Genomic DNA, 378,668 nt, shown 5'->3' with positions numbered 1-378,668 from the left:
GCGGTTCATCCGTGAATCACGTTGTTTCACTATGGAACAGGGGCCGCGGTTCAACCGCCTGTTGTTTCACTTTGGCACAACGCGGTTCATCCGTGAATCACGTTGTTTCACTATGGAACAGGGGCCGCCGTTCAACCGCCTGTTGTTTCACTTTGGCACAACGCGGTTCATCTGTGAATCATGGTGTGCCGAAGTGAAACAAACGGACCTCCGCTACAGAGCACATTGTCAAGGTCGCGAATGGCGATTTGCTGAAGGCGCTTTAAATTTTGTGAAAAGCCGCTTAAAGGCGCGCAAATATTTCGCTCACATGAACTGGGGGCAAGGGCTGATGGTATCCGGCTCTTTGTCGGAATTTAAACAATTTCTTCCCGAACACCGGTTGAATACGTGAAAATCTTGATTATGAATATCGTTCTGGGGTATACTTTTCTCGCCAATATAACGAGTAGGGGAGTAATAGGATGGAAAAAGTACTTATTTTCGGTCATAAAAATCCAGACACGGATTCTATTTGTTCCGCCATTGCCTATGCCGATTTAAAAACCAAATTGGGATGGAATGTCGAGGCTGTCCGTTTGGGAAGCGTCAACGGTGAAACACAATTTGCATTGGACCGCTTCCAGGCGGCAGCTCCGCGTCTTGTCGAGACGATGGCAGGCGAAGCGAAAACCGTCATTTTGGTGGATCACAACGAGCGCCAACAAAGCGCGGCGGACATCGATCAAGTTCGCGTGGCAGAGGTAATCGATCATCATCGTATCGCCAATTTCGAAACGAGCGGCCCCCTGTACTACCGGGCTGAACCGGTCGGATGCACGGCGACGATTCTCAAGAAGCTATATAAGGAAAACGGCATCGCCATATCAAAAGAAATTGCCGGACTAATGCTTTCCGCGATCATCTCCGATTCTTTGCTTTTTAAGTCGCCGACATGCACGGAAGAAGATGTGGCCGCTGCCCGTGAACTGGCGGAAATCGCCGGAGTCGACGCCGAGAGCTACGGTTTGGAGATGTTGAAAGCCGGGGCCGATTTAAGCGATAAGACGATCGAGCAACTCATCTCTCTCGACTCGAAAGAGTTCACGATGGGCAGCGCCAAGGTTGAAATCGCCCAAGTGAACGCCGTTGACGTTAATGATGTTCTTGCGCGTCAGCCGCAATTGGAGGATGCGCTTTCGAACATCATTTCAGAAAAGGGATTGGATCTGTTCCTCTTTGTGATGACGGATATTTTAAACAACGATTCCGTGGCATTGGCGCTTGGACGCGCTGCCAACGCCGTCGAGCAAGCTTACAACGTTAAACTGGCCGATAACAAGGCGGTTCTCAAAGGCGTCGTGTCTCGCAAATCGCAAATTGTGCCGGTGTTGACCGATACGTTTAATAAGATGTAGGAAGTCTAGAACCTCCAAAACCGCAGCGAATTAGGCGGGGTTGGAGGTTTTTTATGGCTTACAGCGTCTGAAAATGGCTTTTGCGACTCTGTAACCGAAATTTCTTCGCTTACAGCGACTATTAATCGAGCCTCTTTGTTTGAGCTTACTCGTACGCATAGGGTCAATTTGACCTTATTCTATTTCAGGCTGCAAAAAGAACCGTCAGAAGTGTACTGACACACTTCTGACGGTTCTTCATTGTTTACAGCGTAATTTCCTTCACATTGGTCAGATCGGAAAGCTTCGCGATTTCCTCCAGGACGCGCTTTGGCACAGGCTTATCGACGGTCAGCACCATGATCGCGGATCCGCCGACCACCTTACGGCCGACTTGCATCGTGGCGATATTCACTTCGTTCGTGCCAAGCAGCGTTCCGACACGGCCGATAATTCCCGGCTTGTCGGTATGCGATATAAGCAGCAGATTGCCTTCCGGAGCGATGTCGACGGGGTACGGGTCGATTTGCACGATACGCGGTCCGTAACCGTTGAGAAGCGTACCCGCAGCGGAGCGTTCGCCTCCGCTGCCTTTCAACGTGACCGTAATCAAGTTGGTAAATCCTTTCGCCGCCGTCGATTTCTGCATTATAACTTCTATACCGCGCGTTTTGGCCAAGTGAAACGAATTGACGACATTGACCTGCTCATGTCCGAGGTGGCGGGCTAACACACCCATTACGATATGACGCGTTAACGGCATCGTATCCACATCGGACAATTCGCCGGAATAGGAGACGCGAATTTCATTTACCGGACCTTCGGCAAGCTGCGCCAGAAGCGATCCGAGCTTGATGCCGAGGCCGAAATACGGCTGCAGCTTGGAGAGCACGGCATCCGGAATCGGCGGCATATTGACCGCGTTCTTGAACGGATGATTGCGAAGTATATTCAGAACTTGCTCCGATACGTCGATCGCGACGTTTTCTTGAGCTTCAACGGTCGATGCTCCCAAATGCGGCGTTACGATGATCTTCGGATGATTCAAGAACGGATGATCCGCACTTGGCGGTTCTTCTTCGAATACGTCGAACGCCGCCCCTGCGACGATGCCTTCTTCGATCGCCTCATACAATGCCATCTCGTCAATGATCCCTCCCCGGGCACAGTTAACGATCCGCATCCCGCGCTTCATGATTTCAAACTGCGGGCGGGAAATCATATGCCGGGTCTCGTTGGTAAGAGGAGTATGGACCGTGATGAAATCGGCGTTCCGTACAATATCCTCGACGGAGCCGAGCTTGACGCCCATCTTCTCGGCACGGTCTTCCGTCAGGAACGGATCGTACCCTATAATCTCCATACCGAACGCTTTCGCCCGTTTCGCAACTTCCGAGCCGATGCGTCCCATGCCTAAGACGCCGAGAACTTTGTTCCGAAGTTCAACGCCAAGGAACGATTTCCGGTCCCAAACGCCTTCTACTGTTTTCCGGTACGCCTGCGGAATGTGTCTGGCAAGCGCCATCATCATGGCGAACGTGTGCTCGCACGTTGTGATCGTATTCCCATCCGGCGCGTTGATAACGATAATGCCGCGCTGCGTGGCCGCTTCCAGTTCGATATTGTCCACACCGACTCCGGCGCGTCCTACGACCTTCAGTTTTTTGCCGGCTTCCATCACCCTGGCGGTCACTTTCGTCTGGCTGCGTACCAATAGAGCATCGTATTCACCAATAACGGCGACGAGTTCGTCTTCCGTCAAGCCTGTCTTTTTGTCTACGGTGACGTCGTTTGCGTCCGTCAATTGCTGCAACCCGAAATCGCTGATCGGATCGGACACCAACACTTTGTACATGTTTGCTCTCTCCCTCTTATGTCATTTTTTAATAAAAAAAACTCCCGAACCTCATACGACACCCGTATGAAGGGACGAGAGTTATTTCGCGGTACCACCCAACTTCGCCGCAAATTCGCATTTGCAGCCTCACCGGTCGACAAATCGACCCGGGAATATAACGGTTCCCTTGCCGGCTTGGCCTATCGTTGAAAATACAACGGTTCGGCGCGGCAGCTCCGGAGTGCTGCGGCTAGTTCGCGTCCGCCGATTTGCACCAGCCATCGGCTCTCTGTAAAGGACTGTCGGTTTGCCGTTCTCCATCATTGCTTGTATTAGATGTACAATCATTACTATTGCAACATAATGTAACACGGCGGTTTATCCGTGTCAATACGGAAGGCGCCGCCTTGTAAAAATAAAGGTTACGGTTGTTGCCGGCCGAGAAACCTAACCTATTTTGAAACGTAAACATCTAAAGAAATTACCACTGCGGCTGCAGTCAACGCAATGCCGGTTGAGTGTTGGATCCAGGAAAGAGTATTCTGTAGAAGACGATGCGTGGAGGGAGCGAAAATCGGTGAGACAACATAAACAAATATCGCCGCTGGAATTTAACAGGTTGTACGAATCGGGAGCGTTAAAAAACGGCCTCATCATTGATGTGCGAGAGCCGTTCGAATGGGAATATTATCATTTGGAGGAAAGTAAGTTGATCCCTATGCAGACCATTCCTCAAGTGCTGGATCAATTGCCCGAAGATAAGACTTTATATATCATATGCGCGCATGGTGTCCGAAGCGAAACGGCGTGCCGGTTTTTGACCGAACAAGGCTTCGAAGACGTCGTCAATGTGGCCGGAGGCATGGCGGCCGTAGCGGCGGAACGCGGCTTTGCTTACGATTGATAAAATAATTATTCAAAGAAAAACGGCAATTGGGGCAGCGTTTCGTCTTTATACAGTTTTTCTTTCAAGAGCAAATAATCGCCTGCACGAACTCCTCCGGCGGACAAGAGCGTCTGCGACGCTTGTCCGATCGTCGCCAGCTTCAGCTTGCCGGCGCTTCCGGTAGCGTCCATCTCGTCGATTCTGGAAGAGATGTCCTGCGGGTAAAAGCCGTAAAGCGTCCCTTCCGCAAGCAGTATGCGGCATATGTAAACATTCTTTGTATTAAGGTTCCATTGCCGCCATTGGTCAAGTGTCACTTGATCCCGATCCAACCACTCCAAACCGGTGACGTTAGGATCGCTGGCTTTGTTCCATTCCAGGATGGCTTCATAATATTCACGTTGAGCGCGAAGGGCGAAGCCATACGCTTCCAAAACGTATGCGTCTTGCCGAATTTGCTCGGCGATCAAAGACCCGTTGCCGGATCGCCTTTGGAGGCGGGTTGCCGCTTCGGAAAACAATTTCAAGCTCTTTAAATAATTGCGGTGGGCATCTATTAGCAAAGGTGAAACCTCAGGAATTGTGGAAGGTTCGATCTCATCGTACTTTTCTTTCGCCAACCGTACGATCTGTTTGAGGAGCGCGGACGCATCCGTTGTCCCGTTCCTTGATTCCATCGTGTCCAGGTGTTCGAACCATGTTTGCTCAAAATTCCGGAAAGGAAGAAGTACCGTATGGTAGAATGAAACAAGCTGTTGCTGATGGTAGGCGACATTCCCTTGATTTTGTTCCTCCTGCAGCCGTTCCATAAACGTCCGGTATTTCGCGTCGGTCTGTTCCTTGCCTGTCTGCAAGCCGTAGAAGAAAGCTCCGACCCCAACGATTAAGGTGAAGATGAAACTGAATGACAGCAAGATGTCTTGGCGGGTTAATTTCTTTTCCATGGGGGCTCCTCGATGTAGGTGTTCGTACCTATATCAGTATAGGTGAAAACTAATAAAAAGGGAATTGTTATGAAAAAATTTGATTTTAATAGATTGAAAAACATACGATTGCAAAAAGTGGATATTGCGAAGGTGAGCGATAAAACGCTTTTAATGAACTTGTACTTTACGCAATTGCTTACATTGTTGATAGCATTGGGCATCATGTGGGCGCAAGCCAGAAATCCGCTTGCACTGCTTTCCCTCCCGTCCGGCGCGATGCCGTGGATTTGGGGAGCCGGTTTCGCCGGAGCCGTCTTGGCCGTTGACGCATTGATATCCCGATGGATTCCGGAAGATGTAACCGATGACGGGGGAATTAACGACAAGCTGTTCGGAAACCGTTCTATCTTGCAAATCGTCCTCATTTCGTTCATTGTGGCCGTTTGCGAAGAGATGTTGTTCCGTGGCGCGGTTCAACATATGATCGGCCCGTATTGGACGAGCATCTTGTTTGCCTCGATGCATTTCAGATATTTAAGACACTGGTTGATGACCGGGCTTGTGTTTTCCATTTCTTACGGCCTCGGTTGGATCGCGATTCAATCGGGCACACTATGGACACCGATCGCCGCGCATTTTATCATTGATATGGTAATGGGGTTAATCATTCGCTTTCGGAGGAGAGCCGAGTCGTGACGTATCCTAAAGAAAACTTGGAAGGGTTCGAGGGACAAAAAGAAGAACCTCTCCCGCCGAGGAGAAAGGTTCATCCGTCCAACAAAATGCAAGTGATTCGATTTTTTTACAACTCGCTCATTTTCTTATTTCTCATTCTTATGGCGGGACTTATCATTTGGGGAAATCAGTTTTTGGAATAGTCCGGATCGATGAGCGCGGGATCCACGAAGCCGTACCCTTTCTCGCTCAGACGCGTCAACAAATCGTCAAGCCCTTCGGCCGTCCATGGCAGCTCGTGCATTAAAATATTGCTGCCGGGGTGCAGCTGTTCCATCACGCTTTCGACCACTTTTTCGGGTTTGTCATATCCTTTGACCCAATCCTGCGAGCCGTTTGACCAAGTCATGTAAAGCATTCCTTCTTCGGCGGCTTTCTTCTTGACGTGGTCGTTGCCGGCGCCGAAGGGAGGACGGAAAAATGTTGGTTTTTCGCCCGTTAATTCCTCAACGATGCGTTGGACGTCTTCGATCTGACGGTCCGCTTCTTCCGGCTTCAGCTTCTTTAAATTAACGTGATCCCAAGCATGATTGCCGATTGTCTGGCCGCGCTCATGTATGAGTTTCAACAGCTCGGGATGCTGCTTCACCCTGTAGCCGTTGACGAAAAATATCGCCTTGGCCGCGTGCTTGTCGAGCGTGTCCAAGATGGCAGTAAGCAGCTCGGCTTCCTTCGGGCCGTCGTCAAACGTCAATAATACGACTTTGCGTTCGGCGTCTTCCTTGGGAACGATCATGTAATTCCTGTTCATAAAGTACGTGCGCTCCGCCGTCTGTTCGGCCGGTTGCGCCTGCTCCGTATCGGGCTGTTGCTCCGGCTCCTCCCCGACGGACAGCTCTTCGGTTGTTGCGTGCTCCTCAAGGTCCGTTATTTGGGTGACGGGGGGAGTTGGCGCTGCCGGCGAACTCGGCTCGCCGCACGCCGTAAGAAGCATACATACGCTTATTAATAAAAGGCCGCTTTTGTTCATCTTCGATGGTCTCCTGTTGGTTGCGGAATATGTCGTGCTGAACCATTGTATCACGGCGCTTTAGGCTTTTTGAATCCCCAATTACCTAAATTTCATCCGCATGTTTTTGGCCGCTCGTGCGAACAATACACTTGAACTTATTATTGAATGGAGGGAATTCCGTGCGAATGAGGGGTTTTATCGTCGGCGGCTTGCTTGGTGCTGCGGTAGCGATGTTTTTCAATCGCGGAAATCGTTCGATTAATATGGCAACATTAACCTCTGCCGGGCAAGCGTTGGACCGAATCATCGAGACTGCCCGCAGCCGGATGATGGCTCCGGATAAACGGTCGTATTACGGCGGAACGGGCGGCACGAACGCTACCGGCACTACGGGGACTGCGGGCATGACAGGCACGACGAATCCAATGGGGACGGCGAATACAACCGGGGCAACCGGCACTATGAATGCAACGGGAACAACGAATGCAACGGGAACAACGAATACGACCGGTACAATGAATGCAACGGGAACAACCGGTTTGAACGACGTTGAAAAAATGGTTAAGCAAGACCCGCAATTGACGAAACAAGTGAACGAAATCTTGACGGAAAACGATAATTCGTTGACCATTCGATAATAAAGTTCGGCGGAAGGGCCGCTCTCCTTAATTGGAGGCGGCTCTTTCAACAAAAATCGGTTCAATACATACAAGCATGTGCAAAAAAGTTCTATAGTACCGGTGTGTCAGCGAATTCGCGGCATAAATCGAGACCGGTCATGGCGAGGAGCTTCCATACGTTTACTTTAAATAAGTACCTCTTATATAGTGCAAACGAAGAAAAATAATGTTAACATGGTAGAGAGCCGAGACAAGCGACAAAACATGTTGCTTATTTGGCGCGTCACCATTCCGGGGTTCTATCATAAGTTGTTGTAAACCGGATTTTTATCGGAAAAGGAGGATCCTGCGATGAAAATCGAGCGGTTAAGCCAAGACAAAATTAGGATTTTCCTGACGTTCGACGATTTGATGGAGCGAGGCATCCAGAAGAACGACATTTGGTTGAGCGAAATTCCGAAAGTGCACGAATTGTTTAACGATCTAATGGACCATGCATATTCGGAACTCGGTTTCGACGCGAGCGGTCCGCTGGCCGTCGAGGTATTCTCGATGCCGGCGCAAGGAATGGTCGTGATCGTTACCAAGGGCAAACCGAACGGTTCCGAAAGCGCGGCCGAAGAAGACGAAGACATTTACGAGATGGAAGTCACTTTGGAAGAAAGCGACCTCATCTCTTATACATTCCACGATTTCGAACACCTGATATCCGCCGCCAAACGGATCGGTCCTCAATATACGGACGCGGGATCCCTTTACTCCTACAAGGACAAGTGGATACTGCAGCTGGATTATGAAGATTCGGAAGAACGTCAATTTGACAATCTTATTTCGATATTATCCGAATTCGGAGAAGCGAATTCTTTAACCGAAGCGGTGCTCGAGGAATATGGGAAGCCCGTCATTCGCGATAACGCAATCGGGACGATTCGCACACGCTTCGCTTAATGAGCATTGAAGGGCGGCCAGCCGCTGCGAAAGCATCTTACAACCCAACGGGTTTGGCAAGATGCTTTTTCTCGGTCTGGGAATTTTCTACCCTCCTAACGAACACCATAATACATATTGTAAAAGACAATTGACGAGGTGGTTGCCGTGTCCGCAACAGAAAACTTGAATGTGCTTAAGTCTACGCAAACCGTAATCGCAGAGGCGCTGCAAAAACTCGGATATTCCGAAGAAATGTACGAGCTGTTGAAAGAGCCGCTTCGCGTTCTGACGGTGCGCATACCTGTTCGGATGGACGACGGTAAGATCAAAGTGTTCACGGGGTACCGGGCGCAGCACAACGACGCTGTCGGACCGACAAAAGGCGGAGTGAGATTTCACCCCGAAGTGTCCGAAGACGAAGTGAAGGCGCTTTCGATATGGATGAGTTTGAAGTGCGGAATCGTGGATCTTCCCTATGGCGGCGGCAAAGGCGGAATCATCTGCGATCCCAGAGAAATGTCGTTTCGCGAGCTGGAGCGATTAAGCCGGGGTTATGTCCGCGCGGTGTCGCAAATTGTAGGACCGACGAAAGACATACCCGCCCCCGACGTCATGACGAACTCGCAAATTATGGCGTGGATGTTTGATGAATACAGCCAAATCCGCGAGTTCGACGCCCCAGGTTTCATCACCGGCAAGCCGTTGGTGTTGGGAGGCTCGCACGGACGCGAGACCGCAACCGCCAAAGGCGTCACCATAATGATCAATCAAGCGTTGAAGAAGAAAGGCATTGATGTAAAGGAAGCGAGAGTCATCGTACAAGGCTTCGGAAATGCGGGCAGCTTTTTGGCCAAATTCATGCACGAAGCCGGGGCGAAAGTAGTCGGCATTTCCGACGTGTACGGCGCGCTGTACGATCCCGAAGGCCTTGACATCGAATATTTGCTCGACAAGCGGGACTCCTTCGGCACGGTTACGAAGCTGTTTGAGAAGACGGCTATTCCAAACCAAGAATTGCTCGTTAAAGAATGCGATATTTTGGTTCCGGCCGCGATTGAAAACCAAATTACGTTGAACAACGCCCACGACATTAAAGCTTCGATCATAGTGGAAGCCGCGAACGGACCTACGACGCTCGAGGCGACAAAGATCGTAACGGAGAGAGGCATATTGCTCGTCCCGGATGTTCTGGCCAGCGCAGGCGGCGTCATCGTGTCGTATTTCGAGTGGGTCCAAAACAATCAAGGATATTACTGGACGGAACACGAAGTCCATGGCAAACTGGAAGAAATGATGATTAAAGGTTTCGAAAGCGTGTATAACCTGCATGCGTCGCGCGGAGTGGATATGCGCTTGGCCGCGTACATGGTGGGCGTCCGCAAGATGGCGGAAGCGGCCCGCTACCGCGGATGGGTGTAATAACTTATTTGTATTCCAATGATGAAGGGTGGAGAGCGGGATGGCCTTATTTTCAATCGTGGCGGCCGCTGCCGCACCGGGTTTGGCTCTGCTCTCCTATATTTACTTGAAGGATAAATACGAGTCTGAGCCGCTGCACCTGGTCGCAAAATTGTTCTTATTCGGACTTATTTCGGTGTTTCCGGCAATGCTGCTTCAAAGAGGGTTGTCGCTCTGGTTCGGCGAGGCGCCCATCTTGTTTTCCTTCGTTACCAGCGCCGTTGTCGAAGAGGGAGCGAAGTGGCTCATTGTGTTGGCCGCCGTATTCCGGCATTCGGAATTTGACGAACCGTACGACGGCATCGTTTACGCCACCGCCGCCTCATTGGGCTTTGCGACGATGGAAAATTTAATGTACGCGCTGGCGGAGCCGTATTCATTAAGCGCGCTTTTCATCCGGGCGCTGCTTCCCGTGTCGGGACACGCGCTTTTCGGCATCGTTATGGGGTATTATTTCGGCCGTGCGAAATTCCACCCTTTTTCGCGGGGGCGTTCTCTCGCATATTCCATTGTTTTTCCCGTGTTTTGGCACGGCTTGTTCGACTTTGTCGTCATTTCCGCGAAATCGTATTGGGTTTGGCTCATCGTTCCGCTTATGTCCGTGCTTTGGATTCGGGCATTGTCGAAAATGCGGCGCGCAAACCACCACTCCCCGCTTCGAATTATAAGGCGCGATGAAGAGTTTAAAATCGACGCACGCTGACAATACTGAGTTGGCAAAGTTTATTTTTGATGAAGCGGCAGGTGTATAATCATCATGGTGAACCGCGTCAAAGTATCCATTCGGTGCAAACGGTGCGGCGAGCGATTCGTCTTGCGGGGAAAGCGTGACAAGGGCAGAATCGATACGGGGTTTAAGCGGTGTTTGTGCGATAACGAATACGATTTTGAAGTCCATGAAGAAAATGTATAACGGAACTCCCTTCAACGAAAACTAGCGGTAAAGTTTCCGCGGAAGGGAGTTTATTCTATGTATCAACGTTTGAGCGCTGTATTGTTCCCGATCGTTACTTTGTTGCTCTTGGGCACCGTATTTTGGGGGTACCAAGAACACCAGGAAAAAAACAACATTTTGGTAAAAGCGGAAAACCAGTACCAAAGGGCGTTTCATGATTTGTCGTTTCACATGGATCAGCTTCACGAAGAATTGGGCAACACGTTGGCCGTAAGCTCCACTTCGAATTTCCACCGGAAAGGCTTAATCAATATGTGGCGGCTCACCTCCCAAGCGCAATCCGAAGTGAATCAGCTCCCGCTGTCGCTGATGCCGTTCCATGAGACGGAGCAATTGCTTGCGAATGTCGCGAGCTTCTCATACCGGACGGCCATGAGGGATTTGAAGAAACAACCGTTGTCGGATAAAGAGTTGAAATTGTTGAACGCCTTGTACAAACATTCCAAAGAGATAAAAAGCGATTTGCGCAAAGTTCAAGAAACGGTGTTGAACAAGTCGTTGCGTTGGATGGATGTCGAAACGGCGCTCGCATCCGGCGATGAAAACTTCGACAACGATATTATCGACGGATTTAAATTAATGAATAAACGCGTCGGAGAATACGGGGATATCGAATGGGGACCGACGGTTATGACGATGAACCGGAGGTTTTCCGCGAAATCGTTGACAGGTCCGATGGTTACGGCTGAGGATGTAAAGCGGAAAGCGGCGGAATTTTTGAACTTGAACGATACGGGAAATATGAAAGTAACCGAAAACGGCGCAAACACCGACTTTCCCACATACAGCGTCACTATCGCGAAGAATGGGAACGAAGGCGCAGTGCAATTGGATTATACGAAGAAGGGAGGCAAGCTCGTATATTACTTGGGCGAACGCCCGGTACAAAAAAAGAAACTATCCATCGATCAGGCATCGGGTATGGCGGAACGTTTTCTAAATGAACACGGTTATCCGGACATGCGGGCGATCGGGTATGACGAATACGAGAATGTTGCCAGCATCACGTTTGCAAAGGTGCGCGACGGAGTAACGATTTATACGGAAAAGCTGGCGGTTAACGTTGCATTGGATAACGGCGAAGTGACCGGCTTGTCGGCAGGAGACATGCTGCAAGCGGACGGCAACCGGAAAATCGGAAAGCCGGCGATGAAGGAAGGCCAAGCGCGGGCCATGTTGAACGGCAGCTTTAAAGTAACGGGCCAATCGCTGGCCATTATCCGCAACGACATGGACGAGGAAGTGCTCTGCTATGAATATCTCGGTACAATTAACGGAGGGGAATACCGTATTTACTTGAATGCAGAGACGGGCATCGAGGAAAAAATCGAACATCTCCGCGATGCCGATGCGGAAGTGAACAGGGCCGACGATCAGCCGGGAAAGTAACAAAGAATAAAATGCGCAGGCGGATAATTCCGCTTGCGCATTTTTTTGTCTTCCGCTCTGTTCGTCCCATTGTTATAATTAGGTTAATGATAATAGGACTTATGAATCAATTCTTTGAACGTTACGGAGGGGCGAAGGAACGTGAAGGTGAGCGATATATTGTATTTACAGGTTGCGTCCCTTGATGAAGAGGAATCGAAGAAGGAATATAAATCCCGAATAGCCGATATGGATAACGAACGGATAAGCATAGAAATACCTATTCAAGAAAAAACCGGAAAATACAAACGGCTTGAAACCGGAGATCAGCTGTCGGTGCACTTTGTTACGGAAGGCGGCGTAAAAAATTTTTTTGAAAGCGAAGTGCTCGGTTTTACGGAAGATGTCATCAAGTTGGCTATCATCCGAAAACCGGACCCGAATTCGATAACGCGCGTCCAGCGCCGAACGTTTCTTCGGGTTTCCGCCCGGTTGGAGCTCGCCGTCAAAATCGGAGAAAACTTGCAGTTTCTTGCGTACACGGAAGATGTCGGAGGAGGCGGAGTTTCGTTCCTTTGCGACGGCCACATCCCGTTGAAGGTAAACGATACGCTGCAATGTTGGCTGCTGATCCATTTCAGGAACAACGCGATCGAACATGCCCATTTCAAAGGTGAAATCGTCCGAGTGAAAGAACAAGAGGGTGGAAAGCAGTTGATTATGATAAGATTTGTCGATATCGCCGCCGCGGAACAACAAAAAATCATTCGCTACGCGTTCGAAAGACAGCTGGATTTTCGGAAAAAGTAAGCTAAGGTAAGGATGTTGTTTACCGGTATCATCATGTTGGGAACAATATTGCATGTGGGATACACGAAGCACTTGCGATTTTAGAACTCAGGATGTACCAGTTGACATTCAGCCGGCGGTGATGAAAGTGACTACGGAATCAAACAAGCAATCGGAAGAGGAAAAGTACTGCGTCCGTTACATTTCGTTCGCGAAACCGGTAGAACGTTTATTGGTCAGGCTTATCGTATTGTTCACCGTACTATTGTTGTTGGCGCAAAGTATATTGACGCACGAGGGAATTCGATACAGAATATCAAAGGTTGACAGGGCGGAAGGCGTGCCGGCGGCGGAATCCGCATCGAATCCGTGAATCTCGGCATGCGCGGCGCTTTGCACGACGTTCCCCGCTTGTGTTATACTGATTGAAGTTATTGCAGGCTCTGCCTGCTTTTTTGTTGATGAAAGGAAGTACCGCGTTGAATCACCTGAAAGCATCGAAGATCAATGTAGCCATCGACGGTCCCGCCGGTGCGGGGAAAAGCACCGTAGCGAGAATGGTGGCGGAGCGGCTGGGGTATGTATACGTCGACACGGGCGCCATGTACCGGGCCGTAACGCTAAAGGCGCTGCGCGAAGGGGTGCCGGACGATGAGCGGGAGCGGTTGACGGCGCTTGCGGAGAAGACGGACATTCGTCTCGTCGTCCATCCGGACGGTCAACGCGTAATGATGGATGGGGAAGACGTAACCGAGCAGATCCGTTCCGCCGAAGTGACGAGCCGGGTTTCGGCCGTGGCCGCGGTTCCGGCATTGCGTTCCGTGCTTGTCGCGCTGCAAAGAGCGATGGCTGAGGATAAGGGCGTCGTTATGGACGGCAGGGATATCGGCACGAATGTGCTTCCCCAAGCGGAGGTCAAAGTGTTTTTAACGGCCAGTGTGCGCGTTCGGGCAGAACGGCGTTGGAAGGAAATCAAGGGCAAGCAGCCGGGAGTCACATTGGAATCGTTAATGGATGCAATCGAGAAGCGGGACCGTTCCGATTCGGAGCGGGAAACGTCGCCGTTGCGGCGGGCCGACGATGCTGTGGAAATCGACACTTCGAATTTACATATTGATGAAGTGGTGGACCGCATACTGGCTTTATGCAGAACTTCTTTAGGGGGGCGTGCCCGCTAATGTTGTATACGATCGCCCAAATGATTCTGCGTGTGTTTTTCGGCATCATATACCGTTTTCAACCGATCGGAGTGGACCGTCTGCCTGCCGAAGGACCGGTTATTGTTTGCTGTAATCACCAGAACAATCTGGATCCGCCGATCGTCGGATGCCCGCTGCCGAGAATGATGCATTTCATGGCAAAGGCGGAGCTTTTCCGCGTACCGGTGCTCTCATCTATTATTCGTCAAGTAGGGGCGTTTCCCGTAAACCGGGGCGGAATGAGCAAAGAGTCGATCCGCACCGCGCTTCAACTGTTGAAAGAGGGCAGAGTCATCTGCATTTTTCCTGAGGGAACCCGGCAAACCGCGCTGGGCGCGGGGAAGAAAGGCGCGGCGAGCTTGGCGGTTCGAAGCGGCGCTTGGGTCGTACCCGCAGCTATTATAGGAAGCTATCGTTTGTTTCAACCGTTGAAGGTGGTATACGGGGAACCGTATAAAATAGCAACCGCCGAAGATTTGCCGGCATCCGCGCAGCTTGAGGTTGCAACGGAACGCATCATGGCCTCGATCCGCGAATTGATCGAGCGTCATTCTTAATCCCGATTTCCTAATACCGCTCCATACAATTGATTTCTAGCGTATGGAAATGGTATTTTGGATTTATACTACACTCATCAAACTGTTTTGTTGGAAACTGAGGAGGTTATTGTAATGTCGGAAGAAACGAAAGTGGAAGGCAACGGAGAGGAAGCGGTGAACGAAACCGCCAACAACGCTTCGACCGAAAACGCGGAAACGGTTGATATGGCCGGCGTGTCGACCGTGAAGAAGGGCGACCTCGTAACAGGGACCGTCGTGAAAGTGGAAAACAATCAAGCATTCGTTGATATCGGTTATAAATACGACGGGATCATTCCTTTGCGCGAAATCTCTTCCGTACCCCTTGAAAATATAGCTGATGCGGTCCAATTGGGTCAGGAAGTTACTTGCAAGGTGCTTAGCATCAATGATGAGAAAGAAGTGCTCACTCTTTCAAAGCGTCTTGTGGAAAGCGAGAAAGCTTGGGACAAAATGCAGGAATACTTCGATAAAGGCGAAGCTCTCGAAGCCAAGGTGGTTGACGTCGTCAAGGGCGGCCTGGTCGTTGACGTCGGCGTTCGCGGATTCATTCCGGCTTCCATGGTGGAGCGCCATTTCGTCGAGAACTTTGACGATTACAAAGGACGCGTGCTGAAATTGAAAGTGCGGGAAATCGATAAGGCGAACAATAAATTGATTCTTTCGCACAAAGACGTTCTTGAAGAACAATATCAAGCCGCGAAACAACAAGTTCTCGGCAGCCTGCAAGTAAATCAAGTGATCGAAGGCACGGTTCAACGGTTGACTCCGTTCGGCGCATTCGTTGACGTAGGCGGCGTCGACGGCCTCGTTCACGTGTCTGAAATATCCTGGCAGCATGTGGAGAAGCCTTCGGATGTCGTCAAAGAAGGCGACAAGGTTAAAGTCAAAGTACTGAAGGTCGATCCGGAGAACGAGCGTATCTCCTTGAGCATGAAAGCCGCGCAGCCCGGTCCTTGGGAGCAAGCCTCGGATCAATTTCATACCGGCGATATCGTCAAAGGAACGGTTAAGCGTCTTGTCGACTTCGGCGCGTTTGTCGAGGTGGCGCCGGGCGTGGAAGGTCTCGTTCATGTATCCCAAATCGCTCATCGCCGCATCGGTACGCCTCACGAGGTGTTGAAGGAAGGACAAGAGGTCGATGTGAAGGTGCTTGACGTGAACATCGGCGAGAAGCGTATCTCGCTCAGCATTAAAGAAACGGAAGAGGCACCGGAGCAGCCTGCGCGTCAAGAGCGCCAGCCGCGGACGCCGAAGCAGCAAGTGGAGCTGCCGGACAACCAAAGCTTGAGTTTGACCCTAGGTGAGCGTTTCGGAGACAAATTAAGCAAGTTTAAATAATCCATGCTTCGAATTATAAAGTCGGGGGTATAATACGGAGAGTTTGGAGTATTATACCCCCGACGCTCGGAGGAGGTCCGCCAATGTCGCGTTCATCGCGCAAGATGGATCACGTCCGCTACGCATTGTCCATCGGCCAAAGCGGGCGAAACGGATTGGACGACATCAGATTCGTTCATAATCCTCTTCCCGAAACGTCCTTGGAACAAATATCGCTTAATACTTCTATCGGCGATCTCGTTATGAGTTCGCCGATTCTTATTAATGCGATGACTGGAGGCGCCGGGGAGACCGAACAGATCAATTACGGACTGGCGGCCGCGGCCAAAGAGACCGGCGTCGCCATGGCAGTGGGCTCCCAGATGGCCGCCTTGAAAAATCCCGAAGCGGCGGCGAGTTTTGCCGTCGCGCGCAAGGCGAATCCGCACGGGGTTCTGTTTGCTAATTTAGGCAGCGAGGCTACGGCCGATGAAGCGAAACGGGCCGTTGATATGATTGAAGCGAACGCAATCCAAATTCATCTGAACGCCGTGCAAGAGCTGATCATGCCGGAGGGCGACAAATCGTTCACGGGAATGCTGAAGCGGATTGAATCGATTGCAGCAGGTGCCGGCGTGCCTGTCATTGTAAAGGAGGTCGGATTCGGCATGACCTCGGATGCGGCATGGCGCTTACTTTCCGCCGGTGCCGCCGCCGTCGATTGCGGCGGCTTCGGTGGAACGAATTTCGCCGCAATCGAGAACGCCCGCCGGGATGTTCCTTTATCATGTTTCGACGATTGGGGCAACACGACGGCGGTATCTCTGCTTGAGGTGCTGGTGGTGTCCCCTCCCGAGCGAACGATTGCATCCGGCGGTATCCGCACAGGCTTGGAAGCTGCTAAAGCGTTGGCTGCCGGTGCCGGCGCAGTGGGGATGGCCGGCTTCTTCTTGCGAGTACTGCGCGAGAACGGCGTGCAAGCTTTGATTCAAACGATAAACGATCTGCTGAACGAAATACGCCTTATCATGGCGGCTGCAGGGGCATCCCGGTTGTCCGAATTAAGGCGGGCGCCGCTTGTGATAAGCGGAGAAACGGCCCATTGGTGCTTCGCGCGCGGAATCGACATCCAAAAATATGCAAGGCGAAACGGAATTCATCCATTCGAGTAAAAGAAAGGCTCCCGACCGATAATACAATTAGAGTTATGTATTGATCGAATGATCGGAGGAGAGCCATGAACCCCGGTTATTTATCCTATATTGCAATTACGCTCACGGCGATACTGGTTTGGAGCGGTTGGAAGAGCGTCGTTACCGGCGGTTTTTCCGGCCGCGGGGCGTACCTGTTCTTATTGGGGTGGATTGCAGGTTCTTTACTCGGCTGGGAATCGTTTCGAGGTGCGGGAACGTTCGTCTATGCGCCGCTTTTGTCGTTGACCGCGTTCGTTTTGTCATCTTCAATGCAATGGAACGAACGGTTTTCCATCTTTTCGTTCGCGTTGCTGTTGGCCGCCGTGAACTCGTTGATCGAGCTCATCAACCATGTCGACCCGTTCGTTCTGGCAATACATCCCGCACTTCATCCGGTTTTCGTGACGGCCGCCCTTGCCGTCACTTACAGCCGAAACGGCAAAGTTCAATTGGCGCTCGTATCGCTTGCCCTCTTGATCAAAGACGCTTATATAGCGCTGTTGTATAGAGAATTCACACCTCCCGTATTCGGAGGCAGGGCGTTTCAGGACGAATGGTGGATGGCCGCGGCTTTGACGAGATCCTTTGCTTTATGCTGGGCTTTTTTCAGCGCTTATGTATTTTTTACGGTTCGAAAATGGATTTGGCAGTTGAAATTGAGAAGACGCTCATAGATATTGAAGCGGTCATTTCGGCCGAATCGCCAAGATGTTATTTATTTTGATATAATGATTTCGGTTAAGATGAACGATGACCGCATTAACCGTTAGCATATCTTGCTGCAAGGAGGCAACCGAAGGTTGTCCGCGAACCTAATTATTGTAAGCAAGGAGTGAACGTATGGCAAGACCGATCGTCGCCATCGTGGGCCGGCCTAACGTCGGCAAATCAACGCTATTCAATCGCATAATCGGTGAACGATTGGCGATTGTCGAAGACAAGCCCGGAGTTACGCGCGACCGCATTTACGGCACCGGCGAATGGAACGGGAAAGCTTTCAGCATTATCGACACCGGCGGAATCGAAGTGTTCGGCGAAGACGAACTGTTAAAGCAAGTGCGAGTACAAGCCGAGCTCGCGATGGAAGAAGCGGACGTCATATTGTTCGTCGCCGACGGAAAGGCCGGGATGACTCCGGCGGACGAAATTATTGCAACGCAGTTGTTCCGCTCGAACAAGCCCGTGGTTCTTGCCGTGAACAAGATGGATAACCCGGCTCGAATGGATGAAATATATGAATTTTACGCGCTCGGTTTCGGAAATCCGGTTTCCGTATCCGGTACCCACGGGATCGGAATCGGAGATTTGCTTGATGAGCTAGTCGAGCGTCTTCCGGATAAACAAGAAGATGATTATGGGGAGGACGTAATCCGAATCGCCCTGATCGGCCGGCCGAACGTAGGGAAATCATCGCTTGTCAATGCGATTCTCGGGGAAGAGCGCGTTATTGTAAGTGATATCGCTGGGACTACAAGGGACGCGATCGACACCCCGTTCGAACGGGACGGTCAAAAATATGTGCTCATCGATACGGCGGGCATCCGCAAACGGGGGAAAGTATACGAAGCTACGGAGAAATACAGCGTAATGCGGGCTATGCAAGCCATTGAGCGGGCGGACGTGGCGTTGATCGTGATCAACGGCGAGGAAGGAATTATCGAACAAGACAAGCATATCGCGGGATATGCTCATGAAGCGGGCAGAGCCGCCATCTTCGTCGTGAACAAGTGGGACATCGTGGACAAAGACGATAAGACGATGCAGCGTTTTACGGATACCATTCGGGATCATTTTCTATTCATGTCGTACGCTCCCGTGTTGTTCGTCTCGGCTCAAACGAAACAAAGGCTGCATAAGCTGCTTCCGCTTATCAACCAAGTGGCGGAACAGCATTCGATGCGGGTGCCGACTAACGTCTTGAACGATATCGTCGCGGATGCCGTCGCGGTCAATCCGCCGCCGACCGACCGCGGAAGGCGGCTGCGCGTAAATTATGTCACGCAAGTGGCGGTAAAGCCGCCGACACTTGTGATCTTCGTCAATGATCCGGAACTGATGCACTTCTCGTACGAGCGGTATTTGGAAAACCGCATTCGGACGGCGTTCCCGTTCGAGGGCACACCGTTAAAGCTGTTGACGCGCAGGAAGAACGACGGGGAAACGTAAGCTCCCCTCTATTTAATCAACGAAATAATACGATGATGCATGCATGGGAGAGTGTAACATGGAGTGGGCTCTGGCGGTCGTCTTGAGTTATTTGATCGGATCGGTCAGTTTCAGTTTTTTGTTCGGCAAAATTGGGAAGGGCATCGATATACGGAAGCACGGGAGCGGCAACGCGGGCGCGACAAACACTTTGAGAGTGCTGGGTCTCGGCCCCGCGCTGCTGGTGCTCGCTCTCGACATCGGCAAAGGCGTGCTTGCCGTCTGGATCGGCAAGTGGATCGATCCGGGCAATCTTTGGCTGGCCATCACCGCCGGATTTGCTGTCATCGTCGGTCATAATTGGCCGGTATTTTTCGCGTTTCGAGGAGGCAAAGGCATTGCGACGACGATCGGCGTCGTAGCCACTCTTTGCTTCGTACCCGGAGTGATCGCCGGCTCTATCGGCATTCTGTCCATCGTGTTCACGCGTTATGTTTCGCTCGGCTCTCTATTGTTTACTGGTCTGCTGCCGATCGCTTTGTGGCTTATGCAATGGGAAACGGAGTTAATTATTGCGAGTCTTGCAATAGCTGTCCTTGCATTCTATAGGCATCGGGGAAATATAGTGAAGCTGGTGAAAGGAAAAGAGAACAAGATAGCTTTCCGGCGTTCGGAAGGGTAAAGGAGCCAATCTAAAGATTGGCGCGTAGTTTACAATCACGAGCAAGGAGCCAATCGAAAGATTGGCGCGTAGTGTACAATCACGTGCAAGGAGCCAATCGAAAGATTGGCGCGTAGTGTACAATCACGAGCAAGGAGGGAAGCGGACTTGACAGTTACTAAAGCATCCGTATTTGTGGCCGGAAGCTGGGGCACCGCTCTCGCGGCCGTGTTGGCGGATAACGGGATCGATGTGCTGATCTGGTCGCGTAATGAAACGCAAGTGCGGGAAATCAACGAGAATCGCACGAATGAACGATCTCTTCCCGGAGAGCGGCTTCCTGCGAACATTACGGCAACTTCGGACTTGGAGCGGGCGGTTTCTCATGGAGAAGCGCTCGTCTTTGTTGCGCCGTCTTCGGCAATGCGTCAAGTCGTTCGCTCCGTTAAGGATTTCGTAAAGCCCGGCCAACTGATCGTTCATGCGACGAAAGGTTTCGAGACGGAGACGCTGAAACGGATGTCCGCCGTGATCGCCGACGAATTGACGCAGATTGACCCGCAGCGTATCGTTGTACTGTCGGGCCCAAGCCATGCGGAAGAAGTCATTCGCCGCATGCCGACGACGGTCGTCGTCGCCTCGGAACATAAAGAAAGCGCCGAAGCAGCGCAAGATTTATTTATCAATACTTACTTACGAGTGTATACGAACCCTGACGTTCTTGGCGTCGAAATCGGCGGGGCATTGAAGAACATTATCGCGTTAGGCGCGGGCATGTCCGACGGTCTCGGCTTCGGCGACAACGCGAAAGCGGCTTTGCTGACGCGGGGGCTTGCCGAAATCGCCCGCCTTGGAACAGCCATGGGCGCAAACCCGCTGACATTCGCCGGACTGGCCGGAGTCGGCGATCTGATCGTGACCGGAACGAGCAAGCTAAGCCGGAATTGGCGCGCGGGATCTAAGCTGGCGGGAGGCATGCCGCTCGAAGAGGTGCTGCAGTCGATAGGCATGGTCGTCGAAGGTGTGAAGACGACGAAAGCGGCATGTTTGTTGGCGAAGGCTCACGGAATCGAAATGCCGATCGCCTCTTCATTGTACGCCGTGCTGTTTGAGGGTAAACATCCGCGAGACGCCGTCGAGGATTTAATGGGCCGCGGACGCACGCATGAAATCGAAGAGATTGCACGGATCGCCGCGCCCAAGTGGAATGTGTGACCGGACCGCCTACACAATCCGCCCGTCCTTCTCATAGGATAGGGTAGAAAAATGTGGAGGAGGTAGCACATGGCAAACATCGGGAAAGACGTCCTGAATACGGTGAAAAAGAAAACCGGAAAAAGCATCAGCGAAAGGGATATACAAAAATTGGCCAGCGGAGTGAAGCGGTCAACCGTACAAAGCGAAGCCGAGCTGAGGAAGCTGATTAAGCAAGTTTCGAGCATGGCGGGCGTGCCGGTCTCGGAGTCAACGGTAAACGACATAATCGGCGCGGTGAAGAAATCCGGGATGAACCCCAACAATATGCAGCAAATGATGAAAATGATGATGAAAAAATAATAGATATCCCGCTCAAATTGGTCGACGCGGATGTTCCCCTGAATAACGGACGGGTGCCATCCGCGTTTGTGCCTGCAAGACGAGTGTATGATATAATCTATATACAAATTTGCCTTTTGTTTGCAGGGGTTAGGAGTACATACGGCATGAGTTCATTGGACAAAATGTGGGCTTCTTTCGTCGCGATCGGCCTCATGGCCGTCGCTTCGCTGCTTATTTCGTTCGCCCGTGCGAAAACACGGGGCGTTCTGCGTTTCGTGTTGTCGTTCATAGCTTTCTTATTATTTATTCCCATACTTATTTATGCGCTGGTCTCCATGAGCTAGTGAACGCGGAGGAGCTTGCAGAGATGCTGGAGTTGAAAGGCCGTACGGTACGCAAGGCGGTGGACGCGGCAATCGGGCAATCATTGCTCGACATCGCGATTGCGAACAATATTGACATGGGGTTTTCCTGCACGCGCGGCACGTGCGCCCGCTGCAGATGCTTTATTGAACAGGGAGCGGATTTGCTGTCGGAGCCGACGGATGCGGAGTTCGACAGGCTCGGGGAAGACGAAATTTCCGAAGGTTACCGTCTCGGCTGCCAAGCGAGAATCATTGCCCAGGGTGCCGTCCGCGCGGTAAACAAAACATATTTCTAACGGTAAGGAGACGATGCTTAACGTGAACGTTCCTCAACCGCTGAAACAAGCATTAACGTCTCTTGCCGAACGTCTTTCCGGCTGCGCGGAGCCGTGGCTGGTCGGAGGCAGCAGCGGGCTTCTTTTGCAAGGGGTGGCGCTTTCCGCCGTGCCCCGCGATCTTGACGTTTACACGGACGAGCCGGCTTTGTCCGTTCATTCATTGCTTGCTCCGCTGGCGCTGGACAATCCGGAATACAGCCGGACCGACAAATACAGCTCGACATTATCGCATTATTTGCTATGCGGTGTTACGCTTGAGTTGGTGGCCGGTTTTCAAGTCGATGTGGCGGAAGCGTCTTACCGCGTTCGAATTCGTGAACAGATGGAGGCGCACGCTCCGGAAATTACAATGGAAGGCCGTACGTTGCGGCTCATGCCGCTTGCACACGAGCTGCTGTTTAATTTGCTCCGCGATCGGTCCGACCGCTACGTGTCGATCGCCGACCGCATGCGTACCGCCTTGCCGGATCACCTCCCGGCGGTGAAAGCGCTCCTTCGCGGAAACCGTTTCGGCCGTGTTTGGCGGGAGCGGATCGCGGCATTGCTCGGCGTATCGCTTACAGAACTAAACGGAGGGGCGGAATGAAATGGCTGATGTGACGTTTCGTCCCCATAACCGCACCATTAAGGTGCGTCCGGGTACGACTGTATTAAGCGCGGCAAGAAAAGCCGGAGTTTTCATCCGCTCCCGCTGCGGCGGAACGGCCGCTTGTTTGATGTGCAAAGTTACGGCCGAACCGAACTCGCGGATCATGACGATGCAGCCGAAGGAAAGGCTGAAGCTCGGCCCGTTGGCGGAAGAAGGAGTGCGTCTTGCCTGTCAAGCCGTATTGCAAGGAGATTCGGTCATCCATGTTCCGGAAGATCCCCTCAAAGCTGCTATAAGGCGCCGGTTGGAGCAACAGGAGGAGGATACGTTATGGTGACGTTATTGCGCCGGTTCGGACGGCAAATATTGTTGCTTTTCATGATTCCAATGCTGTTAAGCGGTTGCATGTATCAAACGGAGCTTGAACGGCAGACCGCCAATCCGGCCGTCGTTCGCGAGGAAATCGGCCGAGTTCAAGGCGCTGTTGATGAATACGTGAAGAACCGGAAGCTGCCGCCCATTAAAAACAGCGATGAAAGTACCCCTATTTATGAAAAATATATAATCGACCTTCGGAAGCTCGTGGAGTCGAAGTATTTGAGCGGCATTCCTAAGAACGCGTTCGAGAGCGGCGGAAATTATTATTATGTCTTGGTGGATGTCGAAACGGAGCCCAAAGTAAAGCTGATGGATCTCGTTGCGTTTCAAACCGCGGCCGATCTTGAACGGACGGTAGCGGAATATGCCCGGGCAAATGGCGGTAAGCTGCCCTTGGGGGCTAGGCTCTCGGACGGCTTTCACGCCGTCGATTTTAAAGCGCTCGATATGGATGCGATTCAAGTCCGGAGCATGTACTCGAACAATTACTTGCCGTTCGTGCTGCAGGAGTCGGGGCGCATAGCGATCGATTACGGAATGGAAGTGATGGGCGCCCTCCAGAAGCAGGGAATCGACTCTCCCGATCCGAAGATGGATTTGCGCGAGGTGCTTGTTTCCGGCTCCCACTTCGTACCGGTGCGTTCGTTTCCTTATGTGTGGAGAGACGGACAGCCGGTGGTGACCGGCGATCCGGTAAAACAATAACGGTATGGGTAAAGCCGAAGGCTGATAAAGCCGCCGGCTTTTTTTATGTAAAGGACGGCTGATTCAATTTTCAACGGGACACTCTGCATATTCCTTGCATCTCCATCATACATCTTAATTTGAGTGCGTTTAAATCTTCTTGGAGGCAATAAAAGCGAGATTAGCGGTAAAAAGAAGTCATATCGGCTGTCACGGTACATATATTGTTACTAGTCCAAATGAATGTACGAGTTCCGTCGTCTCACAGGCCCAGCCAAGAGCGGCGTACGGCGACATCCTCATGACGAAAACTACTTTGTATGGGAGGAGATCTCATTGGAAAAAGTCGATATCTTCAAGGACATCGCGGAGCGCACGGGCGGCGACATATATCTAGGGGTCGTGGGCGCGGTCCGTACAGGCAAATCGACCTTCATTAAGCGGTTTATGGAAGCGGTCGTCCTGCCGAACATCCCCAACGAATCCGAGCGTGCCCGAGCGATCGACGAGCTGCCGCAAAGCGCGGCAGGCAAAACCATTATGACGACGGAGCCGAAGTTCGTTCCGAATCAAGCCGTTCGTGTCCGGGTAGCGGAAGGTTTGGAAGTGAACGTTCGCATGGTCGACTGCGTCGGGTATGCCGTAGAAGGCGCGAAAGGTTATGAAGACGAGAACGGACCGCGCATGATTTCCACTCCGTGGTTCGAAGATCCGATTCCGTTCCAGGAAGCGGCCGAAATCGGCACGCGCAAAGTGATCCAAGAGCATTCCACGCTCGGCGTCGTCGTCACGACTGACGGGAGCATCTCCGATATTGCGCGCAACTCGTACGTGGATGCGGAGGAACGCGTTGTTAACGAACTGAAGGAAGTCGGCAAGCCGTTCATCATGATCATCAACTCGACTAAGCCGCGCAGTCCGGAAACGTTGGCTTTGCGAAGCGAGCTTGCGGAAAAATACGATATCCCGGTAATGTCGCTTAGCGTCGCTACGATGACGGAAGACGAAATTTACGCCTGCTTGCGCGAAGTGCTCTATGAGTTCCCGGTGCACGAAGTGAACGTAAACTTGCCGAGCTGGGTCATGGTGCTCGACGAGCGTCATTGGCTGCGTTCCAGCTTTGAGAAGTCGGTTCGGGAAACGGTACAGGACATTCGCCGCCTGCGCGACGTCGACCGTGTCGTCGGCCAGTTCAGCGAGTACGACTTTATCGACAGGGCCGGGTTGTCCGGTATGAATATGGGTCAAGGGGTCGCCGAGATCGACTTGTATGCGCCGGATGAGTTATATGACAAGATTCTCATGGAAATCGTCGGCACCGAAATTCGGGGGAAAGATCACCTGCTCCAAATGATGGTCGAATTTACGCACGCCAAGCGCGAGTATGACCGCTTCTCGGACGCGCTGGAGATGGTGAAATCGACCGGCTACGGTATCGCTGCTCCCTCCCTCGAGGAGATGGCGCTCGACGAGCCGGAGCTCATTCGTCAAGGGTCCCGTTTCGGTGTGCGTTTGAAAGCGACGGCGCCGTCGATTCATATGATTCGCGTAGACGTGGAGAGCGAATTCGCACCGATTATCGGCACGGAGAAGCAAAGTGAAGAATTGGTTCGCTATCTGATGCAAGATTTCGAAGAAAATCCTGTGAAGATTTGGGAATCCGATATTTTCGGCCGCTCACTCCATTCCATCGTTCGCGAAGGCATACAAGGGAAGATTGCCATGATGCCGGACAATGCCCGCTACAAGCTTCAGGAGACGCTGGCGCGCATTATCAACGAAGGCTCCGGCGGTCTCATCGCAATTATTTTGTAACAAGGCAATCATCATAAAAAAATGCAGCCCCTTCTAATGTTCGAAGAGGGCTGCATTTTGGTTTGCGGCAAGTTTCAGGATAAACACGCTTAAATCGCGACCTTCGGCTACAAACACTTGCAAAGCCCATCAAAGATGTATTACTATAGGTTTGTCGTATTTATCCGAGGGAAATTTCGGAAAACGTGAACGTTTTCAAAAGAATGAATGTATATTCTCGCAAGAAAACGTAAACACAAGGAGTAATACGATTTTTTCTTCATCAGGGAGGTGAGAGGAATGAACAAATCCGAGCTTATTGCGAAAGTCGCCGAATCGACTGAGCTGTCCAAGAAGGACGTAACGTCCGTTGTGGAAGCAGTGTTCGACACGATTGCGGACGCATTGCAGAACGGCGATAAAGTGCAATTGGTTGGCTTCGGCAACTTTGAAGTTCGCGAGCGCACCGCACGCAAAGGACGGAACCCGCAAACCGGGGAGGAAATCGACATCCCTGCAAGCAAAGTTCCTGCATTCAAACCGGGCAAAGCGCTTAAAGAAGGAATTAAGTAAGCCTTTATACATAGGGTTGAGGAGAGGCCGTGGACGAGGAGATTACCCGTTCGCGGCCCCTTTCGTAATGAAGTGAATCTTTACAATCTCCTTGAACGGTTCTATAATGGTCTTTGTCACACATTTTGATCATCGGGGTATGGCGCAGCCCGGTAGCGCGCACCCTTGGGGTGGGTGAGGTCGCAGGTTCGAATCCTGTTACTCCGATATCTTGACAGAGACATCGTCAATGCCGATGTCTCTTTCTTTGTACGCAGGGAGGTAAACCAATGGACGCTAGCGGGAACGGAAACGATTATTTTGTTATAAAGGCGAAAGAAAACGGCGTGCACGTCATCGGTCTGACGCGTGGCGCCGACACCAAATTCCATCATACGGAAAAGTTGGACAAAGGAGAAGTGATGATCGCCCAATTCACCGACCACACATCCGCAGTGAAAATCAGAGGGAAAGCGGTCATCATGACGAAATTCGGCACGATCGATACGGAATCCTAAAGTCCGTCTCCGGAGCAGGCATAGCCTGCTTTTTTATTTTGTACAATGTATGTATACAGCCTTCAGCGGAGGTGGCTCTTATGCCGGCGCCGATTGTAAGAATTTGCGTCGCTTTGCTTTTATCGACGGGAATCGCCTTAACCATTTCATGGGTTGCGGATTTGGACCCGAACGTAACGAAGCCGGGCGGCGAGCCCATGGTTGTGTTTCGCAACGCGGAAACGCGGACGATCACGGAAGAGACGATTGTGGACGAATTGATCGCTTTGCGTCTTCACGCGGATATTCGCAGGGTAAACATCGGCAACAGATGGCTTGAGGTCGATTTGGAAATCGACCCGGGCGGCCGCGAGGCGAAGGCCGTAACTTCCGACATCGCGGCTCTTGCAAAGCTTGGACTCGCCGAAGCGGACAATATTGCCCGCGTGTTCGTCAGAGTGCTTGAGAAGGATGGGGAAGAGGAAGACGCGTCCAACAAGACGCTCCTGTTGGCGCTTACCGCAGGCAAATCGGATTTTACGGAAGAGGAGCTTGCCGATCTTCGGGAAGGGGAACGCAATGCGGAGGAGTGGTTCGGCAGCAAGCTTAAGCTTAGAACGACTGAGCGCTGGAGGAGCTTGAACGGTACACAATAGAACGCCCGACCGTGCGCGCTTGCGGCCGATATGATATAATAGCGAAAATTGACGGAAAAAATGAGCTGTTTGAACTATCGGAGGTCTGTGCGTTTACATGAACGGAATTGCGGATGCGGCGTTGAAAATTATGAATCACGATATGATCCGGGAACATATGTCTTTGCCTGAATATCCCGAAATGCGAACTCGGTTGCTGCGCGCGTTTCTCAACGGCGGAGGCCGTACGGACGCCGACCGCTCCCTTAACGAAGCAGTCTCGTTGGCGGTTTCTCTTGCCCAGCTGGGGCTCGATACGCATGAGCTCGTCGAGCGGTCCGACAAGAGCCGCAGGCAGCAAATGACGGTGTTGGCGGGCGATTATTTCAGCAGCCGCTTTTATCAACTGCTGTCGCAGGCGAATAACGTGCAATCGATCAGCATGCTGTCGAATTCGATTTGCGAAGTGAACCGTATGAAGATGGGCCTGTACGCGAAAGCGAAGAAGCTGCTGCTAAGCGCGGAGGAGTATGTGCGCGCCACCGTGGACGTTAATACGCACCTGTTTCTGAGTTTTACGTCTTGGATGGAGGGAATGTGCCGGAAATATTGGCCGAACCTGCTTCGGACGGTCGCGGAATGCGAATTGTTCATCGGCGACTTGTCGCGCACCCGGCCCGATAACGTGATAAACAGCTGGTCGTATTGGTATGTGCTGCAGCACGGATCACAAGATGAGATCAATATGCTGCTTTCAGGCTCCTTCGGAGCAAGGGAGCTTCAGGAGATGCTCAGCAGGCACGACGTATTGGCGCAGCTTTCCGGCATGCTGGAGGAGAAAGTGAACGAGCTGAAGCTGATGCTGCAAGATTTGGATTCGGAACGGTTAATGACCGAATTGACGGGTATCGCCGAGCCGCTTCTGCAATTCCGGACGCGCGGCCCGGCGGCTAAAGTGCTTGAAGAGATATGAGGTGTGCGCGGTGAAAGCTTCGAATAAAGAACAACATGTCCATGCCGTGTTTGAAACGATCGCTCCGAAATACGATTTCATGAACGACCTGCTTAGTTTTCGGCGCCATAAAGCATGGCGCGCGTTTACAATGCGCAAGATGAGCGTCCGCGAAGGCCAATCCGCCATCGATCTGTGCTGCGGCACTTGCGATTGGACGATATCGCTTGCGTCGGCGAGCCGAACCGGCAGCATCGTCGGATTGGATTTCAGCAGGAACATGCTGGAATACGGCCGGCAAAAGATTGAGAAGCTCGGTCTTCAACGGCAAATTTCACTCGTTCACGGCAATGCGATGCAATTGCCGTTTGACGATAACCAATTCGATTATGCTACAATAGGCTTTGGTCTTCGGAACGTTCCCGACATTGACCGGGTGCTTTCCGAGATGACCCGGGTTGTGAAGCCGGGCGGCAAAGTCGTTTGTCTTGAATTGTCTAAGCCGTCAAGCGAACCGTTTCGTTCTCTTTATTATTTTTATTTCGAACAAATATTGCCTTTGCTTGGAAGATGGTTTGCGAAACGGCATGACCAGTATAAATGGCTGCCGGAATCCCTCGTCGCCTTCCCCAACCTAGAGCAACTGGCGGAACGGTTTTCGGCCGCAGGCTTGAAGGAAGTGCAAGCTTATCCGCTCACCCTGGGAATCGCGGCGCTTCATATCGGAACGAAGGGGTCGGATCATGCTGCGGAAAAGTAAGATTTTTCTTGAAATGATCAAGTTTGAACATACGCTGTTTGCGCTGCCTTTCGCCTTTATGGGAGCGGTGCTCGGAGCCGTCGTAACGACGGACATGCTTCCGACCTGGCAGCAAATATTGTGGGTGACGCTCGCAATGATCGGTGCGCGAAGCGCCGCCATGGGTTTGAACCGGGTGGTCGACGCGGCCATTGACGGCAAAAATCCGCGGACCGCAATGCGAGCGATCCCGGCCGGCTTCTTGTCCAAAAAAGAAGTGCTTGTCTTTATCGTAGCTTCTTTCGTACTGCTTTTCTACGCGGCGTCACAGTTGAACCCGCTTTGTGTGAGGTTGCTGCCGATCGCCGTGTTTTTGCTTACGTTTTATTCTTACACAAAGAGATTTACCTGGCTTTGCCATGTCGTGCTCGGATTGACGATCGGACTCGCACCGCTCGGCGGTTGGATTGCGGTTACGGGCGCTTTCGACATTGCGGCTCTTGCGCTCTACGCGGCGGTGGCGTTCTGGATCGCCGGTTTCGATATTTTGTACGCCTGTCAGGACGTCGAATTCGACCGCAGCCAGGGCTTGCATTCGATTCCGTCCAAATTCGGCGTCCGCGGCGCCTTGGCGATCGCCAAAGCGTTCCATATCGTCACCGCGGCCGCCTTTATCGCGTTATGGGGATTGGCGGATTTGCAATGGTGGTACGCGGCGGGCCTTGCTGTGGCGTATGTGATCTTGTTTTACGAGCATATGCTTGTGAAGCCGAACGATTTGTCGAAGCTAAATACGGCGTTCTTCACGATGAACGGCATTCTCAGCATTGTCGTATTTACGTTCACTCTCGTTGACGTGTTGGTGGTCCGATGAGCGGGGAGAAGACGAACAGAGGCTGGGTCGTCGGAATTACCGGAGCGAGCGGAGCCGTCTACGGTGTACGTCTGTGCCAAGCGTTGATGGGGTTGGGGTACCATATTCATCTCGTCGTCACCGATGCGGGTTGGCGGGTCCTTAAAGAGGAGCTCGGCTGGAACAGCGCGCGCCGGGAAGCGACGCTCCGCGAGCAGCTTGGAGGTTACTCCGGGTCATACGCATATTATCCGATATCGGACATCGGCGCCGCTGTGGCGAGCGGGTCGTTCCGCACCGAAGGCATGGCGATCGTTCCATGTTCGATGGGTACGTTGGCGGCGATCGCCCACGGCCTTTCCGACAATTTGCTGGAACGGGCGGCTGACGTCGTTCTGAAAGAGGGGCGCAGGCTTGTCATCGTGCCGCGCGAGACGCCGCTTCATGCCGTTCACTTGCAAAATATGCTCGCGCTTGCCCAGATGGGTGTGCGAATCGTTCCAGCAACGCCGGGTTTTTACCACCGTCCGCAAACGGTGGACGAGCTGGTCGGCTTCCTTGTGGGCAAAGTGCTGGACAGCATGGGCGTCGAGCACGATCTTTACCAACGTTGGGGGGAGGAGCGAAAAGATGGAGCCGAGGGCAACCGCGAACGCCTGGAAACCTGAAGCGGCCCGCATACGGCTGGGCAAGATCGTGTATACGAACGTCTGGCCGGTGTTTTACCGTTTTCCGCCGGAAACGCTGCGCGGGCGGGTACGCATGGTGACGGGAACGCCTGCGGAGCTCAATCGCTCGCTCGGGGAAGGAGCAATCGATGCCGCGGCGATTTCTTCGTTCGCGTATGCCAAGCATGCGGACCGGCTGCTGCTGCTGCCCGACTTGTCGGTCAGCTCGCGGAGCGCCGTCGGTTCCCTTCTTTTGTTTACTAAGCTTCCGCTTTCCGAACGGCTTCCGGAGCGGATCGCGCTTACGAACGCGTCCGCCACAACGGTGAATTTATTGAAGATTTTGATGGAGAAACGGTACCGCCACACTCCGGAATACGCCGATATGCCGCCGGATTTGCACACGATGATGGAGCATTGCGATGCGGCGATGCTCATCGGAGACGACGCGATTCGCGCCCGGTTGTCGGACCATCCGTATTTCGTATCGGATTTGGGGCTTCTTTGGAAAGAATGGACGGGCATCGGCATGACGTTCGCGGTTTGGGCGGTCCGCGACGAATGGGCCGCATTGAACCCCGGCGCCGTGTCGCTGCTTCACGAAGCGCTGCTCTCATCGAAAAAAGAAGGCTTACGGTTCCCTGCCGATCTGCTCGATCAAGCGGTCCGGGAAATCGGAGGGACCGAGACGTTCTGGCGCAATTATTTTACAAATTTGGTTTACGACTTCGGTGAGGAACAGGAGAAGGGGTTGGCTCTCTATTTTTCCTACGCGCACGAGATGGGCCTCCTTCCGCAAGTCCCGCCACTTCGCGTGTGGCGGCATCATAAGTTGATTCGGGTGAACGAATGAAGCTGCTCGATATTTATAGCAAATTCAGCGACGATATTCATTATATCGAAAACAAATTGCAGGAAAGCGTCCGTTCGGAAGATGCGCAATTGAACGATGCGGCGCTCCACCTCTTGAAGGCAGGGGGCAAGCGTTTGCGGCCCGTGTTTGTGCTGCTTGCAGGCCGCTTCGGAAAGTACGACGTGGAGCTGCTCTCCCATGTGGCCGTATCGCTGGAGCTCATCCACATGGCTACGCTCGTTCATGACGACGTCATTGACGATGCCGCCATGCGCCGCGGTCAGCTAACCGTCAAGGAGAAATGGGACGAACGGATCGCGATGTATACGGGCGATTACATTTTGGCGAAAGCTTTGACGGTCGTTACGAAGCTCGATCGTCCGGACATCCACCGCATATTGTCGCACGCGGTCGTACAGATGGTGATCGGCGAGATGGAGCAGTTGCGCCTGTTTTATAACGTGGAACAATCGGTTCGCGATTACCTGCTGCGCATCCGCAGAAAAACGGCGCTGCTAATCGCGGTATCCTGCCAGTTGGGGGCGCTCGCCGCAGACGCCCCCAAGATCGTCACCCAACGGCTCTATTCGTTCGGCTATAACGTCGGAATGGCGTTTCAAATCCAAGACGATCTGCTTGATCTTACAGGGACGGCGGAGCAGCTGGGCAAACCGCCCGGAAGCGACATCCGGCAAGGAAACGTCACGCTTCCCGTGCTGTACGCGATCCAGGACGAGCGGATTAGCGATACGGTCAGAAGGGCGCTGGAAAGCTTGCGGGGGGCATCCGCCGACGATTCGTTGGTGGATGAAGCGTTGACGCTCATTCGCGGAAGCGCCGGCATCCGGGAAGCCGAACGGCTTGCCGCAAAATATATCGATAAAGCGCTTGCCGCGCTCGAAGACGTTCCGGATATTCCGGAGAAAGAAGATCTGGCGGTCTTGGCTCGTTTCATTACGAATCGTACATATTAAAGCCGTTGCAAGCGGGCATTTTGAAAGAGTATGATTAAATGCGGAACGGAAACAATGGTGACATATTTATCGAATTGGAGGAATTGTGGATGCAAAAGACGTTTCTTATGGTCAAGCCCGACGGAGTCCAGAGAGGATTGGTCGGTGAAATCGTCTCGAGATTCGAGCGCAAAGGCTTCAAACTGATCGGCGCAAAGGTGATGCAGGCGACTAGAGAGCAAGCGGAATACCATTACGAAGAGCATAAGGAGAAGCCCTTCTTCGGCGAGCTCGTCGATTTCATAACGTCCGGTCCTGTGTTTGCGATGGTGTGGGAAGGCGACGACGTCATTCAACTTTCCCGCACATTGATGGGGAAGACGAACGTGCTTGACGCGCAGCCGGGAACGATTCGCGGCGATTTTGCCGCGCACACTCCGCGCAATCTGATTCACGGTTCGGATTCTCCGGAAAGCGCGGAAAGAGAAATCAACAATTTCTTCCGTCCGGAAGAATTGCTTACATACGATCGCGCTATTGACCGCTGGTTATAAAGCGTTCGGCACACACTCACAAATCGGCAGGATTTTCTCCAACATGTGTAGAATACAAAGTGCACATGACAAGCGCGAGGGTGTGAGCAAAGGTTGCAAGAGATCATACATGAATACGATGCGGATTTTTACGCGTTTGTCAAAGACGTGAAGAAGACGACCGGAATCGACTTATCGCTATATAAGGAAGCCCAGATGAAGCGGCGTTTAACATCGTTGCGGCAGCGCAAAGGTTACGATACGTTCGCAGCTTTCTTTCGCGCAATGACGACGAATAATGCGCTGATGGCCGAATTTTTGGACCGGATGACGATCAACGTGTCGGAGTTTTGGCGCAACTCGAACCGTTGGGAAGTGCTGGAGAACCGGTTGTTGCCGGAATTGCTGTCCGGCGCCCGGAAGCTTACTTGTTGGAGCGCGGCCTGCTCCACAGGGGAGGAGCCGTATTCCTTGGCGATGATTCTGGCAAAGCTCGAGGTGTTGAGGCAAGCTAGAATCGAAGCTACGGATATCGATCACAACGCGCTCGCAAGAGCGAAGATCGGAGTATACCCGGACCGGAGCTTGCGCGATGTGCCGGCGCATTACCGGAGAGCGTATTTTCAACCGCAAGGAGATTTATTTGCGGTAGCGGATGAAATAAAGAGTTCGGTTGTGTTCTCGAAAGGGAACCTGCTGGCGGATTCTTTCGGCTCGGGGTACGACCTGATCATTTGCCGCAATGTCATGATTTATTTTACGGAAGAAGCCAAGCAAGTGCTGTATCATAAATTTGCGAAAGCGCTCAGGCCGGGTGGAATATTGTTCGTCGGATCGACAGAGCAAATATTTAATCCGGGGTCGTACGGATTAGAGACGGCGGATACGTTCTTTTACCGGAAACAATAAACCGGCAATTCCATGTATAACGGTTTCCAACAATTCCTATACTAAGAAAAAAGGCTGCTCAAAACATCGCCGGCCTTTGGACTCGCTCAGGAGGAATTGACGCATGGACAAACGCAAGGTAATAACCGCATACCGGCGCGGCTTTCTGACGATTCAGGAGTGCGCGCAAATTTTGGGCATCGATTCGCCACAAATAATGAAGCTGGTCAACGATCCTCAGATGAGCGAGAAAACGCTCTCGCTGCAGAAGTCGACGGCCACTTCGATGTAAAGCGTTTTGAAGCCGTAGTGAATCCCCGGGACGGAACGTTCCGGGGTTTTTGCTTTGCGGTAATGTCAGAAAGTATAAGTTTTGAGCATAAACACCTTTCTGACATTGCAAGAAAAACTTCCGCTAAATGAGGTCTTGCTTCTTTGCATTTGCTGCGATGAAGTTTTTCTTAATTGTGCTGCGCGTTGATTTCGGCTATCATCTTAATGGTAATCCGGTTATTCTTGTCAAAAGGGGAGTCGTCCTCTATAATGGTTCAAAACACGTTCGCGCATAAAAGCGTTAAAGGCATAAAAGGGAGGAACCGAATGTGAGGTTTTTGACGGCGGGGGAGACGCACGGACCGCAATTGACGGCCATAGTGGAAGGAATGCCGAGCAATGTGCCCGTCACGGCGGAGAACATCAACGAGCAATTGGCGAGAAGGCAGAAGGGGTACGGCCGGGGCCGGCGCATGCAAATCGAGAAAGACGAAGTCCAGATCGTGGGCGGCGTGCGGCACGGAAAGACAACCGGCGCTCCTGTTGCTCTCGTCGTGCATAATAAAGATTGGAAAAACTGGACGGCTATCATGGGGATTGAGCCGGTGGAAGACGATTCGGAAGCTAAGCGCCGGGTCAACCGCCCGCGCCCTGGCCACGCCGATTTGAACGGCGGTTTGAAGTATAACCAGCGCGACCTGCGCAACATACTCGAGCGTTCCAGCGCTCGCGAGACGACGGTGCGCGTCGCGGTCGGCGGCTTGGCGCGCGAACTGCTTTCGCAGTTCGGCATCCGCATAGCCGGTCACGTATTGCGCATAGGCGAGGTGGAAGCGCCGCCGGTTACGATGCCGCTCGAAGAGCTCCGGGCGGTGACGGAGGAGTCGCCGGTGCGCGTGGTCGATAAGGCGACGGAAGAACGGATGATCAAGCTCATCGACGAGGCGAAAGCGGACGGAGATACGCTTGGGGGCATCGTGGAGACGATCGTCGAAGGCGTGCCGCCCGGGTTGGGCTCCCATGTCCAGTGGGACAGAAAGCTCGACGGTCGTATCGCGCAAGGGGTCATGTCGATCCAAGCGTTCAAGGGCGTGGAAGTCGGCATCGGGTTCGAAGCGGCGCGTCTGCGCGGTTCGAAAGTGCACGACGAAATCAGGTACGACGCGGAGACGGGCTTCTCTCGCGCTTCCAATCGGGCGGGCGGCTTCGAAGGCGGCATGACGACGGGCGAGCCGATCGTCGTCCGCGGCGTCATGAAGCCGATCGCCACGCTGTATAAGCCGCTGCAGAGCATCGACATCGATACGAAAGAAGCGTTCACCGCCCAAGTCGAGCGGTCGGACACGTGCGCCGTTCCCGCGGCCAGCGTCATTATGGAGAACGTCGTTGCGTGGGAGGTGGCGCGCGCGTTCCTGGAGAAGTTCGGCGGGGACTCCTTGGAAGAGGTGCGCCGCAACTACGAAAATTACTTGGAACAAGTCAGGAATTATTAATATGAGCGCAACGGTTCGGGAAGTACAGGTCGATTTGGGAGAACGGTCGTACCCGATCTATATCGGAACGGGCTTACTGCACCAGTTTGGCGCTTACGCAGAACGTCACGGTTTGCCGAAGCGGTCGCCTCTGCTGATCGTAACGGACGAAGCGGTCGGTCCCCTCTATTTGCAAACGGTTGTCGAGTCGTTGAGGCTAGCCGGCTATGAAGTTGGCAGCCATATGGTGCCTTACGGCGAAGAAACGAAGCGGCTCGAAGAGCTGGGCAATATCGTCACAAGCGCGCTCGAGACCGGCTTGGACCGGGATTCGGCGATCGTCGCCCTCGGCGGCGGCGTCGTCGGCGATTTGGCCGGATTCGCAGCGGCAACGTATATGCGGGGAGTCCGGTTCGTTCAGGCGCCGACCACGATTCTCGCTCACGACTCCAGCGTCGGCGGCAAGGTGGCGGTGAACCATCCGCTCGCGAAAAATATTATCGGCGCGTTCCATCAGCCGGACTTCGTACTTTACGACACCGATACGCTCGTCACGCTGCCCGTACGGGAAGTGCGCTGCGGTCTTGCGGAGGTCGTGAAGCACGGCCTCATTCGCGACGAAGCATTCGTCGACTGGTGCGAAGAGAACGCGGAAGCGCTCTTAAACCTTGACCGGGAGGCGCTCGCATACGCGCTGCATGCCGGCTGTCGCGTGAAAGCGGACGTCGTGTCGCAGGACGAGCGCGAAGGCGGATTGCGCGCGATTCTCAACCTTGGCCATACGATCGGACACGCGCTTGAAGCGGTGGCCGGGTACGGACTGCTGACGCACGGCGAGGCGATCTCGATCGGCATGTGCGGGTCGGCCCGGCTTGCCGTCAAGCTCGGCGCAGCGCCTGAAAGCGTCGTAGAGCGAACCCGGCGACTGCTTGCCGGGTTCGGACTGCCGACCGCTATCGAACATCCGTGGGATACGGACGCCATCATGGCGGCGATGATGCACGACAAGAAATTCCGCGGCGGAGAAATGGTGTTCGTATTGCCTACGAAAATCGGCGACGTGGAAATCCGCAAAGGAATTCCCGCTTCGGTTGTAAGGGAAGTAGTCGAATCGTTGAAAGAAGGGGAGAGCGTGAATGTACGTTAGGGGTATACGCGGCGCAACGACGGTGGAACGCAACGAAGAGCCGCACATATTGGCGGCTACCGCCGAGCTGCTGGAAGCGATCGTAGTTGAGAACGGCGTGACGCCGGAAGAGATCGGAAGCGTCTTCGTAACGGTGACGCCCGATTTGGACGCGGCGTTTCCGGCTGCCGCCATCCGAAATATGGCGGGCTGGGAGCTCGTTCCGCTCATGTGCTCGGTGGAAATTCCGGTGAAAGGCGCGCTGCCGATGTGCATCCGCCTTATGGTTCTCGCCAACACGATGAAGGCGCAGAACGAAATCGTTCACGTGTACCTCAATGAGGCGAAGAAGCTGCGGCCCGATTTGGTAAAAGGTTGACGCATCCGAAACCGTTAGTGTATAGTGGGAATTAGCCGAGTAGAGCCGAGTGTTTTGAGTTGAGTGGAAACTAGAAGAGACGAGTGTAATTGCAATCATTTTAAGTGAGTGCTTCGAATTGTGAACGTCTTTTGAGAATCGGTCCGGAGCTGGCAGCAGCGATCGGAGAGGCTCATCGGAGTGAACAATTTGAAACAGGAACTTGTTAACGTCTTTTTTCCACATGAATAACCGACGGCCTCTACGCTTGCGTAGAGGCCTTTCTTGTCCTCGGCGCAGCAAGCCAAATGACGGAGGGAACGGACATGATCTATCCTGGACTGGAAGCTTTCCGAATGTACGCCCGCGAATACAACTTGATCCCTGTATGGAGAACGGTGCTCGCCGATACGGAAACGCCGATTCGAGTGTTTCAACAGTTTAGCGGCGAACCGCATTCGTTCTTGCTGGAAAGCGTGGAAGGCGGGGCCAAATGGGCGAGATATTCGTTTATCGGCACCGACCCGTTCCTGGTCGTCCGCGGGAAGGCGGGCTCCATAGAAGTGGAGCGCAAAGGCGAGGTGGAGACGGTGTCCGAAGAGCCGATCCGCTACATGCGCGAATTGCTCGCCTCCTACCGCAGCCCGCAGCTCGACGGATACCCCCGCTTCATGGGCGGGGCGGTCGGCTTTTTCGGTTACGATTTGCTCCGCTATTATGAGAAGAAGCTTCCCGCGCACCGGGTGGACGACTTGCGGATGGACGACGTGCAGTTTATGTTTTGCGACCAGATCATCGTCTTCGACCATCTGAAGCAGCAAATGATGATCGTCGCCAACGCCCATATTCCAGAAGGCGCCGGCGAAGACCGGGTTAAGCTTGCATACGCCGAAGCGGCCGAACGGATCGAGGCGATGCTGAGAAGACTGAACGCGGGGACGCCGGGCTATTTGTTAGGCCAAGCGAGGACCGCTTCCGCTCCGGCGCCGGTCGATCCGGCTGAAATCCGCTCGAACGTGACGAAAGCGGAGTTTTTGGGTAACGTCGAGCGTGCGAAAGAATATATCCGGGCGGGGGACATTTTTCAAGTGGTGCTGTCCCAACGGTTCGAGATGGACACCGACGTGTCCCCGCTTCAAGTGTACCGGGTGCTCCGGACGATGAATCCTTCCCCGTATATGTACTATTTGAAGATGGGCGAAGACACGATCGTAGGCACTTCTCCGGAGCTGCTGGTGCGCGTGGAGGGAGGCAAGGTGCAGACGCGGCCGATCGCCGGCACCCGTCCCCGCGGAGCGACTCCGGAAGAAGACGTGCGGCTCGAGAAGGAACTGCTGGCGGACGGGAAGGAGCTGGCGGAGCATCTTATGCTGGTCGATCTCGGGCGCAACGACATCGGGCGCGTATCCGTGCCTGGAACGGTGTCGGTAGATACTTATATGGACATTGAACGGTATTCGCATGTGATGCATATCGTGTCGAACGTATCCGGCACGCTGCGCGAAGACCGCGATTTTTACGACGCGTTTCTCTCCTGCATGCCGGCGGGCACCGTGTCCGGAGCTCCGAAGCTGAGGGCGATGGAGATCATCGCCGAATTGGAGCGGGAAGCTCGCGGGGTGTATGCCGGAGCGATCGGATACCTCGGTTTTTCCGGCAACTTGGACACATGCATCACGATCCGCACCATTATTTTTAAAGGCGGGAAAGCATACGTGCAGGCGGGTGCCGGAATCGTGTGGGACTCCGTGCCGGAGCGGGAATACGACGAGACGGTCAACAAAGCGAAGGCGATGCTCAGCGCGATCCGGACCGCGGAAGCGATGTTCGGCGCGGAACGCAGACAGCCGGCGACTGTCAATCAGGATTATTACGGGTAATCGCTGCAAAATATATCCGGGGAATAAAGGGGACGGATCAAAATGGAGAACAAATCGGTGCTGCAAGAAGCCATTTCGGCGGTGGTCAACGGTCAATCGCTTTCCTGCGAGAAAGCGCAGGCCGTGATGGAAGCGATCATGGAGGGGGAAGCTACTCCCGCGCAAATCGGCGCGCTGCTTGCAACCATGCGGATGAAGGGCGAAACTGTGGATGAGGTGGTCGGATTCGCTTCGGGCATGAGGGCGAAAGTAAATTTCGTACCGACCGTTACGGACGGGCTGCTTGATACATGCGGAACCGGCGGCGACGGCCTGCATACGTTTAATATTTCGACGGCGTCGGCCATAGTTGCCGCCGCGGGCGGAGTGCGGGTGGCGAAGCACGGCAACCGCGCCATGTCGAGCAAAAGCGGCAGCGCCGACGTATTGGAAGCGCTCGGCGTCAACATCGGGCTTGGAAGCGAAGAGGCGGCGAAATGCTTGAACGCGGTAGGTATTTGTTTTATGTTCGCGCAAGTGTACCATCCGTCGATGAAGCATGCCGCGGGGCCGAGACGAGAGCTCGGGCTGCGGACCGTGTTTAATTTGCTGGGACCGTTGACGAATCCGGCGGGCGCCGACCGGCAGCTGTTGGGCGTCTTCGACCGGAATAAAACCGGATTGATGGCGAACGTGCTGCGAGAGCTGGGTACGAAGCGGGCGCTTGTAGTCGGCTCTCACGACGGGCTCGATGAAATCAGTTTATCGGCGCCGACGCGCGTTACGGAACTGAAAGACGGCGAAGTGCGCACTTACGACATTACGCCGGACGATCTCGGACTGCGTTCTTGCTCTCTTGACGAAATCAAGGGCGGCGACGCCGGGGAAAACGCGGAAACGATCCGGCACGTCTTCTCCGGCTCCCGCGGGGCTTACCGTGACATTGTGCTCGCGAACGCCGGGGCGTGCTTCTACGTGTCCGGCGTGAGCGGGACGCTGCAGGAAGGCGTGAAGCGGGCGGCCGATGCGATCGATTCCGGAGGCGCATTGCAAAAATTGAACGATCTGGTGAAGCTGACGAGGGAGTTGAACCATGTATCTTGATCGAATCGTCGAAGTAAAGAAACAGGAGTTAAGCCGATTGAAAGAAACGACGGGCTTCTCCGACTTGGAGCGGGTCATTGCCGGCATGCCCCCTGCGAAAGCGTTCCGTCACGCATTGACGGAGCGCAAGCGCCGGCCGATGGGGCTTATTGCCGAAGTGAAGAAGGCGTCGCCTTCGAAGGGCTTGATACGGGCGGACTTCGATCCCGTCGCGATTGCCAAGGCGTACGAGGCCGCGGGTGCGGATTGCTTGTCGGTGTTGACGGATTCTCCACATTTCCAAGGGGCGAACGAATATTTGTCGGCCGTTCGTGAAGCGGTGCGCTTGCCGCTTCTGCGCAAGGATTTTACAATCGACCCAATGCACATCTATGAAGCGCGGTCGATCGGCGCGGACGCGGTGCTGTTGATCGCGGCGATATTAACGCGCGCGCAGTTGAAGGAATTTTTGCGGCATGCGGCGGATTTGGGGATGGATGCGATTGTGGAAGTGCATGATCGGGAGGAGCTTGAGACCGTCCTTGAACTGGACGCGCCGATCATCGGCATCAATAACCGGAATTTGCGCACTTTCGTGACCGACTTGCATGTCACGGAGGAGTTGGTCCGCCACATTCCGAACGATAGAACGGTAGTGAGCGAGAGCGGCATCTCCAAACCGGAGGAGATCGGCTATTTGCAGTCGGTCGGCTCCCATGCCGTATTGGTCGGCGAGCATTTCATGCGCCAATCCGACATCGAGACCGCCGTTCACGCATTAATGGGGGCGCCCGTTCGATGAGCGGCGCGCCGCTTGTAAAAATATGCGGGCTTCGCGATGCGCAAACGGCGTTCGCGATTTCCGACTTCGGATTGCCGGTCGATTACGCGGGCTTCATATTCGCGCCAAGCAAACGCAGAGTCGAGCCGCATGAAGCGCGTTCCGTCATGGAAGCGTTCCGCGCGCAGGCGCCAGAGTTTGTCGGTGTGTTCGTCAATCCTCTGCGGGACGAGCTCGACCGGGTGCTTGCCGCCGCCGCGCTTGACGTCATACAACTGCATGGTGACGAAACGCCCGCCTTTTGCCGGGAAGTAAAGGAGCGTTACTCTCGAGTCAAGGTATGGAAAGCGTTAGGCGTACGCGCAGACGAAGCGCATGACGATGAGGCCGTATCGGCACGGCTGGACCCTTACGCGGACGCTGTCGATGCCGTGCTCCTGGATGCATGGGATCCTCATGTCGGCGGTGGCACCGGCAACGCGTTCAGGTGGGAGGTAATCCCCGCTTACCGGGCATGGGCGGACCGAAAGGGCATTGTACTATTTATCGCAGGAGGGCTTAACGCCGACAATGTGGGAGATTTGCTGGGCCGCTTCCCCGTGGGCGCCGTGGACGTCTCCAGCGGAGTGGAAACGGACGGGCGGAAAGATATTGAGAAAATTCGCAAGTTTACGGAAAGGGTGAAGGGCAAATGAGCATATCTCTTGTGCCGGACAAACAGGGGCGGTTTGGAAAGTTCGGCGGCCGCTACGTTCCGGAAACGTTAATGAACGCGCTGATCGAGTTGGAGGAAGCGTACCGTCATTATTCGAAGGACGCCGATTTTGTCCGGGAGGTCAACGGCTTGCTGCGTCATTACTCGGGACGGCCGACGCCGCTGTACTACGCGGAGCGGTTGTCGGAGCATCTGGGCGGAGCGCGCATTTATTTAAAGCGTGAAGATTTGAACCATACCGGCGCCCACAAAATCAACAATACGATCGGGCAAGGCGTATTGGCGAAACGGATGGGGAAGAAGAAGGTCATCGCGGAAACCGGAGCGGGGCAGCACGGCGTTGCTACGGCCACTGTCGCCGCGCTGCTCGGCTTGGAATGCAAAGTGTTCATGGGAGAGGAAGATACGCGGCGCCAACAGCTCAATGTGTTCCGGATGAATCTGCTCGGAGCCGAAGTGATCCCGGTGACATCCGGCACGCGGACGTTGAAGGATGCGGGGAACGAGGCGCTCCGGTACTGGGTGAGCCATGTGGACGACACGTTCTATATACTTGGTTCGGTTGTAGGGCCTCATCCGTATCCGATGATCGTTCGCGATTTCCAACGCATCATAGGGGACGAGACGAAACGCCAGATGATTGAAACCGCCGGGAGACTTCCGGACGCGGTCGTCGCTTGCGTGGGCGGCGGCAGCAATGCGATCGGTATATTTTACCCGTTCGTCGACGATGAGAGCGTCAGGCTGATCGGCGTCGAGGCCGCCGGCGAAGGCGTGCACACGGACCGCCACGCGGCGACGATGACGCACGGCAAGCCTGGCGTGTTTCAAGGGTCGATGAGTTATTTGCTGCAGGACGAATACGGACAGGTACAGCCGGCTCACTCGATTTCGGCGGGCTTGGACTATCCCGGCATCGGACCGGAGCACTCTTATTTGAAAGACGCCGGCCGCGCCGAATATGTGCCGGTAACGGACCAAGAGGCTCTCGAAGCACTGCAGCTGCTGTCGCGCAAGGAAGGCATCATTCCGGCTTTGGAAAGCGCGCACGCGATCGCCCATGTGCTGAAGCTGGCTCCGGCGATGGGCAAAGATGAAATTGTCGCGGTCAATTTGTCCGGCCGCGGCGACAAGGACGTGGAGTCGATCATGCGGTATTTGAAGGAGGGGACCGGCCATGAACGCCATTGATGCTGTATTCGCCCGATTGAAGGAAAGCGGCGGGACGGCGCTCATGCCGTTCCTCACGATCGGCGATCCCGATCTGGATACGTCGCTTGCGTTGATTCGCGAGATGGAGACGGCGGGCGCCGACATGATCGAGCTCGGAGTCCCTTACTCCGATCCACTGGCGGACGGTCCGGTCATCCAACGGGCTTCGGAACGGGCGTTGTCCGGGAGGCTGACGACGATCGTCGACGTTATCGGCCTTGCCCGCAAGGCGCGCGAGAGCGGCGCGCGTATTCCTTTTATCTTGTTTACTTATTACAATCCGGTGCTGCAGCTCGGTTACGACCGATTCTTCGATTTGATCAGGGCTAACGATATTTCCGGGCTCATCATCCCCGATTTGCCGATTGAAGAGGACGCCGAAGTACGCGTTCTTGCGGAACAGCGCGGCGTTCATCTCATTCCGCTCGTGGCTCCGACTTCCCGGCAGCGGGTGGAGGCGATCGCAAGCAAAGCGCGCGGCTTCGTCTATTGCGTATCGTCTCTCGGCGTGACCGGCGTGCGCTCGGAATTCGCCGCGAACGTCGACGGCTTCCTGGATACGGTCCGCAGCGCGGCGTCCGTCCCGATCGCCATCGGCTTCGGCATCTCTAGCCGCGAGCAAGTGGCGCGGTTCGAGGGTAAATGCGACGGCGTTATTGTCGGCAGCGCGATTGTGCGTCAAATCGAGGAGCAGTTGGATTTGCTGCGAGACCCTGCTTCACGGGATGAAGGCGTCCGCCGCGTGGGGAATTTCGTTCGCGAGTTGAAGGGTGAGGCCGCGAAGGCTTTGTAGATGACAAACTGGATGCTCCACGAGATGGGCTGAATAATGGGCAATAATGGCCGATTGGCGGCGGTAACACCCTTCACGAGTTCAACGCGTTGTTGCAAAAAAGTATGGCAACGAAACGGCCGATAGGCTACAATACAAGATATGTTTCATGTTTTGTAACGCAAGGGGAGTGGTGGTACCGATGAAGCCAAAGGCTCACATTATGCATTTGCCAGTATATCAACCGGGAAAACCGATCGACGAAGTAAAGAAGGAATTCGGTTTGACCGAAGTCGTCAAGCTGGCTTCCAACGAGAATCCGTTCGGCAGTTCGCCGAAAGCGAAACAAGCAATCGTCAATCATTTGGAGAATACGCACATATATCCGGACGGAGCGAGCGTGGAATTGACCGCTGCCGTTGCGCGGCATTACGGAGTCGGGACGAACCAGATCGTGTTCGGCGCGGGCTCCGACGAGGTCATTCTCATGATCGCAAGAGCTTACTTGAGCGCCGGCGACGAGACGATCACGGCGGACCGGACGTTCCCGCAATACAAACATAATGCGGAAATTGAAGGCGCGACGGTCATTGAGGTGCCTCTTAAGGACGGAACCCACGATCTCGACGCGATGCTCGCGAAAGTGACGGACCGTACGAAAATTATATGGGTTTGCAATCCGAACAACCCGACAAGCACGATCGTCACCGCAGCGGAAGTCGGGCGGTTTCTTGATAAAGCGCCGAACCATGTGCTCGTCGTTCTGGACGAAGCTTATGCCGAGTACATCGTCTCCGAAGAATATCCAGACAGCATAGCGCTGCTCGAAAAATATCCGAACGTAGTCACGCTTCGGACGTTCTCCAAAGCGTACGGTCTGGCGGCGCTCCGCATAGGTTACGGCATAGGCCGTCCCGACGTGATCCGGACGATCAACCAAGTGCGCGAACCGTTCAATACGACGGGCTTCGCTCAAGCGGCCGCGCTTGCGGCGTTGGAAGATCAAGCGTTTATCGAGCGCTGTAGGGACGAGAACGCGAGAGGGATTGCATACCTGTCCGGGCAGTTCGGAAAACTCGGACTGAAACACTTTCCGGCGTACGGAAACTTCATGCTGGTCGACGTGCAGCGAGACGCCAAAACCGTATACGAACAGCTTCTCAGCAAAGGGGTTATCGTCCGGGGCGGGCATACGGCTTCGATCGGTTTCCCTTCGATGATTCGCGTAACCGTCGGTTCCGAGGAGCAAAACCTCAAGTTTATCTCGGCGTTGGAAGCCGTGCTCAATGAGACGGTTGTGGTGGCGGAATGACGAAAATCGCGATCTTCGGCGTGGGACTCATCGGCGGGTCCCTCGCTCTTTGTTTTAAGGGGAAGCCCGGCATTCGCGTTGTCGGGCACTCGCCGAATCCGGCTTCCGTTGAAAAATACGTGAAACGCGGCGTCGTCGACGAAGGGACGACGTCTCTCGAAGAGGCGGCGAAAGATGCCGACTTACTTTTTTTGTGCGTGCCGGTCGGCATGCTGCAGAATTACTTGGAACAATTATCGAAGCTGCCTTTAAAACCGGGCGCGGTCATTACCGATGTCGGCAGCACGAAAGGCGACGTGGTGGAAGCGGCAAGCCGTTTGACTTTCGGAGGAGCCTCGTTTATCGGCGGGCATCCGATGGCCGGCAAGGAGCGTTCCGGCGTCGAAGCGGCGACGTCATACTTATACGAGAACGCGTATTACGTGCTTACGCCTACCGCCGATACGCCGGAAGAGGCGTACGAGAGGCTTGTACGGCTGCTGTCATATACGAACGCGAACATTTTGCGGCTCGATGCAAGGGAGCACGACGAAATTGTAGGCGCCGTCTCGCATTTGCCGCATATCGTCGCCGCCGCGCTCGTCAACCTCGTCTCGCGCCTAAACAAGCGTAACGAGGCATACGAGCGGTTGGCCGCCGGCGGGTTTCGCGACATTACGCGCATCGCTTCCAGCGAGCCTTCGATCTGGCGCGACATTTGCATGAGCAATCGCACCGTGCTGCTCCAACTGCTGCGCGAGTGGATCGGCGAGACGGAGCGGTTCATCGCGCTGCTGGAGCAAGCCGACGAAGAAGGCGTCGCCTCGCAATTCGTCGAAGCCGCTGCGTTTCGAAGCGCGCTGCCCGAGAGGCGCAAGGGCATTATGACGACGCATCATGAATTTTATGTCGAAGTGGCGGACGAGCCCGGAACGATCGGCAAGCTGACGACATTGCTCGGGGAGCGTTCCATTAACCTACGTAACATCGGCATATTGGAAAGAGGTCCGGGCTATCCCGGCGCGCTCAAGATGTCGTTTGGGAAAGCCGGCGATATGGAAGAAGCGGAGCAATTGCTGCGCGGTCTGGGGTACCGCATTCATTTTTAAGCCGCACGGATTGTTAAAGCTGCGGGCTCCATGGAATATGGCAGCAGCGATTAGTCTTAATGCGCGAAATATTGCTGAGTTAAGACCAATCGTTGCAAAAAATAAAGAAAGCGTTTTAAAAATTGTGTTGACAATATGGAAGCGTATACAATATACTAAAAGTACAGTATGGTTTCTCTCCACTCCTATCCGATATATGGCACACTGTGCAACCGCCGAATGGCGGTCTTTTTTTTTGCCCGCATGAAACCAATCTTCCCCTCGGAACGTCTTATTAATGGGCAGGTTCGCCATGCCCTCCTGAAACACTCTTCCCCCACTAAAATTTAAACAAATATTCACTTTTTGTTCTTTCCTATTTTTGGAATGATATAGTAAAATAGGATGGATGAAATCAGGAATCAATTGGCATTTGTCGAAAGAGGAAGGATTTTATCGAAAGAGGACGAATAACTGTTTACATATGTGCAATAGGCGTTTTGTACTATTTTGAACTTAATAAAAGTTGCGCAATCATTCACCGCAACTTTTCCGGTTCCCTAAGGTATTAATGTATAACCGAACGGGAACGAGCACGGATGAGCAAGGAGGCTTTTCCATGACCGATTCCCAGCTGATTCGGGAAATTAAAGACGGAAACGTTCAGCTTTATCAGGAACTGGTCGCGCGTTACGAGCGGAAAATCCTGCTTTTTATATTCCATATGTTGAAGAACTCACGCATGGAGCATATGGCGGAAGATATGTGCCAAGAGACGTTCTATAAGGCGTATCGAAGTCTTCATTCGTTCAGGGAAGTGGAAGCGTCCTTCTCGACATGGCTGTACACGATCGCCCGGAACACAGTGCTTAGCGAGCTGAGGAAAGGCCGCAACGGCAACGTCTATTTGGATGACACCACGCATATTCCGTTGACTCCCCCGGAGACGCAGCCGGAGCATACGGTGCTGCGGAGCGAGAAAGTAAACATGGTCCGGGAAGCGATCAACAGCTTGCCGGAGAAGCAGAGATCCGCATTGATCCTTCGGGAGTACGACGGATTGGATTATCAGGAGATCGCCAACATTTTGGGCCAAACGGTCTCTTCGGTGAAGTCGTTGTTATTCCGGGCCAGAGCGAGCGTAAAGACCCAGTTGGAGTCGTACGTTTTGGAGCCGATCCTAGAGGAATATGAAGGGATGAAGCAACGATGAAATGCAACGAAATCCGCGAGCTATTCGGTGATTATTGGGATTTGCCCGAAAGCGATTGGAATCGTGTGCGCGTAGACGAGCATGTGAAACGATGCCCTGAATGCGCCGACGAGTTCGAGATGTGGCGGGAAAGCGCGGAGCTTATTCAATCTACCGCCGCTTTCGCAATGGGGCCGCACATCGTGTCCCAAGGCAATATGTCCGTGAAAGTAATGGATCGAATATATGCCGATGAAAGCTGGCGGATGCCGGTTGCTTCGAAGATGTATTCCATACCGAATCACTTGCGGGTGCGTTTTACGGCAATCATTGCATGCTGTATGGCGTTGTTCGTATGCGGCTTTCTTTATAATTTGGCGGCTCCCGGCAGTGCGGGCTCCGACATGACGACAGCCGGCGTCATCACGGTGGGGGCGCTCGGAGGAGAAGAAGGAAGTGAATTCGCGATTGAAGGGCTTGGCGGAATCGAGGTCGCTTCGATCGGCGAACCGGTCGTGCTTGCCATGCCGGCCGTCGATTCTTATCCCGATTTTATGCTCGTGCTTTCATTTCTCGGTTTCATCTTTGCTCTGCTTACTATGAACTGGTTCGCCCGTATCCGCTCATGACGTTCCTGCTTGGATTGATACGTCACGGGGTGACCGAGTGGAATGCGGCCGGCCGCACGCAAGGGCAGCGCGACATTCCGCTTAGCGGCGAAGGAAGAAAGCAGGCGAACGCGCTTGGAACGCGAATTCCGCCGGACGGTTGGGATGTGCTGTACAGCAGCGATCTTTCAAGAGCCGCAGAGACGGCGCGCATTATCGGCGAGCATGCTGATCTTGAACCGGTGCTGCTTGATGTACGCTTGCGGGAGCGTTCGTTCGGCCCGTTGGAGGGGCTTACGCGGCGGGAACGCGAGGAGCGGTGGGGCGAACGGCCCTTCGATACGCCCGGCGTCGAACCGGCGGCCGACGTCACGAAGCGCGGACTGGAATTTGTGCGCGAGGTGCAGCAGAAGCATTCTGGTGGCCGGGTGTTGGCTGTGACGCACGGCGCTTTTATAAGACACCTCCTGCCTGCATTGTTACGGGAAGGGGCAGAACCGGAAGGCGACCTGAATAACGCTTCGCTGACGATACTCCACTACGACGGCCGGAAATGGCGCTGTTTGCTTTTTAACGGGAATGTTCCGGTATCATAACTGTTAATGAACTTCGAAGGGCCCGATCAGGGCTCTTTTTTCATTTATAATTACACGCTTGAAGCCTCGCATTACGCCGCATTTTCCCAAAAGAAAGAAAAAGATTCATAACCTAACGAATATTTTCCGCGAATTTCCCCATAATGGGTAACAACAGCAAGCAAAAAGAGGCGGGAGGAAACGGCAAATGAATCTCGCAGACATGTTAAGCTATGCGGACATTCACCAGTTACACCGGATCGCGGATCATTACGCATGCAATTGCAGCACGAACTCGAAAAACGAGCTGATCCAATCGATTTTGAACCGCATCAACCGTAAGGAAGTTTTTGAGACGTATGTCGAAAGTTTGACGCTGGAGGATATCCGGTTTCTCAATTCGCTGCTTTACGATCAAAGAGAGTCGTTCTCGCTGGAAGAATTGTTGGCCCGGGCGCAATTAAGCCGTTTCGATGCGGCTAATCGGGGTCCCGGCGGCGAGTCGAACGAGGCGGCACACGGAATCCGCACGAACGACAACCCGGCAACCGTAATGTTGTCTGCCGGTACAAGCCGGACAACGGAAAGACCGGATGCGAATTCCAGCGGTTCTTCCAAGACGGGAAAAAAGCGGAAGCCGAACCCGAAAGCGTCGAAATCTTTAAAAGAGTCAAAGGAGGCCCCGAAAGAATGGAGTCCTCGTGACATGATCGCGCGCTTAAAATATCAAGGCTGGCTTTTTAACGGATATTCGCACCAGACGAAATATTTATACCAGGTTCCGAACGATTTGAAGCGCCGTTTCGGCGAATCTCTCGCCCGTTCGTTCGAACGCCGGCTGCAGGTGATGGAAGAACCGCCGGTCTACCGCGACGAACAGAGGCTGCTATCGGACGATATCTATCAGTTTTTGAAATACGTGTACCATACGCCGGTCGACCTTACTTCCGACGGCACGATGTACAAACGGTCGCAGCAGGCGATTATGGACATGTTTGCGGTGAAAGAGGAGTTGGTAGGCAAAGGAGGCTGGAGATTCGGCTACGGGCGAAAAATCAACGAATATCCCAACCGGTTTTCTCTAATTTACGACTATTGTTACTATAACGGATTGATTGCCGAAGGACCTGCGCGGCTGTCGTTAACCGAGACCGGTTCCCAGCGGGTCGCTTCGGGCAAAAGAGAGGATCCCGCAGTCGTGTACAAGTTTTGGCTGCGGCTGTACAAAAACCCGATCCACAACGTACAGTCGCTGGTTAATTGGATCGACCGGCTGGCACAGCGATGGGTGACCGTCGCCACATTGAACGGCGTGTTGGTGGGGCTCGTCAAGCCGTTTTACTACGATTCGCCTCAATCGATTCTTGAACATCGCATTCTCACGATGATGATGCATTTGGGTTTGTTGCGATTGGGCGAGCATCCGGAATCGGGGCCCGTTGTCGAGATGACGAAGCTCGGCAGCAGCATCATCCGGGGAGTATACATACCCGACGAGGATAAGGTCGATCTGCCAGATCAACGCGGAAGCGGATAGGCAAACGTATATTCGCGAGGGAAGAGGGCGTTAGCACTAAAACGAGAATATTCCTTGCGAATAAATTGTATTAGAACGGAAAGTCATGTATTCGGCAAATTGGAGGGTTACGTATGGAAAAGCAAGTTCCGGCAAATGAAACGCTGCGAAATCTGATGGCGGAACTCATCCTTGACGAGGCCATACGGGAATACAGGCAGAAAGAGCTGTACCGGGAAATCGACATCGCGCTGGAGCAAGGAGACGAAGCCGCATTCTTGGCTTTGACGAACGAACTTCGTATGCTGCTTAGCATTGCGTAGTGACAAACAGCAAGCCTATGCCGACGCGTAGGCTTTTTTGTTTGGGAATTTGGTGCTTGCCCGCACGGTATGGTAACATGTAGATCATTACGGATGGTTGAAAAATGTGGCCGGGGAGAGGTACATAGGATGAAGTTCAGCGACATCGAACGGGACCGTTGGGAGGAGTTGAAGCCGTATTTCGATACTGCGATCCTTCCTGTAAGCGGGATGACCGGGAGAGAACAGCCGTGGGAGGCTACTGAAGCGCTCGAGCGGCTACGGGATGCGTTGGACCCGATCGAACAAATGTTTAAGGGCAGAGTCGTCATTTATCCGGCGGTTCACTATTCGGAAAGCGAAGAGCATCTGAAGCGCCTGGTCGAAGAGACGTGCAGGCGGTTGAAAGCGTGCGGCTTCCGGCACTGTGTGGTCGTCACGGGGAGCGGCCGGTTGTCGTCGTTCGGCTGCGAGGAAGCGTCTTTGGTGATCGCCCCACCGGGAGCTGAGGAAGAGGCGGATTCCGGCAGCGGGTATCGAACGAGGGTGCGTCAAGCGGTGGAGGCGCTTTGGGCGTCAGGCGGAACCGGTTGACAACGTGTCTGACACGAGTTGTGACAAATTCATTACACTTTTACGGCAACTCCCGCCGTTGCCCGGTTTCCCGAGGTGCAGTTTCTTGACGGGTCCTAGGGCGTAAGATATTATATTTATGACTTTGCACGTACTAGCAGGAGATGGGTTTGATTGTCGTTTTGGCAAAGGGGGTAGACAAAAGTGAGCGAACAACAACACGGAAATCATGAGGACGAGCATAAAGGCTCGAAGCGGCGCGAGATGTCACGCCGTCAGTTCCTTTCTTATACGCTCGGCGGCGCCGGCGCTTTCATGGCGGCAGGCGCAACCATACCGATGATTCGGTTCGCGGTCGATCCGCTGCTGCAGCCGAAGAACGAAGGGGCGTTCGTGAAAGTAATCGAGGAAGAGAAGGTTACGGAAGAACCGACGGAAGTGAAATTCACCATTCATCAGGTAGACGGGTGGTATGAAAGCGACCCGAAATTGACCGCGTGGATTGCGAAAGACGAGGACGGCACGATTTACGCATTGTCCCCGGTGTGCAAGCATCTGGGCTGCACGGTGAACTGGAACACGAATCCGGAGTTCCCTGAAGAATTTTTTTGCCCGTGCCACGGCGCGCATTACACGAGAGACGGCCAAACGTTGGCGGTCGCGCCGGCGCCGCTTGACGAATTCGAAGTGAAGCGCGAGAACGGCTTCGTATATCTCGGTCCGGTCCGTCCGAATACAAGGGTGTAAGAAGGGGGCGTTTAAAGTCATATGATAAAATCGGTATACAACTGGATTGACGAACGTCTCGATATCACACCGATTTGGCGGGACGTTGCGGATCATGAAGTACCGGAGCACGTAAACCCGGCGCATCACTTTTCGGCGTTCGTGTACTGCTTCGGCGGTTTGACTTTCTTTATTACGGTAATTCAAATTTTGTCCGGCATGTTCTTGACGATGTATTACGTTCCGGACATCGTGAACGCGTACGCATCCGTCGATTACCTCCAGCACAAGGTCGCTTTCGGCGTCATCGTGCGCGGCATGCACCACTGGGGAGCAAGCTTGGTCATCGTCATGATGTTCCTTCACACGCTTCGCGTGTTTTTCACAGGATCTTACAAGCATCCACGCGAGATGAACTGGGTCGTCGGCGTGCTCATTTTCGGCGTCATGCTCGGCCTCGGCTTCACCGGTTATTTGCTCCCGTGGGATAACAAAGCGTACTACGCAACGAAGGTCGGCATTCAAATCGCCGCTTCCGCGCCGTTCCTCGGCGATTATGTGAAGACGTTCCTGCAAGGCGGCGACATCGTCGGCGCCCAAACGATCACGCGGTTTTTCGCGTTGCACGTATTCTTTCTTCCGAGTGTCCTGCTGGCGCTGCTCGGCGCGCACTTCTTCCTGATTCGGAAGCAGGGCATCTCCGGACCGTTGTGATGAGGGGGGAACGAAGTGGCCGGATCGCATAAATCGAACGAGAAAGTTGTTTACGTCGGTGACTCCCGCGTCAGAAAACCGGATCAAGTCCATATTCCAAGAGATTACTCGGCATATCCGGGGAAGTCGGAGGCATTCATCCCGAACTTTCTTCTGAAGGAATGGATGGTCGGAGCCGTTGTGCTAGTAGGGATTTTGGTTCTTGTCATGTCGGAACCGGCGCCGCTCGGATATCCGGCAGACCCGACGAACGCGGGCTTTATCCCGATGCCGGACTGGTACTTCCTGTTCTTGTACCAGCTGTTGAAATATCCGTACATGAGCGATCAGTTCGTCGTTCTCGGAACGGTGGGCATACCGGGAATCGCGTTCCTCGGTCTAATGTTGGTTCCGTTCCTGGACAGAAGCCCGGAGCGCCGTTTCTACCAGAGACCGGCAACGTCGGCGCTCATGCTCTTGTCGCTCGTGGCCATGATTTACTTGACGAAGGTGTCTTGGGATCATTACCAGCATGAGCTGGAAGTGAACGGCATCACGCCGGAACATATCGAGCGCGAAGAGAAGATGAAAGAAGCGAAGGAGAAAGGCGAAAGCGGCGAGCCTCAAAAACCGGTCGCAACGGAGATCGTGGCGGAAGACGATCCCGCTTTCGAATTATACCAGAAGGCTACTTGCGTATCCTGTCACGCGACCGACCTCAAAGGCAATATGACGGCAGGCTTCCCGCCGCTGCTCGGCGTCGGCGACAAGTACACGAAAGAAGAGATTATGGCAATTATTAAGGAAGGCGTCGGCGGTATGCCCGCTCAATACGATACCAACATCGCTCAAGGGCTGACGGAAGAAGATTTGGACGCTCTAGCGGGTTGGTTGGCGAAGCAGAAAGCCGAACCGGAAGCCGAAGCTGAACCGGAAGCCGAAGCTGAACCAGAAGCCGAAGCTGAACCGGCGGCACATTAACGACCGGACGACCTGACCGACAAGCGCGGTCAGGTTTTTTTTGTAACTTGATTGAAGGGCAATAGGGCCAAACATGAGACTGTCGATTCATTGTAGATACGAACCTTCAGCCAAAATTTTCGTGCATCTGCGTCGTCCTAACCGGAGAAACTCCGGTTACAGCGCTCATTTTCGGGCATCTGCGCTGTCCTAACCGGAGAAACTCCGGTTACAGCGCTCAGTTTCGGGCCTCTGCGCTGTCCTAACCGGAGAAACTCCGGTTACAGCGCTCAGTTTCGGGCCTCTGCGCTGTCCTAACCGGAGAAACTCCGGTTACAGCGCTCATTTTCGGGCATCTGAGTCCTCTTAACCGGAGAAACTCCGGTTATTGTGGTCATTTTCGGGCATCTGAGTCGTCCTAACGGGAGAAACTCCGGTTATAGAGGTCATTTTCGTGCATCTGCGTCGTCCTAACCGGAGACACTCCGGTTACAGCGCTCAGTTTCGGGCATCTGAGTCCTCTTAAGCGGAGAAACTCCGGTTATAGAGGTCAGTGTCGTGCATCTGCGTCGTCCTAACCGGAGACACTCCGGTTACAGCGCTCAGTTTCGGGCATCTGAGTCCTCTTAAGCGGAGAAACTCCGGTTATAGAGGTCATTTTCGTGCATCTGCGTCGTCTTAACCGGAGAAACTCCGGTTACAGCGCTCACAATCAATCGACAGTCTCAAAATTGACCTTATTAACAAATATAGAGTCAATATTTGACCCTATCCGTAAAACGTTCAGCAGAAAGTTGAAAAAGAGAATTGGGAGTGCGTTGCGAATGTTGTCTTTCTTTTGGAGCCGGGCGTTTTTACTGCAACCGTGGGTGCTGTGGACGCTGTTTTGGGTGAACGCGTTGGGTACCGCGTACGGATACGAATGGTATCGCAAGCAGCTCGTGGACACATGGTATACGATCGGCGAATGGCTCGTCCCGTTCGTTCCCGACAGTCCTACGGCGAGTTTGTTTTTCACGATAACGTTATGGTTTCTCATACGCGACTTGCGGCATCGGCGCGCCGCAGCTCCCGCCTTAACAACGGACGCTCCGGCGCCAATTAGCTGGCGGGGTGTCGTGGAAGGCTTGGCCGTCATCACGCAAGTAAAGTACGGGATTTGGGCGGTGGCGATCATCTTTTGGGGCGCGTCTCAAGGAAACGAGATTGAGTGGCGGCAGTGGATGCTGGTCGTATCGCACACATGCATGGCGCTTGAAGCGCTGCTGTATATGAGATTTTACCGATTTACCGCGCTTTCCGTTGCGGTTGGCGCCCTGTGGACCTTGCTGAACGACACGATCGATTATACGTTCGGAGTGTACCCGTGGCTTCCGAAACAGTTGTGGGACGATGTGCCGCAAGTTCAAACGGTAACCGTCGCTTTAAGCGCGCTTGGAATTGTGTGCGCATACGCAGGCGTGGCGGTCGCGAGAAAAAATCGCGTCTAAAGTGGGACATCCCTCCATATCATGGTGATAAGGAGGGATGTCCCATGAATACGGAAACGTTGCGGTCATCGTTCCTCCGGGGTATGCGCCTGATCGTGCTCGCTGCTCTTGTGCTAACGTCAGCAGCCGCCTGTTCGGCTCCCGCGGAAGAACGTTCGACCGAATCGAAACCTGTCGTTACCGATGAGCAATACGCGGCTTTGGATACGATGAACAAGCATGCGGAGCAAGCGTACCAAAGCATGAAAGACGGCGATTATGAAAATGCGAAGGGGAAAATCGTACAATTATCCGTGTCGGCGACGAGGCTGTCATTCGAGGGTATTACTTCAATAGAAGGAATGGGCGCTTTGACGGAATCGATTTCGGCCGCGCTGCATTCATTCAACTCTATACAACCGAATGAGCACGAACAGTTATTAGAGGTTATACGCGTCCGGTTGGCCGTCGACGCTTTGTCGCATCCGAAGCAGCCGATGTGGCTCGATTTCCGCAAGCCGTTGTCGGAAGACTTGACCGAATTGGAAAATGCCGCGAAGAAGCGGGATCAACATACGGCAAATTCCGCATTAAAGAAATGGCGCTCGCATGTGAAGCTCATTCGTCCAGCCGTATTGATTTCAAGAGACGCCTCCGAAGCCGTGAAGCTTGATTCGATGACGGCGTTCTTTGACCGAACCGTCGGCAAGAAGGAGTGGGGGCAGCTTGCGAGCAGCATGCCCAATTTGACGCAGGGGCTTCAAGATTTATTCCGGCAAAACGATGACGATCAGGAAACAATATTGCCCTTAGCGCCTACTGAAGAGCCTCCGCACCCGTTTCTTTGGTCGCTGGCGATCGGTTCCGTCATTGTTATCGTGTTGACGTATGTAGCATGGCGGCGTTACCACTCGGAATCCGCCTATGTCCGGGTCAAGAGCGAACGGGACTTCGACCGGAAACTATAATATCAATGGGCGGGCTCGGCATCGGATTTAAAGCCTTCGCCGAGCACATCCTGCACTTCGCTCACGATTATAAACGCTTTCGGATCGACCCGCCGGACGAGACGCTCGAGACGGCGGGTTTCGTGTCTATACACGACGCAATACAGCATTTCCTTCGGCTGCCCGGTAAAGCCGCCTCTGGCGGATATTAGCGTCACACCACGGTCCATCTCTTTCATGATGGCATCGGCGATCGTCTGCGGGTGTTCCGTTATGACGGTAAACGCCCGCGCGGCATATTCCCCTTGTTGAATCAAATCGATGATCTTCGCTGCGACGAACACGGCTACGAGCGTATACAATGCACGTTCCATGGAGATGTACCAGACCGACAGGCCGATGACGAGCGCGTCAAAAATCAAGAAAAACTTTCCTATGCTCCATCCCCTCGTTTTATTTGCGATTCTGGCGAGAATGTCCACCCCGCCCGTCGTGCCTCCGAACCGGAACACGATACCCAACCCGGTTCCAAGCGTCAATCCCGCATATAATGTAGCTAAGAAATAATCGTCTTCCGTTACGAACGGACGAATCCAGCCCATATTAATCAACAGCTCTATGATGTAAAGGAAGAACGAGAGGGAGAGTGTGCCGAATACGGTCAGAAACATTCCGCGCTTCCCGAGCACTCTCCATCCGATAATGAAGAGCGGTATATTCAGTGCGAGAGTAGAGACAGACAGCGGAATGCCCAAAATGTAATTTAATAAGATCGAAATCCCGGTTACTCCGCCCTCCATCAGTTCGTTTGGCAAAATAAAATAATGAAGGCCGAACGAGTAAATCGCCGTTCCGACCATAATCGGAAGCAGTTGGTTTCCTAAACGTAAAATCCAGCGGTTCATATGCGACTCCTCTTTTTTCGTTGCGATGAAGTCATTGTAACATGAGGCGGCATCCTCTAACAAAACGGCAGCCGTCTTCAGAAGTGCCCGCTATTCTTGTACTCCTTGTCCGTTTGCGCTAACATAAGGTTATCCGAGGACAGGCGAAAGAAGGGAACGAGGCGTGCCGGACAAATCGATGAAACAAATGCAGCAGGAAGTACACGAATATATATCGCAATTCAAAGAAGGGTATTTCTCTCCGCTCTCCATGCTTGCCCGGATGACGGAAGAGGTCGGAGAGCTGGCAAGGGAAGTTAACCATTCGTTCGGGGAAAAACCGAAGAAGAAGGACGAGCCCGAAAACTCTATCGAGTATGAGCTTGGAGATATCTTGTTTATATTAATTTGCTTTGCGAATTCGCTTCAAATCGATTTACAGCAGGCGCACGACGCCGTTATGCACAAATTTAATACGAGAGACAAAGATAGATGGACTAAATTGAACACAGATTAGTGACTGTGCGAATATGCTGTACCATCATCCTTAACTGGTAAGGGAGGATGGATGATGGGCGGAGAAACGGAATTGCAGAAAGCATACGAGTCCATTCTCGGGCAGCATTTCGAAGCGGCTGTCGAATGGTTCTTGAGAGCCATCGAGCAAGATCCGGACAACCCGGATTACCACTATAAGCTCTCAATAACTTACGCCCGCAGCAATAAACTGGCCGAAGCGCTGCGCCATGCGCGGACGGCAAAGAGGCTGGCGCCGGCGCAGCCGGAATACGACGCTCACTTGAAGACGCTGGAGGCGAAAGATTTAGCAGTGCAAGCGGAGCGTCTGATCGACCAAAACAAACGCGGCTGTCTGCTCGCGGTAGCGTATTTGCGCCAGGCGTTGGAGTTGGATCCGTTGGAAGAAAGCTACTATGTTCTGCTGGCGGCTGCTTTTGCGGGAGCGGAAGAATACCGGGAAGCGGTACACACGCTGCAAGAATTGCTGCGATTGGATCCCGAGCATGGAACGGCGCAACAATTGCTTGAACAATATAAGGCAAAACTCGCCACATATTTGGAGGATAAACGATGAACGAGCGAACGATTCGAGTCGCCGTCTCCGGCGCAGGCGGCCGGATGGGGCGGGAAGTGGTGAAGATGGTGCTCGGCGACCCCGGACTGGTTTTGGCGGCCGCCGTTTCGCCGTCTTCGAAAGGGCGTGACGCCGGAGAGGTTGCGGGATTGCCGGCATGCGGCGTCACCGTTTCGGACGAGTTGGACGATGCGTTGGTGCGCGCATCGGCCGATGTGCTGGTCGATTTCACAACTCCTCAATTGGCGGCCGAACATACCCGAATCGCGATAAAAAACAAAGTTCGTCCGGTTATGGGCACGACGGGGTTTACCCCCGCAGATATTCGCTCGTTGGACGAGCAGTGCAAGGAAGCGGGTATCGGCGGATTGATCGCTCCGAATTTCTCGATCGGGGCCATTCTAATGATGAAGTTTTCGCAGGAAGCCGCAAAATATTTTCCGCACGTCGAAATTATCGAATATCACGGCGACCAGAAGCTGGATGCGCCGTCAGGCACATCTATCAAAACCGCCGAGCTCATTTCGCAGACACGGCAGGAGCTAAAGCAGGGCAACCCGAACGAACACGAGACGCTGGAAGGCGCCAGGGGAGCGTACTACGACGGCTTCCGCATTCACAGCGTGCGCCTGCCGGGCGTCTTCGCGCAGCAGGAGGTCGTGTTCGGCGCATTCGGCCAAACGCTGAAAATACGCCACGATTCGTACGATCGGGCAGGCTATATGCCGGGAGTGAAGACGGCCATACATAAAGTGATGGACATCAAAGGGTTAATATACGGTTTCGAACATTTGATGGATTAACTTGGAGGCGACCGTTCATGAACATCGCGTTAATCGCACACGACCGCAAGAAAGACGACATGGTCGATTTTGCCGTAGCTTACGAGCATGTGCTGCAAAAACATCAATTGTATGCGACGGGCACAACGGGAAAGCGAATCATGGAAAGCACCAAACTGAAAGTGCACCGGTTCCTTTCGGGTCCGCTCGGCGGAGATCAGCAAATCGGGGCGATGGTGGCCCAGAACGAAATGGACCTAATTCTTTTCTTTCGGGACCCGCTCATGGCGCAGCCGCACGAACCGGATATCATCGCGCTGCTCCGTTTAAGCGACGTTCATAATATTCCGCTCGCGACGAATTTCGGGACGGCGGAAATATTGGTCAAGGCGCTCGAGCGCGGAGATTTCGCTTGGCGCGCCGTCGTGCATCCGATGACGCCGGAGGACCGGGCATGAGTCCGCATCCGCTCGCGCTGGATATTTTGGCCTTCGGAGCGCATCCGGACGATGTGGAAATCGGGATGGCCGGAACGATCGCGAAGCACACCGATGCCGGTTACCGCATCGGCATTTGCGATTTGACCCAAGCGGAAATGTCGTCAAACGGAGATGTGCCGACAAGGATGCAAGAAGCAAGCGCCGCAGCGGAGGCGCTCGGACTTGCTTACCGTTCATGCCTGCAGCTCCCGGACCGGGGACTGCGGGTAACGGAAAGCCATCTGGAGCGGATTGTCCGCGAAATCCGGAACTGCCGCCCGAGACTTGTGTTCGTTCCTTACTGGCAGGACCGCCACCCGGATCATGTCGCTTGCAGCGAGCTGATGCAAGAGGCGCTGTTCAACGCCAAGCTGCGCAAATATGCTTCCGATACGCCCGCGTGGACGGTGGAACGCATTTATTTTTATTTTATTAACGATATCTTTGCAGCCGATGCGGCAGTCGACGTAACCGGTGTATATGACCGGAAGAGACAGTCGCTGCGTGCGTACCGGAGCCAGTTCGAGCGAGAAGGCGCGGATGTGGTGAGCACGCCGCTCAATCAAGGCTACTTGGAGCGGGTGGAGCAGCGGGACGCGCTGCTCGGCGGGAAAATAGGAGTGCGGTTTGCGGAAGGTTTCGTGTCCAAAGTGCCGGTTACCGTAAGTCTTTTTTAAACAGCAGATGTATAAGTATGGATACGGGAGGTGTTGGGATGAAACAGAGGTTGAACATCGGCATTACCTGTTACCCGTCGCTGGGCGGATCCGGGGTTGTGGCAACGGAGTTGGGGAAACTGCTCGCGGAGCTGGGCCACAGCGTGCACTTTATTACGCACAGCATGCCGTTTAGATTAGGCGGTTATCATAAAAACATCTATTATCACGAAGTGGAAACAACGGATTATCACGCGTTCAAATATCCGCCTTACGACTTGTCGCTGGCGGCGAAGATGGCGCAAGTCGCCAAGATGCAAAACCTCGACATATTGCACGTACATTACGCGATTCCGCACGCCGTATGCGCGTACATCGCGAAGGGCATGGTCGGAGGGAGCTTGAAAGTGGTGACGACGCTTCACGGCACGGACATCACCATATTGGCGCAGGATGAAAGCATGAGCGATTTGATTCGTCTGGGCATTAACAACAGCGACGCGGTTACGGCGGTATCGCTCGATCTCATTCGCGAGACGCGCGAGCGCTTGAATATTACGCGCGATATCGATTTGACCTACAATTTCGTCGATAAGAGAGTATATTATCCGCGCGACTGCTCGAAATACCGGTGCGATTTCGCCCCGCGAGGCGAGAAAATATTGATGCACGTGTCCAATTTCCGTCCGGTGAAACGTGTGGGAGATGTGGTGGACGTATTCCGCCGAGTCAATGAGAAAATCCCTTCACGGCTTGTATTTATCGGAGAAGGTCCGGAGATGGCCCGCACCATGACCAGGGTGAAGGAGATGGGACTAAGCGAACGCGTGCTCTTCTTGGGCAAGCAGGACGAAGTGGCCGAACTGCTGTCGGTAGCGGATATTATGCTGCTGCCGTCGGAGAAGGAGAGCTTCGGACTTGTCGCGCTGGAAGCGATGGCGTGCGGCGTGCCCACGATCGGCTCGATGACGGGCGGCATTCCCGAAGTCGTGACTCACGGCGAAACCGGTTATTTGACCGAGGTCGGAGACACGAAAGCGATGGCCGATTTCGCGCTGCAGCTTCTCGGCGACAACGAGTTGTATGAGCGCATGTCCAAGGCATGCATCCATCGTGCAAGAAACGACTTTTGCAACGATTTGATCATGAAGCAATATGAAGATATATATTTCCGGGTACTGAATGAATGCAAGGAGCGGGTGTTGTCGGTCGAATGAGCAATCCTTTTGCGCGTCTATTTCAAACCGAATTGGGCAAAGCCGGACTTGAAGTGCTGCGGCGGTTGAACCGGGCCGGGTACGCGGCTTATTTTGTCGGCGGCTGTGTCCGGGATTCTGTGCTCGGACGCGCTTTGAAGGATGTGGACATCGCAAGCTCCGCAACCCCGGGGCAAGTGCTGGAGCTGTACCCGGACGCCATACCGACGGGGCTGCAGCACGGTACGGTCACCGTTCGTTCCGGCGGGTTCACATTCGAAGTGACCACGTTCCGGGCGGAATCGGAGTACACGGACGGGAGGCGGCCGGACACCGTCTCATTCATCGACTCTATAGAAGGCGATTTGGAGCGGCGGGACTTTACAATGAACGCCATGGCGTTGAGCGTGGACGGCACACTAATCGATCCGTACGGCGGCAGCGAAGACCTGGAGCGGAAAGTGCTGCGCTGCGTAGGAGACCCCGCCCTGCGGTTCGGAGAAGACGCGCTTCGCATGCTGCGCTGCGTGCGGTTCGCCGCAGAATATAAGCTTACGGTGGACGAACGGACATGGAGAGAAGCGCTCGCCGGCGCTCCCGGGCTTTCCCGTATCGCCATGGAGCGGGTTCGAATGGAGCTCGAACGAATGATGTCGGGCGCCGACCCGTATCGGGCCGTACGGCTGCTTGCGGAAAGCGAATTACTCCGGTGGACGAAGACGCGGCTTCGCTTTCCGCGGCAGCTTGGCGTCGTCGATTCGGACGCCGATCCGTTGACGGAGCTGCCGCGCTTGCCCGATACGATCCAGCGTTGGGCACTCTGGCTCCACCGCATGGGATTGAGCGCTTCCGAAGCGAGCGGGGCGGTGTCGTCACTTCGCGGTTCGCGCGCTTTCGCGGAAGACGCGCAGAAGCTTATCGGATTGCATGACACGTTATCGACCGTACCCGCGCAGCACGCCGAGTCCGCTTGGAAAACAGCGGTAGTCGGCTTCGCGAAAGAAACGGCTGTTCGTTGGCTTCCCATAGCATCCGCGCTTCAAGCCTACGACGGTTACCGGTGGACAAGCCCTTATGCCGAGCACGGATGCCGGTGGCTTGAAGAGATGGGCGTCACGGCCTTAAGCGAGCTTGCCGTCGACGGCCGTACGCTGATGGAAGCTTTGAACAAGAAGGGCGGTCCATGGCTAAGCCATCTATTAAAGAGACTGTTGTTCGAAGCGTCTTTAAACAGAGTTCCTAACGAAAGCGGCGCATTGATTGCGCGCGCCCGCGAAATGGCGGAAGAAGGAGATTCGCAGCAGTGAACGATACGATATTAGACATATTTGCGGATTCGAAGGGCGAATTCGTATCGGGCGAGCGGTTGTCCCAAATACTCGGCATCAGCCGAACGGCGGTATGGAAACGTATTCGCCGTCTTCAAGCGGAAGGTTACCGGTTCGAGTCGTCTCCCCGGGTCGGTTACCGGCTGCTGCAGGAGCCGGAAAGGCTTCAGCTTTCTGCGCTGCTTTCCATGCTCCGCACACGCGTATTCGGCCGTACCGTACATATTTCGGACTCGGTTGATTCGACGCAGAACGTCGCTCATGAAGCGCTGTTGGCGGGCGCGCCGGAGGGCGCGGTGTACTTGGCCGAGCAGCAGACGTCGGGACGAGGACGAATGGGCCGCAGCTGGCATTCTCCCGCGGGGAAGGGCATATGGATGAGTTTTATTATCAAGCCCGGGCTCCCCTTTAAACGCGCGCCTCATATGACGCTGCTCATTTCCGTGGCGCTGTGCCGCGCCATTCGGCGCACAGCGGAGCTCGACGCCCGCATCAAGTGGCCTAATGACATAATGATCGGCGGACGGAAGACTAGCGGCATTCTTGTGGAGTCCATTGCGGAAGCGGACACGGTTACGGCGATGATTGCAGGAGTTGGAGTGAGCGTGAATTTGGAGAAGGAACAATTCCCGGAGGAGCTTCGTTCCAAGGCGACATCGTTAAAAATCGAGCGCGGCGGGCGCGCCGTCTCCAGGGAACGGCTGATCGCAGAGTTTTTCGATCAATTCGAAACATTGTATGAGTTGTATCTGGCGGAAGGTTTCGCGCCGATTCGTAATTTGTGGGAAGCGCTGACCTGCACCCTGGGGGCTGCCGTATCCGTGCAAACCGCACATGGCCCGGTCACAGGGCGGGCGGAAGGCATTACGGAGGATGGAGCGCTGCTTGTGAAGAGCGAGGACGGGCAGTCGTATACGTTATACTCCGGAGACTTGCAGCCCGTGTAATCGCGATCCCCGGTTCTTGCCGAATACCCGGTGTACATTCCGGAAATACATGGTATACTACAACTAAAGTTTGCTCGCGGACGGTATCTTTCAAAGAAGAACCGTACCGCGCCGGCAATCGAAACGCAATCGCGCAATTGTTTCATATTCTGCTCTGAGCCGAAACGGACCGAGACAGAAAGACCAGTACACCGCTTTTTACGTACGATATCTTTTTGTGCGGGACCCTTTTGGTTTCAGGCCAAAAAGGTTTTTTTTTGCTGCAAAAACCTTGTTGGCTTATGAAAACGAAGGAGGAAAACCCGATGACGGAACAACAAAGGAAGCCGATAACGACGGCCAAATTGCGGGCGATGAAGAAGAAGGGCGAACCGATCTCTATGGTTACGGCGTACGATTTCCCTTCCGCGAGACTCGCCGAAGCCGCAGGGGTCGATATGATCCTGGTAGGCGATTCTTTAGGGAATGTGGTGCAAGGCCGGGAGACGACGCTTTCCGTCACGCTTGACCACATGGTGTACCATACGGAGCTGGTGAGCCGTGCCGTCACCATTCCGTTCGTCGTTGCCGATATGCCGTTTCTCACGTACCACGGCAGTGTGGACGAAACGCTGAGGAACGTGCTGCGCTTGATGCAGGACGGCGGGGCGAAGGCCGTAAAGCTGGAGGGCGGCACGGAAGTATTGCCCGCGGTGCGCGCGGCGGCCCGCGCCGGCGTTCCCGTAATGGCGCACCTTGGGCTGACGCCCCAATCGGTGCACGCGATCGGCGGATATAAGGTGCAAGGAAAACAAAACGAGGAAGCGAACAAACTGATCGAGGACGCGCTGGCGTTGGAAGATGCGGGAGCGTTTGCGCTCGTGCTCGAGCTTGTAACCGATGAACTGTCGGCGCTCGTGACGGAGCGGCTGTCGATCCCGACGATCGGTATCGGCTCGGGGAGCCGCTGCGACGGGCAGGTGCTTGTATTTCACGACCTGCTTCAATACTCCGATGAGCCTGCCGAGAAGAAATTCGTTCAAACGTACGCGAACGTCGGGGAACATATCAAGAACGCAATCAACGCCTATGTAGCCGATGTAAAATCCCGCAGCTTCCCGTCGGAGCGGCACGCGTTTCACATGGACGAGGAAGCGGCGAAACAATTATACGGCAGCGTTAAATCGAAATAAGGCGGCGGGGTGGATTCGCTTGTGAAAGTGCTGCGAACGATCGGAGATTATAAACTTCATTTGCAACAAGTAAAAAGCGGCAGCCGAACCGTCGGCTTTGTTCCTACCATGGGATATTTGCACGAGGGACACATGTCGCTTGTCGCAAGAGCGAAAGCGGAAACGGATCACGTCGTCATGAGCATCTTCGTAAATCCGCTGCAATTCGGGCCCGGCGAAGATTTCGAACGGTATCCGAGGGACGAGGAGCGGGATTTGGCGTTAGCCTCCCAAGCGGGGGCGGATGCGGTATTCCTCCCGTCCGCGGCGGAAATGTATCCGTCGGCCGTAAAGACGACAGTGTCGGTTTCCGGCCTTACCGAACGGTTATGCGGCGCGTCGCGGCCGGGACATTTCTCCGGCGTCGCCACCGTCGTTTCCAAGCTGTTTCATATCGTTCAGCCGGACCGCGCTTATTTCGGTATGAAGGATGCGCAGCAGGTTGCGGTCATCCAACAGATGGTGAACGATTTGAACTTTCCGCTTGCTGTCGTTCCTTGTCCTACGCTGCGGGAATCCGACGGCCTCGCGATGAGCTCGCGCAACGTTTATTTATCTCGGGAGGAGAGAAAACAAGCGCCGGTTTTATACCGGGCGCTCCAATCGATCGACGGTTGGATGAATGAAGAACCGCATATGACGGGGGCAATGTTGGAGGAACGGTTGAGGCGGATGATCGAATCAGCGCCGGACGCGGATATCGATTACGTTCAAGTGTTGACCTATCCCGGACTGGAGCCGGTCGAAGCGCCGCTCGGCGCCGCCGATACCTTCATTGCGGCAGTCGCTGTCAAATTCGGCAATACAAGGCTGATCGACAATCGGCTTTTTCAGAAACAATAACTGGGGGTGCATTATGTTACGAACGATGATGAAATCGAAACTGCACCGCGCAACGGTAACCGAAGCGAACCTCAATTATGTCGGAAGTATTACGATTGACGAGGATTTAATGGACGCGGTGGATATTTGGGCCAATGAGAAGGTTCAAGTCGTGAACAATACGAACGGAGCCAGGCTGGAAACGTACGTGATTCCGGGACCGCGCGGATCGGGCACGATCTGCTTGAACGGCGCCGCGGCCAGATTGGTACAGCCCGGCGACGTTGTCATCATCATTTCGTACGGTGTGATGAGCGAAGAGGAAGCGCGCGCGTTTAAGCCGAAGGTCGCCATATTGAACAAGGACAACCGCATCATACGCACGGCAGCGGAAGAAATTCACGGCACCGTCGTGTAAACCCTTACTGCACATTGGACATAAGGATTTGGCAGAATGAAAAGCTTCCCCGGCGCAAAGAATGAGGGTAACTCGCGTCGTCATTAAGCGTCAAAGGTGGGAGGCAACATGTTCAAACAGTTGTTCCAATCGATGAACGAAGCGCTAGATCTGATCATTCGTGCGTATCCGACCTCGCAAGGCAGCGAGAAAAGAGCGCTCGCCCAGCAATTAGAAATGTTGCGAAACATGAGCGACGGCATTATCGAGGAATGGTTGTTATTTGAAGAGAAGCTAGCCGCGGTCAAACACCGTCCTGCGGAAAATACGGATGCTCCGTACGGTTCGAACTTACCGCTGCCGAACGTTCAGCAGGTTTCAGCCGCATCTGATGACACCGATCATTATTTGAGAAATACCGATACGTTCCAACGCGGCGAGGGATATTTCAAGCTGTTGATGTTTCCCGAAGCGATTCGCGAATTTCAGAAAGCCATCGACCAACATCCCGAGTTTTTGCTGGCCCGCCTATATCTCGCTCTTGGATTTTTACAGACGGAACGCATTCCGGAAGCTTACAGCCATCTGCAAATACTCGTTTCCTTGGCGGAGGACGGACGTTTGAAAGCAGTCGCTTACAACGCGCTGGGATGTGTCCAGGCGCTTACCGGCAATGTGGAGAAGGCTTGCGAATTTTTTAAACAATCGCATCAAATCGATCCGGAATTGCAGGATCCGCTCTACAATTTAAAAGCATGTCTCGTCGATGGGGGAGTACTCCAGCTTGGAGTCGCGATCGGATAAAGACAGTAAAAACATATTTCCTTTCTCCGGCGCGGTTTGGTATCCTAGAGGAAAGCCCAGAATCGAAAGGGAATAAATACGGCAATGAAATTTGCGGTTTTGGATTTGGAAACGACTGGGGATCAGCCTGGAAGAGACGAGATTATCCAGGTTGGTCTCGTAATAATAAACGGCTTTAATATCGAACATACGTACGCCTCATTCGTCAAGCCGAGTGTGGCGATTCCTTCGTTCATCCGGACGCTGACAGGCATTACCGACGAGATGGTGCGGGATGCGCCCTCGATCGAGGACGTCGTCAACGATATCGTTCCCTTGATGGGCGATTGCGTGCTCGTCGCCCACAACGTTGGCTTCGACCTCGCTTTTTTGCAGCGCGCGTTAACGGATTCAGGGTACTCGTCCTTTTCGGGCAGAGTGTTGGATACGCTCGATTGGCTTCGCGTTCTTTTTCCGACGTTGACGAGCTATCAGCTTTCTTTCGTCGCATCCGTTATGGGCGTACGGCACGACCGGCCCCACCAAGCGGACAGCGATGCGGAAGCGACGGCCCGGCTTTGGGTTATGTGCTTGGAAAAATTAAACCGGCTGCCGATGATTACATTGGAACGGCTCTCATTTTTATTTTCCCATCCGGATTTTTCGTCGACGGATCTTGCATGGCTGCTTGGTGAACTGATCGAACAGCGCGTGAACGGCGGCGGGGAAGAAGACAGTGCGAGGGTGTATCGGCAGTTTGCCTTAGGTGCCGAAGATTGGCTTAACGCAGAAGAAGAGAAACCCGACCGAACCGGCGTTCCCGAATCGTTCGGCGATTATTACGGCGACATGAAAGAACGGATCCGCGCGGCGCTGCCGGATTACGAGGAACGCCCTTCCCAAGAACGCATGATGGAGGAAGTCGCGCAAGCGCTCTCGGATGAACGGCATCTAGTTATAGAAGCGGGAACGGGCACCGGCAAGTCGCTCGGTTATCTCGTACCTTCCGTACACTACGCGCTTTCGAGCGGAGAGAAGGTCATCGTCAGCACGCATACGATCAATTTGCAGGAGCAATTGCGGAGCAAGGAACTGCCGATGATGCACGAATTGTCGCCTGTGCCGTTCCGTTCAGCCGTCTTGAAGGGCCGCAGCCACTATCTCTGCTTGCGGAAATTCGAGCATAAAGTGAACGGGCAGGATTTCCCCAACGAACGCGATGACCGGATCACCGCGGCGCAGATGATCGTCTGGCTCGGCGAAACGGCGCACGGGGATGAAGAGGAGCTGAACTTGAGCGGCGGCAGAGGCCCGGAATTTTGGAACACGGTGGCAAGCGATGCGGATTCGTGTTTAAACCGCGCTTGTCCGTGGTTTAAGACTTGTTTTTATCACCGCGCCAGATATGAAGCGAGCGCTGCGGATGTCATCATCACGAATCATTCATTGTTATTTACGGACGCGAAAGCGGAACACCGCATACTTCCCGCATACGGACGCCTGGTGGTCGATGAGGCGCATCATTTCGAAGAAGTGGCGAGTCAGCACCTCGGTTTCGAATTGTCATACTTTTCGATAGTAAGCGGACTGCTGGCACTGCTCAAAGACAGCAGAACGGGGCAATTGCCGCTGCTGCAAAGCTTGTTGTCGCAAAGCGGCGAGCCTGAACTGCTCGGTTGGAGCGAAAGGCTGCAGCCGTTATTCCAGAACATCGTGCGGGTCAAGGAATCGTGGGATGAATTGTACGACGCGATGTACGACCGGTTTATCGGCCGGGCGCCGCAGAGCGCTGACGGCGGGCCCGTCACGATTCGTCTTAAATCCGGCAATTTGCCGGCGGACTGGAATACGTTCGCCGGAATCGAAGATAACATTTATTTGACGCTCACCGAAGTTTTAAAGACGCTGGACAAATGTTTGAGCGAATGTAAAGAGAAGGCGGACGACTTCGGCCTGGACAGTCTGCTCACCGATATCGGCGGCACCTTGAAGAACTTATACCGCAGCCGGGACGCGCTGCGTCTGTTTATGAAAGCGAACGACGAAAATACGGTGTATTGGATGGAAGCGAGCCAACATTTCAAGGCAAAGTCGCTCCGATTGTATGCCGCTCCCATCGATGTCAGCCGCTTGATCAGGGAGTATTTCTGGGAACGGAAAGACAGCATCGTCATGACGTCCGCAACGCTCACGGTCGAGAAATCGTTCCAGTATGTGAAGGATCAATTGGGACTCGATGCGGAGGACGAGAAGGAACAACGGCTGCACACCGTGCAGCTTCCTTCCCCGTTCAAATACCGCGATCAGGCGCTAGTCCTTATTCCGCGGGACTTCCCCGGTTTGAAAGGGGCGAATGCCGAGCCGCAATTTCTTGAACGGCTGGTCGAATCGCTTCGCGACGCCGCGGTCGTGACGAACGGCAAAATGCTGGTGCTTTTTACTTCCCACAAAATGTTGAAGCAAGTTCACGCTCCGCTGAAAGAAGCGCTGCAGCCGCACGCGATTCATGTGCTCGGACAAAGCGTGGACAGCGGTAACCGGAGCAAGCTGACGAGATTGTTTATGCAAAGCCCGGCAGCGGTTCTGCTCGGAACAAGCTCATTCTGGGAAGGAGTCGACATTCCGGGGCAAGCGCTGAGCTGTTTGGCCATCGTCCGTCTGCCGTTTCAGCCGCCGAACCATCCGATCGTGGAAGCCAAGAGCGAGTTTTTGAAAGCGAGAAATCAAAACCCGTTTTCCAAGCTGTCCGTGCCGCAAGCGGTCATCCGATTCAAACAAGGCTTCGGCCGTCTCGTACGCACCGCTCGCGACCGGGGTATCGTATTGATCTACGACACGCGGGTCATAGAAACTTCGTATGGCAAACATTTTCTATATTCGCTGCCGGGTCCGAAGATCGAGCATCTGCCTTGCGACGCAATGCCGAAGCGAATGAGGGAATGGTTGGAACCGCCCCATGCGGCCGGGAAGGAGAATGCGACATGAAACACCTGAAAATATCCGAGGCGGTCGTACGCCGGCTGCCGATGTATTTGCGCCACTTGAACGAGCTTTCGATGAGTGACGTGCAAACCGTGTCATCGCAAGATCTCGGCCGGCGCCTGGATTTAAACCCGGCGCAAATCCGGAAAGATCTCGCATATTTCGGCGAATTCGGAAAGAAGGGCATCGGGTACGACGTTTCGTACTTGGTGGAGAAAATCAGGCAAATATTGAAGCTCGACCAAGAAATCCGCGTCGCATTGGTCGGCGCGGGCAACTTGGGGCACGCTCTGTGCAATTATAACGCTTATCTGAAAGATAATATGCGCATCTCCGCCGTATTCGACGCCAATGAAGCCCGCGTCGGAGAACGCATTAATCAGCTGACGGTTCAGCCGATGTCCGAGCTCGTCAGCTCGGTTCAACAACTGAATGCGCGCATCGGCATTATTACCGTGCCGGCGGCGGAAGCGCAAAATGTGGCGAACCAGTTTGTGGAAGCGGGAGTGAAAGGCATATTGAATTTCGCTCCGGCCATTATCAAGGTGCCGCCGTACATCCGTGTTCATTATGCCGATTTCACGGTGGAGCTGCAAAGCTTGGCTTATTATTTGAATCAAGAACAAGATGCGGAGGAATAACATGAACGTCGGCAGCAAGCGGATCGTTATCCGAAACGGACGATTTTTAACTATGTCGGAAGAAGACGGCTCCGGCCGAACCGAGAGCTCGTTCATCGGAACGATGGTCATTTCCGGAGGCCGAATCGAGTACATAGGGACCGATGATGTGGAGGCGTTGGAAGAAGACGACGAAATTGACGGACGCGGCAAGCTGTACATGCCGGGACTCGTCAATACGCACGGCCACGCCGCGATGTCGTTGCTTCGCGGCCTAAAGGACGATGTGAATCTTCAAGTATGGCTGCAGCAGCATATGTGGCCGATGGAAGCAAAGTTTACGGGAGCAGACGTGCACGCCGGAACGATGCTCGCCATTATGGAGATGCTCAAGGGCGGAACCACGGCGTTTATGGATATGTACGACCATATGGATGAAGTTGCCCGCGCCGTCGAAGAAACCGGTCTAAGGGCATGTTTAAACCGCGGCGTCATCGGACTTTGTTCGGAAGACGCGCAGCGCACAAAGCTGGAGGAGGCGATCCGGTTCGCCCGCGACTGGCATAAATCGGCTGGTGGGCGAATCACAACGGCCATGGCGCCTCATGCGCCGTATACTTGTCCTCCGGATTACATCGTCAAGTTCGTCGATGCCGCTCATGAACTGGACCTGCCGATTCATACCCATATGTCCGAAACCGCCCGCGAAGTAGAGGACAACGTTCGCCAGTACGGCGTTCGTCCCGTCGAACATCTTCGGCGTCTCGGCGTATTTTCCCGGCCGGCCATCGTCGCGCACGGAGTTCATTTGACCGACGAGGAGATTGCCATGTTGGCCGCGCACGGCGTCGGCGTCTCGCACAATCCGGGAAGCAACTTGAAGCTGGCAAGCGGCATCGCCCGCGTACCCGAACTTCTTCGCGCCGGCGTCCGCGTCTCTCTCGGTACGGACAGCGCGGCGAGCAACAACAACTTGGACATGTTTGAAGAAATGCGTCTCGCAGCACTGCTGCATAAAGGAATAAGCGGCGATCCGACCGTCGTTCCGGCAAGCGAAGCTCTTCGAATGGCCACAATCGACGGAGCGCGATCACTGTGGCTTGATGACGTCGGCAGGCTGGCACCGGGTATGAAGGCGGATGTGATCGCTCTCGACGTGACGGCCGCCCACTTCCAGCCGGAAGCGGATTTCGCCTCGCACGTCGTATACTCCGCGTCTTGTTCGGACGTGACCGACGTTTGGGTGGACGGTCGCCAATTGGTTCGCGGCCGGTCCTGTTTAACGTTGGACGAAGAGCGCGTAGTGTATGAAGCGAACGCCGCCTTGAAGCGGCTGAAAGGGTAGGTGCTCCGGTGGTGGAACGGGTGATCGCCGGACAATCCAAGCGATCGTTCCGGTGGCATAGGGGGCTTGCCGTGTCGCTTCTGTTCGTAGTGCTGCTCATCATGCTTGGCCACCGGTTTTACCAAACGATCCAAAGACCGCTGTGGAGCTCCGTCGCCGAAGCGAAGGCCGCCGCCGTTGAAAAGCTGAACGTGCGGGACATTACGTCCGTGGAACGATTCGTCGGCGACCTGACTTACATGGTCGTCTTCGCCACAAGCGCCGCCGGGGACAAAGTGGTCATCTGGCTTTGGAACGATGGTCTCCATGTCGAGAAAGCGTCGGCCGGATTAACAAAGGAAGAGATAAAACAATTGGCGCTGACGGAACAGCCGGGCAAACGCATACTGCGCATCGTACCGGGAAAGCTGCGCGAAGATTACGTGTGGGAAGTGTTTTACACAATGCCGGAAGACGGCACGGAGCGCCATTATTACGATTATTACCGGTTCTCCGACGGCGAGAAGCTCGATACGTACCGTCTTGCCAAACCGGTGCGCCGTTAAAGAGTAACGATTGGGAGGAATGCACTCGATGAAATGGTCTTGGAAAACAAAAGCCTCGTTTTGGTTAACCGTCGTTCTCGGCATTCTTCTCGTCATTTCTTTGTTGTTCGGCAAAATCGGATAACGTCCGTTCATTGAATGTCCACAACCCTTCCACACATTGCATCCCCTTTAGGCTATCAATTGTGATATACTTTTGTATATATTACTTGATAGAAATAGAAAGGGGGACGTGCTTGTGAAACTGCGTCTCTTGCCTATTATCATAACGGTTGTCGTGTCCTCCGCCGTACTGTTCGGCGGTTGGTTTATGTATCAGACCGTAGCGATGGAGGATCCGTTGACGCATGCCGTCGATTCGATCGACGGTGTCGGCGACGCGCGCATTGAAGTCGTCCGCAGCGGTGCGATCGTTCGAGTCACGCTTGAGCAGGGTGCGGATTTGCGCGAAACATACCGGCGCATCAAAGAAGCGGGAAGCGCCGTGATCGGCGAACGGAAGCTGACCGTCGAAGTGGTCAACGAAGGGTCCGAATCGTTGGACCGAATATGGGCGCAAGTGATGTTCGACGTCGCGCAAGCGATGGAAACCAAGCAATATACGCTAATACCTGAGCGTCTCAATAAGCTTGTCAAAGAAAACAACAACTTGAAGACGACGACGGAGATGGATGACGACAACGTCTATATTACATTGTCGGACGGTTCTTCTACAAAGTATGTCATTTTGCCGCGTATCCCGTTGACGATGGGAGTGTGGCCGAATGAATAAGAAATACGGCAAAGAGATATTGATCGGGATCGTTCCGGTTCTGATCGCATTTCTCTTCTTTGTCGGCGTCAATCCCGTCCCGGTTCTGCTTGCGGGCATTATCGGCGTTTCGCTCCTGCTCATGGTCCGGATGCGGTCGGGCGGGGGCATCGGCGTCGGCGAAAGCCGAAAGACGAAAGCGAAGCTGCCGTCGTTCCTTACATTCGATGATATCGGCGGCCAAGACCGCGCGAAGAAGGAACTGATCGAAGCTTTGGACTTCCTGATGAAGCCGGATCTCATTAAGAAATTCGGCATCCGTCCGCTAAAGGGCATTTTACTCACTGGCCCTCCGGGAACGGGCAAGACCTTGATGGCCAAGGCGGCGGCGCACCATACGAACGCGGTGTTTGTCAGCGCTTCGGGGTCCGAATTCGTGGAAATGTACGTAGGCGTCGGCGCCTCCCGCGTGCGGGAGTTGTTTAAAGAGGCGCGTACGAAGGCTCAAAAAGAAAACAAAGAGAACGCCATTATTTTCATCGACGAGATCGATGTCGTCGGCGGAAAGCGCGACGGCGGGCAGCAACGGGAATACGACCAGACGCTGAACCAGCTCCTTACGGAAATGGACGGCATCCATACATCGGATACGCCGCGCATTCTTCTTATTGCCGCGACAAACCGCAAAGATATGCTCGACAGCGCGCTCTTGCGTCCCGGCCGGTTTGACCGCCACATCCAAGTCGATTTGCCCGATTTGAAAGGCCGCCAGCATATTCTGCAGCTTCATTCGCGCAACAAACCGTTTGCCGAGGATGTATTGCTGGACGACGTGGCAGCGCAGACATTCGGCTTCTCCGGCGCGCAGCTGGAGAGCGTCATGAACGAGGCGGCGATTTACGCTTTGCGCGAGGAGGGTCAGTTCATCGAACAGCGGCACCTGCTGTCGGCGATCGATAAAGTGATGATGGGCGAGAAGACCGACCGGGAGGCGGCTAACGAAGAACGCGAAAGAGTAGCGATCCACGAACTGGGGCATGCTATTGTTGCCGAAAAGGTTCGCCCGGGCTCCGTTTCGCAGGTGGCGCTTTCCCCTCGCGGCCAGGCGCTCGGTTACGTTCGGCATAACCCGCAAGGCGACAAGTATCTGTACACGAAGGAATACATCGAGGAACAGATTATGATTGCTCTGGGCGGTGCCGCCGCGGAGGAAATGTTTTACGGAGGCCGCAGCACCGGCTCGCGCAACGACTTCGAGCAAGCGATGGGACTCGTCCGGACGATGATCGAGTCCGGCCTTACCGAGCTTGGTATTGTCGATTCGCAGATGCTGACGAAAGAAGAGTATGGCAAAGCGAACGGAGAAATTCTAGAAGAGTTGATGACGCGAACACGCAACGAATTATCGACGCACCGCCGCGTATTCGAGCAATCGCTTGAAGTGCTCACGAAAGAAGAAGTGCTGTCCGGCAACCGTTTCCGCGAGTTGCTTCGCGACGCGCTGCTGCCGACCGCTTAATGCCATTTACGTTATATATGATGCTTTTGATAATACTCCGGTATTGCGGGGACTTTTCGTTCCCGCATCTGGAGTTTTACTTTACATAGACAGGATGGAGAAGCATGGCGGAGTTGAAAAAAATCGGCGTCATCGGTGCGGGCACGATGGGACAAGCCATCGCGGAGATGTTGGCGCACAAAGGTCTTGACGTCTACATCACGGAGAAATCGAGCAGGAAACTCCAACATGGGCTTCGCGGCATAGAGATGAGCTTGGACAAGCAGATTGAGAAGTGGGCGCTGACCGAATCGGAGAAGAAAGTGCTCCTGTCGCGAATACATACGATCACCGATCTGAAAGAAACGGCGCAGTGCGATCTCGTCATCGAGACGATCACGGAAGATTTGGAAGAGAAGAAACAATTATTCCGCGCCCTTGGCGAAATATGTCCGCAGGACGTCATTCTCGGAAGCAACACATCGACATTGTCGGTAACGGAGCTTGCGGGTGAGACGCGGTATCCGGAGCGGGTCATCGGGATGCATTTCATCCATCCTGTGACAAAGGTCGATATGGTGGAAATCATTCGCGGGCTCCAAACGTCCGATACGACCTTTCATGAGACGAAAAGCTTCGTGGAAGACGTCATAACGAAGAAGGGCATTCTCGTTTACGAGTCGCCTGGGTATGTCACCACACGGCTCATCTGCACGTTGATCAACGAGGCGTTTCACGTATTGTCCGAAGGGGTGGCGTCCGCGGAAGACATCGATACCGCGATGCGCGTCGGGTACGATTTCCATTACGGACCTCTGGAGATGGCCGACCGTTTCGGGCTCGATTCGGTATTGTTTGCGTTGGAGCGCATGTTCCGTGAATTCGGCGATCTAAAGTATCGTCCGGCGACGTTGCTGCGTAAGATGGTTCGAGCGAATCAGCTCGGTGTGAAAACCGGAGCCGGCTTCTTCCGCTATGACGAGGATGGTGATAGAATATGAGAGTGCTGGTAATAAACGCCGGCAGTTCATCGTTGAAATATCAACTGTACGACATGCGGGACGAATCGGTGTTGGCGGCAGGCAAAGTCGAGCGGATCGGTATGGATACGGCCATATTGACGCATGAACCGGCCGGCAAAGCGGAAGTGCGTGAAGTGCGCGAAATATTGGAGCATACGGCGGCGATTCGCCAAGTGCTCTCTGTGCTCGTACATAAGGAACACGGCGTATTGGGGTCCGTCTCGGAGATCGATGCGGTAGGACACAGGGTCGTGCATGGCGGCGAAGCGTTTAAGCAGTCGGTCGTCGTCACGCCGGAGGTCAAACAGGAAATCAAACGGCTGTTCGACTTGGCGCCGCTTCATAATCCCGCTCATATGCTCGGCATTCAAGCGGTGGAGGCGAATATGCCGAACGTGCCGCAGACCGTCGTCTTTGACACGGCGTTTCACCAGACGATGCCCCCGAATTCGTATTTGTATCCGATACCGCTCGCTTTGTACAGGCGGCACAAAATCCGAAAGTACGGGTTTCACGGAACGTCCCACATGTTTGTGAGCCGGCGCGCCGCGGAGTTTTTAGGCCGTCCGGTTGAACAGCTGAAAATTGTTACATGCCATATCGGCAACGGGGCGAGCGTTACCGCGGTGCGGGGGGGCGTATCCGTCGACACGTCCATGGGCATGACGCCGTTGGAGGGGCTTATGATGGGAACCCGAAGCGGCGACTTGGATCCGGCGGTCGTCCCGTATACAATGGGGAAAGAAGACCTGACGATCAATGAAGTGAGCTCCATGCTTAACAAACATAGCGGATTGCTTGCCGTCTCCGGGCTGTCAAGCGATATGCGGGAAATCGAGCAGGCGATGGAGGAAGGAAACCAGAACGCGAAGCTGGCTTTCGAGATGTACGAGTACCGGCTGCGGAAGTATATCGGAGCCTATGCGGCGGCGATGAACGGCATCGATTGCATCGTATGGACGGCAGGCGTCGGAGAAAATTCGTCGTTGCTGCGGGAGAGAACCTGTTCCAATCTCGAGTATCTCGGCGTGAAGATGGATCGGGAAGCGAATGCGGTCCGCTCCAAGCAAGAGCGCCGCATCTCCACATTCGAATCGAAGGTGGAGGTGCTGGTCATTCCGACGAACGAAGAGCTTGTCATCGCGAAAGAAACGTACCGGTTGATCGGCGGCAATGAAGCCGGCGCCGGCGCGAAAAATCCCGAGAAGCTGCCCCAGCACGCAACATAGCCAATGCAAGATGATTATATTGAATCTGAATAAAGAGGGATACGATGAGTCAAACGGTACAAACTACGATTCGCGAAGTTTCGTCTCATGTCGGCGCACAGGTACGCATCGGCTGCTGGCTGCACCGCAAGCGTTCCAGCGGGAAAATACAATTTTTGCAGCTGCGCGACGGCACAGGGTTCATTCAAGGTGTCGTTGTGAAAAGCGAGGTCGCCGAAGCGGCTTGGGAAGCGGCGGAAAAGCTGACGCAGGAATCGTCGCTATGGGTGACCGGTATCGTGCGGGAGGATCCGCGTTCGCCGAGCGGTTATGAGATGTCCGTTACGGGTGCGGAGATCATCCATCTGTCGGCGGATTATCCGATCACGCCGAAGGAGCACGGCGTCGATTTCTTGATGGACAACCGCCACTTGTGGCTTCGCACGCCGCGCCAGCGGGCGGTGATGGTCATACGTGCGCAAATCGTGCGCGCCATTCAGGAGTTTTTCGATACGCGCGGCTTTACGTTGGTGGATGCTCCGATTTTGACGCCGACATCCGCGGAAGGTACGACGAACTTATTCCATACGAAATATTTCGAAGAAGACGCATATTTGACTCAAAGCGGCCAGTTATATATGGAAGCCGCGGCGATGGCGCTCGGTAAAGTGTATTCGTTCGGACCGACGTTCCGCGCCGAGAAGTCGAAGACGCGGCGCCACCTGATCGAGTTTTGGATGATCGAGCCCGAGATGGCGTTCGTCGACCACGAACAAAACTTGAGAGTACAGGAGCAATTCGTCTCTCACGTCGTGCAAAGCGTCTTAACCAACTGCAAGAGCGAGCTGCAGACGCTCGAGCGCGATACGTCCAAGTTAGCCAACGTTACGGCCCCGTTCCCGCGCATTACATACGATGACGCGGTCAAATTTTTAAACGCTAACGGCTTTCCCGAATTCAATTGGGGTGAAGATTTCGGAGCCCCGCACGAGACGGCGATCGCAGAAAGCTACGACAAACCGGTATTTATTACGCATTACCCGACGGAGCTTAAAGCGTTCTATATGAAACCGGATCCGAACCGGCCGGAAGTGGTGCTCTGCGCCGATTTGATCGCACCGGAAGGGTACGGCGAAATTATCGGGGGTTCGCAGCGCATCGACGACCCGGAGCTCATGGAGCAGCGATTCAAAGAACACGAATTGTCGATGGAAGCGTATCAATGGTATTTGGATTTGCGCAAGTACGGCTCGGTGCCGCATTCCGGCTTCGGACTCGGCTTGGAGCGAACCGTCGCGTGGATTTGCGGTCTGGACCACGTACGCGAAACGATCCCGTTCCCTCGTCTGTTGTACCGCTTGTACCCGTAATGCTCGATGAGAGGGCTGACACTATGACAGATTCATACCGACAAGGTTTGCTTGAAGGTTTCCGGCTCGGCGCGGTCAGCGTGCCGGGCTTGTTTTTGCGATGCTACGCTCAGCTTGGATTATCCGAGATAGAAGCCATGCTTATACTGCACATAATGTATTCCGGAGGGCAAGAGAACAATCCGTTTCCGACGCCGGAGGAGCTCGCCGGCCGAATGTCGGCGGCGCCTAGTGCGATACTTTCCGCAATTGAACGGCTTGTGCGCGATGGACTGCTTATGATGGACGACACTGTGGAGCCCGTCACGGGCGTCGTCGGGGAACGGTACAATTTGTCGCCGTTGTTCGATCGGCTTGCCGCCGCTTGGGCGGAAACGGCTTCCGGTGACGGCGGCGCATCGGAACTGCCGGCCGAAAACTATCCTGCTCCGCGCCGTCCCGTTCCGCCCGCTCGCGAGACGGCCGCCAGCCGCCGCCGCGATCTGTTCACCGTGTTCGAAAGCGAATTTGCCCGGCCTCTGTCTCCGCTAGAATACGAGAGGATCTCGGCATGGCTCGATAATGATCAGTATTCCGATTCTCTCATCCTAGCCGCCGTGAAAGAAGCTGTTTTTGCCGGGAAGGTGAACTTCACCTACATCGACCGCATTTTAATGGAATGGCAAAAAAACCGCATCACTACCCCCGAGCAAGCAAAGGAGTATACCCAACGATTTCGCGGAGGGCGATGATTTGTTTGAACGAATCGATGTTTGAGTTAGTGACACTGGCGCTACGTATGAATCGGTACTGATACGCGGAATTCGATCGTCTTTCTTCTTGGAGTGGATACTATGATGTTGCCCCGGTACTGTTTAATTTTTTCGTTGACGATCGACAGCCCGATCCCTTGATGGTGGCCGCTTTTCGTAGTGTAATGAGGCTGAAACATTTTCTCCAACCGTTCTTTCGTCAGTTCACGCTGAAGAGAATTTACTACGGTGAATAAGATGCAGGTTCCTTCCAACCGCCCATGCACATGTACGTTTCGTTCCTCGGCGTCGAGCAATTCCACCTCGTCGAAGGCGTTATCGATCAAATTGCCAAGTATTTTTACGAGATCGACCGATTTCACGCCTTGTATGCCGTTCAACCGGCTCATCCCGTCAAAGTCGTATGTGAACGATATTTTTCTATGGAGCGCTTGGGTCAGCTTGGAACTGATCGTAGCGGCAATCGCGGGATGCCCGATCCCGACGATGTCGTTCATTTCAACCGTCTCTTGGACTAACTCGGATATATACTGGTGCAATTGTTCCTGACGGTTCCTGTCCATCATCGCTTTCATTGTGTTTAGATGGTTGCAGAAATCATGCCGTTGACCGCGTACGGCGACAAACAAAGATTGGATTTCTTCGTTATAATTGTCTTGAAGCTCTTGAGCGACGTCGTCTCGGGTTTTATTCACATATCGGTAAAAAAACCAAATAATAAGGAAACTTAGAAATAAAGCGATCAAGCTCATCAGCACGTATCTTTCCAACTGATTCTCCAATTTTTCCTGTATGAGGCTGTAATCCGTCGTAATCCCGATAACGTATGGTGAACCCAAAGTCGTATCATTGACGGCGTGGAAGCTGCGCATCACTTGCTTGCCGTTCAAGCTATCAAGCGCATGGATCGTTCTGTTTTCCGCAAATGTTTTTTGAATATGTTCGGCGTCGCCGCGAAGGGGCAGAGAGTAGGTGCCGAATAATATTTTACGATTAACGTACTGCGGAATCTCTACGCCTTGCCGCACGTTCACCAACTGATCATCAGGCACCGAGAATGTTAACGGGTTGAAGATCGAGATTTCCATAATTTGATCTTGCTTTAAAATCGTGTCTTGAAGAATCTTTTCGACACCGGTGTAATGTTCCAATTCCAAAATATATTTTGAAGTTACGTACGGGTTTATTAAATAATCGGTTGACCCGTCGTAATAATAACCGTATTTATTTTTCGATTCTTCCAAATTGGACGCCGAAGGCGCGATTTCCCCGGCCCAATAATTGGGCAAGCTTTGGCCGTAAGACGGGTTTGAGACATTTTGAGTTTCAAAAAGCTGCAAATATGCGTCGTAGTAGTGTTCCCAACCTTTCGTGCTGAGACCGAGTTCTTTCTTATCGGATGATCTGACGCTTACAACATCGTCTTGCAGCTGCGCAAATAACGTGATATCGCTGACTCCGAGCTGTTCGCTTAAGTATGCCAGCTGTTCGTTAGTCACTTCCTCATAGCGCGAAGGGAGTGCGTACTTAACGGCAATGGCCGCCGTTCTTAAATTGTTGGCCGTTAAAAGATCGACATAGTGGTATGCTTGCTGGGAACGAACGATGCCGGCTTCGATTTGGGAAGATATATTTTGCGTTTGCTCGAGCAGGTTGTTTGTTAACTCCCGCTTCGTTGAGATATAATTGACCGCATTATTAATGCAAAGGACAGAAACTAATAATATTATAAAAATGAATGTCAGACGTTTTCCGTCCATCGAGCATCCCCCAGTGGCATAGTAATCCGTATGCTACTAGATTACACCATATTTCTATGTTTTTCGACAAATATTGCAAAGGATGAAATAAATATGATCACGGTTAAGCAAGCGACGGTTCATGATTTGAACGAATTAGCGCCATTATTCGATCAATATCGGGTATTTTACGGGCAGCCGTCCGATGAGCAGGGTGCCCGGGAGTTTATGTGGGAACGATTCGCGCACTTGCAATCGGTGGTTTTCGCGGCGAGGGATGAACGGAGCGGTGAAACGGTCGGGTTTGCGCAGCTTTATCCTACATTCTCCTCCATTTCATTGAAGCGGGATTGGATTTTGAATGATTTGTTCGTTGCGGAGAAGGCTCGCGGTCAAGGCGCGGCTGCCGCATTATTGAAGGCTGCGGCCGCTTACGCGAAAGAAACCGGAGCCAAGGGGATCGGGCTAAGCACGGCGGCGGACAATACCAAAGCGCAGAGGTTGTACGAGGCGCACGGATTTGTAAAAGACGATGAGTTTCTCGCATACTATAAGAAAAACTTCTAACGAAGCACATTCAAGAAGCAGGTACTCAGCGCTGTCAGAAAGGGAGGAGAAAGATGAATCCGCGCGCATGTTTGCTGCTGCACGGCTTCACCGGAGGGCCGCATGAGCTCGAGCCGTTGGCTCGTCATTTGAGCTCGCTCGGTTGGATATGTTCCGTTCCGACGTTAGCAGGTCACGGAGGTCCTCTTCGTTCGCTTCGAGACATTCACCGGTCCGAATGGATCGCTACGGCCGCCGCCGCTGCGGATTCCTTGCAAGAACGGTTCGGGACGTTCGATCTCGTCGGTTTTTCAATGGGCGGACTGATTGCCGCCTATCTTTCGAATCGTTATCCGGTCCGCAAGCTCGTACTGTTGAACGCGGCGGTTACATATATCAGTCCCCGCCGTTTCGTACAGAACGCCGTGCGGCAAGTCCGCTCGGGCAGCGCGGAGCAGCTTCGCGTGAAACACGAGACACCGGTGAGATCCGTGTTTCAATTTATGCAGCTCGTACGTGAGCTTAAACCGGAGATTGACGGCATACGCGTTCCGACCCTGATCGTTCAAGGCGACCTTGACGAGATCGTACATCCGAGAAGCGCCCGTTACATAAACAACCGAATTCAAGGGGAAAAGGAGCTTGCCGTATTCCCGAATTCCCGGCACATGATTTGTCTCGGCCAAGAAGCGGAAGAGCTGTTTTTGAAAGTGGAACGGTTCTTATTAAAATAAACAGACGGAGGTTGAAGCTGCTTTGTCCAACGAGCAACGGCGGGTTAACGATGTGTTCGGCAACGCTAAAACTGCGGCTTTACTCGCCGGTTTATCGGCGTTATGTTTCCTGTTTATCGCATTTCGCCCGTTTCTTGTAGGCGAGACGCGATTTTTGTTTCTGCTTTGGAATTTGTTTTTGGCATGGCTTCCTTATGTAGTGTCGACATCGGCTGCATGGACGGACCGTTTCATATCGAACTCGGGGAACCGAGCGGTTATACTAACGGTTTTCGGCATTGCTTGGCTGCTTTTGTTTCCCAATGCGCCTTATTTAACCACGGATTTCATTCACCTTGTCGCGAACAAACCGCTATATATAAGTAATGGCGGAGTATCCTATTTGGTATGGTACGATCTGGTGCTTTATTTCCTCTTTTCGTGGTGCGGGCTGTTTCTCGGCTTCCTGTCCACGTACCAATTTCACCGAATGGCGGCTCGAAGCTTCGGGGAAGCGGCCGGCTGGGTGTTCATTGCCGTCGTCTCGGTGCTTGGCGGCTATGGCATCTATCTTGGAAGAGTCGTCAGGCTGAACAGCTGGGATGTAATCTACAGTCCGTTCCGGCTGCTGTACGGGGTATTGGAAAGCTTGCACATGCGAGGGTTTTTGTTTACGTGTTTGTTCGCGTTGTTTTTGTTTGTGATTTATGTATTTTTATACAGTTTACAGGGGAAAAAAGGGTAGTAGGGGATATTGAGACCACATAAACATGTACGGAAACAAATATGGAGGAGGACGACCATACGAAAGGATCTCGAATGTTCGTCGTCTTTGACCTGTTGTTTTATGCCTTATTACCATATTTCATATGGGCGGTCGGAAGGCATACGCTTTCCGATTACCATGCTCTCCTGCTGTCGACAAGTCCGGGTTTCGTATACACGCTCATCCGGTTTGCCGTCGAACGGCAATGGAACGTAACGGGGTTATTCCTGGTGGGCACATTGGTGACGAGCACGACAATCGACCTCGTCTCCGGGAGCGCGGAAGCGATGATTGTAAACAATATCCGGACACTGTTTGGGTTCGGATTGTTTTTTCTGCTGACAATGATCGCCGGCAGGCCGATGGCGGCATTTTTTTTCGCGGATACGGCCGACTACTGGATCAGACAAAACAATAAGCGGAGCTTCCGCGATTTCTGCACGCCTGAAGTGATGCCTTATTTCCAGGCGCTAACATTGTTGTTCGCGCTCCGCTATTGCTTTATAGCCGGCGCTAAGTGGGCCATGTTCGAGACTTACGGCGTCGACGGCTACGGTATACTGATCTGGTGGCGCGTGGCGCTCAGTTGGGGGTTCGGAGCGCTGATCTTGCTGGCGTCCTTCTTGGTTGCACGCAGAATACGCCATGTGGCGGATCTGTAATTCACTTCGTTAACAACAGGTATTTATACCTGTGCTCAAACAAAAATTCGAACGCTTCCAGATGGCGTTTCGCTTCAAATGCGTTCGCACCCCAGGCGTAAATTCCGTGATTTCTTAGAAGAATGCCCGGTATCCGGGGTTTGATGGCGCCTGCGACAAGCTCTGCGATTTTCGGAATTTCCGCATAATTGGGGAGAACCGGCACTTGAATGGAAGCGTTTTCCTCCCATATGTTAAACGCTTTGATCAGCTCGACGCTTTCGATCGGCACGTAGCCGAGTTCACCGTCATACTCGGAAACGATATTGTTATACACGGTATGTACGTGGAAAATCGCGCCGCACCCTGTAGCTTTATAAATTTCGCAATGGATAAGCGTTTCGGCGGACGGTTTGAGCTGCGTCGGCTCCGTCGGTTTGCCAAGCGCGTCTACAAGTAAAAAATCTTCCGGCGTGTTCTTCGATTTGTCTTTGCCGCTTGCGGTAACCGCGAAAGTGAAGGAGTCAGGTTCAAAAGATCCTACTCTGACCGATAAATTGCCGCTTGTTCCGGGGAACCAGCCTTTGAGCGCGAATTCCAGTTTGACCTCCCTGAGCTCGGCGAATGCGGCTTGTATTTGTTCGAGAGTAATTCCGGATGGGCGAGTCATGTAAGTTCCTCCTGCTCGTTGTGATGCGTATGAAGCCGTCTAAGGACGGCGATCACGTCGTGAAACGTTTCGTACTCATGGAATGTCACGCCTAGCTCCCGGCATCTTGCCGCCAGGTGGGATCTTGCGAAAATGATATCCGCCAATTTCGCGCCTTCGAAGTCGGTGATGCTGTCGCCGATCAATATCCGTTCGTAACGTTCCTTCGGAAACGATCGGATGACCCGTGTCTTACACATGCCGCAGTCGGTTGTGCAGTGCTCGTCGCATGGGTGAGGCCACAGTATTTTTATTTGAGGTCCGCCAAAGTCCGCCGAATTGCAATAAATATGATCCGGTTCGATGTCATACGGTTCGAGCAAAGGCAGCAGGAAGAAGTCGATGCCGCCGCTTGTCACATAGAACGGAATGCTTTCGATCCGGCAAAGCTCCAACAATTCGGCGAAACCAGGGCGTATGCCAGCCGTCTCCTTCACGTAGCGGGCGATCTCGTCCTTCATCGTCGCGGGAAGCAGCCCGAACATTTCACCGACGCCCTTTCGGATGCTTTTCCTGCCGTTTACGATGTCGTTGACGATCGATTCCCACCCGGGCGGGTTGAAATGGCGCATGATCGCCACAATGTTGTCGCTCAGCGTTATGGTGCCGTCGAAGTCGCAGAAGACGACCGGTTGTTTCGGTTTCGCGGCGGTGCGGTTCACTCTTTCACTCCCCAAAGCTCGATCGCGGCTTTTAACTCCGGCCGTTCGCTTGTTGCGTAATCAGCGAGTTTCGTATTAGCGGCGGCCGCTTCAATCGCTTGGCGGAATGCGCGTCCACCGGCGGCCGTTCCCATCGGATGCCCGTGTATGCCGCCGCCGGCGTTGACGACGGATTCCGCGCCGAAATCCCGCAGGATGAGCGGTACGAGGCCGGGATGAATGCCTGCCGACGGGACGGGGAAGCTTTTCTTCCGGTTCGGTTCCGCCGCCAAAAGCGCGTCCTTTATCCCGATCGTCTCTTCTTTAGGCATCGTTACCGACCCGTAAGGGGACGGGAACAGTACGAGATCAGCGCCAGCAAGCCGCATCAGTTTGCCGAGCAAGAGCGGGGCGGCGATGCCGTAATGAGGCGACGGGTATATAGCGCCGGCAACGGCAGGGTGCGCGGCGATCGGAACCCGGACGTCCGGGTCTGCAGCGAGCTCGCTAAGCGTGTCATAACCGTAAGCGAGCACGTTAAAGAGCAGCGCGTTTGCGCCGGCGCCGATCGCTTTCTTCGCTTGGGCCTTCAAATTGAATGTCGGGCCGGTCAGATTGACCGCGTAAAGCAGCTTTTGCCCGGTTTGGCTTTCGGCGTCCTTCGCCGCGGCCATGCAGGCTTCGACGCGGCGTTCGACCGGAGTGAGCGGGTTTTCGAACAATATCTCGTCATCCTTGATCAAGTCGACGCCGCCAAGCGCTTGTTGATAAAACTGTTCGCGCAGCTCCGGCAAATCGTATCCGATGACCGATTTGAAGATGCTCATGAGCAGAGGACGATCGTGTACGTTAAGTAAGCCTCTGACTCCCTCCACGCCGAATTTCGGTCCGGGGAATGAGGCAGCAAAGTCTTCGGAAAATTCAATATCGAGCAGCTTGATTTTTCCGTCCATCGACAGCTTGCCGAATATCGTGACGAGCAGGGCCGGGATGTCGCGGCTGAAATTGATGTCCGGATACGCGATGCGGATATCGGCGTATCGTTCGGCCGCTGGAGTTCCGGGCTGCGCTTGTGCATCCGGCTCGTGTACATCGATCGAAACCACCTTGCCGAGATGTTTTTCCATCGATTGTTTCTTCGCTTCCGGCAGTTCCGTCCAGCTTCCGACCGTGAGACCGACGGCAATGCTTGCCGCTTTCTTATGGAAATCCGCTTTATCGTCAAAACAGCGGTATGCAGCTATACAATACTTGTTGTTATTCATAAAGATTTACGGCACCGCCTCGTGCATGAATTCAAAACATAATTATACAGGAAAAGATGGCAAGGGTAAATTTCGGAGGCGCTGCGAGGGTAGTACGACATCGGGCATCAGGTCGGAGGGTGTCCGAGTAAGCGGGAGAGCGGGCAAAAGACAACGAAACGGATGAAGGATACAACTCATCGAAGTTGTTCCCGCACCCGTTTAAGTCGAATGATCAATTGGATTTGGTCATGGATTGCAACACTGAGGCGGCGATGTCGTCGCCCATTTCTTGCGCCCGTTCCGTCGCCCGCGCGATGGCGCTCATCATTCCCGAGCGGAACTCGAATTGCTCCAGTACGCCGATCGCCGCATGCGTCGTGCCGTTCGGGGACGTCACTTTCGCCCGCAATACGGCGGGATCTTCGTCCGTGGAAAGCACCATATGCGCGGCGCCCAACACGGTCTGCACCACCAATGAACGGGCGTCTTCCTCGGAGAGGCCGCCTTCGACGCCTGCCGCCATCATCGACTCCATCAGATAATACACGTACGCAGGGCCGGTACCGGAAAGGCCGGTGACCAAATTGATCATACTTTCCTCCAACGGCACGACGAGACCGACGGCTTCAAACATTTGCGTCGCAAGTTGCTTCCGTTCCTCGCTTACGGAAGGCGAACAGGCGAGGCCGGTCGCTCCGAGTCCGATCGACGACGACGTGTTCGGCATCGTGCGCACGATCGGCTGCGCCCGGCCGAGAAGACGTTCGATCGTCTCGATCGACAGCCCGGCGACAACCGACACGATCAGTTGATCCGCTCGGAGATGGTCCCGGAACTCGGCCACGGCGGCGCCGACGTCCTTCGGTTTCATAGCAAGCACGACAATGTCAGCTTCGCGGACAAGAGCGGATCGCTCCGACGGCTCGTTCGTCTGCGGAACCCGAATTCCGTATTTTTTACGCAGGTCATCAAGGCGTTCACGGTTATGGCGGTTGAGCACGACGACGGAAAGCGAGCGGACGAGGTTTGCGTCCACAAGTCCCCTCAGAAGCGCTTCCGACATGGAGCCGGCTCCGATGAACGCGATTTTCTGACTTTCCAATGTAAGTTCGTTCATGAATGTCGCTCCTCTATTCTCGTATTTGGCCGTTGCCCGTCACGATGTATTTCGCCGAGGTGAGAGCGGGCAGGCCCATTGGGCCCCGGGCGTGAAGCTTCTGGGTGGAAATGCCGATTTCCGCGCCGAAGCCGAACTCGAATCCGTCCGTGAACCGAGTCGATGCGTTGTGGTAAACGGCGGCGGCGTCCACTTCCTTCAGGAAGCGCCGGGCAAGCGCCGCGTTCTCGGTCACGATGCATTCCGAGTGCATCGTCCCGTACGCGGCAATGTGATCCAACGCCTCATCCAAGCCGGAGACGATCTTCACATTTAATATATAATCGTTATACTCCGTCGCGAAATCGTCTTCGGAAGCGGCGTTCATCCACGGTACCAGAGCGCGGGCGTCAACGCATCCGCGCAGCTCCACGCCGCGCTCCTTGAACGTTTGCGCGAATCGAGCCAAATGCCGTTCTGCGAAATCTCGGTGAACGATCAGCGTCTCCATCGCATTGCAAACCGACGGGCGCTGCACCTTCGCGTTCAGCGCAACGGACAATGCCATCGACGGCTGTGCGTCCTCAGCGATGTACGTATGGCAGACGCCCGCGCCGGTTTCGATCACAGGGACGGTCGCGTTCTGCACTACGTTTCGAATTAGAGAGGCGCCGCCTCGCGGAATCACGCAATCCAATATGCCGTTCAACGTCAGCATTTCGTCGACCGAAGCTCGGCTCGGGTCCGCCACCAGCTGCACTGCATCCTGCGGAATGCCGGAAACGGGAAGCGCCGAATGAATCGCATCGACAACGGCTCGATTAGTGGATAGCGCCGCCGATCCGCCTCGCAACAGCACCGCGTTTCCCGTCTTGAGGCACAATGCGGCGGCATCGACCGTGACGTTCGGGCGGGCTTCGTATATGATCCCGATCAGTCCGATCGGAACGCGAACTTGCGTGATGTGAAGACCGTTCGGGCGGTCAAATTCCACAATCGTCTCGCCGACGGGATCGGTCAGATCCGTCACTTCCAAGACGCCTTGCGCCATTGCTTCAATCCGTTTCCGCGTTAAAGCCAGACGGTCTAAAAGCGAGGCCGATAATCCGTTCTCGCGTCCGCGCTCCAAATCGGTTTCATTAGCTGAAATGAGTTTGTCCGAACGGGAGATCAGCTGCTCCGCAATGCGTTTGAGCGCCTCATTTTTCAACGCGGTCGGCAATCCTCCAAGAATTCTTGTCGTTTTCTTAGCCAGCAGTGCTTTCTCTCTTACATCGCTCACGATAGCTTCCTCCTTGCTTGTTTTATCCCTTGCGCGTCAACCTTCGGTTGACTCCTCAAAGATCGATCCATTCGTCGCGGTGAATGACTTCGATTCGCTGTACGTCAATCCGCCGCTGCACTTCTTCGGTAGACAACCCGGCGGCGGCCCGAAGCTGCCAAGATGCGTAGTTCACGACACCGCGGCCGATCAGTTTGCCCGCTCCGTTCGCAACTTCAATCACGTCACCCGGGTGAAATTCGCCTTCTACCGACGTGATGCCTGCAGGGAGCAGGCTCTTGCCGCCTTCCATCAGCGCGCGCCGCGCGCCTTCATCGATGCCGATTCGCCCTTGCGGAACGGAGTGAAAGCCGACCCATTGTTTTTTTACGGACAATGTGTGAAGAGAGGCGTCGAAATAGGTGCCCCAGCCGACGCCTGTCGCAGCTCTGACGACGTCGCCGGGCTCCGCCGCTCTGCCGATGAATACCTGCACACCGCCGCGAATCGCGATGCGTGCCGCTTCGAGCTTCGAACGCATCCCGCCGGTGCCTACGGTCGAACCGCTGCCGCCCGCCATCAGAAACAAATCGTCATCAATGACCGTCACGCGGTCGATGCGCCTCGCCTCCGCGTTCTTCCGCGGGTCGTCGGTGTACAGACCGTCCATATCGGTAAAGATGAGCAGCTGCCGAGCTTTCACGAGATTGCCGACAAGCGCGGAGAGCGTGTCGTTGTCGCCGAACTTCAGCTCGTCGACGGATACGGTGTCGTTCTCGTTAACGACCGGAATGACGCCGCGTTTCAACAATTCTTCAAGGGTGGAAGAGGCGTTGTGCACCCTCTTGCGGTTCGAGAAATCCGAGCGCGTAAGGAGCACTTGCGCGACGACGGCACCGTGAGCGCCGAACGCTTCGTTGTACGCCTGCATGAGAAGCGCTTGACCTACGGCGGCGGACGCTTGTTTCTCATGCGTCGCTTTCGGCCGTTTCGTAAATCCCAGCCGGGCAAAACCGGCCGCCACCGCTCCGGACGTTACCAGCAGCAGATCCGCTCCCGTTCTTGCCAATGCAATGAGTTCTGCGGCGAAAAATTCGATGCGGTCTTTGCGCAAGCTTCCGTCCGGCGAGGTGAGAGAACTGCTGCCGATCTTGACCACGATCCGGCGATGAAACCCGTTCATAACGGTAGAGCCTCCTTGCAAAGGATGATTCATAAAAGTATACAAAAAAACAGCCTGCGTCCTTAAGAAAAAGGACGAAAGCTGTTCACTTCCGCGGTACCACCTTCATTGACGGCATAAGCCGTCCGGCTCAAGCCCTCGTAACAGGAGGGTGCTGTTCGGCTCGTCGCCGACCGTTCGGGGGTGGGTTCAACGGCGAATGGCGGCGAATTCTTCCAGCGCAGCGAATCCGCTCTCTGCACGCCATGTCTTGCGTTTACTAGCCCCGTCATCACGTTTCCATTCCAAGTTTCTCAATACTATACCACCACACCGGACTTTTGTAAACATGCAACATCTTGGCCCCGGGCGTCGTCTGCTATGGTGAGGTGAGGATGTGTACAAAATGTCTTACGGAACGATCCTGCTTATGGCGGTCATATGCTTTGTTTTTGGGGGCGGCGACCGCACGCCATGGGCGTCGGTGGAAAAACACGAACACAATGTTGCGTCAACCGAGGCGATGGAAGCCCTCGTTTCCGAAGAGGAGATGTCGACATTGAGCGCGGCCGATAAAACAATCGATCCGATCAGATCGTTATCCGCGGCTTCATCCTTCGAAGAACCGCCGGTTTCCGAGCGGCAATGGTATGCGTACTTGCGCTATAAAGCGGCGGATATCGTTCCCGCATTCACCTACCGACTTCTTGTTTCAAATACAAAATGCGAGAAGGAGCGCTAAGTCCGAGCGATCGCATCACGTTTGTAAGCGGTATTTATTAAGAGCCTCGGGAACTTTCCGGATCGAATCCACCCGTATGAGCCGATCGGCAGGCTGCACATCGATTTGGACCAAATCGAACGCCCAGTTGGATAGCGGCGGAATATACACGGCCCCGATTCCGTTCTCCAGCGCTGGCACAATGTCGGTGCGAAGCGAATTGCCGACCATCCATGTGACGGAGGGGTTGAATGCCATCTTCTTAATAATGCCGGCCAAGGCGTCGCTGTTCTTATGCCGCGCCACAAAGATGCGATCGCCGAAGAACGGCGCCAGGTTTACTTTCTCCACTTTGCGCCGTTGAATGGTTTCGTCTCCTCCGGTGTACAACGATAGCATATGTCCTGCTTTGTGCAGCATCGTCAGCGTTTCGACGACGTCGGGGTACAGTTCGAACTCGCTGTCGTACACGGTGTACCCGAGCTCCAACACCCGGCGCCTTTCGTCAGGGTCGGCCGGCCTGCCGGAGAGCGCCCCGAAATAATCGTAAGTTTCGGCGAACGATTCCGGGAAGCGCTCCGCGGTAAAGCCGTGCACTTCGATTCCGGCAAGATCGATCTCGAGCTGTTTGCGTTTAATTTGTTCTTTCTTTAGGCGATGGCCGGAAAACCATTCTTCCATCAACTCGGCGAACTGATCGATGACCAGATCGAAATATTTGTTGCAGTGAATCAGCGTATCGTCCAGATCGAACAGCACATTCCACTTTCCCGTCAAAAGGTACCACTCCTGCCGATTGTCTATATATTTATGTTACTACGCGAACAATCCCAGCGTTCCGATCCTTTCGGCGGCTTCGCGAAGCCGCTCTTCGCCGCTAAGCAACCCGACGCGGACGTATCCTTCACCGTGCTCCCCGAAGCCGATGCCGGGCGCGACCATCACGTTCGCTCGCTCAAGCAGCGTTTCCGCAAATTCCGCGGACGTGAAGCCGCCCGGTACCGGCAGCCAGCAGAAGAAGGAACCTTCCGGCTTCTTCGCATTCCAGCCGATCGCCTTCAAGCCGTCGAACAACGCGTTGCGCCGCCGTTCATATACACCGTTCAATTCCCGAACGCAATCCTGCGGTCCGGATAGGGCGGCCGCGGCCGCCCGCTGGACAGCGCCGAACAAACTGACATAGTAATGATCCTGCATCAGATTGATCAGCCGAATCACTTCCGGGTTGCCAAGGGCGAAACCGACGCGCCAGCCGGCCATGTTATATGTCTTGGACAACGTGTATATTTCGATACCGACTTCGGCGGCGCCCGGCGTTTCCAAGAACGAGACCGGCCGGCGTCCGTCGAAGCCGATAGCGCCGTAAGCAAAATCGCTCACCGCCACGATACCGTGTTTTGCAGCGAAATCGACCGTCTCTTCATAGAACGATAAGGGCGCCGCGGCGGAAGTCGGGTTGTTCGGATAGTTGAAGAACATCATTCTCGCTTTGTTAACGTCCTCCGCTGCAAGAGCCTGGTAATCCGGAAGGAAGCCGTTCTCTGCCTTGAGCGGCATGAACGCCATTCGGGCGCCTGCGAGCGCCACCCCGGACCAATAGTCCGGGTACCCCGGATCCGGAACAAGGCAGACGTCGCCCGGGTTAAGCAAGATTTGGCTGATTTCCACCAAACCCGTCTTCCCGCCGAACAGCACCGCCACTTGGGTGTCGGGATCAAGCGACACGCCGTAATCGAGCCGGTATCGCTCGGCAATCGCTTCTTTCAGGAAGCCGAACCCGGAAAACGGAGGATATTTGTGAAACGCGGGGTTCTCCGCCGCTTCTTGCAGCGCTTTGACGATGTGCGTCGGCGTCGGCAAATCCGGGTTGCCTTGTCCTAAATTAATGACGTCATGCCCCGCGGCGATGCGCGCGTTCACTTTCTTCACAAGCCCGGCGAAAAATTGGCTCGGCAGCCGCATCATGCGGTCGGCGGGCCGGATCGCGAACGCCCCGCGCTTGGTCTCTATGTTTGTTGTATCGTTCATCGACTGCGTCACTCCAACTGTAACTTTTTTCTGAATAAAATCACTTTAATGTAGCATGGTGCGTTATGCAAGCCATGTTTGTCCCCTTTACATTTTTTTGTAAAACGTTTATAGTAATTCATAAGTGAACATTGTGCATTACCGGAGGAGCCTGCCACTTGGTAGGCTTCTTTTTGCATTTTTTTGGCACACGGAAGGGGGACGGCTCGTTTTTTTTTGATCGCAATATGGCAATAATTAATTGAGACCAAGTCACTGGGAGGAAACATGGAACAGCAAGCGTATTGGGCTATCGGAATTTTTCTTGTAATTTACGGACTTATTATTTCAGAGAAGATTCATCGTACCATTGTAGCGATGATCGGTGGCATACTGATGGTCGTCCTTGGCATCGTGGATCAGGAAACGGCAATCCATCATATCGACTTCAATACGCTGGGCCTTTTGGTCGGAATGATGATTATTGTAAATATTTCCGCGGAAACCGGTATATTCAAATATATCGCGATCGTCTCCGCCAAGAGAGCGAAAGGCGATCCGGTCCGCATCATGATTTCGCTCGCACTGATCACCGCCGTCGGGTCCGCTTTCTTGGACAATGTCACAACCGTACTTCTGATGGTACCCGTCACTCTGAGCATTACAAGGCAATTGGGCATCAACCCCTTGCCGTATTTGATCACGCAAATACTCTCCTCCAACATCGGCGGCACGGCCACGCTGATCGGAGACCCGCCGAATATCATGATCGGAAGCGCGGTCAAGGAATTGACATTCATGGCGTTTATCGTCAACCTGGCTCCGATTGCGGCAATTATTATGGCGGTCCATATTTTTATCTTCCGCGTTCTGTTTCGTAAACAGGTTCAGGCAGCGCAGGAACGGCAGCAGAGCATTATGGAGCTCGACGAGAAAGAAGTGCTGTCCGACCGCAAGCTGCTTATCAAAAGCATGTCGGCGCTAGGAATTACCATTATCGGGTTTTTCCTTCACCAAGCGCTGCATCTCGAATCTGCGACCGTCGCATTGGCCGGCGCATTCCTGCTGCTTCTTCTTACCGGCGAGCACGCGATGGAGGAAGCTTTTGCAAAAGTCGAGTGGATGACGATCTTCTTCTTCGTGGGATTGTTCGTGCTGGTATCCGGATTAATCGAAACGGGAGTTATCGCCCGATTGGCCGCTCAAGCGATTGAGACGACCGGCGGCGATCTGGTAGCGACTTCGATGTTGATTCTATGGATAAGCGCGATCGCTTCGGCGTTCCTTGACAATATCCCGTTCGTCGCTACGATGATCCCGATGATTCAAGAGATGGGAACGATGGGCGTCTCAGATTTGGAGCCGCTCTGGTGGAGCCTTGCGTTAGGCGCTTGTTTGGGAGGAAACGGCACATTGATCGGAGCGAGCGCCAACCTGATCGTGGCCGGCATGTCCGCGAGAGAAGGGTATCCGATAAAGTTCGTTACGTTCATGAAATACGGCTTTCCGCTAATGCTTCTCTCTGTTGCAATGGCGAGCGTATACGTGTACTTTAGGTATTTGATGTAACGCTTTACACTTAGGAGGTTATCCGTCATGAAACTGACTTACCAATGGGATCCGGGTGTTGTCGATATTGAAGAAACCGCAGGCGAGAGGGATATAGAGTTTCGTTTGCGTTTCACAGATGCGGAGCCTCACGCCGAACACATGAAAGAGCTTGAAAAGCACTTTGAAGAAAACCGCGTGCATACCGATGTTTTCATGTACGCGTATCCGAACCGCGAATACCGTTTGGTCGTGAGGAACGATTATTATGTCGAGTTTATACTCGAACTGATGAAGCATCGAATTCTAAGAAGCGTCAAATGGTCGGCGGACCCGGTAAAATAGCCGGAATTGGGCGGTTGAGCTCCGCTGTTTCCATTGACTGGAAATTATGGATTCCACTTGCCGAAAGCGAAAGCTTGACTGCCGGGAAATGACGGGTATGATGAAAGCATGAACGCTATCGCGGGAGGAATGTAAGCCAATATGCTCGTCAGCTTGATACAGATGGATATTGCCGTCGGAGAGCCGGAAACGAACCGCAAACGCGCGCTGCGGCTGATGGCTGAAGCGGTGAACGCCGGCACGAAGCCGGATGTCATTGTGCTCCCGGAGCTGTGGAATACCGGATATGCGCTGGAGAAAATCGGGGAGATCGCTGATCGAGACGGGGAGCCGACGAAACGCATATTCTCGGAATTCGCGCGAAACCATAAAGTGAATGTCGTTGCCGGATCGGTTGCGGTGTCGATGCCGGACGGCAAAGGCGTAGGGAATACGATGTATGTCTTCGACCGGGAAGGCAGGTTGACCGCCGATTATTCGAAACTGCATCTGTTTCGCTTGATGGATGAAGAAAAATATTTGGCGGCGGGCGGGCGTCTCGGATCGTTCGAACTCGAAGGCGTTCCGGCCGGCATGATGATTTGTTACGACATTCGTTTCCCGGAGCTCTCTCGGAAACTGGCGCTCGACGGCGCGAAAGTGTTGTTTGTGCCTGCGGAATGGCCGAAGCCGCGGCTTCACCACTGGCGTACGCTGCTAATGGCGCGGGCGATCGAGAATCAGATGTACGTTGTGGCCTGCAATCGGGTCGGGGAAAGCCGCGGCACGGAATTTTTCGGCCATTCGATGGTGATTTCGCCTTGGGGCGAGGTGCTGGCGGAAGGCGGCGAGCAGGAAACGATTTTGACCGCGGAGCTTGATATGGACGAAGTCGACCGCGTCAGGCGGACGATTCCGGTGTTTGATGACCGGCGCCCCGAGTTTTACGTGTAAGCTTCTTCGACCAGCAATTTCGTCATGAGCTGAAGATTGTCGAGCTTGCGGCGCAGGTAAAACACTTCCGATTTCAACCGATCGGATTCGCTTTCCGCTTCGCGGACGGCGGAGTGCAGCGGTCCGGTGTGCGGCCACAATTCCGCAAGCCGGACCGCTTCGTTCTTTCCGCTGACCGTGCCGCTTGAATACAGCTCGCATTCGAGCGCCGTGAGGCGTTCTTTCAATTCGGCTATGCGGGCCAGCGCCTCGTAATAGCGGCGTTCCGCTTTGCGCAGCAATTCGGGTGTGACCTGCAATTCTTCGAGCAACGTTTCTCGTATGATTTGTCTTGTCGCGAACGTCGTCACGGGAGTCCCTCCGCTTCTGCTCGTGTTCTGTCACTACGCGCCAATCTTACGATTGGCTTCTTCCTAACTGTAGGACAAGTGTCGCTGTTAGATTGTATGCGGAGGGATATTCGGTTATTACCGGCTTTGCGAAGTGACTTCCAGCAGCGTCTCAATGAACGCTTCCGCCGCCTTGGAAAAATATCTGCCTCGTCTTTGCGCGACAACGAGCGTCCGGGTGGGCACCGGTCCGGTCAGCGGCTTATAGACGGGAACGTAACGGCCCTTCTTCGCTTCGGCGATCATGTTCGGGATGAACGCCACGCCCATTCCGGCGGCTACAAGCGCTTGGACGGTTTCGATGTTGCCGCTCTCGAAGACGATGTTCGGCTCGAAGCCGGCTTGCGCGCAAATTTCGAAAGCGATTTGACGAAAGCCTTGGCCTTTCTTCAGCACGATGAACGATTCCCCTGCAAGCTCTCGTACCGGGATTGCCTTCTTCGCATCGGCAAAACGATGGCTTTGCGGTACCGCGAGACAAATTTGTTCCGTAATGAACGGGCGGTGTTCCAACGAAGGATCCGCAATCGGCAAAGAAAGAAGAGAGAAGTCGACGGCTCCTTCCGATGTTAACCGTTCGAGTTTGGCGCTCGTATCTTCCACGAGATGCACTTCGAGGCCGGGATGGCGATTCGCGAACTCCGGCAAAACGAGAGGAAGAATATGCGAGCCGGTAATAGGCAGCGTGCCGACGACGAGCTTCCCCTTATGCAGGTGGGAGATGTCGTTCATCTCGCTCTTCAGCTGTTCGACCAAATCAAGAATATGCTGCGCTTTCTGCACGAACGTTTCGCCGGCGTGAGTCGGTTCGACCGAGTTCGTTGTCCGGTGGAACAATACGACGCCGAGCTCGCGCTCGAGCTTGGCCAGCTGCTGGCTAAGCGACGGCTGTGCGATGTGCAGCTTGTCCGCGGCGCGGGAAAAGTTTTTTTCATTCGCGATCTGGACTGCGTATAGCAATTGGCGAAATTCCACGGCGGTATCTCCTTTTATAACATAAGAATTCATAAATTTTCAGACGCAAAAAAGGTAATTCTGATGTTGCAAGAAAAACTTCCTCTAAAGGACGTACCCGCTTCATTGAATTACTTCGATAGAAGTTTTTCTTTAGAGATCAGACAGAATAAACTTCGAAGCAATGGCATCCTGATCTCGCAAGAAAAACTTCCTCTACAGGACGTACCCGCTTCATTGAATTACTTCGATAGAAGTTTTTCTTTAGAGATCAGAAAGAATAAACTTCGAAGCAATGGCATCCTGATCTCGCAAGAAAAACTTCCTCTAAAGGACGTACCCGCTTCATTGAATTACTTCGATAGAAGTTTTTCTATAGAGATCAGAAAGAATAAACTTCGAAGCTATGGCATCCTGATCTCGCAAGAAAAACTTCCTCTACAGGACGTACCCGCTTCATTGAATTACTTCGATAGAAGTTTTTCTTATAAATTAAAACTATAAAACCTATAGTTATTATATCTTGGAACAATGAAGAAAGAAATGATAGTATAATTGGCAAAAGGATCAGTAAACGGGAGAGGTGACGCGAATGGCGAAGCGTACGATGTTCGAGAAAATTTGGGACAATCACGTCATTCATCAAGAAGAAGGTAAACCGAGCATTATTTATATCGATTTGCATCTGGTGCACGAGGTAACGAGCCCTCAAGCGTTCGAAGGGCTCCGGATGGCGGGGCGCAAAGTGCGCAGGCCGGATTTGACGTTCGCGACGATGGACCATAACGTGCCGACGAAAGACCGGTTCAACATTACCGATCCGATTTCGAAGCAGCAGGTCGATACGTTGACGAAGAACGCGCAAGAATTCGGAATTACGTTATACGATTTAAATTCCATCGATCAAGGCGTCGTGCACGTCATGGGACCGGAGCTCGGGCTTACGCATCCGGGGAAGACGATCGTGTGCGGCGACTCCCACACATCGACGCACGGCGCGTTCGGCGCGCTTGCTTTCGGAATCGGCACGTCCGAAGTCGAGCACGTGCTCGCCACGCAATGTCTTCAGCAATCCAAGCCGAAGACGATGGAAGTGCGCGTGAACGGCAAGCTGCCTGCAGGCGTTACGGCGAAAGACCTTATTCTCGGCATCATTGCGAAATACGGCACCGATTTCGCCACCGGATACGTTATCGAGTACACGGGCGAAGCGATCCGCAGCTTGTCGATGGAAGGCCGCATGACCGTGTGCAACATGTCGATCGAAGCGGGCGCGAGAGCGGGGATGATCGCGCCGGACGAGACGACGTTCGAATATTTGCGCGGCCGGCAGCATGTGCCGCAAGGCGAAGCGTTCGACAAAGCCGTGGAGCAGTGGAAGGCGCTGGCCGCCGATGAAGGCGCGGCGTACGACACTGTCGTGGAATTCGACGCGGCGACGCTCGTACCGCAAGTGACGTGGGGAACGAGCCCGGGCATGGGCACTGACGTGCTCTCGAAGGTGCCGAATCCTGCCGACTTGCCGACCGAGAACGAACGGAAAGCGGCGGAGAAGGCGATCGAGTACATGGGTCTGACGCCGGGAACGGCGATGACGGAAATTGCAATCGACTACGTATTCATCGGTTCCTGCACGAACGGCCGCATCGAAGACTTGCGCGCGGCGGCTGCCGTGGCGAAAGGTTATGAAGTGAACCCGAACGTAACCGCCATCGTGGTGCCGGGCTCCGGACGGGTGAAAATTCAAGCCGAGAAAGAAGGCTTGGACCAAATCTTCATCGAAGCGGGCTTTGAATGGCGCGACGCGGGCTGCAGCATGTGTCTCGCGATGAACCCGGACGTGCTTTCCCCGGGCCAGCGCTGCGCGTCCACATCGAACCGCAATTTCGAGGGACGCCAAGGCCGCGGCGGACGCACGCATCTCGTATCGCCGGAAATGGCGGCCGCGGCGGCGATCGCCGGCAAATTCGTCGACGTACGCAACTGGGAATTCAAATCCGAAGTTCACGTCGGGTAAAGAGGCAACCGAAAGGTTGTCCGCGATAACTAGTCAATGTAGCTAGGGGGAAACGGCATGCAGCCATTTAGGAAACAAACCGGAATCGTAGCGCCTGTCGATCGCGTCAACGTCGATACGGACGCGATTATTCCGAAGCAATTTTTGAAGCGGATCGAACGGACCGGATTCGGGCAATTTTTGTTCTTCGAGTGGAGATTCGACGAAGAAGGCAACGTGAATCCGAATTTCGAGATGAACAAGCCGCGTTACAAGGGCGCTTCCATATTGATCTCCCGCGCTAATTTCGGATGCGGGTCGTCGCGCGAGCACGCGCCTTGGGCAATCCAGGATTATGGATTCAACGTGGTGATCGCTCCGTCTTTTGCGGACATTTTCTACAACAATTGCTTTAAGAACGGAATTCTTCCGGTGAAGCTGTCGGAAGAGCAAGTCGAGGAATTGTTCCAGCGGACTGCGAAATACGAGGGCTATCAGTTGATCGTCGATTTGGAGAACAAGACGATCGGCGACTCGTACGGATTAAAGATCGATTTCGATCTTGACGAGCACCGGCGGCAATTCTTGCTGCAGGGACTCGACGATATCGGGCTCACCTTGCAGCACGACGATAAGATCGCCGCGTACGAGGCAAAACGGGCTTAGTGCCTGAAGAATACAGTTGGGCAGCAGTGAAAATGGTTGAGCAGAAGCGAGTCTGCTCAGCCATTTATTGTTTCTTATAAGAAAATAGCGGAAGTACAATCCTTTATCGCCGCCTTTTTGACGCATACAAAAATAATAAAGGAAGTACAGGCCGCTATTTCCACGATATTATTTGTCCAACCTCCTATTTCAACGCGATAGTGCACTCCAGTTCCTCTATTTTCGTAGAATTCCGGGAAATCCTGTATATAACGCCTTCCACTTCCTCTATTTTTCCAACCAACTTTTCCGATAAGAAAATCGACCGAATCTAGCAACTTTTGGCTATTTCTTGCGTTTAATTGATAGTAAGCTTGTCGAAACTTACAATATTATGTTATTTGCAGACGAATTTTGATAGACTTATTACGCATTGCTAGACTTGGGAGGAACTTATGGATTACGGTTGGAAAAGGGTGGCGGCGGCGGTCGGCTTTCTCCTCGTTGCCGGGGCGGTGGCCGTATCGATGCCTGGAGAAGCGCAGGCGGCTTCGAAGTCTGAACCTCTTCGCGTTTTTGTCGACGGAGCAAAGTCTCAACTGCAGGCGCGAAGCATCGACGGGAAAGCGTACATACCGGCTGACACGGCGTCTGCGTTAGGCGCCAAAGTGAGCGCGGGGGAAAATGGTTCATACATAATCGAATTTGGCAAGCAATCGGTCCGTGTCGCCGCAGAAGACACGGTTACTTTCGACGATCTTCTCCATTTCCCGGCCGCATCGATCGCCGAATCGTTGGGCGCCAGGTGGATTTCCGACAGATTGACCGGTTCATTGTTTTTGTTTCAGCGCCTTTCCTCATCATCCGTTCCGATAGAAATTCCTGCAGGTACGGTGGGGTCGTTGCCGGCGTCGCCGTCTTCGGGCGATCCCGTGAGGGTAGCTGACGCATTGCCGACGTTCACGGGGATATCTGTGGAAGATAAAGCGGTCACATTCACCACTACCGGGAATGTCCAACCGAAAATTTTTCAGTTGCGCAATCCGGACCGGATCGTGATCGACTTGCCGGGAACAACGCTGGAGCGTTCCGCCGACGGCAGAGCCGACGGATCGCTGCCGGTGAGCGCGGATCATGCGTATGTTTCCGGCATTCGCTATTCGCTGTTTGAAATCGAACCGTCAACGGTGCGAATCGTATTGGACGTAAAGCAAGCGGCCGCCTTCCGGCTGGAAATGTCCGCCGACGGTAGCGGGGCGTCGGTGCGGTTTGATGAGAAGCAATTCCGGATCATGATCGACGCCGGTCACGGCGGACACGATCCGGGCGCGATTTCGAAGACGGGCAAGTACGAAAAAGATTTCACGTTGGCGGTTGCGAAGAAGACGGCCGCGTTGATGGAGAAAGAGAAGCTTCTGCTGCCTGTGCTCGCGAGGGAGGGCGACGTATACTCGTCTCCGGCGGATCGGGCCGCGGCCGCGAACAATTCCGCGGTTGACTTGTACGTTTCCATCCATGCAAACACCGCTCCGTCCTCTTCCGTGCGGGGAACGGAAACCTACTATTGGAGAGACGACAGCGCGGCGCTGGCGGAAATTATCCATAGCAACGTTCTTAAAGCGGTAGGCTCGTCCGACCGTAAAGTAAAGAAAAACAACTTTCTCGTCGTTAAGGATACGACAATGCCCGCCGTGCTTCTGGAGCTGGCCTTCCTGACGAATCCCGACGACGAAGCGAAATTGTTCAACGAGCAAATTCAAGACAAAATCGCCGAGGCGATTGTCATTTCAATTAAGCAATATTACCGAATCCCTTAATTCGAACTGAGAGAGGAGAAGCATCAATGCACTCATATCAACGCAAAGCGTTCAACGTACTCACCGCAGCAGCTCTCGGAATCTCCCTTGTTGCCGGACCGGCCGCGCCTTCCGTCTTGGCGGAGACACCCGCGGCCGAGGCCGTTTCCTCCGGGGTTACCGTAACATTCCCCGACGTGCCGGCGGGACACTGGGCCCGGGGCCACGTGGCGAAGCTCGCATCCGGCGGAATCGTGAAAGGCTATAATGACGGTACGTTCGCTCCCAATAAAGATGTGACCCAACAAGAAGCGGTTGTCATGGCCGTTCGGATGATGGGCTTGGAGGACGAAGCGCTGGCCAATAACCGTGAGGTCGTTCTCGGATTTGACGTGGACCCGTTCTTCAGACCTTATGTCGTGAAAGCTTTGGAGACACGCATGCTGGACTTGGTCGAAGAAACGGAAGCGGCCGCTTCCGGCGACTCTGATTCAGGTTGGGGGAAGCGGCCGGCCTCCCGCGAATGGCTGGCGAAATTGGTCGTACGCGCCATCGGCAAGGGGACGGAGGCCGCTGCGGCGGGAGCTCCGGCTTTTGCCGATGCCGACAAAATATCGTCGAGCGCATCCGGGTATGTCCGTATTGCGGCGGACTTGGGCATTGTAACGGGATTTAAGGAAGACAATACGTTCCGGCCCGGAGTGGCGGTTACGCGCGCGCAAATCGCAACGTTCTTGTCGCGAGCCGACCAATATATGCCCGAGCAGTCCGGACGTACGGCGGCAGGTGTCATAACCGCCGTGAACGGCGGCATCCTCCAATTGCGCGCGGCCGATAGCCAAACGACCAGTTTTACGCTTCATGCGAACACTCTGGTATTTAAAACATCGGGCGAAGCGGCGGCGGCGGCGGATCTCAAGGCGAACCAACAAATAAAACTTGTCCATCAAAATAACGCCGCTTATTACATAGAAATCGTAAACGATGCGCCGAAGCTGGAATCGATCGAAGGAAAGGTCGCCGCACTGAGCGTATCCGAGATGAACATTACGCTCACGAGTGCATCCCGCTCGGAGCAGTACAAGCTCTCGCCGACTGTCGCGGCCGTCAACGAGCAAGGCAATGGCGTGAGCCTAAGCGAAATTACGAAGGGAAGCACGGTCCGTTTGCAGCGGTTGCCGGGAACGGAAGAAATATCGAATTTAACGCTGTTGAAGCTGGCAATTAATAAGATCGGCGAAGGCGTCGTACAGTCCATTGATGCGGCGAAACGGACAATTACCGTAGTGCCGAGCGGCGGAGCGGGGGAAACTTACACGGTGTCCACGGATGCGGCGCTTCAATTGAACGGACAACCGATAGCCGCGGGTCTCGCCGGGGTTAAGGACGGAGATACGGTAGCGTATGAAGTAATAGACAATGAGGCCGTTTCCGTAAATATCGTTAAACAGCGTTATGTGACGAAGACGGGCGAATTATCCGGCGTTACTGAAGGCAACGTGGTCGTACTAAAGAACGGTAACGACTTAATGGCGTATAATCTCATTAAAAACGTGAAAGTAGAAATAACCGGATTGGAAAATGCCGCACTTGCCGATTTACGTACGGGTGACAGCATTGAGCTGCATATTAACGGCAACAACAACACCGTCGAATCGATCACCGTATTGAACCGGAACATCTCCAAGTTAAATCAAGCGACAGTGATCAACTTTGACGCCACGCGGAAATTTATAACCGTGTTGAACGAGTCGTCGAAGCCGCAGCTGTTCGAAATAACGGACCGCACCAAGATCATGATCGACGGCGCTCCGATGGCGACACAGCTATATTCGCTGTATCTCGCGGAAAACCGGAAGGTCAACTTGACCGTTTCCGAAAATCAGCTGATCCGGCTGGACGTTGTCACTTATGTTGAGGGCAAAGTAACCGCTCTTAACACGGCGGCGAAAACCATCACCGTAACGACGGCCGATAACGAGAAAGTCATTCTCCCATACTCGTCTTTAACGGGCGTGATCATTGCGAAGAAGGCAAGCACTTCGATCGCCGATATATCCGTCGGCACGCAAGTCCGACTGACAATGGATGCAATGCAGTCCGCGGTATCGCAAATTCAGGTGAAGAAATCTTTCGTATATACGCTGACCTCGGTCGATACGATCAGCCGCAAACTCAACGTTAGGGATGGGCTGAACGGCAATTTGCAGATCACCTTGGATACGAACACCGCACTGCTGAACGCGGACGGCAACGCGATGGCTTTGTCGGAGCTTAAAGCGGACGAGCCTGTCGTTGCAACCTATACGGGCAGCACGCTTATGACGATCGCGGCTCCGCGGACGGTCCGAGGCAAAATCACGTCGTTGGATACGGTTGCCGGCAAATTGACCGTGACGGACTTCAATAACAATGCGAGAGAGTACCAATTGTCCGGTGCAAACGTTCAATCCGGCGGCACGGTGAACGGCAACCTTACGGCCATGAAGGTGAACGACCGGGTACAAGTCGTTGTGGACGGAACCGGAGCTCCGTATATTTGGGTGGCGAGCGCCATGCAAAGAACGTTCAGTTCATATGACGCGGCACGGAATGAAATTACATTCAAAGCCGCGACGCTTTCCGAACAAAAGACGTACAAAATCCATACCTTTGCGTACATTCACACGGCGGACGGCGGTGTCCTTACTCTTACACGGCTGAATGAAAACGACAAATTGACTGTTTACTTGGTAGACGGAAAAATATTTGAATTAGTGAAGTAACGAAAGGCATGCACCCGCAGGCAACGGCTCGTGAGCAACCGCGGCCGCGGGTGCATTTTCTCGGTGACGTTGAAGTGGCGCCTCCTTTTGGATAAACTGAAACTTATGGTTGATGGTTGGGGAGGGTAGCCGATGAACAAGCAGCAAGTGCGGGAAGTGCTCAATACGGTGGCGGAAATGTTTCCTGATGCACACTGCGAATTGAACCATTCGAATCCGTTCGAGCTGACGATCGCCGTCCTTCTCTCGGCGCAATGCACCGATGAGACGGTGAATAAAGTAACTGCGGATCTGTTTCGGAAGTATAAGACGCCGGAACAGTATTTGGCCGTGCCGCTCGAAGAGTTGGAGAGCGATATCAAGCGGATCGGCTTGTACCGGAACAAAGCGAAGCATATCCGGGAGCTGTGCCGCATGCTGCTGGAGCAATACGGGGGTGAAATACCGGAGAGCCACGAAGAGCTGGTGAAGCTGCCCGGCGTCGGGCGAAAGACGGCCAATGTCGTCGTGTCGAATGCGTTCGGGGAGCCGGCGATCGCCGTCGACACGCATGTGGAACGGGTAAGCAAACGGCTTGGAATCGCGAACTGGAACGACACCGTGCTGGAAGTCGAAAAGAAGCTAATGGCGAAAGTTCCGCGGGAGGAATGGACGCAGACGCATCACAGGCTTATTTTTCTCGGGAGATATCATTGCAAGGCGCAAAACCCGAAGTGCGACGGGTGTCCGTTGCTCGGCATGTGCCGCGAAGGCAAGAAACGTATGAAACCTGCCTCAAACAGGAAGAATAAGGAACGTACAAGAAAAATGGCGGGCGTGAACGGCTCGGTGGAATGAAGAGGTGGACAGCGGAGATGAAATGCATCTCGGTTTATACGAAAGATTTTGAACGGTTTTCGGATATTTATGATAAAGTGCTAAACACTAAGCTGTCTCAAGATGAGGAGACGGTGGTGGAAGGCGTTACGATCAGCGAGTCGGGCGACGTTCCCGAGCACTATGTGGACCGTATGCGTTCGAAATTGGACGTCGTCGTCATGAAAGAGAAGGAAAGAGACATTACGATTCTCCAGCATGGAGATTTGTTTGAAATATTGCTGCCGGATCGTGAACCGACGACGGTTGTTTGATTGAAGGAGATGCACTCCGCCAGGGAATCTTGGCGGAGTTTTTCTTTTGATCGGTGAGGGTTGCACATACGCGGCCGAATTGGCGGTGGCGGTGGGCGTCGAAGTGTGCGGACACTGTTCCTTTCGCTCAGAAGCCTTCACTTGGGATACGTCCTCCATCAAAACTAATAATAATCTGATCGCGCCGGAAAGTGGCCGATAACGACCGCCTTCTTTTTGAGTAACCGCACCGGGAGAATGGCTGCACGAAAACATGTTATAATGTCATGGGATAGAAGATAACATTAGTACGTTTTCTAACATATCACGGGGTTGAGGGGAAAAATGATCGAGAGAGAAAAGGTTCAACAAGAATTAGAAAGATTGCGGCAAAATCTTGAGGAGGCCGGGGATGCCGCTGCGGCGGAGAAGGCGGGGGCGCTAGCCGAAAAGTGCCGCGAGGGGACGTTTTACGCGGCGTTATGCGGACATTTTTCCGCGGGGAAATCAAGCTTGATCAACCGGTTGTGCGGGGCGGCGCTGCTGCCTTCGAGCCCGATTCCGACAAGCGCCAACGTAGTGGCGATCCGCAACGGGCCGTCCGAAGCCGTGATCGCGTACCGCGACGGAACAACCGCATGCGTCGGAATCGAAGAGGTGCCTCGTTACGCGAAGAACGGGCAAGAGGTAGAAAGCGTCGAGCTGTTCCATCCGATCCGGTTTTTGGGAGAGCGCGCGGCGCTGCTTGATACGCCGGGAGTCGATTCCACCGACGATGCGCATCAGATGGCGACGGAATCGGCGCTGCACTTGGCCGACATCGTCATGTATGTAATGGATTATAACCATGTATTGTCAGAGATGAATATGGAGTTTGCGAAGCGGCTTATCGATTTGGGAAAACCTCTTGTTCTTATTGTCAATCAAATCGATAAGCACCGGGAAGAAGAGGTGTCTTTCGAAGATTTTCGATCTGGGGTGGACGAAGCATTCGGTTCTTGGGGCGTGAGGCCGGTTGCAACGTTCTATACGACGTTGAAGGCGCCGGAGCATCCGCACAATGAGATCGTAGTATTGCGCAGCTGGCTTCGCGAGACGGTGCGGGGCGGAGAAGCGCTCGCCGTTCGCGGCGCGGCGGCGGCAGCTCTCAGGTTAACGGTAGAGCACGGCGAATTTTTGGCGGCGGCGAACGAGCCGCGCAAAGCTGAGCTGCGGGAGCTGATCGCTGCGGACGAAGCGGATTCTTATGCGGAGCGGTACGAGAGCATCCGCGGCGATTTGAGGCGCAGGGAGGACAATCGCGAAAGCGCAGCGGAGAAGGTGAAGGCGGAGGCCAGGCGCATTGCGGAGAACGCCAATCTTACGCCGGCAACGACGCGGGATCTCGCGCAATCGTTCCTTGAAAGCCGGCAGCCCGGCTTTAAGGTGGGGTTGTTTTTCTCCGGCGCGAAGACGGAGGAGGAGCGCAAACGCCGGCTTGACGCGTTCTACGCGGAATTCCGCGAGAACGTGACGGCGCGGCTCGTTTGGCACGTGCGCGACCTGCTCGGGAAGGTTGCCGAGGAGCTTGGCGTAGCGGGAACGGATGAAGCGCAAAGAGCGATAGAAGGCGTCGATGCGGAGCTGTCGCCGGAGTGGCTGGCCGCCATGGTTCGGCCCGGCGCCGTCGTATCGGGCGAGTATACGCTGAACTACGCCAAGGAGATCGCCGCGGAAGTGCGGCAGATGGTGCGCAAGTCGGCGGCGGGCGCCGCCGTAGCGTTGGTTGAGGCGGCGGCGGCGCGGTTCGCCGCCGAAGAGGAGCAGCTCCGCAAAGAGCTTGCGGAGCTGGAGGAGCGGCTCGCGCACCGTCGCGAGCTGGAAAGGCTGGAAGCGGCGGAGCTCGCTTCCGTACAAGCGTTGACGGCGGGTTTGACAGCCGCCGAGAAGTTTTCCCGGGAACCGGCAACGTTCCCGGACCCTACCCTCCTCCAGGCGGAGCCGGAGGAGGAAGCGCCGCGGCAGCCGTCTCTCCGGCTGCCTCACAACGGCGCGCCGGCGCTGCCGCCGATCGGCGGCGCCGCGCGCCAAACCGAAGCGCGCCCGCACGGCGGGACGCGCAGCTTCCGCACGCGGCTGGCGGCAGCCGCGGAAACGCTCGACGCGGCGTCGCGCGTCGTTGAACCGATCGCGCCGCTCGCCGGGGCGGCTCGGACGCTCCAAGAGAAATCGCGCCGCATGCGCGAGCAGCGCTTCACCGCCGCGCTGTTCGGCGCGTTCAGCGCGGGTAAATCGTCATTCGCCAACGCGCTGCTCGGCGAATCGGCGCTGCCCGTGTCGCCCAACCCGACGACGGCTTCGATCAATACGGTCGTGCCGCCGGAGGAACCGGACTGGCCGCACGGCACCGCCCGCGTATGGATGAAGCCGAAAGAGTCGATCATGCAGGACATCGAGCATTCGATTAAAACATTGGGATTGGAACCGCCGCCGCAAGGCAAAACGATCGAGTTTGTGCACCGGGCGATCGCCAAGCAGGCGAAGGAGGCCGGAGCAAGCGACAGCGCGATCGCAAGCATTCCGCCGGGAGCGAAGCCTCATTTGGCGTTTTTGCGTGCGGTGACGGAAGGATGGGCGGAGGCGGAAAGCTTGCTCGGCACAACCGTCAGAGCGGACGGCGAGCAGTTCCGCGCGTTCGTGGCGGAAGAACGGAAGTCCGCATTCGTAGACCGCATCGAGCTGTTTTACGAATCCCCGTTATCGAAACAAGGCGTCACGCTCGTGGATACGCCTGGGGCCGACTCGATCAACGCGCGGCATACCGGTATCGCGTTCAATTACATCAAAAATGCCGACGCCATCTTCTTCGTCACTTATTACAATCATGCATTTTCCCGGGCGGACAGGCAGTTCTTGGAGCAGCTCGGCAGGGTGAAGGACGCGTTCGAGCTCGACAAAATGTTTTTTATCGTCAATGCGGCAGATCTCGCCTCCTCCGCGGAGGAGCTTGAAGACGTGTTGAATCACGTAAGAGACAATTTGACGGCGTTCGGCATACGCAACCCGAGGTTGTTTCCGGTCTCTTCCTTGGCCGCCTTGCGCGCGAAATCGAAAGGAAGCTTGCAAGAATTAGACTCTTCCGGAATGGCCGCATTCGAAGAAGCGTTCCGGCATTTTGCGGGAGAAGAGCTGGCCGGGCTAGCCTTCCGCTCGGCGGAAGGCGAATTGCAGCGTGCGAACGGTTTACTCCGTTCTTTAATCGAGGCGGCGCAGACGGGAGAAGAACAAAGAAGCGCTTCCCTCGCCAATTTGGCGGAAGATGAGCGAGCGGCAAGAGGGACTATTGCAGGCGGGAGCGTCGACTCGGAACAGAAAGCGGCGGCGAAAGAGATTGCGGAGCAATTTTATTACATGAAGCAGCGCATCACGTACCGGTTCGGGGAATGGTTTGCCGCCTCGTTCAATCCTTCCTCCTTGCGGGAAGACAGAGGAGACGTGAAGCAATCGCTCGAATGGGCGTGGCGGGACTTGACGGATTACATCCGGAAGGAATTGACGAATGAGTCGCTCGCCGTATCGGTTCGGATGGAACGTTTTCTCAACCTCACGCTTGCCAAAACATACGAACGACGCTGCGCCGAAATCCGCAAGCTTATCCCGGGCTTCGTCCCGGATCCGTGGGAGCCGTTGGAGTTCGAAACACCCCCTGCGGATGACATGTGGGCAGGGGAAGAGCCGGACGTCAAACTGCTGAAAAGCCACTACAAGAACGCGAAACAGTTCTTCGAAGGCGACGGACGCAAGCAGTTGAGAGAGGCGCTCGAACAGCGATGGCAGCAAAATATCGCGCAAGCGCTGGATTCGCAGTCCAACCGTTTCGCGAAATGGTATGAGGAATCGCTCCGGCAAGCGGACCGCACGTTGGCGGAGAGAGCGGAGTACGTGTTGTCCGAGGCGGTGTCGGGCATCCGTTCGGCGCTTGATCAAACGTGGGATGTCGCGGACTTAGAGTCCCGGGGGAACCGTTTGCAAGAGATGCTTCAGACGTTCGAGAGAATGGAATAAAAAGATAACGATTTCGATGATTTCCATGAAATGTGCCCGCTCGCTTCGCGAAATGTGGCAAAAACGTGAAATCTCCCTATATTCGGGTCCGTTTCCATTTTGAATGTTCTTACTTGCGGTGCTACACTGCATTAAGGCTTTAAAATACCGCGTAATCGAAAGAAAAACGCGGAACGGACCGATCGGGGAGGGGACCCATACAACATGGAAGTGTTTCGACAGCTTCGAAGGTTTTATTGGCTTGGGCGGCTGAAGTATCTCATTTTTGCATCCGTATTATGTTTGGCGGTTTCGACGGCGTTGGGACTTGTGTATCCTTACATGCTGGAGTATCTCATCGACGAAATTGTGACCAAAGGACAATACGGGGAAGTACCGGCGGTCGCTTTTACGGTGCTTGGAGTCGTCATCGTGAAAGGAACGTTTCAGTTCCTGCACGGATTGAGCGGCGGACGGCTCGGTAACCGGGTCGCTTACAACCTTCGCAAAGCAAGCTACGAGAAGCTGCAGTATTTGTCGTTTCAATACTACGACAAAGCCAGAACCGGCGACCTTATGTCACGCCTGACCGCCGATTTGGACGCGATTCGTCAATTTATCGGCTTCGGATTCGCTCAGTTTCTCAATGTGTTCTTGATGGTCGGGTTCGGAGTTATCATGATGGCCGCGTATAATTGGAAGCTGATGCTCATTTCGCTGGTGACGATGCCTTTCCTCGTGTTTACGGCATTACGGTTCGAGTCGAAAATACATCCCGCATTCCGGCTGATCCGCCAATCGATGAGCGAACTGACGACTACGGTTCAGGAAAATATTACCGGAGTCCGCACCGTCAAGTCGTTCGCGCGCGAAGCGCATGAGGTGGAGAAGTTTTCGGAACGAAGCCGCGTCTTTCGCGATCATACGATCGATACCGCATCGATTTGGTCGAAATACTTCCCTCTTATGGAACTGTTTGCGAACTTGAGCGTCGTCGTCTTGCTGGCTGCAGGAGGCGCATTCGTTCTCCGGGGCGAGATGACCGTCGGCGAATTGGCGGCGTTTTTCTCCTTGATCTGGTACATTATCGGTCCGCTCTGGATGCTCGGGTTTCATATCAACAACTATACGCAATCGAAAGCTTCCGGGGAACGGGTGCTTGAAATATTGCATCATCACATTCATGTGAAAGATTCTGAGAACGCGACTGTCTTGAACCCCGAGGCGGTTGAAGGCCATGTCCGTTTCGAGAACGTAACGTTCTCCTATCCGGAGAAAGCGCCGGCGCTGCGCGATTTTTCGGCGGATGCTCCGCCGGGATCGGTCATCGGACTGCTGGGACCTACAGGCTCCGGGAAAACGACAGTGACTCAGCTGCTTCTACGCGCTTATAACGTGAAGGAAGGCCGTATCACCCTCGACGGCCGCGACATTCGCGACATTACGATCGAGAGCTTGCGCCAACAAATCGCGGTCGTATTCCAAGAAACATTCTTGTTCTCTTCGTCGATTCGCAACAACATCGCTTACGGCCAGCGCGACGTGTCCATGGAACGCATCATCGAGGCGGCCAAATTGGCCAAAGCGCACGATTTCATAATGGAGCTGCCGCAAGGGTACGACACGATCGTCGGGGAACGGGGCATGGGCCTTTCCGGCGGTCAGAAGCAGCGCATTGCGATCGCACGGGCCATTATCGAAAATCCGAAGGTGCTCATTCTGGACGATGCGACGAGCGCGGTCGACATGGAGACGGAACACGAAATTCAGCTCGGTCTTCGTCAAGTGATGAAAGGCCGTACGACCTTCGTAATCGCCCACCGAATTTCTTCGCTCAAGCACGCGGACGAAATCATCGTCCTGGATGAAGGGCGAGTCGTTCAACGGGGCACGCATCAGCAGCTGTTGAACCGGCCGGGACGATACTTGGACACATACAACATTCAGTATTCGGACCATCCGGATGTGGTGGCTAGAAGGCTGGAAGAGCGAAATACGGAAGAGCGAAGGCTGGAGGAACGGAGGTTGGCGCACGGATGAGCGACGAAGCGACGCGGCAAAACGCCGCAAAGACGGAAGAACGGCAATCGAAGAACGAGCGGTTTGTGTATCAAGACGACGATGTGATGGAGAAGCCGTTCGACTGGGGCCAATTTTACCGGCTGGCTGTTTATATCAAGCCCTATGCACGGCAATTGCTGCCCGTCGTCATCATTATGATGGTGCTCGGCACGATAACGAAGCTGCTCGTTCCGCTTCTGATCGGCAACGCCATCGATGCGGTCGAGAAGGGCAAATCACTAGGATTGCTATGGACGTTCTGCTCCGCCATTGCCGCATTATTTATCGTACAGTGGGCGGCGGGACTTTACCGGATCCGGTTTACCAACATTATCGGTCAGCGCGTCATTTACGATTTGAGACAGCATCTGTTTCAGCACATCCAACGGCTCAGCTTCCGCTTCTTCGACAAGCGGCCGGCCGGATCGGTGCTCGTGCGGATCACGAACGACGTCAACTCGCTCCAGGATTTGTTTACGAACGGCGTCATCAACATATTGATCGATTGCGTGCAGCTCGTCGGCATTATCATTATTTTGCTGTCGCTTAACATTAAACTCGGGCTTGCCATTATGATCACCGTTCCGATCATGTTCTTGGTATCCACGAAGCTGCGCCGCCGCATCCGGCGAGCATGGCAGGACGTGCGGATGAAGCAATCGCGCATCAATTCGCACTTGAACGAGAGCATCCAAGGCATTCGCGTCACGCAGGCGTTCACACAGGAGAAGGAGAACATGGCCTACTTCGACGGGATGAACACCTCGAACAAGAAAGCTTGGGACATCGGCTCCGGCTTGAACCAAACGTTCAACCCGCTCATTGAAGTGACCGGCGGACTCGGCACGTTCATACTGTTTTTCTACGGCGCGTTCTTGATCGAATCGAAAGAAATGACGATCGGCTTGTTGATTTCCTTCGTCATGTATGTCGGCAACTTCTGGGAGCCGATCAACCGGTTAGGAATGATGTATTCGCAGCTGCTGATCGCCATGGCGTCGTCCGAGCGCATCTTCGAATTTATCGACGAGCAGCCGACGGTCGCGGAGAAGAGGGAAGCCGAACCGCTTCCGACGATTCGCGGCGACGTCCGCTTCAACAATGTCGTGTTCGAATACGAGAAGGGACGTCCCGCGCTGCGCGGCGTAAGCCTCGATGTCAAGGCGGGACAATCGGTTGCGCTCGTCGGCCACACCGGCTCCGGCAAGAGTACGTTCATCAACCTGCTCTGCCGGTTCTACGACGTGACGGAAGGAAGCGTCTTAATAGACGGTACCGACATTCGTGACGTGAAGATTCAAAGCTTGCGCTCGCAAGTCGGCATCGTGCTGCAGGATACGTTCATCTTCTCCGGAACGATCCGGGATAATATCCGGTTCGGCAGGTTGGATGCGACGGACGCCGAAGTGGAAGAGGCCGCCAAAGCGGTCGGCGCGCACGATTTCATCGCGGCGCTGCCGAGCGGATACGATACGGAAGTGGAAGAGAGAGGCAACGTCCTATCGATGGGGCAGCGGCAGTTGATATCGTTCGCCCGCGCGCTGCTCGCCGATCCTCGTGTGCTCATTCTCGACGAGGCGACCGCCAGCATCGATACGGAAACCGAAGCCAAGATTCAGCAGGCGTTGAAGAAGCTGCTTGCGGGCCGCACGTCGTTTATTATCGCGCATCGTCTGTCGACCATTCGGGGAGCGGATCAGATCGTCGTGCTCGACCACGGCCAAATTATCGAACAGGGCGATCATGACGAGCTAATGCGGTTACAGGGAGAATATTACGGCTTGATCCAGGCGCAATATCGCTTTTTGGAAGAAGCGGTGTGAGGCGGGGGGAGCGAGCCGGGCCGGGTTAGGCGCATTTGTTGAAAATAAGGGAACTAGAGGCGCTAGCTGCGGATTTTCGAGAGCAATCAGCCGAAAATCAGCCCAATAAGCGCTTCTAGTTCCCTTTATTCGCGACGGGATGACCAGCGGCGATGTTTTTCGTTTGTTGCGGCAATAATATTCCGCTGCATCTACATCCGGTCCGTACCGAAAGCCGCGTCGAACGTCCGTTGGAACGCACTTCTTGATCGTTCCAGCAGCTCTGCGGCAGTTTGCCCGGCGGAGGCGGGAGTAAGAATTTCTTGAGCGACGACGCCGCGGTATCCGATGCTGTGCAGCCCTTGTAGAAAACCCTTTAAATCGATGACGCCCTCTCCCGGATAAATGCGGTCGTTGTCAAGCGCCTCCGAAACCGGGACGTCTTTCGCGTCGTTGATGTGCACGTGAACGATTTGATCGGCGGTCAACCGCCTTATATCTTCTATGCCCAGCTCATTCGTATACCAGTGATAAGAGTCGAACAGCAAGCCGACGTTGCGTTCGCCGATGGCGTCGATCCATTCCAAATGGCTGTCCACATCCCAGATGAACGGATTTTTCCATCTTGTACGAAGATGATGCGGACCGACGAACTCGATGCCAAGCCTTATGCCGAAAGAACCGAGTATTACGGCGCATTCACGCAACCTGCGGGTGGCGACGGCCATAAAGCGGGCAGCGTTCCAATCGGTGGACGGGAGAACGTATGTACAGCAAGCTTTGCAGCCGACTTCGGCGGCAAGCGCGGCATCTTGGGCCAACGTAACGAGGCCGGACCTGAATCTGTCTTCCGACTCGCGCCATTCCACGGGAAATCCGATCGATCCGATCGCGACGCCGCGCTCCTTGAGCGTATCCAGCACGTTAGAAAGTCCGTCCCGTGAAATCCATTCCCGCAATTCGTTCCCGCTTGCATCAACGGCATCGAAGCCGTACGCTGAAGCCAGCTCGACGAAGCGGTCAAGCGGTCCGGCGTCGCCGACACCCGCGCGCGTTAAACCTTTCAACATTAGTAACCCTCCTTCAATGCGGCTCTCCAGTGGTTTCCACGTCCATACTACTCCGTACCTTCAAGGACGTCAATGAAAAAGAAAGCGCAGCCGAAAACCGCCGCACAGAAGGATTTTCCAATGTGAAGAAGAAAAAATAAGGCGCGGGGAATTATGAACTATATACGAGGAGGTTTGCGTGTGTCCATATACGGAAATAGAATTCAACGTCTGCAGCAAAAGTTGGCGGAACGCGGAATCGACGCGTTCATCGTTACTCATAATGTGGACATTTTTTATTTGACGGGAACGATGCAAGCAGGTTTGTTGGTCGTTCCGGCGGCGGGCGAGCCGGCGTTCTACGTCCGGAGAAGCGTGACGCGCGCAGCCGAGGAGAGCGCCGTTCGCGTGGAACCGCTCGGCAGTCTCAGGTCGTTCGGGGCAACGGTAGCCGGAGCGTATCCGCAATTGGCGAACGGACCCGTCATCGCTTTAACGTACGACGTGCTGCCGGTGGAATGGTTCGAGCGGCTGAAAGCTTCATGGCCTGCGGCGGTCTGGACGAACGGCGCAACCGTCGTGCGCGAGCTGCGCATGGTCAAATCGCCGGAAGAGCTGCAGAGCATGCGGCTAGCGGCGCAAACCGCGGACAAAGCGCTGCGGGAAGCGTCGGGAAAGCTGCGAGAGGGAATGACGGAAATCGAATTGTTGGCCGAAATCGAGTACGTGCTGCGCAAGTCCGGGCATCTTGGTCTTATGCGTGTGCGCGCCATGAATATGGAGCTCGTTACCGGCATCGCGGCGAGCGGCGCGGCGGCCGCTAAGCCGTCCGCGTTCGACGGTCCTGCCGGAGGAGAAGGGCTGCATCCCGCTTTCCCCAAAGGCGCCGGCCGCAGCATTATTCAAGCGAACGAACCGATATTGCTTGATATCGGCTGTTCCATAGACGGCTATGTCACGGATCAAACGAGAACGGCCGTCATCGGCAGGCTTGACGACGATCTCCAAGAAGCATACGACCGGTCGGAATCGATTTTAAGAGCCGTGGAGCGGCAGCTTAAGCCCGGGGCTGTCTGTGAGGATATATATGAGCTTGCGCTTTCGGCGGCCCGCTCTTCACCCTTTGCAGAGCATTTCATGGGATATAAGAGCGACGCCGTGAAGTTTGTCGGACACGGAATAGGCTTGGAGATCGATGAGTGGCCGGTATTGGCGAAAGGCTTCGCGACACCTTTGGAAGCAGGCATGGTCGTCGCCGTCGAACCGAAATTCACGTTCCCCGGCCGCGGGGTGGTCGGAATCGAAAACACTTATGTCATAACGGATGACGGGTTCGAGAAGCTAACCTTGTCGGCTGAAGGCCTCATTCGAATATGATTCGATAAATAATGTGCGTTAGAAATGTGCGTAAGAAAACTTACGCGCATTATTTTTTTGAAAGGGATTTTGGCGAAATGTGTCGAACTAAAATACTACTACTAAAGGAGGACGATCAACATGAAAGGCAGACTGCACGCAATTGACCGGTGGTTTGTAACCGGCAAATTTCCTTTGAGCTCCATATGGCGGCGAATGAACACGTCCCGCAAAATTTTCACGCTTGTCGGCACAGCTTTATTATTTCTACTGCTGGTCGGCGGCGTCAATTACATATTCTTGATGATGATTAACGACAACTCGCGCTCCTTGCAGTCGGACGCTTTCAATCCCGTCCAAATCGCGCAAGCGGTTTCGCTGAATCAACGAACGAGCGAAACGAAAATGCTCGAACTGATTATGGCGGACACCAACTTTGAGCGGCAAACCGCCACCGAACAGCTTCAAGCGCTGCAGGGAGAAAGCGATGAACTCATAAAGCGGTTCGAACGGCGCCCGATTGATCCGGAGATCGCACCTGCGTGGGATGAGTTCAAGACGCTGGCGGCCAATTTCGATAATTACCGGGCGGAAGTGATTCAGTTGGTTTCCGAAGATCAAAAAAATCTCGGGTTTTTGGTTTATAAGCAGAACGTCATGCCGTATCGCGAAAACAAAGAAGCTGCGGCGAAGCAAATCGTGTCTTACTATACGGAGAAAGCGAATCAAATCCAAAACGACAACTTGCGAACGATCGGATCGGCGTTATGGATATCGCTCGCTTTCGTGATTGCGGCCGCGCTGTGCCTGTTTTGGGCGGGATGGGGGATCGCCAGAAACGTGTCGGCCCCTATCGTCCAGCTGCGCCAAAAGATGTCCGAAGCGGAATCCGGCAATCTTTCCGTCATATGGAAGCTGGACCGGGACGACGAGTTGGGCGCGCTGTCGGCATCGTTCAACTCGATGATCGGCGGGCTGCGCTCGCTGTTTGAGAACGTCCGCGACGGCGCGATGCAGCTGGCCGACGTGTCGGTACAGCTCCAAACGAATGCACAGCAAACGGCAAGGGCCGCCGAGCAAATTGCCGCAGGAAACGAACAATTGTCATCAGGTCTGGAGATTCAAGTGGAGAGCGTGACGGCCGCTACCGAATCGATCGAAGAGATCGCTTCCGAAATGGAGAACATATCAACGAACAGCGCGGAAGTTTCCGGTTTGAGCGAACGGGCCAAGCATGCTTCCCGAGAAGGATTGGATGCCGTATGCGCAGTCGTAGGACAAATGGATGAAATTCACCGTACGGTAACTGGAATGGAAGACGTCGTCGACGCATTGACCAGCCGCTCGAAAGAAATCGGTTTGATTCTTACATTGATCGCAGACGTGTCGACTCAAACGAACTTGTTGGCGCTTAACGCTTCCATCGAGGCGGCGAGAGCCGGGGAAGCCGGAAGGGGCTTTGCGGTCGTTGCCTCTGAAATACGTTCATTGGCCGAACAATCGTCGCAATCGTCTAAAAAAATCGGAGCCATTGTCCGTTCGATTCAAGCGGATGTCGGTAACGTTCTGTGCATGGTTGAGCAAGGAAGCGCCAAAGTGAAAGAGGGAATTGCGCGAACCGAACAAGTAAATCAAGTGTTCCAAACGATCGATGAGTCCGTTACGGACGTTTCCCAGAAAATCGCCGAGGTCGCTTCGTCGATCGAGCGGTTAAGCACCGGCAGCGAACATATTGTGAAGGCGATCCGTCAGGTGAACGCCGTGGCTCAAGAAGGGGCAAGCACGAGCGAAGAAGCTTCGGCCGCCAGCGCGGAGCAAATGCACGCGATGGAGAAAGTGCTGGGATACGCTTCTTCGCTGTCCGAATTGGCGGCCCGCCTGCAGTCGCAAATCGGCCGTTTCCGCCTGTAGAGCTTACTCGGCCGGCGGTGTAAACGTACGTTTCGCGAATTCCGCGTCCATCATGATGAACGCGTTCGAGTCTTTCTCAATCAGTTTTAGCTTGTGAACGATATTGTCGAACATCGCTTCCTCTTCGACTTGTTCGTCGATAAACCACTTCAGAAAGTGCATCGTCGCGTGTTCCCGCTCATTGAGCGCGATGTCGGACAAGGCGTAAATCCGCTTCGTCACTTCGCGCTCGTGGGCGTATCCTTTCTCAAATGCGTCCCGTATCGAAGCGAACCGCTTCTCCGGATCGTCCATCCCCGCGATGACGGCATGTTTGCCGAGGGAATGTATATATCTGTATATTTTCATCGCGTGAAACCGCTCTTCTTCCGCTTGCACTTCAAAAAAATTGGCGAATCCGTCAAACCCTTCCGCAGCGCAAAATGACCCCATGGACAAGTACGTTTGAGACGAATAAAATTCGAAGTTCATTTGACCGTTCAATGCCCGAAGCAAATTATCGCTTATCAAAGCGCAACATCCTTCCCCTGTTTGTTTTCATATCGCGGTTTGCTTTCAGTGTCACCCTTTTCTCGTCATTTGCTTCATTTCCCGCTTCGCGAATATTTTCCATATCCCCCCGGGCATTTTTTCGCTGCATTCAATGGATTGGCTGCCGCGTATCCGGGGAAACCTAAGGAAAACATTTGACCGAGGAGGTTTACTTGTGCGTTTGATAACGGTATTTATAGCGGTTTGTCTCCTTGTTACTTCCTGCAATGCCGCTGCGCCGCAACGACAAGGCACCGATAATAACAATCGCGAAAATCACGGCGGAAACGATGCATCCGCCAAAAACAACGATGTAAACGCTCAAGGCGTTCGACCTTTGGCGGAAACTCCGGCTCCGAATTTGGCCGGCGGACCGGAGCATCACGTCAGGAAAGTAAAACCCGCGTCAAACTGGCTCATGCAGCGAAAGTATCCGAACACGGTAGTGCTCCAAGGCCTCAGAACGAAAAAACAAATTGCGCTCACATTCGATGACGGTCCGGATCGCCGTTTTACTCCGGCGGTGCTCGACGTATTGAAGAAGCACGGGGTGAAGGGAACGTTCTTTCTCATGGGTTCGCGCGCGAAAGCGTTACCTGATGTTACAAGCCGGATTGCAAGGGAAGGACATGTCATTGGAAATCATACGTACTGGCATCCGAAGCTTTTTGAACAATCGATCGGGCGCGTCGACTGGGAGGTGTCGTCGACGCAGCAGGCCATTCAAGATATCGCCGGCTATGCTCCGCGGCTGTTTCGCGCTCCGTACGGCGGATTGGACGATGATATTGTGGGTTACATGCAGAGGCGCGATTTTACGGTCGTCGGCTGGAATGTGGACTCGCAAGATTGGAAACAAATACCCGCCGATCAAATCATAGCAAATTGCCTTCCGAACATAGGATCAGGTTCCATTGTCTTGATGCACACGGCGGGTAACTGGAACCAAATCCTGCACACGCATGAAGCCTTGGATCGGATGATTCCCAAACTGAAGCAGCAGGGTTACCGATTTGTAACGGTATCGGAAATGTTCGGGATACCGAAGAGCAAATAACGTGTATGCCGTGAAACGAAAAGAGGGCGATTCGAAATGCTGCGGATCGCGCCTCTTTTTTTTTGCCTGATTTGAAAACGTCCCGGAAATTGCTTACTCTTGAATAGAGGAATCAACCGAAAGGTTGTCCGCGGTTTCCAAGAATATGGAGCAAGGGGGATCGCCATGCGCGTCTTGTGGAGAGCGGTCGGGATCGTTTCCGCCGTTTGCACGGTAGTTTTATTGTTCGGTTTCGGTTACGCCGTCCGCACCGTTATGTATCCCCAGGGCGGCAATTTGGAGTCTGTCGCCGATGCGCCGAAGCCGCCCGATCGGCAATTGGAGCGTCTGAACATTGTCGCCATCGGAGATTCCCTGACGGCCGGAACCGGAGACGAGACGGGCAAGGGCTATGTGACGGGTATGAAGGAGCTGCTGGACGAACGGTTGGACGTGCCCGTATACGTGTTGGGCAACTTTGCGCAGAACGGATATACGACGTCCCAAGTGCTGGCTGAAATCGAAAGCCGTAAGGGGATTCGGGAATCGATCGGGCAGGCGGACGTCATTGTCATGACAGCGGGCGGAAACGACCTGTTCCGTCTCGGGGATGAGGTCGATCTGGAAGCGATCCGCGACAGGTTTCCGGACGCTCTAACGAATATTCGTGAAATTTTGGTAAAAATAAAAGAAATAAACAATAATGCAAAGGTGTACTACATTGGCCTCTACAATCCCTTCATAGAGCTGCCTCAATTCAAGGAAGCTTCGCTGACTGTTCAGGATTGGAACACGGAGGTGTTCCGCTTGGCCGAACGAATGGAAGGCGTTACGTTCGTTCCGACATTCGATTTGTTTGAAAACGGCGTATCCCGGTTTCTGTCATCCGACGATTACCATCCGAACGGGGAAGGTTACGCCCGAATCGCGCAACGGCTCGCGATGCTGCTGGAGTAACGAGACAACCGGAGGGTTGTCCGCGATAACGAATACATGCGAGCAAAGGGGGATCGATGTGAGAGCTGCGACAACAGCGAATAACCGGAATATCGTATTGTCCGTCCAAGATGTGAAAAAAACGATCGGCGGGAAACAGATCATTAAAGGCGTCTCTTTCGACGTATATGAAGGCGAAGTGTTCGGGTTTCTCGGGCCGAACGGTTCCGGAAAGACGACAACGATCCGCATGCTCGTAGACCTCATTCGGCCAACCGGGGGCAAAGTGATTATTTGCGGCCACGACATCCGCAAGCATCATGACGAAGCGCTTCGGCATGTCGGCTGCATTGTGGAAAATCCGGAGCTGTATCCGTATTTGACCGGGTGGGAAAATCTCGAACATTTTGCGGCGATGCTGCCCGGGACGGACGATGCGAGAATACGCGAAGCGGCGGACATTGTCGGCATGGGCAAGCGTATACACGATAAAGTGAAAACTTATTCCTTGGGCATGCGCCAACGGTTGGGCATTGCGCAAGCGCTGCTCGGAAGGCCGAGCCTGCTTATTTTGGACGAGCCCACGAACGGGTTGGATCCGCAGGGCATCAAGGAGCTGCGTCAATTTATTCGCGGCTTGGCGCAACAGGGGATGAGCGTATTCGTTTCCAGCCATTTGCTGAGTGAAATTCAGCTCATGTGCGACCGCGTCGCCATTATTTCGCAAGGACAGGTGCTGTCGGTCGGCAGCGTCGAAACGCTCCTTGACAAGCAGAAGCAGACGGTGCATTGGTTTGTGGAGCCGCCGGACAAAGGATTGAGTATATTGGAACGTGCGGAGGGGATCGACGCGGTCTTATCGTCCGACGGACGGACATTGATCGCGAAGATGGAAGAGCACCGCATTGCCGATTGCAACCGGCTGCTTGTGGAATCCGGCGTCCTTGTGAAAGGAATCGAGCTCAATCAGCCGGCGCTGGAGGATTTGTTTCTTGAGCTGACGGAGGGTGAACGCATTGAATAGCTTGCTGCCGTTAGTGCGCAACGAGACCGTGAAGATTTGGAAGAAGAAACGTTTTTTTGTCATCCTGCTTATTCTGGCGGCTCTTATTCCCATATTTACTTACGCGCAAGTCATGATGGCCGAAAACTTTCGCAAACAAACCGGAACGAACGATTGGCGGATTGAAGCGGAGACGCAAATTAACGATTATAAGTCGCGGATCTCTTCAACGCGTTTGCCTGAGGAGTGGAAAAAATGGTATCGTGTTGAGATTCAGAGACTGCAATATTATATCAATCACAATATCGACCCGGCTTCCGCAGACGGCGTCACATTTGCGAGAGAGTTTACGATCAATTCGGTCAGCTTGTTTCTGCCGCTCATGGTGATGGTCATTGCGGCGGACCTCGTCTCCTCCGAGCATTCCCAAGGGACGATCAAGCTGCTTCTGACCAGACCGGTGCGCCGTTGGAAAGTTCTTACAAGCAAATATGTCGCATTGACGTTATATGTCTCGTTGACCGTTATGTGTACTGCGGCGCTTGCATACGTCATTTCGGGCGCCGTTCTGGGATATTCGGGATGGAGAGCTCCCGTGCTGACCGGATTTGCGGTTGCCGGCTCCGCGGTGGATACGTCCAACGTGCACATGATTGAACAATGGCAATATTTGCTGATGGTGCTCGGGCTTGCCTGGTTCTCCTGCATGACGGTCGCCGTGCTGAGCATGATGATTTCGGTGCTTGTGCGCAGCACCGCTGCGGGGATGGGAACGATGCTCGCGCTGCTTATTGCCGGAACGATTTTGTCAAACATGGCGTCGGACTGGGAGAGCGCGAAGTATTTCTTCATGGTCAATCTGGATACTGTCGTTTATTTGGCGGGTCAATCGCCGCCGATTCCGGGGATGACGCTGCCGTTCTCCCTTGGAATTCTTTCTCTTACGGCTTTGGGTTCGCTTGTTGTTTCATATGCAGTGTTTACGAGAAGGGACGTTATGAACTAAAATAAGGCAGTATTGTTTTCGTAGGAAGTTAGGAGGATCGGCATGGCCGAACAAATCGATTTATTTGCGGACGCAGCCGCCGGCCCCAACGGCTCGGCAGGCTACGACGCGGACGACATTCAAGTGCTGGAAGGCTTAACCGCGGTACGGAAACGGCCCGGCATGTATATCGGAAGCACAAGCGCCTCCGGTCTGCACCACTTGCTCTGGGAAATCGTAGACAACGCAGTGGACGAGCATTTGGCGAAAGTTTGCAACCGCATTGCGGTAACGATTCATAAAGACAACTCGATCACTGTGGAGGACAACGGCCGCGGCATCCCGACGGGCATGCATAAGACGGGCGTTCCGACACCGCAAGTCGTATTTACGGTGCTTCATGCAGGCGGAAAATTCGGAGGCGGAGGCTACAAGAAGTCCGGCGGTCTGCACGGGGTCGGCGCATCGGTGACGAACGCCTTATCCGAATGGCTGGAAGTTGAAATTTACCGCGACGGAAAAATACATAAGCAGCGGTTCGAATATTGGGTGGATTCGGCAGGAAAGGAACATGTGGGCGAACCGGTAACCGGGCTCGAGGTGACCGGAAATACGAAACGGACAGGCACGAAGGTGACGTTCAAACCGGATGCCCGTGTGTTCCATGGCAACGTGGCCGTTAACTACGATACGCTGCAGGAGCGGCTTCAAGAGTTGGCGTTCTTGAACTCGGGTCTTCGCATCGAGCTGCGGGACGGTCGTTCGGGCGAAGAGGACGTCTTCGAATATGCCGGAGGCGCGATGCAATTCGTGGAATATTTGAACGAAAACAAGACCGTTCTGCACGAATGCATTCATTTCTACGGAGAGAAAGACGAGATCGAGGTGGAGGTGGCATTTCAGTATAACGACGGTTATACGGAAACGATCGCTTCGTTCGTCAACTCCATTCCGACGCGCGGGGGCGGCACACACGAAACCGGTTTTAAGACGGCATACACCCGTGTTATGAACGACTACGCCAGGAAAGCCGGCCTTCTGAAAGAGAAGGATAAAAACTTGGAAGGCGCCGATTTGCGCGAAGGCATGATGTGCGTCATTAACGTAAAGATGAGCGAAGTCGAATTCGTCGGTCAGACGAAAGACCAGCTCGGGAGCTCGTCGGCGCGCGGAGCGGTAGACGGCATTGTCGCAGACAAGATGTCCGTCTTCCTGGAGGAGAACCCGCAGGTCGCCCAGATGCTCGTCAAGAAAGCGGTCCAAGCGGCGAGGGCGCGGGAAGCGGCGCGAAAGGCGCGCGAAGAAGTTCGAAGCGGAAAGAAAGGCAGAGGCGAAGGTACGAACTTGGGCGGTAAATTGACGCCGGCGCAATCGAAAGATTTCATGCGCAACGAGCTGTTCATCGTCGAGGGCGACTCCGCCGGAGGCTCCGCAAAACAGGGACGCGATCCGCGCCACCAGGCGATCTTGCCTTTGCGTGGGAAACCGATGAATCCGGAGAAAGCGAAGCTTGCCGATATATTGAAGAACGAAGAATACCGGATGATTATTGCGGCGATCGGCGCGGGTGTCGGATCGGAATTCGAGACGGAAGAATCGAACTACGGTAAAATCATCATCATGACGGACGCCGACACGGACGGAGCGCACATTCAAGTGCTGCTGCTGACGTTCTTCTACCGTTATATGAAACCGTTGATCGATACGGGCATGATTTATATCGCACGGCCGCCGTTGTATAAAGTCGTCAAGAAAGGCGGAAGGTCGCAAATGATGCGTTACGTGTATACGGACGACGAGCTGGCCTCCGTAACGAAGGAGTTCGGCGGCAAAGGGTTGGAGCTGCAGCGTTATAAAGGACTCGGAGAGATGAATCCGGATCAGTTGTGGGAGACGACGATGGATCCGGAGTCGCGAGTGCTGTATAAAGTTCAGATCGAGGATGCGGCCAAGGCCGAACGCCGCGTCTCCACGCTGATGGGCGATAAGGTCGATCCGCGGAAACGTTGGATTATCGAGAATGTAGACTTTACGGAGTTTGAAGAATAGGGTGATGCTGTGAGTACGCTGGAAAACTTTTTGCCGGTTGTCCTGGAAGAAATCGTCGGCGACCGGTTCGGGCGCTATTCGAAATATATTATTCAAGACCGGGCGATACCCGACGTTCGGGACGGCTTGAAGCCCGTTCAGCGCAGAATACTTTACGCGATGTACGAAGCGGGTAACACGCCGGACAAGCCTTACCGCAAATCGGCGAAGACGGTGGGCGACGTCATGGGCAACTTCCATCCTCACGGCGACAGCTCCATCTATGAGGGCATGGTACGGATGGCGCAGCCATGGAAGATGGCTCATCCGCTCATCGACGGACACGGCAACTGGGGCTCGCAAGACGACGATCCCGCCGCAGCGATGCGCTATACCGAAGCGCGGTTGTCGCAAATCGCGATGGAGCTGCTTCGCGATATCGACAAGCGGACCGTGTTGTTCCGCGACAACTTCGATAATACGACGAAGGAGCCTTCGGTGCTGCCCTCGCGATTCCCGAACCTGCTCGTCAACGGGGTGAGCGGCATCTCGTCCGGCTTTGCGACGGAAATTCCGACCCACAACTTGCGGGAAGTGATAGACGCTTGCATCCGGATCATCGACGATCCGTTCGTCACGCTGGAGGAATTGATGGGCGTCGTACGAGGGCCGGATTTCCCGACCGGAGGCATTGTGATGGGAACCGACGGCATTCGCGAAGCGTACTCCACCGGCAAAGGCCGCGTATATGTCCGCGCCCGGACCGCCATCGAAGACATGCGCGGAGGCAGGCAGCAGATTGTCATTACGCAAATACCTTACGGGGTCGTCAAAGCGAAGCTCGTTACGGCGATGGAAACGGTGCGTCTGGAGAAGAAGGTCGAGGGCATCGCGGAAGTGCGGGACGAGAGCGGCCGCAACGGGCTGCGCATCGTGGTGGAACTGAAGAAGGATGCGGATGCGCAAGGCATTTTGACCTATTTGTTGAAGAAGACGGATCTGCAAATTGCGTACAATTTCAATATGGTGGCCATTGTCAATAAGACGCCGCGCCAGCTCGGGCTCAAAGATATGCTCGTCGCTTACGTGGAGCACCAGAAGGACGTCGTTACCCGCCGCTCCAGATACGAATTGGAGAAAGCGGAAGACCGCGCGCACGTGCTGGAAGGTTTGGCGAAGGCGCTTTCCATCCTCGATGAGGTAGTCGCGACGATCCGGCGATCCAAAAACCGGCAGGACGCCCAAAACAACTTGATGTCGGAATTCGGCTTTACGGAACGCCAAGCGGACTCCATATTGACGCTGCAGCTGTACAGATTGACGAACTTGGAGATTACGTCGATCGAGAAAGAATTGAAAGACGTGCAGAAATTGATAAGTTACCTAAAGGGAATCTTGGGCAGCGAGCGAAAGCTGTTTGCCGTCATTAAGGACGAGCTCTCCGAAATTCGCGGCCGGTTCGGCTTGGACCGCCGAAGCGAAATCCAAGACGAAGTGGAAGAGCTGAAAGTGGCCGTGGAAGTAATGGTGACGCCGGAGGACGTGCTCGTCACGTTGTCCGAGGACGGGTACATCAAACGAACAAGCAAACTGTCGTTTACCCGCTCGGGCGGCGAAATCGAATCGACCGGCTTGAAGGAAGGCGACTTCGTCCGGAATCTGCTTGAAGTGAACACGATAGACAGCCTTCTGCTGTTTACGGAGAAAGGACAGTATTTCCTGCTGCCGGTTCACGCGATTCCCGAGTATAAGTGGAAGGATACGGGGACGGCGCTGGTGAACGTCATTCCGATTCCGAAAGAGGATCGGGTGATCAGCGTCATACCGGTGAAGGACATTCAAGAGCCGGGCAAATCGCTTATATTTGTAACGAAACGCGGTCAGGTGAAGCGGACGGAGCTGAAAGAATACGCGACGAACCGGACGACTTCGATAGCGGCTTGCAAGCTCGGTAAGGGCGACGAAGTCGTCACCGTCTGGCTCGGCAGCGACGAGAGTGCATCGGACGTGCTGTTTGTGACGAAGCTCGGTCAAAGCATACGGTTCAGCGGCGGCGAGGTGAACCCGATGGGGCGGGTAGCCGCAGGTGTGCGCGGCATTTCATTGCGCGAGGGTGACGAAGTCGTTTCGGCCATGCCGGTGAGCGGAGATGAAGGGGAAGTTCTGGTCGTCAGCGATGCGGGATACGGCAAGCGCACGCTACTTGCAGATTATCAAGTGCAGGGCCGCGGCGGCAAAGGCGTCGCCACGTTCGAATTTAAAGAAGGCAAACGCGTGAAGCCCAACGGTACGGCGCTTGTATCGTCACATTACGTTCGGGAAGAAAACGTTTATACCGCGGTGACTTCGGCCGGCCGGATGCTCACATTCTCTTCGGAGAAGCCGCCGATCTCCGACCTTCGCTCGATCGGAGCCGTTCTCGTTGCGCTTGAGAAGGACGAGACCGTTCAAGCCGTAATTAATGTAGGCAATATCGTTTCATAAGCATTCGCGCGCACAGCGGCCATTCGGAATTATCCGATTGGCCGCTTTTTCATGATGAAGGCTGTCGTACGGTTTCACGCTTACACCCTGCGATTTACCAAAGAAAGTTTCGCCATTGTTCGGGTTTCCGTCATGATTCGTATGCCGCCGGTGAGGAATGCTGTCGGTTGAAGTCGCTTCGAAGCAAAAATGATCGATTAATGTCTTAAAATATTAAGAGTTTAAACCTTTCCGCGGCGGAACGAGAATGGTATACTTTGGCTGTAAAAAGCCGACAGGAGGGACAAGTTATGTACACGAACGAATTTGCGAAGCTGTGGTTCAAACTCAGCAAAGAGCTCCACATTCATATGGAGACGCAATTGCATCCTGCACTGACGGAAAGTCAATTGAACGTATTGGAATATGTATTGGCTCATGACCGGATGAAGCCGTCCGATCTGATCCATTACTTGGCGACGACGCCCGCCGCCGTTACTACGCTGCTTGACCGGATGGAGAAGAACGAGTTGATCGAGCGCGTCAGGGACGAACGCGACCGTCGCATCGTATGGATTCACGTTACTGAGAAAGGCAAGGATGAATGCAGGAGAGGCGTCGACATTCGCGAAACGTTCCTGACCGAATATTTAAGCCGCATATCCTCGCATAACCAACAGCTGCTCGTCTACTTGCTTGGAAAAATTACGAACGTGGAACATCAGCGGATCTCATAGCGCATTACTGCGAGGCCTCTGACTGCGCTTGGACGGTAAGCGATTCCAGATGAGCGTTCATCTCGGCGGCGCGCTGCTCGAGCAGCGGAATGAGCCGGTTCGGAATAAGCGGATCGTTGAGTTCGGCCGTGATTGTTTCAAGCGGAAGTACGCGATACATAGCTTTGCCTCCGCTTTTATACTTATGGACCCACGTCGGGATAGGCTCGACATCCGTAATTTCGGTTTCGGATTCACCGCTATCCGAATAAGTCTTCTTGATTCGGATTTTGAAAATAACGCCGAATTCCTTGTAATTGCCGAATTGATTGGAAATAAAGTTGCCCATTGAATAAATCGCTATACCCGAACGTTTCGAACCGTCATAGCCTGTCGTTCGGATTCGTTCATAGGGCTGAACGACATGCGGGTGGCTGCCGAGTACGAGGTCCGCGCCCGCTTTAATGCAATGCTCCGCCAGATCGAGCTGGGTCTCGTTCGGTTGGCGTTGATATTCGTTCCCGAAATGAAGCGCAACGGTTACGAAATCGGCTCCTTCACTACGGGCGACAGCGATCTGTTCCTTCATTCTCTCTTTATCGATAAGCGATACAAGAAACGGCTTGTCCTCCGGAATAGGAATGCCGTTCGTACCGTATGTGTAAGACAAAATGGCGTTCACGATGCCGCTCTTTTCCATGACGAGCGCTTTGCCCGCCGATTCCGCATCCGCGAACGTGCCGATCGGCTCCAATCCGTGCGCACGGACCGTTTGCAGAGTGGCCAGCACCCCCGCCGCGCCCTGGTCCAACGCATGATTGTTCGCTGTTGTAACGATGTTGAAGCCGGCGTTTTTCAGGGCGGCGGCCAGCTCGTCAGGCGCGTTGAACAAGGGATATCCTTTGTACCCGCGATTTGCCCCGGCGATCGGCGTTTCCAAATTGGCGATCGCCCAATCGCCTTCGGATATGATCGGAGCGACATGACGGAAATAACCGTCGAAATTGTATTTGCCTGTTTTAGCATCGTATGATCCCGGCAGCTGAGGCGTATGCATCATAATGTCTCCGACAGCGGTCAATACCGCTTCCGTTGGAGGAGGCACCGCCGGTTCGGCCGGAAAGCCGGAAGGCGCCGATCCCGGCTGCTGCGTGTACGTATCGCTGATCGGCGTTGCGCTTGGCGATTTGTCCTGATTTGTTTCCCCCGCCGAGCCCCGTTCACATCCCGATACGGCAGCGAGGATCATCAGTACGATTGCAAAAAGTCGACAATAATGCGGCATGCGGCGTTCCTCTCCCATGAGCGGCTGTCACGCTGATTTTAATTGATTACGTTTACTCCGATTCCCAACGGCACAGGATACCGGCCGGGAGCAGCATGTTCTTCATTGTAATGGGAAGTCCGATTTCTCCGCTCGTAATGCTGCCGCCGTACTTTTCGGATAAGGTCAGCCTTGCGATGTTGCTCAATACGGTGGGGGATAGTCCCGTCGTATATGAGTTTATCAACACAAAGAGCGGCTTTTTCGACAAAATGGTCGTGCAAAATTCCAGGAACGGATACAGGTTATTTTCCAGTTTCCACACCTCGCCGCCCGGTCCCCGGCCGTAAGAGGGAGGATCCATGATGATTCCGTCGTATGTGTTTCCGCGCCGTTGTTCGCGCTGCACGAATTTAAAGACGTCGTCGGTAATGAAACGGACGGGCCGATCCGACAGCTTCGAAAGCTCGATATTTTCTTTCGCCCACTGAACCATGCCTTTCGCAGCGTCGACGTGGCACACTTCGGCTCCCGCCGCGGCCGCCGCCACCGTCGCTCCGCCGGTATAAGCGAACAGGTTCAACACTTTGACCGGCCGCCCGGCGTTGCGGATTTTATCCATCATCCAAGACCAGTTGGCGGCTTGCTCCGGGAATAAGCCGGTATGCTTAAAGTTGGTCGGGCGTATGTAGAAACTCAAGTCCTTGTACCGGATCGTCCACCGCTCGGGAAGCTTCGTCTTGAATTCCCATTGCCCTCCCCCGGAAGAGCTGCGGTGGTACCGGGCGGAAACGGATTGCCACATCTCCGTCTCCTTGGTTAGCGGCCATATAATTTGCGGGTCGGGTCTGCGCAAGACGACGTGGCCCCAGCGTTCCAGCCGTTCGCCGCCGCCGGCATCCATCAATTCGTAATCGTTCCATTCATTGGCTACAAACATAGTGAGAAAAACTCCTTGTGTGCTTGAATTTACAGCGAAAATATATTACTTTTAGTGATCAGTATACATCAGTTTCCGAGTTTCAATCAAAATTACGGGGGACAAGGATGGACAATCTCGTCACGCGCATCAGAGTTCGACGCACTCGGTCAAACCTTATGCCAACGCTTTTGCTTGCACCTATATCGTTATTAATTGTCGCATGGATCGGTTTTATGTTAAAGACTGAGGCGCTGATGCGGTTCGACGCAACGGTCGGCGATAACGCCGGAAGCATTCGCAACGAAACGTTAAATGAAATCGCACGTTGGTTTGATTGGATTGGGTCTACAACCGGCTATGCAGTTATTACCGTTATTACCGTTATTGCGTTCCTTATCGGAAGAAGGGTTGCGGCCGCCGGATTGACTCTGCTTTCGGTCGCCGGGGCATACGCGTTGAATACGCTTGTAAAGATGTTCGTCGAGAGGCCGCGCCCGGATATAGAGCCGTTGTTCGCCGCAGACGGCTTCAGTTTCCCTAGCGGCAATGCGACGATAGCCGTTGCGCTCTTCGGATATGCGGCGGTTGTTATGACGGGCGTTATCGTTCGCAGCCGCTCATGGACAACCGTTGTTTCGTGCGCCGCCGCTGCGCTCATCTTATTGATCGGCGCGTTCCGCGTATATGCCGGCGTCCATTATGCTTCCGATATCATTGCCGGGTACTTACTGGGAGCCGCATGGCTATTCATTGTGTTGAGCTTGCATCGCTCTTAAACCTCGCGAAGGGGGAATGACGGTGAGTGTGTATATCCCGACAGATTATGACATATTTTTGTTTCACCAAGGAACTTTGTATGAAAGCTATCGCACGTTCGGCGCGCACTTGGACGAACAGGAGGGGCGAAATGGCGTCCGGTTCGCCGTGTGGGCCCCGCGTGCGGCAATGGTGAGCGTAGTCGGAGATTGGAACGGCTGGAATCCGGAGTCCGACCCGCTGACCCGTCTCGAGTTCGGCGTATGGGCGGGCTTCGTACCGGAGATCGGAGAAGGTGCGGTTTATAAATACGCCCTCCGGACACAGGACGGGGAAATAAAATACAAGGCCGATCCTTACGCATTTTATGCCGAGGTCAAACCGAAGTCGGCGTCGATCGTCTACGATTTGAACGGATACGATTGGGGAGACAAAGCATATCGGAAGCGCTTACAAAAACAGTCATCTTTCGAACGGCCGATGAATATCTATGAAGTGCATCTCGGCACGTGGAAGAGGAAAGAGGACGGGGCGTATTACACATACGAAGAGCTTGCGGTTGAGCTCGTCGATTATGCGGCGGAAATGGGATATACGCATATCGAGCTGCTTCCGCTTGCGGAGCATCCGTACGACCGTTCCTGGGGCTATCAGGCTACCGGCTATTATGCGGTGACCAGCCGATTCGGAACGCCGAAACAGTTCATGCAATTCGTTGACAGCTGCCACCGCAAAGGGATCGGAGTCATTATGGATTGGGTCCCCGGCCACTTCTGCAAGGACGATCACGGATTGCAGAGATTCGACGGCACTCCGACTTACGAGCCCGAAGACGAACGCATAGCGGAGAAGGAGGAGTGGGGCACGCTCAGCTTCGATTTCGGCCGGCCGGAAGTCCGAAGCTTCCTGATATCCAACGCTTTGTTTTGGATGGACGTGTTCCACATCGACGGTTTGCGGGTGGACGCCGTAGCCAGCATACTGTACTTAAATTTCGGCAAAACGTTAGACAGGCTCGTGTTCAACCGGTACGGAGGAGAAGAAAATCTCGACGCGATTGATTTTATAAAGAAATTGAACTCCGCCGTGTTTGAGCGTTTTCCCCAAGCGTTAATGATGGCCGAGGATTCCACTGCCTGGCCGCTTGTCACGGCTCCCGTACACCAAGGAGGATTGGGCTTTAATTACAAATGGAACATGGGCTGGATGAACGATATGCTCCGGTACATGCAGAACGAGCCCGTACATCGAAAGTGGCACCACAATCACATTACTTTTTCGTTTTTTTACGCCTTTTCGGAAAATTTCGTACTTCCTTTCTCCCATGACGAAGTCGTTCACGGCAAGAAATCATTGCTCGGCAAAATGCCCGGCGATTACTGGCAAAAATTTGCCAATTTACGCGTTCTATACGGCTATATGATGACTCACCCCGGAAAGAAACTTCTGTTTATGGGCGGGGAGCTCGGGCAGTTTTCCGAATGGAAAGATTTGGAGCAGATCGATTGGCATTTGACGGAGTATCCGATGCATGCGGCAATGCAGAATTATGTCCGTGATTTAAACGCATTGTACGCCAAGCAGCCTGCATTGTGGCAGCGCGACTGCACCGCCGAAGGCTTCGAATGGATATCTCCTCACGACCGCGAACAAAGCGTCATCTCTTTCATTAGGAATGGGGCCGATGCGAAGGATCGGATTTTCGTCATATGCAACTTTACTCCTACCCCTCGGTTCGATTATCGAATCGGCGTACCGGAACCCGGAACGTACCGTGTGCTCTTCAACAGCGACGAAGAGCGGTACGGCGGTTCCGGACTAGAAATTCGCTTCAGAATACAAGCCGATATCATGCCATGGCACGATCGCGCGTATAGTATAAGCGTCACCGTTCCGCCGCTCGGTGTCGTCATGCTCAAGCGAATATCATCCAGGAAGGGGCAAAGCTTATGAGGCGTAAAGAATGTGTCGCGATGTTGCTTGCAGGTGGGGAGGGCCGGAGACTCGGCGCATTGACGAAAAACTTGGCGAAGCCGGCCGTACATTTCGGAGGCAAATACCGGATCATCGATTTCACGTTGTCCAACTGCACGAATTCAGGTATCGATACAGTAGGCGTTCTTACTCAATATCAGCCACTTGTATTAAACTCCTATATCGGCATCGGAAGCTCTTGGGATCTGGACCGCAAGAACGGCGGTGTTACGGTCCTTCCCCCCTATATGGAACAAAAAGGCGGCAATTGGTACAGCGGTACCGCTAACGCCATCTACCGCAACATCGGATTCATCGAACAATACGATCCCGAATACGTCCTTGTCATATCAGGCGACCATATTTATAAAATGAACTACGACCTTATGCTGCAGTTTCACAAGCAGAAGAAAGCGGAGGCGACGATATCCGTCATTGAGGTGAACCGTGAGGAAGCGAGCCGTTTCGGCATCATGAGCGTGGATGAAGAGGACATGATCGTCGAGTTCGCCGAGAAGCCGAAGGAACCGAAAAGCAACCTCGCCTCAATGGGAATCTATATTTTTAACTGGAGCATTCTCAAATCATATTTGCTGAAAGACGAAGCCAATCCGGATTCCTCGAACGATTTCGGAAAGGATATAATACCGCTCATGCTCGAAGATGGAGCCCGCATATGCGCGTATTCGTTCGAAGGCTACTGGAAAGACGTCGGCACAGTGCAAAGCTTGTGGGAGTCGAATATGGATCTTCTGGAAGACGAGCCGAAGTTCAATCTGTTCGACCGCCATTGGCGCATCTATTCTTTAAGCCCGTATCAACCCCCTCAATATGTGTCTCCAACCGCCCGGGTGAATCGCTCTCTGGTGAACGAGGGATGCACCGTATATGGAGAAGCCGATCACTCCGTGTTATTTTACGGCGTACAAATCTGCGAGGATGCCATCGTCCGCGATTCGGTCATCATGCCGAACACGAAAATCGGCGAAGGCGCCCGGATTTATCGGGCCATTGTCGGAGAAGGCACCATCATTGAAGGAGGATGCGTCATCGGCGATGCGGATTCGGGGGAGATTACGCTGATCGGAAGCAATGAGATCATTCGGAAGGTCGTGACGGCATGAAGAGAATCATGGGTGTGGTGAATCTTATCAACGAACCGGATCAATTGGAAGAGTTGACGTTCAACCGCTGCGTCGCGTCGGTTCCCTTCGGAGGCCGTTACAGGCTGATCGATTTCACATTGTCCAATATGGTGAATTCCGGCATTGAGGATGTCGCCGTGTTTACGCACCATAAATACCGTTCCTTAATGGATCACCTCGGTTCGGGCAAAGAATGGGATTTGGACCGGAAGCGCGGCGGGTTGTTTTTGCTGCCGTCCGTGTTGGATGTGCCTACCGGGATATCCAAAGGCGATTTGTTTCAATTTTATTCCCATCGGGATTTCTTCCTCCGCGGGCGTCAAGAATATGTGCTCGTGACGCGCAGCCACATTGTGAGCAATATCGACATTCGTCCCGTATTGGAGTTTCATATAACGACGGGGGCGGACATTACTATCGTATATAAAGAGACGGAAGCATTGGACAATGCGATCCACCGAGAATTGCAGATTGAAGATAACGGCAGAATTTCGGCGATTTACAACCGGACCGGTCCAACCTTCAACAGCTGCGTATCGATGGAAATGTTCTTGATGCGCAAGTCGCTGTTGCTGGACATGGTTGAGACGTGTCTTGCTCAAGGCGACGACGATCTCGTTCGCGACGGCATTATGAAAAATGTTTCGCTGTTAAAAGTATACGGATACAAACATGAAGGTTATACAGGCATCATCAATACGATCCAGAGTTACTACCGCCACAGTATGGAGCTGTTAGATCCGGACGTGCTGCGCGAGTTGTTTTTCCAGACCGCTCCGGTCTACACGAAAGTCAAAGACGAACCTCCCTCCAAATATACGGAAGGCGCGATTGTGCGCAATTGCCTGATCGCCAACGGCTGTTCCATCGAAGGGAAGGTGGAAAACAGTATTTTGTCGAGGGGTGTAAAGGTGAAAAGAGGGGCCTGCGTCCGGAACGCCATCTTGCTTCAAAACTGCGAAATCGGAGAAAATGTCATGATTGAGAACGCCATCTTGGATAAAGATGTTTTCATAGACCGCGGAAGAGTGCTGAGCGGAGCGGGCACCGCGCCGTTCATCGCCGCAAAGAAGAAGGTGATTTAAGGCGTGAAGGTGCTGATGATCGCAACGGAAACGGTACCGTTCGTGAAAACCGGCGGATTGGCCGACGTGATCGGTTCTTTGCCGAAAGCGTTGGGCGGATGCGGCGTCGATACGCGCGTCATGCTGCCGAAATATGAAGACATCGGCGGGGAGTGGCGGGAGCGAATGGCTCCCGTCGCCTCGTTCGAGGTGCTGCTCGGCTGGCGCAAGCAATATTGCGGCGTGGAGATGCTCGTACATGACGGGATTACATACTACTTTATCGATAATGAGTTTTATTTCCGCCGTCGAGGGTTGTACGGATACGGGGACGATGCGGAGCGGTTTGCTTATTTGTGCCAAGCGGCGTTGGAGGCTTTACCCCGCTTGGATTGGGCTCCCGACGTACTTCATTGCCACGATTGGCATACGGCTCTCGTGCCGGTGTTTCTTCGCGCGCATTATGGTGAGAGCGGCTTCCATAACCGGCTGAAGACGGTGCTCACCATCCACAATTTAAAGTATCAAGGCGTGTACCCCAGTGGCGTCATGAGCGATTTGTTGAATTTGGGGTGGGAACATTTTTCCGCGAACGGGTTGGAGTATTACGGCAACGTGAACTACATGAAAGGCGGTCTGAATTATTGCGACATGATCACGACCGTCAGTCCGTCTTATGCTGAAGAGATTCAGACGCAGTATTACGGCGAAGGGCTCGACGGAACGCTTCGTTACCGGAACGACCGTCTCGTCGGAATCGTCAACGGATTGGATTACAATGCATACGATCCGATGAATGACGGGCATTTGTCGGTGAGGTACCGCAAATCGTTGAAGAAGAAACGCCAGAACAAGGTTGCGCTTCAACGGGAACTGGGCCTGCCGATCGACGAAGCCGTACCTGTCATTTCGGTTGTGACAAGGCTGGTTGAGCAGAAGGGCGTTGATTTGATCGCCCGCGTGCTCAATGAGCTGCTGTCGGAGGACGCTCAATTCGTCGTGCTTGGAGCGGGAGAACACCGCTATGAGAAAATGCTGCGGGACGCCTCCTACCACCGCCCGGACAAGCTGTCGGCGCAAATCATGTTTGACGAGGGGCTTGCGCGCCGCATCTATGCCGCATCGGATCTGTTCCTCATGCCGTCGAAGTTTGAGCCGTGCGGCATCGGACAGATGATTGCGATGAGATACGGCTGCGTACCGATCGTAAGAGAAACCGGGGGATTGCGGGATACGGTCGAGCCGTATAACGAATTATCAGGTGAAGGACACGGGTTTACGTTCTCGCATTACAATGCGCACGATATGCTGTATACGGTGCGGAGAGCGCTGGCGATGTACCGCGACGAGCTTCATTGGAACCGGATTGCGGATAATGTTTCGAAGCAGGATTTCAGCTGGAGCGTTTCGGCGAAACGGTATTCGCAAGTATATAAGAGTCTGGTAGAATAATCCATGTGAACCTCTCTACTTCGTGCGGGGAGGTTCATTGTTTTCGTCGGAAGAATCGTCTATTTTGGAGGGTTGCGGCACATGTCGGAGATACGGATTTTGCGGCAGGATGAAACTGAAGAAGCGATGCGGTTGAGCGAGTTCGCGTTTCAATTCGAGCTGTCGCCGGAGGAGCGCGCGGAGCGGGCGGCCACGGTAAAGCCGGAGCAGCAGTGGGGTTATTTCGAAGAGGGCCGTCTGGCGGCTAAGCTTGTGCTCCTTGATTTCGAAACTTGGATTCACGGGCGGCTGTTTGAGATGGGCGGACTCGCGGGGGTCGCGACTTGGCCGGAATACCGGCGCCAAGGGTTTGTCGCGCAGCTGCTGCGGCATACGCTTGCCACGATGCGGGAGCGGGGACAGACCGTTTCGTTTCTTTATCCGTTCGCTTTCGCCTTCTATCGGAAGTACGGATGGGAAACGTTTTGCGCGTATAAGAAGTACGAATTGACGAGGGAGCAAATTCCTTCTTTCGGGCCGACGGGCGGGCGGATTCGCCGTGTCGAACAAGATTGGGAGACGTTGAATCCGGTGTTCGATGCGTATGTATCCCGGTATAACGGGACGATCAAGCGTTCGGAAGATTGGTGGAAAGAGCGGGTGTTCCGCTCCAAAAAAGGGCAGGTCGCCGTGTACGAGAACGAGCGCGGAGAAGACCGCGGGTATATGTTATACCAAGTGAAAGAAAATACGTTTACCGCGCACGAAATGGTGTTCCTTGACGAGGACGCGCGGCGCGGTTTGTGGAATTTCGTCCGCAACCACGACTCCATGGTTACGAAGGTACTGCTGCAGGCGCCGGAGGACGACGAGCTGGCGTTCCTGCTCCCGGACCCGAGGGTGAAGCAGGAAATCGTGCCGTATTTTATGGCACGCATTGTGGATGCGGCTGCGTTCGTCAGCCGCTATCCGTTCGCGGCGGCGGGCGCCGCTGCGCCGCCGCTGCTGCTGCGCGTGCGGGACGAGCACGCGCCATGGAACGACGGCGCGTTTACGCTCGCCGTCGACGGAGAGGGCCGCGGCGTGTTGACGCCCGCGGGGGCTTCAGAAGCGCGGGACGGCGCGCTTTCGTGCTCCATCGGCGCTCTGACCGCCATGATGATGGGGTACCGGCGGCCAGGCTTCCTGCACGCCGCCGGCATGCTCGACGGTCCGCGGGACGGCGTCGAGGCGCTCGAGCGCTTGCTGCCGGTTCGCGCGACGTATTTGCCGGACTTTTTCTAAATATTTGTCTTCTGTGCAGGCCCGGGTGTATGAATGCCCGGGCTTCTTTGTATTCTGGGTGTCGGCCAACCTTTGCGACGAATGAAGTAACAGGCCGGCAATTGTTTCACACTGAAACAACGTGGTTCAAGTGTGAGTCAAGGTGTTTCAGAGTGAAACAAGGAGGTGGCGGACGCCGGCAGTTGTTTCACACTGAAACAACGTGGTGCAATTGTGAGTCAAGGTGTTTCAGAGTGAAACAAGGAGGTGGCGGACGCCGGCAGTTGTTTCACACTGAAACAACGTGGTTCAATTGTGAGTCAAGGTGTTTCAGAGTGAAACAAGGTGGGGAAGCCGATGGGTAAAAAATGCGCGTAAAACGGTACAGCCCCGGCAATTCGAAATCTTGGTACCGTTTTTCTCAAAAAATGGTTGCAAAACTTTCCTAACATGAGTATTATAAAAGTGACTTAAATAACATATATGTTAGTAAAATCGATTCCCAAAAAGGAGCGCAACCAATATGAAAACAAACTCGATACAAGGCAAAGTCGTTATGATTACAGGCGCATCGCGCGGACTCGGCAGAGCGCTTGCGCTGGCGTTCGCAAAGGCGGGGGCGAAATTGGCGATTTCGGCGCGGGGTGCGGAAGCGTTGGCGCATGTAAAGACGGAGGCGAAAGCGCAAGGAGCGGCAGAAGTTCTCGCGCTGACCGGCGACATGGCCAACGCGAGAGACGTCGAGCGGTTTGTCGCAACGGCGGAAGCGCATTACGGCAAAATCGACGTGCTGATCAACAACGCCTCGATTCTGGGACCGAGCCCGATGCCGCTGCTGCTCGACTATCCGGAGGAGGATTTTCAGGAAGTGCTCCGCGTCAATACCGTCGGCCCGTTTCTTGTCACGCGCCGGGTGCTTCCGGGCATGCTTCGCCGCAATAAAGGCGCCGTCGTCAACGTGACGTCCGAAGCGGGCAGTACGGGATATGCCGGGTGGGGAGCTTACGGCATTTCCAAGTTTGCGTTGGAGGGGCTGACGCAGACGTGGGCCGATGAGGTGAGCGAAACCGGGGTTACGGTCAACATGGTCGATCCCGGGGAGATGGATACGGACATGCATGCGCTTGCGGTTCCCGATTGCGATTACGAGCTGGCGAAGCCGGAGGATGTAACCGGTGTGTTCTTGTACTTGGCGTCGGACGAAGCGGAAGCTGTTAACGGCAGGCGATTCCAAGCTCAATCGTTCCGAGAGGAGGCGCATTCGCAATGATGCCTCAAACCGGATACCAAGCCTCAACCGGCGGGGCCGGCTTCGCATTTCATCTGCCTCCGGAATTGAACGCAACCGTCCCGCCGGAAAGGCGGGGCATCCGCCGCGACCGGGTCCGGCTCATGGTGCTCGGTCGTGATACCGGACGGACGATTCATACCAGGTTTCATCAACTTCCGCAGTTTCTCAATGCCGGCGATCTGCTCGTACTTAACTCAAGCCGTACCGTGCCGGCCGTTCTTAAAGCGGTCGTCCATCGACGAAGTAGCGATACAACGGTCGATTCCGCAACTGAAGTCCGTCTGGCGAGAAAGCTGGACGACCGAACATGGGATGCTGTGATTGCGGATGGAAGCGCAGTGCCGGGCGACCGGCTCCTCATCACGGATGCATTGACCGCGGCTATCGAACAATGCGATACGCATCCTTTCGTCAGACTGAAGTTTTCCCTAAGCGGCGCAGCGCTCTATAACGAGATTTACGCCGCAGGCGAGCCGATACGTTATGAATACATTACGACGCCATGGCCGCTTGATTATTATCAAACCGTGTTCGCTTCGGAGCCGGGATCGGTAGAAATGCCATCAGCCGGACGCGCAATTACTTGGGAATTGTTATTCAAGCTGAGGAACATGGGAGTTACCGTCTCATATGTTCAGCTCCACACGGGCCTTAGCTACCTGCTTGACGACGGTATCCCGCACTCTCCGAAAGATCACGCCGAGATGTACGTCATTCCCGAGGAAACGGCTCAAGCGATCCGCCGCACGAAGGAGCAGGGAGGCAAAGTGGTCGCCGTTGGCACAACTGTCGTACGAACTCTCGAAACCGCAGCGAACGAAGACGGAGCCGTCTCTCCCGGTGAAGGTTGGACGAATCTGTATATTACGAACAATCATAAACTTCGTACCGTTGACGGCCTCATCACAGGGTTTCACGAGCCGGAGGCGAGCCATCTGGAGATGTTGTCCGCTTTCGTTCCGGAGGACCGGTTGCGCAGCGCATACCATGAGGCCGTCCGGCAAGGGTATCTGTGGCATGAATTCGGCGATATGAATTTAATTTTGTAGTAACAGGGGGCAACGACGTATGCTGCGAGTTCACCATATGGCGCTGGAGACCCCGGATTTGGGGCAATCGATTTCTTTCTATACGGAGCTGTTCGGCTTCGAGCTTCAACGTTCGGTCCGATTGGGAGAAGAGAACATCGCGTTTCTAACTCAAGGCGGATTCACGCTTGAACTCATTGAAGCGAATAATTGCGAACCTCCGGGAACGTCGGTCCATTTTGCCGTTGAGGTGGATGATTTCGAAGCATGGCCGGAAAAACTCGCGGCCGCAGGCGTTCCCGTCGCGGAAGGTCCGTTAAGATTCGAAAACGGTTGGAAAACTATTTTCATTCAGGGACCTTCCGGAGAATTATTAGAGTTGCTAAATACCGGGGATAACGTGGTATTATAGGGAAAAGGCGGTGGATAAGCGATTATGGTCGACAACAACCCGACTACGAGAAAACAAATATTAACAATGCTTCGGAAAAAAGGTCGAATGAACGCGAACGACATCGCCAAAGAACTTGGCATTACCGATATTGCGGTGCGGCGGCATCTCAACACGATGGAGAGGGATCATCTCATCCGCGCCGAAACGGTGCGTCAAGCGATGGGAAGGCCTACTTTCGTATATTCGCTTACCGATCACGCGGAGGACTTGTTTCCGAAAAATTATGCCGATATTACTCTTGATTTCTTAAACGACGTTCGCGACTTGCAAGGTCCGGAAATGATCGAAGCGTTATTCGAACGCCGGGAGTCCCGCTTGGAGCGTAAATATAAGGAGCGGATGGGCGGGCAGCAGCAGTTAGAGAAGCTTGTGCAGGAGCTGGCACATATTCAAGACGAGCGCGGTTATATGGCGGACTGGGAGAAGGATGAAGAGGGAAATCAATATTTCATCACGGAACACAATTGCCCGATCCATTCGATCGCTCATGCGTATAATCAGGCTTGCAGCAGCGAACTGTCCCTGTTTCGCAAAGTGCTCGGCGCGGAAGTGGAACAGCTGGAGTGCAAAGCGAAAGGCGGCGAACGCTGCGTGTATGTTGTGAAGCCGAAGCGATAATAATAAGAAGGTCCGATTCCGTACATGGAATACGGACCTTTTCCTTACTGAATAAGAAATCCTCCGCCGTTGCCGTTCGAACGAACGCGGTCCACTTTCCCGGCTCCGGGGCAAACCGCCAATCCGACGTCGATCGCGTATTGATACAGATTAAAGTCCGTTACCCGGCCTCGGCTCCATGATACGGTCTGCCACTTATATTTGATTTCGGGAAATATTTTAACTACCGCATCGATCACATCGGCACTGCCGTAAACTCCGACGGGCCATACCGGGTTTCCTAGACTTTCGTTCCATGTGCGCCGGTCGAGGATGCCGCGGAAGTAAAAAAACACGTTCTCCAGCGTCTCGGTGCCGGCCGCATCGTAATCTACAGCGAAATAGATCGGAGTGTTCGTCGGCTGGCCGATTTCCTGAGCACGCTGCATCGCATGGGAATAATCGTTGGCGCCTTTCGGATAGTTGTAATCGGAAGAACGCGTCCCGCTATCCTGGTATACGGCCACGATGTACAGCCGCTTGGAAGAGATTAGACGCGCTTCTTCCGGTGTCAGCACATAATCGGAGATGTCTCCGTTTGCTTTACGCGGTTTGTAATAGCGGCCAATAAAGCTGATGCCGTGGCTCCGTAAACAGTTCAGCACCTCTTCGCTGGTAAACGGCAATGCTCTGTCTATTCCTTCCGCCATTGCGATTGACCTCCCTTAGGGCTTTTGCTCATTATATTCGAATATAAAGAGGCGGGTAAGGGCAAGTAATCCGGGTAATCGGACTGAAATTTGGACGACTAATAATTGGCCGCTTGCATTATTTATTTTTGTGTGTTATAGTTAAATAACTTGAATAAAATTATCTTAACTGAATAATCGATTCTCACTGGCGCGGTCATCGGAGCCGCAAGGATGAAAGAGAGGTAGGGCTTTCGTTGTTTTGATTTACTAAAGAGACGAAGCTTTTACCCGAATTAAATCTAATATATGAAGTCAATAATTCACATGTTTTTAAGGATTATGTTCTTCATTGGATGTAAGTACGTCCTTAAAAATATGTGAATTTTTTATTTACATAACGTAAATAGGGCTTGCATATTAATACATTCTTTTTTGGAGGGTTTCACTTCATGTCGACTGTAGGTACGGTTAAATGGTTTAATGCGGAGAAGGGTTTCGGTTTTATTCAGGTCGAAGGCGGGGACGATGTATTCGTTCATTTCAGCGCGATCCAAGGCGAAGGTTACAAATCGTTGGACGAAGGACAACGTGTTGAATTCAACATCGTTAAAGGCAACCGCGGTCCTCAAGCGGAGAACGTTGTAAAATTGTAATACAACCGCCAGCCAAGCAACCGTCAGTAATGACGGTTGCTTTTTTCTTTTGTCCTCAATGATTCGTAACGCTTTGCAAATTCTGGACGGTTAGTTTTCTTTGTCTTCCGCCAAGGCTTTAATGAATGGGATGTCCGGAATTGAGTAGGAAGGCGGCAGACGTTCAGCTATCGATTTCCATAATTCCGAGTCCAGGTTACGATCGACGTGAAAGGCAAACATAGTCGAAGGACATTGTTTCTGCAGTCCCGTCTGTTCCGTCAATCCGTAACGGACGGCAAGGTCGGTATCGGCGGTCATAGGACGCTCCGGCTTTGCCGACTCCAAGGCTTGTTTATAAACGGTCATCGTCCGTTCATACAGCGAACCGGTGGACCACATCTTCTCTCCCCATATTTTTGCCTTCTCCCCCAGCTCCCGGCGCAGCTGCGGATCGCTCATTAACATCAAAAGTTTAGTGGCCAATTGCGAAGCGTTCCTTCTTTGAAATACGATTCCTGTCTCTCCGTGTTGGACCATCTCGGTATTTGCGCCGCCGTCGGATACAATAACGGGAACGCCTGCGAACTGTGCCTCCATAATCGCAAACGAAAGGTTGCCGTTAATGGACGGCATAACCATCATATCGATTTTGTTTAATAAATGCGGGACGTCCCAACGATTTCCCAAGAAGACGATATGATCGGCGACGCCTTTCGTCCGGGCATATTGGTCCAGTTCGCCCCAAAACCACCCGTCCCCAATGAACCAGCAGACGAACCCGCTATGGATGCCTTTGAGAATGTGCAGCGCGTCGATCAACGTTTTGTGTCCTTTCTCGGGAACCAACCGGGCAACGCAAGCGATCACCAGCTTCTCCGGATCTTTATAAACAGGCGGATACGGTTCATATTGAAGCTGCTTGATGAACGGGGCCAGCTCCATGCCATACGGAACGACATGGAATGTTTCGCCCGATACGCCGCAGTGCCGCATCAACTCCAGCAGCTGCCGCTTCGAAGGCACTATGGAAGCGTCGGAGGATTCGACGGCACATTGCTGTTCGGCAATGGCATATTTCCATCGGTCACTCTTTCTGCCGGTAATTTCTCCGGACGTTTCTTGCGTCCTTGCAACGACGTCATGGCACGTATAAACCAGAGGAATATGGCTTGGTTTGACCCTCCGAAGCGCCCGCGCAGCGACGATATCGTGAGCGTGAATGATGTCGTATTTGTTCAAATCGAATAACGAAACCGCCAGCTCAAACGAATATCTTTCGATTTCCCGCCACCGGATCGACGGCTCAACATGCGGCAAATGCTCTGTATAATAATCATACACTTCTTCGTAAACGACATCTTTTATTATTTGTTTGTTGACTTCTTTTCCTCCTAGTCCCCAAACATACTCGTTTTTTCGCTCATAACCGATGATGTTGATCTTTTGCATGTTTGATTGGGAAGACAGCACATCAACCTGATGCCCGTGTTCTTCAAGCTCTTTCTTAAGGATGTTGATGCTGCTGTACGCTCCGCCTGCCGCATGGAGCAAAAACCAGTAGCTTGCAAGCAAAATTCTCATTCCAACCACCCGCTTCTTGCATGATTAAACTCATTTTATGACCGATGTGAGACATTGGTAACGTGGCTAAATGTCTCTATTTTTGCGTCGCCTTGTGTTATAACTTCTAAATATGCAGTCATCGAAATAGGCATTATGGAACTGGAACATATTCCTCACGAGGGGTAAAACAATGATGTAGGGGTTCATGAAGTCGCAAATCAGGGCGAGCACGGAGGTGCGGCAATGTGCGGAAACAAGAAAATCGCATTGGCTATTATTCATGGAGTCGGTTCACCAAAGGAAAATTATGCCGCAAAGGTTAAAAAGATTTTATTAAATAATTTTGCGAAGGAATTACACCGGCGTTTCGGTATGCCAATGGACGAAGCCAAAAATCAGTTGGCTATCGAGGCTGTATACTGGGGAAATGTTTTTGAGAATCTAAAAAAAGACCTCGCGAAAAAAGTGGAAAAAGGCGGTGTATATAAAGAGACGATTACCGGACATCTTCGGGAATTTATGATTCATAACATGGGAGACGCGATAGCTTATCAACCCGTAATATCGAGCGATCCGAACGCCAAGAGCAAATATAATGAGGTTCATGGGAAGCTGTATGAAACCATAAAGAAGCTCGCCGACATGCCTCAATTGGAACATGCCCCATTGTGCGTAGTCGCAGACAGTCTCGGTTCGGTTATCACGAGCAATTATTTTTGGGACTTACAGAATCCCGGAACCTTGGAAAAAATCAATCCCGATTTATTTCATGAACTGCAGCAAGATCAACGTTCACTGGTAAAAGGAGATACATTAACGCTATTTTATACTCTGGGAAGTCCTATCGCTCTATGGAATCTTCGTTATGACAATTTTGGAGCTCCTATAAAAGTCGATTCGTGGGTAAATTTTTACGACCCGTTCGATATTATCGCATATCCGTTAGAGCCGCTATATGGAGATAAGGGTATTAGGATTGAGGACATAAACATTAATGTGGGTAATTTGCTCAGTCAAGGTACTCCGCTTTCACATACCGGCTATTTAGACAATGATCGCGTGATTCGAACTATTGTAAACGGTTTGGTAATAATATGGGCGAAAGCCAATCATTTGGAAATACCGGTGAACTATAGGCCGGATAAAGAAGCGGAAGTTAAAGTAAGACGGTTTTTATTAAATTATGCGGCACCGGTACCGATTTATCTTATTTTAATTATCGCGTTGATAGTTAAAATCATTATGAATACATTAATTCATGTCACAGTCGTATGTATTGCTAAATTGGTAAAATGGGGAAAATCTCTTTTGCATCAAGTGGTACCATGATTGTGCCTCCCTGTAAATTTCCGCTGCTTCTGTTTATTTCCATTTTGTTTGCGATCGGACAGGTTTCTCTTCTTTTTTAGCTGGACAATCGCGTTTTCAGATAAATTATTGGTGTTGAGCTGTAACCGGTCGGCAAACTTAAGCAGCAGCCTCGCCGTGTTCATTGCATCGTCAATTCCTTTATGCGCTTTGCCAAGGTGTTCGATGCCCGCTAAATTCAATGCGTTTTTCAATCCGAGTTGGTTGCTCGTATTTGCCGTCAAAATTTTTCCGATCTGCTGCTGAATATCGTTGTAGTTCTTGAACCAGTCAAGATTCATTCTGTTACGGACACATTCATTTATTAAATGTACTCTGTCGTCTTTACCCCATGAACACAAGAAGTAGTCTTCTCCAAGCCATGTTGAAAACAGTTCGATACCGGTCTGAAACGGAACCGCCTTCTCGATGTCTTCTTTCTCCATATTGATGAATTTGCGCGTGCTTTTCGAAACATATCCGCTTTTGGGACAAATGTAAACTTGAAATTGATCCGTAATCGTTTTTGATTGTAAATCCACTTTGCACGCTCCGATTTCGACAATTTCACTTAACTGCCCTTTCTTGAACCGCTTCACCAATTCCAAATCAAAGACAACGGCGATCAACTAATGTCATCCCTTCATATGTACTGTATCCTTAATGTTCCCTCAAAAGCCGCAACTTCAAACGAAGATAGGGAACGAGATCGCGCAGCTCGTAAAAAAGGAATTTCCGTAACAGGCGCAGAAAATGTTTGATGTGGAAAATGCGGGAGAGAAGGTATATATGGGAAATTCAAAGATATGGGATGCAGATTGGGAAATTTCTGAGGAATTAGCCCAAAGATTAATAGGCAGTCAGTTTCCTCAATTGTCCTCAAAAAGAATCAAAAGACTTGGTTATGGTTGGGATAACACGGTTTTTCTTGTCGAAGAACAATATGTTTTTCGCTTTCCAAGAAGGAAAGTTGCCGTTGATTCACTACGAATGGAAGGTAAGATATTGCCGAAGCTAAAGAATTATATATCAATTCCTTATTCGATTCCTCTATTTTTCGGAGAAGGAAAGAGTGATTATCCTGCACCATTTCTGGGTTATCCCTATTTATCGGGAAAGTTTCCTATCGGATTAACTGACGAGCAGCATGCGTTGTCGGCAACAACGCTTGCGCAATTTATAAGAAAATTGCATGAATTTCCACTGCAGGTTGCTCAAGAGAACGGTTTACAGCATGATCACAGGAATCTCACGGATATTGCATTGCGTAAAGCAAGAATGCTTGAATTCTTGTCCGATCTTTCCATATATATTACGGAAGAAGAACATGATGCAATTACGTATTATTTGGAGCAGCTTAAAACCGAGCGAGTGACCGAAAGAAACGTATTTCTTCATGGCGATCTTCATTTCAAAAATATGTTGGTGGATGAGGATGGAAAGATTTCAGGGATTATCGACTGGGGAGATATGAGTATCGGTCACCCTGCTTGTGATTTGAATGTTGTATATAGCTTTTTACCTCCGCATGCACGTTCGGATTTTTTCAGAGAATACGGGGAGGCCGATGAAGAGACGAAGGTATTGGCTCGTTTGATTGCTGTCTTTATTCCGATGTTAATATTGATGCAAGCAATTGATGACAAAGATGAAAGAGTTGCTAATGAAGCAAGGGCGAACATAAAACGTGCACTCGCTGAATAAGAGTGCGACTTTACCCAGCCGATGTTTCCTTGTTCGGTCTTACTCAAACTCAATCCGTAATAGTATAACAACTGAAGCTCGCCATAGTTGGCGGGCTTCTTTCAATTTAGTCGGAAGAAGAATTGAATGATAGGAAAGAGGAAAACCGTTGTAGTAGAATGTAAAAAAGAGACTAATTAGACCATGTAAGGGGCTGCCGTAAACGATGTCTAAAGCTGACAACATGCTGGCTATTCTATGGCTCCTGAAATCGCGAAGAAGAATGACGGCTAAACAACTGGCGGAGGAATTGGAAATTCATATTCGGACCGTATACCGCTGTATCGATGCACTCTGCATTTCCGGCGTTCCCATCGTTTCGGAGACAGGACGCGATGGAGGCTACTATATTCCCGACCAATTCAAGCTGGAGCCCCTTTTTTTTGACGCCGACGAACAAAAAGCGCTCCTCCAAGCGGCAACATTCGCACGTGAAGCGGGTTATCCGTCCGGATCGGCGCTTAGTCGAGCCGTATCTAAAATAAAGAGGTTCGCCAACCCGGAGCAATTGGAGCGTCTGGAACGTCAAGAGAATAATCTCGAGGTTATACATCCGCCCTCTGCTCCCTCTCTTAACTCTGTGCTAAAAGAAATCGAAACATGCATAGATGTGCAATCAAGCCTCGACATAAACTTCAAAACAGGATATGACGGTTTCATAAGTAAGCGTACCGTTGATCCGTACGGACTCGTCCATTGGAAAAGTAAATGGTATGCTGTCGGTTATTGTCATTTGCGCGGGGAAATACGCAACTTCCGTGTGGACCGTATGAGTGATATTGCGTGCACCGATAAGAAGTTTGAACGCCCGCTGCATTTTTCCGCCCGACAGTTTTTATTGGGAAGCTTGCTATCGGAATCGGAATCCGAACAAAATAATCATTTGATTTCCGTGCTCATTCAAGGAATCCCGCAGGCATTAGACGATTTATGCGGACATTGGCTATTGGGCCACACACTCGTAGAACGAACGGCAGACCGCGCGCATTTCAAGCTTGATGAGCTGACTCTCTATACGCAGGTTCCATATTATTTATTGTCTTATGGCGGGAAAATACGAGTAGTAGAACCCGAGGAACTCAAGTTGTATATGGTGGACATCGCAGAATCTCTTCTACAGTATTATCAATCTTAGCCCGTAAACACTGGCCTGATCTGTCAGTGTTTGTGCTTTATAATGACAAAAAAATGTCAGGAGGAGAGAAGGTGCCGGGTTCCATTTTCAAACAAGAAGTGAAGAAAGCAACCGGAGATACATGGGAAGAATGGATCGAAAAACTGGGGCGGAATGCGGATCAGCTATGGTCTCACGAACAAATCAAAAATTATATATGCGATCAATATCAAGTGTCGGAGGAATGGAGCGAATGGATCGCTATAATGTACGAACAGCTGATGGGACGGGTACCTGTCGGAACATCCAAAGATGCTGGCGTGCAAATTGGAGTCAGAAGGACATTCGCCGTAGCAAAGGAGAAAGCTTGGGACTTTCTCACATCGCCAAAGGGATTGCCGTTATGGATCGGGGATGTGCCTTCTTTTACATTACAAATGGGACATGAATATGAATCAAAGGAAGGCGTGTCCGGCAAAATTGCGGTAGTCGTGCCTTATCATAAGCTGCGTATGACCTGGAAACGCCCGGAATGGGACAAGCCATCCCGTCTTCAAATCTATGTTTTGTCGACGAAATCGGGAAAAACAACGATTGCCATTCATCAGGAAATGCTGGAAGACGTCTATATGAGAGAAATAATGAAGCGTTACTGGGAAGAAATGTTGAATAAATTCATAAATCATGAGGAGCTTGTAAGATGAACAAATTTGGCCACATTGATATGCGGGTGAACTCGTGGGAGCAGGTAGGTGAGTTTTATGAAAAGCTGCTTCATGAACTCGGATTTACGAATACTTATCATTCGGCACAGTGGAAAGTGTTCGCGGCAATGCCGCAAAAACGTGACCGCCAAGGCGATTCCTTGGCGGTCGTTATTGTATGCTCATGCGGCAATGTTTGAGAAACGACTATTCACTGATTTCCTTACGCACACTCTCCCATAGCTTCAGAAAGTCCGTTATTACTCCTTGACTTCAACTTTCCCACACTTCCCCATAGCCTTAGAAAACCTGCATTTTCGCACTTCCTGAGTTTCGGCCGCGACCCTTGCCATTTTCTTAACGAAAGGGATACTGCACGCAAGAGCCCTTCTCATCACTGCCGTAGGAAACGTGGGTGTTCTCACCTATCTCGCGCCGCTACTGACGGACATCGGCGGTGAGGCGAGATCGTTAACCGTGTTCTACTCAGAGGTTCGATCACCCTTGGCTCAGTAACGGAAAAAGTCGATCCGAAAGGGTCGATTTTTTGTTTTTAACCGGTGATAGAAGTGTCGAGGACATATGTCCTTCCAAATTGCACGGAGATGTCATTAAAATGGTGAAAAATCCAGGTTGGGAAGAATGTATATGAGAGGGATATTATTTGCGGTGCTAGGCGGGGCTTTTATAACTCTTCAAGGAGTGGCCAATTCCCGGATCAGCGAATCGATCGGCGCTTGGCAGGCAGCGACTGTCACCCAGTTTACCGGTTTTTTAACGGCTTTGCTTATCTTGGTTTTCATAAGGGACAGAGGATGGCGTAAGTTTAAGCAAGTGAAACCGGTCTATTTGGCCGGCGGCTCTTTTGCGTCATTCATTATTTTCGGCAACATCGTGGCGTTTGAACGGATCGGCGTGACTTTAACGATATCCGCCATAGTTATCGCTCAGCTGATTGTAACCTTCTTCATTGACAGTAACGGATGGTTTGGCGTGGCAAAGAAGAAGATGCGGCTGCCGCAAATGATTGGCATCGGAATGATGATAGCCGGAATCGTCGTACTCAGGATATGATAGAGTTTATATCCGTCTTGAGACGAGCAGACCGTGGAGGTAAGGCACAGCAATGAAAATGATCCATGATCAAGAACTAATGAAATATTATTTGAACAGTCATCAGCTCTTAGATATATTTCCCGAAGCGGTCATTCCGCATTTCTCGCTGTGCAGATTTGATCCCGGGGAACTCATCTGTTCCCAAGGAGAAGCCGCTCAATATTTATATGTGCTGGTGAAAGGCAAAGTGAAAATTTATACAACCTCGACAGAAGGCAAGACGCTTGTTCTATCTTTTAGGACTCCGCTTGAGGTAATCGGAGATATTGAATACATTAGACGCATTAACTTCCTCAATACCGTTGAGGCGGTATCATCGGTCGACATGATCTTTGTACATCATCGTTGGTTGGATAAATACGGTACAAATCATTCGCCGATGCTCCGATTTTTGCTGGATATCATTACGAAAAAATTTTGCATGAAATCCGACTATTTGACGTTCAATTTGCTGTATCCTGTGGAGGTTCGATTGGCAAGTTATCTTTTGTCAATGTGCTTTGATGAAGCTAATACGTTAGTGAACGGGCAAATCAATGCCGAAAGTCTCAAAGATGCGGCGAACCTGCTCGGAATCAGCCAAAGACATCTGAACCGGGTTATTCGGCAGTTTTGTGCACAGGGACTCATTGAGCGAAACAAAAGCGGCATTATGATAAAGAGCAGGGAAGGAATCCATGCGTTGGCAAGTCAAAATATTTACGAATGAGAGTTGGATGATGGAATGGCACTGGGAATGCTTTTGGCGGTTATCGCAGGTTCGCTTGTCGGTTTGCAAAATATTTTCAACAGCAAAGTAAATGAACTCGCCGGTTCTTGGTCAACGACCGCGTTAGTGTTAGGGATGGGTTTTTTCGCTTCGTTGACGTGCGGACTAATCTTTCAAGGGATTGATCTATTGAGCTTTCAACAGATGCAAATCTGGTTCTGGTTCAGCGGGTTGATCGGGGTCGGAGTCGTAATCTGTGTCGTTCAGGGAATAAGATTGCTTGGACCTACGTATTCCATATCCATTGTTCTCTCATCGCAGCTCGGGTTTGCTTTATTATGGGACTCGCTTGGCTGGCTTGGTGTAGAGAAGGTTCCTTTTACCTTCTTCAAGTTAATAGGGGTGCTCATTATCATTGCAGGCATAGCATTATATAAATTAGGCGGAAAATCGGAGACGCATCAAACCGAATCGTAATTGCGCGCAGTTATGTGTTTAATTGGGTTCAGGAAGTAACCCGCCGGGAGCCAAGGAGCTGACTCTTCCCGACGGATCGGTAAATCTTGTTATTGATCTTTCTTACAATAAGATTCATATTCTTCATTATAATAAGCATGAAACGACATTGGAGCCTTCCATTATTTGCGGACCGCATACCGATTATTTCATTGCGGACTCCGAAAGAGAGAGAACGATGATTGGCGTTCATTTCATACCTGGCCGGGCAGGTGCGTTTCTGAAGATGCCGTCTGCCGAACTTTATAATTTACATATTTCGTTGTGCGATTGATGGGGGACATTGGCAACGGACTTGCGAGATGAGCTGCTTTATGCCGATTCCATAGAAGCAAGGTTTCAAATACTTGAGAAGTATATCTTAATGAAAAGCACATTTTCAATTTCATCGAATCGTGCGGTTCAATCTGCCCTTGTCTCGCTTCAGAAAGTTGATCAACGCGAATCGATAGCAACGATCGTTGACCGGGTGAACCTGAGTGCCAAACATTTTGTACACCCAGATGATGGAGATTGACAATAACGCACAGTAGGCTGAAAATATTGAATATTATCCCGATCATGTCGGGAACGAATCGGAAGCGGGGGCGCGGTGCCGGGATGCAAATCACGAAATCGCTTAGATTCAAGCTAAGCATGGGAATCGCTATAGTGATGCTGCCGCTTGCGGGTTTTACTTTCTATAATAACATGTATGCGCAGCAGATCGTGAAAGAGAAGGTTTCGGAAACGTACAGCAACACGCTGCGGATTTTTACGGAACAAGTGGACGACACGCTGCTTGAAATCAACGACTACCTCTACAAGATGGAAAATCAGGACGCGGATATCGGGGTCATTCAATCGTATCCTTATATGAGCGACGAATACGTGCTGACCAAGCTCAGAATCACCCAGAAGCTGATACGCGATATTGGCTTCTACAATATGATCGACACCATCTTCCTTTATTCCGATCGTGACATTATTCATGCGACAAATACGAATGAGCTCGTTATGCTTGCCATCGTGAACGACCATATCGATGAGCTCAAAGAATTGGAAAAGACGCAGGGAAAACACGAATGGCATCTGCTCTATGACAAGCGGATCGAAGGACACTATTTGATGGCGCGAATCCATGAAATCAATACCGGGCTGTACGGCGGGGTGTTCGTCCGGATGGTCGATATCGAGAGGCCGTTGGACATTTTGTGGAACCATGGCGACATTGGGGAGACGATCATATACTCGCATGAAGGAACCGAACTGACCGACCCGTTGACTCCTACGATGAATCGGCTTTCGCTTAAAGCTCTGACCGTTTCTTCCGAAGTAAGCACCGCCTCCGTCAAAGACACTGCAAGCGGCAATAAATACATGGTGATGAGCCAATCTTCCGGTGTAGCGAAAATCGCCTACAATATTATCATTCCGGAAACCACGATGCTGAAGAACATACCTTTTCTCCAGAAGGCTACGTATTACCTGCCTCTTGGCATTGTGCTCGTTCTAGCGAGCTTCCTCATGTTCATGAACAGCGTTATCTTTAAGCCGATGGGCGAGCTGATGCGCGGGATGAAAAAAATATCGATGGGTTACCTGGACGTGCGGCTGCCCGAGAACCGGACGACCGAGTTCAACTTCTTGGCGGGATCGTTTAACAACATGGCGCAGGAAGTGAAAAATCTGAAGATTGACGTTTACGAAGAACAATTGCGCGTGCAGAAAGCCGAATTCAAGCATTTGCAGGCGCAAATCTCACCCCATTTTTATATGAACAGCTTAAATATCATTTACAACTTTGCGGCGCTCGGCGAGCATGAAGCGGTGAAGAAGATGTCGCTGCATCTAGCCGACTACTTCCGATTTATTATGAATACGAACCGAAGCACAGTGACGATTGCGGAAGAACTGCGCCACATAAGCAATTATATGGAGATACAAAAATTGCGCTTTCCAGGCAAGCTGGAATTTGAGGACTTGATCGATCCCCGGTTCCGTTCGATGGAGCTGCCGTCGCTGACCATACAGCCGTTCGTCGAGAATGCGGTCATTCACGGCTTCAAGAATAGGAGGCAGCCGTTTACTATCCGGATCGAAGCACGGGAGAAACCGCAGAAGGACGGCATAGTCATTACTATCAAAGATACCGGCATCGGATTTCCCGAAGACGTATTGAGGTCTCTCGCGGAACAAGCGCCGTTCGGCAAATCGGAAAGCAGCCGGCTTGGCATCCGCAATGTGATCCATCGGCTGGAGCTGCATTTCAACTATCGGGTAAACGTACATTTTGCTAATAGCGAACACGGCGGCGCCGTCGTAGGCATCGAATTGCCATACGGGGTACTTGCGGCGACAGGGGGCGAAGAAGCTGTATAATTTACTGGTTGTCGACGATGAAGAAATTGCCGTTAGAGGCATTGTGCAAGGCATCGATTGGTCGGATCTGCCGCTTGGCAATATTATGACCGCTTACGATGTGGAAGAAGCGAAAGAGGTGTTTCAATCGAGCAAGGTGCATATTTTGTTGTCGGATATCGATATGCCCGACAATAACGGCATCGAGCTGCTCAGATGGGTCAAAGAGTTTTCTCCGGAGACGGAGACCGTCTTTCTGACAGGGCACGCCGATTTCGTCTACGCTCAGCAAGCTCTGCAGTTGGATAGTTTCGACTACTTGCTAAAGCCGATCGATCATCAGCATATCAAGGCGACGCTGCTGAAGGCGATCGATAAAATAAAAGCGGAGGAGCAGCAGCGGGAGTTCCACCAAACCTATGAGTACTACTATCAGCAGTGGAATAAACAGCTTCCGATCTTGACCGAACGGTTCTGGCAGGATGCAATGAATCTTCGCATACCGCTCGGAGCCGCCCAACTGGAGAGCGCATATTCGCTGTACAACATCCCGTTAACGGCGGATGATCGCGTTCAACTGATCTTAATCAGTGTCGAAGAGTGGAATGAAGCGTTAAACTCGCGGGACGAGGAGATTATGACATATGCGGTCAAGAACGCGGGGGAAGAAATCATCCTAAAGCAGTTGAAAGGACAAGTCATTCAAGAAGCAAGCGGTGTGTTATTCGCGATTGTGTATGCGCCTTCAGAAGAAGACAGGAGGATGATTGCCGACAATTGCAGGTTGTTCATCGACATGTGCAAAAGTTATTTGCGCTGCGAAATCTCGTGTTATGTCGGAGAGCCGGTCGATGTACGGGATATAAACAACGCCGTGCAGCGCTTAACTTCGCTTGAACGGAATTATTTATCCAGAGGCGGTTCGGTGATTTGGCAAAGCGAGTTTAAAGAGGAGTCCGCCTCATTCGCATACCAGCCTAGCTTTCAGGATTGGGGACAGCTGCTGGAATCCGGCAAAAGCCAAGAGCTGCTGCTGCGTATCGAAGCGAGCTTCGAGCGGATGGAGAAGGGCGGAGTAGACGCCTTTCTGTTGGACGGCTACTATCATGGGCTGGTCTACATGGTGTACGACGTGCTGCAGAAAAAATCGATATCAATGAAAGAGGTTTACGGCGATGCCGACTGGCGTGATTCCGGTTCGATCGTAAAGTCGATTCAGCGCATGCGCGAATGGGCCGTCCCGTTCGCCCGTAAGGCTGCCGATTATATCAACGAGCACAGCAAGTCTGTGTCCTCGTTTACGCAGAAAGCGATCCGCTTTATTGAAGAGCATATATCCGAAGACCTGAACCGCGAGGATATTGCACGACATGTATATCTCAACCCGGCCTATCTGTCTCGCTTGTTCAAGAAAGAAACCGGATTATCGATTACGGATTATATTCTGGAAGCGAGAATCGCCAAAGTGAAGCCGCTGTTGGAATCGACGGGTTTGAAAATCAGCGATATCGCAATGGCGGTCGGGTACGACAACTTCTCGCATTTTACCAAGATGTTCAAAAAGTCGACCGGATTGACTCCGTTCGAGTACCGGCGGAAATATCAGCGGATTGGGTGAAAAAGTCACCAAATCACCATTATGGTAACCGAATGAAAAGAGCGGGCCCTGTCCGCTCTTTTATAATGGGATCATAGACAAAAGCGGGGAGGAGAAAAACCGATGCAGCTATTCCGTACGCTTCGGAAATATTGGATATTCTACATTATGATGCTGCCGATGATCGCCTTTTTCATTATCAACAACTATTTGCCGATGTTCGGCGTCGTTGTGGCGTTCAAAAACTATAATCTCCAGGACGGCTTCTTGGGCAGTCCGTGGGTCGGGTTCAAAAACTTTGAATACTTGTTCAAAACGAGGGACGCCTGGATCATCACACGCAACACGATTGCGTACAATCTGGCTTTTATCGTCTTGAATTTGGTCGTTCCGATCGTCTTTGCGTTGATGTTGAATGAATTGCGGAACCGTTTTTTTTCCAAAGCGTATCAGACCGTCTTGTTCTTGCCTTACTTCCTGTCTCCGGTCGTGCTCAGTTACGTGGTATTCGCGTTTCTGGGGGACTTCGGCTTCGTCAACTCTACCCTGCTTCCGTTATTAGGCTTGGAACGTATTCAATTTTATTTCGAGACGAAGTGGTGGCCTTATATTATTCCGCTCGTAAATACGTGGAAGTGGCTGCCGTATTATACGATTATCTACATGGCCGCCATGCTGTCGATCGACGACGAGTACTACGAAGCGGCCCGAATCGACGGCGCGGGAAAATGGCGGCAAATCTGGAGCATTACGCTGCCGCTCATCGTGCCGCTCATGACGATCATGACGCTGCTGCAGGTCGGCCGGGTCATGTTCGCCGACTTCGGCCTGTTCTATCTGCTTCCTCGCGAATCGGGCATGCTGTTTGAAGTAACGAACGTGCTCGACACTTATGTATATCGTACGTTCCTTGCGTTCGGCGATATCGGATTATCGTCGGCAGCCAATTTCTATCAAGCGGTGATCGGCTTTTTGCTGGTCTTCCTGTCCAACTGGCTCGTCCGTCGGATCAATAAAGACAACGCGCTGTTTTAGTTCATTCGGAGGTGGCCTCTAGTCATGAAACAGGTATCCGGGACGTCACGGGCATCCCAAATCGCATTAAACGCTTTCTTCGCGTTATATTCCTTAAATTGCTTGCTGCCGATCGTCCTGATCGCGGCCGTCTCCTTCTCTTCGGAGACGGACATTATCCGCGACGGCTATAAATTTATCCCGCAAAATTTCAGCTTGGAAGCCTATAAATTTCTGTTCATCGATTGGATGGCGATCGTTAGGGCTTACGGAGTGCAGCTCTTCGTCATCGTCGTAGGGACGCTGCTCAGCGTGTTGATGATGGCTTGTTATGCGTACCCGATCTCTAGACCCGACTTCCCGCATAGAAGAGTATTTTCATTCTTCGCGATTTTCACCATGCTGTTCAACGGCGGCCTGATTCCGTGGTATATGGTGTATGTCAATATCCTGCACTTGAAGGATACGCTCTGGGCGCTCATCATGCCGTTTCTGGGGTCGGCGTTCTGGATTTTGGTCTTGCGGACATTTTTCCAGACATCTATCCCGGGCCCCGTTATCGAGTCGGCAAGAATCGATGGCGCAGGGGAATTAAAGACATTCTTGAGCATTGTGCTTCCGCTTTCGACTCCCGTGCTCGCTAGCGTTGCCTTATTCCAGACGCTGCTGTATTGGAACGACTTCTTCCTGCCGATGGTGTTTATAGTCGATCAGGAGAAGTATACCGTCCAATATTTGATGTATAAAGCGCTGCAGAACATCCAGTTTATTGCGCAGAACCCCACCATCGCCGCCGAGATTACCCGAAGCGGAGGTGTCATCACGCTGCCGAGCGAGACGGTTCGGATGGCCATGGGCGTCATGGGGATCGGCCCGATCGTGTTTGCGTATCCGTTCTTCCAACGGTATTTTGTCAAAGGCTTGACGCTCGGCGCGGTCAAAGGTTGATTGGCAAGCGTCTACGGATTTGGCTGGTTCCGGTATTTGAGCCGGATTAGCATATTATTGAAAACATTAGGGGAGGTTTTGCGAATCATGAAGCAAGCGAGAAAGGGCACATACCTCGTGTTTGCATTGCTGCTTACCGTATCGGTCGTGCTCGCCGGCTGCGGTGGCGGCAGCAGCAACGCGGGCAACGAAGCTCCTCCGGCCGGGGAACCGGAGAACAAGACGACCGAAGAAACAGGGGGAGCAGCCGGTCTGGAGCCGTATGAACTCGTCGTCGTATTTCCCAGCGCTCCGCAGGCTGACGAGAAACTGGTTGAGGAAGCGATCAACGCGCATCTGAAAGACAAAATCAACGCGACGGTCGATCTTCGTCCGATCGATTGGGGCGCGTGGAACGATCAGCGCAACCTGATGATCGGTTCCCAGGAGAAGGTAGATATTTACTTCACGGCTCAATGGACGAACCATGCGGTGAACGTGGCCAAAGGCGCATTCCTCGATCTCGGCGATCTGTTGAACAGCCACGGTCAAGGCATTCTGGAGACGCTTGACCCGGCCTTCTTGGAAGGGTCCAAAATCAACGGCAAAAACTACGGCATACCGACACACAAAGAGATGGCGGCGCAAGGCGGCTTATTGTACCGTACGGACATTGCTGAGCAGTTAGGACTTGATATGTCCGGCGTGAAATCGGTATCCGACCTCGAACCGATCTTCAAAAAAGTGTCGGAAGAAACCGACATGACGCCGATTTTCTTCAGGGAAGGCGAGAACTTCGTTACGCATTATATGTCTAATCTGGACTTCTTGGGGAACACCGACGTTGACGGCGTTATTTTGAAGGACGGTACGGAGACGGTCGTCAAATCCAAGCTTGAAGTCGATCGTTATAAAGAGCTGTTGAATATTACACGCGACTTCTTTCTGAAGAAGTATATCAATCAAGACGCCGCGACGACGCAATTGTCCGGTACGGACGCGCTGAAATCGGGTAAATATTTCGCGATTCCGGTTTCGCTCAAGCCGGGCAAAGACAAGGAAACGGAGCCGGCTGCGGGGCTGCAGGGCAAGCTCGGGCAAATCGCGCTTAACGAAGCGACGGTTTCCACCGGCGAGACGGCGGGCGCCATGCTGGCCATCTCGACTACGTCTAAAGATCCGGAACGGGCGATGATGTTGATCAATCTGCTGCATACCGACAAAGAGCTGGTGAACCTGCTTGTGTTCGGGATTGAAGGCACGCATTATACCCGCAACGGGGAAATCATCAGCGCATCGGATAAAACCGGCAATTACACGCCGAATATCTCGTGGGAGTTCGGCAACCAATTCTTGAACTACGTATGGGATACGGAAGCCCCGGACAAATGGGAGCAGTTCAAGAAATTTAACGAAGGCGCCAAGCTGTCCCCCGCACTCGGCTTTACGTTTGACGCCGAACCGATCAAGACGGAAGCGGCTGCCCTGCTGAATGTGAAGCGCAGCTTCGATGCCGCTCTTGAGACCGGCTCCGTGGATCCGGAAAAGACGATTCCGCAATATATGCAAGCGATGAAAGCAGCCGGTCTGGACAAAGCGATCCAAGTCAAGCAAGAGCAATTGAACGAATTTCTGAAGTCCAAGTAAGCCGGGAGTTTGCCGACGGGGCCGACGCAGTATATGCGTCGGCTCCGGGTCTTTTACAATCCAATGCATCGTTGTAAAATAAAATATTATGACGACAATCCATTTTACCTTATTGTCTCCGCCACAGGCTTTAAGCAGGGATATAGAATGCTTGCGCATTGCCGAGCATACGGGAAATCAGCCGCTTGAGGTGAAGGTATGTCCGAGCGGATATCCGGGTATCGTATTTCAGCTTGCAGCGGACCGAACCGCCGCCATCGAAAGCATTGCAATCCGCTCTGCCGCATCATCGGACGTTCCTGTCCTGTTTCTGCACGGACAAGGATCGGAACCGAGCGTTATGCGCTTTCGAGGTGCGCCGTATACTACCATCCAGGTTGTGTTTAAGCCGCATGCTTTGTACACTTTGTTTGGATGGGACGCATCAGAGTATTGCCAGGGCCTTTTGTCCGCAGCTCAATTTGCTGCCGTGAAGCTGGAGAATCAGCTTATGTCCGCTAGTTCAACCGATGAACGCGTTTCCTTGCTTGTTTCCTTTCTGGAGGAGAAAGGGAAGCAAGCCAATAAACGCGACGAGCTTATAGAACAATCCCTCGACTATATTAAAGAACATATCCCGTCTGTGTCCGTTAACGATCTGATCAAAGCTTTACATATTTCTGAGCGGCAGTTCCAGAAACGATTCACCCGCGTTGTAGGCATCCCGCCGCACTTGTTCATAAGGGTTAGACGAGTCAATGAAGCCTTGCGAATGATGCACTCGGGGCAGTATGAACGGTTATCCGATGTCGCTTATGCTCTCAATTATTACGATCAGTCTCATTTCATACGCGATATGAAATCTTTTTCCTGGGTTAGTCCGAAGCATATTGCGATGAAAGTCAGTGAATTTCATAACGATCTGGCAGGATCCTCTTACTTGTAGAAAGGACGGTTTTGTCCAATTATTTAGCCGCCGATCCGGGTACTATTACCTTAATCCAGCAGGGAATAACTACCTGTTATCAAGGGAGCGATGGCGAATGCGCAAAGTGAAAATGTTAAACCGAATCTCGATCGACGGTTATTTTGCCAGCCCGAATGAAGCGAATTTCGGGATGGACTGGTTTATCCACGACCCTGAAGTTGACAAAGCGGCGCATGAAATGTGCGGCAGCATGGACGCGTTGATTTTGGGACGCAAAACTTTCAGCGGCTTCGAACGTTCCTGGGTTCCGGTTCTTCAGGACCCTAATGCGTCCTCGCATCAGAAGGAGATTGCCGCGGAATTAACCGGCATGACCAAGATTGTTTTCTCCAGGACCGTCAAAGACACGACCTGGGCTAACACTCGATTCTATGACCAAAATTTGATAGAAGTCGTGAAACAAATCAAACAACACGCCGGTTCCGATATTCTTGTATTGGGCAGCGGATCCATAGTGCAGCAGCTTTCCAAGGAAGGCTTGATCGATGAATATATCTTTATTGTCACTCCGGTAGTTGCTGGCGAAGGGAAACCTTTGTTTCCGGACGTAAAACAGTGCGATCTGACATTGGTTGAGGCGCGAACGTTTGAATCCGGGAACCTCGTCGTCCATTACGCGCTTAGGAAGTAACGGCCGCGATGACGCCAACGTTCCTCGTCCTCCATGAATGAATCGGGTGCTTTAACGACCCGATTTTCTTCTTTGTTCCAGGTAAATCGAATATATTGACTCTGACAGAATGGATATTGTTGGGGGGGAACTTGGCAAAACATCACCTATTGGTGACATGAATTTTTCTTTGGTCATATTAGGGTAACCGGGATTACGTTATTAAAATGATTCCATAGCTTTCTGCGAACGACATGCCTTTGTCGAATGTGAAAAGATCATATTTTCTATGGATTGCTGTTGCAATAATTAATGAATCGGGAGCTTTTACCACCCGATTCTCATTTCTTTTTTGCTCCAGCCTGATTTCTCCGGCAATTGTAGCAATCTCATTATTAACATCAATAAAGCGGCTTTTGTCGATGCTCTTGACGGCTTGCATTTCAATATCATTTTTTGCGCCGCTAATCAATTCGCATTTCGTGATAACGGAAAAGTAAAACTCATAGGAGTCTTTCTGAAGTACTTGGATCGTTTCAACTGCTTTCTTGTTATCATTCAACAAACCAATAGCAATGTTTGTATCAAAATGACCCCCTTTTTCACCATCCTTCCCTCATTTCTTCAATTTCCTTCGACCATTCTTTTGCCCGTTCGTCGGAAATGGTCCCCCTTATACTCATTAAATCCGAAATCCCGGTTTCGTCGTACTCGTTCATGAGGTTATTTTTTAAATCAATAACGATCCGACTGTCTTCCTTCACATTATATTGCTGAAGCAATCGTTTGATTGCCTCCATTGTATGATTGTCAATTTTTTTGGCCATTTTGATCACTAACCTTTGTCTTTTTCGTGAATTGCATTATTTTTATTATCGCCTTGAAAAAGAAAGAAGTAAAGATTTCTTTCTTTCTAATGAAACTGCAGGGTCTTTATTAAGCCTTGAAAAAATATAACCAGATGGTTCGAAATTATTAAAATAAATGTACGGAAAGAAATACTTCGAATCACTAAATCAAGTATCTTGACCCTGACGTTACGTGAGCCTCTATGGTGTTAGAAAAGGAACCGACCGTGCATACAGATTCTCTTACCGAACCGTGTGTGGCTCAACTGGGAGAGCGCATCGCTGGCAGCGATGCGCTCAGGGATTCGATCCCCCTTGGCTCCATAACGTAAAATCCTCGATTCCGACAATACGGATCGAGGATTTTTTCACATGTGACGATCGGGCCGCACTGTGACACCGCCCAACAAGAGAGCGGGGTCACCTTCAATGGTCTGCCTGATGCACGCTGAGCGTACGCCGCGACTTATTGCTTGGTCATTTCCCTTGAAATGCTTTTTGCAATTCCGCAATGTTAAACTTTTTCATCTTCAAGAACGCCTGCGTGACACGATCGCGTTGTTCCGGCGTGCCCTTGATCATCATCTCGTCCAGTGCGACGGGGGAGATCTGCCACGAGAGGCCGTATTTGTCTTTAAGCCAGCCGCATTGCTCGGCCTCGGGTACCGCGGAAAGTTTTCCCCAGTAGTAGTCAATTTCCTCCTGCGTCTCACAGCAGACCATTAGGGAAATTGCCTCGTTGAAGTTGAACTGGTGTTCCAGCGCGCTGTCCATTGCCGCAAACCAGGTGTTCTCCAGCATAAAGTCGGTGAACATAACCGTTCCCTCTTTGTTCGGTTCTTGGCCGGGTCCATACCGGAAGAGGGCGCCAGGTTTGGCATTACGGAAGATCGAAAGATAGAACTCGCGTGCCTCTTCCGCTTTCCCGCAGTTATTGCCTACGAACATCAAAGAGGGCACAATCGCGGGCCGCGGCTCTCCATCCGGATTCGTCAGAATGAGCTGCCATGAAACACCGTACTTGTCCTGGATCCAGCCATACCGCTCACTGAACGGGTACTTGTCAAGCGGCATAAGTTCGGAGCCGCCTTCGGACAGCTTATTCCAAACCTCGTCTATCTTTTCTCTCGCGTTCTTTTCCCGGGACGGATCGAAATTAACGAAAAACGAGATGGAAGGATTGAAATTAAAGAGCGGCCCCGCAGAGATAGCCATAAACGGATGTCCCGCCACAGTGAACGAAACAACATCGCAATCACCTGAGGGTGTATTGTGCAACGTCGTCGTGCTCGAGATTTTGGAATCCGGGAATACGGAACAATAGAACTCCGCGGCTTCTTTCGCCTCCTTGTTGAACCACAAGTGGGGGGTGATGGGTTGGATTACCTGTTTTAAACTGCATTTGGCATCATTCATGATGGTTTCCTCCTTTTTATAATTAGGCGTCCACTTTTTTGATTCTAACACAAGGATTGATATTACGTTTCTTGCCGATTGCTGTCTTGATGGAATAGTCGGCCCATAACAAAAGAGGTTAGCCATTTGGCTAGCCTCTTTTCATAATAGAACCGCGCGGAAGGAATGAAACGGAAGCCGACTGTTCAATAAGATTTGTCGTTCTCCATTCCTTGCTTATTGATTGGTCACATCTCATTCGAGAGCAAAAAGTCGAGCACCGTGCCCAGGAAGTCGGCCGGACGCTCTATATTCGGCAAGTGGACTGTGGGCAATATGACCAGTTTTGAGCCAGGAACCGTCGCGGCGATCAATTCGCTATGACTTGGGAGAGTCACCGTATCGTACTGTCCGCCGATGACCAATGTCGGGCTGCTGATAAGCGCAGCTGTCCGACGCATATCGAAGTCGCGAATCGCGGCAAAGGCTCCGGCAAGCCCATGCGGATGAGTGGAAAGCACCATGTTGCGAAACGATGATACAAGAGCGCTCTCCGCCTCCCGCATTTGCGAAGGAAACCAATTTCCGATGAACATGTCGGCGAATCCCGAAAGGTTTTCTGCTTGCCGTACGGAGGCTATCAGGCTATCCCATTGCCCGGCTGGTCCCAAATATGAAGAGGTATTGGCAAGAATCAGCCGTTCGATCCTCTCGGGAGTATGGATGCCAAGCCATTGTCCGACTACGCCGCCTAACGAAAGTCCAAGGAAATGAACCCGGTTGATATTGTGCGCGTCGAGCAGTTCGATCACGTCCCGACCCATCCGGTCCATCGAATACGCTCCTCCCGGAGCGTCAGAAGCGCCATGCCCCCGATAGTCGTAACGGAGAACGCGGAAATGCTTTGACAGCTCCGCAATTTGTCCATCCCACATGTTCATCGTGGTGGCAATCGAGTTTGCGATAACCAATACGGGTGCGCTCTCCGGTCCATCGAATCGATAAGCAATAAGAACTCCATCTCCGAGCGTAAAAAATTTGACCTCGTCATTCGTCATAACTTCATTTAATGTCGTTGTCACTGATTCATTCTCCTTTACTGTTTGGTTTGTTAATGACATTTTAGTAAAGACAATGTACAATTTAAATAAGATTAATTAGGAATATTGAGTAATATAACTTAATTACTAATTTGTTTAAGGCCAAATACTTTATGAAAATGAGGTGTTGTGATCATGGACCAAATCGATTATAAAATCTTGTCGGCGCTTTACGATAACGCCCGGATTCCGGTTTCCGAGATGAGCCGGATGATTGCTATGTCGCAGCCGGCAGTAGCGGAAAGACTAAGGAAGCTTGAAGAGCAAGGAGTCATAAAAGCCTACAGGGCGGAGCTATCTCCTACTAAACTTGGCAAGCATACAACTGCATTCGTTTTGTTTAAAACTAATAATTGCAAGGATTTCATTGCTTTTAGCGAGGCGTGTCCTGAGGTTATCGATCTTTACAGGATTAGCGGAGAATATAATTATTTGATGAAGGTTTTAACTGAAACGACAGAATCGCTGGCCCAATTCCTTGATGCCTGCAACGCCTTCGGGTATTCAACGCCTTTAATTGTTCTCTCGACGGCATTCGAGGATAAAAGTCTTGTTGCAAGCAAGGTATCAGATGGAATTTCTCAGGACAAGGAACGCCGTCAGGCTTGAGTTTCCTTTGGGTTTCAATTCATTGATCGGTGTGCTAAACTAAAAAAATATGAGTAAAATGAGGTCTCTTAGAAGGAGGCTGCGACCGATGCCGCAAATATCTGACTTTCTATTTCCGAAGGAAAAAGTGGCATATATCACCTCATCTGCCACTATGCGAGAGGCTATGGAATTGTTGGAACACCATCATTACACGGCGGTTCCAGTTATCGACGATGAAGGTAAATATATAGGAACGCTTTCTGAAGGGGATCTGTTTTGGAAAATGAAGTACACCCCCGGGTTGAGCTTTGAAAATATGCACACCGTCAAGGTCCATGAAATTAAACGTCGAATCCATAACGAAAGCGTTTCGGAATTCTCCGATCTGGACGAAATGCTCCATCTCGCGGCCGATCAGAACTTTGTTCCCGTGGCAGACGACAGCGGTGTTTTTATCGGCATAATTCGCCGCAAAGATATCATTGAGTATTACACGAGGAATATCACAGATTGACCGGACTTTCAGCAATGGCAAAGGCTTCGCAGAACGATCAGCATCAATAAAATCCTGTTGACATGAACAAGAGGCTGTTCTTACGTTATTTCACCCTTTGGCACACTTATGCTGAAGAACCACTTGCTAAATTTACGGGACATAAAAAATGTGATAAACAACGTTATCCATGTCCAGTACCATGACCAATGAATGTAATTGACCAGATTTGTATTGATTTCGATAAGCAGTTCAACTACTGTAATTACAGTGCAGTACGAGCTGTAGTAAAACAGTTTGAAAAGCAAGCTTCTATTCTCCGGATAACGCGCATTAAAGAGCCCGCATATAATTGGGTAAGCCAAATACTCAAAAGTGAAGCTTGATCTGATCACCGATGCAAATTCACGTACCGGGTACTCGATCCATCCGAGTTCTACCACAACAAGACCGATTATCCATGTAAGCATCTGTTTGAACAATAAAGCCGTTTGAGCCAGCCGAAATTTTTTGCGTGGAATGAAGAAAAACAGGGAGAACGCCGTTATCCATACAGAAACCAATATCATCGATTCCATTTTCATCGTGCTGTTCTCCGATCTTGATAAAATGCTCCATGTTTGAAAAACCATTTACAATAAACGTTAGCTAACAAGAAGATCAAGAAGAAATCAATCCATGTCCAAAACCAAGAATACTTCGTGTATTTAATAAGATTCGTGTACGTACTAATAATTGTATCAATGACGGTAAGACAGGATATGCAGCCGGCCAAATAGAAGAGCCGCAGCAGTTTCCCTGATTTGGGTTCATAAATATAATAAAAGGCACCCATCAAAGGATACATCATATACTCCGTTGTGAATAAAACTTCGGTTGCTTTCGGAAACTCGCGGACAGGAAACGACAGCAGACCATATTTAACGTGAAGCATACTGTTCACCCATATAATCGATTGACATGCAAAAAAAGACATAATGGCCTCTCTTCGTTTATGTTTTGGAATAAACAAAATGATTGCAAGAATACTTATAACCCAAATTATGACAAGTACTAGACGCTCTAATGTCAAACTGCCGCTCATCTCCTTTCTTGAAAACAGTATTTATATTCCCCTATTCGAAAACAATACAAACACGAAATGGAAGCATGTAAATAAAACATAAAAGCACCACGTTAGGAAGGTGCTTTTATGTTCTTACGGCATATCCGTTATTTAATATCGGCATTATTCGCCGCAAAGATATCATCGAGTATTACACGAGCAATATCACAGATTGACGGACTATCAGCAATGAAAAAGGCTTCGCAGAACGATCTGCGAAGCCTTTTTCATAACAGCTTATGTTAATCAAACATGGGTTTTTCTTTTTGTTGTTGGGCATGCTAAGCTTCGATTAGCCAAGGAAAAGTCGCCCTATCAATAAAATCCCTGATAAATTGATTGAGAACCCACCCGAATAAACACAGTGCACCGTACCCCCAAAAAATAACGTAAAAATGCCCCACCATGAATTGATAAATTCGTACATGTTCTTTCTCCTTTTCATGTTTCCGCGCAGTACCTAGCCTCCGTAACTCACCTACAAAAAACAATTCTTGAGTAATCTCAAATGTAAAATCTTCCTTTATCTTCTGCGATTGTCCGAAAAATATCCCTGCCTGATGCCCTTCGCCCGGTGATGAAGATAAGGTCTGATCGGAATGGGTGACGACATACTCAAGAGTCCACTAAGGACTTGACTTTTATGTTTTGCAGTGGTTATTTCCTTTGTTTTTTAAAAAAAGAAAAAATGGGCGGGACGAACACCATAATTAGCAAGACAATCGTAATAACGTATTCCGGAAATGTCATGGTTGAGAAAGGCTCTGACATATTTCTTAAAGTCTTGGAAAATTTCAGTCCCGCCAGCCGATCAACGATGTAAACAAAACTGAAATTTAATAAATTAACCAAGAAAAAGATACCCAAAATTTTCATGCCAATCACATCTCCAAAGATTAAGATCCATTATACACACAATCATAGTTATTATTTACAAATAATGTGCCAAATATATCCCGAAAGTGACGTATAAAAACAAATTCAAATTTAAATGCTAATAAATGTCATGGAAAAAGGAGGGATCAGCATGTTCAATCGGTATCGATTTCTTAAGAGCGGGGCAACAGGAAACAAAAATGAAGAAATGACCGGCAATACGAATACGCGGCCCCTGTCATTAGATTTAAAAGAGAACCTTCAACAGATTAGGCAGGAACTTGGAAATAGTGCCGATCTCAAAATTCGAGAATTTGAAATTGCATTTCCCCAGTTTCAAGCAGCGGCAGTTTTTATCGACAGTTTAACCGACAAGAAGTTAGTCGATGATTTTGTCAACCGCTCCTTGATGTTCGATACCGCTCATGAAACATTCAAATACATGGCATCGGAAAAGAATGTCCTGGATTTTATTATAGATAATGCTCTGATGGGAGATGTTCAAGTCATCAAGGATTGGAATGGATTACTCCTATCCTTTTTGTCAGGCGAAACCGTCATCTTGTTTAATGGTTCAGCCGAAGCAATCAGCAGCGATACGAGGGGCGGAGGGGCAAGATCCATTACGGAACCGTCTTCCCAAGTTGTCATTCGCGGTCCTAAAGACGGTTTTACTGAGTCTATTGCGACTAATGTATCCCTTATCCGCCGTCGGATCAAGAGTCCTAATCTATGGTTGGAGCCAATGATCATCGGTAATGTCACACATACTACCGTAGCGATCATGTATATTAAAGGAATCGTAAACGATCAAATTGTGCAGGAGGTAAAGCAAAGGCTCAATGCCATCCAAATTGACGGCATATTGGAGTCCGGTTATATCGAAGAGTTGATTCAGGATCACCCGTTTAGCCCATTTCCTACAATGTACAATACCGAGCGGCCGGATGTTGCAGTCGGGAATTTATTGGAAGGCCGAATATGTATTTTGGTGGACGGAACACCATTTGTCCTTATTTTACCCTCGACGTTTTTTATGCACTTTCAGTCTGTTGAAGATTACTATCAACGTTTTGATATTGGAATAGCGATCCGCTTGTTAAGGTATGTAGCTCTTCTAATTTCATTATTAGGACCTTCCATCTATGTCGCGGCCATTACATTCCATCAGGAAATGATTCCGACTCCTCTTTTGATCAGTTTGGCGGCACAAACGGAAGCTGTTCCTTTCCCCGCTTTTGTCGAGGCGTTCCTAATGGAGACCAGCTTTGAGATTTTGCGCGAGGCCGGCGTTCGCATGCCGCGGGCCATCGGCCAAGCGGTATCGATCGTTGGAGCGCTGGTATTGGGACAGGCGGCGGTGCAAGCGGGACTCGTCTCTTCAGCGATGGTGATTGTGGTCTCTATTACGGGGATCGCCAGTTTTGTCACCCCGACTTTCAATATGGCGATTTCTGTGCGTTTACTCCGATTTGTGCTCATGTTATTTGCAGCGTCCTTTGGTTTTTACGGAGTTGCGGTCATCGCTATCATCATTACAGCCCATTTATGCAGTTTGCGTTCTTTTGGGGTACCTTTTATGACTCCGCTTGCCCCGTTTATTCCGGCAGATCAGAAGGACGCCGTACTCCGTTTGCCTATGTGGTCATTCCTTACTCGTCCCCGCTTGATCAGCCAAAATAACATGACTCGGATGAAGCCGGATTTGCAGCCTTCCATTCCAAAAGAGAACAAGACCAAGGGGAATAAGGATGAAAACTAAATGGTCCATTTTATTTGTATTGCTTCTATGTATTATGCCCCTGCTCGCAGGTTGCTGGAACAGAAGAGAACTGAAAGAACTGTCCATTGTTGCGGCAATGGGGGTAGATAAAATTCCAGAAACCAATAAATATAAGGTATCTTTTCAAATTATCAATCCAGGTAACGTAGCGGCAGTAGTAGCGGGAGGGGGACCGCAAAATGTTACACCGGTAACTGTCTATACGGGAACTGGAGATAACCTGTTTGGAGCCATCCGCAAAGCATCGCAAAAAGTACCGCGGCAGCTTTTCTTTGCGCATTTACAGCTGATTGTCATAGGGGAACCGTTAGCGAAACAAGGAGTTCGGGATATATTTGATTTTTTTGAACGGTCTCACGAAATCCGTCTTACTACGATGGTGCTCGTCGCCAGAGGAAGCGAAGCAGATTCGATTGTCAAGGTTCTTACGCCGCTCGAGAAAATTCCGGCAAATAATATTGCGGGACAAATGAAAATGACGTCAAAACTTTGGTCGGAGAACATAAAAGTCGAAATGGATCAGGTAATAAAGGCTTTACAAAGCGAAGGAACGCCGATCATCAGCGGGGTGAAAATCGTAGGAGAACCGGAAGTTGGAAATAAGAGTTCAAACTTGCGGCAAACGAATGTGCCGGCCCGGGCGGATATTACGGGAATCGCCCTTTTTAAGAACGGAAAGCTGAAACGGTGGTTGAATGGTGATGAGGGCCGCGGTGCCTTATGGATTCGAAATAAAATGAAGAGCACCGTTGTCGATCTGGATTGCAAAGATAAAAAAGACGCCATAGGCATTGAAGTGGTTCGTTCCCAAACGAAGGTTAACGCCAAAGTTCAAAACCGAAAACCGGTTTTCCATATCCATATACGGGAAGAAGGACATGTGAGCGAAGTAAGATGTCCAATGGACTTGAGTAAGGTAGAGGAAATCACGAAACTGGAAAAACAATGGGCTTTGGAGACAAAGAAGGAAGTCATGAAGGCTGTCAAGGCCGCGCAGCGTGAGGAAAGCGATATCTTTGGTTTTGGGGAAGCCGTCAATCGGGCAAACCCGAAAGCGTGGAAGAAAATGAAGAAAGAGTGGGACAAGATATTTGCCGAGAGCAAGGTTGACGTCAAGGTGGATGCATTCATCCGGCGTTCAGGCATGCGGATAAAACCTTATCTGTCTGAACAACAGTGATAAGCGGAAGAGAAAGGGCGGGCGGGATGTAATGAAAATCGTGAGAATTAACGCAAGACAACTGTTTGCCTTGATCGTTTTGTTTGAACTTGGAACCGCACTTGTCGTACCGATAGGATTTGTCTCGGAACAGAGTGTTTGGATATCGATATTATTGGCTCTAGTTGGAGGCGTCCTGTTATTTCTTATTTATGATTATCTTTATCGTCAGTTCCCCGGTCTGCCGCTAAGCGGTTACATCCGCAAAATATTCGGAAACTATATCGGTTGGCCGGTGAGTCTCTTTTATCTTGGCTTTTTCATACATAATGACGCAAGAGTTTTGCGGGAAACCGGCGAGCTGCTGGTAACTACTGCATTAGACGTGACGCCGCCATTTGTCATCAATGCGTTGTTGATGATGGCGGTTATTTATGTTCTGTATTTAGGAATAGAAGCATTGGCAAGAACGGCGGAAATATACCTGCTAGTCATTATTATTTTAGGCGTTTTAGGCAATCTTTTCGTTTTATTATCCGGTATCATTGATATTCATAATCTGTTTCCTTTGTTTGGTGAGGGATGGAAGCCTATTGTGGAATCAGCATTTCGCAACATACTCTTTTTTCCCTTCGGTGAGATGATTTGTTTTGCGGCCATTCTTCCCTATTTGAATAAAATCCAGTCGGGAAGAAGGACGGGGTCAATCGCCCTGATATTCAGCGGGCTCTTATTAAGCGTCACGCATGCTGTCGAGATCTCTGTTCTTGGGGTCAGTATTTACAGCCGGTCCACCTTTCCATTATTTTTAACGATCAGCAAAGTGAACATAGCGGATTTTCTGCAGCGTTTGGATGCCATTGTCATTCTCACATTAATTATTAATGCCTTTTTCAAATGCGCCATTAAGTGCTATGCCGCAGTGAGCATCGCATCGGATTTATTCCATGTGAAGAAGCCGCAAACGTTGGTGTTGCCAATAGGAGTAACCATTCTTTTCTCCTCAATGATGACAGCAGGCAACTGGAGCGAGTTTTCAATGAAAGGGCAAAAAGTGATCATGGGTGTACTCCTGCCTCTTGTTAGCCTTATCATTCCCGTCTTGCTTCTAACGGTCCATCTTATACGTAAACGTTTCGGTCTATACCGCTTCGATACGAATGATAATTAGAGCCTGATCTTATCCAAGCAACAGAATATCCACCATGAGTTGTAAGGCTTCGAAAGCGTTTTATGATTACCGTTTCTCTCAGATTGCTCCATTATGCGATAAAGCCCTCCAAACATACAGTTGAATAAAAAGTTCATAGCTTGTGACTTTTTTCGGCAATTTGGTTAATATTAACCCAACATCGAACAAGTTATGGAGGGATTCATAATGGTCGTTAATGAGGGGCGAAATCCGAACCGTTTGATAAATGAGAAATCACCATATTTGCTACAACACGCCTACAACCCGGTTGACTGGTATCCGTGGGGGGAACAAGCCTTCGCGAAAGCAAAGACCGAAGACAAACCAATCTTCCTCAGTATCGGCTACAGCACCTGCCATTGGTGCCACGTCATGGAGCGTGAATCGTTCGAAGATCAAGAAGTCGCCGAACTGCTCAACAGAGATTACATATCGATCAAAGTCGACCGCGAGGAACGGCCTGATGTGGACAATTTGTACATGACGGTTTGCCAAGCGATGACGGGGAAGGGCGGCTGGCCGCTCACGATCGTGATGACGCCGGAGAAGAAGCCGTTCTTTGCCGGCACCTATTTTCCGAAGAAACGCAAATTCGGGCGGCACGGTCTGATGGAGATCTTGACACAAATATCGGAAAAATGGCGCGATGCACGCGACGAAGTAGTGGAAACGAGCAATTCGGTTGTGGAGCAAACGAGCCAACGCGCCATCTCGCGGTTGAAGGGCGAGGTGTCGGAAGCGACGCTGGACGAGTCGTTCGTCATGTACAGCCAATTGTTCGACGGAGAGCATGGAGGATTCGGAGACGCGCCAAAATTTCCGACGCCGCACAACCTGATGTTATTGCTGCGTTATAACGCTTACACAGGGGAAGACCGGGCGCTCGCCATCGTGGAGAAGACACTGGATGCGATGCACCGGGGCGGCATATACGACCACATCGGCTTCGGTTTCTCGAGATATTCCACCGATCATCAATGGTTGGTGCCGCACTTCGAGAAGATGTTATACGACAACGCGCTGCTCGCCATGGCCTACATAGAGGCGTATCAAGTAACCGGAAAACGTAAGTACGCGGATGTCGCGGAGCGCATCTTCGAATATGTGCTGCGGGATATGACGGATGAGCAAGGAGGGTTTTATTCGGCGGAGGACGCGGATTCCGAAGGTGAAGAAGGCAAGTTCTACGTTTGGACGCCGGATGAGATCGCGAAGGTGCTCGGATCCGATGACGGAGAACTGTTCTGCGAGCTGTACGACATCACGGAGGCGGGCAATTTCGAGGGGCACAGTATCCCAAATCTGCTGCACGGTACGCTGGAGGACCGCGCCAAGCGCGGCAAATCCGACCCGAACGAATGGCTGGACCGGGTGGAAGCGATGCGCGCGAAGCTGTTCGCGAACCGGGAGCGCCGCGTTCATCCGGGCAAAGACGACAAAATATTGACGTCATGGAACGGGCTGATGATCGCGGCGTTAGCGAAGGCTTCGGCCGCGTTCGACCGGCAGGATTACGCCGATGCGGCGCGGAGGGCGGCCGCATTCGTGCTGCGCGAGCTGCGCACGCCGGAAGGGCGCTTACTCGCGCGGTACCGGGACGGAGAAGCGGCGTTCCCGGGCTATATCGACGATTATGCATTCCTCGTCTGGGGCTTGATCGAATTGTATGAAGCCACATTCGAGATCGAACACTTGCGCGAGGCGCTGACACTTACCCGCGAGTCGATTCGTCTGTTCTGGGACGAACAAGACGGCGGCTTCTTCTTCTACGGCGAAGACGCCGAGCAGCTGTTTACCCGTATGAAAGAGGTGTATGACGGGGCGATGCCTTCCGGCAATTCAGCGTCGGCGTACAACCTGCTTCGCCTTGCGCGGCTCACCGGGGATACGAAGCTCGCCGATTACGCGGAGCGCACTTTCCGCGCATTCGCCGGAGCGGTTCAACGTTATCCTACCGGACACGCGCTCATGCTGACCGCATTGTCGATCGCTTACGGGAAGCCGCAGGAGATCGTTATCGCGGGCGATCCCGGCGCCGAAGACACGAAGGAGCTCGTCCGCGAGGTTCGGCGGCGGTTTCTGCCGAATGCGGTTGCGGCGTTCCGCCCTTCCGCCCATGAGGAGACACAGGTCGCGCAGGTGCTGCCGCATATCGCCGACAAGACGATGCGCAACGGCCGGGCAACCGCATACGTATGTGAAAATTACGCCTGCCAATCTCCCGTTACGGATATAGCCTCGTTGAAACGAAGTCTGGACAGCGAAGAAATTGACAAATAAGTATTGACAACAACGCAGTCCGGAATGTATCCTTGGAAACGAATCGAATAGGGAACCACTAGGGGAGCCGAGTTAAGGCTGAGACAAGGATTTATCCTTGGACCCTCTGAACCTGATCTGGATCATACCAGCGTAGGAAAGTGGAGCAGACGCCGATTGACGCAAGATGCTATATGCATTTATGCGACTAAGCCGCTCCATTGGGAGCGGCTTTATTTGTTTCCAATGAGCGGCCGGCCTTCTGGCGGTTTCCACAAAAAATCACTAGGAGGTTTTCATAATGAGTTTCAGCAGTGATTTAAGACGGGAAGCGGACCCGGTCTTCCGCGCCATCTTCGAGCATCCGTTCGTGCAGGGAATCGCGAAGGGAGAGTTGAAGAAGGAGCAGTTGATTCATTACGTCAAGCAGGACTTCGAGTATTTGAACGTGTACATGCAAATTTACGGGCTCGGCATCTCCAAATGCAAGGACCGCGGCGACATCGCCATGTTTCACGACAAGATCGGATTTATCTTGAATAGCGAAATTCATCCGCACAACAATTTGTGCAGAGTGGCGGGCGTACGCTATGAGGATTTACAAGGGTACCGCCTCGCGCCGACGGCGCTCCATTACACGCGCCACATGCTGACGGTCGCGCATCAGGGAAGTCTAGGAGAAATTTATGCGGTGCTTCTCCCTTGCCCGTGGACGTACATAGAAGCGGCCCAACACATTATCGATACCGTTCGTCCGAAGGATGATCATCCTTTCTACGAGTGGATCATGTTCTACGGAAACCAAGAAATCAGGCCGAGAATGATGGACATCGTCGACAGGCTCGACGCTTGGGCGGAACAAGCCAACGAAGACGAGAAGGCGCGGATGAAGGAGCATTTCATGCTCAGCTGCCAATTGGAGTACATGTTCTTTGACATGGCTTACAAGCTGGAAGAGTGGCCCGTGCCGGTAAAACCGGTGTCCGTGTAACGGAATCGGGAGAGGGAGGACGAAACGGCATGGAGCATGGGAAAAAAGGTTTGAATTTGCGGGAAATCGTCGTTATGGCATCCATATCGGTCGTGTTTGGAGTATTGTATCTTCTCTGGATTTTTTTCGGTCAGATGGTTAAAGGAATATTCGGTCCGATCGGCTGGGGGTTGCTCACAGGGTTCTGGATTATGGCCCCCATCGTATGCGCCTATATTATCCGCAAGCCGGGGGTCGCTCTCGTTGCCGAAATGATTGCGGCCGGCACCGAGGTTTTGGTCGGTTCCGTAAGCGCGGGCGTGGTGCTCGTTCTCGGGTTGACGCAGGGTATCGGGGCTGAAATCGCGTTTGCCCTGTTCTTCTGGCGCGCGTACCGCCTGCCTGTGCTGATGCTCTCCGGCATGCTAGGGGTTTCGGCGAACTTTGTCACGATTTACTTCATGTACGGTTATAGCCAGTATTCGCCGGTAATTACAGGGCTGATGTTCGTTGCCATGCTGGTCAGCGGCGCCCTGCTTGCGGGTTGGGGCAGCAAGACGATCGCCGATGCGCTGTGCCGGACCGGAGTGTTGAACAACTTCGCGCTCGGACGGCTGTACCGGTCCGAAAGGATGCGGGAGCATGCCGCTTATCCGGACTGACGGTCTTTCTCTGCGGTATCCGTTTCAGCCGCGAAACGTGCTCAACGGTGTCGCGCTGTCCGTGGAACAAGGCGAGAGGGTGCTCGTTCTCGGGCCGAGCGGGGTTGGGAAGAGCACGTTAGCGCTGGCCTTGAACGGTGTCATTCCCCGATCCATGGAAGCGAAGATGGACGGTGCGATCGAGGTTTGCGGGTTGACGCCCGGAGAGACGGATCCGCGCACGATGTGCAAGCGGGTGGGGATATTGTTTCAAGATCCTGAAGCGCAATTTTGTATGTCCACGGTCAAAGAAGAAGTGTTGTTCGGATTGGAAAACATGAGGCTGTCCAGGACGGAGATGGAACGAAGGCTGGAGCTGAGCCTGAAGGCGGTCGGTCTGACCTCTTGGAAGGAAGCGGGACTTTCCGAGCTGTCGGGCGGAATGAAGCAAAAGCTCGCTATCGCCTGTCTCCTGGCAATGGATCCCGAGGTGATGATCCTCGATGAGCCTACGGCCAACCTTGATCCGGAGGCGAGCGAAGAAGTGTTTGCCCTGCTGGATCGGATTTCGCGGCAAACGGGCAAAACGATGATTTTCATAGAGCATAAGCTCGAGCCGTTGATGCCGATGTTGGACCGGGTGATCGTGTTTGGCGGAGACGGAGATGTCATTGCGGACGGAGCGCCGAGGACGGTATTCCGGAGACATCTCAAGCTGCTGATGAAAGAGGGCATCTGGTCGCCGATCGTGTGTGAGAGGGCATTTGAATTGGAACAAAGCGGGATGATATGGGATCCGTTTCCGGTTACGTTGGACGAATGGGAGACGGGGCTGCGGAAATCCGGATTTCGTTTAATAGAAAGGCAGTTCGGGAAGGAGCCGCGGACCGCCCCATGCGATACTGGGAAACCGCTGCTGGAGTTTATGGACGTTTCGTTCTCCTACGGCAGTAAGAGGAAGATACTCAACCGGGTCGGCTTCAAGGTGGAACAGGGCCAAGTCGCAGCTTTGCTCGGCGCCAACGGCGCGGGAAAAAGCACGATTTCCAAGCTTTGCGTCAAGCTGCTGGAGCCGGATTCGGGAACGGTGCGGTTCGACGGCGCCGACATGGCGCGGCTCGAAGAGAAAGTCGTATATTCGGAAATCGGCTATGTGTTTCAAAATCCGGAGCATCAGTTCGTATGCGATACGGTGGAGCAGGAGCTTTCCTACGGATTGCTCAAGCAAGGAGCGATGGGCGAGGCGCTGCGGGAGCGGGTGGAGCGGCAGCTTCAGCGGTTCGGCTTGTCGGAGCACAGGGACCGCAACCCGTTTACTTTGAGCCAAGGCCAGAAGCGGCGTCTGTCCGTCGCCTCCATGCTGATGCACGGGCAGCGCTTGTTGATATTGGATGAGCCGACGTTCGGGCAGGACCGCCGTTACACCGAAGAGATGGTGCAGCTGCTTATGAAACTGCGCCAAGAAGGGCGGACGATTGTCATGATCACGCACGACATGGAATTGGCGGCGCGCTGTGCGTCCCAAGTTCTGCTGCTGTGCGACGGCGGTATCGCTTTCGACGGTACGCCGGAGCGGTTTTTCGCGGACGGCGCGCTGCTGTCGCGAGCCGGCATGAAACCGCCATTGTCATGGACGTTGGAGCGATGGGAAAGAGCAAACCGGGAGGCGAGCTTGCTTGATCGATCTGTATCAGCGAAGTGACTTTTATTTGCAGCGGTTGAATCCTATGGTAAAACTGGGGTGCTTGGCGGTCGTCATTTTTTCCATGGTATTATGCACCGATCCGATCACGCCGTTGATCGTTGCGGCGGCGGCTCTCGCGGCGCTGCGCGTCTTGGGCGGTGTTCCGTGGCGGGCAATTTTCCCGTTGTTGACGCCGTTCTTGTTGTTTGCCGCGGCATTTCTGTGGATGAGCATCTTGTTCCCGGCCGAGAGGGGAGGCACATTGCTGCTCCGGATGGGACCTCTTCTTGTGACTTGGGAAAATGTATGGAACGGTTTATCGCTCGGCATGCGGTCGCTCGTTTTCGGCGTCTGGTCGCTGCTGTTTTCGTTGACGACAGTGCCGGTGAAGCTGATGCTCGGATTAGTGCAGCACTGCAAGCTTCCGCCCCGTTTCGGCTACGGCACGATGGCCGCGTACCGTATGATCCCTCTGTTCCGTCAAGAATTGGAGCATATTCGCGCCGCGCATCGCATTCGGGGGTTGGGTGAAGCGCGCGGGATTAAGGGAAAGTGGGAACAGTGGAAGAGGTACGCGATTCCCCTCCTCGCGCAGGCGATCCGCAAAGCGGAAAGGACGGCGATCGCGATGGAATCGAAAGGGTTCGACGACAGCCGGGACAGGACGTACTACGAGCGCATTCCTTGGACGATGAGGGACATTGCGTTCGGCGGCGGAACGATCCTGCTGCTGCTGGCGGTTTTTCTGCTTAGGCAGTTGTGGTTGTCATAGCGGGGAGATGGAGGCGGAAATGAACGACAAGTATGAACGTTATTCCAGACAGATGCTTTTCGCTCCGATCGGTGCGGCGGGGCAGGAGCGGCTCGCCCAAAGCCGGGTATTGATCGTCGGGATGGGAGCGCTCGGAACGGTGCTCGCCGGCCATCTGGTCCGCTCCGGCGTCGGATTGGTGCGGTTTGCGGACCGTGATTATGTGGAGCTGAGCAACCTGCAGCGGCAAATGCTCTACGATGAGGAAGACGCGCGCCAAGGTTACCCGAAGGCGGCGGCCGCGGAGAGGAAGCTGCGGGCGATCAATTCGGACGTCCGGCTGGAGCCGGTTGTCGCCGATGTGACGGCCGGCAACGTGGAGCGGTTATTGGACGGAATCGATCTGGTCGCCGATGGGACGGACAATTTCACAACCCGGTTTCTGCTCAACGACGCCTGCTTCAAGAAAGGCATCCCGTTCGTATACGGAGGGGCGGTAAGCTCGCGGGGAATGAGCGCGATATTTGTGCCCGGCCGTACTCCGTGCTTGCGCTGCCTGCTTGAGCATGAGGACGGGAGCGCCGGACAAACATGCGATACGATCGGCGTCATTTCGCCCGTTGTCGATATGGTTGCCTCTTATCAAGCCGTCGAGGCGATCAAATATTTGGTCGGCGCCTCCGATGCGCAAAGACGCAGCTTGGTTACGATGGATGTGTGGCGGACTTATTATTATGAAATGAAATTTCCCGCCCCGCGTCACGATTGTCCGACGTGCGGGCTCGGACAGTATCCGGCTTTGCAGGTTGACGGGAGAAACACGGCGACAACGCTTTGCGGGCGGGAAACGGTACAGATTCATGAAAGATCCTCATTGGATTTGGCCGAGTGGCGCGATCGTTTGGCACCGGCGGCCGCGGTGTCGCTGAATCCCTTCCTGCTTAGGGCGCAGCTGCCGGAGGGGGAGCGGTTGGTGCTTTTCAGCGACGGGCGCGTGTTGGTGCAGGGAACGGATGACGTAGTGCGTGCCAGAACCATATATGCAAGATATATCGGGCATTAAAGTACGGGGAAGGAGGATTAAGCAATGCGGGATTTTCGCTTATATGCGATAACGGGCGAGCAGTTCCATCCGGGCAGGGAAATGTTGACAGTGATGGAGGAGGCCATTGTCGGCGGGGCGGACATCATTCAGCTTCGCGACAAGAAGAGCGGCAAACGGGTCATTTTGGAGAAGGCGAAGGCATTGCGGGAGTTGACGCGCAAGCACGGAGTAACGTTTATCGTCAACGATCATATCGATATCGCGCTAGCGGCGGACGCCGACGGCATCCATCTCGGGCAGGACGATCTTCCGATTGCGGAAGCTAGAAAAATTGTCGGGCAGGGCAAAATCATCGGCATCTCCACGCACCGGATTGAAGAGGCGAGGGAAGCGGAGCGGGAAGGCGCCGACTATATCGGAGTCGGACCTGTTTTCCCCACGAAAAGCAAAGAGGACGCGGTTGCGCCGGTAACGACTTCGTACGTGCGGCAAGCTGCCGCGGAAATCCGCATTCCGTTCGTGGCGATCGGCGGCATTAAGCTGCACAACGTGGAGGAAGTGCTGCAGGCGGGAGCGACGCGTATATGCGCCATCAGCGAAATTGTCGGCAGCAAGGACGTGGCCGGAACGTGCCGCGCTTTCTTGTCGGCTATTGAGAAGGCGGGGTGGCGGTAAGTTGGAACTGATCGTTAACGGCGAACAAAGGGTGCTGGAAGCGGCAACGATTCATGATGTGATCAGGCATTTCGGCTTGGAGGGAAAGCCTGTGGCGGTTGAAGCGGACGGTGAGGTCGTGCCCAAAGGCGATTGGCCCGTTACGCCGGTCCATGCCGGAATGCGAATAGAGCTCGTTCATTTCGTGGGAGGAGGATGACTCGTGAGTCGTGAAGACGCGTTAGTAATCGGCGGGAGGAAGCTGTCATCGCGCTTTTTTCTAGGTACCGGCTTGTTTCCGAATCCGTTCGTGCAGAAGGAGGCGATTCGAGCATCGGGAGCCGAGGTGCTGACGTTTGCCATACGCAGGGTCAACTTGGATGCGGTGGAAGACGATTCGATTCTGCAGCATATCGAAGGCTCGTTCACCTTCCTGCCGAACACTTCCGGAGCGAAGACGGCGGAAGAAGCGGTACGTATCGCGCGCTTAGCCCGAGCATCGGGGGTGAGCGACTGGGTGAAGGTTGAGATCAGCGCCGATCCGCGCACGCTTCTGCCCGATCCGGTGGAAACATTGAAGGCGACGGAACAGCTTGTGAAAGAAGGCTTTACGGTGCTTCCCTACACTTCCGACGATCCCGTGTTGTGCAAGCGGCTTGAGGAAGCGGGGGCCGCGGCGGTGATGCCCGGAGGCGCTCCCATCGGAACAGGACTCGGAATATTAAACCCTTATAATATCGGACTTATTTCGGAACAAGCTCGCGTACCGGTCATTGTCGACGCCGGGTTGGGGTCGGCTCAAGACGTTGTGCTGGCGATGGAGCTCGGCGCGGACGGCATTCTGATGAATACGCCTGTGGCGAAAGCGAAAGATCCGGTGCGGATGGCCAGGGCGATGGCGCTTGCCATCGAAGCGGGTCTGCTTTCCAGGCAAGCCGGGCGAATTCCGAAGAAACCGTATGCGACAGCAAGCAGCGGGCATGAGACACTCATATCAGTTTCATCGGCGCCAGGGTTCGCAGGATGAGCAAACGTGTCGTTATATTGGGAGGCGGGGTCATCGGTTTGTCGTGCGCCTTCAGCTGCCGGTTGCGGGGGCACCGGGTAACGGTGCTGGAGAAGGGCCGCTGCGGCGGCCAAGCTAGCGGCGCGGCGGCGGGGATGCTTGCGCCTTTCTCCGAGAATACGGAGGGGGCCGACGATTTCTTTCGCCTGTGCTTGGCTTCTCTCCGACTCTTTCCGCAATGGGCGGAACAGATCGGACGGGTTTCCGGGCAAGATTTCGAATATTCGCAAACCGGCAGCCTGTACGCCGCCTTTCACGACGCGGACGTATTGGCGATGGAATCCCGTTTGGGCTGGCAGCGCAACTATGCGGGCGGAGCCCGCATCGTGGAGGGGGAGATGCTGCGGCTTGTGGAGCCGGCGATATCCGGCAAGGCTGTCGCGGCGCTCCATAACCCCGAAGAAAGTCACATATACGCTCCTCATTATGTCAAGTCTCTGGAGCAGGCTTGCCGGAACGCCGGAGTAGAGATCTATGAAAATTTGGAGCAAGCGGATATTGAGCAATGGCGGCAGGATGTTGCGGTGCGCAGCAAGAACGGCAGCACGTTCGCAGGGGAGCGGCTCGTTATTTGTTCCGGAGCTTGGGCTCAAGAGCTCGAACGTATTTTTGGACTGAACATCCCGGTATATCCCATTCGCGGGCAAATTTGCGCTTATTCGATTCCGGCCGGCACCGTGCGCCATATGGTATTCGGAAGCCAAGGGTACGTCGTGTCGAAGGCCAACGGAACGCTTGTGTGCGGCGCATCTGAAGATGTTTCCGGCTTCGACGACAGCGTTACGGATAACGGCATTTCCCGGCTTCGCCGTTGGAATAAGCAGCTGTTCCCTTTCTTGGAGGAGCGGCAGCCGTTTCACAAGTGGGCCGGGTTGAGACCCGCCACCCAAGACGGCTATCCGCTGCTGGGCGCGCTTCGCGGGTTCGGGCATGTTGTTTTCGCCGCAGGCCATTATCGCAACGGCATATTGCTGAGCCCGGTCACAGGGAGCATTGCGGCGGATTTGATCGACGGGCGGCTCCCGGCCGTTCCGCTCGACAGTTTTTCCCCCGAACGTTTTACCAACTAAAGAGGGTGAGGACGATGGCCATATATAAAGCGCTGACGATAGCCGGCTCGGATTCGGGCGGAGGCGCGGGGATTCAAGCCGATCTGAAAACATTTCAAGAATTCGGAGTGTTCGGGATGAGTGTCATCACCGTGGTGACCGCGCAAAACACGTTGGGTGTCCAAGGAGTGTACCCTCAATCGCTTGAAGCGGTGGAGACGCAGATCGATTCCGTGCTCTCGGATATCGGCGCCGACGCGGTAAAAACCGGCATGCTGTATTCAGCAGAGATCATTCGGTTGACAGCACGGAAGCTCCGTCAATATGACGTGAGCAATTTGGTGGTGGATCCGGTAATGTACGCCAAGGGAGGCACTCCGCTGCTGCTGCAGGAAGCGATGGATGCATTAATGCATGAGCTGCTTCCGTTGGCGACGGTGGTTACGCCGAATATGCCGGAGGCTTGCCGCCTGTGCGGCGTCCCGGCAATCGAAAGCTTGGATCAGATGAAAGAGGCGGCGCATAAGCTGCTTGACGAATTCGGTCCCGCTTATGTGCTCCTCAAAGGCGGCCATCTGCCGGGAGGGCAGTCCGTCGATCTGCTGGCGGGCAGAGACGGAGATATGGTAACTTTCAGCTCTGACCGGATATTTACGAAACATACGCATGGAACGGGCTGCACGCTTGCCGCCGCCGTCACGGCGGGACTCGCAGCAGGCAGCACGGTCGAAGAGGCTGTTAGCACGGCCAAGCAGTTTATTACGGCGGCGATTTCTTCCTCGTTGGACATCGGCGGCGGAATCGGACCAACCGATCATTCCGCTTACCGCAAGCAAAAAGAAACGAGGACAGTGATTCTGTAATGGACATGTTTCGTTCAAACTGTGCAAACCCGTCATCCGTCGATGACGGGTTTTGGCTTTATTAATTGCTCACTCAGGGAAAAAAAACTTTCCGATCGGCTCAAATATTAATCTCAACGGAACAGCGGGACTAGGCGGACGAACGTCGGCAAGGATCAGCGCGCCGATGAATGCTGAGGCGAGCATCAGCACGGAATAGACGGCCATTTCTTTTTTCTGCCCTTTATCGAGAAAGGCACGAATTTGCAAATAAGCTACAATTCCGATAAACAACAAAAACAACGTAACTCTTACGGTTATCATTCGTCTGCCGCCTCCGGCAGCATTCGTTTCCGTTTGCCGGCGGTTACGGCTAAAAGCAGAAGGAACGGAATTATAATTTGAAACGGAATGGAATACCACTGCCACACTTCGGTCGCAAAGTGGATCAATTCGGCGTTGTCCCGGTAAACAAACAATGAGAATTCAATCATCAGAATGCTCAAAGGAATAAGGTACGTGCGGAAACGGTTGGCCGACAGCACCGTTGCAAGCGACTTGGCGCAGACATACAAGCAAACGCTTATTTTGATGAATCCTCCCATCACCCAAGTGAGGACTGCGATGGGCTCCACGCGTTCGATGAAATCCGCGATCGATATGTACTGATAAGCCGTATAGCTGGGATAGATCAGCCTTGACGCCAGACCTCCCAATACCAATGTATTGCGGACATTGACAAGGAGGAGGAGCAATCCGGCAATAACGAGCGTCCAAAGCACCGTTTTCTTTGCCTGTTTCATTATGTTTATTTGCGGAATGATCATCGCGAACAAAATCGTTTCGCCGAACGGAAATCCAACGAGCTGCGTCATTCCTTCCAATATCGGCGCCCAGCCGCGGTCGATCACCGGGAGCAGATTCCCGGGTTGGAAATCTTTCCCCATAAGTATCGTGGAAACCGTTCCTTCGATCAAGACGAATCCAAGAAGCGTTATCGAACATCGGCTTACGACTTCCATACCGTGAAAAGTGACCCAAAGCACAATCCCCATCATAGCTGCGGCAATGACGACGGTCGGCGTCTTGGTCAAGGCGACGATCTGGATGAATTCGAAGAAGTTACGAAGCACGAGCACGCCCAGGTGGAAGCTGTACCATGCGTAGCATAGTCCGATAAAGCGTCCGGCCCACCTTCCGAGCAGTTCGCCCCCGATTTCTACCATCGATTTGCCGGGATATAACTGGCAAAGGTGCGTATACACCCACGCGATGCCGGAGGAGACAACGATCGCCAGGAGAATCGAAATCCAAGCGTCATGCCCGGCTACCGCGGCCAGCGGCACCGTCAACGAGCTGCCGAGCAAAAACATAAACATCACCGCCATAAGCCCGGTGCTTGAAAGCTGTTCGATTCCTTGCCGCATTTGACCGACCCCTTCGCTTATTTCCGGCTCGAATGAATATGCCGATTCAGCTTAGCCGTCACTTCATCACTTCCCGCTCCTTCAGTTGAAGCGGAGGACCTGACATGCCCGCTCGTTTGAGCGCAAAATCGGCATCGACGCTAATCCGCGCTTCCGCGAACTTTTTGTCCCAATCCTTCTTAAGACGCCGCCATGCCTTGTTGTCCTTTTTGTGAAGCTCCTCTCCGAACCCGAAAATATCGGCTTCGTATTTCTTCTGCACATCTTCGATCATCTTCCGTGTCTGTTCGCGAATCGTCCGCTCCAGCGCGTTTTCCGCCAATCGCAGATTTTCAGGGATTGAAAAATCCAGACGGCTGTTATTCTCTTCCACCGTTCCTTCTCCTCTCAAATGAATCGCGATTTTTACCCGGCCTCTCTCCACCGACGGTTCAATCATCCTTTGCGCTTTGTCTATATCGACACTGACCCGGCTTTTTTGCTCAGGCAAAACCGCGGTAATCGTACCTTGCTCCAGCTTGCCTTTCACCCACAACATATATTGGGAGTCACGATTATTCAAATAGCCCCTGAGCTTCAAATCTTTGAATATGGCCGTGCCGGACAGCTTGAACGTACGCTCAATGCGGCCCTTCCCTTTAGCGCCTGAATACGATACGAGTTCGATCGCCCCCATGACAGGTTCGACGCCTTCCGCGGAAGCGTCATTCAGCAGGTCGCGCATCGTCACCGCCGTGCCTCCGACCAGGATTTGCATCTCGCGCACCGCTTCGGAGGGCACGAACTCGAGCGGATAATCGGTATTAATCGCATCCTCGCCCTCTGCCCCTTTGACCACCACCACAAACGTACGGAGCCTTGTCGCCGGGTTGCGGCCCCAGTGATCCAGGATATCCTTGAGTCCGCGCCTCGCAAGCTTTTCTCCGATAAACAGCACCCGGCGGTGCGAGATGAACAGCCTGCGGGATAGTTTGGATTGCTCTTCCTGAACCATTTGCTGCACGTTTAACCCCGTTCCCGATTCCACGAAATAGGGCCTTGCCTCCTGCGCCGTATTCCCGATTTGCCGGGCAGGGATTACGATTTGAACTGCCCCCCTGAAACGGCCGTCCTTTTCCACATCCAACGAGGACGCCATCAGCAGAGCAATATCGTTGATTTCCCTGCGGTCCCAGCACCCCGCGCATAACGCCGAAATGATTAATAACAGGATGACGATTTTCCCTTTTCGGATCATCGCTGCCCACCGTCCTTCCTCTCCGCCGCCGAATTCGGACCCGGTTTCTGCCCGAAAGGAACGCGAACCTCGTCCTGATAGGCCGTCAATCGAGGCCGCAGCTTCATCGCCCAGTGCGGCGCGCGGATCACTAAGTCCTTCAACCCGTCGACGGACAGCGGAGACACCGGTGATAAGTACGGAATCCCGAACGAACGAAGCGAGTTCAGGTGAATCAATATACCGAGAAACCCGATCGCGATGCCGTACAGTCCGAGCGTCCCGGCAAGAAAGATGAGCGGAAAGCGCAGCAGCCGGATGGCGATCGCCAGATTAAACCGGGGAATCGTAAAATTCGCAATCCCCGTAATCGAGACGACGATGACCATGGGCGCTGAGACGATCCCCGCCTCCACCGCCGCCTGACCGATAACAAGCGCCCCTACAATGCTGACCGCCGAACCGACCTGCCTCGGCAAACGTACGCCGGCTTCGCGCAGCGCCTCGAACGTTATTTCCATCAACAGCACTTCAACGAGAGCCGGGAACGGACTCGCTTCGCGCGCGCTGGCAATGCTCAGCAGCAAGTTGGTCGGAATCATCTCCGGATGGAATGTTGAAATCGCCACATAAATCGAAGGCAAGTAGAGGGAAATCAACAAAAAAATGAACCGTATCCAGCGCAGAAACGTTGCGATCAAAAACCGTTCGTAGTAATCTTCCGGGCTTTGCAGCGCGGTCCAAAATGTCACCGGCACGATAAGCGCGCTGGGCGAGCCGTCTGCAAAGATTGCAATCTTGCCCTCGAGCAAGTTTGCTTCAACGACGTCCGGCCGCTCCGTATTCTGTACTTGCGGGAACGGAGAGTACGGCAAGTCTTCAATAAACTCTTCGATATAGCCTGAATCGACCACCGCGTCAATCTTGATTCTCGATATGCGCTCACGCACTTCCTCCACGACGGAATCGGTCGCAATCCCATCGATGTAAACTGCCGCCACCTTCGTCCGCGATAGTTCCCCTACCGTGAACGACTCGATCTTCAGACGAGAAGTGCGCAAACGTCTGCGGAGCATGATCGTATTGGTCTCGATCCGCTCGTTAAACCCTTCGCGCGGACCGCGGATCAGCGGTTCCGCCTGCGGCTCTTCGATTCCGCGTGACGGCGAATGATCCATGCCGACAATGAGAACGTTCCGCTCGCCGCCGAGAACTATCGCCACTTCGCCGCCAAGCACGCCTTTGACCAGTTCGTCAAGCTTTCCCGTCGTACGGATTCGCCCGACCGTCAGCTTGTTCTCCAATCGTACCGCCATGCTTGCGGACGGATTTTCTTGACCTCCGCCGCCGCTGTCCAGAACCGACTCCAATAACCCTTGATCGAGAAGTCTTTGGTCAATCCATCCGTTCACAAATACAAGCAGCGCTTTTCGGTCGCCGAACAAGTTAATTGTCCGCAACGTAATGTCCGAACAATTTTCAAACATCTTCTCCAACAATGTCCGGTTGGCATCCATATCTTCACTCAATACCGCCTCCGGCTCCGACTCACTCTGCAATGCCATTTTCAAATTATTGCCGCGGGACGATTTCATCCGTATCTTTCTGAAGACATTCATAACAGATGCATCACTGTCCTAGAAACTCTAGATTGAGTACACTGCCTTATGATTTGAAATAAATGTTAAATTAATGCATATATGGAACCCGCAGCTTTTTATTTGATTGGAAACATTTGAGTTATGGGACAATCGCTCGAGCGAATATGGTTTAAAGACGAAAACTGTAGTGCAATGGAATCAAGACTGGAGGCGAATTCAATGCATCCTGCCAAATCTTACGCCGCCATCGCCGATCCGCAAACCTATGAAACTTTTCGGGCGCTTGTCGATGCGATCGTTCCGAGAACGCCCGAGCTCGCCGTGTTCGGACAGGTGCAAACTGCAGGAGCGGTCGATCTGCATGTTCACGAGTATATGATTTGGGAAATGGATCACACGCTGGCATTAATGTTCGGAATCAGCCTTACCGTCTTCCCGCTGGCCGCTCCAACCGCCCAGATGCTCAATTCCGGCGCCGTTCAATTCGTCGCCAGAGGAGCGGCACAGGCTGCGCCTAATAATCAGGTTTGGGCAATCAGCCCGTTCGCCGCGTTGTCGCCCGCCGACCGCATTCGGGTGCTCGCCATGCTGGAGCAACTTCAAGTAGATCTCGGTTTGCTGCCTCCCCCGTACAAGGATGACGGCGGATTCGTCACGTTCATCATCGATTACTTGAACAGAGGAACGATGTTCGGCAACTATTCGGAGTGGCCGGGATACGGCACGACGCGGTTGAACACACCGACCATGCGAAGACTGGAATATTTTCCGATCGGTTGGAGGCAGACGGGGTATCCTGGCGTTTCTTCAGGCTATAGGGCATTTCGCGGCTATGTGTTGTTCATTGTCCGAGAGGGAGGGGAATACAAAATTGTATGATGCGGACGTCATTGTGATCGGATCCGGAGGCGGCGGCGCCGTTGCGGCTAAGGAACTCGGAGAAATGGGTCTTAAAGTGCTGGTGCTTGAGGCGGGTGCCTTTTACGGAAACAAAAAGTGGCCGAATCCGAACAGCGAGCGGGGCGGACAGTGGAGCTCCAGCTTTGACGATTTGGATGTGGGCATTTACAAAAAGATTTACAACCGCTATGAAAACAACATGAACGACGTTGTGTCAGGCGTATTTCGTTTCGGCCCTGCAGACCGCCGCCGCGCGCCTTGGCACCGGATTATGCGGCAGAAGGGCGATATTTGGCAGTTAAGCGGAGTCGGAGGGACGACGCAGCATTACTGGTCGCAGTCGCCGCGCGCTTTTCCGATGGCCGTGGACAATGTGTGGCCGATCAGCTACCGGGAGCTCATTCCATATTACGAGAAAGCCGAAGCGACTTTGCCCGTCAATTTCTCGCCGACGACTCCGAAAGAAGAGCTGTTTTATTACGGCGTGAAAAAAGCGGGTTGGGAACTCATACCGACGCTCGATGTGACGACGCCCGGTTATCGCCCGAATCCGAATGCGATTCTTCCTGTGAATCCCCATCTGATGGATCCCAACTATTCGATCGAACAGATAAACAATATGGAAGGCTGCAATCTGCAGGGACACTGCGTCAACGGGTGCACGGCCGGCCCTTCGGTGGACAAAATCGCCAAGCGAAGCACACTTGTAAGCTACGTCCCTCTCGCCCTTAAAACCGGAAACGTCGCGATTCGCCCCAATTCCTTCACGATCAAAATATTGACGGATCATGATCCGCAAGGAGGCCTTCGCGCTACCGGAGTGCGGTTCCGCGACACGTGGACGGGAGAAATCGGGGAGCTGACGGCCAGATCGGTGGTCTTGGCAGCAGGCTGCATCGAATCGCCGCGCCTATGGCTGAACTCGGAGCTTCCCTTTAACGCATGGGTCGGAAGAGGATTGACCAATCATTGTTTCGACTGGGTCGGGGGCGTCTTCGACGAGAAGGATCTCATGAGCATTATGGGCTTGCCGGCGGTTTACCCGTATGTGGGCCATACTTCCGGCGCGAGAGTCGATATCCCGGGAACCGGAATCTTTCAAGTGTCCTGCCTCAGCCCCGGCCTCATGTCGTTCTTGACTTACGGCTTCAGCGAAGCGGGATACGACGCATTAATTCCGCCGGAGCCCGGAGAACCGTGGAACATACGGGGAAGGGTCGTAGGGCCGGCCTTAAAAGAGCTGATGATGAACTATTCTCGGACGATGACATATTTGCTCCTTACGGACGACGAGACGCTGTACCGCAACAGGGTGGAAGTCGATCCGACGCTCAAGGACGAGAACGGTCCGATTCCGATCGTTCATTATGCACCGAGCCAAAAGACGCTCCAGAGGCGCGACCGGTTGGCCCGATACGCTGCGGAGAGTTTGCAGGCGGCCGGCGCCAAAAAAATCATCCGGTCGGATTTGCCGTTCGCCTTCCAGCTTCATCTGGAAAGCACGATGCGGATGGGGTTTGTAGTCGATTCGAACTGCGAGGCATACCAAGTGAAACGTCTGTTTATTGCCGACAACAGCGTGCACTTCAACGGCATCGGCGGACCGAATCCGACCCTTACAACGCAGGCGTTGGCAACGCGCACGTCGGAGAAACTCGCGGCCAAATATTTCAGTTAAGCTCCCCCGGTAACGGCAAATAAGGGGTCCTGGTGACGGAGAAGTATAAAACCGTCCCGCATAATGCGACAATAAGCAAAAAAGCGAGCGCCTTCAAAAAAGTACCGCTCATGCTATCCACACTTTCATTAGTTGTTGTATCGTATTTTGCCGCCGGGAACGGAAAATATGACCGGTTCAAACAAATCACGCCGTTAACGGAAGGTCAGCCCGCAGGGGCTGGCCTTCCGGCGTTGCTGAATAACTTGCGGCATTCACAGGGTAACCTATCCGAAACAGGCAAAACAGGCGATTATTACCTTATTTTCCATCATGGCATAAACGTAAAGGTGAAGTCCGACATGTCGAACAAACGAAGCGGCCGATATCCATTCGTTAAAATGCAGAACGGCAATGAAAATTTTAGCGAAGCGGGTGTGTCCGAAAATCTGGATACGAACGAGTCCGCATTAAGGATCATATTTGCAAACTGCTCAGATTTTACGGTGCGGAGATTTCTGGCCTTCGATTCCATCACCTGTATGGCCGTATTTCTTGAAGTGCTTGTCGACGATCAAGTGTGGGGCGAAGAACTGCTCGCTCCTCTTATGAAAGAAGAGCCGGTTCAGTTGGACCGGCATGCGAATCTTGTTGATTTGGTTACATATAAATTGCCTTCCATCATACAGCTGAGTAAGATAGAAAATTTGAATGAAGCGGTGCTGCGCATCTCCAAGGGACAAGTCGTTTTATTTATTGAATCTTCCAAACAGGCGATTGCGTTCCAAATCAAAGACAACCTGAAACGGCAACTGGAGGAGCCGAGCACGGAGGCGGTCATCCGCGGTCCGCGAATCGGTTTTATCGAGCAGCTCGAAGTCAATATGGCATTGCTTCGGCATCAAATCCAATCGCCTCGGCTCAAGATGGTGAAGATGGCGGTAGGGAACATATCGCGCACGGATGTGACGGTCGCCTACATAGAGAATATGGCGGCGCAAGACGTAATTGACGAGGTGAAAAGAAGGCTCTCTTCAATCGAGATCGACAGCGTGTTGGAGACCGGTTACATTGAAGAGACGATTAGTGACCATCCTCACTCCCCTTTCCCGCTTATTCAGACAACGCAGCGTCCCGATACGGTTGCGGCTGCACTTCTTGAAGGCAAAGTTGCGATCCTCGTGAACGGGTCGCCGATGGTGCTCGTTGCGCCTATTACGATTTGGTACGGATTTCAAAGCGTGGAGGATTACTATATTAGCTTTATTTTCGCTACGATGCTTCGATGGCTGCGGTATTTATTCACCTTTATCGCGCTGGCTTTGCCGTCCCTGTATGTTGCGGTGACCACGTTTCATCAGGAGATGATCCCCACCCCCTTGGCTTTGAGCTTGGCGGCGGCGAGGGAAGTCGTTCCGTTTCCGGCGATGCTGGAAACGTTGATCATGGAAGTCACCTTCGAAGCGCTGCGCGAGGCGGGAGTCCGGCTCCCCCGTCCGGTGGGGCAGACAATCAGCATCGTAGGAGCGCTCGTTATCGGACAAGCCGCGGTCCAGGCCGGCATTATATCGGCGCCTATTATCATTGTCGTTTCGTTGACGGGAATCGCATCCTTCCTCATTCCCAATCCGAGCATGAGCTTGGCCGTCAGCATATTGCGGTTTCCGATGGTCATAGCAGCCGGAATGTTCGGCTTGTACGGCGTCGGCGCAGCTATGCTGGCCATCTTGATTCATCTGACGAGCATGAGCTCCTTCGGCGTTCCTTATTTGTCGCCGATTGCGCCGTTCGACATAGCCGGAATACGGGACGTATTGATTAGAGCCCCTTGGAAAGCAATGAAAAAACGGCAGCAATACATGCGGCAAAAATTGGAGCTGGACAAAAAATGAGATCGAACAGGAAAGTTTTCGCTTGCACGTCGCTTATCTTATGCCTTGGACTGTTCACGGGCTGCTGGGACCGCATAGAGCTCGACGATCTGGCGTTGGTCATGGCAAGCGGTATCGATCTTGCGGAAGACGGGCAGATCGAGGCAACGCTGCAGATCGCTCTTCCGACCGGAATTCCAAGCGCATTGCAAACCGGCGCGAAAGGGGCGCGGCCTGTGTTGGTTGTTTCGGCCAAAGGTAAAGACGGGATGGATGCGCTCGGGCGGCTGCAGATGCAATTGTCGCGAAAAATATTTCTCGGTCACCGGGGCATCGTCGTGTTCGGAGAAAAGTATGCAAGACAAGGTCTCGATACTGTGTTGAGCGCCCTGCTCCGCTCACCGGACAGCCGCTACAACAGCTACGTATTGACAGCTTACGGGACGACGGCGAAAGAAATATTGAACACGCCGTACCAGCTGGAACAAATTCCGGCGATCGGCTTGAACAAAATCCAATTCGGAGAAGTGAGTTTGTCATTCAAGATCGACGAATTTTTGAATGCCGTCGGTTCATCCGGTTCGGCGCCGATTACCGGTGCGGTACGGATCATTAAGACCGGTTCGGGCCAACGGACGTTTACGATCGATAAGGCTGCCGTTTATCGGGAGAACAAGCTGGTCGGATTTTTGTCAGACAAGGAATTGAATGCGAAGCGGTGGTGGCATGGGGAAGCAGCCGGCATGAGGCTGACCGTGAAAGTGGAACCGAAAACCAAAGAATTCAACGGTACAGTCACCGCCGATATTTTGAGTGGAACAAAGATGGTTCGCACAACGATCAAGAACGGAAGGCCGGAAGCGTCGATAGCGTTAAAAGCCACGGTTACGGTGATGGGGAATAATACGAAGCTTGATATTAGCAAAGTAAAAAATATGAAGCGCGTCGAAAAAAAGTTGGAAGAGGATGTGCGGAAGCTGTTCGAAGACACCATCTCCCGCTCCCAAAAGTGGAAAGCGGATATTTTCAGCTTCGGCCGGGAAGTTCATATTGAGCACCCCCTTCAATGGAAGAAGCTCAAGGATCGCTGGCCGGACATCTACGCCGAGATGCCTGTCAAAGTGAAGGTTGACATTCAAATCGAACGGATGGGCAGAACGCAAGCGCCCGCCCATTTAAGACAAGAACGAATGCGATAAAGGGGGATGCGGATGAAACCGATCAAAGTGACCGGCACGCAAATGTTTTGGATGATCGCCGTCATGGATTTGGGCATGACGTTGATCATGACGCTTACCCCGACGCTGCAGGCCGCGAAACAAGACATGTGGATCTCCATCCTGGTCGCCGGAGGGATCGTATTGCTGATCACGCTGCTCGTGACGAAGCTGTCGGCTCTTTATCCTGGACAAGATTTGATTCAGTTCAGTCAAGAAATCATGGGAAAGTGGTTGGGCAAAGCGATCCTCGTCGTTTATTTTGTCCAGTGGTATACGATCATCCCGATTGTGCTTCGCCAATTCAGCGATCTCGTGCAAATCATGCTGCTTCAGCAGACGCCGAAGCTGGCGGTCATCATCATCATGGTGTTGTTAATCGTGTATGCGACTTATGCGGGGGGGATCGAAGGGATCGCCCGCTGCAGCGAGGTTCTTGGGCCGATCATCTTGTTGATGATTATTCTTGTTATCATTGCCAGTATTAAGGATGTGGATTTGAAAAACGTGCTGCCGATTTATGTAGACAGCGGGTTCGCGGGCATCGTCTACGGAGCGCTCGCGCCGGCTTCCTATCTTGGGCATTCCGTCGAATATCTCATGCTCGCGGCGTTCCTTCATCAGCCGATGAAGGGAGCGCCGTACGCTTATCGGGCTGTGATTGTCGCCACCCTGTTTGTTTTGGCGGCCGGAGTGATGACCGTTTTCACCGTAGGAGTCACTCTGACTCCCAAGATGTGGTACCCGTTTTTCGAGATGTCCAGGAAAATATCTTTATTCGGTTTCCTTGAAAATTTCGATGCGATTACGATCGTTGTATGGGTATCCAGCGTCTTCATAAAATTGGCCATTTATATGTTTATCACCTGTTACGGGACCGCGAAATTTTTGCACGTGAAAAATTGGAGGGTCATGCTTTGGTTCGTCGCTCCTGTTGTGACGGTGTTTGCGATGGTTCCGCGCAACGTCTCCGAGGCGATTTCCCACTATTTGCTCAATTATTGGGTTCCGATCGCTCTGAACGTGAATATGATCGCATTGCCGTTTCTGCTGCTCGTCGTTGCAAAGCTGAGGCGGAGGAAACGCCAAGCCGGTCAGTATACAAAGTGATCGTTGCCGTTGAATAGCAACACATTTATGGGGAAATATTACATTGTAGTTTCCTGCGATTGGAAAAATGCGAGGTGACGGAAGGGATATGATGAAATATTTCAGGCGGAACCGGTTGATTCTTCGATCGTTCCAAGAGATATCGTTCGAAGAGACAATGCAAAGAAAGATGAATAAGCACGTGCCGCTTTCCCGGTCTTTGCAAGAGTGCAGACAGATGTTGGAGCGCATCTTTGAGAACTGCAAAGATATCATATTCCTTCCGTGGCGTTACGGGCCGGATTTGCAGTATGAGGCGCTGACCGTTTACTGTGTGACGCTGGTTCACGACCAGGAAACGAATTATTTTAAATCCGCAATGCAGGACCTTGCTCCTCACGAGATCGGACAAGCACAATCGGATATCACTCCCGAGGTTGTGAGCGGCTTTTTCGAAAAGCATGGCGCTTCCTCCGAAACCGCGCATGTCATTGGAGATGTCAATAAAGCCGTCGTAGATATATTGTCCGGAAATGTCGTTATCTTCTTCGACCAGTGGGACAAAGCGCTGAGCTACAAAGCGAAAACGCTGCAAGAGAGACAAGTGACGGAAAACGTCATAGAGCCTGTCGTCAGAGGCCCGCACGACAGCACCGTTGAAAGTTTGAAAAAAAATATCGGGTTGATACGGACTCGGATAAAAACGCCCGATTTCAAACTGCAACTGTTGACCGGCGGGGGGGATTCGAAAAGCGAGATCGCGTACGGATATATCGAAGGCTCCGTTAATCCGGAAACGTTGACGGAATTCGAGAAACGAATTTCCCCGATAAAGCATCTGGACATACTGGAAACCTCTTATATCGAAGAATTGCTTGAAGAATCTGTGTATTCGCCGTTCTCGCAATTTCGGGTGACAGAGCGTCCGGACGCGGCGGCGGCCGCCCTCCTGGACGGCAAAATTATCGTGATGGTTTCCGGCAGTCCGAGCATACTTATTTGTCCCGGTCTTTTCTTCGAGTTCTTGCAATCTCCCGAAGACTATTACCATCGAACGGCTTTTTCCTCGGTGATTCGTCTTATAAGGTTGATTGCTTTTTTCATCACATTGCTGCTTCCGAGCATTTATATCGCCTACACCACCTTTAATCCGGAGCTCATTCCGACCGTGCTGCTGCTCGCGCTCCTCAACACGCGCGAAGGGATTCCGTTTCCGGCATTTGTAGAGGCGCTGATCATGACCTTCTTCTTCGAAATTATGACTGAAGCGGGGATACGTCTGCCGCGCCCCGTCGGCTCCGCCGTCAGCATCGTCGGAGCGCTCGTGATCGGCGAAGCGGCCATTAGCGCCGGCATCGCTTCCCCGGCAATGGTCGTTGTCGTAGCACTTACAGGCATCGCCCAATTTTCTCTCCCGCAATATAATTTTGTACTTGCTGTTCGTCTCATGCGCTATCCGTTGATGATTCTTTCCGCCACACTAGGCGGATTCGGGCTCCTGATCGGACTTCTGTTGATTTTGCTCCACATGATGTCTTTACGTTCGCTGGGACAGCCTTTTGTGGCGCCACTGGGACCGGCCCGCCCGCGGCAATTGCGCGATGTGTTCATGCGCGCGCCTTTGAAGTCCTTGCTTCGTTCGCCGAGAAACCGGCACAGGCATGATGTGTACGCACACAACAAGAAAGAAGGATGAATGGTGAGAACGTTCGGCGTCTGCGCATCAGCTTTTGCGATCCTTATACTCTTAACCGGATGCTGGAACAGAATGGAACTGGATAACTTTGCCTTCGTTCAGGCAACCGCGATCGATCTGGCGGACGACGACGAGAGCATCGCACTGACAATCCAGTATTACAAGCCGGTCTCCGGAACTTCGCAAGGCGGGGGGCCGCCTTCTCAAAGCTTCATCAATGTAAAAACAGAAGACGATACCGTGTTTGAAGCCGTTCGCGATATGACGATCCACTTCGGACGAAAGGCGCAATTCAGCCATATGCGCGTTCTCATTATCGGGGAACGGTTGGCCAGAAAAAGGCATGTCGGCGAGGTGCTCGATTTATTTTCACGGGATCACGAACCGCGGGCGACAGTGTTCATCATGATCGGCAAAGGCAAGGCAGCTCAATATTTGGAGAAGACCGAGCCGTTCATTGAATCGACCATAGGCCAGCAAATACGGGAGTCGGAACGAATGGCTTATCTGTTTTCGGGCAAATCGGTAAAAACGACCTTTTTGGATCTGATGCTGCAATTGAAAGGACAGACGGGCGTAGCCACAATACCGTATGTCTATTTCGATCCGAAAAATAAGCCGAAGACCTCTCCCGTTACCGCACTTGGAGTGATGAAAGAGGGGAAATTGGTTACTACGGTTTCGGCCAAAAAAATAGAAAGCCTCCTAATGGTATTGAACCAGTATAAATCAGGCGTAATCGAAGTCGTTTGTCCCGGGCAGAAAAACAAAAAAATAAAAAAGATGGATGCCGCCGAGGTTGCAGAAGTCAATACGCAAATGGCAGTGAAAATCAAGGGAGAATCCGTCGCCGTCCATGTCACGACCAAAATCGACGGATACGTCGGCGAACTTGCTTGCACTACGATTAAAACTCCCGAGGATATGGAAAAATTTAACGAAAGGGTAAAAAAGACCGTGGAGCGGGATTTAAAAAACACCGTCGCTTTCTTCCAGAAAAAGAAATTGGATGTGTTCGGAATCGGAAACAACGTTTACCGCCAAAATCCTGCTTTATGGAAACGTTTGAAGCGGGATTGGGATGAGCGGTTTGCAGAAATTCCGTTTACTTATAAGATTGAAGTGAATATCTTCAACACCGGAGCGAATCTCGGAGTGCCTGTCTCCAAATAATAAAGAGCTGCAATTCGAAGGAACGGGGTGAGGAGCATGCTCCAGAACATCTTGCTGTTGCTGATGGTATATACCGCTATCTTTCTCCATGACGGCCCGAAACTAAGAAATTCAGGAGGCAAGGAAAAGATCGCATACGGTTTGTTGATTGCATACTCACTATATATGTCCGTTATTTTCGCGCTGGAGCTGCCCTGGCCGAATGTGGACGATTTGATACATTTCGTCTTGGAACCGCCGGCGAAGCGCATTGTCGAGACGGTCAAGATGCCGGTCAAAGTACCGTCGTAACAAGTTATGTAACTACTGGAGGGAGGTGTGTTGGCGATGGCGAATAGAGCGGTAACGGTCAGTTCTTGGCAAATGGCTGCGTTATTTCTCACATTTGTGACCGGCTCGTCGATTGTCAACATACCTGCGCCTCTGACGGGGGCGGCGGAGAACGCCGCTTGGATATCGCTGTGGATTGCGAACGGACTCGGGATGCTTATGTTGTCCTGCGTACTGTATCTGCACCGGAAGTTTCCGGATATGACGCTGATCGAGTACAGCCGGCAAACGGTCGGAAGGGTATTTACGGTTGTCATTGCCGTCCCGTTCTTTCTGATGACCTTTGTCATGTTGGCCGATATTGTAGGAGACATAGGCAATTTTTTCAGAAGCACGATGATGCGGGAAACGCCCACTTATGTTTTTCACTTGCTGACGCTGTTCACTGCGGCACTCACGGTTCGTTCGGGCATCGAAGTGATGGCGAGAATGTTCACTTTTCTGCTTTTCATAATCTACATGTCCAGCACCGCAGTTATCCTATTGACTCTGCCTTCCTACCGTGCGGAGCATCTGCTGCCGCTGTTTCCGCACGGCTTCGAGCCGGTGCTGCACGGCGCATACATGGCCTGGGGATTTCCTTATGCGGAGATTGTCATCTTTTCCATGATTCTTCCGTTTGTCCGCAAGGACCGGGAGCCGTTGGGCAAATTTATGTTTGCGGCGCTTTTCATCAACGGGCTCGCGCTCACGCTGGCGATCGTATGCACGATTATGGCGCTCGGTCCGATGTCCGCGAATATCAAATATTCCTTGTTTACGCTTGCCCGGTTGATAGAAGTCGCGGAAATTATTGAACGGATCGAAGCGATCACCGGCATCGCATTGATTACCGGCTCGTACATGAAAGCGACCATTGTGTTGTTCGCGATCAATTTGGGCGTTTCCCGATTGCTCCGGCTGCAGGACGAGCGGATTTTGATTTTTCCGATAGCGTTTGTGGCGTTGATGCTCTCGTTAACCATGTTTAAGAACGAATTGGAAGTGATGGAGCATGTTGGCGTCGTCTGGCCTTTATTTATTACGGTGGCCGGCGTCGTTCCCTTCTTGGCGGTGACGATTGCGGCAGCGTTCAAATCCGATCGAAAGGGAAGCGAAACGAATGTATTGGAGTGAATCAAATTACCTGCGCAAGAATATAATCAGCGGTGCGGATCGCCAAAGCGACGGTAGTCAACGTCGGATTGGCCGCCCCGGTAAGCGACACGACGCTGTTATCGGCAACAAAGAGCCCCGGCACGCCATGGATTTGTCCGTACCGGTTGGTGGCGGAAGTCGCCGGATCGTCGCCCATGCGGCACGTTCCCGCCTCGTGATTGTCCATTCCTGGCGGCAAGAGGCAAGGGGGTTCATAAAATTCGAGCCCCATCGCAGCGGCTGAGGATCGGATGGAGTCGGTCAACTCGCGGATAACGGCTTCATCCCGGGAGGTGTATGAAAATCGCACCTTTAATTGAGGCACTCCGTACGGATCGATGTTGCCCGGGTCTAGGCTCACTTGGTTTTCATATCGCGGTTCGATCGTTGCCAAGCCGAAATACGCGAGCCGCAGTTCGTTCAGAAGCCTTCTTTCTTCGTAATGGTACCACCAGTATTCCAACGGATCCGTCCCCACCACGAAGAACATATAATTCCGCTCGGCCGAACTTGGAACCATGATCGCGGCGTTCCCCAATACTTCGGGGAACTGATTGCGGTCTATTTTCGCGCTTGCGATGACGGTCGGATGATTCGTCAAATATTTGCCGATCGCTTGTCCCGGAATGTTGGAGTTCAGTAAAATTCTCGGCGTTTCAAAGGTGCTCGCGGACAGGATGACCGTATTGGCTCTGACGGTGTAGGTTTTACCGTCGGGCGCCACCGCATTCACGCCCGCGGCTCTTCCTTTCTCAGTAACTACCTGCACCACACGCGTATTCACCGCCAAATCAAACGGTTGTATATGAAGAGCGTATGCCAAAAAAATGATGGAACTAAAAAAGACATTCGAATGAAGCTGCCCGTATTGGGTGACATCGAGATCGACCGCCATCGGCAAGTCTTGCGCGTCGGGAAACCCGCCGCCGAAGCGAAGCCGGTGGAGAAGCGTTTCCTGAAGCGCTGAACCGTTCGCGTATTCCCCGGTCACATTCATAATCTGTTCGGCGGCAAGATAATAGGGAACCAGCTCTTGATAAGTGATCGGCCACGATCGCATCTCTTCAGGACGGAAACGGGGAGACATCAAGTACCAATGGAGCGTTCTTCCTCCCAGCGCTCTAAATATTTTTTCCCCCGGAAACTCCGGCCATTGCATGTGTTCCACATAACGGGGATTCTCCAAATACCGGAGAAACCGTTGATAATCGAAGGTCGGCAAATTACGCGCATGAGTCGGCAATAAAAGGCCGCCGGCTTCGATCATGCCGATCCGCATGCCTTTCTTTGGCGATTGTTCGGTGATTAGCCGCCAAAGGGCAGCCCCGCCTCCCGCGCCGCTTCCTACAATAAGCACATCGTAGTCGGCCTGCGCCATCTGTTCGACCGGAGTCAAGGGAATCCACGGAACCTGCTGTTTAAGCATCTCGCTCGATCTCCTTTATATCAATTTAGAGGCGCTATTTCGATTGTTCGGCGACGGAGATATAATCGGCCGTCCGGATCGCAAGTGCGATCGTGGTCAGCGTCGGATTAGCCGGCGAAGTAAGATTCAACACGCTGTTATCGGCCACGAACAGACCGGGTACGCCGTGAATTTGCCCGTACCGGTTCGTCGCCGAAGTCGCCGGATCGTCCCCCATTCGGCACGTTCCGGATTCGTGGTTGTCCGTTCCGGGCGGGCGCAGTACGAACGGGATGTCCAGCTCCATTCCGGCTGCGGCGGTAAAGGCCAATGCTTGAGCGTGCATTTCGCGTAGAAGCGCCATATCTTTTTCGCTGAAGGAAAACTCGACGTTCAGCAATGGGACGCCGTAAGCGTCCCGCCTTACCGGGTCGAGATAGACATAGTTGGATGCGCGCGGTTCTACGACTCCGTAACAGTGAACTTCGGTACGCTCTTTGGCGCGAAGAGGCTTTTCTATAAAGTGGTAATAATAATCCGAGAAAATTTGAAGCTGATAATTTCGCTCGTCGATATCCGGAACATAGATGGCGGCAACTCCTAAAATTTCGGGAAAATCCGCCCGGTCAACGGTGCCGTACCCTTCGTATACCGGATGAAACTGCAAATATTTCCCTATCGCCTCTCCCGGGATGCCTGAATTGAGCAGTAGGCGCGGAGTTTCCCACGTGCTGCCGCAAACGACGACCGTTTTCGCGCTTATCTCATATGATCTTTTATCGGCGGTCACGACCTTGACGCCCGCGGCCCGGCCTTTTTCCGTCAATATTTGCACCGCGGGCGTATTGACGGCCAAATCGAAATGGCGGGTATTCAAGGCGTAAGCAAGAAAGTCAATAGAACTGAAGTAGACGTTCGAGTGCACTTGCCCGAATTGTGTCTGTTGAAGGTCGGTGGAGAGCGGCACGCTCGTCGCCTCCGGGTACCCGCCGGCAAGAAGCCGGTGAAGAAGTATTTCCTGCAGCGAAGAGCCTTGTGTGTATTGAGTGGTTACATTCATGATTTGTTCCGCAATCGTATAATAGGGGAGCAGCTCTTTATAAGTGATCGGCCAAGTTCTGAACGCCGGAGGCTCGAAACGCGGGGACCAACCGTACCAGATCAAAGTTCTTCCGCCTAAGCCGTATACAATCTTCGCGCCTTGAAAATCAGGCCACTCCTCCTTCTTGTGCACAGCAACCTGTCTCCAATATTCGAGCGCCTGCGGTTCGTTAAACGTCGGAATATGAAACGCATGCGTCGGCAGCAAAAGATCTCCGGCCTCGACCATTCCGATTCGCTTGCCGCTTTGCGCCCATTGCTGGCACAATCTCCAGAGAACGGCCGCGCCTCCCGCACCGCTGCCGACGATAAGCACGTCATAATCGGTTTGCGCCATAATCTCGACCGGAGTGAGCGGAATCCAGTGAAACAGCGGGGGGATTGCAGGCGGCGGGGGACATTGAACCGGGTCTTCGCCCAGCTTGCGCGCTTGCGGCAGCGGGCTGGGAAGCTTAACTTGAATATCCGCCGACAAACGGAAATCCGAGCCGGCAATATGCGGATTGAGCGAAAGGAGGTTACTTACTTCATAGTCATATCTGTTTGCAATGTTCCTAAGCGTGTCGCCATGTTCAGTAACATATACATACAATGGTAACACATCCCTTTGATCTGATTCTGGCCACATTTCAATATGAGTATATGACAGGTAATCGTGACCTATTATAAATAAAATCGAAACACCGATCATTGGCATCAAGGGGACGGGAGGTTTTTTTGTAATTCATTCCCAATTTGCCGAATAAGGATAAAATAGGCGGAGAACACTTGGTCTCTTCTATTCCGAAAGAAGGCAGGTGGAAGAGATGAATGAAATCGGAGTATTTTGGGATACGTTCAAGTTATCCATCTCGGTCAGTTTGCTTGGGGCGCTCATCGGACATTATTCCAAGAACGGTGTAGTCCAGCTCCCGATGTTTGTCATCCCCTACGAAAGATCGGACACGCTAAAAGGATTTCCCGTTTGGATCCGTTGGTTGTTAACAGCGATAGATTTTTTGAGGTTTATCGTCGGATTCAGGTCGAATGTGGAGCAGGCGAATAAAAGAACTTATTTTGAACTCGGTTTTTTTGGGGATATTCTTATTGGAATAGGTACCGGCGTATTAGCGAAAACCGCTGTCCAGCTTTCCGAAACTCAAAATGTGTATGCAGAGATAAGTGCGGCGTTTATCGCAGGGTTTGCCGGTTTATCCTATATTCGGGAACGTCAACGGAAGGACTTGGGACTGGACGGCGATTCCGGCAGTAATTCGATACTCGACCCAAGTGAAGTGGCGCAGCCGGCATCCGCGGAAAAATTCGCATCAACCGGCTGCAATGATTCTCAAAAAGAAGATAAGTGAATATAATGCATCATTGAAACCGTTCATGCTGGCCTGTAAGAGGAGGGACGCAGTTGGCACAAAAAATAAAGGTGACGGAGAAGGAGTACATGGAACTCCAAAAGCTCGCCCAAATTGTTAACGACCAATCGATGCCCGTCGCGCAGCGAAAAATTGCGAAGGCGCAGTACGAGGCAGTTCTCCGGTTGGCGAAAAACCGGCCGTTTGGCCCGCATACGTCCTCCGTCTCACTTCAACTGGTTTAAATCTATCCGATGAAGCCGGCCGAATACGCCGGTTTATTCCTTTTTACAAAAAAAGTCCCAAGTGTGAACTGAAATTATTATTATTTAGCTCTCAGCATGGCGGTCCACAAGTCGAGCGGTTCGTATCCGAGACGCCATGCGGCGATACCGGCGAGATCGTACTTCTTCGCAAGCTCGATTCTTTGGCCGATCGTTCCGATATCCTCCATCCAGAAGACGTACCGCTTGCCGTCTTTGTTGAAATCGACCCGATCGAGTCCGTGTTTCTCGTCTTTCGTCGTCGAAACTTCTGCGGATTCAAGCAGCTCCGGCACGTCTTTCATCCATATGGCGCGGTTCGAGACGAGCTTGCCCCCCGCATCCAATTCCCATACTCTGACGTAAAACGGGACGCCCAGCAGCAGCTTGGAACGAGGGATACCGTAAGAAAGATATTCTTGGACTCCTTCTTCGGTCCAAGTCAGTCCGGCGACAGGTCCGGGAGAGCTGCTGCCCCTGTAATATTGGTCATATGCCATAATAGCGATATAATCCACAAGTTCAGCCAATTTAGTATGATCGTACGCGGTTTTGTGGTTCCATAGAATGCTTCCTCTCGGCAGATCGATTGAGACAGTTAATCCCTTCTCGCGCGCCGCTTTGCTCAATGCAGCAACGAAGGCTGTGTAACGGTCGCGGTCCGATCCGGACATGCCTTCGAAATCGATGTTTACGCCATGCACTCCAAGCTCGCCAAGACGTTTCGTCAATGCGCCGATAAACCGTTGCTGCGCCGCAATGTCCGCCAGGAAGGCCGATGTAAGCTTTGCGTCAAACTGGTTATGCACTAACGGATGGATTTCGACCCCTTGCGATCGCAGCCATTCCGCTGTCAACGGATCGGACTCGTCCTTCAGCGTTCCCGAGGCATCCGCTAAAGAAAACCAAGTTGGCGAATCGATATCCAACCCTTGCGTTTGACTTACATGACCGACGATCGTATCGTGTTTGGCCGAACCGTTCCAAGCCAAGTACATTAATGTGCGCAAGTTGTCCCAAACGCGCAATCCGTCTAACGTAACGATCTCGCTGTTTTCCATCTTTGCGGCGAAGGACACGGCATTCTTGAATAAGTTGAAGCCGCTCAGTACGACTCCTTCTTGCATAACGCGGAAATACGGCGAGTTCGACCAAATCGTCCGTCCGTCCCACACAATGCTTGCGTTGTCGAGCTTGCTTGCGGCTTTGATCGCCGATTCAAGTCCGACGAAAGACGAAGCTTTGGCATCGTTGCGGTATACGATGTAACGATGCTCGTTCCGAAATACCGTTTCGTTGTTTTTATCCTTGTTCACGATATGGGAGTCGGCCCATTTCAACGATTCGTTCACCGCATCTTGAAGATAGGCGAACGCCCATGTTTCCATCGTTTTTTGGCCTTGATACACCTGATACCGTTTCGGGCCTTGCCGCAGTTCCTGTTTTTTCTCCTGAGAAATGTTATCCCACACCCAACGGTTGTTGGACTTGTCGATAATGTGCGCGTTTCCCCATCTTTTCCCTTCGGCTTTCGCTTTCTCAAGCGTTGGAAATTGCCAGCCCGGCAGCGTCTTGTCTCCTTGGTATAACGTGAAACCGGGATGCTCGGGGTAATTGTCCCAAACCCAGCCTCCCGAGGATAATTCACGGACGCTGGCGTTCGCCCATTTCTTCGCTTCGGCTGCCGCCGCTTTCAGTGTTTGGAATTCCCATTCCGGCTTGCTTGCGTCCTTTTGGTACACCTTATACTTCGGAAAGTTATCCCACACCAAGCTCCGCGTGCCGATTTGTTCTACATAAGCATGATTGAATGATTTCGCGTATTGAACCGCTTTCGATTGGTCGGAAAACTCCATCAGCGCTTTATCGTTCTGGTACACCCGGTATTTCGACGTTCGATCCGCCGCGGCTTCGGCGGTTCCCGGCGCAGCGGCTCCGATAAGCAGCGAGCACAGGATCGTGAGCTTCGCCGCATGTTTCCATTTCCGCAATTCTCGTATCCTCCCATTTATGTACTAGAGTCTATCGACTCTCTTAAACTAGTACGAGAGGAACATGGTATTTGTTGCGGTGTTTTGTCATAAAACTAATTAAATCAAGAAAAAGAGGCCGTCCCTCAGCAGCTGCTAACTACTTTGGGACAACCCCGCCAGTTTCTTCACTTCACAACGGCGATGATCTCATTCTCCAATCGAAAGGCGATGGAGTCGCGATACGCTTGTTTTCCATACTCCTTCCAGAGATACCGGCTGACCGCCTCCGCCAGGTTCGCTTCGATGAGAACTTGTTCTCTGCCTGCGGCGACGATTTCCGCCGAAAAACCGGTCTCGTCGTCGTAAATGAGCTCCACGCTGACATCTTGCGGGCGGATGCTCTTGCGTTCGGCGATATGAAGACAAATCGCGTTCACGAGTTCCGCTTCGGAAAGGATCATCAGCGATAACGTCTCCGATCGGCCCGGTTTCGATCCGAGAAGTATGCGATGACTTTACGGATCAGGACGAATAATACGTACAACGCGAACAGGTTGATCGCGAGTCCGAGAATGCTTCCCAAGAAGCCCATGTTTGCGAACAAACTGCCGAACAATAATCCGGCCAAGCCCCCGATGAACAATCCGCGCATCAGTCCTCCGCCTAACGAAGTTCGAGCGGGTCCGGCAGTGCCGGGCTTCGTCGCAGCTGCTCCATTATTCACCTGATCGGCACGCTGCGGCTGCTGCTTCGTTACGTCGTTCTTCGGAGCTTCCGGCGTATATGACCGCGACGGCGAACGGTAACGAGGTTTCGCATCGGCCGCGTCCATAAGCGGAGCCGCCGTCCCGAATAACAATCCGATTGCCAAGAATGCTGCTAATGTTTTCTTCCACATCTGAGTGGTACCTCCTTTCGGCTTATTACTATACGTATAATGTAGGCGCCGGTTTCCGATTGTACCCCAAGGTGGTACAATAAGCAAAACAGAGCAGAGAGGCAACCGAAGGTTGTCCGCGATAATGAATAAACTGGAGCAGGGAGGAATAGCGGTTGGCTTCTCGTTACCCCCAAGCGTACGTCGATTACCTAGTGCATTTTCACGGCGACCGCGATTATTTCGAATGTCACGAATTGCTTGAACAATATTGGAAGGAACATCCGAATTCCGTCTATCGGGTGACGTGGGTCGGACTCATACAGGCGGCTGTGGGCATGTACCACTATCGCCGAGGCAATATACCGGGCGCTGTTAAAAGTCTTACCAATTCGCTGCGCAACTGCGACAAGGGACATCTGCGCGACCTTGGAATCGAAGCCGGCCTGTGGCTTGAACGGCTGGAAGGCGTCCGTGCCAAGCTTCAAGCTTCTCCTTCCGCTTCTTATCAAGATATCGATATTCCGCTTGCCGATGCTCAGTTGGTCGAAAGATGCGAAAGACGCTGCGCGGAATTGGGATTCCGGTGGTGCGGTCCGAGCGAATTGGATCGCGATGAGCTCGTTCACAGACACACGCTGCGGGATCGCACCGACGTCATTGCCGAACGCCTGAAGGCATTGGAGCTGCGGAGCGGCGGTCGGTGAGGCCGACGTTCATGCCGTAGATTTGGTTGTCGCTTGTCAGTGCGAACGATCTGCGGTCTTCCCGGTAATCGATCCGCAGCTTTTCTTCAAAGAATACTTCATGTCTGCTGAGGTAATATATCGGTGTATCGGTGTTGCTCTGCGCACGGACCATTTCATCTCCTTGTATTTCGCCGTCCGCTATCCACAATGCCGCTACTCCAGACACCGCACAGCCGCATCCTTCCGAATCATATACGAGCACGATGCGCTCCGAATTGACAAGTTTTTTGCTCTGCAGCTGTTTTTCGGCAGATTGTGAAAGTTCTATGAGCATCAAACTATACACCTTTTTCGTTGATTAGAGTTTTCTCAGTATTGTATCATAAGATGAAGTGTTTGAAGAGGAGCGTGTTCATATAAATGTCGGCGGTCGAGGCGAAATTGAAAGCGTATTTGGATTTGGTCAAGAAAATGAAGAGCTACGAAGAAGCGCTGGGCGTTCTTTATTGGGATTTGCGGACAGGCGCTCCGAAGAAGGGCGCTGCCGCCCGGTCGGAAGCGATCGGCGTGTTGTCCGCCGAATTGTTTAAGCTCGGCACGTCGGATGAGATGGGCGCTTTGCTTAACGAATTGAACGAACCTTCCGTGTTCGGCGGACTTTCCAAAATTCATCGGCGGAGTTTGGAAGAAAGCAAGAAGGATTACGACCGATCCAAGAAAATTCCGCCGGAGTTGTATCAGGAATATGTCGTGTTGACGTCCCAAGCGGAATCGGTATGGGAGGAAGCGAAACCGAACAACGATTTTGCGGCTTTCCGTCCGTACTTGGAAAAAATTGTGGATTACACCAAACGTTTTGTCGAGCTTTGGGGCTACGAAACGAACAAGTACGACACGCTCTTGGACGCTTATGAACCCGGGATGACTGTGGCAAAGCTTGACGTCGTCTTCGGAGAGCTTCGCGCCAAGCTCGTTCCTCTGGTCGCCGCGGTTGCAGAGAAGGAACAGATCGAAACTTCGTTTATGTACCGTCCGGTATCGATCGATAAGCAAAAGAAGTACAGCGAGTATATCTTAAAGCAAATCGGTTACGACTTCGCGGCCGGACGCCTCGACACAACCTCGCATCCGTTTGCCGCAGGCCTCAATCCGGGCGACGTGCGTGTGACGACCCGTTACATAGAAGACGACTTGAAATATTCGCTGTTTTCTACGATTCATGAAGGCGGTCATGCGCTGTACGAGCAGAACATCTCGGAGGAGCTGTTGGGCACGAATTTGTGTACCGGCACCTCGATGGGCATTCACGAATCGCAATCCCGCCTATGGGAAAACATGATCGGCCGCAGCTATTCGTTCTGGGAGCATCAATACGGCTCCTTGCAGAACATGCTGCCTGAATTTGCGGACGTCGCGCTCGAACAATTTTATCTTGCGGTGAATGAAGTGAAGCCTTCGCTCATACGTACGGAGTCGGACGAATTAACTTATAACCTGCACATAATGATCCGTTACGAGTTGGAGAAGCAATTGATCAACGACCAACTGAAGGTTGCCGACTTGCCTGAGGTTTGGAACGAGAAATACAAAGAGTATCTCGGTATCGTGCCGCCGGACGACGCCCAAGGCGTCCTGCAGGACGTTCACTGGGCCGGAGGCGGGTTCGGCTATTTCCCGTCGTATTCACTTGGCAACATGTACGCCGCGCAAATGATGCATGCGATGAAGCGGGCCCTTCCGGAATTCGACGAATATGTCGCTAAAGGCGATTTCATACCGATTAAGGATTGGTTGACGGAGAAAATATACCGCCACGGCAAAGTGTTGAATCCTGCGGAAGTGATTTGCAACGTCGCCGGCGAGGATTTGGACCCGTCGTATTTGACCGCTTATTTGGAAGCGAAGTATACAGAGATCTATAAGCTGTAATATTACGCCCGCCGGCACAGTCCGGCGGGTTTTTCATTAAAGTGTGAAAGATAGGCAGCCGCACAAACTTCCCGGTTACCGGGACATGAGCACAACCGCAGTGCATATGTCCGTAATAGGATATAGAGAATTCTCGCGAAAGGGGGAACTCGAACATGACAGCAGTTGGTGGCGGCGTATTTACGTCTACCGGCGCAATATTGGTTCTCTTCATTCTGTTGGTAATCATTACGCGTACGGTACTTTTCGGAGTGTAACGCTATCGTCCCGGGGTGCTCATCCCCGGTGCTTTACATAAGAAAGCATATGGTTGAAGTTTATTTTCCAAATAGGGTACGATGAGTGGTGGAGGTCGGTCGTACTCTATGGGCATTCGAGTGATCAAAACCGCTCTTGCGGCGGTATTAGCCATTTACGCAGCCGGCGCGCTGCAGCTTGAGTTTGCGTTATCCGCGGGCTTGCTCGCGATTCTCGGCGTGGACGTGACCCGTAAGAAAAGCCTGCTCAACGCCTTTGTCCGCATCATGGCGTCGGTCGTAGGGTTGTTGTTCGCGATATTCATCTTTTATTTGTTCGGTTTTCATATTTGGGTCGTTGCGCTTTACATAATTATTGCTTATCCGGTGTTGGCGCGAGTCAATTTGAAAGACGGGATCGTGACGAGCTCCGTTATCATGCTGCACGTTTTTTCCGAAAAGTCGCTTGGCGCGGATACGATTGTGAATGAAATCGCGCTGCTTTTATTAGGACTCGGTTCGGCAACGGTGTTAAATCTAATCTATATGCCGAGCTGGGAAGGACATATCCGGAAGCAGAGAACCAGGACGGAAGAAGCGATGTCCCGAATCTTTATGGAGATCGCCAAACACCTTCGCGATCCTGCTTACGTATGGGACGGACAGCAGCTTATCGAAGCGGAGAAAGCGATCGAAGAGGGAAAGACGCTTGCGGAGCGCGCCTCCGACAACGCAATCTTCGTCGCGGATAACCGGTGGTTGAAGTATTTCTCCATGCGCGAACGCCAGATGGAGGCGATCCAGCGCATGTTGGTGCTGCTTGCGAGAGTATATGAGAAATTGCCATACGGGCAAATGACCGCCGAGTTATTCGAAGAGCTCAGCGGTGACGTGAAAAACGAATATTATACGGGAGCCGTGGAAGCGCACTTGATGGAGTTGGAGAGGGAATTTAAAAATATGCCGCTGCCGTCCACCAGAGAAGAATTCGAGACGAGATCGGCGATTCTTCAAATCTGCCTTGACTTGGGGCACTACATGTCCATTGCAAAACAAGAGAAAAAGAAACGAATCACAGAAAAGAAAGTATCACAATAGACGAATGTCCTGCATACAATTGAAATGAATGATTGTATGGAGGAGGTTGCAATATGATTGCAGAAGATAAAGATTTGCAATGCCGAGAGATTATGACGAAAGCTGTGTGCGGCAAAGGTCGTAAGTTCTCTCAAGTGACTCATACCGTAACTCCGCCAAACCTTCCCACGAGCATCTTGGGGGCATGGATCATCAACCACCAATATGAAGCGGTTCGGTCCGGCGACGGCGTAGAAGTTGTAGGCACGTATGATATTAACATCTGGTATTCGTACGACCGCAACTCCAAGACTGACGTAGCGAAAGAAACGGTTTCCTATGTGGAGCTCGTTCCTCTCTCCAACGTCGATCCGAAACACCGCGCTTCGACGGAAGAGGTTTACGCCGAAGCGACGCAAGAGCCCAACTGCGTGGAGGCGAACATCACTTCGTCCGGCTCCGGCGTTCACATCCGTGTAGAGCGCGAGTTCGAGGTGGAGATGATTGCGGAGACGAAAGTATGCGTCGTTGTATGCGCAGGCGGTTGTGATGATTTTGGCGATAAAACCGTTGACTTCGTCGGTGGAGACGACGATTACGACGATCTTGACGCCGATCTGATCGAAGACGATCTCGAAGACGACTTGTGATTAATGGGCACCGCTGCCCGCATTCATTGGGAACTCCCCGTACTTACTGCAAGAGATCCGGCACATCGGCATCGCGGCTGCTCAGCCTGATCTCGAATGGAAAACTTCCTTCCCGCCGGTCTTGATTTTCCGGATCACCGCGAAGGGGGTTCTTCCTATATGTTATGTCGGCCGGGTGAATGGGGAGAGGGCGGATGCCCTCTTTGTTTTTCAGTTTTTCTTAAGACGGAAATACGGTTTGTCCATCACTATAAGCGGTCCGTTGCGGGAGTGGAACGGCGATGAACGTATATATGCTGCATGCGGGCCAACCTGAAGCGGAACGTTTGATCGACCGGCTCAACGTGCGCTCCGGGCGAAGTCTTCCGGCTCGATTGTCCGGGCAAGAGACTTACTATGTGATCCGCTGGCCAGACGATCGCGGACGGATCGCGGAAAGCGGCGTGCAAGACGCACCGATGCCGCCCGGAACCCGCATGCTTCAATCGGCCTCCGCCGTCCGCCGCGCGCTCGACAAGAGGCTTAGGCAAGCCGATTGGATCCGCAACGGGGTGAATGTGTTCCATAGCGATTCTTCTTTGACGCCCGGCATCCATCGGCGGCTCGTCGTGCCTGTATTTCAATTGGAAGCGCTTGGGGTGTATTCGATCGGAGGGGCGGCAGGACCGATCGGCCGGATGCCGTTCAAGACAGCGCATTCAACATGGACGCCCGTTCCGTCTGCGCGTTCGGTTGCCGTCCGCCGCGCCGAACGCGAAGCCATAAAGGCCGTTTATGCGCTCGGTTTGGACTACGGAACCGTAACGATAGTTTCGGACCGCAACGGAGTGCCGGCGGTAGAGAGCCTCGACCCGTTGCCTCCGAAGGAAGACATATTTCTCGAGCGGTTTGCCGATGCGATTCGCCGGTTTCAAGAAGAGCACGATAAGGAAAAGCGCCGAACGGATCCGGTCATGCTCGGCATGGATCCGGAGTTTGTGCTGCGCCGTCCCGGTCCGGACGGAAAAATCGTATTGGCATCCAGATTTCTGGAGCGAAGAGGCGCTGCCGGCTGCGACAGCGTCCGCATCGGAGACCGGTTGCTTTATCCGCTTGCGGAGCTTCGGCCGGCGCCTGCGGCGGAGCCGAGGGAGCTGTTCCGCAACTTGTACGCCGCAATGTTGCTTGCCGCGGACAAGATCAACGACGACAGCCTCGAGTGGCTGGCCGGCGGGATGCCCGCCCAAGGTCTTGCTCTCGGCGGGCACATTCACGTGAGCGGCGCTTGGCTGCACACCGATTTGCTCCGCGTCATGGACAATTACTTGGCGCTGCCGCTCGTGTTGATCGAAGACGCCACAACGAAAAACCGGCGCCCGCGCTACGGCGCGCTAGGAGATTTCCGCCGCCAATTTCACGGCGGCTTTGAATACAGGACGCTGCCTTCGTGGATCGTGTCGCCGGTTCTCGCCATGGGCGTGCTCGCCCTTGCGCGAATCGTCTGCGATCACTACCGCGAGCTCGGGCAGCGTCCGCTTGAGCGATCGGACATGCAAGAGGCTTACTATAAAGGTAATAAAGAAAAGATAAAACCGGTCGTGGCCGAATTGTGGAACGACGTGGAACGAACGGAAGGGTATACGCGATACAGCCGCTACCTCAATAAACTGAAGCGGCTGCTGGAACGGGCGGAGCCGTGGAACGAACAACTGGACATGAGAATATCTTGGAAATTGCCGCCTTATCGCGATTAGTTTCAGCGGCAATGGATTTTCATGGTATAATGGAGGTCACTATTCGCACTAAAGGACGTTGACGTTCATGACCGCCAAATATACGCCGATGATGGAGCAGTACTTGTCCGTCAAAGCTCAAGCGCAGGATGCTTTTTTGTTTTTTCGGCTGGGAGATTTCTATGAAATGTTTTTCGAAGACGCCGTATTGGCCTCGCGCGAGCTGGAGATTACGCTAACCGGCCGCGATGCGGGGGCGGACGAGCGGGTGCCGATGTGCGGCATTCCTTATCATTCGGCCGAATCATACATAAATAGATTAATAGAGAAGGGGTACAAGGTCGCGATATGCGAGCAGGTTGAGACCCCCGCCGAAGCGAAAGGCGTCGTACGAAGGGAAATCGTGCGCGTCGTAACGCCCGGCACCGTGATGGAAGGCAAAGCGCTCCCGGAGAAAGCCAACAATTATATTGCGGCGGTTGCAGAGCGCCGCGGAAGTTTGGCTTTAGCCGTGTGCGATTTGACGACGGGCGAGCTGTATACCGCAGGTACCGGCGCTTCTTTCTCCGATTTGTTGGACGAGCTCAGCGTCTATTCCGTTAGCGAAGCTGTGGGGGCGGCTCGGCTGCTTGAACGGTTGAACGAATCGGCGCCGGACCGGGCCCGACCAGTCGCGTTAACGCCGCGCGAAGCGGCTGCGGAGGACGAAGCGCTGCTTCTGTCGCAATTCCCGTCGCAGCAAATCGCCGTGCTCGCTCCGGAACAAAGAGCTGCCGTCTCCTTGCTGCTTGCTTATTTGAAAGAAACGCAGAAACGATCGCTTGCGCATATCGGCGCCATACGAGTCTACGAAACGAATGCATATATGACGCTTGATCCGTTCACGCGCAAAAATTTGGAGCTGTCGGAGACGGTACGCGACAGGTCGCGGAAAGGGTCTTTGCTTTGGCTGCTCGACCGGACGGTAACCGCTTTGGGAGCCAGGCTGCTCCGAAGATGGTTAGACAAGCCGTTGATGAATGCCGATGCGATCCGCCGGCGTCTGGATGCCGTCGAGGCTCTGCACCGCAATGTGCTTCTGCGCGACGAAATCCGCGAATCGCTTAAGAGCGTGTACGATTTGGAACGGCTGGCGGGGCGCATCGCGTACGGAACCGCAAACGCGCGTGATTTAAACGCGTTGAAATCGTCGTTATCCGCTGTGCCGCAGCTTATGGAGTTGTGCGCGAACTCCGGTTCCGATGCGCTAGCGGATATTGTCCGGGATGCCGACGACTGTGCCGACGTGTACCGGATCATCGAAGACGGCATTCATCCGGAACCGTCCGTCTCCGTTCGCGAAGGAGGCATTATCCGCGACGGATACAACGAGCGTCTCGACCGGCTGCGCGAAGCGAGCGGCAACGGGAAGCGCTGGATTGCCGAGTTGGAGCAAGCGGAGCGCGAAGCGACGGGCATTAAGTCGTTAAAGATCGGTTATAACAAAGTGTTCGGTTATTACATCGAGGTGACCCGCTCAAATCTCGCGGCGGTTCCGGAAGGACGCTATGAACGGAAGCAGACGCTGGCCGCCGCCGAACGGTTCGTCACTCCCGAATTAAAAGAGAAAGAGGCGCTCATACTCGAAGCGGAAGAAAAGACGGTCGAACTCGAGTACGGTCTCTTTGTGGAAATCAGGGAGCGGATCGCGGCGGAAATTCCGCGGCTGCAGCGGCTGTCAGAACAAATTTCCGCATTGGACGCTCTACAATCGCTTGCGGTTATCGCCGCCGCCAACCGATATGTGCGGCCGGAGGTCCACGACGGATACGAGATGTTTGTCGAGGAAGGCCGGCATCCGGTTGTGGAGGCGGTTCTTGAGAGCAACACGTTCATCGCGAACGACACTTCCTTTTCCCTCGACGGCACCCGGGCGTTGCTCATCACAGGGCCGAATATGGCGGGTAAAAGCACATACATGCGTCAAGTGGCGCTCATATCGATCATGGCCCAAATCGGGAGCTTCGTGCCCGCGAAGAAAGCGGTGCTGCCGATCATCGACCGGGTGTTTACCCGAATCGGGGCGGCGGACGATCTGGCCGGAGGCCAAAGCACATTCATGGTGGAGATGCGGGACATCCAGACGATGATCGCCAAAGCGACCCCGCGCAGTCTCGTAGTGATCGATGAGTTGGGGCGCGGCACGTCGACGGGGGAAGGAATGGCCATCGCTCAGGCGGTAATCGAGCATCTGCACGAAAAGGCGCATTGCAAGACGTTGGTTTCCACTCATTATCACGAGCTGGCGCATCTCGAACAAACGCTTGAGCATCTAACCAACGCATGCATGGCCGTCAAGGAAAGCGGCGATCAAGTGACGTTCCTCCGAAAGCTGGTAAAAGGCGCCGCGGATTCCTCATACGGTATTTATTGCGCGCAGCTTGCGGGTTTGCCGGCAACGGTTATCGAACGGGCTTATGCGCTCTTATCCGAGTTCGAGGGCCGCTCGAAAGCGCGGGATACGGTCAAGAAAGCGTCCCGCGAAGCCGCCGCCGGAGTCGAACAGCTCGATTTGTTCCGCGAGTGGAAAGATCCCGAAGCGGAGAAACGGAACGCCATGGCCGTGACGATAATGGAGCTGTTGAATAACGCCGATTTGCTTAATATGACACCGCTGGATGCAATGAACATGTTGTTTGAATTGAAACGCAAAGCACAGGAGTAACGAAAGACAATATCGTATTGGAGACGAAGCGATATGGGAAACATTCGGGTGCTTGACGAACAACTCGCCAATCAAATCGCTGCCGGAGAAGTGGTGGAGCGCCCGTCTTCGGTAGTGAAAGAATTGGTGGAGAACGCTATAGACGCCGGAGGCGGGACCGTCGACGTAACCGTGGAAGACGGAGGCATGAAGCTGATCCGCGTTGTCGATAACGGATCCGGCATGGATGCGGACGATTTGAGGACGGCGTTTCAGCGCCACGCGACAAGCAAAATTCGCACGGGCAAAGATTTGTTCGCCATACGAAGTCTCGGGTTTCGGGGCGAAGCGCTGCCCAGTATCGCAGCGGTCTCCCGCGTTGAATGCGTATCTTCCGCCGGAGAAGGCGGGCTGGCGCATCGCATTGTCATCGAAGGCGGAGCGGAGCAAGCGTTCGAGGAAACGGCCGCGCCTAAAGGCACCGATTTTCGGGTGAAGGATTTGTTTTTCAATACGCCAGCCAGGTTGAAATATATGAAAACGGTGCAAACGGAACTCGGGCATATCACCGATTTTATGTACCGGCTCGCGTTGTCGCGGCCGGATGTCGCATTCCGGCTTCACCATAACGGCTCCCAATTGTTGGACACCGCCGGCGGAGGCGACTTGCTCAATTCCATTGCGTCCGTGTACGGCACCGCTACGGCCAAACGGATGGTGCCGGTGCGAATGGATACGCCGGATTACGGCATTGACGGTTACATCGCAACGCCCGACGTAACCCGATCGAACCGATCCGGCATTACGGTTGTCGTGAACGGGCGCATAGTCAGAAACTACGGGGTTGCGCAAGCGGTCATCGCGGCGTACCATACGCTGCTTCCGGTTCACCGTTTCCCGGTCGCCGTGCTGCGAATCAAGATGGAGCCCGAGCTGGTCGATGTGAACGTTCATCCCGCGAAGCTCGAGGTCCGGTTCAGCAAAGAGGCCGAACTGGCGCAGTCGATAACGGCCGCGGTTAGAGGAGCGCTCGGGAAAGAAACGCTCATACCGAGCGGAATGGCGGCGCAGCGCGAACGCAAGGCGGCGATGCCGCAAGCCGTTCAAGAGCAATTGCCGCTGTACGGATCATCCGCATCTTCCCGGCTTCCAACCGACTCGCGCAAGTGGAACAAGCCGGCGGGTACCGGGAGCGGCAGCGGCTATTCGGCTCCCGCGCCTTCCTATGGCGGACCGGAGCGGGAGCGTAAATTAACCGCTTCGGAGACGTCTCGTCTGCTTGAGTCTTTAGCCCCGCGAACGGTGCCGGAATCGTCGGCGCCGGCTGCCGCTGCCGCTTCGGATGATACCCCTCCGGCACCCCGGTTTCCGAAGCTGTTTCCGATCGGCCAGCTGCTCGGAACTTACATCGTCGCGCAGAACGAAGAAGGTTTGTTTCTGGTCGATCAACACGCCGCCCATGAGCGGATTAATTATGAATGGTTCTTTGACAAATTCGGCAAGGGAGCGGGCGCCAGCCAGCTGACGATGGTGTCCCAAGTATTGGAATTCACTTCTTCGGATGCGCAATCGATTCGCGCGCGGCTGCCTCTGCTCGAATCGGTCGGCGTTTATTTGGAGCCGTTCGGTGGGAATACATTTAAGGTGCGGGCACACCCGGATTGGTTTCCTCAAGGAGAAGAGACGGCGCTGATCGAAGAGATGGCTCAATGGGTGCTGTCGGAGAAAAGTCCCGATGTGGCGAAGATCCGAGAAGCTTCGGCCATCATGTGTTCATGCAAAGCGTCGATCAAAGCGAACCAACCGCAGACGACGGCTGCCATGGAAGCGCTGCTGGACCGGCTTTCGGTTTGCAGCAATCCGTTCACTTGTCCGCACGGAAGGCCGATCGTCGTCAAGTTTTCAACAAGGGATTTGGAGAAAATGTTCAAGCGAGTGATGTAGTTGGCTGCCATTGTCGTTACAACGCCGTACCGGCCGTCTGAACAATTGGAACGCCGGTCCCGGGAGGTTGCCCGGGATCTCGGCGCGCAGTGGGTAGAGAGACGCGGGATGTCATTGCCTAAGCTTCAGAGCCGTTACCTCCCCGAACATCTTGTAGTAGTCGGTTCGGACGGCATTCATTGGCATGCCGGAGGAGCGGGATTCCAGCCGTTCTTCTTTCATCCCGGATTGAGCGTCGTCCGCATCAAACGGTTGATGGACGGCCAAAGAGACGCCATGCTGGAAGCGTGCGGATTCGAGCCGGGGGATGAGGTGCTGGACTGCACCGCCGGCCTTGCGTCGGACTCCATCGTATTCTCGTATGCCGGCCAAGGCCATTCTGCGGTTACGGCGCTCGAGAGCCGCTTCCCGCTTTATTATGTCGTATCCCGCGGGCTGCAAACCTATGATGCGGACTTGCCGGCGCTTAATGATGCGATGAGGCGCATACGGTCCGTTCATGCGGATCATGCGGCATATATGTCCGCACTGCCCGACCGAAGCGTCGATATTGTCTATTTCGATCCGATGTTTCGCGAGCCGGTCCGCGCCTCATCCGGAATATCGCCGCTCCGCTTTCTCGCCGACGAGCGGACGGTGTCGCATACGTCTGTGCGGGAAGCGGTGCGCATCGCGCGCAAATGCGTCGTCTTAAAGGAGCTTCGCGAGTCCGGCGAATTCGAACGTCTCGGCTTTGAACCGGATACGCGCAATCAATCGAAGATCGCATACGGAGTGATACGAATTTGACTCAACGTCTCATAGCGATCGTCGGCCCGACGGCCGTCGGAAAAACCAAATACAGCTTATCCGTTGCGAGGACGTTTCCGTGTGAAATCATATCGGGCGATTCCGCACAGGTGTACCGGGGAATGGATATCGGCACGGCGAAAGCGGCTCCCGAAGAACGCGAGGCGGTTGCGCACCATATGATCGATATTGTCGATTCGGACGAACCGTACGCTGTGTCCGATTTCCAGGACCGGTGCAGAAAACTGATCCCGGAAATTAATGCGAGGGGCCGCTTTCCGATGCTTGTCGGCGGTACCGGACTTTACGTCGAGTCGGTTTTATACGACTATCGGTTCGCTGACGCGGCAGGGGATGAAGAGGCGAGGCGCAGATGGAACGCTTATGCGGATGAACACGGTACGCATGCTCTGCACGCCGTTCTTGCCTTGCGCGACCCGGCAGCGGCTTCACGGATTCACCCGAACGACCGTAAGAGACTTGTCCGCGCGCTTGAAATTATCGACGCGACCGGCGAACCGCTCGCCGAACAAGCCGCCAAGCGGGAGAAGACGTCACCCTACGATCTTTGTATGATCGGGCTCACGATGGACAGGGAAAAGCTGTATCAACGGATCGAGCAAAGGGTGGATGCGATGATCGGGGAAGGACTTGTTGAAGAAGTCCGTTCACTGCTCGGACAAGGTTACGGTCGGGACTTGGTCTCTATGCAAGCGATCGGTTACAAAGAGATTGCCGCATATGTGGAGGGCGAATGTTCGCTTGACGAGGCGGTGGCAATTCTGAAGCGGAACACAAGAAGATTCGCGAAGCGGCAGCTGTCTTGGTTTCGGACGATGCCTCAAATTCATTGGATCGATGTCACCGACGATGCAAAATTTGGTACACACAGTGCCGCTATTAATGATATAATATTCGCAACGTATCAGTTGCCGTAGTATTCTACTCGCCAGTAGGCATAGGGGGCTCATAATGAACAAGACCATTAATATTCAGGACACGTTTTTGAATACATTGCGCAAGGAGAACATTCCGGTCACCGTATACCTGACGAACGGGTTCCAAATTCGCGGCGTTATCAGGGCCTTTGACAATTTTACGATCGTGATCGACAGCGAAGGCCGTCAGCAGATGGTTTATAAGCATGCGATCTCGACGTTTCAACCGCAGCGCAACGTATCGCTCGCTTACGAAACGAACGCCGAGGGCTGATTTTTTGAAACTTTTTGGTTTGGAACAACGTCTTAATAGATGCACCGGAACAACCCGTTCGGGTTGTTCTTTTATTTCATAGAGAGATGGGTGCAAATTGGAGAGGGGTGGTCGAACGTGAAGATGCGTAAGTGGCTGTTCGGGTTCATGACGATTGTCACGTTGGGGCTGTTCTTGTTTATCGCAGGTTATGCAATCATTTATATCAACGGCCAGAATCTATTGATGGAAAATTTGGAAAAGTTGGACATGGCGGAAGCTACGATCGTGTACGACAAGAACGAGAAAGAAATGTCGAAATTGTTTATGGAGAACCGGGAATTGGCGACGCTCGACGAAATTCCGAAAAAGCTGCAGGAAGCGGTTATCGCTACGGAGGATCAACGGTTTGACGAGCATGCCGGCGTCGATCTGTGGGCGATCGGGCGCGCAATTTATAAAGATATTTTGCATCGTGATTTGGTCGAGGGCGGCAGCACGATCACGCAGCAGGTCGCCAAAAATATGTTTTTGACCGCGGATAAGACATTTTTCCGCAAAGCTACCGAGGTGTCGATCGCGCTCGCGCTCGACAACAATTTCAGCAAAGAAGAAATATTGGAGATGTATCTCAATCGCATCTACTTCGGAAGAGGCACTTACGGGGTGAAAGCGGCGGCGAAGTATTATTTCGGCAAGTCGGACTTGAGTAAATTGTCCCTTCTTGAGATGGCGGTGCTTGCAGGCATGCCTAAAGCGCCGGAAACGTATTCGCCCTCGAAAAATCCGGAGAAAGCGCTGGAACGCGCGGCCATCGTGCTGCAGCTAATGAAGGATCAAGGATATATCTCGGAAGAGGAACGGCGCGCGGCCATCAACGACACATTGAGCAAGCCTTCCGGCAAGACCGACAGTTCGGAGTCCGCCATATTGGATTATATTTTGGCGCAGGCGAAAGCGGTCAGCGGGCTGTCCGAGGACGAGCTTCGGATCGGCGGGTTTCATATTTACACGACGGTCGACAGCCAAGCGCAGCGCGCGGTCGACAAAGCGTTCGCGAATGCGGAGCTGTTCCCGGAAGACGGTCCGGAACAGAAAGTGCAGGGCGCAATGGTCATCGTCGATCCGAAAACGGGCGGAATTGCGGCAATGAACGGCGGCCGCGATTATGTGGCGAAAGGGACCAACCGGGCTCTCTCCGATCGGCAGCCGGGATCGTCGTTTAAGCCGATAGTCGCTTATGCACCGGCGATCGAAACGGGGAAATATCATCCGTACTCGATGTTGAAGGATGAGCCGATGCAATTCGGAAACTATAAGCCGAGAAATCTAAGCGGCAAATATGCGGGACAGGTTACGATGATGGAGGCGGCGAGGAGATCGATCAACGTGCCTACGGTTTGGCTGCTGAACGAAATCGGCGTCAAGACCGGCATCAATTTCGCCAAGAAGTTGGAGATAGATTTTGCGCCGGAGGACCGGAACCTCGCCATAGCGCTCGGGGGTATGACCCGAGGCGTGTCCCCGCTCGAAATGGCGCGCGCTTACGGGGCGTTCGCCAACGACGGGAAGCTTGCGGAAACCCACGTCATCACGAAAATTACCGACTCCGAGGGAGCGCCGATTTACACTTATAAAACGAGCAGTAAAGAAGTCATGAACAAGAGGACGGCATATTATACGACTCTGCTTCTCCAATCCGTCGTGCAAAAAGGCGGAACCGGCGTTAAGGCGAACATCGGACGCCCGCTGGCGGGGAAGACGGGAACTACGCAGCTCGGTATTCCCGGATTGAGCGATTCCAAAGGAAACCGAGACATCTGGTTCGTCGGATATACGCCGGATTACGCGGCCGCCGTCTGGATGGGATTCGACGACACGAACAAATCGCACTATTTGAAGACGGGAAGCGGCAAGGCCGCCGAAATGTTCGCGGCGGTAATGCGCGAAGCGCTGAACGGGCGGAAGGAAACGTCATTTAAGCGTCCTGAGGGAGTATCAGAACCGGTGAGAGCGCCGTCTGCAGTAACCGATCTGCAAGCGTTCCACGATGCGGAGCGGAGGGAAACGATTCTTTCCTGGCCGGCTTCCAAGACCGCGAATGTGGAGTATCGGCTGTACCGCAAGGAAACGTCTCAGCAGGCTTTTGAGTTGGTGCTTTCAACCCCCGCAACGGAAGTGGTCGACATCACATTGGAAGCCGGAAAGACGTATCAATACTATGTTACCGTGTATTCTCCGGAGTCGGATGCCGAGAGCGACCGTTCGAACATTGTGGAAGTCGTTGTTCCGGCGGAGGACGAAGGGACGGACGAAGGCTTCGATCTGCCGATCGTCGACGACCTGCTGCCCGGAGAAGAGCCGCCTGCGGATGAGGGCGGCGGCACCGGGGACGGCGACGGTCCCGACGGTGAATCGGGCGGCGGCGGCACCGGCGGTGATGACGGGACCGGTGATGGTGAGCAGCCGCCTGATGCGGGCGGCGGCACCGACGGTTCCGGAGGCAACAACGGCAATGGCAACGGAAACGGCGGCGACGGCGATAACGAAGGTAACGGCGGCAACGGTAACGGAAACGGCCAACCTGGTTCGGAAGGCGGTACCGATTCTGCGACTAACGGAAACAATTCCGGGGATGATATTATTGTCGTCCCAGACGGGTTATAATGTACATGGCGTTCGGGATCTTATCCCGGCGTCTTTTTTTTCGTGGTCATGTCGCTCTTACGGCAGTAAATCCCGTTGCGCAGACACAACAGTTGAAACTGCTTTCACCTTCGCATTACAATAAGTTGGACAAATATGGAGAAGGGGATACTGCATATGAAAATCCAACTGATTCGGACCTGCGTTTTGCTCATCGTCATTGTCGCGATTACGGCCGCTTGCGGGGAGAAAGAAGTCGAGCGCCGGACGGGCTTTAGCCAGCCTCCGGAAATGGCCGTCGACACCGCCAAGACGTATGTAGCGACTATCGAAACGAGCAAAGGCGACTTCACGGTCGAACTGTTTGCCAAAGAAGCGCCGATTACTGTAAACAACTTCATCTTTCTTGCGAAACAGCGGTATTTCGAAGGGATCGTGTTTCATCGCATCGTTCCGGATTACATCATTCAGACCGGCGATCCGACAGGTACGGGCAGGGGCGGTCCGGGCTATACGTTCGAAGACGAATTGGACAGTCCGTATCAATATGAACCGGGCATCGTCGCGATGGCCAACAGCGGCCCGGATACGAACGGCAGCCAATTTTTCATCTGCACGGGTGAAATGAGCGGCAACTTAAATCGGCTTCCGAACTATACGATCTTCGGCCGGGTGAAGGACGGCATGGATACGGTGCTCGCCATCGGCAGCACGCCGGTTAGCGGCGATACTCCTCTGGAAACCGTAACGATTGAGAAAGTTACCGTGAAAGAAAGCTAATCTCCGATAATGGACCGCGCGGGGCCTGTCACATTTCGAAAAATTTTCGAAATCGGCTAGACAATCGCCCACACCTATCACAGTTTCCTGGGCTCTTGCGTATACTGTATCACCTTACGAAATTGAGGTGAGCCCATGACGAACCGCGTTACCTTGAAAGAAGTGAACAAAACCGAGCGTTCCCGCCAAATTCAAGTCGTGCTGCGCAACCAGGAGCCGGCGCCGCAAGCGCCGCAACCGTCTACTGCGGTTCATCCGAAGACGTTATTGTTACAGAGTCCTTTCGGCGATATTTTTAAAGAACTCGATAACATGATCGGCTTGGACAATGTGAAAGATCTCGTATATGAAATTTATGCTTTGCTGCAAGTGTCCCAATATCGGAGGGATGCCGGGCTGCAAACGAAGCCGCATGTGTTTCACATGATATTCAAGGGTAATCCGGGCACAGGAAAGACGACTGTCGCCCGGCTCATCGCGAAACTGTTTCACAGGATGGGCGTGTTGAGCAAGGGACACTTCATCGAGGTGGAACGGGCTGATCTCGTGGGAGAGTATATCGGCCATACGGCTTTAAAGACGAGAGAATTGGTAAAAAGGGCGATGGGCGGCATTTTGTTTATCGATGAAGCGTACAGTCTGGCTCGAGGCGGGGAAAAGGATTTCGGCAAAGAAGCGATTGACGCGCTCGTCAAAGCGATGGAGGATCACCGGGAAGACTTCGTGCTCATCTTGGCCGGATATTCCGATGAGATGGAGCAATTTATGGAGTTGAACCCGGGTTTGCCGTCACGGTTTCCGATTCAAATCGATTTCGGGGATTATTCGGTGGACGAATTGCTCATGATCGGCGAAATGATGGCCAAAGAAAGGGATTACGTGCTGATGCCGAGTACGATGCAGCGGATCAAGCAAATGTTGTTGGAAGAGAAAAATGTGTTTTGGCGTTCGTTCAGCAATGCCCGCTTCATACGAAACTTGCTGGATAAAGCGATCCGCAACCAATCGGTCCGATTGCTGCATCAATATCCGACCGTACCGTCAAAGCAGGAGCTTATGTCGCTGCGGCCGGAAGACCTGAGGAAGTAATTGTACACAATAGCATGCGACAAAGTGAAGGGCTATCCGAATAGTCATCGGAGGTGACTGAGGGATAGCCCTTTCGTATTAGCAGATCAGCCGATCGCGATCCAAGATAGCGAGCCTTGCGGCTGCGGGCCGACTATCAATCTGGTTAGCGTAAAGATTGCGGAATGCTCCGTCTGCGACTTGATCGCGGCATAACATGCATTATGATTGGTTATCCCGACGATCGTATAATTCGGATGAGCGAAGCTATTCGGAAAGACGACCTCTACTTCCACTGTCGCATCGAGAGAGCCGAACAAGAACGGTACGGAACCGAACTGCATACCTGGTCCGGCAGAAACGTTCAGCGACTGTATGACGGATGAGGATAGTTTTTCCGGTCCGATGGATCCGTCTTGAATATGCTGAGCAGCGACTGAGCCGTCCGCTAATTTCCGATCCGTTACGCTGCCGTCTGCGATATGATCCGAAGCGACGGCGCCTGCTTGGAGGTGCTCTCCCGATATGCTGCCGGGTGTAAGCGCCGCTCCTTCCACACCCCGGTCTCCTATAACGAAACCTTCTGCGAGATGGTCGGGCCGTATGCTTCCTGGTTTAAGGTGATTTTCGCCGATCGCCAGATCTTCAATGTGGCGGGACTGAATCGCGCCGGGAGCGATGTGGTACCTATGAATCGCGCCGGACAAGATGTTGTTGGCTTCAACGGAATTTGCAGCCAGATGTTTGTTTGTTACAGCTTCGTTAGCCAGCTTTTGTCCCGTGACGCTTCCGTCCGCAATATGATCCGATATTACGGAGCCGGGGTGGATATGCTCTTCGGTTATGCTGCCGGCGGCCAGCTTCGTTCCATCGATGCTGCCATCCTTAATATCCAGAGTGCCTTTCGCGATATGGTGCGGCAAAATAACTCCGGGTTTGAGATGGATTTCCCGGATGGCATGCTCATCAATGTGCCGGGATTGGATTGCGGCTTCCGTAATATGGCGGCCTTCTATAGCGTTGGATACAATATGGTTCGGACCTACGGAGTTTGCTGTCAAATGCTTGTTCGTCACTGCACCTTCTGCCAGCTTTTGATCCGTTATGCTTCCGTCCGCAATATGGTCGATTGTGACGGCTGAAGGCGACAACAATTCCGAAGTGATGCTGCGGGCCGCGATTTTTTCCGTCGTGACCGATTCTTTCTGCAAGTGAACCGTTCCGACCGCTCCGTCTTTAAGGTGAACCGGCAATACGGAGCCCGGAGCGATCTTGTCTTTGTTCACGGAGCCCGATTGCAGGTGCTCCCTCGAGACGCTTCCGAGCGTAAGCTTTGATCCGTCTATGCTCCGTTCTTTTATATCCAAAGTTCCTTCGGCGATGTGGTGCGGCAAAATGATTCCCGGCTTCAGGTGAGCCGCTGCAATCGTTTCGTTATCGATGTGCCGGGATTTTATCGCGGTGTCTGCTATATGCCTCTCTTCAATTGCGCTTGATCCTATATTGCCGGATCCGACCGCTTCCGAAGCGAGATGTCTATTCGATACGGCGCCGTCGGCCAACTTCTGCCGCGTAATGCTATCGTCCGCAATATGGTCGAACGTGACGGAAGCTGGCGACAACAATTCGGAAGTGATGCTGCCGGGCGCAATCTTCTCGGTCGTCACCGATTCGTCCTGCAATTGCGTCGTTCCGACCGCACCTTCGCCAAGCTGGTGCGACTGGACGGAGCCCGGAGCGATCTTGTCTTTGGTTACGGCTCCCGGCTGGAGGTGTTCCTTGGATATGCTGCCCAGCTTCAGCTTCGTTCCGTCCAGACTCCGGTCTTCGATATCCAAAGTACCTTTCGCGATATGATGCGGCAAAATGATTCCGGGCTTCAGATGAACCGCGTCAACCGCTTCGCCCGCAATGTGCCGGGATTGGACTGCGGCGTCCGCAATATTGCCGAATGTGACGGAAGCGGAGGACAACAACTCGGAAGTGATGCTGCCTGCGGCAATTTTATCCGTCGTCACCGACTCGTTCTGCAGGTGAGCCGTTCCTACCGCTCCATCGCTTATATGCTGCCGCACAATGGAACCCGGAGCGATCTTCTCTTTGCTCACTGAGCCGTTTTGGATGAGTTCTTCGGATATGCTTCCTAACGCAAGCTTCGTTCCGTCCAAGCTGCGATCACGTATATTTAATGTCCCTTCCGCGATATGGTGAGGCAATATGATCCCCGGCTTAAGATGGATTTCGCTTATTGCATGGTCCTCAATGTGCCTGGATTGGATTGAGGCGTCCGCAATATGGCCTGAAGTCACGGAGCCCGATGCGATCTTTCTTCCGTTGACGGCGCCGTCCTCCAGCTTGTTCTCCCTTACGCAGCCGTCGGTAAGATGATCGGAGGTAATGGAATGGGATGCGATCTTCTCTTCGGAGACGGCGCCGTTCGCAAGGTGAATTCTTGTAACGGAAGCCTCCCTAATGCCGAGCGAGGTAATTGCGCCGGGTTGGATATGCTCTTCGCCTATGCTGCCTAAGGCGAGTTTCTCGCCTTGTATGCTCCGGTTTCTTATATCCAAAGTTCCTTCCGCGATGTGGTGCGGCAAAATGATTCCCGGCTTAAGATGGACTACGCCGATCGATTGATCTTCAATGTGCCGGGATTGGACGGCGCCTTCGGCGATGTGAGACGCTTCTATAGAGCCTGATAAAATGTTGTGCGATTGAACGGAATTATCGGCAAGATGTTTATTGGTTACCGCTCCATCCGCCAGATGAGTGGAATGCACCGCCTGCTGCCGGATGTGAACGCTTTGTACCGCATCGTATGCAAGATGCTTTCCAAGCACGCTTTCTGTGGTCAGGTGAACGGAATGAACGGAGTGTTCATCCAAGTGGCGGCTTTTGACAGACCCGGGTTTTATATGAGTTTCGTTGATTGTATCGGCAGCCAAATGAACATCTCGAACGGAGGAAGGTTCGATATGCCGGGAACCGATGGAACTATCGGCAATTTTGCCGGAGTTTACGGCTCCGTCCTCAATGGCTTTTGCGGTTACGCTGCCTTGCGCCAGATGCTCGGATGTCACATTATGCGCAGCAATGTGTTCCCTTGTAACGGCATGGTTTGCGATATGGGCGGAATGGACGGAGCCGTCGGCAATTTTGTCCGACGTTACGCTTTTGGTTTGAAGATGGGAGGACCCGATGGAGAACCTTTCAAGCTTTTCCCCCGATATCGATCCTTCAGCCATCTTTTCCAAACTAAATACTCCCGCATCCAAGTGAATCGACTTGATCGATCCCGGTACCAAGTGGTAGCCTCGAATTGTCTCCGCTTCGATATGCTCGCCCGTTATCGAATCGTATGCGATTTTACTTCCGTCAACCGAATGATCGGCCAATTTCGTTGTCGTTACCGAATGATCGGCAATTTGTTCGGTTGAAACCGAGGAAGGGGAGATATGCTCTCCTTTAACGGCCTGCTCCGCAATTTTTTTGGATACGACGTTTCGGTCGGCGATCTTGGACTCGGTAACGGATTGATTCGTCAAGTGCTCCGTCGAAATCGACTCCGCCGATATTTTCGACGCTATTACGGCTTTGTCGGCGATTTGAACGGTATCTACCGCCTTCTCGGAGATATGATGCTTCCGGATGGAGTCCGGAGCGATCTTGGACTCTGTTACGGCGCCATCCAACAGCATGGAGGAGGTTATAGTTTCGGTTTTGATATGGTTTGAGTCGATGGATTCATCCGCAATATGCTCGCCATGAACGGCTCCATGTGCGATAACCTCCGCTGTGACGATGGAGTTTGCCAGATGTCCCCGTGTGATGCTTCCGTCACGGATTTTATCCGATGTTATGCTCTTATCCGACAATTTGTCGGCCGTTATCGATTGGTTCACGATATTATCCGTGAAGACCGCATTGACGGCGAGTTTGGCGTTCGATATCGCACCGTTCGCAATGTGATCATGGACGATCGATTCTTTGACCACATGCTCGGAACGAACGCTTTCCGGAGCAATTTTTTCGCCGGTAACGGAGTTTTTTTGGAGCATATTTTCAGCTACGGAATCAGTGCGAATATGTTCGTGCGTTACCGCGCCGGGTTTCAAGTGTTCCGGCTTAATGCTCTTTTCTGCAATCTTGCTTTCCGTGACTGCGCCGCTGACGAGTTTCTCGGTTGTTACCGAATAATCGGCCAGTTTGATGGAATTCACCGATTGGTTTGCCAAGTGCCACGTTTGAATGGTGCCGCTCTTCAATTTTTCCGATGAAATCGTTTCGTCTTGCAGCAATTCTCCTGTGATGGATTGAGGATGCAGATGCTTTGTCATGATGGAGGAGTCGGCTATTTTGTCCGCATCAATGGTTTTATCCGCAAGCTTCTCGGACGTGATGGTTCCATCCGCCAAATGAGCTCCGCTGATTGACCGGGGTTTTAGCTTTTCGCCGGTAACTGAATAATCCGACAAATGGTTGTCGGTGATCGATTGCGGAGCCAGCTTGCTGGAAGTTACACTCTCGTCGGCCAGTTTGATTTCCGTGACAGCATAATCTTTCAACTCTTGCGAACCGATGCTGTAATATTTAATTTTTGTTTCATCGATGGTGCGGCTGGCGATTTTCTCGTTGGTCACCGCTTTGTCGGCAATGTCATCGGTATAAATAATCGGAGCCGGCTGCAGCTCTTTACGCCGTAAAACCTCGAAAGAAGTGTCGATGTCGGACTGCTTCTTCTCGTTAACCCGTTTGGCTGCATTTTGAATAGATTGAGTAAGGGCTTTATCATGGAACGCCGACTCGCGATTCCCATTCGGAACGGCATCGTCTTGTTCGGCAGGAGGCGAATCGTTATTTTGGGCGGGAACAGCCGGATCCGATTGCGCCCACTGCATTTCGTTAAATCGGGAGTTGACTCGGAAAGGTTTCCTCGTCTTTCTCTTCATGCCATTTGTACTCCTTCCTGAAATAGTCTAGTGTACAATATGCATTTACCCAGTGGACGGAAACCGAAAACAAGTTGGTGAAGGCACTTATTTTTGTTAAACATCATGATCCCGCAAAAAAATTACCTTTAAAGACGTACTCTCTTCGTTGAATGTACTTCGATAGAAATTTTTCTTTAGAGATCAGATGAATAAACTTCGTAGCAGCCTCATCATGATCTCGCAAGAAAAATTACCTTTAATCCGCGGTCGCTCATCCTCGAATGTACTTCGATAGAAATTTTTCTTATACTGGAAGGAAGTGCGCGAGGGGTGGACAAGCATCGCATGAACCGTATCGTTATTTGGGTGATGATTTGCAACGCGCTGGTGGCGGTCGCCGCTTTTTTGAAAGATGTGCTGCTGGCCCGCTACGTCGGAACGACATCCGAGGCCGACGCTTTTACCGTCGCATATTTTATAACGGATACAATCGCAAGCAGCTGGCTCGCGGCGTCGCTCGGCGCCGCCGGCGTCACCGTATATGCCAAAATGTCATCGGAGAACGCTGCGGTATCGCGGAACGAGATATGGAACAAATCCGCATTGCTTTTCTTCGCACTCGGACTCGCTTCCACTGTACTTCTTATGCTTGCGACGGCTGCTCTGCTTCCTCCGGGCCTTCTTCGGACGTTAACGAATATGATGGCCCCGACCATCGTTATTTTCTCGCTATTCGCCGCCTTGTCCGCTCGTTTGCAGGCGGCGAACCGCTTCGTCGTTCCGGCTGCGGCGCCGTTGATCATGCACGGTACGTTTCTTGCCGCCGCTGTGTTTGTAACGCTGTCCGGCATGCCGGAGTGGAGAGGGCTGCAATGGATCGCGTTCAGTGTAACGGCAGGAGCCTTCGGGACGCTGCTGTTCACGGCAATAGCGGGTCGAAAGCCGGAATCGGAACATAAAGAGGCGGGCGAACCGGCTGACGCGTCAGTGCGCAACCGTTGGTTGAAGGAAATATGGAAAATATTCGGCGCATACTCCGTGCTTGTGATCAGCGGACAAGCCGTGCTGTTTTGGGAGCGGGCGCTCGCGGCGTCGTTGGACGTCGGGGTCGTATCCAGCCTCAATTACGCGTATCGGATTTCTCAAGTTCCCGTCTGGATCTTCGCAACCGCCGCCGCGTCCGTCATGCTTCCGAAGCTGTCCAAATTATGGATGGACAATCGGCTGGACGAGGCGAGGAAATACACGATTCATATGCTTCAGTTGGTGTTCATCGTTTCATTGCCTGTCATGCTGAGTCTTTGGCTGCTGAGCGAGCCCGTCGTCGCGGTACTCTTTCAAAGAGGAGCTTTCCGGTGGCATTCCGTCTTGCTTACGTCGGATATGCTCAGAGGCTATGCTTTCAGCTTGCTTGGACATTCCGTATCGGCTATCTTTATCCGTTATTGGCTTGCATCCGGGAAAACCGTTCAACCCGCGTGTCTCGTTCTCATCAGTACGTTAGCGACAGTTGTGTTTCAGTTGGCGCTCGTCAACCGGATCGGAGCGTCCGGTATCGGGTACGGGGCGGCGGCCGGTGCGACTCTGCAGGGTGTATTGTTGGCGATCCCGCTGCTGAAGAATAAGAAGGTCCCTTTTCGGGCAGGGAATGTTCGTGCTGTCGTGCCCGCAGCGGTCTCGCTTTGTCTGGTGCTGATCGCAGCGCTGTATTTTTGGAAATCCTTTTCTTTGAAAGAGTCGGAAGGTCCGAGGATAGCATTTTTATTTATAACCTTTGCTTTCGGTTTCTCGGTGTACACGTTATTTGTCCGAAAAATCATTGTTAGAATCGCCGGAGAGGAGAACAGCACATGATGACAAATGTTGTAACGGAAGCGGAACAATGGGTGCGGGAGCAGTTGGAACGAGACAGCAGCGGTCACGATTGGTGGCATATCGACCGCGTGCGCAAGATGGCCGTCAAGCTGGCGCGCGAATCGGGCGGCGACGAGCTTGTTTGCGAGCTGGCGGCCCTGCTTCACGACATACCGGATGAGAAGCTGACGGGGGATGAAGCGGCCGGGCTGAAGCGTGTGCGGGACTGGCTGGAGCGTTATGATTTGGGGGAAAATGTAATTTCTCGCATCATGACCATCATTTGCACCATGTCGTTCAAAGGAGGCGGCCGGCCGCCGGTTGCGACGCTGGAGGGCGAAATCGTGCAGGACGCGGATCGGCTGGATGCGATTGGCGCGATCGGTATTGCTCGCACCTTCGCATATTCCGGCTGGAAGGGACAGCCGATGCACGACCCGAACTTGCCCCCAAGAGATACAATGAGTGTGGAAGAGTACCGGAAAGGAAAAAGTACGGCGATCAACCATTTTCACGAGAAGCTGTTGAAACTGTCCCCGCTCATGAACACGCCGGCGGCGCGGCGGATTGCGCAAGAGCGGCACCGGTTCATGTTGGATTTTCTGGAACGGTTCCAAGTGGAATGGGACGGGGCGGATGACTGAATAAATAAAAGGAGTGAGGCGGCACAAATGAAATCTGTCATGCATACTACAGGCGCGGATGTACGCGACCGGGCCGTGCTCGTTCATCTCATAACGGAGGGTGCGGCAGGCGGCTCCGCCGAACAATCGCTGCAGGAGCTGGTTCGATTGGCGGAAACCGCCGGCGTTGAAGTGATTGATACGATCGTTCAGCGAAAAAACGCGGCGGACACGAAATGGTTCATCGGCAAGGGAAAGGTCGAAGAATTGCGGGCGCTGCTTGAGGCGAACGGCGGGAATACGGCGATTTTCAATCAGGAGCTGTCCGGCGGGCAGGTGCGCAACTTGGAGGAGGCGCTGGATTCGAAAATCATCGACCGCACGCAGCTTATTCTCGATATATTCGCGCAGCGGGCGAAGACGCGCGAAGGGATTCTTCAGGTGGAGCTCGCCCAGCTGAGCTATTTGCTGCCTCGGCTGTCGGGACAAGGGAAAAATTTATCGCGTCTGGGCGGCGGCATCGGCACGAGAGGTCCGGGGGAAACGAAGCTGGAGATTGACCGCAGGCATATCCGCAACCGGATTGCCGAGCTGCGCCGCCAATTGGACGAAGTGATCAAGCATCGGATGCTGCACCGTGAACGGCGGAAGAAGACGGGGGTCACCCAAGTCGCGCTTGTCGGCTACACGAACGCAGGCAAGAGCACGCTGCTCAACCGGTTGACTAACGCGGACGTATACGCGGAAAACCAACTGTTCGCAACGCTCGATCCGACTTCCCGGAACTTGGAATTGCCTTCCGGCGGCAGCTTGGTGATAACGGATACGGTCGGTTTTATTCAAGATTTGCCTCACGACCTCGTTGCGGCGTTCCGCGCCACACTGGAGGAAGTGTTGGAAGCGGATCTTATACTCCATGTCGTGGATTCTTCTTCTCCCGTACGGGAACAGCAGATGCGCGTCGTCGACGACGTGCTTGCGGAGCTTGGCGCGCAAGGGAAAGAAACGATGACGCTGTACAACAAGATCGACTTGTGCTCAGCCGTTGAACGCGAGATGCTTCCCTTAGGGACGGATGTGCTTCATATATCCGCACAGTCGGAGCGCGATTTGGAGCGATTGAAGGCAATCCTGGAGCAACGGCTGTTCGGAGATGTGAAGACATTCCGGCTGCCGGCCGGCCGCGGCGACTTGATTGCGCTTGCCTACCGGATCGGAGAAGTGATCCGGTCGGAAACCGGAGACGAAGACGTGCTGCTTGAAGTGCGCGTTCGCGCAAAAGCTTACGAGCAAGCGGGAAGGACGCTTGCGACTTACGAAGCATAAACCAATAAACTTCTTGGGAGAGACATGCGCGTGATAAAGATGAATGACAGGCTGGCGGCGGCGGTGGAAGCCGTTGAAGCCCGAATAGCTCCACGGTTGGGCGATATCGACCGCTTGATAGACGCGAATCAATGGAAGGTGATTCAAGCGTTTCAACGTCACCGGGTCAGCGATTATCATTTTGCAGGATCGACGGGATACGGCTACAACGACCGCGGGCGGGAGACGCTGGACGCGGTATATGCGGAAGCGTTCGGCGCGGAGGCGGGTCTTGTGCGTCCGCATTTCGCCTCCGGCACGCATACGATCGCGGCGGCATTATTCGGCGTGCTCCGGCCCGGGGACGAATTGTTGTTCCTCACCGGTTCTCCGTACGACACGCTGCACAAAGTGATCGGGAAACCGGGAGACGGAACGGGCAGCTTGGCCGATTGGGGTATTGTATGCCGAACGGTGCCGCTGCTTGAGGATGGCGGCGTAGATTGGGAATCCGCCCGGGCGCAGTGGAATGAGAAAATAAAAGTGGTGGCCGTCCAGCGTTCCCGCGGCTATGGTTGGAGGCCGTCGTTCTCGGTGAACGATATCCGTTCCATGGCGGAGACGGTAAAAAGGTGGAACCCGGATACGATTGTATTCGTAGATAATTGTTATGGAGAGTTTACCGAAGAAATCGAGCCGACCGCAGCCGGTGCCGATTTGATGGCCGGATCGCTGATCAAAAATCCGGGAGGCGGGGTCGCTCCCACCGGCGGATATATCGTCGGACGGGAGCAATATGTGAGACTTGCAGCATACCGCTTGACGGCCCCCGGAATCGGAGCGGACGTCGGATCGATGTTGGGAGCGACGCGCTCGATGTTCCAAGGATTTTTCCTTGCTCCTCACATGGTGGGACAAGCGTTGAAGGGAACGGTATTCGCGGCCGCTCTTTTCGAATCGCTCGGATTGACGACACACCCGGCATGGAACGGCAAGCGGTCCGACATTATCCAAGCGATCCGGTTTCGCAGGCCTGAACAGCTTATCTCATTCGTTCAAAGCATCCAAAGAGCGTCCGCAGTCGACGCGCATGTCGTTCCGGAACCGTGGGATATGCCGGGATATGAAAACCCGGTCATTATGGCGGCGGGAACCTTTATTCAAGGGGGGAGCCTGGAATTATCGGCCGATGCGCCGATCCGGGAACCGTATACGGCGTACATGCAGGGCGGCTTGACGTATTCTCATGTAAAGCTCGGTGTCATTTCAGCCGTTCAACGAATGTTAGATGAACAATTACTGTGACGAAATCTAACATACTTTGACAAGTATAGGACAGATCCGTTACAATAGAATCAGCACTCATAAAGACTGGAAGGTTGATGTATAATGGGTGATGAGATTCGCAGAAATATGGCGTTGTTCCCGATCGGCATCGTAATGAAGCTGACGGATTTGACCGCCCGTCAAATCCGTTATTACGAGCAGCATGAATTGATCGTGCCGGCGCGCACTTCGGGCAACCAGCGGTTGTTTTCGTTCAATGACGTCGAGCGGCTGTTGGAAATTAAGTCGCTTATCGAGAAAGGCGTCAACATCGCGGGGATCAAACAGGTGTTGTCCCCAATGTCCAAAGAATCGGAAGAAGCAACGGTGTTAAATGAACAATCGGAAGTAAAACGGCGCGAAATGTCCGACAAACAGCTGCACAAGATGTTGAAACAGCAGTTGCTGGCCGGCAACCGTCGCGGTCAAGTTTCTCTCATTCAAGGCGAACTGTCGAGGTTTTTTAATTCGTAGCGAGTGCCGCGCAGCCGCTGTTCGTTTTCGTAACTACAAATATTGCAATGGGGAGAGATCGATTTGGGTTACACGAAGGAAGACATTCTCAAGATCGCAGATGAGCAGAATGTTCGCTTTATCCGCTTGCAATTTACGGACTTAATGGGTGTCATCAAGAACGTGGAAATCCCGGTCAGTCAATTGGAGAAAGCGCTTGACAACAAGATGATGTTCGACGGTTCGTCGATTGAAGGATATGTTCGCATCGAAGAATCGGATATGTATTTGTATCCGGATTTGGATACGTGGGTTGTGTTCCCTTGGGTGACGCAGGACCGGGTCGCAAGGTTGATTTGCGACGTGTATATGCCTGACGGCACTCCGTTCGCCGGAGATCCTCGCGGCATCTTGAAGCGCGTCTTGAAAGAAGCGGAAGAGCTCGGATTTTCAGCAATGAACGTGGGCCCGGAACCGGAATTTTTCTTATTTAAGACCGACGAGAAGGGCAATCCGACGTTGGAAACGAACGACCAAGGCGGATATTTCGATTTTGCGCCGACCGACCTCGGCGAAAACTGCCGCCGCGACATCGTTCTCACGCTTGAGCAGATGGGCTTTGAAATCGAGGCTTCCCATCACGAGGTCGCTCCGGGACAGCACGAAATCGACTTCAAATACGCGGATGCCGTTAGAGCGGCCGACCAAATCCAGACGTTCAAGCTCGTCGTGAAGACGGTTGCGCGCCAGCACGGACTTCATGCGACATTTATGCCTAAGCCTCTGTTCGGGATGAACGGCTCCGGGATGCATGCGCACCAGTCATTGTTCCAAGGGAACAAGAACGCGTTCTTCGATGAGAAAGACCGCTTGGGCTTGAGTTCTACTGCTTATCATTATATGGCCGGTGTACTGCGTCACGCGCGCTCGTTCGCGGCGATTACAAACCCGACCGTTAACTCTTATAAGCGCTTGGTGCCAGGTTACGAGGCGCCGGTTTATGTCGCATGGTCGGCAAGCAACCGCAGTCCGATGATCCGTATCCCGGCTTCACGCGGGTTAAGCACCCGTATTGAAGTCCGCAATCCGGATCCGTCGGCGAATCCGTATTTGGCTCTGGCGGTTATGTTGAAAGCGGGCTTGGACGGAATTCGAAATAAATATCCGCTGCCTGCACCGGTCGATCGGAATATATACATCATGAGCGAAGACGAGAGGGAGGAAGCGGGGATCCCGAGCTTGCCGTCTTCGTTGAAAGAAGCGATCCAGGAGCTGCTGATGGACGAAGTGATCTGCGATGCGCTCGGCGATCACGCATTGGCACATTTCGTCGAGTTGAAGGAAATCGAGTGGGACATGTATCGGACGCAAGTCCACCAGTGGGAGCGCGATCAATATTTGACTTTGTATTAACAGCATAAAGTGATAGGGGCTTGCCTTTGGGGCGGCTCCTTTTTTTTCGCGAAGTGCCCGAAGCAGATTGAAGAAACCAATACAGCGGCAAAAGTTGCCTCTATAGAACGAGTTCGGATATACATAGAAATCTAGCGGCAAAAATTACCGCTGCAAACGACGAATCGTGCGTAAAGAACGGTTTGGCAGTTGTACAGCGGCAAAAGTTGCCGCTAGAGAGTGGTGAAATTCCTTTGGCATTTGTAGAGGAAAAAATTACCGCTGCGAACGTGGATGCTTAAGTGCAAGCGGCGATCAACATAATAATAAAAAATATAAGTCTACAATTATTTCGGATAATTCAATATAGTTGCATTAGCAGCCGGCCGCTGAGTTAACGCAAAACGTAAAGGAGGATCTCCTTGGAACAATATTACTGGGACGGTAAGATTGATTATTTAAGCAATACACGAGGATTATACTATAATGACGATTACATTGAGTTTCTGGTGAGGACGGTATGGAAAATTGAACGTCCTGTGCGTATCATTGATTTTGGTTGCGGGTATGGTTTCTTAGGACTGAAGCTTTTACCCTTTCTGCCCCAAGGCTCTACGTATACAGGTATCGATGCCGGTGTGCAATTGATCGAGCGTGCAAGAAAAGTCTACAAGGACCTCCCATATGAGGCAGAGTTTATTGCAGCCGATATTTGGGATGCAAATATTGAACGAAAGTACGATATGGCGGTTTGTCATGCTTTCTTGTTACATATCTCTGATCCAATCGAAATGCTCAAAAAGATGTTGAATTGTGTGACGGACCGCGGAAAAATTGCCTGCTTCGAACCGCATTGGATTTCAGCGATGGCCAATCAACATTTACATGAAATACGGCAATCCCAAATCATCCAACTCGGACTGCTGCAAAAGTTGTTTGAGGACGACGCTCTACGTACGGGGAAAGACGGGAACATCGGGATGAAACTGCCGATTTATTTGACCAAGCTTGGGGTAAAAAACGTGGAGTGTAGGGTGAGCGACAAAGTGAACTTCCTGAACCCATACTCAAAAACAAATCTGTTTGAATCGTTGCGCGAGGACGGTGTTGGGGCGCATCCCGGCGAACGCGAGCCGTTCATTCGAAATTTGGTTGACCGAGGAGTATCGGAGGAGGAAGCAAGGCAACAATATGAGAATGAGTTGTTATTCTCGATTACATTCGATAATGATTCGTGGTTCACGTGCGCTTCGAATATGAAGATAACCTTTGGAACTGTAATGAGAGGATAAACTGAGCGGTGTAACGGAAAAAACTCACTACAATTTCAGACTACTTACTGTAAACAAAAGCCCCGCCTTGAGTAGTAACCTCATGGCGGGGGATTTGTTTCGGTTAATGAATTTCGCGAAATAGACCGATAACTTTGCCGAGAATCTTCACATGGTTGTAACGAAGCGGTTCCATTGCCGAATTCTCCGGCTGCAAGCGAATATGGTCCCGTTCCTTGTAGAACGTCTTGACTGTCGCTTCGTCATCCTCCGTCATCGCTACCACGATCTCGCCGTTGTTGGCCGTCTGCTGCTGTCGAACGATAACGTAGTCCCCGTCGTGGATTCCGATTTCTATCATGCTCTCGCCGACGACCGAAAGCATGAACACTTCGTCATCGCGTACGAGGTGGGCAGGGAGCGGAAAATATTCTTCAATATTCTCAATTGCCGTAATCGGCGTCCCTGCGGTAACTTTGCCGACGAGCGGCACCTTCGATACAGCCAGGCGCACCATATGTCTCTCGTCGTCATCTCCGAGCAATTCGATGGCCCGCGGTTTCGTCGGGTCTCTGCGGATAAAACCCTTCTTCTCCAACCGGTCAAGATGCCCATGTACGGTAGAGCTGGATGCCAGCCCTACCGCTTCGCCGATTTCCCGGACGGACGGCGGATAGCCCTTGTCCCGAACTTCGTTACGAATAAAATCTAAAATGGCTTGCTGACGATTCGATAATTTCGTCACGAGCGATCACTCCAAGGATTAGTAATATTTTAACAAAAGTATAACACAGAACCGGAGTTCGCACAAACATAAGTTCGAGTTGGTCTATTCGAAAATAATCATCAAACATTTGTTCTTATTTTGTATTGACACAAACATCTGTTCGTGATAATCTATTTCCAGAACAAACGTTTGGAGGTCGATAAATATGAAACGTACACAGGCATCTTCTCGATACATAACGAGGAAAGCATTCAATAGATTAGCAACTTTGTTGTTCGTGATTGTTCTTAGCATCTCGTCCGGAGCAATGCTTCATGCGAACGCAATGAACGGCAGCGATGCCGAGACGGACCGCTCGTCTGATACGAAAGCGGCCAAGCAAGAGTATAAGAAACTTTGCGTAGAACCTGGCGATACGCTATGGGAGATTGCGAAGAAATATGGAGATCCGGATAAGGACGTTCGTTTCTACATTCGTGATATTAAGGAATTGAACGAACTGGATTCTTCAGCAATTCAAGCCGGTCAAATTCTCCTTTTACCATAATCATCTGTTCGACAGTGCGGAATGAACCGCCAAGCCCTCATCCGGGTTTGGCGGTTTTTGCGCTTCTTGACTTTTTGTTCGCCCCTGTGTCAAAGTAAAATGGACATGAAGGGGGATTAGGTTATGGTTACGGAACGTATACGGCGAATTAACGAACTGGCCCGAAAACAGAAAAGCGTCGGCCTGACCCAGGAGGAGAAGGATGAGCAAGCCGTATTGCGAAGAGAGTATCTGGACAATCTCAAAGAATCCTTAAGGGTACAGTTGGAATCTATAGAATTTGTAGACGATGATAAGAAGAAGGAATGAGGCCGATGTCCCGCAAGTGGGAACGAATGGTGCAGAAGAATAAAGAGAAGATCAACAAGCAGCGGGAAAAACACGGACAAGCCCCCGTAGCAGGAGGGGACGGAGAAATGACCGTTCGAGGCAGAAGCTGGTTGCTGCCGCTTGCGCTCGCTCTCGCGGGACTGCTGTTTGCAGTGACATTGCCCCCGGCTGCCGGATCGGATTCTTTATACCAAATTACGATCATCTTGTATTTTGTATTGGCGTTGTTTCATTTCTTGGTGCGCAGACCGTATCTGAAGATCGGAAAGTCGCAATTGAGCTGGCGCACATATACAGGCGAGAAGACGCTGACGGCTTCCGAGATCGGGACCATTAGGATGACGACCGGCGATGTCGTAATTGAGGGGAAAGACGGGAAGACGAGAAGAACATTTTCCAGACGGATGCACTTATATCCGATGGACCGGTTGACGGATGCGGTGCGGCAGTTTGCCGCCAAACATCAAATAAACTTACAAGAAGACAGTGGAGCGAGGGTGAAGGCGGATTGACATTGCGTGCTGTTTTGTTCGATTTGGATGACACGCTGCTGTGGGACGAGCTCAGCGTAAAAGAAGCTTTAGAGGCGACCTGCCTGTTTGCTGCCGATAAGTATGCACTCGACCCGGCAGCGTTGGATGCATCCGTTCGTAAAGAAGCAAGGGCCTTATATGAAAGCTACGATACGTTCCCGTTCACAAAGATGATCGGAATTAATCCGTTCGAAGCGTTATGGGGGAACTTTACGGAAGGGGATGATCCTTACTTCCGAATGCTGCGGCAGTTGGCTCCCGAATACCGTAAAGCTGCGTGGACCAAGGGATTGCAAGCGCTTGGCGTGGATGATCCTCATTTCGGCGCGGAATTGGGGGAACGGTTCCCGGAGGAACGCAGGAAACGCGCATACGTTTACGCCGATACGTTTCAAGTATTGGATGCTTTAAAATCGAAATATAAACTGTTATTGCTGACGAACGGGTCCCCGGATTTACAGAAGGAGAAGCTCGACGGTATTCCGCAGCTTGTTCCGTATTTTGACCATATCGTCATCTCCGGACAGTTCGGGCGGGGAAAGCCGGATCCGTCGATATTCGAGCATGCCGTGTCGCTGCTCGGCATTGCTCCCGGAGAAGGGATTATGGTTGGGGACAAATTAACGACGGATATACTCGGATCAAGCAGGATCGGTATGCCGAACGTCTGGATTAATCATCACGGAGCGGACATAGGTGAACATGTGCCTCCGACTTATACAGTCACGAAGCTGGAACAGCTTCTCGGAATAATCGATCGGTTAAATTAAAAAACACGGCCTGTTCCACCGGATTGGAACGGGCCGTGTTTCTTGTATCCACTTTCCGCTATTACATCAAAAAATTGTCGAAACCGCCGCATATGCTAAAATAAGAGTACAATCAATGTCCCTTGCGTGATTTACGCTTTCTGGAATGCCGGGTCTTCGTACGAGTGGGCTACCCATCCCGCCGGTTCGATGAAGAGGCGGACTGCGACGATTTGCCGGTTTTCCATAAGCGTGAAGAAGTGCGGCTTATGCTCGGGAACGGAGATGACGTCGCCCTCTTCGAGTTCGACGTCGAAGTATCCTACGTCGTCGGACCCTTTAATGATGAAAATTCCGCGTCCCGCTGTGATGGCGCGAACTTCGTCTTCCGTGTGAGTATGGACTTGTTCGAATTTTTTCAGCAGATCTTCCAAGTTCGGGGTTGCATCGGACAACGCTACGATGTCCCATGTCTTGTACCCTCTGCGCTCCGCCAAATCCCGGATTTCGTGGTCGAAGGTCGCAAGAATTTCATTTTTCTCTTCGTCCGACAATACGAATTTGTTTCGGAGATTCTCCGGAAGCTTGTCCGGATTCCAATGTTCGTACAATACTTCTTGGCTCGATAAAAATTCCCTTACATTTTGTTCGCCGGTAATCCGTTCGTTCGTATTTCGAATGCGAATTTCAGCCATCGAAATCCCTCTTTTCTTATAATTGTTCTAATTTAGAATGATTCTAAATTCAATGATCGCTGTCCGTATTATAGAATATTTTACCCGCAATGTCATCCGTTTTTTCAATGTCCTTTTCCAATTCCGAGTATTTTGGTACACTATTGAGCAATACCATCATGGGACGGTGAGCACTGGCTTGAATAAGACCGCATTGGAACAGCAGCTTGAGAAGAAAATATTAATTATAGACGGCGCGATGGGCACGATGATTCAGCAGGCCGATTTGAGCGCGGACGATTTCGGCGGCGAAGCGCTTGAGGGATGCAACGAAATGCTTTGCTTGACGAAACCGGATCTCATTCGGACGATTCACGAGAAATACCTTGAATCGGGCGCCGATATTATAGAGACCAACACGTTCGGTTCTACAAGCGTTGTTCTGGCGGAGTACGATATTTCCGACAAAGCGCGCGAATTGAACTTGGCTGCGGCGCGGCTCGCCGTGGAAGCGGCGAAAAAATATTCGACGCCGGAATGGCCGAGGTTTGTGGCCGGGGCAATGGGACCGACGACAAAGACGTTGTCGGTAACAGGTGGAGTAACGTTTGACGGACTGGTGGAGTCTTATTATGAGCAAGCATTGGCACTCATTGAAGGCGGAGTCGATGCGCTGTTGCTGGAGACGTCGCAAGATACGCTAAACGTGAAAGCGGGGAGTATCGGCATCCGCCGCGCGTTCGAGACGGCCGGCGTGACGCTGCCTATAATGATTTCGGGCACGATCGAACCGATGGGGACAACGCTTGCCGGTCAAAACATCGAGTCGTTCATGGTTTCGCTCGAGCATCTTCACCCCGTATCGATCGGGCTGAACTGCGCTACCGGACCGGAATTTATGAAAGACCACATCCGCACGCTGTCGCAGTTGACGGGAGCCGCCGTATCGTGTTATCCGAACGCGGGACTGCCGGACGAAAACGGGCATTACCATGAATCGCCGGAATCGCTTGCACGCAAGCTTGCCGGATTCGCGGAGCAAGGCTGGCTGAATATCGCGGGAGGCTGCTGCGGTACGACGCCGGAGCATATTCGGGCGCTGTCGCAGGAGCTGGCGCAGTATAAGCCAAGGCAAAGAACCGGTACCCACCCGCCTGCGGTTTCCGGCATTGAGACGGTTTACGTGGAAGAGGATAACCGTCCGCTTATGGTCGGAGAACGAACGAACGTCATCGGATCGCGTAAATTCAAGCGGCTTATATTCGAAGGGAAGCTGGAAGAGGCGTCCGAGATTGCCAGAGCGCAAGTGAAGAACGGAGCGCATATCGTCGACGTGAACCTGCAGGATACGGAGCTCGACGAGAAGCGGGTGATGGAGGACTTTCTTCAGCTTGTTACGAAGAAAGTGAAAGTGCCGCTCATGATCGACTCGACCGATCACGAAGTGATCGAAATCGGATTGAAGCATTCGCAAGGGAAAGCCATCATCAACTCGATCAATTTGGAAGACGGGTTGGAGAGGTTTGATCATGTCGTTCCGCTTATTCATAAGTACGGCGCGGCCGTCGTAGTCGGATTGATCGACGAGAAGGGCATGGCGGTATGGGCGGAAGATAAACTGCGAGTCGCTCAACGGTCGCACGATATTCTCGTAAACCAATACAGCCTCGATCCCCGGGACATTATATTCGACCCGAACGTGTTCCCGGTCGGCTCAGGCGACCCGCAATATGTGGGATCCGCCAAGGCGACGATCGAAGGCATTCGCTTGATCAAGGAGCATTTTCCTCAGTGTTCCAGCATTCTAGGCATCAGCAACGTATCGTTCGGTCTTCCGGAAGCGGGCCGCGAAGTGCTGAACTCCGTATTCTTGTACCATAATACGAAAGCAGGCCTTGGATACGCGATCGTCAATACCGAGAAATTAGAGCGATACGCGTCGATTCCGGAGGAAGAACGGAAGCTTGCCGAGGATCTCATATTCAACACGAACGACGACACGCTCGCCGCTTTCGTCGCGCATTTCCGCGAAAAGAAGGTGGCGAAGAAAGAAAAAACGAGCAATCTCACTCTCGAAGAACGGCTTGCGTCCTACATTATCGAAGGCACGAAGGAAGGGCTTATTCCGGATTTGGATGAAGCTTTGAAGAAATACGCGCCTTTGGAGATCATCAACGGTCCGCTGATGGCCGGCATGGACGAGGTCGGGAGACTTTTTAACAATAACGAACTGATTGTGGCCGAGGTGCTGCAGAGCGCCGAAGCGATGAAAGCGGCCGTTTCGCATCTGGAGCCGTTCTTGGAGAAGTCCGAGTCTTCCGTTAAAGGCAGAATATTGCTTGCGACGGTAAAAGGCGACGTTCACGACATCGGCAAAAACTTGGTTGAAATCATTCTTTCGAATAACGGCTATGAGATTATCAACCTCGGGATCAAGGTGCCGCCGGAGCAGCTTATCGAAGCGTACCGGAGGGAGAAGCCGGACGCGATCGGATTGTCCGGACTGCTCGTGAAATCTGCGCAGCAAATGGTCACTACGGCGCAAGACTTGAAAGCCGCGGGCATCGACGTACCGATCCTCGTCGGCGGGGCGGCGCTTTCAAGAAAATTTACGAAGACGAGAATCGCGCCTGAATACGAAGGGCTTGTGTTGTACGCGAAAGATGCGATGGACGGATTGGATATCGCGAACAAGCTGTCGAACCCGGAAGAGAAAGCGCGCTTGATCCGGGAGCTGAGAGAAGCGAAAGAGTCGGACGTGATGGAAGCGGGACGGAAGGAACGGCCGGCTGCAGACAGCGGCGAGCCACGGGTGTCGAACGTCTCGCGCGATGTGGCGGTACAGGTGCCGAAAGATTTGGAACGCCACGTGCTGCGGGATTATCCGATCGCTCATCTGATGCCATATGTGAATATGCAAATGCTGCTAGGTCATCACCTCGGGCTGAAAGGCAAGGTCGACAAGCTGCTTGCCGACGGAGACCCGAAAGCGACGGAATTGAAACGGACGGTAGATGAAATATTTGCCGATGCGATGAAAGAAGGAACGATCCGGGCGAGCGGAATGTACCGGTTTTACCCGGCGCAATCGAGCGGCAACGATGTGATTGTTTACGATCCGGGAGACCGTTCCAGGGTGCTGCAGACGTTCACGTTCCCGCGGCAGGAAGTCGCGCCGTATTTGTGTCTGGCGGATTACTTGAAGCCTGTGGACAGCGGAACGATGGATTATGTGGGATTCCTGGTCGTGACTGCCGGAAGCGGGATTCGCGAGAAGGCTGAGCGCTACAAGCAGGCGGGGGAATATTTGAAATCGCACGCTCTGCAAGCCGCCGCTCTCGAGACGGCCGAAGCGTTCGCGGAGCGAATTCATCAGATCATGCGCGACGTATGGGGAATACCGGATCCGGCGAACCTGAGCATAGCGGATCTGTTCGGAGCGAAATACCGCGGACAAAGATTTTCGTTCGGCTACCCGGCGTGTCCGAACCTGGAGGATCAGCGCCAGCTGTTCGATCTGATGAAGCCGGAGGATATGGGCGTGGAGTTGACCGATTCGTTCATGATGGAACCTGAGGCGTCGGTTTCGGCGATCGTATTTGCGCATCCCGAGGCGCGATATTTTAATGTAGACAAGGCGGAGTAACGAACGTGGAACTGTATTTTCTGGGCACGGGGGCGGGGATGCCGTCGCGTAAGCGCAACGTGACATCCGTGGCGCTGAATCTGATGCCGGAGCGGGGGACGTTTTGGCTGTTCGATGCGGGCGAGGGGACGCAGCACCAGATGTTATGCTCCCCGCTGAAACCGGGACGCATGGAGTTCGTCTTCGTGACGCACCTGCACGGCGATCATCTGTACGGCTTGCCCGGCATGCTGTCCAGCAGATCTTATCAGGGCGGGGAGTCGCCGCTCACGGTGTTCGGACCGCCGGGTATCAAGCGGTATTTGGATATGACGCTGGAGATAAGCGACACTCACTTGATATACGATATCCTGGTGCGAGAAATCGAAGAGGAAGGGGTCGTCTTCGAAGACGACCAATTCACGGTTACGGCGCTTCGGTTGGAGCACCGGATCGAATCGTTCGGCTACCGAGTGGCCGAACGCGACATCCCGGGCGCGCTCGACAGCGCCCGCTTGAGCCGGGACGGCGTTCCGCCCGGCCCGGTGTACGCGCGCTTGAAGCGCGGCGAAACCGTTACGCTGCCCGACGGGCGCGTAATTAACGGCGCGGACTACGTCTCCGCGCCGGCGAAGGGGCGCACCGTCGCCATATTCGGCGACACGCGCCCGTGCCCCGGCGAGCTCGAGCTCGCCCGCGGGTGCGACGTCATCGTTCATGAGGCGACGTTCAAACACGACCGGCTCGACAAAGCCGTCGCCTACTACCATACGACGGCCGCGCAGGCCGCGGAGCTTGCGTTGAAAGCGGGCGCAGGCTCGCTCATATTATCGCATCTCTCCTCCCGCTACCAAGACGAACAAGTGCACGAGCTGCTGGAAGAGGCGAGAGCGATATTCCCTCAATCGCATGTGGCGGAAGATTTCTGGTCTTTCCCGATCCCGCGGAGCACATGAAAAACACGGTTCCCCCGTCACCGGCGGTTACCGTGTTTTTTGTTTCGCAGCAACTGTTTTTCGGATCAACCCAATCTCACTGCGGTGCCGCTCACCGTCACCATAAGCATGCCTTCGCGAACCACTTCATAGTCGATATCGATGCCGACGACCCCGTTCGCGCCGATCTGGCGCGCATGATCCTTCATCTCTTGGATAGCGATTTCCCTCGCTTCCTTCAGCTTCTGCTCATAGGCGCCGGACCGGCCCCCGACGATGTCGGTGATCGAAGCGAACAAATCCCGGACGATATTCGCCCCCATAATCGCCTCACCTAGTACTACATTAGGGCTAATAAGTGACCATTTCTTTGACTGCCCATTTACCGTTATTATTCTCAATAACGATTCTTTGATACCAAGATTGAACGATTTCTCTTTTTGTAGGCGACTCAAGGTACTTCCAGTTCTCTCGGAGGTTACGGAACATCTCTAAAACATCTTGCGAACTAACCGGGGATTCATTCGTAACCTCTGGGAGATTGGATAGTTCGTCTTGCAACATGCGAACGCGTTCCATCTCCTCATCAATGAGCTTCACATAATCCTCATAAGGTAATTTCTCGTCACCAAAAGCATATTGCCAATTTTTGCGGCGGGTTTCGCTTTTGGATAAATCCCGTTCTATTCGCTTTCGTTCTTTTTGAATATCCGTATCTGCGGCGGGGGCCACCTCTTCTCTTCCCATTTCAATGTTTTGTTCAATCAGTTTCATGTGTTCGAAAAGTAACTTCTCCAGCTTCATTTCAGAAATGTCAGGAGCGGTGCATATTCCTTTCCTCTGCCTTGCGTAGCACCGGTAGTTGTAATAATCTCCGTACTTATGTTTTAAAATTCGGCCATGATACGGATTGCCACACTTGCCGCAGCGTACAATGCCGGAGAACGGGTGGGCATCTCGGGAGGATCGGGGGATTTCCCCCAAACTCCGACGCTTCATTTGCGTCTGTGCCTTGTGAAACGTCACCTCGTCCACAATCGGCGGGTGGCTGCCGTTTTCCACGATTCCGTTCCAAGAGTGCTTTCCGATATAAGTGATATTGCCTAGTATGTATTGAACAATATCTCCGTACCACGATTTTCCCTTGCTGCTTGGGACTTCCTTTAACGTTAATGTTCGGGCGATACGGTCAAACCCCCATTTATCTACGGTGTACCATTTGAATATTTGACGAACCCATTCGGCGTCCTCTTCCACGATTACGAGATTGCCATTGTCATCATACTCATACCCAAACGGGGCGGTAGAACCGTTTCTAAGCCCTTTCTGAGCGCGCTTGGTCATTCCCTTTATAACTTCTTCTTTCAAGTTCTCACGAAACATTTGAGCGAAGATGCCGAGAATATAGATGAACATTCTCCCCATTGGCGTGGAAGTGTCGATGTTCTCACTTAGGGAAATGAGTTTGACGTTTTTTTCGTTTACTAACTCCACCAAATCATATAAATCTGAAATGTTCCGTGTAAGCCTGTCCAACTTATGAACGATGACCGCTTGAAACATGCCGGCCGTAATCCCTTCGATTAATTCCTTTACACCGGGACGGTCCAAGTTTTTAGCGGATACGCCAGGATCGGTATACACGCGAATCAATTCCCATTGCTGCAAACGAACAAATTCAAGTAATCGGTCGTGCTGTGCTTCGAGAGAAAATCCATCTGTTGACTGCCTATCAGTACTTACCCTCGTATAGATTGCTACTCTCATAGTACCTCCTATAGAAAAAGAGAAGCCCGTTAGGGCTTTTTTTAATATCCGTTATCTTCTAGCCATTTTAATAAAGAATATGGCGAGATACCATTTTTAATATTTTCGTTTACAGTTAAATAACCGATAATCTTACCATTAAAAACAATTATAGGTGGCTCACTTGCAAATTTATTAAATGCGCTTTCTGAGGAAAATTTACTCCCATAATCCCCAAACTCGTTCCAAATGCTATCTGATGAAAACTTGCTGCCATACGTACCGAATTCATTAAATACTCCATCGGATTCAAACTCATTTGATGTTAGTATCCCGAGAAATGTTTTTCCGTCGTTTGAATAAAGTTCCGGATATGAAGAAGGAGAAACTTGAGTCTGTGCTGAGCCAGAGTTTGAATTATTCGCTGATTGTTCATTGTAGCGATATTGTTTTAATAATTGGTCAGCAGTAATTTTTCCGGCTTTGAAATCTCTTATGTAATCCGTTAAAACTGAAAGTTCTACATTATTTATATCAATAATTCTTGTGGACTCCGCAGCGGATTTTGCACTTAATGATAATGCTAGATCAAAAACATCGTCCGGCATACTGTCTAATGCGTGATTGTAATAGAAAGTGATCTGTATAAATCCTTTTCCGTCAGATACCATGTCAACAAATTCAAAACCTTTTGAACTTACTTGCTTGGCAATACTTATCGCATCATAATTATTCGCCGTTGAAGATGCCCCATTCGGTAACGTCACATAAACCGTTTGTGTTTTACCCACCCACTCAACTTGAACTCCAAGTTGTTTAAGCATGGAAATCGGGACCATCGTCCGACCTTGATAACTAATGGCCGGCACATCTTGAACGACCAATTCATTACCATTCATGTCTTTCACTTTGATGATCTGATTCCCTTTGTATGTTCCCCACATGCTAGAAGCACTTACCACACCTGCAAACAACATTGATACTGCCAAGACTAATGCAACTTTCTTTTTCATCTTCTTCACCCATGAATGTTCCAGATCGGCTCCGGTATTTGCTATGTAATTAATTGCAACAAATTACCTATAAAATTATAGTTCGAATTATCCGATAATAACAATACTCAATAAATTTCCATGGACAACTTTGGCAGGAAGTTTTATACTGTAGCCACTAACAACTGAAAAAAGACCCAATTCCAAGGTACGCTGGCAGGCTGCTTGGAATTGGGTCTCGGGTACTTATACCCGATAAGATTGTACCACGCTCTGGAAAAGCCTGCCAGAGTTTTTTTGTTTTTTAAGTTCATTTTGTAACCTATGGGTTTCTTTATGCTTCGGGAGCGAGTAGATTATTTCTACTCATGCCCAATGCGCTTACGAAGGAGGGATCACCAGGTATACAGGTCTTCTACATAAACGCCTAATGCGTCCGCGATCAATTTAGAATTGATAAGTGACATTTGATCTTTGTTGTTTTCATAACGTGAAATCATGACCCTAGAAATACCTGTTCTCTTCTCAAGTTCCGCTTGAGTAATCCGCTTCTCCTTTCGTAATTTGCGCAAGAGGCATCTCCCAAAACGGGGATCCATAGGTTACCTCTCGCTATGTAATTTTATGTTGCTATAAGAACTAGTGTTCGGTAAAATGTAACTACCTCCAGACGAGCCGAAGGGGACGTGCTGCCGTTGAAAAAGATTGAGCGTATCCTACATAATGCCGATGACGAATTAATCAAAAAACTTCTCGTGTACTTAATGGAGCACAATCGCGCCCCACAAGTCTACTGCACTTTAGAGAAGATTATTTCTCTATATTCGAATAACTCTCCAAAAACCTTTTAATAAAATCAATATCTTCTTCGGGAAGCTGGCGAATGATTTCAATGGCTTCTTTTTTCTTTTCTGATATTAATTGTTCTCTTATTTCTTCATTAATGACTCCGGCTTCTTTCAATAAATCCTCATAAGGGTAATCATATGCTTTCGCTAATGCTTTTAATGAATCAGGTGACGGACTGATCGGCGCTTTCGTCTTAGGGTGCTTGCCTTGTTCAATTGAATTTATGTAAGAGTGACTTAATCCGCTGCGATTAGCCGCCTCCCTTAACGTAAGTCTACGCTCTTTGCGCAAACCTTTAAGAAAAGCGCCAATATGAGACACAGTTCACACCTCCTTTGTAGAACATGTCATACACAGTGTAATACAAAATATAAAAAAATAACGGAATACATAGTTGACAACAGTTCCTACATGTAGTACATTGTTCTTGTACGACAAATAGCACAAAACGGAGGTGAGCAAATGATAAAAAATAACCTTCAGTTCCTTATCGAATCCAATGGACTTAACGTATCTCAAGTTGCAAAGGATTTGAAGGTGTCTCGTAGCACGATCTACCGCGTTCTGGATGGCAAGCCACCATCAGCAGAATTGATGTTGAAGCTTTCAGATTACTTCAAAAAGCCGGTAAATGACATTTTTTATGCAACAAATGTACGACATGTAGTACAAAAGAAAGGAGCGGCTGTTTAAATGAAACAACGCTATACCGTTCGCAAACATCCTCAAAACAAACATTACTGGTGCGTGTGGGATCGTCAAGAAAACAAAGCCACTGGGCATCCAACCTGGCATAAGCCCGATGTTCAAAATCAATGCTTGCATTTCAATAAACGAAATAAGGCGGTGTGAAAATGAACCTTCAAAGAGTGTTCACCTACAACGGAATCCAGTTTCGAACGATCAGCCGAAACGGAGAACCGTGGTTCGTCTTGAAAGACGTATGCGACGTTCTCGAAATCGACCACATCGCCACAGTAAAACGCAGACTTTCCGATGATGTGGTTTCAAACCACCCCATCCCAGACGCGCTAGGACGGATGCAGGACACGACAATCATTAATGAAGACGGATTGTATGACGTAATCCTCGAAAGCCGTAAACCCGAAGCTAAGGCATTCAGAAAGTGGATTACATCGGAAGTGGTTCCTTCTATTCGAAAACACGGAGCATATATGACCCCGGAAACAATCGAGAAAACACTTACTGATCCTGATTTCATCATTCAGTTAGCAACACGATTGAAAGAAGAAGCAGCAAGAGCTGATGAAGCGCAATTCAAACTCGACCAACAACGTCCACTTGTAGCCTTTGCTGAAACTTGCATGGACAGTGACCGGAACATGTTAGTTCGAGAAGTCGCTAAACTTGCAAGCAAAAACGGAATCATGATCGGCGAGCGACGACTGTACAACAAACTCCGCGAATGGGGCATGGTTTGCCAGAACAGTACTGAGCCTACGCAACGCGCTATGGAACTTGGAATCTTCGAAGTCATCAAAGGTGTGAAACAAACCCCTAAAGGTGCTCGAGATTGGGAAACAACAAAAGTTACTCCAAAAGGACAAGCCTACATCGTTAATCGACTTAGAAAAGAAGCAGCTTAAACAAACCGAAAGGATGTCAAAAAATGAGAAAACAAGATCACGCATATTATGACGGCATAGTAGAAGGTCGGTTGATTGAACACGGATTTTTCGGAATCGGTAAATCAATGTTCGTATGCAGAACCAAAAATTCCTTCTATGTAGTAACTCATCCAGAAGAAGGAGACTCTACACTCGAAGTGTTTCTATCAATTCCACTGGATCAACCAGAAAAAGAAATGGAAATGACCGACTTTGTAGATTTTGTCAGACATAGCGACTACTCATTCCAATCACTAGAAGTTAAAGGCCATATCGATGACATTATCACAGTAGTAAAAATGGCGAAAGCCAACTTCAACTAAGGAGGCATAACCTCATGAACATCATCTCATTCTCAGACAAGCCCTCTCCGTTTGAGCCTGTGTCAATGGAGAAGATTGCTGCTGAACTAGCAAAGAAAGCAGTGTTAGAAGTACGCAAGAACAAGCAACAAGAGAAAGCTACAAAATAAATCCTTAATGGTAATGTAAACCATTCATTTATACCTTACTTATAATAATTTGTTTCTTAAAAGATTGTAAAGACTTATACGGCTCGGGTTATTCGGTCGAATCGAAGCAAAGACGAGGGAGGCGCACAGATGCGCGAATTGAAATTCAGGACTTGGGATAAACGGACACATCAGATGTTTCCGAATGAAATGTTGCTATTGAGTGGCAGGGAGCTTGTTAAATTCGCTAAGCGGATGCGACCTAATATACCGGATATGCAGAACGCAAAAGGTGGACTGTTACTCCCCACTGATGATGAAAATATGGTGTTTATGCAATACACCGGACTAAAGGATAAGAACGGTAAAGAGATTTATGAAAGTGATCGTTTCAAACATGGAAAGAGTATCGGAACGATTGTTTACGAAGGAGACTCCTTCAACATCAAGTGGGATGATCCTAATACAGAATGGTGGAACGATATTTTAAAGAATCATGCGCCTGATGGAGAAGTCATCGGCAATGTTTGGGAACACCCACATCTCTTAGAAGAAGGAGAGAAGGTAAATGGTTAATTACGAAGAGGTTCACAATCTTGTTGGTAAAAAAGTAGTCGCGATTGAACCTGCACTTAATCAATTCATTATCAGTTTCAATGACGGTAGTTCACTCGATATTCAAACAGACGACGAACCCATGTATTGGGAAGTTACAGAATGGGACAAGGAGGATGAAGACGATGCCTAAAGAGGAAATGGACATTGATGTCGCACTATCCACCATGCAAACCATCGCATCGGAATATCAGTTTGTAGAACCGGTAGAGGATGCCGTGAAGTTTCTCGAAGCTGAATTACTTCGCTTATATGCAGAGAATCGCCAATTGAAGAAAGGGGATCAGCATGGAGCTCGTACGGTTGCCTAAGGAGGTTGCAGAAGCGATTGAAGCAATTCGAGATATGGAGACATGCGGTTTAAAGTGGGAATGCAAGCCAATTCGATTGCTTGATAAGGACGTACTTCGAGTGATGGAAGATGATTACGCCCAAATTATCATGATATACCTCAATGAAAGTATCGAGAACACCGCAAAGTATTATTTCGCTGTCACACAGGGGTACGAAGAAGAGCAAACACCAGAGGAAGAACTAGCTTATTTTTACAATGAAATATTAGCAAGCGAAATTCCTCTTTATGGGCCAGATAAACTATCGTTGGAAACTGTGAAAAATGCAAGATTGCAAGCTATTCGCGATACGTTGAATATTCTCAACATCAAAATTCAGGGGGTTAACGACAATGCCTAAAATCTCATCCACTACTCATGTATGGGTAGAACAAAGTGATTTCAAAGTGGACAAGTCCGGAATCCAATTCGGGGAAATGTTCGGTTCAGGAGAGTTTACCTTGTTTATGAAGCCGCAAGATGCAATTAAGTTGGCGCAGGAAATATTGGAGTTTCACAATCGGTTAGACCGTGAGGAAGAGTACCTCCACGAGCTGGATAAAGCCGCAGAAGAAACCAATAAGGAGGTTGCTTAGATGTTGGGAAGAGCAGGAGAGATTAAAATAACTGATGCATTGCACAGTTCTGTGACGGTCAGAGAGTGGATGAAAGATCATCCAAACCACATTGTTCTAGACGTTGTCGCTACAACCGGCGGTGAAGGACCCGACTATTTCTACATCTTCTACAAGGTACCGAGTGGGGAGGGAGAGGAAGAATGAATAGAGAGGAAATATTAGCAATGAAGCCGGGGCGAGAGTTGAACACTTTGATTGCTGAGAAGGTGATGGGTTGGAAAATTCAGAGTTATGATGATCTACCGGATGTAACACCTGAACCGGATTGGGTGAGTGAAAATGTAGTGTTTTGTTCAATGAGCGAATGGGAACCATCCACCGACATATCCGCTGCATGGGAAGTGCTGGAGAAGTCGCGGAAATCCGGCGAAGTTTCTATGTGGACTGACAAAAACGGCAAGTGGGCTTGTGAGATCGGATACTGGATTTACGACGATTGTGACAACGTTCCCGAAGCCATATGCAAAGCTGCTCTACTGGCGGTGATGGAGGAATGACACTCGCCACATTAGCCAAACGTTACCCATCCATGTTTCGCATTCTGCTAAGAAATCAACTACGACTAAACAAACAAAGAGAACAACGTCTCAGAAAAGAGAACGTTGTCCAAATAGAAATTAACCAGTCTCATTATACCACTGCAAAGGTAGCGTGAGAAACATGAAAATACATGAACGTCATGGCTATGTAATTAAGCACTCAGTATACGGACTATATCTCGATAAATCGATGAAACAACATACAGCTTCATTGTTTGGAGCAATCACATTCAGAAGCGAAGCAGAGGCTAATTTTATGCTGAATGATTCTTTATACTACAGACCCGATCATCCAGAGGATTACAAGATTGTACCGACGATTGAAAAGCGCATGGAGAAAGGAGACGAAGACGATGTGCAACAAGTCGGATAGCATCTCAAAGATAGCCGCCGCTCTAGTCGCCTTTAGCGGTGAGGTAAAAGCCATTGAAAAAGATGGGACAAACCCACATTTCCGTTCATCTTATACCACTCTTGACCACATGATCGACGAGACGAAGCCGCTGCTTCACAAACACGGATTAACCGTAATGCAATTCCCTGGTGGAGATGGTGAGCGGATCACGGTTAGGACCATGATCATGCATACATCGGGTGAATGGATTGAATCAGAACCGCTTGTGTTAAAGGCCGTAAAGACGGACCCACAAGGCGCGGGCTCCGCGATAACGTACGCCAGACGTTACAGCTACGCCGCAGCCCTTTCTCTTTCCTTGGGTGACGATGATGACGGAAACGCCGCTTCTCACAGCCCACAGCAAGCCCGTACAACGGCGCAACCGTCGAAACCGCCTTATACACTATCTGCACCGTCAAACGGCTCAAACGTCCAATCTGGAAACCTAGCAAGCGATAAACAACGTAGTGCAATATTCGCCATCAAGAATCAGAAGAACATAAGCGACGATGAATTGAAAGAAATCATCAATGCAAAGTACGGAAAAGACTCATCCAAAGCTCTAACGAGTAAGGAAGCAAGCGAACTGATTGGTTACTTGAGCAGTTACCAAGCACCTGAAACCGTAGGAGTTGGTTCCGATGGACTCCCTTTCTAATCAACCGGCATACACCTACTCCAAAGAAAAACAACTCTCTCAGAAGCGACAGAAGCCCCGTGCAAGGACGCGCGGGGCAATATCACCAAAGGTACGGCAACAGCTAAAGGAACGATCTCAGGGCATTTGTGAGCGTTGTAGACGTGCAGAAGCCGTACATGCTGCTCATATCACCCGAAGATGGAAGCTTGAACGGACGACCGTAAAAGATCTAATCCATTTATGCGTTCCCTGCCATGTCCATTGTGACACGACAAAAGAGGGGCGCGAATATCTGAAAGCGAGGGAGCAGGCGTGATTGGGATAACGGTAATGATCAAAAATGGTGGATACCAAACGGTAAAGATAAGCCCTGAAATGGTTGGGAAATTAGCTATATCGATCAAAGAAAAAGGTTTCGAATATGTGCAGTTATTAAGCGGAGCTATCGAGGTTGTCGGGTTCCTTGTGACAGGAGATCAGACAGGGGATAGAATCATCGTTCTCGGGGAGAAAGCGAGGGAAAACGCATGAAAAATACACCAATTGAGCCACACGGTCATGCATGTGGTTGCTGCTCGCCTATCGGTCAAAAGTTAGATAAGGAAAAGTGGTTAGATGTCGGTTTCGGTTCAGTGGATTTAATCATTAAACAACCGAACGGAAAAGTTCTTTACCGCTCTTACATTGGTGGAATATCAGAGTCAGAAGATCAAGTAACGAAGGTTAAAGATTTGGAGGAAGAATACGGAGCAAAAATGGCGACAGCCGAAATAACCACCTTGTTTTTCAATGCTCCACTGTATGACGCGCTTTATGAATACAACACGGAAGACGGCGAATGGTATTTGATTAAGCAAGGAATGGGATTTGCTTGATTTCGCGGCACAGCCGCCTTCGGTTCGACCGAGTATGCTCAGCCGAAGGCGGGGGCCGAATAAAAATAAGGTAGGTGTAGGGCATGACCAGTACATTAGGAATCCAATGTCCGTTCTGTGGCGAGAAGTTGAAGATGGAAACGTACAGAATGCGTCCGCGTTACGCGTCTACTTGTACGGTATTTTGCGATAACGATAATTGCGAAGTAAAGCCGAGCACGATTGACACAAGCCCATCTAAAGCATTTGCAGATGTTAAAGCATGGGGATACGGAGGGGTTAGGGCATGACCTATATAGACAAAGCGAAGTTGTTGGAGTGGTTACAAAAGGAAGCTGATGATCGGGAAACGTTACGTCACTTGAAGGCAAATAGACTTTCCTACTTGCGAGTGAAGGAACATATCGAATCCGGCACATTCGACCTTCTCACGGACGTAACGGTAGAAGATGCTTCGGAGTACGATGCATACAACTTGAAGTGCGAGTTAGAAGAGGCAGCGGACGTAGATGTAAAAGAGATTGATTTAGAAGCAGTCGAAATCCTTATGAAAACGGCATTATTTCAGGACACTAGAATGGGCGCAAGGATACAGGGATTGGTTGAGTCGTACCGCCAACTTCTCACCAAGTTAGCACTCATCGACAAAGCATACGACGAAGAACTACGACTGATAGAGAAGCTCAATAAGCGTCTCGCAGAGAAGGAAGCGGAAGATGGAAGTTGGAAAGCGATCAGCGAAGCAGTACAACGGGAAAACGCACTGCTTAATGAAAAACTAAATCAAGCGGTGGAAGCGGCAAAGAAAATAGTCGCAACAAAAGAAAATATTCGACCAGACGGCGAAGCGTGGGAGTACATTGGCGAATATAACGAGTGCATCAAGATTGCCCAAACATTTCTGAGATTCATCAAAGAAGGTGAAACCCATGATACATGACATTAAACGAGCCTTAGAAGGCTACCACGGAGACATAAAAGACCGCATCCACTATTCCGAATGGATCAGACGCATGGCCCCGATATGGCTCTCTAATTACGTGAAAGAACATGAATATGTCGTAGAGCAGCTTAAGCGAATCGAGCAAGCTGTAGTACCCGGATACGCTAATCATATCGCATCAGAAACATTACGACAGATCAGGGAGGGAAAGCATGAAACTATGGATGCTACTTCCTGAAAAGATATATCTTGCTTGGTGGAAGAGAAGATTTTTGAAAAAGGGGGCGTGATCCGTGGCCGATGTACAACCGGAGCATGGATTTACAAAGCTTGCTGACGAAATCCTTGAGGCCATGGCAAGGATCAAACTCAGCCCGACACAATACAGGGTGCTATTCGTGGTATGGCGGTATACATACGGATTCAACCGGAAAGAGCACCCTCTTTCCCTCAAATTCATCTCAGAAGCGACCGGCTGCGATAAGCGCCAACTCCAACGAGAGATAACCAAGCTAGAAGAACGTAAGGTTATCACGCAAAAAATCAAAAACGGCGCATACCGGATTATCCAATTCAACAAGAACTATGACGAGTGGATTTTCGAAACCATTGGTGAAACAACCATTGGTGAAATAGACAATGGTGATTCCACCAACGTTGGTGAAACAGTCAATGCCAGCATTGGTGAAATAGACAATGGAACCATTGGTGAAACAGACAACCAAGATATACAAAAGACAACTTTAAAAACAAAACATATATATACCATTTTCGAATTTTGGAACTCAAAAGGGATTATGAAACACCGAAATCTCTCAGACCGAATGAAAAGCGCAATAAACGCACGGTTGGATGATTATTCGGTCGAGGAACTTCAAGAGGCTATAAGCAACTATCATACGATCCTCACTTCGGAATTATATTTCTGGTCATACAAATGGTCGCTATTGGATTTTATGAACGACAAGAACGTGGTCAAGTTCATCACCGAGAACAACCCATTCGAAACATACAGAAAGCAAAGGAGGGGTAACAATGCAGAATATGGGCGCGGCACTCCAGGACATCAAAAGCCGTATTCAAGCGAATCCGATCCCTATGCAGGGAACTACGAAGGAACACCGAGCCTCTTATCTTTGTGAAAAGTGTCAGGACACCGGGACGGTCAACTCTATGCGATGGGTAGAGGATGAAAATTACCACTACAACGGCAAACTCATCCCTTACCAAGTCGCAACGGTCGTTCCGTGCGAATGCCAGTACGACAAGATGTTTAAGCGGTACAACCCAACGGAAACATTCAGTACGGAAGAGAAGAAGCACTTATTCACTACAGCCGAAACGGATCAAGACAACCGGCCTCATTTCGAAATCGCAGCCGACTTTGTACGTCACATCGAGAAATACAAGGAAATCGGACAATGGTTGTACATATTCGGAGACGAGAAACGAGCAAAAGAACTCAGTGACAAAACAGGGCGCGATTACAGCGCATATGGGACAGGGAAGACGTACCTCATGCAATGTATCGCTAACGCTCTGGCTCATCGGAAGATACCGGGGATTTACGTGGACGAAGAAAAGTTGTTCGGGGACATCAAGGCTACATACAGCAAAGGCAGCGACGATAACGAATGGGACGTATTGGAACGGTATTACAGAGTACCGGTGCTGATGATCGACGACATGTTCACGGCACCGTACACGGATTGGTCCGAAGGAAAGTTATTCAGCATTTTAGACCATAGGGTGAACGACAAGAAAATCACAATCATGACGAGCAATTACGCAGTGGGGCGCATCCACCAATTGCTACCGAAGAACGGCGGTAAAATCGCAAGTCGAATCAACGGACAAGCTCGGCTGGTAGAAATGATTGGACCTGACCGACGCGACCGCAAGAAGAAGGGGAAAACGGCATGAGTGATATTGATTACGAAGAACTATGCAGAAAAATCCAAGAAACCATCGAGTGGGAAAAAGATTACTGGTGGGGTGAAGTGGCATGGACTACGCCAAAGCGTTGCAACTTGGAAGAGATATCGCAATTTGGGAGAAACGTCTTGAAAACGAAAGAGACCCCCTAATCAGAAAATCCATAGAGAAAACAATCAGGATACTCAACAAACGGTTGGAATGGGAATGTAACAACGAAACGGAAAACCGCAGAGGTAACGGAGCATGAGAATACAGGAGGCGAGGGAATGAAGGCATTAAGCCTCTTTAGCGGAATAGGCGGAATTGATCTAGCAGGTGAATGGGCCGGCATTGAGACAGTGGCATTTTGCGAACGGGAGCCGTTTTGTCAGAAGGTGCTAAATAAACATTGGCCCCACGTTCCCATATACGACGATGTATGCACACTTACGAAAGAGAGGTTGATAGAGGATGGAATCGGAACAATTGACCTTATTCACGGAGGATACCCTTGCCAGCCTTTTAGTCATGCCGGGAAGCGAGAAGGCGAGAATGATGACCGTCACCTCTGGCCGGAGGTACGCAGACTTATTGAAACCATCAAGCCCCGTTGGTTTGTTGGTGAAAATGTTGCTGGGCACGTCACACTGGGGCTCGACGATGTGTTATCTGACTTGGGAAACATCGGGTACACCGCGCAACCGTTTATTATACCGGCTTGTGCCGTCGATGCCCGACATCGACGAGACAGAGTATTCATTGTTGCCAACGCCAACAGCGCAAGATTCGAAGAACAGCACACTACCACCTTCACAGAAAGAACGGGACTCGATACCAGGATACCTGTTACGACAAATGTTTCCGACACCGCAAGCGAGAGACTATCGTTCGGGGGACGATCCCAACGGACCGAGAGCTCAACGGAAGATCAGACAAGGATGGAGTCCGAATTTGAACGACGTGGTGAAGTTGTGGCCTACCCCGGTGGCGGACGATACGGGGTACAGGAAGAACAAATACGCACAAGGTGGGACAGCTTTAAGCACGGCGGTATCTGGACAGTTGAACCCGACGTGGGTCGAGTGGCTAATGGGATTCCCCATCGGGTGGACAGACTTAAAGCCCTCGGAAATGCAGTTGTCCCACAGCAAATCTATCCCATCTTAGCAGCAATAAAGCAAATCGATGACATGTTGAAGGAGATGAGCGCATGAGTAAAGAGACGGAGTACTTACAGGCATTACTCGAAATTCGCGAAATTGTGACTCGAAAATACATTATCGGTGGAAGTCTCGCAAAAATCCACGACGTTTTGGAAAGGTTTGACCTTGACGCGGCGCAAGCCGCCACCGATTCGACCGAATCAGCCCAAGCCGAATAAAGGAGTTGATATCCCATGTTATCCGTAAATGTTCGCCTTCCACATGACATCGGACCCAAACCACATGGAGAGATCATCATAAGACACATCAGCGAGTATCCACCAGATGAGCAAGAACGCATGATGAGCGCAAGAGATATCAAAGCAGAAACGATGAGAGCAACCGCAGCAGAGAATAAACGAATCAGAGATGATCAACTAAGGCGGTATAAGGAGGGGAAGAGGAAGAATGGCAATTCATGAACTAAAAACGTGGCCGGTACACTTCCGTGATGTGATTAGGCCGAACAAAATGCTTAGAAAAATGGTGGAAATTCGACTGGATGATAGAGGTTACGCCGTTGGCGATACTCTTATCCTGAAAGAGTATCAACCGCATCATGAAGAGTATACAGGTGCTTGGGCAGAAGTGCAGGTATCACACATTCTCAAAGGTTCACCGTGGCTACCCGATGGTTATATAGCAATGTCGATTCATCTTCTAGATTTCGATATTTGATTTTGAAGACTTCGAATCGACCGAAATACTTAGGGGCGTAGCCCCGGAAGCCGAAGGAGGGTATAACCCATGAAAAGAGCTAAACGCCGCTATCAAGCTTATTACAAAGGCAGACCATACGGTGATCCGGTAACAACAGAACAAATGATAACGCTTAGGTCGGTACTGCTTAACGTGAATTTTAAGCCGTTGATTGCGGCGGGGTATAGGGCGATATGATACCGGTAGAGAAGATTCAAGAAGTGATAGAGGACTTTGACAAAAAACATCAGCATCACTTGAAACGATCGAAGAACGCTGTAAGTGATGAAACAAAGTACTGGAACGAAGGGGTTACAGAAGCATTTGACTATGTTCTCAGCAAATTAAGGACGGTGGCCGAAAGTGAAAATAATTATACCCGGAACCCTACCAAGCCTTAACGAAATCATAGACGCCGCAAAAGGACACTGGAACAACTATCGCGAGATGAAAGAGAATTCCACGCACTACGTGGCATGGCATGCACAGAACTTGCAACCTATCCAAACCGCAGACCTAACCATCACATGGTATTGCCCGAATAAGCGAAAGGATAAAGACAACATCATGGCGGGCGTAAAATTCATCCTGGATGGATTACAAAAGGCAGGAAAGATCAAAAATGACGGTTGGTCTGAAATCCGAAATATCACGCATCGATTCGAAATCGATAAGTTAGAGCCGAGGGTAGAAATCGAGATTATCGAAGTCAACGAGGAAATCGCATGAACGACGACCTGGATACAGCAAGAGGAATGTTTAACGGCTGTGTCTTCAGTTCATTGCTATGGATTGTGATAATTAATATCGGGAGGTGGTTACTATGATCGAAGTATACGAACTCGAACGAGCCATTTTGGAGGGAAAGAATCCTGTTGTATCTCGTACGCACGTCCTGAAGCTCTTAGAAGGCTACCACAGCCGTGAAAAAGTTTTGATAGGGGTAATAGATGGTCTAATGACACAGGCCGCGAGAGGCGAATTTACGGCTTCTGACGATGTTCAAAGAAAATGGGTAGATAAATTAATTAAAGAATTAGCGTAAAGAATACGTAAAAACCGCATAAAATCAACGTTTTTTACTAGTTTGTAATGAGATTATAGTGTATAATTATAGGTAAATAGATCAGGATATAACACATTTGTAAATAAATTAATAAACGGAGGTTAAACAATGAGCGTATTTGAACAAATCGAAAAGTTGCGGGAAGAAATCGACGAGATCAACGGGAAAGAGACGCTATCTCAGGACGACATTGACCGTCGAAACTTACTCATGAACCAATTGAGCGAGAAGGAATGGGAGATTCAGCAGAATCAGCAGCATGAGGAACGGGTACAGCAATCGGTTGAAGCCGTGGTTAACACATGGGACGCGGTAGAGATTGAGGGTTTGCCACTTAGGAGTCTTTTTGCCGGAGAAGCACAGTATCAGTTGGTGAGCATTTGGTTCAAGAATCAAATTGCTGACCAAGCAGATGGATTCTCGAAGCAAATCCAGAGTGAACAGCTAGAAAGCAAGCGACTACGAGACGAGTTGAAGGAGCAAGAAGGAATCATATCCGCGTTAAAGGACGAGAGTTATCAAGCCAAACTTGAACGCGATCAAGCGATTCAATATCGGGATAACGCATTCGCACAATTGGAAGAAGCACGGGCCGAGGTTGAGCGCTTGAATGATCAGGTGGACGACCTCCGCAAAGAAATCGCAGTCGGCGCACGTAACGCATACAAGGTAACCAATCTGCAAGACACGAAAGAGCTTGCGGCACAAATCAGAGCAAGTCTCATCCCGGTAACGTTGATGGAACAGGCGGACATGTTGGGTAAACAATTCCGCGTCATCTTGGCGGAAACTGGTGAGGAAAGAGCTGTACCTTTCTTGGAGAAAGGCAAATACAGACTCGTTGATGCTCAGGAGGCAGCCGAAGTTGCAGAGCGATTTCGTCAAGCCCAAGTGGAACTTCCTGCAAGCGATAGTTCGGAAGCTGTGGCCGAACCTGTAACCTTTCAAGTCGAACCGCCGCAAGTTGAGTTTGGCGGAGTGGATGGAATACTCGGAAATGGAGAGCAAGAGACTGTCGGAGGAGAAGGAACGGCAGATACGAATGCTGGCCCTGTCACGAGAGAAGAATTCGAAGAACTCGCGCAAAGAGTAGCAAGGATTGAAAAACATGCGAATTTACCAGAGGCGGTGTGAGCGTGGACGAAGAATTGAAAAAACGTTGGGAAGACGCAATAGAGAATGCCCGCTTTATGCTTGAAGAATACAAGAAGATTCCAACAGGTGCATTTGGTGCAACGTTAATCGCACAAGCTATTACCCGATATGAAAATGGGGAGCGCACACAGGAATTGTTGGAAGAACTCGAAGGGATTCAGTGAGGGGCGCACTAGCGCCTCTTTCTATAAGGGTGATGATATGAAGATGACATTTATCAATGTGTTACAGGGAAATCCGTACGAATCAAAAATCAAATACGTATGCAGTTGCGGATCGGAGTCGTTTCATGTATTTATGCGCTACAAATCAAAAAACATCGAGAGATTCAGATGCAATGAATGCAATAAAACATATGAGCATAATGGCAATGAATACTCGGAAATCGACATAAAAATGATGTGGGATAAGGTGGTTAACTCCGCGAGGTGATGATATGAACTACGTACATCGTTACGAGGGCCACATGCAGGTAAAGCCGGAAGGATGGAACGAAGAATCCTGTTGGCTATGCGGAGGATTCAAACGCGTGGAATTTACGTGGGTGGATGAAAACGAAGAAGTCAAAGAAGGTGTTTACGATCCATGCCCGCAATGTGAGAAAGGGTGATGATATGTGGATAATCAAACGTTTGTTTTGCAAACACGAGTACGAATATTTAGGTGAGCGACTGTATGATTTGGGAAGGGGTAAATTTAAACTTTACCAGTGCAAAAAATGCGGTAAGAGCAAATTTAAAGTGATATAAGGAGGATTGACCCGGCATGGACAAACTAGAAAGCTACAGAGACTTATGCAAGGAAATTGAACTGTGGGAAATACGGCTAGACGATTTGAAGACGGAAAGGTTTAAACTGCTGAAACCGTTGCTTAAAGCACCGCAAACGAAACTGTGCGCGAGTTATGAAGGAATGCCAGGCGCAGGAATGCAAGTAATCAACTTCGCTAAGGAATGGGACAGGATCACTCAGATTGACGAGAGCATAGAGGAAGTTCAGGACATTCTCAGTCTCAAGCGTGAAGCTAAGAAGCGCATGGAGCAGGTAATCAGTAAAATGAGCGTGCTTGAATATAGAGTGGCGATTATGCGTGATGTGGAGCGTAAGAAACTCAACGACATCGCAGAGGAATTAGGATACAGCTATGAGTGGATACGTAAAATATCCATGCGAACCAAACGATTGAGAATAGGATAGAAATATTTGAAACTGTAAAAAACAAGGAACAGTAGGCTACAGACTTATTGCAATTTACGACATATAATTATATTAAGTTGATCCATGCCGGACAACCGGAAGCGAATAAGCCCACGACACGCGGGAAACCGCACTATGCTCTGTGTCGGTGGGCTTATCGTTTTTATGCGGCATCAGCCGCCATCGTAGCGACCGAATCCGCTCAGCGAAGCGGAGGCCGGATCATGAATATCAATGATCTATACAACATAGTACTCCTCATGTACATCACTTTAGGACATATGACATTAGAGGTATATTACGGGAAGATGAAACAAGCAAGACAAGGATTGATAGCGATACTAAGTGCTACAGCGTTTTATATCATCAGTGCAATCTGTTGGATTATAGCGCATATGTAATTGCAGGGAAATCCTTCCTGTGGCAAGATAGTCAGGGGGAGGTGAGAGGGTGGAAGAAAGCAAATATGAAATTGGATCATATTATGGTCCGACTGGACATACCTCATACGTGAGGGACAAAGAAACAAAAGCAATTTTGTATTCAAAGAATTTCCAAAGTGCAGAACTCGCAGAACAAGATGTATCAAGGCTACTGAAGGAATACGAGGATAAGAAATAGCACCTTAACGGGTGCTATTTATTTTATAAGTTGCATGATTATGCAGAAATATGCTCCGAATCCCGAGGTTGAATGCATATTTCGATGAATACTGATGAATAGGTGGTGAGTTTATGGCATTGTCGGATAAGCACATGCGATTCGTTGACGAGTACATGATTGATATGAATGCGGCGGCTGCTTATTTGCGTGCCGGTTATAAGTGTAACGAGGATACTGCAAGGGCAAATGCTAGCCGTCTGCTAACAAATGCTAACATTCAGGCAGAAATTGCTAATCGGCAAGAAAAGATTCAAGAAGAGTCAGGAATGAGCGTGAAATGGGTACTTGAGAAGTACAAAAAGATTATCGAGGACAACATAACGGTTGATCCTGCCGTGGCAAAGAGTGCTTTGGATAGCGTAGGTAAGCATTACGGCATGTTCACGGACAAAGTTAAACTTGAAGGAAGCCTGACAGTTGAAAAGCTGTTAGATCAAATATCATGAATCAATCGACATTGGATAAATTAAAACAACTACGTGACGATTTCAGTTACTATGCTCCACGCCTGTTAAAGATTCGCTCGAAAGATGGGAAGTTAATCGACTTCTCCCTTAACACCATGCAACGAAAGATTGACAGTACCATCGAGCGATTGAAGGCAGAAAGCAAGCCGGTACGAATCATCATACTCAAATACCGGCAAGGTGGAGCTTCGACATACACAGAAGGCCGTATATTTCACGCAACGAGCATGAATAAGCTGACCAACAGTTTGATTGTTGCCCATGAAGAGGCAGCCTCAACCAACTTGTTCAACATGAGCAAAGTGTTTTACGACGAGCTGCCAAATGAGTTAAAGCCGATGCGGAAAAACTCGAACAGCAAAGAAATCGTGTTTGAGAATCCGACAACAGACGCACACGATAAACAGCAGAATCCTGGATTACGCTCACGAATCAAGATCAGCACCGCAAAGAACACGGACGCAGGACGGTCGGCAACGATTCACAATCTCCACGCTTCCGAGGTTGCGTTTTGGGATGATGCCGAAAAAGCGATGTTGTCCCTTATGCAAGCTGTACCGAACACACCGAATACCATGGTTATCCTCGAATCCACCGCGAACGGCGTAGGTGGATATTTTTATGATCAATGGCAGCGTGCGAAAAACGGCGAGAGCGACTTTGTACCACTCTTCTTTGCATGGTTCGAGGAACCAAACTACCGTATGGCGGTGCCGGATGGATTCACACTCACACCGGAGGAACAAGAACTAAAGCGGAAGTACAACCTAGAGGATGAACAGTTAGTTTGGAGACGTTGGTGTATAGCGAACAATTGCGGTGGTGATCCGGAATTATTTAAACAGGAGTATCCATCGAATGACATGGAGGCGTTCCTAGTATCCGGTAGGCCGCGTTTTGACGTTCAAGTGTTGATGGAATATCTCCAACAATGCGAAGACGGCAAGAGAGGCTATCTCGAGCGTGTAGGGAGTCGCATACAGTTTATCGAGGATAAGCACGGTCCGTTGGAAGTGTGGGAGGAACCACAAAAGTATGAGTATTACATCGGTGCTGACGTATCCAAGGGACTAGCGACCGGAGATAACAGCGCAGCTCCAGTGTTTAGCAATAGATACTCGTTGGATGCATTGTGGCACGGCAAGACGGACCCGGATTTATTTGCCGGGGATTTGTTCAATTTAGGCATGTGGTACAACGAAGCGTTGTTGACCATTGAGGAAAACAACCACGGTCTAACGGTCATTAATAAACTAAAGCCGGATTACTGGAACTTGTACAAGCGTACATCGCATAACAAGCTCACGGACGAAGTAAAGCAGGAAATTGGATGGTATACAAGCGAGCAAACGAAGAGACTCGCCATTGATCACCTAGCTAAATGCATACGTGAGCGCCGGTTGAAGATAAAAAGCCGGAAGTTCATCGAAGAGTGCTTGACATACGTAATTGAGGATGATGGAAAGACGAACGCACAGCAAGGATGTTATGACGATATCGTCATGGCGGCAGCAATCGACTTGTACGTCATGGATCAATTTGCAACGCCTGTACACTCGCAAATTGTCGCGACGGTATCCAGGGCACCGGAAACGAAACAGACGTTCATCGTCCAACCTGGCGGTGGCGTAAGGCATATCAGCGAGATCGAGGACGAGAAACACGATGACGGAGAATGGTTCAGAAAGGCGGGATGGTAGGATGAGTTTTAAAGAAATTATTGAGAAAGAGATAACGGATTTGGCTAATGAGATAAATAATATGGGTAAATTGGAACGAAAACTCTCACCTGAACAATTGGCGAAAGATCATTACTTGATTAAATCGAATTACATTTTGGCACGTACAAACTTGATTCTTGCATTAAGCAACATCGCAGGTGATACGATATGATCCTAACCCTTTTCATATGCTTAACCCTCACCCTTGCCATAGCGGCAGGGGCTTTTTATTGGGGGTGGAAAGTAGCGTTTACTTATCGTGACGCACAAGACACCGCCAAGACGTTGGAAGAAGCAAAGAAGTACATCGATCAGCAGGATGAGATCATACAGCAGCTACAACACCAAAACAACATCATGTCCCATGAAGCGGAGTTATCGAGGCAGAAACCGCCTCCTAGCGCATGGGACACGTTTAACGCAAGGCAATAATCAAGATTCCCGAGGGAGAAAGAATACATGGATAAAAAGTTTATAGCAGAATTTGATAATGTTGATCCGGGAGAAGGAGTATTAGACATTGCAATACGCTTGAACACTAAGAATGGGGACTGGGAGTTGTACATTGAAGAAAATGGAATGCCTGTTTCAGTTCCCGAACATGTATTGGTTGGTGCATTAGGGTGTGTGATAAAAAGATGTTAGCTGAATTCCGTTGCTCAATCATAGCCTAACCGCTATAGGTGGGCTTTTTATATTTTGTGTAGGAGGTGACACCATGGCAAAAGTGGATGACAAGCCAATTGACATAGCCGATGAGAAGGGACGAGAGGAAAAGGACGAGATCCAATCATCAGAGCAAGAAAAACTCGCCAAGCGCGTTCAAGAACTGTTCCGCACGTCATACGAGGCAAAGTCACAACTGGACCTATTCAACCTGTGGCGCAAATGCGACGACTATAAACACAACCGGCAGAACCCGAAACAGAACGAAGAGCATCCAGGGAGCGTAACAAACATCATCCATCCCATCATCGAGAGCCAAATTGCAGACCTGGTAGACAAGCCATTCAGCGCCGAGGCTCACGGTTGGGAACCGTCAGACGATATGTTTGCGGAACAAGTTCGAAATATGATGGAGATGGTGCTGTATCGCAACCGGTTTAAGACGAAATTGAACGTATCCGAGCATGACCGGTTGGAACTTGGCACAACGATCATCAAAGTATGGTTCGATGAGGATGATTTAGAGGGCCGAGGATTGCCGAAGTTTGAACCGATCAGTCCCGCCAATGCGTTCCCGGATCCGAAAATATCCGCTCCCCACTTGGTTCAAGAAGGGGAGTTTTTTATTCATGCGGTGCCGCGTCCTCTGTCATGGTTTCGTAAGACGTTCCCGAAGTGGGGCAAATTCGTCAACCGCGAGGTATCGGTCCCTTACAACCCGGAGGATACGTTTGAAGATGCGATGGCGGACGAGGTATCCACGGTTACAAGCCAAAAGGCGCTATTGCTTGAGTGCTATATGCGCGACGAGAACGGCGAAGTGTATTGCGTCCATGTAGCCAATCACATTGTGCTTGAAGATAGCCGGGAAGTGCTCAAACAGAAAAAGAACGCACGGGGAGAGGCGAAGAAACTGCAACGGCGCAACAAATTCCCGTTCGTGATGATTCCTTGCTACATCCAACGTGGTACGGCATGGGGTCAAGGTGACGTGGAAATGCTCATTCCCACTCAAGACTTGATCAACGAACTGGACGATCAAATCCGGATGAGCGCAAGGCTTGCAGGTAACCCGCAAATGGTCGTTGGCATGGGCGCCGGCAGAGGATTCGACTTCCGCAAATGGACGAATGCTCCTGGATTGCGTATACCGATGCGCGATCATAACGCGTTTACGCCTGTACCACCTCAGAACGTAGCGTCTGACGTGCCTATGCGCCGCGAGAAGGCGTTTGAAGAGGCTAACATTATATCCGGTCGTCCTGATGTAAACAGAGGTGAGAAGCCCGGACAAGTGACCGCAGCGGCGGCGATCATGGCGCTACAGCAAGCGGGGCAAAAAGGTGTCATGCATAAGGCTGAAATGTTCAAATCCGGATGGTCTGAGGTCCTTGAACTCCTGTTCGATGAGATCATGGACAACTGGGATGAAGAAATGTGGATCCGCATTGATGGAGAAAAGCCGGATTACAGCTTTGTAGACCCGCGCAAACTCCGTGAAGTGCCTCGTTTGGTTCCGGTGCTTGAACCGCTAGAAGGCGAGGACACGTTAAAACAGCTTACGGACATTGAGGAAATTGACGATTTCAAGGAAATGCCCGTTGACCCGCTGGATCCGGAAAGCGAGATCGAGACGATGACGGTAAAACGTCAGATTGAAAAGCCGATGACCCGGGATGCTCAATTCGACTTCAAACTCACGATGGGTAACGGCATGCCGAACGATACCGCATTTATCTATCAAACTCTGGCGGATTGGGTAGGTAAGGAAATCGAAGGGAAACCGATTATTACATGGCAGGATATCAGGAATTTCTTACGTGATCGCATTGGCATAACGCTAGAATCGGACGAAGCCATTGAAAAGCGGATGCAGCAAATGATGCCTCCCGCACTCCCTCCGGGTATGGCTCCGCCAATGGGACCACCCGGAATGCCTCCTATGCCTCAAGGTGCGCCGCCTCTTAACCTCATTCAAGGAGGTGGGATGTAATGCATCGTGAAATGACACCGCAGGAGGAGCGATTTTGGCGTCATGCGATCAGCAATGATCGATTGGCAATGACTTTTTTAAAGAATCAATCCATGCATGGGCAGGACTTTAACAAAATGGCCCGAGGACTCCCGATCACGGTATGCTGTGAAGCCGCAGGATTGTACCACAACGGAGGCGTGATGTGTGGACGATGCGGGAAGTGGGCACCGAAGGCGAAGACGCACAAGCTGAGAGAACATTTGAATGGCGGGTGGTATCGATGAGTGAAGTTGCAAGCCTTAAAAAGCAGTTCATCATCGAAATAGACGTGATTGACGGAAGTGTCGATTACACCAACCCTGATGAACTTAGCTATGTCGAGGTGCTTGGGATGATAGAATTTGCCAAGCTTATGATTACTAGGGAATTTTTGAATGAAGACGATTGAAAGGCGGTGATACCATGGCATACGGCAAAGGGAAATGCGAGGTTATCGGTCCGCAAGGTGTGAAATCGTCCCAACCATCCACCACAACGAAAAAGGGAAGCGAACCGGGACGGACGCAAGGAGCGAAGCAGACGTATAAGCAAACGGGAAAGATGGGAGGCGGAGGCAAGTGATAATCCATAGCGAAACGGGAAAGCCGTTAGCGATTGATTCTAGTGGTGTAGCAAGTACGAAGCCGATCGGCAGTAATGCGTTAAAAGGCGCGGTGCAAAACGTGACCACTGCGGGTACGCGAGTACAACTTCCAAGTTACGCTTGCCGGGAAGTGACGCTGATTGCTAAAGCCGGGAATACTGGCAGGATATATGTCGGTGGGAACGATGTTTCTTCAACGGTTTACGGTGCGGACCTTGCGGCAAAAGACAGCATAACGCTGGCAGTAAACAACACGAATCTGATCTACATAGATGCCTCCGTTAGCGGGGAGGGCATCTCCTATGTCGCGATTTAGACCATCTCCGAGCGTAAATGCTAGACGAATAAGTACCACAACAGGAAAAGTATGGTCTGGTGCATACGAGAAGCTAGAGACTACTCTTACCAACAGCAACTACTCGCCAATGGTGCGTCCCGAATTTCACAGCAAGAAAATCGTCATGCTTGGATCGTCAACCGTCGATGGGACTGGAGCCTCGAATGCTAACACAACATCTATGCACGCTTTGCTCAAAAGCTACCTGTCGTCGGCTGGTTTTACCGTCTACAACCGGGGTGTGGGTAGTGACAACACAGCGCTCATGGCTGATCGGTTTTACAAAGACGTGATTATTATGAACCCAGACTACTGCATCCTTATGCCTACGATGGGAAACGAAGGTTTCCACAACGAGACAACCACCGCTGGTCGTGTCGCCGTCATGAATACGTTGCGTAACGGGATTCTCAAGCTAGTGCAGATGTGCCGGCAATGCGGAATTGTGCCGGTGGTCGCAACGCAGTGGCCTACTGACCGCTATGATGCGACTCACTACCAATACGCAAGAAACTTCAATGCGGAACTGGAAGCGATGGACTTCCATGTGATTGATCTGTTCCACGCCGCACTAGATCATTCTTTGCAAAAAGCGCTCGCGGCTGCCGTCTTTGACCTGTCACATTATAACGACGCCGGACACCGAGCTCTCGCAAAGTCCGTGCCGCCGTCGATGTTTGACAAGTGTGACTCGCAGTATGGCGGTCTGCTTCGCTCTCCGAAAGGGTACATCCTGACTGGAGACGTTGCCAAGGATACGCCGATCACGTACACGCCGACGTATGCTTTGGACAGCTACACGGTAGCTCTCTGGTTTAAAATTGACACGATGCCCGCCGCCTCGACAACCGTGTTTTCGTGGGGGACAAGTGCTGGAGAGCGCATCATTGTTGACCCGGACGGTGCCTTGAAGTATTTTACGAATGGCGCGAGCACGATCATCGGTGCTGCCGGAACGGTGGCCGCTGGAACTTGGTACCACATAGCCATAACGTATAACTACATCTCGGATATTGTAGATGTGTACTGGAACGGTGCCGCACTCTACAATGTCACACAGGCAGCGACTTCGGCGTTCGCGTCTTGGGCAATCGGACGAGCCGGGACGACCGCCTATTGTAAGCATACAAATTTCAAAGACGTCATCATTTACCGCTCAAAACTGACTGCTGAAAAGATACGTCAACTGTACGAGGGCGTCATATCGCAAGCAGGACTTGAGATGTTTGCGCCGCTGAACGACAAGGTTCTTGGGGTAGGATCGCTTCTTACGAACCTTGCGCCGACGAATGGCAACCTTCAGGTCAATGACGGAGCAACAACACTTACTGCTGTAAACGCAGCCGCCGCAACACCAAGTTAAAAGTTTGAATAGTTTCTCACAGATTCATGGACTCCATGGGTCTTTTCTATATGCTCACTTGGAGCGGACACCGTGAAAGAACGGACGGGCATGATAAGAGGCTCTGATGCCGAGAGCCACAAAAGGAGGAAATAAGCATGAACCGAGAAGATTATCTGCAAGCCAAAGAAACGGGCATGACCGCTGACGTTCAAGAGGACGTACAACCGGACGTACAGGATGCCGCTGTACTGGAAGAAACAGAGGAAATGTTGGATGTAGCGGACGAAATCGAATCCGAGGCTTCTAACGTCGATTCTGAGACGCAGGAAGAGGAAGAGGACATTGAACTACCGGAAGCACAAAAGACGGCGTTCCAAAAAGCCCTAGAGCGCGAGAAACGAAAGATCAGGGAACAGGCGGAGCAAGAGTACGAATCGAAGTACGGAAAGCACAAAGCCGTTATTGACTTAATGGGCGGCGATCCGGAAAAGATCGAGAAAGCCATACGCGATTCGAAAATGCTCCAAGAAGCGCAACAATACGCAACACAGTACGGTTGGAATGAAGAACAAACCCGCCAGTACATGGAGCAACGCAAGCGAGACAACGAATTGCAGGAGCTTCGAGTGGAAGTGAAAATCAATTCCCTCGGCAGCAATCCGCAATTCCAAGGCATCGGCAGCATGAAACAAGCGATCATCAACAAAATCAATGAATACGGCGGCAAAATGTCCGTGGAGGAAGCGTATTGGGCGGTAGGCGGTCCGCGTCTTGTGGAACAACGGGCGATGGAAGAACGCCAACGTGCCGCAGCCAAGCGATCCGGACAGCAACGAACCGTACAAGGGGATAGCCCGACAAGCTCGGCGACACCGAAACCTCTTCCGGCTGACATCGAATCTCAGCGCAGAAAATTGGGGATAAGCGAACGCGAAGCGCGGGAACTGTGGGAAAAGGGTACGCCGGGGAACTTGGAAGAGTACCGCAAAATGAAGAAAAAAGCATAGGAGGAATTTGAATGGCACGATATATCAAATCGCTATCCGGCTACAATCAGCCGATCACCATGAAAGTTTTGGTCGCCGCAAGCCAAACGATTGAAGAAGGCGACCTGTTGCAGGTAGCAAGTGGACGCGCCTCCACCGCTGTAGCAGCATCCACAACAATCATCGGTATTGCATTGGAAGCCGTAACTACCGGCGCGAGTGTGGATGACGACGATACGGTATTGGTTCAATTGATTGCGGATGCGGTGATTCGCATCGATTACACGGGCACAACCAAAACGTCTCTCGCCAATGCCGATTTGTACGGCACTGCGTTTGACTTGTCCGACGAAAAGACAATCAACCTGGACGATACCACGGGTGGTATGTGTTTTGTCGTTGGATTCGACAACACAGAGGATACAGCAGATGTCGTAATCAACCGTGCGAATCTCGTACTACTGTAAAGGGAGAGTGAACTTAAATGACTATGAACACAGGACAATTTAACAATCTATATACCCGAAAAATTGACATGGCATTCTTTGAGGGGTGGGACGAAGAGCCGGAACAGTGGTCCCGCATTTTCAACAGCAAAACGGGCGACAGCCACAACAACACCACTCAAATCCTTGCCGGCATGAGCCGATGGACAAGCAAAGCGGAATTGGCGAACGCCGATCAGCAGCGTTTCAAGCAAGGGCCGTTGATTGTCACCAACTACGAACCGTTTGCAGTTGAAGTCATCATGTCCCGCGAACAAATCGACGATGCGAAATATAACGAAGTTCAGGACATGGCGAAGGATGCGGGTCACGGCGGACGTGAAGCGGTGGAACAAGAGTGTGCATCTTTCCTACAAGATTTGTATGACTCCACGTTCTATGACGGAAAAGCTGCATTTGCCAACGACCATCCGAACCATGGAGACGGCGGCGGTACACAAGACAACCTGACAACCGGCGCATTATCTGATACGACGCTGAAAGATGCAATCATTTTGTTCCGTAAGCAGGAGGATGAAGGCGGCAAAAAGATTTCTTCTCGTCCGTCGAAGTTGGTTGTTCCGCAATCGCTGCAATTCACTGCTGCGTCAATCCTGCAATCTGCTTTGCAAACCGGCACGGCGAACAACGACAAGAATGTGCTGCCGAATCTTGAATTGGTTGTTTCGGACTTCTGGGACCAGTACACTACCGTTCGTTGGTTCATCTGCGGTAACCGTCATCAGTTGAACCACATTTGGAGAGTGCAACCGGAGTTTAAAAAGCGCCAATACATGAACCCGAACGGCTCGCAGTCTTGGGACGGTTATTTCCGTCATGCAAACGAGATTACGAATTGGAGACATTTAGTCGGGTCGACGGGCGTATAAGGAGGGTTTTGAATGCCTTACACAAACTTTAGCCAAGTTGCTGCTGAAAGTGGCTTCGGAATTGGCGCAAAAGGTTCAGAAACCGCACTATTTACAAAAGTATTCAACGGGACGACGACCATTGACCCGGCTTCAATAGCGGCGGGGGCACAGGCAACCGCTGCGATTACCGTTACAGGGGCGGCATTGGGGGACTACACCCTAGTTGCTCCCCCTTACGATTTGCAAGGAATTCAAATGTCGCATTCTGTTACAGCTGCTGATACGGTTACTATCGTTCTTCGAAACGGAACGGCGGCAGCCATTGATCTTGCAAGCGGTTCTTGGAAGGCGAAGGTGTTGCGGTAATGAGCGAGCAACGGACACAATGGGTTATTAACGGTCAGGCAGCGTCAAATACACCCAAAGTGCCGTATGTCGGTACTTGGGCCAATTTCTCGAAGTTGGAAGAGAAAGAAAAAGCAAGTCTTTTCAACGCCATGCGCGCGGAACTCATCGCCAGTGGCAAGATGGAGAACAAGGGGAGCTAAGATGCTCCCCCTTTTCTTTTATGTGGGGTGAAAATATGCACTTTGACCCGATCACACCGGAAAACCGATGGAAAAATGAATTATTAGCGGAACAAAAACGGACGAATCAACTGCTTGAGCAAATTGCGCAATTGCTGCAAGCGGGGAAACCGTCTGAAACAGTTCCACGCAGAGGAAGAAAGCCTATTCAGAAATAAGGCGGTGAGAACATGCCAAGTGTAAATGAATTAGTCAGCAAGCGAGTGGGAAGTACTATCTCCAACGTTAAAACGTGGGGTGACATTCTCATCAACGTCAAAGAAGAAGGAGCTACAGCAGACGGAGTAACAAACGACTTAACGAAATTGCAAACAACATTTTCGGGGTTACAAAGTGGAGATCGATTATACTTCCCAAAAGGCACATACCTATTGCAAGGTTCAGGCAGTTTATTAACCATCCCTGTCAATAACGTCACCATTGAAGGAGCCGGCATAGAACAAACGACGATCAAAGTCAGTGCAGGCGCAGCCCAGACCTTTGCCTTTTACGCACTTAGCAAAAACCAAATCGTATTGAAAAATATGACCATCGAATTAAGCAATGATCCGGGCGATTATAATTTGATAGGTGCATACTTTGACTTGTGCAACGAAGTCGCGGTCGAAAATGTGAAAGTAAGAGGATGGCACAAAGGCGGGATTCGCTTCCATGGATGCACGCAATCGGACATGATCCGTTGCATAGCAGACAGTATTCAGGATCCGTATGCAACTTCTGAATCACCGACAAGGAAGGGTTTATCGATCGGTGCATCAGGATCGACACGTTCTTCCCGTTGCCGTATTTTGAACAGTCAGGCGTTTAACTGTATCGCTGTAAATAGAATGAACGGAATCGGTATTGCAGACTCAGACGAAATCACGTTAGAATCAAACGTTTTATATTCAAACGACTATGGGATAAACGTTCAAAACTGCAACGATGTCGTATGCACAGATAATCAGTGCAGTGAAAACAAAGTGATCGGGATCGATTTTTCGAACGGTTGCGGAAGGAATGTTATTTCGAAAAACATTTGTAAAGGTAATGGAAACGATGGGATACGCCATTGGGGAAGTACGACAGTTGCCGCCACCACAAGCGTTATTAGTAATAACATTTGCTTTGACAACGGTCGTACCGATGCGGGTAGTGCAGGTATTCGACTCTCTGACCAAAGCGCCTCGTTCCCATCTAAAAATAATATAATAGCGGGTAACCTGTGCTTTGATACACGTACCGGGACCTCTCGTACACAAGAATATGGTATTTTGGAAACGGTCAATAGCGGGTTTAACCAGATCAAGGAAAACCACTGTTTCAACAACAAAACAGCCAATGAGAGCGTCGTTAGCAAAGTAAACGGGTACCCGATGATGGATATGGGCACTTCCTCCGTAGCACCTGCTGCCGCTGTATCCCAGTCGGTATCGATTACGTTCAAAGTTCCGTTTGCCAGTGGAACATTACCGCGAATTATTCCTGCTTTACAGGCTTCCGATAACTCGGACGGCGTTCAACTTTTAAATATACAAGCAAGAAACGTGACCAACACAGGTGCAAATCTCATTGTTGCAACTACTGATGCAACAAACATCGATACCAAATTCACCGGGGGAACGGGCGACACAATGATTATTAGTTGGATCGCATTCGGACAACTCTCATAACCTACCAAATTGTGATATAATGACCATGCATACTAGACCATTGGAGGGTTTTATGAGAAATCGAGTTATAGTAACGGTTTTAATGTTTGCGGTTCTTTTGGTTGTAGGTTGCGGACCATCCATAAATGCTGAACCCATAACCAAAAAACAATTTCATTGGGGCATCGAATCTTGGGAATTGGGCCGTCATACATGGGGGATTGAATTTAACGAAAAAAAACCTGTAAAAATCAAAAAAATTGAAGGGTACTTGACTGCCGGTCCACAACCGAATCATAAACCGGATGACACTTTGGTAAGACAAACATTGGCCTCTTTAACCTATCCGGGGAATAATCTAAACGATGCGGTGAAAAAGATTGAGACTCCAAAATCTCGAGCTAACCATTCTGTGGATCGAAACTTATTATCGCTAAACGTCAAATTAACAGGTTCACGAACGACAGAAATGCCGATTCATCTAGAGTACCCTGATGGGTTGATTTTACCGGAAAACAGACTGTTGTTCATCGCCAACAACGAATCTTACCGGTACGATTCAAAAAAAGGCTCGTTCGTCTCCGATGATATTTTTGACGCGATTAATATAGAGGCTCATATGATCGTCTACTATGAGGTACAGCCATAGAGCCATAAGGCTCTTTTTTTATTTGGGAAAGTAGGTGAACCAATGGCTACACGTCAACAAATCCTTGATGACGTAGATTTACGCTATAGAAATAGTTACACAACAGCCCAAAAGATTGTATGGGTTAATGAGGAAGAACGGGAACTGTTCGAAATCCTTGAGATCGATTCCGTTCCATATTCGTTCGAAATCGTAGCGAACCAATATTTTTATCCGATTCCATCGGGCGTAGAAGTAGACAAGATCAAAACGATATCCATACAAAGCAACAATTCCACCACGGACCCGTCATTTACACAGTTACCGTTTAAACGCAATGACGACAACACCTATGCGGACGAAGAAGCCTATTGGTACACCATCGTAGAAGATAACTTTTTCATCAACATTCCGGGTGGTCCGGTAACAGCGAATGCGGGGAGAGACGTATATATCTACCTGGACAAAGAAGCCACAGAATGGAACACGTCCAATCTTACAGCCGAACCGACATGTCCGAAGAAGTACCAAGAAATTTTAAAACTCGGCTTACTTGCACGAATTGCCGCTGCACGAAAAGACGAGGCCATGCGTAACAACTACGTAAGCGAACGCGAAGCGAAACTTGATGATATCGTTTGGAATATGCGCTTAAATGAGCCAGAATGGCCGCAACCAATAGATGTAGGGTACAAGGTGGGTGATTCCTATGGTAGCCGTAAGGTGGTCGTTATCACGCAGACAACAACCTAAAAGACAACGATTTATGTTTGAGGGAGGGCTGAACAACGGCACTCCCTCTTTTAATGCAAAAGATAATGAGTATGTTGACGGTTACGGTTGGGACACAGATAAGTTTCCCGCCCTTTATTCAGCCAAACAGAGGGCGACATATGGAGCGTCGGGCGGGGGAATTACGCGATTACTAACCAACTTTAGCAATACCCATATGGTCCGGGCGGTGGGAACGAAACTCCAATACGACAACGCCGGCACATGGACGGATATTGCCGGGACATTCACCGATACCGATTGGGACGCAACCAACTTCGACGTATCCGGATTGGCGCTCATTCTCACGAATGGCACGGACAACGTGAAGTATTGGAACGGGACCGCACTTGCGGATTTGAACGCCGCGAACGCTCCTAAGGGGAAATACATCGCCGCGGATAACCGAAGAGTGTACATCGCCGTGGGGGATACGGTCCACTATTGCGCGTTCCAAAACGCCACAGACTGGACGACAGCAGAAAATAGCGGTCAGGTGCAAATATGGACACCTAATGGCGGGGATGTTACCGGACTTAAGGGATTTGAGGGGAAGATTTGGGTATTTAAAAAGGATTCTCTCGGGATCATATTCCATACAGGGGATTCGAGAGTTACACATAGATTGGTCGAAACTTCAAACGATGTCGGGTGTATCGCTTATAAAACTATTGTCGAAGTCGGACAATATCTATTTTGGTTGGGGCCGAATGATGTGTATTACGGCGCAGGAGGCGGATACAGAGCCATTGGACAGCCTATAAGGGTTTACCTTGACTCCATTAACCAAACGCATGTATCGAAGTGTAACGGCTTCACAGACGGTCTGAGGTATTACCTTAACTTAGTCACTGGAAGCAACACAGAACCGAATATTCGTCTTGTCTATGACCCTCGGTACGAAACATGGAACATTAGCAACCTAACCGAAGAATACCGCTTCGGAACGTTGTTCAACAACGTGTTATATGCGGGAGATGACGGTGGACAGACGTATAAGGTGAAGGGCACGACATTTGGGAGTTATCAAGTGGTCACAAAGGATTTTGACGAGGGCGAACCGGAAGCGGAAAAAGAATACTATGAACTCCATCTCCAAGTAACCGCGCCTAGCGGCACTACATTGACCGTAGAGGCTTCTGTTAACCAAGGGGGTACCTACACCACCCTGACTAGTAGTTTGGCTGTATCTAGCGCCGCTCAGAACGTCAACGTGATTGTTCCGCTTGACACCGTCCCCTTGGGTAACTGGATACGGTTTAGGATCAGCGGATCGGGTGAATTTACGTTGCATAGCTGTCAGAGATACTTCCGGACTCAACCGGTGCAACATTAAGGAGGGATACCATGCCGGTACCTAGTTTAAATAATTTGCCTCCCAAACCGACATTTAGCGAAATAGAGAGTAAAATTAACGAGTTGGTTGCGGAGTTGACGAATACACTTCTCAACCTGGACTCCCTGAACGTGGTCTCATTGACCGCCGATCATGTCGATGCCGGAACGCTTAACGCCGGAAAAGTGACGGTAAAGCTTAATATAAACAATGGCGGTTACATTACAATCGATTCTAACGGAATCACTGTCAATAATGGGACAAAAAACACCTTCCGTGTGGACTTGAACGGAAACGTTACAGCGGAAGACGGGACAATTACAGGCGGAATCATACGAACTTCGGCAACGAATCCACGTATAGAAATGACTGGAAACAGGATCAAGATTCTTTATGATGCCGATACCTGGATTGAATTTAACCCCGAATATTTGACGGGTTTTCCCGTTATTAATTTTCACGATGGCACGCGGGACTTTTATGTCGGATACTTTCCGAGCGTTGGTGCATTTGCCATCGATGGGGTAAACGGAGGACCGATTCAGATCAACTCGAACAGCGACATCCAACTTAACGCGGACGGCTTGCTGAAAGTCCCGGATTGGCTGTATGTAGCAAATAAAGTCACAAACCAGACACTGCAAGCTGCGTTAGATTCAAAAGCTGTAAAGGGAGCATCTACAAGCACTATCGGAGATCATAATCATGGCATCACAACAGGAAGGTATATAATGACTTACGATAGTGCAGGAAATCAACTCGGATTGCAGTTGTGGTCGGCAAGCGGATCACATTCCCACACACAAAATTAAATTGGAGGGTATATCTGTGAAAAAATTTATAATCGGGGCAATCGTAGGTATTATTTTGGCCACATCAACGCATGTGTTTGCGAGTGAGGCTGATAAGCTTCTCCACTTCCAAGATGGCAAGAAGAACTTCCACTTGGGGTACTTCGACAACCTGGATAAGTTCGCAGTTACAACCGACACGGCCACAGACATGGAAATCTCCACATTCGGTTCCATCCGGCTATGGGCTGATGACGAATTGATTGTTCCCGATTGGCAGTACATCCGTAATTATCATACGGAACAAACGCTTCAAGAGGCATTAGAAGAATTGGAGAAACGAATTGCTGAGTTGGAGAAAAAAGCACCTCGGAGGTGAAAACATGGCCGTTTATGACCAAAAAGTTCGGGACTTATTAAACAGTAAGGGCATAACCAATGACCGAATCGGATACGACAATGCCTCAGGCTCCGTAACGGTGGACAACAAGCCATTTATGAAACCGGGAAAGAACTATATGGGCACAACGTATACGGATGCCAATAGTTTCAATGATGCCTATTCGAGGTTTAATCAGCCTCAAAGTCAACCGCAATTCGTACAACCGCAAAAAACTGGCGCAGACGGTGCCCAATGGCAAAGCGGGCAACCTAATCAAATACAACCGCTTCAAACCAACTCATACCAGGGCGGCATATTCCAGTCCGCAGAACAGGGCATGAGCACGCCTGACAGGTTTGCATTTTACGCCTCTAACCCTAACGCACTCAAATCCGAATGGGAACGCGCTAACCAAGCATTAGGCGTTTACCAAGCGATGGGCGACCAGGGGCGTATACAAAGCGCTCAGGACTGGTTAAGCAAACTCAACACCATCGGCGGCGGAAGATTAGACGACCGGGTAAATCCTGCCGATCAGCAAATTAATGACATGATCACGGCCATCATGAATCAAATGAACAATCAAACACCTATCGATCCCTATTCAACGGATGCATTCAGAGCGGCACAAGCTCAATCAGAACGAGCTCAACACTCACAGACCAGGGCCGCACAAGAGGCATATGGTTCGGCAGGGTTTGGACGTTCTACCGGATTAGGAGAACGTGTTGCGGGGATAGCAGGGGACCAACAAGAGTACCTTATGACGCAAGTAGTGCCGCAGATTATTGCACAGGAACAGGCGCAAAGACAGCAACAGTTTAATAACATGATCGCTGCATTGTCGCCTCTGTATAATCAACAACAAACATTTGATACGAGAGAGCAGACAGAATACGATCGTTTGCGCGACACGGTTGCAGACACCGGAAAGCTGCCTGATGGAACATTCACACAAGCCGGAAAGTTGAACGACCTACAAACTCAGATCAGCGAAATCAGTATCAATGAATTGCTTGACCCGCAATCCCGCACTAATCTTCTTAAAGATTTGGAACTTCAAGTGGCACAGATGGAAGCGGAATTCATGCCACAAGAACAAAAATTGAAACTCGAACAACTCAAAAAGCAAATTGCAAACATAGGTGCAAGACCGCCACAAACAGCGGCAGAAGCAGAGTACGACAGGCTACAAGTTGAGAAGCTTAAGAAAGAAATCGATATGATGGGCGGTGGGAACCCGCAAACCGCATACGAATCCAATCTTATGAATCAATTGAGCGTACTAAGGCAAAACGGCGCGACTCCGGAAGATATACAGGAGTATCTAAACCTTAACGCCGCTGATATTGCCGCCAATCTTGGACGCGAAGGGTATGACGCGTTTGTCAGAACGGCTCAAGGATTTACACCACAAGATAACAGCGGAGAATTGAGACAAGAAGCAATAAACCTCGCTAAGTCGGATGACCGATGGAGACGAGCAAAATCTAATGTGGATCGTGAAGAAATTATTCAAGAATACATGGACCTGTTAGGAGAGTGATTTCATGCCTCTCGTAAGTGCGAATGACTTTCTGAGCAAAAAGAATAAGCAAACAGGGTCCACAACTTCCGGCGGGTTAGTCTCTGCCGATAACTTCATGAAGGAAAAGAATCGGAAACGATACACTCAAGAAGGGTTGAGGGATAGCGACTTGCGTTCCGAAAGACGCAGCATGATTAACCAAGACCACAGTCGAGCACCGGCGTTAAACGCGCCAAGGGTGGAAGTGAAGCCGGAACGTCCACTTTATCAGCGGATTCTTGAAGGCACGGGACAAGCGCTTATGGACATTCCGAATGTTGTTCCCTCTGTGCTATCGGGTGGATTAACCGAACGAACGGCGCGAGCGCTTGGACAGGAGACGCTTGAAGAACAGCGAGCACGTGCGCAACGTCCTGGAGGAATTGCCGGAGAGATTATCGCCCAAGCATTGCCCACGGGAAAAGCGTTCCAAGCGATTGGCGCATTAGGAAAGAATCTGCCTCGTCTTGGTCGGATCGCTGCTCAAGCAGGGGCAGGAGCGGCTACAGGTGCCGCTTCTCAGGTTCCGCTTGAAATCCGTGAACAAGTTGCCGGCATTAATGACCAAACGTTGGGGCAAAGAGGTGTGGATATAGGTATTGCAGGTGCGGCCGGCGGTGCGATTGGTGCGGCCGCACCTTTGGTGGGCGAAGGCATTCAGCGACTTATCCGAGCATTTAGGCCGCAACAAGCCGCCCCGACACCAACGCTTGCATTGCCTGAACCTCGCCAACGTGGAAACGTGAATACTGCGGCTACGGATGATGTTATTCCTGCATCGGGTAAGGTGGAACCTATAGGACTGCCTGAGCCTGATTTATTGACGCCTACAACCGCGAGAACGGCTCGACAGACTAATCCATACCGTGATCGTTTAGAAGCCTTTGCACGGTCGATGGAAGGCGCTAAAATGACACCGGGACGGGAACGAGAGGAATTTTTGGAGGCATGGGGTCGATTTGCAACACGAGATGAACCGGATTTGGAAACCATGATCGATCTTGCATATTCGTCTCGCCCAAAACGCGTTGCTCCAAATCTCGTTGAACGCGCTCGGGAAACACAGCGTATGCGCGAGGTGTCCGGCGCGGGTTTACCGGTACGATCCATGGCGGACCGCTACCAAGGTGGAGTAACGGGAACGGCGGCGATGCCACAGACCACAGCAGGAGCAAGACCACCGCAGCAGACGAGAGGACGCCGGAGCGAACAAACTAAAGCAGCACAAGCAAGTCCAACAACACAAGCAACTCCACAACCGGTACAACAAGCGCGACCGCAGCAGATCGTTGATGACTTGGACGATGACGATATCATTGAGGATGTATCGACACCACGCATCCGGGACCGGATTAACACCTATGCGGATGAACTGATACAGTCGGCAATGAACGAAATCCGGGGAAATCGTTTGAGTAGCAACCCAATTGACGTGTATACGAAACTCGGAGCCGGTTACGTCTTAAAAGGCGCGGCAAAACTCGCTGATTTCACTGAACAAATGGTGCAAGCGTTTGGCGAGGAAATCCGTCCACGTATTCGTGAGTTGTTCAAAGCGTCCAAGGAAGAGGCAAAACGGTTACGCCAAGAAGTCCGAAAACAAGAACTTGGAGTAGCCGGCATTGACCCAAGCAAGATGAAAGACCTGTCCACGTTCACGTTTTATTCTACGGACGTGTACAGGAACTTCAACAAGGTATTCGGCGACAAATACCCGCTAGTCAAAAAGTCGATTCTCGATCCGTTTGACGCGGCGAAAAAATCGAACATTGACCAACAAGAACAACTGTTGAACGAGATGAAATCCAAGATTGTGGACGAACTGGGGATAAAGAAGGGAAGCAAAGCGTCCGCACTTGTGCAACGATTCGGGGAAAAGCAAATTGACCTGGAACAGTTGAAAAAAGAAGCACCGCAAGACTGGAAAAACATCGTCAAAGCGGATCAATGGTTCCGTCAGAAGTATGATGCGTTGATTGACGAAGTGAACAAAACCCGAGCGCGGATATACCCGAACAATACCGAGAAGCAAGTGCCAAAGCGTAAGGACTACTACCGTCACTTTCAGGAAATGGGGTTATTCTCGGGAATCCGGAATTTGTTTGAACAGCCTTCGGCAATTGACCCTAGCTTGGTAGGCATATCGGAATTTGTGTTGCCTAAATCGAAATGGGCTTCTTTCATGCAAAAACGTGGATTAGGACCATTTACAAACGATGCGGTGGGCGGTTTTTTGGAATATATCCCATCGGCAACGTATGCAATTCATATCGACCCGCATATAGACGTTTTCCGCAGCCTTGCCAAAACGTTGGCGGATGAGACGGGGGAAACAAAGAACCTAAACAACTTCATTCAGTTCTTGCAGCGATATTCGCAGGATTTGGCCGGGAAAACAAACGTATTGGATCGGCCTCTTGAAGTTTTGCCAGGTGGACGCAAAACCATTATGGCGCTGCAAATGCTCAATAACCGAGTGAAGGCGAATACGATACTTGGAAACGTTGGCTCTGCCGTAGCTCAATTGGCAAACATCCCTGTTGGAATAGCAGAGGCTAAACAATTCGCGGCGATTGGAGCTAAGAATGCTCTGCCTACACTTATCAAAGGTTCTAAGGAACAGGCGCAGTCCCAATTCTTGAAAGAGCGTTTTTCCGGGAGATTGTTCCGTCAGTTCGATCAAGTGGTAGGCGATGACTTTTGGAGAGGGTTAAAAACCGGTGTAGGACAAACCAAACGTCTTGCTGAATGGATGATTGAATCATCGGACCGTCTCGGTACAACGTTCATTTGGGAGTCCATGTTAGCAAAAGGTAAGGCACAAGGCGTACCGGATCCGATTAAATACGCCGACGATGAAACCCGTAGACTTGTAGCCGGTCGAGGGATCGGTGAGGTTCCACTTGCTCAAAAGGCGAAAGTGGTCCAATTCCTTGCACCGTTTACGCTTGAAGTGGCAAACCTGTGGCGAGTCATGGGAGACTTTGTAAGCAAGAAAGACTTCGGCGGTTTGGTGCTCCTTTTCTTGGGTAATTATTTATTCAATAGAGGAGCCGAAGCGGTTAGAGGTAGCGGAGTTACCTTCGACCCTGTACAAGCGATCTACGAGGCGTATGCGCAGGCTAGTGACGACACAAAAGGGACAGGTGAACGAATCACCGGGGCAGGAGGAAGACTCGCGGGTGAAGTCCTCTCCAACGTTCCATTCGGGCAACAACTCGCAAGTATTTACCCTGAATATGGAAGCGATACACTCCCAACCAGAAAGGAATTGTTCGGAGACAACGACCCGACACGCTTCGGTGAAGGTCTGTTAGCGGTAAAAGGCGTTCAGGATCCGTTGTATAAAGTGTTGTTACCTTTCGGCGGAAATCAGTTAAAGAAGTCGTTACAGGGCATCTCCTCCATTGCGGATAAAGGCGCATTAACAACCAACCTTGCCAACAGTCCGTTCGGATTCGGTAATCGCATGGAAGAACCTGAATTAAAGTATCCGGTTGAGCAGGACCTTGTAAACCTTGTTCGACAAATTATGTTTGGTCCGTCTGCTACTCCGGAAGCGAGGGAATATTACAGTAACGACTTGCGGCCTCTTGGAGTAGAAGATTCTCGTTATATTTTGGAATCGGACAATCCTAAACAGGAATATGATACACTACAGACAGACCGGACCATTGAGAAGTTGGAACGGTCAATTGATAAACTTTGGGAAGATGAGTCCATAAGAGAGTCCGAACGAAACCGACGTATTGCAGCCATTGAGCGAAGGATTGACGAATTATTGGGGAGGTAATCAAATGTGGGATGCATATAAAATTATAGGGTTTACATGGTCCTGTATTGTTTGCTTCCTGATTGTGTGGAACGTGCTGAAAGTTATCGTATGGTGGAGAACCACAAGAGTACCGAAAGGCGATTGCGACCCTGCCGGAAATGACAACATCCGAAGAAAGATTTATGATTACATGTAGCATTGCCGTACTAAAACGCTTATGATAAAGTAATAATAACAAAAGGAGCCGGTTGCACCCGACTCCCTGCACAACTCTTGGATGGGAAACCTCCATAAAACCAAGGAAATAACCCGAACCGTTGACCTGGGCGGGTTATTTTCGTTTATTCAGGTAAGTAAGCAACGCGAGGACAAACATCCCGAGCATGATTACTTCCGCGAACGAAAATTGCATAGGCATCACCTCCCACTGGAGGCAAGCCTATTCCTACCCAAGCAAGTTGTACTAGAATATTATACCAGAAGTCGTCCAACTATGGGCGGATTTTTCTATTTCAAGGAGGTGCGATATGCTCGGTTTCGTATTCGAATTTTGCATCCTGGATGATGAACCTGTCGACCAAAGTGAAATGTATCAATTTTTAGTGTGGTTATGGGGAGAGGATAAAGCGAGATTTTATGTGGAGGAACGCGAGATATTGCTGACCAAACCGCCTCCGGATGGTGATTATGACAATGGACGACGTAATCGAACTACTAATACGCATCATAGAGCCAATCATTAGATACCTTGGGCCCCATGCAGTAGCCGCCTCCGCCATAGTGACGGGTGTGGTTACTTTTTATTTTCAGAAGAAACGAAGTCTGAAGCAGCGGATTAAAGAAAGACGTATGGAAGCAAAAATGGATGCTGAGTTAGAGAATCAGCGATTAATTATGGCTCATTTGGGGGTGAAAGGGTGGGTTGCTCCAAATTCAATAAGCTATTCGCAAGTTTCAGTGACGAAAAGCAAGTCGCCGTTTATATCGCACTTGGGGGCATTTATAATTGTCCTTTTTGCAAGGCTCAACATTCTATTCCGTACACTCGGAAACAATCTAAGGAGGAACAATTTCATGAAAAACAAATTCAAGTCTCGTAAATTTTGGATGGCGGTTATAACAGCGGTGTTGATCGTGCTCAATGATGGTCTTGAGCTCGGCATTGATAACGAAACGGTGCTCACCTTCGCCGGTCTTGTGGCTACGTATATATTAGGCGAAACGGCTGTGGACGCAACACGCGCAAAGAATAATAATGACGACTTCTCCCATTAGGAGGGTCTTATGTATACGATAGAACAGAAAATTGTCCATAAACACGGATCAAGGAACGGGCATAAACCTCTGATAATTGCGGATCATATTTCAGCTGCAACCATGGGAAGCATGTATAACACATTCTCCAATCCCAGGAGTAAATCCGCATCGTCTACGTTTGGGGTGTCGCGTAAAGGGGAAATCGTCCAGTATGTACCGATTGACCGCGCACCATGGACGCAGGGACGTATTCAGAAGCCCAAAGCACCGATTATCTCAGCCATGAAGGTGAACCCGAATCTATATGCCGTATCCATCGAACATGAGGGATATGTGACTGTTGACGAGGAAACGTCAGCCGTAAAAGCGTATCACGGCATTAAAGGCGATGTAACGCCCGAGCAATACGCCGCAACACGTTGGCTGCACAAATACATTCAACATGAAGTGCAACGGCTGTACGGGCACAGAATCGCCTTAGACGCGGCGCATGTACTGGGCCACTTCCAGATTGATTCAATTGGAAAGCCCTTTTGTCCCGGCGTACTGTTCCCGTGGAGCCAACTGTATGCAGACCTCGCTAAAGTCGATTCTATGACACTTGCGGAGGCGGAGGAGTATTGGGACTACTTCAACACTCCCAACGCTCAGACGGTCGAAATCGTGGCTCTAGCTTCGCGTATAGCTGATCTTAAGGGGAAACTATCCGGTAAATGGGGAAAAGAAGCACAGCGGAAAATAGAGATGTTTACGGCTATTCTCGTTGAGCTTGGGATTTCCGTATTTGGAATCACCACAGAAGATCGTATTAGTGGACTTTATGAAGAATACCGCACAAAAGGAACTCACCATGAAGAGGCGTTTCGGAAACTGATATTGATTGCACAAGAGGCGAAGAAACGGAATTTACTGTAACAAAAAAGCCCGGGGATTATTCCTCGGGCTCACTTCTTGTATAAAACTTTGCTCCATACGATTCGAATACCTCTTGTACTCCTTTAATCATATACAGTTCGTTCATGAATGCTCGGAATAATTGTTCGGGATATTCTGTCTTAGTAGTCATTGGAAGTTTTAAAGTTCCTCCCATGAAGTTTTGAATGATTAAATATCTAGGATTGTTTACATCCTCGTGAAAAGTATATTCTTGTTTCATCCATCTCACCCCTTATAAAATTCATCGAATACCGTTCCTATACTCATCCATTTACCTTCTGAATTACTCCATACATATTGATCTAACCGACCATGACCACGTATACCGACTATGTTACCATCTTTGAATTTATCCGGTACATCGTCTAAGGAGAAGTATGTACGTTCAAGCTTATAGAAAGCTCTTGCGTCCATATAAGTCCCCCATATAAGATGCATTGGCTGATTCATTACGTAGTCAAGATCAAGCTCGCGCCCAAACCGTTCTTTTGCGTATTTTACGATTAGTTCACACCATGGGCGGTACCATCTTTCAGGCATCTTCCTTTGCTAACTCCTCGATTACTTTCATGTAATTCGCTTTCTTTTCTGAATCGCTCATTATATACTTAACCATTTCCTCTGTTTTTTCCTTTGAAACGCCTAACATTCGCATATGGTCGCGTATGTGTTCAGGTAAGTAATAATCAATTAATATTGGTCCAAACTTATCATCTACCTTCATTCCTGTTCCTCCCTTAGAGCGGATTGGGCGATATTATTTACGGTCCGAGCCAACAGATAGAAGTCCGGCAGTGTATCGTCTTTTGATGCTAATTGAACCTCTTTCAATGCCTCTCTATACTTATCATTTTCTGCTAGTAGGGATGTAATAGTGGAGAGAAGATATTCAATCGCTTGTGATGCACTCTTATCGCATACATCATTACCTAAAGCTGATGTGAAATAACAATCGTAATCTCCATCATGTAGTTTATCCTCTATTTCCTTGATTCGTTCATTCATGATCATCTCTCCTTCTAGACCTTATACGGCTCGCGCTTACTCGGTCGTCTCGATGGCGCTACGCGCTTAAGAATCTGTTGAAATCTTCTTTCATCCACGTTGGAATCAAATGCGAATATTCATGGAGGACACGCATATTTAATTTCCCGATTTCAACGACAATCACGTTTCTTTCAGTACCTTTTACATAGAGGGTGTAACCGTGTTGCTCATATTTCTCAATGTTTCCGATTTGTAAATCAACACAATCCGATGGTTGCGTAATGTTGGGTGTTTCTAGACCTTTTGGGTCATAAACCTCAATACTATATTCAGGATTGAATCGTAACAAGTTATCTTCAAACCAAATTTTCGGTTTCATCGTCAACCTCTCTCCTTGTCACCTAAATAAATTCAATTCCGTTATCATGCAAAATTACAGGTATATTCTCAACGTTCAGTTCTTGACCATCAGGAAGGAATAAATTAGTCCATGTATCCGTAGTACGATTTCTGACAGCAGAACCCCAAGGAAAAACGATCACTTCCCACGGCTTCGGGAAATCAATAACTTTCGGTGATTCTGTCATTGCAAAAGTTCCATTTTCATCGAAACTCAAACCCATCCCAAAGGCGATCTTGTTAAGGAACCGAAGATCAGATTCGGTCAACTCATCTTTTTCCAAACGTTCTTTCAATCCATCATTCACTAAAGCTTTACCATCCAAGATTAATTTCTTTAACTCGTGAAGTTTACTCATACCTAATCCTCCGTATCTTCAAGAAAATTCTTAGTGACAATCAATTTCGTGTATTCAATCGCTCCAAGCACCTCAAAATATGTCAGGTCGTCAGGGTTTTTATAGTCTACAGTACCGTGAATTTGGTCAACCTCAATAATAAATTGCTTTATCATTCCTCAACCTCCTCGAACATTTGATCCAAAGTCCATCCGGTTACACGCTGAATTTTTAATATGTAATTGATGTGCGGTGGGTAACGGTTATTCACCCAATCACTCACCATCTGAGAAGTCACTTTTTTACGCTCGGTTGAGATTTGTTCCGCAAGCCATTTTTGGGTGCGTCCTTCTGCTTTTAATAGTTCGCCAATTTTGCAATGAGTTTTGTGTTTCACTTTTACGGCCTCCAAATATTCATCCTCCTTTTATTATAGACTTGTCTCTATTATACCGTAAAATGTTCCTGAATGTACAGTAAAAATGTATTGCAAATACAGGAATATGGACAAGCCTATCAACATAACATATACCATCAACCAAAGGAGTGATGGATATGGCGAGAGCAAAACAGAGTACTGGAACTTTCATCAATTTCTCATTGTCGGTGTGTGTGACGAGTGTAAAGCTTAATTTGATATGTCGGTTGTTCCGGATAGGGTGAGGGGGATCATGCAATAATTATTAGCCCTAATATAGTAACTGCTTCTCCGCTCACTATACCTAAATAATCAGTAATTTTGCTGCCTTCAATCGTGTTCGTAGTCGTAATAATCATATAAAAACTCCTCCTTGGCGGAACATTTTAAGAAACCTGAATATACATACGGTTCCCAGCCGCAGGTCGTTTCAACCCGGCCTCCTGTCATTAAAAAAATCTTCACATTCCACTTGATTTCCCATAACACTTCCTTGTTAAGCTAACTGCAAACGCACAAGGAGGGGTAACGTCATGGACACGGTCAGTCATTTGTTATTCGGCGCAACGCTTGCAGGTGTTGCAACGCTTGATCCGGCGGCGGCTTCACACCCGGAGCTGTTCGCGGCGATTTTGGCGGGAACGATGATCGGCTCTCACGCCCCCGATTTGGATACGGTCATGAGATTGAAGGGCATGAATGCATACCTCAGAACACACCGGGGCGTTTCGCATTCATTGCCCGCGCTTGCGATATGGCCGGCGATTATTGCCGTCCCGCTCGCGTTCGCATTCGGCGTTCCGCAGTTCGCTTGGCATGTGTACGGCTGGACGATGGCTGCTGTCGTGTTTCACGTTATTCTCGACTTGCTGAACGGCTACGGCGTGCAGTGTTTGCGTCCCTTCTCCCGGCGGTGGCTGCATCTGGACATCCTTACCATCTTCGAACCGGCGCTTTTCGTGCTCCATGCCGCGGCTTTGCTGCTATGGGCGACACGATCGGCCGAACCGCAATTGCTGTTCCCCGCCGTTTATGGCGCGACGTTCATATATATCGGTATGCGGGCATGGAGGCGCAACCGTTGGATGCGAATCATCCGCAAAATATACGGCTCACCGGGGACGTGCTATATCATTCCCAGCTTGAATTGGTGGCATTGGGCGTTCATAATGGAGTGCCCGAACCGTTATGCAGCCGGAATGATCAAACACGGTCACATCGAAGAGACGGAACAGTTCGAAAAAGGCGCCGAGCGCGAACATCCCCTCATCGAAGCGACGCGAAGCACCGACGGAGTTCGCACATTCCTATATTTCGCCCAGCGGGTCCATGTGAAAGTGACGGAGGCGTCGGACGGTTATCTCGTGCAATGGAGCGATGTGCGGTTTTGGTACGACCGAAGGCTTCCATTCGGCGTCGACGTCAAATTGGACCGAGGGCTCAATGTTGTATCGGAACGGCTCGGATGGAAGAAAAAGGCGTGGGAAGGACCGTACGTATAAGGCGTCAACGCGATTGACCGTTTGTTGCCGCAGCGTTTATATGAATTAAAGCAGCCGCTGTCCGGAAATTTTAGTATAATTGAAGAGATGAATCACGATCGGGTAACTCGTTGAGTTGCCTTTTCTTCTATATTGGAAGGAGAATACATGGAACATGTCGTCCCATTCGCAATTATTCTTGGTTTATTCGGCTTGATCATTGGCAGCCTCCTGAACGCAGCTGCGATGCGTGTCCTTTCGCAGCAACCGGTTGCTTTCCCGCCGCCGCACTGCGCGCATTGCAACCGCAGTCCGGCGCTTCGCGATATGATACCTCTGGCGAGTTACGCACTGCTCAAGGGAAAATGCCGGTATTGCGGGGAGCGAATATGTAAGAGTTATCCGGCCGCGGAGGCGGCAACAGCCGCCGCGTTTATCTGGATCGGCGCGCACTTCGGTCCGTTGCGCTCGGAATGGATCGCCGGATTGCTCCTTGTCTCCGTTCTCATCGTTATCACCATTACCGATATAAAGTGCATGATTATCCCGGACAAAGTCGTATTTACAGGTGTTGCTGCGGCGCTCGCCGTGCGCGTCTTTTTGCATCCGCTGCCGGTATGGGATTATTTAGCGGGTGCAGCGATCGGGTTCACAGCTTTGTATGTGCTTGCCGTCGTCAGCCGCGGAGGCATCGGAGGCGGAGACATCAAGCTGTATTTGTTCATCGGCCTTCTATTAGGGATCAAGCTTACGATCCTCTCATTAGCTGCAGCGAGCATATTAGGGACGGTTTATGGAGTTTCAATAATAATCGCAGGCAAACATAAGCGGCAGCCGCTTCCGTTCGGGCCTTTTATCGCTGCCGGATCGTTCTTCGCGTTTCTATATGGCGAACAATGGTTGAACTCTTATTTGTCTTTATTCGTATTTTAAAGCCGGACCTCGGAGCTGGCATAAATTCGTAATAGATGTTCACCGTTGTGGGCAAACTAAGACCCTCTACGATATATCACACGGAGGAGACAACATAATGCAGCTGAATCCGCACGATATGGCCGTGATCGAACAGGCGCTGAGAGAAGCGATCAACCAGGGAGCCGACTATCATAAAATCTCGACGTATCAATCGGTGCTCGGTAAATTGCAAGAATACAACCATGCCGACCCGGTGGCCCGCCGTACTGCGAACACGGCATTGGACGGATTTCGTTACGATTACGACGACAGCGTGGATGTTTTGTAATAAGCGCAGCTTTTCCCGGGAAAGCGCAGGAATCGACAGCAAAAGACGGCGAATCGACAACAATATGGCGGAAAGCGGTATGCTTCCGCCTCTTGACGTTTTCAATCGGTAAAACCGACTTATTAGTCCTCTTTTCACTTCACACCCGAACGTATATTCTGTACAATGGAGGTACGCATACCAGGTTGAGGGTAAGGGGAACGAACAATGAATCGCTTGACGGGAAAAGTGTCCTCCATGGAGGAATTGATACATACGATCCGGTCGATGCCGGATTTGATGGCTAATGTGACGGAGTGGAGAACGCTGCCGAGCCGCGAAGCGCGTTACGCGGATTTCCCCGCGTCGCTCCGGCCCGAAATACGCAAGGCGCTAACCGATAAAGGCATTACTCGGCTATACGCACATCAAGCGGAAGCGTTCGAGGCGATCGAAGCCGGGCGCCATGTAGCGACGGTTACGCCGACGGCGTCAGGCAAGACGCTCACATACAATCTGCCGGTCATGCAGCAGCTGCTCCGCGACGACAGCAGCCGCGCATTGTATTTGTTCCCTACGAAAGCTCTGGCGCAGGATCAAGTGGCGGAGCTGCAGGAGACGGTGGACCGGATGGGCGTCGACATCAAGACGCATACGTACGACGGCGACACGCCGCCTACGGTAAGACAGGCGATCCGCAACGCCGGGCATATTGTCGTTACGAATCCGGATATGCTTCACGCGGCGATATTGCCGCACCATACCAAATGGGTGAAGCTGTTTGAGAATATCAAATTTATCGTCATCGACGAGGTCCACTCGTACCGGGGCGTATTCGGCAGCCATGTGGCGAATGTGATCCGCAGATTGAAGCGGATTTGCCGTTTCTACGGGTCGAACCCGCAGTTTATTTGCGCCTCGGCAACGATCGCGAATCCGAAGGAGCATGCGGAGAAGCTTATCGGCGAGAGCGTTACGCTGATTGATAACAACGGCGCGCCGGCGGGGGAGAAGCACTTCGTCTTCTATAACCCTCCCGTGGTCAATCAGCAGCTCGGCATCCGAAAGTCGAGCGTGCTCGAGACGAGGAAAGTGGCCGGATTGCTGCTGAAGCAGGGCATCCAGACGATCGTCTTCGCCCGCAGCCGCGTCCGCGTTGAATTATTGCTTACATATTTGCAAGACCTCGTCAAGCACGAGCTTGGCACCAAATCGATCCGCGGTTACCGGGGCGGCTATTTGCCGAAGCAGCGGCGCGAAATCGAACGCGGGCTGCGAAGCGGCGAAATTCGCGGCGTCGTCTCCACGAACGCGCTCGAGCTCGGCATCGATATCGGGCAGCTGCAGGCTTGCGTCTTGAACGGTTTCCCGGGGACGATCGCGAGTACATGGCAGCAATCCGGCCGCGCCGGACGCCGCCGCGAAACGGCGATCACATTCTTGGTGGCGAGCAGCAATCCGCTCGACCAATACGTGATTCAGAATCCGGATTACTTCTTTGGCCGTTCCCCGGAGCAAGCCCGCATCCATCCGGACAATCTGCTCGTGCTGTTGGATCATGTGAAGTGCGCGGCGTATGAGCTGCCTTTCCAAGAAGGGGACATATTCGGGGAAGAAAACCTCGCCGACGTTCTCGAATTTCTTGTGGAGGAACGGGTGCTGCACCGCAATAACGGACGTTGGTATTGGATGGAGCAAAACTTTCCCGCCAACAACATCTCGTTGCGGTCCGCGGCACAAGAGAACATCATCATTATCGATACGACGAACGGCAGCCGGGTGATCGGCGAGGTCGACCGGTTCAGCGCGCAGACGCTCGTTCACGAAGAGGCGATCTACATACACGAGGGAGTCCAATATCAGGTGGAGAAGCTCGATTATGAAGAGAAGAAGGCGTATGTCCGCGAGGTGAGCGTCGATTATTTCACGGATGCGAACTTGGCGGTGGAGTTGAAAATATTGCACGGCGACCGAGAGTCCGACGAAGGAGGTTACAGCCGCAGCTTTGGAGAGGTTTCCATTCATGCGCGCGCGACTATCTTTAAGAAAATCAAGCTTCGGACTCATGAAAATATCGGCTCGGGGCCGATTCACTTGCCGGAGGAGGAGCTGCATACGAGCTCTTATTGGATCACGTTCCACGACGAGCTTGCGGGAATGAAGTCGGCGAACGATTTGCAGTTCGCTCTGTTGGGACTTGCGAACGTCCTGATCCACATCGCTCCGCTGTATTTGATGTGCGATCCGCTCGACATTCGCGTCGTTCCGCAGGTGAAGGCGGTGCAATCCAAGCTGCCGACAATTTTCTTCTATGACCGGTATCCGGGCGGAATCGGTCTCAGCGAGCGGCTTTACGAGATGCATGACGCATTGCTGAAGGAAGCGCACCGGCTGATAAGCGGATGCTCGTGTTTGAGCGGCTGCCCGGCGTGCGTCGGTCCGATCGAGGAGGTAGGGTTGATGGGCAAGCGTTTGGCGCTGGAGCTTGCTGAAAGCATGGTGAAATCGCGATGAGCGGAGTAAAGGAGCGGTTAGGCAGGCTGACGCGCACGGCCGCCGGTGCGGTAACCGAATCCCGGCCGGAACCGGGTAAATCCGAAAGCACGCAGCAGGAGGACGACAGGTGGGGCGCGCTCGGCTTCGCCATTCGCGAAGGCACGGGCGGCGCGTATCTTGTCCGGGAGGCGGCATTTCGCTCCGATTTCAAGCACGGTCGGTTTTGTATGGGAGAGTTGGATTCCGTTTGCGGCGCACTCTCGCGTCTGGATCCGTCCGGCAGAAGCATCGAGGCGGGACGGCTGTTGTTCCTCGATACCGAGACAACGGGCCTCGGCCACGGAGCGGGGAACGTGCCGTTCTTGATCGGTATCGGCAGTTGGTCGGAAGCCGGATTCACGGTCCGCCAATATTTGATGCGACATCCGGGGGAAGAAGCGGCGATGCTGATGCTGTTGGGAGAAGCGCTCGGGGAAAGCACGCATCTCGTCACGTATAACGGGAGAGCATTCGATTGGCCGATCGTTAAAAACCGCTATGTCATGAACCGGCTCCCGGTTCCGCCAGATCCCGCGCAATTAGATTTTCTATATCCGTCGCGCAGTTTGTGGAGAACGACCATGCCTTCTTGCCGTCTAGGCTCGGTTGAGGAAGGAATCTTGGGCGTGTTCCGTCATGACGACGTGCCCGGTTCGATGGCGCCTGCGCTTTACTTTCAATATTTGGCGGAAGGCGACCCGTCCGTCTTGTCCGGTGTCGTCCGCCATAACGAAAAGGATATTTTGACCTTGTTGTCGTTGGCCGTTCATTTCGGCCGGCTGTTGAACGGGGACGTGCAGCTGGAGCGGTTGAAGACGAACGAATTGAACCGGCTCGGGTTATGGTATGAGCGCTTAGGCTTTCAAGACGAGGCGGAGCGCGTGTATGAAACGATTGCTGCAAGACCGCTTGATGATGCATATACATATTTGCGGGATGCGGCGGAATTTTTTAAGAAGAGAAGGCAGTGGGACCGCGCGGTGTCTCTATGGAAAGAAATCGTGGAATCGGGCCGCCGGCAGCGGCTCCCCGCGCTTGAACCGTACCTGGAGCTGGCGATGGCGTACGAACACCGGTACAAGAACCCGGATGAAGCGCTGTATTGGACGGAAGAGGCGCTTCGCAGCGCGCAAACCCGATTGTCCTTATCGCGAAGCGGGACGGACGGAGGAAAGCTGAGGGAGACGATCGGCGGCATCCAAAGACGGCGCGAACGACTGCTGAAGAAGCAGCGTACATTGTTTTGATGAAGGTAAAGGGCCGTTACGTGCCCGGCGTACATATCGTGGCGAATCATCAGCCATAATAATGAATGCTTCAAAGACTGCCAACTAGAGGAAGATGAGGCTTGAAGCGGAACATACGGCTGTTTCTTTGCACATTACCATTGATTTTGTTCTTTGTCACCGGATGCATATCTGCGAAACCGGAGGAAGCACTGCCGCCGCCGGACCCGATACATAACGCACAGGGGAAGTTGCCAGGGCAAGTGCCTGCAGATCCGATCCGCGAAAAAATCGGAGCGATGACAATCGATGAGAAAATCGGACAGATGGTCATTGCAGGCCTCGATGGATACGATATTGACGCGTACTCCAAGGAACTGATCGAAAAATACAAGGTCGGGGGTTTTATTTTTTTCGGCAGAAATATCAAAGACCCGAAACAAACGATAACATTATTAAATTCCTTGAAAGAAACAAACTCGGATCTCGAGCTCCCCTTATTTCTCGCAGTAGATGAAGAAGGAGGAGCCGTGAACAGGCTGCCTCAAGAGGTGAGAAAGTTTCCCTCGAACCGGGCGATTGGGCAAATCGAAAGCGAGCAATTCTCGTATGAAGCGGGGCGAGAAACTGCACGACAGTTGAAATCGTTCGGCTTTAATCTGAACTTTGCGCCGGTGTTGGATATTAACAGCAACCCGAACAATCCGGTCATCGGCGACAGGTCCTTCGGCTCCGGCGCGGATATCGTCAGCAAACTCGGGTTGAGTGCAATGAAAGGACTGCAATCCGAAGAAGTGATTTCTGTCGTTAAGCATTTTCCGGGTCATGGAGATACGTCGGTCGATTCCCACGTCGGATTGCCTGTCGTCCAACATGATATGGAGCGGTTGAAGAAGCTTGAACTCGTTCCTTTCGCCCGTGCTGTCCGGGACGATGCCGATGCCGTCATGGTCGCGCATATACTGCTGCCCAAGCTTGATCCGGACTATCCGTCTTCGATGTCGGAACCGATCATGACCGGATTGTTGAGAAACGAACTGAATTTCGACGGGGTGATCTTTACCGACGATATGACGATGGGCGCCATTGTTAAGCGGTATGATATCGGACAATCCGCCGTAAGATCCGTCAATGCCGGGAGCGATATCGTGCTCGTATGTCACGATTTCGCGAAACAAACCGCGGTAATTCAAGCATTGAAACAATCGGTGAAAGAAGGGAAGCTTACCGAAGAGCGCATTGACGGCAGCGTATACAGAATCATTCGACTTAAAGAAAAGTATAAGTTGACCGACAAAAAAATCGGTGCGGTCGATGTTGCGAAAATAAACAAAGATGTGGATGAAGTGTTGCAAATATTTAAAAAAATGACGGAACGTACAAAAGGTTGTGAACGAGGCGCAGATGGAAAAGACGATATACGAAATAAAATATAACGATTGGTTCACGGTTCGGATGACGTCCGACCGCGAACCGATGGAGGAAATAGAGTTCGATAAGGCCGCTCTGGAAGCGGTGTTTGCGGACATTGTTTTAAGGGTAAAAGACCGGCAGGGTTCCGTGGAGGAGTCAATACCCATATGGCGCTGGGTTTGCAGCCAGCTCGGTCTCGCATTGCAAAACACAGGGCTTGTTCCTGATTCGGAACTCGACCCGCTGGATTCGGTTATCATCTTTGCGGCTCGGTTTAAGGGGGGAACGAAATGAGCGATTTTGAAAGAGAAGATAAAATATCTCCCGCTTTCTTATTGAACCACCTGCTATCCTACATTAAGGAAGAGGACCAAATCGACTCCGTTGCATATGTAGCCAGGATGAAAGACGGGACGATCACTTCGGGATGGACCGATATGCAGTACACGGAAGTGATCGGCCTGCTCGAAGTGGGGAAGCTGCAAGTGGTGAAAGAAATGTGGAACGAGTGGACGCCCCGGTAATGTTAAGAAGCGCCGTTCTTCAATTAGAGCGGTGCTTTTGTTCGATTTCCTGGTCTGTTTCTTAGCGGGAGATATCCATCTGATTTTCTGATATATTATGGATGGATAATGAACTATTCGAGAGCGGGTTATCTGAAAAGGAGTTGAATCTTGATGCCGGTTTACAATGCCTCCTCTGATGTGAATAACCCCCAAAAGGGACTTCGACTAGCCGACATTCCCGCACATGATCCTTTCGTATTAGCAGACAAACATACAGGTGATTATTACTTATATACCAGCGGTATTCCTCGATTGAACGGCATGGACCGTTACGGAGTGATCACCTACAAAAGCACAAATTTATCCGATTGGGAAGGCCCGTATATCGTATTCACCAACCCCCATGGGATATGGGCAAACCCGCTGCACGGAGCTTGGGCGCCTGAAGTCCACGAGTATAAAGGCCGGTTCTATCTGTTCGTCACACTGCACAATAACGACAGGCCGCTGGAAGGTGCGCCGGTGAATGGATATGCCAAGCATTGGCGGGGTACCGTCATAGCCGTCAGCGAATCGCCGGAAGGACCGTTCAAGCTGTTGAAGGAAGATGCGCCTGTTTTGCCGGAAACGATGATGACGTTAGACGGTACCTTGTATGTCGACGAAGATGGATCCCCGTGGATGGTTTACTGTCATGAGTGGATTCAAACCATTGACGGCACGATAGAAGCCGTTCGATTAAACAATGATTTGTCCGAAGCGATCGGCGACCCGATTGTCCTATTTAACGCTTCCGAAGCGCCTTGGGAAAACAAAGACGACTTACCCGACGACCGCATTCGTGTTTATGTAACGGACGGTTGCCAGCTATACCGCACCTCGGCCGGTCATCTGGTCATGCTGTGGTCGAGCTATGAATCGGGGAGTTATGTGCAAACCATCGCGCGTTCCAAAACCGGCAAGCTGGAAGGGCCGTGGGAACAACTTGAACCGTTGGTGAAGGGAGACAGCGGTCATGGCATGCTGTTCCGGACGTTCGAAGGAACGTGGATGTTAATCCTACATCAACCTTTCAAGATGCCGGAGTCGAGGTGCAAGCTGTACGAAATGGAGGACACGGGTGACAGCTTAAGAGTAGTGACCGCCCGTGAGGATTTGCACGGTGTCACAGGTTAATAAGCCGGACATCCTGATCCGGTGGGCTCAAATCGTAATCTAGGTCAGAGGTTATATATTTGCGGTCGGATAACAGGGCTTGAATGACGTAGGCTCCTACATTGCAAAAAGCGATGTAGGAGCCTTTTCTGTAACGGATGATTATTCGATATCTCGGATCACCCATCTTCCGTCCTCTTGCACGAAGACGAATCCGCGTGAACCCTGGCTGTTGCCGTCATTGTCAAACAAGAAGTGAAAATCAACCGTTGCCGCTACCGCTTTTCCTTCACGCCGAGGTTCCGACTGAAGGTTCGAAACCGACGTGATTAGCCTGCGGCCGATGTCTTCAAACCGCGGAAACACTTCGGTTTCACTCTCGAACAGTTTTTTAAGCTCCGGTTCATTCCGCTCGTTAAACGCTGTCGCGTACTTGTTGATTGCTTCCGCAAATACAGCAGTTTGATCGTCTTGCTGATACACCGCCAATAATTCGGGTTCGAAAATGGCATGAACCGACTTCGTCGAAGCGATCCATTTGACGGTAAATCCGAATGCTTCGGCTACCGTGCGGAGCGGGAGATGAAGCTTGTTTTCTATGAGAACCGGCGCCGTATTCGACGACACTTGTTTTCCGTTTACCCAAAGGCGGATCGGACCGTCGGCACTTGCGGAAGCCGGAGCCCAATAATCCGTATTAATTCGTACCAGCCTTTGATTCTCATCCCAGACTACGTCCCAGCCGAACATTTCCGCCAAAGACCGGGCCGGCAAATAAGTTCTCCCGTCGATGATAATCGGTTTAACGGCGGTCTCGGAAACGGGGAAGCCATTCACTGAAAGCTGCGGCTCTTTAGGAGCGGCAACTTTAATAAAGTGGGAGGACGTTAAACCGTCTCTTACGATCGTCAGATCATACGTCCCGGGTTCGATCGCCTTCCATGTGCCGTCAGCCGCTTCGCCGAAAGCAGGGAATGTATAGGAGAAATCGTATCTCGCAAACGCCGATGGAGCACGATGAACGAGAAGAGCGTTTTTTGAAGGATAGTGAACGCCTTTGGCCGACTCATATCCCCCGGAGGAACCTATTTCTTTAATAAAGAGAAATACCGTTCCCCGTTCGCTATAAGCGTCTTCTCCTTTCAAATTGTATGTGCCGCCGATTTGAACCTGTCCTCCGACTGCGGTTTGCACCGGACTGACAAACAATTTGCCCAGCGCCACTACTGCCGTTTTGTCCTTCGTTTTATATTTTTTGTCCAAGTAGGTATAGTAGATCGTTTCCGTGTCGGGCAGTGTAACGCTCAGGCTCGTGTAGTCGTTGAATTTGATTACCAGTTCCGACATGAAAAATCGCTGCCAAGAATCGATCGCATCGGTTGTCGGTTCCCCGTTTTTTACAATACTGTTTACTATTTTCACGATTTCTTCAATAGATTGATTATCCTCTTCCCGGCTGCCGAAAAGAGGGATAAACTGCAGGTCGGCATCGTTGAGATCAATCCGGTTTATTTGATCCGCTGTGAAGGCCGCGGGGGTTTCCGCATGAACGGTCACTGTGTTATGTACGGATAAAGAAAGCAGGAAGAACGAAAGGATGATGGGAAGTAATATTCTTTTGACCAAGGCAACAACCTCGCTTTGTGAAAAAAATTATGTATGCTAACTATTAGACTCCAAACCGATGAAGAAGGTTTCTTGTAGTTTATCATAATGGACGTGCAATAAGAGAAGGAAGAAAAAAGATTGTGGGAGAACGGATTAAATCGCCAATAAAACGACGGAGTCGGGGGGTTCCGAATCCGCAAGCAAGAAATAGAGTTACAATTCTAGCGGTCTGATACATTAGGTGATGAAGGTGGCTGAACCGTAAATGCGATATATTTGGAACTCACGAAAGACTTGGATTATACTTAGAGCGATTTCGATCCCAATGGCAATAATTATTGGACTTAAACCGCTATTTGATCGTATTTACGACATGGTTGATTTGGTCTTCCCAGTGTTTGCGGCGTTAGCTGTAATTAGCCAGATACGAATTCATGCATTAAGAAGGTAAATCGGATTCAACAAATTAATGTTCGGAAGAAGGAGGCGGCTTGAAACATTTATCGCTTATGCTCCGTCAATCTTTCAAAGGAGTTGAGAAATATGAGAAAGCAAAAAGGGTTTCTTTTTCTCGCTTTGCTTTGCATTATGTCGATATTGGCATCTTGCGTGCAAGTAAGCGGCTCTGCGGACCCCGCAGACAATCATGAACAGGAGCAGGAAACAACTGCGGTCAAAGTAGTCGACAAGGGGAATATCATACAGAAGGAAGGGGACAGGTGGTTAATCACAGCCTTCGTTGAAAAGAACGGATCCTCATATATTGATGCTTATTGGTTTACGGTGAGCGATCAGACCGAGCTGAAGGACAGCGGCGGCCAAGACGTTACGCCCGAAAATATGGCGCTCGGAGCTCAAGTGGAAGCGTGGTATACCGGAGCGATCGCGGAATCATACCCGGCGCAGACGACTGCCGCAAAAATCATCTTGCTTGATGAATCGCAGAAGGTGCCGGAAGGCATGATCGGATATACGGACGCAGTTCAATACGTCTTAGAATCGCAAACCGGGCAAACCGACGTAAAGGCAATAAAATCCGTCTCTCTCGATGAGGAGAAAGAGTACTGGGTCATGGAACTCGTCGAACACCAAACCGTTGATCAACCGGTTACCATAAAGATTGACGCCCGCACCGGCCAACCGGTCCCGGCTGTTGCAGCGGAAAACGATGCCTTCCGTGTATTTTCGCCCCTTCCCGGGACAGTAGCCGGCTCGCCCTTCACAGTCGAGGGTGAAGCACGCGTATTCGAAGCCGCCTTTAGCTGGAGGTTGGAAGACGGGCACAACATATTAGCCGAAGGTCACGAGATGTCCGATGAAGGCGCTCCGGCTTGGGGCCGTTTCCGCTTCGACATTACCTATAAGAAAGCCTCGCAGCCTAATATGACGCTAATTTTGTTCACTTACAGCGCCAATGACGGAAGCATCGAGAATGAACTCATCATTCCATTGAAAGTTCCGGAGGACCGCATCGATTATACGGTTGAGTGAAAGACAATCGAGTAGAACAGAGAACGGGTTGCGGAGGCGGCCCGTTTTTTTCGTTGATGAAATTCTTATATTCCTTCGTGCGTAAAGACTATTGTACCATTCGAGGCTATAACTACATTCTCATTGAGAAAATAATTTATAATGATTATAGTAAAGGTACCTATAATTTGCTTTCCCACTAATTATCAAGAAAGGACTAATTGATATGGACTTAGGGATTGCAAACGAATCATTATTTATCCATGCCTTTGAGAAAGCTCCGATCGGTATGGCGTTGGTCTCCCCCGAAGGAGATTGGCTAAAAGTCAATTCTGCTTTATGCAAAATCACAGGTTATTCCAAGCAAGAGCTTCTTTCAACAAATTTTCAGTCGATTACTCACAAAGATGACTTGGAAGATGAATCGAGACTAACAAAGCAGACGCTGGAAGGCAAAATCGACAATTTCCAATTGTTAAAGCGATACTATCATAAACAAGGTCATATAGTTTGGGTAATATTAAACGTCTCACTTGTTCGGGAAAACGCCGGAAAACCGCTGTATTTTATTGTACAAATTCAAGATATTACCGATTACAAAAACGCAGAAATGCTTCTTCTACAGAATCAGCAACGGTATAAATCATTAATCGAACATTACCCGGATCTTGTACTGGCAATTTCTCTGGATGGGGATATATTAATCGTAAACGATGCTTGCGAGAAGGTAACGGGTTACACGAAGGAAGAAATTAGCCGAATAAAGCCGATCCTCTTGGGACACGAAACAGGACTGTACCGCAAACAATTTCAGCTGGCTATTAAGGGTCAGCCTCAGGAATTCGAAGATACGATGGTCCACAAGCAAGGTCATTTACTTAATTTAAGAATTACGTATGTTCCGATCATAGTCGATGAGAAAATCGAAGGCGTCTATTCTATCATCAAGGATGTTACCCAGTACAAAAAAGCAACGGAGCGATTGCTTTATCATGAAGAAATATACGAATTAATTTCCAAGCACGCGCGGGATGTTATACTATATTCCACGCCGGATGGAATTACCAATTATGTTTCGCCTGCAATTAAATCTATCCTTGGGTATGAGCCCGAGGAATGGATCGGCAAATCCAGCAAACAATTTTGGCATCCCGACGATGCCAATGATTTCGACGGTGCAAATATATTTCATAGTTCCGATTTTAATATATTTTCGTACCGGGTTCGTCATAAAGAAAGTCACTACGTATGGATCGAAACGACGGTTAAAGCGATCCGCGATGAACACGGCGCGCTTCAATATATTTTAGAGATTGGCCGCGATATAACCGAAAGAAGGCGGTTAGAGGAAGAAAGAAAAGAAGCGCAGCAAATGATGCTCAATTCCGAGAAGTTGTCCGTGGCCGGTCAGCTGGCGGCCGGCATTGCCCATGAAATACGAAACCCGTTGACGGCTATCAAAGGGTTTCTCAAATTACTGGAACGAAAGATAGACCATGAAAAACCGCATTATTTTGAGGTTATCGGTTCCGAGATAAATCGCATTGAGTTAATAATTAACGAGTTATTGATTCTCACAAAGCCTCAAGCCGCGGAATATGAAGTGAAAGATGTACGGGTAATTCTCGAGCAGGTCATCTTGTTGATGGAATCGCAAGCACTCATGGAAAATCTTGAGATAAACCGGATCATAGATGATACAGAGCTTGTAGTTCTCTGCGAAGAGAATAAGTTAAAGCAAGTCTTCATTAACATTATGAAAAATGCTATGGAATCCATGGATAATGGGGGCGAAATAATAATTACCGCAAGAAAAGACGGTGACAAAATTAATATAACGCTCACCGACCAAGGATGTGGAATACCGGAAGAGCAGCTGTCCAAGCTGGGCGAGCCTTTTTATACGACGAAAGAGAAGGGCACCGGGTTAGGCTTCATGGTAAGCAAAAAAATCATTGAAAGCCATAACGGGACAATTCATGTATCCAGCAAAATAAATGAAGGCACAAAAGTGGAGATCACCTTACCTGCTTGCAATCCCGTTCAAAAAATCAAATAAGCGGCATTTACTCATTCTTTCGTAATTCAGGCGGCTGAGGCAAACCCAAAATATTGCAGGACCACCGTAATGCAGGCCCCAATTGTAACCGCTGAATGGATCTCAGCCGAGGGAGCATAGGGATCGGCGGTTTTCCGGCTCTCGTTGCGAAGAATCCCGCCGTTGCGACGGCAACGGAATACTCGGCAAACGCAGGGAATTGTATTCCATGCGCAGTCATTACTTTTTTATATTCAGGCAGCAAAAATTCCGCTGTCGGCCCGCCTTCGCCCTCTATGCTCGGAAAGAAAAAACCCGCATCAAACAGTAACGGTCCATTGAGGGCCAATGCCCAGTCGAACAATACCAAATTACCGTCTCTAAAACGAAGATTATCCGAACGTATGTCGGTATGAATAAATCCCCATGGTTGATCCGGGCGCATAAGCTCGGCTTCCATCGGAATCAGCGAATCAATGACCGCATCAAGCCAAGCCTCACCTTCGCTTCTGTTTTGAAACAGACAGAGAAAATAATTTCTTTCGTCACTGTTGTTTTTTATGCTGAGCCAATTATCGATCACGCCTTTGCCGGTCATTTTATCGACATTTCCCGCTTCAGAGACTGCCCGCACGTGGAATGCCGCAATATCTCGAACCGCTTGCAAAGCCAACTCCTCAGTCCAAGGCGGAACCTTCTTCGCACCGCTTACGTCCTCCAGCAGTAAAAGATGCCATCCCTCAACACTGACCGACCCATAATAGCGGGGAGCTATTGGAGCTATCGCACTTATATTGCGATAAACGGCTTCCTCAATCGGGAGCACTCGCCAATTTTCCGTATTCGACCCCTTACCGGCTCCCTTGGCAAAGATCGTTCTGCCGTCTTCCAAGAACAGCCGGAATGTTGCGCTAGGACCGTATCCGCCAAAGACGCGAACGGCTCTGCGTACAGGGCTTCCCGCTTTTTCTTCAATCTGCCTTCGCAAATCCATAGGAACATCTCGCCAGTATGGTTTCGGTTCACGCAATGCTTCTCACATCCAATCTTATTTTTTTGGTAAGATAAGTTTATCCTATTTTGAAAAATTATCCACTAAGACTCGGATTAGGCCGGAACCGTTTGTTTGCTTTTGCGGAAGGAAAATGATGCGGCTGCCGCAACTAATCCCAACGCGATAGCAATGCTAGCTGCCCATGGATTATAAAGAACGGTGGATGTGGAATTTATGACGGCTCCCCCCAATCCGGCTCCCGCCGCCAGTCCCAAATGAATAACGGACGTATTCAAACTAAGAACCAGGCTGGAGGATTGAGGCGCCTGTTGTATGAAATAGGTTTGAAGGGCCGGAGCGCTGACGAATGTGGAACATATCCAGACGGTTAACAATCCTATACCGGCAAGCAGGGATGCGGTTACTACCGGCAGTAAAGCAAGAGACGCTACAGGAACGGTAAAACTAATTATAATCATCCTGCTTGTTCCCCATTTATCGACCGCAAAACCGCCGAAGCGCGAACCAACCACACCTGCAATCCCAAAAATGAGCATCGTAAGTCCGATCTCAGCGGAATGCAGATGCATAATGTTTGCGAGAAAAGGAGTCAAATACGTATACATGATAGAATTACCCGCTTCTCTAAAGAAGGTGATGAACAGGCCGGCTAGAATAATAGGATTCGTCAGCACTAACAATTGTTGTTTAAACGGTATTGGGGCATCCCCTTCAATCTCCGGGAGCAAACGGATAACGGCGAACAGGATGATCAAGCTGAGAATGGCGAGAATGATAAAGATCGCTTGCCAATTCAACCAATTGGCAATTGCAATGCCGAAAGGTATACCGAGTATGAGCGAAGCACTAAATCCGAGTATGACCGTTCCTATGGCGCTGCCGATTTTTTCGGGAGCGACGATCTTGGCGACGGAGCTGAAGGAAACTACGAGAAATACGCCCGCACTTAGTCCCAAGATTACTCTGGCTGCCATCAGCATCGTAAAATCTGCGCTCACGGCTGAAACGAGGCAACCCGCGATAAACAAAGTCAGTGCGCCTGCCAGCAGTTTTTTTCGTCCCATCCGGTACGTCATCGAGATTACTATGGGAGTGCCGATTGCATACGCGAGAGAATATACGGTAATCAATTGACCGGCAAGAGCGATGGAAACGCGCAAATCTTGTGCGATAACATTGAGAACGCCGCTTACAACCAATTCGGAGGTTGCCGTCAGAAATACCCCTAACGTGAGAACATAAATGATGAAACGGTTCATATTGATTACTTCCTCTCCTTGATGATTTAATTGACATTATAGAGAGAGGGGCGTAATAATGTAAGAAGGCAAATTATTTGGATATTATCCTGATGTTTTGACTTACTTACATTTAGTAAGGATGTGGGATCGTGACTAAAAAAGAAGCGAACGATACATGTGCGGAAACTTCCAATTCGACAGGAATATGCGAAGTTTTACGAATTCTCGGGGCGAAGTGGGCTTTCTTGGTGCTCGACGAGCTGCTTAAAGGGCCGCAGCGTTTCAATCAGCTTCAACGAAACATATCGATTATCAAGACTCAATCGCTGACGGACACGCTGCGTCACTTGGAGCAAAACGGCCTCGTGCGCCGGCAAGTGTTCCCTACTGTGCCTGTGACGGTGGAATATTCATTGACGGAGAAAGGCAGCGATTTTCAAATTGCTCTGAGAGAAATGGAGAAATGGGTGCAAAAATGGGGAAGTGCGCAGCAAGCAAACAATGAGGCCGGTGTTTCATAGAAAAAGCGATATCGCGTATGACAGCTTATCGGACATACCGGTTGCGGTGCGTGTAAATCCAATTTTTCTTGATATCTTTTACAATGCCTTCTTCGTTGCGTACTACGTGGTCAGCATAATGATCGAAAGTCAAGAAAACGTCCGGCGTCGGTTCGAGCAGTCGCGTACCGCTTCCAGAAGAGTAACCGAGCAGCGATTCGTGCCAATATGCGAGCCGGTGCGTCACGTTCATCAACAGAAAATCCTCCCACGTCGTCGCATCGCTTTCACGCCAGAAGCTCCAGCGCCCGTTGCGCAGCTCGCACCAAATACCGTGAATCCCGAGCATAAGGGGAGGGACGAGCCGGAAGCAAGCAGTGGGGGCATCCTCTTCTATTACGGTTAGTTCCCATTCCGCCGCGATGCTTCTTATTTCTTCTTCCAACGTTTCTATACGTTTCTCTATTGTGATTGTGACCATCTCTTCTCCGCCCCCATTTGTTAATCATCTGTTATCTTTCGTTTCCTACTATATCGAATAATTGCGTGACAGGAAACGGGAGTTCATAAAAAAAAGATGCAGCCTCCAATCGGTCTGCATCTTTTTGCCTATTAAGCGCCCTTGCGTTTTATCGGAATATAGATATCCATCTGTACTTCCGATCTGCCCGGATGGCATCGTTCGTCATATAGCTCGAACTCGCTGGCGCCGGAATGTTCATAACCTGAATGCGGGAACCATTCCTCGAATATCGATTTCCACGTACTTTCGATGGAGGAAGGGAACCGGTCGTGCGGCACCTTCGGCGTAGTGAACACGGCATATTCGGACGAAATAAACTTGCGGCATACGAGATCGCTAGGCACCCCTTCGAAATGCTCCGCCTCCATGCCGATCATATACGTGAAGGCTCCCGTATCCATATCGAAGCTATGGCAAATGCCGAGCTCGACCGGGCTATCGCGGTGGACACGGTTCGGAATGCGTCCGGACCATCCGTTCTGAAGATATTCCTGCCAAAAAACCGGAATCTTCTCTTCGCTCGTAGTCGTTTGCAGCTCGTATCCGATGACCTTGAAAGCAGGTTTGGTTACTATTCGGTATTCCATACGAATGCCTCCTAAATAGGGATTATACTTGCGCTGCAGCACGTTCAGCTTTGGGTATTCCGGCGGCTTGATTCCTTTCTTTCGGTAATCGGCCGGCGTCAACTCGAACATCCGCTTGAAGGCGCGCGTGAATGTTTCGTGATTTTGGAATCCGTTCTCCAGCGCAATGTCGAGCAGCCTCTCATTCGAGTGAGCGATCTGGTAAGCCGATCTCGCCAGACGACGTTTACGCACATATTCCATCACCGTTTCTCCCGCCATGGACTCAAAGACACGGTGAAAATGAAAGTCTGAGAACCTCGCGACCTGCGCAAGCCGCGACAAAGACAGTTCCTCGGTTATATGCGCTTCCACGTAATCGATGACGGTTTGGATCTGCTTCAGATAATCTTCCTTCACTGGAACGAAAAGCTCCCTCTCACGTGCTGTTCCTATAGTAACCCGAATTTTAACCCGAATTCTTGATCTTTTTTGCTATTTATATGCACCTGTGTAACTATCAAAATCGCGAAAAGACGCCTCGTTTATATTGGCAACTTTAATGTATACTTGATTTCTGTAGTTAACAACCTTGGGGATTGGTGGTAGGAGAATGAATTCTCTAATCGACATAGCCGTATCCAATAATATATCTTGGTGCGGAATAGTTTGCGATTCGCATGGAATTGCCCAAACTTCAAACAAGAGAATGTGGGGAGTGCTCTCGAAAGCGCCTGATTTTTACCCGGATATCATAACGTCAAGCAGGCAAGTCACGAATGAAGATATAAGAGAATTCTTTGGGGATAGAAGCATTTCCGGTATAAAAGACAGTTTTGCCAACCTAGATTTGACCGCCTTGGGTTTTCAAGTGTTATTTGAAGCGGAATGGATCTTTCATCCGCCCTTTTTGAACGTGGAGCCTGTTGATACCTTATGGTGCATTATTACAACAGAAGAACAATATTCGATATGGAGTGCCGCGAGTGGTCTGGAACATGTGATAAAACCGGATTTGTTAAAAAGAGATGATGTCAAAATATTTATGCGGGAGAAAGACGGTGCAGTTTCCGGATTTATTGCCAGCTTGGGTGCAAATGCAGTGGGTGTAAGTAATGTCTATTCTGTTGAAAATGGCACTGAACAACTTTGGCCGGAAATAGCGAAAATCGTCTCAACCGTATTCCCGGACTTACCCTTGGTCGGATATGAACATGGAGATTTTCTTGAAGCAGCTCTTACATCCGGATGGACTTCGATCGGACCGCTTCGAGTTTGGTTGAAGACGAATGTGTAATACTTTTGTAAGACATTCCGCATATCGCCCGAGCTATAATGTTACCATCGGGAGATGAGGAATCATGACCTATACCATTCTGGTTACGGATGACGAACCGAACATTACGGACGTATGCGCGAAGTATTTGGAGCGGGAAGGTTACCGCGTCATCACGGCGGCGGACGGCGAAGCTGCGATGGATGTATGGCGCCGGGAAACTCCGGATCTGATCGTGCTCGATTTGATGATGCCGAAGAAAGATGGCTGGCAGGTTTGCGAGCAAATCCGTAACGAACACGATGTGCCGATCATTATGCTGACGGCGCGAGGCGAAGAGATGGATCGTTTATACGGGCTGACGATGGGTGCGGACGATTACATGACCAAGCCGTTCAGTCCGAGGGAGTTGGTGCTCCGGGTAAAGGCCATATTGCGGAGGATGCAGCGAGTATCCGCTGCAGCATCCTTACACCCGGATGAGGGAAACAGCGACAGGACATCTCATATTCTCGAGTTTCCGGGGCTTGCAATCGACAAGCTGAAGCGCAGCGTAAGGGCAGACGGTCGCGATATCGAGCTTACGGTCAAGGAGTTTGATATGCTGTCGCTGCTCGCCGGCCATCCGGAGCAGGTGTTTTCAAGAAATCAGCTGCTTAATCAAATATGGGACATCGATTACTTTGGAGACACGACTACGGTGACGGTGCATATCCGCAGGTTGAGGGAAAAAATAGAACGGAATCCGTCGGAGCCGAAATATATCAAGACGGTTTGGGGAATCGGCTACAAATTCGAAGGCAGGGACAGCTTATGAAGCTGCGGGCTTATTTGCTTATTGCCAATGCGGTAAGCATCGGAATAATATTGGTCAGTTTATTCGTATGCTATCGCTTCATGCTCCTGAAGTTGAATGAAACGCTTCTTCTGACCAGCGTCACGCTGGGGGCGGCGATTGTTTCCTTTGCGGTTCACTTTGCCATGACACGTCCGCTGGAATCATCGATCCGAAAGCTTACAAACGAGACGGCGCGAGTGGCAGAAGGTCGGTTCGACGGAACGGTGCCGCTCGCAGGCCCGGAAGAGTTCCGGCGGCTAGCGGAGCAGTTCAACCGGATGTCGGGCATGCTCCGCGAAAGCTTCGACCGGCTCCGGACAACAGAAGCCTCGCGCAGGGAGCTTGTTGCCAACGTCTCGCACGATCTCCGTACGCCCATGGCATCGATCCAAGCGTTCGTGGAAGCGCTCCAGGACGAAGTGATTCAGGATAAAGAGACGTTCGGCAGTTATCTGCGAACGATCCGTCTCGAGACGCAGCGCTTGAACCGGCTGATTGACACGTTATTCGAGCTGTCGCAGCTGCAGTCGGGTGCCTATGTCTTTACTCCCGAGCGCTGTCATGCCGACAATCTCCTTCTAGAAACTCTACAAAGCCATGTAATAAAGCTGGAGGAAAAAAACATCGACATTCAGGCGCACGTGCAGGAAAATCTTCCACCCTTACTTGTTATGCCTTTTGAAATCAAGAGGGTGCTCGCAAATCTGCTGGAAAATGCGATCCGGCATTCTCCTCCAGGAGGGAGCATCTCCATCATGGCAGCCGAGCTGCCGGAAGAAAGCGGATTTGTGCAAATTTCCATCATCGATCAGGGGGAAGGCATCGATTCGCACGACCGGGAAAAAATTTTCGATCGGTTTTACCGCGCAGACCCATCCCGCAGCCGCGGCAGCGGAGGAGCCGGACTCGGGCTCGCAATCGCCAAATCGATCGTGGAGCTGCATGGCGGACGCATAGGTGTGGAAGGCGGAACCGGTGAAGGCAGCCGCTTCTGGTTTACGGTCCGATGTGTGTAATTTGCGGTTTTTGTAATTGATATACTTGTGTAAGAATTTCTTAAGAATTTCGTTAGGCGATGTTAAGACTCCTTCGGTACGTTTAGTAACGGAAACAAACTAAACCCTTAGGAGGAATGAACGATGAACAAGCTTCAAAGAACCGCTGCGCTTTCGATGCTATCGCTGGCTCTGGTGGTCCCTGGTGTTGCCGCCGCGGAAGACATGAAGGGTATGAAGATGCAGGTCGATTACAGCAAAGTCGACGTCATGATGAAGAACGGCATGGAGCTCGTGCCGCTTCGGACAATCGCCGAATCACTTGGATATACGGTCATGTGGAACGGGGACGAGCGGTCGATCTCTCTAATGTATGCAGTAATGAAGGACGACAAGATGATGGATGACAAGATGATGGACGACAAGATGATGGATAACAAGGACTACACCGTAAAATTCTCCGTCAACAGCGACAAGTTCATGGCCGGCATGATGGAAAAAATGTTTTCCTATAAACCGGTCGTGATGAATGGAACAACATACGTAACGAAAGATTTCGTAGAGATGTATTTGGCATCTCCTGCCATGATGAAATAATAGATAAAGTGAACACAGCTACGAATGAAGGGCACATGGTTGTGCCCTTTTTTCATGCGTGTATTCGTCAGCTGCATACGCCGGGTAAGATCATGAAGATAGCAATGGTTACTGCGGCAATATTTTAATTTGAACCGGATCCTGTTTTCATGCGACTATATACATGAGAGGGTTGATTCGGGCATGGATTTCGACCTGGTGTATGAGGCTTATGCGGAATATGTGTACTCTTTCTTGAAATCACATCTTCGCGATTCCTATCTCGTTGAGGATATTCTTCAGGAGACATTCCTGTCCGTTTACCGTCAGCTGAATGGGTTTCAGGCCTAAGCCGTACGCAACCTCTAGTTCGCCTCCGGAGGGTATTGGGTTTTCAATTGTTCGACCGAATCGTATTTTTCCGTTTCAAAGATGAATTTCGCCGGCGCTTTATCGGTACGATCCTTAATAATGTGGCCGTATACTTTGCCAAATTGCGCGAACACAAACATCGTTTTTCCCGGTTCGTCGTGAAGCTGATATTTTTCGAGCATATGACACCTCCGAATGAACTATTCGGCACATGTAAGGGAATTCCTTCCTTGAGACATAGCATAAATCGTCGAAAACATAGGAAATCTAAGGAAAAATGTTTCGCGAAAGTGGGGCTTTTACGGTGCCGGAATTGCCGGAGATGGAGACATATAAAGCGCAGTTGAACGAGAGAGTTGCCGGCCGTGTCATCCGAAGTGTTGAAGTGACAAGGGAAAAGTCGATTAATGTGCCGGTATCCGTGTTTATTGAAACCGTGCAAGGGAGCCGAGTCGAACGAGTGGAACGCAGAGCGAAGATGCTCTTGTTTCGTCTCGATAACGGCTCCACGCTGCTGCTGCATCTGATGCTTGGCGGATCGATGTTTTGGGGGACGCCGGACGAAGCGGAGGGCCGAAATGCGCAAGTGGTGCTGGGTTTCGAGGGAGAAGAGCGGTTGTTGTATTTTCGCGGGCTGCGGCTGGGATATTTGCACTTATATGAAGAGGGCGAGCTTGCGAAGAAGCTCGGAAAGCTGGGACCGGAGCCTTTCGATCCGGCGCTGACTCCCGACGCGTTCGCCGAGCGCATCCGCAAAAGCCGTGGCGCGTTAAAGACGGCGCTCGTCGATCAAAGCGTGCTCGCAGGCATCGGCAATTGCTACAGCGACGAATTGTGCCATGCCGCACGTATTCAACCGCTTCGTCCGATTGCTGCGCTCGAGCGGAACGATTACAACGCCTTGTACACGGCGATGCGCACGACACTCGATGAAGCGGTCCGCTACGGCGGCTATATGGAGTCTCCGTTCTATGCAGGCGACACGCACACCGGAAGGTACAGCGACAGATGCAAGGTGTACGACAGAGGAGGGGAACCGTGCTTCCGGTGCGGCGCTCCGATCGTAAAGACCGAGTTGAACGGCCGGAAAGTATTCTATTGCGAGGAATGCCAAGCGGGAGCGGGAACAGGAGCGGGAGCGCCGGATGAAGTACGTCGGTTGTCATATCAGCATTAAGCTCGGGTATTCGGGCGCGGCGCGGACGGCGGAAGCGATCGGCGCGACGGCGTTTCAATATTTTCCTAAGAATCCGCGCGGTCTTTCGATCAAGCAATTCGATGCGGCGGATGCCGCCGAATGCAAGCGCATATGCGAATCGCGCGGCATTGTCAGCATAGCGCATACGACATATGCGACGAATTTGGCCGCCGAAGGCAAGCTGCGCGAACCGACGATCCGCTCGTTGCGCAACGATCTGGAAATTGCGGAAGCGTGCGGTTCGATTGGCGTTGTCGTTCACTTCGGCAAGAAGAAAGGCGGCGGCGATCCGCTCGAAGGGTACAGAACGATATTGTCGGCAGTGAATGAGACGCTTGACGGTTGGGAGGGGCAGGCTCTTCTGCTCATCGAAAATCAGGCGGGCGAAGGCACGGCGATCGGCACGACGTTGGAAGAAATGACGAGCATCCGCCAATTGTCAGCAAGGCCGGAGAAGATCGGATTTTGCCTGGATACTTGCCACTTGTTTGCCAGCGGCGTGTGGAACGGCGACAATTGGGGCGAGCTTCTACAACGCGGGAGAGAACTCGGATATTTCTCGCACCTTCGAGCTCTTCATCTGAACGATTCCGTCTATCCGTCCGGTTCGAGACGCGACCGCCACGCCAACATCGGCGGGGGGCATATCGGAGCGGAAGCTTTGTCCGCCGTCCTGTCGGCTGATGAGATGAGAAGCATTCCGGTCGTATTGGAGACGCCGGTACCTGCAGGCTCTTCGCACCGCGAGGAAATCGCATATGTACGGAAGCTTGCAAAAAGTTGACGCGAACGGTACACTTCCCACGAGAACGGTTTTGTTGTTAGGGAGAGGTGTCTGTATGATTCGTGTGTCCGACGTGTTTTATATCCGGGAAGAGAAGACGATTTTGCAAAATATTAATTGGAGCATATCTGAAGGCGAGCACTGGGTGCTGCTTGGCGCAAACGGCTCCGGGAAAACGACGCTGCTCGAAATTGTGAACGGATATGAGTTTCCGAGCCGGGGCACTGTGGACGTGCTTGGAGAGCGGTACGGCCAGGTCGATCTTCGCGAAGTTCGCAAACGCATCGGCTATATGAGCCAGTCGTTGTTCGAGAAGCTTACCCCGCGCGACCCGCTGTGGGAGGCGGTCGCCACCGGCGCGAACGGGTATTTGCGTTTCTACGAAAATATCGATCCGGCTGTGAAAGAGAAGGCGATGTCTCGGCTCGAACAAGTCGGGTTGATCGATCTGAAGGATCATCCGATCGGCACGCTGTCTCAAGGGGAGCGTAAGAAAGCGCTGCTTGCGAGAGCGCTGATGAACGATCCGCAGTTGATCATTATGGACGAGCCGTGTGCAGGTCTTGATTTATACGAACGGGAGAAATTTCTGAAGGTCGTGAACGAGTTCGGTTCTGAAGCCACGATGGTGTATGTAACGCATCATATTGAGGAAATCGTGCCCGTGTTCACGCATGTGGCCATGATCCGATCCGGGGCGATCACGGCGATAGGGGAGAAGAAACAAGTGCTTACGAGCGGGCATTTGCGCGACACGTTCGGAGTAGAGGTTCAGTTGGATTGGGAGGACGAAAGGCCGTGGGTCAAAGTGAAGGGAATTCCTCAGCAGCATTCATAATCGGTTCATCTTGGGTAGGCACGTGCAACCGCGGTTCGTTCTCATATGCGTCGGAAGAGCTTCGCCGGCAATTTGAATCGATTCGTGTACGAAAGATATCGGACGGGGACGTGTTTCGGTTCGATGTCGGGGCAGACGAGAAACAGGTGTTGGATTCGATCGTACGCCGGCCGCCGGTGTTCCTGCGTCATTTGCAACCGATTCATCTGGAAGTGGCATTGCAAGGCGACGACTCCGATTTGCCCCGCATTCGGGAAGCGGTGAGAGGTGCGGATTGGGAACTGAATGTGCTGCGAGTCGCTGTTCAGGCACGCAAAGCGGAAGGTTCCCAACCCCCGTATACACCTCTCCAGGTGAAACAGGCGATTGATGAGGCGTTGGTTAGCGTGTTTGCCGCCGAACCGACCGTGCATCAAATGGAGAAAATTATTTCCGTCTTTCTTACACCGGCTCAGGCACTCATCGGGTGTTCCGGTCCGGATGACAATTTGTCGTCTTGGTCGGGTGGAGCGGTACATTTTCGCAAGGAGGACGGGGATATTTCGAGAGCGAAATTCAAGTTAATGGAGGCGGAGCTCGCGTTCGGGTTGGACTTCTCGGCGTTCCGCAACGCTCTGGATATCGGAGCCGCCCCCGGCGGTTGGTCATCTTTCCTGTTGGAGCGGGGCTTGTCGGTGACGGCGATCGATCCGGCGGCGATGCATCCGTCTTTAATGAAGCATCCGAAGTTTATATACTTGAATAAAAACGCTTCGGAAGTTCTTTTGCGCGACAAATCGTTCGACTTGATCGTTTGCGACATGAGCTGGGAGCCTCGCAGAATGGCTCAGCTTGTGTCGGAACTGCTTGAGGCGTTGGCTCCGGGCGGCACCGTGGTGTCCACCGTGAAGCTGATGCACGGCAAGCCGTTCGCCACGCTGCGACATGTGCAAGCGGTGTTCGAACCGAAGCTTAAGCTTGCCCGCGCGAAACAATTGTTCCACAACAGGGAAGAGTTGACGTGCGTTTGGAGAAAGAACTGAATCCGGCAACAGTTCAGTAATCAGGGCATCCGGAGCATGATCATTATGGAAACGGTATGTACATAAACGGTCGTCGTTTTGTCTGTCCACGGCGTGTATTTTTCGAACTAATGCGAGTATGGCAACAGTCTGTACGTAATGTGTCGTCTAAACAACGGTTTATGAACAGTGTTTTACCATAACAGATCGCGATCGTCGGATTTCGCAGCAATTATGGCAATCCGACGACCATTTGTATACAACCTGTTCCCGTTTTCCCAATAATCACCAAACAAACCGCCGGTCAATTGCCGGCGGTTTGTTTCTCATTCTTTGCCTTGTTAAAAAATACTTTCATCAACGGCGGCGTTACTATAGTTGTAATCAGCACTACGATCACAATAACGGCAAACAGGTCTTTGCTTAATAAGTTTGATTCCAAGCCGATTGCGGCGATGATTAATGCGACTTCACCTCGAGATACCATAGCCGCGCCGACGCCTAACGAATTCCACCGGTCAAACCCCGCTAACTTTGCGCCGATAGCCGAACCAACCAGCTTTGTAAGAATGGCTAATATGCTCAAGGTCACGATAAGTCCAACATTCTTTGTAATGCCGATTAATTCGGCAGTTACCCCGATAGAAGTAAAGAACACGGGTACAAAGATGGAATAGCTTATCGTTTCAACCTTTTCAAATACTTCGTGTTTATATTCAGTCAAGCTGATGGCTACACCAGCAATGTAAGCTCCTATTATCGCCGCCACACCCGTATATTCAGCGAAATATGCATAAACAAAACAAATGATAAGCGCTGCTGAAATAACCGCTTCGCTAACCCGCATAGGCGCAAACTTTTTCAACACCCAAGGGACCGCTTTCCATGCAAGGAGTATCGCAACGGCAAAGAAGACCACTTTTTTCAAAACGACTATTCCTAAATTGACCTCTCCGCCTGCAAAGCTCATTATGAAAGCTAATGCGATAATGACGACAATGTCGTCGATCACTGCGGCTCCTAAAATAGTCGTTCCTTCTCTCGACTTTAACTTGCCCATTTCTTTCAGCGCTTGGACCGAAATACTTACACTAGTGGCGGAAAGCAGCAGTCCGAGGAATAAAGACTCGATTTGTGGAAGTCCTAAAACGATGCCGGCTAAAAATCCTAGAGAGAACGGCACAACTAGCCCAAAAGCGCCTACATAAGCGGATGCCTTTCCGGTTCTTTTAAACTCTTCCGTGTCAGTTTCCAATCCTGCGATAAACATCAATAAAATAACGCCGATTTGGCTTATTTCATGAAGTATTTCCGTATTTGTGACCACTCCCAGTACGGTAGGCCCCAAAACAATACCAATAAGCAATTTTCCGAGTACGGACGGTTGCCCCAGTTTTGCGCTTATATCGCCGGCAATTTTTGAAGCAAGTAAAATAATAGCCAGTTCAAAAATAAGCATCATTGATCAGTCTCCTTTCTTGTACGCATATAGTGTGAAATCAATGAAAATAGAAGGAAAGATGAAGGCCGTTGGTTATTCTTGCCGGTTTCGAATCATCTTTATACTATACCCCAAACAATTTTTTTTTGAAAATTTTTGCGAAGTGTTGTAGTTTTCTTCTCCGTTCGGCGGATGTTTGACTTGACCACGAAACGAAAATAAAAGTATAATTTTGGACAAGCAGACCGCAGTGTGAAACGCCACACTGCCGTCTGCTATTTCTTTTTTTTTTCGGGAGGGATCCTGATCGAAAGTATGGAACGCAACGGCGAACCGATATTTCAGGAAGGCGATTGCATTGAACAACGTTACAGAATCATAAGACCGATCGGCGAAGGGGGGATGGGTTGCGTATATTTGGCGGAGGATTTGCGCTTAGGCGGTCAAAGGTGGGCGGTCAAGTGGATACCGCGCGACGAGTTCGATCCGGATCAGCCGATGAAGGAAGCGAAGATGATGATTGATTTGCAGCATCCTTCGCTGCCGAGGATCGTCGATTTTATTCCGATGAACGAGCTGGGAGGCTGCTGCCTCGTAATGGATTATTTAGCGGGAGAGACGCTGCTGGATCGGTCTGCTTCCTGCGGCCATACGCTGCCTTGGCAAACCGTCGTAGGCTATGCCGTCCAACTATGCGATTTGCTGCACTATTTGCACAGTCTGGATTCGCCGATCGTTTTTCGCGATGTGAAGCCTTCGAATGTCATTGTAAGCCCGGACGGGTACGTCAAGCTCGTGGATTTTGGAATTGCACGAACGTATAAAGAAGGAAATACGTCTGATACGGTGCACGTCGGTTCCGTCGGTTTCGCCGCTCCGGAGCTGCTCGCCAACCGGCAGACGGATCAACGCGCGGATTTGTATTCGCTAGGCTGTCTCATTTACTTCCTGCTTTGCGGTGGGCAGTATTACAATTTTACAAAGATTCCGCTGGACAAAGCTGCAGAGGATATCCCTGCGGAATTGGCCGCAGCTGTAGGGACTTTACTGTGCGACGACCCGGGAGATCGTTATGAGAATGCGATGGCTGCAAAGCAAGCGCTCATAGAGGTGCTTGGAGCCGGTTCTCCGGAACCGCAGGATTCTTCAGGACACCGGCAGCATTCCGGTTTTACTTTATCGGCGGTCGGGGCCGAACGCAAAATCGTTGCCGTCTGCGGCTTATTTCCCGGTGCGGGGACCACATTCGTATCTGTGGCGCTTGCGAAATTTTTGGCGGATAAACGCGTTCGGGTCGCTTATGTCGAATGTCCGTGGCAGGAAGGGGATTCGTTGCTCGCCATGAGGAGCGAGTCTCAAGGAACCGGATCGAGATGGCAGGAAGGGGCACTTAGCTGGAACCTAGCTTCGGAAATATACGAACCTGAACGAAATGCATATGATGCGGAAAGTTTATACAAACTGTTTTTCAAGACGAAAGCGGACGTATACATAGTCGATGTTTCTTCGGATGCTGACGAGCGGGCTGCGGAAGCGATCATCGGATTGGCGGACGAAGTGGTTGCCGTTGTCGCCCCCGATCCGTCGCTGCTTAGAAGACCGAAGACGCTGAAAAATTGGGAGCGGATTAACGGCAAGGGACCGTCCGGACGAATCCGATGGGTGGCGAACCGCGTCCCGGGTACGGCGCGAATCCCCGACTTTTACCGGTTGTTTTCTCAGAAACCGGACTGCATTGTTGCGGAGTTTCCCTATGATGTGATCGTATCGGCCAAGTGGAAAGGCAGATGGTCGCAGGAAGACAACGCGGTACGGCCGTCACTGGAGCATGCTCTGCTCCCTTTGCTGGAGTCCATTGCGCCTGTGATTCATGAAGAAAGGGGGATAAGAGCTTCTGCAAAAAAATGGCTTGCCAACAGCTGGAAGACAGACTATAATAAACACAAATCATAAATCGGTAAATGCGGAAGCACCGCTGACCATCCTTGGTCTGCGTGTGCTTTTTTTGTTGTTCAGGAAAGGAGATGGGCCGTTTGGCCAGACAAGTCATTGCGTTGTGCGACCCCGATTTGGATTACGCCGTTAAGGTTGCCGCCATCGCCAATCGGATCGAAGGGAGGGGAAATATCGAGGTCGTCGCGTTTGGCGATCCCAGCGCGCTTGCAATTTATCAGTCCGTGGAGCGTCCCCATTTGTTCGCTATTAATGCGATTTGGAAGAAGGAGGTGAAGGAGGCGATCGGGGATGCTTGCGTTATTTGGCTGACGGATGACCGGCCCGCGGGAAACGGCAATGAACCGCTCGTGTATAAGTACCAGCCGGTAACGCAATTGATTAAAGCCATGCTGGGGGAAGCGGGGTTGCAACCATCAGACGACTGTAAGGGTGCGGAAAGGTATGGGCGTAAAACAGCTGCCGTCATATCGGTTTGGTCCGCAGGAGGAGGTGCAGGCAAGTCTACCGTGGCCGCCTTACTGTCCGAGGCATGGAATAAGTCGGTCGGAGGAGGCGTCTTTTGCCTCGGATTGGAGGCAGGATTGACGGCGGGAATGTGGTTGACGGAAGAAGGACGTCATGATGCAAGCGATTGGCTCTACGAGATGAAAACCGGCAATCGATTGCGAACCACGGCGGAAACAGGTTTTTGGAGCAATGTTGAATCGTTCCGGAACGATTGCTCAATGAGAGAGATCGCTTTGCTGTCCAAATCGGATGCGGGAGGCTTGATCCGCCGTGCCGCGAACATGCCTGGCTGCAAAACCGTTATCATCGACTGTGAGACAGGTTGGAGCGAACGTTCGGAATGTGCATGGGAGGAGAGCGATGTTATTGTTTGCCTCACGGGAGAAGATGCCGCAAGCAGGGCAAAAATCGAGAGATGGATGGCGGAATGGCCCGGGTGGCAAGAGGGAGGGGCGTTTCGGCGTAAAACGGTGTTTGTTTCCAATAAATCGTTATTATCGTCGACTAACGGAGCGGGCAGCGGTTGGATTTCTCTTCCCTACGTTTCGGAATGGAAACAAATACGCGAGCGTGATCTGCATCGTCATCCGGCTTATCGTCATTCATTGCTGCAATTGATAGAAGGCATCTCATCGAAGGTTGCGGCTCCATGATGACAGAGGATTGGATCGGTAAAATCCGCGATGAAATCCGGCTCTCCATTAATTTCGCCGAACATGTGCAAGAGGATGAACTGATGGAGGAAATCGAGAGGCTCGTCTTTGCATATGCCAGAGAGCAGCGGTGGACGGCAGAAGAGCGATTGTGGCTTGTCCGGCGCACTTTTCATACGTTTCGGGGACTGGACGTCATTCAAGATTTGGTGGACAATCCCCGCGTAACGGAAGTGATGGTGAACAGCCATGAGGAAATTTTTTTCGAAGAAGACGGGGTGATGCACCAATACCCATATTGCTTCGAATCCAAGGAACGGCTAGAGGATATTATCCAAGGCATCGTCTCGAAAGTGAACCGTACGGTCAATGAATCATCACCCATAGTAGACGCAAGGCTGCCGGACGGATCCCGGGTACACGTCGTCATGCCGCCCGTCGCATTGAAAGGACCGTCATTGACGATTCGCAAGTTTCCGGAACATCCGCTTACGATGAATGATCTGATCGCGAAGGGAGCGATTACAGAAGAAGGGGCGTTATTTCTGCAGCAAGCCGTAGTATCCAAGCGCAATATTTTTGTAAGCGGGGGAACCGGTTCCGGAAAGACGACGTTGCTGAATGTGCTTGCCCAATCGATACCGGAGCAAGAGAGGGTCGTGACGATCGAGGATTCGGCCGAGCTGCAGCTGCGCACCGTAAGGAACGTGGTTTCGCTCGAAACGAGAACGCCGAACACGGAGGGGAAAGGTGAAATTACGATCCGGCAATTGATACGAGCGTCTCTAAGGATGCGCCCGAACCGCATCATAGTAGGCGAAGTGCGCGGAGCGGAGGCGCTTGATATGCTGCAGGCGATGAATACGGGGCACGAAGGTTCTTTGTCTACCGGACACGCCAATTCCGTGAAGGATATGTTAAGCCGGTTGGAAACGATGGCACTGGGAGGAGCGGAGCTTCCCCTTGAGGTGCTGCGCAATCAAATCGCTTCGGCTTTACACATTATTGTCCACCTGGCAAGAAGAAGCGACTATTCCCGAAAGGTGATAGAGATTACGGAAATCGCCGGAATTCGAAACGGCGAATACGAACTCAATCCGTTATTTCGATTGGCTGATATTGAATTCGAACATGGGCGGAAAGAATCGCTGCAGCCAACCGGAAATCGGGAAATAAGAACGGACTGAAAGGGGGACGGTCCATGGTAGTGAAGCGCGCAACAGAGAGTCAGCCGGTATCTTTCTATCGTTACAGCGTGATTCGCAGAGTGATTGGAGCGTTAGTTGCATCGATTGCCTGGTTTTTCGTCGGATTACTATTTTACAACGAGGCTTGGGCGGGAGTAGCGGTTTCCATCGCTGGGGCGGTAACGACGCTGCGAAACGATAAACAGTTTGTGCAAGCAAGGAAGCGTCTGTTGTCAATACAATTCGAGCAGGCGCTACAATCGATCTCCTCAAGCCTGCATGCGGGTAAATCGATGGAGAACGCTATGCGTACCGCAGCAGCCGATTTGAGGTTGATGTACTCCCAACACTTACCATATTTTGCGGTAGAGCTCGAAAGAATAAACCGGATGGTCGAACACGGCATTCCGCTTGAACAAGCGTTGGACGATCTCGCGAGGAGGTTGAACATCCCGGATGTTTCGGATTGGGTGGACGTATTTCGAACGTGCAAGCGTACCGGCGGCGACCTTCTCGCCGTTATGCGTCATACTTCCAGGGCAATCAGCGAGAAGATGGATTTGGAACGAGAGCTTGCCGTGCTGATCGCCGGTAAACGGTTCGAAGCGAATGTACTTACGGTGGTACCCTTCTTGCTGCTTGCCGCGCTTCGTTTCGGTTCGCCGGATTATATGGCGCCGCTGTACTCGGGAATGGGAAGAATTATTATGACCGGAGCTTTGGCCGCCCTTGTCGCGAGTTTTTATCTCGCCAGACGTTTGATGAGGTTCGAATGGTAGTGTTAGGGATTTGGTTGGCAGGCGGAATCTTTTTCTTTTTCGGGATCCTACTGTTCATGCGAGGCAGCAATCAATACGGCGGGACGGTTGCCCGCCATATACGTTCGCCGGTCGGACGCAATGTAATTATTGCGGGTATGGAGTTGAACCGCATGGTCCGTGTCATGGAATGGATTGCTCAATATGCCCCCGGCATCGTCCGGTCTGCCGCGTTAATATACGGCAGCATTGACGACAGAACCGATGACATTCCCCGAATATGGGCCGCAAAAGCAACTTCTTCGTTAGGTTGCGGTATTCTTTGCTCGCTGCTCGCAGCTGCTATATTTCAAGATGCCGCTATTGCCGGTGTAGGACTAGCTATTTCATGTCTCGCACCCTTTGTAATGTGGAGGGATTTGGATCGAAAAGTGAAGGAAAGGCACCGCGCGTTTGTAACGGAGCTTCCGGTGTTCGTTCACAAGATGTCTTTGTTAATTGGCGCCGGCGAACCCGTTCAAGGAGCATGGATTCGTGCATCCGTACCATCTACGAAAGACGAATCGCATCCTCTATACCGGGAACTAGGGAGAATGCGCAATGAGATCGCGCAGTCGGTTTCGTTCGCCAAAGCGTTGGAGTTGTTTTCCCAGCGATGCGGTATACCGGAAACGAGTTTCTTGGTAACGACAACGTTAATGAATTATCGCAGAGGCGGGGATACTTTTGCACTCATATTGCAGCAGACCGGACGAACCATGATCGAAAAGAAGCGTGCAGTATTGAAGACGATGGGAGAAGAAGCAACGACAAAGATGGTATTTCCGATGGTGATCATCTTTGCAACGATGATGGCCATCGTCGCAGCGCCTGCAATTATGTTATTAAATCAAGGACTATGAAGGAGGAGCTGGCAGATGAAACAGTTTATTACTGCGGTGAAACGGTTTTGGAAAGAAGAGGACGGGATCGGCACTCTTGAGATGCTTTTGATCGTTGCGATTATTTTGGTTATTGCAATTGCTTTTCGTAAATGGATCATGAAGTGGGTCAATGACTTGTTTCAAAAGACGCAAGGACAAGTGACAAACACGGTTAATGACAATACGATTCAACTGCCTTAAGAGGCGTAAGATGCGAGTATGGGAATCATTTCAAAGTCTATGTTGGCGCAATGAGAACGGCAGCGTTTCTGTTGAGGCGACTTTAGTGCTTCCGGTGGTGATCGTTCTCTCCCTTATTTTAATGATAAGCGCCGTCTATATTTTTCAGCACGAATGGACTTATTCGAGCGCCGCCGTCACGGCGGATCGGATCGCCCATACTTGGGACAATAGCCACAAACACCGGATAACAGGAATGTATGTCCCGATTCAGCACGACCCTTTATATTGGCGGTTAACGGATGACGGAGCGGAAAATTGGTTTCGACCGCTGGACTCATTACCAACGGCAACAGTTGCGTTCCCTGCTTCGACTGAACAGGAAAGCTCATTGACGATCAAGAAACTGACGAACGGCATAGCCGCCCTTTCCGGTTATTTGGCCGGCAGCGCCGCGTATTCCAATCAAGGGTGGAGACGATTCGTTACGGTGGAGACGCTTCATCCGTTTCATGCGCCATCCATGCTTGGAGTACGATGGGGAAACCGAATCGCGGGATCTTCAACGGAAACCGTTGTGGATCCTGCGGAATATATTCGAAATATCGACCTCGTGAGATCTTATTTGTTAATGATAGAAACGAAGTGGGAGCCGGGCACGATTCAAAATATGCTCGCTCCGTGGCTGCAAATCAATTCAAACGAAAAGCACAAAGAAGGAAGGCCTCTGCAATTTGCCGCACATGCCGAAGCTGTTCGCTATCTCCGGTCGCTTGTGCGCGGCAGACAAGCAAGAATCGATACCGAGCAAACGGGCAGTTGGCGATTGGTTGACGCATTGGACGGACACGGCATATCGCATCAAGCCTATTTAGGCGCGAAAAGATTGAACGCGGACATGCGAAATCAGTTAATGAAGGATGTTGAGTTGATACGCAATGGAAAGGTAAAGGGGGTAGTGTGGCATTTCTTCCGAAAGACGGGTAGCGGTGCGGCCGGACCGGATGCCGCATTGCGTAAAGAGCTCGAGAAACACGGGATTGCCATTGTTGTACATACGTGAGAGAGTAACCGGAAGCACGTTCTCGAGAACGATCCGCAAACAAGACGGCGGAGTGTCGGTTTATTTGCTTTTGATTTTGGTTGCCCTGTTTTTATTTCACATTCTGCTCATTGATATTGTCCGCTATCGCATGGTTCACTCGGAATCGGAAGCTGCGGCCAGGTCGGCGGGAAGATCCGTTATGTCGAATTTTCACACTGGATTATTGAAATACGGTCTGTTCGGCATGAGCGGATCGGAATCCGAATCTTCGAGCGTGATTCGCAACACGCTTGAAAAATCGCCGTCAGTTCCTCGCGGAATGACTCTATTTGATACAGCATTGCAGCAAAGCCAATTTGCCGTTGATCCGCTCTATCATTTGGGAGACCATCATGTATTTCGCAAACAAGTGCTGGAGAAGATGAAATACTTGGCCGGTATTGAGTTTGCGAGAGAAATAACCCAAAAGGTATATCAAGGAAAACAGCAGATCGCGCAAGCGCAGCAATTTGCCGAAATGTCTAAGCGAATGGAACAGTTGTTGAGAAAGCGGGACGCTGAGCTGGAGAGGGCGTGGAACACAGCGCAAGCGTTGGTTCATTCTGCATTAAGCAAAGCGGACAAAGATGAAATCTCCGATGGAGATATGAGAATCGTCCAACGCAGGTTGGACAACTTGAAACAACAATTGAAGGATGCGGAACAAACGAACGATCTTTTAATAAAAGAAATGAATCGTCCTGTATCGAACGGCCGCCGGAATCCGGCGGAAGATGAGATCATCCCGCACGTAAGTATCCTCCCTTCAACATACTTCGGATTATATAAGGCTAAAGCCGGCTCTATCGTTTCTTTGCTTGGTTCCGTCAAAAACAAATTGCGAAACGACTCCGATCCTGAAGATGTGCAGCGTGCCAGGGACAAATTGAACGAGTTCGCAGATGAGTGGCTTGCGGCTAAATCGAAAGAAGAAGAGAAGCGGCGGCGTGAAATGAGTCAAGTCCAACAATTGCAAGCAGATGAGAGAAACAAAATGGACCGGGAGATCAAAAAAGTCGGAGAGTTGTGGAAAGACGGGTGTATGCCTTCCGGAACGGCAAGTTATATGAACCTGCTGCAAGCATACAAGAAGTTGGAAGGCGAAAACGGGTTATACAGTAAGTATAAGCAGTATAACTTGCATCAAACATCGGGCGGGATGTCGGAACTGAACTCGGATGACGCTCAATCGTTCGGTCTTCAATCATTAACGATGTTGAACCGGATAACGGAGTTGGCGGAGGCGGCAAGGGACGAAGTGTTCGTCAACGAATTCGCGTTAACGTTCTTTACGCACCGAACGTGGGACAAGATGAGGTATCCGGTCAGGGTCCATCCTAATATCGGAGACAGGGCGGGACATGTGCTTAAAAATCAGGAAGCGGAATATATTTTGTACGGTTTGCCTGATTGCACATTAAACTTAAGCGCCGCCCATACGGAAGTGTTCGCCCTTCGAATGGCTCTTCGCACGGTCGAATCTTTGGCCCAGCCGAAAAAAGCCGCTCTCGGATCACCATTGCTCGTGTTATTAGCCGCAATGGCGGAAGCGGCGCAGCAAGCGAACACCGATACAATCAAGCTGCTTTCGGGGGAAAATGTAGATTTGCCTTTTCTTCGCGGGGTGACGATGAATTATAAAGACCATCTTCGGCTTTTCTATTTGCTGCATAGCGACGACGCTTCCGTGCTTTCGAGAATGCAGGCGCTCATAGAATTGAACACAACGGCGGATCTCATGAAGCATTACAGCGCGGTGCGGGTTCATGTTAAGATACAGCCGCAGCTATGGCTGCTTGACTCGATCAAACCGATAGAGACGGAAGCGATTGTATCCTATTAACAAGACAGTGCGGGTGACGACTGTGACAAGAATGGTTAATTTGCGTCAAGAGCACGGCTCCATCGCGTTAGAAGCAGCTATCGTTCTTCCGTTTTTTCTGGCTTTCTTTTTGACGCTGTCATTTTTCCTTTCGGTTGCGCAAATGAAGACTGCGCTTCAGGATGCGGTTGACGAAGCGGTAAAAACGACGGCCGCCCATTCGTACCCGGTCGATCTGCTTGTGCACGCGTATCGTGATCTCCCGGCGTTCCAACAGGTGGAGTCCGCGATCGACCGTTTTCTTCCTTACGAAATCAAAGTCATGCTCGGCTGGAACAAGGATCGGAAAATCGAGGGACTCCCGCTGGATACGGTATTTGAAGGTGAGAAGACGCGGGTTCTGGAAGCTTGGATTAAACCTATGATCGCTTCGTTTGCCGACCGTACCGCTTCAGGCCGGAACAGGATTAGGGAGGACCGGCTCGTCATCCGCAGCGTAACTATTCCGAATTTCACGGATGAGAGAGAATCCTACTTCGGAATGACGGTTCAATATAAGATTCCTGTTCCCATCCCGTTTATAGGCGGAGAAATCACCTTGACCGAATCGGCTTACGAGCGTTGTTGGGTTGGGAACAAATAATGCAAATTCTATTGTTACATAGGGAAGGAGCAAATAGTATCTTGAGCATATTAACCCTCGGCATTGGAACGTTTGCGTTAGCGGCTGCGGTATGGGATGTAATGACGAGAAGAATACCCAATCCTCTTTGCATTATCGGTTGCGCAGGCGGGACTTTGCTTCACGGCTTTGCAGACGGCTGGAACGGATTATTTCATGCCGGCGCGGGAGTGGCTGCCGGGTTTATCCTTTCATTCGTTCTATATGTTTTCGGTGCCGTCGGTGCGGGAGATGTGAAATGGTTCGCTGCGGCGGGAACGATGGCCGGTGTGCACGACATCATGACGATTCTCATAATATCCGTACTACAATGCGGACTGATTGGCGCCGTTATGTACTTGGTTAAGCCCTCGTTTCGAAACCGGCTTCAATACATTGCAATCGTGGGCATTTTCGTTGCGCGGGCGCCTTCCCTAAATAATTTCCTTGCATGGAGAAAGGCTTCAACCGTTCGGTTTCCATTCATGGTTTCGGCAGCGGCAGCCGTTATTTTAGTGGAAGCGAATGTCGTTCAATGGTTCTGATCGGGGGCGCGCGGTATGGACACATCTCTTAAAGAACGCTTGCAGCTAACATTTATACAAGAGAACGGCGCGAAGCTGTTGTTGGGCAGTATTGACGGATTTTCGCGAGACGCTGTCGTGCCTTCGCAAATCGGAATGCTTCAAGCGAATGCGATCCCGGGCGTATTGGCTTTTCAACCCGAGATGATCGACGGGCGGTACCGGTTTCGCTATGAGCTTTCAGGCAAACGATCGTTCGTTGCCGCTTTGCGAACGGCGGGAATTACGGATGAAGGAGCTAAGGGGTTGCTGCTGCACATCGCGAACGCCATCCATAAAGGCGGAGAATACTTGCTCGATGAGGAAGGGTATGTCATTCATCCGGACTTCATATGGACGGGAAGCGGATCCGATTACAACGATGTATATCTACTTTACGTTCCTATTAAGCAAGAAGGCAGCGAAGGTTCTCCGTTATGGCACCAATGGGAGGTGCTGTATCAATGCTTGCTGCGTAACGGCGTCTCGAAAGCGTCTTTGGAACATATTAACCCGCGGCTGTGGACGCCCGAGACGTTCTCGGTGCAGCTATTGGCCGGTGCATTAGAAGGTACTGCATCGAGCAATAAAATTTTTGAAGCGCAAGCTTTCCCGCATGATGGTGGTCCGACCGTTAGTTCAATGGTTAATGCTATTGATTCTCCAATTTATGATGACGGTGAAACAATGCGTTTCGAGAAGCCCGGCTTAATCAATCGAAACCGATTATTGGCGGTGCTTTGCTGCGTATGCTTGCTTGGTTTTTTGGCGACATGGGAATGGATTTGGCTTATCGCCGCCTTATTTTCAGCCGCAGTGTATGTTGCTTCAACAAAGATGATTCGTTTTCCCCTTAAGGCGGGAAGTAAGTCTGCTGACAGTCCCGGTGAGAACCCGCCCGAAGGCAAACCGTTAATAGATTCAGTGAAGGAGGACGTTATCGAACAGGAGTACGCCGCTCAGATCAAGCCGGAAGAAACAACATGGTTAGCTCCGAAAGCGGATGAAACGGTGCTGCTTTCTTCGAACGACGCGGCGGTGGATGTTTCTTACGAAGCGTGGCTCGAGCTGCGAGGTCCGGGAGAAAGTGAAGGGAAGATGGTATTGGTCACGGAGGATTCATTTTTCGTAGGAAGAGGTCCTAAGGGTGTACATATAGTTACCGAACAACCCGGCATCTCCCGAATACATGTCGAATTTCGAAAGCTTGCCGACGGCTATGCCGTGCTCGATGTAGGCTCGAAGAACGGAACTTTTTATAATGCCGAACCGATGGTCGCGTTTCAGCCGTATCCGCTCCAAACAGGGGACATGGTGCGAATGCCTGGAATTGAGCTTGTGTTTCACTTGCAGAAGTATGGTAAAATAAGTGAAAACGACAACAGAAAGGTTGTGGATTCCGTTGGCTAGAACTCCATCGAACATGGTTGCGCTTGGAACTCCTGCACACAATTTTACGTTGGTTGATACGGTTTCGGCGAAGCCGGTATCGCTTGAAGTTGTCAAATCCGATGTTGCCACTGTCATTATGTTTATTTGCAACCACTGTCCTTTCGTGAAACATGTTCAGCAGCAGCTTGTTTACCTTGCGAACGACTACATACCGAGGGGAATCCGGTTTGTAGCGATCTCTTCCAACGATGCGGAAAAATATCCGGATGACGGTCCCGAGCACATGGCGGAGGTTGCGAAAGAGAACGGTTACCCTTTCCCTTACCTGTATGATGAGACTCAAGAGGTTGCAAAAGCGTATGAAGCTGCTTGCACACCTGACTTTTACATTTATGACCGCGATATGAAATTGGCGTACCGCGGGCAATTGGACGATTCACGGCCCGGTAACGATATCCCCGTAACGGGTAAAGACATTCGCAACGCGTTGGATCAACTGATTGCCGGCCAACCGGTCAGCGCCGATCAACGGCCGAGTCTTGGGTGCAATATTAAATGGAAAGAGTAACATTAATAGTAGATAATTCTTGTTTAAAGGAGCTGCGCTGCGGCTCCCTTTTTCTTCGCTGACCGGTTACTGAATCACAATTTATACGTCAGGTGGCAAGTAAGATGGAACAGCATTCTCTTTATTTATCCGGAATGAAAAAACTAGAATGGAAGGTTGAAGACATCGTTCCGCTGCACGGAGACGAAATTCGAATAAGAACGATAGCCGCCGCAATCAGTATCGGAGCGGAATTGCCCATTTACAATGAAAGTGATATTACAAAAGAGAACCCGATTTATCCGAGAAAAATGGGATATGAAAGCTATGGCGAGGTAATTGAGACCGGTGCTAACGTAAAATCTTTTAGTATTGGCGATAGAGTTGTTGCTTCTTATGGACAGAAAACGATAGGAGTCGCGAAAGAAACCAACGCAATTCCCATCCCTAAACACATTCACTTCGCAAGCGCATTGTTGACCATTTTGTCATGCGATGCGGCAAAAGGTGTACTAAAACTGAATCCTCAACTAAATCATAAAATCATTATTACGGGCATGGGGACGATGGGATTGTTATCCGAGCATTTCTTGAAGAACTATTTAAGGGTTCGGCAAGTGGACATTGTTGAACCGGACGCGCAACGACGGGAAATTGCAAAGTTGTTCGGAGTAAATCATACGTTCGACGTATCGGAAGCTCCGGAAAATGTTTATGATTTCGGCTTGGAATGTTCTTCAAGAAATAAAGCGTTTGAAACATTGCAGAAATCCGTTGTAAAAGACGGTGCAATTTGTATATTATCCGACGGAAACAACGAGCCGTTTGTTTTGCAGCCTGATTTCTATGAGAAAGAATTACGGATTGTGGGTTCAAGCGACGGTTGGGATTACCATGAACACTCGAAGTGGTTTTTTGGTTGTGTGGAGAGTACTCCATACATTGAAAACATATTCCAGCACAAGATAACCCGTCATGAATTGATTGAATGTTTTGAACAGTTGAGCGCAGGAGAGATAAATCCGATAAAGGTACTGGTGCTATATGAATAGTTCTGCCGCAGAGGGACGGTTCCATCAAGTCTTGGAATACAAGATCTTACTTTTCTCCTGCAAGCTTTTTCCTTTATAAGCGCTGAAGAATATCCCCAAGCAAATAAACACGGCACCAATCGCTATATTGGAAGTCAATTTCTCATTCAACTGCAGCCAACCGAAAAATAAACCCAGGATAGGAACCGTCATCAGTGTCATTGATGCAACGGAAGCTTCTATTTTTCCTAATACCCAGAACCAGGCTACAAAAGTAAAAGCGGTTGAGAAAATTCCGCAAAAGAGTAATGACAAACCGGCGGCAAATGTCCAATGGACCTCTGTTACCGGTTCGGTTATTGCGGATACTGCAAGTAGCAAAAACGCACCAATGAAAAGTTGCCACGACGTCATCTTAATGATGTCGTAATTCGAAAATTTCAATTTGCTGAAAATATTGGCGCAAGCCCAAGATGCGGCTGCAAAAATAATGAGAAACTGTCCTACTAACTCTATGCCGAATGCAGTATGAAAAATCTGCGGACCTACGATGAAAACAAAGGCTATAGCGCCCAAACATAACCCTATTATCTTCATTAATGTGATTTTTTCTTTTAAAAAGAAATGAGCCAGTACGGTTACAAATATCGGCATCGAATAAACCAGTACAGAAGTCAGTCCGGAATCGACGAACTGCATACCGTAAGTGGAAAGTCCAAAATAACCTAGCGACATAAGAAGGCTTATCGTCAAAATATTTTTCCAATCGTTTGCCGCGGGCAGCAAAGCTTTTCTTAATACAAGCTGTATGATGAATAACGGAAATGCGCCGATCAGCATTCTTAGTCCTGAAAACAAGAAGGGGGGCATGGAACTCAAGCTAATTTTTACCACCACCCAAGTATAGCCCCAAATAAGAGTAACCGCTGCAATCAACCCTACAATCCTCACCATATGGATTAGCTCCTCTCGTTGTTGTCAATTGTTTGTTGATGATTGTATAATTAACCAACCATCATGTAAAATGAAAATAATAGATGTTAAAAATCATTTTAAGTGATGGAAATACGAGAGGGCGATTTGTATGGAGAGCGGAGATTTAAGGATTTTCCAGGCGGTTGCGCGCGAGGGCAGCATTACGAAAGCCGCAAGCCGGCTCGGTTATGTTCAATCGAATGTGACGGCCAGAATTCAGCAGCTTGAGCTGGAGCTGCAAAGGCCGTTGTTTCATCGTAGCAAGCGCGGGATGACATTAACATCGGCCGGTCAAAACTTGCTGGAGCATGCGGACAAAATTTTGTATTTATTGGATGCAGCCCAAAAGCAAATGATAAATAACGATATTCCGAACGGTTCGATTAAGCTTGGTTCTGTTGAAACGGCGGCGGCCGTTTATTTGCCCTCGATCATGTTGAACTATCGCAAACAATATCCGGAAGTAAAATTGTCCCTATTTAGCGGTTATACGAATGAATTGGTGCAAAAGGTAATCCGTTACGAATTGGACGGGGCTTTTGTAAACGGACCGATTCAACATCCCGAATTGGACCAATTTCCGGTGTTCCAGGAAGAAATCGTGTTGATTTCCGAACCGGGTTCCGGCGATTTGACGCAAGTTCTAAATAAACCGCTTCTGTTTTTTGGTGTCGGCTGCTACGTGCGCGAAAGATTTGAAAGCTGGCTTAAAGAGGAAGGAATCCCTGTTCCTGAAATTATGGAGTTCGGCACATTAGAGGCCATAATAGGCGGGGTCGCCGCAGGACTGGGAACTTCCATACTTCCGAGATCGACCGTTCGAAAATGGGAGGCCGAGGGGGCTTTGCGCGTACACGATATCCCTAAAAAGTACAGCCGCGCTACCGTTTATTTTATTTACAGGCGGGATCATTTTTTCACATGCGCTTTTACAAAATTTGTTGAGCAAATAAAAAACGTAATCGCGGAAGCATCACGTTGCTAGCGGATCATTATCACGAATGGTGTACCGTTGTTTTGGAATGAAGAGACCGCTTTAAACCCGGCTCTAGTATAAAGAGAAACAGCTCGTCGATTGAAAATGGCCACGCTTAACCGCAAACGGTGAGGATTAAAGGTTTTATCGGCGAAAATAATGCCGGCCGTTAAGAATGACATGCCCATGCCTTTGCCTGTAAGCTCGGGTTTCATGCCTAGACCGATGTCAAGGACGTTGTCGCCGGTATATAGACCGGTTTTTTGGCCGCCAGGCACTTGAGCGCTTCGTCCGAAGCAGAAATAGCCTATCAATTCATTGACATCGTTTCTAACCGAATAATATGTGCCGTTCATTAATTCGTTAATGGCTTCCTCGCTCTTTTCCGAATTATAAAATGAGTATTCACCCTCGTACTTCCATCTACTTATTTCAAAAGCTTCATTCAATTGCAGCTCGAATATTTTCATGTACAACCTCCATCAATCCGGTTTTTTTGCATCGACGATGAGAGAAACGAAGCCCATTTTTCCGTCTTTGTTTCTATGATCGAAACGCATGGACCGATATATAAAACCGTCCTTCTCATCCCATTCGCGATAATGGAATTGGCCATGTTCATCGCAATATTCCAACAGCCGCACATCGAAACCGGCAGCTTCGAACATGGAGGTAAGCGTTTTATAATTATGCACGATTTTGTGGCTTGCTGCAGGATGATCTTTCGGTCCGGGCCCACCGACTTGTACGATTCTTTGGTATTCTTCGTTGGGTGACGGAATGGATTTTTGCGAGAAAATGATGGAATTTTATAACATTGGTATTCATGAAGTTTTATGCAGACAAATGCATTCGTTGCGGGGACGGCGTCCGGTTTGGTATGCTAATAGTTACACCTTTTACCTTTATTTACTCGGGAGTTGTGCGAGTGGCGACCATTGAAAGCCGATGGAAAACAGAAGAACAAATAGCCGAACGTATTGTGAACGAGGGCTTATTTATCCCTTCCGTGTCTGCACATTCCGCTGAAGACGAGCGGATGACGGGATTGTGGAAGCCGCTTTGGGGAGATCCGGAGGTTATTGAGCTGTGGGCATCGTACCGTGGGGAAGTGAATGCTGTTGCGGACCCGGAATGCGAGGAAGCGAGAAGGCGGATCGAGACGGAGGTTGACCGGCTTGTTCGCGGGCGGCTCGGAGAGCAAGCGAGGAAGGAAGCGTATGAAGCGCTTCATCCGAGGTACGGCGTCCCTCATACGCCGTTGGAGCATTGGGTCGCCGGTTTGCTAAGCGGCGAGAAGGCGTCGGGATCCGGACTGGACTGGATCGCGGAGGATATGGAGGCGTGGACCGCCGCCGTGGAAACATCCCGGCAAACCGCGCCGTATCGGGTTGCCTTCCGGTTAAGGGAACCGCAAGAAGCGGTTCCCGGTACCGCTTGGCTGCTCGAGCCCGGGTTGCAGCCGGATGACGAGCCGGGAAGGTTCATCCCGGCCGAAGCCGTCTGGGCGCACCCGTCGCCCGACCCGGTCTTCCGCCGCCGGCGCTACCCGGCGGCGCAGCAGCGGCTCGCGGCGGGGCTCGCGGTTGCAGCGGCGGTATTCCCGCCGCTGCTGCGCGCAGCCCCCGCTCACGCGCCGAAGAGCTGCCGCTTGACGCCGGAGGAAGCGGCAGCGCTGCTCGAGCACGCGGGGCACGCGCTCGAAACCGACGGCTTCGCCGTCATCGTGCCCGCCTGGTGGAACCGCCCCGCTCCGTTGGGCGTCGCCGTGCGCGTATTGGAGCCGGAGACGCCGGCGGCAACGCCGCCGCCCGCCCCTGCTTCCGGCTCCAGTCTTGGGCTGTCCGCTTTGCTGTCCTACCGGAACGAACTAACGTTATTCGGGACGGCTGTCACGGATGAAGCTATCGAACAGTTAATCACAGGACCGCTTCCCATGGCGCAATACGGCGGCAGCTGGTTTCGGCTTTCCGCCAAAGAGAAGGACGCGATCCGCCGCTTTGCGTCGCGGGAACGAACTGGCAAAGCGACATGGGCGGAGCTGATTCAGACCGGACTGCTTCAAGCGGAGGCAAACCCGGCGAAACCGAAACGGCGTTCGCTCGACGGCGACTTGCCGGTTTCCGGTATATTCGCTAACGAACAACTTCTTTCTTATATAAATTCTCTTCGCGCATTGCTGTCGGGTAAAATCGGAATCGCCGGAACCGGAGCTGAAACCGAAAGGCGAACAGACCTCCTTCCGCAGCCCGAGGCGTTCCAAGGGACGCTGCGCGACTACCAACGAAGAGGGTTCACGTGGCTCATGCAGCTAAGACGGCTCGGATTCGGCGCCTGCTTGGCGGATGACATGGGGCTTGGGAAGACGGTGCAGTGGATCGCCTACGCGCTGCAGACGCAGCAAGAACGCGACCGCAACCGCGACAAGAAACCGCTGCTCCTCATGTGCCCGACAACGGTGCTCGGCAACTGGATGCGCGAGTTGGAGCGGTTTGCTCCGACGCTTTCCGTATACCTTCATTACGGTCCTGAGCGGAAGAAGGGCGCGTCGTTCCACGCGCACGCAGCGGAACGTCAAGTCGTGATCACTTCGTATTCTACAGCATTGCGCGACCGCAAATCCTTCACAGCCATGCAGTGGGATGCAATTACGCTAGACGAGGCGCAATATATCAAGAACGCAGGCACGCAGCTCGCCCGCTTCGTGCGTTCGCTGCAAAGCAAACACCGCATCGCCATGACCGGCACGCCGATCGAGAACCGGTTGTCGGATTTATGGTCCGTGTCCGAATGGATCAATCCGGGGTACCTCGGTTCGGAGCGATCGTTTCGCACTCGATACGCGGCGCCGATCGAACGCGCCAAAGACGATGCTGCGGCCGAAAAGCTGCACACGCTCATCCGGCCGTTTATTTTGCGCCGCGTGAAGACGGACCCGACCGTGATCGACGATTTGCCGGAAAAGCTGGAACTGGACAGCTACTGCACGTTAACGAAAACTCAAGCGGAGATGTATCGCGCGACGGTCGACCGCCTCGTGCGGACGCTCGAACGCGCGGAGGGGATGGCGCGCAGAGGCGCGATCCTTACGGCGATCACGAAGCTGAAGCAAATATGCAACGAGCCTGCGCACGCAATGAAGCTGCCCCGCATCGCCAAAGCGGATTCCGGCAAGCTGTTTCGTCTGGAGCAGCTGCTTGCGGAAAGCGCGGAAAGCGGAGACCGCTGCGTCGTATTCAGCCAGTATGCGACGATGGCGAACCTGCTTAAGCCATACTTGGAAGCTTCGCTTTCCGTACGTGTGGCGGCCATTACGGGGCGAACACCCTCCAAGGAACGGGAGCATATCATCCGCTCTTTCCAAGAAGACGACGACGGTCCGGTAATACTCGTTCTCTCGTTGAAAACCGGCGGCTTCGGGCTCAATTTGACGAGAGCGAACCGCCTCATCCACTATGACCGGTGGTGGAATCCGGCGGCCGAGCGGCAGGCGACGGACCGCGTGTTTCGTATCGGGCAGACGCGCAACGTGGAAATATGGAAGCTCATCACGAAAGGCACGCTGGAGGAAGCGATCGATAAGCTGCTGCAGGAGAAAGAGCGGCTGGTCGAAGGAGTCGTGGGCTCCGGGGAAAAGTGGCTGACGGAGTGGAGCGACGAGGAATTGACGCGATTGCTGACGCTGCGCCACGATATCGTGGTGGAAGACGAGGGGGCTTGAAGAAGCGCATATGCGGGATACTAGCGAGATAAAGATAGATCATGGGCTCGTCGAGTCGGTCGTGACGGATACCCCGGCGCGGTCGTTTCGTGTGCGCTGGAACATTCCGTTATTCGATCAAGCGAAACAATACTCGCTAATCCAATCGTTTGCGTCGGACGCGCTGCTTGCCGGGCGGTGGGCGGCAGGCATACCCACGGACAACGACCGGACCGTCGCGCAGGCGAAGGAAGGCGATTGGAGCTCGGTATGCACTTGCGGTAAACCGCAGCCTTGCAGGCATGCCGTCACCGTCTTGTTCCGCTTCCGCGACATGGCCAAGAACAACCCGTGGTTATGGCTCGAAGTGCGCGGCGTTTCGCGGGAACAAACTTTTAATCAAATTCACGCAAATAGGCTGGAATTGGAAAAGTACGGGGCGCACAAAGGAACCGAAGAGACAGACGACCAAGATGTCGAAGCGGCGCGGGAATCCCCCATACTTATGCATGCGGAGGACCCGCCCTTTTGGAACCGGGACATTTCGTTTGCGGACTGGCTTCGAATCATATACAACCATACCAAGAAAGGAGACACTTCAAGGTGAATCGTGTAACGGAAAGCTGGATGCGACGTTTCATACACACCTATAAGAACGCTTCGTTCATGGATAAAATGTCCGCGGTTCACCAAGAAGCGAATCCGTTTTACTTGCTGGAATGGATTATGATCGACGGCGACGGCGAGAACGGAAAGGACGGCGGGTTTTGGCACAATTGGGAGGGCGAACGAACGCCCGGTGCGGAAAAGGGCGGACTCTTGGGTGTGGAAACCTTTTTCAAATACGAACTTCCTTATGAGCTTTGCTTCGGCGAACCGGCGGACGAATGGCGCTCGGCGCTCCTTCAGTCAGCCTTCTACGATCTAACGAACTATTACGGCTCCGACCGTTGGGAAGAAGGATGTGCGAGGTTCCGCGGCGAAATAATCCAAACATTGCAATTGTACGAAGAGTACCGGAAAGAGGTGGAGGAAGAACTCCGCAAGCTGCGGCAGCAGTGGCAGGAGGAAACGGAGGAGCTCGAACAAGAGGCGGAACAATGGGAATCCGAAGCGGTGCTTCAGGAGGAACGGAAAACGTTGAATCGGCGGTACGAGCGGAGGAAGAAAGAAGCGCCGGCGAAAATCTTGCAGAAATCGTACGAACATAGCCTCTTGCTGCGCTACGTCGTTCACCGGAACATTCACAGGCCTGCCGAGCGGTTGAAGGTGTTCGCGCAGCGCCTGGAAAAGAGAGACGAAATTGTGCGGGAGTGGTGCCGAAGGATCGAAAGCGGCGATCTCTCGTACATCGTTAAGCAGTACTCGGAGAACGGAGCGCAAGCTTCCTTCTTCTCCAAGTGGTTATCCGCGTATGCCGGCAAAAGCGAATTTACGCGGCGCGCGTTCGACATTCCGTCCCGGCAGCGGTTCCTTCTTCAGTTTATCGCGAAAACCCGATCCGAACCGGTCATTGACGCCGTCTTTCGGACTTCGGGCATCGAAGATGCGATTACGACGCAAACGCTGCACGGCGCCAATCCGGAGCTGCTCCATCTGCTCGTCTGGTCGTCGTTGTCGTATCCCGATCGGCGCAAGCTGCTGAGGGAAGGCGTCATTCTCGCCTCTTGGACGAGGTTCGCCTCGGAGTTCGCGGATACCGACCCGGAGTCGGATTTCGAACGTCTGTCATGGGTGTTTTGTCTCGATCCGGAAAGCTTGCAGCAGCGGCTGCTGCGCAGCCCGGCGGGAGACACGAATTCCACGGCGAATAACCGACCGACTTCCGAAGAGATTGTGCGAAAGTGCTGCGTCCTGTTTGCCGAAGGCATACGCCGCGGGGTCGATCCCGATCTGATCGTTTCGCTCTACGGCTATTTGGCTAAACATGATAGAGAAGCGTTCTATTCGTTCGTTCACGGCATGAAGTCGCTCTCCGACGCGCTGCCGATGTTCGAAGCGCCGCAGCGGACGATTGCGCCTTTATTCCGCGGAGATGGCGTCCGGCAGACGTCGGCGAGAAAACATTTGCAGCAGCTGCTCTATCTGTGGCTGGAGCGTCGCGAAAGCCTTCCGGATCATAGAAGCGAGGAACAGCTTTGCAAGCTGGCGGCTGTCGTTTCCTTCGACAAGCGCGCCGCGGTGCTCGGTTGGCTGCAGCGGCACGAAAGAGACTGGCGCTTGTATTTGGGCGCGGACGGAGACAAATATTCGCTCGTGCGGTTATTGAAATTTCGCTGGCTCGGCACGAAGGGCGATGTGAAGGAGCAGCACGCCGCCGTTGAGCAATGGCTTAAGCGCCACAGCGACTGGGTGCAGTTCGAATCGGATACCCCGTTGACGGAAGGATCCGGCATGCAGTATAGAATCGTAAAACCGGGTGCCATCGATGCGGAAACCGGCGAGCTGCTCGCCCGCGTGCTCGTTCGCGTAGAATGGGCGGATGAGAAGCAGGTAAGCCAATTGTTGGACGATTTGAAAAATTTGTAACGCGAAAGGAGGATATTCCGTGCCGGATTCATTATATGTAGGCATCGATTTCGGAACGACGAACAGCTCCGTCGCCGTGCTCGACCCGATGACGGGCCGGGTGGAGATGAGGAAGCTCGACGAAGGCGAGCAGCCGTACCTCGTCCGGACGATTCTCTCGAAAGGCTTGGAAGGCGATTGGATTATCGGACATCAATCCGCCGCTCTGGGCCGCTTAAGAGACCGATCGGTCATGTCGTTGAAGACCGAACTAAGGAAATCGCCGAGCTTTACGTTCACAGTGGACGAGGAAACGTATTCGCTGGTCGAACTGATCGCAATATTTCTTAGAGAGCTGCTGCGCCGCGCCGGCATTGCCGAGCCGCAACGAATCGAGCGGCTGGCGCTCAGCCTGCCCGTTAATTACGACGAGAAGCGCAAGGCGATGATGGAAGCGGCGGCCGTGAAGCTCGGGCTGAATGCGAACCAAATCTGGTTTTTGGACGAACCGGTTTCGGTGCTCTGGGATTGCCGGCTTATTCCCGCCAAGTACGCCCTCGTGTTCGATTTCGGCGGCGGCACACTGGATATGGCGATCATGGATAAGGAAGACACGCAGGATCATCGCCCGGCCGTCGTCCGGCACCCGTACTTGGATCCGGAAGACGACGACAGCAACCGGTACCATGGCAAAGTAAGCGCCAAGCTCGGCCTCGATATCGGCGGGGACGATTTGGACGACTGCCTCGTTAAGCTGTTTGTGGAGCGCGGGAAGGAGCAAGGAAATCCGGTATGCGAATCGATCGCGCTCGAGCTGTTCGAAGATCCGGAACGCCTCCACAGGTTGAAGACGCATCCGAAATATTCGTTTTATAACCATTTGAAAGCGATCGCCGAATCGGCCAAGCGCATCCTCTCGAATGAAGAGGAGACGACGGTCGACATTCCTCCGTTGATGCCGGGAGTCGATGAAGGCATTCGGAACGTGACCGTAACGGCGGAGGACTTCTTCCGGGTGACGGAAAAGCCGCGTGAAGCGATCATGGACGCAATCAAGAGGCTGAACGAGCTGTTCGCGTCTCAGACGCGGCTGTCGCGCCGCGACATCGGCGCGGTGCTGCTGTCGGGCGGAAGCAGCCTCGTCCCGTTCGTTCCCGACGTGCTCGAAGAGCTGTATCCGAATGCGCGGATCGTATGGGACGAAGCGCACCTTCAAACGCGCATCGCCCGCGGCAACGCAAGATATACACGAAGCGAAGCCGAATGGCTGGTCGGGGACGTGGTGAACGCTTCGATAGGCATATACAACCATGCGGGAAGGGAAACGATCGAGATCATATCCCCCAGCGATATATACCCGATCCGCAAAATAAAAAGAGTCGCGACGACAAAACCGAATCAAACGAAGATCGAAATCGCCCCGATGGTGAAGCGGCAGGGCGCCGACCGTTACGAGCCGCTGCAAAAGTGGGGACGCCCGATCGTGTGGCGCATGAACATTCGCCCGCACCCGGGCACGATGGATGTTAGCCGTATCTCGATTACGTATGCGATCGACAAATCGCAGCGGCTGAAGGTCACCGCATACGACAATTTGTACCGCAGCGAAATCGGGGTCGAGGAGATCGAGCTGTCGGATTCGGGATGGAACGTCTCTTTGAATCAGGGGTAATAATGCACTAGGAGGAAATCAGGTGACAGACCGAATAAATATGTCGATGAACGACGAGTACGGCCTTCCGGCTCTGGAGCGGCTTCTTCGGTGTCCCAGTCCGACCGGCTATACGGAGCTTGCGATGAATTTGGTCGCGGAAGAGGCCGCCCGGTTCGGATATGCGATGGAACGGACGGCGAAGGGCGGCGGCATCATTACGATCCAGGGAACGCAGCCGGGACCGGCAACGCTGCTGTCCGCACACATCGATACGCTCGGTGCGATGGTCCGTTCGGTCAAAAGCGGAGGAACGCTTCGGCTCACTCCGGTCGGCGGCTTCATGATGCAGTCGATCGAGAACGAATACTGCCTGATTCATACGCGTTCGGGGCGGACGTATTCCGGCACGATTCTGACGAGCAAGCCTTCCGTGCACGTATACGAGGACGCGAGGGATTTCAAGCGCGACGAAGCGAATTACGAAGTTCGCATCGACGAGCCGGTCCGTTCCAAAGAGGACGTAGCGGCGCTCGGCATTTCCGCGGGCGATGCCGTGTCATTCGATCCGCGTCCTGTATTTTTCCCGAACGGATTTATTAAATCCCGCCATCTGGACGACAAGGCGTCCGTCGCCGTATTGCTTTCGCTGCTCGAACATTTCGCCCGGACGGGACAGCGGCCGCGGCGGACGGTAAAGCTGTTGATTTCGAATTACGAGGAAATCGGCCACGGCTCTTCGTATATACCGGAAGGGGTCGAAGAGATGATCGCCGTCGATATGGGAGCGATCGGAGACGATTTGACATGTACGGAACGCGACGTATCGATTTGCGCGAAAGATTCGACCGGGCCGTATGATTGGGAAATGACGACGAGGCTCGTCGAGCTTGCCAAGAAGAACGGGTTGTCGTACGCCGTGGACATTTATCCGAAATACGGCTCCGATGCTTCGGCCGCGCTGCGCGGCGGCCATAATATCCGGACGGCTCTTTTGGGGCCGGGCGTGCACGCTTCCCACGGCATGGAGCGGACGCATGCCGATGCGCTGCGCAATACGTTTTCTCTATTGCTTGCCTACATAAAGTAGGGGTGAAGGCTCTATGTCCAAAATACCGAGGTTGACGGAGCGTGAGCTGCTCGATTTGCGCTGGAGGGGCGACGATCCTTTTGCCGTATATATTTATACGCCGTGGTGCGGCACCTGCAAGCTGGGGGAGAGAATGCTTACCGTAGTGTTGGCCTTGGAACCGGGAGCTGCCGTTTATAAAAGCGATATTAACTATTTGCCGGCGATCACGCGGGAGTGGAAAATCGAAAGCGTCCCTTGCTTGGTGTTCATTGAGAACCGAAGGGTGAAAGAGAAGCTGTACCGCATGAATTCCGTCGATGTGTTGCTAGCGCATGTGCGCGACCGTTTGTTATAATGATGCGATAGATTTCGCACCTTTTGCAGAAAGTAGTGATGTTGTTGACCACTGTTCATATCATCTCGGACGGCAGCGCGGATTTGCCCGCGGACCTTCGCGAGCGCTGGAATATCCGGACCGTCCCTCTCACTGTGCAATTTGGTGAAAACACGTACACTTCCGACATGGGAACCGCGCTTTTCTATCAATTGATGAAACAGTCCTCCGAGCTGCCGAAGACGTCCGCTCCGTCTCCGCACGCGTTTATGGAAGCGTATCAGAGCGTTCCGCCCGGACAACCGATCGTGGTGATCAGCTTATCCTCCGAACTGAGCAGCACTTATAATCATGCGGTTCTTGCTCGAGACATGTATTTGCAAGAACATCCGGACGCGGGAGAAATCGAAGTGATCGACTCCAAGACGGCTTCGATGGGCCTCGGCCTCATCGCATATAAAGCAGCCCGGTTAGTGCACGAAGGGCTGCCGTTCCGCGAAATCGTGCAGTCCGTCAAGGATGCGGTCTTGGACACTCGAACCTATTTCACATTGGATACGCTCGAGAACGTTATCAAAGGCGGACGGCTAGATCGCGTTCGCGGAGCCATCGCTTCCATGATGAACATCAAGCTTGTGATGAGAGCGAATGAACACGGTTCGATCGAAGTGATGGAAAAGGTTCGCGGAACCCAGCAAGCGGTCAAACGCCTCATCGACAAAATCGACGAAATTCAAGATGATGTCGAGAAACGGATCATTGCGGTCGCTCACAGCAATTGCGAAGAACGGGCGCGGGAATTGCTGCGGAACATTACGGAGAAATACAAGTTTAAGGAAGCCGTCCTCTCCGATATGGGTCCTGTAATAGGCACGTATGCGGGGGAAGGCGGCCTTTTGGTCAGTTACTAGTTTTTGGCATGGGTTGTCCGGCGTGATATGATATGGATGGAAAATATTTGTGAACGGGAGATGATGATCGTGGCCAATACCTTCTACGAATTGCAAGCCGTCGATGCGAAAGGAAATGAGCGCAGTCTCAGTGAGTATAAGGGGAAAGTGCTGCTTATCGTCAACGTCGCTTCCCAATGCGGATTCACCCCGCAATATGCCGGTCTGGAACAATTGTACCGGGACTACAAGGATCGAGGTTTCCGCATTCTCGCGTTCCCTTCCAACGATTTCGGCGCACAAGAACCGGGGGCGATTCAGGAAATCGAACAGTTTTGCTCCGTCAATTACGGAGTGACGTTCGAGTTGTTCGACAAAGTCCATGCGCTCGGAGTCGATATGCACGAGGTGTACCGGTTTTTGACTTCGCACGCGGACCCGTCGGGAGATGTGCAGTGGAATTTCGAGAAGTTTCTGATCGGGAAAACCGGCGCCGTAGCCGGACGGTTCTCCAGCAAAGTCGCGCCGGATGACGAAGCACTACGTTCGGCGATCGAGCGGGAATTGAACGCATAAAGGAGCGATTGATTCATGAGCGTAACGAACTTGAATCCGGGAACGCTTGTCGTTGCGGAGTATAAGAGCGGGGTGTATGTCGGCGAACTGTTGTCGGCGGACGGTCCCATGGCGAAGGTTCGCATGTTGGCGGTGCTCAAGCATCCGACGCAAGGCGACCTGCACAATCCGATGCAGTCGGACGTGCCCTTCTTCCACCAACGCCGCGCGTTAGCGTACCGTGAAGTGGCGAACGTGCCGCTTGGGTACGTTGAACGGTATGACGGGAAAGAGGCGCCGGATTACAAAACATCGCTGAAGGAAGCGTTGGAGCGGGAGACGGCGGCTTGCGAGGTGCTCGGAACGCCGTTCGGCGACCGGTGCGTCGCGGAGCTGCGCCAGCTGGCGAAGGAATATTTCCCGTAATCGTAAGCGATAACGGAGGCAACAAACGTGCGCCTCTCATCGTTATGGATGAGGGGCTTTTATTTTTAATAGGGTCAGGAGCCGAAAGAGAAATGAAATTTCGAGATTTTCATCCCAACATTCGCATTCGGATCGCACTCGGGTTTTTCGGTTCTTTGCTGTTCAACATGGTCATTCCTTATATGGCGATTTATTTTGCTCGGGAGCTCGGGAGCGCCGTAGCCGGCATCGCGTTGACCGGTGGCGTCATTGTCGGCTTTGCCGCCAGCTTTCTCTCGGGTTATTGGTCGGATCGTATCGGGCGTAAACCGCTCATGGTCGGAGCCGAATTTGTTTGGCTCGGTTCGTATGCATTGATGGCGCTGGCTGCGTCCGCATGGGTCGATTCGGCATGGCTGGCGCTCGCCGCTTCGTTCGGCGTACAAATCGGATGGGGATTGTTCGGTCCTTCTTCGGACGGCATGCTGCTCGATGTCACGTCGCCGGAACAAAGGAAATATATGTATTCGATCTTCTATTGGTCAAACAACTTGGCAATCGCGTTGGGCGGAATGGTGGGCGCTTATTTGTTCGCAACGCATCTTACCGGCTTGTTGATTGCATTGACGGCGATGACCGCCGTTTCGACGGCGATCACGCTTTGGCGCATCGACGAGACGCATCGGCCCGCACACAATTACGCCGCCGCTGTTTCCGCATTTGCGGGAATCGGCGACGTGCTGCGCAGCTACGGGAGAGTGCTGCGCGACAGAACGTTCATGCTGTTCATGGTTGCAAACCTGTTGGTATTATCTTCGGAGTTTCATATCGGAAATTATATCGGAGTGCGTTTGGCGGATGAAATGGGCATTCGCACGTTGTTTTCATGGGGAGAGAGCAGCTTAAGCTTGAACGGCGTTCAAATGCTGGGGCTGCTGAGAACGGAAAATACGTTGTTTGTCGTGTTGTTCTCCATATTAGCGGTAGCCGCCATGCGCAGATTTAAGGAGAAGCATACGTTGTTCGCCGGAATGATTTTGTATGTTACGGGCTACGCGTTTCAAATGTACAGCAACGACCCTTGGCCGCTCATCGTTGCAATGGCGCTCGCCACGTGGGGAGAGGTCGTCAATGTCCCGATCCGGATGGCTTACCATGGTTCCATCACTCCTGATGATGCAAGAGGCGCATATATGGCCGTAGGAGGCTTGACGCACACGGGCGCGAGCATGATCGGCACGCTGGCGGTGTCGCTTGGCGCCGTATTCCCGTCTTGGTCGATGGGATTAATCGCGCTGTTTGTCGGCGTATCGGGCATCGTGTTATTTGCGGGCATTACGCCGAAGCTGGACGAGCGGATGCACAGAGCGTCTTCCGGGGACGGCGCTCAAGTCTCGCCCGCTTCTTCTCAGCAAACGAACTCGGCAGCGGCGACTCTGTGAATGGAAGTATCAAATAGGATAAGCTCAAAAATTGATCTAATGTCAAAGAATAAGCTCAAAAATTGACCTTATTCACCCACAGCGTTCAATTTATCCTGCACTACATGTGTGATCATGGGTAGAATAAGGTCAAAAGTTGACCCCATTTTTATGAATAAGGTCAATTATTGATCCTATACAGTGGCCGCGATCCATATCTCCGGCTCTGCAACTGTGATCACGAGTAGAATAAGGTCAAAAGTTGATCCTATTTTTAAGAATAAGCTCAATAATTGACCCTATTAATCTATACCGTTTTTTCGGCCAACACCGTCTGATCTGTCTAAATCGCAGGGCTATCCGAATGTCTTAAACAGACGTATCGGATAGCCCCTTATTCAACTATTTTGCTTTAGAAGCCCGCTCAAACTCCTCGCGGACGGCGCGAAGCAGCACCGGATCCGCAATGACGTCAAACGCAGTGGCGGCGAGTGCTTTCGCGCCGAACAGCATGCCGTCGAACGCCCGCTCCGTCATCGCCAAATCCCGGAATTCCCTCGTATGGAGCGAATGCTTCTCATCCACCACTTTGACGTACGGATGGATGGCTGGGCATTGCAAGGACACGTTGCCCAGATCGAGCGATCCGTGGTCTTCGCCGGTCTGAATCTCGGATTCGGCCACGCCCATCTCCACGAGATTTTTCGCAAACACGCCGGACAACGTTTCGTTCGTGCGCAGCTCGTCGTACGAAAACTCATAGTTTGATACGGTAAGCGTGCATCCGGTTTGCAATGCCGCACCTTCCGCGCACTTCTTCACCCGTTCCGCCAGTTCGTCCGTATAAGCACGCTGTGCCGAACGGACATAAAAATCGGCGCACGCATAATCGGGAATAACGTTTGCCGCTTTGCCTCCTTCAGTGATGACGCCGTGAATGCGGGCGTGGCTTCTCGTTTGTTGGCGAAGGGCGTTCACGCTGTTGAACAATTGAATGACGGCGTCCAGCGCGTTAATGCCGTCGTACGGGTTCGCCGCGGCATGCGCGGTCCGGCCGCGGAATTCGAAGCGCAGCGCGTCCATCGCCAGCGATTGTCCCGACCGCTCGTATGCATAGTACGGATGCGCCATCAACGCGAAGCTTACGTCGCGGAACATGCCCGCTTCCGCCATCAGCACTTTCGCGCCGCGCGTTTCCTCGGCCGGCGTACCGTATACGCGGATCGAACCGCCGATGTCGCCGATGACCGAAGCGAGACCGGCCGCCGCCGCGACGCTCATCGAACAGATGAGATGATGGCCGCAAGCGTGGCCGACCTCGGGCAAAGCGTCGTATTCGGCCATGAACGCGACGACGGGTCCGGGCTTTCCGGAATCGTAAGTGGCGACGAATGCGGTGGACAATCCCAACGCATTCCCTTCCACTTGAAAACCGTACTCTTTAAGGGCCGCGGTTAACGTCTCATAAGCGAAAAACTCTTCGTTCCCGAGTTCGGGGCGGTTTCCGATCGCTTCCGCAATCCCTCGGATTCTAGTTGATATTTCGTCGATGCGGCGCAGCGCTTTTTGTTTCATAATATAGTTTCCGTCCTCTCTTTGGTCGGGTAAAATAATGAGTGATGTCGTCTCGGATTATACCACAGGAGGAATCGATTTTCTTCCGAATGGGGGATATACGCCGCAAAAATATGGACAAACTGGTTGTTATATGAGACGATTGCGTTTGTGGGTTTAAATAGAGGCAGTCGCTAAGAGGCGGTCGAAGCTGTCCGTAAACAATAAGTGATCAATGCACAGGAGGATGTAGGATGACGGAACATCAAGAGACAAAGAAAAATGATAACGGAGAAAAAGCGGCAGGGAACAAAGTGTTGAGAACGGTGCTCCCTTGGGTGCTGTTCGGAGCTACCGCCGTCGGATTTGCGGCGTATGCGTTCGCGCAAGACGGCAACGGTCCGGCAGCGGGCGGCGGCGGCAATGTAGGATCGGAAGCCGTTGCGAAGGTGGACGACGAAACGATCACCGCTAACGAATTGTATGATTTTTTGGTTAGCCAAGGCGGCGCTCAGGCGGTCGACCAATTGATAACTGAACGTCTTGTCGATAACGCGGCGAAGAAGTCGAACATTAAGGTTACAGACGAAGAGTTAAACGCCGAAGTGGACAAAATCAAGGAACAGATGGGCGGTCAGGAAGCATTCGACCAAGCGTTGGTCCAGTACGGATTGACGGTTGACAAATTGAAAGAACAGCTTGTGACGCAGGTTCAGCTCACAAAATTGCTGGCTCCTCAAATTAAAATTACCGACGAAGATTTAAAGAAATATTACGACGAAAACAAAGAGCAGTTCTCCACACCCGAACAGGTGCGCGCTTCCCACATCCTTGTGGAAACGAAAGAAGAAGCGGAAGCGATTGTTAAGCAATTGAAAGAAGGCGCGGATTTCGCCGAGCTGGCGGAAGAAAAGTCGAAGGATCCCGGCAGTGCGGCGAAAGGCGGCGATCTCGATTTCTTCGGCAAAGGGCAAATGATGCCTGAGTTTGAAGAAGCGGCATTCAAAACTCCGGTCGGCGAATTAAGCGGCATAGTGGAGACGGACTACGGGTTCCATATCATTAAGGTGACGGATAAAAAGGAAGCGAAAACTCCAACCTTCGATGAGAAAAAAGAAGAAATCCGCGAAACGCTGGTACAGCAGCAAACTAACGAAAAATCTCAAGCTTATATCGAAGAACTTCGCTCGAAAGCGAAAATTGAGAACTATTTGCAGCAAGCATGACCTCGGTCGTGCTTTTTTCTTTTGTACGTGTGCATGTGGTATAATTTCCAAGGAACTAAAGCCGCAAAGCGGGTGATTACGCGTGTCATTACGGCAAATGACGTTGGTGTCGGGCGAGGAACTGGAGCAGCGCTTGTCGGAAGTGCGGATTTTGGAACAATCCGAGTCGGAACGGTATGCGATCGTGAAGGACGATCCGACAGGGGAGCATATGCTCCAGTACAGTTATATACATAGGGATATTGCGGAAGGCGGAGCGGAACAATTGTACCGCCACCTGCTTCCGATCGATTCGGACGCCGTGCTCGGCATATTGTTCTCGGAGCAGCCGTACCGGTATCCGGACGCTTGGAAGAAGCCGTTCTTACGCAACGGACCGGATAACAACTATGTGTGGTTCGATCCGATGCCTGCGTTCGAAGGCGATGAGGACGAGGCATACGCGAAAGCGCTGCGCGAGAAGCTCCTCGAATTCAAGAAGAGGGGCGCATACGACGCGGCTTCGGTGGAGAAGCTTTTTCGCGATTTGGATCCATCTTGATGTTGACTGAAACGCTTAGGGGGATGCAGCCTTTATGAATGAGCAGACGCTTTCCTTATTCCGCACGTTGACGGAGCTGCCTGGTGCGCCGGGGTTCGAGCAAAATGTGCGAAAATTTGTACGCTCCCAACTGGAGCCGGTTTCGGACGAAATCGTTCAAGACCGCATCGGCGGCATCTTCGGCGTGAAGCGCGGCGACTCCGCCGGCCCGGTAGTTATGGTGGCGGGGCACATGGATGAAGTGGGTTTTATGGTAACGGGCATCACCGATAAGGGCATGATCAAATTCACGCCGCTCGGCGGCTGGTGGAGTCAAGTGCTGCTCGCTCAGCGCATGCAGATTATGACGAAGAACGGGCCGGTCATCGGCGTCGTCGGATCGACTCCGCCGCATTTGCTCGATGAGGCGACGAGAAATAAACCGATGGATATCCCTCATATGTTTCTCGATATCGGCGCGGATGACCGTGCGGACGCGGAAGCGACCGGAGTATTGCCGGGCCAGCCGATCGTGCCGGTGTGCCCGTTCACTCCTATGGCGAACCCCAAGAAGATTATGGCGAAAGCATGGGACAACCGGTACGGCGTAGGTTTGGCGATTGAACTGCTGCGCGAGCTGCAGGGAGCATCCCATCCGAACGTCGTATATTCGGGTGCAACGGTACAGGAGGAGATGGGCTTGCGCGGGGCGGAAACGGCGTCCGAGCTCGTCAATCCGGATATCGCCTTCGTATTGGATGCGAGCCCGGCGAACGACGCGACTGGCGATAAGAATGCGTTCGGACAGCTGGGCAAAGGAGCTCTGCTGCGCATATTGGATAGAACGATGATCACTCACCGTCTTATGGTTGAATTCGTGCGCGACACGGCGGAGACGAATAAGATTCCGTATCAATATTTCATTTCTCCCGGCGGAACGGACGCGGGGCGCGTGCATCTTCACGGGTGCGGCGTGCCGTCCGCAGTTATAGGCATTCCGGCCCGATATATTCATACGGCGGCTGCCATAATACATACGGATGACTATGCGGCGGCGAGAGAATTGCTGGTGCGGCTGGTCAAGTCTTGCGATCGCTCGACCGTCGAGACCATTGTCCGCAACGAATAGGAGGCAACGAACATGAAGAAGCCTATTTCATACGGCCCTCCTCTATCGGATCGGTCTTATAAAATGTTATTGCTCGGCTCGGGAGAGTTGGGTAAAGAAGTTGTCATCGAAGCGCAGAGGTTGGGCGTGGAAACGATAGCGGTCGACCGGTACGGCAACGCGCCGGCGATGCAGGTTGCCCATCGCTCGCATGTGATCGATATGTTGGACGGGGCGGTGCTCAGGGAGGTCATCGAACGGGAGAAGCCGGACGTGATCGTTCCCGAAATCGAAGCGATCGCTACTCCGACGCTGGTGGAGTTGGAATCGGAAGGCTACCGCGTCGTGCCGACGGCGAATGCCGCGAGACTCACGATGGATCGCGAAGGAATTCGGAGACTTGCGGCGGAGACGCTCGGTTTGCCGACCGCGCGGTATGAGTTTGCCGATTCTTTGGAACAATTGCGCGAGGCCGTTGCCAAGATCGGAACGCCATGCGTCATAAAGCCCATAATGAGCTCATCGGGGAAAGGGCAATCCGTGTGCAAAACTCCCGACGATGTGGAGACGTGCTGGAATTACGCCATGGAAGGCGGGCGGGCGAAAAGGACGCGCGTCATTGTGGAGGAGTTTATCCGGTTCGACTCCGAAATTACGATGCTTACGGTGCGATCCGTGACGGGTACGTCTTTTTGTGCGCCGATCGGCCACGTGCAGAAGGACGGCGATTACATCGAATCGTGGCAGCCGCATGAGATGCCGGAGGAGCAAGTGGCCGAAGCGCAGCGGATCGCGAAAGCTGTGACAGATGCGCTGGGAGGATACGGACTGTACGGCGTGGAGTTGTTTTTGGCGCCGGACCGCGTCTATTTTAGCGAGGTGTCGCCGCGTCCGCACGATACGGGTCTCGTAACGCTCGGAACGCAGGACTTGTCCGAGTTCGCGCTTCACGTCCGCGCCATTCTCGGCTTTCCGGTTCCGACGATTCGTCTGCTGACGCCGGGCGCTTCGCGCACGTTGAAAGCTGCGGACTCGTCCGACCGGTATGCGGTCGAGGGCGTCGGTGATGCGTTGGCCGTACCGAATACGCAGGTGCGCGTGTTCGGCAAGCCGGTAACGATGCCGGGGCGGAGGATGGCGGTCGCCGTCTCCACAGCTGAAACCGTGGGACAAGCCCGTGAGCGTGCAGCCCAGGCGATTGAACAACTACGAATCGAGAACGCGCCGGAGGGATGAAGATGAGTGAACAGGACCGGTCGGGGAAGCCGGGAGGAAAAACCGTTTCAGATTCGCGAACTGTCATGACTTGGATCATTTTGCCTACGGACTTGAACTATCACGGAACGGCTTACGGCGGCAAAGTGATGCAGCAGATGGACAACGTCGCGACCGTGGCTTCCATGCGCCATTCCCGCCGTCCTGTCGTCACCGCCTCGGTGAACGGATTGACGTTTCACGCTCCCGTGCGGGAAGCGGAGGCGCTCGAGTTGGAAGCGTTCGTCGTTTGGTCGCACCGGAGCTCCATGGAAGTGTACGTTCGTGCGGAGAACGAGAACCTGCTGACGGGCGAGAAGAAGCTCGCGGCTACGGCGCATTTCGTATTCGTCGCTTTGGACGACGCGGGCAAACCGGCAGCGGTTCCCGCCTTGATCCCGGAAACGGACGACGAGCGCCGCATGTTCGACGAAGCGCAGCAGCGGTACGAGGAGCGCAAAGCACAGCGAAAGAAACAGTATGGAGGTTGACCGGGCTTATGCCCGTTTTTTTGCGCCAATCGTCTTACTTTTCGTTAGTGTCTAAATTTCGGTGTGGTTTGACGGACAGGAAATAGCGTACAATATCAGTAAATCTTACCGATGTGGTTGTTGGGAGGTAGTCCATTGCCAATGCAGAAATCGCAACAAATTATTGACGTCACGGAGCGGTTGGGGGCGCATAACTATCACCCGATCCCGGTTGTGGTGGAACGCGCGGAAGGCGTCTGGGTGTATGATCCGGAAGGCAACAAATATATGGATATGTTGAGCGGCTATTCCGCGCTGAATCAGGGACACCGCCATCCGAAAATCATCGCGGCGTTGAAAGATCAGGCCGACAAGGTGACGCTGACGTCTCGGGCTTTTTACAACGAGCCGATGGCGCGGTTTTACGAGAAGCTGTCGGCGTACACGGGGAAGTCGATGATTTTGCCGATGAACACCGGAGCGGAAGCGGTGGAAACGGCTATTAAGACGGTGCGCCGTTGGGCGTACGATGTGAAGGGGGTTCCGGAGAACGAAGCGGAAATTATCGTATTCACGGGAAACTTCCACGGGCGTACGATAACAGTAACATCGTTCTCTTCGGATCCTGAGTACAGACGCGGGTTCGGGCCGTTTACGCCCGGATTTCGAATCTTGCCGTACGGCGACATCGAGGCGCTTCGCGCTGCGGTGACATCGAAGACGGCGGCCATTCTTATCGAACCGATCCAAGGCGAAGCCGGGATCGTCATTCCGTCTTCCGGATATTTAAAGGCTGTCTCGGAGTTGTGCCGGGAACAGAACGTACTGCTGCTGGCCGACGAGATTCAGACGGGTTTCGGCCGGACGGGCAAACGTTTTGCTTGCGATTGGGAAGATGTTGTGCCTGATATGTATATTATGGGCAAGGCGCTTGGAGGCGGCGTGCTGCCGGTGTCCGCCGTCGCCGCGGATAAGGATGTGCTCGGCGTGTTCGAGCCGGGCTCTCACGGATCGACGTTCGGCGGAAACCCGCTTGCCTGCGCGGTGGCCGTTGCGGCGCTTGAAGTGCTGGAAGAGGAGAAACTCGTCGAGCGGTCGTTGGAGCTGGGCGAGTACTTCTTGGGGCGGTTGCGGACGCTGCGGCATCCGGGCATCGTCGAAGCGCGCGGGCGAGGCTTGCTGATCGCGCTTGAGATGAAGGGGAAGGCACGGCCGTATTGCGAAGCGTTGATGAAGCTCGGGCTGCTTTGCAAAGAGACGCATGAGAGCGTCATCCGCTTTGCGCCACCGCTCATTGTGACGAAAGATGAGCTGGATTGGGCTTTTGACCGGCTGGAGCAGGTACTCGCACAGATTCATACGTGAGCCGGCCGGAGGCTGCCGCGAGTTGCCGCTGTAACGGGAGAAACTCCGGTTATAGCGAGCGAAACGTCCTGATTTTGTCGCTGTAACGGGAGAAACTCCGGTTAAAGTGAGCAAAATATCCTGAATTTGCCGCTGTAACGGGAGAAAGTCCGGTTAAAGTCAGCAAAATGTCCTGATTTCATCGCTGTAACGGAAGAACTCCGGTTACAGTGCGTAAATTGCCGGATTAGACCGCCGCAAGCGAAGAAACTCCCGTTACAGCGAGCGAGATGCCGAGAATGGCAGTTGCAACGGAAAACTCCCGTTACAGCGAACAATGAGTTACTTTATCCCAAAGGAGCTGTTATCATGACGATGATTCCATACGGTCCCGAACCGTTCACGGACTTCTCCAACCTGAAAGAAGCGCAGGCGCTCGACGCGGCAATCGCTCAGGCGCGGCAGGAGTCAGGCGCAAACATTCCGCTCGTTATCGGCGGAGAGCGCATCATGACGGAGAAGAAGACGAAGTCGATCAACCCGTCGCGCAAAGCGGAAATCGTCGGCCACATTAGCAAAGCGGACCAAGCTCAAGCGGAACAAGCGATGCAATCCGCATACGCCACGTTCAAAACTTGGTCCAAAGTGCCGCCGGAATCACGTGCCGGATTGCTGTTTAAAGCGGCCGCCATCCTCCGCAGAAGGAAGCACGAATTCAGCGCCTGGCTCATGATCGAGGCCGGAAAAACCAGAGGCGAAGCCGATGCGGATACGGCGGAAGCGATCGATTTCATGGAGTACTACGGCCGTCAGATGATCAACATGGCGAAGCGCTCGAATGATCTGCTCGTGCCGTATCCGAGCGAAGTCAACCGGCTCGAGTACATTCCGCTCGGCGTCGGCATCGTTATTCCTCCATGGAATTTCCCGCTCGCCATCATGGTGGGCATGACTACGGCGTCGATCGTTGCCGGCAACACAGTTGTACTCAAGCCGGCAAGCACGACCCCCGTCATCGCTTATAAATTTTTCGAAATTCTGGAGGATGCGGGCATGCCGGCCGGCGTAGTAAACTACCTTCCGGGCAGCGGCGCCGAAATCGGCGATTTTCTCGTCACGCACAAGCTTACCCGATATATCGCATTCACCGGATCCCGCGATGTCGGCCTGCGTATCCACGAGCTTTCCGCCAAAGTAAGCGACGGACAAATGTGGCTCAAGCGCTACATCGGCGAAATGGGCGGCAAAGATTCCATCATCGTCGACAAAGATGCGGATTTGGAAGCGGCGGCGCAGGGCATCGTCGCTTCCGCATTCGGCTTCTCCGGACAGAAGTGCTCGGCATGCTCGCGCGCTATCATCCATAAAGACGTGTACGATCAAGTTCTCACCCGAGCCGTCGAGCTTACGAATCAGCTCAAGATCGGCGACGTCACCGATCACAGCAACTTCACGGGCCCGGTCGTCGACGAATTCGCGTACAACAAAATTCTTGAATTCATCGAGATCGGCAAAGGCGAAGGCAGGCTCATGACGGGCGGCAACGCGCCAATGGCGGACCTCGGATATTATATCGAGCCGACCATCTTCGCTGACGTCGATCCGCAAGCCCGCATCATGCAGGAAGAAATTTTCGGTCCGGTGCTCGCGTTCACGAAAGCGAACGAGTTCGGCCATGCGCTCGAGATCGCGAACAATACCGAGTACGGCCTCACCGGTTCCGTCTATACGCGAAACCGCATGCACATCGAGCGGGCGAGAGAAGAGTTCCACGTCGGAAACTTGTACTTCAACCGCAAATGCACCGGCGCAATCGTAGGCGTTCACCCGTTCGGAGGCTTCAATATGTCCGGAACGGATTCGAAAGCGGGCGGTCCCGACTATCTCCTTCAGTTCACACAGCTGAAGCTCAGCTCGGAAAAATTATAAACATATCGACTCGGTAAAAAAAAGGGAGCGTTCACTCCATGAGTTTCGACTCGTTCCTGCGCAGCGCAGTGCTGACCGTGGCGGGCAACCCCGCGGTCAGCGGATTCTTTCATAAATACGGCATGAGAATCGGAGTAGCCCGGTTCGTCGCCGCGGAACAGCTTGACGACACGCTCGATGCGGTCAAACGGCTGAACGATCAAGGGCTGCTCGCCACGCTCGATTATTTGGGCGAAAGCGTCAAAGAAAAATCGGCCGCCATCGAAGCCGCGGATAAAGCGATCGAAGTATTAGGACGCATCCAAGAACGCGGCTTGAAATCTAACGTGTCCGTGAAGCTAACACAGCTCGGATTAAATATCGACAGGATCTTTTGCCTCGAACAGATGAAACGCATTATCGACGAAGCGGAACGGACAAACAACTTCGTCCGCATCGACATGGAGGATTCGCCGATCACGCAAGTGACGATCGACTTGTTCCTCGAGTTGCTTGAACAATACGGCAAACATCGCGTCGGACTCGTGCTGCAGTCGTATTTGTACCGCACAGCCGATGACCGAGACCGGCTAGGCGCACTTGGCGCGAACTTGCGAATCGTTAAAGGCGCCTACAAAGAGCCGAAAGAAGTAGCGTATCCGGACAAGTCCGACGTGGACGCCAACTACGTCCGCCTAGTCGAGAAGCATATGCTTCAAGGCGCCTATACCGCCGTCGCCACACATGACGAAAAAATTATTTCGTATGTTAAACAATTCGTAGAGAGTCAGAATATTTCCCGCGAACATTTTGAATTTCAGATGCTTTATGGCATATCTACATCGCTGCAGGTAAAACTAGCACAAGAAGGATATCGGGTGAGGGTGTACACTCCGTTCGGCGAGCAGTGGTATCCGTATTTTACGCGCAGAATTGCGGAACGGCCGGCAAACTTGCTCTTCGTATTGAAAGGAATGTTCCGAAAATAGTGAAGTGAGGCGGTGATACGGATTCATGAATCGTTCATTACACAACAAAGACATATCCGTTATCGGGGTGCCGATGGATCTCGGAGCTGACCGGCGCGGCGTCGACATGGGACCGAGCGCGATCCGGTGCGCAGGCATGCAGGCCCGTCTCGAACGGCTCGGCTACATCGTTCACGATGAAGGAGACATAGTGGTTCGCCGTCCGAAATCGTATGGGGAACACGGCACCACTTTAAAATATTTGGACGAAATAGCGAGAGTGTGCGATGAATTGCATAAGAATGTTGCGGATGCGATTCAGAAAGGATTTTTCCCGCTTGTAGTCGGCGGCGACCACAGCATTGCGCTTGGAACGATTGCAGGAGTGCTGCAGCATAAACGATCCATCGGTGCGATCTGGTTCGACTCGCACGCCGATATGAACACTGACAAGTCGACGCCGTCAGGGAACATCCATGGAATGTCGTTGGCGGTCGCGCTAGGGCTCGGGCACCCGAGATTGACGGGAATCGGAGGCGCGGACAAAAAAGTCGACCCTTCCAAGGTCGTTATCATCGGGGCACGTTCGCTTGACGAAGGAGAACGGAAGCTTATCCGCGAGCTAGGCATAAAGGTTTACACCATGCATGACATCGACCGGCTCGGCATGACGCAGGTAATCGAGGAGACGATCCAAATCGTCACCGACGGGACGGAGGGCGTTCATCTCAGCTTGGACCTCGACGGTATCGACCCGGAAGACGCTCCGGGCGTCGGAACGCCGGTGATCGGCGGAATTACGTATCGCGAGGGGCATCTGGCGATGGAACTGCTGGCGGAGGCGGGCTGTATCATTAGCGCGGAGTTCGTGGAGGTCAATCCGATTCTCGACAGCATGAACCGGACCGCCAAGGTCGCGGTAGGGTTGATGGCTTCGCTGCTGGGGGAAAAGATTTTGTAATCCAAAATCAACGCAAAGGCAACCGATGAATTGAAGTCGGTTGCCTTATTTCGTCCGTAAAACGGGAAAGGATGGTATAATTTGGGTATGTGCGAAATGGGGGGTGTTGGTATGAAAACGCGGCGGTTTATTCCGATTGTCTTGTTTCTTTTCTTGCTGGCCGGATGTGATGCCGATAAAGAAGTTTATGTGACAGCCGAAGAAATAACAGCATTGAAAGAAAATTTTCAGCGTGAAATGTCCCGGCTTGAATCGGAGATTAAAGAAAAAGACGATAAGATAGAACAATTGCAAAAAAAGGTAGACGTCACCGACCCGGTGAAAAACGAGTATGTAAATCAAATAAATAATAAAACTCAAATGATCGAACAATTAGTGAATCATCTGCCTAATATTACTCATAAGCAAGGTTACATAAAAGAAATGATTCAAGACAATTCTGGAACGAGCTTTATGATTGATTATGCGGTAATGGTCGGCAATGACGGGTATTCCCCGAACAATTTCCACGTTGAGAATGAGAATGAAGAGTATGTGAAGGCGATTGCGGCAGGTGACGTAGAAACATACGTTTTAGACGGTACATTATTGCATGCTGCGGATAGGGACCGGTTTAACGACAAAGTGAAAGAGTATAAGCGGTTGTTCAATCTGTACTTTATTGAAGACGAGTTGATTTTGGCCGCAGAACAATATTTGCCTTAACCGTCATTTCAGCCGCAACAAAAAAAATATTTCCCGGTCCAAGCCCATTTTTTGCACAATTGAATATCATGAAGTAAAGTTCTGGGCTTGGGGGGATTGCGATGGCGTCACCATTCGTTTACACCGCGCTCGGGGATTCGTTGACGTTCGGGACCGGAGCCGAGGAACAGCGGGGATTTGTTCACAGGATTTACAAGCGAATGACTAAGCACCGGGGGGACGTAACGCTGCACCATTGCGGCACGGTCGGAGCGACAACGTCGGAATTGTACGAGAAGGTCCGCGGCGACGATACGCTTCGCGAACATATCAGCAACGCTGACTTGATCACGTTGTCCGCCGGAGGCAACGACTTGATACAAGCCGCCCAAAAGATGTACATGGAAGGTCTCGCCAACTCTATGAAACCGGCTATGCGGAAGTTTTCCAACGCATATGATCAATTGTTGGATGAGGTGTTCCATCTCAGCCGCACGAACAATCGGGGACACGTTCAAATCGTTTTGCTTGAAAATTACAATCCGCTTCCGATGTTTAACGACGCCGTTCTATGGGTGCGCTTCCTGAACCGCTGCATTGCGAGAGCCGCGGCTCGTTACGGACGGTTCGTGCGGGTCGCTCCGGTGTACCCGGCATTCTTAATGAGGGAAGAGCGGCTCATTTCCGAAGACGGCATTCATCCGAACAACGACGGACATGACGTGTTGGCCGAATGCGTGGAACGCGCGTTGTCCTTATTCGCCGTGACGGGAGGCGACCGCTGATGAGAAAGAGCAGTTTGGTTATTCTAGTCGGGCTGGCGGCAGTGGAACTCGTTTCTTTCCAACTCGGGGAAGCCTGGTTTTGGCCGTTCAATGCGACGCTGTGTTTGACGGTATTGATCTCCATTGCAATGAGGCTGCGCCGTATGGAGGAAACATGGTTCGATGATGAAGACGGCGGCGAAACCGCCCCGATCGATGCGGTCGTGCTCAAAGAGCCGCAGGCCGTCGAAGCGTCCGAGGCGACCGAAGCGACCGAAGCGCCTCAACAACAGGAACCGCCAAAACCGCCGTACGCGGACGACCCGCCGATTACGAAAATGAAAGATATATTTCCATACGCCCGCCACGACCGTTCGCGTCCATACGATTAGACCCGGACAGATCGGCCCCCTCGTTGAAAGCCGCTTCCGATTGGACTACAATAAAGCTATTGTTTGGACAAAATGTTGCGCAAATCGGAGGATCAGTCGGATGGACAAAAAACTTCGGATCGGCATCATCGGAGGCGGAGGCATCGCGCGCGGCGCGCATATTGCAAATTACTTCAAGTACCCCGACAAGGCCGAGGTCGTGGCCGTGGCCGACGTGAATGAGGATGTGCTTCAATTGAACCGGCAGGAATTCGGGATCGAGCATACGTTCACGCATTATCGGGACATGCTCGCCAAGATGGAACTGGATGCGGTCAGTGTCTGCACGCCGAACAAGTTCCATGCGGGCGCGGCGATTGCGGCGCTTGAGGCCGGCTGCAACGTGCTGTGCGAGAAGCCGCCTGCGATGAATGCTGCGGAAGCGCGAGAGATGGCGAATGCCGCGCGAAAGTCGGGCAAATTGCTGCATTACGGATTTCATTTCCGCTTCTCGGCGGAAGCGCAGATGCTTCGGAGATATATTGACGCCGGCGAGCTCGGACACGTATATTCCGGTAAAATTAAGGCTCTGCGCCGCAGCGGCATTCCGGGCTGGGGCGTATTTACGAACAAGGAGCTGCAAGGCGGAGGTCCGCTCATCGATATCGGCGTACATATGTTGGATTTGGGATTATACTTTATGGGATACCCGAAGCCGGTTCACGTAATCGGCAAAACGTACCGCGAGCTCGGCAACCGGCCGCTCACCCCCACTTGGGGCGGGCAATGGGACTATGAGAACTACTCGGTCGAGGATTTGGCGATGGCTATGATTACGTTCGACAACGGCGCATCGCTGCATCTGGAGGCGAGCTTCATTGTCCACATGAAGGAGAACGACCGGATGAACGTCCAGCTGTACGGCACGGAAGGCGGCTGCAGCTTCTCGCCGGTCGGCATCTACAAAGACCGGCACGGCACGCTTATCGATATCGCCCCTGCTTACTTGCCGAAAGTTGATGCGTACCATGCGGAAATCGGAGCGTTCCTGAACGCTTGCCGCGGGGAGCCGACGCCGCTGTCCACTCCGGAAGAAGGCATACTCGTGCAGCAGATCGTCGATGCGATATACGCGTCGGCGGATTCGGGGAAACCCGTTACAGTTTAAGAAAGGAGCAGGTTTACAATGGCCGACTATAGAGAAATTACTACAATCGAACAATGGCGCGAAGCGTTGGAGTCTTCGGGGGACAAGCCGGTGCTTGTGCTCAAGCACAGCACGACATGCCCCGTCAGCGCCGCCGCGCTTGAGGAATACGAGGAGTATTTGAACGGCAGTCCGAAAGACGGCGTGGATTACGTCATGGTCAAGGTCATCGAATCCCGTCCGGTTTCGAATCAAATCGCGGAAGATCTCGGCGTCAAGCACGAATCTCCTCAAATCATCTTCGTGAAAGATAAAGAGAAATACTGGACGGCTTCGCATTGGTCCGTAACGAAGAAGCATATACACGCGGTGTTGGACTGATGGCAGCCGCGCCTGTTCGTGTCGGGGTCGTATCCGACACGCATATGTTTTCGCGTGCCGCATCGCTGCCGCGCATTCTAGTCGACGGCCTGCATGGCGTCGACATCATTCTCCACGCCGGCGATTTTACCGATCCGGCGGTCGCCGCGATGCTCGAGAGCATCGCGCCGCTTGAAGCCGTCGCAGGCAACAACGACGGCGCCGACATCGTCCGCCGCTTCGGGCGGCGAAAGATTATCGAGCTTGCCGGGCGGCGCATCGGACTCTTTCACGGCGATACAGGCCCCGGCCGAACGACAGAGTGGAAAGCGTTCCACGCGTTCCGGGACGAGCCGGTCGATATCGTCGTCTTCGGGCACTCCCATGTGCCGCATTACGAGGCCGTCGACGGCGTGCTGCTGTTCAACCCGGGATCGCCTACGGACAAGCGGTGGCAGCCCCGGTATTCGTTCGGCATTATGGAGTTCGGGGAACGGGTGGAAGCGGCGCATCATTTTTACGATGATAAAAGTAGTTAACGGCGGACGGAGGGGGCATTGCGGATGAAAGCTTATTTGGATTTACTCAAGGACGTACTTGAGAACGGGGTGGACAAGGCGGACAGGACGGGAACGGGCACACGGTCGGTGTTCGGCCGGCAGCTCCGGTTTGACCTGTCGGAAGGCTTCCCGCTTGTTACAACCAAGAAAGTGCACATGAAATCGATCATTCACGAATTGCTGTGGTTTCTTAGCGGGGACACGAACATCCGCTATTTGAAGGAAAACGGCGTTTCGATTTGGGACGAGTGGGCTGATGAGAACGGCGATCTCGGCGCGGTGTACGGATCGCAGTGGCGTTCGTGGCCCGCAGGCGACGGCCGGACGATCGATCAAGTGGCGAATGTCATCGGCGCGATTAAGCGAAATCCGGATTCCCGCCGCCATATTGTAAGCGCATGGAATGTCGCGGAAGTGGACCGGATGGCGCTGCCGCCTTGCCATTTCGTCTATCAATTTTACGTTGCGGACGGCCGTCTTTCATGCATGTTTACGATGCGCAGCGTCGATACGTTCCTTGGATTGCCGTTCAACATTGCGAGCTACGCGCTGCTTACGCATATGGTCGCGCAGCAATGCGATTTGGACGTCGGTGAGCTTGTTTGGTCGGGCGGGGACGTGCATATTTACTCCAATCATATGGAGCAGGTGAAACTGCAGTTGACGCGGGAGCCGTATCCACTTCCGAAGCTTGTCATTAAGCGTCGGCCGGAGTCGATATTCCAGTACCGTTACGAAGATTTCGAGATCGTCGGGTACGAGTCTCATCCGCGCATTTCAGCCCCTGTGGCTGTGTAAGGAGGTGGCGGCAAAAATGAGTAACGGCGTCAAGAGCAACATTGCGCTGATTGCGGCGGTCGCAGAGAACGGAGTGATCGGGCGCGGGAATGCAATCATTTGGCGGCTGCCGGCGGATGTGAAATTTTTCCGCGGCAAAACGATGGGCCATCCCGTCATCATGGGGCGCAACACGTTCGAATCGTTCGGCGGCAAGCCTTTGAAGGGACGGCGCAACATTATTCTTACGGGCCGTCATGATTACCGGCCGGAAGGCTGCGACGCGGTTCATTCGATAGAGGAAGCCGTTGCCGTTGCCGGCTCGGGGGAAGTGTACGTGATCGGCGGGGAGCAGGTGTATGAGCAGTTTTTGCCTATTGCGGGAAAATTGATTTTGACTCATATACACCATACGTTTGAAGGGGATACGTTTTTTCCGGGTTGGGACCGTTCCGATTGGCGGTTGATCTCGGAGCAGGCGGGAGAGACGGATATACTGAATCCTTATTTGTATACTTTTTGCGAATATGAAAGGATTGGCGCAGGCAAATGAAATTAATCGACCTGTTCCCGTACCGGAACGATGTTCGCAAGATACTGCTTCCGTATTTGCGGGAGCTTCCGCAGGATGCTTGGTTCCGCACTCATCGTGATCATCCGAATTCCGTCGCATGGATCATTCGGCATATCGTCGAGGGCGAGGACGGATGGATTCATGAGACGGCGCTCGGCAGACGGGCGGCGATGAAGGATGTGCCGCTCGATAGCCCGGTCGCTTTGACGGAAGCTTACATCGAGATTCGGCGTCAAACGGACGGTTTGCTGGAGTCAATGACAGTCGAGGACGGCGATCGTTTGATCGCCGTTCCGGCGTTTTCCGACGGGTGGAAGCCGCCCTCTCCGCCGACTTGGCGCTGGGTATTCCATCACGTGTATGCGCACGAAGCGTACCACGCCGGACAAATCGGCGTTATTGCGCGGCTGAACGGCTTTAAAGGGCCTCATTTTTAAATTGGACACATCGGATGTAAGAAAATCAATTCAACAAATCAGACGTTCACATAAATCAACGCAAACAAGCGAAGCTTGCGTTAAGCAAGCTTTTTTCTACGTTATATTTATAAGAATTTGGGGATAGGCTTGCCGGAAAAAATCAAAAAACCGGTTACGGAGCCTGAAATGATGCTATTGGGACTTACTAGCAGGAGAAATTCCGGTTACGGAGCTCGAAACGGTGCTTTTGGCACCTCATAGCCGGAAAAATCCGGTTACGGAGCTCGAAACAATGCTTTTTGGTCCTAATAGCCGGAAAAATCCGGTTACAGTGCCTGAAACAGATCTTTTGGTACCGGATAGCCGGAGAAATTCCGGTTACGGAAAACAGAATGGTGAATAGGTGTGGGATACCCTAGAGGAGCGACGGAGGTATATCCCACACCCCTTTATGTGGCGATAACTGTTGAGCTAAAGCACACCGTAAGGCGTTTTTCTTATAAGCCTAGAATTTATAAGTTTCAGAAAGGAAACAGCAATTCAAGGGTTTGCAAAAAAACTTCCGCTAAAAGACGTACCCGCTTCATTGAATATACCTCGATCACGGATGAACCACGTTGTGCCGAAGTGAAACAAGAGGCGGTTGAACGGGAGTGCTTGTTTCACAGTGAAACACCGGGATTCACGGATGAACCACGTTGTGCCGAAGAGAAACAAGAGGCGGTTGAACGGGAGTGCTTGTTTCACAGTGAAACACCGGGATTCACGGATGAACCACGTTGTGCCGAAGAGAAACAAGAGGCGGTTGAACGGGAGTGCTTGTTTCACAGTGAAACACCGGGATTCACGGATGAACCACGTTGTGCCGAAGTGAAACAAGAGGCGGTTGAACGGGAGCGCTTGTTCCACAGTGAAACACCGTGATTCACGGATGAACCACGTTGTGCCGAAGTGAAACAAGAGGCGGTTGAACGGGTGTGCTTGTTTCACAGTGAAACACCGTGATTCACGGATGAACCACGTTGTGCCGAAGTGAAACAAGTGGCGGTTCAGAATACAAAATGTTAGGGGCTGTACTGGCTTGTACAGCCCCGTTACAGCCACTTGCCGCTTAAGCCCGTGTAGCCAATGCGCCTCTGTCGATCGCATACCGGTGCATGAAATACTCGGCGATCGCCATAACTCCTCCGGTCAGCAATGCGCCCATGACGGTAACGAATGTTCCCGGAAACATAAACTGGCTCACATACACAATGGCCGCAGTTACCGCCCAGTCCACAATCGTGGTAAGCCAAAGCGTTCCGCGCCGAAGCATAAGCCATTCCGTGCCATATCCAATAATCGCCAATGTAAGGCCGGTCGATAGGCTCGAAGTTAACGTCGGATAATATACGTCCGCAAGCATCCAATCTGCCAGCCAAAGAACGAGCGGAGTTGCCACAAGCTTCATAAGCAACACGATCATGGGTATTGCCTCCAATGTTCAGTTTATATCTTTAACATTTCCATTTTTTTATTATTCATTCGAAACAGCAGGGCCAACCAATCGAAACGAACCGAACCGTCTTCCGTGAATATACTGTGATAAATGCCTATGGGCTTTTGCACAGGAGGAAGAAATCGAATGTACCCGGTATATCCCTACGTTGGAAAAGAAGTGGAGTGCAAGGAAAAACCGATCGCGTTCCCGCCGCAAGAGCAGCCGGGCCAGCCCGGGATTGAGGCTTACATGGTTCCTCGCCCGATCTCCGAAAATCCGTATTACAGGCCTGCAGGAAAACTGTTGGGAAAGACGGCCATTATCACGGGAGGAGATTCCGGTATCGGCCGTGCCGTGGCATACGCCTTCGTCAAGGAAGGCGCAAACGTCTCCATCGTTTATTTGAACGAACATATCGATGCGGAAGAGACGAAACACCGCATTGAAGCGCTCGGCGGCCGATGCCTGCTCATCTCCGGCGACATCAGGAACTCCTCATTCGTCAACGAAGCCGTACAGCGCACGGTAAACACGTTCGGTTCGCTTGACATTCTTGTGAACAACGCCGCTTACCATCCGTATCAACCGACCATTCTTTCATTAACCGACGACCAGTTGGACGATTCGTTTCGCACGAACGTTTACTCCTATTTTTATTTCGCCCGCGCCGCCGTTCCATATATGAAACGGGGCAGCACCATTATCAATACCGCTTCGAGAGTCGCGTACGTAGGCAGTAAAGATGCATTGGATTACGCTGCGACGAAGGGCGCGGATCTTACGTTTACAAGATCATTGTCGCTCCAGTTGGTCGATTTCGGCATCCGGGTCAACGCGGTGGCACCCGGCCCGGTCTGGACGCCGCTGATCGTTTCCTCGTTTCCTGCCGACCAGTCGAGCGTCTTCGGTACGGAAGTACCGATGAAGCGGGCGGCTCAACCGTACGAATTGGCGCCGGCCTACGTTTACCTTGCTTCCGACGATTCCAGCTATGTCACGGGACAGACAATTCACGTGAATGGCGGCATGCCGACAGGTTCATAGAGGTTCGGAATCAAAACGACATTTACGAAGCGCAAACATCAGGTTGCATACACGCCTTGCCGGAAACACTCCGGTGAGGCGTTTTTTGTTGCGTATGGGGTATGGGAGGATATGGGAGGACCCTGGAGGATATGGGAGGAAAAAGGAGGACCCCCCAGGTAATCGCCGCTCATCCGGACTGAGCGGGCTTATGAAGGGATGACGATGGAATATGCTGGGTGAGCCCAAATGTTAAGTATGGTAATATAAATAAGTCATAAGTTTTAGTTATGAATCCACACCAATGATTATCTGAACAGAACTTATAAGGTGGATTTATATCAAAAAATGACGAAGGGAGTCGAAGTATGGGTAACAAGAAGTGGTTGGTTTTGGTGCTATGTGTTCTGACGGTGGTGCTGCTCTCAGCTTGCGGCCAGGCGGCTTCAACGCAACCTCCGGAGGAGGACAGCGGCGCAACGACAGGAAGCGACGGCGAGACGGCGCAAACCGGTGGCGAATCGACGGCAAGCGGCGGCGAATCGACATTGGAGAAAGCGAAACAGGCCGGGAAAGTCGTGATCGGTTTCGCAAACGAGAATCCGTACGCCTACAAGACGCAAGACGGACAATTGACGGGAGAGGCTGTGGAAGTCGCCCGGGCTGTGCTGAAAGAGATGGGAATTAACGAAATGGAAGGGAAGCTTGTCGATTTCGGTTCGTTAATCCCGGGCTTAAAGGCGAAACAGTTCGACATGATTACCGCGGGCATGTTCATCAATCCGGAGCGCGGCAAGGAAGTGCTGTTTGCAAATCCGGAATACCGTGTCGGCGAAGCTCTCGGGGTAAAACCGGGAAATCCGAAAAACCTTCACAGCTACGAAGATATTAAAGCGAATCCGGATGTCACTGTCGGCGTGATGACGGGTGCGATCGAGATCGAATACTTGAAGAAAATCGGTGTGAAAGAAAGCCAAATTAAAATCTTTAACGATCAGCCGGCTGTCGTTGGAGCATTGAAAGCCGGACGGGTCGATGCGGTTACGATGACCGGACCTTCGCTGCAAGCGTTCATCAATTCGGAACAAAACAAAGATATCGAGCGCGTGACCGATTTCAAACAGCCTGTCATTGACGGGAAGGAAGTCTGGGGATACGGCGCTACCGCATTCCGCAAAGGCGATGAAGATTTCCAGAAAGCTTTCAACGAAGGACTGCAAAAGCTGAAGGACGAAGGCAAGCTGCTCGAAATAATTTCTCCATTCGGGTTCACGGAAGCCGAACTGCCCGGCGATGTGACGTCGGAGGAACTGATCAAGTAAGATTTATTTTGATTCGTTTCGAAGGGGGAGCATGGGGCTCCCCGCTCCGGAACGAAGTGAGAGGAGTTGCGTAGATGCATGCCTGCTCCTTTGGATCTAGTGCCCTTATTGCTTGAGGGAGCCGTTATTACGATTGAAGTAATGGCAGCCTCGGCGGCGCTGGCACTTATCATTTCATTCATTGCAGGTTTAAGCAGACTTTCGAAGTGGGCATGGGTTCGATGGGCTACGAATGTATACGTGGAAGTGTTCAGGGGATCTTCTTTGCTTGTGCAAATGTTCTGGTTCTTCTACGTGCCGCCGATTCTCTTTGAAGTGAACAGCATGCCGCCGTTTCTGGCCGCATTGTTGGCAATCGGACTCAACTACGGCGCATACGGATCGGAAATCGTCAGAAGCTCGATTTTGTCCGTGCCGAAAGGGCAAACGGAAGCGTCCGTCGCTCTTAATTTCACCCCGTTCCAGCGGCTTCGTCTGGTCATTCTTCCACAAGCGTTTATGATGATGCTTCCTTCTTTCGGCAACTTGCTGATTGAGCTGTTGAAGTCGACTTCGTTAGTCTCGCTCATTACTTTAGCTGATTTAACGTTCCAGGCGAACGTGTTGAATAATACGACATGGCGTACGGCAGAAATTTTCACGCTGCTGCTTGTGATGTATTTTGCCATCGCTTATCCGATGTTGCTTCTTGTTCGTTGGTATGAACGAAGAGCAACGGCAGGGAGGTGGCGGTAATCGAAGACAAATGGAGTTGGGAAGTCGTCGCGGAGGTGCTCCCATTGTTGTTACAAGGGGCAAAGACGACGATAGCGGCGACGGTTGTCGGTTTTTTAGCGGCACTTATCATGGGGTTGTTATTAGCTCTGGTGAGGCGCGTCAATAATAATTGGATACAGAAATCAACCGGTTTTGTCATAGATTTCATTCGATGTACACCGCTGCTTGTGCAGGCGTTCTTCATTTTCTATGTATTGCCGGAGTTTGGAATTGTACTCGGCACATTCGCGGCGGGGATTACCGCGCTGGGAATTCACTACAGCAGTTATTTATCCGAGGTGTTTCGTGCGGGAATCGACAATATTCCCAAGGGGCAATGGGAAGCGTCCCGGGCATTGAACTTTACCAGATTTCATACTTGGACTCGTATTGTTTTGCCCCAAGCCATTCCCCCGGTCATTCCGGTGCTTGGCAATTACTTTATCACCATGTTTAAAGAAACACCGTTTCTAATTGCCATCGCGCTTCCGGAGATGCTGCTGCAAGCCAAGTTATACGGCTCCGCGCATTTCCGCTATATAGAACCGATAACGATGGTCGGGGTAATTTTCTTGGCGCTCAGTTTGCCGTCCGCGATATTCATCAATAGATTGGAAAAGAAATTCAACCGGAGGTGATCGCTACATGTACGCACAACCGGATACGATTCAATTAACCGTAACCGACGATCCTGTCGTGAAGTTTCGCAACATCCATAAGAAATTCGGCGATTTGCACGTGCTTAAGGGGATTGACTTGGACATTCGGCCGAGGGAAAAGGTTGCGGTAATCGGGCCGAGCGGCTCGGGAAAAACGACGATCGCAAGACTGCTCATGACGCTGGAAGAGCCGACGGACGGGACGATCGAAGTCGACGGCGAATTTTTGTGGCATCAGAAGAAGAACGGAGCGCTCGTCCGCGCGGGAGAAAAACATCTTCACCGGCTCCGCGGCAGCATCGGCATGGTGTTCCAGCATTTCAACTTGTTCCCGCATATGACGATACTACGAAACTGTATGGAGGCGCCTGTTCATGTGCTCGGCTTATCGAAAGCGGTGGCGAAGGAGCGCTCCGTCCGGATGCTTGAGAAAGTCGGTCTCGCGGACAAAGTGGACGCTTATCCCGCGCAATTGTCGGGCGGACAGAAGCAGAGGGTGGCGATTGCCCGCGCATTGGTGATGCAGCCGAAGATCATGCTGTTCGACGAACCGACCTCGGCGCTCGATCCGGAGTTGGTCGGAGAAGTGCTCGGCGTGATCCGGGAGATCGCGGAGGAAGGCGAGACGGCGATGCTCCTCATCACGCACGAGATGGCGTTCGCCCGTGACGTTGCCGATCGGGTCGTGTTTTTTGACGATGGGAATATCGTCGAGCAAGGCCCGCCGAAGGAATTGTTTGATAATCCGAAGAGCGAGCGATTGCAGGCGTTTCTATCGCGGTTTCGGGACAGCGAACAGCCGTTGCAACCGGATCCGGCCGTTATCCGAATGCCAAAAAACAAGGAGTGAACGAATTGACGAGAGGTACGAAACATCTGGACACATCCGAGGCGCCGGCCGGCAGTAAGGAGGCCGGGCTCCGGATACGCAAGCCGGATGAAACGGACGGCGCCGGCATCTGGGAGTTGGTGCGCAATTCCGGTACGCTGGATGTCAATTCGGCCTACTGTTATTTGATGCTCGGCAAATATTATAACGATACGTGCGCCATTGCGGAAATCGGAGGCAGACCGGTCGGATTCGTGACCGGGTTTCGCGCTCCGAGCAGGCCGGACACGTGGTTTGTATGGCAAATAGCGGTAGATAAGGAAGCACGCGGAAAAGGGATTGCCCGAAAGCTGCTTGACCATGTTCTGGAGCGGGCGGAGAATCGCGACTTGCAATATATCGAGGCGACAATCTCACCCTCCAACGAACGTTCGCAATCGCTGTTTCTCGGGTTTGCACGGGACCGAAATGTAGAGTGTCGAATTGCGGACGGTTTTGCGTCGCAATTGTTTCCGGGCGGAGCGCATGAAGACGAAATGCTGTTCCGGATCGGACCTATAAAATAAAGATACACCAACGGGAGGTAATGATTATGTCATTGCAAACGGTTGTTTTGCCGAAATCTCCGCTCGAAGTATTCGAAAGGGTGGAATCCGAAGTCCGCAGCTATTGCCGGGGGTTTCCGGCCTTGTTTACCAAGGCGCGGGGATATCGCGTTTGGGACGCGGAGGGGAATGAATATATCGATTTTTTCGCAGGGGCGGGCGCGCTCAACTACGGACATAACAATCCGAAGCTGAAGGATAAGCTGGTAAGCTACATTATGGACGACGGCGTAGCGCACAGCCTCGATATGGCGACGGAAGCGAAGAAGCAGCTGTTGGAAACGTTCGTGGACGTCATTTTGAAACCGCGTAATCTTGATTATAAGGTGATGTTTCCGGGCCCTACGGGAACGAATTCCGTGGAGAGCGCTTTGAAGCTGGCCAGAAAGGTGACGGGACGTCAAACCGTGCTTAGTTTCACGAACGGGTTTCACGGCATGACGCTCGGTTCATTAGCCCTCACGGGGAACGGAACGAAGCGCGGCGGAGCCGGGGTGCCGCTCAACAACGCGGTTTCGATGCCGTTCGATAAATACTTCGGCAACGAGGTGAATACCGCGGCGTATTTGGAGCGATTCATTGAAGACAGCGGAAGCGGTATAGACACTCCGGCAGCCGTCATCGTTGAAACGGTGCAGGGAGAAGGCGGCTTGAACGCAGCCTCGTTCGAATGGTTGAAAGAAATCGAACGCATATGCCGTAAGTTCGGCATATTGTTGATCGTCGACGACATTCAAGCCGGTTGCGGGAGAACGGGGCCTTTCTTCAGTTTCGAGCCTGCGGGCATACAGCCGGATATCGTCTGTCTGTCCAAGTCGATCGGCGGGTACGGACTGCCGCTTGCGCTGACGCTCATCAAGCCGGAATACGACATATGGACTCCGGGCGAGCACAACGGCACGTTTCGCGGCAACAACTTGGCATTCGTAACGGCCGCGGCCGCGCTTGATTATTGGAAAGACGATAAGTTCGAATCGGAAACGATGCGCAAGGCGGACCGCATTACGAATTTCCTTCAAGGTCTGTTGATGAAATATTCTGAGCTGCAAGGCGAGCTTCGCGGACGCGGCTTGTTTCAAGGCATCGCTTGCGGCGTCAAAGGCTTGGCGTCCGATATTTGCCGCGAGGCTTTCTCGCGAGGAATCATTATGGAAACATCGGGACCGAAAGACGAAGTGTTTAAACTGATGCCCCCGCTCACGATCGAAGACGAAGGCTTAAGCAGGGGATTCGAACGAATCGACGCGGCAGTGAATGCAGCAATAAGAGCTGGAAAGGGGTCCGTATAACGTGATCGTACGCAGCTTGGTTTCCATTGAAAACAGCGATCGCAACGTAAAAGCCGAAACATGGGAAAGCCGCCGACTTATTTTAAAGGATGACGGTGTAGGATTTTCATTGCACGACACCCTGTTATACGCGGGAACCGTAACGGACATGTGGTACAAGAACCATATCGAAGCGGTGTATTGCATTGAAGGCGAAGGGCTGTTGACCGATAAAGAAACAGGCGAAACATACCGCATTTCCCCGGGGACCATGTATTTATTAAATAAGCATGACCGCCACCGGGTGGAAGCGAAGACGAACTTGAGGGTCGTATGTGTGTTCAATCCGCCTTGTACGGGGCAGGAAAAGCATGACGAAGAGGGCGCCTACCCGTTATTGACATAATGATAATGTAATGAGAGAGGAGAAAGAATGCATATGCAAACGAACAATGCCGTAAAAGACGTATATCCGTCCCGCGTGGCGGACCAGCCGCAAATTTTGAAGCGCCAAGACCCGGTCGTATATCCGAATGATTACGACGGTCCGCTCTCGAAAGACGATTTGAACGGTTACGAGAAGGACGGATATTTGTTCATGGATCCGTTCTTCACCCCGGATGAGGTCGCCGAGCTTCAGAAGGAGCTGCATAAGCTGCTGACGGAGAGCCGCGGCTTGAAGAAGCCCGAGGTCATTCTCGAGCCTGAAAGCGAAGAAGTTCGGTCGGTATTTGCCGTTCACCGCGACAATGAAGTGTTCAAAGCATTGTCCAATCATCCGAAATTGCAGGCGGCCGTGAAACAAATATTAGGCAGCGAAGTGTATATTCATCAATCCCGAATCAACTTTAAGCCGGGTTTTCGCGGCAAAGAGTTCCAGTGGCATTCCGATTTCGAGACATGGCACGTGGAAGACGGCATGCCCCGCATGCGGGCGTTAAGCTGCTCCATTGCGCTGAGCGATAATTACCCGTTTAACGGACCGCTGATGGTCATACCGGGCTCCCATAAGCATTTCATTGCATGCGTCGGAAGAACGCCGGATAAAAACTACGAGAATTCGCTGCGCCGGCAAGAGTACGGAGTTCCGGACCAGGAAAGCTTGACATGGCTCGTCAAAGAAAGCGGCATCGAACAACCGGCCGGCAAAGCGGGCTCCATCGTGTTTTTCGATTGCAACATAATGCACGGCTCCAACAGCAACATCACACCGTATCCGAGAAGCAACGCGTTCTACGTATTCAACAGCGTCGAGAACAAATTGACGGAACCGTTCTCGGGTCTCCCTCCGCGTCCCGCATATATCGCAACAAGGGACTGAGAAATAATATTGCATTGAGTGGACGGAAGCGGCGGCTTCCGTCCTTGTTTCGTGTACGGAAAAAAGCATTGACGGTGCACATGGCGGGTGATAATATATCATCTATCAGTGCTAAAACCTAGTAGATTGCTAGGGATTAAACCGGAAATATATATATATAAGAAGGGGAGCATTATCGATGAAACGGATCTGGAACGGAGCATGGGTGAAATTGCTGCTGATCGCGCTGGCGGTTGTGGTTGCGGGCTGCGGAGCAAAGACGGCAAGCAACGAAGGCGGTGCGCCTTCGACGGGCGCGGCGGAAGGAACGGAACAAGCGCCGGCGGAAGAGACGGCTGCTGCGGAAGAGAATAGCTTGGCAGGCAAGAAGATCGCGCTTATTATGCAGCTTAATATCGGTACGTTCTCGTCGCAATATATCGACGGCGTTACGGAGCAAGTGACCAAATTCGGCGGCGAAGTGCAGGTGTTTGGGGCCGACGGCGACTTGGCGAAGATGGCGAGCAATTTGGAAGCGGCGATCAACCAAGGCTTCGACGGCATATTGATCGACCACGGACAAGCGGGCGCGCTTGAAGCCGGCGTGAAGAAGGCGTTGGAGAAGAACATTCCGGTTGTCGCATTTGATGCGGATTTGAACGTTCCGGGCGTTACGGTGCTTCAACAAGGTGACGAAAAGATGGCGGAGATGACGCTGGAGCGTCTTGCGCAAGATGCAGGCGGGAAAGGCACTATCGTAAAAATTTGGGTTGCCGGGTTCGCCCCGATGGAGCGCCGTCAAATCGCATACAGCGCATTCCAGCAAAAGTATCCCGAAATTAAAGAAATCGCGGCGTTCGGAAGCGCGTCGGCAAGCACGGCGCTCGATACGCAGGCGCAGATGGAAGCGATCTTGAAGCAATATCCGAACAAAGGCGATATTACGGCCGTTTGGGCTTCGTGGGACGAATTCGCGAAAGGCGCGACCCGCGCTATCGAGCAAGCCGGACGCAACGAGATTAAAGTATACGGCATCGATATGAGCGACGAAGATTTGCAGATGATTCAGAAAGCGGACTCCCCATGGGTCGCTTCCGCCGCAGTCGATCCGAAGGACATCGGCCGCGTGCAGGTGCGTTACCTGTACCAGAAATTCCACGGCGACGAGACGCCGGCAACGGTCGTTCTCGATCCGGTGTTCGTACACCGGGAACAACTGCCGGAACAGCCAATTTCGACGGCCGAGCTCAGCCAGTATGTTGAAGGCTGGGGCAGCAGCGAGCAAGGCTACGCGGACTGGATGAAAGACATCGAAAAGCAATAAGAAAAACTCTCAAAACGCGGAACTTAAAACCCCCATCGGAGGACAAGCCGATGGGGATTCTCGCTTAAGGAAGTGAAAAAATCCGGATTCAGAGGTAAGTCTCTGATCTATTCCCGAGTAGTTTTGTCCGTTTCGGTTTTGAATGGTTCGAATCATTTCTTTCGTCACATGGGGTGGAAATAGTTCTAGTTAACAATGAATCCCTGTCTCCGCAATAATAAATGGTGCGTGATGTAATCTCGATCATCCATATATTTTCCTGTCGTATCCATGGATTGCGACATACAGAAAAAAGATGGCTGAGTTCATCTTGATTGTTGCTAAGGAACGTTCGTTCTGCTATTATAATATCATAGAACAAATGTTCGTATTTCGAGGATTCAAATGAATAAACTTGTCTCCTATGCAACAATCATCTTGAACAAGATAAAGGATTATTCAGAATGCTAAAAGCCTTCAAAACCGAGATCAAACCAACGTACGAGCAGAAGCAACAGATCCATCGGACGTGTGGCGTATGCCGCTATTTGTACAACTTGTTCATCGCGACGAACAAGCAGCGTCATGAACAAGGATTGCCGTTTATGAACGCCAATGAGTTCGATAAATGGGTGAACAACGTCCACTCACTTGAGCTCCCTTGGATTAAGGACGTGTCCTCCAAAGCCCGCAAGAAAGCCATAGTCAATGCAGAAACGGCATATAAACGGTTTTTCAAGGGAGTGAGCGGATTCCCGCGTTTTAAGAAGAAGCGGGATCAAGACATCGGTTTTTACGCGCCAAAGAACAACTCAGGAGACTGGACGGCAGAGCGCCATCGGGTGAAAATCCCGACGCTCGGATGGGTATGCCTCAAAGAGTTTGGTTACTTGCCGGTAAGCGCCAAAGTAACTGGCGGAACCGTAACACAGAAAACGGACAGATACTATGTCAGTGTGACGGTCGTGCAGGGAAAAATCATACCGGAACCGCCGTCCGGCAGCGGCATCGGTATCGACTTGGGGTTGAAGGAATTTGCCGTCGTCTCCAATGGCGAATCCTTTCCCAATATCAACAAGACTTCAGCCATAAGGCGCACGGAGAAACGATTGAAAAGACAACAGCGGTCGTTGTCAAGAAAATACGAATCCAAAAAGAAAGGAGGTGTATCTGCTGCTGGAACGTACCGCAACATAGCCAAAAACGTGCTCAGAGTGCAAAAGTTGCAAGCGAGACTTGCCCGCATGAGGGATGCATATCGTGCCTGTGTCGTAAGTGCGCTGGCAAAAACCAAGCCGGCGTATATCACCATCGAGAAATTGAATGTCAAAGGCATGATGAAGAACCGGCATTTGAGCAAAGCGATTGCGGATCAGGGACTCTTCGATTTCAAGATCAAGCTGCAGAACGCCTGCAAAAAGATCGGGGCGGAACTTCGGGAAGTCGCTGCGTTCTATCCGTCGAGCAAACTATGTTCCTGTTGCGGAAATAAGAAAGAGCGGCTCTTGTTATCCGAACGGATCTATGTTTGCGAAAACTGCGGCAAGTCGATAGACAGGGACTTGAATGCGGCAATCAACCTCATGCAAGCAACAGAATACGCTGTGCTCACCTAACGAGCATACGTATATGTACGGCGGGCTACGTCGGAATTTACGCCTGTGGAGTGCTATAGCAAACCGTAGTAGTTGCGGCGAGGCGGGGCACGTTGAAGCAGGAACACTCTGAACATAGACATTTTTCTATGTTTTCAGTAGCAGGGTAGAGCCGTGAGTTTACAGATGATAGACATAGAGAAATCTTTTCCGGGCGTAAAGGCGCTCCGATGCGTATCGTTCGAAGCGAAACCGGGGGAAATTCACGCCCTGTTGGGCGCGAACGGCGCCGGGAAAAGTACGCTGATGAAAATTATGTCCGGCGCGTACGTCTCGGATAGCGGAACGATTACCATGGACGGGCGCGTCATTACGGTTCGCTCTCCCCTGGATGCGATGAAAGCCGGTATCCAGTGCGTCTATCAAGAGGTGGATACGGCGCTCGTCGGAAGCTTGACGGTCGCAGAAAATATTTGGATGGACCTCATCGCTCAAGGCCCGATCCGCTGGGTACGTTGGAGCCGGCTGCACAAAGAAGCGCAGCAGCTGCTTTCGCTTCTTGGCAGCAATATTTCCCCCTCCTTCAAAGTAGACGATCTCCCGATCGCTCAAAAACAGATCGTCCTTATTGCGAGAGCGTTGGCCCAGAAAGCCAAGTACGTCATATTCGACGAACCGACGGCACCGTTAAGTTTGGAGGAATCCAGGCGCTTGTTCGGAATTATGAAGAAGCTTCGCAATGACGGTGTAGGGTGCATTTTTATATCTCATCGATTGCATGAAGTGTTTGAGATTTGCGACCGGATTACCGTTATGAGAGACGGCGCCAACGTGTCCACACGCCGGACGGATGAAACGGACATTCCCGAAATCATTCGCGATATGCTCGGTAAGCCGTTGGAGGAAGAGTTTCCGAAGGCGGAAGCGCATATCGGCGGCACCGTATTGGAAGTGCGCGGCGTTGCCAGCGGTTCGAAGGTGAAAGACGTCAGCTTTACGGTGAGAAGCGGAGAAATCGTCGGCATCGTAGGCTTGGTCGGAGCAGGCAAGACCGAGCTGTCGCGGGCCGTGTTCGGAGCAGATCGGATCGATTCGGGCACGGTTTCGCTGCACGGAAGGATCGTTCGTTTCCAGGAGCCTCGGCAAGCGGTTTCCGCAGGCATCGTGCTTGTGCCCGAGGAACGAAGAAAGCAGGGCGTATTCGTAGAAGAGAGTGTGCAGAGAAATTTGTCGTCGGCCGTTATGCGGGTATTTTCCCGTAACGGTTTCATTGATGCAACCAAAGAGAGGAAGCACGCCGGAGAGATGGTGGAGCGGATCGGAATAAAGACGCCGACCGTTCAGCAAAGCGTCAAATACTTAAGCGGAGGCAACCAGCAGAAGGTTGCGATCGGCAAGTGGCTGCCGACCGACGCGGACGTATACATCTTCGACGAGCCGACGAAGGGCGTCGATATCGGGGCGAAGAGCGATATATACCGGCTCATCGGCTCGCTGGCTCAACAGGGGAAGGCGATCGTATACATGTCTGCGGAAATAACGGAAGCGCTCGGCTTGGCTGACCGGATCTACGTTATGTGCGACGGCCGAATTGTGAAAGAGCTTGAAAGAGGCGCAGCCTCCGAAGAGAACATATTGTACTACGCCAGCGCGGGGGAGGAAATGAAACAATGAAAGACAAAGTGCTGGACACTTCATTTAAATACGGCACCGTCGGATTGATCGCCGCGGTGATCGTGGCGTTCGGGCTGCTGGACGAGCATTTCCTCCGCGCGGGAAATTTAACCGATATATTGCGCGCCATAGCGATCGTGACGTTCGTTGCAATCGGCGTCACGTTCTCCCAGATCGTCGACGGCTTTGATTTGTCCGTCGGTTCGACGGTATCGCTCGCAACGGTCGTCTCGGCGAGTTTAATGGTTTGGTATCAGCAGCCGCTTATCGTTGTTATCGCGGTGCCTATTGCGCTCGGCGCGCTGATCGGCTTGATGAATTCGTTCCTGATTATTCGATGGAAAATTCCCGATTTATTGGCGACGCTCGCGGTAATGTATATTTTCTCGGGTGTTCAACGCACGTATACTGCAGGATATTCCGTGTACAACAACATGCAATTCCCTAACGGAGAGAAGGCGCCCGGCGTATTCGACCCTTCATTTCTTTGGATCGGTCAGGGCGAGCTGCTGGGTGTTCCGGTTATGGTCATCCTTATGCTTGTGGCCGTAGCGGCCGCTCATATCTTTCTGCAGTATACGCGCTGGGGGCGCCAGTTTTATATGACCGGAGGGAACAGGGAAGCGGCCCGCTTGTCCGGCATTCCGGTCAATCGCGTACGGATGGCCGCTTATGTTCTTTCCGGGGTTTGCGCCGGAATCGCCGGCGTCTTGTTCGCCTCCCGCGTCGGTACGGGCCAAGTGGATGCGGGAGCGCCGCTGCTGATGGAAGCGGTCGCGGCCGTCTTTGTAGGCTTCTCCGTATTCGGCGCAGGAAAACCGAATATGATCGGAACGTTCTTCGGCGCCGTGCTGATCGGTGTGCTGTTAAACGGATTGACCATGCTGAAGCTGCCGTACTACTCGTTCGATATCGTTAAAGGATTCGTGCTTGTGTTGGCCTTGGCGGCGACGTATATCCATCTGACCCGGCGGAGAACGTAACCGGCGCGTCCCGTCGTTACCGGTCTTTATAAATCTCACGCATGACGTGCCGCAGTTCCGGCACGATAATGCGCGTCATCGCGAGCCGGACGGCTCCCGACGAGCCCGGAGTGGAAAATACGGCCGTACGGCCGGCCACTCCAGCGGTAGCCCGGCTTAAAATAGCGGCCGAGCCGATGTCTTCCGCGAAGCTCAAGTAACGGAATATTTCGCCGAAGCCGGGCATCTCCTTATCCAATGAATCGCGAACCGCTTCGTACGTCGTGTCGCGGGGCGCGATTCCTGTTCCGCCGTTAAGAAGCAGCGCCTCTACTTCGTCGTCCGCCGCCGCCTCGCGGATCAGCTCGCGGATCAGATCATATTCGTCTTTGACGATACGGTAACGGACGACTGCATACCCCGCTTCTTCCAACAGTTGTTTCATTAAAGCTCCGCTTTTGTCCGTTTCCGGCGTGCGCGTATCCGACACGGTCACGACCATGCATCTCACTTGAGCCGGGGCTTCTCTGCGGTGCTGTTCGACTGATGTCATCGAGTTCATATGTTCGACTCCTTTGCCAAAATATTGCATATATACTATACCATATAGCCCATTCGCATTAATACTTCAGCGACCGCAATCAATTTCCGACAGCGGTCGCTGTTTATTTTGACAATTATCTTTTATTTCGCGTATGCCGGACATAATAATGGCAGTTTAATACAAAATAACTAACGATGTGAAACTAACCAAATGAATAATCAGGAGGAAAGAACAGATGCAGCAGCAAAATTCGGATTTCGGCCAAACCCTTTCGTACATTCATTCCGAACTAAACCGGGTGCAGACGATTGCGGGAACGTTGTCCAGCGTCGAAACGCAGCATTTCAACGATTTGACAGACATGGGGGACGACAAATTAAACCGGATTGCGGCGGAAGAACAAAGCGCAGCGAGGCAGCTAGGGGAAGTGAAACAAATTTGTTTATCTCTTGCACAGAAAGTAGAGGAATTGAAAAATAATTTCGGCAAAAACCAAGAATAGCCGGGTGAAGCGATATGTTTAAATTTATAAGCGGCATCGTCAGAAGCATCGCCAACGAAGTTGTGGATAAAGCAATAGAAAGAATGGGAAGAGATCAGTATACGGAAAACATGTTTGAGATGGTCCCCGTCGCCAAGAAGGTCGGCCCCATTCAGATGATGGAAATATTGATGCGCTCGACCAAAGGCATTCCGCCGGCAAGACCGCTCGGCAGCCATATGCGGTTTTCACCGTGGGACAAGCTGTTGTTCAACCCGGTGCATCTGTTTCGCTTTCCCACGCCGGACAACGTGCCGATATCTACCTCCGTAACGATCGGCCGGCGCGCTAAGAAGCCTTTAACGATATCGATCCCTATCATGATTGCGGCCATGTCCTTCGGCGGCGCTCTCAGTAAAAGCGCCAAGATCGCGTTGGCGAAAGCGGCGACCCGGGTCGGAACGGCGACAAACACCGGCGAAGCGGGATTGATGGAAGAAGAAAGGGAAGCGGCCGGGCTGCTGATCGGACAATACAACCGGGGCGGCTGGCTGAACAGCCCGGATAAATACAGCCGGCTGGACGCAATTGAAATCCAGTTGGGACAGGGAGCGCAGGGTTCAAGCCCGCAGCGCACTCCGGCCAAAAACATAGGGAGCGACTTCAGGGACGTGTTCGGCATTCCCGAAGGAGAAGACGCTCAAATCCATTCCCGCCTGCCGGGAGTGGATACCAAAGAACAATTTATCGAACTCGTTCGCCGGCTGCAGCAGGAAACGGGTGTGCCGGTAGGACTTAAAATCGCGGCTACGCACCATTTGGAAAAGGAACTCGAGATCGCACTGGAATCGGGTGTCGATTTCATTACGGTGGACGGAGCGGAAGGGGGAACCCACGCCGCGGCGCCGATTTTGGAGGATGATCTCGGACTTCCGACGATGTTTGCCGTCGCGAGGGCAGCGAAATTTTTAGCGAAAAAAGGCGCAACCCGCGATATCAGCTTAATTGCTACAGGGGGATTGGTTACGCCCGGCGACGCGCTGAAAGCGATGGCGCTCGGGGCGAATGCCGTCTATATGGGCACCGCCGTCATGCTGGCGCTTGTGGGAGATCAGATGGTGAAAACGATGCCATTCGAACCGCCGACCGATCTGGTTGTGTATAATGCGAAAATGACCGACAAGCTGGATGTCGAACGCAGCGCCGAAAATTTGACGAACTTTCTGAACGCTTCCGTTCGGGAGATGGAGTTGGTTTGCTATTCCCTTGGAAAAACAAGCTTGGCCGATGTATCGGCATCGGATCTTTGCGCTATCGATCCGTTTATTGCAAGAGCGGCGGGCGTCGATCTCGGATACGTGGCGCATGAGGAGCAGGACGACTTCTTCAGGGGTGCGGGAAATGTCGCGTATGCAGGTGTGATAGCAGCGGAAGAGCGGAATCGCGAGCAACAGAACGAGGAACCGATTCATCACTAACAAATAGGGAGTCTGCCGGCGTGCGGCAGTCTCCCTCTTGTCATTTCGATGATTATTGTTGTTGCGTATTGTTTTGATTTTGATTTTGATTTTGGTTTTGGTTTTTGGCCTGCTGTTTGCGATTGTTGTTATTCGGGTCATCGCCCAGAATTATGTCTTGAACGGCGTCCGTAACACCGCTCAACATATTGTCGAGTCCGCCGGGACCGTTTTGAAAATTTTCGCTTTGGCCGTTCTTGGAATCGTTCGGTTGTCTGTCCGGCATTGTGCATGATCCTCCTTTTTCGAAATTGCGCTCATTACCCCCCTTACGTTACCCAATGTATGGAAAAATTACTCTCATGGATTTCGGTTGTGCCTGATGTCCGAACCGTATATAATGTTGACGTTCTATATATCGCCGATGCGGATGCCGGAGGATAGACATGCTTCTAATTTATGCCGGGATATTGTTGATCTTATGGGCAATTATTTTCCTTCGGGCTTACTTCGGGCTTCGCTCGCTTCCGGTGCTGCCTCACGGTGAGCCGCTGTCGGACAAGCTCCCGCTGGTATCGGTGATCATCGCCGCCAAGGAGGAGCAAGAGACGATCGGCGAAACGGTAAGGAATTTGCTGAACCAAACGTATCCGCGGATCGAGATCATCGCGGTGAACGACCGTTCCAAAGATGCGACCGGCGCGAAGCTGGAAGCGTTAAAGGCTTGGTCGACAGGGAAAGAACGATCTGCCATACCGCTTAAAGTGATTCATATTACGCATCTGCCGGAACGATGGCTTGGCAAAAATCACGCGTTATACCAAGCATATTTGCAATCCAGCGGATCATTATTGCTGTTTACGGACGCGGACATCCGCTTTCACGCCGACGCGATTCGCGATAGTGTCGCGTATGCGACCCGGGAGGGCGCCGACCATGTCACTTTATGCCCAAAGCTGATTTCCGGACCGTTCTGGCTCCGCGTATTTGTTCATTACTTTTTGTTCAGTCTCATTATGCTATTGTCTCCTTGGACGGCCAATAGAGATGACCGGAAGCGGAACGGAATGGGGGTCGGAGCGTTCAATTTGATCAAAAGGAGCGCATATGAAACGATAGGCACCCATAAAGCGTTGTCCATGCGGCCGGATGACGACCTGAGATTAGGTGTTCTGGTGAAGCGGCACGGTTTAAGACAGCGGGTTGCGATCGGCAAGAAATCAATAACCGTCGAGTGGTATACTTCGCTTCGCGATGCGGTCAAGGGGCTGGAAAAAAACATTTACGCGGGCTTCGGATACCGGTTGGGCTATGCGGCGGCGGGAGTGTCGGGACAGCTGTTATTGTTCGCCGCCCCGTTTATCCTTCTTCCGTTTGCCGGGGGTCTTGCTTTTATCGTACTGCTGGCAGTTGCGGGCATAATCGTTTCGACTTACGTGCTCTGCACCCGCCGAATGAACGATGAGCCGGGCTGGGAAGGATTGCTGCTGCCGGGTGCCGCCGTGATGCTGGTCGTCGTGATGGTCAGGTCGATATGGTTTGCCCATCGGCGGGCGGGAGTGTATTGGCGGGGAACCTTTTATTCTTTAAACGATTTAAGGAGATTTTTTCAATGAAGCCCAAAGGGCCGCAAATTTCGGATCCAACTTCCCGGTATACGGGCTGAGGATGGGGATTGGTGAGTCGGAGGTGTCCGTGCTGCTGCTGTCTGTCGGGATCGGAAGTCTTATTTTGCAGCTGCCGTTAGGGGCGCTAAGCGATAAAATCGGAAGAAAACCCGTGATGTTATGCTGCGGAACGATCGGAGCGCTGGTGTTCCTTGCCGTCCCGCTTGCGGGCGGATATGTTCCGGGCATGCTCATTGCATTCGCCGCGGCCGGCGGTCTGGTAGGCTCTTTTTATTCTTTGGGGCTTGCATACGCGGCGGATTGTTTGCCGAAACAGGCGCTTCCGACCGCAAATATGATCGCATCGATCCATTTCAGCGTCGGCAGCATTTTGGGCCCGTACCTCGGCGGAATGGGCATTCAGCATGTGGCGTTGCCAAGCATGTTTTATTTGTTGGGGGGTATGTTCGCTCTGTTCGTGCTCAGCGGCGTCATTGCTTACCGCAGTCCGTCTGTCGTGCAGGGTGCGGAAGCCGGCGCGCGGCGGGGATCGTCTCTGTCCAATTGACCGTTGTTCGGATCATCTTCGCGTTTTCTGGTACCGAATCAATGAGGCGATCTCCAAGACCGTCCCGACGATGATTAGCGTCATTCCGAAATATACGTTTCCTAGGAACACGGCTACGATGCCTGCAATGGAAATAATGACGCCTATTGCAAGCATGAGCAATTGATTTTGCATATCGCACCTCAGTCAGGATAAAGTTGGCTAATTAGTACATCTGTACGGCCAAATCGTCCATTTGTCAGCTAATTCGTACAAATAGTCGGGAGAAGTATACATATAAGTCAGGAAAGGCGACAAACCGACATCGAAACAATGGATTCGTGAGTTTGAAAAGGCTGTGCCTTTTCTTGATTCAAAGTATTTCCATAAAATGATATTTTACTCTGTCATACTCAACAAAAAAGGCGCGAAAATTCGCGCCTTTCACCTTGCCCATTCAATTTCATCGCCGTCAGAACGAAAGCCGCCGTTCGGGGAGCGATTCCAAGTAAGCATCGTTCAGCTGCAATAATTTTATAACTTGAATGAAGTCATCTTTGTACAGCTCCGGATCTCCTTTAAACTGAGGGTCGCTGTTATGGAGAGGCAACACGGTGCCTTCGCCGAACGACTCGCCGGAAATATACATAATATCGTTATTAATAAATGAGCCCGTTGGCAAGTAATACCGGCTTCCGAGAACGTTTTTCCGGTAGTTCAACAAGTCTTGACCGAAAATCACATGATTCTTAAGCGATAAGCCAAGCAAATTCGCTACGGTCGGCATAAAATCGACCTGTCCGCCGACGTTGTCGAATCGTTGTCCGCCGTCCGTAACCCCCGGTATCATAATAACAAGCGGGATGTTATGCACGGTGCGCGCATCATACTCTTTCCCGAGTTCCGCCTCCAATAGTTCTCGTTCATTAGCTTTTAACGAGTGGGACGATAGTCCGAAATGATCGCCGTAGACCACGAGCATCGATTGTTCCCATAAGCCGGCCGCTTTCAACTGCTCAAAGAACTGCCCCAGCGCCCGGTCCGCGTAGTTGGTCAACTTAAGGTAATTCCCCACATCGGTGCCTTCCCATTCCTCGGGCAGCTGCATCATCTCTTTCTCCGGCGGAGGGAGGAAAGGATGGTGGGAACTCATTGCAATCACATGCGCATAGAACGGCTTATCGCGTTCCTTTAATTGAGACAATAACTCCGACGTTTTCCTGTATAACACTTCGTCGGAAGCCCCGAACGCAATTATATCTTCTTCTCCGAAAAAGCGTTTGTCATAATAACGGTCGAATCCAAGCGCAGGATACATCTCGCTCCGGTTCCAAAACTTCGCTTCATTCGTATGCAATGTGATCGAAGTATAACCTTGCCCCTTAAGAATACGCGGCAAGCTTGGAAGCCGCTTGATGCCGTAAGTTTGCGATGCCGCTCCGTGCGCCGGAGGGTAGAACGACGTGTTCATCATGAATTCCGCATCCGACGTGTTGCCTTGACTGATCTGCTGATACACGTTGGAGAAATAAAAGCTGTCTTTAAGCAGTTCGTTCATGACGGGCGTAACCGGTTTCCCGCCGATTTCCATTCCGACGAGGAAATTTTGAAACGATTCCAGCTGCACGACAATAAGATTTCGCCCTTTCGCCGCACCAAACCATTGAAGCAATTCGGGCTCCTGCAAGTTCTTGACGGAGCGCACGATGTCGGGCGTCACCGGCTGAGCCGCCGCGGTAGCCGTTTCAGCGCGCACGCCGGAAACGAGCGTATGGACTTGATAGCTTACAAGTCCCATCCGTTCCGCTTGCTTCAACTCGTTAAGCACGCCGTCGTAACTATACGCGAACAGCACAAGCGTCATAAAACAGAGCGCCCATAAGGAGGATAAGCTTGTACGGCGGATTTGCAAACCGGATAGCTTCGGAGCCGATTTCCAGAGCGTTAGTATGAGCCAAATGATGATATCCAAGAAAAACAATAAGTAAAGCGGCTGCAACAAATCTAAGATACTGTCGCTCACATCCAGCACCTGGTGCGCTTGCGAGAAGGCGCGGTATGTGACGACGATTCCGAATTGCCGGTAATACACGATAACCGAAACCATTGCCGCCGAAAGCAGCGCGTTGAGTACCAGGTACGCTTCCGATTTCTTACGTCGGAAGCCGAGCTCCACCGGAATTAGAAACAACAACAGCGACGGCAGTGCGACGGCAAGGCACTGGAGCGGATTATAGTTGCCGAAAACATGGATTTGCAAGCCGTAATATTTAATGGTAAGAAACATCGTAAACAAAAAAAAGGGCGTGTTAAAAAAACCTCTCCGAAGCGCCTGTTTTGAAGCCAATGCTCCGTTAAAGGATT

Annotated in this window: 398 protein-coding genes, 2 tRNA genes, 3 pseudogenes and 1 riboswitch (1 of these 404 only partly in view); of the genes and pseudogenes, 333 read left to right on the top strand and 70 right to left on the bottom strand. The window is 51.8% G+C overall.

All coding sequences use genetic code 11. The annotated features are described in order from the left end of the window. Positions 1-394: hypothetical protein (locus JET16_RS06580; protein WP_199614992.1), on the top strand; the 394-nt coding region annotated here is incomplete at its 5' end. 70 nt (positions 395-464) lie between these two features. Then, positions 465-1,397, top strand: coding sequence for a manganese-dependent inorganic pyrophosphatase (locus JET16_RS06575; protein ID WP_199614991.1), 933 nt, complete (start codon positions 465-467; stop codon positions 1,395-1,397). 244 nt (positions 1,398-1,641) lie between these two features. Here JET16_RS06575 and serA read toward each other — a convergent pair whose 3' ends face one another. Continuing rightward, a complete protein-coding gene (gene serA, locus JET16_RS06570; protein WP_199614990.1) occupies positions 1,642-3,231 on the bottom strand; it encodes a phosphoglycerate dehydrogenase in 1,590 nt (529 codons plus the stop codon). Positions 3,232-3,790: 559 nt separating this feature from the next. Between serA and JET16_RS06565 the strand changes: the two genes are divergently transcribed. After that, on the top strand, positions 3,791-4,117 hold the full coding sequence (locus JET16_RS06565; protein WP_199614989.1) for a rhodanese-like domain-containing protein: 327 nt from the start codon (positions 3,791-3,793) through the stop codon (positions 4,115-4,117). Positions 4,118-4,125: 8 nt separating this feature from the next. On the opposite strand, the gene JET16_RS06560 is transcribed toward JET16_RS06565, so the two are convergent. Next, entirely contained in the window at positions 4,126-5,043 is a 918-nt protein-coding gene (locus tag JET16_RS06560) for a hypothetical protein (RefSeq protein ID WP_199614988.1), read from the bottom strand. A 69-nt stretch (positions 5,044-5,112) separates the two neighbouring features. Here JET16_RS06560 and JET16_RS06555 point away from each other — a divergent pair, with 69 nt between their 5' ends. Continuing rightward, positions 5,113-5,721 (top strand): CPBP family intramembrane glutamic endopeptidase, encoded by a 609-nt coding sequence (locus JET16_RS06555; protein ID WP_199614987.1) that lies wholly within the window; start codon positions 5,113-5,115, stop codon positions 5,719-5,721. Beyond that, positions 5,718-5,903 carry a hypothetical protein gene (locus tag JET16_RS06550; RefSeq protein WP_199614986.1) on the top strand — a complete coding sequence of 62 codons (186 nt, stop codon included), beginning with the start codon at positions 5,718-5,720 and terminating at the stop codon, positions 5,901-5,903. The genes JET16_RS06555 and JET16_RS06550 overlap by 4 nt, the downstream gene beginning before the upstream one ends. On the opposite strand, the gene JET16_RS06545 is transcribed toward JET16_RS06550, so the two are convergent. Further along, entirely contained in the window at positions 5,888-6,730 is an 843-nt protein-coding gene (locus JET16_RS06545) for a polysaccharide deacetylase family protein (RefSeq protein ID WP_199614985.1), read from the bottom strand. The genes JET16_RS06550 and JET16_RS06545 overlap by 16 nt on opposite strands. A gap of 161 nt (positions 6,731-6,891) precedes the next feature. Here JET16_RS06545 and JET16_RS06540 point away from each other — a divergent pair, with 161 nt between their 5' ends. From JET16_RS06540 to JET16_RS06255, 58 genes are all read left to right on the top strand, one after another. After that, complete coding sequence (locus JET16_RS06540; protein WP_199614984.1) at positions 6,892-7,350, top strand: hypothetical protein; 459 nt, start codon at positions 6,892-6,894, stop codon at positions 7,348-7,350. A 333-nt stretch (positions 7,351-7,683) separates the two neighbouring features. Further along, positions 7,684-8,280: a genetic competence negative regulator gene (locus JET16_RS06535; RefSeq protein WP_199614983.1), complete on the top strand. Its 597-nt coding sequence runs from the start codon at positions 7,684-7,686 to the stop codon at positions 8,278-8,280. Positions 8,281-8,418: 138 nt separating this feature from the next. Beyond that, positions 8,419-9,681, top strand: a complete 1,263-nt coding sequence (locus tag JET16_RS06530; protein WP_407673090.1) for a Glu/Leu/Phe/Val family dehydrogenase — start codon at positions 8,419-8,421, stop codon at positions 9,679-9,681. Between the two features lie 40 nt (positions 9,682-9,721). Continuing rightward, the gene (prsW, locus tag JET16_RS06525) at positions 9,722-10,423 is read left to right on the top strand and encodes a glutamic-type intramembrane protease PrsW (RefSeq protein WP_199614981.1); all 702 of its coding nucleotides are present in this window, start codon (positions 9,722-9,724) and stop codon (positions 10,421-10,423) included. 54 nt (positions 10,424-10,477) lie between these two features. Beyond that, positions 10,478-10,633, top strand: coding sequence for a hypothetical protein (locus tag JET16_RS06520; protein WP_199614980.1), 156 nt, complete (start codon positions 10,478-10,480; stop codon positions 10,631-10,633). A 57-nt stretch (positions 10,634-10,690) separates the two neighbouring features. Continuing rightward, a complete protein-coding gene (gene ypeB, locus JET16_RS06515; RefSeq protein ID WP_199614979.1) occupies positions 10,691-12,064 on the top strand; it encodes a germination protein YpeB in 1,374 nt (457 codons plus the stop codon). Positions 12,065-12,205: 141 nt separating this feature from the next. Continuing rightward, entirely contained in the window at positions 12,206-12,853 is a 648-nt protein-coding gene (locus tag JET16_RS06510; protein WP_325176623.1) for a flagellar brake protein, read from the top strand. 127 nt (positions 12,854-12,980) lie between these two features. Beyond that, the gene (locus JET16_RS06505) at positions 12,981-13,205 is read left to right on the top strand and encodes a DUF5359 family protein (protein WP_199614978.1); all 225 of its coding nucleotides are present in this window, start codon (positions 12,981-12,983) and stop codon (positions 13,203-13,205) included. A gap of 88 nt (positions 13,206-13,293) precedes the next feature. Then, a complete protein-coding gene (gene cmk, locus JET16_RS06500; RefSeq protein WP_199615039.1) occupies positions 13,294-14,010 on the top strand; it encodes a (d)CMP kinase in 717 nt (238 codons plus the stop codon). Further along, the gene (locus JET16_RS06495) at positions 14,010-14,588 is read left to right on the top strand and encodes a lysophospholipid acyltransferase family protein (protein WP_199614977.1); all 579 of its coding nucleotides are present in this window, start codon (positions 14,010-14,012) and stop codon (positions 14,586-14,588) included. Before cmk ends, JET16_RS06495 begins: the two co-directional genes overlap by 1 nt. A gap of 114 nt (positions 14,589-14,702) precedes the next feature. Then, on the top strand, positions 14,703-15,950 hold the full coding sequence (gene rpsA / locus JET16_RS06490; protein WP_199614976.1) for a 30S ribosomal protein S1: 1,248 nt from the start codon (positions 14,703-14,705) through the stop codon (positions 15,948-15,950). Positions 15,951-16,033: 83 nt separating this feature from the next. After that, positions 16,034-17,101 (top strand): type 2 isopentenyl-diphosphate Delta-isomerase, encoded by a 1,068-nt coding sequence (gene fni / locus JET16_RS06485; RefSeq protein WP_199614975.1) that lies wholly within the window; start codon positions 16,034-16,036, stop codon positions 17,099-17,101. A 65-nt stretch (positions 17,102-17,166) separates the two neighbouring features. Further along, positions 17,167-17,796, top strand: coding sequence for a hypothetical protein (locus JET16_RS06480; protein ID WP_199614974.1), 630 nt, complete (start codon positions 17,167-17,169; stop codon positions 17,794-17,796). A 166-nt stretch (positions 17,797-17,962) separates the two neighbouring features. Beyond that, complete coding sequence (gene der / locus JET16_RS06475) at positions 17,963-19,288, top strand: ribosome biogenesis GTPase Der (RefSeq protein ID WP_199614973.1); 1,326 nt, start codon at positions 17,963-17,965, stop codon at positions 19,286-19,288. 58 nt (positions 19,289-19,346) lie between these two features. Next, the gene (gene plsY, locus JET16_RS06470; RefSeq protein ID WP_199614972.1) at positions 19,347-19,949 is read left to right on the top strand and encodes a glycerol-3-phosphate 1-O-acyltransferase PlsY; all 603 of its coding nucleotides are present in this window, start codon (positions 19,347-19,349) and stop codon (positions 19,947-19,949) included. A gap of 147 nt (positions 19,950-20,096) precedes the next feature. After that, a complete protein-coding gene (locus tag JET16_RS06465; protein ID WP_199614971.1) occupies positions 20,097-21,143 on the top strand; it encodes an NAD(P)H-dependent glycerol-3-phosphate dehydrogenase in 1,047 nt (348 codons plus the stop codon). A gap of 69 nt (positions 21,144-21,212) precedes the next feature. Continuing rightward, a complete protein-coding gene (locus tag JET16_RS06460) occupies positions 21,213-21,485 on the top strand; it encodes a stage VI sporulation protein F (protein WP_199614970.1) in 273 nt (90 codons plus the stop codon). A 146-nt stretch (positions 21,486-21,631) separates the two neighbouring features. After that, a complete protein-coding gene (locus JET16_RS06455) occupies positions 21,632-21,811 on the top strand; it encodes a DUF2768 family protein (protein WP_199614969.1) in 180 nt (59 codons plus the stop codon). 23 nt (positions 21,812-21,834) lie between these two features. Further along, positions 21,835-22,128 (top strand): 2Fe-2S iron-sulfur cluster-binding protein, encoded by a 294-nt coding sequence (locus JET16_RS06450; protein WP_199614968.1) that lies wholly within the window; start codon positions 21,835-21,837, stop codon positions 22,126-22,128. Positions 22,129-22,150: 22 nt separating this feature from the next. Then, the gene (locus tag JET16_RS06445) at positions 22,151-22,756 is read left to right on the top strand and encodes a nucleotidyltransferase family protein (RefSeq protein ID WP_199614967.1); all 606 of its coding nucleotides are present in this window, start codon (positions 22,151-22,153) and stop codon (positions 22,754-22,756) included. A 1-nt stretch (position 22,757) separates the two neighbouring features. Further along, entirely contained in the window at positions 22,758-23,096 is a 339-nt protein-coding gene (locus tag JET16_RS06440) for a 2Fe-2S iron-sulfur cluster-binding protein (protein ID WP_199614966.1), read from the top strand. Beyond that, on the top strand, positions 23,090-23,842 hold the full coding sequence (locus JET16_RS06435; protein WP_199614965.1) for a DUF3939 domain-containing protein: 753 nt from the start codon (positions 23,090-23,092) through the stop codon (positions 23,840-23,842). The genes JET16_RS06440 and JET16_RS06435 overlap by 7 nt, the downstream gene beginning before the upstream one ends. Before the next feature lie 315 nt (positions 23,843-24,157). Further along, positions 24,158-25,636 carry a stage IV sporulation protein A gene (gene spoIVA, locus JET16_RS06430; protein ID WP_199614964.1) on the top strand — a complete coding sequence of 493 codons (1,479 nt, stop codon included), beginning with the start codon at positions 24,158-24,160 and terminating at the stop codon, positions 25,634-25,636. A gap of 279 nt (positions 25,637-25,915) precedes the next feature. After that, a complete protein-coding gene (locus JET16_RS06425; RefSeq protein ID WP_199614963.1) occupies positions 25,916-26,188 on the top strand; it encodes an HU family DNA-binding protein in 273 nt (90 codons plus the stop codon). Positions 26,189-26,321: 133 nt separating this feature from the next. Then, positions 26,322-26,395: transfer RNA gene (locus JET16_RS06420), tRNA-Pro, on the top strand. 62 nt (positions 26,396-26,457) lie between these two features. Further along, the gene (gene mtrB / locus JET16_RS06415) at positions 26,458-26,685 is read left to right on the top strand and encodes a trp RNA-binding attenuation protein MtrB (RefSeq protein ID WP_199614962.1); all 228 of its coding nucleotides are present in this window, start codon (positions 26,458-26,460) and stop codon (positions 26,683-26,685) included. 80 nt (positions 26,686-26,765) lie between these two features. Next, positions 26,766-27,320 carry a hypothetical protein gene (locus tag JET16_RS06410; protein WP_199614961.1) on the top strand — a complete coding sequence of 185 codons (555 nt, stop codon included), beginning with the start codon at positions 26,766-26,768 and terminating at the stop codon, positions 27,318-27,320. A gap of 97 nt (positions 27,321-27,417) precedes the next feature. Then, complete coding sequence (locus JET16_RS06405; protein ID WP_199614960.1) at positions 27,418-28,272, top strand: heptaprenyl diphosphate synthase component 1; 855 nt, start codon at positions 27,418-27,420, stop codon at positions 28,270-28,272. Beyond that, the gene (locus tag JET16_RS06400; protein WP_233531112.1) at positions 28,259-29,011 is read left to right on the top strand and encodes a demethylmenaquinone methyltransferase; all 753 of its coding nucleotides are present in this window, start codon (positions 28,259-28,261) and stop codon (positions 29,009-29,011) included. Before JET16_RS06405 ends, JET16_RS06400 begins: the two co-directional genes overlap by 14 nt. Then, positions 28,995-29,864: a UbiA-like polyprenyltransferase gene (locus tag JET16_RS06395; protein WP_199614959.1), complete on the top strand. Its 870-nt coding sequence runs from the start codon at positions 28,995-28,997 to the stop codon at positions 29,862-29,864. The genes JET16_RS06400 and JET16_RS06395 overlap by 17 nt, the downstream gene beginning before the upstream one ends. Beyond that, complete coding sequence (locus JET16_RS06390; RefSeq protein ID WP_199614958.1) at positions 29,861-30,511, top strand: UbiX family flavin prenyltransferase; 651 nt, start codon at positions 29,861-29,863, stop codon at positions 30,509-30,511. The genes JET16_RS06395 and JET16_RS06390 overlap by 4 nt, the downstream gene beginning before the upstream one ends. Then, complete coding sequence (locus tag JET16_RS06385) at positions 30,474-31,364, top strand: menaquinone biosynthesis protein (RefSeq protein WP_199614957.1); 891 nt, start codon at positions 30,474-30,476, stop codon at positions 31,362-31,364. The genes JET16_RS06390 and JET16_RS06385 overlap by 38 nt, the downstream gene beginning before the upstream one ends. Beyond that, on the top strand, positions 31,361-32,338 hold the full coding sequence (locus JET16_RS06380; RefSeq protein WP_199614956.1) for a polyprenyl synthetase family protein: 978 nt from the start codon (positions 31,361-31,363) through the stop codon (positions 32,336-32,338). Before JET16_RS06385 ends, JET16_RS06380 begins: the two co-directional genes overlap by 4 nt. An 89-nt stretch (positions 32,339-32,427) precedes the next feature. After that, entirely contained in the window at positions 32,428-32,871 is a 444-nt protein-coding gene (ndk, locus tag JET16_RS06375) for a nucleoside-diphosphate kinase (protein WP_199614955.1), read from the top strand. A 102-nt stretch (positions 32,872-32,973) separates the two neighbouring features. Continuing rightward, positions 32,974-33,759 carry a CheR family methyltransferase gene (locus JET16_RS06370; protein WP_407673095.1) on the top strand — a complete coding sequence of 262 codons (786 nt, stop codon included), beginning with the start codon at positions 32,974-32,976 and terminating at the stop codon, positions 33,757-33,759. 103 nt (positions 33,760-33,862) lie between these two features. Then, on the top strand, positions 33,863-34,030 hold the full coding sequence (locus JET16_RS06365; protein WP_199614953.1) for a hypothetical protein: 168 nt from the start codon (positions 33,863-33,865) through the stop codon (positions 34,028-34,030). Positions 34,031-34,340: 310 nt separating this feature from the next. Then, positions 34,341-35,504, top strand: coding sequence for a chorismate synthase (aroC, locus tag JET16_RS06360; RefSeq protein ID WP_199614952.1), 1,164 nt, complete (start codon positions 34,341-34,343; stop codon positions 35,502-35,504). A 1-nt stretch (position 35,505) separates the two neighbouring features. After that, complete coding sequence (gene aroB, locus JET16_RS06355; protein WP_199614951.1) at positions 35,506-36,630, top strand: 3-dehydroquinate synthase; 1,125 nt, start codon at positions 35,506-35,508, stop codon at positions 36,628-36,630. Further along, positions 36,620-36,988 carry a chorismate mutase gene (aroH, locus tag JET16_RS06350; RefSeq protein ID WP_199614950.1) on the top strand — a complete coding sequence of 123 codons (369 nt, stop codon included), beginning with the start codon at positions 36,620-36,622 and terminating at the stop codon, positions 36,986-36,988. The genes aroB and aroH overlap by 11 nt, the downstream gene beginning before the upstream one ends. A 305-nt stretch (positions 36,989-37,293) precedes the next feature. Then, positions 37,294-38,847 carry an anthranilate synthase component I gene (gene trpE / locus JET16_RS06345; protein ID WP_199614949.1) on the top strand — a complete coding sequence of 518 codons (1,554 nt, stop codon included), beginning with the start codon at positions 37,294-37,296 and terminating at the stop codon, positions 38,845-38,847. A 42-nt stretch (positions 38,848-38,889) separates the two neighbouring features. After that, entirely contained in the window at positions 38,890-39,930 is a 1,041-nt protein-coding gene (gene trpD / locus JET16_RS06340) for an anthranilate phosphoribosyltransferase (RefSeq protein ID WP_199614948.1), read from the top strand. After that, positions 39,920-40,711, top strand: coding sequence for an indole-3-glycerol phosphate synthase TrpC (trpC, locus tag JET16_RS06335; protein WP_199614947.1), 792 nt, complete (start codon positions 39,920-39,922; stop codon positions 40,709-40,711). The genes trpD and trpC overlap by 11 nt, the downstream gene beginning before the upstream one ends. After that, complete coding sequence (locus JET16_RS06330; protein ID WP_199614946.1) at positions 40,708-41,385, top strand: phosphoribosylanthranilate isomerase; 678 nt, start codon at positions 40,708-40,710, stop codon at positions 41,383-41,385. Before trpC ends, JET16_RS06330 begins: the two co-directional genes overlap by 4 nt. After that, positions 41,382-42,596, top strand: a complete 1,215-nt coding sequence (gene trpB, locus JET16_RS06325) for a tryptophan synthase subunit beta (RefSeq protein WP_233531110.1) — start codon at positions 41,382-41,384, stop codon at positions 42,594-42,596. Before JET16_RS06330 ends, trpB begins: the two co-directional genes overlap by 4 nt. Next, positions 42,583-43,410 carry a tryptophan synthase subunit alpha gene (trpA, locus tag JET16_RS06320; protein ID WP_199614945.1) on the top strand — a complete coding sequence of 276 codons (828 nt, stop codon included), beginning with the start codon at positions 42,583-42,585 and terminating at the stop codon, positions 43,408-43,410. Before trpB ends, trpA begins: the two co-directional genes overlap by 14 nt. A gap of 181 nt (positions 43,411-43,591) precedes the next feature. After that, positions 43,592-44,701: a histidinol-phosphate transaminase gene (gene hisC / locus JET16_RS06315; RefSeq protein WP_199614944.1), complete on the top strand. Its 1,110-nt coding sequence runs from the start codon at positions 43,592-43,594 to the stop codon at positions 44,699-44,701. Continuing rightward, on the top strand, positions 44,698-45,789 hold the full coding sequence (locus tag JET16_RS06310; protein ID WP_199614943.1) for a prephenate dehydrogenase: 1,092 nt from the start codon (positions 44,698-44,700) through the stop codon (positions 45,787-45,789). Before hisC ends, JET16_RS06310 begins: the two co-directional genes overlap by 4 nt. A gap of 598 nt (positions 45,790-46,387) precedes the next feature. Further along, positions 46,388-46,981, top strand: a complete 594-nt coding sequence (locus tag JET16_RS06305; protein WP_199614942.1) for an RNA polymerase sigma factor — start codon at positions 46,388-46,390, stop codon at positions 46,979-46,981. After that, entirely contained in the window at positions 46,978-47,589 is a 612-nt protein-coding gene (locus tag JET16_RS06300; RefSeq protein WP_199614941.1) for an anti-sigma factor family protein, read from the top strand. The genes JET16_RS06305 and JET16_RS06300 overlap by 4 nt, the downstream gene beginning before the upstream one ends. Next, a complete protein-coding gene (locus tag JET16_RS06295; RefSeq protein WP_233531107.1) occupies positions 47,586-48,164 on the top strand; it encodes a histidine phosphatase family protein in 579 nt (192 codons plus the stop codon). The genes JET16_RS06300 and JET16_RS06295 overlap by 4 nt, the downstream gene beginning before the upstream one ends. Before the next feature lie 187 nt (positions 48,165-48,351). After that, on the top strand, positions 48,352-49,680 hold the full coding sequence (locus tag JET16_RS06290) for a hypothetical protein (RefSeq protein WP_199614939.1): 1,329 nt from the start codon (positions 48,352-48,354) through the stop codon (positions 49,678-49,680). 113 nt (positions 49,681-49,793) lie between these two features. Continuing rightward, positions 49,794-49,982 (top strand): IDEAL domain-containing protein, encoded by a 189-nt coding sequence (locus tag JET16_RS06285; protein WP_199614938.1) that lies wholly within the window; start codon positions 49,794-49,796, stop codon positions 49,980-49,982. Positions 49,983-50,111: 129 nt separating this feature from the next. Further along, positions 50,112-50,555, top strand: a complete 444-nt coding sequence (locus tag JET16_RS06280; protein WP_199614937.1) for a DUF2487 family protein — start codon at positions 50,112-50,114, stop codon at positions 50,553-50,555. Positions 50,556-50,798: 243 nt separating this feature from the next. After that, positions 50,799-51,281 (top strand): ubiquinol-cytochrome c reductase iron-sulfur subunit, encoded by a 483-nt coding sequence (locus JET16_RS06275; RefSeq protein ID WP_199615036.1) that lies wholly within the window; start codon positions 50,799-50,801, stop codon positions 51,279-51,281. A 21-nt stretch (positions 51,282-51,302) separates the two neighbouring features. Continuing rightward, positions 51,303-51,974, top strand: coding sequence for a menaquinol-cytochrome c reductase cytochrome b subunit (gene qcrB / locus JET16_RS06270; protein ID WP_199614936.1), 672 nt, complete (start codon positions 51,303-51,305; stop codon positions 51,972-51,974). 15 nt (positions 51,975-51,989) lie between these two features. Beyond that, positions 51,990-52,934 carry a c-type cytochrome gene (locus JET16_RS06265; RefSeq protein ID WP_199614935.1) on the top strand — a complete coding sequence of 315 codons (945 nt, stop codon included), beginning with the start codon at positions 51,990-51,992 and terminating at the stop codon, positions 52,932-52,934. Between the two features lie 803 nt (positions 52,935-53,737). Then, entirely contained in the window at positions 53,738-54,403 is a 666-nt protein-coding gene (locus JET16_RS06260; RefSeq protein ID WP_199614934.1) for a DUF1405 domain-containing protein, read from the top strand. Between the two features lie 44 nt (positions 54,404-54,447). Further along, entirely contained in the window at positions 54,448-55,350 is a 903-nt protein-coding gene (locus tag JET16_RS06255; protein WP_199614933.1) for a sporulation protein YpjB, read from the top strand. Positions 55,351-55,352: 2 nt separating this feature from the next. Here the strand turns inward: JET16_RS06255 and JET16_RS06250 are convergent, their stop codons facing one another. After that, positions 55,353-56,234, bottom strand: coding sequence for a YitT family protein (locus tag JET16_RS06250; RefSeq protein WP_199614932.1), 882 nt, complete (start codon positions 56,232-56,234; stop codon positions 55,353-55,355). Between the two features lie 178 nt (positions 56,235-56,412). Between JET16_RS06250 and JET16_RS06245 the strand changes: the two genes are divergently transcribed. From JET16_RS06245 to JET16_RS06140, 22 genes are all read left to right on the top strand, one after another. Beyond that, positions 56,413-56,730 (top strand): nucleotide pyrophosphohydrolase, encoded by a 318-nt coding sequence (locus tag JET16_RS06245; RefSeq protein ID WP_199615035.1) that lies wholly within the window; start codon positions 56,413-56,415, stop codon positions 56,728-56,730. Positions 56,731-56,784: 54 nt separating this feature from the next. Continuing rightward, positions 56,785-57,306 carry a tetratricopeptide repeat protein gene (locus tag JET16_RS06240; protein ID WP_199614931.1) on the top strand — a complete coding sequence of 174 codons (522 nt, stop codon included), beginning with the start codon at positions 56,785-56,787 and terminating at the stop codon, positions 57,304-57,306. Further along, entirely contained in the window at positions 57,303-58,109 is an 807-nt protein-coding gene (gene dapB, locus JET16_RS06235; protein WP_199614930.1) for a 4-hydroxy-tetrahydrodipicolinate reductase, read from the top strand. Before JET16_RS06240 ends, dapB begins: the two co-directional genes overlap by 4 nt. A gap of 17 nt (positions 58,110-58,126) precedes the next feature. Next, positions 58,127-58,546 (top strand): methylglyoxal synthase, encoded by a 420-nt coding sequence (locus tag JET16_RS06230; RefSeq protein WP_199614929.1) that lies wholly within the window; start codon positions 58,127-58,129, stop codon positions 58,544-58,546. Next, complete coding sequence (gene bshB1 / locus JET16_RS06225) at positions 58,543-59,244, top strand: bacillithiol biosynthesis deacetylase BshB1 (RefSeq protein ID WP_199614927.1); 702 nt, start codon at positions 58,543-58,545, stop codon at positions 59,242-59,244. The genes JET16_RS06230 and bshB1 overlap by 4 nt, the downstream gene beginning before the upstream one ends. 38 nt (positions 59,245-59,282) lie before the next feature. Next, a complete protein-coding gene (bshA, locus tag JET16_RS06220) occupies positions 59,283-60,440 on the top strand; it encodes an N-acetyl-alpha-D-glucosaminyl L-malate synthase BshA (RefSeq protein WP_199614925.1) in 1,158 nt (385 codons plus the stop codon). Beyond that, positions 60,437-61,726 carry a CCA tRNA nucleotidyltransferase gene (locus JET16_RS06215; protein ID WP_199614923.1) on the top strand — a complete coding sequence of 430 codons (1,290 nt, stop codon included), beginning with the start codon at positions 60,437-60,439 and terminating at the stop codon, positions 61,724-61,726. The genes bshA and JET16_RS06215 overlap by 4 nt, the downstream gene beginning before the upstream one ends. After that, the gene (locus JET16_RS06210; RefSeq protein ID WP_199614921.1) at positions 61,723-62,694 is read left to right on the top strand and encodes a biotin--[acetyl-CoA-carboxylase] ligase; all 972 of its coding nucleotides are present in this window, start codon (positions 61,723-61,725) and stop codon (positions 62,692-62,694) included. The genes JET16_RS06215 and JET16_RS06210 overlap by 4 nt, the downstream gene beginning before the upstream one ends. A gap of 305 nt (positions 62,695-62,999) precedes the next feature. After that, positions 63,000-63,866: a 3-methyl-2-oxobutanoate hydroxymethyltransferase gene (panB, locus tag JET16_RS06205; protein ID WP_199614919.1), complete on the top strand. Its 867-nt coding sequence runs from the start codon at positions 63,000-63,002 to the stop codon at positions 63,864-63,866. Positions 63,867-63,887: 21 nt separating this feature from the next. Next, positions 63,888-64,748 (top strand): pantoate--beta-alanine ligase, encoded by an 861-nt coding sequence (gene panC, locus JET16_RS06200; protein WP_199614917.1) that lies wholly within the window; start codon positions 63,888-63,890, stop codon positions 64,746-64,748. A 13-nt stretch (positions 64,749-64,761) separates the two neighbouring features. After that, a complete protein-coding gene (gene panD, locus JET16_RS06195) occupies positions 64,762-65,145 on the top strand; it encodes an aspartate 1-decarboxylase (RefSeq protein ID WP_199614915.1) in 384 nt (127 codons plus the stop codon). 108 nt (positions 65,146-65,253) lie between these two features. Next, a complete protein-coding gene (locus tag JET16_RS06190; RefSeq protein WP_199614913.1) occupies positions 65,254-65,928 on the top strand; it encodes a tetratricopeptide repeat protein in 675 nt (224 codons plus the stop codon). Between the two features lie 84 nt (positions 65,929-66,012). Further along, entirely contained in the window at positions 66,013-68,892 is a 2,880-nt protein-coding gene (gene dinG, locus JET16_RS06185) for an ATP-dependent DNA helicase DinG (RefSeq protein ID WP_199614911.1), read from the top strand. After that, the gene (locus JET16_RS06180) at positions 68,889-69,530 is read left to right on the top strand and encodes a redox-sensing transcriptional repressor Rex (protein ID WP_199614909.1); all 642 of its coding nucleotides are present in this window, start codon (positions 68,889-68,891) and stop codon (positions 69,528-69,530) included. The genes dinG and JET16_RS06180 overlap by 4 nt, the downstream gene beginning before the upstream one ends. A gap of 1 nt (position 69,531) precedes the next feature. Next, positions 69,532-70,854: an amidohydrolase gene (locus JET16_RS06175; protein WP_407673089.1), complete on the top strand. Its 1,323-nt coding sequence runs from the start codon at positions 69,532-69,534 to the stop codon at positions 70,852-70,854. A gap of 11 nt (positions 70,855-70,865) precedes the next feature. Then, positions 70,866-71,399: a cell wall elongation regulator TseB-like domain-containing protein gene (locus JET16_RS06170; RefSeq protein ID WP_199614907.1), complete on the top strand. Its 534-nt coding sequence runs from the start codon at positions 70,866-70,868 to the stop codon at positions 71,397-71,399. A 238-nt stretch (positions 71,400-71,637) separates the two neighbouring features. Then, entirely contained in the window at positions 71,638-72,171 is a 534-nt protein-coding gene (locus JET16_RS06165; RefSeq protein WP_199614905.1) for a hypothetical protein, read from the top strand. Next, on the top strand, positions 72,164-73,669 hold the full coding sequence (locus JET16_RS06160; RefSeq protein ID WP_199614903.1) for an AAA family ATPase: 1,506 nt from the start codon (positions 72,164-72,166) through the stop codon (positions 73,667-73,669). The genes JET16_RS06165 and JET16_RS06160 overlap by 8 nt, the downstream gene beginning before the upstream one ends. 104 nt (positions 73,670-73,773) lie before the next feature. Further along, positions 73,774-74,649: a 3-hydroxyacyl-CoA dehydrogenase family protein gene (locus JET16_RS06155; RefSeq protein ID WP_199614901.1), complete on the top strand. Its 876-nt coding sequence runs from the start codon at positions 73,774-73,776 to the stop codon at positions 74,647-74,649. Then, positions 74,646-75,899 (top strand): acetate/propionate family kinase, encoded by a 1,254-nt coding sequence (locus tag JET16_RS06150; protein WP_199614899.1) that lies wholly within the window; start codon positions 74,646-74,648, stop codon positions 75,897-75,899. Before JET16_RS06155 ends, JET16_RS06150 begins: the two co-directional genes overlap by 4 nt. Before the next feature lie 44 nt (positions 75,900-75,943). Next, positions 75,944-77,248, top strand: coding sequence for an asparagine--tRNA ligase (asnS, locus tag JET16_RS06145; RefSeq protein ID WP_199614897.1), 1,305 nt, complete (start codon positions 75,944-75,946; stop codon positions 77,246-77,248). A 23-nt stretch (positions 77,249-77,271) separates the two neighbouring features. Beyond that, positions 77,272-77,979, top strand: coding sequence for a DnaD domain protein (locus tag JET16_RS06140; protein WP_199614895.1), 708 nt, complete (start codon positions 77,272-77,274; stop codon positions 77,977-77,979). Positions 77,980-78,020: 41 nt separating this feature from the next. Here JET16_RS06140 and JET16_RS06135 read toward each other — a convergent pair whose 3' ends face one another. Next, a complete protein-coding gene (locus tag JET16_RS06135) occupies positions 78,021-79,760 on the bottom strand; it encodes a sensor histidine kinase (protein WP_199614893.1) in 1,740 nt (579 codons plus the stop codon). A 93-nt stretch (positions 79,761-79,853) separates the two neighbouring features. On the opposite strand from JET16_RS06135, the gene JET16_RS06130 reads away from it, so the two are divergent. From JET16_RS06130 to JET16_RS06115, 4 genes are read left to right on the top strand one after another with little or no spacing between them, the layout of a single operon-like run. After that, positions 79,854-80,306, top strand: coding sequence for a GNAT family N-acetyltransferase (locus JET16_RS06130; protein WP_233531105.1), 453 nt, complete (start codon positions 79,854-79,856; stop codon positions 80,304-80,306). Positions 80,307-80,359: 53 nt separating this feature from the next. Beyond that, positions 80,360-81,019, top strand: a complete 660-nt coding sequence (locus tag JET16_RS06125) for an alpha/beta hydrolase (protein WP_199614890.1) — start codon at positions 80,360-80,362, stop codon at positions 81,017-81,019. A 22-nt stretch (positions 81,020-81,041) separates the two neighbouring features. Then, positions 81,042-81,743 carry a DUF1361 domain-containing protein gene (locus tag JET16_RS06120; RefSeq protein WP_199614889.1) on the top strand — a complete coding sequence of 234 codons (702 nt, stop codon included), beginning with the start codon at positions 81,042-81,044 and terminating at the stop codon, positions 81,741-81,743. Between the two features lie 41 nt (positions 81,744-81,784). Continuing rightward, positions 81,785-82,426 carry a VC0807 family protein gene (locus JET16_RS06115; protein WP_199614888.1) on the top strand — a complete coding sequence of 214 codons (642 nt, stop codon included), beginning with the start codon at positions 81,785-81,787 and terminating at the stop codon, positions 82,424-82,426. A gap of 1 nt (position 82,427) precedes the next feature. On the opposite strand, the gene mtnB is transcribed toward JET16_RS06115, so the two are convergent. From mtnB to proB, 6 genes are all read right to left on the bottom strand, one after another. Beyond that, on the bottom strand, positions 82,428-83,075 hold the full coding sequence (mtnB, locus tag JET16_RS06110; protein ID WP_199614887.1) for a methylthioribulose 1-phosphate dehydratase: 648 nt from the start codon (positions 83,073-83,075) through the stop codon (positions 82,428-82,430). Further along, positions 83,072-83,776, bottom strand: a complete 705-nt coding sequence (locus JET16_RS06105) for a 2-hydroxy-3-keto-5-methylthiopentenyl-1-phosphate phosphatase (protein ID WP_199614886.1) — start codon at positions 83,774-83,776, stop codon at positions 83,072-83,074. Before JET16_RS06105 ends, mtnB begins: the two co-directional genes overlap by 4 nt. Then, positions 83,773-85,020 carry a 2,3-diketo-5-methylthiopentyl-1-phosphate enolase gene (locus JET16_RS06100; RefSeq protein ID WP_199614885.1) on the bottom strand — a complete coding sequence of 416 codons (1,248 nt, stop codon included), beginning with the start codon at positions 85,018-85,020 and terminating at the stop codon, positions 83,773-83,775. The genes JET16_RS06105 and JET16_RS06100 overlap by 4 nt, the downstream gene beginning before the upstream one ends. 214 nt (positions 85,021-85,234) lie before the next feature. After that, entirely contained in the window at positions 85,235-86,119 is an 885-nt protein-coding gene (proC, locus tag JET16_RS06095; RefSeq protein ID WP_199614883.1) for a pyrroline-5-carboxylate reductase, read from the bottom strand. 13 nt (positions 86,120-86,132) lie between these two features. Then, on the bottom strand, positions 86,133-87,380 hold the full coding sequence (locus JET16_RS06090) for a glutamate-5-semialdehyde dehydrogenase (protein WP_199614882.1): 1,248 nt from the start codon (positions 87,378-87,380) through the stop codon (positions 86,133-86,135). Positions 87,381-87,435: 55 nt separating this feature from the next. Further along, on the bottom strand, positions 87,436-88,542 hold the full coding sequence (gene proB, locus JET16_RS06085; protein WP_199614881.1) for a glutamate 5-kinase: 1,107 nt from the start codon (positions 88,540-88,542) through the stop codon (positions 87,436-87,438). 385 nt (positions 88,543-88,927) lie between these two features. Between proB and JET16_RS06080 the strand changes: the two genes are divergently transcribed. Then, the gene (locus tag JET16_RS06080) at positions 88,928-89,263 is read left to right on the top strand and encodes a hypothetical protein (protein ID WP_199614880.1); all 336 of its coding nucleotides are present in this window, start codon (positions 88,928-88,930) and stop codon (positions 89,261-89,263) included. Positions 89,264-89,278: 15 nt separating this feature from the next. On the opposite strand, the gene JET16_RS06075 is transcribed toward JET16_RS06080, so the two are convergent. Continuing rightward, entirely contained in the window at positions 89,279-90,019 is a 741-nt protein-coding gene (locus JET16_RS06075) for an HAD family hydrolase (RefSeq protein WP_199614879.1), read from the bottom strand. 39 nt (positions 90,020-90,058) lie between these two features. After that, complete coding sequence (locus JET16_RS06070; RefSeq protein WP_199614878.1) at positions 90,059-91,270, bottom strand: pyridoxal phosphate-dependent aminotransferase; 1,212 nt, start codon at positions 91,268-91,270, stop codon at positions 90,059-90,061. Positions 91,271-91,537: 267 nt separating this feature from the next. Between JET16_RS06070 and JET16_RS06065 the strand changes: the two genes are divergently transcribed. From JET16_RS06065 to JET16_RS06055, 3 genes are all read left to right on the top strand, one after another. Continuing rightward, a complete protein-coding gene (locus JET16_RS06065) occupies positions 91,538-92,818 on the top strand; it encodes an ArsB/NhaD family transporter (protein WP_199614877.1) in 1,281 nt (426 codons plus the stop codon). A gap of 27 nt (positions 92,819-92,845) precedes the next feature. After that, the gene (locus JET16_RS06060; protein WP_199614876.1) at positions 92,846-93,142 is read left to right on the top strand and encodes a hypothetical protein; all 297 of its coding nucleotides are present in this window, start codon (positions 92,846-92,848) and stop codon (positions 93,140-93,142) included. A 141-nt stretch (positions 93,143-93,283) separates the two neighbouring features. Continuing rightward, positions 93,284-94,075, top strand: coding sequence for a carbon-nitrogen family hydrolase (locus JET16_RS06055; RefSeq protein ID WP_199614874.1), 792 nt, complete (start codon positions 93,284-93,286; stop codon positions 94,073-94,075). Here the strand turns inward: JET16_RS06055 and JET16_RS06050 are convergent. Next, the gene (locus JET16_RS06050; protein ID WP_199614873.1) at positions 94,066-94,425 is read right to left on the bottom strand and encodes a hypothetical protein; all 360 of its coding nucleotides are present in this window, start codon (positions 94,423-94,425) and stop codon (positions 94,066-94,068) included. The two genes, JET16_RS06055 and JET16_RS06050, sit on opposite strands and share 10 nt — an antisense overlap. Positions 94,426-94,542: 117 nt before the next feature. Beyond that, positions 94,543-95,439 (bottom strand): LysR family transcriptional regulator, encoded by an 897-nt coding sequence (locus tag JET16_RS06045; protein ID WP_199614872.1) that lies wholly within the window; start codon positions 95,437-95,439, stop codon positions 94,543-94,545. Positions 95,440-96,010: 571 nt separating this feature from the next. On the opposite strand from JET16_RS06045, the gene leuC reads away from it, so the two are divergent. The 9 genes from leuC to JET16_RS06000 all read left to right on the top strand — a co-directional run bounded on the left by leuC (position 96,011) and on the right by JET16_RS06000 (position 111,636). Further along, entirely contained in the window at positions 96,011-97,435 is a 1,425-nt protein-coding gene (gene leuC, locus JET16_RS06040; RefSeq protein WP_199614871.1) for a 3-isopropylmalate dehydratase large subunit, read from the top strand. Positions 97,436-97,492: 57 nt separating this feature from the next. Next, positions 97,493-98,080 (top strand): 3-isopropylmalate dehydratase small subunit, encoded by a 588-nt coding sequence (gene leuD, locus JET16_RS06035; protein WP_199614870.1) that lies wholly within the window; start codon positions 97,493-97,495, stop codon positions 98,078-98,080. Positions 98,081-98,514: 434 nt separating this feature from the next. Further along, on the top strand, positions 98,515-99,876 hold the full coding sequence (locus tag JET16_RS06030) for an N-acetylmuramoyl-L-alanine amidase (protein ID WP_199614869.1): 1,362 nt from the start codon (positions 98,515-98,517) through the stop codon (positions 99,874-99,876). Positions 99,877-99,902: 26 nt separating this feature from the next. Continuing rightward, positions 99,903-102,620, top strand: a complete 2,718-nt coding sequence (locus JET16_RS06025) for an S-layer homology domain-containing protein (protein WP_199614868.1) — start codon at positions 99,903-99,905, stop codon at positions 102,618-102,620. A 132-nt stretch (positions 102,621-102,752) separates the two neighbouring features. Then, positions 102,753-103,457, top strand: a complete 705-nt coding sequence (gene nth / locus JET16_RS06020; protein WP_199614867.1) for an endonuclease III — start codon at positions 102,753-102,755, stop codon at positions 103,455-103,457. A gap of 17 nt (positions 103,458-103,474) precedes the next feature. Beyond that, positions 103,475-103,750 carry an NAD/NADP transhydrogenase alpha subunit gene (locus JET16_RS06015; protein WP_199614866.1) on the top strand — a complete coding sequence of 92 codons (276 nt, stop codon included), beginning with the start codon at positions 103,475-103,477 and terminating at the stop codon, positions 103,748-103,750. Between the two features lie 324 nt (positions 103,751-104,074). Next, the gene (locus JET16_RS06010; protein WP_199614865.1) at positions 104,075-107,773 is read left to right on the top strand and encodes a dynamin family protein; all 3,699 of its coding nucleotides are present in this window, start codon (positions 104,075-104,077) and stop codon (positions 107,771-107,773) included. A gap of 204 nt (positions 107,774-107,977) precedes the next feature. After that, positions 107,978-109,792, top strand: a complete 1,815-nt coding sequence (locus JET16_RS06005) for an ABC transporter ATP-binding protein (protein ID WP_199614864.1) — start codon at positions 107,978-107,980, stop codon at positions 109,790-109,792. Next, positions 109,789-111,636, top strand: coding sequence for an ABC transporter ATP-binding protein (locus JET16_RS06000; protein WP_199614863.1), 1,848 nt, complete (start codon positions 109,789-109,791; stop codon positions 111,634-111,636). Before JET16_RS06005 ends, JET16_RS06000 begins: the two co-directional genes overlap by 4 nt. 191 nt (positions 111,637-111,827) lie before the next feature. Here the strand turns inward: JET16_RS06000 and JET16_RS05995 are convergent, their stop codons facing one another. Continuing rightward, a complete protein-coding gene (locus JET16_RS05995) occupies positions 111,828-112,685 on the bottom strand; it encodes a sugar phosphate isomerase/epimerase family protein (protein WP_199614862.1) in 858 nt (285 codons plus the stop codon). A gap of 180 nt (positions 112,686-112,865) precedes the next feature. Here JET16_RS05995 and JET16_RS05990 point away from each other — a divergent pair, with 180 nt between their 5' ends. Continuing rightward, positions 112,866-114,041 carry a M24 family metallopeptidase gene (locus tag JET16_RS05990; protein WP_325176622.1) on the top strand — a complete coding sequence of 392 codons (1,176 nt, stop codon included), beginning with the start codon at positions 112,866-112,868 and terminating at the stop codon, positions 114,039-114,041. A 120-nt stretch (positions 114,042-114,161) separates the two neighbouring features. Then, the gene (locus tag JET16_RS05985; protein ID WP_199614859.1) at positions 114,162-115,931 is read left to right on the top strand and encodes a methyl-accepting chemotaxis protein; all 1,770 of its coding nucleotides are present in this window, start codon (positions 114,162-114,164) and stop codon (positions 115,929-115,931) included. Positions 115,932-115,934: 3 nt separating this feature from the next. On the opposite strand, the gene JET16_RS05980 is transcribed toward JET16_RS05985, so the two are convergent. Continuing rightward, positions 115,935-116,441, bottom strand: a complete 507-nt coding sequence (locus JET16_RS05980; protein ID WP_199614857.1) for a ferritin — start codon at positions 116,439-116,441, stop codon at positions 115,935-115,937. A gap of 196 nt (positions 116,442-116,637) precedes the next feature. Here JET16_RS05980 and JET16_RS05975 point away from each other — a divergent pair, with 196 nt between their 5' ends. The 7 genes from JET16_RS05975 (at position 116,638) to JET16_RS05945 (ending at position 125,650) form a co-directional block, all read left to right on the top strand. Then, positions 116,638-117,519 (top strand): polysaccharide deacetylase family protein, encoded by an 882-nt coding sequence (locus JET16_RS05975; protein ID WP_199614855.1) that lies wholly within the window; start codon positions 116,638-116,640, stop codon positions 117,517-117,519. Positions 117,520-117,684: 165 nt separating this feature from the next. Next, positions 117,685-118,455, top strand: coding sequence for a GDSL-type esterase/lipase family protein (locus JET16_RS05970; protein ID WP_199614854.1), 771 nt, complete (start codon positions 117,685-117,687; stop codon positions 118,453-118,455). A 58-nt stretch (positions 118,456-118,513) separates the two neighbouring features. Continuing rightward, on the top strand, positions 118,514-119,458 hold the full coding sequence (locus JET16_RS05965) for an ABC transporter ATP-binding protein (RefSeq protein WP_407673086.1): 945 nt from the start codon (positions 118,514-118,516) through the stop codon (positions 119,456-119,458). Then, positions 119,451-120,443, top strand: coding sequence for an ABC transporter permease (locus JET16_RS05960; RefSeq protein ID WP_199614853.1), 993 nt, complete (start codon positions 119,451-119,453; stop codon positions 120,441-120,443). Before JET16_RS05965 ends, JET16_RS05960 begins: the two co-directional genes overlap by 8 nt. 42 nt (positions 120,444-120,485) lie before the next feature. Next, complete coding sequence (gene parE, locus JET16_RS05955; protein ID WP_199614852.1) at positions 120,486-122,471, top strand: DNA topoisomerase IV subunit B; 1,986 nt, start codon at positions 120,486-120,488, stop codon at positions 122,469-122,471. A gap of 9 nt (positions 122,472-122,480) precedes the next feature. Further along, complete coding sequence (gene gyrA / locus JET16_RS05950) at positions 122,481-124,934, top strand: DNA gyrase subunit A (protein WP_199614851.1); 2,454 nt, start codon at positions 122,481-122,483, stop codon at positions 124,932-124,934. Positions 124,935-125,224: 290 nt separating this feature from the next. Then, positions 125,225-125,650: a MarR family winged helix-turn-helix transcriptional regulator gene (locus JET16_RS05945; RefSeq protein ID WP_199614850.1), complete on the top strand. Its 426-nt coding sequence runs from the start codon at positions 125,225-125,227 to the stop codon at positions 125,648-125,650. A gap of 4 nt (positions 125,651-125,654) precedes the next feature. Here the strand turns inward: JET16_RS05945 and JET16_RS05940 are convergent, their stop codons facing one another. Beyond that, positions 125,655-126,914: a CapA family protein gene (locus tag JET16_RS05940; protein WP_199614849.1), complete on the bottom strand. Its 1,260-nt coding sequence runs from the start codon at positions 126,912-126,914 to the stop codon at positions 125,655-125,657. 52 nt (positions 126,915-126,966) lie between these two features. Further along, entirely contained in the window at positions 126,967-127,833 is an 867-nt protein-coding gene (locus JET16_RS05935) for a class I SAM-dependent methyltransferase (RefSeq protein ID WP_199614848.1), read from the bottom strand. A gap of 215 nt (positions 127,834-128,048) precedes the next feature. Here JET16_RS05935 and JET16_RS05930 point away from each other — a divergent pair, with 215 nt between their 5' ends. The 10 genes from JET16_RS05930 (at position 128,049) to JET16_RS05885 (ending at position 138,839) form a co-directional block, all read left to right on the top strand. Further along, the gene (locus JET16_RS05930) at positions 128,049-128,591 is read left to right on the top strand and encodes a phosphatase PAP2 family protein (protein ID WP_199614847.1); all 543 of its coding nucleotides are present in this window, start codon (positions 128,049-128,051) and stop codon (positions 128,589-128,591) included. A gap of 16 nt (positions 128,592-128,607) precedes the next feature. Continuing rightward, positions 128,608-130,524: a 1,4-alpha-glucan branching protein GlgB gene (gene glgB, locus JET16_RS05925; protein ID WP_199614846.1), complete on the top strand. Its 1,917-nt coding sequence runs from the start codon at positions 128,608-128,610 to the stop codon at positions 130,522-130,524. After that, on the top strand, positions 130,521-131,669 hold the full coding sequence (locus JET16_RS05920) for a glucose-1-phosphate adenylyltransferase (protein WP_199614845.1): 1,149 nt from the start codon (positions 130,521-130,523) through the stop codon (positions 131,667-131,669). The genes glgB and JET16_RS05920 overlap by 4 nt, the downstream gene beginning before the upstream one ends. Then, a complete protein-coding gene (gene glgD, locus JET16_RS05915) occupies positions 131,666-132,775 on the top strand; it encodes a glucose-1-phosphate adenylyltransferase subunit GlgD (RefSeq protein ID WP_199614844.1) in 1,110 nt (369 codons plus the stop codon). The genes JET16_RS05920 and glgD overlap by 4 nt, the downstream gene beginning before the upstream one ends. A gap of 3 nt (positions 132,776-132,778) precedes the next feature. Continuing rightward, positions 132,779-134,206: a glycogen synthase GlgA gene (gene glgA / locus JET16_RS05910; RefSeq protein ID WP_325176621.1), complete on the top strand. Its 1,428-nt coding sequence runs from the start codon at positions 132,779-132,781 to the stop codon at positions 134,204-134,206. An 81-nt stretch (positions 134,207-134,287) separates the two neighbouring features. Next, positions 134,288-135,469 carry a GNAT family N-acetyltransferase gene (locus JET16_RS05905; protein WP_199614843.1) on the top strand — a complete coding sequence of 394 codons (1,182 nt, stop codon included), beginning with the start codon at positions 134,288-134,290 and terminating at the stop codon, positions 135,467-135,469. A 502-nt stretch (positions 135,470-135,971) separates the two neighbouring features. Further along, entirely contained in the window at positions 135,972-136,718 is a 747-nt protein-coding gene (locus tag JET16_RS05900) for an SDR family NAD(P)-dependent oxidoreductase (RefSeq protein WP_199614841.1), read from the top strand. Further along, entirely contained in the window at positions 136,715-137,788 is a 1,074-nt protein-coding gene (locus JET16_RS05895) for an S-adenosylmethionine:tRNA ribosyltransferase-isomerase (RefSeq protein WP_233531101.1), read from the top strand. Before JET16_RS05900 ends, JET16_RS05895 begins: the two co-directional genes overlap by 4 nt. A gap of 19 nt (positions 137,789-137,807) precedes the next feature. Beyond that, positions 137,808-138,179 (top strand): VOC family protein, encoded by a 372-nt coding sequence (locus tag JET16_RS05890; RefSeq protein WP_199614840.1) that lies wholly within the window; start codon positions 137,808-137,810, stop codon positions 138,177-138,179. A gap of 24 nt (positions 138,180-138,203) precedes the next feature. After that, positions 138,204-138,839: a helix-turn-helix transcriptional regulator gene (locus JET16_RS05885; protein WP_199614839.1), complete on the top strand. Its 636-nt coding sequence runs from the start codon at positions 138,204-138,206 to the stop codon at positions 138,837-138,839. A 44-nt stretch (positions 138,840-138,883) separates the two neighbouring features. Here JET16_RS05885 and JET16_RS05880 read toward each other — a convergent pair whose 3' ends face one another. After that, complete coding sequence (locus JET16_RS05880; protein WP_199614838.1) at positions 138,884-139,528, bottom strand: DUF1906 domain-containing protein; 645 nt, start codon at positions 139,526-139,528, stop codon at positions 138,884-138,886. Positions 139,529-139,959: 431 nt separating this feature from the next. On the opposite strand from JET16_RS05880, the gene cspD reads away from it, so the two are divergent. Beyond that, the gene (gene cspD, locus JET16_RS05875; protein WP_199614837.1) at positions 139,960-140,163 is read left to right on the top strand and encodes a cold-shock protein CspD; all 204 of its coding nucleotides are present in this window, start codon (positions 139,960-139,962) and stop codon (positions 140,161-140,163) included. Positions 140,164-140,253: 90 nt separating this feature from the next. On the opposite strand, the gene JET16_RS05870 is transcribed toward cspD, so the two are convergent. Then, a complete protein-coding gene (locus JET16_RS05870) occupies positions 140,254-141,726 on the bottom strand; it encodes a glycosyltransferase family 4 protein (RefSeq protein WP_199614836.1) in 1,473 nt (490 codons plus the stop codon). A gap of 225 nt (positions 141,727-141,951) precedes the next feature. Between JET16_RS05870 and JET16_RS05865 the strand changes: the two genes are divergently transcribed. Next, a complete protein-coding gene (locus JET16_RS05865) occupies positions 141,952-143,037 on the top strand; it encodes a chemotaxis protein (RefSeq protein WP_199614835.1) in 1,086 nt (361 codons plus the stop codon). Here the strand turns inward: JET16_RS05865 and JET16_RS05860 are convergent. Then, positions 143,022-143,684, bottom strand: a complete 663-nt coding sequence (locus JET16_RS05860; RefSeq protein ID WP_199614833.1) for a 3'-5' exonuclease — start codon at positions 143,682-143,684, stop codon at positions 143,022-143,024. The genes JET16_RS05865 and JET16_RS05860 overlap by 16 nt on opposite strands. 160 nt (positions 143,685-143,844) lie before the next feature. On the opposite strand from JET16_RS05860, the gene JET16_RS05855 reads away from it, so the two are divergent. The 16 genes from JET16_RS05855 (at position 143,845) to JET16_RS05780 (ending at position 158,080) form a co-directional block, all read left to right on the top strand. After that, a complete protein-coding gene (locus tag JET16_RS05855; RefSeq protein ID WP_199615030.1) occupies positions 143,845-144,759 on the top strand; it encodes a phosphotransferase in 915 nt (304 codons plus the stop codon). 205 nt (positions 144,760-144,964) lie between these two features. After that, entirely contained in the window at positions 144,965-145,933 is a 969-nt protein-coding gene (locus JET16_RS05850) for a helix-turn-helix transcriptional regulator (RefSeq protein ID WP_199614831.1), read from the top strand. Between the two features lie 71 nt (positions 145,934-146,004). After that, entirely contained in the window at positions 146,005-146,616 is a 612-nt protein-coding gene (locus JET16_RS05845; RefSeq protein WP_199614829.1) for an SRPBCC family protein, read from the top strand. Next, positions 146,613-146,816, top strand: coding sequence for a hypothetical protein (locus JET16_RS05840; RefSeq protein ID WP_199615041.1), 204 nt, complete (start codon positions 146,613-146,615; stop codon positions 146,814-146,816). The genes JET16_RS05845 and JET16_RS05840 overlap by 4 nt, the downstream gene beginning before the upstream one ends. 448 nt (positions 146,817-147,264) lie before the next feature. Further along, positions 147,265-147,690 (top strand): DMT family transporter, encoded by a 426-nt coding sequence (locus tag JET16_RS05835; RefSeq protein ID WP_199614828.1) that lies wholly within the window; start codon positions 147,265-147,267, stop codon positions 147,688-147,690. Between the two features lie 52 nt (positions 147,691-147,742). Continuing rightward, complete coding sequence (locus JET16_RS05830) at positions 147,743-148,441, top strand: cyclic nucleotide-binding domain-containing protein (RefSeq protein ID WP_199614827.1); 699 nt, start codon at positions 147,743-147,745, stop codon at positions 148,439-148,441. Positions 148,442-148,456: 15 nt separating this feature from the next. Beyond that, positions 148,457-148,918 (top strand): DMT family transporter, encoded by a 462-nt coding sequence (locus JET16_RS05825; protein WP_199614826.1) that lies wholly within the window; start codon positions 148,457-148,459, stop codon positions 148,916-148,918. Positions 148,919-148,940: 22 nt separating this feature from the next. Beyond that, a complete protein-coding gene (locus JET16_RS05820; RefSeq protein ID WP_199614825.1) occupies positions 148,941-149,231 on the top strand; it encodes a DUF6597 domain-containing transcriptional factor in 291 nt (96 codons plus the stop codon). 9 nt (positions 149,232-149,240) lie between these two features. Then, on the top strand, positions 149,241-149,474 hold the full coding sequence (locus JET16_RS05815; RefSeq protein ID WP_199614824.1) for a hypothetical protein: 234 nt from the start codon (positions 149,241-149,243) through the stop codon (positions 149,472-149,474). 26 nt (positions 149,475-149,500) lie between these two features. Further along, positions 149,501-151,318 (top strand): sensor histidine kinase, encoded by a 1,818-nt coding sequence (locus JET16_RS05810; RefSeq protein WP_199614823.1) that lies wholly within the window; start codon positions 149,501-149,503, stop codon positions 151,316-151,318. After that, a complete protein-coding gene (locus tag JET16_RS05805) occupies positions 151,287-152,915 on the top strand; it encodes a response regulator transcription factor (protein WP_233531099.1) in 1,629 nt (542 codons plus the stop codon). The genes JET16_RS05810 and JET16_RS05805 overlap by 32 nt, the downstream gene beginning before the upstream one ends. A gap of 102 nt (positions 152,916-153,017) precedes the next feature. Next, complete coding sequence (locus tag JET16_RS05800; protein WP_233531097.1) at positions 153,018-153,929, top strand: ABC transporter permease; 912 nt, start codon at positions 153,018-153,020, stop codon at positions 153,927-153,929. Between the two features lie 24 nt (positions 153,930-153,953). After that, positions 153,954-154,856, top strand: coding sequence for a carbohydrate ABC transporter permease (locus JET16_RS05795; protein WP_199614820.1), 903 nt, complete (start codon positions 153,954-153,956; stop codon positions 154,854-154,856). Between the two features lie 87 nt (positions 154,857-154,943). Then, positions 154,944-156,482, top strand: a complete 1,539-nt coding sequence (locus tag JET16_RS05790) for an ABC transporter substrate-binding protein (RefSeq protein ID WP_199614819.1) — start codon at positions 154,944-154,946, stop codon at positions 156,480-156,482. Positions 156,483-156,570: 88 nt separating this feature from the next. After that, on the top strand, positions 156,571-157,407 hold the full coding sequence (locus JET16_RS05785) for a helix-turn-helix domain-containing protein (protein ID WP_199614818.1): 837 nt from the start codon (positions 156,571-156,573) through the stop codon (positions 157,405-157,407). A gap of 97 nt (positions 157,408-157,504) precedes the next feature. Then, positions 157,505-158,080, top strand: coding sequence for a dihydrofolate reductase family protein (locus JET16_RS05780; protein ID WP_199614817.1), 576 nt, complete (start codon positions 157,505-157,507; stop codon positions 158,078-158,080). Positions 158,081-158,273: 193 nt separating this feature from the next. Here the strand turns inward: JET16_RS05780 and JET16_RS05775 are convergent, their stop codons facing one another. After that, entirely contained in the window at positions 158,274-158,636 is a 363-nt protein-coding gene (locus JET16_RS05775) for a PIN domain-containing protein (protein ID WP_325176624.1), read from the bottom strand. Between the two features lie 25 nt (positions 158,637-158,661). Next, on the bottom strand, positions 158,662-158,886 hold the full coding sequence (locus JET16_RS05770) for a hypothetical protein (protein WP_199614815.1): 225 nt from the start codon (positions 158,884-158,886) through the stop codon (positions 158,662-158,664). Between the two features lie 278 nt (positions 158,887-159,164). Here JET16_RS05770 and JET16_RS05765 point away from each other — a divergent pair. Then, a tRNA-Ala gene (locus JET16_RS05765) sits at positions 159,165-159,231 on the top strand. A 153-nt stretch (positions 159,232-159,384) separates the two neighbouring features. Here JET16_RS05765 and JET16_RS05760 read toward each other — a convergent pair. Then, positions 159,385-160,323, bottom strand: coding sequence for a VOC family protein (locus JET16_RS05760; protein WP_199614814.1), 939 nt, complete (start codon positions 160,321-160,323; stop codon positions 159,385-159,387). A 227-nt stretch (positions 160,324-160,550) separates the two neighbouring features. After that, positions 160,551-161,384 (bottom strand): alpha/beta fold hydrolase, encoded by an 834-nt coding sequence (locus tag JET16_RS05755; RefSeq protein WP_199614813.1) that lies wholly within the window; start codon positions 161,382-161,384, stop codon positions 160,551-160,553. Positions 161,385-161,537: 153 nt separating this feature from the next. On the opposite strand from JET16_RS05755, the gene JET16_RS05750 reads away from it, so the two are divergent. Next, positions 161,538-162,011 (top strand): Lrp/AsnC family transcriptional regulator, encoded by a 474-nt coding sequence (locus JET16_RS05750; protein ID WP_199614811.1) that lies wholly within the window; start codon positions 161,538-161,540, stop codon positions 162,009-162,011. An 88-nt stretch (positions 162,012-162,099) separates the two neighbouring features. After that, positions 162,100-162,507, top strand: coding sequence for a CBS domain-containing protein (locus JET16_RS05745; RefSeq protein ID WP_199614809.1), 408 nt, complete (start codon positions 162,100-162,102; stop codon positions 162,505-162,507). 80 nt (positions 162,508-162,587) lie between these two features. Here the strand turns inward: JET16_RS05745 and JET16_RS05740 are convergent, their stop codons facing one another. Further along, positions 162,588-163,070, bottom strand: a complete 483-nt coding sequence (locus JET16_RS05740; protein ID WP_199614807.1) for a CBO0543 family protein — start codon at positions 163,068-163,070, stop codon at positions 162,588-162,590. After that, entirely contained in the window at positions 163,067-163,570 is a 504-nt protein-coding gene (locus JET16_RS31050; protein ID WP_407673085.1) for a CBO0543 family protein, read from the bottom strand. The genes JET16_RS05740 and JET16_RS31050 overlap by 4 nt, the downstream gene beginning before the upstream one ends. 1,048 nt (positions 163,571-164,618) lie before the next feature. On the opposite strand from JET16_RS31050, the gene JET16_RS05735 reads away from it, so the two are divergent. The 14 genes from JET16_RS05735 (at position 164,619) to thiD (ending at position 179,583) form a co-directional block, all read left to right on the top strand. Continuing rightward, positions 164,619-166,229, top strand: coding sequence for a spore germination protein (locus JET16_RS05735; RefSeq protein WP_199614805.1), 1,611 nt, complete (start codon positions 164,619-164,621; stop codon positions 166,227-166,229). Next, positions 166,219-167,430 (top strand): Ger(x)C family spore germination protein, encoded by a 1,212-nt coding sequence (locus JET16_RS05730; protein ID WP_199614803.1) that lies wholly within the window; start codon positions 166,219-166,221, stop codon positions 167,428-167,430. The genes JET16_RS05735 and JET16_RS05730 overlap by 11 nt, the downstream gene beginning before the upstream one ends. Before the next feature lie 31 nt (positions 167,431-167,461). Further along, positions 167,462-168,580, top strand: a complete 1,119-nt coding sequence (locus JET16_RS05725) for a GerAB/ArcD/ProY family transporter (RefSeq protein WP_199614801.1) — start codon at positions 167,462-167,464, stop codon at positions 168,578-168,580. A 207-nt stretch (positions 168,581-168,787) separates the two neighbouring features. Beyond that, on the top strand, positions 168,788-170,881 hold the full coding sequence (locus JET16_RS05720; RefSeq protein ID WP_199614799.1) for a thioredoxin domain-containing protein: 2,094 nt from the start codon (positions 168,788-168,790) through the stop codon (positions 170,879-170,881). Positions 170,882-170,931: 50 nt separating this feature from the next. After that, positions 170,932-171,037, top strand: a riboswitch (TPP riboswitch). A 124-nt stretch (positions 171,038-171,161) separates the two neighbouring features. Next, entirely contained in the window at positions 171,162-171,851 is a 690-nt protein-coding gene (tenA, locus tag JET16_RS05715) for a thiaminase II (RefSeq protein ID WP_199614797.1), read from the top strand. Between the two features lie 29 nt (positions 171,852-171,880). Continuing rightward, the gene (locus JET16_RS05710; protein WP_199614795.1) at positions 171,881-172,492 is read left to right on the top strand and encodes an ECF transporter S component; all 612 of its coding nucleotides are present in this window, start codon (positions 171,881-171,883) and stop codon (positions 172,490-172,492) included. Beyond that, positions 172,473-174,173: an ABC transporter ATP-binding protein gene (locus JET16_RS05705; protein ID WP_199614793.1), complete on the top strand. Its 1,701-nt coding sequence runs from the start codon at positions 172,473-172,475 to the stop codon at positions 174,171-174,173. Before JET16_RS05710 ends, JET16_RS05705 begins: the two co-directional genes overlap by 20 nt. After that, the gene (locus JET16_RS05700) at positions 174,148-174,927 is read left to right on the top strand and encodes an energy-coupling factor transporter transmembrane component T family protein (protein ID WP_199614791.1); all 780 of its coding nucleotides are present in this window, start codon (positions 174,148-174,150) and stop codon (positions 174,925-174,927) included. The genes JET16_RS05705 and JET16_RS05700 overlap by 26 nt, the downstream gene beginning before the upstream one ends. Positions 174,928-174,946: 19 nt before the next feature. Beyond that, on the top strand, positions 174,947-175,969 hold the full coding sequence (locus JET16_RS05695) for a ThiF family adenylyltransferase (protein WP_199614789.1): 1,023 nt from the start codon (positions 174,947-174,949) through the stop codon (positions 175,967-175,969). 24 nt (positions 175,970-175,993) lie between these two features. After that, on the top strand, positions 175,994-176,626 hold the full coding sequence (thiE, locus tag JET16_RS05690) for a thiamine phosphate synthase (protein WP_199614787.1): 633 nt from the start codon (positions 175,994-175,996) through the stop codon (positions 176,624-176,626). Between the two features lies 1 nt (position 176,627). Beyond that, complete coding sequence (thiS, locus tag JET16_RS05685) at positions 176,628-176,825, top strand: sulfur carrier protein ThiS (protein ID WP_199614785.1); 198 nt, start codon at positions 176,628-176,630, stop codon at positions 176,823-176,825. A gap of 3 nt (positions 176,826-176,828) precedes the next feature. Then, on the top strand, positions 176,829-177,632 hold the full coding sequence (locus JET16_RS05680) for a thiazole synthase (protein WP_199614783.1): 804 nt from the start codon (positions 176,829-176,831) through the stop codon (positions 177,630-177,632). Continuing rightward, the gene (thiO, locus tag JET16_RS05675) at positions 177,629-178,741 is read left to right on the top strand and encodes a glycine oxidase ThiO (protein ID WP_199614781.1); all 1,113 of its coding nucleotides are present in this window, start codon (positions 177,629-177,631) and stop codon (positions 178,739-178,741) included. The genes JET16_RS05680 and thiO overlap by 4 nt, the downstream gene beginning before the upstream one ends. Before the next feature lie 14 nt (positions 178,742-178,755). Continuing rightward, entirely contained in the window at positions 178,756-179,583 is an 828-nt protein-coding gene (gene thiD / locus JET16_RS05670) for a bifunctional hydroxymethylpyrimidine kinase/phosphomethylpyrimidine kinase (protein ID WP_199614779.1), read from the top strand. A gap of 69 nt (positions 179,584-179,652) precedes the next feature. Here thiD and JET16_RS05665 read toward each other — a convergent pair whose 3' ends face one another. From JET16_RS05665 to JET16_RS05650, 4 genes are read right to left on the bottom strand one after another with little or no spacing between them, the layout of a single operon-like run. Next, positions 179,653-179,886, bottom strand: a complete 234-nt coding sequence (locus JET16_RS05665) for a hypothetical protein (RefSeq protein ID WP_199614777.1) — start codon at positions 179,884-179,886, stop codon at positions 179,653-179,655. Next, positions 179,883-180,989, bottom strand: coding sequence for a GerAB/ArcD/ProY family transporter (locus JET16_RS05660; RefSeq protein ID WP_199614775.1), 1,107 nt, complete (start codon positions 180,987-180,989; stop codon positions 179,883-179,885). Before JET16_RS05660 ends, JET16_RS05665 begins: the two co-directional genes overlap by 4 nt. Positions 180,990-181,047: 58 nt before the next feature. Then, the gene (locus JET16_RS05655) at positions 181,048-182,226 is read right to left on the bottom strand and encodes a Ger(x)C family spore germination protein (protein ID WP_199614773.1); all 1,179 of its coding nucleotides are present in this window, start codon (positions 182,224-182,226) and stop codon (positions 181,048-181,050) included. Further along, positions 182,223-183,824 (bottom strand): spore germination protein, encoded by a 1,602-nt coding sequence (locus JET16_RS05650; protein WP_199614771.1) that lies wholly within the window; start codon positions 183,822-183,824, stop codon positions 182,223-182,225. The genes JET16_RS05655 and JET16_RS05650 overlap by 4 nt, the downstream gene beginning before the upstream one ends. Before the next feature lie 201 nt (positions 183,825-184,025). Between JET16_RS05650 and JET16_RS05645 the strand changes: the two genes are divergently transcribed. The 9 genes from JET16_RS05645 to JET16_RS05605 all read left to right on the top strand — a co-directional run bounded on the left by JET16_RS05645 (position 184,026) and on the right by JET16_RS05605 (position 194,855). Further along, complete coding sequence (locus JET16_RS05645) at positions 184,026-184,685, top strand: hypothetical protein (protein ID WP_199614769.1); 660 nt, start codon at positions 184,026-184,028, stop codon at positions 184,683-184,685. Next, positions 184,678-186,384: a GMC family oxidoreductase N-terminal domain-containing protein gene (locus JET16_RS05640; protein WP_233531093.1), complete on the top strand. Its 1,707-nt coding sequence runs from the start codon at positions 184,678-184,680 to the stop codon at positions 186,382-186,384. Before JET16_RS05645 ends, JET16_RS05640 begins: the two co-directional genes overlap by 8 nt. A 341-nt stretch (positions 186,385-186,725) precedes the next feature. Continuing rightward, entirely contained in the window at positions 186,726-188,255 is a 1,530-nt protein-coding gene (locus JET16_RS05635; protein WP_199614767.1) for a spore germination protein, read from the top strand. Continuing rightward, complete coding sequence (locus JET16_RS05630) at positions 188,252-189,433, top strand: Ger(x)C family spore germination protein (RefSeq protein ID WP_199614766.1); 1,182 nt, start codon at positions 188,252-188,254, stop codon at positions 189,431-189,433. The genes JET16_RS05635 and JET16_RS05630 overlap by 4 nt, the downstream gene beginning before the upstream one ends. Positions 189,434-189,445: 12 nt before the next feature. Then, entirely contained in the window at positions 189,446-190,561 is a 1,116-nt protein-coding gene (locus JET16_RS05625) for a GerAB/ArcD/ProY family transporter (RefSeq protein ID WP_199614765.1), read from the top strand. A gap of 88 nt (positions 190,562-190,649) precedes the next feature. After that, positions 190,650-192,236 carry a spore germination protein gene (locus JET16_RS05620; protein ID WP_233531091.1) on the top strand — a complete coding sequence of 529 codons (1,587 nt, stop codon included), beginning with the start codon at positions 190,650-190,652 and terminating at the stop codon, positions 192,234-192,236. Next, on the top strand, positions 192,237-193,409 hold the full coding sequence (locus tag JET16_RS05615) for a Ger(x)C family spore germination protein (protein ID WP_199614764.1): 1,173 nt from the start codon (positions 192,237-192,239) through the stop codon (positions 193,407-193,409). A gap of 36 nt (positions 193,410-193,445) precedes the next feature. Beyond that, positions 193,446-193,700: a hypothetical protein gene (locus JET16_RS05610; RefSeq protein WP_199614763.1), complete on the top strand. Its 255-nt coding sequence runs from the start codon at positions 193,446-193,448 to the stop codon at positions 193,698-193,700. 36 nt (positions 193,701-193,736) lie between these two features. Next, positions 193,737-194,855 carry a GerAB/ArcD/ProY family transporter gene (locus JET16_RS05605; protein WP_199614762.1) on the top strand — a complete coding sequence of 373 codons (1,119 nt, stop codon included), beginning with the start codon at positions 193,737-193,739 and terminating at the stop codon, positions 194,853-194,855. 1 nt (position 194,856) lies between these two features. On the opposite strand, the gene JET16_RS05600 is transcribed toward JET16_RS05605, so the two are convergent. Further along, the gene (locus JET16_RS05600) at positions 194,857-196,302 is read right to left on the bottom strand and encodes a GMC oxidoreductase (RefSeq protein ID WP_199614761.1); all 1,446 of its coding nucleotides are present in this window, start codon (positions 196,300-196,302) and stop codon (positions 194,857-194,859) included. Between the two features lie 34 nt (positions 196,303-196,336). Beyond that, a complete protein-coding gene (locus JET16_RS05595) occupies positions 196,337-197,974 on the bottom strand; it encodes a GMC family oxidoreductase (RefSeq protein WP_233531087.1) in 1,638 nt (545 codons plus the stop codon). Positions 197,975-198,188: 214 nt separating this feature from the next. Here JET16_RS05595 and JET16_RS05590 point away from each other — a divergent pair, with 214 nt between their 5' ends. Continuing rightward, positions 198,189-198,728: a hypothetical protein gene (locus JET16_RS05590; protein ID WP_199614757.1), complete on the top strand. Its 540-nt coding sequence runs from the start codon at positions 198,189-198,191 to the stop codon at positions 198,726-198,728. A gap of 53 nt (positions 198,729-198,781) precedes the next feature. Then, entirely contained in the window at positions 198,782-198,973 is a 192-nt protein-coding gene (locus JET16_RS05585; protein ID WP_199614755.1) for a hypothetical protein, read from the top strand. An 80-nt stretch (positions 198,974-199,053) separates the two neighbouring features. On the opposite strand, the gene JET16_RS05580 is transcribed toward JET16_RS05585, so the two are convergent. From JET16_RS05580 to JET16_RS05570, 3 genes are all read right to left on the bottom strand, one after another. Next, a complete protein-coding gene (locus JET16_RS05580; RefSeq protein ID WP_199614753.1) occupies positions 199,054-200,982 on the bottom strand; it encodes a glycosyl hydrolase family 18 protein in 1,929 nt (642 codons plus the stop codon). A gap of 167 nt (positions 200,983-201,149) precedes the next feature. Further along, on the bottom strand, positions 201,150-201,425 hold the full coding sequence (locus JET16_RS05575; protein WP_199614751.1) for a DUF2653 family protein: 276 nt from the start codon (positions 201,423-201,425) through the stop codon (positions 201,150-201,152). Beyond that, on the bottom strand, positions 201,425-201,862 hold the full coding sequence (locus JET16_RS05570) for a hypothetical protein (RefSeq protein WP_199614749.1): 438 nt from the start codon (positions 201,860-201,862) through the stop codon (positions 201,425-201,427). The genes JET16_RS05575 and JET16_RS05570 overlap by 1 nt, the downstream gene beginning before the upstream one ends. A gap of 155 nt (positions 201,863-202,017) precedes the next feature. Here JET16_RS05570 and JET16_RS05565 point away from each other — a divergent pair, with 155 nt between their 5' ends. Continuing rightward, positions 202,018-202,548 (top strand): DUF309 domain-containing protein, encoded by a 531-nt coding sequence (locus JET16_RS05565; RefSeq protein ID WP_199614747.1) that lies wholly within the window; start codon positions 202,018-202,020, stop codon positions 202,546-202,548. On the opposite strand, the gene JET16_RS05560 is transcribed toward JET16_RS05565, so the two are convergent. After that, positions 202,499-202,864 (bottom strand): iron-sulfur cluster biosynthesis family protein, encoded by a 366-nt coding sequence (locus tag JET16_RS05560; RefSeq protein ID WP_199614746.1) that lies wholly within the window; start codon positions 202,862-202,864, stop codon positions 202,499-202,501. The genes JET16_RS05565 and JET16_RS05560 overlap by 50 nt on opposite strands. A gap of 86 nt (positions 202,865-202,950) precedes the next feature. On the opposite strand from JET16_RS05560, the gene JET16_RS05555 reads away from it, so the two are divergent. The 13 genes from JET16_RS05555 to JET16_RS05495 all read left to right on the top strand — a co-directional run bounded on the left by JET16_RS05555 (position 202,951) and on the right by JET16_RS05495 (position 219,256). Beyond that, positions 202,951-204,459: a carboxypeptidase M32 gene (locus tag JET16_RS05555; protein ID WP_199614745.1), complete on the top strand. Its 1,509-nt coding sequence runs from the start codon at positions 202,951-202,953 to the stop codon at positions 204,457-204,459. A 155-nt stretch (positions 204,460-204,614) separates the two neighbouring features. After that, positions 204,615-204,716, top strand: a complete 102-nt coding sequence (locus JET16_RS05550) for a sporulation protein YjcZ (protein ID WP_199614744.1) — start codon at positions 204,615-204,617, stop codon at positions 204,714-204,716. 108 nt (positions 204,717-204,824) lie between these two features. Continuing rightward, positions 204,825-205,793, top strand: coding sequence for an aromatic acid exporter family protein (locus tag JET16_RS05545; RefSeq protein WP_199614743.1), 969 nt, complete (start codon positions 204,825-204,827; stop codon positions 205,791-205,793). Between the two features lie 53 nt (positions 205,794-205,846). Continuing rightward, positions 205,847-206,422 carry an outer spore coat protein CotE gene (locus JET16_RS05540; RefSeq protein ID WP_199614742.1) on the top strand — a complete coding sequence of 192 codons (576 nt, stop codon included), beginning with the start codon at positions 205,847-205,849 and terminating at the stop codon, positions 206,420-206,422. A 281-nt stretch (positions 206,423-206,703) separates the two neighbouring features. After that, the gene (locus tag JET16_RS05535) at positions 206,704-208,155 is read left to right on the top strand and encodes a putative amidoligase domain-containing protein (RefSeq protein ID WP_199614741.1); all 1,452 of its coding nucleotides are present in this window, start codon (positions 206,704-206,706) and stop codon (positions 208,153-208,155) included. Between the two features lie 67 nt (positions 208,156-208,222). Further along, positions 208,223-210,838, top strand: coding sequence for a DNA mismatch repair protein MutS (gene mutS / locus JET16_RS05530; RefSeq protein ID WP_199614740.1), 2,616 nt, complete (start codon positions 208,223-208,225; stop codon positions 210,836-210,838). A 33-nt stretch (positions 210,839-210,871) separates the two neighbouring features. Next, positions 210,872-212,761, top strand: a complete 1,890-nt coding sequence (mutL, locus tag JET16_RS05525; RefSeq protein WP_199614738.1) for a DNA mismatch repair endonuclease MutL — start codon at positions 210,872-210,874, stop codon at positions 212,759-212,761. After that, entirely contained in the window at positions 212,762-213,550 is a 789-nt protein-coding gene (locus tag JET16_RS05520) for a class I SAM-dependent methyltransferase (protein ID WP_233531086.1), read from the top strand. Then, positions 213,547-214,488 (top strand): tRNA (adenosine(37)-N6)-dimethylallyltransferase MiaA, encoded by a 942-nt coding sequence (gene miaA, locus JET16_RS05515; protein WP_233531083.1) that lies wholly within the window; start codon positions 213,547-213,549, stop codon positions 214,486-214,488. Before JET16_RS05520 ends, miaA begins: the two co-directional genes overlap by 4 nt. A gap of 34 nt (positions 214,489-214,522) precedes the next feature. After that, positions 214,523-214,762, top strand: coding sequence for an RNA chaperone Hfq (gene hfq / locus JET16_RS05510; RefSeq protein ID WP_199614736.1), 240 nt, complete (start codon positions 214,523-214,525; stop codon positions 214,760-214,762). A gap of 123 nt (positions 214,763-214,885) precedes the next feature. Beyond that, a complete protein-coding gene (locus JET16_RS05505; protein ID WP_233531157.1) occupies positions 214,886-217,408 on the top strand; it encodes a transglycosylase domain-containing protein in 2,523 nt (840 codons plus the stop codon). Between the two features lie 156 nt (positions 217,409-217,564). Next, positions 217,565-218,167, top strand: coding sequence for a peptidylprolyl isomerase (locus tag JET16_RS05500; RefSeq protein WP_199614734.1), 603 nt, complete (start codon positions 217,565-217,567; stop codon positions 218,165-218,167). Positions 218,168-218,302: 135 nt separating this feature from the next. Further along, on the top strand, positions 218,303-219,256 hold the full coding sequence (locus JET16_RS05495; protein ID WP_199614733.1) for an AAA family ATPase: 954 nt from the start codon (positions 218,303-218,305) through the stop codon (positions 219,254-219,256). A gap of 86 nt (positions 219,257-219,342) precedes the next feature. Here JET16_RS05495 and JET16_RS05490 read toward each other — a convergent pair whose 3' ends face one another. Further along, positions 219,343-224,184: a WIAG-tail domain gene (locus tag JET16_RS05490; protein WP_199614732.1), complete on the bottom strand. Its 4,842-nt coding sequence runs from the start codon at positions 224,182-224,184 to the stop codon at positions 219,343-219,345. A 312-nt stretch (positions 224,185-224,496) separates the two neighbouring features. Here JET16_RS05490 and murJ point away from each other — a divergent pair, with 312 nt between their 5' ends. The 7 genes from murJ (at position 224,497) to JET16_RS05455 (ending at position 232,411) form a co-directional block, all read left to right on the top strand. After that, the gene (gene murJ / locus JET16_RS05485) at positions 224,497-226,020 is read left to right on the top strand and encodes a murein biosynthesis integral membrane protein MurJ (RefSeq protein WP_325176620.1); all 1,524 of its coding nucleotides are present in this window, start codon (positions 224,497-224,499) and stop codon (positions 226,018-226,020) included. Then, the gene (locus tag JET16_RS05480; protein WP_233531081.1) at positions 226,017-226,664 is read left to right on the top strand and encodes an HD domain-containing protein; all 648 of its coding nucleotides are present in this window, start codon (positions 226,017-226,019) and stop codon (positions 226,662-226,664) included. Before murJ ends, JET16_RS05480 begins: the two co-directional genes overlap by 4 nt. Before the next feature lie 27 nt (positions 226,665-226,691). Then, the gene (gene hflX / locus JET16_RS05475) at positions 226,692-227,969 is read left to right on the top strand and encodes a GTPase HflX (protein WP_199614730.1); all 1,278 of its coding nucleotides are present in this window, start codon (positions 226,692-226,694) and stop codon (positions 227,967-227,969) included. A gap of 30 nt (positions 227,970-227,999) precedes the next feature. Beyond that, on the top strand, positions 228,000-229,253 hold the full coding sequence (locus JET16_RS05470; RefSeq protein ID WP_407673083.1) for a methionine gamma-lyase family protein: 1,254 nt from the start codon (positions 228,000-228,002) through the stop codon (positions 229,251-229,253). A gap of 84 nt (positions 229,254-229,337) precedes the next feature. After that, complete coding sequence (locus JET16_RS05465; RefSeq protein WP_199614729.1) at positions 229,338-229,748, top strand: MerR family transcriptional regulator; 411 nt, start codon at positions 229,338-229,340, stop codon at positions 229,746-229,748. Between the two features lie 63 nt (positions 229,749-229,811). Next, positions 229,812-231,140 (top strand): type I glutamate--ammonia ligase, encoded by a 1,329-nt coding sequence (gene glnA, locus JET16_RS05460; RefSeq protein ID WP_199614727.1) that lies wholly within the window; start codon positions 229,812-229,814, stop codon positions 231,138-231,140. A gap of 401 nt (positions 231,141-231,541) precedes the next feature. Continuing rightward, entirely contained in the window at positions 231,542-232,411 is an 870-nt protein-coding gene (locus tag JET16_RS05455) for a class I SAM-dependent methyltransferase (RefSeq protein WP_199614725.1), read from the top strand. A gap of 103 nt (positions 232,412-232,514) precedes the next feature. On the opposite strand, the gene lexA is transcribed toward JET16_RS05455, so the two are convergent. Further along, a complete protein-coding gene (lexA, locus tag JET16_RS05450) occupies positions 232,515-233,135 on the bottom strand; it encodes a transcriptional repressor LexA (RefSeq protein ID WP_199614723.1) in 621 nt (206 codons plus the stop codon). 187 nt (positions 233,136-233,322) lie between these two features. Here lexA and JET16_RS05445 point away from each other — a divergent pair, with 187 nt between their 5' ends. The 4 genes from JET16_RS05445 (at position 233,323) to JET16_RS05430 (ending at position 235,297) form a co-directional block, all read left to right on the top strand. Next, complete coding sequence (locus tag JET16_RS05445; protein WP_199614721.1) at positions 233,323-233,664, top strand: LysM peptidoglycan-binding domain-containing protein; 342 nt, start codon at positions 233,323-233,325, stop codon at positions 233,662-233,664. Positions 233,665-233,787: 123 nt separating this feature from the next. Further along, positions 233,788-233,973 (top strand): DUF896 domain-containing protein, encoded by a 186-nt coding sequence (locus JET16_RS05440; RefSeq protein ID WP_199614720.1) that lies wholly within the window; start codon positions 233,788-233,790, stop codon positions 233,971-233,973. Positions 233,974-233,978: 5 nt separating this feature from the next. Next, entirely contained in the window at positions 233,979-234,506 is a 528-nt protein-coding gene (locus JET16_RS05435) for a hypothetical protein (RefSeq protein ID WP_199614719.1), read from the top strand. Beyond that, the gene (locus JET16_RS05430; protein ID WP_199614718.1) at positions 234,503-235,297 is read left to right on the top strand and encodes an HAD family hydrolase; all 795 of its coding nucleotides are present in this window, start codon (positions 234,503-234,505) and stop codon (positions 235,295-235,297) included. The genes JET16_RS05435 and JET16_RS05430 overlap by 4 nt, the downstream gene beginning before the upstream one ends. Before the next feature lie 131 nt (positions 235,298-235,428). Here the strand turns inward: JET16_RS05430 and JET16_RS05425 are convergent, their stop codons facing one another. Beyond that, positions 235,429-235,971: a 1,2-dihydroxy-3-keto-5-methylthiopentene dioxygenase gene (locus JET16_RS05425; protein ID WP_199614717.1), complete on the bottom strand. Its 543-nt coding sequence runs from the start codon at positions 235,969-235,971 to the stop codon at positions 235,429-235,431. 238 nt (positions 235,972-236,209) lie between these two features. Here JET16_RS05425 and metH point away from each other — a divergent pair, with 238 nt between their 5' ends. Together metH and rnz are read left to right on the top strand one after the other, a co-directional pair. Beyond that, the gene (metH, locus tag JET16_RS05420) at positions 236,210-239,596 is read left to right on the top strand and encodes a methionine synthase (RefSeq protein ID WP_407673093.1); all 3,387 of its coding nucleotides are present in this window, start codon (positions 236,210-236,212) and stop codon (positions 239,594-239,596) included. A gap of 5 nt (positions 239,597-239,601) precedes the next feature. Continuing rightward, a complete protein-coding gene (gene rnz, locus JET16_RS05415; RefSeq protein WP_199614715.1) occupies positions 239,602-240,531 on the top strand; it encodes a ribonuclease Z in 930 nt (309 codons plus the stop codon). Between the two features lie 65 nt (positions 240,532-240,596). Here the strand turns inward: rnz and JET16_RS05410 are convergent, their stop codons facing one another. The 5 genes from JET16_RS05410 to JET16_RS05390 all read right to left on the bottom strand — a co-directional run bounded on the left by JET16_RS05410 (position 240,597) and on the right by JET16_RS05390 (position 244,418). Continuing rightward, on the bottom strand, positions 240,597-240,911 hold the full coding sequence (locus JET16_RS05410; protein WP_233531079.1) for a YbjQ family protein: 315 nt from the start codon (positions 240,909-240,911) through the stop codon (positions 240,597-240,599). After that, positions 240,862-242,277, bottom strand: a complete 1,416-nt coding sequence (locus JET16_RS05405) for a recombinase family protein (RefSeq protein WP_199614713.1) — start codon at positions 242,275-242,277, stop codon at positions 240,862-240,864. Before JET16_RS05405 ends, JET16_RS05410 begins: the two co-directional genes overlap by 50 nt. A 41-nt stretch (positions 242,278-242,318) precedes the next feature. Then, on the bottom strand, positions 242,319-243,269 hold the full coding sequence (locus JET16_RS05400) for a stalk domain-containing protein (protein WP_199614712.1): 951 nt from the start codon (positions 243,267-243,269) through the stop codon (positions 242,319-242,321). 374 nt (positions 243,270-243,643) lie between these two features. Next, positions 243,644-243,847: a helix-turn-helix transcriptional regulator gene (locus tag JET16_RS05395; RefSeq protein ID WP_199614711.1), complete on the bottom strand. Its 204-nt coding sequence runs from the start codon at positions 243,845-243,847 to the stop codon at positions 243,644-243,646. Between the two features lie 211 nt (positions 243,848-244,058). Beyond that, entirely contained in the window at positions 244,059-244,418 is a 360-nt protein-coding gene (locus tag JET16_RS05390; RefSeq protein ID WP_199614709.1) for a helix-turn-helix domain-containing protein, read from the bottom strand. A gap of 141 nt (positions 244,419-244,559) precedes the next feature. Between JET16_RS05390 and JET16_RS05385 the strand changes: the two genes are divergently transcribed. The 57 genes from JET16_RS05385 to JET16_RS05110 all read left to right on the top strand — a co-directional run bounded on the left by JET16_RS05385 (position 244,560) and on the right by JET16_RS05110 (position 282,191). Then, positions 244,560-244,790: a helix-turn-helix transcriptional regulator gene (locus tag JET16_RS05385; RefSeq protein ID WP_199614708.1), complete on the top strand. Its 231-nt coding sequence runs from the start codon at positions 244,560-244,562 to the stop codon at positions 244,788-244,790. Beyond that, positions 244,791-244,949, top strand: a complete 159-nt coding sequence (locus JET16_RS05380) for a hypothetical protein (protein ID WP_199614707.1) — start codon at positions 244,791-244,793, stop codon at positions 244,947-244,949. It begins immediately after the preceding gene. Positions 244,950-244,951: 2 nt separating this feature from the next. Further along, entirely contained in the window at positions 244,952-245,704 is a 753-nt protein-coding gene (locus JET16_RS05375) for a phage antirepressor (RefSeq protein WP_199614706.1), read from the top strand. Between the two features lie 23 nt (positions 245,705-245,727). Beyond that, positions 245,728-246,048, top strand: coding sequence for a hypothetical protein (locus JET16_RS05370; RefSeq protein WP_199614705.1), 321 nt, complete (start codon positions 245,728-245,730; stop codon positions 246,046-246,048). Between the two features lie 14 nt (positions 246,049-246,062). Next, positions 246,063-246,197: a hypothetical protein gene (locus JET16_RS30500; RefSeq protein ID WP_267908656.1), complete on the top strand. Its 135-nt coding sequence runs from the start codon at positions 246,063-246,065 to the stop codon at positions 246,195-246,197. Between the two features lie 129 nt (positions 246,198-246,326). Continuing rightward, positions 246,327-246,752 carry a YopX family protein gene (locus tag JET16_RS05365; protein ID WP_199614704.1) on the top strand — a complete coding sequence of 142 codons (426 nt, stop codon included), beginning with the start codon at positions 246,327-246,329 and terminating at the stop codon, positions 246,750-246,752. Further along, a complete protein-coding gene (locus tag JET16_RS05360) occupies positions 246,745-246,924 on the top strand; it encodes a hypothetical protein (RefSeq protein WP_199614702.1) in 180 nt (59 codons plus the stop codon). The genes JET16_RS05365 and JET16_RS05360 overlap by 8 nt, the downstream gene beginning before the upstream one ends. Beyond that, positions 246,917-247,102 carry a hypothetical protein gene (locus JET16_RS05355; RefSeq protein WP_199614700.1) on the top strand — a complete coding sequence of 62 codons (186 nt, stop codon included), beginning with the start codon at positions 246,917-246,919 and terminating at the stop codon, positions 247,100-247,102. Before JET16_RS05360 ends, JET16_RS05355 begins: the two co-directional genes overlap by 8 nt. Further along, complete coding sequence (locus JET16_RS05350) at positions 247,080-247,484, top strand: hypothetical protein (RefSeq protein WP_199614698.1); 405 nt, start codon at positions 247,080-247,082, stop codon at positions 247,482-247,484. The genes JET16_RS05355 and JET16_RS05350 overlap by 23 nt, the downstream gene beginning before the upstream one ends. Beyond that, positions 247,477-247,719 (top strand): hypothetical protein, encoded by a 243-nt coding sequence (locus JET16_RS05345; RefSeq protein WP_199614697.1) that lies wholly within the window; start codon positions 247,477-247,479, stop codon positions 247,717-247,719. Before JET16_RS05350 ends, JET16_RS05345 begins: the two co-directional genes overlap by 8 nt. Then, complete coding sequence (locus JET16_RS05340) at positions 247,720-247,905, top strand: hypothetical protein (protein ID WP_199614695.1); 186 nt, start codon at positions 247,720-247,722, stop codon at positions 247,903-247,905. Next, on the top strand, positions 247,902-248,258 hold the full coding sequence (locus JET16_RS05335) for a BC1872 family protein (protein ID WP_199614694.1): 357 nt from the start codon (positions 247,902-247,904) through the stop codon (positions 248,256-248,258). Before JET16_RS05340 ends, JET16_RS05335 begins: the two co-directional genes overlap by 4 nt. A 163-nt stretch (positions 248,259-248,421) precedes the next feature. Continuing rightward, the gene (locus JET16_RS05330) at positions 248,422-248,673 is read left to right on the top strand and encodes a hypothetical protein (protein ID WP_199614693.1); all 252 of its coding nucleotides are present in this window, start codon (positions 248,422-248,424) and stop codon (positions 248,671-248,673) included. After that, positions 248,654-249,355: an ERF family protein gene (locus tag JET16_RS05325; protein ID WP_199614692.1), complete on the top strand. Its 702-nt coding sequence runs from the start codon at positions 248,654-248,656 to the stop codon at positions 249,353-249,355. Before JET16_RS05330 ends, JET16_RS05325 begins: the two co-directional genes overlap by 20 nt. A 294-nt stretch (positions 249,356-249,649) precedes the next feature. Continuing rightward, positions 249,650-249,868, top strand: a complete 219-nt coding sequence (locus tag JET16_RS05320; RefSeq protein WP_325176619.1) for a hypothetical protein — start codon at positions 249,650-249,652, stop codon at positions 249,866-249,868. Further along, positions 249,865-250,212: a hypothetical protein gene (locus JET16_RS05315; protein WP_199614691.1), complete on the top strand. Its 348-nt coding sequence runs from the start codon at positions 249,865-249,867 to the stop codon at positions 250,210-250,212. The genes JET16_RS05320 and JET16_RS05315 overlap by 4 nt, the downstream gene beginning before the upstream one ends. Before the next feature lie 286 nt (positions 250,213-250,498). After that, the gene (locus tag JET16_RS05310; protein ID WP_199614690.1) at positions 250,499-251,152 is read left to right on the top strand and encodes a hypothetical protein; all 654 of its coding nucleotides are present in this window, start codon (positions 250,499-250,501) and stop codon (positions 251,150-251,152) included. 296 nt (positions 251,153-251,448) lie between these two features. Beyond that, positions 251,449-252,297, top strand: coding sequence for a replication protein (locus JET16_RS05305; protein ID WP_199614689.1), 849 nt, complete (start codon positions 251,449-251,451; stop codon positions 252,295-252,297). A 31-nt stretch (positions 252,298-252,328) separates the two neighbouring features. Then, positions 252,329-253,078 (top strand): ATP-binding protein, encoded by a 750-nt coding sequence (locus JET16_RS05300; protein ID WP_199614687.1) that lies wholly within the window; start codon positions 252,329-252,331, stop codon positions 253,076-253,078. Next, positions 253,075-253,242, top strand: a complete 168-nt coding sequence (locus JET16_RS05295; protein ID WP_199614686.1) for a hypothetical protein — start codon at positions 253,075-253,077, stop codon at positions 253,240-253,242. The genes JET16_RS05300 and JET16_RS05295 overlap by 4 nt, the downstream gene beginning before the upstream one ends. A gap of 117 nt (positions 253,243-253,359) precedes the next feature. Further along, positions 253,360-254,286, top strand: a complete 927-nt coding sequence (locus JET16_RS05290; protein WP_199614685.1) for a DNA cytosine methyltransferase — start codon at positions 253,360-253,362, stop codon at positions 254,284-254,286. Then, positions 254,283-254,453 carry a hypothetical protein gene (locus JET16_RS05285; RefSeq protein ID WP_199614684.1) on the top strand — a complete coding sequence of 57 codons (171 nt, stop codon included), beginning with the start codon at positions 254,283-254,285 and terminating at the stop codon, positions 254,451-254,453. The genes JET16_RS05290 and JET16_RS05285 overlap by 4 nt, the downstream gene beginning before the upstream one ends. A 229-nt stretch (positions 254,454-254,682) precedes the next feature. Further along, positions 254,683-254,952 (top strand): DUF3850 domain-containing protein, encoded by a 270-nt coding sequence (locus tag JET16_RS05280; RefSeq protein WP_199614683.1) that lies wholly within the window; start codon positions 254,683-254,685, stop codon positions 254,950-254,952. Positions 254,953-255,021: 69 nt separating this feature from the next. Next, on the top strand, positions 255,022-255,171 hold the full coding sequence (locus JET16_RS05275; protein WP_199614682.1) for a hypothetical protein: 150 nt from the start codon (positions 255,022-255,024) through the stop codon (positions 255,169-255,171). A 165-nt stretch (positions 255,172-255,336) separates the two neighbouring features. Beyond that, positions 255,337-255,702: a RusA family crossover junction endodeoxyribonuclease gene (locus JET16_RS05270; RefSeq protein ID WP_199614681.1), complete on the top strand. Its 366-nt coding sequence runs from the start codon at positions 255,337-255,339 to the stop codon at positions 255,700-255,702. A 94-nt stretch (positions 255,703-255,796) separates the two neighbouring features. Beyond that, complete coding sequence (locus JET16_RS05265) at positions 255,797-256,018, top strand: hypothetical protein (RefSeq protein WP_199614680.1); 222 nt, start codon at positions 255,797-255,799, stop codon at positions 256,016-256,018. A 129-nt stretch (positions 256,019-256,147) separates the two neighbouring features. After that, on the top strand, positions 256,148-257,173 hold the full coding sequence (locus JET16_RS05260) for a hypothetical protein (RefSeq protein ID WP_199614678.1): 1,026 nt from the start codon (positions 256,148-256,150) through the stop codon (positions 257,171-257,173). 2 nt (positions 257,174-257,175) lie between these two features. Beyond that, a complete protein-coding gene (locus JET16_RS05255; RefSeq protein ID WP_199614676.1) occupies positions 257,176-257,358 on the top strand; it encodes a hypothetical protein in 183 nt (60 codons plus the stop codon). A gap of 272 nt (positions 257,359-257,630) precedes the next feature. Further along, positions 257,631-257,804, top strand: coding sequence for a hypothetical protein (locus JET16_RS05250; RefSeq protein ID WP_199614674.1), 174 nt, complete (start codon positions 257,631-257,633; stop codon positions 257,802-257,804). A gap of 155 nt (positions 257,805-257,959) precedes the next feature. Further along, positions 257,960-258,391 (top strand): sigma-70 family RNA polymerase sigma factor, encoded by a 432-nt coding sequence (locus JET16_RS05245; RefSeq protein WP_199614672.1) that lies wholly within the window; start codon positions 257,960-257,962, stop codon positions 258,389-258,391. 450 nt (positions 258,392-258,841) lie between these two features. Then, positions 258,842-259,012: a hypothetical protein gene (locus JET16_RS05240; RefSeq protein ID WP_199614670.1), complete on the top strand. Its 171-nt coding sequence runs from the start codon at positions 258,842-258,844 to the stop codon at positions 259,010-259,012. A 113-nt stretch (positions 259,013-259,125) separates the two neighbouring features. Further along, positions 259,126-259,500, top strand: a complete 375-nt coding sequence (locus JET16_RS05235; protein WP_199614668.1) for a terminase small subunit — start codon at positions 259,126-259,128, stop codon at positions 259,498-259,500. Beyond that, positions 259,497-261,221, top strand: coding sequence for a DNA packaging protein (locus JET16_RS05230; RefSeq protein ID WP_199614666.1), 1,725 nt, complete (start codon positions 259,497-259,499; stop codon positions 261,219-261,221). Before JET16_RS05235 ends, JET16_RS05230 begins: the two co-directional genes overlap by 4 nt. A gap of 1 nt (position 261,222) precedes the next feature. Further along, complete coding sequence (locus JET16_RS05225) at positions 261,223-261,414, top strand: hypothetical protein (protein ID WP_199614664.1); 192 nt, start codon at positions 261,223-261,225, stop codon at positions 261,412-261,414. Then, positions 261,411-261,674, top strand: coding sequence for a hypothetical protein (locus JET16_RS05220; RefSeq protein ID WP_199614662.1), 264 nt, complete (start codon positions 261,411-261,413; stop codon positions 261,672-261,674). Before JET16_RS05225 ends, JET16_RS05220 begins: the two co-directional genes overlap by 4 nt. Before the next feature lie 27 nt (positions 261,675-261,701). Next, the gene (locus JET16_RS05215; protein WP_199614660.1) at positions 261,702-261,887 is read left to right on the top strand and encodes a hypothetical protein; all 186 of its coding nucleotides are present in this window, start codon (positions 261,702-261,704) and stop codon (positions 261,885-261,887) included. Between the two features lie 73 nt (positions 261,888-261,960). Next, a complete protein-coding gene (locus tag JET16_RS05210) occupies positions 261,961-263,901 on the top strand; it encodes a portal protein (protein ID WP_199614658.1) in 1,941 nt (646 codons plus the stop codon). 184 nt (positions 263,902-264,085) lie between these two features. After that, positions 264,086-264,331, top strand: a complete 246-nt coding sequence (locus tag JET16_RS05205) for a hypothetical protein (protein WP_199615040.1) — start codon at positions 264,086-264,088, stop codon at positions 264,329-264,331. 14 nt (positions 264,332-264,345) lie between these two features. Continuing rightward, on the top strand, positions 264,346-264,504 hold the full coding sequence (locus tag JET16_RS05200) for a hypothetical protein (RefSeq protein ID WP_199614656.1): 159 nt from the start codon (positions 264,346-264,348) through the stop codon (positions 264,502-264,504). Then, positions 264,501-264,842, top strand: coding sequence for a hypothetical protein (locus JET16_RS05195; protein WP_199614654.1), 342 nt, complete (start codon positions 264,501-264,503; stop codon positions 264,840-264,842). Before JET16_RS05200 ends, JET16_RS05195 begins: the two co-directional genes overlap by 4 nt. Beyond that, complete coding sequence (locus JET16_RS05190; protein ID WP_199614652.1) at positions 264,829-266,226, top strand: LamG-like jellyroll fold domain-containing protein; 1,398 nt, start codon at positions 264,829-264,831, stop codon at positions 266,224-266,226. Before JET16_RS05195 ends, JET16_RS05190 begins: the two co-directional genes overlap by 14 nt. 137 nt (positions 266,227-266,363) lie before the next feature. After that, the gene (locus JET16_RS05185) at positions 266,364-267,215 is read left to right on the top strand and encodes a hypothetical protein (protein ID WP_199614650.1); all 852 of its coding nucleotides are present in this window, start codon (positions 266,364-266,366) and stop codon (positions 267,213-267,215) included. 11 nt (positions 267,216-267,226) lie between these two features. Beyond that, positions 267,227-267,661 (top strand): hypothetical protein, encoded by a 435-nt coding sequence (locus JET16_RS05180; protein WP_199614648.1) that lies wholly within the window; start codon positions 267,227-267,229, stop codon positions 267,659-267,661. Between the two features lie 17 nt (positions 267,662-267,678). Next, the gene (locus tag JET16_RS05175; protein WP_199614646.1) at positions 267,679-268,569 is read left to right on the top strand and encodes a Mu-like prophage major head subunit gpT family protein; all 891 of its coding nucleotides are present in this window, start codon (positions 267,679-267,681) and stop codon (positions 268,567-268,569) included. A gap of 12 nt (positions 268,570-268,581) precedes the next feature. Beyond that, positions 268,582-268,917, top strand: coding sequence for a hypothetical protein (locus JET16_RS05170; protein ID WP_199614644.1), 336 nt, complete (start codon positions 268,582-268,584; stop codon positions 268,915-268,917). Then, positions 268,917-269,099: a hypothetical protein gene (locus JET16_RS05165; protein ID WP_199614642.1), complete on the top strand. Its 183-nt coding sequence runs from the start codon at positions 268,917-268,919 to the stop codon at positions 269,097-269,099. The genes JET16_RS05170 and JET16_RS05165 overlap by 1 nt, the downstream gene beginning before the upstream one ends. Before the next feature lie 209 nt (positions 269,100-269,308). After that, on the top strand, positions 269,309-270,790 hold the full coding sequence (locus JET16_RS05160) for a right-handed parallel beta-helix repeat-containing protein (RefSeq protein WP_199614640.1): 1,482 nt from the start codon (positions 269,309-269,311) through the stop codon (positions 270,788-270,790). 52 nt (positions 270,791-270,842) lie between these two features. After that, positions 270,843-271,418, top strand: a complete 576-nt coding sequence (locus tag JET16_RS05155; protein WP_199614638.1) for a hypothetical protein — start codon at positions 270,843-270,845, stop codon at positions 271,416-271,418. 42 nt (positions 271,419-271,460) lie between these two features. After that, positions 271,461-272,150 (top strand): phage adaptor protein, encoded by a 690-nt coding sequence (locus JET16_RS05150; protein ID WP_199614636.1) that lies wholly within the window; start codon positions 271,461-271,463, stop codon positions 272,148-272,150. Next, a complete protein-coding gene (locus JET16_RS05145) occupies positions 272,107-273,504 on the top strand; it encodes a hypothetical protein (protein WP_199614634.1) in 1,398 nt (465 codons plus the stop codon). The genes JET16_RS05150 and JET16_RS05145 overlap by 44 nt, the downstream gene beginning before the upstream one ends. Positions 273,505-273,515: 11 nt before the next feature. After that, the gene (locus JET16_RS05140; RefSeq protein WP_199614632.1) at positions 273,516-274,316 is read left to right on the top strand and encodes a hypothetical protein; all 801 of its coding nucleotides are present in this window, start codon (positions 273,516-273,518) and stop codon (positions 274,314-274,316) included. A 16-nt stretch (positions 274,317-274,332) separates the two neighbouring features. Further along, positions 274,333-274,674 carry a hypothetical protein gene (locus JET16_RS05135; RefSeq protein WP_199614630.1) on the top strand — a complete coding sequence of 114 codons (342 nt, stop codon included), beginning with the start codon at positions 274,333-274,335 and terminating at the stop codon, positions 274,672-274,674. 4 nt (positions 274,675-274,678) lie between these two features. Then, positions 274,679-276,223, top strand: coding sequence for a hypothetical protein (locus JET16_RS05130; RefSeq protein ID WP_199614628.1), 1,545 nt, complete (start codon positions 274,679-274,681; stop codon positions 276,221-276,223). Positions 276,224-276,227: 4 nt separating this feature from the next. Next, complete coding sequence (locus tag JET16_RS05125) at positions 276,228-280,037, top strand: hypothetical protein (protein WP_199614626.1); 3,810 nt, start codon at positions 276,228-276,230, stop codon at positions 280,035-280,037. Positions 280,038-280,041: 4 nt separating this feature from the next. Further along, positions 280,042-280,215: a hypothetical protein gene (locus JET16_RS05120; protein ID WP_199614624.1), complete on the top strand. Its 174-nt coding sequence runs from the start codon at positions 280,042-280,044 to the stop codon at positions 280,213-280,215. Positions 280,216-280,712: 497 nt separating this feature from the next. Next, complete coding sequence (locus JET16_RS05115) at positions 280,713-281,294, top strand: hypothetical protein (RefSeq protein ID WP_199614622.1); 582 nt, start codon at positions 280,713-280,715, stop codon at positions 281,292-281,294. A 9-nt stretch (positions 281,295-281,303) separates the two neighbouring features. Further along, a complete protein-coding gene (locus tag JET16_RS05110) occupies positions 281,304-282,191 on the top strand; it encodes an N-acetylmuramoyl-L-alanine amidase (protein WP_199614620.1) in 888 nt (295 codons plus the stop codon). Between the two features lie 246 nt (positions 282,192-282,437). Here JET16_RS05110 and JET16_RS05105 read toward each other — a convergent pair whose 3' ends face one another. From JET16_RS05105 to JET16_RS05070, 8 genes are all read right to left on the bottom strand, one after another. Next, the gene (locus JET16_RS05105) at positions 282,438-282,752 is read right to left on the bottom strand and encodes a hypothetical protein (protein ID WP_199614618.1); all 315 of its coding nucleotides are present in this window, start codon (positions 282,750-282,752) and stop codon (positions 282,438-282,440) included. Then, positions 282,745-282,936, bottom strand: coding sequence for a hypothetical protein (locus JET16_RS05100; RefSeq protein WP_199614616.1), 192 nt, complete (start codon positions 282,934-282,936; stop codon positions 282,745-282,747). The genes JET16_RS05105 and JET16_RS05100 overlap by 8 nt, the downstream gene beginning before the upstream one ends. Further along, positions 282,933-283,217 (bottom strand): hypothetical protein, encoded by a 285-nt coding sequence (locus tag JET16_RS05095; RefSeq protein ID WP_199614614.1) that lies wholly within the window; start codon positions 283,215-283,217, stop codon positions 282,933-282,935. Before JET16_RS05095 ends, JET16_RS05100 begins: the two co-directional genes overlap by 4 nt. Positions 283,218-283,275: 58 nt before the next feature. After that, positions 283,276-283,578, bottom strand: coding sequence for a hypothetical protein (locus JET16_RS05090; protein ID WP_199614612.1), 303 nt, complete (start codon positions 283,576-283,578; stop codon positions 283,276-283,278). Between the two features lie 22 nt (positions 283,579-283,600). Continuing rightward, positions 283,601-283,957, bottom strand: coding sequence for a hypothetical protein (locus JET16_RS05085; protein ID WP_199614610.1), 357 nt, complete (start codon positions 283,955-283,957; stop codon positions 283,601-283,603). Between the two features lie 2 nt (positions 283,958-283,959). Then, positions 283,960-284,112, bottom strand: a complete 153-nt coding sequence (locus tag JET16_RS05080; RefSeq protein WP_199614608.1) for a hypothetical protein — start codon at positions 284,110-284,112, stop codon at positions 283,960-283,962. Continuing rightward, a complete protein-coding gene (locus JET16_RS05075; RefSeq protein WP_199614607.1) occupies positions 284,109-284,348 on the bottom strand; it encodes a helix-turn-helix transcriptional regulator in 240 nt (79 codons plus the stop codon). The genes JET16_RS05080 and JET16_RS05075 overlap by 4 nt, the downstream gene beginning before the upstream one ends. 257 nt (positions 284,349-284,605) lie before the next feature. Then, positions 284,606-284,713, bottom strand: coding sequence for a heavy metal-binding domain-containing protein (locus JET16_RS05070; RefSeq protein WP_199614606.1), 108 nt, complete (start codon positions 284,711-284,713; stop codon positions 284,606-284,608). Between the two features lie 174 nt (positions 284,714-284,887). Between JET16_RS05070 and JET16_RS05065 the strand changes: the two genes are divergently transcribed. The 9 genes from JET16_RS05065 to JET16_RS05025 all read left to right on the top strand — a co-directional run bounded on the left by JET16_RS05065 (position 284,888) and on the right by JET16_RS05025 (position 293,913). After that, positions 284,888-285,856, top strand: a complete 969-nt coding sequence (locus JET16_RS05065; protein ID WP_199614605.1) for a metal-dependent hydrolase — start codon at positions 284,888-284,890, stop codon at positions 285,854-285,856. A 147-nt stretch (positions 285,857-286,003) separates the two neighbouring features. Then, positions 286,004-286,768 (top strand): prepilin peptidase, encoded by a 765-nt coding sequence (locus JET16_RS05060; RefSeq protein WP_199614604.1) that lies wholly within the window; start codon positions 286,004-286,006, stop codon positions 286,766-286,768. A 97-nt stretch (positions 286,769-286,865) separates the two neighbouring features. Then, positions 286,866-287,078, top strand: a complete 213-nt coding sequence (locus tag JET16_RS05055; RefSeq protein ID WP_199614603.1) for a hypothetical protein — start codon at positions 286,866-286,868, stop codon at positions 287,076-287,078. A 207-nt stretch (positions 287,079-287,285) separates the two neighbouring features. Then, positions 287,286-289,571, top strand: coding sequence for a DEAD/DEAH box helicase (locus tag JET16_RS05050; protein ID WP_199614602.1), 2,286 nt, complete (start codon positions 287,286-287,288; stop codon positions 289,569-289,571). Further along, positions 289,568-290,839, top strand: coding sequence for a ribonuclease H-like domain-containing protein (locus JET16_RS05045; RefSeq protein WP_199614600.1), 1,272 nt, complete (start codon positions 289,568-289,570; stop codon positions 290,837-290,839). Before JET16_RS05050 ends, JET16_RS05045 begins: the two co-directional genes overlap by 4 nt. A 101-nt stretch (positions 290,840-290,940) precedes the next feature. Next, positions 290,941-292,254, top strand: a complete 1,314-nt coding sequence (nagZ, locus tag JET16_RS05040; protein ID WP_199614599.1) for a beta-N-acetylhexosaminidase — start codon at positions 290,941-290,943, stop codon at positions 292,252-292,254. Beyond that, positions 292,223-292,525 carry a hypothetical protein gene (locus JET16_RS05035; protein WP_199614598.1) on the top strand — a complete coding sequence of 101 codons (303 nt, stop codon included), beginning with the start codon at positions 292,223-292,225 and terminating at the stop codon, positions 292,523-292,525. The genes nagZ and JET16_RS05035 overlap by 32 nt, the downstream gene beginning before the upstream one ends. After that, positions 292,522-292,755: a hypothetical protein gene (locus JET16_RS05030; protein ID WP_199614597.1), complete on the top strand. Its 234-nt coding sequence runs from the start codon at positions 292,522-292,524 to the stop codon at positions 292,753-292,755. The genes JET16_RS05035 and JET16_RS05030 overlap by 4 nt, the downstream gene beginning before the upstream one ends. Positions 292,756-292,908: 153 nt before the next feature. After that, on the top strand, positions 292,909-293,913 hold the full coding sequence (locus JET16_RS05025) for a glycoside hydrolase family 43 protein (RefSeq protein WP_199614596.1): 1,005 nt from the start codon (positions 292,909-292,911) through the stop codon (positions 293,911-293,913). A 141-nt stretch (positions 293,914-294,054) separates the two neighbouring features. Here the strand turns inward: JET16_RS05025 and JET16_RS05020 are convergent, their stop codons facing one another. Beyond that, positions 294,055-295,518, bottom strand: a complete 1,464-nt coding sequence (locus JET16_RS05020) for a stalk domain-containing protein (protein ID WP_199614595.1) — start codon at positions 295,516-295,518, stop codon at positions 294,055-294,057. A 525-nt stretch (positions 295,519-296,043) separates the two neighbouring features. Between JET16_RS05020 and JET16_RS05015 the strand changes: the two genes are divergently transcribed. Continuing rightward, positions 296,044-296,991, top strand: coding sequence for a Gmad2 immunoglobulin-like domain-containing protein (locus JET16_RS05015; protein ID WP_199614594.1), 948 nt, complete (start codon positions 296,044-296,046; stop codon positions 296,989-296,991). Between the two features lie 205 nt (positions 296,992-297,196). After that, positions 297,197-299,029 (top strand): PAS domain-containing sensor histidine kinase, encoded by a 1,833-nt coding sequence (locus JET16_RS05010; RefSeq protein ID WP_199614593.1) that lies wholly within the window; start codon positions 297,197-297,199, stop codon positions 299,027-299,029. A gap of 7 nt (positions 299,030-299,036) precedes the next feature. Here the strand turns inward: JET16_RS05010 and JET16_RS05005 are convergent, their stop codons facing one another. Next, on the bottom strand, positions 299,037-300,002 hold the full coding sequence (locus tag JET16_RS05005) for an aminoglycoside phosphotransferase family protein (protein ID WP_199614591.1): 966 nt from the start codon (positions 300,000-300,002) through the stop codon (positions 299,037-299,039). A gap of 113 nt (positions 300,003-300,115) precedes the next feature. Then, positions 300,116-301,282, bottom strand: a complete 1,167-nt coding sequence (locus JET16_RS05000; protein WP_199614590.1) for an MFS transporter — start codon at positions 301,280-301,282, stop codon at positions 300,116-300,118. A gap of 131 nt (positions 301,283-301,413) precedes the next feature. Here JET16_RS05000 and JET16_RS04995 point away from each other — a divergent pair, with 131 nt between their 5' ends. After that, a complete protein-coding gene (locus tag JET16_RS04995) occupies positions 301,414-301,785 on the top strand; it encodes a winged helix-turn-helix transcriptional regulator (protein WP_199614589.1) in 372 nt (123 codons plus the stop codon). A 25-nt stretch (positions 301,786-301,810) separates the two neighbouring features. On the opposite strand, the gene JET16_RS04990 is transcribed toward JET16_RS04995, so the two are convergent. Beyond that, on the bottom strand, positions 301,811-302,245 hold the full coding sequence (locus tag JET16_RS04990; RefSeq protein WP_199614588.1) for a hypothetical protein: 435 nt from the start codon (positions 302,243-302,245) through the stop codon (positions 301,811-301,813). Positions 302,246-302,376: 131 nt separating this feature from the next. Beyond that, positions 302,377-303,273, bottom strand: coding sequence for an AraC family transcriptional regulator (locus tag JET16_RS04985; RefSeq protein ID WP_199614587.1), 897 nt, complete (start codon positions 303,271-303,273; stop codon positions 302,377-302,379). Positions 303,274-303,466: 193 nt separating this feature from the next. On the opposite strand from JET16_RS04985, the gene JET16_RS04980 reads away from it, so the two are divergent. The 5 genes from JET16_RS04980 to JET16_RS04960 all read left to right on the top strand — a co-directional run bounded on the left by JET16_RS04980 (position 303,467) and on the right by JET16_RS04960 (position 306,889). Further along, positions 303,467-304,150 (top strand): hypothetical protein, encoded by a 684-nt coding sequence (locus JET16_RS04980; protein WP_199614586.1) that lies wholly within the window; start codon positions 303,467-303,469, stop codon positions 304,148-304,150. 64 nt (positions 304,151-304,214) lie between these two features. Beyond that, positions 304,215-304,946: a response regulator transcription factor gene (locus JET16_RS04975; RefSeq protein WP_199614585.1), complete on the top strand. Its 732-nt coding sequence runs from the start codon at positions 304,215-304,217 to the stop codon at positions 304,944-304,946. After that, positions 304,943-305,983 carry a sensor histidine kinase gene (locus tag JET16_RS04970; protein WP_199614583.1) on the top strand — a complete coding sequence of 347 codons (1,041 nt, stop codon included), beginning with the start codon at positions 304,943-304,945 and terminating at the stop codon, positions 305,981-305,983. Before JET16_RS04975 ends, JET16_RS04970 begins: the two co-directional genes overlap by 4 nt. A 123-nt stretch (positions 305,984-306,106) precedes the next feature. Further along, on the top strand, positions 306,107-306,559 hold the full coding sequence (locus tag JET16_RS04965) for a stalk domain-containing protein (protein WP_199614581.1): 453 nt from the start codon (positions 306,107-306,109) through the stop codon (positions 306,557-306,559). A 183-nt stretch (positions 306,560-306,742) separates the two neighbouring features. Further along, a complete protein-coding gene (locus tag JET16_RS04960) occupies positions 306,743-306,889 on the top strand; it encodes an RNA polymerase sigma factor (protein WP_199614579.1) in 147 nt (48 codons plus the stop codon). A 14-nt stretch (positions 306,890-306,903) separates the two neighbouring features. Here JET16_RS04960 and JET16_RS04955 read toward each other — a convergent pair whose 3' ends face one another. Further along, positions 306,904-307,092: a hypothetical protein gene (locus tag JET16_RS04955; RefSeq protein WP_199614577.1), complete on the bottom strand. Its 189-nt coding sequence runs from the start codon at positions 307,090-307,092 to the stop codon at positions 306,904-306,906. A 122-nt stretch (positions 307,093-307,214) separates the two neighbouring features. Here JET16_RS04955 and mutM point away from each other — a divergent pair, with 122 nt between their 5' ends. The 4 genes from mutM to JET16_RS30755 are packed head-to-tail and all read left to right on the top strand — an operon-like array spanning position 307,215 to position 310,752. Then, positions 307,215-308,087, top strand: a complete 873-nt coding sequence (gene mutM, locus JET16_RS04950; RefSeq protein ID WP_199615021.1) for a bifunctional DNA-formamidopyrimidine glycosylase/DNA-(apurinic or apyrimidinic site) lyase — start codon at positions 307,215-307,217, stop codon at positions 308,085-308,087. Further along, the gene (locus tag JET16_RS04945) at positions 308,056-308,892 is read left to right on the top strand and encodes a deoxyribonuclease IV (protein ID WP_199614576.1); all 837 of its coding nucleotides are present in this window, start codon (positions 308,056-308,058) and stop codon (positions 308,890-308,892) included. Before mutM ends, JET16_RS04945 begins: the two co-directional genes overlap by 32 nt. 55 nt (positions 308,893-308,947) lie before the next feature. Beyond that, entirely contained in the window at positions 308,948-309,730 is a 783-nt protein-coding gene (locus JET16_RS04940; protein ID WP_199614575.1) for an ABC transporter ATP-binding protein, read from the top strand. Continuing rightward, positions 309,691-310,752 carry an SAM-dependent methyltransferase gene (locus tag JET16_RS30755; RefSeq protein ID WP_325176618.1) on the top strand — a complete coding sequence of 354 codons (1,062 nt, stop codon included), beginning with the start codon at positions 309,691-309,693 and terminating at the stop codon, positions 310,750-310,752. The genes JET16_RS04940 and JET16_RS30755 overlap by 40 nt, the downstream gene beginning before the upstream one ends. 283 nt (positions 310,753-311,035) lie before the next feature. On the opposite strand, the gene JET16_RS04930 is transcribed toward JET16_RS30755, so the two are convergent. Continuing rightward, on the bottom strand, positions 311,036-312,190 hold the full coding sequence (locus JET16_RS04930; protein WP_199615019.1) for a cation:proton antiporter: 1,155 nt from the start codon (positions 312,188-312,190) through the stop codon (positions 311,036-311,038). A gap of 234 nt (positions 312,191-312,424) precedes the next feature. Here JET16_RS04930 and JET16_RS04925 point away from each other — a divergent pair, with 234 nt between their 5' ends. From JET16_RS04925 to JET16_RS04865, 13 genes are all read left to right on the top strand, one after another. Further along, positions 312,425-314,125, top strand: coding sequence for a serine/threonine protein kinase (locus JET16_RS04925; protein ID WP_199614574.1), 1,701 nt, complete (start codon positions 312,425-312,427; stop codon positions 314,123-314,125). Between the two features lie 80 nt (positions 314,126-314,205). Then, positions 314,206-315,288: a P-loop NTPase family protein gene (locus JET16_RS04920; protein ID WP_199614573.1), complete on the top strand. Its 1,083-nt coding sequence runs from the start codon at positions 314,206-314,208 to the stop codon at positions 315,286-315,288. Then, the gene (locus tag JET16_RS04915; protein WP_199615018.1) at positions 315,288-316,475 is read left to right on the top strand and encodes a CpaF family protein; all 1,188 of its coding nucleotides are present in this window, start codon (positions 315,288-315,290) and stop codon (positions 316,473-316,475) included. The genes JET16_RS04920 and JET16_RS04915 overlap by 1 nt, the downstream gene beginning before the upstream one ends. Positions 316,476-316,489: 14 nt before the next feature. Next, the gene (locus tag JET16_RS04910; RefSeq protein WP_199614572.1) at positions 316,490-317,254 is read left to right on the top strand and encodes a type II secretion system F family protein; all 765 of its coding nucleotides are present in this window, start codon (positions 316,490-316,492) and stop codon (positions 317,252-317,254) included. 56 nt (positions 317,255-317,310) lie between these two features. Further along, positions 317,311-318,135: a type II secretion system F family protein gene (locus JET16_RS04905; protein WP_199614571.1), complete on the top strand. Its 825-nt coding sequence runs from the start codon at positions 317,311-317,313 to the stop codon at positions 318,133-318,135. Positions 318,136-318,150: 15 nt separating this feature from the next. Then, complete coding sequence (locus JET16_RS04900; RefSeq protein ID WP_199614564.1) at positions 318,151-318,357, top strand: Flp1 family type IVb pilin; 207 nt, start codon at positions 318,151-318,153, stop codon at positions 318,355-318,357. Positions 318,358-318,367: 10 nt separating this feature from the next. Continuing rightward, positions 318,368-319,399 carry a hypothetical protein gene (locus JET16_RS04895; protein ID WP_199614562.1) on the top strand — a complete coding sequence of 344 codons (1,032 nt, stop codon included), beginning with the start codon at positions 318,368-318,370 and terminating at the stop codon, positions 319,397-319,399. Further along, complete coding sequence (locus JET16_RS04890; RefSeq protein ID WP_199614560.1) at positions 319,386-321,263, top strand: hypothetical protein; 1,878 nt, start codon at positions 319,386-319,388, stop codon at positions 321,261-321,263. The genes JET16_RS04895 and JET16_RS04890 overlap by 14 nt, the downstream gene beginning before the upstream one ends. Before the next feature lie 31 nt (positions 321,264-321,294). Beyond that, positions 321,295-321,885 carry a TadE/TadG family type IV pilus assembly protein gene (locus tag JET16_RS04885; RefSeq protein ID WP_233531145.1) on the top strand — a complete coding sequence of 197 codons (591 nt, stop codon included), beginning with the start codon at positions 321,295-321,297 and terminating at the stop codon, positions 321,883-321,885. Between the two features lie 41 nt (positions 321,886-321,926). Further along, positions 321,927-322,448, top strand: a complete 522-nt coding sequence (locus tag JET16_RS04880) for an A24 family peptidase (RefSeq protein ID WP_199614553.1) — start codon at positions 321,927-321,929, stop codon at positions 322,446-322,448. 15 nt (positions 322,449-322,463) lie between these two features. Continuing rightward, positions 322,464-323,876, top strand: coding sequence for a DUF6382 domain-containing protein (locus tag JET16_RS04875; RefSeq protein ID WP_199614551.1), 1,413 nt, complete (start codon positions 322,464-322,466; stop codon positions 323,874-323,876). Then, positions 323,869-324,426: a thioredoxin family protein gene (locus tag JET16_RS04870; RefSeq protein WP_233531075.1), complete on the top strand. Its 558-nt coding sequence runs from the start codon at positions 323,869-323,871 to the stop codon at positions 324,424-324,426. The genes JET16_RS04875 and JET16_RS04870 overlap by 8 nt, the downstream gene beginning before the upstream one ends. Positions 324,427-324,530: 104 nt before the next feature. Then, entirely contained in the window at positions 324,531-325,457 is a 927-nt protein-coding gene (locus JET16_RS04865) for an alcohol dehydrogenase catalytic domain-containing protein (protein ID WP_199614549.1), read from the top strand. A 24-nt stretch (positions 325,458-325,481) separates the two neighbouring features. Here JET16_RS04865 and JET16_RS04860 read toward each other — a convergent pair whose 3' ends face one another. Continuing rightward, the gene (locus tag JET16_RS04860; RefSeq protein WP_199614547.1) at positions 325,482-326,390 is read right to left on the bottom strand and encodes a DMT family transporter; all 909 of its coding nucleotides are present in this window, start codon (positions 326,388-326,390) and stop codon (positions 325,482-325,484) included. Between the two features lie 130 nt (positions 326,391-326,520). Here JET16_RS04860 and JET16_RS04855 point away from each other — a divergent pair, with 130 nt between their 5' ends. Beyond that, positions 326,521-327,396 carry a LysR family transcriptional regulator gene (locus tag JET16_RS04855; protein ID WP_199614546.1) on the top strand — a complete coding sequence of 292 codons (876 nt, stop codon included), beginning with the start codon at positions 326,521-326,523 and terminating at the stop codon, positions 327,394-327,396. Here the strand turns inward: JET16_RS04855 and JET16_RS04850 are convergent. Together JET16_RS04850 and JET16_RS04845 are read right to left on the bottom strand one after the other, a co-directional pair. Next, on the bottom strand, positions 327,393-327,857 hold the full coding sequence (locus tag JET16_RS04850) for a GNAT family N-acetyltransferase (protein ID WP_199614545.1): 465 nt from the start codon (positions 327,855-327,857) through the stop codon (positions 327,393-327,395). The two genes, JET16_RS04855 and JET16_RS04850, sit on opposite strands and share 4 nt — an antisense overlap. Positions 327,858-327,869: 12 nt before the next feature. Further along, positions 327,870-328,160: pseudogene (locus JET16_RS04845) on the bottom strand (class I SAM-dependent methyltransferase); the annotation flags it as partial. Between the two features lie 155 nt (positions 328,161-328,315). Here JET16_RS04845 and JET16_RS04840 point away from each other — a divergent pair. The 10 genes from JET16_RS04840 (at position 328,316) to JET16_RS04795 (ending at position 339,944) form a co-directional block, all read left to right on the top strand. Then, the gene (locus tag JET16_RS04840; protein ID WP_199614544.1) at positions 328,316-331,108 is read left to right on the top strand and encodes a DEAD/DEAH box helicase; all 2,793 of its coding nucleotides are present in this window, start codon (positions 328,316-328,318) and stop codon (positions 331,106-331,108) included. A 10-nt stretch (positions 331,109-331,118) separates the two neighbouring features. Next, positions 331,119-331,694 carry a hypothetical protein gene (locus tag JET16_RS04835; protein WP_199614543.1) on the top strand — a complete coding sequence of 192 codons (576 nt, stop codon included), beginning with the start codon at positions 331,119-331,121 and terminating at the stop codon, positions 331,692-331,694. Then, complete coding sequence (locus JET16_RS04830; protein WP_199614542.1) at positions 331,691-333,616, top strand: hypothetical protein; 1,926 nt, start codon at positions 331,691-331,693, stop codon at positions 333,614-333,616. The genes JET16_RS04835 and JET16_RS04830 overlap by 4 nt, the downstream gene beginning before the upstream one ends. 19 nt (positions 333,617-333,635) lie before the next feature. Further along, a complete protein-coding gene (locus tag JET16_RS04825) occupies positions 333,636-335,267 on the top strand; it encodes an Hsp70 family protein (RefSeq protein ID WP_199614541.1) in 1,632 nt (543 codons plus the stop codon). 34 nt (positions 335,268-335,301) lie between these two features. Beyond that, a complete protein-coding gene (locus tag JET16_RS04820) occupies positions 335,302-336,336 on the top strand; it encodes a M42 family metallopeptidase (RefSeq protein ID WP_199615016.1) in 1,035 nt (344 codons plus the stop codon). 13 nt (positions 336,337-336,349) lie between these two features. Next, positions 336,350-336,673 carry a thioredoxin family protein gene (locus JET16_RS04815; RefSeq protein WP_199614540.1) on the top strand — a complete coding sequence of 108 codons (324 nt, stop codon included), beginning with the start codon at positions 336,350-336,352 and terminating at the stop codon, positions 336,671-336,673. A gap of 38 nt (positions 336,674-336,711) precedes the next feature. Next, entirely contained in the window at positions 336,712-337,563 is an 852-nt protein-coding gene (locus JET16_RS04810) for a DegV family protein (RefSeq protein ID WP_199614539.1), read from the top strand. Positions 337,564-337,632: 69 nt separating this feature from the next. Beyond that, the gene (locus JET16_RS04805) at positions 337,633-338,118 is read left to right on the top strand and encodes a glutathione peroxidase (RefSeq protein ID WP_407673080.1); all 486 of its coding nucleotides are present in this window, start codon (positions 337,633-337,635) and stop codon (positions 338,116-338,118) included. 15 nt (positions 338,119-338,133) lie between these two features. Next, the gene (kapB, locus tag JET16_RS04800; protein ID WP_199614538.1) at positions 338,134-338,523 is read left to right on the top strand and encodes a sporulation phosphorelay system protein KapB; all 390 of its coding nucleotides are present in this window, start codon (positions 338,134-338,136) and stop codon (positions 338,521-338,523) included. A gap of 92 nt (positions 338,524-338,615) precedes the next feature. After that, positions 338,616-339,944 (top strand): MDR family MFS transporter, encoded by a 1,329-nt coding sequence (locus tag JET16_RS04795; protein ID WP_199614536.1) that lies wholly within the window; start codon positions 338,616-338,618, stop codon positions 339,942-339,944. 381 nt (positions 339,945-340,325) lie between these two features. Here JET16_RS04795 and JET16_RS04790 read toward each other — a convergent pair whose 3' ends face one another. After that, positions 340,326-341,498 (bottom strand): M20 family metallopeptidase, encoded by a 1,173-nt coding sequence (locus JET16_RS04790; protein ID WP_199614534.1) that lies wholly within the window; start codon positions 341,496-341,498, stop codon positions 340,326-340,328. A gap of 233 nt (positions 341,499-341,731) precedes the next feature. On the opposite strand from JET16_RS04790, the gene JET16_RS04785 reads away from it, so the two are divergent. From JET16_RS04785 to JET16_RS04695, 19 genes are all read left to right on the top strand, one after another. Continuing rightward, the gene (locus JET16_RS04785) at positions 341,732-342,703 is read left to right on the top strand and encodes a peptidylprolyl isomerase (protein WP_199614532.1); all 972 of its coding nucleotides are present in this window, start codon (positions 341,732-341,734) and stop codon (positions 342,701-342,703) included. Between the two features lie 82 nt (positions 342,704-342,785). Continuing rightward, on the top strand, positions 342,786-343,244 hold the full coding sequence (locus JET16_RS04780) for a hypothetical protein (protein ID WP_325176617.1): 459 nt from the start codon (positions 342,786-342,788) through the stop codon (positions 343,242-343,244). Between the two features lie 34 nt (positions 343,245-343,278). Then, the gene (locus JET16_RS04775) at positions 343,279-344,352 is read left to right on the top strand and encodes a M42 family metallopeptidase (RefSeq protein ID WP_199614531.1); all 1,074 of its coding nucleotides are present in this window, start codon (positions 343,279-343,281) and stop codon (positions 344,350-344,352) included. Between the two features lie 12 nt (positions 344,353-344,364). Then, a complete protein-coding gene (purT, locus tag JET16_RS04770; RefSeq protein WP_199614530.1) occupies positions 344,365-345,567 on the top strand; it encodes a phosphoribosylglycinamide formyltransferase 2 in 1,203 nt (400 codons plus the stop codon). 2 nt (positions 345,568-345,569) lie between these two features. Next, positions 345,570-346,076, top strand: a complete 507-nt coding sequence (locus JET16_RS04765) for an acyl-CoA thioesterase (RefSeq protein WP_199614529.1) — start codon at positions 345,570-345,572, stop codon at positions 346,074-346,076. Positions 346,077-346,217: 141 nt separating this feature from the next. Beyond that, positions 346,218-347,420 (top strand): ornithine--oxo-acid transaminase, encoded by a 1,203-nt coding sequence (locus JET16_RS04760; RefSeq protein ID WP_199614528.1) that lies wholly within the window; start codon positions 346,218-346,220, stop codon positions 347,418-347,420. Between the two features lie 354 nt (positions 347,421-347,774). Then, a complete protein-coding gene (pruA, locus tag JET16_RS04755; protein WP_199615013.1) occupies positions 347,775-349,328 on the top strand; it encodes an L-glutamate gamma-semialdehyde dehydrogenase in 1,554 nt (517 codons plus the stop codon). 38 nt (positions 349,329-349,366) lie between these two features. After that, positions 349,367-350,296 carry a proline dehydrogenase family protein gene (locus JET16_RS04750; protein WP_199614526.1) on the top strand — a complete coding sequence of 310 codons (930 nt, stop codon included), beginning with the start codon at positions 349,367-349,369 and terminating at the stop codon, positions 350,294-350,296. A gap of 25 nt (positions 350,297-350,321) precedes the next feature. Further along, positions 350,322-351,236, top strand: coding sequence for an arginase (gene rocF, locus JET16_RS04745; RefSeq protein WP_199614524.1), 915 nt, complete (start codon positions 350,322-350,324; stop codon positions 351,234-351,236). A gap of 81 nt (positions 351,237-351,317) precedes the next feature. Beyond that, a complete protein-coding gene (locus tag JET16_RS04740) occupies positions 351,318-351,941 on the top strand; it encodes a hypothetical protein (protein ID WP_199614522.1) in 624 nt (207 codons plus the stop codon). Between the two features lie 101 nt (positions 351,942-352,042). After that, complete coding sequence (locus JET16_RS04735) at positions 352,043-352,705, top strand: GDSL-type esterase/lipase family protein (protein ID WP_199614520.1); 663 nt, start codon at positions 352,043-352,045, stop codon at positions 352,703-352,705. Beyond that, on the top strand, positions 352,705-353,076 hold the full coding sequence (locus JET16_RS04730; RefSeq protein ID WP_199614518.1) for a hypothetical protein: 372 nt from the start codon (positions 352,705-352,707) through the stop codon (positions 353,074-353,076). Before JET16_RS04735 ends, JET16_RS04730 begins: the two co-directional genes overlap by 1 nt. Before the next feature lie 100 nt (positions 353,077-353,176). Continuing rightward, on the top strand, positions 353,177-354,223 hold the full coding sequence (locus JET16_RS04725) for a Gfo/Idh/MocA family protein (RefSeq protein WP_199614516.1): 1,047 nt from the start codon (positions 353,177-353,179) through the stop codon (positions 354,221-354,223). An 18-nt stretch (positions 354,224-354,241) separates the two neighbouring features. Then, positions 354,242-354,583: a bacillithiol system redox-active protein YtxJ gene (gene ytxJ, locus JET16_RS04720; RefSeq protein WP_199614515.1), complete on the top strand. Its 342-nt coding sequence runs from the start codon at positions 354,242-354,244 to the stop codon at positions 354,581-354,583. Then, positions 354,583-355,101 (top strand): metallophosphoesterase family protein, encoded by a 519-nt coding sequence (locus JET16_RS04715; protein ID WP_199614514.1) that lies wholly within the window; start codon positions 354,583-354,585, stop codon positions 355,099-355,101. The genes ytxJ and JET16_RS04715 overlap by 1 nt, the downstream gene beginning before the upstream one ends. A 24-nt stretch (positions 355,102-355,125) precedes the next feature. After that, positions 355,126-355,920, top strand: coding sequence for a thymidylate synthase (gene thyA, locus JET16_RS04710; protein WP_199614513.1), 795 nt, complete (start codon positions 355,126-355,128; stop codon positions 355,918-355,920). A 16-nt stretch (positions 355,921-355,936) separates the two neighbouring features. Further along, on the top strand, positions 355,937-356,452 hold the full coding sequence (locus JET16_RS04705; RefSeq protein WP_233531072.1) for a dihydrofolate reductase: 516 nt from the start codon (positions 355,937-355,939) through the stop codon (positions 356,450-356,452). Further along, positions 356,449-356,910: a DinB family protein gene (locus JET16_RS04700; protein ID WP_199614512.1), complete on the top strand. Its 462-nt coding sequence runs from the start codon at positions 356,449-356,451 to the stop codon at positions 356,908-356,910. The genes JET16_RS04705 and JET16_RS04700 overlap by 4 nt, the downstream gene beginning before the upstream one ends. 609 nt (positions 356,911-357,519) lie before the next feature. Beyond that, entirely contained in the window at positions 357,520-357,816 is a 297-nt protein-coding gene (locus JET16_RS04695; RefSeq protein ID WP_199614511.1) for a hypothetical protein, read from the top strand. 187 nt (positions 357,817-358,003) lie between these two features. Here the strand turns inward: JET16_RS04695 and JET16_RS04690 are convergent, their stop codons facing one another. Continuing rightward, positions 358,004-358,357 carry a DUF2512 family protein gene (locus JET16_RS04690; RefSeq protein ID WP_199614510.1) on the bottom strand — a complete coding sequence of 118 codons (354 nt, stop codon included), beginning with the start codon at positions 358,355-358,357 and terminating at the stop codon, positions 358,004-358,006. 159 nt (positions 358,358-358,516) lie between these two features. On the opposite strand from JET16_RS04690, the gene JET16_RS04685 reads away from it, so the two are divergent. The 14 genes and pseudogenes from JET16_RS04685 to JET16_RS04625 all read left to right on the top strand — a co-directional run bounded on the left by JET16_RS04685 (position 358,517) and on the right by JET16_RS04625 (position 371,689). Beyond that, positions 358,517-359,416 (top strand): SDR family oxidoreductase, encoded by a 900-nt coding sequence (locus tag JET16_RS04685; protein WP_199614508.1) that lies wholly within the window; start codon positions 358,517-358,519, stop codon positions 359,414-359,416. A gap of 347 nt (positions 359,417-359,763) precedes the next feature. After that, complete coding sequence (gene ehuB, locus JET16_RS04680; RefSeq protein ID WP_199614507.1) at positions 359,764-360,717, top strand: ectoine/hydroxyectoine ABC transporter substrate-binding protein EhuB; 954 nt, start codon at positions 359,764-359,766, stop codon at positions 360,715-360,717. Positions 360,718-360,795: 78 nt separating this feature from the next. Then, on the top strand, positions 360,796-361,452 hold the full coding sequence (gene ehuC / locus JET16_RS04675) for an ectoine/hydroxyectoine ABC transporter permease subunit EhuC (RefSeq protein WP_199614506.1): 657 nt from the start codon (positions 360,796-360,798) through the stop codon (positions 361,450-361,452). Next, on the top strand, positions 361,443-362,111 hold the full coding sequence (gene ehuD, locus JET16_RS04670) for an ectoine/hydroxyectoine ABC transporter permease subunit EhuD (RefSeq protein ID WP_325176616.1): 669 nt from the start codon (positions 361,443-361,445) through the stop codon (positions 362,109-362,111). The genes ehuC and ehuD overlap by 10 nt, the downstream gene beginning before the upstream one ends. A gap of 7 nt (positions 362,112-362,118) precedes the next feature. Beyond that, positions 362,119-362,982, top strand: coding sequence for an ectoine/hydroxyectoine ABC transporter ATP-binding protein EhuA (ehuA, locus tag JET16_RS04665; RefSeq protein ID WP_199614505.1), 864 nt, complete (start codon positions 362,119-362,121; stop codon positions 362,980-362,982). 5 nt (positions 362,983-362,987) lie between these two features. Continuing rightward, on the top strand, positions 362,988-363,527 hold the full coding sequence (gene ectA / locus JET16_RS04660; protein WP_233531069.1) for a diaminobutyrate acetyltransferase: 540 nt from the start codon (positions 362,988-362,990) through the stop codon (positions 363,525-363,527). A gap of 26 nt (positions 363,528-363,553) precedes the next feature. Continuing rightward, entirely contained in the window at positions 363,554-364,855 is a 1,302-nt protein-coding gene (gene ectB, locus JET16_RS04655; protein WP_199614504.1) for a diaminobutyrate--2-oxoglutarate transaminase, read from the top strand. A 1-nt stretch (position 364,856) separates the two neighbouring features. Continuing rightward, positions 364,857-365,240 (top strand): ectoine synthase, encoded by a 384-nt coding sequence (locus JET16_RS04650; RefSeq protein WP_199614502.1) that lies wholly within the window; start codon positions 364,857-364,859, stop codon positions 365,238-365,240. A 33-nt stretch (positions 365,241-365,273) separates the two neighbouring features. After that, positions 365,274-366,155, top strand: a complete 882-nt coding sequence (gene thpD / locus JET16_RS04645; RefSeq protein WP_199614500.1) for an ectoine hydroxylase — start codon at positions 365,274-365,276, stop codon at positions 366,153-366,155. A 178-nt stretch (positions 366,156-366,333) separates the two neighbouring features. Continuing rightward, positions 366,334-367,458, top strand: a complete 1,125-nt coding sequence (locus tag JET16_RS04640; protein WP_199614498.1) for a sugar ABC transporter substrate-binding protein — start codon at positions 366,334-366,336, stop codon at positions 367,456-367,458. Between the two features lie 122 nt (positions 367,459-367,580). Next, positions 367,581-367,772: pseudogene (locus JET16_RS31045) on the top strand (IS607 family transposase); the annotation flags it as partial. 129 nt (positions 367,773-367,901) lie between these two features. Further along, complete coding sequence (locus JET16_RS04635) at positions 367,902-369,053, top strand: RNA-guided endonuclease InsQ/TnpB family protein (protein ID WP_199614496.1); 1,152 nt, start codon at positions 367,902-367,904, stop codon at positions 369,051-369,053. 165 nt (positions 369,054-369,218) lie between these two features. Further along, complete coding sequence (locus tag JET16_RS04630) at positions 369,219-370,706, top strand: sugar ABC transporter ATP-binding protein (protein ID WP_199615009.1); 1,488 nt, start codon at positions 369,219-369,221, stop codon at positions 370,704-370,706. Continuing rightward, positions 370,703-371,689: an ABC transporter permease gene (locus JET16_RS04625; protein ID WP_199614494.1), complete on the top strand. Its 987-nt coding sequence runs from the start codon at positions 370,703-370,705 to the stop codon at positions 371,687-371,689. The genes JET16_RS04630 and JET16_RS04625 overlap by 4 nt, the downstream gene beginning before the upstream one ends. Positions 371,690-371,705: 16 nt before the next feature. Here JET16_RS04625 and JET16_RS04620 read toward each other — a convergent pair whose 3' ends face one another. Next, positions 371,706-372,221, bottom strand: a complete 516-nt coding sequence (locus JET16_RS04620) for a MogA/MoaB family molybdenum cofactor biosynthesis protein (protein ID WP_407673091.1) — start codon at positions 372,219-372,221, stop codon at positions 371,706-371,708. Positions 372,222-372,447: 226 nt separating this feature from the next. Here JET16_RS04620 and JET16_RS04615 point away from each other — a divergent pair, with 226 nt between their 5' ends. Continuing rightward, positions 372,448-372,714, top strand: coding sequence for a hypothetical protein (locus JET16_RS04615; RefSeq protein WP_199614490.1), 267 nt, complete (start codon positions 372,448-372,450; stop codon positions 372,712-372,714). A gap of 14 nt (positions 372,715-372,728) precedes the next feature. Continuing rightward, positions 372,729-374,171: an FMN-binding glutamate synthase family protein gene (locus JET16_RS04610; protein ID WP_199614488.1), complete on the top strand. Its 1,443-nt coding sequence runs from the start codon at positions 372,729-372,731 to the stop codon at positions 374,169-374,171. 52 nt (positions 374,172-374,223) lie between these two features. Here the strand turns inward: JET16_RS04610 and JET16_RS04605 are convergent, their stop codons facing one another. After that, positions 374,224-374,436, bottom strand: coding sequence for a hypothetical protein (locus JET16_RS04605; RefSeq protein ID WP_199614486.1), 213 nt, complete (start codon positions 374,434-374,436; stop codon positions 374,224-374,226). A 160-nt stretch (positions 374,437-374,596) separates the two neighbouring features. On the opposite strand from JET16_RS04605, the gene JET16_RS04600 reads away from it, so the two are divergent. Both JET16_RS04600 and JET16_RS04595 read left to right on the top strand, forming a co-directional pair. After that, on the top strand, positions 374,597-375,766 hold the full coding sequence (locus tag JET16_RS04600; RefSeq protein WP_199614485.1) for a glycosyltransferase: 1,170 nt from the start codon (positions 374,597-374,599) through the stop codon (positions 375,764-375,766). Between the two features lie 28 nt (positions 375,767-375,794). After that, a pseudogene (locus JET16_RS04595) lies at positions 375,795-376,325 on the top strand (MFS transporter); the annotation flags it as partial. A gap of 12 nt (positions 376,326-376,337) precedes the next feature. On the opposite strand, the gene JET16_RS04590 reads toward JET16_RS04595, so the two are convergent. Together JET16_RS04590 and JET16_RS04585 are read right to left on the bottom strand one after the other, a co-directional pair. Then, complete coding sequence (locus JET16_RS04590) at positions 376,338-376,499, bottom strand: hypothetical protein (protein WP_199614481.1); 162 nt, start codon at positions 376,497-376,499, stop codon at positions 376,338-376,340. 277 nt (positions 376,500-376,776) lie between these two features. After that, a protein-coding gene (locus JET16_RS04585; RefSeq protein WP_199614479.1) for an LTA synthase family protein crosses the window boundary here: on the bottom strand, positions 376,777-378,668 show its 3' portion. It continues 40 nt past the right edge of the window; only the last 1,892 of its 1,932 coding nucleotides appear in the window; its start codon lies off the right edge, out of view — the gene reads right to left on this strand; its stop codon occupies positions 376,777-376,779.

The sequence above is a fragment of the Paenibacillus alkalitolerans genome, assembly GCF_016482785.1.
Lineage (GTDB): Bacteria > Bacillota > Bacilli > Paenibacillales > YIM-B00363 > Paenibacillus_AE > Paenibacillus_AE alkalitolerans.
This window is presented reverse-complemented; position numbering and strand designations above follow the sequence as displayed.

Bases quoted from the DNA above. Each gene is read 5' to 3' on its own strand.
- JET16_RS06575 (WP_199614991.1), top strand. From the start codon at position 465: ATGGAAAAAGTACTTATTTTCGGTCATAAAAATCCAGACACGGATTCT.
- serA (WP_199614990.1), bottom strand. From the start codon at position 3,231: ATGTACAAAGTGTTGGTGTCCGATCCGATCAGCGATTTCGGGTTGCAG.
- JET16_RS06560 (WP_199614988.1), bottom strand. From the start codon at position 5,043: ATGGAAAAGAAATTAACCCGCCAAGACATCTTGCTGTCATTCAGTTTC.
- JET16_RS06555 (WP_199614987.1), top strand. From the start codon at position 5,113: ATGAAAAAATTTGATTTTAATAGATTGAAAAACATACGATTGCAAAAA.
- JET16_RS06545 (WP_199614985.1), bottom strand. From the start codon at position 6,730: ATGAACAAAAGCGGCCTTTTATTAATAAGCGTATGTATGCTTCTTACG.
- JET16_RS06535 (WP_199614983.1), top strand. From the start codon at position 7,684: ATGAAAATCGAGCGGTTAAGCCAAGACAAAATTAGGATTTTCCTGACG.
- prsW (WP_199614981.1), top strand. From the start codon at position 9,722: ATGGCCTTATTTTCAATCGTGGCGGCCGCTGCCGCACCGGGTTTGGCT.
- JET16_RS06520 (WP_199614980.1), top strand. From the start codon at position 10,478: ATGGTGAACCGCGTCAAAGTATCCATTCGGTGCAAACGGTGCGGCGAG.
- ypeB (WP_199614979.1), top strand. From the start codon at position 10,691: ATGTATCAACGTTTGAGCGCTGTATTGTTCCCGATCGTTACTTTGTTG.
- cmk (WP_199615039.1), top strand. From the start codon at position 13,294: ATGAAAGGAAGTACCGCGTTGAATCACCTGAAAGCATCGAAGATCAAT.
- JET16_RS06495 (WP_199614977.1), top strand. From the start codon at position 14,010: ATGTTGTATACGATCGCCCAAATGATTCTGCGTGTGTTTTTCGGCATC.
- rpsA (WP_199614976.1), top strand. From the start codon at position 14,703: ATGTCGGAAGAAACGAAAGTGGAAGGCAACGGAGAGGAAGCGGTGAAC.
- fni (WP_199614975.1), top strand. From the start codon at position 16,034: ATGTCGCGTTCATCGCGCAAGATGGATCACGTCCGCTACGCATTGTCC.
- JET16_RS06480 (WP_199614974.1), top strand. From the start codon at position 17,167: ATGAACCCCGGTTATTTATCCTATATTGCAATTACGCTCACGGCGATA.
- der (WP_199614973.1), top strand. From the start codon at position 17,963: ATGGCAAGACCGATCGTCGCCATCGTGGGCCGGCCTAACGTCGGCAAA.
- plsY (WP_199614972.1), top strand. From the start codon at position 19,347: ATGGAGTGGGCTCTGGCGGTCGTCTTGAGTTATTTGATCGGATCGGTC.
- JET16_RS06460 (WP_199614970.1), top strand. From the start codon at position 21,213: ATGGCAAACATCGGGAAAGACGTCCTGAATACGGTGAAAAAGAAAACC.
- JET16_RS06455 (WP_199614969.1), top strand. From the start codon at position 21,632: ATGAGTTCATTGGACAAAATGTGGGCTTCTTTCGTCGCGATCGGCCTC.
- JET16_RS06450 (WP_199614968.1), top strand. From the start codon at position 21,835: ATGCTGGAGTTGAAAGGCCGTACGGTACGCAAGGCGGTGGACGCGGCA.
- JET16_RS06440 (WP_199614966.1), top strand. From the start codon at position 22,758: ATGGCTGATGTGACGTTTCGTCCCCATAACCGCACCATTAAGGTGCGT.
- JET16_RS06435 (WP_199614965.1), top strand. From the start codon at position 23,090: ATGGTGACGTTATTGCGCCGGTTCGGACGGCAAATATTGTTGCTTTTC.
- JET16_RS06425 (WP_199614963.1), top strand. From the start codon at position 25,916: ATGAACAAATCCGAGCTTATTGCGAAAGTCGCCGAATCGACTGAGCTG.
- mtrB (WP_199614962.1), top strand. From the start codon at position 26,458: ATGGACGCTAGCGGGAACGGAAACGATTATTTTGTTATAAAGGCGAAA.
- JET16_RS06410 (WP_199614961.1), top strand. From the start codon at position 26,766: ATGCCGGCGCCGATTGTAAGAATTTGCGTCGCTTTGCTTTTATCGACG.
- JET16_RS06405 (WP_199614960.1), top strand. From the start codon at position 27,418: ATGAACGGAATTGCGGATGCGGCGTTGAAAATTATGAATCACGATATG.
- JET16_RS06395 (WP_199614959.1), top strand. From the start codon at position 28,995: ATGCTGCGGAAAAGTAAGATTTTTCTTGAAATGATCAAGTTTGAACAT.
- JET16_RS06390 (WP_199614958.1), top strand. From the start codon at position 29,861: ATGAGCGGGGAGAAGACGAACAGAGGCTGGGTCGTCGGAATTACCGGA.
- JET16_RS06385 (WP_199614957.1), top strand. From the start codon at position 30,474: ATGGAGCCGAGGGCAACCGCGAACGCCTGGAAACCTGAAGCGGCCCGC.
- JET16_RS06380 (WP_199614956.1), top strand. From the start codon at position 31,361: ATGAAGCTGCTCGATATTTATAGCAAATTCAGCGACGATATTCATTAT.
- ndk (WP_199614955.1), top strand. From the start codon at position 32,428: ATGCAAAAGACGTTTCTTATGGTCAAGCCCGACGGAGTCCAGAGAGGA.
- JET16_RS06365 (WP_199614953.1), top strand. From the start codon at position 33,863: ATGGACAAACGCAAGGTAATAACCGCATACCGGCGCGGCTTTCTGACG.
- aroB (WP_199614951.1), top strand. From the start codon at position 35,506: ATGAGCGCAACGGTTCGGGAAGTACAGGTCGATTTGGGAGAACGGTCG.
- aroH (WP_199614950.1), top strand. From the start codon at position 36,620: ATGTACGTTAGGGGTATACGCGGCGCAACGACGGTGGAACGCAACGAA.
- trpE (WP_199614949.1), top strand. From the start codon at position 37,294: ATGATCTATCCTGGACTGGAAGCTTTCCGAATGTACGCCCGCGAATAC.
- trpD (WP_199614948.1), top strand. From the start codon at position 38,890: ATGGAGAACAAATCGGTGCTGCAAGAAGCCATTTCGGCGGTGGTCAAC.
- trpC (WP_199614947.1), top strand. From the start codon at position 39,920: ATGTATCTTGATCGAATCGTCGAAGTAAAGAAACAGGAGTTAAGCCGA.
- JET16_RS06330 (WP_199614946.1), top strand. From the start codon at position 40,708: ATGAGCGGCGCGCCGCTTGTAAAAATATGCGGGCTTCGCGATGCGCAA.
- trpB (WP_233531110.1), top strand. From the start codon at position 41,382: ATGAGCATATCTCTTGTGCCGGACAAACAGGGGCGGTTTGGAAAGTTC.
- trpA (WP_199614945.1), top strand. From the start codon at position 42,583: ATGAACGCCATTGATGCTGTATTCGCCCGATTGAAGGAAAGCGGCGGG.
- hisC (WP_199614944.1), top strand. From the start codon at position 43,592: ATGAAGCCAAAGGCTCACATTATGCATTTGCCAGTATATCAACCGGGA.
- JET16_RS06310 (WP_199614943.1), top strand. From the start codon at position 44,698: ATGACGAAAATCGCGATCTTCGGCGTGGGACTCATCGGCGGGTCCCTC.
- JET16_RS06305 (WP_199614942.1), top strand. From the start codon at position 46,388: ATGACCGATTCCCAGCTGATTCGGGAAATTAAAGACGGAAACGTTCAG.
- JET16_RS06300 (WP_199614941.1), top strand. From the start codon at position 46,978: ATGAAATGCAACGAAATCCGCGAGCTATTCGGTGATTATTGGGATTTG.
- JET16_RS06295 (WP_233531107.1), top strand. From the start codon at position 47,586: ATGACGTTCCTGCTTGGATTGATACGTCACGGGGTGACCGAGTGGAAT.
- JET16_RS06290 (WP_199614939.1), top strand. From the start codon at position 48,352: ATGAATCTCGCAGACATGTTAAGCTATGCGGACATTCACCAGTTACAC.
- JET16_RS06285 (WP_199614938.1), top strand. From the start codon at position 49,794: ATGGAAAAGCAAGTTCCGGCAAATGAAACGCTGCGAAATCTGATGGCG.
- JET16_RS06280 (WP_199614937.1), top strand. From the start codon at position 50,112: ATGAAGTTCAGCGACATCGAACGGGACCGTTGGGAGGAGTTGAAGCCG.
- JET16_RS06275 (WP_199615036.1), top strand. From the start codon at position 50,799: ATGTCACGCCGTCAGTTCCTTTCTTATACGCTCGGCGGCGCCGGCGCT.
- qcrB (WP_199614936.1), top strand. From the start codon at position 51,303: ATGATAAAATCGGTATACAACTGGATTGACGAACGTCTCGATATCACA.
- JET16_RS06260 (WP_199614934.1), top strand. From the start codon at position 53,738: ATGTTGTCTTTCTTTTGGAGCCGGGCGTTTTTACTGCAACCGTGGGTG.
- JET16_RS06255 (WP_199614933.1), top strand. From the start codon at position 54,448: ATGAATACGGAAACGTTGCGGTCATCGTTCCTCCGGGGTATGCGCCTG.
- JET16_RS06250 (WP_199614932.1), bottom strand. From the start codon at position 56,234: ATGAACCGCTGGATTTTACGTTTAGGAAACCAACTGCTTCCGATTATG.
- JET16_RS06245 (WP_199615035.1), top strand. From the start codon at position 56,413: ATGAAACAAATGCAGCAGGAAGTACACGAATATATATCGCAATTCAAA.
- JET16_RS06240 (WP_199614931.1), top strand. From the start codon at position 56,785: ATGGGCGGAGAAACGGAATTGCAGAAAGCATACGAGTCCATTCTCGGG.
- dapB (WP_199614930.1), top strand. From the start codon at position 57,303: ATGAACGAGCGAACGATTCGAGTCGCCGTCTCCGGCGCAGGCGGCCGG.
- JET16_RS06230 (WP_199614929.1), top strand. From the start codon at position 58,127: ATGAACATCGCGTTAATCGCACACGACCGCAAGAAAGACGACATGGTC.
- bshB1 (WP_199614927.1), top strand. From the start codon at position 58,543: ATGAGTCCGCATCCGCTCGCGCTGGATATTTTGGCCTTCGGAGCGCAT.
- bshA (WP_199614925.1), top strand. From the start codon at position 59,283: ATGAAACAGAGGTTGAACATCGGCATTACCTGTTACCCGTCGCTGGGC.
- JET16_RS06215 (WP_199614923.1), top strand. From the start codon at position 60,437: ATGAGCAATCCTTTTGCGCGTCTATTTCAAACCGAATTGGGCAAAGCC.
- panB (WP_199614919.1), top strand. From the start codon at position 63,000: ATGACGGAACAACAAAGGAAGCCGATAACGACGGCCAAATTGCGGGCG.
- panD (WP_199614915.1), top strand. From the start codon at position 64,762: ATGTTACGAACGATGATGAAATCGAAACTGCACCGCGCAACGGTAACC.
- JET16_RS06190 (WP_199614913.1), top strand. From the start codon at position 65,254: ATGTTCAAACAGTTGTTCCAATCGATGAACGAAGCGCTAGATCTGATC.
- dinG (WP_199614911.1), top strand. From the start codon at position 66,013: ATGAAATTTGCGGTTTTGGATTTGGAAACGACTGGGGATCAGCCTGGA.
- JET16_RS06180 (WP_199614909.1), top strand. From the start codon at position 68,889: ATGAAACACCTGAAAATATCCGAGGCGGTCGTACGCCGGCTGCCGATG.
- JET16_RS06175 (WP_407673089.1), top strand. From the start codon at position 69,532: ATGAACGTCGGCAGCAAGCGGATCGTTATCCGAAACGGACGATTTTTA.
- JET16_RS06160 (WP_199614903.1), top strand. From the start codon at position 72,164: ATGAATAAGAAATACGGCAAAGAGATATTGATCGGGATCGTTCCGGTT.
- JET16_RS06155 (WP_199614901.1), top strand. From the start codon at position 73,774: ATGGCGGAGTTGAAAAAAATCGGCGTCATCGGTGCGGGCACGATGGGA.
- JET16_RS06150 (WP_199614899.1), top strand. From the start codon at position 74,646: ATGAGAGTGCTGGTAATAAACGCCGGCAGTTCATCGTTGAAATATCAA.
- asnS (WP_199614897.1), top strand. From the start codon at position 75,944: ATGAGTCAAACGGTACAAACTACGATTCGCGAAGTTTCGTCTCATGTC.
- JET16_RS06140 (WP_199614895.1), top strand. From the start codon at position 77,272: ATGACAGATTCATACCGACAAGGTTTGCTTGAAGGTTTCCGGCTCGGC.
- JET16_RS06135 (WP_199614893.1), bottom strand. From the start codon at position 79,760: ATGGACGGAAAACGTCTGACATTCATTTTTATAATATTATTAGTTTCT.
- JET16_RS06130 (WP_233531105.1), top strand. From the start codon at position 79,854: ATGATCACGGTTAAGCAAGCGACGGTTCATGATTTGAACGAATTAGCG.
- JET16_RS06125 (WP_199614890.1), top strand. From the start codon at position 80,360: ATGAATCCGCGCGCATGTTTGCTGCTGCACGGCTTCACCGGAGGGCCG.
- JET16_RS06115 (WP_199614888.1), top strand. From the start codon at position 81,785: ATGGAGGAGGACGACCATACGAAAGGATCTCGAATGTTCGTCGTCTTT.
- mtnB (WP_199614887.1), bottom strand. From the start codon at position 83,075: ATGACTCGCCCATCCGGAATTACTCTCGAACAAATACAAGCCGCATTC.
- JET16_RS06100 (WP_199614885.1), bottom strand. From the start codon at position 85,020: ATGAATAACAACAAGTATTGTATAGCTGCATACCGCTGTTTTGACGAT.
- proC (WP_199614883.1), bottom strand. From the start codon at position 86,119: ATGAACGAACTTACATTGGAAAGTCAGAAAATCGCGTTCATCGGAGCC.
- proB (WP_199614881.1), bottom strand. From the start codon at position 88,542: ATGAACGGGTTTCATCGCCGGATCGTGGTCAAGATCGGCAGCAGTTCT.
- JET16_RS06080 (WP_199614880.1), top strand. From the start codon at position 88,928: ATGTCTTACGGAACGATCCTGCTTATGGCGGTCATATGCTTTGTTTTT.
- JET16_RS06070 (WP_199614878.1), bottom strand. From the start codon at position 91,270: ATGAACGATACAACAAACATAGAGACCAAGCGCGGGGCGTTCGCGATC.
- JET16_RS06065 (WP_199614877.1), top strand. From the start codon at position 91,538: ATGGAACAGCAAGCGTATTGGGCTATCGGAATTTTTCTTGTAATTTAC.
- JET16_RS06060 (WP_199614876.1), top strand. From the start codon at position 92,846: ATGAAACTGACTTACCAATGGGATCCGGGTGTTGTCGATATTGAAGAA.
- JET16_RS06055 (WP_199614874.1), top strand. From the start codon at position 93,284: ATGCTCGTCAGCTTGATACAGATGGATATTGCCGTCGGAGAGCCGGAA.
- leuC (WP_199614871.1), top strand. From the start codon at position 96,011: ATGGCGAAGCGTACGATGTTCGAGAAAATTTGGGACAATCACGTCATT.
- leuD (WP_199614870.1), top strand. From the start codon at position 97,493: ATGCAGCCATTTAGGAAACAAACCGGAATCGTAGCGCCTGTCGATCGC.
- JET16_RS06030 (WP_199614869.1), top strand. From the start codon at position 98,515: ATGGATTACGGTTGGAAAAGGGTGGCGGCGGCGGTCGGCTTTCTCCTC.
- JET16_RS06025 (WP_199614868.1), top strand. From the start codon at position 99,903: ATGCACTCATATCAACGCAAAGCGTTCAACGTACTCACCGCAGCAGCT.
- nth (WP_199614867.1), top strand. From the start codon at position 102,753: ATGAACAAGCAGCAAGTGCGGGAAGTGCTCAATACGGTGGCGGAAATG.
- JET16_RS06015 (WP_199614866.1), top strand. From the start codon at position 103,475: ATGAAATGCATCTCGGTTTATACGAAAGATTTTGAACGGTTTTCGGAT.
- JET16_RS06010 (WP_199614865.1), top strand. From the start codon at position 104,075: ATGATCGAGAGAGAAAAGGTTCAACAAGAATTAGAAAGATTGCGGCAA.
- JET16_RS06005 (WP_199614864.1), top strand. From the start codon at position 107,978: ATGGAAGTGTTTCGACAGCTTCGAAGGTTTTATTGGCTTGGGCGGCTG.
- JET16_RS06000 (WP_199614863.1), top strand. From the start codon at position 109,789: ATGAGCGACGAAGCGACGCGGCAAAACGCCGCAAAGACGGAAGAACGG.
- JET16_RS05995 (WP_199614862.1), bottom strand. From the start codon at position 112,685: ATGTTGAAAGGTTTAACGCGCGCGGGTGTCGGCGACGCCGGACCGCTT.
- JET16_RS05985 (WP_199614859.1), top strand. From the start codon at position 114,162: ATGAAAGGCAGACTGCACGCAATTGACCGGTGGTTTGTAACCGGCAAA.
- JET16_RS05970 (WP_199614854.1), top strand. From the start codon at position 117,685: ATGCGCGTCTTGTGGAGAGCGGTCGGGATCGTTTCCGCCGTTTGCACG.
- parE (WP_199614852.1), top strand. From the start codon at position 120,486: ATGGCCGAACAAATCGATTTATTTGCGGACGCAGCCGCCGGCCCCAAC.
- JET16_RS05945 (WP_199614850.1), top strand. From the start codon at position 125,225: ATGTACACGAACGAATTTGCGAAGCTGTGGTTCAAACTCAGCAAAGAG.
- JET16_RS05940 (WP_199614849.1), bottom strand. From the start codon at position 126,914: ATGCCGCATTATTGTCGACTTTTTGCAATCGTACTGATGATCCTCGCT.
- JET16_RS05935 (WP_199614848.1), bottom strand. From the start codon at position 127,833: ATGTTTGTAGCCAATGAATGGAACGATTACGAATTGATGGATGCCGGC.
- JET16_RS05930 (WP_199614847.1), top strand. From the start codon at position 128,049: ATGTTAAAGACTGAGGCGCTGATGCGGTTCGACGCAACGGTCGGCGAT.
- glgB (WP_199614846.1), top strand. From the start codon at position 128,608: ATGACGGTGAGTGTGTATATCCCGACAGATTATGACATATTTTTGTTT.
- JET16_RS05920 (WP_199614845.1), top strand. From the start codon at position 130,521: ATGAGGCGTAAAGAATGTGTCGCGATGTTGCTTGCAGGTGGGGAGGGC.
- glgD (WP_199614844.1), top strand. From the start codon at position 131,666: ATGAAGAGAATCATGGGTGTGGTGAATCTTATCAACGAACCGGATCAA.
- JET16_RS05905 (WP_199614843.1), top strand. From the start codon at position 134,288: ATGTCGGAGATACGGATTTTGCGGCAGGATGAAACTGAAGAAGCGATG.
- JET16_RS05900 (WP_199614841.1), top strand. From the start codon at position 135,972: ATGAAAACAAACTCGATACAAGGCAAAGTCGTTATGATTACAGGCGCA.
- JET16_RS05895 (WP_233531101.1), top strand. From the start codon at position 136,715: ATGATGCCTCAAACCGGATACCAAGCCTCAACCGGCGGGGCCGGCTTC.
- JET16_RS05890 (WP_199614840.1), top strand. From the start codon at position 137,808: ATGCTGCGAGTTCACCATATGGCGCTGGAGACCCCGGATTTGGGGCAA.
- JET16_RS05885 (WP_199614839.1), top strand. From the start codon at position 138,204: ATGGTCGACAACAACCCGACTACGAGAAAACAAATATTAACAATGCTT.
- JET16_RS05880 (WP_199614838.1), bottom strand. From the start codon at position 139,528: ATGGCGGAAGGAATAGACAGAGCATTGCCGTTTACCAGCGAAGAGGTG.
- cspD (WP_199614837.1), top strand. From the start codon at position 139,960: ATGTCGACTGTAGGTACGGTTAAATGGTTTAATGCGGAGAAGGGTTTC.
- JET16_RS05870 (WP_199614836.1), bottom strand. From the start codon at position 141,726: ATGAGAATTTTGCTTGCAAGCTACTGGTTTTTGCTCCATGCGGCAGGC.
- JET16_RS05865 (WP_199614835.1), top strand. From the start codon at position 141,952: ATGTGCGGAAACAAGAAAATCGCATTGGCTATTATTCATGGAGTCGGT.
- JET16_RS05855 (WP_199615030.1), top strand. From the start codon at position 143,845: ATGGGAAATTCAAAGATATGGGATGCAGATTGGGAAATTTCTGAGGAA.
- JET16_RS05850 (WP_199614831.1), top strand. From the start codon at position 144,965: ATGTCTAAAGCTGACAACATGCTGGCTATTCTATGGCTCCTGAAATCG.
- JET16_RS05840 (WP_199615041.1), top strand. From the start codon at position 146,613: ATGAACAAATTTGGCCACATTGATATGCGGGTGAACTCGTGGGAGCAG.
- JET16_RS05835 (WP_199614828.1), top strand. From the start codon at position 147,265: ATGAGAGGGATATTATTTGCGGTGCTAGGCGGGGCTTTTATAACTCTT.
- JET16_RS05830 (WP_199614827.1), top strand. From the start codon at position 147,743: ATGAAAATGATCCATGATCAAGAACTAATGAAATATTATTTGAACAGT.
- JET16_RS05825 (WP_199614826.1), top strand. From the start codon at position 148,457: ATGGCACTGGGAATGCTTTTGGCGGTTATCGCAGGTTCGCTTGTCGGT.
- JET16_RS05800 (WP_233531097.1), top strand. From the start codon at position 153,018: ATGCAGCTATTCCGTACGCTTCGGAAATATTGGATATTCTACATTATG.
- JET16_RS05795 (WP_199614820.1), top strand. From the start codon at position 153,954: ATGAAACAGGTATCCGGGACGTCACGGGCATCCCAAATCGCATTAAAC.
- JET16_RS05790 (WP_199614819.1), top strand. From the start codon at position 154,944: ATGAAGCAAGCGAGAAAGGGCACATACCTCGTGTTTGCATTGCTGCTT.
- JET16_RS05785 (WP_199614818.1), top strand. From the start codon at position 156,571: ATGACGACAATCCATTTTACCTTATTGTCTCCGCCACAGGCTTTAAGC.
- JET16_RS05780 (WP_199614817.1), top strand. From the start codon at position 157,505: ATGCGCAAAGTGAAAATGTTAAACCGAATCTCGATCGACGGTTATTTT.
- JET16_RS05770 (WP_199614815.1), bottom strand. From the start codon at position 158,886: ATGGCCAAAAAAATTGACAATCATACAATGGAGGCAATCAAACGATTG.
- JET16_RS05760 (WP_199614814.1), bottom strand. From the start codon at position 160,323: ATGAATGATGCCAAATGCAGTTTAAAACAGGTAATCCAACCCATCACC.
- JET16_RS05750 (WP_199614811.1), top strand. From the start codon at position 161,538: ATGGACCAAATCGATTATAAAATCTTGTCGGCGCTTTACGATAACGCC.
- JET16_RS05745 (WP_199614809.1), top strand. From the start codon at position 162,100: ATGCCGCAAATATCTGACTTTCTATTTCCGAAGGAAAAAGTGGCATAT.
- JET16_RS05740 (WP_199614807.1), bottom strand. From the start codon at position 163,070: ATGAAAATGGAATCGATGATATTGGTTTCTGTATGGATAACGGCGTTC.
- JET16_RS31050 (WP_407673085.1), bottom strand. From the start codon at position 163,570: ATGAGCGGCAGTTTGACATTAGAGCGTCTAGTACTTGTCATAATTTGG.
- JET16_RS05735 (WP_199614805.1), top strand. From the start codon at position 164,619: ATGTTCAATCGGTATCGATTTCTTAAGAGCGGGGCAACAGGAAACAAA.
- JET16_RS05730 (WP_199614803.1), top strand. From the start codon at position 166,219: ATGAAAACTAAATGGTCCATTTTATTTGTATTGCTTCTATGTATTATG.
- JET16_RS05725 (WP_199614801.1), top strand. From the start codon at position 167,462: ATGAAAATCGTGAGAATTAACGCAAGACAACTGTTTGCCTTGATCGTT.
- JET16_RS05720 (WP_199614799.1), top strand. From the start codon at position 168,788: ATGGTCGTTAATGAGGGGCGAAATCCGAACCGTTTGATAAATGAGAAA.
- tenA (WP_199614797.1), top strand. From the start codon at position 171,162: ATGAGTTTCAGCAGTGATTTAAGACGGGAAGCGGACCCGGTCTTCCGC.
- JET16_RS05710 (WP_199614795.1), top strand. From the start codon at position 171,881: ATGGAGCATGGGAAAAAAGGTTTGAATTTGCGGGAAATCGTCGTTATG.
- JET16_RS05705 (WP_199614793.1), top strand. From the start codon at position 172,473: ATGCCGCTTATCCGGACTGACGGTCTTTCTCTGCGGTATCCGTTTCAG.
- JET16_RS05695 (WP_199614789.1), top strand. From the start codon at position 174,947: ATGAACGACAAGTATGAACGTTATTCCAGACAGATGCTTTTCGCTCCG.
- thiE (WP_199614787.1), top strand. From the start codon at position 175,994: ATGCGGGATTTTCGCTTATATGCGATAACGGGCGAGCAGTTCCATCCG.
- thiO (WP_199614781.1), top strand. From the start codon at position 177,629: ATGAGCAAACGTGTCGTTATATTGGGAGGCGGGGTCATCGGTTTGTCG.
- thiD (WP_199614779.1), top strand. From the start codon at position 178,756: ATGGCCATATATAAAGCGCTGACGATAGCCGGCTCGGATTCGGGCGGA.
- JET16_RS05665 (WP_199614777.1), bottom strand. From the start codon at position 179,886: ATGATAACCGTAAGAGTTACGTTGTTTTTGTTGTTTATCGGAATTGTA.
- JET16_RS05660 (WP_199614775.1), bottom strand. From the start codon at position 180,989: ATGCGGCAAGGAATCGAACAGCTTTCAAGCACCGGGCTTATGGCGGTG.
- JET16_RS05655 (WP_199614773.1), bottom strand. From the start codon at position 182,226: ATGATCCGAAAAGGGAAAATCGTCATCCTGTTATTAATCATTTCGGCG.
- JET16_RS05650 (WP_199614771.1), bottom strand. From the start codon at position 183,824: ATGAATGTCTTCAGAAAGATACGGATGAAATCGTCCCGCGGCAATAAT.
- JET16_RS05645 (WP_199614769.1), top strand. From the start codon at position 184,026: ATGCATCCTGCCAAATCTTACGCCGCCATCGCCGATCCGCAAACCTAT.
- JET16_RS05635 (WP_199614767.1), top strand. From the start codon at position 186,726: ATGTCGAACAAACGAAGCGGCCGATATCCATTCGTTAAAATGCAGAAC.
- JET16_RS05630 (WP_199614766.1), top strand. From the start codon at position 188,252: ATGAGATCGAACAGGAAAGTTTTCGCTTGCACGTCGCTTATCTTATGC.
- JET16_RS05625 (WP_199614765.1), top strand. From the start codon at position 189,446: ATGAAACCGATCAAAGTGACCGGCACGCAAATGTTTTGGATGATCGCC.
- JET16_RS05620 (WP_233531091.1), top strand. From the start codon at position 190,650: ATGATGAAATATTTCAGGCGGAACCGGTTGATTCTTCGATCGTTCCAA.
- JET16_RS05615 (WP_199614764.1), top strand. From the start codon at position 192,237: ATGGTGAGAACGTTCGGCGTCTGCGCATCAGCTTTTGCGATCCTTATA.
- JET16_RS05610 (WP_199614763.1), top strand. From the start codon at position 193,446: ATGCTCCAGAACATCTTGCTGTTGCTGATGGTATATACCGCTATCTTT.
- JET16_RS05605 (WP_199614762.1), top strand. From the start codon at position 193,737: ATGGCGAATAGAGCGGTAACGGTCAGTTCTTGGCAAATGGCTGCGTTA.
- JET16_RS05600 (WP_199614761.1), bottom strand. From the start codon at position 196,302: ATGCTTAAACAGCAGGTTCCGTGGATTCCCTTGACTCCGGTCGAACAG.
- JET16_RS05590 (WP_199614757.1), top strand. From the start codon at position 198,189: ATGAATGAAATCGGAGTATTTTGGGATACGTTCAAGTTATCCATCTCG.
- JET16_RS05575 (WP_199614751.1), bottom strand. From the start codon at position 201,425: ATGATCCTTTCCGAAGCGGAACTCGTGAACGCGATTTGTCTTCATATC.
- JET16_RS05570 (WP_199614749.1), bottom strand. From the start codon at position 201,862: ATGTGGAAGAAAACATTAGCAGCATTCTTGGCAATCGGATTGTTATTC.
- JET16_RS05560 (WP_199614746.1), bottom strand. From the start codon at position 202,864: ATGCTCATAGAACTTTCACAATCTGCCGAAAAACAGCTGCAGAGCAAA.
- JET16_RS05555 (WP_199614745.1), top strand. From the start codon at position 202,951: ATGTCGGCGGTCGAGGCGAAATTGAAAGCGTATTTGGATTTGGTCAAG.
- JET16_RS05550 (WP_199614744.1), top strand. From the start codon at position 204,615: ATGACAGCAGTTGGTGGCGGCGTATTTACGTCTACCGGCGCAATATTG.
- JET16_RS05545 (WP_199614743.1), top strand. From the start codon at position 204,825: ATGGGCATTCGAGTGATCAAAACCGCTCTTGCGGCGGTATTAGCCATT.
- JET16_RS05540 (WP_199614742.1), top strand. From the start codon at position 205,847: ATGATTGCAGAAGATAAAGATTTGCAATGCCGAGAGATTATGACGAAA.
- JET16_RS05535 (WP_199614741.1), top strand. From the start codon at position 206,704: ATGAACGTATATATGCTGCATGCGGGCCAACCTGAAGCGGAACGTTTG.
- mutS (WP_199614740.1), top strand. From the start codon at position 208,223: ATGACCGCCAAATATACGCCGATGATGGAGCAGTACTTGTCCGTCAAA.
- mutL (WP_199614738.1), top strand. From the start codon at position 210,872: ATGGGAAACATTCGGGTGCTTGACGAACAACTCGCCAATCAAATCGCT.
- hfq (WP_199614736.1), top strand. From the start codon at position 214,523: ATGAACAAGACCATTAATATTCAGGACACGTTTTTGAATACATTGCGC.
- JET16_RS05505 (WP_233531157.1), top strand. From the start codon at position 214,886: ATGCGTAAGTGGCTGTTCGGGTTCATGACGATTGTCACGTTGGGGCTG.
- JET16_RS05500 (WP_199614734.1), top strand. From the start codon at position 217,565: ATGAAAATCCAACTGATTCGGACCTGCGTTTTGCTCATCGTCATTGTC.
- JET16_RS05495 (WP_199614733.1), top strand. From the start codon at position 218,303: ATGACGAACCGCGTTACCTTGAAAGAAGTGAACAAAACCGAGCGTTCC.
- JET16_RS05490 (WP_199614732.1), bottom strand. From the start codon at position 224,184: ATGAAGAGAAAGACGAGGAAACCTTTCCGAGTCAACTCCCGATTTAAC.
- JET16_RS05480 (WP_233531081.1), top strand. From the start codon at position 226,017: ATGATGACAAATGTTGTAACGGAAGCGGAACAATGGGTGCGGGAGCAG.
- hflX (WP_199614730.1), top strand. From the start codon at position 226,692: ATGAAATCTGTCATGCATACTACAGGCGCGGATGTACGCGACCGGGCC.
- JET16_RS05465 (WP_199614729.1), top strand. From the start codon at position 229,338: ATGGGTGATGAGATTCGCAGAAATATGGCGTTGTTCCCGATCGGCATC.
- JET16_RS05445 (WP_199614721.1), top strand. From the start codon at position 233,323: ATGAAACGTACACAGGCATCTTCTCGATACATAACGAGGAAAGCATTC.
- JET16_RS05440 (WP_199614720.1), top strand. From the start codon at position 233,788: ATGGTTACGGAACGTATACGGCGAATTAACGAACTGGCCCGAAAACAG.
- JET16_RS05435 (WP_199614719.1), top strand. From the start codon at position 233,979: ATGTCCCGCAAGTGGGAACGAATGGTGCAGAAGAATAAAGAGAAGATC.
- JET16_RS05425 (WP_199614717.1), bottom strand. From the start codon at position 235,971: ATGGCTGAAATTCGCATTCGAAATACGAACGAACGGATTACCGGCGAA.
- metH (WP_407673093.1), top strand. From the start codon at position 236,210: ATGGGCACGATGATTCAGCAGGCCGATTTGAGCGCGGACGATTTCGGC.
- JET16_RS05405 (WP_199614713.1), bottom strand. From the start codon at position 242,277: ATGAGAGTAGCAATCTATACGAGGGTAAGTACTGATAGGCAGTCAACA.
- JET16_RS05400 (WP_199614712.1), bottom strand. From the start codon at position 243,269: ATGAAAAAGAAAGTTGCATTAGTCTTGGCAGTATCAATGTTGTTTGCA.
- JET16_RS05395 (WP_199614711.1), bottom strand. From the start codon at position 243,847: ATGGATCCCCGTTTTGGGAGATGCCTCTTGCGCAAATTACGAAAGGAG.
- JET16_RS05385 (WP_199614708.1), top strand. From the start codon at position 244,560: ATGATAAAAAATAACCTTCAGTTCCTTATCGAATCCAATGGACTTAAC.
- JET16_RS05380 (WP_199614707.1), top strand. From the start codon at position 244,791: ATGAAACAACGCTATACCGTTCGCAAACATCCTCAAAACAAACATTAC.
- JET16_RS05375 (WP_199614706.1), top strand. From the start codon at position 244,952: ATGAACCTTCAAAGAGTGTTCACCTACAACGGAATCCAGTTTCGAACG.
- JET16_RS05370 (WP_199614705.1), top strand. From the start codon at position 245,728: ATGAGAAAACAAGATCACGCATATTATGACGGCATAGTAGAAGGTCGG.
- JET16_RS30500 (WP_267908656.1), top strand. From the start codon at position 246,063: ATGAACATCATCTCATTCTCAGACAAGCCCTCTCCGTTTGAGCCTGTG.
- JET16_RS05365 (WP_199614704.1), top strand. From the start codon at position 246,327: ATGCGCGAATTGAAATTCAGGACTTGGGATAAACGGACACATCAGATG.
- JET16_RS05360 (WP_199614702.1), top strand. From the start codon at position 246,745: ATGGTTAATTACGAAGAGGTTCACAATCTTGTTGGTAAAAAAGTAGTC.
- JET16_RS05355 (WP_199614700.1), top strand. From the start codon at position 246,917: ATGCCTAAAGAGGAAATGGACATTGATGTCGCACTATCCACCATGCAA.
- JET16_RS05350 (WP_199614698.1), top strand. From the start codon at position 247,080: ATGGAGCTCGTACGGTTGCCTAAGGAGGTTGCAGAAGCGATTGAAGCA.
- JET16_RS05345 (WP_199614697.1), top strand. From the start codon at position 247,477: ATGCCTAAAATCTCATCCACTACTCATGTATGGGTAGAACAAAGTGAT.
- JET16_RS05340 (WP_199614695.1), top strand. From the start codon at position 247,720: ATGTTGGGAAGAGCAGGAGAGATTAAAATAACTGATGCATTGCACAGT.
- JET16_RS05335 (WP_199614694.1), top strand. From the start codon at position 247,902: ATGAATAGAGAGGAAATATTAGCAATGAAGCCGGGGCGAGAGTTGAAC.
- JET16_RS05330 (WP_199614693.1), top strand. From the start codon at position 248,422: ATGAAAATACATGAACGTCATGGCTATGTAATTAAGCACTCAGTATAC.
- JET16_RS05325 (WP_199614692.1), top strand. From the start codon at position 248,654: ATGTGCAACAAGTCGGATAGCATCTCAAAGATAGCCGCCGCTCTAGTC.
- JET16_RS05315 (WP_199614691.1), top strand. From the start codon at position 249,865: ATGAAAAATACACCAATTGAGCCACACGGTCATGCATGTGGTTGCTGC.
- JET16_RS05310 (WP_199614690.1), top strand. From the start codon at position 250,499: ATGACCTATATAGACAAAGCGAAGTTGTTGGAGTGGTTACAAAAGGAA.
- JET16_RS05300 (WP_199614687.1), top strand. From the start codon at position 252,329: ATGCGATGGGTAGAGGATGAAAATTACCACTACAACGGCAAACTCATC.
- JET16_RS05295 (WP_199614686.1), top strand. From the start codon at position 253,075: ATGAGTGATATTGATTACGAAGAACTATGCAGAAAAATCCAAGAAACC.
- JET16_RS05290 (WP_199614685.1), top strand. From the start codon at position 253,360: ATGAAGGCATTAAGCCTCTTTAGCGGAATAGGCGGAATTGATCTAGCA.
- JET16_RS05285 (WP_199614684.1), top strand. From the start codon at position 254,283: ATGAGTAAAGAGACGGAGTACTTACAGGCATTACTCGAAATTCGCGAA.
- JET16_RS05280 (WP_199614683.1), top strand. From the start codon at position 254,683: ATGGCAATTCATGAACTAAAAACGTGGCCGGTACACTTCCGTGATGTG.
- JET16_RS05275 (WP_199614682.1), top strand. From the start codon at position 255,022: ATGAAAAGAGCTAAACGCCGCTATCAAGCTTATTACAAAGGCAGACCA.
- JET16_RS05265 (WP_199614680.1), top strand. From the start codon at position 255,797: ATGATCGAAGTATACGAACTCGAACGAGCCATTTTGGAGGGAAAGAAT.
- JET16_RS05260 (WP_199614678.1), top strand. From the start codon at position 256,148: ATGAGCGTATTTGAACAAATCGAAAAGTTGCGGGAAGAAATCGACGAG.
- JET16_RS05250 (WP_199614674.1), top strand. From the start codon at position 257,631: ATGAACTACGTACATCGTTACGAGGGCCACATGCAGGTAAAGCCGGAA.
- JET16_RS05245 (WP_199614672.1), top strand. From the start codon at position 257,960: ATGGACAAACTAGAAAGCTACAGAGACTTATGCAAGGAAATTGAACTG.
- JET16_RS05235 (WP_199614668.1), top strand. From the start codon at position 259,126: ATGGCATTGTCGGATAAGCACATGCGATTCGTTGACGAGTACATGATT.
- JET16_RS05230 (WP_199614666.1), top strand. From the start codon at position 259,497: ATGAATCAATCGACATTGGATAAATTAAAACAACTACGTGACGATTTC.
- JET16_RS05225 (WP_199614664.1), top strand. From the start codon at position 261,223: ATGAGTTTTAAAGAAATTATTGAGAAAGAGATAACGGATTTGGCTAAT.
- JET16_RS05220 (WP_199614662.1), top strand. From the start codon at position 261,411: ATGATCCTAACCCTTTTCATATGCTTAACCCTCACCCTTGCCATAGCG.
- JET16_RS05215 (WP_199614660.1), top strand. From the start codon at position 261,702: ATGGATAAAAAGTTTATAGCAGAATTTGATAATGTTGATCCGGGAGAA.
- JET16_RS05210 (WP_199614658.1), top strand. From the start codon at position 261,961: ATGGCAAAAGTGGATGACAAGCCAATTGACATAGCCGATGAGAAGGGA.
- JET16_RS05200 (WP_199614656.1), top strand. From the start codon at position 264,346: ATGGCATACGGCAAAGGGAAATGCGAGGTTATCGGTCCGCAAGGTGTG.
- JET16_RS05190 (WP_199614652.1), top strand. From the start codon at position 264,829: ATGTCGCGATTTAGACCATCTCCGAGCGTAAATGCTAGACGAATAAGT.
- JET16_RS05185 (WP_199614650.1), top strand. From the start codon at position 266,364: ATGAACCGAGAAGATTATCTGCAAGCCAAAGAAACGGGCATGACCGCT.
- JET16_RS05180 (WP_199614648.1), top strand. From the start codon at position 267,227: ATGGCACGATATATCAAATCGCTATCCGGCTACAATCAGCCGATCACC.
- JET16_RS05175 (WP_199614646.1), top strand. From the start codon at position 267,679: ATGACTATGAACACAGGACAATTTAACAATCTATATACCCGAAAAATT.
- JET16_RS05170 (WP_199614644.1), top strand. From the start codon at position 268,582: ATGCCTTACACAAACTTTAGCCAAGTTGCTGCTGAAAGTGGCTTCGGA.
- JET16_RS05165 (WP_199614642.1), top strand. From the start codon at position 268,917: ATGAGCGAGCAACGGACACAATGGGTTATTAACGGTCAGGCAGCGTCA.
- JET16_RS05160 (WP_199614640.1), top strand. From the start codon at position 269,309: ATGCCAAGTGTAAATGAATTAGTCAGCAAGCGAGTGGGAAGTACTATC.
- JET16_RS05155 (WP_199614638.1), top strand. From the start codon at position 270,843: ATGAGAAATCGAGTTATAGTAACGGTTTTAATGTTTGCGGTTCTTTTG.
- JET16_RS05150 (WP_199614636.1), top strand. From the start codon at position 271,461: ATGGCTACACGTCAACAAATCCTTGATGACGTAGATTTACGCTATAGA.
- JET16_RS05145 (WP_199614634.1), top strand. From the start codon at position 272,107: ATGGTAGCCGTAAGGTGGTCGTTATCACGCAGACAACAACCTAAAAGA.
- JET16_RS05140 (WP_199614632.1), top strand. From the start codon at position 273,516: ATGCCGGTACCTAGTTTAAATAATTTGCCTCCCAAACCGACATTTAGC.
- JET16_RS05130 (WP_199614628.1), top strand. From the start codon at position 274,679: ATGGCCGTTTATGACCAAAAAGTTCGGGACTTATTAAACAGTAAGGGC.
- JET16_RS05125 (WP_199614626.1), top strand. From the start codon at position 276,228: ATGCCTCTCGTAAGTGCGAATGACTTTCTGAGCAAAAAGAATAAGCAA.
- JET16_RS05120 (WP_199614624.1), top strand. From the start codon at position 280,042: ATGTGGGATGCATATAAAATTATAGGGTTTACATGGTCCTGTATTGTT.
- JET16_RS05115 (WP_199614622.1), top strand. From the start codon at position 280,713: ATGGACGACGTAATCGAACTACTAATACGCATCATAGAGCCAATCATT.
- JET16_RS05110 (WP_199614620.1), top strand. From the start codon at position 281,304: ATGTATACGATAGAACAGAAAATTGTCCATAAACACGGATCAAGGAAC.
- JET16_RS05105 (WP_199614618.1), bottom strand. From the start codon at position 282,752: ATGCCTGAAAGATGGTACCGCCCATGGTGTGAACTAATCGTAAAATAC.
- JET16_RS05100 (WP_199614616.1), bottom strand. From the start codon at position 282,936: ATGAAGGTAGATGATAAGTTTGGACCAATATTAATTGATTATTACTTA.
- JET16_RS05095 (WP_199614614.1), bottom strand. From the start codon at position 283,217: ATGAATGAACGAATCAAGGAAATAGAGGATAAACTACATGATGGAGAT.
- JET16_RS05090 (WP_199614612.1), bottom strand. From the start codon at position 283,578: ATGAAACCGAAAATTTGGTTTGAAGATAACTTGTTACGATTCAATCCT.
- JET16_RS05085 (WP_199614610.1), bottom strand. From the start codon at position 283,957: ATGAGTAAACTTCACGAGTTAAAGAAATTAATCTTGGATGGTAAAGCT.
- JET16_RS05080 (WP_199614608.1), bottom strand. From the start codon at position 284,112: ATGATAAAGCAATTTATTATTGAGGTTGACCAAATTCACGGTACTGTA.
- JET16_RS05070 (WP_199614606.1), bottom strand. From the start codon at position 284,713: ATGATTATTACGACTACGAACACGATTGAAGGCAGCAAAATTACTGAT.
- JET16_RS05065 (WP_199614605.1), top strand. From the start codon at position 284,888: ATGGACACGGTCAGTCATTTGTTATTCGGCGCAACGCTTGCAGGTGTT.
- JET16_RS05060 (WP_199614604.1), top strand. From the start codon at position 286,004: ATGGAACATGTCGTCCCATTCGCAATTATTCTTGGTTTATTCGGCTTG.
- JET16_RS05055 (WP_199614603.1), top strand. From the start codon at position 286,866: ATGCAGCTGAATCCGCACGATATGGCCGTGATCGAACAGGCGCTGAGA.
- JET16_RS05050 (WP_199614602.1), top strand. From the start codon at position 287,286: ATGAATCGCTTGACGGGAAAAGTGTCCTCCATGGAGGAATTGATACAT.
- JET16_RS05045 (WP_199614600.1), top strand. From the start codon at position 289,568: ATGAGCGGAGTAAAGGAGCGGTTAGGCAGGCTGACGCGCACGGCCGCC.
- JET16_RS05035 (WP_199614598.1), top strand. From the start codon at position 292,223: ATGGAAAAGACGATATACGAAATAAAATATAACGATTGGTTCACGGTT.
- JET16_RS05030 (WP_199614597.1), top strand. From the start codon at position 292,522: ATGAGCGATTTTGAAAGAGAAGATAAAATATCTCCCGCTTTCTTATTG.
- JET16_RS05025 (WP_199614596.1), top strand. From the start codon at position 292,909: ATGCCGGTTTACAATGCCTCCTCTGATGTGAATAACCCCCAAAAGGGA.
- JET16_RS05015 (WP_199614594.1), top strand. From the start codon at position 296,044: ATGAGAAAGCAAAAAGGGTTTCTTTTTCTCGCTTTGCTTTGCATTATG.
- JET16_RS05010 (WP_199614593.1), top strand. From the start codon at position 297,197: ATGGACTTAGGGATTGCAAACGAATCATTATTTATCCATGCCTTTGAG.
- JET16_RS05005 (WP_199614591.1), bottom strand. From the start codon at position 300,002: ATGGATTTGCGAAGGCAGATTGAAGAAAAAGCGGGAAGCCCTGTACGC.
- JET16_RS05000 (WP_199614590.1), bottom strand. From the start codon at position 301,282: ATGAACCGTTTCATCATTTATGTTCTCACGTTAGGGGTATTTCTGACG.
- JET16_RS04990 (WP_199614588.1), bottom strand. From the start codon at position 302,245: ATGGTCACAATCACAATAGAGAAACGTATAGAAACGTTGGAAGAAGAA.
- JET16_RS04980 (WP_199614586.1), top strand. From the start codon at position 303,467: ATGAATTCTCTAATCGACATAGCCGTATCCAATAATATATCTTGGTGC.
- JET16_RS04975 (WP_199614585.1), top strand. From the start codon at position 304,215: ATGACCTATACCATTCTGGTTACGGATGACGAACCGAACATTACGGAC.
- JET16_RS04970 (WP_199614583.1), top strand. From the start codon at position 304,943: ATGAAGCTGCGGGCTTATTTGCTTATTGCCAATGCGGTAAGCATCGGA.
- JET16_RS04965 (WP_199614581.1), top strand. From the start codon at position 306,107: ATGAACAAGCTTCAAAGAACCGCTGCGCTTTCGATGCTATCGCTGGCT.
- JET16_RS04960 (WP_199614579.1), top strand. From the start codon at position 306,743: ATGGATTTCGACCTGGTGTATGAGGCTTATGCGGAATATGTGTACTCT.
- JET16_RS04955 (WP_199614577.1), bottom strand. From the start codon at position 307,092: ATGCTCGAAAAATATCAGCTTCACGACGAACCGGGAAAAACGATGTTT.
- JET16_RS04945 (WP_199614576.1), top strand. From the start codon at position 308,056: ATGAAGTACGTCGGTTGTCATATCAGCATTAAGCTCGGGTATTCGGGC.
- JET16_RS04940 (WP_199614575.1), top strand. From the start codon at position 308,948: ATGATTCGTGTGTCCGACGTGTTTTATATCCGGGAAGAGAAGACGATT.
- JET16_RS04930 (WP_199615019.1), bottom strand. From the start codon at position 312,190: ATGCTTATTTTTGAACTGGCTATTATTTTACTTGCTTCAAAAATTGCC.
- JET16_RS04915 (WP_199615018.1), top strand. From the start codon at position 315,288: ATGACAGAGGATTGGATCGGTAAAATCCGCGATGAAATCCGGCTCTCC.
- JET16_RS04910 (WP_199614572.1), top strand. From the start codon at position 316,490: ATGGTAGTGAAGCGCGCAACAGAGAGTCAGCCGGTATCTTTCTATCGT.
- JET16_RS04905 (WP_199614571.1), top strand. From the start codon at position 317,311: ATGCGAGGCAGCAATCAATACGGCGGGACGGTTGCCCGCCATATACGT.
- JET16_RS04900 (WP_199614564.1), top strand. From the start codon at position 318,151: ATGAAACAGTTTATTACTGCGGTGAAACGGTTTTGGAAAGAAGAGGAC.
- JET16_RS04895 (WP_199614562.1), top strand. From the start codon at position 318,368: ATGCGAGTATGGGAATCATTTCAAAGTCTATGTTGGCGCAATGAGAAC.
- JET16_RS04885 (WP_233531145.1), top strand. From the start codon at position 321,295: ATGGTTAATTTGCGTCAAGAGCACGGCTCCATCGCGTTAGAAGCAGCT.
- JET16_RS04875 (WP_199614551.1), top strand. From the start codon at position 322,464: ATGGACACATCTCTTAAAGAACGCTTGCAGCTAACATTTATACAAGAG.
- JET16_RS04865 (WP_199614549.1), top strand. From the start codon at position 324,531: ATGGAACAGCATTCTCTTTATTTATCCGGAATGAAAAAACTAGAATGG.
- JET16_RS04860 (WP_199614547.1), bottom strand. From the start codon at position 326,390: ATGGTGAGGATTGTAGGGTTGATTGCAGCGGTTACTCTTATTTGGGGC.
- JET16_RS04855 (WP_199614546.1), top strand. From the start codon at position 326,521: ATGGAGAGCGGAGATTTAAGGATTTTCCAGGCGGTTGCGCGCGAGGGC.
- JET16_RS04850 (WP_199614545.1), bottom strand. From the start codon at position 327,857: ATGAAAATATTCGAGCTGCAATTGAATGAAGCTTTTGAAATAAGTAGA.
- JET16_RS04835 (WP_199614543.1), top strand. From the start codon at position 331,119: ATGCGGGATACTAGCGAGATAAAGATAGATCATGGGCTCGTCGAGTCG.
- JET16_RS04815 (WP_199614540.1), top strand. From the start codon at position 336,350: ATGTCCAAAATACCGAGGTTGACGGAGCGTGAGCTGCTCGATTTGCGC.
- JET16_RS04810 (WP_199614539.1), top strand. From the start codon at position 336,712: ATGTTGTTGACCACTGTTCATATCATCTCGGACGGCAGCGCGGATTTG.
- kapB (WP_199614538.1), top strand. From the start codon at position 338,134: ATGAGCGTAACGAACTTGAATCCGGGAACGCTTGTCGTTGCGGAGTAT.
- JET16_RS04795 (WP_199614536.1), top strand. From the start codon at position 338,616: ATGAAATTTCGAGATTTTCATCCCAACATTCGCATTCGGATCGCACTC.
- JET16_RS04790 (WP_199614534.1), bottom strand. From the start codon at position 341,498: ATGAAACAAAAAGCGCTGCGCCGCATCGACGAAATATCAACTAGAATC.
- JET16_RS04785 (WP_199614532.1), top strand. From the start codon at position 341,732: ATGACGGAACATCAAGAGACAAAGAAAAATGATAACGGAGAAAAAGCG.
- JET16_RS04775 (WP_199614531.1), top strand. From the start codon at position 343,279: ATGAATGAGCAGACGCTTTCCTTATTCCGCACGTTGACGGAGCTGCCT.
- purT (WP_199614530.1), top strand. From the start codon at position 344,365: ATGAAGAAGCCTATTTCATACGGCCCTCCTCTATCGGATCGGTCTTAT.
- JET16_RS04765 (WP_199614529.1), top strand. From the start codon at position 345,570: ATGAGTGAACAGGACCGGTCGGGGAAGCCGGGAGGAAAAACCGTTTCA.
- JET16_RS04760 (WP_199614528.1), top strand. From the start codon at position 346,218: ATGCAGAAATCGCAACAAATTATTGACGTCACGGAGCGGTTGGGGGCG.
- pruA (WP_199615013.1), top strand. From the start codon at position 347,775: ATGATTCCATACGGTCCCGAACCGTTCACGGACTTCTCCAACCTGAAA.
- JET16_RS04750 (WP_199614526.1), top strand. From the start codon at position 349,367: ATGAGTTTCGACTCGTTCCTGCGCAGCGCAGTGCTGACCGTGGCGGGC.
- rocF (WP_199614524.1), top strand. From the start codon at position 350,322: ATGAATCGTTCATTACACAACAAAGACATATCCGTTATCGGGGTGCCG.
- JET16_RS04735 (WP_199614520.1), top strand. From the start codon at position 352,043: ATGGCGTCACCATTCGTTTACACCGCGCTCGGGGATTCGTTGACGTTC.
- JET16_RS04730 (WP_199614518.1), top strand. From the start codon at position 352,705: ATGAGAAAGAGCAGTTTGGTTATTCTAGTCGGGCTGGCGGCAGTGGAA.
- JET16_RS04725 (WP_199614516.1), top strand. From the start codon at position 353,177: ATGGACAAAAAACTTCGGATCGGCATCATCGGAGGCGGAGGCATCGCG.
- ytxJ (WP_199614515.1), top strand. From the start codon at position 354,242: ATGGCCGACTATAGAGAAATTACTACAATCGAACAATGGCGCGAAGCG.
- JET16_RS04715 (WP_199614514.1), top strand. From the start codon at position 354,583: ATGGCAGCCGCGCCTGTTCGTGTCGGGGTCGTATCCGACACGCATATG.
- thyA (WP_199614513.1), top strand. From the start codon at position 355,126: ATGAAAGCTTATTTGGATTTACTCAAGGACGTACTTGAGAACGGGGTG.
- JET16_RS04705 (WP_233531072.1), top strand. From the start codon at position 355,937: ATGAGTAACGGCGTCAAGAGCAACATTGCGCTGATTGCGGCGGTCGCA.
- JET16_RS04700 (WP_199614512.1), top strand. From the start codon at position 356,449: ATGAAATTAATCGACCTGTTCCCGTACCGGAACGATGTTCGCAAGATA.
- JET16_RS04690 (WP_199614510.1), bottom strand. From the start codon at position 358,357: ATGATCGTGTTGCTTATGAAGCTTGTGGCAACTCCGCTCGTTCTTTGG.
- JET16_RS04685 (WP_199614508.1), top strand. From the start codon at position 358,517: ATGTACCCGGTATATCCCTACGTTGGAAAAGAAGTGGAGTGCAAGGAA.
- ehuB (WP_199614507.1), top strand. From the start codon at position 359,764: ATGGGTAACAAGAAGTGGTTGGTTTTGGTGCTATGTGTTCTGACGGTG.
- ehuC (WP_199614506.1), top strand. From the start codon at position 360,796: ATGCCTGCTCCTTTGGATCTAGTGCCCTTATTGCTTGAGGGAGCCGTT.
- ehuA (WP_199614505.1), top strand. From the start codon at position 362,119: ATGTACGCACAACCGGATACGATTCAATTAACCGTAACCGACGATCCT.
- ectB (WP_199614504.1), top strand. From the start codon at position 363,554: ATGTCATTGCAAACGGTTGTTTTGCCGAAATCTCCGCTCGAAGTATTC.
- thpD (WP_199614500.1), top strand. From the start codon at position 365,274: ATGCAAACGAACAATGCCGTAAAAGACGTATATCCGTCCCGCGTGGCG.
- JET16_RS04640 (WP_199614498.1), top strand. From the start codon at position 366,334: ATGAAACGGATCTGGAACGGAGCATGGGTGAAATTGCTGCTGATCGCG.
- JET16_RS04635 (WP_199614496.1), top strand. From the start codon at position 367,902: ATGCTAAAAGCCTTCAAAACCGAGATCAAACCAACGTACGAGCAGAAG.
- JET16_RS04630 (WP_199615009.1), top strand. From the start codon at position 369,219: ATGATAGACATAGAGAAATCTTTTCCGGGCGTAAAGGCGCTCCGATGC.
- JET16_RS04625 (WP_199614494.1), top strand. From the start codon at position 370,703: ATGAAAGACAAAGTGCTGGACACTTCATTTAAATACGGCACCGTCGGA.
- JET16_RS04620 (WP_407673091.1), bottom strand. From the start codon at position 372,221: ATGACATCAGTCGAACAGCACCGCAGAGAAGCCCCGGCTCAAGTGAGA.
- JET16_RS04615 (WP_199614490.1), top strand. From the start codon at position 372,448: ATGCAGCAGCAAAATTCGGATTTCGGCCAAACCCTTTCGTACATTCAT.
- JET16_RS04610 (WP_199614488.1), top strand. From the start codon at position 372,729: ATGTTTAAATTTATAAGCGGCATCGTCAGAAGCATCGCCAACGAAGTT.
- JET16_RS04605 (WP_199614486.1), bottom strand. From the start codon at position 374,436: ATGCCGGACAGACAACCGAACGATTCCAAGAACGGCCAAAGCGAAAAT.
- JET16_RS04600 (WP_199614485.1), top strand. From the start codon at position 374,597: ATGCTTCTAATTTATGCCGGGATATTGTTGATCTTATGGGCAATTATT.
- JET16_RS04590 (WP_199614481.1), bottom strand. From the start codon at position 376,499: ATGCAAAATCAATTGCTCATGCTTGCAATAGGCGTCATTATTTCCATT.